This is a genomic window from Shewanella sp. VK101, from assembly GCF_056497865.1.
Genome location: NZ_CM151402.1, coordinates 3,387,183 through 3,848,555, shown reverse-complemented (window position 1 = coordinate 3,848,555; position 461,373 = coordinate 3,387,183). Strand labels below are relative to the sequence as shown.

414 protein-coding genes, 14 tRNA genes, 1 other RNA gene, 8 pseudogenes and 1 riboswitch (1 of these 438 cut by a window edge) are annotated in these 461,373 nt (G+C 53.0%); of the genes and pseudogenes, 260 read left to right on the top strand and 177 right to left on the bottom strand.

Features of this window, described 5'->3' with window-relative positions; translation table 11 throughout:
* The first annotated feature begins 152 nt into the window (after positions 1-152).
* The gene (locus ACSHSR_RS17245) at positions 153-608 is read left to right on the top strand and encodes a hypothetical protein (RefSeq protein WP_044735081.1); all 456 of its coding nucleotides are present in this window, start codon (positions 153-155) and stop codon (positions 606-608) included.
* 129 nt (positions 609-737) lie between these two features.
* Here ACSHSR_RS17245 and ACSHSR_RS17240 read toward each other — a convergent pair whose 3' ends face one another.
* A complete protein-coding gene (locus ACSHSR_RS17240; protein WP_101059384.1) occupies positions 738-1,136 on the bottom strand; it encodes a (R)-mandelonitrile lyase in 399 nt (132 codons plus the stop codon).
* A gap of 102 nt (positions 1,137-1,238) precedes the next feature.
* On the opposite strand from ACSHSR_RS17240, the gene ACSHSR_RS17235 reads away from it, so the two are divergent.
* Positions 1,239-2,135: a LysR family transcriptional regulator gene (locus ACSHSR_RS17235; protein WP_025009024.1), complete on the top strand. Its 897-nt coding sequence runs from the start codon at positions 1,239-1,241 to the stop codon at positions 2,133-2,135.
* A gap of 66 nt (positions 2,136-2,201) precedes the next feature.
* Here the strand turns inward: ACSHSR_RS17235 and ACSHSR_RS17230 are convergent, their stop codons facing one another.
* Entirely contained in the window at positions 2,202-3,137 is a 936-nt protein-coding gene (locus ACSHSR_RS17230; protein WP_219012648.1) for a LysR family transcriptional regulator, read from the bottom strand.
* Between the two features lie 172 nt (positions 3,138-3,309).
* On the opposite strand from ACSHSR_RS17230, the gene ACSHSR_RS17225 reads away from it, so the two are divergent.
* Positions 3,310-4,599, top strand: coding sequence for a DUF2254 domain-containing protein (locus ACSHSR_RS17225; RefSeq protein WP_025009026.1), 1,290 nt, complete (start codon positions 3,310-3,312; stop codon positions 4,597-4,599).
* Positions 4,600-4,659: 60 nt separating this feature from the next.
* Complete coding sequence (locus ACSHSR_RS17220; RefSeq protein WP_479630982.1) at positions 4,660-5,235, top strand: hypothetical protein; 576 nt, start codon at positions 4,660-4,662, stop codon at positions 5,233-5,235.
* Positions 5,236-5,318: 83 nt separating this feature from the next.
* Here ACSHSR_RS17220 and ACSHSR_RS17215 read toward each other — a convergent pair whose 3' ends face one another.
* Together ACSHSR_RS17215 and azu are read right to left on the bottom strand one after the other, a co-directional pair.
* Complete coding sequence (locus tag ACSHSR_RS17215; protein WP_025009029.1) at positions 5,319-5,555, bottom strand: HP1242/YdcH family protein; 237 nt, start codon at positions 5,553-5,555, stop codon at positions 5,319-5,321.
* 418 nt (positions 5,556-5,973) lie between these two features.
* Entirely contained in the window at positions 5,974-6,441 is a 468-nt protein-coding gene (azu, locus tag ACSHSR_RS17210) for an azurin (protein WP_037436164.1), read from the bottom strand.
* 208 nt (positions 6,442-6,649) lie between these two features.
* On the opposite strand from azu, the gene ACSHSR_RS17205 reads away from it, so the two are divergent.
* Positions 6,650-7,171 (top strand): DUF2059 domain-containing protein, encoded by a 522-nt coding sequence (locus ACSHSR_RS17205; protein WP_479630981.1) that lies wholly within the window; start codon positions 6,650-6,652, stop codon positions 7,169-7,171.
* Between the two features lie 67 nt (positions 7,172-7,238).
* On the opposite strand, the gene rbsK is transcribed toward ACSHSR_RS17205, so the two are convergent.
* The gene (gene rbsK / locus ACSHSR_RS17200; protein ID WP_144160950.1) at positions 7,239-8,144 is read right to left on the bottom strand and encodes a ribokinase; all 906 of its coding nucleotides are present in this window, start codon (positions 8,142-8,144) and stop codon (positions 7,239-7,241) included.
* Positions 8,145-8,147: 3 nt separating this feature from the next.
* Positions 8,148-9,086: a pyrimidine-specific ribonucleoside hydrolase RihA gene (gene rihA, locus ACSHSR_RS17195; RefSeq protein WP_479630980.1), complete on the bottom strand. Its 939-nt coding sequence runs from the start codon at positions 9,084-9,086 to the stop codon at positions 8,148-8,150.
* Positions 9,087-9,233: 147 nt separating this feature from the next.
* On the opposite strand from rihA, the gene ACSHSR_RS17190 reads away from it, so the two are divergent.
* The 5 genes from ACSHSR_RS17190 (at position 9,234) to ACSHSR_RS17170 (ending at position 15,071) form a co-directional block, all read left to right on the top strand.
* On the top strand, positions 9,234-10,490 hold the full coding sequence (locus tag ACSHSR_RS17190; protein WP_159352881.1) for a DUF3592 domain-containing protein: 1,257 nt from the start codon (positions 9,234-9,236) through the stop codon (positions 10,488-10,490).
* Between the two features lie 273 nt (positions 10,491-10,763).
* Positions 10,764-11,111: a DUF805 domain-containing protein gene (locus ACSHSR_RS17185; RefSeq protein WP_025009034.1), complete on the top strand. Its 348-nt coding sequence runs from the start codon at positions 10,764-10,766 to the stop codon at positions 11,109-11,111.
* A 140-nt stretch (positions 11,112-11,251) separates the two neighbouring features.
* Positions 11,252-11,444, top strand: a riboswitch (cobalamin riboswitch).
* A gap of 92 nt (positions 11,445-11,536) precedes the next feature.
* A complete protein-coding gene (locus ACSHSR_RS17180) occupies positions 11,537-13,486 on the top strand; it encodes a TonB-dependent receptor (RefSeq protein WP_156018921.1) in 1,950 nt (649 codons plus the stop codon).
* Positions 13,487-13,583: 97 nt separating this feature from the next.
* Entirely contained in the window at positions 13,584-14,204 is a 621-nt protein-coding gene (locus tag ACSHSR_RS17175; protein ID WP_335903879.1) for a GDSL-type esterase/lipase family protein, read from the top strand.
* A gap of 144 nt (positions 14,205-14,348) precedes the next feature.
* Positions 14,349-15,071 carry an HDOD domain-containing protein gene (locus tag ACSHSR_RS17170; protein WP_479630979.1) on the top strand — a complete coding sequence of 241 codons (723 nt, stop codon included), beginning with the start codon at positions 14,349-14,351 and terminating at the stop codon, positions 15,069-15,071.
* 48 nt (positions 15,072-15,119) lie between these two features.
* Here the strand turns inward: ACSHSR_RS17170 and ACSHSR_RS17165 are convergent, their stop codons facing one another.
* Positions 15,120-16,022: a LysR family transcriptional regulator gene (locus tag ACSHSR_RS17165; protein ID WP_025009037.1), complete on the bottom strand. Its 903-nt coding sequence runs from the start codon at positions 16,020-16,022 to the stop codon at positions 15,120-15,122.
* 165 nt (positions 16,023-16,187) lie between these two features.
* Between ACSHSR_RS17165 and metE the strand changes: the two genes are divergently transcribed.
* Entirely contained in the window at positions 16,188-18,458 is a 2,271-nt protein-coding gene (gene metE, locus ACSHSR_RS17160) for a 5-methyltetrahydropteroyltriglutamate--homocysteine S-methyltransferase (RefSeq protein ID WP_479630978.1), read from the top strand.
* A gap of 74 nt (positions 18,459-18,532) precedes the next feature.
* Here the strand turns inward: metE and ACSHSR_RS17155 are convergent, their stop codons facing one another.
* Complete coding sequence (locus tag ACSHSR_RS17155; RefSeq protein WP_479630977.1) at positions 18,533-18,724, bottom strand: hypothetical protein; 192 nt, start codon at positions 18,722-18,724, stop codon at positions 18,533-18,535.
* Between the two features lie 273 nt (positions 18,725-18,997).
* Here ACSHSR_RS17155 and ACSHSR_RS17150 point away from each other — a divergent pair, with 273 nt between their 5' ends.
* Positions 18,998-19,201, top strand: a complete 204-nt coding sequence (locus tag ACSHSR_RS17150) for a dodecin (RefSeq protein WP_208157038.1) — start codon at positions 18,998-19,000, stop codon at positions 19,199-19,201.
* A gap of 8 nt (positions 19,202-19,209) precedes the next feature.
* Here the strand turns inward: ACSHSR_RS17150 and queG are convergent, their stop codons facing one another.
* On the bottom strand, positions 19,210-20,391 hold the full coding sequence (gene queG / locus ACSHSR_RS17145; protein ID WP_479630976.1) for a tRNA epoxyqueuosine(34) reductase QueG: 1,182 nt from the start codon (positions 20,389-20,391) through the stop codon (positions 19,210-19,212).
* Between the two features lie 238 nt (positions 20,392-20,629).
* Between queG and ACSHSR_RS17140 the strand changes: the two genes are divergently transcribed.
* Positions 20,630-21,334, top strand: a complete 705-nt coding sequence (locus tag ACSHSR_RS17140; protein WP_404829461.1) for a substrate-binding periplasmic protein — start codon at positions 20,630-20,632, stop codon at positions 21,332-21,334.
* Positions 21,335-21,356: 22 nt separating this feature from the next.
* Here ACSHSR_RS17140 and ACSHSR_RS17135 read toward each other — a convergent pair whose 3' ends face one another.
* The gene (locus tag ACSHSR_RS17135; protein WP_146226021.1) at positions 21,357-23,213 is read right to left on the bottom strand and encodes a tetratricopeptide repeat-containing diguanylate cyclase; all 1,857 of its coding nucleotides are present in this window, start codon (positions 23,211-23,213) and stop codon (positions 21,357-21,359) included.
* Between the two features lie 263 nt (positions 23,214-23,476).
* On the opposite strand from ACSHSR_RS17135, the gene ACSHSR_RS17130 reads away from it, so the two are divergent.
* Positions 23,477-23,914, top strand: a complete 438-nt coding sequence (locus ACSHSR_RS17130; protein WP_071477365.1) for a DUF3069 domain-containing protein — start codon at positions 23,477-23,479, stop codon at positions 23,912-23,914.
* Positions 23,915-23,964: 50 nt separating this feature from the next.
* Here the strand turns inward: ACSHSR_RS17130 and ACSHSR_RS17125 are convergent, their stop codons facing one another.
* From ACSHSR_RS17125 to ACSHSR_RS17105, 5 genes are all read right to left on the bottom strand, one after another.
* Complete coding sequence (locus ACSHSR_RS17125) at positions 23,965-25,653, bottom strand: NAD-dependent malic enzyme (protein ID WP_287590136.1); 1,689 nt, start codon at positions 25,651-25,653, stop codon at positions 23,965-23,967.
* A gap of 225 nt (positions 25,654-25,878) precedes the next feature.
* Positions 25,879-26,343: a YehS family protein gene (locus tag ACSHSR_RS17120; RefSeq protein WP_107110559.1), complete on the bottom strand. Its 465-nt coding sequence runs from the start codon at positions 26,341-26,343 to the stop codon at positions 25,879-25,881.
* A 104-nt stretch (positions 26,344-26,447) separates the two neighbouring features.
* Complete coding sequence (locus ACSHSR_RS17115) at positions 26,448-27,611, bottom strand: serine hydrolase domain-containing protein (RefSeq protein WP_208145471.1); 1,164 nt, start codon at positions 27,609-27,611, stop codon at positions 26,448-26,450.
* A gap of 9 nt (positions 27,612-27,620) precedes the next feature.
* Positions 27,621-28,889: an Nramp family divalent metal transporter gene (locus ACSHSR_RS17110; RefSeq protein ID WP_101059437.1), complete on the bottom strand. Its 1,269-nt coding sequence runs from the start codon at positions 28,887-28,889 to the stop codon at positions 27,621-27,623.
* Between the two features lie 8 nt (positions 28,890-28,897).
* On the bottom strand, positions 28,898-29,332 hold the full coding sequence (locus ACSHSR_RS17105) for a PH domain-containing protein (RefSeq protein WP_071237057.1): 435 nt from the start codon (positions 29,330-29,332) through the stop codon (positions 28,898-28,900).
* Between the two features lie 167 nt (positions 29,333-29,499).
* Between ACSHSR_RS17105 and ACSHSR_RS17100 the strand changes: the two genes are divergently transcribed.
* Entirely contained in the window at positions 29,500-32,082 is a 2,583-nt protein-coding gene (locus ACSHSR_RS17100) for a TonB-dependent receptor (protein WP_093982217.1), read from the top strand.
* A gap of 229 nt (positions 32,083-32,311) precedes the next feature.
* Positions 32,312-32,938 carry a glutathione S-transferase family protein gene (locus ACSHSR_RS17095; RefSeq protein WP_071237056.1) on the top strand — a complete coding sequence of 209 codons (627 nt, stop codon included), beginning with the start codon at positions 32,312-32,314 and terminating at the stop codon, positions 32,936-32,938.
* A 46-nt stretch (positions 32,939-32,984) separates the two neighbouring features.
* Here the strand turns inward: ACSHSR_RS17095 and ACSHSR_RS17090 are convergent, their stop codons facing one another.
* The 4 genes from ACSHSR_RS17090 to ACSHSR_RS17075 form a co-directional block, all read right to left on the bottom strand.
* Positions 32,985-33,488 (bottom strand): DUF4447 family protein, encoded by a 504-nt coding sequence (locus tag ACSHSR_RS17090; RefSeq protein ID WP_025888809.1) that lies wholly within the window; start codon positions 33,486-33,488, stop codon positions 32,985-32,987.
* A 60-nt stretch (positions 33,489-33,548) separates the two neighbouring features.
* Positions 33,549-33,953, bottom strand: a complete 405-nt coding sequence (locus ACSHSR_RS17085; RefSeq protein ID WP_025888807.1) for an SMI1/KNR4 family protein — start codon at positions 33,951-33,953, stop codon at positions 33,549-33,551.
* A gap of 68 nt (positions 33,954-34,021) precedes the next feature.
* On the bottom strand, positions 34,022-34,804 hold the full coding sequence (locus ACSHSR_RS17080; protein WP_208143038.1) for a RelA/SpoT domain-containing protein: 783 nt from the start codon (positions 34,802-34,804) through the stop codon (positions 34,022-34,024).
* Positions 34,805-34,946: 142 nt separating this feature from the next.
* Positions 34,947-37,046, bottom strand: a complete 2,100-nt coding sequence (locus tag ACSHSR_RS17075) for a M13 family metallopeptidase (RefSeq protein ID WP_479630975.1) — start codon at positions 37,044-37,046, stop codon at positions 34,947-34,949.
* 290 nt (positions 37,047-37,336) lie between these two features.
* On the opposite strand from ACSHSR_RS17075, the gene rsuA reads away from it, so the two are divergent.
* Positions 37,337-38,029, top strand: a complete 693-nt coding sequence (gene rsuA, locus ACSHSR_RS17070) for a 16S rRNA pseudouridine(516) synthase RsuA (RefSeq protein WP_208160071.1) — start codon at positions 37,337-37,339, stop codon at positions 38,027-38,029.
* Between the two features lie 47 nt (positions 38,030-38,076).
* On the opposite strand, the gene ACSHSR_RS17065 is transcribed toward rsuA, so the two are convergent.
* The 4 genes from ACSHSR_RS17065 to lhpI all read right to left on the bottom strand — a co-directional run bounded on the left by ACSHSR_RS17065 (position 38,077) and on the right by lhpI (position 41,282).
* Entirely contained in the window at positions 38,077-39,015 is a 939-nt protein-coding gene (locus ACSHSR_RS17065; RefSeq protein WP_208160070.1) for a DUF4097 family beta strand repeat-containing protein, read from the bottom strand.
* Positions 39,012-39,533, bottom strand: a complete 522-nt coding sequence (locus ACSHSR_RS17060; protein ID WP_115389865.1) for a hypothetical protein — start codon at positions 39,531-39,533, stop codon at positions 39,012-39,014. The genes ACSHSR_RS17065 and ACSHSR_RS17060 overlap by 4 nt, the downstream gene beginning before the upstream one ends.
* The gene (locus tag ACSHSR_RS17055) at positions 39,530-40,087 is read right to left on the bottom strand and encodes an RNA polymerase sigma factor (RefSeq protein ID WP_371873330.1); all 558 of its coding nucleotides are present in this window, start codon (positions 40,085-40,087) and stop codon (positions 39,530-39,532) included. Before ACSHSR_RS17055 ends, ACSHSR_RS17060 begins: the two co-directional genes overlap by 4 nt.
* A 238-nt stretch (positions 40,088-40,325) precedes the next feature.
* On the bottom strand, positions 40,326-41,282 hold the full coding sequence (gene lhpI / locus ACSHSR_RS17050) for a bifunctional Delta(1)-pyrroline-2-carboxylate/Delta(1)-piperideine-2-carboxylate reductase (protein WP_115389866.1): 957 nt from the start codon (positions 41,280-41,282) through the stop codon (positions 40,326-40,328).
* A 293-nt stretch (positions 41,283-41,575) separates the two neighbouring features.
* Between lhpI and ACSHSR_RS17045 the strand changes: the two genes are divergently transcribed.
* Positions 41,576-43,438 (top strand): methyl-accepting chemotaxis protein, encoded by a 1,863-nt coding sequence (locus ACSHSR_RS17045; RefSeq protein ID WP_115389867.1) that lies wholly within the window; start codon positions 41,576-41,578, stop codon positions 43,436-43,438.
* A gap of 209 nt (positions 43,439-43,647) precedes the next feature.
* Here ACSHSR_RS17045 and ACSHSR_RS17040 read toward each other — a convergent pair whose 3' ends face one another.
* The 6 genes from ACSHSR_RS17040 to ACSHSR_RS17015 all read right to left on the bottom strand — a co-directional run bounded on the left by ACSHSR_RS17040 (position 43,648) and on the right by ACSHSR_RS17015 (position 46,923).
* On the bottom strand, positions 43,648-45,270 hold the full coding sequence (locus ACSHSR_RS17040; protein ID WP_479630974.1) for a methyl-accepting chemotaxis protein: 1,623 nt from the start codon (positions 45,268-45,270) through the stop codon (positions 43,648-43,650).
* Positions 45,271-45,435: 165 nt separating this feature from the next.
* Positions 45,436-45,522 (bottom strand) — tRNA-Leu (locus tag ACSHSR_RS17035).
* 32 nt (positions 45,523-45,554) lie between these two features.
* Positions 45,555-45,641, bottom strand: a tRNA-Leu gene (locus tag ACSHSR_RS17030).
* 40 nt (positions 45,642-45,681) lie between these two features.
* A tRNA-Leu gene (locus ACSHSR_RS17025) sits at positions 45,682-45,768 on the bottom strand.
* 52 nt (positions 45,769-45,820) lie between these two features.
* A tRNA-Phe gene (locus ACSHSR_RS17020) sits at positions 45,821-45,896 on the bottom strand.
* 265 nt (positions 45,897-46,161) lie between these two features.
* Entirely contained in the window at positions 46,162-46,923 is a 762-nt protein-coding gene (locus ACSHSR_RS17015; protein ID WP_025012059.1) for an outer membrane protein assembly factor BamD, read from the bottom strand.
* Positions 46,924-47,045: 122 nt separating this feature from the next.
* Here ACSHSR_RS17015 and rluD point away from each other — a divergent pair, with 122 nt between their 5' ends.
* From rluD to clpB, 3 genes are all read left to right on the top strand, one after another.
* Positions 47,046-48,020, top strand: coding sequence for a 23S rRNA pseudouridine(1911/1915/1917) synthase RluD (gene rluD, locus ACSHSR_RS17010; protein WP_025012060.1), 975 nt, complete (start codon positions 47,046-47,048; stop codon positions 48,018-48,020).
* Between the two features lies 1 nt (position 48,021).
* Entirely contained in the window at positions 48,022-48,735 is a 714-nt protein-coding gene (gene pgeF / locus ACSHSR_RS17005) for a peptidoglycan editing factor PgeF (RefSeq protein WP_101059401.1), read from the top strand.
* Positions 48,736-48,831: 96 nt separating this feature from the next.
* A complete protein-coding gene (gene clpB, locus ACSHSR_RS17000; protein ID WP_479630973.1) occupies positions 48,832-51,405 on the top strand; it encodes an ATP-dependent chaperone ClpB in 2,574 nt (857 codons plus the stop codon).
* Positions 51,406-51,518: 113 nt separating this feature from the next.
* Here clpB and ispB read toward each other — a convergent pair whose 3' ends face one another.
* Positions 51,519-52,490 carry an octaprenyl diphosphate synthase gene (ispB, locus tag ACSHSR_RS16995; RefSeq protein WP_345852240.1) on the bottom strand — a complete coding sequence of 324 codons (972 nt, stop codon included), beginning with the start codon at positions 52,488-52,490 and terminating at the stop codon, positions 51,519-51,521.
* Positions 52,491-52,763: 273 nt separating this feature from the next.
* Between ispB and rplU the strand changes: the two genes are divergently transcribed.
* The 8 genes from rplU to ACSHSR_RS16955 all read left to right on the top strand — a co-directional run bounded on the left by rplU (position 52,764) and on the right by ACSHSR_RS16955 (position 64,272).
* Positions 52,764-53,075, top strand: a complete 312-nt coding sequence (rplU, locus tag ACSHSR_RS16990; RefSeq protein ID WP_025012063.1) for a 50S ribosomal protein L21 — start codon at positions 52,764-52,766, stop codon at positions 53,073-53,075.
* A 14-nt stretch (positions 53,076-53,089) separates the two neighbouring features.
* Entirely contained in the window at positions 53,090-53,344 is a 255-nt protein-coding gene (rpmA, locus tag ACSHSR_RS16985; RefSeq protein WP_011760936.1) for a 50S ribosomal protein L27, read from the top strand.
* 134 nt (positions 53,345-53,478) lie between these two features.
* Positions 53,479-54,645, top strand: a complete 1,167-nt coding sequence (gene cgtA / locus ACSHSR_RS16980) for an Obg family GTPase CgtA (RefSeq protein ID WP_025012064.1) — start codon at positions 53,479-53,481, stop codon at positions 54,643-54,645.
* A 23-nt stretch (positions 54,646-54,668) separates the two neighbouring features.
* Complete coding sequence (locus tag ACSHSR_RS16975; RefSeq protein WP_025012065.1) at positions 54,669-55,430, top strand: threonine/serine exporter family protein; 762 nt, start codon at positions 54,669-54,671, stop codon at positions 55,428-55,430.
* Positions 55,430-55,897, top strand: coding sequence for a threonine/serine exporter family protein (locus ACSHSR_RS16970; protein ID WP_222943400.1), 468 nt, complete (start codon positions 55,430-55,432; stop codon positions 55,895-55,897). Before ACSHSR_RS16975 ends, ACSHSR_RS16970 begins: the two co-directional genes overlap by 1 nt.
* 23 nt (positions 55,898-55,920) lie before the next feature.
* Positions 55,921-56,403: a type 3 dihydrofolate reductase gene (gene folA / locus ACSHSR_RS16965; protein WP_025890098.1), complete on the top strand. Its 483-nt coding sequence runs from the start codon at positions 55,921-55,923 to the stop codon at positions 56,401-56,403.
* A 132-nt stretch (positions 56,404-56,535) separates the two neighbouring features.
* On the top strand, positions 56,536-56,925 hold the full coding sequence (locus tag ACSHSR_RS16960; protein WP_025012068.1) for a DUF3718 domain-containing protein: 390 nt from the start codon (positions 56,536-56,538) through the stop codon (positions 56,923-56,925).
* A 3,381-nt stretch (positions 56,926-60,306) separates the two neighbouring features.
* Positions 60,307-64,272 (top strand): NACHT domain-containing protein, encoded by a 3,966-nt coding sequence (locus ACSHSR_RS16955; RefSeq protein WP_208157897.1) that lies wholly within the window; start codon positions 60,307-60,309, stop codon positions 64,270-64,272.
* Between the two features lie 281 nt (positions 64,273-64,553).
* Here the strand turns inward: ACSHSR_RS16955 and ACSHSR_RS16950 are convergent, their stop codons facing one another.
* The 7 genes from ACSHSR_RS16950 to lptD form a co-directional block, all read right to left on the bottom strand.
* The gene (locus ACSHSR_RS16950) at positions 64,554-66,575 is read right to left on the bottom strand and encodes a methyl-accepting chemotaxis protein (RefSeq protein ID WP_144161632.1); all 2,022 of its coding nucleotides are present in this window, start codon (positions 66,573-66,575) and stop codon (positions 64,554-64,556) included.
* Positions 66,576-66,673: 98 nt separating this feature from the next.
* A complete protein-coding gene (locus tag ACSHSR_RS16945; protein ID WP_479630972.1) occupies positions 66,674-67,495 on the bottom strand; it encodes a symmetrical bis(5'-nucleosyl)-tetraphosphatase in 822 nt (273 codons plus the stop codon).
* Between the two features lie 13 nt (positions 67,496-67,508).
* Positions 67,509-67,889, bottom strand: coding sequence for a Co2+/Mg2+ efflux protein ApaG (gene apaG / locus ACSHSR_RS16940; RefSeq protein WP_025011370.1), 381 nt, complete (start codon positions 67,887-67,889; stop codon positions 67,509-67,511).
* A gap of 59 nt (positions 67,890-67,948) precedes the next feature.
* On the bottom strand, positions 67,949-68,755 hold the full coding sequence (rsmA, locus tag ACSHSR_RS16935) for a 16S rRNA (adenine(1518)-N(6)/adenine(1519)-N(6))-dimethyltransferase RsmA (RefSeq protein ID WP_071237044.1): 807 nt from the start codon (positions 68,753-68,755) through the stop codon (positions 67,949-67,951).
* A gap of 15 nt (positions 68,756-68,770) precedes the next feature.
* On the bottom strand, positions 68,771-69,757 hold the full coding sequence (gene pdxA, locus ACSHSR_RS16930; RefSeq protein ID WP_025889251.1) for a 4-hydroxythreonine-4-phosphate dehydrogenase PdxA: 987 nt from the start codon (positions 69,755-69,757) through the stop codon (positions 68,771-68,773).
* A gap of 5 nt (positions 69,758-69,762) precedes the next feature.
* Complete coding sequence (surA, locus tag ACSHSR_RS16925) at positions 69,763-71,067, bottom strand: peptidylprolyl isomerase SurA (protein ID WP_028781628.1); 1,305 nt, start codon at positions 71,065-71,067, stop codon at positions 69,763-69,765.
* 114 nt (positions 71,068-71,181) lie between these two features.
* On the bottom strand, positions 71,182-73,494 hold the full coding sequence (lptD, locus tag ACSHSR_RS16920) for an LPS assembly protein LptD (protein ID WP_025011373.1): 2,313 nt from the start codon (positions 73,492-73,494) through the stop codon (positions 71,182-71,184).
* A gap of 159 nt (positions 73,495-73,653) precedes the next feature.
* Here lptD and ACSHSR_RS16915 point away from each other — a divergent pair, with 159 nt between their 5' ends.
* The 5 genes from ACSHSR_RS16915 to ACSHSR_RS16895 all read left to right on the top strand — a co-directional run bounded on the left by ACSHSR_RS16915 (position 73,654) and on the right by ACSHSR_RS16895 (position 77,899).
* Positions 73,654-74,712, top strand: a complete 1,059-nt coding sequence (locus ACSHSR_RS16915; RefSeq protein ID WP_479630971.1) for an aminoglycoside phosphotransferase family protein — start codon at positions 73,654-73,656, stop codon at positions 74,710-74,712.
* Positions 74,709-75,392 carry an N-acetylmuramate alpha-1-phosphate uridylyltransferase MurU gene (gene murU, locus ACSHSR_RS16910; protein WP_479630970.1) on the top strand — a complete coding sequence of 228 codons (684 nt, stop codon included), beginning with the start codon at positions 74,709-74,711 and terminating at the stop codon, positions 75,390-75,392. The genes ACSHSR_RS16915 and murU overlap by 4 nt, the downstream gene beginning before the upstream one ends.
* An 84-nt stretch (positions 75,393-75,476) precedes the next feature.
* Positions 75,477-76,250, top strand: a complete 774-nt coding sequence (djlA, locus tag ACSHSR_RS16905; protein WP_028781624.1) for a co-chaperone DjlA — start codon at positions 75,477-75,479, stop codon at positions 76,248-76,250.
* 58 nt (positions 76,251-76,308) lie between these two features.
* Positions 76,309-76,923, top strand: a complete 615-nt coding sequence (locus ACSHSR_RS16900) for an outer membrane beta-barrel protein (protein WP_208166227.1) — start codon at positions 76,309-76,311, stop codon at positions 76,921-76,923.
* Positions 76,924-76,945: 22 nt separating this feature from the next.
* Entirely contained in the window at positions 76,946-77,899 is a 954-nt protein-coding gene (locus tag ACSHSR_RS16895; RefSeq protein ID WP_071237040.1) for a D-2-hydroxyacid dehydrogenase, read from the top strand.
* A 16-nt stretch (positions 77,900-77,915) separates the two neighbouring features.
* Here ACSHSR_RS16895 and cyaB read toward each other — a convergent pair whose 3' ends face one another.
* The gene (cyaB, locus tag ACSHSR_RS16890) at positions 77,916-78,464 is read right to left on the bottom strand and encodes a class IV adenylate cyclase (protein WP_025011377.1); all 549 of its coding nucleotides are present in this window, start codon (positions 78,462-78,464) and stop codon (positions 77,916-77,918) included.
* Between the two features lie 11 nt (positions 78,465-78,475).
* Positions 78,476-79,651 carry a formate-dependent phosphoribosylglycinamide formyltransferase gene (gene purT / locus ACSHSR_RS16885; RefSeq protein WP_479630969.1) on the bottom strand — a complete coding sequence of 392 codons (1,176 nt, stop codon included), beginning with the start codon at positions 79,649-79,651 and terminating at the stop codon, positions 78,476-78,478.
* A gap of 184 nt (positions 79,652-79,835) precedes the next feature.
* Between purT and ACSHSR_RS16880 the strand changes: the two genes are divergently transcribed.
* Complete coding sequence (locus ACSHSR_RS16880) at positions 79,836-81,302, top strand: AAA family ATPase (protein WP_479630968.1); 1,467 nt, start codon at positions 79,836-79,838, stop codon at positions 81,300-81,302.
* On the opposite strand, the gene ACSHSR_RS16875 is transcribed toward ACSHSR_RS16880, so the two are convergent.
* The gene (locus ACSHSR_RS16875) at positions 81,293-81,820 is read right to left on the bottom strand and encodes a DUF4136 domain-containing protein (RefSeq protein WP_025011379.1); all 528 of its coding nucleotides are present in this window, start codon (positions 81,818-81,820) and stop codon (positions 81,293-81,295) included. The genes ACSHSR_RS16880 and ACSHSR_RS16875 overlap by 10 nt on opposite strands.
* Before the next feature lie 148 nt (positions 81,821-81,968).
* On the opposite strand from ACSHSR_RS16875, the gene ACSHSR_RS16870 reads away from it, so the two are divergent.
* Positions 81,969-82,280, top strand: coding sequence for a DUF1289 domain-containing protein (locus tag ACSHSR_RS16870; protein ID WP_025011380.1), 312 nt, complete (start codon positions 81,969-81,971; stop codon positions 82,278-82,280).
* Here the strand turns inward: ACSHSR_RS16870 and ACSHSR_RS16865 are convergent.
* Genes ACSHSR_RS16865 through ACSHSR_RS16850 form a run of 4 tightly spaced genes read right to left on the bottom strand, consistent with a single transcriptional unit; the run spans position 82,267 to position 85,575 of the window.
* A complete protein-coding gene (locus ACSHSR_RS16865; protein WP_025011381.1) occupies positions 82,267-83,544 on the bottom strand; it encodes an ATP-binding protein in 1,278 nt (425 codons plus the stop codon). The two genes, ACSHSR_RS16870 and ACSHSR_RS16865, sit on opposite strands and share 14 nt — an antisense overlap.
* A 19-nt stretch (positions 83,545-83,563) precedes the next feature.
* On the bottom strand, positions 83,564-84,277 hold the full coding sequence (locus ACSHSR_RS16860; protein ID WP_025889263.1) for a response regulator: 714 nt from the start codon (positions 84,275-84,277) through the stop codon (positions 83,564-83,566).
* Entirely contained in the window at positions 84,277-84,696 is a 420-nt protein-coding gene (locus ACSHSR_RS16855; protein WP_025011382.1) for a DUF3019 domain-containing protein, read from the bottom strand. Before ACSHSR_RS16855 ends, ACSHSR_RS16860 begins: the two co-directional genes overlap by 1 nt.
* A 6-nt stretch (positions 84,697-84,702) precedes the next feature.
* A complete protein-coding gene (locus tag ACSHSR_RS16850; RefSeq protein WP_479630967.1) occupies positions 84,703-85,575 on the bottom strand; it encodes a MipA/OmpV family protein in 873 nt (290 codons plus the stop codon).
* 201 nt (positions 85,576-85,776) lie between these two features.
* Between ACSHSR_RS16850 and ACSHSR_RS16845 the strand changes: the two genes are divergently transcribed.
* On the top strand, positions 85,777-86,952 hold the full coding sequence (locus tag ACSHSR_RS16845) for an acyl-CoA dehydrogenase (RefSeq protein WP_144161653.1): 1,176 nt from the start codon (positions 85,777-85,779) through the stop codon (positions 86,950-86,952).
* A 13-nt stretch (positions 86,953-86,965) separates the two neighbouring features.
* Positions 86,966-87,499: a GNAT family N-acetyltransferase gene (locus ACSHSR_RS16840; protein ID WP_224867864.1), complete on the top strand. Its 534-nt coding sequence runs from the start codon at positions 86,966-86,968 to the stop codon at positions 87,497-87,499.
* On the opposite strand, the gene ACSHSR_RS16835 is transcribed toward ACSHSR_RS16840, so the two are convergent.
* The 9 genes from ACSHSR_RS16835 to ACSHSR_RS16795 form a co-directional block, all read right to left on the bottom strand.
* On the bottom strand, positions 87,500-88,594 hold the full coding sequence (locus ACSHSR_RS16835) for a calcium:cation antiporter (RefSeq protein ID WP_025011384.1): 1,095 nt from the start codon (positions 88,592-88,594) through the stop codon (positions 87,500-87,502).
* 99 nt (positions 88,595-88,693) lie between these two features.
* A complete protein-coding gene (locus ACSHSR_RS16830) occupies positions 88,694-90,487 on the bottom strand; it encodes a tetratricopeptide repeat-containing diguanylate cyclase (protein ID WP_479630966.1) in 1,794 nt (597 codons plus the stop codon).
* Entirely contained in the window at positions 90,441-90,713 is a 273-nt protein-coding gene (locus ACSHSR_RS16825; RefSeq protein ID WP_028781613.1) for a hypothetical protein, read from the bottom strand. The genes ACSHSR_RS16830 and ACSHSR_RS16825 overlap by 47 nt, the downstream gene beginning before the upstream one ends.
* Positions 90,710-91,522, bottom strand: a complete 813-nt coding sequence (locus tag ACSHSR_RS16820) for an SAM-dependent methyltransferase (RefSeq protein ID WP_044735032.1) — start codon at positions 91,520-91,522, stop codon at positions 90,710-90,712. The genes ACSHSR_RS16825 and ACSHSR_RS16820 overlap by 4 nt, the downstream gene beginning before the upstream one ends.
* A gap of 34 nt (positions 91,523-91,556) precedes the next feature.
* A complete protein-coding gene (locus tag ACSHSR_RS16815; protein ID WP_109248039.1) occupies positions 91,557-92,075 on the bottom strand; it encodes a GNAT family N-acetyltransferase in 519 nt (172 codons plus the stop codon).
* 8 nt (positions 92,076-92,083) lie between these two features.
* Positions 92,084-93,388 (bottom strand): pepsin-like aspartic protease, encoded by a 1,305-nt coding sequence (locus ACSHSR_RS16810; RefSeq protein ID WP_208142043.1) that lies wholly within the window; start codon positions 93,386-93,388, stop codon positions 92,084-92,086.
* A gap of 66 nt (positions 93,389-93,454) precedes the next feature.
* Positions 93,455-94,414 (bottom strand): TerC family protein, encoded by a 960-nt coding sequence (locus tag ACSHSR_RS16805; protein WP_096141183.1) that lies wholly within the window; start codon positions 94,412-94,414, stop codon positions 93,455-93,457.
* 328 nt (positions 94,415-94,742) lie between these two features.
* Complete coding sequence (locus ACSHSR_RS16800) at positions 94,743-97,622, bottom strand: valine--tRNA ligase (protein WP_156018973.1); 2,880 nt, start codon at positions 97,620-97,622, stop codon at positions 94,743-94,745.
* 15 nt (positions 97,623-97,637) lie between these two features.
* Positions 97,638-98,102 carry a DNA polymerase III subunit chi gene (locus ACSHSR_RS16795; RefSeq protein ID WP_025889275.1) on the bottom strand — a complete coding sequence of 155 codons (465 nt, stop codon included), beginning with the start codon at positions 98,100-98,102 and terminating at the stop codon, positions 97,638-97,640.
* 199 nt (positions 98,103-98,301) lie between these two features.
* Between ACSHSR_RS16795 and ACSHSR_RS16790 the strand changes: the two genes are divergently transcribed.
* Positions 98,302-99,207 carry a PhzF family isomerase gene (locus ACSHSR_RS16790; protein ID WP_190533029.1) on the top strand — a complete coding sequence of 302 codons (906 nt, stop codon included), beginning with the start codon at positions 98,302-98,304 and terminating at the stop codon, positions 99,205-99,207.
* Positions 99,208-99,360: 153 nt separating this feature from the next.
* Here ACSHSR_RS16790 and ACSHSR_RS16785 read toward each other — a convergent pair whose 3' ends face one another.
* The 3 genes from ACSHSR_RS16785 to pepA form a co-directional block, all read right to left on the bottom strand.
* Positions 99,361-100,398 carry an NADP-dependent oxidoreductase gene (locus ACSHSR_RS16785; protein ID WP_025011392.1) on the bottom strand — a complete coding sequence of 346 codons (1,038 nt, stop codon included), beginning with the start codon at positions 100,396-100,398 and terminating at the stop codon, positions 99,361-99,363.
* A 92-nt stretch (positions 100,399-100,490) separates the two neighbouring features.
* Positions 100,491-101,096, bottom strand: coding sequence for a TetR/AcrR family transcriptional regulator (locus ACSHSR_RS16780; protein ID WP_215794599.1), 606 nt, complete (start codon positions 101,094-101,096; stop codon positions 100,491-100,493).
* 488 nt (positions 101,097-101,584) lie between these two features.
* On the bottom strand, positions 101,585-103,093 hold the full coding sequence (gene pepA / locus ACSHSR_RS16775; RefSeq protein WP_028781604.1) for a leucyl aminopeptidase: 1,509 nt from the start codon (positions 103,091-103,093) through the stop codon (positions 101,585-101,587).
* A gap of 238 nt (positions 103,094-103,331) precedes the next feature.
* On the opposite strand from pepA, the gene lptF reads away from it, so the two are divergent.
* Both lptF and lptG read left to right on the top strand, forming a co-directional pair.
* On the top strand, positions 103,332-104,444 hold the full coding sequence (gene lptF / locus ACSHSR_RS16770; RefSeq protein ID WP_479630965.1) for an LPS export ABC transporter permease LptF: 1,113 nt from the start codon (positions 103,332-103,334) through the stop codon (positions 104,442-104,444).
* Entirely contained in the window at positions 104,441-105,499 is a 1,059-nt protein-coding gene (gene lptG / locus ACSHSR_RS16765; RefSeq protein WP_028781603.1) for an LPS export ABC transporter permease LptG, read from the top strand. Before lptF ends, lptG begins: the two co-directional genes overlap by 4 nt.
* A 195-nt stretch (positions 105,500-105,694) precedes the next feature.
* On the opposite strand, the gene ACSHSR_RS16760 is transcribed toward lptG, so the two are convergent.
* The 5 genes and pseudogenes from ACSHSR_RS16760 to ACSHSR_RS16740 form a co-directional block, all read right to left on the bottom strand.
* Complete coding sequence (locus ACSHSR_RS16760; protein WP_025011396.1) at positions 105,695-106,204, bottom strand: RDD family protein; 510 nt, start codon at positions 106,202-106,204, stop codon at positions 105,695-105,697.
* A 25-nt stretch (positions 106,205-106,229) separates the two neighbouring features.
* Positions 106,230-106,481: a DUF2960 domain-containing protein gene (locus ACSHSR_RS16755; RefSeq protein ID WP_025011397.1), complete on the bottom strand. Its 252-nt coding sequence runs from the start codon at positions 106,479-106,481 to the stop codon at positions 106,230-106,232.
* Positions 106,482-106,507: 26 nt separating this feature from the next.
* Positions 106,508-106,858 carry a DMT family protein gene (locus ACSHSR_RS16750; RefSeq protein ID WP_025889282.1) on the bottom strand — a complete coding sequence of 117 codons (351 nt, stop codon included), beginning with the start codon at positions 106,856-106,858 and terminating at the stop codon, positions 106,508-106,510.
* Positions 106,859-106,861: 3 nt separating this feature from the next.
* A complete protein-coding gene (locus ACSHSR_RS16745) occupies positions 106,862-107,347 on the bottom strand; it encodes a GNAT family N-acetyltransferase (RefSeq protein WP_025011398.1) in 486 nt (161 codons plus the stop codon).
* A 66-nt stretch (positions 107,348-107,413) separates the two neighbouring features.
* A pseudogene (locus tag ACSHSR_RS16740) lies at positions 107,414-108,928 on the bottom strand (carboxypeptidase M32).
* 402 nt (positions 108,929-109,330) lie between these two features.
* On the opposite strand from ACSHSR_RS16740, the gene ACSHSR_RS16735 reads away from it, so the two are divergent.
* The 3 genes from ACSHSR_RS16735 to ACSHSR_RS16725 all read left to right on the top strand — a co-directional run bounded on the left by ACSHSR_RS16735 (position 109,331) and on the right by ACSHSR_RS16725 (position 114,024).
* A complete protein-coding gene (locus tag ACSHSR_RS16735) occupies positions 109,331-109,963 on the top strand; it encodes an OB-fold-containig protein (RefSeq protein WP_412502276.1) in 633 nt (210 codons plus the stop codon).
* Between the two features lie 26 nt (positions 109,964-109,989).
* Entirely contained in the window at positions 109,990-111,822 is a 1,833-nt protein-coding gene (locus ACSHSR_RS16730; protein WP_208136044.1) for a flotillin family protein, read from the top strand.
* Between the two features lie 1,680 nt (positions 111,823-113,502).
* Positions 113,503-114,024, top strand: a complete 522-nt coding sequence (locus ACSHSR_RS16725; protein ID WP_479630964.1) for a hypothetical protein — start codon at positions 113,503-113,505, stop codon at positions 114,022-114,024.
* Positions 114,025-114,103: 79 nt separating this feature from the next.
* Here ACSHSR_RS16725 and ACSHSR_RS16720 read toward each other — a convergent pair.
* A pseudogene (locus tag ACSHSR_RS16720) lies at positions 114,104-114,367 on the bottom strand (IS4 family transposase); the annotation flags it as partial.
* Positions 114,368-114,576: 209 nt separating this feature from the next.
* Positions 114,577-114,747, bottom strand: a pseudogene (locus ACSHSR_RS16715) (transposase); the annotation flags it as partial.
* Positions 114,748-114,823: 76 nt separating this feature from the next.
* Here ACSHSR_RS16715 and ACSHSR_RS16710 point away from each other — a divergent pair.
* Positions 114,824-115,813 carry a transposase gene (locus ACSHSR_RS16710; protein WP_479630963.1) on the top strand — a complete coding sequence of 330 codons (990 nt, stop codon included), beginning with the start codon at positions 114,824-114,826 and terminating at the stop codon, positions 115,811-115,813.
* Between the two features lie 459 nt (positions 115,814-116,272).
* On the opposite strand, the gene ACSHSR_RS16705 is transcribed toward ACSHSR_RS16710, so the two are convergent.
* Positions 116,273-116,905: a DUF2913 family protein gene (locus ACSHSR_RS16705; RefSeq protein WP_144165700.1), complete on the bottom strand. Its 633-nt coding sequence runs from the start codon at positions 116,903-116,905 to the stop codon at positions 116,273-116,275.
* A 295-nt stretch (positions 116,906-117,200) separates the two neighbouring features.
* Here ACSHSR_RS16705 and ACSHSR_RS16700 point away from each other — a divergent pair, with 295 nt between their 5' ends.
* Both ACSHSR_RS16700 and ACSHSR_RS16695 read left to right on the top strand, forming a co-directional pair.
* Positions 117,201-117,758 carry a DJ-1/PfpI family protein gene (locus ACSHSR_RS16700; RefSeq protein WP_028781593.1) on the top strand — a complete coding sequence of 186 codons (558 nt, stop codon included), beginning with the start codon at positions 117,201-117,203 and terminating at the stop codon, positions 117,756-117,758.
* Between the two features lie 412 nt (positions 117,759-118,170).
* A pseudogene (locus ACSHSR_RS16695) lies at positions 118,171-118,416 on the top strand (ribbon-helix-helix domain-containing protein); the annotation flags it as partial.
* A 97-nt stretch (positions 118,417-118,513) separates the two neighbouring features.
* Here the strand turns inward: ACSHSR_RS16695 and ACSHSR_RS16690 are convergent.
* The 12 genes from ACSHSR_RS16690 to leuS form a co-directional block, all read right to left on the bottom strand.
* A complete protein-coding gene (locus tag ACSHSR_RS16690; RefSeq protein ID WP_071237160.1) occupies positions 118,514-119,815 on the bottom strand; it encodes a DEAD/DEAH box helicase in 1,302 nt (433 codons plus the stop codon).
* Positions 119,816-120,087: 272 nt separating this feature from the next.
* A complete protein-coding gene (locus tag ACSHSR_RS16685; protein WP_025011671.1) occupies positions 120,088-121,269 on the bottom strand; it encodes a serine hydrolase in 1,182 nt (393 codons plus the stop codon).
* 128 nt (positions 121,270-121,397) lie between these two features.
* Positions 121,398-122,189: a septal ring lytic transglycosylase RlpA family protein gene (locus ACSHSR_RS16680; protein WP_044735018.1), complete on the bottom strand. Its 792-nt coding sequence runs from the start codon at positions 122,187-122,189 to the stop codon at positions 121,398-121,400.
* Positions 122,176-123,171: a lytic murein transglycosylase B gene (gene mltB / locus ACSHSR_RS16675; RefSeq protein WP_107353571.1), complete on the bottom strand. Its 996-nt coding sequence runs from the start codon at positions 123,169-123,171 to the stop codon at positions 122,176-122,178. The genes ACSHSR_RS16680 and mltB overlap by 14 nt, the downstream gene beginning before the upstream one ends.
* A gap of 11 nt (positions 123,172-123,182) precedes the next feature.
* Positions 123,183-124,286 carry a rod shape-determining protein RodA gene (rodA, locus tag ACSHSR_RS16670; RefSeq protein ID WP_025889581.1) on the bottom strand — a complete coding sequence of 368 codons (1,104 nt, stop codon included), beginning with the start codon at positions 124,284-124,286 and terminating at the stop codon, positions 123,183-123,185.
* The gene (mrdA, locus tag ACSHSR_RS16665) at positions 124,270-126,114 is read right to left on the bottom strand and encodes a penicillin-binding protein 2 (protein WP_025011673.1); all 1,845 of its coding nucleotides are present in this window, start codon (positions 126,112-126,114) and stop codon (positions 124,270-124,272) included. The genes rodA and mrdA overlap by 17 nt, the downstream gene beginning before the upstream one ends.
* Positions 126,115-126,201: 87 nt before the next feature.
* The gene (gene rlmH, locus ACSHSR_RS16660) at positions 126,202-126,672 is read right to left on the bottom strand and encodes a 23S rRNA (pseudouridine(1915)-N(3))-methyltransferase RlmH (protein ID WP_039034324.1); all 471 of its coding nucleotides are present in this window, start codon (positions 126,670-126,672) and stop codon (positions 126,202-126,204) included.
* Complete coding sequence (gene rsfS / locus ACSHSR_RS16655; RefSeq protein ID WP_025011675.1) at positions 126,672-127,001, bottom strand: ribosome silencing factor; 330 nt, start codon at positions 126,999-127,001, stop codon at positions 126,672-126,674. Before rsfS ends, rlmH begins: the two co-directional genes overlap by 1 nt.
* A 91-nt stretch (positions 127,002-127,092) precedes the next feature.
* Entirely contained in the window at positions 127,093-127,785 is a 693-nt protein-coding gene (gene nadD, locus ACSHSR_RS16650; RefSeq protein WP_054745754.1) for a nicotinate-nucleotide adenylyltransferase, read from the bottom strand.
* Between the two features lie 9 nt (positions 127,786-127,794).
* On the bottom strand, positions 127,795-128,826 hold the full coding sequence (gene holA / locus ACSHSR_RS16645; protein WP_345866957.1) for a DNA polymerase III subunit delta: 1,032 nt from the start codon (positions 128,824-128,826) through the stop codon (positions 127,795-127,797).
* Positions 128,826-129,335 (bottom strand): LPS-assembly lipoprotein LptE, encoded by a 510-nt coding sequence (locus ACSHSR_RS16640; RefSeq protein ID WP_342656014.1) that lies wholly within the window; start codon positions 129,333-129,335, stop codon positions 128,826-128,828. The genes holA and ACSHSR_RS16640 overlap by 1 nt, the downstream gene beginning before the upstream one ends.
* Positions 129,336-129,352: 17 nt before the next feature.
* Complete coding sequence (gene leuS / locus ACSHSR_RS16635) at positions 129,353-131,932, bottom strand: leucine--tRNA ligase (RefSeq protein WP_479630962.1); 2,580 nt, start codon at positions 131,930-131,932, stop codon at positions 129,353-129,355.
* Between the two features lie 122 nt (positions 131,933-132,054).
* Here leuS and ACSHSR_RS16630 point away from each other — a divergent pair, with 122 nt between their 5' ends.
* Positions 132,055-132,555, top strand: a complete 501-nt coding sequence (locus tag ACSHSR_RS16630; protein WP_025011679.1) for a zinc ribbon-containing protein — start codon at positions 132,055-132,057, stop codon at positions 132,553-132,555.
* Positions 132,556-132,718: 163 nt separating this feature from the next.
* Here ACSHSR_RS16630 and ACSHSR_RS16625 read toward each other — a convergent pair whose 3' ends face one another.
* From ACSHSR_RS16625 to ACSHSR_RS16575, 11 genes are all read right to left on the bottom strand, one after another.
* Complete coding sequence (locus ACSHSR_RS16625) at positions 132,719-133,372, bottom strand: tetratricopeptide repeat protein (protein ID WP_479630961.1); 654 nt, start codon at positions 133,370-133,372, stop codon at positions 132,719-132,721.
* A complete protein-coding gene (locus ACSHSR_RS16620) occupies positions 133,359-134,204 on the bottom strand; it encodes an SDR family oxidoreductase (RefSeq protein ID WP_479630960.1) in 846 nt (281 codons plus the stop codon). Before ACSHSR_RS16620 ends, ACSHSR_RS16625 begins: the two co-directional genes overlap by 14 nt.
* A 14-nt stretch (positions 134,205-134,218) precedes the next feature.
* Positions 134,219-134,890: an iron-containing redox enzyme family protein gene (locus ACSHSR_RS16615; protein WP_345855842.1), complete on the bottom strand. Its 672-nt coding sequence runs from the start codon at positions 134,888-134,890 to the stop codon at positions 134,219-134,221.
* Positions 134,890-136,521, bottom strand: coding sequence for an AMP-binding protein (locus tag ACSHSR_RS16610; protein WP_479630959.1), 1,632 nt, complete (start codon positions 136,519-136,521; stop codon positions 134,890-134,892). Before ACSHSR_RS16610 ends, ACSHSR_RS16615 begins: the two co-directional genes overlap by 1 nt.
* Positions 136,518-137,237: a thermostable hemolysin gene (locus ACSHSR_RS16605; RefSeq protein ID WP_208192014.1), complete on the bottom strand. Its 720-nt coding sequence runs from the start codon at positions 137,235-137,237 to the stop codon at positions 136,518-136,520. Before ACSHSR_RS16605 ends, ACSHSR_RS16610 begins: the two co-directional genes overlap by 4 nt.
* 112 nt (positions 137,238-137,349) lie before the next feature.
* Complete coding sequence (gene lnt / locus ACSHSR_RS16600) at positions 137,350-138,903, bottom strand: apolipoprotein N-acyltransferase (RefSeq protein ID WP_479630958.1); 1,554 nt, start codon at positions 138,901-138,903, stop codon at positions 137,350-137,352.
* A complete protein-coding gene (gene corC, locus ACSHSR_RS16595; RefSeq protein WP_025011682.1) occupies positions 138,900-139,781 on the bottom strand; it encodes a CNNM family magnesium/cobalt transport protein CorC in 882 nt (293 codons plus the stop codon). The genes lnt and corC overlap by 4 nt, the downstream gene beginning before the upstream one ends.
* 32 nt (positions 139,782-139,813) lie before the next feature.
* Positions 139,814-140,275 carry an rRNA maturation RNase YbeY gene (ybeY, locus tag ACSHSR_RS16590; RefSeq protein ID WP_479630957.1) on the bottom strand — a complete coding sequence of 154 codons (462 nt, stop codon included), beginning with the start codon at positions 140,273-140,275 and terminating at the stop codon, positions 139,814-139,816.
* A complete protein-coding gene (locus ACSHSR_RS16585; protein WP_025011683.1) occupies positions 140,265-141,311 on the bottom strand; it encodes a PhoH family protein in 1,047 nt (348 codons plus the stop codon). The genes ybeY and ACSHSR_RS16585 overlap by 11 nt, the downstream gene beginning before the upstream one ends.
* A 129-nt stretch (positions 141,312-141,440) precedes the next feature.
* Positions 141,441-142,865, bottom strand: coding sequence for a tRNA (N6-isopentenyl adenosine(37)-C2)-methylthiotransferase MiaB (gene miaB, locus ACSHSR_RS16580; RefSeq protein ID WP_025011684.1), 1,425 nt, complete (start codon positions 142,863-142,865; stop codon positions 141,441-141,443).
* 97 nt (positions 142,866-142,962) lie between these two features.
* Positions 142,963-143,286, bottom strand: coding sequence for a hypothetical protein (locus tag ACSHSR_RS16575; protein ID WP_144165677.1), 324 nt, complete (start codon positions 143,284-143,286; stop codon positions 142,963-142,965).
* A 152-nt stretch (positions 143,287-143,438) separates the two neighbouring features.
* On the opposite strand from ACSHSR_RS16575, the gene ACSHSR_RS16570 reads away from it, so the two are divergent.
* From ACSHSR_RS16570 to ACSHSR_RS16525, 10 genes are all read left to right on the top strand, one after another.
* The gene (locus tag ACSHSR_RS16570) at positions 143,439-144,707 is read left to right on the top strand and encodes an FAD-dependent oxidoreductase (RefSeq protein ID WP_345886713.1); all 1,269 of its coding nucleotides are present in this window, start codon (positions 143,439-143,441) and stop codon (positions 144,705-144,707) included.
* 192 nt (positions 144,708-144,899) lie between these two features.
* Positions 144,900-145,487, top strand: coding sequence for an aminoacyl-tRNA hydrolase (gene pth / locus ACSHSR_RS16565; protein ID WP_025011686.1), 588 nt, complete (start codon positions 144,900-144,902; stop codon positions 145,485-145,487).
* A gap of 85 nt (positions 145,488-145,572) precedes the next feature.
* Positions 145,573-146,664: a redox-regulated ATPase YchF gene (ychF, locus tag ACSHSR_RS16560; RefSeq protein WP_025011687.1), complete on the top strand. Its 1,092-nt coding sequence runs from the start codon at positions 145,573-145,575 to the stop codon at positions 146,662-146,664.
* 175 nt (positions 146,665-146,839) lie between these two features.
* Positions 146,840-146,916 (top strand) — tRNA-Met (locus tag ACSHSR_RS16555).
* A gap of 32 nt (positions 146,917-146,948) precedes the next feature.
* A tRNA-Leu gene (locus ACSHSR_RS16550) sits at positions 146,949-147,033 on the top strand.
* A gap of 35 nt (positions 147,034-147,068) precedes the next feature.
* Positions 147,069-147,143, top strand: a tRNA-Gln gene (locus ACSHSR_RS16545).
* Between the two features lie 20 nt (positions 147,144-147,163).
* Positions 147,164-147,238 (top strand) — tRNA-Gln (locus ACSHSR_RS16540).
* 25 nt (positions 147,239-147,263) lie between these two features.
* Positions 147,264-147,340: transfer RNA gene (locus ACSHSR_RS16535), tRNA-Met, on the top strand.
* A gap of 67 nt (positions 147,341-147,407) precedes the next feature.
* Positions 147,408-147,482, top strand: a tRNA-Gln gene (locus tag ACSHSR_RS16530).
* Positions 147,483-147,769: 287 nt separating this feature from the next.
* Positions 147,770-148,786 (top strand): IS110 family RNA-guided transposase, encoded by a 1,017-nt coding sequence (locus ACSHSR_RS16525; protein WP_039034405.1) that lies wholly within the window; start codon positions 147,770-147,772, stop codon positions 148,784-148,786.
* A 352-nt stretch (positions 148,787-149,138) separates the two neighbouring features.
* Here ACSHSR_RS16525 and ACSHSR_RS16520 read toward each other — a convergent pair whose 3' ends face one another.
* The 3 genes from ACSHSR_RS16520 to ACSHSR_RS16510 all read right to left on the bottom strand — a co-directional run bounded on the left by ACSHSR_RS16520 (position 149,139) and on the right by ACSHSR_RS16510 (position 151,235).
* Positions 149,139-149,552 carry a hypothetical protein gene (locus tag ACSHSR_RS16520; protein ID WP_479630956.1) on the bottom strand — a complete coding sequence of 138 codons (414 nt, stop codon included), beginning with the start codon at positions 149,550-149,552 and terminating at the stop codon, positions 149,139-149,141.
* Positions 149,549-150,007 carry a hypothetical protein gene (locus tag ACSHSR_RS16515; protein WP_101095937.1) on the bottom strand — a complete coding sequence of 153 codons (459 nt, stop codon included), beginning with the start codon at positions 150,005-150,007 and terminating at the stop codon, positions 149,549-149,551. The genes ACSHSR_RS16520 and ACSHSR_RS16515 overlap by 4 nt, the downstream gene beginning before the upstream one ends.
* A gap of 94 nt (positions 150,008-150,101) precedes the next feature.
* A complete protein-coding gene (locus tag ACSHSR_RS16510) occupies positions 150,102-151,235 on the bottom strand; it encodes a pyridoxal phosphate-dependent aminotransferase (RefSeq protein ID WP_479630955.1) in 1,134 nt (377 codons plus the stop codon).
* A 2,872-nt stretch (positions 151,236-154,107) separates the two neighbouring features.
* Here ACSHSR_RS16510 and ACSHSR_RS16505 point away from each other — a divergent pair.
* Positions 154,108-154,452 carry a hypothetical protein gene (locus tag ACSHSR_RS16505; RefSeq protein WP_071237174.1) on the top strand — a complete coding sequence of 115 codons (345 nt, stop codon included), beginning with the start codon at positions 154,108-154,110 and terminating at the stop codon, positions 154,450-154,452.
* A 219-nt stretch (positions 154,453-154,671) separates the two neighbouring features.
* On the opposite strand, the gene ACSHSR_RS16500 is transcribed toward ACSHSR_RS16505, so the two are convergent.
* On the bottom strand, positions 154,672-154,851 hold the full coding sequence (locus ACSHSR_RS16500) for a hypothetical protein (RefSeq protein ID WP_054745922.1): 180 nt from the start codon (positions 154,849-154,851) through the stop codon (positions 154,672-154,674).
* 135 nt (positions 154,852-154,986) lie between these two features.
* Between ACSHSR_RS16500 and ACSHSR_RS16495 the strand changes: the two genes are divergently transcribed.
* Positions 154,987-155,403 carry a hypothetical protein gene (locus tag ACSHSR_RS16495; RefSeq protein WP_479630954.1) on the top strand — a complete coding sequence of 139 codons (417 nt, stop codon included), beginning with the start codon at positions 154,987-154,989 and terminating at the stop codon, positions 155,401-155,403.
* Entirely contained in the window at positions 155,400-155,963 is a 564-nt protein-coding gene (locus ACSHSR_RS16490; protein WP_107110515.1) for a hypothetical protein, read from the top strand. The genes ACSHSR_RS16495 and ACSHSR_RS16490 overlap by 4 nt, the downstream gene beginning before the upstream one ends.
* Before the next feature lie 850 nt (positions 155,964-156,813).
* On the opposite strand, the gene ACSHSR_RS16485 is transcribed toward ACSHSR_RS16490, so the two are convergent.
* The 3 genes from ACSHSR_RS16485 to lolB form a co-directional block, all read right to left on the bottom strand.
* Positions 156,814-157,761, bottom strand: a complete 948-nt coding sequence (locus ACSHSR_RS16485) for a ribose-phosphate pyrophosphokinase (protein WP_028779717.1) — start codon at positions 157,759-157,761, stop codon at positions 156,814-156,816.
* A gap of 79 nt (positions 157,762-157,840) precedes the next feature.
* Positions 157,841-158,719 carry a 4-(cytidine 5'-diphospho)-2-C-methyl-D-erythritol kinase gene (gene ispE / locus ACSHSR_RS16480; RefSeq protein ID WP_345872984.1) on the bottom strand — a complete coding sequence of 293 codons (879 nt, stop codon included), beginning with the start codon at positions 158,717-158,719 and terminating at the stop codon, positions 157,841-157,843.
* Positions 158,716-159,387, bottom strand: a complete 672-nt coding sequence (gene lolB / locus ACSHSR_RS16475) for a lipoprotein insertase outer membrane protein LolB (protein ID WP_479630953.1) — start codon at positions 159,385-159,387, stop codon at positions 158,716-158,718. The genes ispE and lolB overlap by 4 nt, the downstream gene beginning before the upstream one ends.
* Before the next feature lie 238 nt (positions 159,388-159,625).
* Here lolB and hemA point away from each other — a divergent pair, with 238 nt between their 5' ends.
* The 9 genes and pseudogenes from hemA to ACSHSR_RS16430 form a co-directional block, all read left to right on the top strand.
* Positions 159,626-160,876 (top strand): glutamyl-tRNA reductase, encoded by a 1,251-nt coding sequence (gene hemA / locus ACSHSR_RS16470; RefSeq protein WP_028779720.1) that lies wholly within the window; start codon positions 159,626-159,628, stop codon positions 160,874-160,876.
* A gap of 14 nt (positions 160,877-160,890) precedes the next feature.
* On the top strand, positions 160,891-161,976 hold the full coding sequence (gene prfA, locus ACSHSR_RS16465; protein ID WP_025011691.1) for a peptide chain release factor 1: 1,086 nt from the start codon (positions 160,891-160,893) through the stop codon (positions 161,974-161,976).
* A gap of 11 nt (positions 161,977-161,987) precedes the next feature.
* Positions 161,988-162,833: a peptide chain release factor N(5)-glutamine methyltransferase gene (gene prmC / locus ACSHSR_RS16460; protein WP_226564680.1), complete on the top strand. Its 846-nt coding sequence runs from the start codon at positions 161,988-161,990 to the stop codon at positions 162,831-162,833.
* A gap of 156 nt (positions 162,834-162,989) precedes the next feature.
* The gene (locus ACSHSR_RS16455) at positions 162,990-163,385 is read left to right on the top strand and encodes a SirB2 family protein (protein ID WP_025889918.1); all 396 of its coding nucleotides are present in this window, start codon (positions 162,990-162,992) and stop codon (positions 163,383-163,385) included.
* Positions 163,385-164,176, top strand: a complete 792-nt coding sequence (locus ACSHSR_RS16450; RefSeq protein ID WP_096140857.1) for a transglutaminase family protein — start codon at positions 163,385-163,387, stop codon at positions 164,174-164,176. Before ACSHSR_RS16455 ends, ACSHSR_RS16450 begins: the two co-directional genes overlap by 1 nt.
* A 79-nt stretch (positions 164,177-164,255) precedes the next feature.
* Positions 164,256-165,527, top strand: a complete 1,272-nt coding sequence (locus ACSHSR_RS16445) for a DUF819 family protein (protein ID WP_422917908.1) — start codon at positions 164,256-164,258, stop codon at positions 165,525-165,527.
* A 44-nt stretch (positions 165,528-165,571) separates the two neighbouring features.
* Positions 165,572-166,420 carry a 3-deoxy-8-phosphooctulonate synthase gene (gene kdsA / locus ACSHSR_RS16440; protein WP_208184995.1) on the top strand — a complete coding sequence of 283 codons (849 nt, stop codon included), beginning with the start codon at positions 165,572-165,574 and terminating at the stop codon, positions 166,418-166,420.
* Positions 166,421-166,601: 181 nt separating this feature from the next.
* Positions 166,602-166,709 (top strand): annotated as a pseudogene (locus ACSHSR_RS16435) (multidrug transporter); the annotation flags it as partial.
* 271 nt (positions 166,710-166,980) lie between these two features.
* Positions 166,981-167,738: pseudogene (locus tag ACSHSR_RS16430) on the top strand (EamA family transporter); the annotation flags it as partial.
* Between the two features lies 1 nt (position 167,739).
* On the opposite strand, the gene ACSHSR_RS16425 reads toward ACSHSR_RS16430, so the two are convergent.
* Both ACSHSR_RS16425 and ACSHSR_RS16420 read right to left on the bottom strand, forming a co-directional pair.
* The gene (locus ACSHSR_RS16425; RefSeq protein ID WP_044734998.1) at positions 167,740-168,525 is read right to left on the bottom strand and encodes a substrate-binding domain-containing protein; all 786 of its coding nucleotides are present in this window, start codon (positions 168,523-168,525) and stop codon (positions 167,740-167,742) included.
* Between the two features lie 85 nt (positions 168,526-168,610).
* Positions 168,611-170,380, bottom strand: coding sequence for a flavocytochrome c (locus ACSHSR_RS16420; protein WP_479630952.1), 1,770 nt, complete (start codon positions 170,378-170,380; stop codon positions 168,611-168,613).
* Positions 170,381-170,665: 285 nt separating this feature from the next.
* Between ACSHSR_RS16420 and ACSHSR_RS16415 the strand changes: the two genes are divergently transcribed.
* The 3 genes from ACSHSR_RS16415 to ACSHSR_RS16405 all read left to right on the top strand — a co-directional run bounded on the left by ACSHSR_RS16415 (position 170,666) and on the right by ACSHSR_RS16405 (position 173,911).
* Entirely contained in the window at positions 170,666-171,682 is a 1,017-nt protein-coding gene (locus ACSHSR_RS16415) for a porin (protein WP_479630951.1), read from the top strand.
* Between the two features lie 112 nt (positions 171,683-171,794).
* Complete coding sequence (locus ACSHSR_RS16410; RefSeq protein ID WP_025011699.1) at positions 171,795-172,703, top strand: LysR family transcriptional regulator; 909 nt, start codon at positions 171,795-171,797, stop codon at positions 172,701-172,703.
* On the top strand, positions 172,700-173,911 hold the full coding sequence (locus ACSHSR_RS16405; RefSeq protein WP_479630950.1) for a DUF819 family protein: 1,212 nt from the start codon (positions 172,700-172,702) through the stop codon (positions 173,909-173,911). Before ACSHSR_RS16410 ends, ACSHSR_RS16405 begins: the two co-directional genes overlap by 4 nt.
* On the opposite strand, the gene ACSHSR_RS16400 is transcribed toward ACSHSR_RS16405, so the two are convergent.
* The gene (locus ACSHSR_RS16400) at positions 173,897-174,814 is read right to left on the bottom strand and encodes a ketopantoate reductase family protein (RefSeq protein WP_479630949.1); all 918 of its coding nucleotides are present in this window, start codon (positions 174,812-174,814) and stop codon (positions 173,897-173,899) included. The two genes, ACSHSR_RS16405 and ACSHSR_RS16400, sit on opposite strands and share 15 nt — an antisense overlap.
* 5 nt (positions 174,815-174,819) lie before the next feature.
* Positions 174,820-175,152, bottom strand: a complete 333-nt coding sequence (locus ACSHSR_RS16395) for a VanZ family protein (RefSeq protein WP_210736175.1) — start codon at positions 175,150-175,152, stop codon at positions 174,820-174,822.
* 172 nt (positions 175,153-175,324) lie between these two features.
* Here ACSHSR_RS16395 and ACSHSR_RS16390 point away from each other — a divergent pair, with 172 nt between their 5' ends.
* Positions 175,325-175,810 (top strand): YajQ family cyclic di-GMP-binding protein, encoded by a 486-nt coding sequence (locus ACSHSR_RS16390; RefSeq protein ID WP_062793931.1) that lies wholly within the window; start codon positions 175,325-175,327, stop codon positions 175,808-175,810.
* Here the strand turns inward: ACSHSR_RS16390 and ACSHSR_RS16385 are convergent.
* From ACSHSR_RS16385 to ACSHSR_RS16370, 4 genes are all read right to left on the bottom strand, one after another.
* Positions 175,807-177,492 carry an MFS transporter gene (locus ACSHSR_RS16385; RefSeq protein WP_479630948.1) on the bottom strand — a complete coding sequence of 562 codons (1,686 nt, stop codon included), beginning with the start codon at positions 177,490-177,492 and terminating at the stop codon, positions 175,807-175,809. The genes ACSHSR_RS16390 and ACSHSR_RS16385 overlap by 4 nt on opposite strands.
* Positions 177,493-177,653: 161 nt before the next feature.
* Positions 177,654-177,974, bottom strand: coding sequence for a hypothetical protein (locus ACSHSR_RS16380; RefSeq protein WP_025011704.1), 321 nt, complete (start codon positions 177,972-177,974; stop codon positions 177,654-177,656).
* A gap of 67 nt (positions 177,975-178,041) precedes the next feature.
* Entirely contained in the window at positions 178,042-178,626 is a 585-nt protein-coding gene (locus tag ACSHSR_RS16375) for a peptidylprolyl isomerase (RefSeq protein WP_028779732.1), read from the bottom strand.
* 65 nt (positions 178,627-178,691) lie between these two features.
* Complete coding sequence (locus ACSHSR_RS16370) at positions 178,692-179,258, bottom strand: YajG family lipoprotein (protein ID WP_144191782.1); 567 nt, start codon at positions 179,256-179,258, stop codon at positions 178,692-178,694.
* Positions 179,259-179,420: 162 nt separating this feature from the next.
* On the opposite strand from ACSHSR_RS16370, the gene ACSHSR_RS16365 reads away from it, so the two are divergent.
* The 4 genes from ACSHSR_RS16365 to grxB all read left to right on the top strand — a co-directional run bounded on the left by ACSHSR_RS16365 (position 179,421) and on the right by grxB (position 182,786).
* The gene (locus ACSHSR_RS16365; protein WP_479630947.1) at positions 179,421-180,005 is read left to right on the top strand and encodes a porin family protein; all 585 of its coding nucleotides are present in this window, start codon (positions 179,421-179,423) and stop codon (positions 180,003-180,005) included.
* Positions 180,006-180,132: 127 nt separating this feature from the next.
* On the top strand, positions 180,133-181,194 hold the full coding sequence (locus ACSHSR_RS16360) for a DUF2804 domain-containing protein (protein WP_479630946.1): 1,062 nt from the start codon (positions 180,133-180,135) through the stop codon (positions 181,192-181,194).
* A 21-nt stretch (positions 181,195-181,215) separates the two neighbouring features.
* Positions 181,216-182,136, top strand: a complete 921-nt coding sequence (locus ACSHSR_RS16355; RefSeq protein WP_165565453.1) for a sterol desaturase family protein — start codon at positions 181,216-181,218, stop codon at positions 182,134-182,136.
* A complete protein-coding gene (gene grxB / locus ACSHSR_RS16350) occupies positions 182,136-182,786 on the top strand; it encodes a glutaredoxin 2 (protein WP_479630945.1) in 651 nt (216 codons plus the stop codon). The genes ACSHSR_RS16355 and grxB overlap by 1 nt, the downstream gene beginning before the upstream one ends.
* 139 nt (positions 182,787-182,925) lie before the next feature.
* Here the strand turns inward: grxB and ACSHSR_RS16345 are convergent, their stop codons facing one another.
* Positions 182,926-184,308: a DUF3300 domain-containing protein gene (locus tag ACSHSR_RS16345; RefSeq protein ID WP_479630944.1), complete on the bottom strand. Its 1,383-nt coding sequence runs from the start codon at positions 184,306-184,308 to the stop codon at positions 182,926-182,928.
* Between the two features lie 635 nt (positions 184,309-184,943).
* On the opposite strand from ACSHSR_RS16345, the gene ACSHSR_RS16340 reads away from it, so the two are divergent.
* The gene (locus tag ACSHSR_RS16340) at positions 184,944-185,921 is read left to right on the top strand and encodes a transposase (protein WP_479630943.1); all 978 of its coding nucleotides are present in this window, start codon (positions 184,944-184,946) and stop codon (positions 185,919-185,921) included.
* Positions 185,922-186,383: 462 nt separating this feature from the next.
* On the opposite strand, the gene ACSHSR_RS16335 is transcribed toward ACSHSR_RS16340, so the two are convergent.
* Positions 186,384-187,478, bottom strand: coding sequence for an ISAs1 family transposase (locus ACSHSR_RS16335; protein WP_109248997.1), 1,095 nt, complete (start codon positions 187,476-187,478; stop codon positions 186,384-186,386).
* Positions 187,479-188,212: 734 nt separating this feature from the next.
* The gene (locus tag ACSHSR_RS16330) at positions 188,213-189,235 is read right to left on the bottom strand and encodes an IS110 family RNA-guided transposase (protein ID WP_115389538.1); all 1,023 of its coding nucleotides are present in this window, start codon (positions 189,233-189,235) and stop codon (positions 188,213-188,215) included.
* 176 nt (positions 189,236-189,411) lie between these two features.
* On the opposite strand from ACSHSR_RS16330, the gene ACSHSR_RS16325 reads away from it, so the two are divergent.
* The 3 genes from ACSHSR_RS16325 (at position 189,412) to ACSHSR_RS16315 (ending at position 192,107) form a co-directional block, all read left to right on the top strand.
* Positions 189,412-190,443 carry an IS630-like element ISSen5 family transposase gene (locus tag ACSHSR_RS16325; protein WP_208170875.1) on the top strand — a complete coding sequence of 344 codons (1,032 nt, stop codon included), beginning with the start codon at positions 189,412-189,414 and terminating at the stop codon, positions 190,441-190,443.
* A 95-nt stretch (positions 190,444-190,538) separates the two neighbouring features.
* Positions 190,539-191,561: an IS110 family RNA-guided transposase gene (locus tag ACSHSR_RS16320; RefSeq protein ID WP_115389538.1), complete on the top strand. Its 1,023-nt coding sequence runs from the start codon at positions 190,539-190,541 to the stop codon at positions 191,559-191,561.
* A gap of 120 nt (positions 191,562-191,681) precedes the next feature.
* Positions 191,682-192,107, top strand: a complete 426-nt coding sequence (locus ACSHSR_RS16315) for a hypothetical protein (protein ID WP_479630942.1) — start codon at positions 191,682-191,684, stop codon at positions 192,105-192,107.
* 609 nt (positions 192,108-192,716) lie between these two features.
* Here the strand turns inward: ACSHSR_RS16315 and ACSHSR_RS16310 are convergent.
* Genes ACSHSR_RS16310 through ACSHSR_RS16300 form a run of 3 tightly spaced genes read right to left on the bottom strand, consistent with a single transcriptional unit; the run spans position 192,717 to position 195,107 of the window.
* Positions 192,717-194,066 carry an ATP-binding protein gene (locus ACSHSR_RS16310; protein ID WP_208169964.1) on the bottom strand — a complete coding sequence of 450 codons (1,350 nt, stop codon included), beginning with the start codon at positions 194,064-194,066 and terminating at the stop codon, positions 192,717-192,719.
* Positions 194,066-194,755 (bottom strand): response regulator transcription factor, encoded by a 690-nt coding sequence (locus tag ACSHSR_RS16305; protein WP_107005929.1) that lies wholly within the window; start codon positions 194,753-194,755, stop codon positions 194,066-194,068. The genes ACSHSR_RS16310 and ACSHSR_RS16305 overlap by 1 nt, the downstream gene beginning before the upstream one ends.
* A gap of 13 nt (positions 194,756-194,768) precedes the next feature.
* Positions 194,769-195,107 (bottom strand): PepSY domain-containing protein, encoded by a 339-nt coding sequence (locus ACSHSR_RS16300; RefSeq protein WP_233962558.1) that lies wholly within the window; start codon positions 195,105-195,107, stop codon positions 194,769-194,771.
* 250 nt (positions 195,108-195,357) lie between these two features.
* Here ACSHSR_RS16300 and ACSHSR_RS16295 point away from each other — a divergent pair, with 250 nt between their 5' ends.
* Positions 195,358-196,200, top strand: coding sequence for a choice-of-anchor H family protein (locus tag ACSHSR_RS16295; protein ID WP_345867903.1), 843 nt, complete (start codon positions 195,358-195,360; stop codon positions 196,198-196,200).
* A gap of 106 nt (positions 196,201-196,306) precedes the next feature.
* Here the strand turns inward: ACSHSR_RS16295 and ACSHSR_RS16290 are convergent, their stop codons facing one another.
* Positions 196,307-197,437: a methyltransferase gene (locus ACSHSR_RS16290; protein WP_345867904.1), complete on the bottom strand. Its 1,131-nt coding sequence runs from the start codon at positions 197,435-197,437 to the stop codon at positions 196,307-196,309.
* A 177-nt stretch (positions 197,438-197,614) separates the two neighbouring features.
* On the opposite strand from ACSHSR_RS16290, the gene ACSHSR_RS16285 reads away from it, so the two are divergent.
* The 24 genes and pseudogenes from ACSHSR_RS16285 (at position 197,615) to ACSHSR_RS16170 (ending at position 225,590) form a co-directional block, all read left to right on the top strand.
* Positions 197,615-198,262 carry an alpha-ketoglutarate-dependent dioxygenase AlkB family protein gene (locus tag ACSHSR_RS16285; protein ID WP_391575200.1) on the top strand — a complete coding sequence of 216 codons (648 nt, stop codon included), beginning with the start codon at positions 197,615-197,617 and terminating at the stop codon, positions 198,260-198,262.
* Positions 198,263-198,337: 75 nt separating this feature from the next.
* Positions 198,338-198,637 (top strand): BolA family protein, encoded by a 300-nt coding sequence (locus tag ACSHSR_RS16280; protein WP_062793928.1) that lies wholly within the window; start codon positions 198,338-198,340, stop codon positions 198,635-198,637.
* A 124-nt stretch (positions 198,638-198,761) separates the two neighbouring features.
* Positions 198,762-199,271 (top strand): S-ribosylhomocysteine lyase, encoded by a 510-nt coding sequence (gene luxS, locus ACSHSR_RS16275; RefSeq protein ID WP_025011876.1) that lies wholly within the window; start codon positions 198,762-198,764, stop codon positions 199,269-199,271.
* Positions 199,272-199,404: 133 nt separating this feature from the next.
* Positions 199,405-201,450, top strand: coding sequence for a TonB-dependent receptor domain-containing protein (locus tag ACSHSR_RS16270; protein WP_479630941.1), 2,046 nt, complete (start codon positions 199,405-199,407; stop codon positions 201,448-201,450).
* 371 nt (positions 201,451-201,821) lie between these two features.
* A complete protein-coding gene (locus ACSHSR_RS16265; protein ID WP_208161302.1) occupies positions 201,822-203,153 on the top strand; it encodes a Na(+)-translocating NADH-quinone reductase subunit A in 1,332 nt (443 codons plus the stop codon).
* Positions 203,150-204,349 (top strand): NADH:ubiquinone reductase (Na(+)-transporting) subunit B, encoded by a 1,200-nt coding sequence (locus tag ACSHSR_RS16260; protein ID WP_028779747.1) that lies wholly within the window; start codon positions 203,150-203,152, stop codon positions 204,347-204,349. The genes ACSHSR_RS16265 and ACSHSR_RS16260 overlap by 4 nt, the downstream gene beginning before the upstream one ends.
* Positions 204,342-205,130, top strand: a complete 789-nt coding sequence (locus ACSHSR_RS16255) for a Na(+)-translocating NADH-quinone reductase subunit C (protein WP_025011873.1) — start codon at positions 204,342-204,344, stop codon at positions 205,128-205,130. The genes ACSHSR_RS16260 and ACSHSR_RS16255 overlap by 8 nt, the downstream gene beginning before the upstream one ends.
* The gene (locus ACSHSR_RS16250; protein ID WP_025011872.1) at positions 205,130-205,762 is read left to right on the top strand and encodes an NADH:ubiquinone reductase (Na(+)-transporting) subunit D; all 633 of its coding nucleotides are present in this window, start codon (positions 205,130-205,132) and stop codon (positions 205,760-205,762) included. Before ACSHSR_RS16255 ends, ACSHSR_RS16250 begins: the two co-directional genes overlap by 1 nt.
* Positions 205,763-205,767: 5 nt before the next feature.
* Entirely contained in the window at positions 205,768-206,376 is a 609-nt protein-coding gene (gene nqrE / locus ACSHSR_RS16245) for an NADH:ubiquinone reductase (Na(+)-transporting) subunit E (RefSeq protein WP_025011871.1), read from the top strand.
* Between the two features lie 45 nt (positions 206,377-206,421).
* The gene (gene nqrF / locus ACSHSR_RS16240) at positions 206,422-207,678 is read left to right on the top strand and encodes an NADH:ubiquinone reductase (Na(+)-transporting) subunit F (protein ID WP_025011870.1); all 1,257 of its coding nucleotides are present in this window, start codon (positions 206,422-206,424) and stop codon (positions 207,676-207,678) included.
* A gap of 62 nt (positions 207,679-207,740) precedes the next feature.
* Positions 207,741-208,772: an FAD:protein FMN transferase gene (locus ACSHSR_RS16235; protein ID WP_146509476.1), complete on the top strand. Its 1,032-nt coding sequence runs from the start codon at positions 207,741-207,743 to the stop codon at positions 208,770-208,772.
* A gap of 16 nt (positions 208,773-208,788) precedes the next feature.
* Entirely contained in the window at positions 208,789-209,013 is a 225-nt protein-coding gene (gene nqrM, locus ACSHSR_RS16230; RefSeq protein ID WP_025011868.1) for a (Na+)-NQR maturation NqrM, read from the top strand.
* Between the two features lie 104 nt (positions 209,014-209,117).
* Positions 209,118-210,098 (top strand): GGDEF domain-containing protein, encoded by a 981-nt coding sequence (locus tag ACSHSR_RS16225; RefSeq protein WP_028779749.1) that lies wholly within the window; start codon positions 209,118-209,120, stop codon positions 210,096-210,098.
* 161 nt (positions 210,099-210,259) lie between these two features.
* A complete protein-coding gene (bfr, locus tag ACSHSR_RS16220; protein ID WP_479630940.1) occupies positions 210,260-210,733 on the top strand; it encodes a bacterioferritin in 474 nt (157 codons plus the stop codon).
* A gap of 10 nt (positions 210,734-210,743) precedes the next feature.
* A complete protein-coding gene (gene bfr, locus ACSHSR_RS16215; RefSeq protein ID WP_025011865.1) occupies positions 210,744-211,211 on the top strand; it encodes a bacterioferritin in 468 nt (155 codons plus the stop codon).
* 248 nt (positions 211,212-211,459) lie between these two features.
* On the top strand, positions 211,460-213,466 hold the full coding sequence (locus tag ACSHSR_RS16210) for a methyl-accepting chemotaxis protein (RefSeq protein WP_479630939.1): 2,007 nt from the start codon (positions 211,460-211,462) through the stop codon (positions 213,464-213,466).
* Positions 213,467-213,620: 154 nt separating this feature from the next.
* Entirely contained in the window at positions 213,621-214,697 is a 1,077-nt protein-coding gene (gene dinB, locus ACSHSR_RS16205; protein WP_479630938.1) for a DNA polymerase IV, read from the top strand.
* Positions 214,698-215,279: 582 nt separating this feature from the next.
* Positions 215,280-217,598, top strand: coding sequence for an FG-GAP-like repeat-containing protein (locus ACSHSR_RS16200; protein WP_479630937.1), 2,319 nt, complete (start codon positions 215,280-215,282; stop codon positions 217,596-217,598).
* Positions 217,599-217,762: 164 nt separating this feature from the next.
* Positions 217,763-221,041 carry a hypothetical protein gene (locus ACSHSR_RS16195; protein ID WP_479630936.1) on the top strand — a complete coding sequence of 1,093 codons (3,279 nt, stop codon included), beginning with the start codon at positions 217,763-217,765 and terminating at the stop codon, positions 221,039-221,041.
* Positions 221,042-221,112: 71 nt separating this feature from the next.
* Complete coding sequence (locus ACSHSR_RS16190) at positions 221,113-222,720, top strand: RHS repeat domain-containing protein (protein WP_479630935.1); 1,608 nt, start codon at positions 221,113-221,115, stop codon at positions 222,718-222,720.
* A gap of 8 nt (positions 222,721-222,728) precedes the next feature.
* On the top strand, positions 222,729-223,424 hold the full coding sequence (locus ACSHSR_RS16185) for a hypothetical protein (RefSeq protein WP_345869950.1): 696 nt from the start codon (positions 222,729-222,731) through the stop codon (positions 223,422-223,424).
* A 48-nt stretch (positions 223,425-223,472) separates the two neighbouring features.
* Positions 223,473-223,931 carry a DUF2846 domain-containing protein gene (locus ACSHSR_RS16180; protein WP_025011861.1) on the top strand — a complete coding sequence of 153 codons (459 nt, stop codon included), beginning with the start codon at positions 223,473-223,475 and terminating at the stop codon, positions 223,929-223,931.
* A 197-nt stretch (positions 223,932-224,128) separates the two neighbouring features.
* A pseudogene (locus ACSHSR_RS16175) lies at positions 224,129-224,369 on the top strand (transposase); the annotation flags it as partial.
* Between the two features lie 195 nt (positions 224,370-224,564).
* Positions 224,565-225,590: a transposase gene (locus tag ACSHSR_RS16170; RefSeq protein WP_479630934.1), complete on the top strand. Its 1,026-nt coding sequence runs from the start codon at positions 224,565-224,567 to the stop codon at positions 225,588-225,590.
* Positions 225,591-225,911: 321 nt separating this feature from the next.
* Here ACSHSR_RS16170 and ACSHSR_RS16165 read toward each other — a convergent pair whose 3' ends face one another.
* Positions 225,912-226,814 carry a DMT family transporter gene (locus ACSHSR_RS16165; RefSeq protein WP_045283647.1) on the bottom strand — a complete coding sequence of 301 codons (903 nt, stop codon included), beginning with the start codon at positions 226,812-226,814 and terminating at the stop codon, positions 225,912-225,914.
* A 300-nt stretch (positions 226,815-227,114) separates the two neighbouring features.
* On the opposite strand from ACSHSR_RS16165, the gene dnaK reads away from it, so the two are divergent.
* Both dnaK and dnaJ read left to right on the top strand, forming a co-directional pair.
* Positions 227,115-229,028, top strand: a complete 1,914-nt coding sequence (gene dnaK, locus ACSHSR_RS16160; RefSeq protein ID WP_101058999.1) for a molecular chaperone DnaK — start codon at positions 227,115-227,117, stop codon at positions 229,026-229,028.
* Positions 229,029-229,118: 90 nt separating this feature from the next.
* Complete coding sequence (gene dnaJ, locus ACSHSR_RS16155) at positions 229,119-230,249, top strand: molecular chaperone DnaJ (protein WP_025009916.1); 1,131 nt, start codon at positions 229,119-229,121, stop codon at positions 230,247-230,249.
* Positions 230,250-230,438: 189 nt separating this feature from the next.
* Here dnaJ and ACSHSR_RS16150 read toward each other — a convergent pair whose 3' ends face one another.
* The 4 genes from ACSHSR_RS16150 to ACSHSR_RS16135 all read right to left on the bottom strand — a co-directional run bounded on the left by ACSHSR_RS16150 (position 230,439) and on the right by ACSHSR_RS16135 (position 234,211).
* Entirely contained in the window at positions 230,439-230,861 is a 423-nt protein-coding gene (locus ACSHSR_RS16150) for a MarR family winged helix-turn-helix transcriptional regulator (RefSeq protein WP_045283646.1), read from the bottom strand.
* 152 nt (positions 230,862-231,013) lie between these two features.
* Entirely contained in the window at positions 231,014-233,131 is a 2,118-nt protein-coding gene (locus ACSHSR_RS16145; RefSeq protein ID WP_370629031.1) for an FUSC family protein, read from the bottom strand.
* A 7-nt stretch (positions 233,132-233,138) separates the two neighbouring features.
* On the bottom strand, positions 233,139-234,002 hold the full coding sequence (locus ACSHSR_RS16140) for an efflux RND transporter periplasmic adaptor subunit (protein ID WP_054744779.1): 864 nt from the start codon (positions 234,000-234,002) through the stop codon (positions 233,139-233,141).
* Between the two features lie 8 nt (positions 234,003-234,010).
* Positions 234,011-234,211 carry a DUF1656 domain-containing protein gene (locus ACSHSR_RS16135; protein WP_025009920.1) on the bottom strand — a complete coding sequence of 67 codons (201 nt, stop codon included), beginning with the start codon at positions 234,209-234,211 and terminating at the stop codon, positions 234,011-234,013.
* Positions 234,212-234,459: 248 nt separating this feature from the next.
* On the opposite strand from ACSHSR_RS16135, the gene ACSHSR_RS16130 reads away from it, so the two are divergent.
* From ACSHSR_RS16130 to secF, 10 genes are all read left to right on the top strand, one after another.
* Positions 234,460-235,254 carry a M48 family metallopeptidase gene (locus ACSHSR_RS16130; protein ID WP_208170771.1) on the top strand — a complete coding sequence of 265 codons (795 nt, stop codon included), beginning with the start codon at positions 234,460-234,462 and terminating at the stop codon, positions 235,252-235,254.
* Between the two features lie 158 nt (positions 235,255-235,412).
* Complete coding sequence (locus ACSHSR_RS16125) at positions 235,413-236,030, top strand: BamJ family beta-barrel-assembly machinery protein (protein ID WP_044733924.1); 618 nt, start codon at positions 235,413-235,415, stop codon at positions 236,028-236,030.
* Between the two features lie 59 nt (positions 236,031-236,089).
* The gene (dapB, locus tag ACSHSR_RS16120) at positions 236,090-236,908 is read left to right on the top strand and encodes a 4-hydroxy-tetrahydrodipicolinate reductase (RefSeq protein ID WP_025009921.1); all 819 of its coding nucleotides are present in this window, start codon (positions 236,090-236,092) and stop codon (positions 236,906-236,908) included.
* Positions 236,909-237,096: 188 nt separating this feature from the next.
* Positions 237,097-238,245 (top strand): glutamine-hydrolyzing carbamoyl-phosphate synthase small subunit, encoded by a 1,149-nt coding sequence (gene carA, locus ACSHSR_RS16115; protein WP_028780665.1) that lies wholly within the window; start codon positions 237,097-237,099, stop codon positions 238,243-238,245.
* A gap of 23 nt (positions 238,246-238,268) precedes the next feature.
* Positions 238,269-241,490: a carbamoyl-phosphate synthase large subunit gene (carB, locus tag ACSHSR_RS16110; RefSeq protein ID WP_062793363.1), complete on the top strand. Its 3,222-nt coding sequence runs from the start codon at positions 238,269-238,271 to the stop codon at positions 241,488-241,490.
* A gap of 184 nt (positions 241,491-241,674) precedes the next feature.
* A complete protein-coding gene (locus ACSHSR_RS16105) occupies positions 241,675-244,599 on the top strand; it encodes an alkaline phosphatase family protein (RefSeq protein WP_479631530.1) in 2,925 nt (974 codons plus the stop codon).
* A 244-nt stretch (positions 244,600-244,843) separates the two neighbouring features.
* On the top strand, positions 244,844-245,320 hold the full coding sequence (gene greA / locus ACSHSR_RS16100; RefSeq protein ID WP_025887902.1) for a transcription elongation factor GreA: 477 nt from the start codon (positions 244,844-244,846) through the stop codon (positions 245,318-245,320).
* Positions 245,321-245,426: 106 nt separating this feature from the next.
* Positions 245,427-245,993, top strand: coding sequence for a hypothetical protein (locus ACSHSR_RS16095; RefSeq protein ID WP_052657959.1), 567 nt, complete (start codon positions 245,427-245,429; stop codon positions 245,991-245,993).
* Positions 245,994-246,112: 119 nt separating this feature from the next.
* Positions 246,113-247,948, top strand: a complete 1,836-nt coding sequence (gene secD / locus ACSHSR_RS16090; RefSeq protein ID WP_109248258.1) for a protein translocase subunit SecD — start codon at positions 246,113-246,115, stop codon at positions 247,946-247,948.
* A 4-nt stretch (positions 247,949-247,952) separates the two neighbouring features.
* Positions 247,953-248,849, top strand: coding sequence for a protein translocase subunit SecF (gene secF, locus ACSHSR_RS16085; RefSeq protein ID WP_373561489.1), 897 nt, complete (start codon positions 247,953-247,955; stop codon positions 248,847-248,849).
* Between the two features lie 115 nt (positions 248,850-248,964).
* On the opposite strand, the gene yhbY is transcribed toward secF, so the two are convergent.
* Entirely contained in the window at positions 248,965-249,264 is a 300-nt protein-coding gene (gene yhbY, locus ACSHSR_RS16080) for a ribosome assembly RNA-binding protein YhbY (RefSeq protein ID WP_025009926.1), read from the bottom strand.
* Between the two features lie 90 nt (positions 249,265-249,354).
* Between yhbY and rlmE the strand changes: the two genes are divergently transcribed.
* From rlmE to rpsO, 14 genes are all read left to right on the top strand, one after another.
* The gene (gene rlmE, locus ACSHSR_RS16075) at positions 249,355-249,984 is read left to right on the top strand and encodes a 23S rRNA (uridine(2552)-2'-O)-methyltransferase RlmE (RefSeq protein WP_044733925.1); all 630 of its coding nucleotides are present in this window, start codon (positions 249,355-249,357) and stop codon (positions 249,982-249,984) included.
* A gap of 44 nt (positions 249,985-250,028) precedes the next feature.
* A complete protein-coding gene (gene ftsH / locus ACSHSR_RS16070; RefSeq protein WP_101059014.1) occupies positions 250,029-251,993 on the top strand; it encodes an ATP-dependent zinc metalloprotease FtsH in 1,965 nt (654 codons plus the stop codon).
* A 113-nt stretch (positions 251,994-252,106) separates the two neighbouring features.
* Positions 252,107-252,943, top strand: coding sequence for a dihydropteroate synthase (gene folP, locus ACSHSR_RS16065; RefSeq protein ID WP_115389100.1), 837 nt, complete (start codon positions 252,107-252,109; stop codon positions 252,941-252,943).
* 98 nt (positions 252,944-253,041) lie between these two features.
* Positions 253,042-254,379 carry a phosphoglucosamine mutase gene (gene glmM, locus ACSHSR_RS16060; protein ID WP_144165473.1) on the top strand — a complete coding sequence of 446 codons (1,338 nt, stop codon included), beginning with the start codon at positions 253,042-253,044 and terminating at the stop codon, positions 254,377-254,379.
* A 182-nt stretch (positions 254,380-254,561) separates the two neighbouring features.
* Positions 254,562-255,344, top strand: coding sequence for a triose-phosphate isomerase (gene tpiA / locus ACSHSR_RS16055; RefSeq protein WP_025009931.1), 783 nt, complete (start codon positions 254,562-254,564; stop codon positions 255,342-255,344).
* A 1-nt stretch (position 255,345) separates the two neighbouring features.
* A complete protein-coding gene (secG, locus tag ACSHSR_RS16050; protein ID WP_479630933.1) occupies positions 255,346-255,651 on the top strand; it encodes a preprotein translocase subunit SecG in 306 nt (101 codons plus the stop codon).
* Between the two features lie 10 nt (positions 255,652-255,661).
* Positions 255,662-255,748, top strand: a tRNA-Leu gene (locus ACSHSR_RS16045).
* A gap of 81 nt (positions 255,749-255,829) precedes the next feature.
* Positions 255,830-255,906 (top strand) — tRNA-Met (locus ACSHSR_RS16040).
* 174 nt (positions 255,907-256,080) lie between these two features.
* Entirely contained in the window at positions 256,081-256,536 is a 456-nt protein-coding gene (gene rimP, locus ACSHSR_RS16035) for a ribosome maturation factor RimP (RefSeq protein WP_025887922.1), read from the top strand.
* Positions 256,537-256,563: 27 nt separating this feature from the next.
* A complete protein-coding gene (gene nusA, locus ACSHSR_RS16030; RefSeq protein WP_028780659.1) occupies positions 256,564-258,063 on the top strand; it encodes a transcription termination factor NusA in 1,500 nt (499 codons plus the stop codon).
* A gap of 24 nt (positions 258,064-258,087) precedes the next feature.
* Positions 258,088-260,745: a translation initiation factor IF-2 gene (gene infB, locus ACSHSR_RS16025; RefSeq protein WP_335920801.1), complete on the top strand. Its 2,658-nt coding sequence runs from the start codon at positions 258,088-258,090 to the stop codon at positions 260,743-260,745.
* A gap of 57 nt (positions 260,746-260,802) precedes the next feature.
* On the top strand, positions 260,803-261,216 hold the full coding sequence (rbfA, locus tag ACSHSR_RS16020) for a 30S ribosome-binding factor RbfA (protein WP_025009934.1): 414 nt from the start codon (positions 260,803-260,805) through the stop codon (positions 261,214-261,216).
* Complete coding sequence (truB, locus tag ACSHSR_RS16015; RefSeq protein ID WP_479630932.1) at positions 261,216-262,163, top strand: tRNA pseudouridine(55) synthase TruB; 948 nt, start codon at positions 261,216-261,218, stop codon at positions 262,161-262,163. Before rbfA ends, truB begins: the two co-directional genes overlap by 1 nt.
* Before the next feature lie 100 nt (positions 262,164-262,263).
* The gene (gene rpsO, locus ACSHSR_RS16010) at positions 262,264-262,533 is read left to right on the top strand and encodes a 30S ribosomal protein S15 (RefSeq protein ID WP_025009936.1); all 270 of its coding nucleotides are present in this window, start codon (positions 262,264-262,266) and stop codon (positions 262,531-262,533) included.
* 195 nt (positions 262,534-262,728) lie between these two features.
* On the opposite strand, the gene ACSHSR_RS16005 is transcribed toward rpsO, so the two are convergent.
* Complete coding sequence (locus ACSHSR_RS16005) at positions 262,729-264,783, bottom strand: putative bifunctional diguanylate cyclase/phosphodiesterase (protein ID WP_479630931.1); 2,055 nt, start codon at positions 264,781-264,783, stop codon at positions 262,729-262,731.
* Between the two features lie 200 nt (positions 264,784-264,983).
* Here ACSHSR_RS16005 and pnp point away from each other — a divergent pair, with 200 nt between their 5' ends.
* The 11 genes from pnp (at position 264,984) to deoD (ending at position 278,107) form a co-directional block, all read left to right on the top strand.
* On the top strand, positions 264,984-267,086 hold the full coding sequence (pnp, locus tag ACSHSR_RS16000) for a polyribonucleotide nucleotidyltransferase (protein ID WP_025009937.1): 2,103 nt from the start codon (positions 264,984-264,986) through the stop codon (positions 267,084-267,086).
* 153 nt (positions 267,087-267,239) lie between these two features.
* Positions 267,240-268,139 carry a lipoprotein NlpI gene (nlpI, locus tag ACSHSR_RS15995; protein ID WP_028780654.1) on the top strand — a complete coding sequence of 300 codons (900 nt, stop codon included), beginning with the start codon at positions 267,240-267,242 and terminating at the stop codon, positions 268,137-268,139.
* A gap of 99 nt (positions 268,140-268,238) precedes the next feature.
* Positions 268,239-269,822, top strand: a complete 1,584-nt coding sequence (gene prfC, locus ACSHSR_RS15990; protein ID WP_025009938.1) for a peptide chain release factor 3 — start codon at positions 268,239-268,241, stop codon at positions 269,820-269,822.
* 59 nt (positions 269,823-269,881) lie between these two features.
* Positions 269,882-270,058 carry a hypothetical protein gene (locus ACSHSR_RS15985; protein ID WP_412522379.1) on the top strand — a complete coding sequence of 59 codons (177 nt, stop codon included), beginning with the start codon at positions 269,882-269,884 and terminating at the stop codon, positions 270,056-270,058.
* Positions 270,051-270,848: a TatD family hydrolase gene (locus ACSHSR_RS15980; RefSeq protein ID WP_181317300.1), complete on the top strand. Its 798-nt coding sequence runs from the start codon at positions 270,051-270,053 to the stop codon at positions 270,846-270,848. The genes ACSHSR_RS15985 and ACSHSR_RS15980 overlap by 8 nt, the downstream gene beginning before the upstream one ends.
* Positions 270,849-271,024: 176 nt before the next feature.
* Positions 271,025-272,320, top strand: coding sequence for a NupC/NupG family nucleoside CNT transporter (locus ACSHSR_RS15975; RefSeq protein WP_025009940.1), 1,296 nt, complete (start codon positions 271,025-271,027; stop codon positions 272,318-272,320).
* A 293-nt stretch (positions 272,321-272,613) separates the two neighbouring features.
* Positions 272,614-273,453 (top strand): nucleoside-specific channel-forming Tsx family protein, encoded by an 840-nt coding sequence (locus ACSHSR_RS15970; RefSeq protein WP_025887926.1) that lies wholly within the window; start codon positions 272,614-272,616, stop codon positions 273,451-273,453.
* Between the two features lie 390 nt (positions 273,454-273,843).
* A complete protein-coding gene (deoC, locus tag ACSHSR_RS15965; protein WP_025887927.1) occupies positions 273,844-274,617 on the top strand; it encodes a deoxyribose-phosphate aldolase in 774 nt (257 codons plus the stop codon).
* 143 nt (positions 274,618-274,760) lie between these two features.
* On the top strand, positions 274,761-276,101 hold the full coding sequence (gene deoA, locus ACSHSR_RS15960; RefSeq protein ID WP_208135476.1) for a thymidine phosphorylase: 1,341 nt from the start codon (positions 274,761-274,763) through the stop codon (positions 276,099-276,101).
* 1 nt (position 276,102) lies between these two features.
* Positions 276,103-277,320 (top strand): phosphopentomutase, encoded by a 1,218-nt coding sequence (locus tag ACSHSR_RS15955; protein WP_044733933.1) that lies wholly within the window; start codon positions 276,103-276,105, stop codon positions 277,318-277,320.
* A gap of 76 nt (positions 277,321-277,396) precedes the next feature.
* Positions 277,397-278,107 carry a purine-nucleoside phosphorylase gene (gene deoD / locus ACSHSR_RS15950; RefSeq protein WP_025009945.1) on the top strand — a complete coding sequence of 237 codons (711 nt, stop codon included), beginning with the start codon at positions 277,397-277,399 and terminating at the stop codon, positions 278,105-278,107.
* Positions 278,108-278,213: 106 nt separating this feature from the next.
* Here deoD and ACSHSR_RS15945 read toward each other — a convergent pair whose 3' ends face one another.
* Positions 278,214-279,272, bottom strand: coding sequence for a YtjB family periplasmic protein (locus tag ACSHSR_RS15945; RefSeq protein ID WP_479630930.1), 1,059 nt, complete (start codon positions 279,270-279,272; stop codon positions 278,214-278,216).
* An 81-nt stretch (positions 279,273-279,353) separates the two neighbouring features.
* Between ACSHSR_RS15945 and serB the strand changes: the two genes are divergently transcribed.
* Together serB and ACSHSR_RS15935 are read left to right on the top strand one after the other, a co-directional pair.
* Positions 279,354-280,331 (top strand): phosphoserine phosphatase SerB, encoded by a 978-nt coding sequence (gene serB, locus ACSHSR_RS15940; protein WP_479630929.1) that lies wholly within the window; start codon positions 279,354-279,356, stop codon positions 280,329-280,331.
* Between the two features lie 91 nt (positions 280,332-280,422).
* Positions 280,423-281,343, top strand: coding sequence for an alpha/beta fold hydrolase (locus ACSHSR_RS15935; RefSeq protein WP_479630928.1), 921 nt, complete (start codon positions 280,423-280,425; stop codon positions 281,341-281,343).
* Here the strand turns inward: ACSHSR_RS15935 and ACSHSR_RS15930 are convergent.
* Complete coding sequence (locus tag ACSHSR_RS15930) at positions 281,310-283,724, bottom strand: PilZ domain-containing protein (RefSeq protein WP_208180915.1); 2,415 nt, start codon at positions 283,722-283,724, stop codon at positions 281,310-281,312. The two genes, ACSHSR_RS15935 and ACSHSR_RS15930, sit on opposite strands and share 34 nt — an antisense overlap.
* Positions 283,725-283,891: 167 nt before the next feature.
* Here ACSHSR_RS15930 and radA point away from each other — a divergent pair, with 167 nt between their 5' ends.
* Positions 283,892-285,256, top strand: a complete 1,365-nt coding sequence (gene radA / locus ACSHSR_RS15925) for a DNA repair protein RadA (RefSeq protein WP_039033655.1) — start codon at positions 283,892-283,894, stop codon at positions 285,254-285,256.
* Between the two features lie 88 nt (positions 285,257-285,344).
* Here radA and ACSHSR_RS15920 read toward each other — a convergent pair whose 3' ends face one another.
* Positions 285,345-285,713 carry a PilZ domain-containing protein gene (locus tag ACSHSR_RS15920; RefSeq protein ID WP_479630927.1) on the bottom strand — a complete coding sequence of 123 codons (369 nt, stop codon included), beginning with the start codon at positions 285,711-285,713 and terminating at the stop codon, positions 285,345-285,347.
* Between the two features lie 147 nt (positions 285,714-285,860).
* Here ACSHSR_RS15920 and torR point away from each other — a divergent pair, with 147 nt between their 5' ends.
* On the top strand, positions 285,861-286,571 hold the full coding sequence (gene torR, locus ACSHSR_RS15915) for a two-component system response regulator TorR (protein ID WP_221060729.1): 711 nt from the start codon (positions 285,861-285,863) through the stop codon (positions 286,569-286,571).
* On the opposite strand, the gene torT is transcribed toward torR, so the two are convergent.
* Positions 286,561-287,586 carry a TMAO reductase system periplasmic protein TorT gene (gene torT / locus ACSHSR_RS15910; protein WP_101059090.1) on the bottom strand — a complete coding sequence of 342 codons (1,026 nt, stop codon included), beginning with the start codon at positions 287,584-287,586 and terminating at the stop codon, positions 286,561-286,563. The genes torR and torT overlap by 11 nt on opposite strands.
* A gap of 184 nt (positions 287,587-287,770) precedes the next feature.
* Here torT and torS point away from each other — a divergent pair, with 184 nt between their 5' ends.
* Positions 287,771-290,647, top strand: a complete 2,877-nt coding sequence (torS, locus tag ACSHSR_RS15905; protein WP_479630926.1) for a TMAO reductase system sensor histidine kinase/response regulator TorS — start codon at positions 287,771-287,773, stop codon at positions 290,645-290,647.
* Between the two features lie 215 nt (positions 290,648-290,862).
* Here the strand turns inward: torS and torD are convergent, their stop codons facing one another.
* From torD to ACSHSR_RS15885, 4 genes are read right to left on the bottom strand one after another with little or no spacing between them, the layout of a single operon-like run.
* Entirely contained in the window at positions 290,863-291,492 is a 630-nt protein-coding gene (gene torD / locus ACSHSR_RS15900; RefSeq protein WP_208163466.1) for a molecular chaperone TorD, read from the bottom strand.
* 31 nt (positions 291,493-291,523) lie between these two features.
* The gene (torA, locus tag ACSHSR_RS15895; protein ID WP_044733939.1) at positions 291,524-294,013 is read right to left on the bottom strand and encodes a trimethylamine-N-oxide reductase TorA; all 2,490 of its coding nucleotides are present in this window, start codon (positions 294,011-294,013) and stop codon (positions 291,524-291,526) included.
* 12 nt (positions 294,014-294,025) lie between these two features.
* Positions 294,026-295,204 (bottom strand): pentaheme c-type cytochrome TorC, encoded by a 1,179-nt coding sequence (gene torC, locus ACSHSR_RS15890; RefSeq protein ID WP_044733940.1) that lies wholly within the window; start codon positions 295,202-295,204, stop codon positions 294,026-294,028.
* A 20-nt stretch (positions 295,205-295,224) separates the two neighbouring features.
* The gene (locus ACSHSR_RS15885; protein WP_025009952.1) at positions 295,225-295,377 is read right to left on the bottom strand and encodes a nitrate reductase; all 153 of its coding nucleotides are present in this window, start codon (positions 295,375-295,377) and stop codon (positions 295,225-295,227) included.
* A 352-nt stretch (positions 295,378-295,729) separates the two neighbouring features.
* Between ACSHSR_RS15885 and ACSHSR_RS15880 the strand changes: the two genes are divergently transcribed.
* Positions 295,730-297,085 (top strand): NCS2 family permease, encoded by a 1,356-nt coding sequence (locus ACSHSR_RS15880; RefSeq protein ID WP_044733941.1) that lies wholly within the window; start codon positions 295,730-295,732, stop codon positions 297,083-297,085.
* Positions 297,086-297,273: 188 nt separating this feature from the next.
* Here ACSHSR_RS15880 and ACSHSR_RS15875 read toward each other — a convergent pair whose 3' ends face one another.
* Together ACSHSR_RS15875 and ACSHSR_RS15870 are read right to left on the bottom strand one after the other, a co-directional pair.
* On the bottom strand, positions 297,274-297,780 hold the full coding sequence (locus ACSHSR_RS15875) for a GspH/FimT family pseudopilin (RefSeq protein WP_093982453.1): 507 nt from the start codon (positions 297,778-297,780) through the stop codon (positions 297,274-297,276).
* Between the two features lie 94 nt (positions 297,781-297,874).
* Positions 297,875-298,405, bottom strand: coding sequence for a GspH/FimT family pseudopilin (locus ACSHSR_RS15870; protein WP_117200410.1), 531 nt, complete (start codon positions 298,403-298,405; stop codon positions 297,875-297,877).
* Between the two features lie 348 nt (positions 298,406-298,753).
* Between ACSHSR_RS15870 and glnB the strand changes: the two genes are divergently transcribed.
* Both glnB and ACSHSR_RS15860 read left to right on the top strand, forming a co-directional pair.
* The gene (glnB, locus tag ACSHSR_RS15865; RefSeq protein WP_025009956.1) at positions 298,754-299,092 is read left to right on the top strand and encodes a nitrogen regulatory protein P-II; all 339 of its coding nucleotides are present in this window, start codon (positions 298,754-298,756) and stop codon (positions 299,090-299,092) included.
* A 200-nt stretch (positions 299,093-299,292) separates the two neighbouring features.
* Positions 299,293-299,595 (top strand): annotated as a pseudogene (locus tag ACSHSR_RS15860) (transposase); the annotation flags it as partial.
* Positions 299,596-299,917: 322 nt separating this feature from the next.
* On the opposite strand, the gene ACSHSR_RS15855 reads toward ACSHSR_RS15860, so the two are convergent.
* The 5 genes from ACSHSR_RS15855 to ACSHSR_RS15835 all read right to left on the bottom strand — a co-directional run bounded on the left by ACSHSR_RS15855 (position 299,918) and on the right by ACSHSR_RS15835 (position 305,101).
* Complete coding sequence (locus tag ACSHSR_RS15855) at positions 299,918-300,673, bottom strand: hypothetical protein (RefSeq protein WP_159352357.1); 756 nt, start codon at positions 300,671-300,673, stop codon at positions 299,918-299,920.
* Positions 300,674-302,036: 1,363 nt separating this feature from the next.
* Positions 302,037-302,198, bottom strand: a complete 162-nt coding sequence (locus ACSHSR_RS15850; RefSeq protein WP_093982544.1) for a small highly charged protein — start codon at positions 302,196-302,198, stop codon at positions 302,037-302,039.
* A 150-nt stretch (positions 302,199-302,348) separates the two neighbouring features.
* Complete coding sequence (locus ACSHSR_RS15845) at positions 302,349-303,665, bottom strand: RsmB/NOP family class I SAM-dependent RNA methyltransferase (RefSeq protein WP_479630925.1); 1,317 nt, start codon at positions 303,663-303,665, stop codon at positions 302,349-302,351.
* A gap of 116 nt (positions 303,666-303,781) precedes the next feature.
* On the bottom strand, positions 303,782-304,453 hold the full coding sequence (locus ACSHSR_RS15840; RefSeq protein ID WP_342206963.1) for a glutathione S-transferase family protein: 672 nt from the start codon (positions 304,451-304,453) through the stop codon (positions 303,782-303,784).
* Between the two features lie 27 nt (positions 304,454-304,480).
* Complete coding sequence (locus ACSHSR_RS15835) at positions 304,481-305,101, bottom strand: glutathione S-transferase family protein (protein ID WP_208192928.1); 621 nt, start codon at positions 305,099-305,101, stop codon at positions 304,481-304,483.
* Positions 305,102-305,287: 186 nt separating this feature from the next.
* Here ACSHSR_RS15835 and ACSHSR_RS15830 point away from each other — a divergent pair, with 186 nt between their 5' ends.
* Positions 305,288-305,860 (top strand): TetR/AcrR family transcriptional regulator, encoded by a 573-nt coding sequence (locus ACSHSR_RS15830; protein ID WP_342206964.1) that lies wholly within the window; start codon positions 305,288-305,290, stop codon positions 305,858-305,860.
* A gap of 61 nt (positions 305,861-305,921) precedes the next feature.
* On the opposite strand, the gene ACSHSR_RS15825 is transcribed toward ACSHSR_RS15830, so the two are convergent.
* Complete coding sequence (locus ACSHSR_RS15825) at positions 305,922-306,596, bottom strand: DUF2461 domain-containing protein (RefSeq protein WP_208134167.1); 675 nt, start codon at positions 306,594-306,596, stop codon at positions 305,922-305,924.
* 180 nt (positions 306,597-306,776) lie between these two features.
* On the opposite strand from ACSHSR_RS15825, the gene ACSHSR_RS15820 reads away from it, so the two are divergent.
* The 3 genes from ACSHSR_RS15820 to ACSHSR_RS15810 all read left to right on the top strand — a co-directional run bounded on the left by ACSHSR_RS15820 (position 306,777) and on the right by ACSHSR_RS15810 (position 310,377).
* Entirely contained in the window at positions 306,777-309,020 is a 2,244-nt protein-coding gene (locus ACSHSR_RS15820; protein ID WP_479630924.1) for a TonB-dependent receptor domain-containing protein, read from the top strand.
* 99 nt (positions 309,021-309,119) lie between these two features.
* A complete protein-coding gene (locus tag ACSHSR_RS15815) occupies positions 309,120-309,692 on the top strand; it encodes a PhnA domain-containing protein (protein WP_025890059.1) in 573 nt (190 codons plus the stop codon).
* A gap of 145 nt (positions 309,693-309,837) precedes the next feature.
* Positions 309,838-310,377 (top strand): MarR family winged helix-turn-helix transcriptional regulator, encoded by a 540-nt coding sequence (locus ACSHSR_RS15810; RefSeq protein WP_044733949.1) that lies wholly within the window; start codon positions 309,838-309,840, stop codon positions 310,375-310,377.
* 123 nt (positions 310,378-310,500) lie between these two features.
* On the opposite strand, the gene ACSHSR_RS15805 is transcribed toward ACSHSR_RS15810, so the two are convergent.
* From ACSHSR_RS15805 to ACSHSR_RS15780, 6 genes are all read right to left on the bottom strand, one after another.
* Positions 310,501-310,989, bottom strand: coding sequence for an SHOCT domain-containing protein (locus ACSHSR_RS15805; protein WP_082052665.1), 489 nt, complete (start codon positions 310,987-310,989; stop codon positions 310,501-310,503).
* Positions 310,990-311,102: 113 nt separating this feature from the next.
* Positions 311,103-311,582 carry an Atu1372/SO_1960 family protein gene (locus ACSHSR_RS15800; protein ID WP_249277893.1) on the bottom strand — a complete coding sequence of 160 codons (480 nt, stop codon included), beginning with the start codon at positions 311,580-311,582 and terminating at the stop codon, positions 311,103-311,105.
* On the bottom strand, positions 311,572-312,462 hold the full coding sequence (locus ACSHSR_RS15795) for a glycine betaine ABC transporter substrate-binding protein (RefSeq protein WP_096141540.1): 891 nt from the start codon (positions 312,460-312,462) through the stop codon (positions 311,572-311,574). Before ACSHSR_RS15795 ends, ACSHSR_RS15800 begins: the two co-directional genes overlap by 11 nt.
* 34 nt (positions 312,463-312,496) lie before the next feature.
* The gene (locus tag ACSHSR_RS15790) at positions 312,497-312,946 is read right to left on the bottom strand and encodes a VOC family protein (RefSeq protein WP_071238036.1); all 450 of its coding nucleotides are present in this window, start codon (positions 312,944-312,946) and stop codon (positions 312,497-312,499) included.
* A 16-nt stretch (positions 312,947-312,962) separates the two neighbouring features.
* Positions 312,963-314,111 (bottom strand): L-dopachrome tautomerase-related protein, encoded by a 1,149-nt coding sequence (locus ACSHSR_RS15785; protein WP_208184500.1) that lies wholly within the window; start codon positions 314,109-314,111, stop codon positions 312,963-312,965.
* Entirely contained in the window at positions 314,108-314,668 is a 561-nt protein-coding gene (locus ACSHSR_RS15780; RefSeq protein ID WP_208124331.1) for a YbhB/YbcL family Raf kinase inhibitor-like protein, read from the bottom strand. The genes ACSHSR_RS15785 and ACSHSR_RS15780 overlap by 4 nt, the downstream gene beginning before the upstream one ends.
* Positions 314,669-314,905: 237 nt before the next feature.
* Here ACSHSR_RS15780 and ACSHSR_RS15775 point away from each other — a divergent pair, with 237 nt between their 5' ends.
* The 3 genes from ACSHSR_RS15775 to ACSHSR_RS15765 are packed head-to-tail and all read left to right on the top strand — an operon-like array spanning position 314,906 to position 316,750.
* On the top strand, positions 314,906-315,568 hold the full coding sequence (locus tag ACSHSR_RS15775; RefSeq protein ID WP_037473755.1) for a hypothetical protein: 663 nt from the start codon (positions 314,906-314,908) through the stop codon (positions 315,566-315,568).
* Between the two features lie 12 nt (positions 315,569-315,580).
* Entirely contained in the window at positions 315,581-316,171 is a 591-nt protein-coding gene (locus ACSHSR_RS15770; protein WP_107005647.1) for a Crp/Fnr family transcriptional regulator, read from the top strand.
* 60 nt (positions 316,172-316,231) lie between these two features.
* Positions 316,232-316,750 carry a YgjV family protein gene (locus ACSHSR_RS15765; protein ID WP_208184501.1) on the top strand — a complete coding sequence of 173 codons (519 nt, stop codon included), beginning with the start codon at positions 316,232-316,234 and terminating at the stop codon, positions 316,748-316,750.
* On the opposite strand, the gene ACSHSR_RS15760 is transcribed toward ACSHSR_RS15765, so the two are convergent.
* From ACSHSR_RS15760 to ACSHSR_RS15725, 8 genes are all read right to left on the bottom strand, one after another.
* On the bottom strand, positions 316,747-316,998 hold the full coding sequence (locus ACSHSR_RS15760) for a hypothetical protein (protein ID WP_028778989.1): 252 nt from the start codon (positions 316,996-316,998) through the stop codon (positions 316,747-316,749). The two genes, ACSHSR_RS15765 and ACSHSR_RS15760, sit on opposite strands and share 4 nt — an antisense overlap.
* On the bottom strand, positions 316,995-317,231 hold the full coding sequence (locus tag ACSHSR_RS15755) for a hypothetical protein (RefSeq protein WP_044733954.1): 237 nt from the start codon (positions 317,229-317,231) through the stop codon (positions 316,995-316,997). Before ACSHSR_RS15755 ends, ACSHSR_RS15760 begins: the two co-directional genes overlap by 4 nt.
* 100 nt (positions 317,232-317,331) lie before the next feature.
* A complete protein-coding gene (locus tag ACSHSR_RS15750) occupies positions 317,332-318,633 on the bottom strand; it encodes an NAD(P)/FAD-dependent oxidoreductase (protein ID WP_025889419.1) in 1,302 nt (433 codons plus the stop codon).
* 435 nt (positions 318,634-319,068) lie between these two features.
* On the bottom strand, positions 319,069-319,434 hold the full coding sequence (locus ACSHSR_RS15745) for a hypothetical protein (protein WP_025011417.1): 366 nt from the start codon (positions 319,432-319,434) through the stop codon (positions 319,069-319,071).
* Between the two features lie 326 nt (positions 319,435-319,760).
* Positions 319,761-320,909 (bottom strand): L-threonine dehydrogenase, encoded by a 1,149-nt coding sequence (yiaY, locus tag ACSHSR_RS15740; RefSeq protein ID WP_096141533.1) that lies wholly within the window; start codon positions 320,907-320,909, stop codon positions 319,761-319,763.
* A 359-nt stretch (positions 320,910-321,268) separates the two neighbouring features.
* Positions 321,269-322,099: a putative beta-lysine N-acetyltransferase gene (gene ablB, locus ACSHSR_RS15735; RefSeq protein ID WP_221052681.1), complete on the bottom strand. Its 831-nt coding sequence runs from the start codon at positions 322,097-322,099 to the stop codon at positions 321,269-321,271.
* The gene (locus ACSHSR_RS15730) at positions 322,096-323,550 is read right to left on the bottom strand and encodes a sodium:solute symporter family protein (protein WP_107110971.1); all 1,455 of its coding nucleotides are present in this window, start codon (positions 323,548-323,550) and stop codon (positions 322,096-322,098) included. The genes ablB and ACSHSR_RS15730 overlap by 4 nt, the downstream gene beginning before the upstream one ends.
* A gap of 3 nt (positions 323,551-323,553) precedes the next feature.
* On the bottom strand, positions 323,554-324,741 hold the full coding sequence (locus ACSHSR_RS15725; RefSeq protein WP_025011421.1) for a KamA family radical SAM protein: 1,188 nt from the start codon (positions 324,739-324,741) through the stop codon (positions 323,554-323,556).
* Positions 324,742-325,012: 271 nt separating this feature from the next.
* On the opposite strand from ACSHSR_RS15725, the gene ACSHSR_RS15720 reads away from it, so the two are divergent.
* The 13 genes from ACSHSR_RS15720 to ACSHSR_RS15660 all read left to right on the top strand — a co-directional run bounded on the left by ACSHSR_RS15720 (position 325,013) and on the right by ACSHSR_RS15660 (position 347,227).
* Entirely contained in the window at positions 325,013-325,525 is a 513-nt protein-coding gene (locus ACSHSR_RS15720) for a MarR family winged helix-turn-helix transcriptional regulator (RefSeq protein WP_025011422.1), read from the top strand.
* 341 nt (positions 325,526-325,866) lie between these two features.
* On the top strand, positions 325,867-328,131 hold the full coding sequence (gene malQ, locus ACSHSR_RS15715) for a 4-alpha-glucanotransferase (protein ID WP_479630923.1): 2,265 nt from the start codon (positions 325,867-325,869) through the stop codon (positions 328,129-328,131).
* Positions 328,132-328,156: 25 nt separating this feature from the next.
* Positions 328,157-330,376, top strand: a complete 2,220-nt coding sequence (glgB, locus tag ACSHSR_RS15710) for a 1,4-alpha-glucan branching protein GlgB (RefSeq protein WP_479631529.1) — start codon at positions 328,157-328,159, stop codon at positions 330,374-330,376.
* Complete coding sequence (glgX, locus tag ACSHSR_RS15705; protein ID WP_208142605.1) at positions 330,376-332,631, top strand: glycogen debranching protein GlgX; 2,256 nt, start codon at positions 330,376-330,378, stop codon at positions 332,629-332,631. The genes glgB and glgX overlap by 1 nt, the downstream gene beginning before the upstream one ends.
* The gene (locus tag ACSHSR_RS15700) at positions 332,624-335,164 is read left to right on the top strand and encodes a glycogen/starch/alpha-glucan phosphorylase (protein WP_479630922.1); all 2,541 of its coding nucleotides are present in this window, start codon (positions 332,624-332,626) and stop codon (positions 335,162-335,164) included. The genes glgX and ACSHSR_RS15700 overlap by 8 nt, the downstream gene beginning before the upstream one ends.
* Before the next feature lie 33 nt (positions 335,165-335,197).
* Entirely contained in the window at positions 335,198-336,466 is a 1,269-nt protein-coding gene (glgC, locus tag ACSHSR_RS15695) for a glucose-1-phosphate adenylyltransferase (RefSeq protein WP_025011424.1), read from the top strand.
* Positions 336,466-338,118, top strand: a complete 1,653-nt coding sequence (locus ACSHSR_RS15690) for a glycogen synthase (protein ID WP_479630921.1) — start codon at positions 336,466-336,468, stop codon at positions 338,116-338,118. Before glgC ends, ACSHSR_RS15690 begins: the two co-directional genes overlap by 1 nt.
* Positions 338,119-338,191: 73 nt before the next feature.
* A complete protein-coding gene (locus ACSHSR_RS15685) occupies positions 338,192-341,245 on the top strand; it encodes an EAL domain-containing protein (RefSeq protein ID WP_418070202.1) in 3,054 nt (1,017 codons plus the stop codon).
* Between the two features lie 53 nt (positions 341,246-341,298).
* Positions 341,299-342,567: a DEAD/DEAH box helicase gene (locus ACSHSR_RS15680; protein WP_418070203.1), complete on the top strand. Its 1,269-nt coding sequence runs from the start codon at positions 341,299-341,301 to the stop codon at positions 342,565-342,567.
* Positions 342,568-342,654: 87 nt separating this feature from the next.
* The gene (locus tag ACSHSR_RS15675; protein WP_447017916.1) at positions 342,655-343,002 is read left to right on the top strand and encodes a hypothetical protein; all 348 of its coding nucleotides are present in this window, start codon (positions 342,655-342,657) and stop codon (positions 343,000-343,002) included.
* Positions 343,003-343,128: 126 nt separating this feature from the next.
* Entirely contained in the window at positions 343,129-344,262 is a 1,134-nt protein-coding gene (locus ACSHSR_RS15670) for a CobW family GTP-binding protein (protein WP_479630920.1), read from the top strand.
* Between the two features lie 176 nt (positions 344,263-344,438).
* Positions 344,439-345,800 (top strand): MATE family efflux transporter, encoded by a 1,362-nt coding sequence (locus tag ACSHSR_RS15665; protein WP_144217312.1) that lies wholly within the window; start codon positions 344,439-344,441, stop codon positions 345,798-345,800.
* A gap of 137 nt (positions 345,801-345,937) precedes the next feature.
* The gene (locus tag ACSHSR_RS15660; protein WP_101059094.1) at positions 345,938-347,227 is read left to right on the top strand and encodes an NAD(P)/FAD-dependent oxidoreductase; all 1,290 of its coding nucleotides are present in this window, start codon (positions 345,938-345,940) and stop codon (positions 347,225-347,227) included.
* 63 nt (positions 347,228-347,290) lie between these two features.
* Here ACSHSR_RS15660 and ACSHSR_RS15655 read toward each other — a convergent pair whose 3' ends face one another.
* Positions 347,291-348,307: a LacI family DNA-binding transcriptional regulator gene (locus tag ACSHSR_RS15655; protein ID WP_479630919.1), complete on the bottom strand. Its 1,017-nt coding sequence runs from the start codon at positions 348,305-348,307 to the stop codon at positions 347,291-347,293.
* Positions 348,308-348,790: 483 nt separating this feature from the next.
* On the opposite strand from ACSHSR_RS15655, the gene ACSHSR_RS15650 reads away from it, so the two are divergent.
* Entirely contained in the window at positions 348,791-351,424 is a 2,634-nt protein-coding gene (locus tag ACSHSR_RS15650) for a TonB-dependent receptor (protein ID WP_479630918.1), read from the top strand.
* Positions 351,425-352,541: 1,117 nt separating this feature from the next.
* Here ACSHSR_RS15650 and ACSHSR_RS15645 read toward each other — a convergent pair.
* On the bottom strand, positions 352,542-353,228 hold the full coding sequence (locus ACSHSR_RS15645; RefSeq protein WP_025009486.1) for a SapC family protein: 687 nt from the start codon (positions 353,226-353,228) through the stop codon (positions 352,542-352,544).
* 621 nt (positions 353,229-353,849) lie between these two features.
* Between ACSHSR_RS15645 and ACSHSR_RS15640 the strand changes: the two genes are divergently transcribed.
* The 7 genes from ACSHSR_RS15640 to ACSHSR_RS15610 all read left to right on the top strand — a co-directional run bounded on the left by ACSHSR_RS15640 (position 353,850) and on the right by ACSHSR_RS15610 (position 364,589).
* The gene (locus tag ACSHSR_RS15640; protein ID WP_432517114.1) at positions 353,850-356,552 is read left to right on the top strand and encodes a family 20 glycosylhydrolase; all 2,703 of its coding nucleotides are present in this window, start codon (positions 353,850-353,852) and stop codon (positions 356,550-356,552) included.
* Positions 356,553-356,967: 415 nt separating this feature from the next.
* Positions 356,968-357,921: an N-acetylglucosamine kinase gene (gene nagK, locus ACSHSR_RS15635; protein WP_044733969.1), complete on the top strand. Its 954-nt coding sequence runs from the start codon at positions 356,968-356,970 to the stop codon at positions 357,919-357,921.
* On the top strand, positions 357,918-358,916 hold the full coding sequence (gene nagB-II, locus ACSHSR_RS15630; RefSeq protein ID WP_144217325.1) for a glucosamine-6-phosphate deaminase NagB-II: 999 nt from the start codon (positions 357,918-357,920) through the stop codon (positions 358,914-358,916). Before nagK ends, nagB-II begins: the two co-directional genes overlap by 4 nt.
* 49 nt (positions 358,917-358,965) lie before the next feature.
* Entirely contained in the window at positions 358,966-360,111 is a 1,146-nt protein-coding gene (gene nagA, locus ACSHSR_RS15625) for an N-acetylglucosamine-6-phosphate deacetylase (protein WP_447018717.1), read from the top strand.
* 92 nt (positions 360,112-360,203) lie between these two features.
* Positions 360,204-361,349, top strand: a complete 1,146-nt coding sequence (gene nagX / locus ACSHSR_RS15620; RefSeq protein ID WP_479630917.1) for a transmembrane glucosamine N-acetyltransferase NagX — start codon at positions 360,204-360,206, stop codon at positions 361,347-361,349.
* A 394-nt stretch (positions 361,350-361,743) separates the two neighbouring features.
* The gene (locus tag ACSHSR_RS15615; protein ID WP_208184440.1) at positions 361,744-363,069 is read left to right on the top strand and encodes an IS4 family transposase; all 1,326 of its coding nucleotides are present in this window, start codon (positions 361,744-361,746) and stop codon (positions 363,067-363,069) included.
* 197 nt (positions 363,070-363,266) lie between these two features.
* Positions 363,267-364,589: a sugar MFS transporter gene (locus ACSHSR_RS15610; protein WP_427911249.1), complete on the top strand. Its 1,323-nt coding sequence runs from the start codon at positions 363,267-363,269 to the stop codon at positions 364,587-364,589.
* 448 nt (positions 364,590-365,037) lie between these two features.
* Here ACSHSR_RS15610 and ACSHSR_RS15605 read toward each other — a convergent pair.
* Together ACSHSR_RS15605 and ACSHSR_RS15600 are read right to left on the bottom strand one after the other, a co-directional pair.
* A tRNA-Thr gene (locus ACSHSR_RS15605) sits at positions 365,038-365,113 on the bottom strand.
* 7 nt (positions 365,114-365,120) lie between these two features.
* Positions 365,121-365,196: transfer RNA gene (locus tag ACSHSR_RS15600), tRNA-Phe, on the bottom strand.
* Between the two features lie 376 nt (positions 365,197-365,572).
* On the opposite strand from ACSHSR_RS15600, the gene ACSHSR_RS15595 reads away from it, so the two are divergent.
* From ACSHSR_RS15595 to ACSHSR_RS15565, 7 genes are all read left to right on the top strand, one after another.
* Entirely contained in the window at positions 365,573-366,121 is a 549-nt protein-coding gene (locus tag ACSHSR_RS15595) for a cytochrome b (RefSeq protein WP_071237992.1), read from the top strand.
* 4 nt (positions 366,122-366,125) lie between these two features.
* On the top strand, positions 366,126-366,701 hold the full coding sequence (locus tag ACSHSR_RS15590; RefSeq protein ID WP_045282939.1) for a YceI family protein: 576 nt from the start codon (positions 366,126-366,128) through the stop codon (positions 366,699-366,701).
* A 163-nt stretch (positions 366,702-366,864) separates the two neighbouring features.
* Entirely contained in the window at positions 366,865-367,200 is a 336-nt protein-coding gene (locus ACSHSR_RS15585; RefSeq protein WP_096141518.1) for a thioredoxin family protein, read from the top strand.
* Between the two features lie 337 nt (positions 367,201-367,537).
* Positions 367,538-368,080, top strand: a complete 543-nt coding sequence (locus ACSHSR_RS15580) for a dihydrofolate reductase family protein (protein WP_025009479.1) — start codon at positions 367,538-367,540, stop codon at positions 368,078-368,080.
* Positions 368,077-368,568, top strand: a complete 492-nt coding sequence (locus ACSHSR_RS15575) for a P-loop nucleotide/nucleoside kinase family protein (protein WP_096141517.1) — start codon at positions 368,077-368,079, stop codon at positions 368,566-368,568. The genes ACSHSR_RS15580 and ACSHSR_RS15575 overlap by 4 nt, the downstream gene beginning before the upstream one ends.
* A 219-nt stretch (positions 368,569-368,787) precedes the next feature.
* Entirely contained in the window at positions 368,788-369,978 is a 1,191-nt protein-coding gene (locus ACSHSR_RS15570) for a Bcr/CflA family efflux MFS transporter (RefSeq protein WP_475624224.1), read from the top strand.
* 154 nt (positions 369,979-370,132) lie between these two features.
* Positions 370,133-370,267: a phage virion morphogenesis protein gene (locus ACSHSR_RS15565; RefSeq protein WP_258286935.1), complete on the top strand. Its 135-nt coding sequence runs from the start codon at positions 370,133-370,135 to the stop codon at positions 370,265-370,267.
* A gap of 44 nt (positions 370,268-370,311) precedes the next feature.
* Here ACSHSR_RS15565 and ACSHSR_RS15560 read toward each other — a convergent pair whose 3' ends face one another.
* The gene (locus tag ACSHSR_RS15560; protein ID WP_109248959.1) at positions 370,312-371,100 is read right to left on the bottom strand and encodes a hypothetical protein; all 789 of its coding nucleotides are present in this window, start codon (positions 371,098-371,100) and stop codon (positions 370,312-370,314) included.
* Positions 371,101-371,305: 205 nt separating this feature from the next.
* Between ACSHSR_RS15560 and ACSHSR_RS15555 the strand changes: the two genes are divergently transcribed.
* A complete protein-coding gene (locus tag ACSHSR_RS15555) occupies positions 371,306-371,944 on the top strand; it encodes a hypothetical protein (RefSeq protein WP_146508531.1) in 639 nt (212 codons plus the stop codon).
* A gap of 272 nt (positions 371,945-372,216) precedes the next feature.
* Here ACSHSR_RS15555 and ACSHSR_RS15550 read toward each other — a convergent pair whose 3' ends face one another.
* The gene (locus ACSHSR_RS15550; protein ID WP_479630916.1) at positions 372,217-372,921 is read right to left on the bottom strand and encodes an XRE family transcriptional regulator; all 705 of its coding nucleotides are present in this window, start codon (positions 372,919-372,921) and stop codon (positions 372,217-372,219) included.
* A 191-nt stretch (positions 372,922-373,112) separates the two neighbouring features.
* Here ACSHSR_RS15550 and ACSHSR_RS15545 point away from each other — a divergent pair, with 191 nt between their 5' ends.
* From ACSHSR_RS15545 to ACSHSR_RS15335, 43 genes are all read left to right on the top strand, one after another.
* Positions 373,113-373,343 carry a helix-turn-helix domain-containing protein gene (locus tag ACSHSR_RS15545; protein WP_123115911.1) on the top strand — a complete coding sequence of 77 codons (231 nt, stop codon included), beginning with the start codon at positions 373,113-373,115 and terminating at the stop codon, positions 373,341-373,343.
* Positions 373,333-375,495, top strand: coding sequence for a DNA-binding protein (locus ACSHSR_RS15540; protein WP_479630915.1), 2,163 nt, complete (start codon positions 373,333-373,335; stop codon positions 375,493-375,495). The genes ACSHSR_RS15545 and ACSHSR_RS15540 overlap by 11 nt, the downstream gene beginning before the upstream one ends.
* Before the next feature lie 45 nt (positions 375,496-375,540).
* The gene (locus ACSHSR_RS15535; RefSeq protein ID WP_345870764.1) at positions 375,541-376,275 is read left to right on the top strand and encodes an ATP-binding protein; all 735 of its coding nucleotides are present in this window, start codon (positions 375,541-375,543) and stop codon (positions 376,273-376,275) included.
* A 62-nt stretch (positions 376,276-376,337) separates the two neighbouring features.
* On the top strand, positions 376,338-376,904 hold the full coding sequence (locus ACSHSR_RS15530; protein WP_479630914.1) for a winged helix-turn-helix domain-containing protein: 567 nt from the start codon (positions 376,338-376,340) through the stop codon (positions 376,902-376,904).
* Positions 376,891-377,385 carry a helix-turn-helix domain-containing protein gene (locus tag ACSHSR_RS15525; RefSeq protein WP_479630913.1) on the top strand — a complete coding sequence of 165 codons (495 nt, stop codon included), beginning with the start codon at positions 376,891-376,893 and terminating at the stop codon, positions 377,383-377,385. The genes ACSHSR_RS15530 and ACSHSR_RS15525 overlap by 14 nt, the downstream gene beginning before the upstream one ends.
* The gene (locus tag ACSHSR_RS15520; RefSeq protein WP_345858694.1) at positions 377,385-377,603 is read left to right on the top strand and encodes a hypothetical protein; all 219 of its coding nucleotides are present in this window, start codon (positions 377,385-377,387) and stop codon (positions 377,601-377,603) included. The genes ACSHSR_RS15525 and ACSHSR_RS15520 overlap by 1 nt, the downstream gene beginning before the upstream one ends.
* Before the next feature lie 10 nt (positions 377,604-377,613).
* A complete protein-coding gene (locus tag ACSHSR_RS15515; RefSeq protein ID WP_479630912.1) occupies positions 377,614-378,228 on the top strand; it encodes a DUF3164 family protein in 615 nt (204 codons plus the stop codon).
* A gap of 25 nt (positions 378,229-378,253) precedes the next feature.
* Positions 378,254-378,475 (top strand): ANR family transcriptional regulator, encoded by a 222-nt coding sequence (locus ACSHSR_RS15510; protein ID WP_208136735.1) that lies wholly within the window; start codon positions 378,254-378,256, stop codon positions 378,473-378,475.
* Positions 378,475-378,819 carry a hypothetical protein gene (locus ACSHSR_RS15505; protein WP_208136736.1) on the top strand — a complete coding sequence of 115 codons (345 nt, stop codon included), beginning with the start codon at positions 378,475-378,477 and terminating at the stop codon, positions 378,817-378,819. The genes ACSHSR_RS15510 and ACSHSR_RS15505 overlap by 1 nt, the downstream gene beginning before the upstream one ends.
* An RNA gene (locus ACSHSR_RS15500) (hammerhead ribozyme type II) lies at positions 378,818-378,889 on the top strand. Before ACSHSR_RS15505 ends, ACSHSR_RS15500 begins: the two co-directional genes overlap by 2 nt.
* 9 nt (positions 378,890-378,898) lie before the next feature.
* Entirely contained in the window at positions 378,899-379,099 is a 201-nt protein-coding gene (locus ACSHSR_RS15495; protein WP_208136737.1) for a hypothetical protein, read from the top strand.
* Positions 379,096-379,698, top strand: coding sequence for a gp16 family protein (locus ACSHSR_RS15490; RefSeq protein ID WP_479630911.1), 603 nt, complete (start codon positions 379,096-379,098; stop codon positions 379,696-379,698). The genes ACSHSR_RS15495 and ACSHSR_RS15490 overlap by 4 nt, the downstream gene beginning before the upstream one ends.
* The gene (locus tag ACSHSR_RS15485) at positions 379,695-380,156 is read left to right on the top strand and encodes a Mor transcription activator family protein (RefSeq protein ID WP_479630910.1); all 462 of its coding nucleotides are present in this window, start codon (positions 379,695-379,697) and stop codon (positions 380,154-380,156) included. Before ACSHSR_RS15490 ends, ACSHSR_RS15485 begins: the two co-directional genes overlap by 4 nt.
* A gap of 46 nt (positions 380,157-380,202) precedes the next feature.
* Positions 380,203-380,901 (top strand): DUF4145 domain-containing protein, encoded by a 699-nt coding sequence (locus tag ACSHSR_RS15480; protein WP_479630909.1) that lies wholly within the window; start codon positions 380,203-380,205, stop codon positions 380,899-380,901.
* Between the two features lie 48 nt (positions 380,902-380,949).
* Positions 380,950-381,498, top strand: coding sequence for a hypothetical protein (locus ACSHSR_RS15475; RefSeq protein WP_479630908.1), 549 nt, complete (start codon positions 380,950-380,952; stop codon positions 381,496-381,498).
* 48 nt (positions 381,499-381,546) lie between these two features.
* Positions 381,547-382,026, top strand: coding sequence for a hypothetical protein (locus ACSHSR_RS15470; RefSeq protein ID WP_479630907.1), 480 nt, complete (start codon positions 381,547-381,549; stop codon positions 382,024-382,026).
* Positions 382,027-382,101: 75 nt separating this feature from the next.
* Positions 382,102-382,398 carry a hypothetical protein gene (locus tag ACSHSR_RS15465; RefSeq protein WP_479630906.1) on the top strand — a complete coding sequence of 99 codons (297 nt, stop codon included), beginning with the start codon at positions 382,102-382,104 and terminating at the stop codon, positions 382,396-382,398.
* Complete coding sequence (locus tag ACSHSR_RS15460) at positions 382,391-382,948, top strand: lysozyme (RefSeq protein WP_479630905.1); 558 nt, start codon at positions 382,391-382,393, stop codon at positions 382,946-382,948. Before ACSHSR_RS15465 ends, ACSHSR_RS15460 begins: the two co-directional genes overlap by 8 nt.
* Positions 382,936-383,487 carry a hypothetical protein gene (locus ACSHSR_RS15455; RefSeq protein ID WP_479630904.1) on the top strand — a complete coding sequence of 184 codons (552 nt, stop codon included), beginning with the start codon at positions 382,936-382,938 and terminating at the stop codon, positions 383,485-383,487. The genes ACSHSR_RS15460 and ACSHSR_RS15455 overlap by 13 nt, the downstream gene beginning before the upstream one ends.
* Positions 383,480-383,608, top strand: coding sequence for a hypothetical protein (locus ACSHSR_RS15450; RefSeq protein ID WP_260849807.1), 129 nt, complete (start codon positions 383,480-383,482; stop codon positions 383,606-383,608). The genes ACSHSR_RS15455 and ACSHSR_RS15450 overlap by 8 nt, the downstream gene beginning before the upstream one ends.
* Complete coding sequence (locus tag ACSHSR_RS15445) at positions 383,605-383,841, top strand: TraR/DksA C4-type zinc finger protein (RefSeq protein ID WP_479630903.1); 237 nt, start codon at positions 383,605-383,607, stop codon at positions 383,839-383,841. Before ACSHSR_RS15450 ends, ACSHSR_RS15445 begins: the two co-directional genes overlap by 4 nt.
* Positions 383,834-384,169 carry a DUF2730 domain-containing protein gene (locus ACSHSR_RS15440; protein WP_260849808.1) on the top strand — a complete coding sequence of 112 codons (336 nt, stop codon included), beginning with the start codon at positions 383,834-383,836 and terminating at the stop codon, positions 384,167-384,169. Before ACSHSR_RS15445 ends, ACSHSR_RS15440 begins: the two co-directional genes overlap by 8 nt.
* Entirely contained in the window at positions 384,170-384,466 is a 297-nt protein-coding gene (locus tag ACSHSR_RS15435; RefSeq protein ID WP_479630902.1) for a VpaChn25_0724 family phage protein, read from the top strand. It abuts the gene before it with no gap.
* A gap of 1 nt (position 384,467) precedes the next feature.
* Entirely contained in the window at positions 384,468-385,037 is a 570-nt protein-coding gene (locus ACSHSR_RS15430; protein ID WP_479630901.1) for a DUF3486 family protein, read from the top strand.
* A complete protein-coding gene (locus ACSHSR_RS15425) occupies positions 385,037-386,665 on the top strand; it encodes a hypothetical protein (RefSeq protein WP_479630900.1) in 1,629 nt (542 codons plus the stop codon). The genes ACSHSR_RS15430 and ACSHSR_RS15425 overlap by 1 nt, the downstream gene beginning before the upstream one ends.
* Complete coding sequence (locus ACSHSR_RS15420) at positions 386,665-388,233, top strand: DUF935 domain-containing protein (protein ID WP_479630899.1); 1,569 nt, start codon at positions 386,665-386,667, stop codon at positions 388,231-388,233. The genes ACSHSR_RS15425 and ACSHSR_RS15420 overlap by 1 nt, the downstream gene beginning before the upstream one ends.
* Positions 388,233-389,723 (top strand): phage head morphogenesis protein, encoded by a 1,491-nt coding sequence (locus ACSHSR_RS15415; RefSeq protein WP_479630898.1) that lies wholly within the window; start codon positions 388,233-388,235, stop codon positions 389,721-389,723. Before ACSHSR_RS15420 ends, ACSHSR_RS15415 begins: the two co-directional genes overlap by 1 nt.
* Before the next feature lie 15 nt (positions 389,724-389,738).
* Complete coding sequence (locus tag ACSHSR_RS15410) at positions 389,739-389,945, top strand: hypothetical protein (protein WP_479630897.1); 207 nt, start codon at positions 389,739-389,741, stop codon at positions 389,943-389,945.
* Positions 389,945-390,412: a phage virion morphogenesis protein gene (locus tag ACSHSR_RS15405; RefSeq protein WP_479630896.1), complete on the top strand. Its 468-nt coding sequence runs from the start codon at positions 389,945-389,947 to the stop codon at positions 390,410-390,412. The genes ACSHSR_RS15410 and ACSHSR_RS15405 overlap by 1 nt, the downstream gene beginning before the upstream one ends.
* Before the next feature lie 134 nt (positions 390,413-390,546).
* Positions 390,547-391,188 carry a DUF6338 family protein gene (locus tag ACSHSR_RS15400; protein ID WP_479630895.1) on the top strand — a complete coding sequence of 214 codons (642 nt, stop codon included), beginning with the start codon at positions 390,547-390,549 and terminating at the stop codon, positions 391,186-391,188.
* Positions 391,189-391,412: 224 nt separating this feature from the next.
* A complete protein-coding gene (locus ACSHSR_RS15395) occupies positions 391,413-392,567 on the top strand; it encodes a phage protease (RefSeq protein WP_479630894.1) in 1,155 nt (384 codons plus the stop codon).
* Between the two features lie 5 nt (positions 392,568-392,572).
* Positions 392,573-393,493, top strand: a complete 921-nt coding sequence (locus tag ACSHSR_RS15390; protein WP_479630893.1) for a Mu-like prophage major head subunit gpT family protein — start codon at positions 392,573-392,575, stop codon at positions 393,491-393,493.
* Between the two features lie 59 nt (positions 393,494-393,552).
* Entirely contained in the window at positions 393,553-393,981 is a 429-nt protein-coding gene (locus ACSHSR_RS15385; protein WP_479630892.1) for an HI1506-related protein, read from the top strand.
* A complete protein-coding gene (locus ACSHSR_RS15380; RefSeq protein WP_208149122.1) occupies positions 393,981-394,406 on the top strand; it encodes a gp436 family protein in 426 nt (141 codons plus the stop codon). The genes ACSHSR_RS15385 and ACSHSR_RS15380 overlap by 1 nt, the downstream gene beginning before the upstream one ends.
* A complete protein-coding gene (locus ACSHSR_RS15375; protein WP_123115939.1) occupies positions 394,406-394,843 on the top strand; it encodes a phage tail terminator protein in 438 nt (145 codons plus the stop codon). The genes ACSHSR_RS15380 and ACSHSR_RS15375 overlap by 1 nt, the downstream gene beginning before the upstream one ends.
* Positions 394,844-394,855: 12 nt before the next feature.
* On the top strand, positions 394,856-395,602 hold the full coding sequence (locus tag ACSHSR_RS15370; RefSeq protein WP_479630891.1) for a phage tail tube protein: 747 nt from the start codon (positions 394,856-394,858) through the stop codon (positions 395,600-395,602).
* An 83-nt stretch (positions 395,603-395,685) separates the two neighbouring features.
* Positions 395,686-399,390, top strand: a complete 3,705-nt coding sequence (locus ACSHSR_RS15365) for a tape measure protein (protein WP_479630890.1) — start codon at positions 395,686-395,688, stop codon at positions 399,388-399,390.
* Positions 399,387-399,752 carry a hypothetical protein gene (locus tag ACSHSR_RS15360; RefSeq protein ID WP_123115942.1) on the top strand — a complete coding sequence of 122 codons (366 nt, stop codon included), beginning with the start codon at positions 399,387-399,389 and terminating at the stop codon, positions 399,750-399,752. The genes ACSHSR_RS15365 and ACSHSR_RS15360 overlap by 4 nt, the downstream gene beginning before the upstream one ends.
* 24 nt (positions 399,753-399,776) lie before the next feature.
* Positions 399,777-402,218, top strand: coding sequence for a hypothetical protein (locus ACSHSR_RS15355; protein WP_208136757.1), 2,442 nt, complete (start codon positions 399,777-399,779; stop codon positions 402,216-402,218).
* 12 nt (positions 402,219-402,230) lie between these two features.
* Entirely contained in the window at positions 402,231-403,223 is a 993-nt protein-coding gene (locus tag ACSHSR_RS15350; protein WP_208136758.1) for a hypothetical protein, read from the top strand.
* Positions 403,216-403,515 (top strand): hypothetical protein, encoded by a 300-nt coding sequence (locus tag ACSHSR_RS15345; RefSeq protein WP_208136759.1) that lies wholly within the window; start codon positions 403,216-403,218, stop codon positions 403,513-403,515. Before ACSHSR_RS15350 ends, ACSHSR_RS15345 begins: the two co-directional genes overlap by 8 nt.
* Positions 403,516-403,524: 9 nt before the next feature.
* A complete protein-coding gene (locus tag ACSHSR_RS15340; RefSeq protein ID WP_479630889.1) occupies positions 403,525-405,345 on the top strand; it encodes a hypothetical protein in 1,821 nt (606 codons plus the stop codon).
* A complete protein-coding gene (locus ACSHSR_RS15335; RefSeq protein WP_123115947.1) occupies positions 405,342-405,563 on the top strand; it encodes a hypothetical protein in 222 nt (73 codons plus the stop codon). The genes ACSHSR_RS15340 and ACSHSR_RS15335 overlap by 4 nt, the downstream gene beginning before the upstream one ends.
* 114 nt (positions 405,564-405,677) lie before the next feature.
* On the opposite strand, the gene ACSHSR_RS15330 is transcribed toward ACSHSR_RS15335, so the two are convergent.
* Both ACSHSR_RS15330 and mutY read right to left on the bottom strand, forming a co-directional pair.
* Entirely contained in the window at positions 405,678-405,956 is a 279-nt protein-coding gene (locus ACSHSR_RS15330; RefSeq protein WP_039034915.1) for an oxidative damage protection protein, read from the bottom strand.
* 2 nt (positions 405,957-405,958) lie between these two features.
* On the bottom strand, positions 405,959-407,065 hold the full coding sequence (mutY, locus tag ACSHSR_RS15325; RefSeq protein WP_117200433.1) for an A/G-specific adenine glycosylase: 1,107 nt from the start codon (positions 407,063-407,065) through the stop codon (positions 405,959-405,961).
* A gap of 171 nt (positions 407,066-407,236) precedes the next feature.
* Between mutY and trmB the strand changes: the two genes are divergently transcribed.
* The 5 genes from trmB (at position 407,237) to ACSHSR_RS15300 (ending at position 413,112) form a co-directional block, all read left to right on the top strand.
* A complete protein-coding gene (gene trmB / locus ACSHSR_RS15320) occupies positions 407,237-407,953 on the top strand; it encodes a tRNA (guanosine(46)-N7)-methyltransferase TrmB (RefSeq protein WP_117200434.1) in 717 nt (238 codons plus the stop codon).
* A gap of 22 nt (positions 407,954-407,975) precedes the next feature.
* Complete coding sequence (locus ACSHSR_RS15315) at positions 407,976-408,299, top strand: YggL family protein (protein ID WP_208165809.1); 324 nt, start codon at positions 407,976-407,978, stop codon at positions 408,297-408,299.
* Complete coding sequence (gene glsB, locus ACSHSR_RS15310) at positions 408,299-409,213, top strand: glutaminase B (protein WP_144135714.1); 915 nt, start codon at positions 408,299-408,301, stop codon at positions 409,211-409,213. Before ACSHSR_RS15315 ends, glsB begins: the two co-directional genes overlap by 1 nt.
* 1,832 nt (positions 409,214-411,045) lie before the next feature.
* Positions 411,046-411,849: a YggN family protein gene (locus ACSHSR_RS15305; RefSeq protein WP_479630888.1), complete on the top strand. Its 804-nt coding sequence runs from the start codon at positions 411,046-411,048 to the stop codon at positions 411,847-411,849.
* Positions 411,850-412,164: 315 nt separating this feature from the next.
* On the top strand, positions 412,165-413,112 hold the full coding sequence (locus tag ACSHSR_RS15300) for a LysR family transcriptional regulator (protein ID WP_335900739.1): 948 nt from the start codon (positions 412,165-412,167) through the stop codon (positions 413,110-413,112).
* 441 nt (positions 413,113-413,553) lie between these two features.
* On the opposite strand, the gene ACSHSR_RS15295 is transcribed toward ACSHSR_RS15300, so the two are convergent.
* The 8 genes from ACSHSR_RS15295 to ACSHSR_RS15260 form a co-directional block, all read right to left on the bottom strand.
* Complete coding sequence (locus ACSHSR_RS15295; protein WP_479630887.1) at positions 413,554-415,413, bottom strand: DUF885 domain-containing protein; 1,860 nt, start codon at positions 415,411-415,413, stop codon at positions 413,554-413,556.
* 477 nt (positions 415,414-415,890) lie between these two features.
* Positions 415,891-417,027 carry a radical SAM family heme chaperone HemW gene (gene hemW, locus ACSHSR_RS15290; protein ID WP_208172111.1) on the bottom strand — a complete coding sequence of 379 codons (1,137 nt, stop codon included), beginning with the start codon at positions 417,025-417,027 and terminating at the stop codon, positions 415,891-415,893.
* A complete protein-coding gene (rdgB, locus tag ACSHSR_RS15285) occupies positions 417,027-417,629 on the bottom strand; it encodes an RdgB/HAM1 family non-canonical purine NTP pyrophosphatase (RefSeq protein ID WP_025009467.1) in 603 nt (200 codons plus the stop codon). Before rdgB ends, hemW begins: the two co-directional genes overlap by 1 nt.
* Positions 417,630-417,885: 256 nt before the next feature.
* Positions 417,886-418,320, bottom strand: coding sequence for a DUF4426 domain-containing protein (locus tag ACSHSR_RS15280; protein ID WP_071237903.1), 435 nt, complete (start codon positions 418,318-418,320; stop codon positions 417,886-417,888).
* 62 nt (positions 418,321-418,382) lie between these two features.
* Complete coding sequence (yggU, locus tag ACSHSR_RS15275; RefSeq protein ID WP_037436422.1) at positions 418,383-418,670, bottom strand: DUF167 family protein YggU; 288 nt, start codon at positions 418,668-418,670, stop codon at positions 418,383-418,385.
* Positions 418,670-419,221, bottom strand: a complete 552-nt coding sequence (locus tag ACSHSR_RS15270) for a YggT family protein (protein WP_044733985.1) — start codon at positions 419,219-419,221, stop codon at positions 418,670-418,672. Before ACSHSR_RS15270 ends, yggU begins: the two co-directional genes overlap by 1 nt.
* A 23-nt stretch (positions 419,222-419,244) precedes the next feature.
* Positions 419,245-420,063: a pyrroline-5-carboxylate reductase gene (gene proC, locus ACSHSR_RS15265; protein WP_146508522.1), complete on the bottom strand. Its 819-nt coding sequence runs from the start codon at positions 420,061-420,063 to the stop codon at positions 419,245-419,247.
* A gap of 132 nt (positions 420,064-420,195) precedes the next feature.
* Positions 420,196-420,891 carry a YggS family pyridoxal phosphate-dependent enzyme gene (locus tag ACSHSR_RS15260; RefSeq protein ID WP_144220311.1) on the bottom strand — a complete coding sequence of 232 codons (696 nt, stop codon included), beginning with the start codon at positions 420,889-420,891 and terminating at the stop codon, positions 420,196-420,198.
* A 36-nt stretch (positions 420,892-420,927) separates the two neighbouring features.
* On the opposite strand from ACSHSR_RS15260, the gene ACSHSR_RS15255 reads away from it, so the two are divergent.
* From ACSHSR_RS15255 to ACSHSR_RS15225, 7 genes are all read left to right on the top strand, one after another.
* Positions 420,928-421,965 carry a type IV pilus twitching motility protein PilT gene (locus ACSHSR_RS15255; RefSeq protein WP_025009461.1) on the top strand — a complete coding sequence of 346 codons (1,038 nt, stop codon included), beginning with the start codon at positions 420,928-420,930 and terminating at the stop codon, positions 421,963-421,965.
* Positions 421,966-421,974: 9 nt separating this feature from the next.
* Entirely contained in the window at positions 421,975-423,087 is a 1,113-nt protein-coding gene (locus ACSHSR_RS15250; protein WP_025887558.1) for a PilT/PilU family type 4a pilus ATPase, read from the top strand.
* Positions 423,088-423,211: 124 nt separating this feature from the next.
* Entirely contained in the window at positions 423,212-424,321 is a 1,110-nt protein-coding gene (locus ACSHSR_RS15245) for a hypothetical protein (protein WP_144166379.1), read from the top strand.
* Between the two features lie 39 nt (positions 424,322-424,360).
* Positions 424,361-424,942 carry a glutathione peroxidase gene (locus ACSHSR_RS15240; protein WP_096141504.1) on the top strand — a complete coding sequence of 194 codons (582 nt, stop codon included), beginning with the start codon at positions 424,361-424,363 and terminating at the stop codon, positions 424,940-424,942.
* Positions 424,943-424,976: 34 nt separating this feature from the next.
* Positions 424,977-425,990, top strand: a complete 1,014-nt coding sequence (hemH, locus tag ACSHSR_RS15235; protein WP_025009459.1) for a ferrochelatase — start codon at positions 424,977-424,979, stop codon at positions 425,988-425,990.
* A gap of 175 nt (positions 425,991-426,165) precedes the next feature.
* Positions 426,166-426,900, top strand: coding sequence for a tryptophan 2,3-dioxygenase family protein (locus ACSHSR_RS15230; RefSeq protein ID WP_071237900.1), 735 nt, complete (start codon positions 426,166-426,168; stop codon positions 426,898-426,900).
* Between the two features lie 10 nt (positions 426,901-426,910).
* On the top strand, positions 426,911-428,041 hold the full coding sequence (locus ACSHSR_RS15225; RefSeq protein WP_123115954.1) for an aminotransferase class V-fold PLP-dependent enzyme: 1,131 nt from the start codon (positions 426,911-426,913) through the stop codon (positions 428,039-428,041).
* Between the two features lie 116 nt (positions 428,042-428,157).
* On the opposite strand, the gene ruvX is transcribed toward ACSHSR_RS15225, so the two are convergent.
* The 4 genes from ruvX to ACSHSR_RS15205 form a co-directional block, all read right to left on the bottom strand.
* A complete protein-coding gene (ruvX, locus tag ACSHSR_RS15220; protein WP_025009458.1) occupies positions 428,158-428,577 on the bottom strand; it encodes a Holliday junction resolvase RuvX in 420 nt (139 codons plus the stop codon).
* Between the two features lie 13 nt (positions 428,578-428,590).
* A complete protein-coding gene (locus tag ACSHSR_RS15215; RefSeq protein WP_062793315.1) occupies positions 428,591-429,151 on the bottom strand; it encodes a YqgE/AlgH family protein in 561 nt (186 codons plus the stop codon).
* Positions 429,152-429,178: 27 nt separating this feature from the next.
* Positions 429,179-429,508, bottom strand: a complete 330-nt coding sequence (yciH, locus tag ACSHSR_RS15210; RefSeq protein WP_101059075.1) for a stress response translation initiation inhibitor YciH — start codon at positions 429,506-429,508, stop codon at positions 429,179-429,181.
* Between the two features lie 181 nt (positions 429,509-429,689).
* Positions 429,690-430,004, bottom strand: a complete 315-nt coding sequence (locus ACSHSR_RS15205) for a hypothetical protein (protein WP_025009456.1) — start codon at positions 430,002-430,004, stop codon at positions 429,690-429,692.
* A gap of 178 nt (positions 430,005-430,182) precedes the next feature.
* On the opposite strand from ACSHSR_RS15205, the gene ACSHSR_RS15200 reads away from it, so the two are divergent.
* The gene (locus ACSHSR_RS15200; protein ID WP_025009455.1) at positions 430,183-430,740 is read left to right on the top strand and encodes a DUF4136 domain-containing protein; all 558 of its coding nucleotides are present in this window, start codon (positions 430,183-430,185) and stop codon (positions 430,738-430,740) included.
* A 63-nt stretch (positions 430,741-430,803) separates the two neighbouring features.
* Here ACSHSR_RS15200 and ACSHSR_RS15195 read toward each other — a convergent pair whose 3' ends face one another.
* Positions 430,804-431,688, bottom strand: a complete 885-nt coding sequence (locus ACSHSR_RS15195; RefSeq protein WP_117200440.1) for a LysR family transcriptional regulator — start codon at positions 431,686-431,688, stop codon at positions 430,804-430,806.
* Between the two features lie 85 nt (positions 431,689-431,773).
* Here ACSHSR_RS15195 and ACSHSR_RS15190 point away from each other — a divergent pair, with 85 nt between their 5' ends.
* The 4 genes from ACSHSR_RS15190 to tpx all read left to right on the top strand — a co-directional run bounded on the left by ACSHSR_RS15190 (position 431,774) and on the right by tpx (position 434,542).
* Positions 431,774-432,199: a PACE efflux transporter gene (locus tag ACSHSR_RS15190; RefSeq protein WP_117200441.1), complete on the top strand. Its 426-nt coding sequence runs from the start codon at positions 431,774-431,776 to the stop codon at positions 432,197-432,199.
* Positions 432,200-432,412: 213 nt separating this feature from the next.
* Complete coding sequence (locus ACSHSR_RS15185) at positions 432,413-432,988, top strand: OmpA family protein (protein WP_117200442.1); 576 nt, start codon at positions 432,413-432,415, stop codon at positions 432,986-432,988.
* Positions 432,989-433,018: 30 nt separating this feature from the next.
* Positions 433,019-433,843 carry a mechanosensitive ion channel family protein gene (locus ACSHSR_RS15180; RefSeq protein ID WP_025009451.1) on the top strand — a complete coding sequence of 275 codons (825 nt, stop codon included), beginning with the start codon at positions 433,019-433,021 and terminating at the stop codon, positions 433,841-433,843.
* 108 nt (positions 433,844-433,951) lie between these two features.
* Positions 433,952-434,542, top strand: coding sequence for a thiol peroxidase (gene tpx, locus ACSHSR_RS15175; protein ID WP_028779035.1), 591 nt, complete (start codon positions 433,952-433,954; stop codon positions 434,540-434,542).
* 58 nt (positions 434,543-434,600) lie between these two features.
* On the opposite strand, the gene ACSHSR_RS15170 is transcribed toward tpx, so the two are convergent.
* Positions 434,601-435,242: a trimeric intracellular cation channel family protein gene (locus tag ACSHSR_RS15170; RefSeq protein WP_025887582.1), complete on the bottom strand. Its 642-nt coding sequence runs from the start codon at positions 435,240-435,242 to the stop codon at positions 434,601-434,603.
* Positions 435,243-435,604: 362 nt separating this feature from the next.
* Here ACSHSR_RS15170 and ltaE point away from each other — a divergent pair, with 362 nt between their 5' ends.
* Both ltaE and ACSHSR_RS15160 read left to right on the top strand, forming a co-directional pair.
* The gene (gene ltaE / locus ACSHSR_RS15165) at positions 435,605-436,615 is read left to right on the top strand and encodes a low-specificity L-threonine aldolase (protein ID WP_479630886.1); all 1,011 of its coding nucleotides are present in this window, start codon (positions 435,605-435,607) and stop codon (positions 436,613-436,615) included.
* 172 nt (positions 436,616-436,787) lie between these two features.
* Positions 436,788-437,156 carry an acyl-CoA thioesterase gene (locus ACSHSR_RS15160; RefSeq protein WP_025009448.1) on the top strand — a complete coding sequence of 123 codons (369 nt, stop codon included), beginning with the start codon at positions 436,788-436,790 and terminating at the stop codon, positions 437,154-437,156.
* Positions 437,157-437,218: 62 nt separating this feature from the next.
* Here ACSHSR_RS15160 and ACSHSR_RS15155 read toward each other — a convergent pair whose 3' ends face one another.
* The 3 genes from ACSHSR_RS15155 to ACSHSR_RS15145 all read right to left on the bottom strand — a co-directional run bounded on the left by ACSHSR_RS15155 (position 437,219) and on the right by ACSHSR_RS15145 (position 438,816).
* The gene (locus tag ACSHSR_RS15155) at positions 437,219-437,419 is read right to left on the bottom strand and encodes a hypothetical protein (RefSeq protein WP_025009447.1); all 201 of its coding nucleotides are present in this window, start codon (positions 437,417-437,419) and stop codon (positions 437,219-437,221) included.
* Between the two features lie 7 nt (positions 437,420-437,426).
* Complete coding sequence (locus ACSHSR_RS15150; protein ID WP_025009446.1) at positions 437,427-437,678, bottom strand: YfhL family 4Fe-4S dicluster ferredoxin; 252 nt, start codon at positions 437,676-437,678, stop codon at positions 437,427-437,429.
* A 199-nt stretch (positions 437,679-437,877) separates the two neighbouring features.
* Positions 437,878-438,816 (bottom strand): LysR family transcriptional regulator, encoded by a 939-nt coding sequence (locus tag ACSHSR_RS15145; protein ID WP_342179531.1) that lies wholly within the window; start codon positions 438,814-438,816, stop codon positions 437,878-437,880.
* A 112-nt stretch (positions 438,817-438,928) separates the two neighbouring features.
* On the opposite strand from ACSHSR_RS15145, the gene ACSHSR_RS15140 reads away from it, so the two are divergent.
* A complete protein-coding gene (locus tag ACSHSR_RS15140) occupies positions 438,929-439,597 on the top strand; it encodes an SDR family oxidoreductase (RefSeq protein WP_025887588.1) in 669 nt (222 codons plus the stop codon).
* An 85-nt stretch (positions 439,598-439,682) separates the two neighbouring features.
* Positions 439,683-440,864 (top strand): MFS transporter, encoded by a 1,182-nt coding sequence (locus ACSHSR_RS15135; RefSeq protein ID WP_025887589.1) that lies wholly within the window; start codon positions 439,683-439,685, stop codon positions 440,862-440,864.
* A 129-nt stretch (positions 440,865-440,993) separates the two neighbouring features.
* Here ACSHSR_RS15135 and trhP read toward each other — a convergent pair whose 3' ends face one another.
* Complete coding sequence (trhP, locus tag ACSHSR_RS15130; RefSeq protein WP_071237893.1) at positions 440,994-442,394, bottom strand: prephenate-dependent tRNA uridine(34) hydroxylase TrhP; 1,401 nt, start codon at positions 442,392-442,394, stop codon at positions 440,994-440,996.
* 332 nt (positions 442,395-442,726) lie between these two features.
* On the opposite strand from trhP, the gene ACSHSR_RS15125 reads away from it, so the two are divergent.
* Complete coding sequence (locus ACSHSR_RS15125; RefSeq protein WP_025887591.1) at positions 442,727-443,569, top strand: HDOD domain-containing protein; 843 nt, start codon at positions 442,727-442,729, stop codon at positions 443,567-443,569.
* A gap of 47 nt (positions 443,570-443,616) precedes the next feature.
* On the top strand, positions 443,617-445,110 hold the full coding sequence (locus tag ACSHSR_RS15120; RefSeq protein WP_479630885.1) for a putative bifunctional diguanylate cyclase/phosphodiesterase: 1,494 nt from the start codon (positions 443,617-443,619) through the stop codon (positions 445,108-445,110).
* Positions 445,111-445,138: 28 nt separating this feature from the next.
* On the opposite strand, the gene ACSHSR_RS15115 is transcribed toward ACSHSR_RS15120, so the two are convergent.
* A complete protein-coding gene (locus ACSHSR_RS15115) occupies positions 445,139-445,561 on the bottom strand; it encodes a thioesterase family protein (protein ID WP_208128382.1) in 423 nt (140 codons plus the stop codon).
* Positions 445,562-445,621: 60 nt separating this feature from the next.
* Positions 445,622-446,374 (bottom strand): substrate-binding periplasmic protein, encoded by a 753-nt coding sequence (locus tag ACSHSR_RS15110; RefSeq protein WP_037436415.1) that lies wholly within the window; start codon positions 446,372-446,374, stop codon positions 445,622-445,624.
* A 300-nt stretch (positions 446,375-446,674) separates the two neighbouring features.
* On the opposite strand from ACSHSR_RS15110, the gene ACSHSR_RS15105 reads away from it, so the two are divergent.
* Positions 446,675-447,100 carry an OsmC family protein gene (locus ACSHSR_RS15105; RefSeq protein ID WP_107352705.1) on the top strand — a complete coding sequence of 142 codons (426 nt, stop codon included), beginning with the start codon at positions 446,675-446,677 and terminating at the stop codon, positions 447,098-447,100.
* 209 nt (positions 447,101-447,309) lie between these two features.
* Positions 447,310-447,663 (top strand): DUF1428 domain-containing protein, encoded by a 354-nt coding sequence (locus ACSHSR_RS15100; RefSeq protein WP_025887599.1) that lies wholly within the window; start codon positions 447,310-447,312, stop codon positions 447,661-447,663.
* Positions 447,664-447,746: 83 nt separating this feature from the next.
* Here the strand turns inward: ACSHSR_RS15100 and ACSHSR_RS15095 are convergent, their stop codons facing one another.
* Together ACSHSR_RS15095 and ACSHSR_RS15090 are read right to left on the bottom strand one after the other, a co-directional pair.
* Positions 447,747-450,866 carry a multidrug efflux RND transporter permease subunit gene (locus tag ACSHSR_RS15095; protein ID WP_208142615.1) on the bottom strand — a complete coding sequence of 1,040 codons (3,120 nt, stop codon included), beginning with the start codon at positions 450,864-450,866 and terminating at the stop codon, positions 447,747-447,749.
* Positions 450,866-451,957 (bottom strand): efflux RND transporter periplasmic adaptor subunit, encoded by a 1,092-nt coding sequence (locus ACSHSR_RS15090; RefSeq protein ID WP_144164797.1) that lies wholly within the window; start codon positions 451,955-451,957, stop codon positions 450,866-450,868. Before ACSHSR_RS15090 ends, ACSHSR_RS15095 begins: the two co-directional genes overlap by 1 nt.
* 435 nt (positions 451,958-452,392) lie before the next feature.
* Between ACSHSR_RS15090 and ACSHSR_RS15085 the strand changes: the two genes are divergently transcribed.
* The 4 genes from ACSHSR_RS15085 (at position 452,393) to ACSHSR_RS15070 (ending at position 460,778) form a co-directional block, all read left to right on the top strand.
* Positions 452,393-455,965 carry a pilus assembly protein gene (locus ACSHSR_RS15085; RefSeq protein ID WP_243889374.1) on the top strand — a complete coding sequence of 1,191 codons (3,573 nt, stop codon included), beginning with the start codon at positions 452,393-452,395 and terminating at the stop codon, positions 455,963-455,965.
* Complete coding sequence (locus tag ACSHSR_RS15080; protein ID WP_320691709.1) at positions 455,850-456,293, top strand: TapY2 family type IVa secretion system protein; 444 nt, start codon at positions 455,850-455,852, stop codon at positions 456,291-456,293. Before ACSHSR_RS15085 ends, ACSHSR_RS15080 begins: the two co-directional genes overlap by 116 nt.
* A 641-nt stretch (positions 456,294-456,934) precedes the next feature.
* Positions 456,935-460,453, top strand: a complete 3,519-nt coding sequence (locus ACSHSR_RS15075) for a pilus assembly protein (protein ID WP_479630884.1) — start codon at positions 456,935-456,937, stop codon at positions 460,451-460,453.
* Positions 460,454-460,460: 7 nt separating this feature from the next.
* Positions 460,461-460,778 (top strand): TapY2 family type IVa secretion system protein, encoded by a 318-nt coding sequence (locus ACSHSR_RS15070; protein ID WP_147289661.1) that lies wholly within the window; start codon positions 460,461-460,463, stop codon positions 460,776-460,778.
* 50 nt (positions 460,779-460,828) lie between these two features.
* Here the strand turns inward: ACSHSR_RS15070 and ettA are convergent, their stop codons facing one another.
* Positions 460,829-461,373 carry the 3' portion of an energy-dependent translational throttle protein EttA gene (gene ettA / locus ACSHSR_RS15065; protein WP_025887609.1) on the bottom strand. It continues 1,123 nt past the right edge of the window, so the window shows 545 of its 1,668 coding nt (coding positions 1,124-1,668); its start codon lies off the right edge, out of view; it ends in the stop codon at positions 460,829-460,831.

The following is a 461,373-nucleotide window of genomic DNA, read 5'->3' as shown; positions in this document are numbered from 1 at the left end:
AAGCCATCGCCTGGCATGATTTTATGCCTTGCAGTTTTCTTGTGCTTCCCTGAGTTTCGGTGCTGCGCATTTTGGTAATGATTTGTTCTTAATGCAAAATATCTCTATCATTGCCGCTCGGCTGTTGGCTGGAAACGTTTAGAAGGGAATCCATGAAAGAACTTGTCAGGGAAAACAAACGGCCGGACTTCAGGCTGTTGCAAAGCTTTGTTGTTCGTACTTTGGTGGGCGCTATGTTCGCCTACTATCTGGTGTATCTCGCCAATGAGCCTTTTGAGCATCAGTTGGCCTATATCGCCGTGTGCGTCCTGTTGTCGCTGCTGATGGACTATTTAACAGCCAGAAGCAAAGGCGCATTGGAGGTCAAACTGGTTGAAGGTAAGTTAGTCTTGCTTGGGGTCACCATAGAGATAGCCCAGATAGAACAGGTACTTTACTGCCAGAGCAAGCGCTTTGAACACCAACTGAGGTTTCGTTTCAAGGATCGCACCTATCAGGACTTTGAGCTATCCGAGCCGTCACTGATAGCCGATTTGCAACTCTACTATTTTTTGCTGGATAACCAATTGCCGGTGAAAATGCTGGACAATGCCGAGCGCCTCAACTGAAGCGCCGGCACCTGCCTTGGCTGCACCCTATATCAAGCCTATTACCCGTGTGAAGGGTATTATTCAGGTGAGCGCCATTGTCCGGATATCGCTTCAACCGGGTCGAAAACCGCTCTGGGCTGATCGGCATCAAGCCTGATATTCATCGTCAGTGACTTTTTCCATCCAGATGGCAGCCGGTGCTGTCTCCGATGCTTCGGCTACGGCCACATGGCTCATGGCCCTGTCTTGGCTGGCCCCGTGCCAGTGTTTTTCGTTGGCTGCAATCCATACGGTATCACCGGCTTCAATCATTTTTTTCGACTCACCGGCTTTTTGGATCCAACCCCTTCCCTCCGTGACATACAAGAGTTGCCCGGCGCCGTGGGCATGCCAGGCGGTGCGGGCACCAGGCTCGAAGGTGACCAGTGCGGCACCGATACGCGATGGGCTGCCGGGTTCAAAGTGATTATCGATTCTTACCCGACCGGAGAAGGTGGCTTCCGGGCCCTGAAGGGATTGGCTGGCGGCATTTTTGATGATTTTCATGATCTGTTCCTGTGTAGATGAGGACTTGCATTCGATCTTAGTCGCGCAGATTATGTAATTTAAATGATATGTCAGTATTGGCTTTATATTTGAGATTCATATATGAGACGGGAAGAGCTGGGGGATTTATGGGTGTTTCAGGCGGTAGTTGAAGAGGGCAGCTTTACTCGCGCCGCGGCCAGGTTGGGGACATCACAATCCTCTGTCAGCCATACCATAAGGCGCCTGGAGCAGCGCCTCAATGTACAACTGTTGAATCGAACCACCCGCAGCGTGGCTGCCACTGAGGCTGGGCAGCAGTTGCTGCAGACCCTAAGGCCTGCCTTTGGTCAGATAGCCGAGCAGTTGGAGCGACTCAACAGTTTCAGGCAGGAGATCAGCGGCCACATTCGGCTTACCGCCACCAAGTTTGCCGCCGAGTCGATATTGCTGCCGGTGGTTAATCGCTTACTGGCGCAGCATCCACAGCTGCAAATCGAGGTTTCTGTGGATCAACAGCTGCTTGATTTGGCCGCTCAAGGTTTTGATGCCGGGGTACGATTGGGCGAGCAGGTGGCCAAAGACATGGTTGCCGTGCGTATCAGCCCGGATCTGCGTATGCTGGTGGCGGGTTCGCCGGATTACTTTTCCCGCCATGCAAAGCCGACCATCCCCCAGGACTTGACCGGGCATAACTGCATTAATCTGCGTCTTCCCACTTCGGGCGGCTTATATGTGTGGGAGTTTGCCAAAGAGGGCCGCGAGCTGAATGTGCGGGTAAGCGGGCAGCTTATCTGCAATGAACCGGATTTGGTGACCAAGGCGGCCATTGCCGGTGCCGGGCTCTGTTTTCAACCTGAGGATGCGTTGGCACCGGCGATAGCGGCCGGTGAACTGCTCCCGGTGTTGGAAGATTGGTGCCCGCGGTTTGCCGGTTATCACCTCTATTTTCCGAGTGGGCGTCAGCACTCGGCCGCCTTTAGATTACTGATTGATGCGCTCAAGTATTCAGGCGCTTAATTGAACCGTTACTGTATTGACTTGTAAACCAGAGCGTTGTTGTATAAGGCGAATTCTGGCGACGCCTCATTGCTGATTGGCCGGGATTACTGTGTCGGCAATCATCTGCCTCAGCCATTTGTGGGCAGGGTCTTGATTGAAGTGCTTGTGCCACAACAACACGTACGCACCGGGCACCAGATCTATCGGCACTTCCAGCGTCGCCAACTCAACATGTTGCAGCGCCTGGGCCGCATATTTGGCCGGCGCGCAGAGGATTAACTCGCTGTGGCGACACAACTCCAGCGCAGTGGGAAAGTCGGTGATATTGGCGCGGATCCGCCGGGTCTTGTGCTTCAGCGCCAACACATCGTCCAGCAACCAATGTTCGATTCCGCCAAAGGCTACCTGCAGATGCTCGAAGCTGAGAAAACGCTCCAGGTTCCAGTCGCCCTCGAACGCAGGATGATCCGGCGGCAGCAGGCAGATGGGCTTGTCGCGGGTCAGCTCCAGATACTCGAGTTCATCCGGCAGGCTGTTGATATGCATCAGCGAGCGCGGATCCCACTCGCGGCAGCCTATGGCAAAGTCCAGCTCGCAGCGCAGTAGCTGCTCCATGGTGCCCGGGTACCAGGTCTTGCAGTTGATATCCAGCCCGGGAGCCTGGCGCAGCAAGGAAGGCATAAAATGCGGCAGAGTGAGGGAGTAGGCGGTTTCCACCAAGTGCATACGAAACTGACGTTCACTGGCGGTGGGGTCAAACTCGTCCGGTAGCGTCAGCCGCTCGGCCAACCTGAGCCATTGCTGCAGCTCTGGCCCCAGAGCCAGCGCTCTGGGAGTGGGCTTGAGGCCGAAGGCGCTGCGTTCAAACAGCGGGTCATTGAACAACTCCCGCAGGCGATTAAGCTGCTTGCTGACGGCCGATTGACTCAGGTGCAACCGCCTGGCCGCGCCGGTAACGCTTTGTTCTTCCAGCAGGACTTCCAATACCGGAAGCAGGTTGAGATCGACTTTCATTATTATCCTGGCCGCAGGGTAGAAGCTTAAGGGAAGGTGCTAATAGGTCCTGGTGACGCTCTGGCTTGCACTATAGGACTTGTTGGCGCCTTCCCAAGTCTAACAGCTTGATCTGCCTGTCCAAAGAACAAAAGGCTGCTATTCTGGCCAGGGAGAGAGTCATCAAAGGAGTGGGATTATGCTGAGTAAATGGGGCTGGCGGCTGTTGCAATTGAGCCGAAAACTCTGGATGCGCACTGTGCTGTTTGCGATTCTGGCGGTGGTTACCGCATTGCTGGCGATAGTGGTGCAGGGAGTTATTCCCCCTTCGCTGTCGGGCATGATAGGTGCGGATGCGGTGGACAAGCTGCTCAATATCCTCGCCTCCAGCATGTTGGCCGTGACCACCTTTTCCCTGAGTGTGATGATTTCCGCCTATGGCGCAGCCACCAGCAATATTTCCCCCAGAGCTACCAAGCTGTTGATGGAAGACTCCACTGCCCAGCAGGCGCTGGCTACCTTTGTCGGCTCCTTTGTTTTCAGCATAGTGGGCATTATCGCCCTCAGTACCGGTGTCTATGGCGAAGAGGGGCGGGTGGTACTGTTTCTGGTGACTGTGGCCGTGGTGGTATTGATAGTGGCCACCATTCTGGTGTGGATCAATCATTTGTCCAAGCTAGGCCGGGTAGGGGAAACCACAGACAGGATTGAAAAGGCGGCCGGAGCGGCTATCCAGCGGCGCTGTGAGCATCCCTGGCTGGACGGGCGGCGCCTGGCATCAGAGGAGGATATTCCCAAAGGGGCTTTAGCTCTCTATCCGGCCGACACAGGCTATGTGCAGCATGTGGATCTCGGCAGCATCAATCAATGGGCCGAAGATTACGGCGCCGAAGCCTATATCACGTCATTGCCAGGTGCCTTTGTCCATCAGGGACGGCCACTGCTGTGGCTGAGTTTTCAGGCCGAGGATGGCGGTGTCGATGACGCTCAGTTGCAGCCACTGCACAAGGCTTTTACCGTGGCCAATGAACGTTCTTTCGATCAGGACCCTCGCTTTGGGTTGTCGGTATTGGCCGAAGTGGCATCGAGGGCCTTGTCGGCGGCGGTGAATGATCCTGGCACAGCGATAGATGTGATTGGTCGCGGAGTCAGATTGATAGCCAAATGGCAGGTGACCGATGAGCAGAATCTGCCGGCGCCGGAGGCTATTCCCTATCCCAGAGTTTGGATGCTGCCGATACGTCTTGAAGAACTGTTCGATGACTTCTTTATGCCGATAGCCCGGGATGGCGCGGCGCTGGTGGAGATTCACATTCGGCTGCAAAAAGCCTTTCAAGCCTTGTCCAACCGGGCAGAGTTTAGCGAGGTGTGTCGCAAACACTCCGAGCTGGCGCTGGCCAGAGCTGAACAGGTACTGACGTTTGAGCCAGATGTTACACTGCTTCGGAAGCTTGCCGCCGAGCTACAGCAAGAGCCAGGTAACGGATAGCTGGCGTAGAACTCAGCTTGCGGCTATGCTATTCGCGGACTTTTTTATCAGGGAAAGATAATGAAACCTTCAAATCTATTACTTGTTGCCTCATTGGCATTGGCAGCGCCGCTGCAGGCTGCCGAAGAGCCTGCCGTAGCCGAAGCCATTGAGGCCGGGTTACAACATTACCGCAAGGGTGAATTGAGCCAGGCCAGTTCACAACTGGATTATGCCTCAACCCTTATCCGGCAGCAGCGGGCCGGAGAAGTCGTAGGGGTATTTCCCGAGCCATTGCCGGGTTGGCAAGCCGATGACCCTTCAAGCGATACAGGTGGCATGATGTTGGGCGGGGGCATAAATGCCAGCCGCCACTACTACAAAGAAGACAGTGCGCAACTGGAGATAGAGCTGGTGCTCGACTCCCCCCTATTGCAGTCTGTTATGGCCATGCTGACCAATCCATCTATGATAGCCATGAGCGGCGGCAAGCTGGTCAAGGTTCAGGGGCATAACGCCATGCTGAATACTGAATCCGGTGAGGCAGAGCTGACTGTGATAGTCAATGGCAATGCCATGTTCACTCTCTCGGGGGAAGGGGTTAAAGCCAGTGAATTGCAGGAGTTTGCCAACGCCCTGCATCTGGATAGGCTTTAAGATCCGGCTCGGAATCGAGCTAATCAGGATTTGATCATGGGCCCCTGCGGTTTAAGCTGCAAGGGCCTCTGTATTTGGGGTTATCAGCGCAGTAACTGCTGATAGAGCCAGGACTTGAGTTCGGCGCGGCGCAGTTTCAACTGGTTGAAACGTTCTTCTGCCGTGGGGACACAGTTTTCTTCCAATCCACGGATCTCATGGTCGAGGTCGTGATACTCGGCTGCCAGCTCGCGAAAGTGAGGATCGTTTTCCTTGAGTTGATGGATTTTCTGTTTGTGCTCCGGAAACTCCAGGATCAGCGCATGGTTTTCGCCCAACATAAGCTCTCTCCTTCAAATAGTGCCTGGCCGAAACAGGCTCAAGCCTTGATTCCTACTCTACCCAGCGGCGCTTTGTCTGTCATCCGCAGAAAGTCGACAAGTAACCATAATCCTGTTTAGTGGCAAGTGAGCAATTAACGGCCAGCTCACCATCCCTGGTTCGTGCTAATGAACTTGTCGCTTCGCAACATTTGTCCTAGTCGCAGGGCTGCCTATGCGAAAGCTCACCGCAGGTGATGGGTCAAAGCATGGCTGGAAAGCAAGCCGATATTGATAGGTGATTTCATCCATAAGGCCAAGACAGGCAAGTCGTCACCGGGTTCCCGGACTCATTTGGCGAAAAGGCGGCTATTGGGTCTTGCGAAGGAGGAATGGAGATGTTTCTTTGGGCCCTCATTCGGGCCCAAAGCGCGCAGGCTTAGCCTTTGATGCTGAAGCTGCCTTGCATCACGGCCCAGTGGCCGGGGAAGGAGCAGAAGAAGTTGTAGCTTTCTTCCGGTGTCATGCCTTCGGTGCTGAAGCTGATGCTGACAGATTCGCCGCCACCAACCAGAGGAGTGTGGGCAATCACCCGCTCGTCACCGGCTTTGACATAGGCGGCATCGGCGCCGGCTGCCATACCATCAGTAGCAATGCCCTGCATGTCGGCGCTCTTGCTCAGAACCCAGTTATGGCCCATGGCTGTCACTGGCAGGGTGCCGGAATGAGTCAATGTCAGTTCTACCGTCTTGCAACTGGCGGGAACGCTTAATTCCTTGGTATCAAATTGCATCGCATCGTTGGCTGTGATGGTCAGGCTGCATTCGTCGGCGCTGGCAGTGCTGCTGATAACGGCGCCGGCTCCCAACAGGGCAATACCCGCGAGTCTCTTGGTTAACTTATTCATTTTCAATTCCTTTTCTGATTTTAGGGTCGATATTTCTCTCGACAGCACGAGAGCCCCGCAGGCTCCCGCCTGGGTCAATCATAACGGCATTTCCCTTAAATGAGAATTAATCTCAGAATTTTAACTGTCAGCCGAGGTTGGAGCAGCTGACAGTCGCTTGGGCTGTGATAGACTGACAGCCGAATCAATACTTGCCACGGAGGCACTCATGAAAGGTCCTGGTTTTTTGTCATCTCTTGTTCTGGGCGGCATATTGCTCAGCAGCCCTTTGGCGTTGGCCGATGACAGCGCTCGCCGGGCTCAGGTGGAGCAGTTACTGCTGGAAATGCAGATGGACTCCATGATGGACACGGCTTATACCCAGATGGAAATGATGATTTTGGGCATGCAACAACAGTTCAATATCAAGGAGAGTGAAAAGCCTTTATTTGAAGAGTTTGCCAGCAAGAGTACGCAGATCTTCAAGCAGGAGCTGGGCTGGGACAAGCTGAAGCAGCCGTTGACCGATATTTATGTCAAGCATTACAGCGACAAGGAAATTGCCGATATGCTGGCGTTTTATGCCAGTGATACTGGGCGCTCCATGGTCGCCAAGATGCCGGCCGTGATGCAGGAATCCATGATGGTGACTCAATCACTGAGCCAGGGGCTGCTGCCTAAGATGGAGCTGCTGCAGCAGGAGTTTGCCACCAAGCTTCAGGCCCACAGAGAGGCCAATCCAGGCGAATAATTTGACTGGCAGCCAGCATAAAAAACGGGAGTCTATGACTCCCGTTTTTGTGGCGGTAAAGGCGTGATTACAGCTCGCGGCGGTAGGGAATTCCGCGCTGGGCGCCATGACGGGTCACGGCTATGGAAGCGGCCTTATTGGCAAAATCCACCGCTTGTTCCATCGCCAGCCCTTCACTTAAAGCCACCATCAGGGCACCGTTGAAGGTGTCTCCTGCGGCCACAGTATCAAGTACCTTGACCGGATAGCTAGGCACCAGGCCCTCAAACTCTGGGTGACGCACATAGGCGCCGCGGCTGCCGAGGGTGATCACCACGGCGCCAACCCCTTTGGCTTGCAGAGCGGCTGCGGCTTTGGCTGCGCCGGCTTCATCTTCCACCTTGATACCGGTAAGGGCTTCTGCCTCGGTTTCGTTGGGAGTGATGATATCCACCAAGGCCAGCACATCGTCAGCCAGCGTGCTGGCGGGGGCCGGGTTGAGAATAGTCACTGTGTCTTGTTGCTTGGCCAGTTGCAGCGCGGCTTTGACCGATTCCAACGGCGTTTCCAGCTGTGCCAGCAGGTAACTGGCGCCTTTGAACAGCTCTTGATGACAGTGAACATCGGCTGGCTCCAGGCTGGCGTTGGCGCCGGCGGCCACCCCAATACAGTTTTCACCGCCATCGCCGATGAAAATCATTGCGCTGCCGGTTGCCATTTCCGGCACTTTCTTCAAGCCCTGAGGATGAATGCCATCGTCCAACCAACTCTTGATCATGGTATCGGCAATGGCGTCGTCCCCAAGATGGCAGATAAAGTCCACTCGGGTGCCAGGCTGCACCAGTCTGGCTACAGCAACTGCCTGATTGGCGCCTTTGCCACCGTGTTCCAAACGGTAGCTGCGGCTCATCAGTGTTTGCCCTGGCTCGGGCAAGTGACTGAATTCCATCACATGATCGGCATTGGCACTGCCGATTATCACTAGTCTACTCATGTATTAATCCTGATAGGCGTAGAGGCTTTCAACCAGCAGATCCACAAAGCCTTCACGATCCAGATGCATCAGCACCTTGGCGTTGGCGGGCTTGCCTGTTAGGTGATAGCGGTCGACAACCGTCATCCCTACAGTCAGCTCGCTCTGGGTTTCGATGGCCACATGGCAGTCCAAGCCGATGAATAACTCAGGCTTGAGCAGCCAGGCTATGGTGCAGGGGTCATGCAGCGGCGCGCCATCAAAGCCCCACTTGGGATCCTTGTGGTAGATAACAAAGAATTCCAGCAGATCGGCAACACACTTGGCAACCTTGTTGGGAATCACGCGGAAACGGGCTACATCCTCTTCCATGATCTGCGCCTCATGGGTCACGTCCAGACCGGCCATGACGATGGGGATCCCTGACTTGAACACCATGTCGGCCGCTTCAGGATCAACAAAAATGTTGAATTCGGCGGCAGGGGTCCAGTTACCGACACCGGCGGCGCCACCCATCAGCACTATCTGCTCGATACGGGACTTGAGTTCGGGATAGGCGCTCAGGAAAATAGCGATATTGGTCAAGGGGCCCGTGGGCACCAGAGTCACCGGCTGGCTGCTTTGGCGGATTTTCTCTGCCATCAGTTCCCAGGCCATCATCGGCTGAGGTTCAAAGGCGGGATCCGGCAGTTCTGGGCCATCGAGCCCGGATTCACCGTGAACACTGTCGGCAATGATCAGCTCTCTTGCCAATGGCTTGGGGGCGCCGCTGGCCACAGGAATATCGGTTCTGCCCAGCAGAGTAAGCACTCGCATGGCGTTGTTGAGTGTTTTTTCCTGGGTTTGGTTACCGGCGCTGGTGGTCACGGCCAGCAGATCCAGCTCAGGGTTGGCCAGGGCCAGGATCAAGGCGATGGCATCATCATGGCCGGGATCGCAGTCGAGAATGATAGGGCGTTTCATGCTGTTACTCCTTTAGCAATTTGCCCGAGCATAGCATGACTCTTTGGCGCGCGCAGAACCGGATGGCAAACTGTGAAGTGTTCCTCAACTGATTGCTGAAATCTGCTACGATCCGCGGCCTTAAAAGATTGAATCAAAGGGGACCCGGTGGGAAAGATACGGGCAATCTGGGAAGATCTGATAATTATCGGCCTTTTTGCGCTTGCCGGCGGGCTGTTCTCGGCTCTAGGGCTCTATTTTGTCAAAGAGAGTGTCCAATCCTGGTATGAAGTGAATATCCTGCTCGAACGAGGCGTCGAGACCCAAGGTTATATTGCCCGGCGTGAGCAACACTACGTGTCCCCTGGGCGCTGGGGTTTTGGCCGTTATGAGTGGGATTGTCTGCTGTATTATCAGTTGCCGAACGGCAGTGAGTATCAGATCTGGGATCCCCCAGGCCTGCTTTGCGATTCGAGAAGCGTCGGTGAAGCCGTGATCCTTTGGCATTTGCCTGAGGAGCCCGGCATAGTGCGCACCGATATCCAGTACTATCGAGAACAGCAAAATACCTGGCTCGAGCTGTGGGGGATTCTAATCGCGCTATTGCCGCTGGCCATTGGCGGAAAGTTTGTGGGTAAAACGGTCCTGTGTTTGCGCTTTCTTCGGGCTCGGGAGCGGTTGTCGCCAATAGTTGAGCAGTTACTGGAGGCCGATAACCCCGCCGAGTTACTGGCACGGCTTGAAGCCAACCGGGCCAGTCCGGCCAGTAGCTATTTGGGACGGCAGGCCCTTGGCTATATCGCCACCAGGCCTGAATGGCAGGTGCGTTTTCTTGCCTGGTTTGTCCCTGTGTGCCTCAAGTGGGAGCCGCCAAGTAAAGGCGAGGGCGTCTCTGGCCTCGAACTTTCACTGCAATTGGCGCTCGGCCGCCGCTACCCTGAGTTTACCCTGGCACTGCTCGATGGCATTCGTAGCCTGTTTACTGAGCATGAGCTGGCGAAGATGGTCTTCTCCCAGCATCTGACCAAGCTGCAACGCAAACCCTGGAGTGCTGAAATTCAAAAGCAATTCAACGCCTTGTTGCTGGAACGGCAAATGCCTTTGAGCAACAAAGGATTTGCCCACACCGAATTGAGCCGCTTGGTTTGCCTGGAATGGCTTTTTAACAACCTGGAATCGCTGCCCGATGTTTGGTTCAGCGCTGCTGCAGCCTTGCTCAAGGCGCTCGCAGCGCAGCGGCCACTGAATCCTTTGAGCCGTAAACAGCGTAAAAAACAAGCGCTGCATTGGCGCTATATTCTTGGCAGCCTGGCATCCAAGTTTAACTCAGGGGCAATCGGTCGAAAGCGTCAGACACAGCTGGCACAGATTGAAACCGATATCCAGGTGCTGGCCGCCAGCCGTGGTTTTACGCTGAGCAGATAAGATGAAAAAGCGCCGGCTGGCTGTTCATGGCTATTTATGGCTATGAATATGGCGATATTTGTAAACCAATGACGACTGACAGGGTGAGATATCTCTGATTTTGTGGCGGATGGAAGGTAAATCTCTTTTCTGTCACTTTGCAGTTCATTCAGGTATGTTAAAATTGTTTGCTGTTTCAGGGAGTAAGAAACTCTGATGAAACTTTGGTCGCCTTAAGCCATTCAATAATTGGTGCGGCGTTATCGGATCTTGGATCTGTTATTGGGAGAAAACATGGAACATTTCATCGGAGCCATCAAAAAATACGCCGACTTTACCGGTCGGGCCCGTCGGACAGAATACTGGATGTTCACTCTGTTCTATATCATTTTCAGCCTGGTTGTCAGTGCTATTGACTATGCGCTGGGTACCACAGTGCTGGGGCTGATTTATTCTTTGGGCCTGTTGTTGCCCTCTATTGCGGTTGCCGCGCGTCGTCTGCACGACACTGACCGCAGTGGTTGGTGGCAGTTGTTGGCATTTATCCCTATCATAGGTTGGATAGTGTTGCTGGTCTTCTACTGCCAGGACAGCGAAGTGGGTGACAACCGCTTTGGCAGTAACCCCAAAGAGCTGGGTTAAGATAATGGAAAGGGAGCCTCGGCTCCCTTTTTGTTTTCAGGGTAAATCTGCGGCGGTCAGTCGTCGTCAAAATTAGACATTCATCCATATAGACGTCTATAATGCCCGCTCTCGGTCAGGCCGGGAATGACAGCACAGTATTTCAGTCAACCTCTCGTGGTGCCCCGGAATGAAAGACCGGGGATAATCGGGAAGCCGGTGAAAATCCGGCACTGCCCCCGCAACGGTAAATGGTGAGAGACAGGCGCGCCCAAGTGGCGTCATAAAAGCCGGGTCTTGCGCGGTCAACCGCATAGCCAAAGTCCGGAGACCGGCCCTGGAGGTATTTCGATGATTTCGGTGGGCAGATCTCGAAATGCGGCAGCCAAGGGGCGCTCCCTGCCGTGGCACTCTTGCCCCGTTTCCCTTTCAGGAGTCAAAGGAAAATGGGTTTCAAACTAAATCATCTCGCGCTGCTCTGCGGTGCATTTACCTCGGTTCCCGTCATGGCGAGTGCTACAACCCAGGCCGTGGATGAACAGCTGGTGGTCATTGGCCGTCAGGATGACACGCCGCTCAATATTGCCGCCAATGTGGTGGTCATAGATGCCGCCGATATTCAGCAAAGCGGTGCCAGTAATCTGAGCGAGTTGCTGCGTGGCCGCAGTGGCATTCAAATATCGGACAATAACTCAGGGCCTGTGCTGGCGATGCGCGGTTTCTCTTCCAGCCAAGCGGTGAATAACACCCTGATACTGATAGATGGTCGCCGACTCAACAATATCGATATTGCCGCCCCCAGCCTGAGTGCCATTGCGGTCAATCAGATTGAAAGGGTAGAGATCCTTTCCGGCAGCGCCGGGGTGCTCTATGGTGATCAGGCAGTCGGCGGAGTGATCAATATTATCACCAAGGCGCCCAGTGCCAGCGGTGGCAACCTGACCCTCTCCGGTGGCAGTTTTGACACCTACGAAGGCCGTGGGGATCTGTCCGGCGCCATCAATGAAAACTGGCGCTACTATTTGGCTGCTGCTTACAACGAGAGCGACAACTACCGTAGAAACAATGCCAACGAAACCGGTTCTGTGCTGGGGCGTCTGCAATATGATTCAGAGTTGACCAACTTCTTTGTCGAAGGCAGTTACTACGATAACAAGCGCCAGACTCCAGGCTCACTGACCCTGGCTCAGTTTGAAGCCGACCCACGCCAGGCGACATCGACGCCGGGTGATTACAACCATGAGATGACTTCTGCCTGGCGTGCTCATCTCCAGCGCCAGGTGCACGCCAACTGGGCCCTGGCTGCGGACCTCAACTACAGTGATACTTTGGTGTCCAGTGTCAGCTATGGCAGCCCAGGTCGGAACGAGCGCTCGCTGTTGGAATTCAATCCCAAGGCACTGGGGCGTTATCAGACCCGCAATGGTGAACTGAGCATAGTCATAGGTGCCGATATTCAACGGGGTGAAACCGAGTTCGATCTCAGTTATATGCAGCGCAGTAACACCCAAACCATGACCAGCACCTATCTGCAGGCCAATGTGCCGCTGACCAACAGCCTGAGCTATGTGGTGGGCGGACGCTATGCCAAGGTCAAGGATGAACTCAAGGACGGTCAGATTTACCCCAATGGCATAGATTTGGATGAAGACGCTCACGCGCTCGAGTTGGGGCTCAACTATCGGCCGCTGGAAGGCCACAGATTCTATCTTCGCGGTGATGAGAGTTTCCGTTTCGCCAAGGTCGATGAGCAAGCTTATACGCCGCCAACAGTCGTCGGCCTCAAGCCGCAGACCGGCCGTTCCATTGAAGCCGGCTGGGATTGGACCTTGAGCAACCAGAGTCTGCGTCTGAACCTGTACCGGCTGTCGCTGGAAGATGAAATTGTCTTTGACCCCAGTGCCGATATGCCTATCGGCGGCGCTTTCCCCGGCGCCAACGTCAACGCCGATGCTTCCCGCCGTTATGGCGCCAGCCTCGACTGGGACTGGCAGCTCAATGAAATGCTGCAGTTGGGACTTGAGTACAACTATATCGATGCCGAATTTACTGAAGGCGCCAACAAAGGCAAATCTCTCTCCTGGGTGGCCGAGCATTCCGGGCGTGTCTACACCAGTGTGGACTTTGGCCAGCACTGGCAGCTGTTTGTCGAGGGCCAGTATCTGGGCGACAGATATATGGAAGGTGACAATGGCAATCAGCACGATAAGCTGGACAGCTATTGGCTGGGGAATATCGCCCTCAACTACAGCCGAGATGCCTGGCTTGCCAGCCTGAGGGTCGACAACCTGTTTGACAAGCAATACGCCAGCTCAGGTTATTTCAGTACCTGGGGCGATGGTTATTACTCGGGTAGCGGCCGGGCGCTGAGATTCAGCGTCAGCTATCGCTTCTGATAGCATAGAAAGCCGGGGTTTCCCGGCTTTTTTCTGCCCGTATTTCTATCTGTTTTAGCTGGAAACTACTCACCGACAAGGAGGCAAGAGTCGAAATATGAAAGCTGATTTTAGGTATGGTTTGAGAGGCGTGGCCATAGCCCTGTTGTCGCTGCTTTTGCTGGCTTGCTCCGAGCCCAAGCTGGCATATATCGGCAGTAATGGCAAACTGCTGGCCTTCGGTGACAGCCTGACCCAAGGCGTTGGTGCCAAGGCCGGGCAGGATTATCCCAGTCGTCTGGCTGAGTTGTGCCGTTGTGAGGTGATCAACGCCGGGATTTCCGGTGAGCAATCTGCTGCCGGGCTTGAGCGTTTGCCGGCACTGCTGGATGAAACCAAGCCGGATCTGCTTATTTTGCTCGAAGGCGGTAACGATATTCTCCGCAGCCGCAGCCAGGCGCAATTGGCGCAAAACATTGAGGCCATGTTACTTGAGGCCAAAGCCCGGCAAATTCCGGTAGTGCTGCTGGCTGTGCCGCAAAAGAGCCTGCTGCTGTCCCCCCTGCCTTTATATGCCGAACTGGCCGACAAGCACGGCGCCATCTTGCTGGAACAGACTCTGTCTGAGCTGCTGCGTTCAAACGAGCTCAAGTCCGATACTGTGCATCTCAATCAACAGGGGTATTCGCGTTTGGCACAAGTCATCTTTACCAGGCTACAGGAGACGGGCGCTTTTTGATGCTACTTTTTGATTCTATTTGGCAAAAACCGGGCTAATTATCGATTCAACTTGACCCTGGTGGGCGTTTTATGGGTAAATTCTCTGCCATAATAAATGGCAATAGTGCCTCCATAATAAATAACAACAGGTTTAAAGAATCACATGACAGATCTTGAGCAGCAGGTTTTTACTCAAGTGCGTGCCATTATTGCCAACGAAGAGCAGGTGATAGGGCGCCGCGGCATCCTGATCCCGCTTAAGAAGGCCATTATTGCTGATGGCGATATTCGCAATGTGATCGATATTGTCGCGACCGATCCCGCTCTGGCAGCTCATCTGCTGTGGCGCAGCAATAACGCGCTCTCTCCTTCCGTTCAGCCAAACCGCAGCCTCAAGGATGCATTGGTGCGTCTGGGACAGGTCAATATCTACCGTTATGCCTTTAGCTTTTATCTCAAAGAGCGGCTCGATGAATTGCCGCAGCCATACCGTAAACTGGTACTTGGCTATTGGCGCCTGACTGAGTCTGTGGCGACCGAGTCGGTGGACAGCTTGCATCAGATGCAAGGGGTACAGATAGACGCGGATGAAGTGCAGACTTTGGCACTGTTCAGCGTCTTTGGTCAGATTATTGCCCTGACGGCGTTTGCCTATCTCAACGCCGAAGCCGAGCAGTGCTTCCCGCTGGGCATTATCAAGACCCTGATAGAGACCCAGCAGCAGACGCTGACGGTGGAAGCTTTTGAATCTCTGGGGTTGGATGATGAGCTGCAAAGCGAGTTTATGGTCGCCCATAACCTGAGACAGACCCGGGATCTCAATTCACCCGGACTGGTACTGAGAAGGGTATTGTCCCAGCGCGGTCTGCTGCTGAATCCTCTCTAGATGCTTTGTGACTGCCGCCGACTTTCAGGCGCGGTGGCAGCCGCTCAGTCAGTGTCTGTCTTGACGCTGTAATCCCTCTTTGGCAATCAATTCCAGCAGCCTTTGCAGCTGCACTCTATTGCTGCTGTCGCGGCGGTAGGCACCGAACAGCGGCCGTTTCAGGCCTTCCTGCCCCAGTTTCACCGAGGTCAGGCTCAAGCCCTGGGCTTCGGTCAGTGACCAGTTGGGCAAGGCCGCAACCCCTTCTTTACAGGCGATGCGTTGCAGCAACACATTGGTGAGATCACAGCGTTTTTGTGGGCCGGGCACCACTCCGGCCGGCTCGAGGAAGTGACGGAAAATATCCAGCCTTTCCAGCGGTACCGGATAACTGATAATAGGTTCCCTGGCCAGTTGTTGCGGCAAAATATAGCTGTTGCCTGCCAGAGGGTGATCTTTGGCCATCACCAGTCTCACTTCAAAATCAAACAGATGCTGATAGGCAAGGGCATGGCCGGGCACAGGATCTGAGGTCAGCACTATATCCAGCTCACCGGTTTCCAGCGCATTGAGAGAGTCGAACAGATGGCGGCTGGAGAGATCCAGATTGGCATCCGGATAAGACTGATGAAAGGCTTCCATTACAGGCATCAGCCAGCGAAAACAGCTGTGACACTCAATACCCACCTTCAAGGGACCGCTGCTTCCAGATAGACCGCGTTTGAGCACAAATTCGGTTTCCTGTACCCGGGGCAGTATCTCTTCTGCCAGGGTCAGCAGGCGACTGCCCTCAAGCGTGAAGGTAAGAGGTTTGCTTTTGCGAACAAATACCTGGGAGTTAATCCGGGTCTCCAACTCTTTAATCTGGTGCGACAGCGCCGACTGGGTGACAAAACGTTTCTTCGCCGCGCCGGCCAGACTGCCACTTTCTTTCAGTGCTATCAGAGTACGAAGGTGTCTCAGTTCTATCATTTCCTCTCCACATGAATGCCGCTCATGTTGCCCTTGAATTCAATTCGGTTGCCTGTGCTGAGACTAGCACAATAAACTTCTAGACGTCCAGACGCCCGGTTTGATTTGTTGTGTTTCGGCGTCGCCAGTCACTTGCTGCACAGTTTATAAAGGATGGTATACATTATGCAATTAAATAGTCTTGGCTTTCCCCGTATCGGACGTCGACGTGAACTCAAGTTTGCTTTGGAGAAATATTGGCGCGGTGAGTCCAGCGTGGCCGAATTAGAGAGTGTTGCCAGGGAGCTTAGGCGTACCCACTGGCAGTGGCAGGCCGATGCCGGGGTGGCGCAGCTGCCGGTCGGTGACTTTGCTTACTATGATCAGGTGCTGACCCTGAGTGCGACTCTGGGGGTAATCCCCGAGCGTCACCGTGACGGCGGCGCTGTCAATCTCGATACCCTGTTCCGGATTGCCCGTGGCCGAGCGCCCAGCGGCAAGCATGCGCCGGCGTCTGAAATGACCAAGTACTTCAACACCAACTACCATTATCTGGTGCCTGAGCTCAGCGAAGATCAACGCTTCGATATCGCCTGGGAACAGTTGTTTGAAGAGGTGACCGAGGCTCAGGCGCTGGGCCACACTGCCAAGCCGGTACTCTTGGGGCCGGTCACTTTCCTGTATCTGTCCAAGACAGTGGGCTCAGAGTTCGACCGTTTGACACTGCTGCCGGCGCTGCTGGAATGTTATCAAGCCATTCTGGCCCGATTTGCCGCCCAGGGTGTTGAATGGGTGCAATTGGATGAACCTGCGCTGGCACTTGAGCTGGATGACAACTGGCAACAGGCCTTCAATCAGGCCTACGGCGTACTCAAGTCGGCGCCGCTCAAGCTGTTGCTGGCAACCTATTACGGCACTGTAGCCCACCATCAAAATCTGTTGTCGGCACTGCCGGTGGCGGGTATTCACCTGGATCTGGTCACCGCGCCCGAGCAGTTGCAGGCCTTTGTCGGTGCATTGGCGCCCGAACAGGTGTTGTCGGTTGGGGTGATCAACGGCCGTAACGTCTGGGCCGCCGATCTGGATCTTGTGGCCGAGCAGTTGGCGCCACTGGCGCGGGATCTGGGAGACAGGCTCTGGCTCGCCACTTCCTGCTCCCTGTTGCATACCCCGGTGGATCTCGAGGTGGAGACCGCGCTGGCGCCCGAGCTTAAAAGCCTGCTGGCTTTCGCCAGGCAAAAACTTACCGAGTTGCAGGAGCTCAAGGCGCTTTTGGAGGCGCCTGAGACTGAAAATGCCAAAGCCGTGGTCGCCCGTTGCCGGGATCGGCGCGCGGCCAGGGCGCAGGGGCGTAATCAACAGCTCAGTGCCAGAATCGATGCCCTGAGCGCAACCGATTACAACCGAAACCATGAGTTTGAGGTGCGCAGACAAGCCCAGCAGGCCAGGTTCAAGCTGCCTTTGTTGCCGACGACTACCATAGGTTCATTCCCGCAGACGGCAGCCATTCGTAACCTGCGTAGCCGCTGGCGCAAGGGTGAGTTGGACGATGCTGTGTACACAGAGCAGCTGCAACAGGTGACCCGGGATACCATAGAACGTCAGCTCAAGCTGGGCATAGATGTGTTGGTACACGGTGAAGCCGAGCGCAACGACATGGTGGAATACTTTGGTGAACAGCTCGATGGCGTAGGTTTTACCAAACAGGGCTGGGTGCAGAGCTATGGTTCCCGCTGTGTCAAGCCGCCGCTGATCTACGCCGATGTGACCCGTCCCAAGGCGATGACAGTCGACTGGGCCGAATATGCCCAGAGTCTCACCGACAGACCGGTGAAAGGCATGCTGACCGGGCCCGTGACCATATTGCATTGGTCCTTTGCCCGCGAGGATATCAGCCGCGAGCAGATAGCGACTCAGTTGGCCCTGGCGATACGTGATGAAGTGGTGGCATTGGAGCGGGCGGGTATAGGTATTATTCAGATTGATGAGCCGGCTTTTCGGGAAGGCTTGCCGCTCAAATGCAGCGATTGGGCCCATTATCTCGATTGGGCGGTGGCCGCCTTCAAGCTCAGCGCCGCCGGTGTCAGAGACGAGACCCAAATTCACACCCATATGTGCTACAGCGAATTCAACGACACTATTGCGGCCATTGCCGCCATGGATGCCGATGTGATCACCATAGAAACATCGCGCTCACGGATGGAGTTGTTGAATGCCTTCGAAGACTTTGACTATCCCAATGAAATCGGCCCTGGGGTTTATGATATTCACTCCCCCAATATTCCAACAGTGGAAGCCATGGTAAGCCTGATTGAAAAGGCGGCGCAGAAAATTCCTGTGCGTCAGCTCTGGGTCAACCCGGATTGCGGCTTGAAGACCCGTAACTGGGAAGAAGTCGAACCGGCTTTGAAGAACATGGTTGATGCCACCAGGGAGTTGCGACGTCGACTCGGGTGATAAAATTCTGTGGTTAATAACAGTCAGGGGCGCATTGCGCCCCTGATGTTGATTGACTTTAACGCGGGAAAGATTCAGCCCATGCTCATGCCTAGCGCTATCAGGCCAACCGTACCCAGAATGATCAAGCCTGAAAAAGTGGTGCCCAAAATGGCGAAGATTTTCTGGCGGTCTTTTTGTACCAGGCCGCCAATGCCCAATCCCAAAGACACCAGGCAGACCAGCATCATAAAGATGATCATCAGCCCCACAAGAATGGCTTCCATCGAATTTTCATCCAGGCCGCCCGGTGTTGTCGCCTCCAGGGCTCCTGCAACAATAAAAGTGATAAACAGGGCTATCCCACTAAATATGCTGGTGGCAAACGAGGCGATCCCCAGACCTGAATGTTTTAATTACATAGCAATCCCTTGATTTCTTCCTATGGTTATCCAACTGAGAAATATACAGAAACCAAGGGAAATATGCCATCGGCCATTTCTGTCTATACTCAGGTCACGAACCTGTGCTGGACGCAGATAACTATCAGGAGAAGCCTTATGAGCCATGTGTACAAGATAATAGAACTGACAGGTTCATCCCCCATCAGCTCGGACGAAGTGGTCAAGAATGCCATCGCGGCGGCCAGCCAGTCGCTGCATAATTTGCGTTGGTTTGAAGTGATAGATACCCGCGGACATCTGGAGGCCGGTGTTATTGCTCATTGGCAGGTCACCATCAAGGTGGGTTTTACCCTGGATTAGGCTTGAATTCAGGCGTCTCTTGGCAAACCCTTTTCCACTATCCGGATCAGGCGCCCCGTCTTGCGGGCGGGAATAGGCGCTGTGTCGTTGGCGCTGAGTTTTTCTGCCTGCTGCGCCAGTGCCCACTCTATGTGTTCTGCGACCAGTTCTGAGGCATCTGTCAGTCGCTCCTGCAAGGCGGCAACTATGGTTTCACTGCCGGGGGCATTGCCCAGTGCCACCGCAATATTGCGCAGCCAGCGTTGATGGCCTATGCGACGAATGGCACTGCCTTCGGTGTTTTTCAAAAACTCGGCCTCGCTCCAGGCAAACAGCTCCAGCAGTTTGGGTTGCTTCAATTGTGGCCTTAGATGAAAGTCAGTCTCTGCGGTCAAAGGCGCGGCGCGGTTGATGGGGCATACCAGCTGGCAGTCATCGCAGCCGTAGATGCGATTGCCTAGCAGTGGCCGAAACTCCAGCGGGATGCTGCCGGCCAGTTCTATGGTGAGGTAAGAGATGCAGCGACGTCCATCGACTACATAGGGCTCGACTATAGCGCCAGTTGGGCAACTTGTGATGCAGGCAACGCAGGTGTTGCAGCCTTCGGCTATGGCGACATCCATGGGCAGCGGCAGGTTCACCAGCAGCTCTCCGAGGAAAAACCAACTGCCGGCCTCATGGTTGAGGATCAGTGAGTGTTTACCTGTCCAGCCGATCCCGGCCTTTTCTGCCAGCGGCCGTTCCAGAATGGGAGCCGAGTCGACGAAGGGCCGAAAGCCACAGCCTTCAAGTTGCAGGGCTTTGAGCGCTTCATCTATGCGCTCGCCCAACTTTTTCAAGCGATTACGCATCAGCTTGTGATAGTCGCGGCCGCCGGCATAACGGGAGATATAGCCAAGGTTAGGGTCTTTGAGATTGAGGGCAAACCCGGCTTGTGGCGGTAAGTAGTCCATCCGTACTGAGATAACTCTTAAAGTGCCGGAATGCAGTTCGGCCGGGCGGGCCCGCATCATGCCGTGGCTGGCCATATAGCCCATTTCACCGTGATAGCCCTTATCGAGCCAGGTCTGTAGCCTGGGCTCTTCGCGGCGAAGATCTGTATCCGTGATCCCAACTTGAGCAAAACCCAGCTCTTTGCCCCAAGCCTTTATGTCGCGGGCAAGCTTACCAAGCATACAGGGATCAAATTGTGGTGGTTGAGGAACAGACATGAACAGAGGCTGACCGGGAAAAAACCTGATTATATCAGTAAAGCTGAATCGCTCACAGTTGCCGCAAACGGCGATTTTGGTTTTTGTCGATGCTATGCTGGAACCGAGGGGGAATAAACATATGTCGACAATTAAGCCTCTGTTTTGGGCCTGCTTGATTGTGTGTGGCTGCATTCTTGCTGGTTTCGTCCAGGCCGGGAATGAGCCTCCCGAGTCCAGACTTGCGCCTCTGAGGCTTTTGACAGAAGCTTGGCCCCCCATGAGTTATGAATACCAAGGACGAACTGATGGTTATGCCGTTGCCCTGGTTAAGGCGTTGAATTACAAAGTCACCGCCGCCGATGACGAGCCAGTCATAGAGATCTTGCCTTGGGCCCGCGCCATTAATATGGCAACTCATCATGCCAATATCCTGTTATTTGCCACTTCTATTGATGAACAGCGACGGCAGCAATTTGATTTTGTTGGACCGATTGCCGAAACCCGTATCCAGCTCTATGCCCGCATGGATGATGATTTCACTCCGGCAGATCTGTCACAGGCGGCTGCGGCGGGTAATATTGCTATTTATCGTCACTCTCCGGCGCAAAGATTGTTGAGGGATATTGCGGATGAGAGGCTGCTAATCTCAGGTTTTCCTCAGTATTCGGCCAGACAGTTGTTGCATAAGCGGGTGCGTTATTGGTGTCAGGCGGAGATCGCGGTTAAGGGCGTCTTGCGGCAATTGGATCAACCGTTGACTGCAGTGCGGCCTGTGCTGGAATTGGCACACTTGCGGTTGTATCTGGCGTTCTCCAGTGGCACAGATCCTGCGCGAGTTAAAGCCTGGCACAAGGCGCTGGTGGCATTACAGCTAAGTGGCGAATTTGATGCACTGTATTTTGAATGGTTTGGAGCAAAGCCCTCACTGCCTGAGGCTGAAGTGTTATGGCATAGCCACTGAATTACTGATTGGTGAGGGAGGTTCAGGCGCTTTCTACCCTATTACGCCCCTTATTTTTGGCGCGGTATAGAGCGTTATCAGCCTGTTTAAGCAGCTCTGAAAACTGTAACTCGGTATTGAGAGTCGCCACCCCGGCACTGATAGTGACTCTGGACTCGCCGGCAAGCGCCTCTGGGCTTGATTCTGCCAAGGTTTGACGTAAACGCTCAGCAATTTTCAGGCATTCTTCTCGACTGGTTTCCGGCAACAGCAGCAGAAACTCTTCACCACCGATCCGCCCCAGTAGATCTTGCTCACGAATAAGCGTTTGGCTTACGCTCGCCAGGTGCTGCAGTACCTTATCTCCGCCATCATGACCAAACTGGTCGTTGATATCCTTGAAGTTATCGGCGTCAAACAGAATAACAGACATAGGTATGCCTGAATGTTTGGCCTGATTGAATAACGCTTCTCCCCTCTGATAGGTATAGCGTCGGTTGGCCAACTGAGTGAGATGATCCGTTTGGGCTATCTTCTGAAATTGACGTGACTTTCCGGTTTGTTTATAGGCCAGAATCGCCATAATGAAAATAATGATGCTGGCAAGGATCAGCACCGCCAGCTGCAACAGGCGGTTTTGCTGAAGTATCTGCACCTCCTGTTCTTTGAGGCGCTCGCTTTCCAGCAGACGTTGATTTTCTTTTGCCATGCGGTCGGCATTGAAGCGGGTACGCATCTCTGTGGTGCGGTATGACTGAAGCTTATTATCCAGTTCAGAATGCAGGGAGATATATGATTTGAGCACGTTTGTTGATTCTTGCCAAAGCCCCTGTGCGGCAAATATTTCGCTTTTGAGCAGGTAGAGTTCGGCCAATCCCCTGTCATTACTGATATCCCGAAAACTTTGTTCTGCCTTGGCCAAGGGGACCATAGCTTGTTCCGCCTGACCTTGGCGCAGCAACACATCGGCGCTGTAGAGTTGCATAAAACTGTAGAAGCCACCCTGTTGCTCGGTCACAAATGGTTTGGCACGCTCCAGCGCCTGTTTGGCATCTTCTATTCTGTCGAGTTTCAACAGTGAACCTGCCATATTGACCGAAACTCCTGCAGCTTCGATAGTCATTCCTTGTCGTTTGAGATAGTTGTAAGACTGCTGGAATTTGGTCACAGCCGCTTCAAAGTCCCCCAATTCCTCGAGCGCTATGGCCATCTCACCATTGACAATATAGGCCTGCTCTTCATGGCCACCTTGGCGATAAGCCTGTTCCAATTGGCGGTAATAGTTGAGTGCGCTCTGCGGATCGCCGAAACGACGGAAGCTGGTAGCAAGATCAACCAAGTTGTAGCGGCTCCAATAATCCAGTTTGAGTTGTTCATAGAGCTGTTGGGCGGTGAGAAGATCTTCCAATGCCAGTGCAAAATTGCCCTGAAAAGAATACATGGCGCCACGCATACTGCGGGCATCCGCGATTAACCGACGGTCTTCGAGTTGGTAGGCTTGTTGTAAGGCTTGGTCATAGTCGGCTTTGGCCTGCTCCATATTGCCTTTGAGTTGAGAGTACCAACCATGGCATAGGCGAAAGTCGGTCAGGGCTTCCGGATAAGCTTGATTTTCAGCCATCTGTACTTGGGTATTGGCGTAATCTATTGCCGCATCAACCTTGGCATTATTATTGGTGTCATAGCTCCAACAGCGGGCGCGCCTGAGCCTTACTTGGCGATCCAGATCTTTATCGGCCAACAATTGGGCTATTTGCTCCAGAGTTTGCTCCACCTTGGCAACATTATTGACCTGCCCATTTTCAAGCAGTTTGAATAACTTATCTGCCTCGGGGTTATCCAATGCCAGAGCGAGCGGAACCATGCCGGACAAAAGTAGCAGAGCGAAGGCTGATTTCAAAAAGTATGACTTCACGCTTACCGATAGAGATATGTTTACATTATGTTACTAAGCATACGCACCAGGGCATAGGCTGACCAGCAATAAATCGTTAAATTTGCTTAGCAAGCCGGGTTTCATCCTATGCCTGTTTCCCGGTTTTGAGCGCGGTTGGCCCCGTTCTTTGGCTGACTTTTTGTATTTCCAGGGTGCCAATTGGAGATGGATTGCTGTTTAATGCCGGTGCTATACTCGCCGCCAATCGCTTTTAGACGGAAGAAACAATGACTCAAGTTGATGCTCAGTACCGGCAGCAGGCGCGAAGCGCCGCCATCAATATCTGCTCTCAGGTATTACCTATGGATAAGTTGCCGACGGCGCTGAAAGAAGCCTATGACAATCTGTTTGAACAACTGCTGGACGATAAGGAGTCTGAGTTCAAACAGGCTTGGGACAAGTTGCCGCCAAGTGCTGCCAAGTTGCTACCCAGAGCCGATTTTCACGGCTTTTTTATCGCATCAGCCTGGTTGCAACTGAGTTTGATGGCCCAGGATATCGCCCAGTTGGCGGATACCGACGAGGCCATTGCCGAGCAGGAATATAGCGGCATATATGATCGTATTTCACAATCGGCGCTCAAAGAGAGTGTTCGTAAGTTGAAAAAGGCCCGTACCGATAGGCGTTTACTCAACAGTATTCGAGATGTGATAGCCAATGGCTGAATAAAAAACCGGCATTATTTTTAATGCCGGTTTTTTATGGGCGGACGCTCTTAGAAGGAAGTACGCTTGTAGCGGCGATACTCAGGCTGCCAGAAATTACTCTCGATAGCCTGTTGTAACATTTCATCGGAAGTCGGCAATGCGTGGCCTTGCTCGATGGCGACCTTGCCGACAGCAAAGGCGATGTGCTTGCTGACCTTCTGGATCTCTTCCAGTTTAGGCAGCAGGGAACCACTGCCGTTGAGTGCCAGCGGCGAGCATTCTGCCAGAGCGCGGCTGGAGGCCATCAGCATCTCATCAGAGACCCGCTTGGCACCACTGGCCAATACTCCAAGGCCTATGCCGGGGAAGATATAGCTGTTGTTGCACTGGGCGATTTCATAGGTTTGGTTGTCTATGACCACAGGCTCAAAGGGGCTGCCGGTGGCAACCAGCGCCTGGCCATTGGTCCAATGCAGAATATCCTTGGGCGTAGCTTCAACTCGGCTGGTGGGGTTGGACAGCGGGAACACTATCGGTCTTGGGCAGTGGCTGTGCATGGCGCGGATGATCTCCTCGCTGAACAGCCCTGGGGCGCCGGAAACCCCGATAAGCACAGTCGGCTTGCCGTTGTTGACCACATCCAGTAATGAGATGTTGTCACCGAAATTGCTCCATTGCTGCAGCTCTTCGCGCTTTTGCGCCAGTTTCTGTTGGAATGGCAACAGGTTGGGCATATTGTCCTGCAACAGTCCCCAGCGATCGACCATAAATACCTGACGTCTGGCCTGCTCATCACTGATCCCTTCGGAAACCATCTGCGCAATAATCGCTTCGGCGATGCCGCAGCCCGCGCTACCGGCGCCGAGGAAGGCAACCCTTTGCTGGCTCAAGTGAGTGCCTGCGGCCTTACAGGCAGCGAGCAGTGAGCCAACTGTGATGGCGGCGGTTCCCTGAATGTCATCATTGAAACAGCAGTATTTATCTTTGTAACGCTCCAGCAGCGGCATGGCGTTTTTCTGGGCGAAGTCTTCGAACTGGATCAAGGCCTCGGGCCAACGGCGATGAACTGCCTGCATAAAGGCTTCAATAAATTCCAGATATTCTTCGCCGCCTATGCGCTGGTGGCGCCAACCCATATACATGGGATCTTCCAGCAGATGCGGGTTATCTGTTCCCACATCCAGGGTAATGGGCAGAGTGTAAGCCGGGCTGATGCCGCCGCAGCTGGTGTAGAGCGACAGCTTTCCAATCGGGATACCCATGCCGCCGATCCCCTGATCGCCCAGCCCCAAAATACGCTCACCGTCGGTAACCACTATTACCTTCACCTTGTGACGGGTGGAGTTGTTGAGGATGTCGTCGATGCGATCCTTATTCGGATAGGAAATAAACAGGCCGCGGTTACGGCGGTAGTCTTTGGAGAAGCGTTCACAGGCCAACCCGACAGTTGGGGTGTAGATGATAGGCATCATCTCTGTGATGTGGTTCTGAACCAGACGATAGAAGAGGGTCTCGTTGGTGTCCTGGATGTTGCGCAGATAGATATGCTTGTCCAGATCATTGCTGAAGTTCTTGAACTGATCGTAGGCACGTGAGGCCTGCTCTTCGATCGTTTCAATCACGTAGGGCACCAGGCCTTCGAGGTTGAAGAAAATACGCTCTTCCTCGGTAAATGCACTACCTTTGTTGATCAACGGCGCTTCGAGAATAGCCGGACCGGCAAAAGGCAGATATAAGGGGCGTTTATTATCGTCCATGGCTAACCTTTTATGTTCTTTGCTTGTGGATGACGGGCTGTGATCTAAATCCGCATAGGTTACCACGAAATGTGATCTTTGTTGCCTGTAGGCGAGGGCTTGAGCAAAAATTTTGTTTAAAACGCGGCAAACCGGGTTGGCCTGAGCCTAAGAGGGGAACGACACAAAACAAAGAACCAGGCGGATGCCTGGTTCCAAAGGAGATATCAGCTGTTGCTTGTTGGCTTACTTACCGCGGTATTTAAGTGACAAGCCTTTGATAAAGTTACGCATCAACTGATCACCACAGTAGCGGTAATGCTTGTGCTCAGGATTGCGGAACAGGGCGCTCAGCTCAGCCTTGCCGATGCGGAAGTTGGCCAGTTCAAGAATGGCAATAATATCTTCTTCTTTCAGTTCCAAGGCGATTCTGAGTTTCTTGAAGATGATGTTGTTGTTCAGGCTGGGCTGCGGCTGCGGAATGCCACTGCCGGGACGCAAGCCGCGTTTGTCGATGATCACGGCATCGAGAAATTGGCACAGGGTGCGATCGTCACAGGGACGGAACCCTTCTTCATCTTCTTTCTTGAGCAGGCCGGCCAGCTCAGCTTCACTCATTTCACGCTTCATTTTAGCGTAGAGACGCAATACCTTGGAGTCGTTGAAATTAAAGACAAAGCGCAAGCGGCGCAGAATATCGTTGTTGGTCATGAATGTCCCTGGGCCGGTTTGACTCCCGGCTTAGTTTTAACACTGTCTGGCGATTGACTTAGGTGCGTTAGGCGCGGAGGCTCCGCAATATTGCGGCATTATACCTAAAAGCCGGGCAGATTTGCCGCTTTTTCCAGTGGACAGTTCGCGGCCGTTTCGCGCACCGCCTGTCGCAGCTTGTCGTGAAGGGCGAACACCCGGCCTATATCTTTGAGTGACCAAGAGGTGTTTTCCAGTACCACCAGATTGAAGCCCGAGTCCGGATAATAAATCGCAGTGCTGATATAACCCGCTATGTAACCACTGTGGCTGAACTCCAGGGGCAATTCAGGGCTCAGTTGTATTCCGGCGGCATAATTCAGCTCGCCCCAACGATGGGGGCGTTTGCCTCTCGGCGCCAGCAACTGCAAATAGCCGCCACGGCTAAGCAGTTGCCCCTGATGCAGGGCCTGCTGAAAATCGGCAAAGGCGGAGGCGGAGCCAATAAGGGCGCCGCTGGCCAGCAGCTTATCTGTGAGGGTCAACTGCTCGGCCACACTTTCAAAGCCGCTGTCAGTCTCGGTTCTTCCTATCGCCAGATTGGGTAACTGTTCCTGGATACTTTCAATACTGCCGGTGCGGGCCTTGAGCTCAAGCCCCTCGGCATCAAAGAAGCGCTGCAGCAATTGGGTACTGCTGCTGCCTTCACGCTTGAGGATCTCGGCCAGCAGCCAATAATTGTCATTGCTGTATTTAAAATCGCTGCCAGGGGTGAACAGCAAGGCTTGTCCTTGGATGCCTATGCCGGATGTGTGGCTCAGCAACATGGCAACTGTGATGGCCGGATCCAGTTCGGCCTCTTTGCCAAGCAGGGCAGCGGCGCTGTCATTGAGCTTGAAATCGCCTCTTTCTATCGCCCGCATCACCAAGACGGCAAACACTTGCTTTGACAGTGAACCCAGCACAAATTGGCTATCAGAGGTGATGGGTTTGCCCTGGCTTTCTCCGGCCGCATGGCTCAGCAGTGTCTTTTTACCTTGCCTCAACTCGATTACGCCGCTGAAGGGCAGGGGGTTTTGCTTGATTATCAGCTGCAGCTGTCGTGTCAGCTCTTGGCTGTGGCAGACAGATGGCGCCGAACCCTTGCCCGGTGCCGGCTCTTGTTCGGATCTCGGCGCAGCGCTTAGGCTAAGAGTGAATCCCAGTAGGCAGGCCATGCTCATGCCTTTGACTGTCGATGAGAGCTTTAGCCCTAAAAAGCGCGGCTGCGCCAGCGGTGAGGAGTTCATGCAACTTCCTTATTTGATGTAGCAATACCAATAGATAAACAGCAACGCAAAGCCAAACAGGTAACCGAGTCCCAGCCAGCCCCAAAGTTGCATGCCCCTGCCGTAACGGGCCTCAGTCGGCAGGGTTTTGGAACTCATCAGCCGTAGATTCAACCAGGCAAAGATGCAGGTGGTCATAAAGGCCTGGATCATCACCAATTCCAACAGTGATAGCAAGGCACCCTTGAAGAACAGGATTAGCAGCAAGGCCAGCAGCGACATAACCAGCATGATCCCAGCCAGGCGTTTACCGCTGGGGCGGCGCTCAAGCAGCAGGCGCCAACCGGCATCCAGGGTGCGGCTGTAACCATCGAGCACAGTGACAGTGGTGGAGAAAATACACAGCAACGCCACCAAGGCGATAAGCATACGGCTCCACTCCCCGAGCACGCTGGCGTAGAGGGAGATCAACTGCCCGGCAAACTGGGCTCCCGAGTCGGCAAAGGAGGCTCCCGAGCCATGCATGACACCGGCACCCAGGCTGAGAAACACCAGTGCCAGCAGGGCGGTGAGCCAATAGCCGATATCGAAATCTAATCTGGCCTGGGCAGCGCTCAGAGCGGCTTGCTGTTGATTGATGCGCTGTTTCTCCAGCAGCCACAGTGAGTTCCAGGCGCTGACTTCAATCGGTGCCGGCATCCAGCCCATCATGGCGATCAAAAACCCAAGATAGGCCCATTGCCAGGGAGAGGGGGAGACGAAGTCTTTGTCCAGCACAGACTCCACCCCCAGCATCATGGCAGCGGCGGTCAGAGTGCCCAGGGTCAACAGCGCCATCACAACTTTGGTCATGCGATCAAGCAGGCTATAGCGCCCAAGCAGCAACAGCAGCAAACTGGCGCAGAGCACGATAAAAGACAGAATATCTATGCCGAGCGGTACAAACTGAGTCAGCATGGCGGCACTCAGCATGCTGACCCCGGCGGTGCTGGCTATGGCGGCAACAAGATTGAGCAGGCTGAACAGCCACAGATAGCCTTTTCCTTGCCTGAGATAGCCCTCAAGCAGACTCTCGCCGGTCGCCGCCGTGTATCTGGCTCCGGCGGCAAAGAAGGGATATTTGAGCAGATTGACCAGCACCACCAGCCAGGCCAACTGCCAGCCAAATTCGGCGCCTGCGCGGGTTGAAGCCACCAGATGAGAGGCGCCTATGGCCGCTGCGGCCACCAGAACGCCCGGGCCCATGGCGGCCATTAAGTGCCTAAGGTGAGTGAAAGAAAAACCTTTTCGATTCAGCATGGTGTCATTCATGGCGCGCTCTTTTCCCGGGCCAGTAAGGATTCGATATTGACCAGCGAGGAGCGGATCTCCCTGAGTAACATCAGCTGCTCATGGTTGCTGTCATGTCCATTTGAGCTTGGCTCCTTGTGATCCAAATGCTCTTTTTGTGCCAGCACAGCGGCGCGAAATCCGTCGGCATCGACTATGCCAACCAGGCTTATCAGGGCGTCATTGCCGGATTGTCCGGCGGTTTCCACCTTGAGTTTCTTCAGACCGAACAGGCGCATCAATGGTCCCTGAATAAGCGCTATGTCGGTGATTTTATCCAAGGGCACAGTATTTTCGGTGCGAGTCAGCAGGCCGCGGCGCACTACTAGCTTACGTTTGGTCAGCTCGGCGCTCATGTTGGCGAGATTATCGGCAAAGCGGGCCTGAAGCAGTGGCGCGGCGGCTGTGGACATGACGACTTCCTATATCAGTAAAATCAAATTTACCCCCAGTTAGAGGCATTGACTTTAGATATTAAAGAGTTAAGTTGAATTGGTAAATGTTATAAAAATATGACAACACGGAAGTTTGTAGTCGTGGTTGTTTTTCCAAAAAACAACTGAAGAAATTAGGGATGATTATGAACAGACCTCACCTCACTCTGAGTGCCTGCGCCGTGGCACTTGCCTTGACCTCTGCCGGTGAATCCTTCGCGGCCGAGGAGTCTGTGGAGCGCATCGAAGTCACAGGCTCGCGGATCAAACGTACCGACATGGAAGGCCCATCGCCCATTCAATCCATAGGCAAAGAAGATATTGCCAACATGGGCTATGACAACCTGCAACAGTTACTGGAAAGGATGCCGGCGGCCGGGGCCGGCACTTTCTCCACCCGCGGTAACAGCCAGGACTCTACCGCCAACGGTGCCGCCGCTATCAGCCTGCGTGGTATGGGGCCGGATGCGACCCTGGTGCTGATCAATGGTCGCCGGGTTTCCATCAGTGCCTTTGCCGAAGGGGTCAGCAATTCTTTTGTCGATATCAACAGCATTCCCGTATCAGCCATTGAGCGGATAGATATACTCAAGGACGGCGCCTCGGCCATCTATGGCTCGGATGCCATCGCCGGGGTGGTCAACATAGTGCTGAGGAAAAACATTGAAGGCATTGAAGTCAATCTCGGCTATGGCGCCACAGATGGCCCCAATTACAACGAAAAGACCGCCAGTCTGGTGTGGGGCACCATGAGTGACAAGGGCAGCGCGTCTGTGATCCTGGATTATTTCAGCAACTCGACCCTGAGCGCCGATGAGATGGGGCAGTTTGGTACTGCCAATCAGTCGCCCTGGGGCGGGGAGGATTTCCGTTCTTCCCGGGGTTTTCCGGGGTATTTCTATGTCAATGGTGTCAAGACCATAGATCCGGCTTGTCCGGCCGATTCCGCCACATCGAGCGGCAGCTGCCTGTTCGATTATGGCCCCTATAACTTGGTGATCCCCGAGGCCGAGCGCATAGGCGCCATAGGTCAGTTTGAGTATCACCTTAGTGACTCCCTGACCGCCTTTTTGGAGCTGGCGGCTCAGCACAATACCTCCAAGGCCGGTGGCGCCGCCACACCGCTGGATGAAACCGCAGGTTTGACGGTTCCCGGTTCACATCCCAACAATCCTTTTGGTCAGGACATTGACATAGGCCGCTTCCGCACAGTGGATGCCGGTCCCCGCCGCTGGGATATCGAGTCCGACAGCTTGAGATTGGTGGCCGGTCTGCGCGGCAGCTTCAAGGAATGGGACTGGGAAGTCTCGGCCCAAAAGGGGCGCAGTGAGTCGACCCAGACAGGGGATCGCAGCCAGGGCTGGGTGCGGGTGGACTATCTGCAGGAGCAAATCAATCTCGGCAACTACAACCCCTTTGGCGGCACCATCAACTCACCCGAAGTGATAGATGCCATTACCACCAGTCTGGTGCGTCAGGGCAAGTCACATATTACCGCCTATGATGCCAGCATTTCGGGGCATGCCTTTACCCTGGCAGACAGGGATATCATGCTGGCCGCCGGGATGGAATATCGAGAAGAGGATGTTAGCGATGTGCCCGATGAGCAGTTCCAGCGCGGGCTTATCTTCGGGACTGAAGCGGTTTCCGCCGCGGCCGAGCGCGATCAGTATGCCGCCTACCTGGAGTTTTCCATTCCGGTGACCGACAGCTTCGAGCTGCAACTGGCGGGGCGCTACGATCATTACAGCGACTTTGGCTCCACCACCAATCCCAAGGTGGCGTTCCATTGGGGCATGACGGAAGACTTGAGCATGCGCGCCTCCTGGGCCCAGGGGTTCCGGGCACCATCGCTGGCCCAGATAGGCCTGGGCCCTTCGGAAAAGAGTAACTTCTTTAAAGATACCTATGCCTGCGCCGCTCAGGGTATCTCAGAGGCCGACTGTGAGGTGCTGGATTACAACACGGTATTTGCCGGTAACCCGGATCTGGACGCCGAGGAGTCGGAAACCTGGAACATAGGCATGATCTGGGCGCCGAGCCAGAAGTTCGATATCGGCTTCGATATCTGGAACATCACCCAGGACAACAAGATAGACGAGCAGCCTCTGGGCGATATCTATGCCGCCAACTGTAATGATCAAAACAGTGCTATCTGTGTGCGTCTGCCCCCCGCCGGTGGCGAGCCGCTCGGGGTGCTTGATGTGATTCACTCAAGCTTTGTTAACTTAAGCTCCCAGGAGGCTCAGGGCCTGGATATCTCGGCTCACTACGGCCTGGAACTGGACAGCTATGGCGATCTCAAGTTTGGTCTTGAGTGGAGCTATCTGGACAAGTTTGAAAAGGACGGCCTGGATTATACCGGCGAGTATGAGTATCCCCAGTACCGCTGGCTGGCCAGCACTAACTGGACCATGGGCGACTTTGCCGCCAACCTCAATGTCAGCTACATAGGCGAATTTGAGGATACGCCGGACATCAACTTCGACGGCGCCCTCGACTTTACCGAGAACAAGTCACGTATGGTGGATGCCCAGTTCCTGGTGGACTTGCAGGCTTCCTACCGTTTCAACGAGATGTTCAAGTGGACGCTCGGGGTCAATAACCTGTTGGATGAAGAGCCGCCGTTTGCCATAGGCGATGGCGATGCGGATCTCTATGGCTATGTGATGTCTGTGCATAACCCCAGAGGCCGTTTCATCTACACCAAAGTCAGTCTTAACTTCTGAGGCAGGCACCCGGCCCTTGATGGCAAACTGACAAGGGCCGGATGCTGGAGAGTTGAGATAAGAGGTGAGACATAAGAGCCGAGAAATAAGGACAGAGTGACAAGCTTGAGGCAGTGGGAGTATCTTGTTGTTGTTGACCTTATCATCACGGCGCCTGCGGGCGCCTTTTCTGCCACCATACCTGCGTTAGCCATTGCTTATGGCGACAGGGCAATTTAAGGAAAGTAATATGATTCGACTCTATGGCACGCCGCGAAGCAGGGCGCTGCGGGTTTCCTGGTTGTTGGAAGAGCTGGAACTGCCCTGGGAGTTTCACTTTGTTGATATGGCCAAGCAGCAGAACCGCACTCCTGAGTTCCTGGCGCTTAATCCCTGCGGCAAAATCCCTGTGCTCGAGGATGACGGTCTGGTATTGACCGAATCGGCGGCCATTATGCTCTATCTGGCCGAGCGTTACGGTGAGGGGCGTCTGTTGCCCAAGCCAGGCACGGCAGCCTCCGGGCATCATCATCAATGGTTGAGCTTTGTGATAACCGAGTTGGAGCAGCCGTTATGGACCATGGGCAAGCACAGGTTTGCCTTGCCGGAGGAGCATCGGGTGGCGGCGATTCAAGCCACTGCCGTATGGGAGTTCAACAAGGCCGCGGCCATTGCCGAGCAGTGGCTGCCAGATAGCCCATTTTTGCTCGGTGATGAATTGACTGTGGCCGATATACTGCTGGCCCATACCCTGAACTGGGCCACCATTTTTGAGCAGCAGATCCCGCCAAAACTGGCGGCTTACCGAGACAGGCTTAACCTGCGTCCGGCAATGAAAAAGGCGCTGGACAAAGCCAGCGCCAATTTAACTGATTAATTCAAACTCTGGTTTCAAAGCCGCGGTATTTCAGGGCCGTGATATTTCAGAGCTGCGCGGCCGCCCACTTGGCGCGGCTTTCGCGGCTCTCACCCAACCCGCCTTGCTGCTCTCTAAAGGCCTTGTAGGATTCCACATCCAATGGCACCAGGCTGATATCCACTTCCAGCACCAGTTTGCACTCTTTCTTGATCCGCCAGGCAGCGGTGTTGTACAGCTCAGTGAGTGGCAACGAGCTTAAAAACTCAGGGTTGTACTGGGTGTAAATCGCCTGGGTGGGATAAACCACAAAGGCCAAACGGCGCTTGGGTTCTTTCTTGAACATGGCCTCGATACCGTCACAGGTGTTCAGCACCTGCATCTCGATAATATCATCGATTTCCAGCAGTTTTTTCTGGGCCAGTTCGCTTACCTGCGCCTCGCCCGTTTCCCAGGAGAGCAACTCGGCTTCATCGACTTTCAGCAACTCGGCGGCCTGGGCGGTACCCAAGCCAAGAGATTGGCGCAGGCACTGAAACTCGATGGCGTTGAGCGGATATTGTTTGGACATAATGCTTCCTGTTTTTTCTATGTGTCTGATGGCGGGGCGCCCTGGGCATGCCGGCCTGTGTCAGCTTTGCAGCCAGACGTCTTCGACCCATTGCCAGAATGACTCCCAGCAATCTTCTTCATCCAGGCCGTCCTGGTTCCAGAAGTAGACCACACCTTCCTGATCTATGCAGTAAAAGTCATCACCGGTTTGGCAAATGGCAATCAGATCTCTGGGCATTCCCAGCGACCAGGCATAGGAGGTCACTTCTGGCAGATAGGTGTGGGAGTGGGGATCGGCAGCGGTCACCGGCTCCAGGCTGCCATAGATAACATCACTGGCATGCAGCAGATATTCTTTCAGCTCCGAAGGCAGAGGGATGAGTATCTGCTCTTCGATATCCACCAGATCGTCAAAGCCGGGCAGATCCAGCGGTACGGGAACCTGCTCTGACAGTTCCTGCAGTTGCTCTATGATTTCATGCATGATTTTACGCTTTGGCCGAGGGTCAATGCGCTGGAGTATAGCGGCTTGTTGGCCGCTGACAAGCTTTGTCAGGCGACTATGGTATTTTCTATGCCAAGAGTCTGGGTTTGTTGGCGTTTATAACCCAACCAGGCCTTGTGGTACAGCTTGTGTGATTCCTGGCGCAGCTTCTGGATCCGGGCCAGTTCCAGCTCGCTCAGCGGCCTTTGCTCGCGGGCAGCCTTGCGTTCCATCGCCTGCACCTCTTCATAGACTTGGTGCTCGGCGCCGTTTTTGATGGCGGCAATCTCCCTTAAGTGCAACTGGACTTCGGCAATCAGGCCACTTTTCGGCAGCTGCAGCAGCAGGTTGATATCCCGATAACCGGAGGCCTTGGGCTGGGCAAACCTGTCTTTGACCTGCAGTACATTGGCCTGATGATTCAGGGTGTCAAAGGCCAGCTGCAGGTCATCAAGGTTGTCGGCTATCAGGGTGGCTCGCACCAGATCTGTCAGGGCGGCGGGGTTGTTATTCAGCTTGTGCGCCACCTTGGCTTCGGCCCGCTGACGCTCTTTCACCTTGGCCAGTTGCAGCTCGGTCTCGCTCTGATTGGCTACCTGTGACAGGAGACTGTGCAATTCATTTTGTGCCAAAGGAGCCTGCTGATAGAGGGCATTGAGGCTGGAAACGGGCTGCCTTGGGGCGCTGAAGCTTTGTTTCTTGAGGGCATTGAATGGGATGGCCGAGTTTTGGCGCAGGCTGTAACTGCTGTCTTCTCTCAGTTCAGCTTCATATTCTGAAGGCTGAGCGTAGGCGGTGCGCGCCGAAAGCAGTAACAGGAAAACCAGGAAAGTGCGGAATAATCGGGTCATGGGGCCTCGCATCCAGAATGACTTCTAAGTGGCTTTGACTCCAATGTAGCACTTGGCTCTGAACCCTTGCTGAACCTCAAATGAAACTTTATTCATCTAAAAAGAAAGGCGCCTTGAGGCGCCTTTCTGAGCAAGCGTAAAATTACCAGATTTTCACGCGCTGGGCCGGTTCAATATACATGCCGTCACCTGGCTTCACGTCAAATGTGCTGTAGAACTGCGGCATATTGGACAGTGAACCTATGGCGCGGAACTTGGCCGGTGAATGAGGATCTGTGGCCACTCGGTTGCGCATGGCTTCCTCTTTGATCTTGGCGCGCCAGATTTGAGCGAAGCCGAGGAAGAAGCGTTCATCACCGCTCAGACCATCGATTACCGGAGCCTCTTTGCCCGCCAAGGATTTTTTGTAGGCCTTGTAGGCTATGGTGACACCAGAGAGATCGCCGATGTTTTCACCCAGGGTCAGACTGCCGTTAACGTGCAGGTCGTCAAACACATAGTAGCCGTCATACTGGGCGATTAGCGCCTTACCGCGGGCGGCAAACTCTTTCAGATCCTGCTCGGTCCACCAGTCGCGCATATTGCCTTCGCCGTCGAACTTGGCACCCTGATCGTCAAAGCCGTGACCCATCTCATGGCCGATAACCGCACCTATACCACCATAGTTGACGGCATCGTCGGCAGCCATATTAAAGAAAGGTGGCTGCAAGATGGCGGCCGGGAACACGATTTCGTTCATGGTCGGGTTGTAGTAGGCGTTGACGGTTTGTGGCGTCATGTGCCATTCGCCCTTGTCTATGGGGCTGCCCAACTTGGCCAGTTGCTTCTGATGTTCCACTTCACCGGCGCGGATCTCGTTACCGACCAGGTCGTCAGCCTTGATAGTCAGCTTGCTGTAGTCTTCCCACTTGTCGGGATAGCCGATTTTCGGGTTGAACTTGGCCAGTTTTTCCTTGGCGGCGACTTTGGTGTCTGCGCCCATCCACTCCAGTTCATCTATGCTGTCGGCGTAGGCACCGCGCAGGTTTTCCACCAGATGCTCCATCCGCTCCTTCGCTTCAGGGGCGAAGTGGCGCTTGACGTATACTTTACCCACGACTTCACCCAGCAGGCTGTTGACCTTGGCTACACCGCGCTTCCAACGAGGTTCCTGTTCTTGCTGACCGTTGAGTGTCTTGGCGAAGAACTCGAAGTTTTCCTGATCCAGCAGCTCGCTCAGATCTGAGGCGAAGTGGGTCAACAGCTGCCAGCGCATATATGTCTTCCAGGTCGCCAGATCTGTGTCTTTGACTATCTGGTTCAGACCTTCGATAAAGCTGGGCTGATTAATGATGATATCGGCTTGCTTGTCGGCGCCAAGCGCTGTCAGGTAGGCGTTCCAGTCGATGTCCGGCGCCAGTGTTGACAGTTCTTTGACCTCAAACTTGTTGTAGGTCTTGGTGCTGTCACGGCTTTCAACCACATCCCAATGCTTGGCGGCGATGGCGGTTTCCAGCTTCATGATGGCTTCGGCGCTTTGTTGTGGCTCGGCGAAACCGGCCAGGGTGAACATCTTGGCGATATGCTCAACAAAGGCCTTGCGAATGTTGACGAAACGCTCACCTCCGTTGAAGTAATAGTCTTTCTCCGGCAGGCTCAGGCCGTATTGCCAGATATGGGTGGCATAGCGGCTGGAGTCCTTGGCATCAACATCGATATAGAAGGCCATGGGCGTGCCGCCACCGAGAATTTGACTCTTGCCGAAGTAGGCCGCCAGTGCTTGCTTGTCTTTGATGGCATCTATGATTGCCAGCTCGCTCTCCAGTGGCTTGATCCCCAACTGGTTGAGCGTATCGCTGTCCATAAAGGAGCGGTAAAGATCGGCCACTTTTTGCTCGTCGCTGCCGGGCTTGAGATCTTTGCTTTGCGCCACTTCTTCAATAATGGCTTTGACATCGTCACGGGATTTTTCCCTGAGGTCATAGAATGCGCCTGTGCTGGTGCGATCTGCCGGGATCTCTGTGTTCTTGATCCAGCCGCCGTTGACATAGGTATAGAAGTCATCCTGAGGGCGAACAGACTTGTCAAAGTTGGCAAATTCAATCCCCGAGCCCAGGGCTTGGCTGACGGCGGCGGCAGTTGCGGTTTTGGCGACTTCCGGCTGTTTGGCTGTTTCAGCCTGGGTCTCAGCCGTTTTGTCATTACAGGCAGATAGGCCTGCGATGAGTGAGGCACACAATCCCCCAATGAGTACTTTTCTCATGCTGTTTCCTTTTCTTTGTTCTTTGGTGTCCCGCGAGGGGACATTTTTATCAGATTGGCTGCACACCCGTTTGTTCGGGAAAAACAGCAGTGATGCCTATGTTAAGGCCTGTGTGGGAATGTAAACAAGTCCCGCAGCGATGACAGCGAGCCTCGGCGCCGCGGGAGTTGTAAGCAAAGGTTACAGGCGCTTATTTGAGTGAGCGTTTGACAGTCTTTGCCCTTTAGCCCGTCAGGCTCCATAATGGCGCGCAATTGACACGGCATAAACTCAAGAGGTTGGATAGCCAAGTGCGTTTAGATAAATTTATCTGTGAGTCTACAGAGCTGACCCGTTCCATGGCCAAGAAGGCGCTGCACCGCGGTGAAATCAGTGTCGATGGTGAAATCGTCAAGGACTCCAGCTTCAAGGTGTGTGATGGCATGAGAGTGTGTTTCGATGGTGAACCTATCAGCTTGATAGGCAACAGATATCTGATGTTGCATAAACCGGTCGATACCATCTGCTCAACCGTGGATGAGGTCTATCCTTCGGTCATCAGTCTACTGGAGATAGAAAAGCCCGAGAATCTGCACATTGCCGGGCGCCTGGATGCCGATACCACGGGCTTGGTGTTGATTACCGATGATGGCCAGTGGTCGCACAAGCTAACCTCTCCCAAGAAGGAATGCGGCAAACGCTACCGGGTGTGGCTGGCCAGCCCAGTTACTGAAGACTTGATCCCACAATTTGCCGCCGGCCTGGCGCTGCACCGGGAAGAGGGGCTGACCCGGCCAGCACAGCTGCAGCTGATTAGCCCAACCGAAGTCTTGTTAACCATTACCGAAGGTAAATATCATCAGGTGAAACGTATGTTTGCCGCTGTGGGCAATAAAGTGGAAGCCTTGCATCGTGAGTCAATCGGCGCCATAGAGCTGGATAGTGAACTGGAACCTGGTGAGTGGCGTTATCTGACCGAAGCCGAGATAGCCTCGGTAGGCTGAAGAAAAGGCACCAAGGCCAGCCAGAGGCCTTGGTGCGATACAGCTGATTATTGCTGCAGTTTAATCCGGCCACTGATGGTGTTGATACTGACATCGGCTTGGCCGGAACCGCTTTGGAATTGCAGCGATTCAGCCTTGGTGTACTTGGCTTTTTTCGGTGAGTCCTGAGTCAGTTGGTTGTCAATCTTGCCACCTGGGCCACCGCTGATATCAAAGGCGGCATTCGGCAGTTTGGCAAACTTGAATTCAATATCGCCACTGACGCTATCGACATTGGCATTGCCGGCCAGGCTTTGCATGGCAATACTCAAGTCGCCACTGACGGTTCTGGCCTTGAGTGACTCGGGAGCCTTCAGGGTCAACTGACTCTTGCCCGAGACCTGATCCAGCTCCACTTCTATGGCATCACTCTCGGCGTTTAGTTCGCCGCTCACCAGGCGATAACTTACCTTGCCCAGACTCTGTTTATCCTCAATGTCGCCGGAAACGGTTTCCAGATACAGTTCACCCTGGTTGCTCTGGGTGTGGATACTGCCGGAAACCGTGGTCAGTTGCAGATTGCCTTTGAGATCCTGGCCCTTGATATCGCCACTGACATTGGCTGAGTAGATCTCACCCTCCAATCCTTGAAGGTCATAATCGGCGGAAACGCCTTTGAGCTTCATATTGACTGTGGCGGGCAGAAAGATCTCCAGCTTTGAGCCGTCTTTGTCCCGGCTGTTATAGCTCTTGGGCAGCTTGTCTTCGATAACAAAGCTGCCGCCCTGCTGACCAAACACCAGGCCTTCACTGAGCTCATCCAGCTTGCCCTTGATGGCGACTTCAGCCTTGTCCCAACTGCGGATCTTCACCTCTCCCCGCTGGATCTTGATATTCAATTTAGCTCCGGACTCCAGCGCCGCGCTTTGATCGACCTTCTCGGCCGCCTGCAATACCGGGTTCAGCAGCAGGGCTGAGGAGAGTAGGGTTAGTGATATCTTGTTCATATGCTGATTCCTTGTTGGTCGAGTTGAGTGGGCAGTTGTTCACCCCGGGTGAGCAGCTCTATCTCCCTTTGCTGTACCCAAAGCCAGAGTTGCCAAAGTTGTTGATCGGTCGGGTCTTGTTTTAGTGCCTGGAATATCTGCGTTGCGGCTTCCCTGAGTTCATCTATGCCGCGACTGAGCGGCGTGGTCATGCTGACCTTTTGCCATTGGCCGAAATTGACACTGGCTTCCAGTTGTTTCACCTGTTGTTGGTGTTGATACTGCAACTGCTCCAGCATGGCCAGCATCTGTGGGTCGACGTGGCTTTGGGTTTGCTGCAATCCCTGATAGCCGAGCAGGGACACCAACAGCAGGCTGCAGGCGATAGCCAGATTGCGCCAGCCGTTGCTGGATTTTGCGGCCTTGGGTGGCTGAGATTGTTCCAGCCTTGCGGCGATTTCAGGCCAGAGGTCGCGCTCGGGTGTTTTTTCCCGTGGCAGTTGTTCTATCAGTTGTTCCAATGTTGGCTGCTTGTTCATGACAACATCTCCTGAAGCAAGTTTCTTGCCCTGTGGTACTGCGCCTTGCTGGTGCCGGTACTTGTGCCCATCATGGCGGCTATCTCTTCATGGCTGTAGCCCTCAATGGCAAACAGCACAAACACGACTCTGGCCCGCTCGGGTAACTTGAGGATCTTGCGCTCCAACACAGAGGTTTCCTCCGTGTGGGTTGTGGTCGACTCTTCTGTGTCTGCCTCTGTGGTCACAGGTAGAAATCTGGCCCAGAAGCTGCGCTGTTTTTTCAAACTACTCAGTGCCTGATTGACGCTCAGGCTGTGCAGCCAGGTACTGAATTTGCTTTCACCGCGGAATTGGTCCAGCTTCTCCCAGGCACGGATAAAGCAGTCCTGGGTCATCTCTTCTGCCAGTGGCACCTGGCCAGCCAGGTGCAAACACAGTGCATAGACTCTGCCATGGTGCAGACGGTAGAGCTCGGCGAAGGCAAGCTTGTCCCCCAAACGGGCACGCTGCACCAGCGGGAAGTCCACTTCTTGCTGGTATCTGGTTTCTGTCAGCTGCGGGCTGGCATTCACTGGGCTGTCCTTAATGGTTTGGGCGAGTCATGGTAATTGGATAGTTTGACCCGCTTAAAAGGTTTAAAAAAAGAATTAAAAAAATCCTCCAGTATTTTGCTTACTGAAGGATTCTATTTAAAAATCATTGTTAATCAATCTATTAGGTTTTATTGTTAACTGTCAATTATTGGCTGTTTTCTACACTTTATTCTGTTGCAGTTATTTGGCCGAACCCAATGACCGGGAACGGGCAGGTTCAAGTGTTACCGCCTGGATACAGGGTGCGATACACCAGATTGGCGGCCGATAAATCTCCCAAGGCGCTGCCAACACTCTTGAACAGGGTGATTTCCTCGCGGTTTTGTCTGCCGCTGTGTTCTGCGCGGCAAAGCTCGGCCAGCTCGGCGCTAACCTGCTCCAGGTGGAATACGCCTTCGGCCTTGGGGAGCAGCAGTTCTCCGGCCTCGGCAAACACATTGCTGCGGTTATCGACAAAGACCTGAGATCTGAGCATCAGCTCGGTATCGCACTCCCGCGCATCCTGATGATGATTGCCTACCAGATCGACATGGGTGCCGGGTGTTACCCAGTTGCCATCAAACAGAGGCACGGGGCTGCCGGTGGCGCAGCTGATGATATCGGCGTTGGCAACATCCCGCTCTATCTCCTCGCAAAAACTGAGTCGGATATCCGGGCGTTTAGCGCCTATCTGTTCCATTACCTTGGCAGCCTTATCCCGGCTGCGGCCCCGGATAGCGATTTCGGTTATCGGTCTGACGGCGGCATGAGCCAGTGCCATATAGCTTGCCAGATTACCAGTGCCGAACAGCAGCAGGTGATTGGCATCTTCCCGTGCCAGTGAGGCAGCGGCCAAGGCTGAGACGGCCGCTGTACGCCAGTAGGTAATGCTAGTGCCATCGAGTAAAGCCAAGGGTTCACCTGTTTCCCGGCTGAATAACAGTATCTGCGAGTAGAGGCTCTTGAGCTCGGCGTTGCGACTGGGGTTTTCCGGAAAGTAACTGAATGCCTTGACGGCAATTGCCGAATCATCCCAAGCCGGTAGTACGGCGAAGGCATCCTTGCTGCTGTTGTCCAGCGGGTAAAGGTTTCGCTTGGGAAGGTTGGGGGCGTTGGCAAAGCTATGTTTGAGGGCGGTTATCAGGGATGGGAAATCCAACACCTGCTGGATTTGCTCTGCTGGAATGATTTTCATGGAGTTGCGCTTCCTTGTGTGCATTTTAAAATTTTGAATACTGTATGCAATTATTATTTGAAAGGCAAAAACCCTCATGAAAGACAGATGCTTGGCGCTTTCGGGTTTTTTGACTCAGTTAATAGAATTTTTTTTAGTTTTTTTTGCACTGTGACAAGGCTAGGGACTGTTTTTCAATAGGTTAATCATTGATAATATAAGGTGATATTTTTGTTACCGGATTGACTCGGCTAACACGGCAACAGAATTGCGACTATTTTTTTAGAGTGACTGTTTTTTATTGAGGTAACACCATGCTTATTCGCCACAAGTTGTTACTGAGTGCCGCTGTTTCGATAGGCGCCTTGGTATTGATGTTTGCACTGCAGCAATATTCCAGCTCGGTGCAGACTGAACTGTCCATCGCCATCCAGAAAGTGGTTGAGCTGGACAAAGAAGTATTAAGCATGCGCAAGAATGAAAAGGATTTTTTTGACCGCCAGGATCTCAAGTATGTCGAGATACATCAGCAGGAAGCACAGGCCACGGCGCAGTTGATGCAAGAGTTGGCGGTCATCTTCAAGGAGTATGATCTCCCCGAGGCACCGATAAACAGCTTTAACCGTGATTTGGTCAGCTACCGACAGTTGTTTGCCGGTGTGGTGAAATTGCAACAGGAGATAGGCCTGGATACCAAGAGTGGCCTCTACGGTGAGTTACGCTCTGCGGTGCACAATGTCGAAAGCTTGGTGGCAGAACATAACGTGCCAGAGCTTATGGTGTTGATGCTGCAACTGAGGCGTAACGAGAAAGACTTTATGTTGCTGCGGGATCTCAGCTACCTCAATAAGTTTGATAGCAATATTGAACGCTTCAATGAAGCCTTGAGCGCCAGTTTGCTGGACTACAGTGTTCGTAGCAATATTGAGCAACTGATGAGCAAGTACCAGCAAAGCTTCAAGAGTTTGGTGGCCAAGGAACAGCAGCTGGGACTCGACGAGTCCAAGGGCATGATGGGGCAGCTGCGAGAGGCGATCTTTGCCACGGAAAGCTCATCCACCAAGCTGAGAGAGTTGGCGATAGCCAAGGTGGAAAACGAGCAGCAGAACAGCTTCATGCTGGGATTGGCGCTGTTTGGCCTGATCGCCTTGGTGCTGGTGATTAGCACTGTGGTGATTATCCGCAGCATCATGGGGCCGGTCGAGCGTATCACAGGCATTATTTCCCGCATTGAGCAGCAAAAAGATCTGTCACTACGCTGCGATGTGGGCTCCAACGATGAACTGGGCATGATAGGACGTCATTTCAACAGCATGGTGGAGAGTTTCCAGAAGCTGATCGAGCAGGTTATCGAATCTGTTGATGCCATGCGCCAGTCCTGTGAAGAGCTGTCCCGCAATGCCATCAGCGCCTCGGAAGGTGTGTCCAAGCAGCTGAATGAAACCGATATGGTTGCCACAGCGATCACCGAGATGGGCGCCACCATAGACGAGATTGCCAAGAATACCGAACTGGCCGCCAGTAAGGCGGGGCAGACCTACCACAATGCCCAGGAAGGCCAGATTGGCGTTGAGGATACCATCAGCAAGATCCAGTCTTTGGCACAGCAGTTGGATGACTCGGCCAATGTGGTGGCCGAGCTTGAAAAAGACAGTCAAACCATAGGCAGCGTACTGGATGTGATCCGCGGTATCGCCGAACAAACCAATCTGTTGGCACTGAACGCTGCCATTGAGGCGGCCAGGGCCGGTGAGCAAGGCCGGGGTTTTGCTGTGGTGGCCGATGAGGTGCGCAGTCTGGCGATGCGAACTCAGGAGTCGACCGAAGAGATTGCCAGCATCATTCAAACCCTGCAGAGCCGTACCCATTCGATTGTGGATATCATGGAGCAGAGTCAGAAGCAGGGCGGTGAGAGTGCCCAACAGGCGGCCAGTGCCGGCACCTTGTTGGCGCAGATCAATGCCGATGTCACCAATATCATGGACATGAGCACTCAGATAGCCGCCGCCATTGAAGAGCAGAGTATGGTGGCCGCCGAGGTGAACAAGAACGTGGTGGTGATCCGCGATATTGCCGAGGAATCGGCTCAGGCGGCAGAAGAGAATGCCACTGCATCCGATGAGGTTCGCCACCGCGCCGATTACCTGCATCAGGCGGTGAGCCAATTCAAAATCTAGCTTTCCAGGCACAGGCGAAAACCGCGGCATGTCCGCGGTTTTGTTTTAGTTGCAGTCGTAGTCTTTAGCGGTTGTGGCTCTTTTTTGCTCTGCTGTGCAGACGGCTTTTTTCGAGGAATCTGTCAGGAATGGCGGCAAAGGTTTTTGGTTTACAAAAGGCTTGGAGCTGGCAGGGAATAAAAAATAGGCCCCGAAGGGCCCTCAGCGAGTTAGAGACGGAAGCGGGCCACTTCGGCGCGCATGTTTTCCGCCAGATGGCTTAAGTTGCTGACCGACTCGGTCAACTCGTTGGCTGCCTGGGCCGATTGTTGGGTGATGTCGCTTATTGCTATAATGCTGCGATTGATATCCTCCGCCACACTGCTTTGCTCTTCGGCTGCGGTGGCGATATGAGTATTGAGCTGGGCGATGGAGTCGACTGACACCACTATCTCTTTCAAGGCCTCGCCGGCCATATTGGCCTTGCTGTTGGCCTGCTCGACCTGAGTGATGCCTTGCTCCATGGCTGTCACCGCCTCCTGCACACCTGTCTGCAGGGTGGCTATCATGGACTCAATCTCCTGGGTTGAGCTGTGGGTGCGACTGGCAAGGGTTCTTACCTCATCGGCCACCACGGCAAAACCCCGGCCCTGCTCGCCGGCCCTGGCCGCTTCAATGGCAGCGTTCAGTGCCAGCAGATTGGTCTGCTCGGCAATTCCCTTAATCACATCCAGTACCCTGCCTATGTTTTGGCTTTCATTGGCCAGATGGGTGATCACCTGCGCCGTACCCTGAATTTGCGCTGAGAGTGCCACCATGCTGGCAATCGACTCCTGCACTATTGAGTCGCCATTGGCGGCACTGGCATCGGCGCTGTGGGCCGAGTCGGCAGCGGCCGTGGTACTTTGGGCTACTTCGGAGACTGTGGCGGTCATTTCATTCATGGCGGTAGCCGTCTGCTCTGTCTCGGCCTGTTGTCTGTGCATGCGCTCGTTGGTTTGTTGGGTGAAGCTTGAGAGCTCGGTCGCCGAGTCGCTGACCGTATTGGCGGAATTGGCAATGTTGTTGAGTATCCCCCTGAGGTGAGATATCACATCTCTTAAGTTATCGGATATCTGCCCCAGCTCGTCGGCGTTGAAGGTTTTGAACTGCACGGTTAAGTCTGAGTCGCTGCGAATTTTCTTCAGCTGGGTGAGAATATCGCCTATGGGTAACATGACGCTGCGATTGACCCAAACACTGAGCAGCAAGCTGGCGATAATTGCCACACTGACCAGAGAGATAAACAGCACAACGGAAGAGGAGTAAAGGTTCTGAGCCTGATCTCTTTCCTGCCTGGCGACATCCAATTGCAGGGTCACCAACTCGGCAATCTTGCCACTGATGGGGTCTATCACCTGATAGAGAGGAATAATTTCCTGGCTGAGCTGGCCCTGAATATTACCGCTCATGGTGGCCAATTTATGTTGCAGACGTTTTATTTGCTCATCGGCGGGAATAAACAGCCGCTTGGTCTCATTGACCAGTTGTGACTCTCTGGCGGTTAACTGAGTAGCTGTGTAGTCCTGCCATCTCTGTTTGATGCTCTTGTCTGCTTCATCCAGTGCGGTTCTGGCTTGTTCGGCACTGAAATCTCCGGCATTGGCCTTATTGATGGCATCTATGACAAAGACGGCATAATCATCGCCAATGCTTTTGAGATCTTTGAGTGGTACAACCCGGTCGCTGTAGATATTTTCTACCCCTGAGTCGATTTTGTTCATGATATTGATGGCGATACCACAGAGTAGCAGCATCAAGAGAAGAGGCACGGCCATACCGAGCAACATCTTGTGTTTCAGTTGTAACTTCATGCTTGAGAACCTTAGTCCAGAGGGTAATACATCCTTGGATCAGGCTCTGTCATTCCAATTTGTTGAGCCATACAAAAGGTATAGCAAAAAAGTATGAAGCGCGTGAGACGAGAGAGGGGCAAATTTTGGATACAAAAAAACCTCGCATCGCGAGGTTTAAATGATTGGTACAGGTGAGAAGACTTGAACTTCCACGCCCGTGAGGGCACCAGCACCTGAAGCTGGCGTGTCTACCAATTCCACCACACCTGCACTGTTTTCATTTCGACTCTTTATGTGTTAATTGGTACAGGTGAGAAGACTTGAACTTCCACGCCCGTGAGGGCACCAGCACCTGAAGCTGGCGTGTCTACCAATTCCACCACACCTGCACACTTAGAGTCTAACGTACAGCTAACTATTATTGCAAAGTGGTACAGGTGAGAAGACTTGAACTTCCACGCCCGTGAGGGCACCAGCACCTGAAGCTGGCGTGTCTACCAATTCCACCACACCTGCACTGTACTGCCTTGCAATTTCCTCAGTCGCCTGAGCACCTTAAAGTTGAAGGTGGTGCCCGAACCCGGAATCGAACCAGGGACACGCGGATTTTCAATCCGCTGCTCTACCAACTGAGCTATTCGGGCAACGGCGTGCATTAAAAGACTTTTACGGTTTTGAGTCAACTCTTTTCTGAGAAATATTTCAAAATATCGCGTGTTTGAGCAAGTTTTACTCGAAAAGGCGCATATTGCTTAGCTTTTGAGCGAAAGCCGCGCCATTACTGGGCTAGGGGTGAATTAGCCAAATCGAAAACTCGACCTGTAAAGCCGGATCCTGAGGCTTAAGGGGGCTGGGCTTGGTCTTGCCCTGAAAACAAAACGCCCCACGTTAAAGTGGGGCGTTAAGGGATTAATCCTTGAGGAGGTCATTCCCCGGATAGTTGGCACGCATGACAGTGAGTACGTGCTGCTTTAACTGCTCCTGACCCAGTTCATCGTAAGCGGTGGCCATGATCTCAAGGGCGCGCTCTATCGATGGGGTGCCTGGATAGGTTTCCATTACAGACTGGGCTCTGATGGCGGCTGCGCTCCAGGCATTCATTTTCAGGTAGTATTCGGCCACTTTAACCGAATACAGCGCCAGACGATTCTTCAGGTGCTGCATTCTCTTCTGGGCGTCGGCCGCATACTTGCTGTTGGGATAAGTCTTGATCAGACGCTCGAAGTCCTTGAAGGCATCGAGGGCAAACTGAGGATCCCTGTCGCTTCTGTCTATATTGAGCATGTCATGGAACAGATAGTTGTCGGCCTGCATATTCACCAGTCCACGCATATAGTAGACATAGTCTATATCCGGGTGGGTGGGGTTGAGGCGGATAAATCTGTCGATGTTGGCGACTGCCGACGGGGTATCATCCAACTTATAGTAGGCATAAATCAGATCCAACTGAACCTGAGTCTTGTGTGGGCCAAAGGGGAAGCGGGAATCCAATGCCTCCAGTGAACGCACAGCCTTGGTATAGTTACCCAGCTCCATAGAGGTGCGGGCCTGGGAGTAGAGAACGTCCGGAGACAGCTTGCTGGTAATTAAGTCGTCTTCCGGTTTGCTGCTACAGGCCACAATGGCCAGCGAAAAAAAGGCTATGGCAGCGCCTTTGGCAATATTATGCATACTTGAATTCGATTCTTGAGTAAGTTGTAGTTAAGAATTTTTCCATTTCACGATAAAATGGCCGATTCCGAGTGTACCAGAAAGTACACAGTTTTTGACCCCATTAACTGGGGACGGTTCCTATGACGCAAGAGATTAATCTAAAAAGCGAGATATCAGCAACCCAAACCGGTCTGAGATTGGATCAGGCTTTGGCCGAGTTGTTCCCCGATTACTCCCGTACCAGGATCAAGGAATGGATCCTCGATGGCAAAGTGTCCGTTGATGGTACTGTGGTAAACAAGCCCAGAGAGAAGGTGTTGGAATCTCAGGAGATAGAGGTTCAAGCCACTCTGGAAGAAGAGGTGCACGCCGAGGCTCAGGCTATCGATCTGAATATCGTCTATGAAGATGACCATATATTGGTGATCAACAAGCAGGCGGGTTTAGTGGTGCATCCCGGTGCCGGTAACAGTGATGGCACCTTGATGAACGCCCTGCTGCATCATTGCCCTGAGATAGAACATGTGCCCAGAGCCGGTATTGTCCATCGTCTCGATAAGGACACCACAGGCCTGATGGTGGTAGCCAAGACTGTTGAGGCCCAGACTCATCTGGTGGCGGCGCTGCAGGCGCGCGACATTACCCGTGAGTATGAAGCCATAGTGCTGGGCACCATGACAGCCGGTGGTACAGTGGATGAGCCTATCGGGCGTCACCCCACCAAGCGTACTCATATGGCGGTGCACCACAGCGGTAAGCCGGCTGTGACTCACTATCGTGTGGCGGAAAAATTCCGCGCCCATACCCGCTTGCGCTTGAGGCTGGAAAGTGGCCGGACTCACCAGATCCGGGTGCATATGGCTTATATAGGTCATGTATTGGTGGGCGATCCCGTCTATGGTGGTCGTCCAAAACCCCCCAAGGCCGCCAGTGAAGCCTTCTTCGAAGTGCTGAAAAACTTCAAGCGCCAGGCGCTGCATGCGGTGCGACTGGAGTTGGTGCACCCCATTACCTGTGAGCTGATGAGCTGGCAGGCACCTATCCCCGAGGATATGGTCGAGCTGACCAAGGCGCTGCGTAAAGACACCGAAGAGCATCCGCCGGAGTATCTGTAACATGTACGGCTGCCACTGGCCGCTGCCGGCCAATGTCAGAATCGCCATGACCCAGCGTCATGGCGGTGTCAGCCAGCCGCCGTTTGACAGCCTGAATCTGGGGCTGCATGTGGGTGATGATCCCGCATCTGTGCAGGCCAACCGTGCTCTATTGGCAAAGCGGCTGGCTCTGCCCTGCGAGCCGGCATGGCTGGAGCAGGTACATGGCACAGAGGTGGTCGACCTGGCGCGTGACCCCCTAAGGATTGCCGATGGCAGCTATAGCGACAGCAAGGCGCATGTGGCCGTGGTGATGACCGCCGATTGCCTGCCCGTACTTCTGTGTGACAGTGCAGGCACCCAGGTGGCGGCGCTGCACGCCGGCTGGCGCGGCCTGTGTGATGGCGTCATCGAAGCGGGAATAGCCCGTTTTCGTCCCGGCTCCGAGCTTATCGCCTGCCTCGGACCGGCCATAGGCAAAACTGCCTTCGAAGTCGGCGGAGAAGTGCGTGCCGCTTTTTGCGATAAAGACCCCAGGGCCGACGACTGCTTTGTGGCCAAGGGGGACAAGTTTCTCGGCGATCTGCAGGGGCTTGCCAGGCTCAGATTGCAGCAGGCGGGTGTTCGGCAGGTATATGCCTTGGATGTCTGCACCTATAACAACAAAGACTATTTTTCCTACCGCCGAGACGGTCGTACCGGCCGTATGGCCTCGCTTATTTGGCTCACTGATTGAGTGGTTATTTCATTCGTCTGACTTGAAATTATTCAAAGCATCCCCATCTTTAAGCTAACAAAGTAATACCTTATTTTGAGAGTTTCAGGAGGCTGTATGCGACTCGATCGTATGACCAATAAATTTCAGCTTGCTATCTCGGATGCCCAATCTCTGGCTCTTGGCCGTGACCATCAGTTCATAGAACCCGTCCACCTGATGATGGCTTTGTTGAATCAGGATGGCGGTTCAATTCATCCGTTGTTGACCCAAGCCGGTATTCAGGTCAGCACTCTGCGTTCCCTGGTAAGCCAGGAACTGGAGCGCTTGCCACAGGTGGAAGGCACTGGCGGTGATGTCCAGCTATCCCAAGCGCTGATACGTTTGCTGAATCTGTGCGACAAGCTGGCACAGAAGCGCAAAGACAAATATATCTCCAGTGAGCTGTTTATTCTGGCAGCACTGGAAGGTAACGACACCCTGGCACAGTGCCTCAAGCAGGCCGGTGCCACCAAAGAGCTGATGGAGAAAACCATCGAAGCCGTGCGTGGCGGCCAGAAGGTGGATGACCCCAATGCTGAGGATCAGCGCCAGGCGCTGAAGAAATACACCATAGATCTGACCGAGCGTGCCGAGCAGGGCAAGCTGGATCCTGTTATTGGCCGTGACGATGAAATTCGCCGCACAGTGCAGGTATTGCAGCGCCGCAGCAAGAACAACCCTGTGCTTATCGGTGAGCCAGGTGTGGGTAAGACCGCCATTGTTGAAGGGCTGGCGCAGCGTATCGTCAACGGCGAGGTGCCCGAAGGCATCAAGAACAAACGGGTATTGTCGCTGGATCTCGGTGCTTTGGTGGCCGGTGCCAAATACCGTGGTGAGTTTGAAGAAAGACTCAAGGCTGTGCTCAACGAGCTGGCTCAGGAAGAGGGCCAGGTGATCCTCTTTATTGACGAGCTGCATACTATGGTGGGCGCGGGTAAATCCGATGGCGCCATGGATGCGGGTAATATGCTCAAGCCGGCACTGGCCCGCGGTGAGCTGCACTGTGTCGGTGCCACTACTCTGGATGAATATCGTCAGTATATTGAGAAGGATGCGGCGCTGGAGCGGCGCTTCCAGAAAGTTCTGGTGGATGAGCCCAGTGTCGAGGATACCATCGCTATTCTGCGTGGTCTGAAAGAGCGCTACGAGCTGCATCACCATGTGGAGATCACCGACCCGGCGATTGTGGCGGCGGCGACCATGTCCCACCGTTATGTGTCAGATCGTAAACTGCCGGACAAGGCCATCGACCTTATCGACGAAGCCGCTTCCAGCATCCGAATGCAGATAGACTCCAAGCCGGAGCCGCTGGATCGCCTCGAGCGCCGTATCATTCAGCTCAAGCTGGAAGAGCAGGCGTTGGCGAAGGAAAACGATGAGGCCAGTCGTAAGCGTCTCGAACACCTGCGCAGCGAGCTGGTGGAAGTGGAGCAGAAGGCGGCCGAACTCAACGAGATTTGGCACACAGAAAAAGCAGCGCTGGCGGGTACTCAACATATCAAGGCGGATCTGGAGCAAGCCAGACTGGATCTCGATGTGGCACGCCGCGCCGGTGATTTGACCCGGATGTCGGAGCTGCAATACGGCCGCATCCCAGAGCTGGAGAAACAGCTGGATCTGGCGTCTCAGGCCGAGATGCAGGATATGACCTTGCTGCGTAACAAGGTCACGGATGTTGAAATTGCCGAGGTACTTTCCAAGGCGACCGGGATCCCGGTTTCCAAGATGCTCGAAGGCGAGCGGGAAAAACTGTTGCATATGGAAGAGGCGCTGCATGAGCGGGTGATAGGTCAGGATGAGGCGGTCGATGCAGTGGCCAACGCCATTCGTCGTAGCCGCGCGGGTCTGGCCGATCCTAACCGGCCCATAGGCTCCTTCCTGTTCCTCGGCCCCACCGGGGTAGGTAAGACAGAGCTGTGTAAGTCGCTGGCCAAGTTCCTGTTTGACACAGAGAGCGCCATGGTGCGGATAGATATGTCCGAATTTATGGAGAAACACTCAGTCTCCAGGTTGGTCGGGGCGCCTCCGGGCTATGTGGGTTATGAGGAAGGGGGTTACCTCACCGAAGCGGTGCGCCGTCGTCCCTACTCGGTGATCCTGCTCGATGAGGTGGAAAAGGCACACCCGGATGTGTTCAACATACTGCTGCAGGTACTGGATGATGGCCGCCTGACCGATGGTCAGGGTCGTACTGTTGACTTCCGTAACGCCGTGGTAATTATGACCTCGAACCTGGGTTCCGACATTATCCAGGAGCAGTTCAGTCACCAAAGTTACGATGAGATGAAGGCTCAGGTGATGAATGTGGTGCAGCACCACTTCCGCCCCGAGTTCCTCAACCGGATCGACGAAACAGTGGTGTTCCACCCGCTGGAGAGCGAGCATATCAAGAGTATTACCGCGATTCAGGTCGAGTCGCTGCGCCAACGTCTGGCAGAAAAAGAGTTCGAGCTGGAGATCACAGATGCGGCTCTGAGCTTTATCGCCAGAGCCGGCTTCGACCCTGTGTATGGTGCAAGGCCGCTGAAGCGGGCACTGCAGCAAGAGGTGGAAAACCCACTGGCGCAAAAGCTGCTTAGAGGCGAGTTACTGCCAGGGCAGCCGATCAAGGTGGACTATCGCGACGACAACTTGGTGTTTGAGCAGTAATCACACCATAAACAACAAACCAAAAACAAAAAGGAGCGCTTTGAGCGCTCTTTTTTTGCTTGGGTTAAACAACAAATTCAACTGATGGGTTTTAATCCGTCGTCTTAAGCCTATCAGTGACTGCGGGCTACGGCGATTTTGGCTAGGCTTATCAGCGCCTGCTTGTAGTCGGACTCAGGCAGCACCGAAAGGGCTTCTATGGCCTTGTTAGACTCTTCATAGGCCCTTTGTTGGGTATATTCCAATGCGCCGCAGGTGTTGAGCGCATCTATTATCGCCTCGATATGCTCGGTGCCGTCACCTTGTTCAATCGCCTGGCGGATCATCTGCCGCTGTGGCTCTGTACCATGGGCGATGGCGTAGATGAGTGGCAGTGTGGGTTTACCTTCGGCTAGGTCATCACCTATGTTCTTGCCCAGCTCTTCGGCGTCGGCAGTGTAGTCCAGCAGGTCATCGGTTAACTGGAAGGCGGTGCCCAGGTATTTGCCATAGTCGGCCAGCGCCGTTTCCATTTCGCTGTCGCAGCCGGCCAGCACACCGGCAAGACGGGTTGCTGCTTCAAACAACTTGGCAGTCTTGCAGTAAATAACCCGCATATAGCTGGCTTCTGTGGTATCCGGATCGTTGCAGTTCATTAACTGCAGCACTTCACCCTCGGCCAGTACGTTAGTAGTGTTGGCCAGTACCTGCAGTACCTTCATCGACTCCAGCTCTGTCATCATCTGGAAAGAGCGGGTATAAAGGAAGTCGCCAACCAGCACGCTGGCACTGTTGCCAAACAGGGCGTTTGCGGTTTCCCGTCCACGGCGCAGAGTAGATTCATCCACCACATCGTCGTGAAGCAGCGAAGCCGTATGAATAAACTCTATAATAGCAGCCAGCTTCAGGTGTGCTTCACCACTATAGTCGAGTGATCTGGCCGCCAGAATCGACAGTAACGGCCGCATACGCTTGCCGCCACCGTTGATGATGTAGAACCCCAATTGATTGATCAGGGCAACATCAGATTCGAGTTGTTTGTAGATCAGTTGATTGACGGCTTGCATGTCGGCGTCAGCCAGCTGACGGATAGCAGTTAAATCCATAGTAGACTCTAGGTATGAAGGAACGCCGAATCGGCAGCTCCCGATAAGCTTAAATATTTTAATAGACCGAAGTTTACCTAAAATTAATGAACAAGACAGTAGCAGAGAGATCAATGTGCGAGTTAATCCGGTCTTTTTTTCTTCTTCGTCAATTAGGGCTTGCCAGTAAAGGATTCTTCGCGTAAACTCCGCGCCCATTGTCATTAAAGTTTTTGTAGCACCCAGCCTCATAGAGATGAGCCGGCGTGTTAAGAATTTCGGAGTAAAATAGCTATGTACGCTGTTTTTCAAAGTGGTGGTAAGCAACACCGTGTTGCTGAAGGCCATACTGTTCGTTTGGAAAAAATTGAAGTTGCCACTGGTGAGACTATCGAGTTCGATCAAGTTCTGCTGATCGCTGATGGTGAAAACGTCCAAGTGGGTACCCCTCTGGTAGCAGGTGGTAAAGTTGTGGCTACTGTTGTTAGCCATGGCCGTGGTGAAAAGGTAACTATCCAAAAGTTCAACCGTCGTAAGCACCACGAGAAGAAAATGGGCCACCGTCAGTGGTTCACTGAAGTTAAAATCACTGCTATCAACGCTTAATAGGAGTCTGACTCATGGCACACAAAAAAGCTGGCGGTTCTACTCGTAACGGCCGCGATTCAGAAAGCAAACGTCTTGGTGTAAAGCGCTTCGGCGGCGAATCAGTTCTGGCTGGTAACATCATTGTTCGTCAACGTGGTACTAAATTCCACGCAGGTGTTAACGTAGGTATCGGTCGTGACCATACTCTGTTTGCCCTGACTGACGGCAAAGTTAAGTTTGAAGTTAAAGGTCCTAACAACCGTAAGTTCGTTAGCATCGAAGACTAATCTTCAAACCAGAATTGCTTGAGCCCCGCCATTGGTGGGGCTTTTGTTTTGGGCGAAAGCCATAGTTTCTGTTTTTTGGCGCCTTGCAGGGTTAGGCAGTATAATTGCCCCATTCCGTGGTGCCAGGAGTATGTATGAAGTTTGTCGATGAGGCAGTGATCAGAGTTGAAGCTGGAGATGGTGGCAGTGGCTGCGTCAGCTTCAGACGTGAAAAGTACGTGCCGGATGGTGGTCCAGACGGTGGCGATGGTGGCGACGGTGGCAGTGTTTATCTGCAAGCCGACGAAAACCTCAACACCCTGATTGACTATCGTTTTGAGCGTTTCCATATGGCCGAGCGCGGTGAAAACGGCCGCGGCCGTGACTGTACCGGTAAAGGTGGCCAGGACTTGGTACTCAAGGTACCTGTGGGTACCCGGGCGGTTGATGAAGAAACCGACGAAGTGCTCGGAGACCTGACCAAGCATGGTCAGAAGCTGTTGGTGGCCAAAGGTGGTTTCCACGGTCTTGGCAATACCCGCTTCAAGAGCAGTGTTAACCGTGCCCCCAGACAAAAAACGCTGGGCACCCCCGGTGAAGTGCGTAGCTTGCGTCTTGAGCTGATGCTGTTGGCCGATGTGGGCCTGCTTGGTATGCCAAATGCAGGTAAATCGACCTTTATTCGGGCGGTTTCCCGCGCGACACCAAAAGTGGCCGATTATCCCTTTACCACCTTGGTTCCTAACCTGGGGGTAGTAAACCCACGTCCAGGGCAGAGCTTTGTAGTGGCAGATATCCCAGGGTTGATCGAAGGTGCCGCCGAAGGTGCCGGTCTGGGTATTCGCTTCCTCAAGCACCTTGAGCGTTGCCGTGTATTGCTGCATATCCTGGATATCGAGCCTATCGATGGTACCAGCCCGGCCGAAGCGGCCAAGGCGATTGTCACTGAGCTTGAAAAATACTCGCCCAAGCTGGCTTCCAAGCCACGTTGGCTGGTGTTCAACAAGACAGATCTGCTGCTGGAAGAAGAGCTGCAGGAAAGAGTCGACAGCATAGTCAAGGAGATGGGCTGGGAAGGGGATGTTTATACCATTTCGGCTTATACCCGTGAAGGCACCAAGGAACTGGCAGAAAAGCTCTATGACTTTATCAGCAGTCTGCCGGCGGAAGAGCAACAGCAAGATCCTGACGCCGATGTTGAGTTCAAATGGGACAACTACCATCAGGATAGCCTGGAAGATCTCAACGAAGACTATGATGATGAGTTCGACGATGACTTCGACGACGATGATTATGATGTTGAGGTTATTTACCAAAGATAATATCTGAGCGAGCCTGAACACCTGTGTACGCTGATACCCAAAACGATATCACCCGGCAGGTCGTCCGGGTTGCTCAGCTATTGCTGGCCTACGGCGCTGAATCTGAACTGGTTGAAGAGATCAGTCAGCGTCTTGGCCGGGCACTTGGCTTGGCCAGTGTCGAGCTATCCATCTCCTCCAATTCGCTGGTGCTCACCAGCTTGGTTTCCGGCCGTTGTATTACCACTACCCGGCGCATTCGCGAGCACGGCATCAATATGACAGTGGTGTGCGAGCTGCAACGCATTTGCCTGCTGGCCGAAAAAGGCCTCTATGGCCCCAATGAAGTCCGCAAACGCCTCGCCAGACTGCAACCCAAAACCTACCCCAAGTGGCTGCTTATCCCCATGATAGGCCTCTCCTGCGGCAGTTTTTGTCACCTGTTCGGTGGCGACCTGGCGGCATGCCTTTTCACCTTCTTTGCTTCTGTCATCGGTATGTTTGTGCGCCTGGCCATGGCGCAACGTCACTTCAATGTGTTGGTGAATTTTGCCGTGACTGCCTTTGTCACTAGCTTGGCCGCCCAGTTGGGGTATCTCTATCCTGTGACCCAAACCCCTGAGCTGGCGATGGCGGCCTCTGTGCTGATGCTGGTTCCCGGCTTTCCGATGATCAACTCGATATCGGATATGGTTAAAGGCCATATGAATGTGGGGATCTCCCGCTGGGGGCAGGCGACCTTGATGACAGTTTCCTCAGTGATAGGCATTACCATTGCCATGCAGCTTGGGGGGATTTTCCTGTGATGGACACTCTGTTGTTACTGCTGAATGATGCCTTTTTCTCGGCTATACCCGCCATGGGTTTTGCCATGCTGTTCAATGTTCCCAGGCGTTATCTGCTTTACTGTGCCCTGGCCGGGGCCATAGGCCACAGCTCACGGACCTTGATGTTGCAGTTTGGCTTGCCGATAGAGTGGGCCACCTTTGCCGCTGCCGCCATCATAGGCATGGTGACTATTGCCTTTGCCAAGCGTCATCTGGCACCGCCGCTGCTGTATGCCGTGGCGGCGATTATCCCTATGATCCCAGGCTCCTATGCCTACAACACTGTGATTGCCCTGGTGCAATTGACCGCCCAGTCACAGCTTAGTACCGAGCTGTGGGAACAGGTGGTCACCAATGGCCTGAAAACCGTGTTTATTCTCGGGGCTTTGTCTGTCGGTCTGGCCATGCCCAGCCTGTTGTATTTCCGTACCCGCCCGGTGATTTAATCCAATAATAACAAGGAGCGTATATGCGCATCGCCATGATTGCCGCCATGGCCCATGACAGAGTCATAGGTAAAGACAACCAAATGCCCTGGCATTTGCCGGAAGATCTGCGTCATTTTAAGCAGATGACTCTGGGAAAGCCGGTGGTGATGGGACGTAAGACTTTCGAATCCATAGGTCGTCCCCTGCCCGGGCGCCACAACATAGTGATCAGCCGCCAGAGCGACTATGCCCCGGAAGGTGTTACCCGGGTTTCTTCCTTCAAAGAGGCTGTGGAAGCGGCCGGAAACTGCGAAGAGCTGGTGGTGATAGGCGGCGGCCAGCTCTACCGGGAAATTCTGCCTCAAGCCGATACGCTGTATCTGACAGAGATAGACTTGCAAGTGGAAGGGGACACCCGCTTTCCCGAATGGGACGATGGCAGTTGGCAGCAAATTCACGAGGAAAGTGGCCATAGTGTAAATGGGTTGGATTTTCGCTTTATCAATATGGTGAGAAAATGTTAAATTGTGACGGACTTTTGAACCCTGAAACGTGAGTGGCGCCAGCCACGAGCCGATCCTTATGCCAAGAGTCCTCAGCAGATGCGTTTGCTGAGGACTCTTGGCATTAATAACAATTACAAAAAGGAGTGTCAGATGCGTCTGTTGCCCGTGGCCATTGCTGCGCTGATTGCTGTATCCTCAGTGTCAGTCCCCTCAACTGCTAAAGCCGAAGATCTGCTGGCTGCCAGTATCTGTGATTACGTCAAATCCAACGACAAAAACCGCCTGCGTAAGAAGCTGAAAGAGAACCGGATGAAGTTACGTAACATCTATTCCGGGATCTCCTGTGATGGCGAAAGCCTGCTGCGCACCGCCTATCACAGCAACGCCGAAGATACCGGCGAGTTTATTGCCAAGCGCTTGTCAAAGACCGAACTGGAAGTAGCGGAAGCCGATGGCAAGAGCATAGTCGACTGGGCCGAAGCCAATGGTTTTGGTGCCAGTATTATCACCCAAGCTATCAAAGAGCGCCTCGGTAGCTGAGGCTAGTATCTTTCTTTGCTCGATATAAAAGCCGGGTTTAATCCCGGCTTTTGCTATCTAACGCTATAACACTCGGGTTTTGGAAACCCATTGTTTTCTTGCTCCGAACAGCAGGTGTGCGAGAACCGTTGTTGAACGCCCTGAAGTCGTGGTGTAAATGCCTCCATGCACAATGGTCAGCTTTCCATCCTTGGCTCGCTCTCGAAAACATGGTGCTGCGCAACTCTCGCCGAGTCACAGGATTGCCTGTGCGAAAAGCGCACCGCAGGTGATGGGCAACTGCTTAGCCAGAAGCTAAGACCTAGTTTATTGGTGAGTCTTGGCTTAAAGCTATGTTAGCCGCTGTGCCAGCGGCCTAAAGTCGTGGAGCTTCGCCCACACCCGAGGAAAGGGGGCTGAATCGACTCGCCCCCTTTCCAAACCCCCAGCGACCCCCGACGTAGCCGAAATCCCCACTGGCTTATGAAGCAAATTGGCTACACTCAGGACTCGCATCCTTGCTCGACCTTCGAGCCTCGACATCCCTGTCTCGGCTACGCCAATTTGCAACAACGCCAGCGGCGGCTCCGAAGGGGGAATTGGTGCAATTCTTTTAGTACTGAGTAGCTTGAACTATTTGAAAGAGCTGCAGACATACACCTCATTTCCAGGCATAGGCGAAACTGTGACCTTCCGAGCCAGGGATGGCGAGGCAGAGCTTACAAGGACGTACTCGCAGCGAGTCACAGGATCGCCTGTGCGAAAGGCGCACCGCAGGTGATGGGCTACACCGTGGCTGGAAGCTCGGCCAGTACTAACTTAGAACTTTTAGCTTGGAGCTATGATAGCCGCTGTGCCAGCGGCCTAAAGTCGTGGAGCAAATGCATCCATGCACAAGGGCCAGTTCGCCATCCCTGGCTCTCGCTCGTAGCCAGTCGCTACGCGACACTCGCCGCCCCACACCCGACCAAGAGAGGATCTGCAGCAATCCCCTCTTGGATCTCCCTTGCCGCCCCACACGGTGTCGAAAGCCCCTCGGCCCAATGGCGCAAATAACTACCGCTTCAGACGCTCATCCCTGATTCGACTGGCGCTGCTTCGGCATCCATGCCTCAGCCACGTTATTTGCGCCAACGGCTTTCGGCGACACCGAGGGGGAATAGGTGCAATTCTGCAATCATAGCGTTGCTTGAAATTGCTTATATACCTACAGACATACACCCTTTTTCCAGGCGCAGGTGGAACTGTGACCTTCCGAGCCAGGGATGGCGAGGCAGAGCTTACAGGGACGTACTCGCAGCGTGTCACAGGATCGCCTGTGCGAAAGGCGCACCGCAGGTGATGGGCTACACCGTGGCCGGAAGCTCGGCCAGTACTAACTTAGGAACTTTTAGCTGGGAGCTATGATAGCCGCTGTGCCAGCGGCCTAAAATCGTGGAGCTTCGCCCCACACCCGACCAAGAGAGGATCTGCAGCAATCCCCTCTTGGATCTCCCTTGCCGCCCCCACACGGTGTCGAAAGCCCCTCGGCCTAATGGCGCAAATAACTACCGCTTCAGACGCTCATCCCTGATTCGACTGGCGCTGCTTCGGCATCCATGCCTCAGCCACGTTATTTGCGCCAACGACTTTCGGCGACACCGAGGGGGGAATTAGTGCAATTCTGTTAGCCCTGAGTAGCTTGAACCATTTGAAAGATCTGCAGGCATACACCTCATTTTCAGGCACAGGCGAAACTGTGACCGTCGAAAACAGGGACGTTTTCGTCGAGGCTACATGGACGTATTCACGCCGTGTCACAGGATCGCCTGTGCGAGAAGCGCATCGCAGGTGATTGGCTGCTGCTTAACCACGTTATTTGCGCCAACGGCTTTCGGCGACACCGAGGGGGGACTGGTGCAATTCTGTGAGAACTAACTTGTTTGAAGCTACCTATATGCTCACAGAAATACGCCCATATTCCAGGCATAGGCGGAACTGTGACCTTCCGAGCCAGGGATGGCGAGGCAGAGCTTACAAGGAGGTATTCGCAGCGAGTTACAGGATCGCCTGTGCGAAAGGCGCACCGCAGGTGATGGGCTACACCGTGGCCGGAAGTTCAGCCAGTACTAACTTAAGAACTTTTAGTTGAACGCTATATTAGCCGCTGTGCCAGCGGCGTAAAGTCGTGGAGCTTCGCCCCACACCCGAGGAAAGGGGGCTGTATCGACTCGCCCCCTTTCCAAACCCCCAGCGACCCCCGACGTAGCCGAAATCCCCACTGGCTTATGAAGCAAATTGGCTACACTCAGGACTCGCATCCTTGCTCGACCTTCGAGCCTCGACATCCCTGTCTCGGCTACGCCAATTTGCAACAACGCCAGCGGCGGCTCCGAAGGGGAGCTGGTGCAATTCTGCAAAAATAACGTTGCTTAAAATTGCCTATATTTCTACAGGCATACACCTCATTTTCAGGCATAGGCGAAACTGTGACCGTCGAAAACAGGGACGTTTTCGTCGAGGCTACATGGACGTATTCACGCCGTGTCACAGGATCGCCTGTGCGAAAGGCGCACCGCAGGTGATTAGCTACACCGTGGCCGGAAGCTCGGCCTGTACTTAGGTGGGACTATGACTGTCAAAAACAGAGAATAATGCAAACACCCAGTCAATTCTGTTGCAAAAACAACCCAAATCAGGGTTTTGTTGCCTTTGTCAAAACTTGACCTTTGGCTAATTGTTTTAACATTCAATGCTAGCTATTGTATAACCAATTCAAACGCTTAGTTTTAGCACTTCCTTAAGCTTAAGGCCGAGAGCAGCAGCGCTTTTCCGTTTTCAGCGGAATGCAGGGACGAACAGAGTTTGGACCCGTGCGGTAGCCATGGCGTTACTTAACGTTTTTTGTCGGGCCTGAGTTGTAGGGCCCTTGGTTTTAAGGCCCTTAGTTGCAGGGCTTGGAGCGCTTATGACAAGCGCCTAATAACTGATTTTCTATACAGTATTATTGCCGTTCCAGGAAAAATGCCGGAAATTTACAGCTAAGTTTGCGCGTTATTTCTGTAACATTTTAGAAAATAGCATTAAATTCATAAACTTAAAAATACAGCTGGTAGATAATAGGTTTGGAAACCGCGCATGCGCGGTTAGCTGCAAGGGATATTAGGACTAAACTCAATTATATCCAGCGAATACAAACAGATAGCGATGCGCGTTTACACTCCTCCGAGGACTAAAACGCGCATGCGCACTATACAGCTGTTATACGGCACCATTCCAGTGTGTGCGATCGACTCAAAGCGAACCATTAATTGAATCGTATTAGTGCTAATACAACTTTGCAGATTTTACGGTAAGCCGACGGGCGTAGATAATGCTAATGCTGTAATTAATGGAAAGAATAAATAATCGTAAGGAAGATCATTGTCAGAACAAGCTAAGAAAAACTTATCCGGCGGAAGTGCGACAGCTGGAGGCATAAATTTTCAGGCTGCAACGTCAGCAATTGTTTATTCTCATATACTTGATGGATCACCACTGAGTTGGCTTAACGGGCTCATTAATGATACTCCCATCGCCTTAGCAGCCGAGACTGGACAAGCTGGAGATGACATAGCTCTGGAATTCTCCAATGGCATGAGGGCAGAGGCTCAAGTTAAAAAAGGCTTAAACAAATCTAAACGGCTATGGGAGCCATTGATAGAGCTCGCAACAGCCATAAATGAAAAAAAGTTGGATTATGGGGTTTTAGTTGTCTGTCCTGAGAGCAGTAATAGCATTAAATCGGAGCTATCCAAAGACATTATTAGGGTTGGTCAAGGTCGGACAGATAACCTAAAAGATATTACTGTCGATTTTTTATCGAGATTAGATGCATACCAGCTACCACATGAAAATGTGTGCAAAAGAATACGGATAGTGGTATCAAATGCATTGCTATCTGACAGCTCATCTATCGAGTTAGCTAAAACCAAACTGGCTACAATATGTTCAAGTAGTGAAGAAGCTGAAAACGCCTGGTCCAAGCTTTATGAAGATGCTACTAGAATTATTGAGCTGAGGGGAAGACGAGATTGCTCAGACCTTCTCCAAATACTAACGAGTAATAGAGTATCTCTATCGAGTCACATCTCTAATCACTCGCCGATTCCATTTATCAACAAAATTGTAGTTTGGTCTAAATCAGCATACAGTCAATTCTCGATATTTGGCATTGATCAACCACTGTTAATTGACGAGTCTTGGATTCCCATTAAAACAATTGTTCAAGAGAATAACCCTGCAGTAATTGAAGATATAGAAGGAGCATTAAATAGTTATCATGAATGGGAGAAAAAATCGTCGTCTCGTGATGCTGTTGATGTCAACCCTACAACAATAGGTTTATATTTTCGTCTCTGTGTAATTGTTGCTGGCCCCGGTATGGGTAAAACAACATTACTTAAAAAGCTATTTCGAACTTACAATAGCCAAAATCGCCCTTCAATTATTGTTCGGCTTCCGCTACTAGTGGCAAGAATGAATCAAACCGGAGCTGGTTTCGAGGAAAGTATATTTAGTCTTGGCTTGGACACGGCTGGGATTACTGCCAAAGAAGCTATAGATTCTAATTTTAAAGACTGGGTTCTACTATTTGATGGATTAGATGAGTGTGGCCACCACCAGGAATCTATTAGCCAATCTATCGTAAATTACACGTCTAATTTTCCATCAATCAGAGTAATAATAACCACTAGGCCAGTTGGCTACCAAACAACGCTACTTAAAAAGTGGCGTCATTACGAAATGCTTCCTTTAGAAGAGCAGCAGGCACAAAATAATATTGAATTACTTATATGCAACTTATATGAAAATGAACAGGAAAAACTCGATAAGACAATAAAATTCCTTAAATCTGAATTAGAGAAAAGCAAATATAGTAAGGCAATTATTCGAAGCCCTCTGCTGATGGGATTAACAGTTAGTTTAGCCACCAAAAAAATATCCTTAGGAAAAACGAAAACAGAGCTATACAAGAACTTGTTTGAGCTCATTGAAGGCTCCCCATCCAATAGGCAGATTGACACAGATATCCCTACCGCAGTGCAAGACTATTTCATTAGTTATCTGGGTTGGCAACTAATCAAGCATCCAACAGCCAGTTTAGCTGTGATACTTAAGAATGTATCAAACCAGATTAAAAGTGAACTCGACTGCCCCCAGCTTAAAGCACGCTCCATCTGTGATAAATGCGCAAATTATTGGGAAGAAAGAGGGGTAATTGAAAAGATACACCACTCAAAAGACTCTCTATATACCTTCATTCATAAAACTTTTATGGAGTATGCTGCTGGAAGATACCTTGCAAGCCTCTCAGAAGATTTATTACTCCAAGAAATCTCCAGCTTGGACTACAGGCCTTCTGTCGAGGAAGTTTTGATTTTTGCAGGATCATTAGGAATAACAGATTCCATAGCAAATATCCTTCTCAATAATCACTACGAGAATAGAAAGAAGTCTCTCGATATGCTTCTTGAGATTACTGTGTCAGCGGAACATCCACCCAGTGAAAAAATAAGAGAGGCGGCCTTCCAAGAAGCTGTCAATAAAGTTATTTCATTGGACAAAAATGATGCTTATGAATACGCATCAAAGCTAGTAATTGCTTGCGATAACTTCCCTTTGGAAATAACAAAGTATACTGACCAGCATATTAACAGTAATCAGTATTGGACAAAGTTGTCGTGTATAACGTTTTCCCTTATAGCTGAAACCTATTCCGAGACAGAGGCTCTGATAGAGTTTTTGATTGACTTTTACAAACGAACCCGTGGCAGCAGTCTTTCATCGTCACTCTCAGGGGCATTGGTTTTAGGTAGTAACAGCTCAACATTGGTTAAAAATGCGTTTGTCAAAAGTGCTGTTAAACATATATTTAATAACTGCAGCCTAGAAAAGGCTAAGGACATTTTCTCCTCTACCATATTAAACAATGGCCATCAGAGCATGGGCCTTATCCAGGAACTCTATCACTTTTTTAAGAGTGTTGGGCATGTAGAGATTTCCAAGGAACTTTATAGATTTGACCACAATGCGCTACTAGATGGATTTAACAATCCAGAATTCAGAAAGAGAGATATTAAAGCAACTAAAGGCCTATGTGAGACGTTAATCATTCCCTCTTTTACTGGGGAAGCGAATTCAAGTAACAATGAGCTATTATTAGATCTGAGTGCATTCTTGTCTGCATCAAATTATGGGAATACCGTACTGTCCGATGTTCTTCACTGGCCAGAGAAATCATTCGATGATCCCATAAGAGAGGTATTTAAAGGTGTATCACTAGCTAGCGGTATCTCACGAACAGGATTACATCTTGACGCTACTGCATTATTAGAAACAATATCATCAAGTGATAGCTTTGATTCTCAACTGGCAATGTTTAATAGAACGGTTCACATTGATATCGAGCCAGATTGGGACTCAATACAGTACTCTGATTTGGATAGTGAAAAAATAGAGAAAGCTATGTACTGCGGCAGGAGATGGATAGCATGGCTTGCAGGCAACCTATTACTGAAACTTCATAATAATGAGGGCTTAAGTCGCCTTATTAAAAGGCTGCTTAAAAATGGCGAATATACTACCCTCTTGATTACGTCTTATATGATCCCATATTTAGATAACAATGATGAGGTTAGATCAACTATCCTGAACCGTCTAAAGGATAAGTTGATCCCCGGATGCCAGTTTTTATATGCTCCATTAGCAAAAGTTATCATCACCTTAGACCAAGATGTAATGGATGCAGTATCTAAAGGATTTTTTAATTCCGGACCAATAACTGCAATAGAAGCAGCAAAGCTAGCTGGAAAGTTTTCTGCCTCTGAAAATGATCACTTGTACAAAACTTTAATAGAAGCTTACACGTTTTGGATCGAGAATGAGGAACCATACCCTACTGAAGGGGGAGTAGTACCTGACAGTCCTCGGGAAGAGCTGCTCACGACTCTTCTCAAAATGAAAAAGCCTTCTAATAATGATCTCATGGGCTATCTATCGGACCCACGGAGAGATGTAAGGGATATCGCTGAAAATCACCTAATCTCTCGTATGGAGGCAGATACGTCACTGCGCGAAAAACTTATTAGCGCTACCAGGGAGGAAATTATAGATCCAATTTATCTGTCTAAAGCCATAAAAAAAAATACTGCTTTCAGTTCCCTGCAAATCGACTCTATATGTGAGATGATCAACCATGAAAATTCAAAGGTAAGGTATGCAGCTTTTAATATCTTACATACGAATCACGTTTCAAGCGAGATGTTAAGGAAGTGGCTGGAAGTCGCAATGAAAGATGCCAACGATGAAATTAGAGAGTCTGCTGTATTGCTTGAAAGTAGGCTCTAGTGAACGTCCGTTTTTGGTTGCATCAGATAGTTAGAGGGGGAGTTAAAGTGACGTATAACAAGGCGCTGCTGTCGGACAAATTTTCCGCTACGCTCCAATTTTGCCGCAGAGCGCGGCGTTATTCACCGCATTCGGGCTCCCAGCCCATCCCCGCTGCAGGCAATGAAACATCCGTCACCGGAAGCCCAATCAATTTTATTTGGCTATTTTGAGCTGAAAGTTATGTCGGCCGTCGTCCCCGCGACAAAACGTCCTGGGGAGGGTGGCCGATGGTTTTAAGGTTAGACTTTGAACTCGCCAACCGAAGCCTGCAACTCTTCGGCGAGTTGTGCTACCTGATGGCTGGATTGGGCGGTCTGATCGGCGCCTGAGGCGGTTTCTTCCGATATCAGTGCAATATGTTCCAGTTTTTCTGAAACCTGCTGGCTGACCAGGTTCTGTTCCTGAGCGGCGTTGGCGATTTGGGTTCCGGCATCGAAAGCCTGATGAACAGATTCGCTGATGGCTTCCAGAGCTTGATTGGCTTGCTCTGTCTTGGCGACGCAGGAGTTGGCCTGGGCGCGGCCTTGTTCCATGACAGCGACCGCCTCTTGGGTGCCTGTTTGCAGCACCTGGATCATCTGCTGGATCTCCTGGGTCGACTCCTGGGTGCGGGATGCGAGGTTGCGTACCTCATCGGCCACAACGGCAAAGCCGCGTCCCTGTTCACCGGCCCTGGCGGCCTCGATGGCGGCATTGAGTGCCAGTAGATTAGTCTGCTCGGCAATGCCGCGAATCACATCCAGAATCGAGCCTATGGCATCACTGTCGGAATGCACCTTGTTGATCACTTGCCCTGCCTTGGCGACTTCTTCGGCCAGCGCTTCTATGGTGCGGCGGTTTTCTTCGGCAATCATCCGCATATGCTGGGCTTCTTCATCGGCCTGTTTAATCTGGTTCAGCGCGTGGTCGGCGCTGTGGGATACCTGCTGGGCACTGGAGCTCAGCTCTGTGGTAGCCGTGGCCACTTGATCCACCTGGCTCTTCTGCTCCTGGATCCCGATAGTGGTTTGTGAGGTAACCGCCGAGGTTTGTTCGGCAGCGGCTGCCAATTGGTTGGATCTATCCAAAATGCCGCGAATAAGACCTCTGAGACTGTCGATAAGGCGGTTGCAGTTGCGGGAAAGCTCGGCAAACTCATCCTGACCAGAGTCATCTAGCTTATGGGTCAAGTCACCGGAAGCTAGGATGTTCAATGCCTGATTGATACGGTTGAGTGAGGCGGTCAGTGGTTTCACCACGGCAATACTCACGGCTATGGCAACCACTATCGCCACAAGCACCACCAATAGGGTCTGCATACTGGCCGAGTCGATACTGGCCAGGGTTTTGGCGTTAATCTCGTTGGTCAGGGTTTCGATGGCACCGGAAAGAGCCCCCATTGCCTGATTGACGTTCTTCTTGTCGGTTTCCACTTGATTCAGCGCCACTTGAGTACTGGCTTTGAGCTCAAGTTGGGTCGCTTTCTGGGCCTGAATCGAGTTTTTGCCCTTAAGATGTTGGCTGAGTTTGCCAAGCTCGCTGTTCATTTCGTTGAGCACGTCGGCATCGATGACACCGGCGCCATGGCGACTGATGTACTCCAGCTTGGCCTCGGCTTCATTGATGATATAGCTAAGTTCTTTGACTATGATTTCGTACTTGCTGCGCTCTTCGGTGGCGACCAGATCGTAAACAGTACTGATCACATTGGTGACATTGCTGTCCAGAGCGGCGGCGGAAGCGGCAATCTCCCGCTCAGTTGTGTCCTGGCTCTGCTCCAGATCCATCAGATCCAGCAGCAGACTGGCAGCATCATCAGCGGTTGTTTCCAGCTGATCCCGCTGTTTATTGAGGTTTTCCTGTTGCTCCAGGGCGCTGAGGTGGTCGGCCATCATGCGTTCGCTGGTGTTGATAAAGGCCTGATAATTACGCTCTACCTGGGGCAGGATCTCTTTGAGCCCGGGCTCGTGCTGTACCAGCTTTGACAGACTGGCAAATTGCGCCTTGAAGTTTTGCTTTTGACTGGCAAACTGCTGTTGGATAGGCGGGAGTTTATTGGCCTTGGTGACATGGTAACCCACCAGAACCAACCTTTGCTGCTCGCTGAGGGTTTCGCCCAGCTCGCCGGTTGATTTGAGTGCCGGGATACTCAGTTGCTGTAGAACTTCGGTGGTGTTTTTCAGCTCATTGTTGGTGAACCAGGAAACAGCACCAAGCAGGATCAATAGCAGGGTGACTACGGCAAACCCTGCTATGACTCGGGTCGCTACATTCAACTTCATAGGCTACTCCGGAAAAGGTTATGGTTTTTCTCTTGGGAAAAATCTTTTAGTTTTCATGGGCACGTTACCAGATGGTTATCGGCCGACGTCCGCTAAGTTTAACCTTTTTTTAACCTAGGTTGGGTAATTTTTTGATCTGATTCCAGGTGCCAGAGTGTCAGGTATTCTCCCCAGCAACAGCCGGTGTCCAGCGCCTGCAGTCTTTCGCCTTCGACCTTGCCCATCAGGGCGGCCCAATGGCCAAAGACCCGGGTGTAGTCAGCGGTGCTGGATGGGAATAAAAACCAGGGTTTGAGATTGGGGTCTTCACATTTGGCCGGCGGCACCTTGCAGCTGAAATCCAGCGTGCCGTCGAGATAGAGGTAACGCATCCGGGTCAGGGCGTTGATACAGTACCTGAGTCTGGGCAGGCCGCTGAGCTCACCGGACCAATCTTCCGGCTCTTCTGTGTACATCCTGGCGATGAGACTGTCTAAATAGTCGGCTCTTTGCAATGCCTGGCTGACGGCGCCTGCTTCCTGGCGTAAGGTTTGGATATCCCACTGGGGCGGCACGCCCGCATGGGTCATGATGAGTTTGTGCTCGGGCAGTTCGCGCATCAGGGGCTGGGTTCTAACCCAGTCGATGAGGCTGTCGATATCAGCGGCTTCCAACAGTGGTTGCAGCTTGTCGCTGGGTTTGACCCGTTTGAGCCCGGCCTTGACCGCCAGCAGATGCAGATCATGGTTACCCAGTACCGACTTGGCCGAATCGCCGAGATCGCGGAAGAATCTCAAGGTCGAGAGAGAATCCGGACCGCGGGCGACCAGATCGCCGACCGCCCAAAGTTCGTCCTTGGAGGGATTGAAATCGACTTTCTCCAGCAGGCGTTGCAACTCGTTGAAACAGCCCTGAATATCGCCGACAAAATAGTGAGCCACTGTTATCTGCCCATCAGTGTACCTGGCCGGGTACGGCCAGGCGGAAAGGAGGGATCTGGGCGTAGAAACTCTCGCCCGCATCGGTTTCCATCAGGTAACGGCCTTCCATAAAGCCCAGCGGCGTTTCCAGCACTGTGCCGCTGCTGTATTGGTAGGCAGTATTGGGCTTGATCCTCGGGGTTTCACCGACGACACCGGCGCCCTGAACCTCGCTCTGTTGGCCATTGCCATCAGTGATCACCCAGTGACGACTCTTGAGGGTCGCCGCCTCATCACCCAGATTGATAATGGTGATGGTGTAACTGAAAAGATACTTGTCTTCATCCGGCGCAGACTGGTGTTCTATGTACTGGGTCTGTACCTCGACTCTGATACGGCTTTTCTGGGGATTCATCTTAAGTTCCTGGCCAAAATCTCTGATGGAAAGGAAGGACGCCGCCCGGCGTCCGGATGTTACGCCTGGCGGTCGCTCAGCAAGTTGGCGATGGCAACATACTGCTCGACACTAATCTGCTCGGGTCTGAGGCCAGGATCGATTCCCAGGGTCTCATAATCGGCATCATCAAGCAGCCCCTTGAGGTTATTTCTCAGGGTCTTGCGGCGCATGTTGAAGGCGGTGCTGGTTACCTTGCCGAGCATGGCAACGTCTTTGGCCGGCCAGGGTTTGGTTTCATAGGGTACCAGACGCACCACGGCGGAATCGACCTTAGGTGGCGGCGTGAAGCTGCCCGGAGGCACTTCCAGTACCGGTACTACCTGGCAATAGTATTGGGCCATGACTGTGAGGCGGCCATAGGCCTTGCTGCCCGGACTGGCTGAAAGCCGCAACACCACCTCTTTTTGCAACATAAAGTGCATGTTGGTGATCTGCTCGGCATATTCGAACAGATGGAACATCAGTGGTGTGGAGATATTGTATGGCAGGTTCCCAAAGACCTTGAGCTTCTTGCCCTCGACCATGAGTTTGTTGAAGTCAAACTGCAGGGCATCGCCCTGATGAATTTCCAGCTTGTCTTTCAGCACAGGATGCTGCTTCAGGCGTTCTACCAGATCTCTGTCCAGTTCGACCACGGTCAGCTTGTCTATGGCACTGGCCACAGGTTCGGTCAGGGCCGCCAGACCCGGGCCGATTTCGACCATGACATGCTCATTATCCGGGGCGATAGCCGCCACAATACGGTTGATCACATTGTCATCGGTCAGGAAGTTTTGTCCGAAACGTTTTCTGGCGGTATGGCCTAAGTGTACTTTATTGCTCATTGATACTCAGTTGGATCAGTTTTTGCCGGCCAGTTCTATGGCCTTGTTGAGTGCACAGACGAAGCTGCCGATATCGGCCTTGCCTGTGCCTGCGAGTTCCAGCGCCGTGCCGTGATCCACCGAAGTGCGGATATAGGGCAGGCCCAGAGTGATGTTTACCGACTTGCCAAAGCCCTGTGACTTGAGCACAGGCAGGCCCTGGTCGTGGTACATGGCCAGCACCACATCGGCGTCTTGCAGATACTTGGGTTGGAACAGGGTATCGGCAGGCAGAGGGCCTATGATACGCATCTGTTCTTGCTCTCTGAGCTCGTTCAGCGCCGGGATGATTACATCAAGCTCTTCCCGTCCCAGATGGCCATCTTCACCGGCATGGGGGTTAAGGCCACAGACATAAATCTTGGGGTTGTCCAGGGCAAACTTATTCACCAGATCCTGGTGCAGTATCCTGATGATCTGATGCAGGCGTTCACGAGTGATCGCTTTGGAAACGTAAGCCAGTGGAATGTGAGTGGTTACCAGGGCTACCTGCAGGCCGGGGCAGGCGAGCATCATCACCACATCCTGACAACCGGCCTGATGGGCAAAGAACTCGGTATGGCCGGAGAAGGGGATCCCGGCCTGATTGATAATGCCCTTGTGTACCGGACCTGTCACCACGGCATCAAACTCGCCGTTCATATTCTTCTCACCCGCATAACGCAGGGTGTCGACCACATAGGCGCTGTTTTGCTCATTGAGCACGCCGCAGCGAGGTTCACAGGCCATGGGGAAGGGCACTATGGTCAAACTACCGGCTTGCTGTGGCTTGGCCGCTTGGCTTGGCTGATAAGGCTTGAGCTGGAGACTGAGCCCCAACATCTTGGCGCGCGCCTGCAACAAGGCAGGATCCGCGCACACGACCAGCTCGGCCGGCCAGTCGCGCTGCGCCAGCTGTACTACCAGATCCGGGCCTATGCCGGCAGGCTCTCCGGGAGTAATGGCAATACGTTTAATGTCCAAGCGACTTAACCTCTGTCAGTTTCTGGGTCGAAGAGTTCAATGTATGCGTCGGCCCGCATTTCGTCCAGCCAGTTTTGTAACTCTTCGTTGAATTTGCGGCGGAAGATCAACTGATGCGCACGGTTGGTGTTGAACTGATCTGTGGCATCTGTTTTGCGTCTCTCTTCCAGCTGAGTGATGTGCCAGCCATGAGTTGAACGGAACGGCTCACTGATTTCACCCTGCTTCAGGCTGTTGAGTGTCTGCGCGAACTCGGGCACATAAATGCCGGGATCGGCCCAACCCAGCTCACCGCCTTTGGTGGCACTACCGGGATCTTCCGAGTACTGACGCGCTAGATCTTCAAACTTGGCTTCGCCGCTGCGGATCTGTTTGAGGAACTGCTGCAGCATCGCCTTGGCTCTGTCTTCAGACAGGATCGGTGACGGCTTGAGCAGGATATGGCGGGCTCTGACTTCCTCGACTTCTTTGGTCTGCAGGCCGCGGGCGTCCATGATCTTGATGATATGGAAACCGGCACCACTCTTGATAGGGCCTATGATGTCGCCTTTCTTGGCATCTGTGATCACTTCGGCAAACAGGGTAGGCATCTCATTGATGTTCATGTAATCCCAGATACCGCCTTCCAGTGCCTTGGGGCCGGCGGAAGAAGCAATGGCGGTTTCACGGAAGTCGGCACCGGATTTCAGGCGCTCCAGCACGGCATTGGCACGCTTGCTGGCTCCTTCCAGTTGCTCTGAAGTGGGGTTGGAAGGCACTTCAATCAGAATGTGGCCAACCTGGTATTCCACGTCTTTCAGGCCCTGTTCCTTGATCAGCTTCACCAGGTTATTGATTTCCTGGGGTGAAACCTGAATTCGGCGCTGTACTTGAATACGCTGGATCTCGCCTATGGTTACTTCTTCACGCAGTTGCTCGCGGTATTGGCTGAAGCTGCTGCCATCGGCTTCAATTTCGGCGCGCATCTGGGCGACAGTCATGTTCTGTTGCTTGGCAATGTTTTCTATGGTTTGGTCCAGCTGCAGATCCCCGATATGCAGGCCGATACGGTCGGCCATCTGCAGTTGCAGACGGGTGAGGATCAAACGCTCAATAACCTGAGTGCGCAGCGCCTGATCCGAAGGCAGACTCTGGCCGGCGGCCTTGGCGTTGGCCTTAACAGTGTCGACCATGTTCTGGACTTCGCTTTCCAGCACTATGCCGTCGTTGATCTGCACTGCAACGCGATCCAGCAGCTGTGGTGCTGCCAGGGCAGCCTGGCTCATGACTAGAGCAAAAAATCCAAAAATCAGTTTCTTACAGGGTTTCATCCACAAAATCCTTGCCACATTTTCGTTTCGTTGGCCGCCGATGGCAGCGGCCTGGGTTGTCCAGATTGGACTCTCTGTCCCGTCCGAGGTTCAGCAATCTACCACAAATCTTGATTAATTCCTCAGATAAAGTGGTTTGCGGTAGTTGAACAGACCTTCATCCAGCATGTCGCTGACCCCCAGTGGGCCTGAGCCGCCGAGGCCTTTGATCACAAAGTTGAGGTAGACGCCGGTTTCGAACATCTCACGCTCGTTGAGCACTGCATTCTTGAGGTCGTCCTCGTAATTGGTCTTGATACGGTAGTGGTAGCTCAGACGCACTGCCCAACAGCATGACTCGTACTGGAAGCCGGTATAGGTTTCCACCGAACGTTCCTCTTTGAGATCGTAATACCAGTTGCCGACAAAATAGAGGCTGTCGGTAATTGGCCAGGTGGTACGGACACCGGCCTGAGAGATATCCACTCTGTCATTGGTGTTGCTGTTGAGCAGATCCGGCACGTAACGGTAGCTGAATTGCAGCAGCTTGTTGGGGCCGGGGCGGTAGTCCAGGGTTGCTTCACTCTTCTTGTTGGAGCTATAACGGGTGTCGTATTGAATAGCACCACTGACAAACCAGTCTTTGTAGATTCTGGCATCCAGCTCGGCGGCCAGTACCGAAGTGGACGGCTGCTCAGTGAGTTCATTCTCATAGAGGCTGACCTTACTGTCGTCGAAGTAGATGATCTGGCCCAGGCTGAATTTCAGCTGTTCCAGGTTACGCTCATCAAACAGTCGGGTGGTCAAACCCAGAGTCAATTGGTTGGCATCGGCGATACGGTCCAGACCCGAGAAGCGGCGGTCGCGGAACAGGCCAAAATAGTCCTGCTGCAGTTCACCTGTGTCGTAGAGACCGATATTGGACTGATCTTCATAGCCGACATACAGGTATTGGAACTGAGGCTCCAGCGTCTGGCGGTAGTTCTGGTTGAAGTATTCGGTATAACGCTCGAAGTTTATCTGACCGTGAACCCTCACCTGAGGTAAGGTGCGGCTGACACTGTCATCCAACTCGGGCTGCTGGATATTGTGCTGCCAGTAGTTGGTCTGCATCAGCTTGACTTCACTGGTCAGCGACCCCGCCGGGCCATGGATTGGCAGACGAATGCTGGGCTCCATATGTACCCGGCTGGCGGTGGTGTAAATATCTTCTTTATGACGGAAGTTGGTTATCTCGGAGGCGAAGCTGAAATCCAGGCCTTCCCACACCCCAGGGGTTCGGTAGTTGAAGTTCAGCTGTGGCATCACCTGATAAGGACGCTCTTCCTTGCCCAGTACCTTGATGTCCTGCACTCTGGCACTGAAGTCCCAGTTGTCGGTGAAGTAGGCGATTTCGCCAACCCGGGATAACTGGTTGTCCGTGGCGCGATTGACATCGGACTTGAGATCGTTGAAGTAGTTGTTGTCCGAGACATCGGTATAGTTGGCCAGTACTCGCCAGTTTTCATCCAGGGCATCGCTGTGCTCCCAGTGATACATATAGCGGTTAGGACTGCCATCGAGCATGTTATCGCTGCCCAGATATTCGAGGTTAAACTGGCCGGTAGGCGTTTGCCGGTCGCCGGGATCGCCCAGCAGATAGCGGAATTCTGTCTTGGTAAACAAGCCCCGCGACGACATATAGTGCGGGGTAAAGGTCAGATCGTACTCAGGCGCTATGTTCCAATAAAACGGGGTGGCGATTTCGATCCCGTTGGTGGTGCTGGAACTAAAGCTGGGGAACAGGAAACCTGTCTTGCGTTTCTCCGAAACCGGCACTGTCATATAGGGAATATAGAATACCGGCACGCCACCTATTCTGAGTTTGGCATCCCAGATCTCCCCCCACTCTTCCTTGCTGTCGATTTTGATCTTCTCGGCTTCCAGCAGCCAGGAGACATTATCCGGTGGGCAAGTGGTGAAGTTGGTGTTGTTCAATACCAGGTTGTTGTTCTGGGTAATTTCCAGTTTCTGGGCGTCACCGTGAACTTGCTGGCCGTGGAGCCAGTACTGAGCGCCTTCCAGGGTGGCGTTGTTGGAACGCATCTGCGCCATCAGCGAGTCGGCGGTCACGGTAAACAGCGGGTCTTGAAACACCAGGTTGCCCTGAGCGGTTAACTGCTGCTCCTGCTGGTTGACCGTGGCTCTTTCGGCGGAAATTTTGCGCCCGGCCTGAGAAAAGGTCACATTGCCTTCGAAGGTCGCCTCGCGTCCCAATTGCGCCGAAGAGGCGTCAGAATGGATCTGTATTTTTTGATCGGCCAAAGGGCCGCTGCTTTCCCCATCCTGATGATAGGGAACCGGAGGCAAGATAACACATTGAGCGTTGTTGCCGCCCTCCTGAGGAAGGGTTTCAGCCAGCGTCAGGGGAGGTAAAAGGCTCAATGCCAGAAAATATCGGATCTGCATCTTAGGTCAATTATTTAGATTTCTTTGTCTGGACAAGTTTCGGAGGGAAAAGTTGCATCCTGCCTCGGGCAACGCAGCCATAAAAAACTCTGTATTTATTGGCTGTTTCCTGTTTTTTACCTCGGTATAATAAAGCAATTTTTCGTCAAGAGCCATGAGATGACCTTGTCTGATCCCAGATTTCTTTCCATGTCGTGCTGGTTGCAGCAACTTTTCGGTAAGCCCTTGCAAGCCAAGCTGATTTCCGGTGATGCCAGCTTTCGGCGTTATTTTCGTCTCAATGTCGATGGTTGTGATTACATAGTCACGGACTCACCTCCCAACTTATTGGATAACAAGCCCTTTATTGCCTTGGCGCGGGCGTATCACCAAGCGGGCATTCGGGTGCCCAAGGTGCTTGAGTTCAATGAGGAAGCGGGTTTTATTCTGCAGCAGGACCTTGACGATAACTTGTTGTTGCCCGAGTTGACCGAAACCAATGTGAGTGACTGGTATCTCAAGGCGCTGGCGATTTTGCCGGATATCGCGGCGGTGCGGGAAAGTGAACTTGGCCCCTTGCCGGACTATGATGCGGCCTTTGTCGAACGCGAGCTGGCGATTTTCAGCGAGTGGCTGCTGGATAAACACTGGCAAGTCTCCCTGACAGATGCTGAGCATACTATGTTGGCTGAAAGCTTTGCTATTTTGACGGCCAGCGCGCTTGCGCAACCCCAGGTCGGCATGCACAGGGATTTTCACAGCCGTAATCTGATGCTTAAAGAGGGTAAGCTTTGGGTAATAGATTTTCAGGATGCCGTGTTGGGGCCTGTGACCTATGATGCAGTCTCGCTGCTGAGAGATTGCTATATACGTTGGCCGGATGCGATAGTCGAGCCGCTGCTCAAAGCCTTCTTTGAACAGTGTCGCGAGCTGGGGTTGGTTGGCAAAGATGTTGATTATGCCACCTTCAGTCGCTGGTTCGATCTCATGGGAGTGCAGCGACACCTGAAGGCGGCGGGTATCTTTGCCCGTTTGCACCACAGAGATGGCAAGTCAGGTTATCTCAAGGATATACCGCTTACACTCGGCTATGTGGCCGATATCTGCGAGCGTTATCCTCAGTTGCAGGCGCTTTCCTCCTGGGTCAGGCAGAGGTTATTACCACTGACTCAGCAGCCGGCTCAACCAGAATCTCAACCACAGTCCCGATCACAAGCAGAGGCACAGGAGCACAAATGAAGGCGATGATTCTGGCAGCCGGCAGAGGGGAGCGTCTGCGTCCCTTGACCGACAAGCTGCCTAAACCTCTGGTGACAGTGGCCGGTAAGCCCTTGATTGAGTATCACATTGAACGTTTGGCCGCCATGGGCGTGACTGAGTTGGTGATCAACTGCGCCTGGCAGGCAGACAAACTGATTGAACGCCTGGGAGACGGCAGCCGTTTTGGCGTGACGATTCATTACAGCCGTGAGATTGAGGCGCTGGAAACCGGCGGCGGGATCAAAAAAGCCCTGCCGCTACTTGGCAACGCGCCTTTTTTGGTGATTAACGGCGATGTGTTTATCGATGCCATGCCTGAGCTGCCCAATTTGGCTGCAGATACTCTGGCGCACCTGTTTCTGGTGGATAACCCGGCGCAGCATCCCGAGGGAGACTTCGCCTTGCTGCCGCAAACATTCGGCTATTCGCGGGCCAGTGACAGGGGCGCGCCCAGATACACTTTCTCCGGGGTGGGAATATATCGCCCCGAGTTATTCGATGGGGTAGCAGAGACACATTTTGCCTTGGCGCCGCTGCTGCGGCAAAAGATGGCGCAGGGGCTTATCAGTGGCAGTCATTTCACGGGTTACTGGTGTGATGTCGGCACCCTGGACAGGTTGCAACAGCTGGAGCTGAGGCAGGCTAAAGGGACTGTTTAACCACGAGCCCGCAAGCGGATAAGACAAGACAGTTCAAGATTGAGTATTGGCCCGGCCAAGCACGGGCGCACTATGGGATAACAGATGCGTATTTGGGGTAAATTTTTCGGCGGTGTCATTGGCTTTATGTTCGGGCGTTTCTTCGGCGCCTTGCTGGGGATCTGGCTTGGGCATCTATATGACAAGCGGATGGCGGCCTCTCAGGGCCTACCGGGGGGCAGTCGGCAGGCACAGTTTTTCAATACCACTTTTGCCGTTATGGGGCATATCGCCAAGGCCTCGGGGCGGGTGACCGAAAATGATATCCGTATGGCCACCAGTCTGATGGATATGCTGCGCCTCAGCGGCACGGCACGAAAAGACGCCCAGCAGGCGTTTCGCGAGGGCAAGGAGCCGGACTTTGAACTGGAAGCCAGCCTGCGCCGCTTTCGGCGCATCACCTTTGGTCGCCGGGAAGTACAGCAGATGTTTCTGGAAATTCAAATCCAGACTGCCCTATCTGACGGTGAGCTGCAGGACAAGGAATATGCAATACTGCAGGTGATTGCCAGAGAGCTGGGATTCAGCAGCTTTCAGCTCGATGAACTGCTCAAGCGTTGGCAAGCGGAGCTGCGTTTTCAACAAGCTCCCGGCGATCATAGACCATCGGTTGCCGATGCCTATGAAGTCTTGGGGCTGTCAGAATCCGCCAGCGATCAGGACATCAAACGCGCCTATCGCAAATTGATGAATGAACACCATCCGGATAAGTTGGTAGCCAAGGGCTTACCGGAAGAGATGATGGAGTTGGCCAAGCGTAAGGCTCAGGATATTCAGGCGGCTTACGACAGGGTCAAGAGCAGTAGAGGAATGCGCTGAGCCTCGCCCTTGGGTGTTGGCTCATGCTGTTAAAGAGGGTTCACCCAAGGAGAGCGCCATGAAACTTGCTTATTCAATTCCCTTGTTATTGGCCCTGAGCGGTCAGGCTCAGGCCGAAGTGTTTGTTGCGCCGTTCGGCGGCTACAGCTTTGGCGGCAATGATCTGGACTATAGGTCCAGCGAAAGCACGGTTAATAACAACAGTAGTGCGGATATTACCGAGGCCGGTCATTTTGGCTTTATGTTGGGGCTGACGACGTCAGAGCCGGGTGACATGTATCTGCTTTACTCCCATCAGGGCACAGAGCTCAGTGGCAGCGGTTTCCCGGGCACTGACAAGCTGATGGACCTCAGCGTCGATTATCTGCATCTGGGGGGCACCCTCTATTTTCCCAAAGACAAGCTGCGGCCCTATGTCACCGCCAGTGCCGGTTTGACGCAATTGCGTCCCGAGCATGGCAGCAACGAAACCCGTTTTTCCATGGGGCTAGGGCTGGGGTTGGATTATCAACTGCTGGAGCAGCTATCCCTGTTTGCCGATGTGCGCGGCTATGCGACCCTGATAAACAGCGACAGCAGCCTGTTTTGCGATGCCAATCAGTGCTTATGGCATATCAGGGGCGATACCCTGTGGCAGGGGCAGGCCAATCTGGGGTTAAGATACCGTTTCTGAGTGGGGTAACAAAGAGGTGAGTATGAGCTTAAAAATAGTGGTTCTGGATGGCTTTTGTCTCAATCCTGGTGATCTCGATTGGTCGCCACTCAAGGCACTTGGGGAGCTTAGCGTCTATGACAGAACCCCGGCGGAGCTTGTGCTGCAGCGCGCCCAAGGCGCCGATGTTTTGCTCACCAACAAGACAGTGCTCGGGGCGCAGCAACTGGCGGCGCTGCCTGGGCTCAAGTACGTAGGCATTCTTGCCACGGGCACCAATGTGGTTGACTTACAGGCCGCCGGCGACCTTGGCATCACAGTCACCAATGTGCCTGGCTATGGTCCGGATGCGGTGGCGCAGATGGTCTTTGCCCATCTCTTGTATCACACCCAACAAGTGGCGCAGCACCACCAGGCGGTGGTGGCGGGGGCCTGGAGCCAGTGCACCGACTTCTGTTTTACTCTGTCACCGCTGATGTCACTCTCGGGCAAGGTGATGGGAATTGTCGGTTATGGTGATATAGGCTCGCGAGTGGCGAATATAGCCAGGTCACTGGGGATGCGGGTGCTGCTGCATACCCGAACTGAGCGCCATGACCTGGCCGAAGGCATCAGCTGGGCGCCACTGGAGCAGCTGTATCGTGAAGCCGATGTGATCTCGCTGCACTGCCCGCTGACAGCGGCGACCGAGAAGATGATCAATCAAGACTCGCTGCAGCTGTTAAAGCCCGGGGTGATTTTGATCAATACCGCCCGTGGCGGGCTGGTGGATGAAACTGCGCTTGCCACAGCACTCAATCAGGGCAAGTTGCGGGCCGGAGTGGATGTGCTCTCCAGTGAACCCCCTATGCCGGATAACCCCTTACTCAATGCCAAAGGCGTCAGCATAAGTCCGCACAATGCCTGGGCGACGCTAGAGGCCAGGCAGAAGCTGTTGGATATTGCCGTGGACAATCTGCGCGCCTTTATTGGCGGAGACTCTGTTAACCAGGTTTAGACGCTATTAACCGAGTTTAACTGTTGCACAGTTGCCGATAGGAGCGGGACTCCAACATGGCTTGGGTCAGCCCGAACCGGGCCGCCAGTTGCCAAAGCTCGCTGCGAAGCTGCTCCAGCTTATCGCTATCGTCGGTCATGATCGCCAGCTCGGCAAAATCGCCGAGCCCCGCCAGGCTGTCCAGCGTCATATGCCACTTGCCGATAAAGTAGATGCTGCGGCGTTTTTGCAGCCGCTGCACCGGCACATAGCCCATGGCGCTGAGCATGCTGCGGGCCCTGGCAGCATCCGAGATATTGACCGCTTCACAGCAATCTGCTCCCGGGCCCTTGAGGATCCACAGCAGATTGTTGGATGGCTGCATCTCCCGGATGCACAGTGACTTGTCCGCCGCGGCCAGTTGACCATCCGGGGTATCGAAGTAGCAGTCGTCCTCCTGATTATCGGCAAACATGCACTCATGCTCCATGGCATTGATGCGCTCAAGCAGTTGTTGTTTGCTGCAAGACTCATTCAGACGGAACTTGAGTTCCACTTCATACTTACCCTGAAAATGCTGGCTCATGGCGGTCTCTTTTAAAAAATCACTTCTACTTTGGCGGCGCTGCGTAGCGCCTTGTCTATGGCGCTTTGAATATCCAGATCCCTTGCCAGGGCAACACCCAGACGGCGGCGACCATGGATCTCCGGCTTGCCGAACAGTCGTAGCTGGGTGTCGGCTTCGCTCAGCGCTGCTGCAAGGCCTGTGTAACGCAGGTTGTCTGAGTCGCCTTCTTTGAGCACCACAGCCGAAGCGCTGGGGCCGTGCTGGCGGATATTGGCGATCGGCAATCCGAGAATGGCACGCACGTGCAGGGCAAACTCGGACAGATCCTGGCTTATCAGGGTTACTATGCCGGTGTCGTGGGGCCGGGGCGAGACTTCAGAGAAGTAGACTTCATCGCCCTTGATAAAGAGTTCTACCCCAAACAAACCATAGCCGCCGAGCGCCTCAACCACTTTGGCGCCTATCTGTTGTGCCTTTTCCAGGGCCGCTTGGCTCATGGCCTGTGGCTGCCAGGATTCGCGGTAGTCACCGTCTTCCTGCCTGTGGCCTATAGGCGCACAGAAATGAATGCCGTTAACTGCACTTATGGTGAGCAGGGTGATTTCGTAGTCGAAAGGCACAAAACCTTCGACTATCACCCGGCCTTGACCGGCGCGGCCACCTTGCTGGGCATACTCCCAGGCCGCGGCTATCTGGGCTTGCTCGCGGATCACGCTCTGGCCCTTGCCCGATGAGCTCATCACAGGCTTGACCACGCAGGGCAAACCTATTTGGGCCACCGCCTGATTGAATTCTGTCTCAGTGTCGCAAAAGACGTAGGGCGACGTGGGGATCCCCAGCGTCTCTGCTGCCAGACGGCGAATGTCTTCTCTGTCCATGGTCAACTGGGTGGCTCTGGCAGTGGGTACTACCTTCAGGCCTTCGGCCTCCATCTTTGCCAGCGTTGCTGTGGCTATGGCTTCGATTTCCGGAATGACCAGATGGGGTTTCTCCAGCTCTATGACGGCGCGCAGCGCCTCGGGATCGAGCATGTTCACCACATGAAAACGATGGCTGACCTGCATGGCAGGGGCATTGGGGTAGCGGTCGACGCCGATGACTTCGACGCCCAGGCGCTGCAGTTCAATCGCAACTTCTTTGCCCAGTTCGCCGCAGCCGAGCAGCATGGCGCGCACGGCGCCTTGGCTAAGGGGAGTGCCTAACATAGTGTGGGTACCTTTGGTTATTGTAGCTGCCTGTGGCAGCGGATTTTTTTGCTAGTTTACCCTTTGGCAATCGGCTTGGGCGGAAGGCTTGATAAATTGTGCGCTGGATCACTGCTTGCGCTGCTGTGGCGGATGTTGAAACTTTGTTATTCTTAAGTCCGCTATTATCGTGCGGGAAGCCAGAATGCAGGATGTCAAAGACTTAACCGGGGTGCTCAGGGGCGGTACGCCCTTGGTGATAATTGAAACGTATGAGGAGCCCAGGGTACTGGAGCTGCTCAAACGAGTGGCCGGTGTGCTGATGCGGCCCCTGTATGGCTGGAGTGTTACCCAGGGGCTCAAGCGGCTGGACAGGGAAGTCGGGGTGCAGAAATTCAATGCCGAACCGACCGATATTCTGGCGCACATCAAGGCCAGCCAGCAACAGGGGATCTATGTGCTCTGTGACTTTCACCCCTATGTGGTCGATGCGCCGCGTAACGTGAGAATGATCAAGGAGATTGCCCTTGAGCACGAAACCTTGCAGCACACCCTGGTGATGGTCAGCCACGCCTTTGATGTGCCCCCTGAACTGAGCCGATACTGCGCTCATTTCTCCCTCTCCATGCCAGGGCAGGCCCAGTTGGAAAACCTCATTATAGAGGAAGCGCGCCTGGCCCGAGCCAAAGGGGTATTGAATCGTCTCGATGAAGCCGTGATCCCACTGCTTGCCGGTAATCTTCGTGGTCTGAGCCATGCCGATGCACGACGTCTTGCCCGTAAGGCCATCTGGGATGATGGTGCCTTGTGTCACTCGGATATTCCTGTGGTCAACAAGGCCAAGTTTGAGCTTTTGGATATGGAAGGTGTGCTGCAATTTGAGTACGACACCTGTGACTTTGCCGATGTTGCCGGGCTGTCCAGACTCAAGGAGTGGCTGAACCACAGACGCCTTGGCAGCGATGCGCAATCATTCGATACGCCCAAGGGCGTGATGCTGCTCGGGGTGCAGGGTAGCGGCAAGAGCCTGGCGGCCAAGGCGGTGGCCGGGATCTGGCAGCGGCCTTTACTGCGCCTGGATATGGCCGGACTCTACAATAAGTACATAGGCGAGACGGAGCGCAACCTCAAGAAAGCGCTGGAGATGGCGGAATTGATGGCGCCCTGCGTACTCTGGATAGATGAAATTGAAAAGGGGCTGGGCAGCAGTAACTGCGATGAAGGCACCTCGAAGCGGATCCTCGGCACCCTGCTGACCTGGATGGCAGAGCGCAAGTCAGAAGTCTTTATGGTGGCAACCGCCAACGATATCAGCGCGCTGCCCCCCGAGCTGCTGCGTAAGGGACGCCTGGATGAGATATTTTTTGTCGACCTGCCGGACAGCTCCACCCGGGAGGAGATCTTCCGCATCCACTGCCGTAAGCGCAATATCGATCCGGCCGCGCTGGAATTGGCGAGTCTGGCAAGCGCCAGTGAAGGTTTCTCCGGCGCCGAGATAGAGCAGGCGGTTATTTCTGCCCGTTATGCCGCGAGGGCAGCTGGGCAGGAGGCCAATCAGGCCTGGCTGCTCGATGCCCTGAGTCGGACCCGCCCCTTATCTGTGGTGATGGCCGAAAAGCTCAATGCCCTGCGTCAATGGGCCAACGGCCGCACTGTGATGGCTCACGGTTGAGGCGGAAACTGGCTCAGGATCCGCATCACGGTTTCCCGGGTTGCCTGAGCCTTACCTTCGCCGCCATCGCTGAAGCTGAACTGATCGCTGCCGCGCCAGATGAGGCGGTTGCTGGTGGCCTCTATGATATCGATTTGTATGGTCTGGAGTTTGGCATCGGCTCCCAGAGGCACACCCACACTGGTGCCCACGCCTATGCCACCGCCAGATCCCCAGGTGCCGCTGCCAAGACCGATGGAGAGGCCCTTGTCTTTCGGCTTATCTGTAGTGCGAAAGGCAAAGGAAACCTTGAAGTCCGCTGACTCGGTGACTTCGATAAATTGTTTGCTTTTTAGTGTGTCGACAATCGCCTGATTGATCCGCTCGGCGCTCAGGGGATCATCACTGCTGGAAATCGGCAGGGGGGTGAACTTTTGTAGCTTGGCGAAGCTGTATCCTGGGTCGTAGTCTTGTTTCGGCTGCTGGGCGCAGGCTGTCAGCAGCAGGGGTAACAGCAGCAAGAGTGTCCTGAATTTCATCGCTTGTCCTCCGTGAAGGGATATACCTTACCCTGTGACTTTGTGCCAAAGCGGCCGTCAGTGCAAGAAGTGGATAAAAAATCGCCTTTTTAAGAATGAGATGATATACCTAAGGTTCAGCCGTCAGAGAGCCTGCATTTACGCCCCTATGGAACAACTGGTCTTTTTTGATATCCCCAGCCCCTGTATCGGTGTCTGCCAGACAGATGCTAAGGGCTATTGCAAAGGTTGTTTTCGGAACCGCGAAGAGAGGTTCGATTGGCTCAACTTTTCCGATGCTCGTAAGTTGGATGTCATTCGCCTGTGCAAGGCGCGCAAAAGGCGCTGGCAACTGGCGCAGATAAAGGCGCGCAGGGAACAGCTCAAGGAGGAAGAGTTGCAGTTGAATCACAGCCTGGACTTTGATGCCAAAGGCGACGAAGACGAACCTCTGGACTTCAGTGATTTCAGTCTCGATTGAATTCCCGCTTGGGCAGGCTGATGCAAAAACGGGTTTCCCCGGGGCAGCTGAACAGCAGGATTTCGCCGTGATGGCGCTCGACTATGCGCTTGATAATTGCCAGCCCCAGCCCAAAGCCTTTATTGCTGTTACGTGAGGTATCGCTGCGGACAAAAGGCTCGAAAATCTTGTGCTGTTCCTCTTCTGGGATCCCTTCACCATCGTCTTTAACCTCGATAGTTACCCTGTCTTTTTCTTCATTCAGAGTCACCAGGATTTGGCTTTCGGCAAAGCGCTGGGCGTTGGTGAGCAGGTTTTGCAGTGCTCTTTCAATCAAGGCCGGTTCACAGGTGAAGGGCAGTTTGGCGACTGAGCTATCCAGGGTTATCGGAATCGGGCTCAGGCTCTGCAGTCTGTCTATCACTTGGCGGCAGAGGGCGGTGAGATCGCAGCTCTCCTGTCTCAGCCCTGTTTGGGCCGACTCCAGGCTGGCGTAGGTGAGCATCTCCTGCAGCAAGGATTCCATCTCTTTGACATCTTCTGTCATGCCGGCAATAAAGTCGGCTCTGGCCGCTTCATCGGCGCCTTCACGGCAATAGTTGGGGATCAGCGCCAGGGCAAACTTGAGCCTGGCCAGCGGAGTGCGGATCTCGTGGGAGACAGCATTGGCCAGGTGGCGCTGGTTGTCGATAAGAGCCCCGATGTGCCGCGCCATCTCATTGAAGGTGTGCGCCAGGGGTTTTACCTGAGAACGGGGTGACAGCTTGATACGGGTATCCCATTTGGCCTGACCAAGTGCCTGGGTGGCTTGTTTCAGCACTTTGAGATCCCGTGATAGCGGCCAGACCCAAACCAGGGCAACCCCGGCCAGAGATAGATAGAAGAACAGGGTGAACAGGCCGCGCAGACTGGCTCTGGGGTCTGTATCTATTGGGCCTGTCATCAGCACCTGTTGATCCAGACGGATAAACTGCATCTGCTTGCCAGAGTTGGTCAGGGTGGTGAAGACTTCACCGGGAGCCAACTCGCCATCGTCTGCCAGGGTGATCTTGTCGGCACTGAACAGACGCAGCGGGTAAGTGGCATTGACATTGGCGGCGGCAATCGCCTGTTGCCGCTGCTCTGGGGGCATGGGCTTCAGCATGGCCGCCATCGCCATCAAAGGCGCATCGGCCAACAGTTCCGCCTCGTCATCGTGTTGCTGCCAGAGGGCGTCGAGGGTCCATCCCAGCCCGAGAAAACTCAGGCTGATCAGCAGGTACAAACTGATGAAGAGGCGTTTCACGCGGTAACCTAAAAGAGGATTAGCTGTTCCAGGCCTCGGGAGCAAATAGATATCCCTGGCCCCAGACCGTCTTGATCCTGAACGGTGTTTCTATGTTATCGCCCAGCTTCTTGCGCAGGCGGGAAATGCGCACGTCTATCTTGCGATCCTTGCCGTCGAAATCGATATTCAGCAAGCATTGGTAGATATACTGGCGGCTCAGCACCTGGCCGGCCTGGGATGCCAGCAGCCACAGGAGTTCAAATTCGTGACTGGTGAGATCCACCTCTTTCTCGCCCAAACGAATCGCCTGGGTGTGAGGATCTATGCTCAGCTTGCCAAAGCTCAGGCAGTGGGATTCTGCCATAGGTGGCTTGGTATGACGTCTCAGCAGATTGTTGATCCGCGCGACCAAGAGTGCCGGGTCAACCGGTTTAACCACATAGTCATCGGCGCCCAGTTCCAGGCCCTTGATTTGATCTTCATTGGAGCCAAGTGCGCTCATCAGCAGGATAGGGCCGGCAAAGTAATCCGGCAGCTTTTCACATAATGTCAGTCCATCCATCCCCGGCAGCATGATGTCCAACAGGATAATGTCCGGTTTGTAGTTAAGCAGTCTGGTCAGTACTGTGTCACCGCGGCGCTCAACTTCTACATGCATGCCATGGGACTTGAGATAATCCACAATAAGGTTGGCAAGACGAATGTCGTCTTCCACCAATAAAACTCGGTGAGTCGATTGCGCTGAGGTCATCAGAATAAACTCCAAGGGTTACGATATCTTCGCCTGACGCTGGTGTCAGACACGGGCGTAGTTCTAAAGTAAACGCCGGCTAAGGTTTGCCATGTGTCTTTATCTACCATGACAAAGTGAATGTCCTCACTGGTTGTGAGTCGGAATGTGAGGCTGTGCACATCTTCAGTTTCACTGCACCAACGTTGTAACCCTTCGTAATCAGAAAGGATACAAACCGCACCGTTTGTATTACTCCAGCTTAAACTGACGTCAAGCGAACAGGTGTCCTCTTCACTCTTGAGAATACAGAGCTGTGGAGTGATAGCCAGCTTGGCTTCTTGATTATTATTATCTGGTTCGGCCTGTACCTTGGCTGCAAATATCATTGACAACATCAGCAGCGGGAACAGCCAACACCAGCCTTTTGCTAAGCGCACCTTGTTTTAAAACCTATAGGCAGCACCAATGAAAAAAGCTCTGACATCATCTTCATCCAGCAGAGGGCTCTTGGCTATTTCATCGGCAAGTTGGGTATAACGCAGTCCTAATACAAGATCCCAGTCCTCGTTGAGGCTATAGCGACCGGTAAACTCCAGTCCGCGGTTAAAGCCTGAACTCCCCTGGTACGCCTGACTCCAATAGGCATTCTCGCTTGGTCTTACGCCAAAGTAAAAGTCGACTATTTCTTTACTCTTCCATTCTATGTTCAGGGCAAACTCCAGTTTCCAGCGTTCCAATGTCAGATGATATAACCACCTGGCTTTGGCTTCAGTGCCCCGGTGAACATTGAACATATCATGTGTAAGCGAAAGATTCAGTATACCGTATCGAGTGTAAATAAAAGCCTCGGCTCCGCCAAGAAATGTAAAGTGCCTGTCCTCTAATTCGTTAAAAACTTTTGGTGGTTCATTGCTTTGCATTAACATAACCGGCGCGGCGCGGCTCTCAGGGGTAATGGAGACTTGAGATCCGCCACTGAAGGTAAACACATTGCTGGGATCCCAGCGGTAGAAAAAAGCCCGCTCTCTGCTGTAAGCCGTCACCAGGTTGATGGTGTAGTTTTCCGACTCCGCCAGGGTCAGTCCCAGATTACCGTTGTCAAAAAACCAGTTCTCACCATAGTAGGCAATACTGGGGATCACATAGAGGGGAATATCGTCCTGATGGCGCAAGGGGTTGCTCTTTTGGCCGTAACCCAAAGCCAGTCCAAGATCCCATTCACCAACAGGTATGCACTCTCTCTCCTCGCAATAGGGATGGGCCCAGGCGCTGAGAGAAAAGAGGCTGATAATGAATAAACAGAGCCGTACAGACATGAATACCGGAAATATCAGTAATAACTATGACCAAGATTGTGCAGAAGATTAGCATTTGTCCGGCGCAAATTCAGAGATTTCTTTCATAAAGGTTGCAATTTGATACAGGCGTAATCTTTGTTTGGCAGAGGTTTCAGCTCTGGGCAGACATCCGGGACTGAGGTAGCATGATGAAAATCAGCTGAAAAAAAGGACAAAGCTATGGCCCGTAATCCCTTCGATTGGCAAGATCCCTTGCAGTTTGACAGTCTGTTGCAGCCGGAAGAAAGGATGATCCGTGACACTGTGCATGAATATGCCCAAAGCAAGTTGCAACCCAGGATCCTGCAGGCAAATCGCGAGCAATACTTTGATCCAGAGATCATGACAGAGCTTGGTGCTCTGGGGTTACTCGGGGCGACTCTGCCGACTGAATATGGCGGCGCCGGGGTCAACTATGTCAGCTATGGCCTAATTGCCCGGGAGATAGAGCGGGTCGACAGTGGTTATCGCTCGGCCATGAGTGTGCAGTCCTCTTTGGTGATGCATCCGATTTTTGCCTACGGCAGTGAAGAGCAGAAACAGAAATACCTGCCAAGGCTGGCACGGGGTGAGCTGATTGGCTGTTTTGGCCTGACCGAGCCGGATGTAGGTTCAGATCCCGGCGGCATGAAGACTCGCGCCGAAGCCATCCCGGGAGGGTATCGGCTCCATGGCAACAAGATGTGGATCACCAATTCACCGATTGCCGATCTCTTCCTGGTTTGGGCCAAGCTGGATGGGGTCATTCGTGGCTTTTTAGTGGAAAAGGGCACCCCTGGGCTGTCGGCGCCCAAGATAGAGGGCAAGTTCTCTCTCAGGGCCTCGATAACCGGCGAAATTGTGCTGGACGGGGTTGAAGTGGGTGTCGATGCTTTGCTGCCCAACGTCGAGGGGCTCAAGGGGCCCTTTGGTTGTCTCAACAAGGCCAGATACGGCATCGCCTGGGGCGCCTTGGGCGCGGCCGAGTTTTGCTGGCATGCCGCGCGGCAATACAGTCTGGACCGAGTCCAGTTTGGCAGGCCGCTGGCGGCCAATCAGCTGATCCAGAAAAAGCTGGTGGACATGCAGACAGAGATCACCACGGCGCTGTTTGCCTGCTTGCAGGCCGGTCGCTTGCTGGATCAGGACAGTTTGGCTATCGAGGCCATCTCGCTAATCAAGCGTAACTCCTGCGGCAAGGCGCTCGAAGTCGCTCGCCAGGCCAGGGACATTCACGGTGGTAATGGTATCAGTGACGAGTTTCATGTTATCCGGCATCTGATGAACCTGGAAGCGGTCAATACCTATGAGGGGACCCATGATATTCATGCCTTGATCCTGGGACGGGCCCAGACAGGCTTGGCGGCTTTTAGTTAAGGAGAACAACAGAGTGCAGGTAACAGAGTTTGAACCCAAGGTGAGTCAGTCACAACAAGAGGTAGTGGTGCGCCACAGCGAGCACACGGATATTCCGGCAATACGGGCGCTATTTACTCAGCCAAGCTGTTATGCCGGCACCTTGCAGCAGCCCTTTCCGTCACTCGAAAAGTGGTATAAGCGTCTGGGCGAACTGCCGGATGGTTATTATTCACTGGTCGCAGAGTGGCAAGGGGAGGTGGCCGGTCAGCTCTCCTTACAGGTACAAACCAACCCCAGACGTAAGCATGTGGCCGATCTGGGGATGGCGGTGAGTGAAGAGTGCCGCGGTATCGGCGTGGGTTCTACGCTGTTGGCAGCCGCTGTGGATTTGGCCCATAACTGGTTGGCGGTGAGACGCCTTGAGCTGACGGTTTATACCGACAATCACGCCGCCATAGCGCTCTACAAACGCCATGGCTTTGTGATTGAGGGCGAGGCGAGGGACTATGCCTTCCGTGATGGCGAATATGTGGATGTGTTTTTCATGGCCAACATCCGCGAATGATTACTCAAACATCAAGAACAGATAGACCACAAACAACACCAAGTGAGTCGCCCCGTGCAGTGCATGGGTGCGGCCACTGCTGAAACTCACCTTACAAACCATCAGCGTGGTCACCAGCAGTACCATATCTGCGGGACTGAGCCCCAGCCTGACCTCTTCACCGGCAATACTGCCCACCAGAAGTACCGCAGGTACGGTCAGGGCTATGGTGGCCAGCACAGAACCAAAATAGAGATTCATCGCTCTTTGCAACTGATTATTGAGCGCGGCTTTTATGGCACCCACAGCTTCCGGCGCGAGAATAATACAGGCTACCAGGAAGCCACCCAGGCTCGCCGGCGCGCCCAGAGTGGTAATGCTGTAGTTGATGGGCATGGCCAGGGTCTTGGCCAGCAGCATTACGGTTACCAGGCAGATGAGCAACAGCACTCCGTGGTAGAGGTTGGAGTGGCTGGAGGCATGATGATGGTGCTCATCATCCAGGTGGTCGGCATCAACAAAAAAGTGGCTATGGCTCTTGGTTTGGATCATCAGGAAGATGCCGTAGAGCATAATCGACACCAAGCCAAGCATCCAGGACATGGAAACCGATAAGCCGCCTATGCTGCCGCCTTCGGTAAAGTTGGGCAGCACCAGACACACCAAGGCCAGCGGGATAATGGCGACCAGGTAGGATTTTACCCCATCGAGATTGAATTGCTGGGTATGATAGCGCCAACCGCCCAGCAGCAGCGTCAGCCCCACCAGGCCGGTAGAGATGATCATCACCACGGCAAACATGGTGTCCCGGGCCAGGGTTGGGTTGGAGTCACCTGTCAGCATCACAGAGGAGATCATCACCACTTCCAATGAGATCACCGACAGGGTGAGGATCAGGGTGCCATAGGGATCGCCCAGTCGAATAGCCAGAATATCTGAATGGCGCACGACTCCGAAAATGGTCCAGATCACTACCACAAGCAGCAATATCGACAGCGGGATATAAACGGCGAGCGGAGTTCCGTCCGCCAGATACTCAGCGCCACCTGTCTTAAAGAATAACAAGGTAATCAAGGCGATAAGCAGTGATATTTCTTCTTTGATAAAAGCCAGCATGGCAGGTTTCCATCGTCGCTATAAAGCCGCATTATACTTTGGCATTGGTGTCAAAAAAAACACCAATATGCTGTTTTGCCCTGTTTTTTCCACCCGAATTCAGGGGATATCGGCAGCACTGCACACCTGGTTGCGACCATTTTTCTTGGCCTGGTACATGGCCTTGTCGGTATCTGCCAAGAGCGCCTCCAACTGATAGCCCGAAATTGCAGCTTCAGAGACCCCAAAGCTGGCGGTCAAGGTAAAGCTGTGGCCCGAATCCGAGGTATCGACCTGCTCCAATAATTCCCGCAGAATTTCGGCAAAGGCTATCGCCTTGTCGATACGGGTCTCAGGCATCAACAAGCAAAACTCTTCGCCACCAATGCGCCCTAGTATTTCCTTGCCGTTACATAGGTTTCGGGCGATACGGGCCACTTCCCTCAGCGCCCAGTCTCCGGTCTTGTGACCTTTGGTGTCGTTGATACGTTTGAAATTATCCAAATCCAGCATGATGCAACTCACCGGCAGTTGCTGCAGCTTGCAGTATTCCAGCGCGCTGAGCCCGACCTGAGTGAAATGCCCGCGGCTGAAAATCCCGGTGAGGCAATCAAACTCGGCCAGCTCCCGTAACCGTTTCTGGGTTTTCCAGGATTGGTATCCCCATGTAAGCAGCAAAGTGATGACACAGAAAAGTGCCGCTATCAGCAGCTTGTGGTTGTGGGACTCTGTCTCGGCCAACTGTTGTTTGACCTTGAGCAGCTTGTTCTGTTCATCCAGCAGTGCGATACGGTTTTTTTGCTCCACGCTTTGGTGTTCCGCCAACTGGAATGCCAGGGTCTTGGCTCTGATCTCGTCGAGAAAGGCTTTATCGGCTTCGGAATACTGTATATAGGCATCCAACGCCGCATCAAGGTCGCCGCTTTGCCAGTAATACTGATACAGCACCCGAAAGGCTCGGATACTGGGGTCGCCCTTGCCGGCTTCGGCACCGCCTGCCACGGCTTGGATGGCAAACTCTTTGGCGAGTTCTGGTTCATCTGTGCGCCAATAAGCTTCGGCAAGCAGCGAATAATAGCTGGCAATCATAGGGGCATAGCGAGTCGACTCCATTTGGGGAAGCTGATGTAACAAAAGCTCCAGCGCCTGCTGTGGTTTGCCCTCATTGATATACAGCTCTGCCTGGTAACTGAGTATAGCGCTGGCGCCCACGGGTTCATTGGCTTCCCGGCAGATATTCAAGGCTTGGGCAAAAGCTCTGTCAGTGGCTTCAATACGCTTCAAGCCAAACAGCGCCTGCAGGCTGAGTTGGTCGGCAAAACAGAGGCTGCGACCATCATTGTGGCCCTTTTCCCTGAGCCTGGTGGCAAAGTGCAGCCCTTGTTGATACTGCCCCAGAAGGTTGTAGAAAACCGCAGCTACCGCCAGACCATGAACATAGAAGCCGTCGTCCTTGATTTGTGGCAAGAGTTGCAGGGTTTGTCGCAGGTTTTCGGCACCTTGGCTCCACTCGCGCTTGATGGCATTGGTATTGACCAAAGAGGTCAGCGCCCGAAAGCGGATTTCGAGCACAGCGCTAGATTGCACCAGCTCCTGATAGATACTGCGGGCTTTTTCCAAGCGGCCGTTGAAGGAGTGCTCGTAGGCGAGCAGGTAAGACAGGTAGTCCTGCTCGGCAGCAGACATATCGGTACGGCGCAGCTCCAGCTTTCTGAGCATGGCGCTGAACTGCCCGGGCGAACTCGAGCGGATTTCGTCGCTGCGTTGCAGCGCTTCTCCGAGTTCGTCCGAGCCTTGGGCCGCAGTGCTTGCTATCAGGCACAGCAGGGCGCAAATGAGCCGCCTGCCGCTGAGCCTCAGGTGCCGTCTAGCTGGCCACAGCTTGTAGCTGTGAAGCTTGATTCTCTTCGTCATCTTCCTGCTCGTCTTTTTCCGGTTCATCTTCGGCCGGGAAAAATATACAGAATACGTCCGGGCAAAGATCCAGCTCGGCCTTCAACTGCAGCAGATCTTTATCTTTGATGGCCGTGGCTATTTCGGCGGATACCCCGGCTTCAGTCAGAGCTTTATCCAGCGCCTCCGGGGCTTGCAGGCTCGGGTCGGCGCCCAGTCGGGCTAGCAGGTTAATCACTTTACTCATACACTCTCCTCGGGTTGATGATACAAGGGCGCCTTGCTACCCAATGCCGCAAGGCGTGCTCGCATTTCTAAGTTAGGTTCGGGTTTTGCAGCAGGAGGGATCACCAAAGTGGTATGGAGCGCCAAAGTGGCCTCTACAAGCTCGCGCAGTTTTATGGCTTCTCTTCTGGGTGAGGCCAGCGCCGTGGTGGCGGCTTCATAAAGCCAGCAGGAGTGCTCTGGACTGTAGAGCCGATAGAGTTCTTCCAACAAGAGTTGCCGATTCTTGGCGTCTGTGATTGTCAGCCCCATGTCGAGATCGCCTGCCAGGCCTATCTGCCACAGGATCAGAGTGGCAGTTGGATCGACTCGCCTGTGGTAGAGCATGAATTGGGTTGCTTCAAAGTGCTGGCAACCATTTTGACCGGGATCTATGCCAAGGTCGGCATAGAGGCAATCGGCAGCGGATATGCCTGGCAGCATCTGCGCCTCAAAGCCTTCATTCCTGGCAATGGTCACTGCCTGGTGAGGCGCTTTGGCAAACACGCCGGGATGTCCATAGAAGGCACCGACCACTTTTTTACCCAAACGAACTTCACTTAGCATGGTATCGACCATCTCCCGATAGCTGAGATGGCGGGATTTTCCGTGAGCATAGCAAGGCTGTAGCGAGCGGACATTGGCATTGAGTTCCTTAAGCCAGAGTTCGACCAGAGGGTCGGATACTCCACAAAACACTATATCGGCCTGCTCAATATGACTAAGGCTGACTGGACTCAGGTGAGCCCCCAGCATCATACCGACGCCGACACAGGTGATAGAGCCTTGCATTGATTTGGCCTCTTTAGTTGTTTTTCTAATGTTATCAATGTTTATTATTTTTTAAAGCGCTATTGCTGGTCTGCCACAGAAATGACATCAAGCGGGAGTGCTCAGGCTCGGCCATGACTGGCTTAAACCCCATAGCCAAGGCGACTTTTTTCATCGGTTCGTTCTTTTTATGAGTACGAAGCAGTAGCTCATCGAGGGTCGCTTCGCTTGAGAGTCGCTGCTGCATCAGGTGCAGTAGCTCCTTGGCATAACCTTGTCCCTGAGCCTGTGGGCGCAACAAAATGCCTATTTCGCCCACTCGTCCGTATCGGCTGAGGCCCAGTATGCCTATCGGGAGCTGCCTGCGGGTTTTGATACACCAACAATATGTTCGGGGCAGCAACTTGTTGTTGGCTGTCAGGGTATGGGTAAATCGTCTTTCGGCCTCTGTTTCACTGAGCTCAGTTGCGATAAAAGACATGACTTGAGGATCGCGATAAAGGCCGGTGAACAAGCCTTTATCCTCTGCTTTCAGAGGCGTTAACAGCAGTCTTGGACTGGTCAATCTGTTCATGACTCTCCTTAGGGGACTGCCGGCTTGGAAACATTTTTCTTACGGGCAAAGCGAACCGTGCCGCTCGCTCCCAGATCGCGACGGAACACTACATAGTAGGGATTGAACAGCGGAAGCCCCAGAATGCTCTGGGCCGGCCAATGGGGCAGTTGTCCCATGAGTTTGAATACGGCATGGCCATGCTTGGGGGCATTTGTTTGCCAATAACAGTCAGCCGGGCAGGTGAGTATGCAGGTTTCCCCTTTTTCTCCTTCGAGGTAAAACAACAGCTCCGGCCATTGCTCAAGCTTGAGTTGGTTGCAGGGGATACCTTCTGCCAGCATTTGCTGCACCTTGGAAAGCTCATGGATAAAGGGCTCCAGCACAGAGGCAGCGTCAGGGTGAAGACGGTAAAGACTCTGCAGCAAGCGCTTGAACAGACTCTCGGGCAGGCAGATGAGGGAAGCGCCCGAGTCCAGAATGGCGTTACTCGACCCTCTCTGTTCCAGCTTGCTGTCGGTGGGAGGAAGAGGAATGGCATCCTCACCGTGCCAGCCGACGGCTTTGAGATTGAGGTTATAGTAGCGGTCATGGACGACCTTGATATCGATAAATTGGCCATCGTAGAGATGGGTCTGCTCTTCGCCGCCGCCGAGTATCAGTATTCCTTGATTGAGACTGTCGTCTTTTAAGCTTGCCTGCCTTGTTTCGGCACAGGCATGGTGAATACTGGATCTATGACAGAGTAGGGCAAACCTGTTGGCGCACAGACCATGTTGTTCCATCAGGGTAAAGCAACTGGGAATATCCTGCTCTGGTGCCTGCGAGATTAAGGTCTTGAAGTGCTGCAGCTGCCTTTGATCAAGCACTTGTGCTTGATCACCAAAGGGCCAGGGAAAGGTGTATTTCTGCCGCTGATGTTGCAGAGCGAGATAATGGCTCAGATCATAGCTGCGATTGAGGGGGTGATAGGCCAGTCCCCAGATACCGTCAGCCTCAAGGAATGTGTGCCGGGTTTCCTTGTGTACCAAGGCCAGTGGCGTATCTGTTAACTTCAGCTGCGCCGCCTGAACCTGAGTGTGAATGACAGAGCCCAGCCAGCCTCCCTGACCATAACAAATCTCCTGTGCCAAGGCCGTTGGCTTGAGTGACATATCCTGTTCAGGCTGATAGCGCCTGTGCAGCACAGCCATAGTGGAACTGCCGCTATCTATGATGAGGTTAACCTCACACTCTTCACTGCCGAGTTTGAAAGGAGCGGTATAAACGCCGTCTGCCAACAGGTTGTTGAGTGGCAGCAAAGTGCCGTTGACCAAGGTCGCTCTCTGGGTCATAAGAATAACGTTTGTTAATTTTTTGTTGTCTTATAAGCCCTTCGAGCGACTGACAAGTGACAGATATTATGCCTGTGGTTGTTTACCCTTATCCCGGGTCAGCCACAAGCTGCCCAATACACTGATCAGCAGGATAGCGGCGATGACCGCCAGTGCCAGCATGATAGGCAGATGATAGATATCCAGCAGAAGCATCTTGGTACCGATAAACATCAGGATCAGCGCCAGGCCATATTTGAGCAGCACAAAACGTTCGGCGGCGCCCGCCAACAGAAAGTACATGGCCCTAAGTCCCATGATGGCAAAGATGTTGGAGGTCAGTACGATAAAGGGATCTGTCGTGACCGCGAAGATGGCCGGAATACTGTCCACCGCGAAGATGATGTCGCTGATCTCTACCAAAATCAGCGCCAGCAACAGGGGCGTGGCAAATAACATGCCGCGGCGACGCACCACAAAGCGCTCACCCTGAAGCTTTTTCACCACCCTCAGGTGTTTTCTGAGCCAGCCAAGCAGTTTGCTGTTGGAGAGATCGGTTTCATTCTCTTCCTTGGCAAACAGCATCTTGGCACCGGTAAACAGCAAAAAGGCCCCGAATAGATACAACACCCAGTGGAACTGATTAATCAGCCAGGTGCCGCCAAATACCATGGCGGCGCGCATGACTATGGCGCCCAGCACTCCGTAGAGCAGCACCCGCCTTTGCAGCTCGGCGGGGATGGCGAAATAGCTAAACAACATCAGCCAGACAAATACATTGTCCACTGCCAGGGCTTTTTCGATGAGATAGGCGGTGAGAAACTCCAGCCCTTGCTGATTGGCGACTTCGAGACCTGCGGTCTGTTTCAGATAGAACCAGACTCCTAAGTTGAACAGCATGGCGACGCTTATCCACACCAGGGTCCAGATCCCCGCCTCTTTGACCGAGACTTTATGGCTGTGACCACCGCCGACAAACTTAAGATCTATCCAAAGGATCCCCAGTACTATTACCAGAAATCCGCTCCACAACCACCAGGTACCCATTTCGTTATCTCCAAATACAACAAAGCCTGCCACCGACGGCAGGCCAGCTGAAGGAGCACGGATCTTGCCTGTCGGCAAGGTCTCACTTACAAAGCACAGCTCAGTGGCTTTGCCCGGTTGCCGGGTGCGCAAACACCGTAATGACGACAAACCGGCGAGAAGTTACTCCCCTTGGAATATTCCCCAATTTAACAATATGTTGTCCCGATAGCCAGCACTGGCAGATGAAATTATCTTAATCTTGCCAACCCTCTGCCCTGGGCGCAAACGGAATGAAAAAAGGGCAGTCAATTGACTGCCCTTACGTTTATCGCTCTTGAGCTAATCGTTAGGCTTCCAGTTTGGCCAGCTCGGCTTGCTGCTCTTTGAGCTTGTCCATATCGCGCTTGAGATCAGCCATCTTGCTGCGCTCTTTGTCGATAACGGCGGCCGGCGCTTTGGCAACAAAGCCTTCATTGGACAGCTTGCCTTCAATGCGGGCGACTTCGCCACTCAGCTTATCCAGTTGTTTGTCGATACGAGCCATTTCGGCCGCTACGTCGATAAGCCCCGCCATAGGGATCAACAGTTCCATCTCACCCACCAGTTGGGTGGTGGACATGGGCGCGTTGTCGCCATCGGCCAGAATCGTCATGCTTTCCAGCTTGGCCAAGCTAGTGAAGAAGGTTTGGTTGGCTTCGACACGGGCCTTGTCGCGGGCACTGACACTGCGCAGCAAGGCGTTGAGCGGCTTGGACGGAGCTATGTTCAGCTCGGCGCGGATGTTACGCACGGCAACAATCACTTGCTTGACCCATTCCAAGTCGGCCATGGCCTCGGTATCGACCTTGTCGGCCTGATACTCAGGGAAGGCGGCCAGCATCAGGGTTTCCCCTTCCACACCGGCAAGTGGTTTGACACGGTGCCAGATGGTTTCAGTGATATATGGCATCAATGGGTGCATCAGGCGCAACAGCTGCTCGAGTACAGTCACCAGAGTATGACGGGTGCCACGCTGCTCGGCTTCAGAGCCGTTTTGCAGCACAGGCTTGGTCAGCTCAAGATACCAGTCACAGAACTGGTTCCAGGTGAATTCGTACAGGGTATTGGCGGCCAGGTCGAAACGATAGGCGCCCATATGCTCTTCGAAGGTCTTGACCGTTTGGTTGAACAGACCTGTGATCCAGCGATCCGCCAGCGACAGCTGCATCTCACCGCCGGCCTTGCCGTTGGGTGAGTTGGGGCCGCAATCTTGATCTTCTGTATTCATCAGTACATAGCGGGAAGCATTCCACAGCTTGTTACAGAAACTGCGGTAACCGTCCAGGCGCTTCATGTCCCAGTTGATGTCACGGCCGGTGGACGCCATGGCAGCCAGGGTAAAGCGCAGCGCGTCGGTACCGTGGGCTTCGATGCCGTCGGCAAACTCCTTGCGGGTGCTCTTTTCTATCTTGGCGGCCAGCTGCGGTTGCATCATGTTACCGGTGCGCTTGCCAACCAGAGATTCGAGATCTATGCCATCGATCATATCCAGAGGATCCAGCACATTCCCCTTGGACTTGGACATCTTGTTGCCTTGCTCATCACGGATAAGCCCGGTCACATAGACAGTCTTGAAAGGCACCTGAGGTGTGCCGTCTTCATCCTTGATGAAGTGCATGGTCATCATGATCATCCGGGCTACCCAGAAGAAGATGATGTCGAAACCTGTCACCAGCACGTCTGTGGGGTGGAAGGTTTTCAGCTCAGGAGTTTGCTGTGGCCAGCCCAGGGTTGAGAAGGTCCACAGGGCAGAGGAGAACCAGGTATCCAGTACATCATCATCCTGACGCAGAGCAATATCGCTTGCCAAGTTGTGCTTGGCACGGACTTCGGCTTCGTTACGGCCGACATAGACCTTGCCGCTGTCGTCATACCAGGCCGGAATGCGATGACCCCACCACAGCTGACGTGAAATACACCAGTCCTGAATGTCACGCATCCAGGAGAAGTACATGTTCTCGTATTGCTGAGGCACAAACTTGATATTGCCGTTTTCCACCGCTTCTATGGCTGTCTTGGCCAGTGGTTTGACAGACACATACCATTGGTCTGTCAGCAGCGGCTCAATCACCACGCCGCTGCGGTCGCCATAAGGCACTTTCAGGCCGTGGGGCTCGATTTTTTCCAAAAGACCCAGGGTCTCGAATTCGGCGACAACTGCATCGCGGGCCTTGAATCTGTCCATACCGGCATAACGGCTTGGCAAAGAGGCGTCCAATTCGGTGTTGAGGCTACCGTCGACATTCACCACTTCGGCCACAGTGCGGATGGCGGCATCCTGGGTGAGTATGTTGAACATAGGCAGATTATGACGCTTGCCGACTTCATAGTCGTTGAAGTCGTGGGCCGGGGTGATCTTCACACAACCGGTACCGAACTCCATATCCACATAGTCATCGGCCACCACAGGAATACGGCGGTTGACGATTGGCAGAATGATCTCTTTGCCTATCAGGGATTGATAACGTTCATCGTCAGGGTGCACGGCAACGGCGCTGTCACCCAGCATGGTTTCCGGACGTGTGGTGGCGACAATCAGATAGTCTTTACCGTCGGCGGTCAGGGCGCCATCGGCGAGTGGATAGCGGAAATGCCACATGTGGCCCTGCTTTTCCTTGTTTTCCACTTCCAGATCGGAGATCGCAGTGTGCAGCTTGGGATCCCAGTTAACCAGGCGTTTACCGCGATAGATGAGATCATCTTCATAGAGGCGAACAAACACTTCCTGCACGGCTTCCGACAGACCTTCGTCCATGGTGAAACGCTCGCGGTCCCAGTCTACTGAGGCGCCCAGGCGACGCATCTGGCGGGTAATGGTGCCACCGGACTGGTTCTTCCATTCCCATACTTTGTCCATAAAGGCTTCACGGCCCAGGTCGTGGCGGCTCTTGCCTTCTTCGGCGGCGACTTTGCGCTCCACCAACATCTGGGTGGCGATACCGGCATGGTCGGTACCCACTTGCCAGAGGGTGTTCTTGCCTTTCATCCGCTGGTAACGGATCAGGGTGTCCATAATGGTATCCTGGAAGGCGTGTCCCATATGCAGGCTGCCGGTGACATTCGGCGGCGGGATCATGATGCAATAGTTGCCCTGGGACTCGTCACCGTGGGGCTTGAAGTAACCTTTCTCTTCCCATACACGGTAGAGCGCTTGTTCAATAGACTGCGGATTGTATGTTTTTTCCATGGGAACTGTCGTTTCTCAAACAAAATTAAGTGGTTGTGTTGCCAAATCCTGGGTGCTGAGCGTGACTCCCAGATTACGATACTGGCGGTATCTGTCCCTGGCCAGGGCCTTGTGTTGCTCATCACCGGCAACAAAATCTATGATCCTGCCAAAGTTTACCGCAAACGCCGGGGCTTCATTGGCCAGATTGATCAGTATCGGGCGGCGTTGATTGGGCCCCAGCCTGTCAAAGCCGATTTCAACCGGTGCACCGGCGGCAGGGCCTTCCCCTTTGAGGTTGTGAGGCACAAAAGCACTGGGCTCAAACTGCCACAGCAGCTCGTCAATCCCATGGGCCTGAGCCTGATCCTCACAGTGAATATACAGCCATTCACCCTTGGCATAATGTTGCCCGGCCAACTGACAGGCAAGCAGTTGCAACTGCTCGGCGCTTGGTTGCTGTGCTGCATTCGGCAGCAGATAAAAAGTTGCCTTGCTCATCGCCTGCATCTCACCCCTGCACAGAACACTGGTAGCCATTTGACATAAGAGGAGGATTTTACACCTTTTGGCCAAAGGTTGAAATGGTCAGCGCCATCCCGATAAGGCTCTTGAGCTATCGGGTGACAAGCTACGCCTATATTGCCAAGGGTTGGGAAAGTGTCGATACTCGTTTGACGCTTTTGTTCCGGAGTCAATTATGGAGTTACAACTCTTTCAAGTGGATGCCTTTACCACTGAGCTGTTTGCCGGTAATCCCGCCGGTGTAGTGCTCAATGCCGATGGCTTGAATGAGCGGCAGATGCAAAATATCGCCAGAGAGCTAAATAATTCGGAAACGGCCTTTATTTTTAATACTCCAGGGGCCGATTACGATATCGAAGTCAGGTTTTTTACTCCCACTCAAGAGGTCCCTATCTGTGGCCATGCCACGGTGTCGGCCCACTATGTTTATGCCAAAAATCGCGGTGTCACAGATGGAACCGTGATTCAAAAGACGGGAGCAGGAAAGCTACCGGTTACCATAGCACCGGAAGAGGGCGATATTTCAGTGCTGATGACTCAGGGAAAGGTAGAGTTTGGCGCCATCTTGAGTGCTGCCCAGGTTGAGTCATTGTTGCTGGGTACCGGCTTGTCTGAAGGGGCCTTGGTGACGGATTTGCCGGTACAGATAGTTTCTACCGGCCACTCCAAAGTGATGGTACCACTCAAGAGTAAAGCGCTGCTCGAGCAGGTTGCCTTGGATGAGTCCAAGCTGGTGGCGTTGAGTCGGGAAATTGGTTGCAATGGTTTTTACCTGTTTACACTGGAGTCTGAAGAGGAGGGCGTGCTGGCTGCAGGGCGTATGTTTGCACCTGCCATAGGGATAACAGAGGATCCTGTAACGGGTAATGCCAATGGGCCTTTGGGCGCTTATTTGACTCACTACGGCAGCTTGCCTGCCAGCATGCAGGGCTCGGAGTTTTCCATCGCTCAGGGCGAACAGATGGGCCGCAAGGGATATATGCAGGTGCGGGTCTTTGCCGATAAAGAGACTGTTCACAAAGTTCAAATTAAAGGGCGTGCCCGGATTGTCTTTGAAACCAGGCTTAAGCTGGAGGCCTGATCCAAGGCTTTGTTAAAGACGGCGTGAATAGCTTGAATTAAGCCGTCAAAATTGGCGGCCCTCTTGGCGTTTATGCTTAAGCGGGCCGCAAGTCTTGCTTTGCTGGTTACCGAATGGCCGCAGGACTCAACTTGGTGCAGCTATCAGTTTTTATCACAGCGGCTCGGCTACCTTGATCACCAGCTTGCCGAAGTTTTTACCTTCAAGCAGGCCGATAAAGGCTTGTGGGGCCTGCTCCAGCCCTTCGACCAGTTGCTCCTTATATTGAATTTTGCCTTGAGACAGCCAGTCACCCATATCCTTGGCAAACTCTTCATATCTGTGACCATAGTCGTCAAAAATGATAAAGCCCTGCATCTTTATCCGCTTCACCAGAATGGTGCTCATCAGCAGTGACAGGCGATCCGGACCGGCCGGTAACTCAGTGGCGTTATATTGAGACACCAAACCACATACGGGGACTCTGGCGCTGGTATTTAGCAGGGGCAATACCGCATCAAACACTTTGCCGCCGACATTCTCGAAATAGATGTCTATTCCCTGGTCGCAGACTCGGGCCAACTGCTCGGCGAAGTCCTCGGCCTTGTGATCCAGACACTCATCGAAACCCAGTACTTCTTTGGCGTGGCGACATTTCTCAGCGCCGCCGGCAATACCTATGACCCGGCAGCCCTTGAGTTTACCTATCTGACCTACGGTAGCGCCAACCGGTCCGGTGGCGGCGGCAACCACCAGGGTTTCTCCCGCTTTGGGCTGGCCAATATCCAGCAGTCCCATATAGGCGGTGAAACCCGGCATGCCCATGACTCCAAGGGCATATGAGGGGGCTGCCGGCGCTTTGCCGAGTTTCAACAACCCTTCACCGTCCGAAAGGGCATAGTTTTGCCAGCCGGTGTAAGCGAGCACCCACTCACCGACTTCAAAGTTCGGGTGACGGGACTCTTCCACCTGGCAAACCGTGCCGCCGACCATGATATCGTTCACGGCTACCGGCTCGGCATAGGATTTTGCATCACTCATGCGGCCGCGCATGTATGGATCCAGCGACAGATAGATGGTGCGCAGCAACACCTGGCCGTCGCCTGCCACTGGCTTACTGCTGCTTTCCAGACGGAAGTTGTCTGCATTGGGAGCGCCGCTCGGGCGAGAGGCCAGCACAATGCGCTGATGTGGGTTTTGATTGGCAGTCATAATAGGCTCCATTGGCTTTTATTACTTAATTAGACCGGTCGTCTAGTGCTTGGTTAAAAAAATCCCGCCACCTGTGTGGCGGGGAGTATCTGTTATTGGCCGCTGTTGTCCAGCCTGCCTGCGAGTATGTTGTCAGTGGTTTGCATTGCCAGGTTGAGGGCGTTTTTATCCTGAGTCAGCTTGCTCATCAGGCTGGCCCCCAGCCAGAGGTTGTAGAGCAGCTGCGCCGTCTGGTCACTGTTGCTGATCTTGACAGAGCCATCCCGGTTACCGGCTTCGATACATTCGGCAATGGTGGCAATGATCCGCTTGGCGCCTTGCAGCAGCGCCATACGCATCGGCTCAGAGAGATCGGCCACTTCGGCACTCAGCTTCACCACCAAACACTTTTGCGCGCCACAGACATCGGCGTCGCAGTCCAGCCAGAGTTGCCAGTAGCTTTGCAGCCGCTGCAGCGCCGGAGTGCGCTCATGGCCCAGCAGTGCCTGCAGTTTAACTTGATAATCGTTGAAATAGTCCTTTATCAGGGCTTCACCGAACTGCTCCTTGGATTTGAAGTAGTGGTAGAAGGAGCCCTTGGGGACTTCTGCATGTTGCAGCAGTTGTGACAGGCCAACATTGGAAAAGCCTTTGGTTACGACGAGCTGGTAACCCGTGTCCAGTATGTGTTGGCGTGTGCTTTGTGTCTGTGTGTTCATGGCGGCCAGTATAATTACCACTAGACCAGTCGTCTAGTGGTTTATTTGTACAACGCTTGTTTGGCTCGGAGCTTCAGCGGCAGTAGCAAGTGACAAAGGAAACTTGATAGAGTGTCAGTTGATGAAAAACAATAAATTAAAGCGTTCAGAGTTAAAGTGAACGGAGTCATGTCGGTCGGAGCTTTATTTGCAAACTCAGCTGTGCAAACTTAGTCTGAAGCCGAGTTTTATGGGGCCGTATTGAGCCACGGCCATTCAAAAGGTCGGTTTAATGCGGCTTCGCTCTGTGGTTTGAGCCGTGGATGAATACCATTTTGCTCAAGCGCCGGCTCTATGGCGATAATCAAAAGGCGGGGGCGATAATCAAAAGACGGGGAAGGAGCAGGACAAAGGGAAGATTGGCTTTATAAAATAGCCAATGGCATGACCCCACAAAAATAAAAAGCGAAGCACTGGGCTTCGCTTTTTATTAACCGGGAGTCAGACGCTTATTCGCCTTGCTCGACTCCGGCGCGGTTCAGCAGGAACTGCGCCAGCATAGGAACCGGACGACCGGTCGAGCCCTTGTTGGCGCCGCTGTTCCAGGCTGTACCTGCTACATCCAGGTGAGCCCAGTGGTACTTCTTGGTAAAGCGCGACAGGAAACAGGCCGCTGTGATAGACCCGGCAGGGCGTCCGCCCAGATTGGTCATATCGGCAAATGGGCTGTCCAGCATCTCCTGGTACTCATCCCATATCGGCAGGCGCCAGGCGCGGTCACCGCTCTGCTCACCGGCATTGAGCAGCTCGCTCGCCAGTGGGTTATGGGCCGAGAACAGACCTGAGGCGTGTTTACCCAGCGCGATAACACAGGCACCTGTCAGAGTGGCGGTATCTACCACCAGTTCAGGGTCGAAGCGCTCCACATAGGTGAGTACATCACAAAGCACCAGACGGCCTTCGGCGTCTGTGTTGAGCACTTCCACGGTTTGGCCGCTCATGGTGGTGAGAATATCACCTGGGCGGTATGCGTTGCCGGAAGGCATGTTTTCACAGCCGGCCAGTACCCCAACCACATTGATAGGCAGCTTCATTTCACAGATGGCCTTCATGGTACCCAGTACCCCGGCAGCGCCGCCCATGTCGTATTTCATTTCATCCATGGCTTCGCCAGGCTTGAGCGAGATACCACCTGAGTCAAAGGTCAGCCCCTTACCTACAAGCACTATCGGCTTGGCGGTCGTGTCGACGGCGCCTTGATATTCCATCACTGTCATGATGGACTCGTTGGCGCTGCCACGGCCCACGGCCAGGTAGGCGTTCATGCCGAGCTTGGCCATTTGCTCTTCACCGACAGTGCTGACCTTCAGGTTCTCGTGCACTTCGGCCAGTTGCCGGGCCTGCGAGGCCAGATAAGCCGGGTTACAGATGTTGGGTGGCATATTGGCCACGTCGCGGCACAACTGCATACCGGCGGAAACGCCGACACCGTGCTCAATGGCGCGCTCGCCGACCGTCAGCTCACGGCGGGTGGGGACATTGAATACCAGTTTGCGCAGCGGTCGGCGAGTCTCGCCCTTGCGGGTCTTGAGTCCATCGAAGCTGTAGAGGGTAGAGCTGGTGGTTTCCACGGCCTGGCGCACTTTCCAATAAGTGTCGCGGCCTTTAACGTGCAGTTCGGTCAGGAAGCAAACGGCTTCCATTGAGCCGGTATCATTGAGGGTGTTGATCGTCTTGGTGATGATCTGCTTGTATTGGCGCTCGTCTAGTTCTCGTTCTTTTCCGCAACCTACCAGCAGAACCCGCTCACTCAGTACATTGGGTACATGATGCAGGAGCAACATCTGCCCGGGCTTACCTTCCAGATCGCCGCGACGCAATAGGTTGCTGATGTAACCTTCACTGATTTTGTCCAGTTGTTCGGCGATGCCGGACAGGCGACGGGGTTCGTAAACGCCTACAACTATGCAGGCCGAGCGCTGTTTTTCGGGGCTGCCGCTCTTTACGCTAAACTCCATGAGCTCTCCTAGATTCTTTTAAAGACAAACTTTTTTATTTATTGGATAATGTCTGCTTGTGCCGCCCAAAGGCGGAAAATTTCCTGCAGCAGGGGGCTGGTTTGGCTGACAAGAATCATACGCCTGAAACAACCAAAATGCCGCCTGTTATGGTCAGAAAACTATCAAAAGTAGACAGTCTACATGAAAGTAACACTGACACCAGCAAAAAGATAAGTTTGGATACCGGATTCAGCCTGTGATTGTATTTAGATACTTGATCCGCGAAGTTTTGAAGGCACAAATAGCGGTGCTTTCAGTCTTGTTAGCTATTTTTATCAGCCAGCAATTTGTCCGCATCCTGGCCGATGCCTCCGATGGCGAATTTCCCGCTTCCCTGGTGATGACACTGATAGGCCTCAATCTGCCCGAACTGGCGGTGCTTATCCTGCCCCTGAGTCTGTTTCTGGGGATCTTGCTCGCCCATGGCCGCATGTATGCAGAAAACGAGATGGTGGTCTTTCACGGGGTCGGCATCAGCGAATGGTATGTCACCCGGGTAACTCTGATCCTGGCGTTGCTCAACAGCCTGTTTACCGGTTATCTGGCGCTCTATGTCGCGCCTTGGGCGCAGGACAAACAGCACACGGTTTTGGAAAAGGCTCAGTCAGAGGCCGGGCTTGCCGCCCTGGTTCAGGGACGTTTTCAAACCAGTGCCAATGGCCGGGCTGTGCTCTTTGTTGAAAAAATCAGTAAAGACAACGAACTGGAAAAAGTCTTTGTGGCCCAGCTTCCCGATGCGGAAGACGAAAGTGGCGTTACCAACCTGGTCGTGGCCCATGGTGGCCGGGTGGTGGAAGACGCAACCGGTGGTCAGCGGCTCAAGCTCGATGATGGCGTGCGTTATCAGGGAGCCCCGAACCGGGTGGATTACCAGGTGATTGAGTTCGGTGGCTATCAGATGCAGCTCAAAGAGCAGGAAGTGGATGAAAGGGATCGTAAGTTATCTGCCGTGCCTTTCAAGGAACTGCTCAATACGCCGGGGCCGGAAGCCGTGGCCGAATTCCACTGGCGACTGGCCATTCCGCTGGCTATCCCTTTGATGACGCTGATTGCTGTGCCGCTGGCGCGGGTCAATGTGCGCCAGGGCAAGTTTGCCAAGGTGTTCCCGGCGGTATTACTCTATCTTAGTTATTTCGGCTTGATGGTCGCCGGGCGCAAGGCGCTGCAGGATGAGGTGATCCCGGCCTGGCTGGGGATGTGGTGGATCCACGCCTCGGCATTGGTGATGGGCATCTTGCTGATAGGCAAGGGCAGACCTTTGGGCACTCGCCTGACCGGCCTGTTCAAACGCCGGGGGGCCGCAGCATGAAGATACTGGACTGGTATATTGCCAGAGTACTGCTCAGCACCTCGGCCCTGTGTCTGCTTATTTTGACCGGACTTTCCGGGATCATCAAGTGGGTCGATCAGCTGCGTCTGGTGGGCCGGGGCAGCTACACCATGATGGACGCCGCCGTCTATGTGCTGTTTTTGATCCCAAGAGATGTGGAGATGTTCTTCCCCATGGCCGTGCTGCTCGGGGCACTCATCGGCATGGGTATGCTGGCCTCAAACTCTGAACTGATAGTGATGCAGGCCTCCGGCATGTCGCGGCTGCAGATCACCCTGTCGGCGATGAAGACGGCGGTTCCTTTGATGCTGATGGTGATGGTACTGGGTGAATGGGGCGCGCCGGTGGCGGAGCAGAAGGCCTATGAGCTTAAGACCAACAAGATCTCCGGCGGCAACCTGATTAAGTCCCACCGCGGGATTTGGGCCAGAGACGGAAATCTGTTCGTCAACATCGGCGAGATTGAAGATGTGACCCGTCTTGGCAATATTACCCTTTATGAGTTTGACTCAGAGCAGAAGTTGGCCAGTGTGGTGCACGCCGAGCAGGCTATCTATACCAAGGAATATTGGCGTTTGTTGGAGGTTCGCCGCACAGTGTTCAAAAATGAGCAAGTGGTGCTGGATAACCTCAAGGAAGACAGATGGCCCTCCAGTCTGACACCGGACAAGCTGAGCGTGGTGTCGGTTAAACCCGATGCCCTGTCTATCCGTGGTTTGGTCGGTTATCTCGACTACCTGAAGAACAACAATCAGGACGCCAGTCGCTATGAGTTGGCACTGTGGCGTAAGGTGATGCAGCCCATCACGGTGGCTGTGATGATGCTGGTGGCGCTCTCTTTTGTGTTCGGGCCGCTGCGAACCGTCACCATGGGGGCCAGGGTATTACTCGGGGTGATAGCCGGCTTTACCTTCTATATCTGTAATGAGATCTTTGGTCCCATGAGCATAGTCTATGAGCTGCCGGCCTTGATGGGTGCCATGATGCCGAGTGTGCTGTTTACCGGCGCGGCTATCTACTATATCCGCCGCTGAGGACGCTGAGGATTGAAGGCTTGAGAGTAATGCCGCTGCAGCTTTAAAAGCCTCCCTTGTTGATTAACGTTATTAAAAAGCCCTGTCACTGACAGGGCTTTTTGCTGTGGTTTGCGTATTGGAGGCATCTAGAACGCTTTATTTTAATGCCATCGCTACCTGGGTATTTCAGGCTATTATCTCAGAATCCGTGTCTCAGGCTCCGTGCCAGTTACGCAGTGAGTTGGCTTCTTTACTGAGAAGCACCACTTCTGAGCGGGTCATGCTGTCCTGCAGTGCCAGTTTGTCACCATTGAACAGGATCCACAGGTTGCCTATCCCCAACAAGGACCAAACTACCCGTGCCAGCGCGGTAATAAAACTCAGGTTTTGGCCGTTGGGATGCTGCACCTTGAGGCGCCAGGCACGCATGCCCAGAGTCTGGCCGCCCTTGGACCAGAACAGGGCGTAAAAACCGGCCACACAGCAGGCCAGCCACAGCTGATAGAGGCCGTGATAGAGGCTGTTGCCATTGAGCAGATCCGAAACATGTTCATAGTTCCCCATGGGAATGAGGCCGGAGGCGGTCAGGCCGGTAAAGATCCCAAACCCTATGGCACCGGCAAACATGTAGACGGCTACCGCCAGCAGCAGATCATAAACGGCAGCTCCGAGGCGCTTGAAAAAGCCGGCTCGGGGAAAATTGGCGTGCTCTGGATTTATCATGGCTTAACCCTCTTTTGGGCAGGTATTAACCCTGCTCTTCTTCTTTAACAAAGTGGATATGACGAAACCCCATACGGGCGAATTCACTGGTGCGATAGCTCTTCAGGGCGCCACCGCCTTTGGCTGTCATGGCGACTTGCTGCTCCATCGCCAGAAAGCGGCTTAGATCTATTCCCTCGGCGGCGGCAACAGCCTCGTACATGTCGTGGTATTTGTCATAGGCAAAGTTGATCACTTTCGCGACCCCCTTGTATTCATAGGCGACCTGACGTGCCATCTTGTGTCCTCATTAAAGCAGTGGGCTCAAGCGAACTTACTGCGAAATATAAAATAAACGGCGCCGAGCATACATAACCCGGCCCAGAGATAGTCCAGTTTCAGTGGTTCTTTAAGGTAATAGAATGAAAAAGGAACAAACAGACTCAGGGTGATGACTTCCTGAAGTATCTTGAGTTGGCCCACATTCATCACACTATAACCAATACGGTTGGCCGGTACCTGCAAAAGATATTCGAACAGGGCTATGCCCCAACTGACCAAAGCGGCAATGATCCAGGGTTTACCTGAAAGGGACTTGAGGTGGCCGTACCAGGCAAAGGTCATAAAGATATTGCTCAGGCACAACAAGCCTATGGTGATGAGTGTGGGTTGCATCTGTCAGCGGGCTACCGGATAGACCATATAACTGGCGTCATCTGTATAGGTGGCCAGCGATTTTTCGATACGCTTGTGGTTAAAGCCGAGCTTTTCCCAGTAACCACAGGCGCCCTGTACTGCCACCAGTGACAAGGAACCCAGGCGCAGTTTTTCCGCCTGAAGCTTGAGGGTATCAAACAGTTTGCGTCCGGCGCCGAATCCCTGAGCTCTGTTGCTGATGGCAATATCATGCAGATAAAGGGTGTCGGCCTTGGGCAGTGTGGTAATCGCCTTGTACAGTGGCGGAGGGGTGTCTTCGGTCCAGGGATGAGCCAGACAATAGCCTACCACCTGGTCACTCTTTTCAAGGACATAGCAGGTTTGCGGTGATGCCTGCCACTTGCTCTTGAGCACATGTAAAGGTTCGGGGGCCAGAGCGTGGTAGCACTCTGCTTGAATTTCGCCTATGGCTTGCCAGTCATCCTGGCTAATGGCGCGTATCAACATCTGAATTCACTTTCTCTTTTCAGTTACTTCGTAGAAACGCGCCATTATACCATTTTTGCAGATAAATTAATCCAGATAGCGCTGCTGCAGATGGCGCTGCAGGAAGTTGGGATCCAGACTCTGCCCTGTGGCGCTGCGGATCAGTTCATCGGTTTCCAGCAGGCACCCCTTGGACCAGATCTTTTCATCCAGCCAGTCGCAAATCTGCCCCAGCTTATCCTGGCTCAGCAGGGCTTCAATGGGGCCCAACTCGGCTTCCATGGCAAATCTCAGCTGGGCGGCATACATGGCGCCCAAGGTATAGCTGGGGAAATATCCCAGTTCGCCCAAGGTCCAGTGAATATCCTGCATGCAGCCATCTTTATAATTGCCGGCAGTACTCAGCCCCAGATATTGCTGCATCTTTTGATCCCAGAAATCGGGTAGGTCTTTCACTTCCAGGCTGCCGTCGATAAAGGCCTGCTCGGCTTCAAATCGCAGCAGTATGTGCGCCGGATAGGTGACTTCATCGGCATCGACCCGGATAAGACCCGGCTTGACCCGGGTGATATTGTCGACCAGTTCATGGGCCGATACCGGGCAGTCGAGATGTCGGCGAATTCTCGGATAGAGCTTGCTGATAAAGGCGCGGCTGCCGCCGAGTTGCATCTCAAAAAACAGGCTCTGACTCTCGTGGATCCCCATGGAGCGAGACATTCCGGCGGGTTGTCCTCGCCAATCCTTTGGCAGCGCCTGCTCGTAACGGGCATGACCCGTTTCGTGAATAGTGGAGGTGAGGGCAGCGATAAAGTCATCTTCCGTGTAGCGACTGGTGAGGCGGATATCACCGGGCACGCCACCGCAAAATGGGTGCGAGCTGACATCCAAGCGTCCTTGATTGAAATCAAATCCCAGGTATTACATTACCTCCCGTCCCAGCAGCTTTTGGTCTGCTATCGGGTAGTCGCCGGCGCTGCTCTTGTAACTCTGGTGCAGCTGCTTGTGCTTCACTTTTTGGATAAGCTCGGGCAACCAGTCCCGCACCGCTCCGAGAGTGGTCTCCAGCCGCTCACATGTCATGCCGGGTTCAAATCTGTCCAGCAGGGCATCGTAACCGGCCTTGCCAGTGTGCGCCGAGCGAGCCTGGGCTTCTTCTCGCACCAAGGCGATTACCGCCTCAAGATTGGGGCGAAACCCTTGCCAATCGTTGTTTTGTCGCTGTTCACGCCATTGGTTTTCACAGCGATAACCCGCCAGCGTCTTGGCCTGCACCAAGTCCCCCGGTACGGCTATAGCTTGGGCATAGTGCCAGCGCATCTCTCTGAGGTTGGCTTGCTGCTCGATACTGAGTTCGGCGGCCTTGGCTTCGGCGCTATCCAGCCATTCGGCAAGCCGGGGCGAGGTTTTTAAACTGTGAATGTGTAATGCCAACTCGGCCATCGCCTCGGAGCGGGCCTCGCTGCCTCCCATGGGCATCATGGTGGCTTGGTCCCAGTCCCCCAGGGCACTGAAATGCTCAAAGTGGCTGATGGTACGAAAGTGCTGGCAAAGTTGCTGATATTCGGTTTTGGCTGTCATGGTGTGCTCTGGAATGTTTGGCATTCATCAAAGAATAACTGCCCCTATGCTAACCAAGCCAAGGGACGATACTCAAGCAGTTTTCAGTAGGCTTTACTCATGCATAGATTTATTAAGATAATGTTTTGTAACAAAAAATAAAGGTGTGGCACTAATTGGGGTATTCCCTGTTGCCGATATTGAGCCGGCAGTTTGCGACTTAAGGTTAACTGAGCCTGGTTAAGCCTCAAGCGTTGCTATGGCAGCATAAAGCCTTCTGGATTTGAGCCTTAGTGTGAACTGCTTCCGATTTCTGACGTCAAATGCAGATAAAAGCTATTGGAGTCCAAGCTTGCCTGGAGGTAAACTCAGGAATTACCTGAATTTAACAGGCATATATGGAATGTTGGCGACCGGGAGCGGTCGTCGCCCACAAGGAGGAATCCTGTGCTGGACTTTTTTCTGGCCCAGTCCAATCTGCCCTATGCTGTAGCCTTGGCAATAGTGGCACTGCTTGGAGTGATAGAGGGACTCACATTAATCGCGGGTATCAGCCTGATGGCCGCCATGGATGACTGGCTTCCCGATGCCGATCTTGATACTGACTTGCCTCAGGGCGGACTGACAGCACTGGCCGGTTGGCTCTGCCTGGATAGGCTGCCTGTGCTCATCTGGTTTGTGCTGGCGCTGGGATGTTTCAGTATTGCTGGCTACCTGCTTAACTATTTTTCCTGGCTGCTCACCTCTGCCCTGTTGCCGCAAGTGTTTTCTTTGCTGCTGGCTTTGCCGTTGGCGGCGGTTGCCTGCCATTTCCTCGGTGGGCAGTTGGCTAGAGTTCTTCCCAAAAATGAATCCAGCGCCGTCTCAATCGAAGATCTCAGCGGCAGCGTCGGCACAGTAACACTCGGCTGCGCCATCAAGGGTAATCCCAGCGAGGCAGTGGTTCAGGATCAGTACCGTCAGAAACACTATGTCTTGGTCGAGCCCGAAGACGAAGACACCGAATTCCCGGCAGGGGTGCAAGTGGTGCTGCTCAGACGCAGCGGCCGCGTGTGGTCTGCCACCCGTTTTGAACAATAATCTAACCAAAGAAGGAAACAACAGGAATGGAAACCATCCCGGGTTTGAATACCAGTGGCACCAGTATGTTGCTGTTTACCGCAGGCGCAGTAGTGCTCTGTCTGTTGGTGATAGGGTTTATTTTTGCCAAGCTCTATTGCCGCGCCACCAAAGAGATGGCCTTTGTGCGCACGGGTTTCGGTGGTGAAAAGGTAGTCAAAGATGGCGGTGCCATTGTCCTGCCGGTACTGCATGAAATTATTCATGTCAATATGAACACCCTGCGCATCGAAGTGGGCAAGACCCAAAAAGATGCCCTGATCACCAAAGACAGAATGCGGGTGGACGTCAAGGCCGACTTTTACTTGAGGGTGGCTCCCAATGCCGAAGGTATCTCCATGGCGGCCCAGACATTGGGCGGTCGCACCAATAGGGTGGAAGAGCTCAAGAAGCTGATGGAGTCCAAGTTTGTTGACGTGCTGCGCGCCGTGGCTGCCGAAATGAACATGACAGAGATGCACGAGCAGCGGGCCGACTTTGTACAGCGGGTGCAGAACAACGTTGCCAACGATCTCGAGAAAAACGGTCTGGAACTGGAGTCGGTTTCTCTGACAGGTTTTGACCAGACAGAGTTGGAGTTCTTCAATGAGAACAACGCCTTTGACGCCGAAGGTCGTGCCAGACTCGCCAAGATCATCGAAGAAAAGCGCAAAGAAACCAACGATATTCAGCAGGATAACAGGATCCAGATTGAGCTGCGTAACCTGGAAGCCGAAAAAGAGTCGCTGAACATCGAAAAGGCCGAAGAGGAAGCACGTCTGATCCAGCAGCAGGCACTGGAATTCAAGCGCGCCGAACAAAAGGCCGAGATCATCAAGCAGAAAGAGCAAAAGCAGCGTGAGGAGCGGGAGGCGGAAATCGCCAAGGAACGCGCCATCGAGTCGGCGGAAATTGAAAAGACCAAAGACATAGAAACCCGCGAAATTGAAAAGCGTAAGCAAATTGAGCAGGCCAGAATTCAGCAGCTGCGAGATATCGAAGTCTCCGAACAGGAGAAACAGATTGCGGTTGCCGCCAAGTCGGAAGAAGAATCTGCCGCCAGGGCCCGCGCCGCCGAGGCCGAAAAGCTCAAGGTTGAAAAAGAGGAAGCGGTAATCACAGTGCGTCAGGTGGCTGAGGCTAATCGTCGCAAAGAGATTGAAGTTATTGACGCCCGTAAAGAGGCGGAGCGGGAAGCCGTTGGGGTCACAGTTCAGGCTGAAGCCGAGAAACGCGCCGCCGAAGACAGATCCATAGCGATACTGACCGAAGCCCGCGCCAGTGCCGATGCCAAGATGCTCAAGGCCGAGGCCGATGAGAAGGTGTATGCGGTGGAAGCGGCCGGTAAACAGGCACTGCACGAAGCCGAGAACGTGTTGCGTGACGAGCAAGTTGCCCTGCAGCGCTCACTGGCGATCCTCAAAGTTCTGCCGGAAATCGTCGCCAATGCGGTTAAACCACTGGAAAACATCGAAGGCATCAAGATCCTTCAAGGCTATGGCAGCGGCGTAACCGGCCAATTGGGGACAGCTTCCGATGGCGCCGGTGTCAAGGGCGGCATTGCCGAGCAGGTTACCAGTGCGGCGCTCAACTACCGTGCCAACGCGCCTGTGGTCGACGCCATGCTCAGAGAGTTGGGGCTGGTAGATGTCGAAAAGGGCGGGCTGAATGATCTGCTGAGCGGCAACAATATGCTCACCCATGAAGCGCTGCAAATCGCCCGGGATACCAAGGCTAGTGTCGAGCCCAAAGTGGAGACGGTAAAGCCTGTCAGCCAAAACAATGTGGCCTATGAAGTGACTTTGGATATAGATAAGCCTGAGCAACCGAGAAACGCTTAAGCTAGGTTGTACTCATCAATGAATGCCCTCCAATAGGAGGGCATTTTCTTATCAAGCATTGTTTCTTCATATCAGGCATTGCTTCGGAAAATTCGTTTTCAATTTTCCAAGCCGGCCTCGGCTACGCCAATATGCAAACAAAGCCTAGCGGCGGCTTCGAAGGGGAATCGGTGTAATTCTGTTAGCGCTGAGTAGCTTGGAACATCTGAAGTGTCTGCAGACATACACCTAATTTCCAGGCAAAGGCGGAACTGTGACCGTCGAAAACAGGGCCGAATTTTGTTCCAGACAAATTCGGCATTTCCTACGTCCCTGTAGGTCAGATGTTTTCGTCGAGGCTACATGGACGTATTCACACTTTCCTGTTTAACGGCCAGCTCACCGTCCCTGGCTCGCGCTCGAAAGCATGTTGCTGTGCAACTCTCGCCGAATCACAGGATCGCCTGTGCATAAGCCTGCGGCAGGCAATGGGAGACGTCCGTCGCTGGAAGCTCAATCAACGTTATTTGGCTATTTGGGGCTGAAAGCCATGCTAGCCGCTGTGCCAGCGGCGTAAAGTCGTGGTGTTCCACACCACACCGGGCAAGGGGCTTTGCTTGTCCAAAGCCCCTTGCATCCCCAAGGACACCCCCGACGTAGCCGAAAACCCCGCTGGCTTATGAAGCAAATTGGCTACACTCAGGACTCGCCTCCTTGCTCGACCTTCGAGCCTCGACATCCCTGTCTCGGCTACGCCAATTTGCAACAACGCCAGCGGCGGCTCCGAAGGGGGATTCGGTGCAATTCTGTGACAATGGAGTAGCTTGAAATATTTGAGAGATCTGCAGATATACGCCTAATTCTAGGCACAGGCGGAACTGTGACCTTCCGAGCCAGGGATGGCGAGGTAGAGCTTACAAGGACGTACTTGCAGCGAGTCACAGGATCGCCTGTGCAAAAGGCGCACCGCAGGTGATGGGTTACACCGTGGCCGGAAGCTCGGCCAGTACTAACTTAGGAACTTTTAGCTGGAAGCTATGATAGCCGCTGTGCCAGCGGCTTAAAGTCATGTTGCTTTGGGTTTCAAACCCAGTCAATTCTGCTTCAAAAACAAACCAAATCAGGGTTTTGTTGCCTTTGTCAGAACTTGACCTTTGGCTAATTGTTTTCAAATTCAGTACTGGGTATTGTATAACCAATTCAAACGCTTAGCTTTAGCACTTTCTTAAGCTTAAGGCCGAAAGCAACAACACTTTTCTGCATTAAGCGGAATGCAGGGACAAACAGAGTTTGGACCCGTGCGGTAGCCATGGCTTCACTTAACGTTTTTTGTAGGCCTGGGGTGTAGGGTTCTTGGTTGTACGGCTTGGCGCGTTCATGACAAGCACCTCAGAACTGATTTTTATACAGTATTATTGCCGTTCCAGGGAAAATGCCGGGAATTTGTAGATAATTTTGCGCGTTATTTCTGTAACATTTTAGAAAATAACATTAAATTCATAAAGTTAAAAATACAGCTGGTAGATAATAGGTTTAGGAACCGCGCATGCGCGTTTAGCTGCAAGGGATATTAGGACTAAATGGTATTATATCCAGCCAATACAAATAGATAGCGATGCGTGTTTACACTCCTCCGAGGACTAAAACGCGCATGCGCACTATACAGCTGTTATGCAATTCCAAGCTAGGAGGCGAGTCCCTGTGCTATTAGATGCAAATGTTATAAACACTGGTGTGGCTGTATTAGCACTATTTTTATCAGTTTTTTCATACTTATTCACGAGAAGGTCTTGGTTTGAAAATAATCGCCCAATCATCACTGCCGAGATAAAAACGCACTCAGCTGGAAACATGGCAATTACCTACAACATATTAGTGCACAACACAGGAAATCGTCCTGCCGCTGACGTACTACTTACCACTGATGAAGAGAGCATAAAAAGGTTACTTGCTGAGAGTTCAAATCCTGCAGTAGCGAAAGAAATACAAAGTATTTTTTCGGGCGCAGGAGAAATTGCATTACTTCATAGTGGAGAAACCGTAAGTAATGGATTTGGCCACACTTCAGGGAGTGAGAATTCTCCCTTAAATTATGGAGTAAAACTTCCGATTAGAATTACCTACAGAACTTTGAGCGGTAAAAAATATACAACAAAACAAAATCTAATTCTAAAAGACTCTGAATACTTTGCTGGATCAGGCTGGGGTGAGCCAAATGCATAACCAGGCGTTCAAAAGCGTTCGCTGCGCTCACTGGGACCTCGCTACGCTCGGCCCTTTAACGCAGCGCTGGAGGATCCCCTCATAACTCTGGCCTCCCAGAGGTGTTAACCAGTTTAAGAAATTCACCCCAAGCCCAGCGAAAATGCGATTCTTTGATTGAGTATTCCGGACGTCGTCTCACTTCTTTGCCGAGCCGGAGCACAGATAGCACGTTTCTGTCACGTATCGTATTGGCTTGAAACCTCCGCTGCCACCCCAGATGCCTGGCTGCCAGACCGATGCACCAAAGCAGGATTTCTGCCAATAAAGCTATCAGCAACAACACATCATAACGGCGTGGACAAAAAAATAACAAAGACACCCATTATTAGCTGAGTGAAGACTCTAGTTGCCTGGTTCACAGAAAAACTGATGTTTTCACTGGGAGAAAATCATCTTTCAAGCCTTTTGAGGGCCATTCAGTTATTGAAATGAGCGCAAAAGTCAAATTTCAGACACGATGTCGGTCGAACAAAGTTCGATTGAAGAAAAATATCTTGGAGCCTCGGGGATTCAGCTAAACAGCTGCTGACAATGAGCGGCCCCCTGCCTTCGTCGTCGTTGCAGGTGAGTACAGTAGTCCGTAAGAGATTCCAGTGTACCAACCGGCCCCTTGAATAGACGGCTAAAGTTGGTCGTCAACTTGAGCCAGTTGTCGATGGGGATGTTTAGAAAAGATAGGACAGCCATATCTTTTTGATGTTTCGCCCAGGCTTGACTAGGCTTTGAAATACCCATCAAAGCTCAGTCGAGATTGGTTATGACCACCGCCCGTCGCCAGTTGATAGATGCTGAAAGTACGCCCTTTTACCACGTGATTAACCGTTGCGTGAGAAGGGCATTTTTGTGTGGTGAAGATGCACTGTCGGGGCGCAGTTACGAACATAGACGTGGCTGGATAGTGGATAAAATCAGGCAGTTGTCGTCAGTATTCTGCATCGACGTTTGCGCTTATGCGGTCATGAGTAATCACTACCATTTGGTGCTCAAAATCGACCTTGCTACGCAACAAGCGTTGTCACCATTTGAAGTCATTGAACGTTGGACAATGCTCTTTAGTGGCAATCCTGTAGCGGCAAAGTTCCTCAAGGGCGATAGTCTCTCAGACGGTGAGCGAATACTTTTGGATACGCTGATTGGTGATTGGCAGGAACGCCTTGGCAGTATCAGTTGGTTTATGCGCTGTTTAAACGAAGATATCGCCCGCAAGGCCAATCGAGAAGATGGTTGCAAGGGCGTATTCTGGGAAGGACGCTTTAAGTCGCAGGCGCTGCTCGATGAACAGGCGCTGCTGGCCTGCATGATGTACGTGGATTTAAATCCCATTCGCGCAGGTATTGCTGATTCACTACAAACTTCTGATTACACATCCATTCAGGAGCGCATAGAAGAAGTTGCTGAGCCTGCATCTGCCAACGCTTCAATTAAGCCACTGCTGCAATTTGATGGTGCAGCCACTGCCACCGAACAAAGCGGCATTCCGTTTCACTTTGCCGACTATCTGGAGCTGATTGATTGGACAGGTCGGGCGGTGCGGGAAGACAAGCGTGGCTTTATTACCTGTTCCAGGCCCAAACTACTGCTTGAGCTTGGTATCAGCGACGATGCCTGGATAACTTCTGCCAAGGAGTTTCGCCACCAGTACAGTGGCATGAGTGGCCGATGGGATGCGATGTGTGCCATGAAGGCCAAATATGGCGGTAAGTGGTGCCGGGGTAAGCAACAAAGCCAAGCAATACATCCCCATTAACTTTAAACCGTTCGTAATTTTGCATAAGCAGGCTTAAGCCTGCCGTTGGCCTGCCTGGCAATCGCAGTTTTTGTATGAAGCACGCAGATTACTCATCTCAGAGAGTCTCATTTCCAAAAATCCGTCGTTATTTATCAGAGACTGACCCCTGCAACGTGCTCCTCGCGGCTCAGAAAGTGTTTAGGATGTCCTGTATATTTCGCCCATCCGCACCGCAGGTGATGGACTACATAGTGGCCGGAAGCTCGCCAATACTAACTTAGGAACTTTTAGCTGAAAGCTATGCTAGCCGCTGTGGCAGCGGCCGAAAGCCGCAACCCTTCTATTGGCTAACAACCCCATTATTGAACACAAGGTGGATTCAGCGAACTTGGCCGGGGGACTGAGAAACCCGGACATGGCTCTTGCGGTGAGAGTGTTCACCAGTGCTACTTCCAAGGTCATGTCCAATGCTGAAAGTTAAGCCTTGAGCAATGCCAATGCGGGCTGTTGGTTATCAGGATAGAGTCGATAAGCCTTATGGTGCTTGATGCAACTGGCTTTCTTATCCCCCTGGCTGAGCAGAAGCGCATGTTTGACAGAAAACTGGGCAATCAACTGCTCGTCGGCGCGGATGTAAAGGGTGATGGGTTTGATCAATTTGCCATCGAGCAGATGCTGCTGATACTGCTCTGTGGAGATCACCAAGCTGTTTTGCCCCTGGCTGTCTAATTTGAGTTTACCGCTTACTTCAAAGTCGAGGATGACGAGCCAGCCTTCGGCCTGGAGCTCGGCAATCAGGTTCTGGAGCGATTGCCCCACTGCGGCATTATTGATGGCTGGCAGATATTGCGCCTGGATACGTTGAAGTACCTCGGGTAACTTGGCACCGGCCCCCAGGCTTCGGCCCTCTCTTATCCAGCGAGTGAGATCTTCTGCTACTAACTTTGAGAAACGTTTCTCTTTTAGTGACTGCACCATCCAGTTGCAGAGGAAATGACTTTCCGCCGCCGGGGTCTTGATGCTGCCGGCGGCATGGTTACGTTCCGCCAAAGCAGCGAGGCCGGCCTGGGTTAATGCCAGCAAGGCCTGATTGTAGCTTTGTTCTGTCATTGTTTTTCCGCGTGTAAGAGATATGGATGGGGCGCTGAGTATACCCTAAGCTGCAGTTTTCTATATCAGGCAGACAAAGAAAAACCACCACAATGGTTATCAGTAAGACAGTTATCCGATCTGTCTTCGCAGCTATCTTACTGTAAATTTTTCAATCTCAAGGATATCACTTGTCTGCCGGGCAACCGGGTTGTTTAATGAACAGAATGAGGTAGTAGCCGGTTGTTACCTCTGCCTCTATGGGCTTGGTTAAGATGAGTCTGATGGTGAGTCGATGGAATAACAGGAGAAGACAATGGCTAACGTATTGATCCTTGCCGGTGATTATGTGGAAGACTATGAAATCATGGTGCCGTTTCAGGCGCTGCAGATGGTGGGCCACAAGGTTACTGCTGTGTGCCCTGAAAAAGAGGCCGGTGATACTGTCAGGACGGCTATTCATGATTTTGAAGGCGATCAAACCTACAGTGAAAAACCTGGGCACAACTTCGTCCTCAACGGTGACTTTGAACAGATAAGTGCCGATGATTTTGATGCGCTGTTGATCCCCGGCGGCCGAGCACCCGAGTATCTGCGTCTCTATGATGAAGTGCTTGAGCTGGTTCGAGCCTTTGCCAAGGCGGATAAGCCGATTGCCGCAGTCTGTCATGGGGCGCAACTGCTGACCGCCGCCGGAGTGGTGCAGGGCAAGAAGGTGTCGGCTTATCCTGCCTGTGCCCCCGAAGTGCGCCAAGCCGGTGGTGAATATGCCGATATCGAGGTGACAGAAGCGATTACTGACGGCAAGTTGGTTACAGCGCCGGCTTGGCCTGCCCATCCTCAGTGGTTGGCGCAGTTCCATGCCTTGCTCTGAATTCCACTGCCCAGGGCCTTGTCCGCTCTGACGGAAAAGGTCATCTAAACGGGTCTTTCACTTGGCCGGAGATGCTATGTGTGAAATCTATTCCGGGGCGGCTCCCGCCTTGTTTGAGTTGAAAACCCGCTCGGTGCGTATATACCGTTCCTTATAGGCATTTAATCTGCTCAGAGCTGTGTCAGCCAACTGAGTACAAGTCGGATTGTCGATGGCATAGTGGTGCTATGGCGAGACAAGTTGGCGCAGTAATCGGGTGGCTGACAAGCTCCCAAAGGGGCGAGTTGAAAAGGTACGTATACATCGCAGAACAAAGTCGACTTATCCCGATAAATCTTCCATTGTCCCGCTTGCCTCCGCACCTTTTCATTCTCGCTGAGCGAGCCAACGCCTATGTGGAACGGTATTAGGCGTCGTCACCAGTATTCGCCTGGAAGCGATTTTTTGGCAGTTGCTGGAGGATATCGCTGCCGAGGCGGGGTTGAGTCTCGGTGAGTGCCTCAGCCGTATCCATCAAGAGGCCTGCTGCAAGGAAGGGCGAGTCAGCAATTTTGCATCCTTGCTGCGGGTGGCTTGCACCACCTATCTCAATCGCGGTGAGCGCTTGTCCCTTAGGGGAGCAAGCTTTGCCGCCGAGAATGCAAGTGTTTCCAGCTAGTGATAAATCCAGCTAAAACCCAACTAGCCAAAAGCCGCGCAGTGCGCGGCTTTTTAATGATTCAACATCGGAGCAAAAGCCCGTCATGCGGGGCGGCTCACTTGAGCTTCTTGGGCTTGATGCCGCTGGAGCCGACTTTAACCTTAACTCTGCGGCCGGACATGCTCTTTTCCGCTGCGACCTGCTCCGATGCGCTGCTGGCGCCCGGCTTTTTCTTGGCGAAGCTGCGGCGCTTTTGCAGTTGCTTGAGCAGGAGATCGCGATTACTCACTTCATAGCCTGGCATCATGATGCGCTTGAGTTTTTGGCCGATCAGTTTTTCGATGTCGGCCAGAGTGCGCTCTTCTTCGCGGCTGACAAAAGAGATGGCGACCCCCGTCTTGCCGGCGCGGCCGGTGCGACCGATACGGTGCACATAGTCCTCTGCCAGGAAGGGCAGATCGTAATTGACCACATACTCGAGATCCGGAATATCCAGGCCGCGGGCGGCCACTTCGGTGGATACCAACACTCGTACCTTGCCTTCCTTGAATTCTCTGAGCGCCCGGCGACGGCTGCCCTGGGCTTTTTCACTGTGCACCACGGCACTGGCAATACCGTCGAGATTCAGCTCCTTGACCAGATGATCCGCATCTTCACGGGTGGCGGTAAACACCAGCACCTGCTGCCAGTTCTTGCGCCCGATAAGCTCAGACAGGAGTTCACGCTTGCGGCGCTGCTCTACCGGGTAGACCACCTGGCTAACGGTCACCGCTGTGGTGTTTTGACGGTCGGCGGTGATGACCTTGGGCTTGTTCATTATCTCATCGGCCAGGCGCCTTACCGCGCCAGAGAAGGTGGCCGAGAACATCAGATTTTGCCGCTGCTTGGCGGCGCTCTGAAGTATTTTGTTGATATCGTTGATAAAGCCCATATCCAGCATACGGTCGGCTTCATCCAGTACCAGTACTTCCAGCGAGCCCAGGCTCAGGTTACCGGCCAGCAGTTGTTCCAGTAAACGCCCCGGAGTGGCTACCACTATGTCGGCGCCTTGTTTGAGTTTGTTGACCTGAGATGCCGACTTGACACCGCCAAACAGGGTGGCCACCGACAACTGCAGGTATTTGCCGTATTGGCGGGCATTGTCGGCAACCTGGGACACCAGCTCACGGGTCGGTGCCAGGATCAGGGCCCGGATATTGCCGGGTTTGAGTTCGAGCGGGTTATCCTGCAGGCGCTGCAAAATAGGCAGCACAAAGGCGGCTGTCTTACCTGTGCCCGTCTGGGCGCTGGCCAGCACGTCCTGACCGCGGCGAACCGCAGGGATGGCCTGTCTCTGAATCGGTGTCATGCTCTCATAACCGCACTCATTGAGCGCGCGGAGTATTTCGGGGGCAAAACTGTATGATTCAAACTTCATCTCGATATTCCTGTATTCAACCGCTTGGCGTGTGTCTTAGCTATTTCGGGTGTCGGCGGCCCAAATGCCGGAAGCTCAGGCCTGAGTAAACGCCAAGTGCCGGGATAACCCGGGCGGGCGCGGAGTATAGCAAAAAAATCCACCAAGGCCTGCTCATTTCTGCTTTATTCTTGCACTGCAAGGATAAATGCCCTGAGGCGCTGCGGATATCACTGTCTCTTGCAGATACAAGAATGCCGCCCGCAGGCGGCATTCTCTCACGATTTATTGGCTTAGCTGAACCAGCCGGCAAACATCTGCTTGAAGTAGTCCATCAGCTTGCTGAACCAGCTGCCTTCGTTGACTTCTTCCAATGTTACCAGTGGGAACTGGGCAATGTCTTTACCATCAAGCTGGAAGTATACCCGGCCGACGACTTCACCCTTGGCCAGCGGTGCGGTCAGTTCTTTGGTCAGTTCGAAGTTGGCCTGCAGGTTTTTAGCCTGACCCCGGTTGATGGTGACAGGAGTGTCAGTGGTTACACCCAAGTCCACTGTGTCACGGTCGCCGTACCAGATCTTCTGGGTGACAAAGCTGTCACCGGCCTTGTAAGGGGTGATGGTTTCAAAGAAACGGAAGCCATAGTTGAGCAGTTTCTTGCTCTCGGCCTTACGGGCGGCTTCACTCTTGGTGCCCATGACCACGGCAATCAGGCGCATGCCGTCTTTGGTGGCTGAGGATACCAGGTTATAGCCGGCACCCGAGGTGTGGCCTGTCTTGATGCCGTCGACATTGAGGCTGTTATCCCACAAGAGGCCGTTACGGTTGTACTGCTTGATACCGTTGTAGGTAAAAGATTTTTCCTTGTAGATATCGTACTCGTTGGGTACATCACGGATGAGGGCTGCACCCAGCAGCGCCATATCATAGGCGGTGGATTTGTGGTTGTCCGAATCCAGGCCGTGGGAGTTTTCAAAGTAGCTGTCACGCATGCCCAGCTGTTTGGCCCAGGAGTTCATCAGATCGACGAAGGCGCCTTCGGTTCCGGCAATGTGCTCGGCCATGGCAACACAGGCATCGTTACCGGATTGGATGATTATACCCCGGTTCAGATCCGAGACTTTAACCGTCTTGCCGACTTCGATAAACATCTTGGAGGAGTCGGGGAAGTTCTTCGACCAGGCGTTCTTGCTGATGGTCACATCGTCATCGGGAGAGACATTACCCGCCTTGATCTCCTGACCTATGACATAGCTGGTCATCATTTTGGTCAGGCTGGCAGGGTTGAGGCTTTCGTAGGCGTTATTTTCCGCCAGTAAGCGCCCTGAGTTGTAATCCATCAAGACATAGGCCTTGGCGGCAACATCCGGTGCATCTGGGACGACTATCGGGGCATTGTTGGCCTGTGCGGCGGAAACTGAGGCACAGGCGAACAACAGAAAGGCTTTCGCGGGACTTTTTACAAAATTCATCATTACCTGAATACGTCTTCTGGTTGGAGTCGGAAAATATGCTGAAATTCGCAGCGAGTATAACATTAGTCGACCGGAGATTTCAGTTAAGGTTCCTTAATTAGTTAAAAATATGGTGGAATTTTGAACGCTTATGATTTTGGTTCAGTCACCATATAGCTGCTCGGGAAGCCTTCCTGCTTCAGCTTTTCCAGCAATTTGGCGGCAATACCTTCATGGCTGACCGGGCCGAGTTGCAGCCTGTATACCGGCTTGGCATCGGTAATTCGGCTCTTGACCTGATACTTGTTTTCAAGCTCTGAAGCCAACTCAAGCAGACGTTCGCGCGAGCCGGATGCCATCACCTGCACATAGTGCAAATTGTCGCTGCGAAGCTCGGCCATGGTCTGGCTCTCTTCACTGTCCTCAAACAGGACTTCCAGCCTCACCTTGGCGGTGCCTGTCTTCAGCATGTCCAGCCGGTAAGCCGCGGCGTAGGACAGATCTATCACCCTGTCTGGGTGAAAGGGGCCACGGTCATTGACCCTGACAACCACGCTCTTGTTGTTGGCCAGGTTGGTGACCCTGACATAACTGGGCAGTGGCAATGTCTTGTGCGCCGCCGACATGGAGTACATGTCATAGGTTTCACCGTTGGAGGTCAGATGGCCGTGAAACTTGGCGCCATACCAGGATGCCAGCCCCTCAACCTTGTACCCCTTGCCGGACGGCATCACCTGGTAGGACTTGCCTCTGACCTGGTAATCCTTATTGCCCTGTTTGCTGTAGGGTTCGAACCTGGGATGGGCATCTTCCACCTTGGAGACATCCGGGGCATCGGCCGGAGGCCTATCATCTTTCATGGTGTAACGGCCCGAGTTGCCGGCACAGGCGGCCAGCAGAATCGAAGCGGTCAGTGGCAGCAATAGTTTAAGTCTTGTCATGGTGGGCTTTGAGTTGTTCACTGAATTGATAAACCGCCATGGCATACAGCGGGCTGCGATTGTAACGGGTGATCACATAGAAGTTGTTCAGCCCCAGCCAATAGTCGTTGGCATCGGCCTGTTCCAGCTCGATAAGCAGCGCTTTTTGGCTGGCATCCAGATCCCGGTTTTCCTTCAGTGCCACCTCGGGAGAGAGGATATCGGCCACTTGGTAATTGAGCTTTTCTCCCTTCCAGACCTTGGCCTTGGGTGTGGCTGTGGTGCTCAGCTCCAGCGCCACCGGCTCACCGGCTTTCCAGCCGTGACGGTGAAAATAGTTGGCTACTGAACCTATGGCATCGTCGACACTGCCCAGCAGATCCCGCTTGCCGTCACCGTCAAAGTCGACCGCGTAGGCCAGATAGCTTGAAGGAATAAACTGGCCATAGCCCATGGCGCCGGCGTAGGAGCCCAGGAGCGTTTCCTTATTGAGTTGCTCCTCTTTAAGCAGCGTCATCAGCTTGGCAAATTCGCCGCGAAAGAAAGTCGCCCGTGGCGGGTAGTAGAACCCCAGGGTATAGAGGGCATCGATCACCGGGTACTTGCCCATGTAACCGCCGTAGAAGGTTTCAATACCGATAATGGCCACTATGATTTGCGGATCCACGCCATAGGTCTTGGCGGCGCGCGCTATGGTCTGTTCGTGCTGCTGCCAGAAATTCAGCCCGGCTTCGAGGCGCTTTTCGGTCAGAAAAATGGGGTAGTACTGATGCCAGGGTTTGGCCTCCCAAGGGCTGGAGATGGCATCCAATACCGCCTGGTTTTTCTGGGCCGAGGCGAGGAAGCTTTCGACTTCTTGCTGGCTAAAGCCCTGGCTCTGTTGCTGTTTGATAAAATCCTGCTTGAGCTGCTCGGGAGAGGGCACCTCGGCGGTGGCACAGGCGCTGAGGTTGAGACTCAGCAGCAGGCCCAGAGGTGCGAGCAGCTTTTTGAATGTCGGCATGTAAGGCGTTCCTATCTGTCGATGAAGCGTCTATGGGTGTGAATACTCATTAGAATGCCAAAAGCGGCCATCAATGTCAGCATAGAGGTGCCGCCATAACTTATCAGCGGCAGTGGGACTCCCACTACGGGCAAAATACCGGACACCATGCCGATATTCACAAACACATAAACGAAGAAGGTGAGGGTCAGCGAGCCGGCCAGCAAGCGGGCAAAGCTGGTTTGAGCCCTGGAGGCGATCACCAGGCCGCGGCCGATCACATAGAGATAGAGTGCCAGCAGCAGCAGACTGCCGATAAGGCCAAACTCCTCACCGATCACGGCGAATATAAAGTCGGTGTGGCGCTCCGGCAAAAACTCCAGCTGCGACTGAGTACCATCGAGCCAGCCCTTGCCCCAGAGTCCGCCTGAACCTATGGCAATCTTGGACTGAATGATGTGGTAGCCGGTACCGAGCGGATCGGCCTCGGGATCCAGCAAGGTCATCACTCGATTGCGCTGGTAGTCGTGCATCAAAAAGAACCACAGAATCGGTAGCAGCGCCAGCACGGCGGCGATAAAACCGCCGACAATGGCCCAGCTCATGCCGGAGAGAAACAGTACAAAGATCCCCGAGGCGGCCACCAGAATTGAGGTGCCGAGATCCGGCTGTTTGGCGATAAGCAGAGTGGGGATCAGCAAAATCACCCCTGCACCGGCCAGATAACGCTTCTTCGGCGGCAAGGGAAACTTGGAGATAAACCAGGCCATGGTGATAGGGAAGGCCAGTTTCATCAGCTCAGACGGCTGAAACTCCATGAAGCCCAGGTTGAGCCAGCGTTGGGCGCCCTTGTTGATCTCACCGAAGAAATGCACCCCCAGCAGCAGCGCGACCCCGGCAATATAGATGGGCAGAGCCCAACGGCGAAACACCTCGGGGTTAATCTGGGCGATAAACAGCATCAGCCCAAGGGACAGCCCCATACGGAATAGCTGCCGCTCCATCATGGCCAGGTCTTCACCGCTGGCAGAATAGATGACGAACAGGCCAAAGCCCATCAGGCCCAGGATGCCGAGCAGCAGCGGCAGATCGATATGCATCTTCTGCCAGATATTGGGTTTACGGCTGTGGCTCATGTTTCAACTCCCAGGTATCCCGCAGCAGATATTCATCCAGCATGGCCCGGGCAACCGGCCCGGCGTTGGCGCCGCCCCAACCGGCGTTTTCCAGTACCACCGCCAGCACTATTTTCGGATTTTCGTAGGGGGCATAGGCGATGATCAGCGCGTTGTCGCGCAGATGCTCGTCAATGGAGTCCGCATCATACTTCTCATCTTCGGCAACGCTGAAGACCTGGGCGGTACCTGTCTTCATCGCCGCGGTATAACTGGCATCAGTGAAGCGACTCTTCTGCGCGGTGCGGCGCATGGCCTCGTTGATGATCTCCCAGTTATTTTTGTTTTTCAGCACTATCGGCGGCCTTTCATCCACCGGCGTCTCAATGCGGGCTGTGTTGTCCTTGATGGCCTTGAGCAGGTGCGGGGTAAAACGTTTGCCGCGGTTGGCCAAAATGGCTGTGGCATTGGCCAGCTGCAACGGCGTGGTGGTCCAGTAACCCTGGCCAATCCCGACCGAGATGGTGTCGCCTATGTACCAAGGTTGGTTGTACTTGAGGCGTTTCCAGTCCCTCGATGGCATTACCCCGGCAGACTCTTCGAAGATATCCACCCCGGTATTCTGACCGAAGCCGAACTGATCCATAAAGCCGGAGATCTTGTCGATGCCCACCTTGTAGGCCATGTCGTAGTAGAAGGTATCGCAGGAGTGAACTATGGAGTCATAGACATCCACCCAGCCGTGGCCCCAGCGTTTCCAGTCGCGATATTTACGGTCGACCCCAGGGATCTGCCAAAAGCCCGGATCCCAGATGCGGGTCTTCTCGCTAATGGTTTGATCTTCCAGCCCCAGGAGCGCCAGATGTGGTTTGACCGTGGAGGCCGGGGCATATTGCCCTTGGGTTGCGCGGTTAATCAAGGGGCGCGAGCGGCTGTTGAGCAGCTCGCTGTAGGCCTTGGAACTGATCCCGTGCACAAACTGGTTCGGGTCATAGCTGGGGCTGGAGACCATGGCCAGAATCCCGCCGTCTCTTGGGTCTATTGCCACGATTGAGCCGCGGCGGCCATCCAGCAGCTCGGTGGCCTTTTGCTGCAGCTGCAGATCCAGTGTCAGGTAGATATCCTGTCCTGGCTCGGGCTGGGTCACCTTGAGGGTGCGAACACTGCGTCCCAGGTTATTGACCTCTTCCTCCAGATGCCCGGGCAGGCCGTGGAGCAGGCTCTCATAGAACTTTTCTATCCCCTGTTTGCCAATGTCTTTGGTGGCGGCATAGTTTTTCCAACTGCCGGAGCGTTCCAGCGCGTCTCTGTCCCTGGAGTTAATTTTGCCGACATAGCCCAGCACATGGGTCAGCAGGCTGCTGTAGGGATAGTGGCGTTTAAGACCGGCATCGACATAGAAACCATCGAACCTGTGTTGGTTAACACTGAACAGGGCCACCTCGTCTTCCGTCAGCCGGGTCTTGAGCGGCAAGGGCTTGAAGCGGCGGTGATATTTCAGTGACTCGGTGAAGCTGTCGCGCTCATCCTGACTGAGGTCGATAACGGTTGAGAGTTCATCCAGCGTCTGCTGCATGTTCTTCACCTTCTCCGGGATCACTTCCAGGGTGTAGAAGGGCAGGTTCTCTGCCAGCAGCTTGCCGTTACGGTCATAGATCAGGCCGCGGCTGGGCGCCAGCGGTACCACTCGGATACGGTTATCATTGGAGCGGGTTTCGTAGTCTTTGAAAGACACCACCTGCAGATAGTAGAGGTTGCCGAGCAACAGGCTGAGCAAAGCGACCACGCAGACAAAGGTAAACAGCGCCCGGCGTTTGAACAGTGCCGCCTCGGCGGCGTGATCATGCATGGTTATTCGCTTTCTACGCGGCAATGGATTCTCTCCGGCTCAAACAGTTAATGCAAAGTCAGCTAATGCAAGTGGCTCTTGGGTGCCTTATTCCCTGTGGTAGGGATGATTGTTGTTGATGCTCCAGGCCCGGTAAAGACTCTCGGCCACCACGACTCTCACCAAGGGGTGGGGCAGGGTCAGGGCCGACAGACACCAGCTTTGGCTGGCGGCTTGTTTACAGGCGGGAGCCAAGCCTTCCGGGCCGCCTATCAGCAGGCTGACATCCCGGCCATCGAGCTGCCATTTTTCCATGGCAGAGGCGAGTTCCGGAGTAGTCCAGTTCCTGCCCGGCAGATCCAGAGTGACGATATGGTTGCCCTTGGGAATCGCGGCCAACATGGCTTCGCCCTCTTTTTGCAGAATACGGGCGATATCGGCATTCTTGCCCCGCTTGCCGGCGGGGATTTCAACCAGCTCCAGCGCCATGTCCCTGGGGAAGCGGCGCTGGTACTCGGCGAAACCCTTGCTGACCCAGTCCGGCATTTTGGTGCCTACGGCAACGAGTTGCAGTTTCATCAGGCGTTGGCGTCAGACCAGAGTTTTTCCAACTGGTAATGTTCGCGGGTTTGCTCCTGCATCACATGCAGAATCACATCACCCAGATCCACCAGAACCCAGTCGCTGCTGTCGCGGCCTTCTACGCCCTGAGGTTGCATGCCGGCTTGCTTGGCTTCGGCAACCACATTTTCAGCAATGGCGCGAACATGGGTCTTGGATGTGCCTGAGCAGATAACCATAAAGTCGGTCACGTTGGACTTTTTGCTGACATCCAGCACGACTATGTCCCGAGCCTTGAGATCATCGACCTTGTCGACAACAAATTGTTTCAGTTCTGTGCCTTGCACGCTGAAGATCCTCTCATGTTTTTGATCAAGCGCAGTAGTATATCAGCGCAGGCGGGCAAGTCCCATAGCATTTATCGTCCATCCACCGCAGTTAACCGCCAAGATAGAGGCGGTTTGCGACTATATACTCGAGCACGGCTTTGGGCATGGCGGCGCGGCAGGCATTAATGTCACCGGCAGCGATGGCGCGGCGAATGGCCGTGGAGGAGAAGGGCTGCGGCTTGACCGAGAGGCTGATGATTTTGCCGTATTGTGCTTTTTCAATGCCACCGCTACTGCTATTGCCATTTGCATCGTCACAGACTCTTGCCGCCAAGGCCTGGGTGACCGAGCAGCCTCTTTGGGCCAGTTCGGTTTGGATTTCGGCGTCCTTTGGTAGGTTCCAGTCCGGGCGCTTGCAAACCACCAGGTTACACAGGGAAAACAGCCGCTGCCATTGATGCCAGCTCGGCAGTGACAGCAAGGAATCTGTACCCATGATGAATTGAAATTCGGCGCCTGGGAAAGCTTGCTGCAGTGCTTCCAGCGTCGCGACGCTATAGGAGGGGGCATTGCGTTTGAGCTCGATATCGCAAATGTCCATATCGGGGAACTCGTCGCAGGCCAGTTTAAGCATGGCCAGGCGCTGCTCGCTGCTGGCGGTGGCCTTGGCCTTGTGCGGCGGAATATGGTTCGGCAGCAACCAGAGCTTATCCAGCTCTAGCCGGGCTTTGACTTCGGCTGCGGGTTTGAGGTGACCATAGTGAACTGGGTCGAAAGTACCGCCCATCAGCCCGATACGCATCCTGTCTCCTCAGTCGAACTCAATATGGCCAAGATGGCGCGCCGCCTTGGGATCGAACAGCAAACACAGATGGGAAAGGCCGGTCCAGTTTTCCTGGCCTTGCTGTTTCAGTGCCAGCTCCAGTTTGGAGGCGATAGCCAGCATGGACTCTATGGCTTCCAGGCTCAGCCGGGTGAGGGCGCCCTGATAGAGCGGCTTGCGCTTGTCCCAAATTCTATGTTTGCCGAACAGGCTATTGAGGCTCTCGCCCTGACTGCGGGCCGATTGCAGCGTCAGCAGCAAGGTCAGCTCCTTTTGCAGCGCCCAATGGATAATGGGCATGGCGGTTTCTTCGGCCTTGAGCTGGGCAAGGATATGCTGGGCCTTATCCTGTTGGTTGGCCAGCAGGGCATCGGTCAATTGGAACACGCTGAAGCGGGATTGATCTTCGAAGTAGCGGCTCAGCTCTTCGCTGTCCACAGGACGGGCTCCGGCCAGCAGTTGCAGCAGTTGCATCGCCTGATCGGCCGCCAGCAGATTGCCTTCGTAGAGGGCATACAGCATGGCTCTGGCATCGTTTTTGAGATTGAGCCGATAGTATTGAATACGGCCGTCGAGCCAGCGCTGGAACTGGGCCCCTTCGGGTGTGGCGCAAGGAACATAAAGACCTTGGCTGTCCAGGGCTTTGAACCACTTGCTGTTTTGCTGATCGCGGCCAAGCTTGGGGCCGTCGATGATAAGCAAGATATCCGGGTTTTGTTCAGCAATAAGGCTTTGCAGCATGGCGCCGCCATCTGCACCCGGCTTGGCCTGGGGCAGGTTGAGCTCTATGATTCTGCGACTGGCAAACAGGCTCATGGCGTGCCATTCGTTGGCGAGATCTTGCCAGTTGAAGTTGGCTTCCTGAGTCAGCTGTAACCTTTCTTCAAAGCCTTGGCTGCGGGCGGTAGCCAGGATTTGCCGCTTGCTGCTGTCCAGCAGATAGGGATCGTCGCCCAGCAGCAGATAGCAGGATTTCAGCGGCGACAACTGCCGGTGTAACTGATCCGGATAGACCCGCATCAGTTCACCTCGATGGCGGCCAGAGTCTGGATGATGTTATCGGCGGCCTGAATGCGCATCTCTTTGACCAGCAACTCCATCTCGCGGCTCTTGGCCAAGGCGGTGCGAGGGTCGTCGAGATAATCGCGGCGGATTTCCACATCGAAAGGCTGTGCTTCCTTGCCCGGCAAAGACACGGCAAAACGCACATGGTAGATGAGTTCATATTCGGCGACGTTGCCTGTGGGGTAGAGCGACAAGGTTGAGCGCTCCAGAGTGTCGCTCAGCAGCACCAGCCGGGGAATGCCCTTGGCGGGTTCCCCTATGCCGACATTGTTGAGACGCAGGCGTTCACGCACCAGGCGGCTCAGCTCGCTGTATTTGTCGCTGCTCTCCAGGCTCAGCTTGCTGAGCTCGGGCGGAATGGAATAACTTCCCTGAAGTTGAAAGCCGCAACCGGCACTGGTCATAACGACCAGTGCCAGCAGGGCGAACATCAACTGCTTCACGCTTAAAGATAGTTTCAGCATGGATGTCCTGTTTTTTCTCAGTTGGCGACTATGTTCAGCAGTTTACCGGGAACATAGATCACCTTGCGGATGGTCTTGCCTTCGGTGTGCTTTATCACCTGTTCATCGGCCAGACCCAAGGCTTCGACCTCTTCCTTGGCGGCATCGGCCTCCACAGTGATCTTGGCTCTGAGCTTACCGTTGACCTGCACCACGATCAGCTTGCTGTCTTCGACCAGTGCAGATTCGTCGGTTTCGGGCCAGCTGGCTGACTCGATATCGCCTTCCATGCCCAGCTCCTGCCACAGGTTGAAGCTCAGGTGTGGGGTGATGGGGTACAAGAGACGCACCACGGCAGACAGGGCTTCGGCCATCAGGGCTCTGTCCTGCTCGGTTTCCTGCGGAGCCTTCTGCAGCGCGTTCATCAGCTCCATCACGGCGGCAATGGCGGTGTTGAACATCTGGCGGCGGCCGATATCGTCAGTCACCTTGGCGATGGTCTTGTGCAGCTCGCGGCGCAGTGCTTTCTGCTCGCCGGTCAGAGCCGCGATATCCAGCGCTGGAGCCGCGCTTTTGGCGATATGGTCGTGGGCCAGTTTCCACAGACGCTTGATAAAGCGGTGGGCACCTTCCACGCCTGACTCCTGCCATTCCAATGTCAGCTCCGGTGGTGAGGCAAACATCATGAACAGTCGCACAGTATCGGCGCCGTACTTCTCTACCATCACTTGCGGATCGATGCCGTTGTTCTTCGACTTGGACATCTTGCTCATGCCGGTGTAAGTCAGCTCATGGCCTTCATTGTCCACGGCCTTGAGGATCCGACCCTTGTCGTCTTTCTCAACCACGGTCACTTCCAATGGCGATACCCAAACGCGGGCGCCTTTCTCGTTGCTGTAGTAGAAGGCATCGGCCAGTACCATGCCTTGAGTCAACAGACGCTTGGCAGGTTCGTTGGAGTTAACCAAACCGGCATCACGCAACAGTTTGTGGAAGAAGCGGAAGTACAACAGGTGCATACAGGCGTGTTCGATACCGCCTATGTATTGATCTACCGGCAGCCAGTAGTCGGCCTTGGCTGGATCCAGCATCTGATCTGCCTTGGGTGAGCAGTAGCGGGCATAGTACCAGCTGGACTCCATAAAGGTGTCGAAGGTGTCGGTTTCGCGCAGGGCATTTTGGCCGTTGACTGTGGTCTTGGCCCACTCTTTGTCGGCCTTGATTGGGCTCTGGACCCCATCCATGACCACGTCTTCCGGCAGAATGACCGGCAGTTGTTCTTCAGGCGTAGGCATCACAGTGCCGTCTTCCAGAGTCACCATAGGGATAGGTGCGCCCCAGTAGCGCTGGCGGCTGACGCCCCAGTCGCGCAGGCGGAAATTAACCTGGCGCTTGCCTTTGCCTTCGGCACTCAGCTTGTCGGCGATGGCGTTGAAGGCGGCTTCAAAGTCCAGACCATCGAACTCGCCTGAGTTGAACAGTATGCCTTTTTCAGTGTAAGCGGCTTCAGAGATATCCAGCTCGCCATCGGCAGGCTTAATCACGCCCTTGATCGCCAGGCCATACTTGGTGGCGAATTCATAGTCACGCTGGTCGTGGCCGGGAACCGACATCACGGCGCCGGTACCATAGTTCATCAGGACAAAGTTGGCGGCCCAAACCGGGACTTCTTCGCCTGTCAGCGGGTGGATCGCCTTGAGGCCGGTATCGACACCTTTTTTCTCCATGGTGGCCAGCTCGGCCTCGGAGGCGGTGCTCTGCTTGCACTCTTCAACAAAGGCTGCCAGCGCCGGGTTGTTGGCGGCGGCTTTCTCGGCCAGTGGGTGACCGGCGGCAATGGCCACATAGGTCACGCCCATCACGGTATCCGGGCGTGTAGTGTAGATGTCGAAGCTATCGTCGGAACCGGCCACCTTGAAGGTCATCTCGACCCCTTCGGAGCGACCAATCCAGTTACGCTGCATGGTCTTGACCTGCTCAGGCCAACCTTCAAGGGTATCGATATCGTTCAGCAGCTCTTCGGCGTACTGAGTGATCTTGATAAACCACTGAGGGATCTCTTTCTGCTCAACCACAGTGTCGCAGCGCCAGCAGCAACCATCGATAACCTGCTCGTTGGCCAGTACAGTCTGGTCATTGGGGCACCAGTTGACTGAAGCTGTTTTCTTGTACACCAAGCCTTTTTCATACAGTTTGGTGAAGAACCACTGTTCCCAGCGATAGTATTCCGGGGTACAGGTGGCAATTTCACGGCTCCAGTCGTAGCCAAAACCCAGCATTTTCAGCTGGTTCTTCATGTAATCTATGTTTTCATAGGTCCAAGGCGCCGGCGCAGTGGCGTTCTTGATCGCGGCATTTTCTGCCGGTAGACCGAAGGCATCCCAGCCGATGGGCTGAAGCACATTTTTACCCTGCAGACGCTGGAAACGGGAAACTACGTCACCTATGGTGTAGTTACGCACGTGTCCCATATGCAGCCGACCTGAAGGATAGGGGAACATAGAGAGGCAGTAGAACTTCTCTTTACTCGGATCTTCGGTGACTTCAAAAGTTTTCTTTTCTGCCCAGTGCGTTTGCACTTTGGCTTCGATTTCTGAGGGATTATATTGCTCTTGCATCAGGTTTTTCGGCAATGCCGCCCATTATTTTGACATGCGCGCTATACTGCGCCGTTTAGATCTGCATAGAATAAACCAGAAGTGAGTCATTAAGAAAGGTTCGTCTTAAAGGAGTATTGGCCATGAGTGAGAGAAGTACGGAGTTACTGGCGCTGTATCAGGCCTTGATTGACAGAGTCAAACAACAGTATAACCAAGATAACTCATTGACAGTTAAGAGCTTATTTAACTCTATCAAGGAAGGGAAAGAGTATTTGGCCATCAAGCAGCAGGCCGGTGAGGCCGAGCTGTCTCTGGTCGAGGAGTTCCTCAAGCGGGATATCGCCAGTTATATCCAGAGCCAAACGGAAGATGACATCAGTTACAGCCCCACTATGCTGACACTGGAAAATACCCTCTGGCATTGGCTGGGCGAAATCAGTGACCGCAGCCAGGTGGAGTGGCACGAACTGGCCCATGAGTTCAAACACCATGGTTATTATCAGAGCGGCGATATCGTCAGTCAGGGCAAGATGGTCTGCAGTAACTGCGGCCATGAGATGGACTTCGAGTTCCCAGGCATCATTCCCGATTGCCCCGAGTGTGACCACTCGGAATTTACCCGTGAAGCGCTGGCGCCCTGAATCATAGATGTTCAGGCTTTCAATGGCTTGGAGCTCAAGGGAAAACCCTCAAACCCACAGACATAAAAACGCAGGCTCCGGCCTGCGTTTTCTATGCTGTTTATACCGTTTGAGACTGGCAGGTTTTGGCTGCAGATGTGCTGCTTCTCAACACAGGTTGTGATCAACTGTTATCGCGATAGGCGGCGATTTTGGCAAGTGCTGCCTTGATTTCCTGCTTGCGACCCGCATCTGCCAGCTCGCGCCCTGGCCTTGGGGCGGCTTCGAGCGCCTTTTGCAGGAAAGGCTGGGCTTCGTCATACCTGTCCTCTTCCAGCAGGAAGTCGCCGTAGAAGTAGTTGCTGTCTATACCATCGGGGTTGAGTTCCAACGCCTGCTTCAACAACTCCTCGGCCTTGTCATCGTCCCCAAAGCCCAGCGGCCAGCCGGGCACCTTGTAGTAAAGCACCCCGAGACTGGTATAGGCCGAGCCCTTGAGCGCGGTGGGATCTTGCTTAAGCGCCTGCTCAAAGTCACTGCGAGCCCGCTTGGTATACTTGAGGGCACCGAGGCCGCCGCTGACCCCGGCATAGGTAGAGTTGATAATCCCGTGCCAGATGCGCACGCCCGTACTTTTAGGGTGGGATTGCACCGACTCATCCGCCAGCTTCAGCAGTTTAACGAAGGCTTTTTCCTGCTCGTCGCCGCTGAGTTGATAGTTGTTGATGGCCCAGTCATGTTGCAACTGTTTGACGGCCAGATCGCTGGCGTCATCGGCCCAGAGCGAAGGACTCACCAGCAGCGCTGCGCTCAGGCACAAGAGTTTAAATGGCTTCATGTTTATCTCCTTCGGTGATGGGGTTGGCCGTGTCTTGTATTGGGATGGCCCTTTGGCAAAACTGGCGGATAAGTGGCAGTTTCTTGCGGGTATCATTGTTAACCAGGCCGGGCAGCAGGGCGTTTATCCGCACAAACAGCTTTTCCGGCCAACCGATAAAGCGGCGGCCCCGGCGATTATCGGCCAGATCCCGGCAGAGGATGTCGGCCACCCATTCAGGGCTGTCCTGACGGTTGCCGAGCGCCGAATTGAGCTGGCGCATCGATTCTGTGTTGAGTTCGGTATCCGTGGCTCTGGGGGCGAAATAGAGCACCTTAATCTTGCTGTCGGCCAACTCCCGCTCCAGTGCTTCGGTAAAGCCTCTGAGGCCAAACTTGCTGGCGCAGTAAAGACTGGAACCCGGGTAGCCTATGCTGCCGAGAATGGAACCGACATTGATGATGGCGGCCTCGGACTGGCGTTTGAGCAAGGGCAGCAGGGTGCGGCAACAGTTGATGGGCGCCTCCAGGTTCACCGCCATCATGGCGCGGGTATCACAGGTGTCGCTGGCTTCCAACATGCTGAGTTGATTGACCCCAAGGCAGTTGATCAACACCTTGGGGCTGAATACCCCGGCGGCCTGACGCAGCTGACACTGACCGCCACTGCTGGTCAGATCGGCACTTAAGGTGTGATGCTCCCCGGCAAGGCTCTGTTTCAGGGCATCGAGCTTGGCTTGATCCCGGCCGCAGAGCAGCAGTCTGGCGCCTTTGGCCGCCAGCGCCCTGGCGATGGCGCTACCGATGCCGCCACTGGCGCCCGTGATGATGACATTCAGATGCTTGAGTTCCATATTGGTCACCGTTTTCAGGAGGCCAGCGCGAAGGCCTGGGCCGGCGCCAGCTCGCGGAATATATTGCCGTAGAGGCGGTAGAAGTTGTTGGCGGCGTGAATGATCAAGGCCTGTTCTTCGGGATCCTCAATCCGGTTCATCAGCCCCTCAAAGAAATGGATATGTTGCTTGTCCAGCTCGCCGTGAGACTTGAGATAACTGAAGGCTGAATCCGGCAACCCCAGGCGCGATTGCACTTTCTCGGCTGCCAGCAGCGCCAGATTAATGCTGGTGCCTTCCAGAACATTGACCATGCCGAAAAAGCCCAGCGGACTTACCCGATTCACCATGTCGTAGGCGTAAGCCACCATGACCTCTGTGGCAAACAGCGGCGTGCTGCGTCTGGCCTTTTCCTTGTCAAAACCGCAGGCGGCTATGTCATTGAGGATCCACTCCTGGTGGCCTTGCTCCTCTTCGATATACTCGGCTACCGCCACCCTGAGCCATTCCTTGCTTTCCGGCAGTCTGGCGCCTGTGGCCATGAGCAGCGGCGAAGTGTGCTTCACATGGTGATAGGCCTGGTGCAGGAAGGCGACATATTCCTCCAGGCTTATCTCTCCTTGCAGACATTTGCCTATGATGGGACTGGCCAGCAGATACTCGCGTCCGCTCTGGGTTGCTTGTTGTAATTGGTCGTAGAAATTCATTATAGGGCTTCCTCAAGATATGGGGTTTCAGATAGATAGAGCTGTTCTATCTGAGCGGCCAGGGCGCTCAGCAGTGAGGCACGCTTGACCCTGCCATTGGCTGTGGTGTGAGGCTTGAGCTCGGTTTCATTCAGTCTTATCCAGCGTTTGATCCTGGCGTAGTCGGGCAGTGTGGCATTGACCGCATCCAGCCAGACCTGGAGCTGCTCATTGCTGACTTGGTGCGGAGCGCACAGCAGCGCGCTGAGCCAGGGTTTGGCGTCGCCAAGCACCATACACTGACTCAGCAGCGGTCTGGCCATCAGCGCCGACTCCACCCACTCAGGGCTGATATTGCGGCCAAAGGAGCTGATAAGCAGATGCTTGCGGCGCCCGTTAATGGTGAGCACACCTTTATCGAGTTGGCCAAGGTCGCCGGTGGCGATTTCTCCCTGACCCCAAGTCTCGGGTTGGCCGAGATACCCCAGGTGACTGGCGCCGCCGACATGGATTTCGCCGCCGCGAATGGTCACTTTGCAGTGAGGCAACACAGTGCCGGCAAAGCCGGGAGTGTCTTTATCCGGGGTGTTGAGCGCCACGACAGAGCCGCATTCCGACAGGCCGTAACCTTCATAAACCGGCAATCCAAGCTCCCTGGCCCGCAGCAGCAACTCGGGGGCGACCTTGCCGCCACCAACGGCGACAAAGCGCAGTGAGTTTGGCGCTTGCCAACCTTGTTCACAGGCACCGACCAGCAGTGTCAATAACTGAGGAATGAGGATCATGCTGCTCGGCTGCGCTTGGCTTATGGTTTGCAGCAGCGCCCGGCTGTCGAGTCTCGAGCTGCCATGCATGCCGCGCGCTTTATCCGAGGGCAGCAGCACAGTGCCGCCGCACAGCAAGGGGCTGTAGATACCGGCGATGTTTTCCAGCAAGGTGCTCAAGGGCAACAGACAAAGATGCCTGGGGCTGGGCAGGGCCGTGACTGTGGCAAGCGATTCGGCCACCCGCCATTGATGCTCGCTGCTGAGACACACCCCCTTGGGGTTACCGGTAGAGCCTGAGGTAAAGGTAATTTTGGCTGTGCCCTGTGGGACTTGTGGAAAAGCCGCCGTTTTCTCGGCGCAAGTGCTCTGTTGGCCCGGATGTCCGTTGCAGAGGTGTTCGTCAGATAGCTGTTCGTCGTATAACTGCCTGCCGTATAAATGCCAGCCGTATAGATTGCAGCCCAGTTCACTGAGACCTTGGTAAGGCGCGAAACCCTTTGGCAAACAAGGTTGAATTTGTGGGCTTTCGCTCAGTACCAGCTCAACCGAGGTTTGTTCAAGGCAGTTTGCCAACTGCTCTTGGGAGAAAAACAGCGGCAAGGGCAGGCAAAGAACTCCCGCCTGCTGACAGGCGAGATCCAGTATCGCCCACTGCGCACTGTTGCCGGCATGCAGTGCCAGGCTGCGGATATTCAGGCGTTTGAGGAAATCACTATAGCGGCGGATTTCTGCTTTCAGTTCAAGGTAGCTGAGTTGCCGCCCAGCATCGCTAAGGGCAATGGCCTGATCTTCGCCGTTGAGTTTGCCCAGGACATCCCAATCAAGGTTTGTTCCGGCGCCTGACTCAGAGGTATTGACTTGGTTTAACTGAGGCGATGGAGTCATAGGCTTGGCTCCCGGGTTCTTGCATAAGCCAATTCGGCCGCCATGGTGCTGATATCCGATTCGTGCCTTTGTGCCAGTCGTCTCAAGCGGGGACTGGTTTCTATCACCTCTTGGGCGAGGCGCAGATCGCCAATCATGACTCTGGGGTTGTTGCGGTAGTAATTGCCCCAGATGGCGCTGTCACCTTCCAGTCGCTCAGGATCGGCGCTGCACAGCAGCATGGGCGAAAAGCCCAGTAGTCTCATCAGCGCCTCCACCTGCTCTGTGACGGTAAAGACCATATACTCAAAACCGGCTCTGGCCAGAGTAGCTGCAAGCAGTACCAGCAGCAGTGGCCCTGAACTCTTATTGGTCAGTGCCAGATTGCCCACCTCTACCAAGGAAGCCCTGTCCACCGGGCGTTTGGTCAGCAGCGCCACTTGCTGCTCTATAGGATCCTTGAGATATTGCTCCAGAAACAAGGGGTAGTAACAACCGGCTCTGAGGCCGAAGGCACCCTGAGGCTGCCCCTTCATGCTCAGCTGCAGTAAGAAAGGCAAAAATTCCTTGAGCTTGGCACCATGCACCTGAAAGTACTTGGCGGCGATATAGTCTTCGACCTCAGTGCGGCCCTCTGCCTGTTCATGGAACAGGTGACACTCGGGAAGCGAATGAGGTGGGTTGGCAGAGCTTGGGACGTCCTTTTCCAGGGCAGACAGGGGAAACTGCTTGACCATAGAGATACTCCGGATCTGTTAACCAGTATCCAGAGCCTAGAAAAGCAGTCTTAAGAATTACTTATGTGTTCATTAATTTTTTATCAATTAGATAAAAATCAATTGGTTGCTCTTAGCTTTTATCGTTCTTTCGCCGTTTGGGGCAATACAACAGCCCCAAAAGCAGCAGCAAGCCACTCAGCCCCAGTACCGGCCATTGACCGACCCGGCTGAACAGGGTCTGGCCCTCGACCAGCGGCACTTCAGCCGTGAGTACGCCCTCGACAAACTGCGGCAGTTTGGCACTGATATTGCCAAATTCATCCACTACGGCGGTGACACCATTGTTGGTGGCCCGCAGCAGAGGCCGGCCCAACTCGGCCGAGCGCATCTGGGCTATCTCCATGTGTTGCAGTGGGCCATTGGACTCACCGAACCAGGCATCGTTGGAGACGGTCAGCAACACCTGGGTATCCTCGGCGACGTTGGCCCTGAGTTGCTCGGGGAAAGCTATTTCATAACAGATAGCCGGTGCCAGGGTATGACCCAGCGCCGTCAAATTGTTTTGCTGATAACTGCCTCTGGCAAACGAGGACATGGGCAGGTTGAAAAAGGGCGCCAGGGGCCGCAGCAGCGACTCCATGGGCACAAACTCGCCTATGGGCAGCAGGTGATGTTTGCGGAACTGGTTGTTGCCAGCTGCGCTATAGTCGGCGCTGTCCTGCTGTTTCTGATGATGATTCCCCAGCACGATCAGCGAGTTGTAGAAGTCGCCATTTCGCTGGCTGATGATACCTGTGATGATGGCGGCATCCCGCAGATTGGCAACTTTGTTGGCGTTGTCGAGAAACTCGGCCACCATGCTTTCCGGGGCCGGTATCGCTGCCTCGGGCCAGATCACCAGGTCTCTGTCCAGATGCGGGCGGGAGAGATCCATATATTTGAGCATAGTCGGCCAGAGCGCGTCCGGATCCCACTTCATGCTCTGGGGGATATTGCCCTGCACCAGCGCCACGCTGAGGGTCTCACCGGTACGCTCAACCGTTGAAAATCGCGGCGCCTGCCATACAAACAGGGCAAGTAGCGCCGAGCTCACCACCAGGCTGAGCCAGCGGCGTTTGAGCAGCAGTACCAGGCTTGCTGCCAGCAGCGCCACCGTAAAACTGAGCCCCAAAGTGCCTATCATTGAGGCCAGCGGCTTCAAGGGGCCCGAGGTTTGGCTATAGCCGCCCCAGAGCCAGGGAAAGCCGGTGAGCACCCAGCCCCGCAACCATTCACACAGAGTCCAGAGCGCCGGAAACAGCCCCAGCAGTTGCCAGTTATGACGCTTGGGCGCCAGTCGGGCCAGCAGGGCACCGGCCAGCGCCGGATACAAGGCCAGATAGAGGGCCAACAGGGCCATCAGGCCTATGGAAGCAATCAGCGGCAAGCCACCGAATCTGTCCATGCTGACATGCACCCAGCTGATCCCGAAGGCGAAGGCGCCAAAGCCAAAGCTGAGCCAATAGCCAAAACTGGCCTTGGGGGAAAGCTTGTCAGTGTGCCAAAGGCCAAAGGCCAGCGCCAGCGGGTAGATGGGCCAGAGATCGTAGGGGGCAAAGGAAAGTGCCGTACTGGCACCGGCCAAAAAGGCCAGTACCAGACGCAGCTTGGGGTGGCGTTGTAGCGCCGCTAATGTGGACTTCACTGGTCGTTACTGTCTTCAGTATCGTTGGGATCGGGCAGTTTCACCCTGAGTTGCAATAAACGGCGGGTATCGGCACTGATGACTTTAAATTCAATGCCGTCGATGACGATCTTCTCGTTGCGCTCCGGCAGGTGGCCGAAGGCGTGGGACACCAAGCCGCCGACTGTATCGAACTCTTCATCACTGAAATGGGTGTTGAAGGTTTCGTTGAAATCTTCAATCTCGGTCAGAGCCTTGACCATGTAAACCCGGTTACCGGCTTTACGGATCTCAGACTCGTCGCTGTTGTCGTGATCGAACTCATCTTCGATATCACCGACAATCTCTTCGAGAATATCTTCAATGGTGACCAGGCCGGAAACACCACCGTATTCATCGACCACTATCGCCATATGGTAGCGTTGGGAACGGAACTCTTTGAGCAGCACATCCACTCTCTTGCTCTCGGGCACCACAACGGCCGGGCGGATCACTTTTTCCAGTGAGAAGGGTTCTTCACTGTTGTTGAAGCCGTACTTCAGCAGATCTTTGGCCAGCAGTATGCCTTCGATATGGTCTTTGTCTTCATTGACCACAGGAAAGCGGGAATGAGCAGAGTTGATGACAGTGTTGAGCAGTTCCTCAACAGAGTCATTGAATTGGATGGCGACAATCTGCGCTCTGGGGATCATTATGTCCCTTACACGCAAATCAGATACCTCTAAAACACCTTTTATCATCTCGCGGGTATCTTCTGTGATGAGCTCACGCTGCTCGGCATCGTGGATCACCTCAACCAGATCTTCGCGATTTTGAGGTTCGCCCTGGAATAACTGGCTTACTCGGTCAAACCAGCCTTTCTTATGGGCGCTGGTACTCGGGGGGATATCGTCACTCATAGTGTTCTTCATGACAGGGCGAACCCTGGCAATTATTGCTCCTTGTATGGGTCAGTAAAACCTAAGCTTTCAATAAGTTGGGTCTCTAGCGACTCCATTTCTTCGGCTTCGGCATCTTCGATGTGATCATAACCTAGCAGATGCAGGCAACCGTGCACAACCATATGTGCCCAGTGCGCCTGTAGCGGTTTATGCTGTTCACGGGCTTCATTTTCAACGACTGAAACGCAAATGACAAGATCCCCGAGTAATGGCAGGGTTATTCCAGGTGGCGCTTCAAACGGAAATGACAGCACATTGGTGGGCTTGTCTTTGCCGCGATAGTCCCGGTTCAACTGCTGGCTCTCTTCACTGTTCACCAGGCGTATGGTCAGCTCGGCCTGCTCCATACTATTGCCTATGGCAGTACGGGCCCAGAGCTCGAAATCGCTCTGGGATGGCAGGTTTTGCGCTTCTGTGGCCAGTTGCAGGTCCAGCTGCAGATCAAGACTCATGGGCGCCGGCCTCTGTCAGTTGATATTGGCTGTCGCGTTGGGCCTTGGCCGCCTGCTGGCGCTGATCGTGTGCTTCATAAGCTTCCACTATGCGGGCCACTACCGGGTGGCGCACCACATCCTGGGCCTGGAAGAAGTTGAAGCTGATCTCTTCCACTTCGCTCAGTACTTCAATGGCGTGGCGCAGGCCTGACTTGGCGTTGCGCGGCAGATCTATCTGGGTAATGTCACCGGTGATCACCGCCTTGGAGTTGAAGCCGATACGGGTGAGGAACATCTTCATCTGTTCCACCGTGGTATTTTGGCTCTCATCGAGAATGATAAAGGCATCGTTGAGGGTGCGGCCACGCATATAGGCCAGCGGCGCGACCTCGATAACATTGCGTTCTATCAGTCGCTCGACCTTCTCAAACCCGAGCATCTCAAACAGGGCGTCATACAGAGGCCTGAGGTAAGGGTCTACCTTCTGGCTCAGATCGCCGGGCAGGAACCCCAGCTTCTCACCGGCTTCCACCGCAGGGCGGGTCAGCAGAATGCGGCGGATCTCCTGACGCTCCAGCGCATCCACGGCGGCGGCAACGGCCAGATAGGTCTTGCCGGTACCGGCGGGGCCTATGCCGAAGGTGATGTCATGGCGCACTATGTTGGCCACATATTGGGTCTGGTTGGGATTGCGCGGCTTAATCACCCCTTTGCGGGTCTTGATATAGTGCTCTTTGGGTTCTGCACCGCTGTCGTCAGCTTCCAGGGCAATGGCTTCCTGAATGGCGATATGCACCTGCTCGGGCTCCAGATCCGGGGTCGAGCCTTTTACCGGCGCGGTTTCGACATAGAGCTGTTTCAGCAGGTTGTTGGCCGTGAGGCAGTTACGCGGCTGGCCGACAATCTGAAAATGGTTGTTGCGGTAGCTTATCTCGACGCCCACCCGGCGCTCGAGCTGCTTGATATTGTCATCGAACGGACCACACAGAGACGCCAGACGGCGGCTGTCGGCCGGTTCGAGATACAGATTCATGGTGGTTAATTTGTGAGACAAACAAAAACTCCTGTTGATGTCATCTTTGATCAGTTTACGAGCGTGAAGGCATAAATGCTAACGGAAAATCGAGCCTAAAATAAAACGGCCCGGGTCCGAAGAGCCGGGCCGCCGTGGAAGTCTCGGCGCTTACGGGGTGAACTGAGTCACGCCCAGGGTATCTTCCTGATTATGCTTGGCCAGAATATCACTGGGGCGCAGGCTCTTGCGCAAGTCCATCTCATCTTCACCGCGAACAAACTTGCCGCGCAGCGAGTTGGTGTAGACATCGACGATTTCCACGTCCACGAAGCTGCCTATGTGCTTGGGCTGGCCTTCGAAGTTGACCACCCGGTTGTTTTCGGTGCGGCCGCGCAGCTCCATGGGGTTCTTGACCGATGGGCCTTCCACCAGAATACGCTGCACTGTGCCCAGCATCTGGCGGCTGTAGCGCTGCGCTTGTTGGGTGATCCTGTCCTGCAGAATTGCCAGACGCTGCTTTTTCTCTTCCATATCCACATCATCCGGCAAGTCGGCCGCCGGGGTGCCGGGACGGGCACTGTAGATAAAGCTGAAGCTGTGGTCGAAGCCCACTTCTTCAATCAGCTTCATGGTGTCGGCAAAATCTTCTTTGCTTTCGCCGGGGAAGCCGATGATAAAGTCGGAGCTTATCTGAATATCCGGCCGCGCCTTGCGCAGACGGCGAATGATAGACTTGTACTCAATTGCCATATGGCCGCGCTTCATCTGGGTCAGTATGCGGTCTGAACCCGATTGCACCGGCAGGTGCAGGAAGCTGACCAGCTCAGGAGTGTCTTCATAGACATCGATAATGTCCTGGGTGAACTCTATCGGGTGGCTGGTGGTAAAGCGGATGCGGTCGATACCGTCGATGGCGGCCACATAACGCAGCAGCTCGGCAAAGCTGCAAATTTCGTCATCATGGGTCAGGCCGCGATAGGCGTTAACGTTTTGCCCCAGCAGGTTGACTTCACGCACCCCTTGCTCGGCCAGTTGAGCGATTTCCAGGATGATGTCATCCAGTGGTCGGCTGACTTCCTCGCCGCGGGTATAGGGCACCACGCAGAAAGAGCAGTACTTGCTGCAGCCTTCCATGATGGAGACAAAGGCGGTGGGGCCTTCGGCGCGGGGCTCGGGCAGACGGTCGAACTTCTCGATTTCCGGGAAGCTGACGTCAATCACCGCCTGGTCGCCGCTGCGAACCTGGTTGATCATCTCTGGCAGACGGTGCAGGGTTTGGGGGCCGAAGATAATATCCACGCACTGGGCGCGTTCTTTTATCGCCTTGCCTTCCTGCGAAGCCACACAACCACCCACGCCAATGATCAGCTCAGGATTCTTGTCTTTGAGTGTTTTCCAGCGGCCCAGCTGATGGAATACCTTTTCCTGCGCTTTTTCACGAATAGAACAGGTATTGAGCAGCAGAATATCTGCCTCATCAGCCTCTTCAGTCAGGGTGTAGCCCTGAAATTCGTTTAACAGATCGGCCATCTTGGATGAGTCGTACTCATTCATCTGACAGCCCCAGGTTTTAATATGGAGTTTTTTACTCATCAGTTTTGCGTCGCTCTTCGGAACCACTTAAAAAATAGCGCGCCATTTTACCTGCTGTTAAGTCCGCTGACCAGCTTTTGAACGCCAGGGCTGAGAATTACTCTGGTTGCTGCAATACCCTTTCAAGCTGTGCGGGTAAACGGTTGGCGGCCACCTGAATATTTTGCTGCTGGTAGAACTGCTCGGCCATCTCCAGGTTGCTGCCACGGGCCTGGGCATAGATGTCCTCCAACACATCCAAATGAAAGCCGGCCATGGTTTCCGTGATTTGTTGATATAGGGCATAATTCAGCGACGAGCGATAGGTTACAGTTATCACTTCCATCTGGTCTGCCGTGGTGGCGGCCAGAACATGACCAGAAGTAAAGGCAGCCGGAACGATAAGGGCTGCGGCTATCAGGCTGCTGGTAAGTTTGCGCATGGTATCCTCACTTGTTGATGTCGATAACCGCATATGCGGTGTTTGCCATGACAGATACTGCTTGGACACTCAGAGGCTAGCCTAAGGTTGCCAAGGCTCGTGTGTCGGCTTGTAAGCAGGTGTTTCAGGAGAGCCGGCAGCAACATTTGCTCATGATTGAAGCCAAAACAGTTACCATTGAACACAACTCTGTGGCCGAGGCGGCAGAGAAGAGAGACAGCAGGAAAGGCATAGTGACAGAACAACATGAGACCAAGGATATCGTCATCATAGGTGGCGGTATGGTGGGCGCGGCGACGGCGCTGGGGTTGGCCAAACTCGGGCTGGAAGTGGCGCTGGTGGAGGCCTTTGAACCCGAGGCCTTCGATGCCTCGCAACCTCTGGATGTCAGGGTCTCGGCCATCAGTGCGGCATCGGAGGCGCTACTCGAGCGCCTGGGAGCATTCGATACTCTGCTCGGAATGCGCCATGTGGCTTATCGTGGCCTGGAAACCTGGGAAATGGAAGGCTGCATTACCCGTTTCCATGCCAGTCAGATCAAGGCCGAGCGTCTCGGCCACATAGTGGAAAACCGTTTGGTGCAGCTGGCACTGTGGCAGGAATTCGACAACTACCCCAATCTGACCCTCTGCTGCCCGGCCCGGGTCGGGCGCATGGTGCGCTCCAGCGTGGGGATAGAGGTGAGTCTGGACGATGGCCGGGTGTTTGATGCCCGTTTGCTGGTGGGGGCCGATGGTGCCAACTCCAGAGTGCGTCAATGGGCCGGAATTGGTATCAGTGGTTGGGATTATTCCCAGTCCTGTATGTTGATCAATATCGCCACCGAGTGCGATGAGCAGGATGTGACCTGGCAACAGTTTACTCCGCAAGGGCCGCGCTCCTTGCTGCCATTGCCGGGCAAAAATGCGTCCTTGGTTTGGTATGACGATGCCAAACAAGTTCGCAGTTTGATGCAGCTCAGCGACAGCCAACTGAAGCAGGCGATCATCAATCACTTCCCGGATAGGCTGGATCCCCATTTCGAAGTGTTGGCCAAGGGCAGTTTCCCGCTGACCCGGCGCCATGCGCAGCAATACTACCGCGACAATCTGGTGATCCTGGGGGATGCGGCTCACACCATTAACCCGCTGGCGGGGCAGGGGGTTAACCTGGGCTTTAAAGACGTCGAAGCCTTGATAGCGACAATAACCCAGGCGCTGGAGAAGGGCGAAGACTGGTCAAAGGCCACAGTGCTTGAAGGGTTCCAAAAGCAGCGTTGGTTTGACAATCAGTTGATGATGACCGGTATGGATCTCTTCTATGCCGGTTTCAGTAACGATCTGCTGCCACTTAAACTGTTGCGTAACGCCGGGCTCAAGCTGGCGGATATCAATACCCCGGTCAAGCAGCAAGTGCTCAAGTATGCGCTGGGGCTGAGATAACCCCGGTCGATTTGTTGATTGTCGCAAGAGAGTGCTAAAATGCCGCGTTTTTACAAGAATGCGGCATTTTTCATTGGCTTTCACGCAGTGTTTGGGCCTGTAACGGCCAAGCTTCAAGAGCGGTGAATATGTGCCTGGCCTTGTCCGGCCTTCGCAGAACTTCTCGTTGAATAAACAGACTGATAGAGACTGATGACAGAGATTAAACTTATCGTCGGGCTGGCCAATCCCGGCGCCGAGTATGCCCAGACCCGCCATAATGCCGGCGCCTGGTATGTGCAGGAGCTGGCCAGAGGTTGCGGTGCCCAGCTCAGTGCCGACAGCAAGTATTTTGGCCTGACTGCCAGAGTTACGCTCAAGGGCCGCGATGTGCGCCTGCTGATCCCTTCCACTTATATGAACCTGAGTGGCAAGTCGGTGGCGGCATTGGCGAACTTCTTCCGTATTCAACCGGAGGAGATTTTGGTGGCCCACGATGAGCTGGACATGCCGCCGGGCGTGGCCAAGTTCAAGCTTGGCGGTGGTCATGGCGGCCATAACGGCCTTAAGGATATTATTGCCAAGCTGGGCAACAACAAGAATTTTTATCGTCTGCGGATTGGCATAGGTCACCCCGGGGACAAGAACAAAGTCAGCGGCTATGTGCTTGGCAAGGCGCCGAGTACTGAGCAGTCGCTGATAGATGCCGCGGTAGATGAAGCGGTGCGCGCCACTGATATCCTCTTTGCCGAGGATATGACCAAGGCGATGCACAGGCTGCACTCCTTTAAAGCGGTCTAAGATTATCCAGGCGTCTGACGCCTGTTTCATTATCCTGTCCGGGGCCGAGTGCGCCGGACTCAAATTAGAGAGAAAGGTAAACATCATGGGTTTTAAATGCGGCATCGTTGGTCTGCCAAACGTCGGTAAGTCAACTCTGTTCAATGCGTTAACCAAGGCTGGCATCGAAGCGGCAAACTTTCCCTTCTGTACCATAGAACCCAACACAGGTGTGGTGCCAGTGCCGGATGCTCGTCTGGACGCCCTGGCTGAAATCGTTAAGCCTGAGCGGGTACTGCCTACCACCATGGAGTTTGTGGACATTGCCGGTCTGGTTGCCGGGGCATCCAAGGGCGAAGGTCTGGGTAACAAGTTCCTGGCCAACATCCGTGAAACCGATGCTATCGGCCATGTGGTACGTTGCTTCGAGAACGACAATATTGTTCACGTGGCCAACAAGGTTGACCCGGCCGGTGATATTGAAGTGATCAATACCGAACTGGCACTGGCGGATCTCGACAGTGTTGAGCGTGCCATACTGCGTCAGCAAAAGCGCGCCAAGGGTGGTGATAAAGACGCCAAATTTGAAGTCGAAGTACTGGAAAAACTCAAGCCGGTACTGGACGAAGGCCATATGCTGCGCACCCTGGATTTGAGCAAAGAGGAGCTGGAAGCCGTGGCTTACCTGAACCTGCTGACGCTCAAGCCAACCATGTATATTGCCAACGTTTCTGAAGATGGCTTCGACAATAACCCGCATCTGGATACAGTGCGCGCCATTGCCGAAAAAGAAAATGCCGTGGTGGTGCCTGTGTGCGCCGCTATTGAGTCAGATCTGGCGGAAATGGATGAGGAAGAGCGTAGCGAGTTCCTCGAAGAGCTGGGCCTGGAAGAGCCAGGGCTTGATCGGGTGATCCGCGCCGGTTACGAACTGCTGACACTGCAAACCTACTTTACTGCCGGGGTGAAAGAAGTCCGTGCCTGGACTGTGACTGTCGGTTCTACCGCACCGCAGGCGGCCGGTAAAATTCACACCGACTTTGAGCGCGGCTTTATTCGGGCTCAGGTTATGGCCTATGATGACTTTGTTCAGTTCAAGGGCGAAGCCGGTTGTAAGGAAGCGGGTAAGCTGCGGGTGGAAGGAAAAACCTATATCGTCAAAGACGGCGACGTGATGCACTTCCTGTTTAACGTATAAAGCGACTCTAAATGGGCGATAGAACACGGATTTGCGTATCTGTTGCCCAGTTTGATGGGTTTATAGGCAAACAGCTGGGGCGGCGGGATTTAGCCTAAAAAAGCTGTTGACCTGAATAACCTGAATAAGCATAATACGCCCCGTTCCTCGGCACGGGGAACAACAAAGTTATCGTGGCTATGTAGCTCAGCTGGTTAGAGCACAGCACTCATAATGCTGGGGTCGCAGGTTCAAGTCCCGCCATAGCTACCATCCTTCTTGGGATGTCAAAAACAAGAGACACTGCGGGAGTGGTGAAATTGGTAGACACGCCAGATTTAGGTTCTGGTGCCGCAAGGTGTGAGAGTTCAAGTCTCTCCTCCCGTACCATATTTGTCTCTTATTGAACTAACTTTGATTATTGGTGGGGTATCGCCAAGCGGTAAGGCACCGGGTTTTGATCCCGGCATTCCCAGGTTCGAATCCTGGTACCCCAGCCATCTTTACCAAGTTTATATATTGGGGTATCGCCAAGCGGTAAGGCACCGGGTTTTGATCCCGGCATTCCCAGGTTCGAATCCTGGTACCCCAGCCATAAACGCTAAAGAGAAAAATACAGTGGCTATGTAGCTCAGCTGGTTAGAGCACAGCACTCATAATGCTGGGGTCGCAGGTTCAAGTCCCGCCATAGCTACCATGTTTCTTTAGCAGCATACTTGGTCTTCACGAGTCTTAAGATTCGTATCGGTAAACACCGACCCTGATGGGGTATCGCCAAGCGGTAAGGCACCGGGTTTTGATCCCGGCATTCCCAGGTTCGAATCCTGGTACCCCAGCCATATTCAACAAAAGAGCCCGTCATAGACGGGCTCTTTTGTATCTGTTTTTCATCGCTTGAACTTGTCTGCTATTGGGCTATTGGGCTATTGGCGCATCGGCCGGGATCCCGGCTATTTCGCACCGGCGATCCTGCGACATGGCGAGAGTTGCCGGCGAGAGTTACGTAGCAGCGCTCTTCCGAACGCCAGCCAAGGATAATGGAATGGACCCATCCCCTTTTAACCGGCCTCGCAATGGGCCACGATGAAGTTTGTTGAAAGTCATCTGGAAAGAGGATGGGTCCACTATGAAGATTACAACCATCGGTTTGGATATCGCAAAGTTGGTGTTCCACGCTGTTGCGGTCAACAAAGCAGGTAAGCTGGTGCGCAAGAAAATGCTTAAACGAAAAGAAGTACTCGGTTTTTTCGCTAAGTTGGAACCTTGCCTGGTCGCGATTGAAGCCTGTGGTGGCGCTCACTATTGGAACAGGGAAATTACTGCCCTTGGTCATCAGGTTAAGTTGATCCCTCCTCAATATGTCATTCCCTATCGGCAGGGAAATAAAAATGACTACAACGATGCCCTTGCCATAGCGGAGGCGGCTCAGCGACCAAACATGCGCTTCGTGCCCGCCAAATCTATCGAACAACAAGATGTGCAGATGTTGCACAGGGTTCGTGAGCGACTCACACAGCAAACCACCGCCTTGGTGAATCAGGTTCGAGGCATGTTGGCCGAATATGGCATCGTGCTGGCAAAGGGAAAAACGGCCTTTCGCAGTCAATTGCCCGACATTTTGGAAGACGGTGAGAATGCACTCACAGCCAAAGGTCGAGCGATTTTCCATGGACTGTATAATGAGTTTGTCGAACTTGAGAACAGGCTGAAAGGGTGTGAAAAGCAGGTATTGCAGGAAAATGCTGATAATCCTATCTGCCAACGATTAGGCACCGTCTTGGGGGTTGGTCCTGTCACTGCGACGGCATTTTATGCCGCTGTTGGGGAGGGGAAGGCATTTCACAATGGCCGCCATTTTTCAGCTTGGTGCGGTCTGGTGCCCAGGCAGCACAGCAGTGGCGGCAAGGATAATCTGCTGGGGATCAGTAAGCGAGGCAATGCCTATCTACGAACCTTGTTCATTCATGGTGCCAGGTCCATTTTGCGTCACTGCGAGCACAAAACCGATAAGCTCAGCCTGTGGGCGAAGGCCCTCGTGGAGCGTCGAGGCTTTAATCGCGCCTGCGTTGCAGTAGCCAACAAGCTTGCCAGAATTGCCTGGGTCATAGCGGCCAAAGAAGAAACGTATCGGCCGGCGACATGAAGCTTATAAATCAGGTTGTGAAGTAAGATAATGCCAACCTATCACCAAGTTGCGGTGACAATTGATTTGATGATGAGACAGTCAGACTGTTCTACTTAAAACCTGTTGAATCCATAGGCTCATCGTGAAGCCGCAAGGATGATGAGGAAAGTAGAAGCACATATCCATCAGGGCCAGAGATTTAACTCAGTAACAGGCCGAATATATGGGTGCAATGAACTCTTCTCAAATTGAAATCAAATGTCTTGCAAACGGGATGGGTCCATATATGGATACAGTTCCGCCTGTGCCTGTAAACTAGTGCCAAGATTTCACCGATCCAGAGTCATACCTGCCTTGAGCTATCAAGCTTCTACTCGACTTTCAGCTTCTGTCGCAGACTCTCATCTCTGGCGGCCTTGGTGACTTCGAGAGCGATATTGCGCCTGAGGCGAATTAACCAACTGTCGATTTTGGCTTGGTCCATTTTGCAATCGCAGCGGCTGGAGAGCAGGCTAAGCTGCAGTTCCTGTTGCTGCCGTGCTACTTCTACTTCGACCGTGTATCCCTTGTAGTTATTGAGCCGGGCGAGCCAGGTGCCATCTGCGGCAGTTTCCAGTTCCCAGCTATCCCGGGTAACGGCCCGCTGCAACATGGCGGGGATATCCTGCACATAGCCACCTGTGGGTACTGAGTTTTGCCAGCGTTGCAATTGATATTCAGTCTCGGCGGAAGCCGGGTTCAGCCACAACAGATTCAGCAGCAGCGGCAGTAGTATTCGTTTCATGATTTTTTCAGCTCCTGGGCGATGGAGAGACGCAGATTCTTGATGTAGTTGTAATAGCCGCGGCCATTCTTGTAGCAGATATCATCAATCAGCTTCTTGCAGACAAAATCCCCCAGGGCGGCGTGGTATTTAAGCTGAATATAGTTGGCGTCGTATTCAATACGCATCACATTAGTGTCGCCGCGATAGTCGAAACGGGCCAGGATATAGCCCTCACCTTCGCCCTCGTATACCCAGGCAAAGCCCTTGGTGCTGAGCATACCTTCGAGAATGGCATAACGAACCTGGGCCTCACTGGCTCCCGCTACCGGGATCTCTTGATGAACGGCTTCGATATAGCGGTTTGAGGATTTGGGCTTGGCATTTTTGTTGATGACCAGCTCGCCGGGGGCGGCTTGCAACGACAGGGAGAAACCGAGGGCGAATAACGCCCCCAGAATGGATTGGACTTGCATATCAGAATCCTTCTGAAAAAGGCTGCGAAAGTCCGAGTCTAGCGAAAAGCCAAGGCACTTGAAAGAGCGCTTGAAACAGCATTTGAAAGAGAAATTAGAGCAAACCTTCCAAACGCAGACGTTGCATCTCTTTGGCAACTTGTTGCATCTGCATTGGTGTGCCCAAGGTCAAGCGATTCCAGCCTTCAAGCCCAGAGAAGGTACGGCCTACCAGAATGCCGGCCTGCTGCATCCGCTTGCGATAGTCTTCATTATTGCCCTTGATGCGGTGGAAAATAAAACTGGCGTTGAGTGGCAGATAGTCGAGCCCCAACTGTTTGAGCGTGGCAATGATAATGGCACCGGCCTCCAAGTTGTTGCTGCGGGTCTGCGCCAGCCAGGCGCTGTCATTCAACACTGCTGCCGCCCCATAGAGGGCAAACAGGTTGGCGTTGTCAAAACTCGCCTGGGCCTGCATGGCGGCTATCATTTCCGGAGCGGCAATGGCATAGCCAGCCCTCAGTCCCGCCATTCCCCATGCTTTGGAGAACGTCTTGGTCAGCACTGTGTGTTTCTGGCCATTTTGGATGAATGGCAGCGCGGATTGGAAATCGCTACCGGCATACTCGCCGTAGGCCTCATCAATAATAAACTGCAGCTCGGGACTGGCCTTGGCCAGCCACTGTGCAACCGGCGCCTTGGGCAGCAAGAGGCCGGTTGGGTTGTTGGGGTTACACAGATAGACAATGGAAGGGCCAGGATGTGCGGCCACGGCGGCTTGCATGGCGGCGATATCGGTTTGCAGCTCGGCGGTCAGCGGCACTTCTGTTACCTTGAGCCCCCGGGCCTTGGCATAGTCGGCCACTATGTCAAAGGTAGGTTTGGGCATCACCAACTGGCAGTGAGCGCTGGCCAAGGCATCTATGGCGAACTTGAGTACTTCGGAAGAGCCATTGCCGTAGATGAGCTGTTCCTGACTGATACCGTGATAGCTTGCCAGGCGCTTGAGCAAGGCCTGACGGGCACTGTCGGGGTACAGGTGCGCCTCGCCCATATGCTGCATAATGGCTTCCCGGGCGCTGCTTGGCATCCCCAGCGGGTTTTCATTGAAGTTCAGCGCCAGGGGCCCCTTGGAGGCAGTAGCTTGGGCCTGCTCTTGGGAAGATAAAGAAAAATTACTGCAGCCACTGAGCCCCAGTGCGGTACCGGCTAAACCGGCCTGAATAAAATGCCTACGACTTAATTGCATGTTTATTATGATGTTCTGGATAAGAGGGCGCTCAGTCTACCCAGAGGAGGAGAGAAAATAAATGAATTTTTATTCATTATTTGAAGCTTGTTATTCTTTGGGTTTTAGTTGCTAGGACCAAGTTCATTGGTAAGTTTTGGCTTAAAGCCATAAATAGCCGCTGTGCCAGCGGCGTAAAGTCGTGGTGTTCCACACCACACCGGGCAAGGGGCTTTGCTTGTCCAAAGCCCCTTGCATCCCCAAGGACACCCCGACGTAGCCGAAATCCCCGCTGGCTTATGAAGCAAATTGGCTACACTCAGGACTCGCCAAATGCTTCCATGCATAACGGCCAGCTCGCCTTCCTTGGCTCGCGCTCATGCACTTGTTGCTTCGCAACATTCGCCTTGCTCGACCTTCAAGCCTCGACATCCCTGTCTCGGCTACGCCAATTTACAACAACGCCAGCGGCGGCTCCGAAGGGGGAATTGGTGCAATTCTGTTAGTACCGAGTAGCTTGAAACATCTGAAGAGTTTGCAGACATACACCTATTTTCCAGGCACATGTGGGACTGTGACCTTTCGAGCCAGGGAAGGTGAGGCAGAGCTTACAGGGACGTACTCGCAGCGAGTCACAGGATCGCCTGTGCGAAAGGCGCACCGCAGGTGATGGGTTACAACTTAGCTAGCCGCTAGGAGCAGTTCATTGGTAAGTTTTGGCTTCAAGCCATAAATAGCCGCTGTGCCAGCGGCGTAAAGTCGTGGTGTTCCACACCACACCGGGCAAGGGGCTTTGCTTGTCCAAAGCCCCTTGCATCCCCAAGGACACCCCCGACGTAGCCGAAATCCCCGCTGGCTTATGAAGCAAATTGGCTACACTCAGGACTCGCCAAATGCTTCCATGCATAACGGCCAGCTCGCCTTCCTTGGCTCGCGCTCATGCACTTGTTGCTTCGCAACATTCGCCTTGCTCGACCTTCAAGCCTCGACATCCCTGTCTCGGCTACGCCAATTTACAACAACGCCAGCGGCGGCTCCGAAGGGGGAATTGGTGCAATTCTGTTAGTACCGAGTAGCTTGAAACATCTGAAGAGTTTACAGACATACACCTATTTTCCAGGCACAGGTGGAACTGTGACCTTCCGAGCCAGGGATGGCGAGGCAGAGCTTACAGGGACGTACTCGCAGCGTGTCACAGAATCGCCTGTGCGAAAGGCGCACCGCAGGTGATGGGTTACAACTTAGCTAGCCGCTAGGAGCAAGTTCATTGGTAAGTTTTGGCTTAAAGCCATAAATAGCCGCTGTGTCAGCGGCTTAAAGTCGTGGTGTTCCACACCACACCGGGCAAGGGGCTTTGCATGTCCAAAGCCCCTTGCATCCCCAAGGACAAACCGACGTAGCCGAAATCCCCGCTGCCTTATGAAGCAAATTGGCTACACTCAGGACTCGCCAAATGCATCCATGCATAAGGGCCAGCTCGCCTTCCTTGGCTCGTGCTCATAAGCTTGTTGCTTCGCAACATTCGCCTTGCTCGACCTTCGAGCCTCGACATCCCTGTCTCGGCTACGCCAATTTGCAACAATGCCAGCGGCGGCTCCGAAGGGGGAATTGGTGCAATTCTGTTAGCACTGAGTAGCCTGAAACATCTGAAATGTCTGCAGACATACACCTATTTCCAGGCACAGGCGGAACTGTGACCGTCGAAAACAGGGACGTTTTCGTCGAGGCTACATGGACGTATTCACGCCGTGTCACAGTATCGCCTGTGCGAAAGGCGCACCGCAGGTGATTGGCTACACCGTGGCCGGAAGCTCGGCCAGTACTAACTTAGGAGCTTTTAGCTGGAAGCTATGATAGCCGCTGTTCCAGCGGCTTAAAGTCGTGTCGTTTTGGGTTTCCAACCCAGTCAATTCTGTTGTAAAAACAAACTAAATCAGGGTTTTGTTGCCTTTGTCAAAACTTGACCTTTGGCTAATTGTTTTCAAATTCAGTACTGGCTATTGTATAACCAATTCAATCGCTTAGCTTTAGCACTTCCTTAAGCTTAAGGTTGGAGGTAGTAGCATTTTTCCTTTTTCAGCGGAATGCAGGGACGAACAGAGTTTGGACCCGTGCGGTAGCCATGGCTTTACTTAACGCTTTTTGTAGGGCCCTTGGTTGTTCGGCTTGAAGTGCTCATGACAAGCACCTCATAACTGATTTTTATACAGTATTATTGACGTTCTGGACAACATGTCGGAAATTTGCGCGTTATTTCTGTAACATTTTAGAAAATTTTATTAAATTCATAAAGTTAAAAATACAGCTGGTAGATAATAGGTTTAGAAACCGCGCATGCGCGTTGGGCTGCAAGGGATATTTGGATTAAACTCTATTATATCCAGCTAATACAAACAGATAGCGATACGCGTTTACACTCCTCCGAGGACTAAAACGCGCATGCGCACTATACAGCTGTTAGCTTTACGGAGTAATTCGACCTGCATCGCATATGGAAATTGGAAAAAGGCAGCCCATTGCTTCGTGTGTTTGTGTGGCAAAATTTACCACAGAGGCAACTTAGAACTTTGATTCACAGGTTTGCTACCAAAGAAGCTGCAAAGTTAAAGCAAGGCAGCTCTGAGTTTTATGTTTGGCGTGTGCGCAGACTCAAAGCCGTTGCAGTTTTCGAGAAACGATTTGGCGGCGTACCGGCTATTTTCAAAATGCGTAAAATGACCGTTTTAAAGTCATATTACATAAATAACGGTGTTTACTTGTGGCCAACATCAACATTAATTACCACAAAATAAACAAAGCTAACAAACCGCGTCATTCGGGGCCTGCGGCCCCTGCGACGCTCACAAGCTCGCGCGCATGCGCGGGGCGTTATGTTTCGACAGGGATCGAGTAAATGAAGCTTATTGGAAGTAAAATGGAAAGTGACTTCCGTGAAGAGTTGATCCGATCCAACGAGGCGCTTCAAGCCCGTGATTCCAAGTTAAGAATGGCACTAGAGTCTGAAGGTCATGACTACATAAATTCTTATGTTCTGCATTACGTCCCTGAGCAGCTCGAAGACCTATACACAGTGTTGGTAGGTGGGACTTACGTAGTTGACGTAGAAATCGATAAGTACGATGGCTCTAAGAGCACAATAGCACAGAGACACGAGCTAAAGTCTTATCTGCTTAGGCTAAGTAGAATGAATCAAGTTAGGTTGGCGGTTGCGCAGGACTTGGCATGTTCAAAAACATAACAAACAAAGGCAGCATCGCCCTGCGGGCTGGACGCGCTAACGCGCGCCGCTGCTTGGGGCGTTGATATGATTCCCTTTGTCAAATAGGTAAAAGAGTCCTTACCGGAGACCCAAAAAATCTTCGGTAAGGACACTCTGACAGTCGGACTTTGGCGAGTAAGTGTCGGCGGTTGACCTTGCACTCTTTTGAATAGAACCGCGCGAGTTTGGTTATTCGCATTACTTGTGTTCGCCACATGAGCCTTGCTGATTTTTAATGAGTTTATCAAATAAACGCAGGTTGGTTGGGATTGTGCCATGGTAATGCACAGTCTCAGCAGACTTATCAGAAACCCAGGCCACGTCAGTGGTCTCCTTGTGTACGTCCAACCCGATAAAAAGTGTGTTAGCTTTAGACATGTCGGCCTCCTGTGATTGTTTGCCTATTGGATCAACAAACAGTGTGGCTCTGGTTTAACTAATCCACGAGAAAACACGGAGGCCGACACCTGCACAGGGAATCATTATGTCTAGCTGTATCAAGGAAAGGTTCACGTGCGAACAAACGTAAGATTCCGAACAGAAAAATTTAAGCTTCCTCAAAATGAGGGGGAGCCTTTCTCCTCAACTGAATTGGCGGACTGGCTTGTTGGAAGGTTCCACGAAGAGTTTAATCTTGATTATCTTGATGAAGATCGTTATTGCATACTATTTGTAGGAGATCCTGTTGAGGTTAAGTTAGAAGGTGCTTGCGGTTACGTTGAGAGTAATGTTTGGCAGGTTTTAATGCATTTAAAACCGTCATTTATTGATCGGCTGCTAAAGCGCTCCTTGCCTACCGATATACATAGAAATTTTCTTATTTTATTAGACGAGTGTCTGCAATCTGATCCAGAAATTGCTGATATAGAGTGGTATGAAGAGGACTCAAGATTGCAGGAGTTTAATCATGGAACACATGCAGTTCCATGAATAATCAGCTAACAAGAAAAGGCAGCATTGCCCTGCGGGCTGGACGCGCTAATGCGCGCCGCTGCTTTTGGCGTTATGATAAAACCATGAATCGATTACTTGCCATATTTTTACTCCCTATCGCGCTGCCCTCATTTGCATCGCCGGGTATTACTGAACAGGAAATCACACCTGAGAATGCTAAGGGGCTGGGTTTCTCAGTAACTATCGAAGTTTCCTCTGAAGCAACGTCTATCAAATTAGTTGGCCCAAAAAGCATTAAGAGCAACTGCACACCCGCACGTAGCGGCAACGCTCTGACGGGCGCACTTGGCGATGAACTAATAGTCTATCAGACCAATTTAGAAGCTGGCGATTCAGGGCCAATAGCATTTGGGTACTTTACTCAAAAGAATACGAATATGAGTGTTTGGTTAGATTACTTCTGTCCGCCTGGACATGAGCTTGAGAGCCGTAGGTTTATTATCCCGTCGGTGGCAAAGTATCTCATAACAAGTCAATCAACTTCGCGCCTATCGGCGCCGGACAGCCTACGCTACGCTTCCGCTGTCGGTTATTGAGGCGTTATAGGGCTTGGGTATGTGGAGGCACATAATAGCATCTAGCATCCAATCAGCTTTCGTAGGAGCTTTGCTTCTAATAATCGTTAGCTTGCCTTTGTATGGCGGGGCAGCAACTATTTTTGGTCTCATTGCTTTCCCTATAGCTTTCGTTATTTGTCTATTGTTGGCGTATCCATTAATTCGCTTGTGGCTATTTTACTCATGGTCAAACTGGGTTAGCTTCGTCGTTTATATTCTGGCAGGCTTTGTTTTGGGCTTTTTTACTCCGGTCGTTATTTTTGGTATTTCGGGCACAGAGTTTAGTTTTAAGTCCATTACCTTTCTTAGTATTTATGGCGGGTTAGGTCTTGTTTGTTCCGTGTCAGCGTGGAGCTATGTGCGTAAAAATGTCGCCTTATAACAAGTTGCTCAAGTACACTCCGGCCGCAAAAAGCGCGGCCTCCGCGGGACAGCCTACACTGCGTTTCGGTTGCCCCTTAGCAAAGCGCTGGATGATCCCCTCATAATTCTGGCCTCCCAAAGGTGTTAACCAGTTTAAGAAATTCACCCCAAGCCCAGCAAAAATGCGATTCTTTGATTGAGTATTCCGGACGTCGTCTCTCGGAATTGAAACATATCAACGGCCAGCTCACCGTCCCTGGCTCGCGCTCGAAAGCATGTTGCTGCGCAACTCTCGCCGTGTCACAGTTCCGCCTGTGCGAGATGGCCGTTCTCGAATATCCTGCTCTTCACGGCATTCAGGCTTCCAGCCAATCCACACTGCAGCTGATGGGCCATATAATGGCAACCCAGATATCAAGCATAAAAAAACGCACCCTAAGGTGCGTTTCTTGTTTAACATGTTAGCTTAGTGCTGGAACATGGCAGAGATAGATTCTTCATTGCTGACGCGGCGGATAGCCTCGGCCAGTACGGCTGACATGGTCAGCTGGCTCACTTTGCCTGTCTTGAGCATTTCTGGGCTCAAAGGCACAGTGTCAGTCACTATGACTTCGTCAATCACTGAATTCACTATGTTGCTGGCGGCATTGCCGGAGAATACCGGGTGGGTCGCATAAGCAAAGACGCGGTTGGCGCCGTGTTCTTTCAGGGCTTCAGCAGCCTTACACAGAGTGCCACCTGTGTCGATCATGTCATCAACTATGATGCAGTCACGGCCTTGAACGTCACCTATGATGTGCATTACCTGAGCCACGTTGGCCTGTGGGCGACGCTTATCGATGATCGCCAGATCTGAGTCGTCGAGCAGCTTGGCTACGGCGCGGGCGCGAACAACACCACCGATATCGGGGGAAACAACAACCGGGTTGTCCAGTTTCTTGGCCAGCATATCTTCCAGCAGCACTGGGCTACCGAAGACGTTGTCTACCGGTACATCGAAGAAGCCCTGGATCTGCTCGGCGTGCAGGTCACAGGTCAGTACTCTGTCGACACCCACGCTGGAGAGGAAATCGGCAACCACTTTGGCGGTAATGGGTACACGGGCACTGCGGACACGACGGTCCTGACGGGCATAACCAAAGTAAGGGATAACGGCTGTGATACGGCCGGCTGAAGCGCGGCGCAGGGCATCAACCATTACGATCAACTCCATCAGGTTGTCGTTGGTTGGTGCGCAGGTGGACTGAATGATAAACACATCAGCACCACGTACATTTTCGTTTATCTGGACACTGATTTCACCATCGCTGAAACGGCCTACCTCTGCGTCTCCGAGTTTACAAAAAAGACGGTCGGCTATCTTTTTGGCGAGACTGGGGGTAGCGTTCCCAGCAAAGAGCTTGATGTCGGGCACTGTAAGAACCTCAGGCGTTTGCTTTATTTTAGTGGCTGGGACAAAAAACGGCGGACCGCTTCATCCCGGAAGAAACTGTTCAGAGGCGAGCCAGTCGACTCTGAAGCGGCGATCTATTTATCCCTTTGGCAACAAAGCCTTTGAAAGATGGTGGCAGCTGTGCCAGACAATCGAGAGCTTGTTGCTGTTTTTCGAACTCCCCGAACACGCAGGCACCGGTTCCGGTCATTCTGGACGGCGCATATTCTAGCAGCCAGCCCAAGGCCTTGGCAACTTGAGGGTAATGGCGACATACCAGCGCCTGACAGTCGTTTTGCCAAGGGGCGCTCAGCAGTTGCTCCAGAGAGAGCTTGGGAGTATCTCTTGGTAAATCAGGATCATGGAACACTTTTTCAGTGGAGACATGGGCCTCGGGAACCAGCACCAGATACCAAGGTTCGGCCGGTTCCACCGGCTGAAGTTTTTCGCCGACCCCTTCGGCAAAGGCCGCCAAACCCTTAATGAAAACAGGAACATCAGCGCCGAGTTTTAAACCAATTTGCTCAAGTTCGGTTTCACTCAGGCCGGTTTGCCATAGGGCGTTGAGGGCTACCAGAGTGGTGGCCGCGTCCGACGAGCCGCCCCCCAGACCGCCGCCCATGGGCAGTTTCTTGTCGAGCCAGATCTCGGCCCCCAGTTCACAACCGCTGGCTTGCTGCAATGATTTTGCGGCCTTGAGAATTAAGTTATCGCTATCCGGGACAGCAGCGCCGAGATTGGAGTGAAGTTTGAGCTCGCCATTGACGGTGATTTTAAAGTCCAACAGGTCACCATGGTCGAGAAACTGAAACAGGGTCTGCAGTTCATGGTAGCCATCTTCCCGGCGACCATTGATATGCAAAAACAGATTAAGCTTGGCCGGGGCCGGCCAGCCAAGCGAAAGACTATTGGGTTTGGATGTTTGGTCTAGAGGACTCATGGCTGCTGGCTTTCCTTGGTGGTGAGTGTGCTCTGGGCTTCGAGTGCCTGCCACTCGGTTAACTGGATCTTGAGTTCGAGCGCGCCGCGATTGAGTTTAAGAAGGCGCGGAATATCGGCACCGCTTTGTTGCTGCCAGTTGAGATACTTCACCTGCCACGGAGGGCTGACGCTGCCATCTTCCAGGCTCTGGGGTTTGCCGTCATTGTCTGTGAGCACGAGTTCAGTGTCGGCGGCGCTGAGGCCAAGCACCCAGCGGGGCAGGGCGTTAAGGGGTATGCTCCAACTGCTGAGGCCATCGAGTAAACGCTGTGGGTCTCGGTCGCGATAGATTTCACCATCCAACTCCAGTAAGGCGCCGTCCGGGCCACTTTTCAGCAGCATCACACTGGTGCCCAACATGGTGGTGAGTCTCAGCTCTTCTGTCGTTGGGGTGTGCAGCCAATAAAGATTGGTGCTGAATTTTTCCTCGGGAGTTTTTACCGCCAGCTTGCCTTTCAGCTCCCAGGCCTTGGCTTGCTCTGCGTGCTTGACTTGAGTCGCCTGCCAGCGGGCATCGGGCAGGCTGCTACAGGCGCTGAGCAGGCCAAGGAGCAACAGGGGCAACAGCAGACGCAGGGCCGACAGAGGTGTAAAACAGGTTTTTGTGAAGTACTTCAAAATAATCATCTGTTGTTCACTGTGTTGGCCGCCTATGATACGAGGGCTTTGGCAGAATACCAATAAGCGCCGACCCCTGTGGTGTCGCCCTTGTGGCTTTTGCCAGCGCCTGTTCAGCTTAATTGATAAATTGGTTGAGAAGTTAGACCTTTATTCGGTTTTGTTAAGCGTATTCTGTTTTTAAGGTGGCCAATTCAGTAGAATGGCCGCATCCTACAGCGACGCCAAGAGTCCAGAACGAGTTCAGATGAGCCTTGTAGCAATTGGTATAAACCATAAAACCGCCACTGTTGACCTGCGTGAGAAAGTTGCCTTTGCCCCGGACAAGATCCATGAAGCCATGCGCAGCCTGGCCAAGGAGACTCAGAGCGGGGAAGCTGTCATCGTTTCCACCTGTAACCGCACCGAGCTTTACTGCAACACGGAAAATGCCGAGCAGGTTGTGCGTTGGTTGGAAGATTATCATGGCCTGAGCCATGAAGAGGTGGCCCCTTGCCTGTACCAACACTGTGGTCAACCCGCGGTGCAACACCTGATGCGGGTTGCATCCGGGCTCGACTCTCTGGTGCTGGGCGAACCGCAGATCCTCGGTCAGGTCAAACAAGCGTTTGCCAAGGCCAAGGAATCCGGCACAGTGGCACTGACACTGGATCGTCTGTTTCAAAATACTTTTGCCGTGGCCAAGAAGGTGCGCACCGAAACGGAAATCGGTACAGCGGCCGTTTCGGTTGCCTTTGCCGCCGTCAGCATGGCCAAACACATCTTCTCTTCTCTGGCTGCGACCAAGGTGCTGCTCATTGGCGCCGGTGAAACCATAGAACTGGTTGCCCGCCACCTGAAGGAAAACGGCGTCACCAGCATGGTGGTGGCCAACCGCACCATTTCCCGCGCCGAAGCCATGTGTGAAGAGTTCAATGCCCAGGCGATTACCCTAGAGCAGATACCAGATTTTCTCCCCAAGGCCGATATCGTGATATCCTCTACCGCCAGTCCGCTGCCCATCCTGGGCAAGGGCATGGTTGAAAAAGCGCTTAAGCAGCGCCGCCATCAACCTATGTTATTGGTTGATATAGCGGTTCCCCGTGATATTGAGGCAGAAGTCGGTGATTTGGACGATGCTTTCCTATACACGGTCGATGATCTGCAAAGCATAATCGAACAGAATATGGCCTCCCGTAGAGAGGCCGCCGAGCAAGCGGAAGTCATTGCTGAAGAGCATTCACACCAGTTTATGGAGTGGGTTCGCTCACTGGAATCGGTCGACAGCATTCGCGAATATCGTACCCAGAGCATGGCGATTAAAGATGAGCTGGTTGAACGGGCAATGAACAAGTTGGCGCAGGGAGCAGACACAGAGCAGGTGCTGCTGGAACTGGCCAACCGTCTGACCAACAGACTGATCCATGCTCCGACCCAGGCCCTGACTGCAGCCAGTCGTCAGGGTGATCTCAATGCTTTGGGTCAATTGAGAACCGCGCTCGGCTTGGATAAACACTAAGGTTAGCGAGCTAAATGAAGGAATCCGTTATCCGCAAGCTGGAAGGCTTGCTTGAGCGTAATGAAGAAGTATTGGCCCTGCTCAGTGACGCAGATGTCATAGCGGATCAGGACAGGTTCAGAGCCCTGTCTCGGGAATATGCTCAGCTTGAAGATGTAGTCAAAGGCTTTAAGGCCTACCAGCAGGCGCAGGCGGATCTGCAAACCGCACAGGAGATGCTGGCCGAGGAAGATCCTGAGCTGAAAGAGATGGCTCAGGAAGAGATCAAGGCGGCCCGTGCTCAACTGGAGCAACTGGAAGGCGAATTGCAAATTCTGCTGTTGCCCAAAGATCCCAATGATGCCAGCAACGCCTTTCTGGAAATCCGTGCCGGTGCCGGCGGTGATGAAGCCGCTATTTTTGCCGGTGATCTATTCCGTATGTACAGCCGTTATGCCGAGAGCCAGCGTTGGCAGGTCGAGGTCATGAGCGCCAGCGAGGGCGAGCATGGCGGTTTCAAAGAGGTGATTGCCAAGGTCAGCGGTGACGGTGTCTACGGCAAACTCAAGTTTGAGTCCGGTGGTCACAGGGTACAAAGGGTGCCGGAAACCGAATCTCAGGGGCGGGTGCACACCTCGGCCTGTACCGTGGCCGTTATGCACGAAGTGCCCGAGGCCCAGGCGGTGGAAATCAACCCGGCCGAGCTGCGTATCGATACCTTCCGCTCTTCCGGTGCCGGTGGTCAGCACGTTAACAAAACCGACTCGGCGATTCGTATTACCCACTTGCCCACAGGCTTGGTGGTGGAATGCCAGGATCAGCGCTCGCAGCACAAGAACAAGGCTCAGGCCTTGAGCGTACTGGCGGCCCGTTTGCAGGCGGCCGAAGATGAAAAGCGCCGCAGCGCCGAAGAATCTACCCGTCGCTCTCTGGTGGGCAGCGGTGACCGCTCAGAGCGGATCCGCACCTATAATTTCCCTCAGGGAAGGGTGAGCGACCACAGGATCAACCTGACACTGTATCGTCTCAACGAGGTGATAGAAGGAGACTTGGAGCAGCTGCTCGAGCCCTTGATGCAAGAGCATCAGGCCGACATGTTGGCGGCTCTGTCCGACGAATAAAAGGACTGTCTGTGACTAAACTCAATATTGCCGAGGCCCTGCAGTGGGCCTCTTCTATGTTGGCTGCATCGTCCGAGTCTGCCCATGCAGATGCCGAAGCCCTGTTGCTGCATTGTTTGAGCAAGAGCCGCAGCTTTCTCTATACCTGGCCCGAAAGAAACTTGTCTGCCGAGCAGCACAAGCAGTTTATTCAGATGGTGCAGCGCCGCAGCCAAGGCGTGCCCGTGGCCCATATTGTCGGTGAGCGCGAGTTCTGGTCACTGCCTTTTATCGTCAACGAATCCACCCTTATTCCGCGCCCGGACACCGAAATTCTGGTGGAAACCGCGCTCAACCTGCCGCTTTCAGATGATATCGCCGTGCTGGATCTCGGCACAGGTACCGGTGCTATCGCGCTGGCACTGGCCCATGAACGGCAAGGCTGGCGAGTGACTGCTGTCGATAAGGTCGAGGCCGCGGTGGAACTGGCCTGTGCCAACCGGGATAATTTGAAACTGCCGCAGGTGGAGATCCTTCAGAGCGACTGGTTTTCGGCGGTTCAGGGGCGTAAGTTCCAGCTGATTGTTTCCAACCCTCCCTATATCGAGGAGGATGATGAGCATCTTGATATGGGCGATGTGCGCTTCGAACCCCGCAGCGCCTTGACCGCCGCCGATCAGGGCTTTGCCGACCTGTTCCATATCGCAGCCCATGCCAGGGAGCACCTGCTGCCGGGCGGTTATCTGCTGCTGGAGCATGGTTATGCCCAGGCCGTGAACCTCAGGGAAAAACTTGCCGAGCTAGGTTATCAGCAGGTGGCCACAGTGCGCGACTTTGGCTCCAATGAAAGATGCACCCTGGGACTTTGGCCCGGTTGAGTGTCTGTGCCCGGGGTTATCTCCCGGGCTTGAAAACTGCCGATATCGTCCCCATTTCCTGTCATAATTCCGCCTTTTCGATAGCGGCTTGGCCTTGGTGCTGAGCACTGCGATAGGGTACACTGTCGCCTTTGTTCACCTACAGATAGCTATCCGATGGAAACTTTTTACAGCCTGTATCCGGCAGTTAAACACCTGCACATGACCCTGATCGCCGTCAGCGTATTGCTGTTCATTGTGCGTTTCGTGCTTAAGCTGCGTCAGTCAGCCATTATGGACAAGAAACTGCTGAAGGTAGGTCCGCATGTGATCGATACTTTCCTGCTGCTGTCCGGATTGACTCTGTGTTTTATGATCAAGCAGTATCCCTTCGTCGATCCCTGGATGACGGAGAAGATAGGCGCAGTGGTCGCTTACATACTGCTGGGCGTGATGGCGCTCAAGTCCAACCGTAATCTGATCTTCCGGATCTTCGCCTTCCTCGGTGCTCTGGGCTGGGTGGTTTATGCGGCAAAACTGGCACACTTCAAACAAGCGGTAATTCTGGGGTAATGCAACAATATTCTCTTAAGCAAGACGAACTCTCTCTGCCCGAGTCGGCATTTGAGCTTTGCCAACATCTGGGCTTTGGCCTGGCCAAACAGGCCAACTGGGCCTGGCTGGAACTGTCCGGCTCAGTGCTCAGCCATTATCTGGTCGATCAGCAGCGGCGCTTTCAGGCGCTGCTGAATTGGTTTTACAAGGATCTGGGGTTTGCCCCCAGAGAAGATTATTTTTCCCGGCAGGCGGCCGATCTCGGCCAGTGTATTCTCAGCCGCCAGGGGAACAGCACCACATTGGCAACTGTGCTTATGTTGCTTGGCAAACAGCTGGACTTGAAATTCGACCCTGTACTGTTGCCGGGCACCACAGTGCTGGCCTGCCACGTGGCCGGTGAACTCATCTATCTCGACCCGCTTCGGGGTGAGCGCCTCAGCAAAGAGCGCTTGCATGCTCTGGTTCGCGGCGAGCTTGGGAACAGTGCGCCGCTGAAGGCGTCTTACCTCAAGCCGGTTGGCACCCAGAGGCTGATGACCCGCATGCTGCATGAACTCAAGGCTGGTGCCATTGTCGCCCATGAATTTGAAGTCGCGATGGAGTGCTGCAATTTGCTGCTTGAATGGCATGCCGACGATCTCAGCCTGCATCGGGAGCGCGCCTTTATTGCCCAACAACTGGGGGCGATTCATGTCGCCAGCGCCGATCTACAGTATTTTGTCGACAACAGCCCGCACGACCCTGTGGTCGAGCTGGTGAAGATGCAACTCAGAGAATTGGGAGACGACCCTCAAACCTTCCATTGAACCTGCCCGTGAGGGCAGTGGGAAAAATATAAATATTAAAATAAAACAATAAATTGCAATCGCAAGGGAGATAGGACCTATGAGCAGTACCTCACAGGCGGCCACTGAAATGACTGCGTTGGTGACCAATGACGCCACCGCGCTCGGCATTCTGGCCGCCATTCTCGGCTTCGTTTTTTACACCAACAGCAGCAGCCATCCTTTCTGGCAAAAGTTTTACCGTTTCATCCCGGCCTTGTTGCTGTGTTACTTCCTGCCATCCTTGCTCAATACCTTTGGGATTGTCGATGGCAGTACCTCCAAACTTTACTATGTGGCGTCCCGTTATCTGCTGCCTGCCTGTTTGGTATTGTTGATCCTCAGCGTCGACCTCAAAGCCATTCTGGGATTGGGTCCCAAGGCGGTAGTGATGTTTTTGACCGGCACCATGGGCATTGTCATAGGTGGCCCGATTGCCCTGCTTATCATGTCGGCAATCGACCCGACATTGACCGCTGGCCATGGCCCGGACGCGGTCTGGCGCGGCATGACCACACTCGCCGGCAGCTGGATTGGCGGCGGTGCCAACCAGGCGGCGATGAAAGAGATTTATGAAGTGGGCGGCAATATTTTCTCCGTGATGGTGACTGTCGATGTGATAGTCGCCAACATCTGGATGGCCGTGCTGCTGTTTATGGCATCCAGGGCCAAGGAGATAGATGCCAAGACAGGTGCAGATACCAGCGCCATTGAAAGCCTCAAGGCCAAGGTGGAGCAATATCATGCCGAAAACGCCCGCATTCCCAGCCTGCGCGACATTATGCTGATAGTGGCTGTGGGCTTTGGTATTACCGGTCTGGCCCATGTCGGCGCCGACCTGCTGGCTCCCTGGTTTGCAACCAACTATCCCTGGACCGAGCAATACAGTCTGACCTCAGAATTCTTCTGGCTGGTGGTGATAGTGACCACCATAGGTTTGCTGTTGTCATTCAGCCCGGCTCGTCATTTGGAAGCGGCCGGCGCCTCCAAGATAGCCTCGGCCTACCTCTACATACTGGTGGCTACAATCGGTTTGCATATGGATGTATCCCAAATTCTGGATACGCCGATTTACTTCCTGGTGGGCATTATCTGGATGCTGGTGCATTCGGGATTGATGCTGCTGGTGGCCAAGCTTATCCGTGCACCGCTGTTTTACATGGCGGTGGGCAGTCAGGCCAACGTTGGCGGCGCGGCGTCTGCGCCAGTAGTGGCTGCGGCCTTCCATCCGGCACTGGCACCCGTAGGTGTACTGCTAGCGGTATTCGGCTATGCTTTAGGCACTTATATGGCTTGGCTCTGTGGCCAGTTGCTGCAGGCCGTGGCCGGCTGATTTAAGTTAACGCCGCATGAGCGGCATTCAAGAGAGAAGTTGCGATGAGTAATAAAACCATACATCTGGGGGCTATCGAGATAGCCAATGACAAGCCCTTTGTGCTGTTCGGTGGCATGAATGTACTCGAGTCGCGGGACTTGGCGATGACCATTGCCGAAACCTACGCGGAAGTCACTCAGAAGCTGGGGATCCCTTATGTGTTCAAGGCCTCCTTCGACAAGGCCAACCGCTCATCCGTCAACTCCTATCGTGGCCCCGGCATGGATGAAGGTTTGAAAATCTTCCAGGAAATAAAGGATACCTTCAAGCTGCCATTGATTACCGATGTGCATGAGCCTTACCAGTGTGCGCCTGTGGCCGAAGTCGTGGATATCATCCAGTTGCCGGCCTTCCTGGCACGTCAGACAGATCTGGTGGTGGCCATGGCCAAGACAGGGGCTATCATCAATGTCAAAAAGCCTCAGTTCCTGGCGCCCCATGAGATGCGGCATATCATCAAGAAATTCAACGAAGCGGGTAATGATGAGATCATTCTCTGTGAGCGTGGCAGCTGCTTTGGTTATAACAACCTGGTGGTAGACATGCTGGGCATGGATGAGATGAAGCAATCCGGCTACCCGGTGATCTTCGATGCCACCCATGCGCTGCAGCGCCCTGGCGGCCGTGAAGATTCTGCCGGTGGTCGTCGTGCCCAGGCAACCGAACTGGCCCGCAGCGGTATGGCGCTGGGACTGGCCGGGCTGTTTATTGAGGCGCACCCGGACCCGGATAATGCCAAGTGTGATGGCCCTTGTGCCTTGCCACTGCAGCAACTGGAAGGATATCTGAGCCAGATGAAGGCCGTTGATGATCTGGTGAAGTCTTTCCCGGCGCTGGATACCAGTCGCTGAGCCAAGCGCTTGGTTAACAGCGCATAAGCTGCTGAAAGCTGCGCCTTTGGTTGAATAGCGAATCACCTGGCTAGCGTGTTAGCCTCAAACGCCCGCAATCGCGGGCGTTTTTCGTTTCAGTCATGGCTTGCGGTTCATCGGGCAAACATTCTCGGGCGCAAATTTTAAGGACAAGCCACCCATGTGGATCTTCTTTACCCTGATGGCTGCCTTTATGCAGGCGTGGCGCAACGCGTTTCAGAGCCGTCTCAGTCGCGATGTCAATGTTGCCGGGGTGACGCTGGCGCGTTCATACCATTCCTTATAGAAGTTTGGGCTACTCAGAGCTGTGTCAGCCATTCGAGTTCAAGCCAGATTGGCGATGACATAGTGATTCTACGGCGAGGCAAGTTGGCGCAGTAATCGGGTGGCTGACAAGCTCCCGCAGGGCGAGTTGAAAAAGCGCGTATGCGGGGCAGGCCAATGTCGATTTATCCCAATAAATCTTCCATCGCTCTACTTGCCTCCCCGTTTTTTCATTCTCGCTGAGTGAGTAAACTCCTATGCGGAATGGTATTAGCTATGCCGGGCCGTTGGCTGCTGTGTATCTGTTGTCACTTTATGCCTGGCAGGACGCAGGATTGCCGCAGCTTGGGCATGGCGCGCTGCAGTACATCATAGGGGCGGCCTTGGCGCAGATCCTCGCGACCGCCCTGATGGTAAAACTGTTCCAATTGCAGAATTTCGCTGTCGGCGCCGGGCTGGCCAAGAGTGAAGCCTTGGTCGCGGCCGTGCTCGGCAGTCTGTTCTTCGGCACTGCGTTGACTGTCACCGGCTGGCTGGGGGTACTTGTCGGTACAGTGGCGGTCTTTCTGCTCAGTACCCACGGCGGGCTCAAAGGCTTGTCCTTCAAGACGCTGTTGCTGGGGTTGGGATGCGGCAGCGCCTTTGCGCTGACTTCGCTCTGGGTTAGGGAAGCAAGCCTGGTGCTGGGCTTGCCATTTCCTCACCGCGCCGCCTGGGTACTCTTGTTGGTTATTTTGCTGCAGACCTTGTTGCTGCTCGCCTGGCTTCTTATCAAAGATAAAGAGACCCTTAAAAACTCTGGCAAAGGCCCAGGTTGACCCTGGCCATCAGTATCAGCAGTTGTCTGGGTTCAATAGGTTGGTTCAGTGCCATGTCGCTCACGGCCGTGCCTTATGTGAAAACGCTCGGGCAGGTGGAAGTCTTCTTTATGATGCTGATCTCCAGCCTTTGGCTCAAGCAGCGGGTCAAGGTCAAGGATATGGGCGGCCTGGTACTGATTGCCCTGGCCGCGGTATTGGTGCTTTGGGGATGATTTACTCTGCTGCCACAGGATCCAGCCCTGAGTGGCGTATGCTGCTGAGTACATAAGGTTTATCCGAGGCCAGGTAGTCAATAAGACGTTTGGCTGCTTCAGGTTGCAGGCTGCTTTGGGTGATACCACTCGAGAAGGTGGTTACCTTCTGGAATTTGTCCGGGATCGGCCCGACAAATTCGGCGCCTGCGATAGGCAGTATTTCACTTATCTGCTGAAAACCTATCTGTAATTCTCCTCTGGCGACCACGGTGGCGACCCTTTCACTCAAAACCCTTTTGCTCTTGGGTTCTATCATTTGCCACAGCCCCATCTCTGGCCAGAGTTTGCTGGCCAGATAAGTGCCACTGGCGCTGGCCGAGTAACCTATCGAATCGGCTTGTTGCAGCACCTTGATAAAAGCTTCCTCTGTGCTGATGTCCGGCTTGGCTGTGCCCGCTTTAACGCACATGCCTATGCGGGAACGCACCAGATCCCTGTGGCTGTCACTGCGCACATAGCCCTTTTCTGTCAGCTTGTTGAGTGAGCTTTGGGACAGGATCAACACATCGAACGCTTCGTTGCGTTTGAGCCGCTCCGGAATGGAGTCATGGGCACCACCGGATGACGAGCCATAGGAGATGATCAAATCCAGCCCGGTATCCTGTTCTATCTGCTTCTCCATCGCGGTCAGGGTGCCGGCAAAACCGCCGGAAGTGATCACTTTCAATGTCTCTGCCCAACTGCCGAAGCTCAGGGTACAGCCCAGGGCCAACAGCAGTAACTTGCTCTTGAACTTATGCTTCATATCTGTGTGTCCTTAGTGTGTTGGGGAGTGAGCTGGCCCGGGAGCGAGCCGGCTCTGAGTGCCGAGGGCACTCTTTGCAGGGAGCCTATTTGGCCAACGCGTTGTCGGCAGCATTCTTACCCGCGATACGACCGAAGATAACCGTATCGGCCACCGCATTCCCGCCCAGACGGTTGTAGCCATGTACCCCACCCGTCACCTCTCCGGCGGCATACAGGCCTTTGATGGGCCAGCTTTGCAGGTTCAGTACCTCGGCTTTCTCATCTATGGCGACCCCACCCATGGTGTGATGAATGCCTGGAGCAACTTTCACCGCATAGAAGGGAGCCTGAGTCAGATCAAGCGGCATATTTTCACGGTTGAATTCGCTGTCTTTGCCGACTTTGAAAGAGTGGTTGTAACTACTCACTGTTTGCTCCAGTGCCTTAGGTTGCATGCCGGTGAGTTTGGCCAACTCGGCTACATTATCGGCTTTTTTCAACATCTTAAGGTGATCATAGCCGCGTACCATTTTGGCTTTTTTGTACAGTTGGTTGTCGAACACCAACCAGGCAAACTGTTCGGGTTGCTTGAGAATGGCATCCGATGCCCGGTCGCGGGTGGTCAACTCGTTGATAAAACGTTTGCCAGCCTTGTTGACCATGATAGCCCCGACACCGCGCACGGTTTCAGAGATTAAGATGCGGCTGTCTTTGCCTATGGTTGGGTGTGCCTGGATCCAGTCGATATCTGTCATGCTGGCGCCTATGGACTTGGCCATTTCTATGCCATCGCCGGTTGCGGTAATATTGTTGGAACTGGTCATGCCTTTAAAGGTTGGGCGATAGTAGGCGATCATCTCTTTGTTCATGCCATAGCCACCGGTTGCCAGCACCACGGATTTGGCGCCCAACATGTAATAGCCAGAGTGTTTACCGTGGATCACTACCCCGAGTATCTGCTGCTCGTCATTCACTACCAGTTTCACTGCCCGTGAATTGAGGCGGGTTTCCACCTGATTTTTGTCTGCGGCCTTACGCAGTACATCTATGATATGTGGCCCGACGCTGAGCCCGCCCGATGGTCTGTGTGTCCTGTCCACCCGGGCGCCGCCGGAGCGTTTGAGATCATCCATATTGGCGCCGAGGGATTCAAGCCATTTGATACCGTCGGCTGACTGCTGCGCCAGAATTTGCACCAACTTGGGATCGTTGGCGTAGCGACCGCCTTTCATCGTATCTTCCACATACCAGGCCACTTGGTCGTCCACCTTGCGGGCGGCTTGTTGTTTGGTACCCACGGCGTTATAGCCACCGGCCGCCAGCATGGAGTTGCCGCCGGAGAAGGGGGCTTTTTCCAGCAAAACTACCTTGGCCCCGGCCTGTTTGGCGCTGATGGCAGCGTTATAGCCGGCACTGCCGGCACCTATTACCACCACATCTGTGCTTTGTTTTGGTCCCGCGGCGATAGCCTGCTGAATTTTTTGCTGATCCCATTCTTTGTCCCAGGCCGGTTTGGCTTTGACATTGGCAAAGGGCATGGGTTTATGTTCAAAAGAGTGGCATTCATTGCAGTAAAATTTGGGTGCTTCGTGCCCCTTGTGGCAACTGGTACAGGCGATATCACCCAGGTGAGAGCCGTGGGGATCTATCTCCAGGGCAGGGTTCTTCAGGTCGCTGTAGTCTCCGTGACAGCTGCGGCACTGTTGATTTTCATGGGCCTCGCTGTCGTCAATCTTGTTAGGCGAAACATGGCAGGTTTTGCAGCCTTGCTGGCTGTCGCTGTGAAATTTGCCCAGATCCTGAGGTGCCGCCTGCACTCCGGCTGCACCGAAAAGGCAACAGGCCAGCAGACCGCTGAGATAAGTGAGTTTCATATTGCTCCCTAAAATATTTGTTATTGGATTCGTTATTAGCATGAGCAAATAAAATGTAAAAAAAGGTGAGGCGGCTCAAGTTTGATGTTGAGTTATTAATTGTTGAAATAGGTTTCAAGTTTTCTTAATTCATGGTTTTGAATTCGCTTAATTCATTTTCAATAAAATTGAAAGTGATGCCTCTGTTATGAGTGTGTGATCCAGTCAATGCTCAAATGGGCATAAAAGTTTTTACTATATTCCGGCGCTAACTCATATCTCAACTCATAAATATAAAGAGACAAAATGATGAACCTAAGAAAAACGATTGTTGCTGGAATTACCTGCTCGCTGTTGCCGCTGGTCAGCCAGGCTGCACCTGACTTTTATGGCCGGGCTTGGCTTGGGCTGAGTCACTCGGACAGCGGTTTGCTGTCAGATAGAAAGGAAAACGGTGCTTATCTGGAAAACTATGCCTCCTTTATCGGTGTCAAGGGTAAAGAAAAACTCAACGACAATATCAATATTGTTTATGTGATGGAGTTTGGTAATAACGGAGGCTACTTTGATACTTCTTCGCTGTTTAAATCCCGCAATACATATCTGGGTGTCGAAAGCCAATTAGGTACACTGGTATTTGGTCGTAATGATACTGTGTTTAAAAAGACGGAAGGTAAGGTGGATTTATTCAATATCACTTCCAGTGATATGGCAAAAATTATCGCCGGGAATGACCGCCTGGGAGATTCAGCTACTTATTACTCACCCAAATGGTATGGAGTGCAGTTGGGCGTGAGCTACCAATTTGCCGATAACTTGCCGGAGCAAAATGGCTCAAACGGCAATTATGCACTGAGCCTGACAGCGGGTGATGCCAAATTGAAACAACAGGCTTGGTATCTGGCGCTGGCCTATGCCGATAGTCTCAATGCCTTGGATGCGGTGCGAGCCGTTGCCGGTGCTCGCTTGGCCGGTGCCAAGTTGGGGTTTATGTATCAGCATTCCGAGTCGCAGAAATATCAAAATCTCAGTGGCAACAGTTTGCTTGCCAGCATGGAGATCCCTTGGCAGCAATACAGTTTCAAGGCGCAATATCTGTATGACAACTCAGGCAATGGCAAGGTGGTATCCAGCCTGGCTGATAAAGCCAGTGTGACAGAAGCCTCCAGTTGGCAGGCGTCTTTGGGGTTGGACTATCGAGCTTCCAAAAGCACCACGTTCAGCTTGATAACCACCTATCTGGATGGCGATTTTACCGACGCAGGAGGTTATACGGAGTATGACGACAAGCTGGTGACTCTGGCGATGAAACACATGTTCTGAGTCACAGTATTTGTAGCTGGTTTCCGAGCCTTATCGCAGGCTCGGCTGGATCAACTTTTCCCGGTAACGGGATTGCTAAAATACGCCAACCCAAACCGCGGCGATTCCCCTGATGAAGATAACTCTCAAACAACTGCTGGTATTCAAGTGCATACATGCCGAAGGGCAGATCTCCCGTGCTGCCAGGAAGCTGCATATGTCGGTTCCGGCCGTCAGTATGGCGCTGAAAGAGTTGGAGTCAGCGCTGGGGTGCCGCCTGTTTGAACGCAGTGCGACAGGTTTGCTGCTCAACCCGCAGGGGGAGTTGTTGCTGCCTTACGCCAACGGGATGTTGGCTTCAGAGCAGCAGGTACAGCAGTTATTTCACGCCAGTGCCAGTGGCGTATGTGGCACACTGACGGTCGGTGCCAGTAAAACTGCGGGAAACTATGTGTTATCGCGGCGCTTGCCTGTGTTCCATCAATGTTTTCCGGCCACAGGAATTCGCTTGATGATCAAAGATTCAAGCCACATAGAGAGGATGGTCTCTGAACGGGAACTGGACCTGGCCTTTGTTGACGCCAAGCCGTCGCTGGCCAATCTCTGCTGTGAGCCTTGGCTCAGAGACAGGATCTGCATTGTTTGCGGCGCCGATAATCCTCTGGCTAAAGAGGTTGTCGATACCGAACGCCTGTCGCGTGAAGTCTGGTATCTGGATGAAAGCGCGACGGTTGCCCGCGTCAGGGCTATGCAGTTACTGCACAGCGTCGGCATTGTGCCATCGCAAACCATCACCATGGGAACTCTGGGGGCCATCAAGCGCGCCACGGCCACTGGCTATGGGGTCAGTATCTTGCCCTTTATGGCGATAGATGCCGAATTGGAGCGTGGCGATCTGGTGGAGTTGGAACTGCCCGGCTGGGACTTTGAACGTAACTATTGGGTGATCCGCCGGGCCGAGGAAGTGCTTGCCCCTTTACCGGCCAATTTTCTGGAATTTATGTTGGATCAACGCGAGTTCGACGAGCAACGGCCGGCATGATCCAAACCGATTTTCAGCTGTTTGGCATTCTTTGCCTGATCTTGGGAGGCATATTCTACACCAGCGGTCTCAACAGCCCTTTCTGGCGTCGCTGTTATCGGATCTTGCCCGTGATGGTGGCCTGTTATTTCGTGCCATCACTGCTCAACACCATGGGGCTGATTGCGGTAAAAGACTCTCAGTTACCCAAGTTTGCCGTCGATTACCTTATGCCCATGTGTCTGGTGTTGATGCTGCTGGGGCTGGATATCGGCAGTATTTGGCGCTGTGGCGGTAAGTTGCTGCTACTGTTTTTTATCGGCAGCCTGGGGGTCTTTGTCGGGGGGCCGCTGGCGCTGTGGTTGGTGGGATACATACAGCCTGAGCTCTTGCTGCCGCAGGGGGAGGATAGCCTCTGGCGCGGCATGGCGACCCTGGCAGGTAATTGGGTCGGTGGTACAGCCAATCAGATGGCGATGAAAGAACTGTTCGGTGCCGGTGACAGTATCTTTGCGGTTTTTGTTACTGTGAATGTGGTGCTTTCAGGGATCTGGATGGCAATATTGCTGGCGCTGGCGCCCCACGAGGCCAAAATCAATCGCTGGCTTCGAAGCCGCGAGCCGCAGGCGACTATGCTGGATACGCCCTTGCCGGAACGACGTCTGGCACAGAGCCATCACTGGTTATTGATCTTTTGCCTGCCGCTGATGCTGGGCGGCTTGGCACACTGGGGCGCCGATTGGACGGCGGAGCTGATTGTCCGCCACTGGCCTATGGCCAGAGCTTATCACCTGCATACTCCCTTTATCTGGCTGGTGGTCTGGTTAACGACGGCCAGCGTGCTCCTGTCGCTGACACCGGCGCGGCGGCTGGCGGCCTATGGTGCCGACAGAGTCGGTAATGCCTGTCTATATCTGATGTTGGCTATCATGGGGCTGAAGATGGATATCGGTATGCTCTGGTCTTTGCCCTGGTTCTTTGTTATCGGGGCTATCTGGTTGTTGGTGCATGTCTTCTTGTTGCTGCTGGCGGCGAGAGCGTTGAGACTTCCATTCGGTTATCTCGCCATTGCCAGTCAGTGCAATCTTGGCGGGGCGGCTTCGGCGCCTGTGGTCACAAGCGCCTATCGCCAGGCATTGGTGCCTCTTGCGGTTCTGATCGCGGTATTTGGCTACGCCTGGGCCAACTTTATTGCCTGGGCCTGCGGCCAGTGGTTAAAGCAGATTTGATTCAAGCGCCTTTATCTGGGCTACCAGTTCGCTGTTGATTGGCAGTGTGAGCCCATATTGCTCGGCGCACTGCTGCAGGTAACCGTTGATATAGTCAATTTCCGTCTTGCGGCCGTGCTTGAGGTCCTGATACATGGAGGAGTAGTTGGCGGCGGTTAGCCGTATCACTTCCTTGACTCTGGTGTGCAGCGTATCGAACGTCAGCGCTATGCCTTCCTGCTTGGCTACCTGTAACAGCTCATCGAGAATGGCGCAGATTGTTCCCTCAAACTCGGGGGCGGCCAGGGCACCGTTGTTGACTCTGTGAATGGCAGTCAGCGGATTGATAACGGCATTGACCGCCAGCTTTTGCCACAGGGCTTCGAGAATGGCATCACTCCACTGACTGCCGGGAATGGCATTGAGCAAAACGGTTTTCATCGCCTCTGGCATGGGGGCGCCGATTAGGTCACCTATCTGGGTCAGGCCGCTGCCGGTTTGGCGAATATGATTGCTGCTGAGTTTCAGCGCTCCCTGGCTGGTGGTGCCCAGGCTCAGCGGCCGGCCATTCAGCTTGGCGGCCAGGCTTTGATGGGGACCAAGCCCATTGTGCAGCAGCAGGATGCGGCAATTCGGGTGAAGTCTTGGCAGCAAAGGCTCCAGCGCCGCTTCAACCTGATAGGCTTTGACTGTGACCAGCAAGAGCTCGAGCTGCTTGAGCTTGCTCGAGTCCTGCGCCAGACACAGAAAGGATGTTTGCAGACTCTGGTCGCCAAGCTCCAGGGTATAGACTTGCTCTTCGCCCTGCTCAGCCAATGATGGGGTGTTGGCTCTTGGTAATAACCAAGGTTCAAGCCCGGCTGCGGCCAGTTGCTGTGCCAGCAGTTGTCCTATTGCCCCAATGCCGAGGATCCCCGTCTGCATCCGGGTTACTCCCTCAACATGGCGGCGCGAAAATATCTGCGATAGCCCCAGAGTGAGAAGTAGAAGAGTACGACTCCGGCCATATCGGCGACAAAGTCGGCCACATCTGCGCTGCGGTAGGGCAGACGGGATTGCACCATCTCTATCAGAATGCCGTAGCCGGCCAGGGTAGCAAACATCAAGTACCAGCGGGGGCGGAACGCCAGGTAGGTCAGCCAGGCGAGGGCAAAGAAACTACCTATATGACCCACTTTATCCAGATTAGGGATGCTCTGTGGATAGTTAGGCTTGGAAAAAACCAGGTAGCTGATCACCGCCAGGGCAATCAACAAAGCCATTTTAAACAGCAACTGTCGGTTAATCACAAATCACGCAGGGTTGGAAAGCTTGGCGAACATCATAGTCAAAATAAAGCCTGGCTGTCATCAGCAGACGTGGATTTATTCAGCTCTGCTTCAACTTAGGGTAGACTGGCGCTATTGGTTTGACTGATAAGTAAAAGGCGACGAAATGCCCTCATTCGATATAGTGTCAGAAGTAGATGCCGTTGAACTGCGTAACGCAGTGGATAACAGCAAACGTGAATTGGATACCCGCTTCGATTTCCGCGGGGTGGAATTTGCGGTGGAGTATAAAGACTTTGTAGTGACCCTGTCGGCAGAGTCTGACTTTCAGTGTAATCAGATGGTGGATATTTTAAGAACCCAACTGAGCCGTCGTAATGTGGATCCCAAGGCGATGGAAGTGGATGAGAAAGCGATTCACAGTGGCAAGATGTTTTCTTTGAAGGTCAAGTTCAAACAAGGCATCGAAGCCGATGTGGCCAAGAAGCTGGTAAAACAGATCAAAGACAGCAAGGTAAAGGTGCAGGCGCAAATCCAGGGCGACTCGGTACGGGTCACAGGCAAGAAGCGTGACGACTTGCAGGCCGTGATGGCGCTGGCCCGTAATGCCGAGCTGGGCCAGCCGTTCCAGTTCAATAACTTCCGCGACTAGTCGTTAATCTGCGACTTGAGCGCATCTTGAGCAGTATCGGCCCGCTTCGGCGGGCTGTTTTTTTGCACCAGCCAAATCAGCAGCAGCACGGGCAAGCCTATGATGCTGGCGCTGACAAAGAAATTCACATAGCCAAAGGCGTTGACCCAGGCGCCGGAGAAGCCGGCAATAAACTTGGGAAACAGTAACATCACCGAAGACAGCAGTGCATACTGAGTGGCACTGTAGCCACTGCTGGTGAGGCTGGAGAGGTAGGCGATAAAGGCCGCTGTGGCGATACCGCCGCTGAAGTTGTCCACCGAAATTGCCAGGGTCAGCAGCGGCACGTTGTAGCCCACCATGGCCTGCAGGGCGAACAACAAATTGGTGGTGGCCACCAGGAAGGCGCCGACATAGAGGATTTTTATGGTGCCGAAGCGTGCCAACAACACCCCGCCGAATGCCGAGCCCACCAGGGTCATGATCAGACCATAGACCTTGCTCAAGGTGGCGATCTCTTCCTTGCTGAAGCCCATATCCACATAGAAAACATTGGCCATGATCCCCATGACGATATCCGAGATCCGGTAGCAGGAGATCAGCATAAGGATCAGAATCGCGCTCTTGCCGTAGCGGCGAAAGAAATCGATAAAGGGCAGGGCCACGGCGCTGTAGAGCCAGGAGATAAAGGCGGCCATCCTATCTGTGCCGGCCTGGGTCAACTGCTTGGCTTCCTGCTCTTGAATAGCCCTGTCTTTACTTTTGACGCCGAAGATCAGCAACCAGAGCAGCAGAATGAGCCCCATAGAGGCCAGCGTGACTGCATCTGTATTCAAGGCCTGACTCGGAAAGTAGGATTGCAGTACCTGGGTGAAGGGTTCAGCCAGGCTAAAACAGAAATAAAGCCCCAGCAGCAGGAGTAGCAACTTGCCATGGCGCAGGATAAACAGGTTGGCCGGCGCGGCCCAGACCGAGAGTCTGGGTGCCAGGTTGGCCCTGAGTCTGTCTCTGAGGCTCGCTTCCTCTTCCCCGATAAAGCTGATATCCACCGCCGGCTCTTTGGCAAAAAGTGTCGCCAGTATGCCTATGCTCATCAAACCTGCCATTATCAGATAGGCGGTTTGCCAGCTCTGGAGATCATAGCTTTCCGGCGTGGGAGAAACCCAGGCGGCGATAGTCAGTGAGCCTGCCGTGGCTATGATCATCGCGCTGCGATAGCCCACCTGATAGGCGGCGGCCAGTGCCGCCTGCATTTTTTCCGGCGCCGACTCGATACGAAAGGCATCGACCACTATGTCCTGGGTGGCGGAGGAAAAGGCCACCATCAGCGCAAAGAGTGCCAGATGGGTGAGATCTTCCATGGGGTCACTGCCGGACATTCCCAAAATGGCGGCTATCAGTAATAGCTGGGAGAACAGCATCCAGCCGCGGCGGCGGCCAAAGAGTTGGCTGAACAAAGGCAGGGGCATGCGATCGACCAGGGGGGACCAGGCCCACTTGAAGGCATAGATCAAGGCCACCCAGCTGAAATAGCCGATGGCGGCCCTGTCTACCCCGGCTTCCCTGAGCCAGAAAGACAGGGTGGAAAATACCAGCATCAGCGGCAGGCCGGCGGAAAAACCGAGCAGCAATAAGATGAGTACCCGTTTGTGGAAATAGATACTCAGGGCGTCTCGGGTGCTGGCAAAAAAAGATTGAGGCATGGCACGGCTTGGTGAGAGTCAAAGGCCTTAGAGTAAAAGCCCGCGCCTGCGACTTCAAGGCGTGCTTAGGTGTTTGCCCAATAAAAAATCCCCGGCAAAGCCGGGGATTGGTCGCCCGTGTCATTAAAGTGTCACCCGGGCGGGGTAGATTAACGTCTGTCTCAGGGCCTGACGCCGATACAGCCTTCGGGTATGGGGCCACCACCGAACAGGTATTCACAGCAGTCGTCCAGTTGCTGGCGCAAAAACTGGTTACCGCGCAATACCCAATCGGGCCATTTATCGAAGGCGTACAACAAGTGCCAAAATACGCGTTCGACATCCGTTTGCGCTTCCCCCTGCAAGTTCAGCTGATGCCATTCTTCCAGGGTATCCCACAGATACAATCTGACTTCATTAAATTCCAGCTTGTCGCTCAAGAATGCTTTGCCGTAATGAGCCAGTTGGGGCGCTTTCACATCGATGAACTCTTCCGGGGTCATCAGATCGCCTCCTTATGTTTGCCAGGTTCAGTATAGACAGCTTTTTGATGCTGAGCCGTGCCTGGGGTTAATTTCTGGGCAGAAGTGTGGCTTTCTTCAACAAAACCTGGGTAACCGGCACATCGGGCCAACCCAAGGTGCTGTTGGTGCCTGTCTCTACCAGCGCCATATTCTGCAGAACTTCAAGCCCTTGGCTGACTTCACCGAATACGGCATAGCCCCAGCGCCTGGAGGATGGGTCGAGCTTTTTGTTGTCGGCCACATTGAAGTAAAACTGGCGGGTGGCCGAATGGGGGGCATTCTCTCTGGCCATGGCTATAGTGCCTAGGCTATTGGACAGGCCGTTGCCCGACTCATTGACTATCGGCTTGTCTGAAGGCAGTTCTTCATACTTGGGGCTGAGGCCGCCGCCCTGAACCACGAAATCGGCAATAATGCGGTGAAACAATGTGTTGTTGTAGTCGCCGCGCACCACATAGGTGAGAAAGTTGTCCACAGTGATGGGCGCCCGGGTGCGATCCAGCTCGACCACAATTTTGCCCATGCTGGTATCAAATTCCACTTGGGGGTAGAGATTGTCTTTTTGTATATCCAACGCCAGCGCCAGCTGACTGGTCAGCATCAATACGGCTGCGAGTATCCATCGGCTCATGACCAGATTCCTTATCATAGTGTTGCAGACGGGTCTGCCTGTGAGTCACAGACCAGTCCAATAAATTACTGCTGCAAAAAGCTGTGCAGCTCGGGGTCGTTGAGTATTTCGCCGCTCAACTGGGTGATCAGCTTGTTCATGTCCAGTTCCAGTGAGGCGAAGTCGGCGCCGAAAGGCCCCTTGAGCAGTCCCTTGGCCTTATAACGCTTGGTCAGGGTATGGCTGCTGTTTTTCGCCAGCAGATTGATGCTGACATTGGTTTTGGCTTCGAAGCCGAAGCTGGATTCATCCACATCAGTGAGCAGTTCAATCAGCTGCAACTGCACCTCTTTCCCACTGGCGGGATCGATTCGGTATCCGGCCTTGGCAAAACCTTGACGGAACAGTTGATCCAGTTGGGCCCTGGGGGGCTCGGCCGGGCTGACCAGGCGTGCGGCTTTGCCATCTTCATTGAATCGCACAATAAAGTTGGCGGTGCGGGTATCCAGGGTTTGCAGCGCCAGAGCAGGCTCAAGCGAAGTCTGTGGCGTGACCGCAGGCAGTTCAGGGCTCAGGGCAATAAAGTTGGGGGTATGACTGGCGCAGCCAAAGAGCAGCGCCGACCCCAGTATCAAGGTAGCAAGCCGTTTCATAAAAATCCGAAGCTGTAAAAAAAGGTGGCATCAGGATAACCAGATTTGAGTTTGGCTTCCAGCATCTGGCAATGGCAGATAACCGACTTTGGTTCAGTCAGGGTTCAGACAGCGAAGCGCAATATCCGCGCGTAAAACACTTATAAATCATGGGGGAATCGTATGAAGTACGTTATATTGGCAGCTGCACTGGTGATGCCGACCTTGATGGTACCGGCCGCCAGCGCCGCAGAAGGCAAACATGTTATCGGGGGCAGTATAGGCCTTGGAGTGCAAAATGATGATGACATCAGCCGCTTCAATCCCGATGCCGGTAACGCCGAAGACAACGACAGCTCAGACAGCTGGGGCACAGAGCTTTATTATCGCTATCATTTCACGCCAAACTGGGGTGTTGAAGCGGGTTACCTTTGGTCCGACGCCGGGATAGTCCATGCCTTTACCTCCGCCATTACCGAGTTGCAGATGGATAGCTTCGAGGCGGCGAGAGTGTCTCTTTATGGCCGCTGGGGCTTTACCGAGCGCAACAGCTTCTATGCCAAACTGGGTGCTGCCAGGGTTAAACTCGAATATCAATATACCAAAGACGGCGCCGGCTTCAATGACACTGAAAACGGCTTGCATGCGGCAGCGGGTTGGGAATATCGTTTCCGCAACAACCTGGGCATCAATACAGAATACGTGTATCTGAAGACGGATAACTTCGACTATCAAGGGGTATTCGTCGGCCTCAGTTACCGTTTCTGAATGACACAGTAAACCGGATAAGGCCCCGTATAGCGGGGTTTTTTCATTTTTGTAACATTCAAGACTTCAATCTCCGACGGCGACAGGGTAGAGTCAAGTTATTGCTCTAAAAACACCTGTTGGGAATATGTTGGAATTGAAATCCGGGCCTTTGCCGACGACTCAATCCGGGGTTGCAACCCAGGCGGCACCTGACTCTTTGATAGATGTTCACGGCCAGCCTCTGTTTGGTCATTTCGACGGGCCGCCGAAAAGCCTGGGATTGGCAGACTTTCAGCTGTTCAATGAGATGGACCGCAGGGTTTCACGCCTGAAACAGCGTTGCAGTTATAAGCAGTTTGAGTTTATTGGTCTTAACAGTCCTAGATGGATGCTGGGCGTTGCCTTGGCGGATATCGCCTATCTTGGCAGTGGTTTCTGTTATCTGTTTGATTTGCAGAGTCGTCGCATGTATCAGCAGAATCTGCTGCGGCCACCCGCTGGTTTTAGCCTGAGCCGTTCGCCATGGCAGGGGGAGAGCCGTATGGGCGGCATTCACTTTCGGCGTGAGCAGGGACAATGGCAACTGAGTCTGGATCTTAAACTACAGGGAATGCCACTTGAGGGGGAGCTGACCTTGGTTCCCGAACCGCTCAGCTTGCCGATGGCGCTTTGCAGTCCAACCGGTTACAGCGGTTGGACCTATACCCAGAAACACAATGCCCTCAAGGTTTCCGGCCAGTTGTCCTTCAATCATGAACCTCAGCCGTTGCTGCATGCCAGAGCAGGTTATGACTTTTCCGCAGGCTTTATGCGCCGGGAAACCAGTTGGCGCTGGGCCTCTATCAATGCCGATATTGATGGCAAGGGGGTGGGGCTAAATCTGGCGGCCGGAGTCAACGAGACCGGCTCTTGTGAAAACGTGCTCTGGGTTGATGGTGCCAGGCATTTGCTGTCGCCGGTGCATTTTGAGTTTGACCGCATGGCTGCATCCGGCGGCCAATGGCGAGTTTGGTCTGAGCGCGGCGATCTGGAGTTGGTATTTTCGCCCTTGGGGTGCCGCAGCGAAAGGCTCAACCTGGGGCTGCTTAAAAGCAATTTTCGCCAGTATACCGGGCTGTTTTCCGGTTGGGTCAAAGACTCCCTGGGCAAGCGCCATGAGCTGGTGCAGCAGAGCGGCCTGACAGAAGATCACTTTGCCAAGTGGTGAGCTGGAATAAAAGGAATAAAAATGGATTTCAATTTACTTATTTCCCACCCTGAATGGCTGCTGCTGGTATTGGCGCCGCTGTTCTTCATCTGCATGGCATTGGAGTGGTTTTTCGGTGACCGCCTCAGACGTTTGCCTGAGAATGCCCGCTATCGGCCGGCGGAGGTTTTCTGTAACTTTGTGCTGGCAGGCATGCACCAGGGCGCCGATATTCTCACAGGGTTACTGCTGGCCAAACTGTATTTGTGGTTATTCGGCTGGCGTTTGTTCGACATTGAGATGAATGGCTGGACCTTTGTACTGCTGATGCTGGGGCAGGACTTTTGCTATTACTGGTTCCACCGGGCCAGCCACAGATGCCGCTGGATGTGGGCCGCCCATGTAGTGCACCACAGCTCGGAAAATATGAATTTTTCCACCGCCTTTCGTCAGAGCCTGATGTACCCATTGGCGGGCATGTGGCTGTTTTGGCTGCCTTTAGTGATCATAGGCTTCGACCCCAACTGGGTGGTATTTGTGGTGCTGCTTAATCTGGGCCTGCAATTTTTTGTCCATACCCAGGCCATCAAACGTCTTGGGCCCTTGGAGTGGGTATTCAACACGCCGTCTCATCACAGGGTGCACCATGGCCGTAATCCTCAGTACATAGATAAGAACTACGCCGGGGTGTTGATCATTTGGGATAGATTATTCGGCAGCTTTGAGCCGGAGCGGGAAACCGTGCGCTATGGTATTACCAAGCCGGTGAACAGCTTTAATCCTGTGACAGTCACTTTTGCCGAATGGCGCGATATGTTGGCGGAAGTGAGTCGCCCAGGCCTTAGTTTCAGGCAGCGTTGGCGTTTGCTGTTTGCACCGCCGGCCAGTCAGGAGTTGCCCAGCTCCGGCCTCGGAGGATATGCTGATGGCCCTGACAGTTCCAAGGAAGCTAAGGAGTACTGATGAAGCTTTTTGTGTTTGACCATTGTCCCTATTGTGTCAAGGTTATGATGCTGGTGGGGCTTAAGGCGTTGCCGGTGGAGCGGGTCTATCTGCAAAACCATGATGTGGAGTCCAGAATAGCTATGGTCGGTGCCAATATGGTGCCCATTTTACAAAAAGCCGATGGCAGCTTCATGGCCGAGAGCCTGGATATCGTCAGCTATCTGGATAATCTGGATGGTAAGCCGGTCATTGCCGTTGCCAGCCAGGCCGATGCTGTCAGCCAATGGCAGGAGGCATCCGGTTATTTCAGCAGTCGCTTGCTCTATCCCCGCAGTGTGTTGCTCGGTCTGCCCGAATTTGGCAGCCAAGAGGCGATTGCCTGGTTTACCCAAAACAAGAGCGCCATGATAGAGATGTCTTTCGAAAAAGCGCTTGCGCAAACGGCCGATTATCTTGAGGGCCTGGCTAAGTGTTGGCCGCGGCTCGACTGGCTGCAATTGCCGTCGGAGCGGGGCAATAAGTTGACTATTGATGATATCAACCTGTTCCCCGGCCTGAGAAACCTGACCATGGTCAAGGGGCTGGTATTCCCGGCCAGAGTGCGTGCCTATATCGAAGAAGTGGCAGCGCTGACTCAAATCGACTTGTACGACGACAGAGTCGTCTGAGCGGCTTTATCTGAGTCATACAACTACATCCAAAAAGACAGGCCAGTGCTGGACCTGTCTTTTTCATTCGTTTTCACTTTAGGGCAAGTGCTACTTTAACCCGGCATTTTCAACTCAGCTTTTTCAACACTCTCTTTGTTCAACGCTCTCTTTGTTGATGCACTGCTCGTTGTCTGTGCTCCTGAGCGCGGCTGGGCTGGCGTCGCTCTGCCTGATGGCGCTGTGGCTGAGCTCGCTGCTGATGCTGCACCTTCGATTGACTCTGAGGCTGATAGTGTCTCTGTGGCTGTTGTTGTTTATCTGCCTGTTGCCGGCGCTTTTCAGCTTGTCTATGAGTAGTGTTAGTGTGCTGGTTTGAGGCCTGTTGCAACTGTCTGTCTCTGGCCTGATGTTTAACCCGCATCGTTTTGTCGGCGGCGTTGGCACTGTTATTGGCACTCCTATATGACGGCTGCTGTGACAGCTGGCGAACTTTTTGGGGCTCGCCCCTATGCATCTTCTCCCTCTTGTCAGCGGCGCGCCATTCACGGCTATTGTGCTCTCTGCGCTGCTTTAACTCTCGCTGCAACTGCTTTTGTTGCTCGTTTCTGTCCTGATGCAGCCTTTGGCTGTGGTTGAAGCTGCGTGCCTGGGATTCATAACGCTTGTGAGGCTTGTTGTATACCGCCTTATTGTAGCGTTGTTGCAGCCCTGGATGGCGATAATGGGCGCCACGTCTGTGGTGCGGGTTATGGCTCCAGCGCTGGGCTCCCTGGCTATAGGCCAGTCGCGGACGGTAGTGATTATAGTGTTTGTGGCGATAATCGACCCAGATCACTCTGTCATGCCAATGAAAGGCGCTGAAGAAGAAGTTAAATGAAATGCTGACCCCGGCACTGCGCCAGTAAAACGGACTGGAGTGGTAGCGTACATATCCGGGGAAAGGGTCCCAATAGATAGGCGGATAGCTGCTCCAGTGCCAGTGACCATAGACACGGCGACTGTCGTAGTAAGGGACATAGATCACCTCGGTGCGGGTCGGTGCTATCACTATTTGACGTTCGTCGCGTCTGGCGTTGAGGTTACCCAGGTCATTTAATGAGTCGGCATCCCAGGCAGCTTGTCTCAGGGTTTGAATCCCATCCATCACCCGGCCTTCATCGGCGATAAAGGCTTCGCCCAAACGGGCGGTCCAGTCCAGATCTGTGCTCATCTTGTTCAACACTTCCGGAAAGGCGATAAGCGCCATCACACTGGGATCCCAATCCTGGTTCTCGGCTTCGGCCATCAGGCGTTCATTGCTCCAATGGCTGCGCTGTTTGCGCCATCGCTGTGCCTGCACCAGTTCCAGTGGATAGGTTGAGGCGATCAGCATATGGGTCAACAAGGTGTCCGGATAGAGAGCGATAGGGGAGAGCAGCTGCATCAGCTCGGGCTCCCGGATATCACTGCCGGATTCGGCGGCCTGCAGCGCCGTAGTTGGCAGGCCAAACAGACACAGGATAAGCACACTGTGCTGCAGCCAGATTTTCAGCTTGTTCATGGTTGCCTCCTTTAGGCCGGTATGGTTACCAGCCTGGCAAGTGAGCTAACTGAGGCCTTGCGATGCAATTCCCCATCAGTGGCTTCAGAATAAGTGGCCTTTGATGAACATAAGCTGAAGGCTTTTGGATGGTTAAATGATCTCCAAGCCTCTGCCTGGGGGAAGTGGGTAATGGAACTGAGTCTTTTGAAATGGCGGAACTGTGGTTGTCGAAACAGGGACTTGTTTATGTTGGGTCACAGGCTCGTCTGTGCAAAGGTGCACTGCAGGTGATGGGCTACAGTTTAGCTGGCAGCTAAGCGCAAGTTTATTGGTGAGTTTTGGCTTAAAGCCATGATAGTCGCTGTGCCAGCGGCCTAAAGTCGTGGAGCAAGTGCATCCATGCACAACGGCCAGTTCGCCATCCCTGGCTCTCGCTCGTAGCCAGTCGCTACGCGACACTCGACAAACCACACCGGGCAAGGGGCTTTGCTTGTCCAAAGCCCCTTGCATCCCCAAGGACACCCCGACGTAGCCGAAATCCCCGCTGGCTTATGAAACGAGGAGAATATAGGAGAATATGGACACCCAGCATGAATGGCAAGGAAGTTAGCCTCCGACTATGCTTTGTTTAAGCATTTAACAAGGAGGTTATTATGCCGCGCCCTCGCCGAACTCAAATTAGCCTTGAAGATACGCCTTACTACCATTGTTGCAGCCGCGTGGTACGGCGTGCCTTCTTGTGTGGTGATGATGCCTACTCGGGTAAGAATTATGACCACCGCCGTGCTTGGGTAGAATCTTTACTGTTTGAATTGGAAGCCGTTTTTGCCATTGATGTGGCGGCATTTGCCATCATGAGTAATCATCTGCATCTGGTGTTGCATATTGATATAGAGACAGCAAACCGATGGACAGACAGAGAAGTGCTTGAGCAATGGCATAAGTTGTTTAAAGGTGACGAGTTAACCCGCAAATTCACCCAGGGAGAGCTGATTGAAGCGCATGAAGTGCCCAGGCTGAGGCATACTATCGCGATTTTTCGCAGCAGGTTATGTGACATCAGTTGGTTCATGCGTTGTCTCAACGAACCGATAGCGCGTCAAGCCAATCAGGAAGATAACTGTACAGGCCGATTCTGGGAAGGAAGATTTAAGTCGCAAGCCTTACTGGATGAAGCCGCGGTGTTAACCTGCATGGCTTACGTTGACCTCAATCCCATCAGAGCCAAGATGGCCGATACGCCTGAGCAGTCGGCGCATACCAGCATTCGACTACGTATTCAGGCAGCATTGAAATGCGAACAACCCGCCAAGCTACTGCCCTTTATTGGCAATGAATGCGATAACCAGCGCAGCGGTATTGCGTTTGGGCTCAAGGATTATCTTGAATTGGTGGATGATACCGGGCGCTGTATTCGCGATGATAAACGTGGCGTGATAAGTGAAAAGAGTACCAAGCTACTGACGCGGTTGAATATCCCTCATGAGAACTGGCTCAAGCTTACCACTGAATTTGGAAAACTATTTCGTGGACCGGTAGGCACCTTGCAAGAACTCAGCTGTTACTGCGAACACTTGGAGAAGCGACGACGGCATTTTGCAACCAGCTGTCAGTACTTTCAAATGGCCTGAGCCCCACATTATTTATCAACCGCAGTCATTGAAATCCCCTGAACCCAGGTTAGGGCTAGCACGGCTCAAATCTCGCATTTTTGCGTGAAATCGGTTCGATTTCATCAAAGCTCTGTAACTCACGGATATCTTTCGGCCTCAGTGTGCTGAAATCACCTAGCGGTGCTTGAACGTAGACAGAAAGAAGATTAGGTTATTGTTTTATAATGGGTGTCTTGATTTTTGTAGACAGAAAGAAGATTAGGTTATTGTTTTATAATGGGTGGCTTGATTTTTGGTGGCTTGATTTTTTTAGCCTTACAAGGAGGTTTCGTGATTTTAAGAAAAATACTATTTTCATATGTACTTACACTGATAAGCTTCGTTCATGCAGATGAAATACCTATCCCTGAGTTTTCGGGAGAGACAATTAAATTTGATAATCCCTTTGGTGGCAGGGCGGGATTCCACTTTGTTTATATCTTAACCAAATAACAACTCTGAGCGAAATGTAGGACTCCAACCAGCACGGCGGCGCTTACCTGCCAGACTGTCTTTTTTGCCTTGGTGCTGCCTTATCGCACTCAGAGCCGCTCGGTTAAATAGGGCGAGATGCTTTGCGCCATCAGGATCCGTTACCTTCAGCGCATCTTCGCGGAAGACCACATCCAGCACCCAATGGAGCTGATTTTCTACCCCCCAATGCTCTCGAATAGTCCTCGCGGCCTCTTCGGCATTGAGCGGTAAGGAACTGACATACCAGCGTGAAGAACATGATGTTATTCCATCGACTGTCCGTTCACTGGCAACTTCGATAAATGAGGTGATGTGCGGCCACTTTTTCTTAAGTTCCGCTGATAATTCTGCTTCTATCTGCATGACTGTTCGGCGCTCCCTGCGGCCATGACCCATGTTGAACTGCTCAAATATAGCCAGTTCTGGCTGCTCATACGCTTTACTGAAGCTGGTTTTGACTGCTTCAAATAATCCCGGCTGGTTCGACTTGAGCTGAATAATGAAATCACCGTTCCCCTGTTTAATTTTGTTCATGGTAGACACCTGACAATGCAGTGCATCCAGCGTCAGAACGGCATTATCCAGTGCCATAGCATCAATCATGTTGCGGGCGACTTCAGCTTCTTTCCCTTTAGAATGTGAACTGTCTTGGTAAAGTGTAATGCCGTTGCCGACATCAAATGCGCTGACAACATGGAGTGCATTCTTAGCATCCTCACTCCACGCCCCGCGCAGGGTTTTTCCATCCAGCGCGATAACGGTTTTCCCTTCCGTTTGCCGTTGCTCATTGATCCAGCCAAATATGGCTTGAAGGAGCAGTTCGCTGTCCAATGCTTTGATTATATTACTGATACAATGCCTTTTAGGGATGCCATTTTCGAATTTTCGGTACAGACGGAGCCAATCTAGCTGTTCTTCTCCGAATTCCTGAATAGACTTCCACCCAGTCGCACCGCTGAGGATAGCACTGAGTGTCAGGAACACCACATCCACTAAATTATGCTTTAGATTGATGTCCTTACGGGGATCGGTAATCTGTTCTAGTTGTTTCAAAAGGGTCATGGTCATCTGTGGATTAAGGGCAAGGCAGATCAGATCATGACCAACCGTAAAAGTTCAATTTAAAGTGGGATCCCGCCCTGCTTTGGTGGTGAGTTTATCCTTGGTGAAAGAACACCTGGAAAATTAAAGTTTTGGTTCAGAACTGTAGGGGGTAATTACCATCAGTGCCACATGACTGGAGTTGCGAAGTCCAGGGATAATGAAACTTATAAATATGGTCAATTTGAACAAAACACGCATTGCTCTTTATCTATAATTGTTCTTGGCAATTCTGTGGTTCTTATTGACGAATCTCATCAATGCAAAAAAATTAGCTGTGGACAGAGGGCAGGCATAAACGGTGCCGTATTTCATCGTGCCAAGTAAGGCTAACAAGGGTAGGCAACATCGGCCACAAAAAGCGTGGCCTGGACTCGCTACACTGCGTTTCGCTCGCCATTGCTACCGGCGTTATTTTTCAAGGAAGATATTATGAGAGTTTGGCATGTCGCTTTTTTAAGCCTCCTGTCACTAAATAGCTTATATGGACACCTCTCCGATGCAAGCACCGGCAGGTCTCTTTCTGACAAAGTAGCCACACACATATATCCGGCTTCGTGAGCCCTGATGAACATCCGTACTCTCTGTCCTCATTAGTGCCATGGCTTTTAGCAGCCCAGCTATTTGTCAGGTTCACAGAGAGTCGGTTCTACCTGTCAGCACATCAACTCTTTGGACTTATTAAAATCAGTTAGTTACTTAACGATATACTCTGTTTTTTGGTTTATTAGCGCCCACGCTATTCGGGCATTTTTGTTAGCCAGCGCCACTACAGCTTTGTTTACGCCACTTCGGGCAATAATACCTTTCAGCCACCGCTGGAGACCTCCACATCGTTCTTCCGGAAGGTTGATGACCCGGTAAACCACTGAGCGGGCGCCATGAATAAGCAGTCCTCGCAGATAACCATCTCCGCGTTTTGTTATCCCGAGTAGTCTGACTTTACCACCACTGCTGTGCTCCTTCGGAACCAGCCCCAGATAGCTGGCAAAATGCCGGCCATTCTGAAAATCAGCGCTGTCGCCTAGAGCTACCGTCAAGGCTGAAGCCCCTAATGGCCCGATACCAGGTATGCTTTTCAGTCTGAGGGTATCCTCATTTTGCTGGCTGATAAGCGCAAGGCGCAGATCCAGAGTTTTAATCCGCTGCTGATTGTCCTGAAGTTCCTGCAACATCTCATGGAACAGCTCCCGGCTGAGCGTGGTGAGCTCATTTTCTGCATCCTCCAGGTGCTCAGGCAGGTGGGCCATAATTTTATGAGCCCCTTCCGGTATGGCGATACCGTATTCCAGGCCTAGCCCCCGTATCTGGTTAATCAGCGCGGTTTTGTTTTTCATCAGCCGCTGGCGAACCCGGTGCAGACACTGAATATCCTGCTGTTCAATAGACTTCTCCGGCACATAGCGCATACCCGGGCGACTGTCAGCTTCGACAATTGCAGCTGCATCATTTTTGTCATTTTTACTGCCCATTCTGAAGGGGGCAACATACTGTGGACTGATTTGTTTAACTTCATGTCCGTATTGTCTGAACTGGCGTGACCAGTAATTTGCACTACCGCACGCTTCCATCACAATACGGGACGGAGGCTGCTGAACAATAAACGCCGTCAATTTTTCACGGGTGATCATTTTATTCGCTTTCTTCTCACCCTGCGCAGATACAATATTCACCTGAAAAACTCGCTTTGCCAGATCAATTCCGATAATTTGTTCCATGGGACACCTCTTCATATTGCTGTTGGTTTGCACTTACAGCATGGCTCACTGAAGTCTTTGTGGGGAGGTGTCCATTTCATTAGTTCCAAATAGTAGATCACAGGAAGGGAACTCAGTCCTGTTTGAGCGATCAGATCTATCGCCAAACAAACCCACCACTCGCCCAAGGACTGAGAATGGCTATCTTAGCACCACTATGCCGCGCTGAGCGCAAGCGCATGCAAAAATTGATTCAAAAAACCAACGATAAGCACTTTGCCAGGCGTCTTATTGCGATGTTGATGTTGCATCAAGGGCTGCCGGTTACCCAAGTTCAGCACATCACCGGCGCAGCCCGCTCCAGCATAGGCCGATGGTTGGGCTGGTACACCCAATGTGGCATCGATGGACTGAAATCAGAGAAGCCGGGGCGGCCAACCGTCTTACCTATTAACCCGATATTGCTCTGCCTGTCACTGCTTATCCAGCTTTGTCCGGAAGACTTTGGTTACCAGCGTAGCCGCTGGAGCAGTGAGCTGCTTGCCAAGGTGATTAATGCACAGCTTAAGCTATGCGTCGCTGCATCAACCATTCGCCGCCTGTTACCTGAAGCAGGCATAGTCTGGCGCCGCTCAGCCCCGACGTTGCGCATTAAAGACCCATACAAAGCGGAGAAAATGGCCGCTATAAATCAGGCTCTTGAACAGTGCAGTGCTGAGCACCCGGTATTCTATGAAGATGAAGTAGATATCGACCTCAACCCCAAAATCGGGGCGGACTGGATGCCAAAAGGGCAGCAAAAACGTGTTGTCACCCCGGGTAACAACCGCAAGCACTACTTGGCAGGAGCGCTACATACCAAGACAGGAAAAGTGCTTTATGTGAGCAGCGCCAGCAAGGCATCGGAGCTGTTTATTGCGGTGCTGGAAAAGCTCAAACGACATTACCGCAAAGCCAAAACTATCACGCTAATTCTGGATAATTACATCATTCACAAGAGCCGTAAAACACTGGCTTGGCTCAAGAGTAACCCCAAGTTCAGGTTGTTGTTTCAACCGGTATACTCACCTTGGGTCAACAAGATAGAGCGCTTATGGTTGGCACTACATGAAACGGTAACCCGTAATCACAGTTGCCGAAACATGCGGGAACTTCTTGGCAAGGTATGGCATTTTATGGAAACCGTTTCGCCTTTTCCCGGCAACGGACATGGCATCGCGAAAATGTAGCAGTATTCGGATCTAATGAAATGGACACCTCCCCACAAAGACTTCAGTGAGCCATGCTGTAAGTGCAAACCAACAGCAATATGAAGAGGTGTCCCATGGAACAAATTATCGGAATTGATCTGGCAAAGCGAGTTTTTCAGGTGAATATTGTATCTGCGCAGGGTGAGAAGAAAGCGAATAAAATGATCACCCGTGAAAAATTGACGGCGTTTATTGTTCAGCAGCCTCCGTCCCGTATTGTGATGGAAGCGTGCGGTAGTGCAAATTACTGGTCACGCCAGTTCAGACAATACGGACATGAAGTTAAACAAATCAGTCCACAGTATGTTGCCCCCTTCAGAATGGGCAGTAAAAATGACAAAAATGATGCAGCTGCAATTGTCGAAGCTGACAGTCGCCCGGGTATGCGCTATGTGCCGGAGAAGTCTATTGAACAGCAGGATATTCAGTGTCTGCACCGGGTTCGCCAGCGGCTGATGAAAAACAAAACCGCGCTGATTAACCAGATACGGGGGCTAGGCCTGGAATACGGTATCGCCATACCGGAAGGGGCTCATAAAATTATGGCCCACCTGCCTGAGCACCTGGAGGATGCAGAAAATGAGCTCACCACGCTCAGCCGGGAGCTGTTCCATGAGATGTTGCAGGAACTTCAGGACAATCAGCAGCGGATTAAAACTCTGGATCTGCGCCTTGCGCTTATCAGCCAGCAAAATGAGGATACCCTCAGACTGAAAAGCATACCTGGTATCGGGCCATTAGGGGCTTCAGCCTTGACGGTAGCTCTAGGCGACAGCGCTGATTTTCAGAATGGCCGGCATTTTGCCAGCTATCTGGGGCTGGTTCCGAAGGAGCACAGCAGTGGTGGTAAAGTCAGACTACTCGGGATAACAAAACGCGGAGATGGTTATCTGCGAGGACTGCTTATTCATGGCGCCCGCTCAGTGGTTTACCGGGTCATCAACCTTCCGGAAGAACGATGTGGAGGTCTCCAGCGGTGGCTGAAAGGTATTATTGCCCGAAGTGGCGTAAACAAAGCTGTAGTGGCGCTGGCTAACAAAAATGCCCGAATAGCGTGGGCGCTAATAAACCAAAAAACAGAGTATATCGTTAAGTAACTAACTGATTTTAATAAGTCCAAAGAGTTGATGTGCTGACAGGTAGAACCGACTCTCTGTGAACCTGACAAATAGCTGGGCTGCTAAAAGCCATGGCACTAATGAGGACAGAGAGTACGGATGTTCATCAGGGCTCACGAAGCCGGATATATGTGTGTGGCTACTTTGTCAGAAAGAGACCTGCCGGTGCTTGCATCGGAGAGGTGTCCATATAGCTATTTAGGTTGCTCTTCGACCAATAAAACTACGTATCAACCTGTTTGTTTTCAATCCGTAGAACAAGCCATAAACATGGGGGAATCCCTGATATCTGCGGGATATTTTGAAAAAGTAAGTTACTGGGTTAACGGAGACCCCAGCATACCTGTTCGTGGGTTGGGTTTGGAATGGGATGGATTCGAACATTCAAAGTATTGTCCCAGCGGAGGATATCCTGTCCTCATCTCTTACCTGGATAAGGATGAACTTGGGAGTTCTGAAATAGTGATTAAATGGGCTCAAATAGTTTTTAAAAATATGCTTAAGGAACGAGGCATTGAAACATAACAAGCGACTGTGGTATTCCGTCAATAAGTATTTCGCTAATTGTGATAGCTTTCGTCTCATTTGGGTTCGATTTTTCATCATGGTATTGAGCATAACCAACAACTTTCGCATATAGGCTATCAACGCTACTTAGGGCAGCGGTTATTTCCCGAGGAGGGATTGGTACAATTCTGCAAGAATAGTGTTGCTTGAAGTTGCTTATATTCCCGCAGACATACACCTATTTTCAAGGCGCAGGCGGAACTGTGACCTTCCGAGCCAGGGATGGCGAGGCAGAGCTTACAGGGACGTACTCGCAGCGTGTCACAGGATCGCCTGTGCGAAAAGCGCACCGCAGGTGATTGGCCGCTGCTTAACCACGTTATCTGCGCCAACGGCTGTCGGCGACACCGAGGGGGGGATTAGTGCAATACTGTTAGTCCTGAGTAGCTTGAAATATCTGAAGTGTTCGCAGACATGCACCTCATTTCTAGGCACAGGCGGAACTGTGACTGTCGAAAACAGGGCCGAATTTTGTTCCAGACAAATTAGGCATTTCCTACGTCCTTGTAGGTCAGACGTTTTCGTCGAGCGCCCAAGGATGGGGAATGAATGTACCATTCCCCAATCTCAACTTCTGGGTAAAAACAGAGTGAAACGGGCGCCGCCCAGGGGAGATTGATCTATTTGCCACTGGCCTTGGTAGCTCTGCAGCAGATCTTTGACTATCGCCAGTCCTATACCATGACCTTGTTGGTAGTTATCGGCTCTGACACCTCGCTCGAACAGCTGGGTTTTCTGCTGCTCTGTAATGCCCGGGCCATCGTCTTCGATGCAGATGTTCAGACCTTTTTCGCTTACCCAGGTTTTGAGTACGACCTGGCTGTTTGCCGCCTTGCAGGCGTTATCCAATAGATTGCCGAGGAGTTCGGCCAGGTCGGCTTCATCGCCGTAAAACAGGGCATTTGTTGCCAGGTCAGCCTCAAACTCCAGTACCTTGTCCGCATAAATCTTGCCAAGGGTTCGCAGCAGTTTGTCGGCCACGATTTTGCTGTTCACCCCTTGGTGCCAAGCGCCGCTGCCGGCACTTTGGGCTCGCTTCAACTGGTGCCCTATGCTGGCGTTAATTTGGCTGATGGGCTCTTGGGCATCGCTCGGCAAAGACTTGAGGCTTTGCAGTACCGCCAGCGGCGTTTTCAGGCTATGGGCCAGATCCGACAGGGCGTTGCGATAACGTTGGCGTTGGCGCTGCTCGTTGCTTATCAGGGCATTGAGCTGGGTCGCGACCTGTTGCAGCTCCTTGGGATAGTCGCTGCCGAGATGTTGTCGTTTGCCTTGCTCAACCGCTTCGAGCTCGGCGCGAAAGCGCGCCAGTGGTTTGAGTGTCCACCAGAGCCAGCCACCTTGTACCAGTAACAGGAACAGCATCAATAGACCCAGGTATTGCCAGAGCTGGCGGCTGAAGGCGCCCTGGGTTTGCTCAAAGCCGGTCTGATCTTTGATGATGTGTACGGTAAAGGGAATATCCCGGCCATTATTCGAGGCCGAGGCAAAGCTGGCGCTGAAGCTGTAACTGAAGTGAGGCTTGCCCAGGAGAAGCATTTCGCCAAAGCGGCCTTCTCCGAGTGGTGGGCTTGGAAGCTTGCCCGGAGGCGGCATACCGATAAAGGAAGGCGAATGCCATACCAGTTTGCCTTGGCTGCTGACCAGGGCGTAGAGCCCGGATTGATCTATGTTGAACTGTTTGTCCTGTAATTGATCCGGCAGAACCAGTTCGCCCTGTTCCACTTCTGCCAATGCCAATACTCCATAAAGGGCGGCGCTGAGTTCATCTTTTACCGCGTGGGTCAATTGGGCACGAAAGGCATCGCTCAGGGTCACGCCGATAAGCGGCAAGAGTACCAGATTCAACAGCAGGGCGCTGATCACCAGCCGGCCCTTGAGTGAACCGGGCAAAAGCCTGGCAGGCAAGGGCTTCATCAGGGGTTTTCTCTGACAGGAAGCGCGTTGAGGCGATAACCCTGACCACGCAGGGTTTCAATAAGCCCAAGCGTGCCCTCGGGATCCAGCTTCTTGCGCAAACGGCGAATAAATACCTCAATCACATTGGAGTCCAGATCAAAGTCCTGATCATAGATGTGCTCGATAAGCAGACTCTTGGAAGTGACTTCTCCCTGATGCAGCATCAGATACTCGAGCAATTTGTATTCGGAGGCGCTGAGGCTGACGTTGTGTTTGCCGAGTCGCACTTCACCGCTGCTGGTATTCAGGGTGACAGGGCCACTTTGCAGCAAGGGGCTGGCCTTACCGGCGCTGCGGCGGATTAAAGCCTTGATCCTGGCGGTGAGTTCCATGGGGTGAAAGGGTTTGGTGAGGTAGTCATCACCGCCGGCATCCAAGCCTTCCACCTTGTCTTGCCAACCATCTCTGGCGGTGAGGATCAGCACAGGGTAATCCAGTCCCTTGGCACGCATCTGTTCAATCAGTGCTATGCCGCTGAGTTTGGGCAGACCGATATCGATAATGGCGGCATCATAGGGATATTCCGCCGCCAGAAACAGGCCTTCTTCGCCGTCTGACGCCGTATCCAGATTGAAACCTGCCTCTTGCAGATGCTGTTTTAAGTTAGCCTGTAAGGCGGCATCATCTTCTACCAATAACAGTCGCATAAGCTATTTCCTGTCAGTTTGCCTGCAGGCGGCCGCTGCGGGCATCTACAGAGACATAGACAATTCGGCCGCTGTCCTGCAGCAGTTTGACTCGATACCCCGGGTTGCCGTTGACCTTAACAGACTGCACCCTGAGTACCTTACCGCCATAAGCCTGCTTCACCAGTCTGGCGGCTTCATCGCCGCTGCGAACTTTCAGCTTGGCCTCCTGGGCCTGAGTCGTTCGTTCCGGCTTGGCAAAGGGGCCAGCATGCAGGGGCTGAGCGAAAGCCAGCGACAGCAATAGCATGCTTGCCGCGATAATTCCGCTTGAGTGATAAGCTTGATGCTTGATTTTACTGCCCCTTTTCATGGTTTTGCCCTTTTGGAAACGCTTGGCCCAGTGTAAAAGATCCCCACGGTGGATGAAATAGCCAGCCGGGTCTTCACTCTTTATCTGTCCTTCCCCCCCGATTTTCGCTCAGGCCCGGTCAGTTGTACTCCTTCCAAGATGAACATCGGCTGACAGAAACCGTTCATCTCATGTTCACCCAGGCTGACTTTTAATAATGCTAAGTCAAATAACCCGGATAAGCGCGAGAAGCGCCCTGTGGAGAAGTACTATGAAATTATTATCTTACACTGTATTTAGCCTGTCGCTGTTTTTGGCCCTGTTTTGGGGTGCGCCTGTAGCCTATGCCAAGGAGCCTGTCGGTGGACAAGTCTCCATCGGCCAAAAAGCGCAGCAACCAAGCGATGAACAGGATAGCTCAGGCGCCGAGCTAAGGGCGGCACAACACAGGCAGTTGCTCAAGCAACTGCAGCAGGAGTGGCAATCTGCCGAAGCTCAGGTTTCCGGTGAGCGCATGACCCGCGAGCAGATAATTGCCAAGAAACAGAAACTGCCCGAGAGCCAAGCCGCGCCGCAGCGGATGGTCTCCATGGCGGCCCACAGCTATTACCATGAGTTCAGCTTTTATGAGGCGGCCAGCTACCTTTATGACGATTATGACTCTGATGGCTTTTATCGCAGCTTTGCGGTGCGCTTTGATGCCGATGTTTACGGCAATGATCCGGCCGAGTCTGTGCCCGTTTATGCCGAGCTTTATCTAAGCCGCAACGGCGGTGACTGGGAGCATTACTACAGTACTGAGGTGTTCTACATTCAGGGAGACAGTACCCAGGATGACTTTGAAGTGCTCACCACGTTAGAGAGCGGCTATCCCAGCGATCACTATGATGTGCTGATCGATCTCTATGAACCCGGCTACAGTGACATAGTGGCGAGCATAAGTTCTTATGAAAGCAATAGCCTATATGCCTTGCCGCTGGAGAGTCGCGAATGGGACAGAGATGATGGCGCGACCGTGATAGTCGATGCCGGTGGCAGCCTGTCAGTGGTGGCGCTCGTGAGTCTGGTACTGCTTGGCGGCTTGCGTTACAGACGCGGCCAAGTTGCCGCCTGAAATTACAAAATTTAACTACACAGGCCGGGGTCTCTCCCGGCCTGTTTCTTTCCGGGTTCCCAATGGGGGCCGGAATGGGCCAACAAGGTTTACTCTTGTTGGCCTTTTATTTGGAGGCTTGCAGGATCACAAACTTACCATTGGAGGCTATGGTCTTGCAGTTGCCGAACAGGCGCTTGAGCTTGATGTGGTAGCCCAGGTGGCGGTTGCCGACCACATGCAGGATGCCGCCGTTCACCAGACGCCGTCTGGCATCGAGGAACATCTGCCAGGCAATATGATCTGTGATGGCCTCTCCCTGATGAAACGGCGGGTTACAGAGCACCAGATCCGGTGCGACGCCGGCGCTCAAATGACTCAGACAGTCGTCCCAATAGAAGTGGCCGCGTTCGGCTTCAAAGCCATTGCCCTGCCAGTTGAGCCTGGCACTTTCCACGGCCATCTCTGAGTCATCGATAAAGTGAATGCTCGCCTCGGGATAACGCTTAGCCGCCGCCAGCCCCAAAACGCCATTGCCGCAGCCCAGGTCCACCACAGAGCTAAACTCACCTTCGAGGAGGTTGGCCAACATCAAACGGGCGCCGATATCCAGTTTGCCGGCGGCAAATACATTGCTGAGATTACAGATATTGAGGCCGAATTCGCCAAGGGGCCACTCGCTGGGGGCAGGCAATTCGCGTGCCTGGCCATCGGCGAAGGCGGTTATCACCCGGGTCTTTTTCCATGCCAGACTGGCGCTGGCCTGGCCCAGATGTTTGCCAATCAGGGCCAACAAGGCTTGATTGATCGATTTGGCCTTGGCGCCAATCAATACCCGGGTACCGGCGGGAAGCATATTGGTCAGCATGGTCAGCTGCCAGGCAAAAAAGTTGAGGTTCTTGGGTAGCTTCAGCAATATGGTATCGGGTACACAAGCTGGCATTTCCCGACTGTTTAGCCAGTGAATGTCGGCAGTGCTGAGATGGTTTTTCTCAAGATTTTGTCGAGCACCAAGGTGGGAGGTGCGGGCATCCGAGCTCCAGTGAACCTTTGCATCGGGGTAACCTTGGCGAATGGCGCACAGCAGGGCTCCAAAGCTGTCGTTGATAATAAGCACAGATTGAGGCGCCTCTTCCTCGGCGAGCTGTTTGAGCAGGTGTTCATCGGCGGCATCCCAGGCCTGGAGGTTGGATTCCTGCTCTTCGGGATAGCGGTGCAGAGTGAGCTGAATATCAGCGGCTGAGAACTGGCTGGTCATATACTTGGGCTTAAAGGACGAATTTGCGCGGATTATCGCAAATACTGGCGCTCAAGGCGATATTTGCGAAAATCTGCCTTGGTCATTATGTAATAGAGAAGGCTTAAGCCGGGCAATAAGCCACAGAGAAACAATGCCATGAGTTCAAAGGTGAGTTCAAATATGAGTTCAAAAGAGATACAGCAGTCGCTGTTTGCGCTTGAGCCTGGGCCATCTGCTGAGTCGACTACAGGCGTGCAGCGGTTTGAGCAGCCGCCTATGTTGCTGGTGCGCGGTTATCTCAATCCAGCCCAGCAGGATGCCATTTGGCGCGAGGCGGAGCATTATCCCCTGACTCGCCCAGAGCTTGAGATATTCGGTAAGCGTCACGCCATTCCCCGTACTCAGGTGTGGTTTGGCGATCCCGGCTGTGATTATCGCTACTCAGGGTTATTGGTCCGGGCGCTTCCCTGGCCCAAATATCTGTTACGGCTAAGGCAAAAGCTGGATCGGGACTGGCAGCTTGGCAGCAACGGCGTGCTGGTAAACCGTTATGCCGATGGCCGCGACGCCATGGGTTGGCACAGCGACGATGAACCTGAGCTGGCAGAGGGGGCTGATATCGCTTCAATCAGTCTGGGCGCCGGGCGCGATTTTGATTTGAGACACAAGCAAAGCGGCGAGAAGCTGCGGCTCAGGCTTAACTCGGGCGATCTCTTGTTGATGCGCTGGCCGATGCAGCAGGAGTGGCAACATGCTTTGCCAAGAAGGCTGAAACTCACAGAGCCCAGGCTCAATCTCACCTATCGGCGGCTCAAACCGGGTTTTCATCCTCCTGGTGGTTGAAAATTGTCGGATTGATCTTTGTTCGCCGACGCAGTAACCTGCCGCCAATCCCAACAGCTTATATCAGGTTTTACCATGTCCGTTGCCCAGACCATAGAGCAGAAGTTGCGCCTTGCCCTGACGCCGAGTCATATAGAAGTCATCAACGAGAGCCACAATCACCATGTGCCGCCTAATTCAGAGACGCACTTCAAGGTGATCATTGTCAGTGAAGCCTTTAATGGCAAGCGTCTGCTGGCTCGCCATAGAGAAGTGAACCAGGCATTGGCGGAAGAACTGGCCAATGGCGTGCATGCTCTGTCCATGCATACTTATACTCAGGCCGAATGGGATGCTCAAAGCGCCGTGCCTGAGTCGCCCAAGTGCCGTGGTTAAAAGTCTTGGCTTGATAAACCGCCTCCAGGGGCTGCATTTGTGTTTTGGCGCTGTAATAATAGCGCTTTGAGACACGAAACCATTTAACAGTGCAAGCCAGCTTGCCATCCAAGGGAGAATACCCATGCCATTGTTAGACAGCTTTACCGTGGACCATACCAAGATGGAGGCACCGGCAGTGCGGGTGGCCAAGACCATGAGCACACCAAAGGGCGATACCATTACGGTATTTGACCTGCGTTTTTGCGCGCCCAACAAGGATATTCTCAGCGAGCGTGGCATTCATACACTGGAACACCTGTTTGCCGGCTTTATGCGCGATCACCTCAATGGTGACGGAGTGGAGATCATAGATATTTCGCCCATGGGGTGCCGCACCGGCTTTTATATGAGCCTTATCGGGACACCGGCAGAAGGCCGGGTTGCCGATGCCTGGTTGGCAGCCATGGAAGATGTGCTCAAGGTACAGGATCAAAAGGCTATTCCTGAGCTGAACGAATACCAGTGCGGTACCTATCAGATGCATTCTCTGGAGCAGGCGCAGGATATTGCCCGCAATATTATTGCCGCCGGTGTCAGCGTTAATCGCAACGACGATCTCAAGTTGAGTGAGGAACTGCTGAAGCAGCTCTAATCCCACCCGGCTTACCTCGCTCAATCAAGCGGCTTGATATTTACTCAAGTCGCTTTTTTTTTTGTCCGCAAATCAGTTAGTTTACAAAAATATAACATCAAATATGCGGTAACTGCTGATAGGGGATTGGGATATGAGTCAGAGGCGTGGCTTGCTTAAGGTGAGTGCAGTGGCCGGTTTGGTGAGCTGGAGTTTGGCCGGGCCGTGGGCGCATGCTTCTGAGCCTTTGGCTGCTGACCATCCGGTTTTTGAGCCCGCAGCAATCAATGCCATGTACTATGACTCGGCCGAGCGGCAATTGACCGCCGGTGGCGAGCTTATCCCAACCTTGCCTGGCAGTTTCAGTATCCGCGGCGCCGGTGGCAGCGGCCATTCCGGAATGGCGATTATCGAAGACAGGGTCAATCTGGCGCCGGCACCTTATTCTGCACCTTATCTGTGGCAACTGCCGGATCCCGATACCCTGGTTGCCAGCTCGGCCAATGCCGCCGGTAGCTTGCTCTATGGCGGTAGCGGCAGTTTTGGTGTTTTGGAAACGCAAAGCCTGGGGTTGCACGAATCTCCGGGCAAGAGTGTGCGGCTTCAGGGCAATGAGGATAAAGGTTGGGGCGCCGAGGGCCGCGGTTTGATTGATGCCGATGACTATAAGGTATTGCTGCAGGCGAGCCACAGGCGCCAGCAACCCTGGCAGGAGCCGAGAAGCGCCGAGCAGGGGCAAGACGACAGCCAGACCAAGGTCCTTTTCAAGATAGCGGCCAACAGCTTGCCGGGTGCTCGCAGTCGGCAACATACTGAATTCAAGTATCAGTATTCACAGCAGCGGCAGTTTTTGCCGGGAATGGGGCTGACGGCTGCCGATTGGCAACTGAACCCTGAGTTGGTATATGGCGCTGCCACACAGGATAGACTCAAGAGCCGCAGTCACAGATATCAGCTGTCACACCGCGTTGAGCCTACCGCCGGCTCCCGGGTGTTTACCGAGCTTTACTACCATAGCCATCACAGCTCGCAGTTGCAGATGAGTTTTGCCAATGGCGCCTTTATTCAAGGTGACGTGCTTGAGCAACTGGCGGCCTTGGATGCCGCTGCTATCGGCGCGGTTTCATTGGTCGACTTTCGCCGTGATGATGACTTCGAGGCTATGGGGATCCAGACTCAGGCCATTACTCAATATGGTCGCCACAAGGTGAGTTACAGTGCCCGCTGGCACAGAGACAAGGCTGAGCTGGCACCCGGCCTGGGGAGTTGGTTATGGCAGGATGGACGACTGAGTGATACTGCGCAGAGTCTGAGTGTCAGGATTGATGACAAGGCCAGTGTCTGGAGCTCGGCGGTGACGGCTGAGCTCAACTGGTCGGCCGTGGCTCTGGAGCTCGGCGTCGGCTATGAAGATGTCAGCTTGGAGCGCAGTAGCGAAACAGTGACGCTTTCAGCCGCGGACTTCTCCGAAAGTGAATGGTTACCCACGGCCAAGCTCAGTTGGCGCGGGGAGGCTCTGAGCCTGTTCATCAGTGCCGGCAGGGCCTGGGCGGCGGCGAGCCCCGGCAACCAGGGGCAACGCTCCCAACAAGCCTGGCAATATGAACTCGGTGGCCGCTTTGAGTCAGGTAACTTCAAAAGTGCACTGAGCCTGTACCAGCGAGACTTCGACAATCTGCATTTTGATTGCACGGCAAATAGCTTCTGCGACCCAGCGCTGCGCCTCAATCAATACAATCTTGGGGAAATGGATGTCAAAGGCGCCGAACTGGCGCTCGACTACAGCCTGGACTCAGGCACTGTCAATTGGCCCATGGGGCTCAAGTACCATTACACCCAAGCCAAGGCGCAGCACTCGGGTTGTCTTATGCTGAGCGGACCTTGCCTGATGGCCGATAAGCAGTTGCCCTGGTTGCCAGAACATGCCTTGAGTCTTCATGTTGGGTTGGAGTGGGACGGCTTTAAGGCCAGGGCTCTGGGCATATATCGTTCAGAAGTGGCAAGCCTTACCCCTCAGGTGACGGCAAAGGACAGCATGCAACTGGATCTGCTGCTGAGTTATGACTTCAACTCAAAACATCAGCTCTATTTTCGCGCCGAGGATCTGCTCGATGATGCGGGCCCGTTACGCGAAGATGACACCGGCTTGTTGGCAAGTGTTGGCAGACGTTTACAGCTGGGCTACCGGATGAAATTTTGAAGCAGAGCCTCCCCGGTAAGGCCGGGGAGGTGAAATAAGTATTTTCGACTATTTGGTTGATTAATTCTTTAAAAATGAAAAGTATAACTTTATGAGTCAGGACAAAATCCTGCCTTTCGCCCGCTTGCCGCTATCTCCGCTTGTTCAACTCCGCTCGATTCTCTCTTGGTCGCTTTGAAAGCAGGTTAAAACACTACAATTTTCGTGGCGATAGCGTTGCAATTGGGGTAAAATGCGCGCGACCAGCGTGATTGCGATCGCATTTCTGTGATAAATCTGCGCTAGCTCAACGCTCGATTTTTTGTGTGAGAGTCGGGGGTTAGCAGGAACGCGGCGCATTGTCTTTCCTTCAAAACGTAGTGCATGTGGATATGATTACAATTAAGAAAGGATTGGATTTGCCTCTAGCAGGCGGACCAAAGCAAGTTATCCATGATGGCCCAGCCATTAAACACGTAGCTACTTTGGGTGAAGAGTATATTGGCTTACGTCCAACGATGAAGATCAAAGTGGGCGATAAAGTGCAAAAAGGTCAGGTGATTTTTGAAGATAAAAAGAATCCTGGCGTCAAATATACGGCTTTGGCCAGTGGCACAATATTAGAAATCAACCGCGGCGCCAAACGTGTTCTGCAGTCAGTCGTCATAGAGATCGAAGGGGACGAAGCCGTCTCTTTTGCCAAGTATGATGTCCAGGCTCTGGATACTCTGGAACCGCAGCAGGTTCGCGACAATCTGATTGAATCAGGTATGTGGACCGCATTGCGCACCCGTCCTTTCAGTAAGGTGCCGGCAGTGGATGCGACAGCAGCGGCTATCTTCGTGACAGCCATGGACACCCAGCCACTGGCTGGTGACCCTCAAGTTGTTATCGCTGAGCATAAAGACGATTTTGTCAACGGCCTGAAAGTACTGGCCCGACTGACAGACAAAGTCTTCGTCTGTAAAGCACCAGGAGCAGACATTCCAGCGGGTAATGCCCAAGTGGAAGAGTTTGCCGGTCCCCATCCAGCGGGTCTGCCTGGAACTCATATCCACTTCTTGATGCCTGCCTCTGCCCGTCGCAGCGTATGGTACCTGGGTTACCAGGACGTCATCGCGATAGGTCAGCTGTTTACCACAGGTGAACTGAACAACCAGCGCGTTGTGGCCATCACTGGCCCTAAAGCCAAGAACCCTCGCTTGGTACGCACTCTGTTGGGTGCCAGCACTCAGGCCCTGACCCAAGACGAAGCCGATGGCCAAGTTCGGGTTATCTCAGGTTCTGTGCTCAACGGCCGTACTGCAACAGGTCCCCATGCTTATATGGGACGCTACTTCCAGCAGTTGACCCTGATTGAAGAAGGCACAGAGAAAGAGTTCTTCGGTTGGGTAATGCCTGGAGCCGATAAATTCTCCATTACCCGTGCTTTCCTGGGGCACTTGAGTCCTTCCCGTCTGTTCAATATGACCAGCAGTACCGGTGGTTCCGAGCGGGCCATGGTGCCTATCGGCAACTATGAGCGGGTGATGCCTCTGGATATTCTGCCCACTATGTTGCTGCGTGATCTGATTTCCGGTGATACCGATGGTGCTGTTGCATTGGGTGCGCTGGAGCTGGATGAAGAAGACCTGGCACTGTGTACTTTCGTATGTCCCGGTAAGTATGACTATGGTTCATACCTGCGTGACTGCTTGGAGACCGTCGAGAGGGAAGGCTTATGAGCTTGAAAGATTTTCTTGAGCGTATTGAACCGCAATTTGAAAAAGGCGGTAAATACGAGAAGTGGTATGCGCTCTATGAAGCCGCAGCGACCATTTTTTACACCCCGGGTAAAGTGAACAAGGGCAAGACCCATGTGCGCGATAACCTGGATCTGAAACGTATGATGATTACCGTCTGGGCCTGTACTTTCCCCGCCATGTTTGTCGGGATGTACAACGTGGGTCTGCAGGCGCAAATCGCCCTGGCCGCCGGCTTCGGTACTCCCGATGTTTGGCAGGTGGGTCTGTTTGAACTCTTCGGTACTCAGCTGACTGCCGATTCCGGCTGGGCCACCTTGATGTGGTATGGCGCCTGTTTCTTCCTGCCTATATATGCCGTGACCTTTGCGGTCGGTGGTATCTGGGAAGTGCTGTTCGCCTCGGTTCGTGGCCATGAAGTTAACGAAGGCTTTTTCGTGACCTCAGTGCTGTTTGCCCTGACACTGCCTGCGACGATCCCATTGTGGATGGTGGCACTGGGTATCAGCTTCGGTGTGGTTGTCGCCAAGGAGGTGTTCGGTGGTACCGGGCGTAACTTCCTCAACCCCGCACTGGCCGGTCGTGCCTTCCTGTTCTTTGCCTATCCGCTGAACATGTCCGGTGACAACTCCTGGGTGGTTGCCGACGGTTTCTCCGGAGCCACTGCGCTGAGCCAAGCGGCTTCAGGTACTCTGGACTACGCCTTCAACCAGAACTGGTGGGATGCCTTCTTCGGCTTTATTCCTGGTTCTGTCGGTGAAGTTTCCACTCTGGCTATCCTGCTCGGTGGTCTGGTTATCATCTATACCCGTATCGCTTCCTGGCGCATCGTCGGCGGCGTGATGGTTGGTATGATTGCCGTGTCACTGCTGCTGAACCAGGTCGGTTCTGAAACCAACCCCATGTTCGCTATGCCTTGGTACTGGCACCTGGTTCTGGGTGGATTTGCCTTCGGTATGATGTTTATGGCCACTGACCCTGTGTCGGCTTCCTTCACCAACCAGGCCAAATGGGCTTACGGTATCCTGATAGGTGCCATGGCAGTGTTTATCCGTGTCATCAACCCTGCATTCCCAGAGGGCATGATGCTGGCGATTCTGTTTGCCAACCTGTTTGCGCCACTGTTTGACCATTTTGTAGTTCAGGCAAACATCAAGCGGAGGATTGCTCGTGGCTAGTAATAAGGATTCGTTCGGAAGAACGCTATTTGTCGTCGTTGGCCTGTGTCTTATCTGCTCGATTTTCGTATCGACCGCAGCAGTACTGCTCAAGCCAACCCAGCAGGAAAACAAACTGCTGGATAAGCAGAAGTTTATTCTGGAAGCCGCCAACCTGATCGACACCAAATCCGGCAAGGTCAGCAAAGATGTGGTTCTGGAAACTTACAAAAAGTATGTTGAAGCCAAGGTTATCGAGCTGAAAACCGGTGACGAAGTGACCGATATCAACGGCGATACCTATGATCAACAGAAAGCCTCTCGTGATCCAGCCACCTCTGTGGTGCCTGAGCATGACATTGCTTCGGTTAAGCGGATTGCCAAAAATGCTGTGGTTTATCTGGTGCGTGATGATGCAGGTAAAGTGACCAGCGTGATCTTGCCGGTTCATGGCTATGGCCTGTGGTCAACCATGTACGCCTTCCTGGCGCTGGAACCGGACATGAACACCATCCAGAACCTGGTTTATTACAACCAAGGTGAAACCCCTGGACTGGGCGGCGAAGTTGAAAACCCAAGCTGGAAAGCCAAATGGCAGGGCAAGAAGCTGTTTGATGAGCAGGGCAACATAGCTATCACAGTGACTAAAAACCCAGCCGTAGCCGAGACAGATCATGGTGTTGATGCCTTGTCCGGCGCGACCCTGACCAGTAATGGTGTTCAGCACTCGCTGACATTCTGGCTGGGCGATGAAGGTTTTGCTCGCTTTATTGAAAAAGCACGCAATGGAGGATTGAGCTAATGGCCGACAGTAAAGAACTCAAACAGGTTCTCACCGGACCTATAGTCAGCAATAACCCTATTGCGCTGCAGATCCTCGGGGTATGTAGTGCCCTGGCGGTAACCAGTAAGCTGGAAACCGCATTGGTGATGACCATAGCACTGACGGCGGTAACAGCGTTTTCCAACCTGTTTATCTCCATCATACGTAACCATATTCCTGCCAGCGTGCGGATTATTGTGCAGATGACCATTATTGCCTCGCTGGTAATCGTGGTGGATCAGGTGCTGCAGGCATACGCCTACGACATCTCCAAACAGCTGTCGGTATTCGTTGGTTTGATTATTACCAACTGTATCGTGATGGGCCGTGCCGAGGCCTATGCGATGAAGACGCCACCACTGATGAGCTTTATGGATGGTATAGGTAACGGCCTGGGTTATGGTCTGGTGCTGATGAGCGTAGGTTTCGTCCGTGAACTCTTTGGTAACGGTTCGCTGTTTGGTGTTGAGATACTCTCCAAAATCTCAGACGGTGGCTGGTATCAGCCCAACGGCCTGTTACTGCTGCCGCCAAGTGCCTTCTTCCTGATCGGTATTCTGATTTGGATAATCCGCACTTATAAGCCAGAGCAAGTAGAAGCAAAAGGGTAAGCGCGATGGAACATTATATCAGTTTGTTAATTCGCTCTGTTTTCATCGAAAACATGGCACTGGCCTTCTTCCTGGGGATGTGTACCTTCCTGGCCGTTTCCAAGAAAGTGAAGACGGCCATGGGTCTCGGGGTTGCGGTTATCGTGGTACTGACTATTTCAGTACCAGTTAACCAGATGATCTATCAGGGTATCCTGGCTCCTGGTGCATTGGCTTGGGCCGGTGTACCGGATGCCGATCTGAGCTTCCTTAAGTTCATTACCTTTATCGGTGTTATCGCAGCCTTGGTTCAGATCCTGGAAATGGCGCTGGATAAGTACTTCCCGCCACTGTACAACGCCCTGGGGATCTTCCTGCCGCTGATCACAGTAAACTGTGCGATTTTCGGTGCGGTATCCTTCATGGTTGAACGTGACTACAACCTGGGTGAGAGCCTGGTGTTCGGTTTCGGTTCCGGTTTGGGCTGGGCATTAGCTATCGTCCTGTTGGCCGGTATCCGTGAGAAGCTGAAGTATGCTGATGTGCCTAATGGTCTGCGTGGTCTGGGTATTACCTTTATCACTGCGGGTCTGATGGCCTTAGGTTTCATGTCGTTCTCTGGTGTGTCCCTTTAAGGGACACCAAGCGGCTTCCGAAATTGAACCTCTAAGGATAAGTTAATGGATATTCTTGGTATTTTTAAGTCTACTCCACTCGAGGTTTACCTCGGTGTGAGTATGTTTACCGCGATAGTTCTGATCCTGGTATTGGTGATCCTGTTCGCCAAATCCAAGTTGGTCTCCAGCGGTGATATTACTATTGGCATCAACGGTGACCCAGAGAAGGCGATTACCACTGCTGCCGGTGGCAAGTTGCTGGGCGTTTTGGCCAACAACGGTATTTTCGTGTCATCTGCCTGTGGTGGCGGTGGCTCTTGTGGTCAGTGTCGTGTCAACGTTAAGTCCGGTGGCGGCGATATTCTGCCAACCGAACTGGATCATATCAGCAAGGGTGATGCCCGTAAGGGGTGCCGACTGTCTTGTCAGGTTAACGTCAAGTCAGATATGGAAATTGAGCTGGACGAAGAGATCTTCGGCATCAAGAAGTGGGAATGTACTGTTATCTCCAACGATAACAAGGCGACCTTCATTAAAGAGCTCAAGCTGCAGATCCCTGATGGCGAGTCTGTACCTTTCCGTGCCGGTGGTTATATTCAGATTGAAGCCCCTGCTCACCATGTGAAGTACAAAGACTTCGATATTCCAGCAGAGTATCGTGGTGACTGGGAGCACTTTGGCTTCTTCAACCTGGAATCCAAGGTTGATGAAGAAACCATTCGTGCATACTCTATGGCCAACTATCCGGAAGAGTTTGGCATTATCATGCTGAACGTGCGGATTGCCACACCTCCACCACGGAATCTGAGTCTGCCTTGTGGTAAGATGTCGTCTTACATCTGGAGTCTCAAGCCAGGTGATAAAGTCACTATCTCCGGGCCATTCGGTGAGTTCTTTGCCAAAGATACCGATGCTGAAATGGTCTTTATCGGTGGTGGTGCAGGTATGGCGCCTATGCGTTCTCATATCTTTGACCAGCTCAAGCGTCTTAAGTCCAAGCGTAAGATGAGCTTCTGGTACGGTGCCCGTTCCAAGCGCGAAATGTTCTATGTTGAAGATTTCGATGGCCTGGCAGCTGAGAATGATAACTTTGTCTGGCATGTGGCCCTGTCCGATCCTCAGCCTGAGGATAACTGGGATGGCTACACAGGCTTCATTCACAACGTGCTTTATGAGAACTACCTCAAGTCGCACGACGCCCCTGAAGATTGTGAGTTCTACATGTGTGGACCTCCAATGATGAACGCAGCGGTAATTGCTATGCTGAAAGATCTTGGCGTTGAAGATGAAAACATCCTCCTGGATGACTTCGGTGGCTAAGCATTAGTTCATTCCCTGGCACTGCCTTTTGGCAGTGCCAGTTTGTAAGGGAAATTCATAGTATGCAGTTCAAGACCGCTAAGTTTACAACGCTGGCAAATTGGCTGGTCCTTATGGGATTGGCCTTTTTTGTTTCTGGTTGCAGCAGTCAGGATGAAGTGATTGCGCTCTCCGGCAGCACCATGGGCACCACTTATCATATTAAGGTGGTTAACAGCAAAGGTTTGCCGGATGCCCAGTTGTTGCAGGCTGAAATCGATATGGCACTAGAGCAGGTGAACGACCAGATGTCGACCTACAGGCCCGACTCCGAGCTTTCGCGTTTCAATCAGCTCAAGCAAGGCCAGAGCCTGACAGTTTCAGCCGATACCATTACCAATATTCGTGAAGGTATCAGGTTATATCAGCTCACTGACGGCGCGCTCGATATCACCCTGGGGCCCTTGGTCAACCTGTGGGGCTTTGGCCCGGACAAACGGCCTCTGGAAGTGCCTTCTGCCGAGCAGATAGCCGAGGCCAAGACGCGAATGGGGATAGATGCCATTCAGATAGAAGGGGACCTGCTCAGCAAGAGTCAGTCCAGCGTCTATGTGGACTTGTCATCCATAGCCAAAGGATTCGGGGTCGATAAAGTGGCTCGTTTGCTGGATAAGTATCAGCCCAAAGGTTATCTGGTGGAGATTGGCGGTGAGATCAGTGTCAAGGGAAGCAAAGGCGATGGCAAACCCTGGCGGGTGGCGATAGAGCAGCCGGCGGATAATGGCCGGGCGGTGCAACAGGTGATAGAGCCGGGCACCATGGCCATGGCTACCTCGGGCGACTATCGTAACTACTATGAGGAGGACGGACAGCGCTTCACTCATATTATCGACCCTCGCAGTGGCTTTCCGGTAGAGCACAGACTGGCCTCTGTCACTGTTTTGCACCCTGAGTGTATGACGGCCGATGGTTTTGCCACTGCCATGATGGTGATGGGCACAGAAGCCTCGCTGGCCCTGGCCGAAAAGGAAAAGCTGGCCATCATGCTGATTGAAAAACAGGACGAAGGGTTTAAGGTATACTATAGCTCTGCGTTTAAAGCCTTCGTCCACTAGAGTAATTGGAGCCTTTATGAGTACTTTTATTGCGGCCTTTGTGATTCTGCTGGCGTTTTTCCTGCTGATGTCTGTGGGTTATTTAATCAAGCGCAAGGCGGTACAGGGCAGCTGTGGTGGCCTCGGGGTCTTGGGCATAGAAAAGGCCTGCGACTGTGATGAGCCCTGCGATAAACGCAAGGCCCGTGAAGCGGCTGAAGAAGCCCGGCGCGAGCGTTTAACCAAAGATAGAATTATTTGAAAAAGGGCCTCTTCGGAGGCCTTTTTTTCGCCCGCTCCGCCCGTTAATTCCTGCTGTACTACACTCTGTGGCATGGACAAGCGCTCTGTAGAGGAGATATGCCGATGAGCAGAGAGCCGGAAGCTATTCTCGATTCAGTGGTACAGTTGACCGAGCAGCGGCAGTTGGATTCTCTTGCCGAGAGCCTGGTGTCCACAGTATCGCAAATGCTCAACATAGATGAGGTGTGTATCCTGGATGTGGATAAGCTCACCAAGCGTAAAGGGGGCCTGGATGGCCAGCGCAATGTTAACGGCGCCACCTTGGCTGTATCGGTCAAACTCTGTATCGAACAGCAAAGGGAGATCTGTTTCTCCAACGGTCTGCACCAGGAGTTGGCCGTTCCCATCATCATCAACGATAAACTCACCAAGGTGCTCTTGGTCAGCGCGCCTTTATTGACTGAGCAAGATATGGTTTTGCTCAGAGGTTTTGCCAAAGTCTATGAGAACTATTTCCACATAGTGGTGGAGAGTGAAACCGACAGTCTTACCAATCTATTGAACCGCAAAGCCTTTTTGCCACAGTTATACAGTTCGGTGGAAATTGCCTGTGAACTCAAGCAGGAACAGGCGAGTATGGACGCCGAAGAGGAGCTCAAGCTGTGGATTTGCATCTTCGATATAGACTACTTCAAGAAAATCAACGATACCTTCGGCCACCTCTATGGCGATGAAGTCCTGTTGCAGGTTTCGGCGCTGATGAAGCAGGTGTTTAACCCTCAGGATCTCATGTTCCGTTTTGGCGGTGATGAGTTTGTTATCCTGCCGGCGCCGCGTACCCGCAGTGCCTTGCTTAAGTTGTGTCAGGAGTTTACCCACAGGTTGGCCAAATTGCAGCAGGAGCGGTTGGGCGGGATCCGCATCTCTATGGGCATTGTGGGGATAGATCCCCGGGTTGAGCCCGGAACCTTGCTCAATCAGGCCGACAACGCACTGTATTTTGTCAAAGGCAATGGTCGCAACCAAGTGGCGTTTTATGGGCAACTGTTGGAAGAAGGCAAGCTTCAGGGGCCACAGATAGAAGATGATATCGAGCTTTTTTAATCACTTGTGCTTAAAAGCAGCTTGCTAACCTTAGTTAAAATGATAATGGTTATCTTTTGTAAGCTTGTGAAATTAAAGGTTAATTTGTAATGCGTCCCGCTTTGGGCTAGGCTGGAAACATTGACTTGGATCAAGTTTAATCAAAGCTAAAGGACGAGATAATGAAAGGTCATCCCAAAGTGGTGTCCCAGCTCAACAAGGTGTTGACCTGTGAGCTGACAGCCATCAATCAGTACTTCCTTCATGCCCGCATGTTCAAGAACTGGGGCCTGGAAGGACTCAACCACAAAGCCTACAAGAAATCGATTCAGGATATGAAGCACGCCGACAAGCTTATCGAGCGGGTGTTGTTTCTCGAAGGCCTGCCCAACTTGCAACAGTTGGACAAATTACGCATAGGTGAACACAGCGAAGAGATGCTGGCCTGTGACAAACAGATGCTGGAAGAGCAACTGACAGTGCTGCGAGATGCCATTGCCCTGTGTGAGACTGAGCGTGATTATGTCAGTCGCGATATCCTCGAGGATCTGCTGGAAGATGAAGAGGAACACCTGGATTGGCTGGAAGCTCAGTTTGAGCTGATAAGCCTGACCGGACTGGCTAACTATCTGCAGCCACAGATTGAGAAAGAATAAGGAGACAGGTATGAAAGGCCATCAGCAAGTCATAGATGTGCTCAACAAGCTGCTGACCGGGGAGCTGTCGGCAATGGATCAGTACTTTGTGCATGCTCATATGTATGAAGACTGGGGGCTGAATGAGCTCTATGAGCGGATCAAGCATGAGTCGGACGATGAAAGAGAGCATGCCGCCAAGTTGATTGCACGGATCCTGTTTCTGGAAGGCACTCCGGATGTTGCCAGTCGCGACGCCCTCACCATAGGCAAGAATGTGCAGGAGATGCTGCACAACGACTTGCAATATGAATATAAGGTTGCCGCCAACTTGAGAGAAGCCATCACCCTGTGTGAGCAACTCAAGGACTATCAGAGCCGGGAGTTGTTGGAGCTATTGCTGGAAGAAACCGAAGACGATCACATGTATTGGCTGGAGAAACAGCTGGGCCTTATCGACAAGGTTGGGTTACAGAATTACATCCAGTCCAAGATGTAACGGTATCAAAGCCGTCACGACAGGAGCCGCTATTGCGGCTCTTTTGCTATCTGGTGTTGCATTGAGCCTGAATTAAATTTGAATGCACTTGAGTTGGGCAATAAGGCACTGAATTGCTTCGGTTTGGTGCAGGGGATTGTTTACATAGAAAATTATATTGTTTCTTGTCATTTAGTATTCAAAATTGTTAACAGATTCTGATACATTGCCGGTTTCCTTAAATAAAAATATAACAAATAGGACTCGCAATGGAGCAGATAAGACGTTCTCTCAGTTTGCAACTTGTATTGGCTATCGTCGGTGCCCTGGCGCTGTTGTTGTCTATAGTGGCCGCCGTGATGGTCAAGAGCAGCAGCGACGATACCCGTGCCCGCATAGATCAGGACATATCGGCGTTGATCACCCTCAAGGCCAATGAAATCGGCAATTACTTCTACGCCAAGGGGCAGATTATTCACTCTGTCTTTGCTAACCCTGCCATCAATAACTGGTTTGCCAAATACCATAGCCGTGGCTCGGATCTCAGCCTCGATCCCGGCTATCAACAGCTGGTGGATTACTTCCAATTTTTCTCCGAGCAGGACAAGGAGATCAAGTCGGTGTTCTTCGGCTCGGCCAATACCTTCGAGTACTTTGATCTCAATGGCCGTTACGATGGCGATCCCGACTACTACACCAACAAACGTCCCTGGTGGCAGGAGGCGATAGACAAAAATGGTTTGTTTGTCGGCGACCCGGCCGTGGATGCCAACGACGGCTCAATCTCGGCCACGGTCAAGACAGTAGTCAAGGATGCCAATGGTCGCCTGATAGGCATAGGCGGTATGGATATTCTCATCGATACCATAGGTAAAAACCTGCTGGCGCCAATCAAATACCGGGGCGAAGGCCAGGCATTTTTGATGACGGAGCAGGGAAAGCTGGTGTACTTCCCGGGTTTTAACCAGGGGTTTCCCGCCGGCTCTGATGCAGCCGTTATTGACAATCTCAGCGGCGACAATCAGGGTTTTAGTGAACTGAAACGTGAAATGCAAACCCGGGATGCCGGTATTGCCGAAGTCACTTATCAGGGAGAGTTGCAGCGGGTGAGCTACATTGCCATTCGCGGTGACTATCCCAAAGTGCGCTGGTATTTGGGGTTCATGTTGCCCAATGAAGTGTTTCAGGCACCTGTGAAGCAAAGCCTTTGGCAAACCAGCCTGGTCTCAGTGGGGATTATTTTACTGGTGGCGTTAACCGTTTTCCTGATGATGTTGCCGTTTCGGCGTAATCTCAATAGCCTGCTGCACACCATGGAAGATATCGCCGAGGGTGAGGGCGACTTGTCACGCCGCATTGAAATCAACCGTGTCGATGAACTTGGGCGTCTCGGCGCGGCATTCAACCTTTTTGCCGCCAAGGTGCAGAGTCTGTTGCTGGAAACCCGTGAGCTCAGTGGTCGGGTGGATAATGGTGTTGCCGCCGCGGCTGAAGTGTGTGACAACGCACTGGCCTCTGTCAGCGCCCAGAAACAGGAAATTGCCTCAGTGGCCACAGCCGCTACCGAAATGGCCCACACAAGCCAGGAGATGGCGACCAGCGCCCAACGAGCCGCCGAGTTTGCCGAGACGGCGTTGTTGCAGTCAAGAAACGGCGCAGATGTGGTGCAGCAGGCCAGTCAGGGAATGCACTCACTTTCTACTCAGGTCAACCAAGCCGCCGGGGTTATTCGAGCGCTCAGAAGCAGCTCAGAGGAGATAGGCGAGGTGCTCAGTGTGATCCGCGCCATTGCCGAGCAAACCAATCTGCTGGCACTCAACGCCGCCATTGAAGCGGCTCGCGCCGGCGAGCAGGGAAGGGGCTTTGCGGTTGTGGCCGATGAGGTGCGTACCCTGGCATCCCGCACTCAGGACTCCACGACCAATATTCAGGGTATTATCCAGACTTTGCAGCAACAGGCACAACAAGCCGAACAGGTGATGGAAGCCGGAGTCAGGGAGGCCAACCAGGGCCAAAGCCTGACTCTGGAAGTTGAGCGGGCACTGACAGAAATAACCGCGGCAGTGGATGCCATCCAGCTGCAAGCCATGGAGATCACTGCGGCGATAGGCCAGCAGGCTGTGGTGGCCGAAGAAGTGGCCTGCAACATTGAAAATGTTCGTGGCCGCTCCGATGAATCCCTGAGCGCCAGCGAAGAGCTGTCACATCAGATGCTGGCATTCCAACAGTTGGCCACGGCTCTGGGGCGCAACATAGGTCAGTTCCGCATCGATTAAGACGAGCTTTAAATCCATTAAGGAGAGCCTTGGCTCTCCTTTTTTGCTCTCGATTGATCTGCTTTTTCGTTATCCTGGCTTGTTAACTGTGTTTTTATACAGTACTCTGTTTGTGTCCGGCTCGACCGAGCCCTTTGAGATCCGGAAAGCAAGCTTGAGAAAGATCATACATATCGACATGGACTGCTATTTTGCCGCGGTGGAGATGCGTGATTTTCCAGAATATCGTGGCCGACCTCTGGCCGTCGGCGGCAGCAGTGACAGACGCGGGGTGATAAGCACCTGCAATTATGAGGCGCGTAAATTTGGCGTTCGCTCTGCCATGGCTTCGGCCTATGCGTTAAAGCTTTGCCCGGATCTGCTGCTGATCCCCGGGCGCATGCCTGTCTATAAGGAAGTCTCGGCAGAGATACGGGCCATCTTCGCCCGCTATACCTCACTGATTGAACCTCTGTCGCTGGATGAAGCCTACCTGGATGTATCCGATAGCTCACTATACCAAGGCTCGGCCACCCTCATTGCCGAGGCTATTCGCGCTGATATCCTGGCGGAAACCGGCCTGACGGCCTCGGCAGGTATCGCCCCGGTGAAGTTTCTCGCCAAGGTGGCATCGGATCTCAACAAGCCCAACGGCCAGTATGTGGTCACGCCACAGGCACTGCCCGAGTTTGTAAAAAACCTGCCGCTTATCAAGATCCCCGGCGTCGGTAAGGTCACCGCTCAGAAGCTGGCCGATATGGGGCTGCATACCTGCGCGGATGTACAAAAGGTGCCGCTGGCCAAGTTGCAACAGCGGTTTGGAAAGTTTGGTACCTTGCTTTATGAAAGGGCTCAGGGGATAGACGAGCGTGAACTGACCATCAACCGAGAGCGCAAGTCTGTTGGGGTAGAAACCACGCTGGCAGAGGATATTCATACCCTGGCCCAGTGTCGCCAGGTAATGCCACAGTTGGTGCAGGAGTTGGCCCGCCGTCTGGAGCGCGGAGCCAAAGACAGGCAAATTCATAAGCTGGTGGTCAAACTCAAGTTCAGTGACTTTAAACAGACCACTATAGAAACCCGCTCGAGTGAGTTATCTGTACGCCTGCTGGATGACTTGCTGACCCAGGCATTGCAAAGAGCCAACGGCCGAGGCATCCGTCTGCTGGGGGTGGCTGCCGGGCTGGTCAGCCAAGATGACAGCCTCTCACCGGCAGAGGAAGCTCTGCTGCAGTTGGACCTGGCTTTCTAATCCCCAATTGACGGTTTGCACTCAGCGAGGGGATAAACAAGCTCCATTTCTGTTCCATATGGGCTCTCTATAGCAGGTTTTCTGCGTATTCCGACTCACAAGCATAGCTGGCGATACCTTGCCACTGTCGCAGTGTAAGTCTTACTGTATATACGTAATTATAAGCTCGATACAAGCTTTCTGTTGAACCCCTGCGAATTTCAAATTCTAAAAAAACCAAAATCTATTTTTAATAGATTTCTATATTAGAGTGAATGGGCTCTACTTAGTTACGTTTTGAGATTTTTGTAATAAATTTTAAATCGATTTGATGTGGTGATGGTTTTATAAGAAGCATTTAACTTGCTTGATGGGAAATATTCTTTGAATTTTCGCGTTTTCTTGGTGAGTGTTTCTGTTTGTATCCTTCTTAACTCGTTGAGCTTTCTGAGTAATACCTGAAAATTGGTAGTGTAAAAGTTAATTATTTTAATGTTTGGTTTTTTGTGGTAGGTTGTTTGGATAACAAAAAGTTTGCTTTAAGTTGGCTTAACCCGTTTTTTTTGGGACTATTGATAATAATTAAAACATGGAGTGTTTTATATGAAGTACGGGCTCCCCATTTCCCTTTTTTTGCTCTCTATTGCTACCCAAAACAATGTATTTGCTTCATCCAGCGTCCCTTTAAGTGGCTCTTTTCGGGTTAGTGAGCAAGGTGCGGCAACATATACCATTCCCATAGATACTCCCGCAGCCAGAGGCAAGTTAAAGCCCGCCGTAGAGCTGAGTTATTCATCAGGTGGCGGAGAAACCATTATGGGATTGGGGTGGGGGCTTCAAGGGCTTTCCGCCATCAGCCGCTGCCCAAAAACCATTGAACAGGATGGCTATTTACAAGGTGTAGAGCTTACCAACAAGGACAGTTACTGCCTTGACGGTGCTCGTCTGGTTTTAACCGCCGGAACCCATAGTCTAAATGGCGCCGAGTACCGTAAGGAGCTGGATGATGCCTCTGTGGTGACTGTGATTGGCCAGGCGCCTGGCGGCGGTCCAGCGGCCTTCAAGGTTGAAACCAAATCGGGAGACACCTATTTCTATGGCGATGTGGATGAGGTTTCCGGGAAGCAGTTTCTGGATGTGAATGGCACCTCATCATCCGGAGATGGTTATCGGTCCGTATCTCAAAACAACAGTGATGTGATTTATCATTGGAGTCTGAAGGCCATTGAGGACTCCGTAGGTAACTACATTAGTTATCACTATGAAAACACCGCCGGTGAGCAATACCTGAAAAGCATCGATTATGCCGGGCACAGCAATGGTGAGGCTCCCTATAATCAGGTCAGATTTATCTACACCCCCCTCAGTTATCCTAAGTATGGTTATTCCTATGGCACCTCTGTTGCGATAAAGCAGCAACTGCAAAAGATTGAGGTGAGGCTGGATGACGAAGTCGACAAAACCTATTACCTGACGTATCACAAGGCGACTTCCAGTGATAAGCATGATTACCTTGAGCAGGTTAAAGCCTGTATTGGTCAAACCCAAACCGACTGCAGTACACCGATAACCTTTGAGTGGGACAGACAGGCGAGTGCATCTGCCGGCCCTGCTTATCAGCCCTTTTCCGGCAGACGGGCGTTGAGTATTCCGTCCGGTAACAACGACACTGCCAAGTTTTTTGATATGGACGGCGACGGTTTATCAGATATCGTTTATGTACGGGACGGGCGTTGGTACAAGCGTGGTATTCAGTCGGGTATTGAACAGGCGATGGCCTCAACCGGTGCCGGTAAGGCGGCTTATGCCCAAACCATAGACTATGATGGTGATGGCCAGCGAGACTTGCTGGTGGCCAACAGTGAAACCGCCAATTGGCAAATTCTGTCCTTTAAACCCTCCACCTATCAGCACACAGTGTGTGAGCCTAATGGCGGCGGTACTCAACTATGTGAGGATATTGAGCGTGTGGTGAATTACACGCTCAAGGATTTGGGGCTTAAGGCTATCGGGCTTGAAGGCAAGGCGCTGGTTGCCGATGTCAATGGTGATGCATTGGAGGACATCATCTTCATTGATGGTGGCGCCATCAAGTGGTATCGCAACTTGGGAAATGGAAGTTTTGCTGCGGCGCAAAGTCTTTATAGCTTCCCCAGTACTGAAGTTGGGCACAACACCAGCGTTCACCAGTGGCATTCCAGTCGAGGTTTTGGCAGCTCCTTTATGGATATCAACGGTGATGGACTCACCGACTTTATGTTGGAGGTTAGAGAGCGGGAAGCTGTGTGTATCTCCGGTAGCGGCAAAGTGATTTCTGGTGTGACCGAAAACGAATGCCAGATGGACATCAGAGGTACTTGGTCTGTCAGTGATTACGAGTATTGGAACCTTTATGTCTCTACTGGCTCCAGTTATCGCCGGCATCAAAAAATTTATCGTGGGCAGCACAATAATCTCAATATCGCCAATACCTTACGCAGTGCCGATTTCAATGGTGATGGCTTGTCGGATATTGCCTATGTCCATAATAATAAATGGTTTATTCAACTGTCAGATGGCAATGGTTTTTTGCCTCGAATCGATACGGGCGTTACCACTTCCGATACTCAGAAGTACAAAACCTATTTTATCGATATCGTGGGTGATGGTAGAGCTGAAATAGTGGTTCAGCATACCTCATCTCAGGCGTTGGTGTATCACTCCAACCCCGAGTTAACTTCATGGACCACTTATGGCGCAATCAATGACCTGTCCGATCAACCATTGAATTTCGCGGATATTGATGGTCGTGGAAAGCTGGATATTGTCTCTCTCAGTAACGGTCAATGGCAAAGGTTAACCCATAAGAGCCATGCATATCACAATACCATCAAGGGGATTACCGACGGATTTGGAGTCAAGACCAGGGTGACGCGCCGCTGACGGAAAAGTCTGCTGGCGAATACAGTGTCTATAAGACTCAGGTATCCAGTTATCTGGACAACAGTCGTAACTTCTCCCTTATTCCGCCGCAAAAAGTTGTTAAGCAAGTTGCCACTGAAACCGGGGATGGCAGCCAGGTTTCCGTTAACTATGAGTATGGCGGCTTGCTGATAAACCGTTTGGGGCGTGGCCCGGCCGGGTTTGAGTTATTACGCACCATAGACAATCAGACTCAGGTGGTGACCGAGACTATCTATCATCAGTTGTTCCCGCAAATAGGTTTGCCCCTGGCAACCAAACAAACCTATCAGGGAAAAACCTTGTACTCGGCAATCAATGAATACAGCTTTCAGCGAGGCAATGACGGCATTTATCGCCGGGTTGAAGAAAACGTAGTGGAGCGCACCTCGCAATATGGCAGCGATGGGGTGGTAAGGGAGTTAACGCAGACAAACACCCAGACTCAGTTCGACGACTGGGGAAATGCCATTGCCATTAAAGCGGATGTAACTGACCTTGAAGCCAATCAATTGGTTTCAAGGGGCGAGACGGTTAACCAGTATGACGGTCATGGTGGCGGCGAAGCCAAGGGGCGACTGAGTCATACCAGGGTGACTAAATCACGCTTTAATCAGCGAGAGCAGGTTCAGGCGATAGTGACCGGGAGCGCATTCAGCTATTACGATAACGGTTTGCTGATGAACTCAACGGTATCGCCAAATGACAATCGCTACAAATTGACTACCGGCAAAACCTATGACATTTACGGCAACACCCTGACCGAGCGGGTCACCGGAGGCGTAGATGCCGCCGGCAACACCCAGCAGTCGAGACAGATGAGCTATTTATTCGATGCCAGAGGGCGTCTGCTCAAGACAGTGACCAACGCGGCAGGCGACAGCAGCACCTATACCTACAATGGTCAGTCGGCAGACCAGGTAACGGGTAAAATCACTCAAATTACCGTGACTGATGCCAATGGTCGCAAACTGACCAAAGACCATGACAAGTGGGGAAGGCTGGTGCGGGAAGTCACTCCGGATGGTGTTCCAACAAGCTATCAGTATGCCACCTGTGATGCCGGGTGTTCACCTCTCAGTCATGGCCATTTGGTTACCACCAAGACCAAGGCCGGTGCGCCTCAATCCAAAGTCATCACAGATAAATATGGCCGTGAAGTCGGTAAGCAGAAGCAGGGTTTTGATGGGCAATGGATTGTTACTGCAACTAGCTACGATGCGCAGGGAAGGCCTGTCAGACAATATGAACCCGCTTTTGCCGGTATCAGTGCCTATTACACCGAAATAGAGTACGACCACTTTGGTCGGGTCATCAACCAAACCAATCCCAACGGCGGCGTTTCCAGTATTCAATATCTGGGATTTGAGACGCTGACGATAGACCCCAATGGCAAGCAAAAGCGTGCTATCTCCAATGCCATGGGTGAGCAATTTAAAGTTGTTGATGATATCGGCAACGAACTGGAGTTTGTCTATGATGCCAGTGGCAAGCTGGTGAAAAGTTTTATCACCTCAGCCTCGGGACAAGAGCTGCTGCGCACCGAGGCAAGCTATGATGCCTACGGCCGCAAAATCAGCACCAAGGACATTGATAAGGGACAGTGGCGCTACACTTATAACGCCTTTGGCGAAATGCTGTCACAGACCAATGGTAAATCCCAATCCAGCTTTATCTACTATGACATTCTAGGGCGTAAAGTCAGGCAAACTGAGCCAGATGGCACCTCTTGCTGGACCTATGGTAACAAAGGCAGCAAAACTGCCGGTTTACTTATTACGGAAACCCGTTTCGACACCGTTGTGTCCAATTGCTCTCAAACCGGCTGGGTACACAGCAAGCAGAGCGGGTATGACAGTGCCGGCCGGTTGGCCAGCAGCAAGACAAGCATAGCAGGTAGTAGCTATGAGCATCGCTTTAGCTATGACAGCCATGGCAGAGCGGCGACTCAGACATACCCCAATAACTTGCTGACGGTTGTCAACCACTACAACGCTCAGGGATACCTTTTCAAGCGTACCGACCAACAAACAGGTAAGGCATATCAAACTATCACCGAAATGAATGCCCGAGGTCAGGTGGAGCAGGTGCGTTATGGTAATGGTGCCCAGGAATCAACCGTTTTTGATGCAACCACTGGCTGGGTTAGCGGTATCAATTTGACCACTGCTGGAGTAACAGCCCATCAGCTTGACTATCGTTTTGATACCGTGGGTAACCTGGAGTACCGGCAGCACAGCCTGTCTTCGGCTCCGGCCACATTCAGCGAAAACTATCACTATGATGATTTGTATCGCTTGTATGAACGTACCGTCAGCATCCACTCCGGTGGTACGAGTCTGCCATCAGACTTTAAAGCCACCCATGAGATGCAATATGACGATTTGGGCAATATCACCTTTAAAACCGGTGTTGGTGATTACCGCTACGATAGCGCCAACCCCTATCGTCTGGCCTCCATTGCCAACACAAGTACAATTGCGGCCAGCAAATCCTGCCCGGCAGGTTATGCTTTCAACAGCAGCAAAACCAGTTGCCTCAAAACGGAGACAAGAGCGGCCACTGCGGTATGCCCTGTCGGCTATAGCTGGAATGGCAGCAACTGCCAGAAAGCCATCTCATCGCCTGCGACTCCTGTTTGTCAGGCAGGTTATTCCTGGAGTGGTAGTCAATGCCTTAAAACAGTATCCAGTCCGGCAACCGCCGTTTGTGCTGCGGGTTACAACTGGAATGGCAGTACCTGCCAGAAGACTGTGACATCACAGGCAACCGCAACCTGCTCAGCCGGATACACCTACAACAGCACTGCTAAACGCTGTGAGAAGAAGGTGGTTTCCAGTGCTGCCAAGACTTGTCCGGCTGGTTATAGCTATTCCAGTGCACAAGATAAGTGTACTCAAACCAGTACTACCTGGGCTAAATGGGTATGTACGGGAAGTGGTGGAGGAGGTAGAGACCCCAAGAGTACTATCCCTGAGTTCAGTACCCGTGCCCAAGTCTGTGATTGGAAATGCCCTTCGGGTTATAACAATGTGTGGCCTGGTGGAGAGCAGTGTAAGAAAACAGAGCTGGCGAATTATACCTATACCTGTCCAACAGGAAGTACGCTTTCAGGCTCCAGCTGCACCAAATTGCAAACCCAGAGTAATGGCTGGTCATGTCCCGCAGGCAGTACCCTGTCCGGCAGTAGCTGCAACAAAGTAGTGACCCAAAACAACACTTGGTCATGCCCGGCCGGCAGTACCTTATCGGGTAGTGTCTGTAACAAGAATTATACTGCAGCGCCTAGCTGGTCCTGTCCTGCTGGAACTGCGCTGTCAGGAACCAACTGCACAGGTACCCAGACAGCCCCAGTAGTTGGAGTTGCCCAAGTGGTTGGTCGGTTTCCGGTAGCAGTTGTCGCCGTCAGCTCAGTGCCGCAGTGATCTATTCCTGTCCGGCCAATGGTGTGCTCAATGGTTCAAGTTGCCTGATATCCGATGGGCCATCACATACCATGACCTATGACAATAATGGCAATATCACCCAGGATGGCAGTCGCCGTTTCACTTACAGTTCTTACGATTTGGTCACCAACATTACTCAAGGTGGGGAATCAACCCGCTTTAAGTATGATGCCAACCGGCAACGCTTCGAGCGTTACGACGTTAAAGTTGAAGCGGGAGTGACAAGCTATCTCACCACCTTATATGTCGGGGGGTATGAGAAAGTCACCCGTAGCGGCGGCAACAAACCGGCACTCACCGAGCAAAAATTGTATGTCGGCAATTTGGTGATAACCAAGCGTAGTAATAACACTGTTGACGAGTTTTACCTGCACAAAGATCATCAAGGCTCAACCACGACGATTACCAATAAGTCCGGTAATGTGGTGCAGCAGTTTACCTATGACCCTTGGGGTAAACAAACCGCCGCCTATAGCCATTCACTGTTGAATGATTATATCGCGCCAGCTGCATCCAAAGGTTATACCGGGCATGAAGGTATAGATAACCTGAATCTTATCCATATGAATGGGCGTATCTATGACCCCACCATAGGACGTTTCTTGCAGGCCGATCCGCATATCCAAGCGCCAACCAATACACAAAGCTATAACCGTTATAGTTATGTTTTGAATAACCCGATGAGTTATTCCGATCCGAGTGGGTTCTTCTTTAAGAAGATAGGAGAATTCTTCAAAAAATTCTGGAAACCGATTGTTGCCGTTATTGTGACTGTTGTTACATATGGCGCAGCATCGGGTTGGGTTGCTGGTTGGGGGGCTACTTGGGGGACAGCAGCAACTACAACCAGTGCCGCATCTTTGACAACAGCCGGAGCCGTCGCAACCGGTGCGATAGCGGGAGCAGCCGGAGGGTTTGCTGGAGGAGCGCTTGCAACCGGTAGTTTGAGAGGGGCACTAAAGGGGGCTTTTTCCGGAGCGATAGCCGGAGCAGCAGGAGGATACGCCAACTTTGGGAGTGTTGGTGGCTTTGGCGATGCATTCAACCGTATCGGTGTTGTTGCTTTGGGAGGATGTGCTGCAGGAGCCGCATCAGGTGGGAATTGTAGTCAAGGTGCTAAATTGGCGGTTATAGCTCAAGGCTTGAAAATTGCTATGGATAAGTACTCAGGATATGAATCATCATGGAATACCTCAAAGGAGAACGCTGTTATTAAGCTCGAGGGTACAGGTGTTGAAAATGCCAATGTTAGCAACACTGGAACGTCGGTAGAAGTCAAGGTAGGATCTGATGCTGTGAGGCGTGGGCTTGTGGGACGGGATGTGTCAACACTCAATGCAAAAGACCTTGAGGTATTGAAAAGCTCACTGGCTAAACCTCGAATGGACTTTTTTGACTGGTCACCAGCGGAAAACAGGGTGATATTTGACACTTCTAATGTGAATTACTGGATGTCGGAATATTCACCTGTACTACTATGGTCTTCAGAAAACGTCGGTGGTTTTAGAGCCTTTTCCGTATTCCACGATAAATGGATGGCTAAATGGAATATACAAAATAATCTTATCTTGGCGACAACAATTCCTCCCGCTATAGCCGCTCAGTATTATGCTTTGGGGCTAGAGAATCACCGTTATTATTTGACTAATCAGGAATGAGGGCCGTAATGCGAAATATATTTCTGACTATGTGTTTTCTTATGGGCTATTGGTTACAAGGATGTGCCTATTATGTCTATGATACTCATACCGCTTATGGCCTGAACAGGGTTGATACGGAGGAGTACTTAGGGCCAATAGATACCGGCTACGACTCTCCGATCACCAGCCCGGTACTTAGTTTTGATAATGGTGTGCAAGTTAAGTTCATGATCCCTGGTATATATAATCATCCACGAAAGAAAACGGGTATTGACTATCTGGATGATATTAACATAGAGATTTTTATAACATCACGAAAAGCAGGGATTTCTCTGGATGTACAAAATATGGTGTTGGACCAGTATCGAACCGGCAGAAAGACTCCCCTTCGATTCCTAGAGAAGAAACGTTACCCAAGTTTGGAGAAAGGGAAGGAAGGGGTATTGGTTTGTAGATATTCTGATACCGAAGAGGCTTTCTCTGATTTTTATCAAGGGGAGCGTATCGAGTTGCCCTATCGAGAGACTGGCTTAAGTCTGGTCAAAGTCGGAGTGCTAATAGTAGACCCTGATATACTCTGTGGTGAATTAGTTGCTATGAATATCAATTTTGTCGGAGATGATGGATACTTCACTATTAATCTGCCATTTATAGATGATTCAGGGAGAAAGGAGTATACGGTGTATTTTTATCCGGTGGGAATACGATACACTATGAAGTAAACCATTATGATTTAGTTTTAGGTAATTAGTTGTCTTTTGAGGTGTAGAATGAAATTTAAGCTGTTATTGATTTTTTGTGTGTCTATGCTGTTTGCTGGATGTGCTTCTGTACCTACTGAAAGTACTGAAGTTACAAATAAAGCTAAACAGTTTACTACTCCTTCTGATGGGCATGCCGGTCTGTATATATATCGGCATGGCAATCTAGGTGGAGCGCTGAAGAAAGATGTTTTTGTTGACGGTGACTGTATTGGCGAAACAGCCCCTAACATTTTCTTCTATCATGAAGTTAAGGGAGGGCAGAAGCACACAATATCCACGGAGTCTGAATTTTCTCCTAACGACTTAGTACTAGAGACAGAGACTGGCAGAAACTATTTCATAAAACAGTATATAAAACTCGGGGTTTTTGTTGGTGGTGCTGGTCTAGAGCATGTTGAAGATAAAAAAGGGAAGGAAGTTGTAACTAAGCTTGACATGGCAAAGAAAGGTCGATGTAGTAAATGATCGCTGAATAGCATGTATGTTAGTTAGGGCAGGAGGCTTATTTTAGCTGAATTTGATATGCTTATTCTAATGGCAGAGTGCTGGGAACATTTTTGTGCATTTTAATAAGTGAAAACAGGACAGCCAGATCTTTTTGATGTTTCGCACAGCCTTGACTAGGCTTTGAAATACCCATCAAAGCTCAGTCAAGGTTGGTTATGACCACAGCCCGTCGCCAGTTGATAGATGCTGAAAGTACGCCCTTTTACCACGTGATTAACCGTTGCGTCCGAAGGGCGTTTTTGTGTGGTGAAGATGCACTGTCGGGGCGCAGTTACGAACATAGGCGTGGCTGGATAGTGGATAAAATCAGGCAGTTGTCGTCAATATTCTGCATCGACGTTTGCGCTTATGCGGTCATGAGTAATCACTACCATTTGGTGCTCAAAATCGACCTTGCTACGCAACAATCGTTGTCGCCATTTGAAGTCATTGAGCGTTGGACAGGGCTCTTTAGTGGCAATCCTGTGGCGGCAAAGTTCCTCAAGGGCGATAGTCTCTCAGAAGGAAAACAGGACAGCCATATCTTTTTGATGTTTCGCCCAGGCTTGACTAGGCTTTGAAATACCCATCAAAGCTCAGTCGAGGTTGGTTATGACCACTGCCCGTCGTCAGTTGATAGATGCTGAAAGTACACCTTTCTACCACGTGATTAACCGTTGCGTCAGAAGGGCATTTTTGTGTGGTGAAGACGCTCTGTCGGGGCGCAGTTACGAACATAGACGTGGCTGGATAGTGGATAAAATCAGGCAGTTGTCGTCAGTATTCTGCATCGACGTTTGCGCTTATGCGGTCATGAGTAATCACTACCATTTGGTGCTCAAAATCGACCTTGCTGCACAACAAGCGTTGTCGCCATTTGAAGTCATTGAGCGTTGGACAATGCTCTTTAGTGGCAATCCTGTGGCGGCAAAGTTCCTCAAGGGCGATAGTCTCTCAGACGGTGAGCGAATACTGTTGGATACGCTGATTGGTGATTGGCAGGAACGCCTTGGCAGTATCAGTTGGTTTATGCGCTGTTTAAACGAAGATATCGCCCGCAAGGCCAATCGAGAAGATGGCTGCAAGGGCGTATTTTGGGAAGGACGCTTTAAGTCGCAGGCGCTGCTCGATGAACAGGCGCTGCTGGCCTGCATGATGTATGTGGATTTAAATCCCATTCGCGCCGGTATTGCAGATTCGCTGCAAGCTTCTGATTACACATCCATTCAGGAGCGCATAGAGGAAGTTGCTGAGCCTGCATCTGCCAACGCTTCAATTAAGCCACTGCTGAAATTTGACGGTGCAGCAACTACCGCCGAACAAAGCGGTATCCCGTTTCACTTTGCCGACTATCTGGAGCTGATTGATTGGACAGGCCGGGCGGTGCGGGAAGACAAGCGTGGCTTTATTGCCTGTTCCAGGCCCAAACTATTGCTTGAGCTTGGTATCAGTGACGATGCCTGGATAACTTCCGCCAAGGAGTTTCGCCGTCAGTACAGTAGCATGAGTGGCCGATGGGATGCGATGTGTGCCATGAAGGCCAAATATGGCGGTAAATGGTGCCGGGGTAAGCAACAAAGCCAAGCAATACACCCCTATTCACCTGTATTAGCGGAAAAGAATTTAGCCCAAATCTAATCTGACAACGGCACCCAAAATCGGGTAACTGTCAGATCAGGTCTGAGCTAGTACAGCTTAGGGTGTACAGCTTAGGGCAGCATAGAAATAGTTTCAGGCAGATAGCCCTGATGACTGAACTATCTTTTCCTCTTTTGCCCGTGGCTTTTTGTAGGGCTTAGCTAGATAAGGATGAGCTGGAGATAGATTCAAGCGACACAATTTCCCGCATCGCCTGCCAGCAAAAAGGCCAAGGTTTTGTTTTTATTAAACGCTGCTTCAACAACCGCTTCAACAACTGTATTTAATCAAATGTGGCTTGTTATCAAAGCCCGTTCCCCATCAAACAATGTTCACTTTCGGCGCCTTGGGTTTCAGTACTTTTTGTATCAAGAGGGCTGACAGGATAAGCCCCATGCCTACCAGAGTCGCCAGTGTGATGGTTTCTTTCAATATCAGCGCAATAAACACCATGGACAGGAGTGGCGTCAGAAACACCAGATTGGTGATGCTGGCGGCTCGTTCTGTGGTTCTCAGTGCCATCAGCCAGAGCACAAAGGTGACTCCCATTTCAAACAGGCCGACATAGACACCGGCACCGAGGGCTTGCCAATGCAAAGAGGGTAGGCTTTCGGTCGTCAGCAGGGTGATGGTTATCAGCGGCAGACTCACCAAAAAACTCAGCATCAGGCTGACAATGGCATCGCCCTTGTCTTTGGTATTAATGATCCAATATAGGCACCATAGCAGGGTGCTGGAGAGTGCCAGCAGTATGCCAAAGGGGTTTGCAAAGTCCATTGACAACAGATTGCCACCGGTGGCTATCACCAATACTCCAAAGTAACCTGTGACGGCCGCCAGCATGTCACTGCCCTGTAGTTTTTGCTGCAACATGGGGGCTGCCAACAGCGGCAGCAGTACCGCCCAGGTGTAGTTCAGCGACAGCGCCTGCTGCGCCGGCAGCAGATCATAGGCCTTGAACAGCACCAGATAATAAAGAAAGGGGTTCAGCAACCCTGTTTGCAGGTAAAACCAGGGGCGGGCGCAAAACTGTTGCTTTAATAATTTGAGTTTTCCCTGCCAGGCAAGAATAAGCCCCAGGCAGACGGACGAAGTGATGACGGCAACAAACACTAGTTGCAATGGCGAGAAGAAGCCAAGGGCGATTTTAAAGGCGGTCGCCACTGTGGACCATAGGAATACGGCGGCCATCCCGTAGATCAGGGCCAGCTGGGATTTTTTCACTCTAGACTTCTCTGCCAGTACAGCTATTTGGCGGCCAGGCTGGCCACCTCCGGAATAGACATCATTTTATTCAGCGTCGGTGAATAAAAAAAGATCCCGGTGCGGCGATGTGTAAAAAGATTGAGCAAAAGATCCATTTTTTTCTTCCTGGCCCTTGTAAAGCAATTTTACGCCCCTATATAGGGGGTAAGGCAAGATTGGGGGCCATCTACAACGGGCTTGAAAACAGCGAGTTTACCCCCATATCTGAAATCAGATAAACATATTCAGTTCGAAAGAAAAGATTTTTCGGAGGACCTCATGGGTAAAATTATTGGTATCGACTTAGGCACAACAAACTCTTGTGTAGCTGTCCTCGATGGTGACAAGGCTCGCGTATTGGAGAATGCCGAAGGCGATCGTACTACACCTTCTATCATCGCCTTCACTGAAGACGAGACACTGGTTGGTTCACCTGCAAAACGTCAGGCCGTGACCAACCCAGCCAACACTTTCTTTGCCATCAAGCGTTTGATTGGCCGTCGCTTCACTGACGATGAAGTTCAGCGCGACGTCAGCATCATGCCTTTCAAGATCATCAAGGCCGACAACGGCGACGCTTGGGTTGAAAGCCATGGCAAGAAGATGGCACCACCTCAGGTGTCTGCCGAAGTACTGAAAAAAATGAAGAAAACTGCTGAAGATTTCCTGGGTGAGCCAGTGACTGAAGCGGTAATCACAGTACCTGCTTACTTCAACGACTCTCAGCGTCAGGCCACCAAAGATGCCGGCCGTATCGCGGGTCTGGAAGTAAAACGTATCATCAACGAGCCAACTGCTGCGGCACTGGCCTATGGTATCGACAAGAAGCAGGGCGACAACATTGTTGCTGTATATGACCTGGGTGGTGGTACCTTCGATATCTCCATCATCGAAATCGACAGCAACGACGGCGACCAGACTTTCGAAGTACTGGCAACCAACGGTGATACTCACCTGGGTGGTGAAGACTTCGACAACCGTCTGATCAACTACCTGGCTGACGAATTCAAGAAAGAGCAAGGTCTGGATCTGCGTAACGACCCTCTGGCTATGCAGCGTCTGAAAGAAGCTGCCGAGAAGGCCAAGATTGAGCTGTCCAGCACCACTCAGACTGAGGTGAACCTGCCTTACATCACTGCTGATGCGACAGGTCCCAAGCACTTGGTGGTTAAGATCACCCGTGCCAAACTGGAATCTCTGGTTGAAGACCTGATCCAGCGCTCACTGGAGCCTCTGAAAGTGGCTCTGGCCGATGCCGACCTGTCAGTGTCTGACATCAATGAAGTGATCCTGGTGGGCGGTCAAACCCGTATGCCTAAGGTTCAGGAAGCGGTAACCAACTTCTTCGGCAAGGAACCACGTAAAGACGTGAACCCTGATGAAGCGGTAGCCGTAGGTGCTGCGATTCAAGGTGGTGTACTGGCCGGTGACGTGAAAGACGTACTGCTGCTGGACGTAACGCCTCTGTCTCTGGGTATTGAAACCATGGGCAGCGTAATGACCAAGCTGATTGAGAAGAACACCACTATTCCTACCAAGGCACAGCAGACCTTCTCTACAGCAGACGACAACCAGAGCGCAGTGACCATTCACGTGCTGCAGGGTGAGCGTAAGCAAGCCAGCGCCAACAAGTCACTGGGTCAGTTCAACCTGGAAGGTATTGAGCCTGCTCCACGCGGCATGCCACAGATTGAAGTGACTTTCGACATCGACGCCGACGGTATTCTGCACGTGTCTGCCAAAGACAAGAAGACAGGCAAAGAGCAGAACATCACCATCAAGGCCTCTTCCGGTCTGTCTGATGATGAAGTCGAGAAAATGGTCCGCGACGCCGAGGCTCATGCCGAGGAAGACAAGAAGTTTGAAGAGCTGGTCAGTGCCCGCAACCAGGCCGACGGTCTGGTACACGCCACCAAGAAACAGGTGGAAGAAGCCGGTGACGCTCTGGCCGCCGATGACAAGGCCAAGATCGAAGCCGCTATGGCCGCTGTAGAAACCGCCGCCAAGGGTAACGACAAAGAAGCCATCGATAAGACGACTCAAGAGCTGATCGAAGCTTCTGCCAAGCTGATGGAAATCGCTCAGGCCAAGGCACAACAGGCCCAAGGTCAAGGCGAAGCCCAGAGCAGCAATGCCCAGGCCGATGACGTTGTCGATGCCGAGTTCGAAGAGGTTAAAGACGACAAGAAGTAATTGGGTGGTAACACTCGATTAATTCCGGCGGGCGTTACGGGGCAACCCTAACGCCCGCTTGTGTGAATCCAGCTTGGAAAGCGTGAGATTATGTCAAAGCGAGATTATTACGAAGTATTGGGCGTCGGTCGCGACGCCAGCGAGCGGGAGATAAAGAAGGCCTATAAGCGCCTGGCGATGAAGTATCACCCTGACCGCAACCCGGGCGATAAGGCGGCCGAGGCCAGCTTTAAAGAAGTCAAAGAAGCCTATGAGATCCTGACCGACGAAGACAAAAAAGCTGCCTATGACCAGTTTGGTCATGCCGGGGTTGACCCCAACCGTGGCGGCGGTGGCTTTGGCGGCGGCGCCGATTTCGGTGATATCTTTGGCGATGTGTTCGGGGATATCTTCGGTGGTGGTCGTCGTGGCGGGCATCGTCAAGCTGCCCGTGGTTCAGATCTGCGTTACAACCTGGAACTGTCGCTGGAAGAAGCGGTTCGTGGCTTGACCAAAGAGCTGCGTATCCCAACCCTGGCAAGCTGTGATGTGTGTGATGGCTCAGGGGCCAAGAAGGGTACCTCGGCTACGACTTGTGGTACCTGTCATGGTGCCGGTCAGGTACAGATGCGTCAGGGCTTTTTCGCCGTGCAGCAGCCTTGTCCTACCTGTCATGGCCGCGGCAAGATCATCAAAGAGCCTTGCAGCAAGTGTCATGGCGATGGCCGCATAGAGAAGAGCAAGACACTGTCGGTGAAAATTCCGGCCGGTGTCGATACCGGTGACCGTATCCGTCTGGCCGGTGAAGGTGAAGCCGGTGAATTTGGCGCTCCGGCGGGTGATCTTTATGTTCAGGTCACAGTGCGTGAGCATCCGATATTTGTCCGTGACGGCAATAACCTCTATTGCGAAGTGCCCATCTCCTTTGCCAAGGCCGCCCTCGGCGGTGAAGTGGAAGTACCGACACTGGATGGCAAGGTAAGCCTGAAGATCCCGGCGGAAACCCAGACCGGACGTATGTTCCGCATGCGCGGCAAAGGGGTTAAGTCGGTACGCAGTCACGCGGTTGGCGATCTGCTTTGCAAAGTGGTGATGGAAACGCCGGTGAATCTGTCCGAGCGCCAGAAAGAGTTGCTGCGGGAATTCGAAGCCTCAGTCACCGGCGAATCCAAGAAGCATAGCCCCAAGGCCGAAGGTTTCTTCGACGGGGTGAAAAAGTTCTTTCAGGATCTGAATAGCTAACTTGCTCTCGGCCGAAACAAAAAACCGATGCTCAAGGCATCGGTTTTTTTTAGGCTATTCCCGGAGAAGCGTTAACTGTAGGTTCCGATGCTTATGCGGTTTCTTCTGTTTGGGCTTTCCGGCGGCTTATTTTGCACTTTTAGAATTGCAGTGCTCGGGGCTCCTGTCCTGTAATCAGAGCCCTGGCACTCAGGCACCCAGCTTATGGAGTAGGCTTAGCCACAGTTGTTGCTCTTGCTCACTCAAGCGTGACATAAACTCATCGGCGACTTGCTGAAACGATACCTCGGCCTCTGCAAAAATCTTAGCGCCCGCCTGTGTCAGGGCCACCAGGCTGACTCTGGCATCCCGGCTGGCGGCTTCCTTTTCTACCAGACCAATTTTTTCCATTGGGTTAAGCAGGCGGGTGATCCCCGAAGCGCTGAGTCCCGCGCCCTGGGCCAGGTCAATCCTTCTGAGCTTATTGCCCTCGGCCTTTGCCAATTGCCTCAGTACCAAAAACTCGCTGAAGCTGATGCCGTGCAGCGACAGCCTGCCTGCCAGACTGCGTTGCAGTTGGCTGTGTATCTCGGTTATGGCAAGCGCAATACTTGCCGTAATGGGTTGTGTCATCTGAAACCTCTTTAGAATGAAACTAACTTGACCAATGCTTTATTGATACTTGATTGCGCAAGTATTGGTTTGTTTGCTTGAGCGGTCAAGTAGTTTGCAAGTTTTTTTTTACTTGGTTTGATGACTCCTGGCGCTGAGCTTCTGGTCTTTACCTAAGGCTTTTGTTCGGAGGTAGACTCTTGCTCTTGCGGTGGCGCAGACTCAGCTTGGGTCGCGGGTGCATTGGCATTGCTTATCATGGCGGCACTGCGTTCAAAGGTCATTATCAGGCGCTCAAACATCCCCTGAACCATCTCCAATTGCTCCTGTGCCAAACCATCGGTTTGCAGCCGGGCCAAGAGGCGTTCGCAGCTGGCACGGAACTCGGGTGGGTTTTCGCCGCGGGAACAGAGGATAAAGGCGTTGGCGAGTGCCAACTGCCAGTCTTGCAGCAGTTCGTCGAGTTGGCTGTCGCTGATGCTTGCCAGCAGGCGGCGCAGGCGCACCGAAACATGGCCCAGGTTTAGGCCGGTAAGGCCTAAGTCGGTCAGGGTTCTGTTGCTGCTCTGGCTGCTGCGTTCATAATTGGCCAAGCGCAGCAGGCGATCTGCCATGCGGGCATTGAACCAGTCCTCAGGCTTGTCCTGTTTAACCATATCAATCAGATCTTTGCGAGTGGCGTTGAGCAGGCGTTGCTGCATCATTTTGACTCCTGGCTCTGTCACCAGCTTAAACAGCCAATAGAGGATGCTGACGCCGACAAAGATGGCCATCGCTTTGCTCAGGGTGCTGTCTATGGCAAAGGCCTGGGTCATGTCTTTGCTGGGGCTGACCAAAATGGCAAATGGGATGCAAAATCCCAGGCCGTAGGGCAGGGTGGCACGATTGGCCAGCGCCATCAGGCCAATAAAGAAGGGACCGGCCAATACCAACAACATGATCTCAATATCGCCGCTGCTCTGGGCCAGTAGTTCGAGGGCGTAAAATATCGCGACCGGAATGGCAATCATCACCCCTATCAGCAGCCGCCGCAGGATCATACTCAAAAGGGGTAAGGGTAGCCTGGCCATCATGATGGAGAAGATCACCGGCATGGTCATTATCATCAGTGCTGCGCTGGAGGCGGTGCCAATCCAGATACCGGCGCCAATCAGGAAAATCAGCATGGTTCTGACACCCGTGATCAGCCCGAGCAGGGGATCTCTGTGGGTCTGCATCGCGGGAGCATTGAGCAGCGTTTTGTCCGGTGACTCCAACGCCTTGAAGGCCCGCAGCACCAGTACCAAATCGCTGGCCAGCTCTGAGGCGGTTTTCAGCAACCGCGACTCCAGTGGGCTGATACAGGCATGAGTGTTGCGATAGTGAATGATTTCGCGCCTCTGCCTGTGTGCCAGTTCATAACAGAAATGGAAATCGTCCGATTCGGACATCGCCTTGAAGTTGCTTTTCAGGGTACGGATTAGCCCTGAGAGGGTGCCTGTCATCAACTCTTCATGGTTACGCTGCAAACGGCCGAATATCTGGATCACGGCCAGCAATGACAACACCTTGTTGAATAACAGATTGGCCGCGCGACTGCGTCCAGGGCCTTCCGGCCCCTCGTAGCTGAGGGCGTTGGCATCGTCACTGGCTTCTGCCAGTGATTCGAGAATCGCATCTATCTGTTGATGGCGGTTTTCATGGGAGCCGTTGAGATCCAGCTCCAGCGTGAGGTATTCCAACGTCTGGTTGACTATTTTACGGGTTTGTTTCTGCAGCCCTTCGGTGACTCTGACAGGCCACAGCAACTGGCTCACCAGAGTGGCACAGATGGCGCCGACTATGATTTCACTGACCCTGGAATGGGCGACGGCGAAGATGGTTTCACTGTTGGCGGTGGCAGGGTTGACCATTACCAAGAGCACAATAAGACAGGGGGTGATCCCCGCCATAGCGAAGGCGTAGACAAAGTTGATATGGCGCACCATGGCCGACAGCGCCGAGTTCAGACCCAGCCACAGCGTCAGGGTGAGGATGGCCAGTTCGGGAGCGTTGTAAAAGCCGCTGAGAATCGCTATGCCGACAACCCCGCCTACCAATGTGCCTATTATCTGACAAAGGCCTTTTTCAAGCACCAGGCCACTTTCGGGGCGCATCTGCAGGAATACCGCCGACACCAGCGCCCAGTAGGGGCGCTCCAAGTCCAGGTAGAGCGCCGCCGTCAGCGCCAGCGCCATGGCTATCACCCCTTTGGTGGCGAAGATCAGCGTGCGCTTGTCCGGGGTCAGGAATACTGCCAGCGTGGGAGACAGGGCCATGTTATTCTTCGGCTTGCAGTTGGATGGAAACCGTCATTCCGGCGCTGAGTTCACGTTCTTCTGAAGCCGGGTCCAGCTTGATATCTACAGGGATCCTCTGTGCCAGCCTGACCCAGTTGAAGCTCTGTTGAATTTGCGGCAGCAGTTGGCCATTGGCATTGGTATTGGTGTCGGCAATCGCCTTGCCTATGCTGACTACTTCGCCACTGAGCGGCTCGCCACCACTCATCAGGCTGATTTTGGCCTTTTGGCCTATCTTTATCAGCGGCAGCTTGGTTTCTTCAAAGTAACCTGTGACATAGAAAGAGCCTTGTTTAACCAGGGATAGTACCGCCTTGCCCTGGTTGACATAGTTGCCCTGACGCAGGCTGAGGTTGATTATGGTGCCATCGGCGGGGGAGTGGACCTGGGTGCGCTGCAGATCTATTTTGCTGCTGTCGAGTCTGGCCTTTGCCAGGTTGTAGCTGGCTTTGGCCAACTCTGTGTTGATCCGTGCCGTTTCCAAATCTTCTTCGCTGATCACCTCGCGGCCGGTGAGATTCTTGCGCCGCTCATATTTGTGTTTGGCCAGTTCCCAGGCATAGAGTTTGTTTTCCAGTTCGGCGGCCAATTCGGTACTGGTGGCCTGATAACGGGTATCGTCCACCTGAAACAGCAGATCGCCGGCTTTGACTTGCTGGTTATCCCTAACATTCAGTTGGGTTACCCAGCCGGAGACATCGGCCGAGAGAGTAATCACTTCGGCCCGCACCCGGCCGTCACGGGTCCAGGGTGAATAGAGGTAGTGATTCCAAATCCAGTATCCGGCCACTATGGCGGCCAGCACGAGAAGCAGGGTAATGGAGATGCGCAGTACTTTTGCCATGGTAAGTGTCAATTCTCAAACAGGTAGATAATCAGTGCCAGATAGCACACGAACAGGGCGACTTCGAACCAGGCCACTCGCCAGATTTTTGCATACAGCCCGGTCCAGTGAAGGACCAGTCTGGTCAGAAACCAGAGTACGAGCGCAAGAGGTGCGAAGAGAACCAAAGGACTGAACAGCAATCCTCCCAAGGCTAATTCTTCAAGCATTGTATGAGTTGGATCCTATAAAAAGGCCAATAATAATGAGTGACTTATAAGCGGGTAACGGCGTTTTTCCGTATCCCTGTCTGCTAACCAGTTTCGTGCCAGACAGGCTTGAGGTCAACTTTTTTCACGCCTTGGCTGTGAGCGGAAATGACTTTTGAATCGGTCAATCCTTTGGCGATACGGCAAGCTGTGCTTGCTTGTAACACTGAGGTAAAATCCCGGGAAACTTTATCACCGGAAGATAAAAGATGAATAACCGAATTCTCGGCCTGCTGGCCATACTCTTTATGGGCTTGCTCTCGGGCTGCTCCACTACCCAGTCGCCCACTGGGCGCTCGCAGATGCTACTGTTTTCGCCCGAGCAGATAAACCAGATGGGCACCGCCTCTTTCGAGCAGATAAAAGCAAAGGAGAAGCAGAGCCAGGACAAAGCGGCCAGTGCCTATGTTGCCTGCGTGGCGCAGCGTATTACCTCTTTGTTGCCGCAGCAACATTGGCAATGGGTGCTGTTTGACTCGGATCAGGTCAACGCCTTTGCCCTGCCCGGTGGCCATATCGGTGTCTATACCGGGCTGCTCAAGGTGGCCAATAATGAAGATCAACTGGCGACTGTTATTGGTCATGAGATAGCCCATGTACTGGCGCAGCACGGCAATGAGCAGGCCTCGCGGGCCCAACTCAGCAATACCGGTATGCAGTTGGCCGGAGCAGCATTGGGGATGGGCCAGATAGCCAACGCCGATCTCTACATGGCGGCCTTGGGGCTCGGGGTGCAGGTGGGTTATATCTTACCCTATGGCCGGGCGCAGGAATCCGAGGCCGATGTGATGGGGCTGGAGCTGATGGCCAGGGCCGGCTTCGATCCCAGAGCCGGGGTGACCTTATGGCAAAACATGGCCAAGGCGGGGGGCGGTCAGGGGCCGGAGCTCTTATCGACTCATCCATCCAATGAGAACCGAATTGCCCAGTTGCATGATTTACAAGCGCAGATGATGCCGCTCTATCAGGCGAGCAAGGGTAAGTTTCGCTCTTGCCAAAGATGAGGTGTATGAAAGTCGGCTTGTTTGGCCCTCAGTTTATTTCGGCTGAGGCCAGGCGAATGAACAAACCCCAAGGATACGAATAAGCGCAACACTTGGACCCGGATAAGTGTTACACTGTGCCGCGAAAAATTCACAGATAAACTGAGAGTAAACTGATTATGTCTGATAAGTTCACCAGTGTTGAACAACAAGCCAGCTACGGCGTAGGTCGCCAGTTGGGTGAGCAACTGGCCGCCAACTCTTTTGAAGGTCTGGATATTCCAGCCGTTCAAGCCGGTCTGGCCGATGCATTTGACGGCAAAGAGAGTGTTGTTTCCCTGGAAGATCTGCAGGTTGCTTTCTCTGAAATCAGCCAGCGTCTGCAAAAGGCTCAGGAAGAGGCTGCCGAAGCCGCTTCTGCCGAAGGCAATGCTTTCCTGGCTGAAAACGCCAAGCGTGAAGGTGTGGTGACTACCGAATCAGGTCTGCAGTACGAAATCATCAACGAAGGCTCAGGCGCGAAGCCAAGCTATGATTCCAATGTTCGTACTCACTATCACGGTACCTTTATCGACGGTAAAGTATTCGACAGTTCAGTGACCCGTGGTCAGCCTGCCGAATTTCCGGTTTCCGGCGTGATTGCCGGTTGGACCGAAGCGCTGCAATTGATGCCGGTTGGCGCCAAGTACAAGCTGTATGTACCGCATCACCTGGCCTACGGCGAGCGTGGTGCCGGGGCGGCTATCCCGCCTTATTCCACTCTGGTTTTTGAAGTGGAATTGCTGGACATTCTGTAATACCAAAATCGCTTGAGTTTGACTCAGGCGATTTTTTTAGCCTGTATGTGGAGAAAGTTATGAGTGGACATGTCAGAGTTGCGGTTGCCGGAAGCAGCGGCCGTATGGGACGTACCCTGATAGAAGCGGCCGCGCATTCCAGCCGGATCATTCTGGGCGCGGCCATCGAGCGAGCAGGCTCGACTCTGGTGGGAGTCGATGCCGGAGAGTTGGCCGGAGTCGGTTGTCTCCATGTCCGGGTCAGCGATAGCCTGGATCAGGTTGCCGATGACTTCGATGTGTTGGTGGATTTCACCAGCCCGGAAGGCACCCTCAGCAATCTGGATTGGTGTGCCCGCCATCATAAGGCGATAGTGATAGGCACTACAGGTTTCAACTCGGCGCAAAAGGCGCAGATTGAGGCCTTTGCCGAGCAGATGCCTGTGGTCTTGGCACCCAATATGTCGGTTGGGGTTAACCTAATGTGGAAGCTGCTGGAACTGGCGGCGGAAGTCATGGGTGATTATACCGACATAGAGATCATCGAAGGTCATCACAGACACAAGAAGGATGCTCCTTCAGGTACCGCCTTGAAGATGGGGGAAGTGATTGCCAACACGCTGGGGCGGGATCTGGAAAAAGTGGCCGTTTATGGCCGCGAAGGGATCACCGGCGAGCGTGAGCGCGACACCATAGGTTTTGCCACTATCAGGGCGGGCGACTTGGTGGGTGAGCATACTGCCATGTTTGCCGATATGGGCGAGCGTTTGGAGATCACCCACAAGGCTTCCAGCCGAATGACCTTTGCCAACGGTGCCATGCGTGCGGCACTTTGGCTACAGGAACAGGATGCCGGGCTCTACGACATGCAACAGGTATTGGGGTTGAAACCCCTGTGACATTATTTAAAAAACCGCCAATCGGCGGTTTTTTTTCGAATTCGTCCGCCAAGCTATAGACGGATTGCCATTTCTCGTGTAGGATGCTCGGAATTTGTCAAAATTTCGTATTTTAGCGGAAATTGGTACTTTAAACAAAGATAAAAATATTATATTTCAGTGGCTTGGCTCTTTTCTCGGAGGTCGCGTTGACAAAGTCTGCCTTACTCGTACTCGAAGATGGAAGCGTATTTTCCGGCACAGCAATAGGTGCCGATGGTATTGCAGTTGGAGAAGTTGTTTTTAACACTTCGATGACCGGATATCAAGAAATCCTCACCGATCCATCTTATTCTCGCCAGATAGTAACTCTAACCTACCCACATATCGGTAATACCGGTACCAACGATGAAGACACAGAATCCGATGCAGTTCATGCCTGTGGTCTTATTATTCGTGATCTTCCCCTCCTCGCCAGTAACTTCCGTAACCAACAATCCCTCAGTGATTACCTCAAAGCCAACAAGGTAGTCGGTATCGCCGATATCGACACCCGTAAGCTGACCCGTATTCTACGGGAGAAGGGCGCTCAGGCCGGTTGCATTCTGGTGGGTGAACAGGACGTAGACAAGGCGCTGGCCGCCGCCAAGGCCTTCCCTGGGCTGAAAGGCATGGACTTGGCCAAGGAAGTGACGACCGACAAGTCTTACACCTGGCGCAAGGGAACCTGGCGTTTGGAGAGCGGCCTGCCGGTCGATACTCCCGAGTCAGAACTCAAGTACAAGGTAGTGGCTTATGACTATGGCGTGAAGCAGAACATACTGCGAATGCTGGTAGACAGAGGCTGTGATGTGACCGTGGTTCCTGCACAAACGCCTGCCAGTGAAGTGCTGGCGATGGCACCCGATGGGGTATTCCTCTCCAACGGCCCCGGTGACCCGGAGCCATGTGACTACGCCATCAAGGCGATTCAGCAAATTCTCGAAACCGATATCCCGGTATTCGGCATCTGCCTTGGCCACCAACTGCTGGCGCTGGCCAATGGTGCCAAGACGCTGAAGATGAAGTTTGGTCACCACGGTGCCAACCACCCGGTAAGCGATATTGACAAAGGCACTGTGATGATCACCAGTCAGAACCATGGTTTTGCTGCCGACGAAGCCACACTGCCTGCCAACATCAGGGTGACTCACAAGTCGCTGTTTGATGGCTCACTGCAGGGGATCCACCTGACAGACAAGCCGGCCTTCAGCTTCCAGGGGCACCCTGAAGCGAGTCCAGGGCCGCACGATTGTGCGCCACTGTTCGATCACTTTATCGAACTGATTGAGCAATACCGTCACCAAGTCAAGCTGTAATCGCCGGGAGAAGATAGAAGAAAATGCCAAAACGTACTGATATCCAAAGTATTCTTATCCTGGGTGCCGGCCCAATCGTTATCGGTCAGGCCTGTGAGTTTGACTATTCGGGAGCCCAGGCCTGTAAGGCGCTGAGAGAAGAGGGTTACCGGGTCATTCTGGTTAACTCCAACCCTGCAACCATTATGACAGACCCGGAAATGGCCGATGCCACATACATCGAGCCTATCCACTGGGAAGTGGTGCGCAACATTATCGCCAAGGAACGCCCCGATGCGATTCTGCCAACCATGGGCGGCCAGACGGCGCTGAACTGCGCCCTGGAGCTGGAAGCCAAAGGCGTATTGAAAGAGTTTGACGTCGAGATGATCGGTGCCACTGCCGATGCCATCGACAAGGCCGAAGATCGTGCCCGTTTTGACAAGGCGATGAAGAGTATCGGCCTCGAGTGTCCCCGTGCCGGTATTGCCCACAGCATGGAAGATGCACACAAGGTACTGGATCAAGTGGGCTTCCCCTGCATCATTCGCCCCTCTTTCACCATGGGCGGCAGCGGCGGCGGTATCGCTTACAACGTCGAAGAGTTTGAAGAGATCTGTACCCGGGGCCTGGACTTGTCGCCGACCAATGAGCTGCTGATTGACGAGTCGCTGATAGGCTGGAAAGAGTACGAGATGGAAGTGGTGCGCGATCGCAACGACAACTGCATCATAGTCTGCGCCATCGAAAACTTTGACCCCATGGGCGTACACACAGGTGACTCCATTACAGTGGCACCGGCCCAGACCCTGACTGACAAAGAATATCAACTGATGCGTAACGCCTCCATGGCGGTGCTTCGGGAAATCGGCGTTGAAACCGGTGGCTCCAACGTGCAGTTTGGTATTAACCCCAAAGATGGTCGCATGGTGATCATCGAGATGAACCCAAGGGTATCGCGCTCATCTGCGCTGGCCTCCAAGGCGACCGGTTTCCCGATTGCCAAGGTTGCGGCCAAGCTGGCGGTGGGCTTTACCCTGGATGAGCTGATGAACGACATTACCGGCGGTCTGACCCCGGCTTCGTTCGAGCCCTCTATCGACTATGTGGTTACCAAAATCCCTCGCTTCAACTTCGAGAAGTTTGCCGGTTCCAACGACCGCCTGACCACTCAGATGAAGTCTGTCGGTGAAGTAATGGCCATCGGTCGTACCTTCCAGGAGTCGATGCAAAAAGCTCTGCGCGGCCTGGAAACCGGGATGACAGGTTTTGATCCTATCGTGGATATCAACGAGCCGGAAGCTCTGGCCAAGATACGTTACGAGTTGCAGGATGTGGGCCCTGAGCGTCCTTGGTATATCGCCGATGCTTTCCGCGCCGGTATGTCCATGGAAGGTATTCGCCGCATCACCAACATAGACCCTTGGTTCCTTGTGCAGATTGAAGATCTGGTACTGCAGGAAGAGAAGGTCAAGGAAGGCGGCTGGAGCGGTCTTTCCCAGGAATTCCTGCGCAAGCTGAAGCGCAAAGGTTTCTCCGATGCGCGCCTGGCGTCACTGCTGGGGGTTTCTGAAAGTGAAGTGCGCAAACTGCGTCACAAGTATGAGCTTTTCCCTGTCTACAAGCGTGTAGATACCTGCGCCGCCGAGTTCGCCACGGATACCGCCTACATGTACTCCACCTACGAGGAAGAGTGTGAGGCCAATCCGTCCGATAAAGACAAGATCATGGTGATAGGTGGCGGCCCCAACCGTATCGGTCAGGGTATCGAGTTCGACTACTGCTGTGTGCACGCAGCGCTGGCGATGCGTGAAGACGGCTATGAAACCATCATGGTCAACTGTAACCCTGAAACCGTTTCCACCGACTATGACACCTCTGACAGACTCTACTTTGAACCTGTTACCCTGGAAGACGTACTGGAAATCGTGCGGGTTGAGCAGCCCAAAGGGGTTATCGTGCAGTATGGTGGCCAAACGCCACTGAAACTGGCCCGCGCCCTGGAAGCCGCAGGTGTACCCATCATAGGGACCAGCCCGGATGCCATCGACCGCGCCGAAGACCGTGAGCGCTTCCAACAAGCGGTTGAGCGTTTGGGGCTGAAACAGCCTGAAAACAGCACAGTGACCAACCTGGAGCAGGCGGTACTGGATGCCGAGCGTATAGGTTATCCTCTGGTGGTTCGTCCCTCCTATGTTTTGGGTGGACGGGCGATGGAAATCGTCTACGACGAGCAGGATCTGCGCCGTTACTTCAACGAAGCCGTCAGTGTATCCAACGAGTCGCCGGTACTGCTGGATCGCTTCCTGGATGACGCCACCGAAGTAGACGTGGATGCCGTTTGCGATGGCAAAGATGTGGTTATCGGCGGCATCATGGAGCATATCGAGCAGGCCGGTGTTCACTCAGGTGACTCAGGTTGTTCACTGCCTCCTTACACTCTCTCCAAGGCGATTCAGGACGAGATGCGCGAGCAGGTACGCAAGCTGGCGCTGGAGCTGGGCGTTGTTGGTCTGATGAATGTGCAGTTTGCGGTCAAGAGCGACGTGATTTACCTGATTGAGGTAAACCCGCGCGCCGCCCGCACAGTGCCTTTCGTTTCCAAGGCCACAGGTGTGCCTCTGGCCAAGATTGCCGCCCGGGTAATGGCCGGCACTTCACTGGCCGAACAGCAACATACTCAGGAAGTGATTCCGCCTTACTACTCAGTGAAAGAAGTGGTTCTGCCGTTCAACAAGTTCCCGGGTGTTGACCCTCTGCTCGGCCCTGAAATGCGCTCTACCGGTGAGGTGATGGGTGTGGGTGATACCTTCGCCGAAGCCTACGCCAAGGCGCAACTGGGCTCAGTGAAGGATGTGCCTAAGTCAGGCCGCGCCCTGTTGTCTGTTCGTCACAGCGACAAGAAGCGGGTTTCGGATCTGGCGGCCAAGCTGATTGAACTCGGCTATGAGCTGGATGCCACCCACGGCACGGCTGTGGTGTTGGGTGAAGCGGGTATCAATCCCCGCCTGGTGAACAAGGTGCATGAAGGTCGCCCACACATTCTTGACCGGATCAAGAACGGTGAATACACCTATATAGTGAATACCACAGAGGGTCGTCAGGCCATCGAGGATTCCAGACAGCTGCGCCGCGGCGCGCTGCAGCACAAGGTGAATTACACCACCACCATGAACGCGGCTTTTGCAACCTGTATGGCCCATGATGCCGACGACAGAAGCAATGTTGCCTCGGTGCAGGAACTGCACGCCAGAGTCAACAAGTAAACGCTGTCAGTCAGTGACTGAAAGTGACCAGGCCACCCATTAGGGTGGCCTGTTTTTTTGTAGGCCGGATGATTTGGGTCAAATTCCTTGGCTTTGGGATCTTGGCAGCTCTTGCTAAACTCGCCCATTATCAAGGCGTTTCATTTAAGATGCTGTAATCAAGATGTTTCAGGGAAAGAAAGTGATGATACTCGAGTCTGTCTCAAAGGAGCCCAAGGGCCGGGAAAACGTTGCGGGGCGAGTCAAAGGGCTGTTTAACCGGCGGAGCAAAGCACAGGCTCTTGCCTTGAGTTTTGGCTTGGCTTTGAGTCTTGGCAGCAACGGCGTGCGGGCCGATATCAACACTGTGCCTTTGGTGGCGCCCTTGTATCACGGCGGCGATCTGCTGCAAAAGCAGCTGTTTAAAGGGTTGGAGCTCAGTGTTACCACAGGGCGCGATCTGGCGATATTTTCCGTTGCCGGTATGAGCCTGGATGCCTACATTTTAACGTTGCCGCTCGATGCGCCGACCAAGGCCAGGGTCATAGCCCGGCTGTCGGATCCTTTCTACAGCATCCCCCTTGGGCATTTTCTCTACCTTTTTTACGACAGATACAGCCGCGCCGAGAACCGGGATCAGTTCCGGGATTATCTGCTGAGCCAATACAGCAAGGAGCAAATCGCACCTTGGCAGCATTCGCTGTTCAGCTTGGAGGAGCAGGTCAAAGACAACACCGAACCGACCGTCGAAGCCAATGACAGACGCGAGGGCATGACGCTCAATCGCCAGTTGGTTGCCATGTTGGTGACTGTCTATGATCGCCTGTTCAACAATGATGACTGGGCCCTTGGCAAGAAACTGCCGGAACATTACCGCTATCTTGGCGATAGCCCTGAAGATCTGGCGTTGATTGCCGACATTCAGCCGCTGATCATCACTGAGATTGGCAAGTATGTCGGCAGTCTGCCCGAGGGGGATATGCGCAGCGCCCTCGAGCTGATTATTGAAGATGGCAAGGCGGAAAATGCCGCCAAGGTAAACAACAAGGCGCAGGCGATAACTGTTACCCTTATCGACTTTGTCCGTCTTAATGTGCTCAAGGCCTATCGCCAATATGCATTACCGGCGCAGCGGGCCAAGGCCTTTTCTGCCTGGATGCAGGCCAGTCTCAAGGAAGATCCCAAGGGGCTGAGTGACTTTCTGGCAAGTTGGAGTCAACGCCCAAGAGCGGTGCAGATAACAGTAGATGGCTTGAGCCAGGGACTGATGCAGGCGTTGGTCGCGCCCAATTCCGGCCCTTATCTCAAAGAAGTACTTGCTAGGGATGCGGCTTTGTCGCAACTCTCGCCCGCGTCAGCCATGGGGCGGCCGCAGCATACTCCCAAGCAGGACTTTTTGCGTCAGTTGGTGAAACATGGCGCCACCGACCAGTACTATCTGCCGTTTTTCAAGTCACTCTATCGCCGGAGTGAAAATGGCATAGCCACAGGAGGTATCTCTTCCACGCCTACCATCAGTGTGCGCAATCTGCCGATTATCAAGACAGGCGCCGCAGTGTCCGGCCAGGGTGGCACAGGGATCCCCAATTTTCACTTTGTCGATCGCACCCGTGACCGGGCCTATTACTTCTTCGGCAATGATGCTCTGCAGCTCGAAAATCTGGCGGAGAGCCGCGGCATGCGCACCATGTTCGACCGACTGAACTATCTCAAGACCTTAAACTGTAACGCCCAATATGACTGGAACGCCCAGACCAGCTTCGATGCCCTGGTCAATCTGGGGCTGGGGGAAGTGATCCGTGATTTTGGCGAGCAGCGCTGTCTCAATGAGTTGTCGCTGCGCGCCGAAGCCGAGAAGGGCTTGCAACATAGCGTGGCGGCGGTTCGAGAGCAACTCGAGGCCTACGACAAGATGGGCGCCTGGCGGCTGTTTTCCCGCATGAGCTTGCGGGCCAAGCTCAATGAGCAGCTCAATGAGCTGGCCTTGCTGAGTGAGCAGGCAATGCCGGACTATCTGCTTATTTATAACCCCTGGCCGGATCACTTCGCCCATTTCAAGGGGCCGTTCAGCGATGAAATCATAGCGCCGACCGGTGAGCTTAACCGGCTCGATTACTGGCTCGGCCGTCTGGACAAGGTGTATCGGGACGCGGGTATCTATCCGCAGACGCTGTGGGGCATGGCCGGCGATCATGGTTTGGCACCTGTGTATCACACCCTTAACCCCGAACTGGTGCTGCAAGATGCGCTCAAGCAACGCGGGGTCGAGCTCAAGATAAGCAAAATCTCCTCTGATGAAGGGGAAGGCCCCAAGATAACCAACAACCTCAATCCGCCTTCACTGCATGGGGTAGATTTGGTGATAGCCTCCACTGCCGGTGGCAACTATATGCTGGACTTCTTTAACTCGGACCGAGGTTGGCAGGTGCAACCCCTGTATCAAGAGTTGACCCGTTTTAAGGTCAGAGAAGGCAAGGCGCTGGATATGGTCAGCCTGCTTGCCGATGAGTTGCAGGAATCGCTGGATTATCTTGTGGTGCGCCAAAGCGATTGTACGCTTGATAGCTGCTCTGTGCGTTTGGTGGGATACAGAAACGGGCAGCGCCGCGATGAAATGATCAGTCGCGAGTCGGGCGTTATCCGTTATCAGGCGCTGGATGCTAAAGGCGCGCCTGAGCTGCTGGCACTGGCTCAGAGCAACCCTTATCTGACGCCGCTGTCTGATGTTCAGCTGTCCGCCAAGCAACAACTGCTCGAACTATGCCTGGGGAGTACCAAAGGCTGCAGCGCCGAGCAGTGGCGCAGTCTGGCGGCCATGAGTCCCAGACCCGATGCTGTGGTGCAGCTGGCACATCTCTATGATGAAGACAGGGCCGGCACCATCAATCTCTTCCCCAAAGAGGGCTTTGGCTACAACACTCTGGTACCGGGTCGTCATGCGGGCGAGCATTATCTGGAAAAAGATGCCTTCATAGGTTTCTGGGGCGAGACGGTCAAACCCGGCCAGAGATTGGGGCCGCTGGATAACGGCTCACTGGCACCGACCTTGTATCAGTACCTTACCGGTGAGCAGGTCGAGGTAGGAAACAATGGTTGGGGTTATCCCTCTGTGCTTTCGAGTCTTAACTGAGATGAATTTCCCATCGTCGGTGCCACAGAAATAGAGATTTTTGTCGCCATGGCTGGCAAGCCAGCCATGGCTTAGGTAAGCTTGTAGCCAAGATGAATTGAGTTTTAGCCGGTGTATTCCCCGGTATTCCGCTATGCATCCCTGGCGCCGCTGACAAAATGGCGCCCATTCACCCGGAAAATGAGTCTCTGTTGGCCTTAGGCCGACGGAGGCTGCTTTTGTTTGACAGGAGACGAAAGAGATTATGAACAAGGTTCCCATGACCCTGGTTGGGGCAGAACAGTTGCGCAAAGAACTGGATATACTCAAGTTTGATCGCCGTCCCAAGATCACCGAGGCAATTGCCGCGGCGCGTGAACTGGGAGATTTGAAAGAAAACGCGGAATACCATGCAGCCCGTGAAGAGCAGGGCATTTGCGAAGCCCGTATCCGCGATATCGAAGGCAAACTGTCCAATGCCCAGATCATTGATGTGACCAAGATGCCCAACAATGGCCGGATCATCTTTGGCGCCACTGTGACCATACTGAATCTGGACACAGATGCCGAAGTGACTTACCGCATTGTCGGTGACGATGAGGCCAATATCAAAGAGAACCTGATCTCGGTGAACTCACCCATTGCCCGTGGCCTTATCGGCAAAAATCTGGGGGATGAAGTCAATATTCAAACCCCCGGTGGCCTGGCAGAGTATGAAGTGGTCGCCGTCGAATATATCTGATTGCGTTATCAAGCCGCCTCCGGGCGGCTTTTTTGTGCAAGATGGACAAAGTTTAATTTGCCCGTCAGGGCTTGAAAGACTAGCATCCGCCCAAATAACCCTGTTTATGGATAACACCTTGCTGAGAATCATGCGCCTCTTTACCCTGCTGATCGCCATAGGTCTGCTGGGCAATGTGTATTCCGGGATTGCCTCTGATGCAACCTGGAAGGCGTTTGAGCAAGCCTTACCCGAGCTCAGTCAGCAAGATGCAGGCAAAGAGCCGTCTTCTGCAGTGTTGTCAGCGTCTCTTGGTCAAGAACCCCAATCCCAGGAGTCCCTGCATCATAAGCTTGGCAAGCATGATGCTGCCGACAGAGAAAAGGTGGATGGCAAAGTTTCCCTGTCTCACTTATCCAAGTTGCTGCGCTCCGAGCAGGGCGACCAACTCTATTCGGCACCCGGAGCCAGCCAGCGCTGCCTCAGCACGGCCGCTCCGCATGATGTGGCCGAGCCACCCTATGAATTGGCGTTTGAAATCGCTATGCCACCGGCGCCTGTGCTCAGCATAGGTTTTGCCGAGCAATTGCCTATTGAGCAGTATTGGACCTTAAAGCACCCTGGAGCCGGTTTGCGCCTTGGGGGCTGGAAAGACGCCAACCTCCGCTATCGCTTCAGTCAGCAAGCCGCCTGACGCTCTCTACCGGGCTTTTCTGTCCGGGTTTCACTTCATCTGTTGTCAGTCACTCCCTCATTGGATGGCTGCGACTGTGATATGTGGCTTAAGCCACGAGTCGAAAAGAGAGCATAAATATGATAACTGACTCATTATTAAAGAGTAATGGCCGCGGGCGCCAGCCTAAAAAACTGCTTAATCACTACAGCGCCTGGAAATATCTGGTACTGGTAGTCACCCTGGTGGTGATGGCGCTGAGCGCCTTGCCGACTTGGTATGGTGAAGATGCCGCGGTGCAAATATCCCCCAAGGCTGGACTGGACTTATCTCCGACCCAGATAGTTTCTGAACTGGCCAAGGCCGATATTCAAGTCAAGCGCCTGGACAGCAAAGATCAGCAAACCCTGATTATTCTCAATGACGAAGGCCAACAGACTTTGGCCAAATCCTTGCTGGCCGGTCGTGCCAAAGATCCCGCTGAACTCACTCTGGCTTTGAGCCCGGCGGCGCCCGAGTGGTTGCTCGGCATGGGGTTTGAACCCATTAAGTTGGGGCTGGACCTTCGTGGCGGGGTGCAATTCTTGTTGGATGTGGATATTACCCCTGTGTATCAAACCCAGGGAAGTTCACTGGCCGATGCCCTGCGTGCCTTTGCCAGAGAGCAAGGGATCCGAGGCTTGAGTGTGCGTCAGGGCGCTGAAGAGCAACTGACAGTGGTTATGCCAGAGGCGGCTCGCGCCGAGGTGCGGCAGTTTATGGCCAGGCAATACCCACTCTGGCAGGTGAGCGGCAATAACAGTCAGCTCAAGGCGGCGCTGACTGAGGCTGAGAAAATCAACCTGCGTAACCTGACAGTGCAGCAAAACCTGCAGATCATGCGTACCCGTATCGAAGAGTTGGGGATCACCGAAGCGCTGGTGCAGCGTCAGGGCGAGAGTCGCATCCGTATCGAGCTGCCCGGTGTTCAAGACCCGGCTGCCGCCAAGAGCGTGATAGGGGCAACTGCGACTCTGGCCTTCTATGAAGTCAAGGACAGTGCCACCGGCGCCATGTTGATTAAGGACAAGTCCGGCAATCCTGTACCCGTGGCGCGCAAACCTGTGCTGACCGGCGAGCATATTGTCGATGCCCGTGCCGGCATAGGTGAAATGGGTACTGCCGAGGTCAATATTACCCTGGACAGTGAAGGCGGCCGCCGTATGACCGACTTCTCCCGAGGCCATATCGGCAAACCTATGGCCACGGCATACAGTGAGTACAGCCGCGATGCCAACGGCAAGGCAGTACAAAGCAATGAAATTATCAGTGTCGCCACCATTCAGTCTGTGCTGCCGGAGCGTTTTCGGATAACCGGCGCCGGTAGTTATCAGGATGCGCAGCAACTGGCTCTTTTGCTGCGGGCCGGTTCTATGACTGCGCCTGTCACCATAGTTGAAGAGCGCACCATAGGCCCGACGCTGGGAGCAGAGAATATTCACAATGGCTTTGCCGCCCTGGCGCTCGGCATGGGGATCACCCTGGTGTTTATGGCGCTTTGGTATCGCAGGCTTGGCTGGGTCGCCAACCTGGCGTTGCTGGCTAACATGGTGTTGCTGTTTGGCTTGCTGGCTTTGATCCCAGGTGCGGTACTGACTCTCCCCGGGATTGCCGGTTTGGTGCTGACAGTGGGAATGGCGGTGGATACCAATGTGCTGATTTTCGAGCGGATCCGCGACAAGCTTCGTGAGGGGAGGGCATTGGCGCACGCCATTGACAAGGGCTTTGACAGCGCCTTCTCCACCATTTTCGATGCCAACTTCACCACTATGATCACTGCTGTAGTGCTCTACGCCATAGGTAATGGTCCTATTCAGGGGTTTGCGCTGACGCTGGGGCTGGGGTTGTTGACCAGTATGTTCACCGGGATTTTTGCCTCAAGGGCGATTATCAATCTGGTTTATGGTAAGAACTTCAGCCGCGATGTGAGGGTTTAATATTATGATTAATATGAAAAATGCAACCAAGTGGCGTTATTTCAGCAGCGCGATTTCCGTGTTTTTGATGATAGTGTCCATCAGTGTGATTGCCGTCAAGGGGCTCAACTGGGGGCTGGATTTTACCGGCGGCGTGGTCAGTGAAATCCGTATCGACAGCTCAATCAGCTCCAAATCGCTGCAACCTGTGTTGCAGCAGGCCTATGGCCAGGAAGTCAGCCTGATTGCTGCCGGTGAGCCGGGACGCTGGGTGCTGCGTTATGCCGCGCCAAGTGCCGGGCAAACCATGCCCGAACTGCCGGAGGTACTGGCGGGTATGAACACTCATGTTGAAGTGCTCAATACCAGCATAGTCGGGCCTCAGGTCGGCCAGGAGTTGGCCGAGCAGGGCGGCTTGGCTTTGCTGGTGGCAATGCTGTGTATTCTGGGGTATCTCTCTTACCGCTTTGAGTGGCGTCTGGCATCCGGTGCGGTATTTGCTCTGGTGCATGATGTTATCTTTGTGCTGGCTTTTTTCGCCGCCACTCAGATGGAGTTCAACCTGACGGTGCTGGCGGCTGTGTTGGCCATTTTGGGATATTCGCTCAACGATTCCATCATTATTGCCGACAGGATCCGCGAATTGCTGGCTGCCAAACCCAAGTTGGCGGTAAAAGACATCAATAACCAGGCGATTGCGGCCACTTTTGCCCGAACCATGGTGACATCCGGTACTACCCTGATGACTATTTCAGCACTGTGGATCATGGGCGGAGGCCCCTTGGAAGGATTTTCCATCGCCATGTTTATCGGGGTGTTGACCGGTACTTTCTCATCTATATCGGTTGGTACTTCACTGCCGGAATGGCTGGGACTGTCCAGTGAGCATTATCGGGTGACGCCTGTGACCCAGACACCCTGATTGAAACTCGTCAATTAATACTGATTTAATCCGCCGGCGCCACAATGTGTGCGCCGATGGGATTATGGCAACAAAAAAGCCACCGGTTAAGGTGGCTTTTTTGTGGGGAAAGGGCTTATCTGGCCTTGGGCAGAGCGATTTTCATCTCTTCGGATTGACGGAAGAGCACCAAAACATGGCCGATCAGCTGCACCTTGGTTGCCTGGGTTTCACGGACAATGGCATCAACGATAGCGGCTTTCAGTTCTCTGTCTTCAGAGGCGACTTTAACTTTAATCAGCTCATGGTGAGAGAGCGCATTATCAATTTCAGCCAGTACCCCTTCAGTCAGGCCATTGGCACCAAGCAGCACTACCGGCTTGAGGCTGTGTGCCAGGCCCTTGAGATGCTGTTTCTGTTTGGTTGTTAAGTTCATTTCTACCAACTTTTGCTGAGTTACTGTTGAAAAGCCGCTATTCTACCCTCATATAGCCCTTGTGTAACTCTCATTTGTTGCGGATTTTGAATGTCAGGTAAGAAACGTACGGCCAGTTCCACCCGTTGGATGCAGGAACACTTTGATGATCACTATGTCAAATTGGCACAAAAACGGGGGCTGCGTTCGCGGGCCGCGTTCAAGTTAGAGGAGCTGCAACAAAAAGATCAGCTGATTAAACCCGGGATGACAGTGGTCGACCTGGGGGCGGCTCCCGGAGGTTGGTCTCAGGTGGCGGCCAAGTTGGTCGGTGAAAGAGGTAAAGTGGTTGCCTGTGATATTTTACCGATGGACCCAATCGTTGGTGTCGATTTCCTTCAAGGAGACTTCCGTGAGGAAAAAGTCCTTGAGGCCTTGCTGACCCGGGTTGGGGAAGATAAGGTTGACTTGGTGCTCTCGGATATGGCGCCCAATATGAGTGGTTCAGATGGTGTGGATCAGCCCAGAGCCATGTATTTAGTGGAGTTGGCGTTGGATATGTGTCATCAGGTGTTGGCAGCCAATGGTAGTTTTGCTGTTAAAGTCTTTCAGGGGGAGGGCTTTGACGAGTATATGAAAGCAGTCAGACAAGCGTTCAAGACTGTAAAAACCCGTAAGCCGGATTCCTCCAGGCCACGTTCTCGCGAGGTCTATCTGGTAGCGACAGGGTACAAGTTGTAGTACCCTGATTGAAGTAAATCTCAAGACTTTGTGAGGTTCAGTAATTGAGTGACATGGCAAAAAATTTGATTCTCTGGGTGGTCATCGCCGTGGTGCTGATGTCCGTGTTCCAGGGTTACTCCCCCTCTTCTTCGTCAGCGCAGAAGATGGATTATTCGACTTTCCTGGACGATGTTCGTAGCGGCCAAGTCAGTAACGTTGAAGTGAAAAGCGACCAACGTACGATTGAAGGCGTCAAAAAGTCCGGTGAAAAGTTCACCACCATTATGCCCTTGTATGACCAGGATCTGATCAATGACCTGGATCGTAAAGGCATCCGCATGAAAGGGCAGGAAGCCGAAGAGTCAGGTTTCCTGACACAGATCTTTATCTCCTGGTTCCCCATGTTGCTGCTTATTGGGGTGTGGATCTTCTTTATGCGACAGATGCAGGGCGGTGGCGGTAAAGGCGCCATGTCCTTTGGCAAGAGTAAAGCCAAGCTGATGAGCGAAGATCAGATTAAGACCACCTTTGCCGATGTGGCCGGTTGTGACGAGGCCAAGGAAGAGGTGAAGGAGATGGTGGATTATCTGCGTGATCCCACCAAATTCCAGAAACTCGGTGGCCGTATTCCTACCGGTGTCTTGATGGTTGGTCCTCCAGGTACAGGTAAAACCTTGCTTGCCAAGGCGATTGCCGGTGAAGCAAAGGTGCCTTTCTTTACCATCTCAGGTTCTGACTTTGTGGAAATGTTTGTCGGTGTCGGTGCCTCCCGGGTACGTGACATGTTCGAGCAGGCCAAAAAGTCGGCTCCATGCATCATCTTTATCGATGAAATCGATGCCGTGGGCCGTCAGCGCGGTGCCGGGCTCGGTGGTGGTCACGACGAGCGTGAGCAAACATTGAACCAGATGCTGGTGGAAATGGATGGCTTTGAAGGTAATGAAGGTATTATCGTTATTGCCGCAACCAACCGCCCAGACGTGTTGGATGCGGCGCTGCTGCGTCCCGGCCGTTTCGACCGCCAGGTTGTAGTGGGGCTGCCGGATGTTCGTGGCCGTGAGCAAATTCTTAAAGTGCACATGCGTAAAGTGCCTTTGGGTGACGATGTTAAAGCCAGTGTGATTGCCCGTGGTACGCCTGGGTTCTCAGGTGCGGATCTTGCCAACCTGGTTAACGAGGCTGCACTGTTTGCCGCCCGCGGTAATCGCCGTGTGGTGACCATGGAAGAGTTTGAGAGTGCCAAAGACAAGATCATGATGGGTGCCGAGCGCCGCTCCATGGTGATGTCTGAGTCCGAGAAAGAGATGACGGCTTACCACGAAGCCGGTCACGCGATTGTGGGCTATCTGGTGCCTGAGCACGACCCTGTGCATAAGGTAACCATTATCCCTCGAGGCCGGGCCTTGGGTGTGACCTTCTTCCTGCCGGAAGCCGATGCCATCAGTGAGAGCCGCCAGAAGCTGGAGAGTAAGATCTCTGTGGCCTACGGTGGTCGACTGGCCGAAGAGATTATCTTTGGCACTGAAAAAGTCTCTACCGGTGCATCTCAGGACATTAAATATGCTACGGCCATTGCCCGTAACATGGTGACCCAGTGGGGCTTCTCCGAGAAACTCGGTCCGCTGCTGTATGCAGAGGAAGAGGGTGAAGTATTCCTGGGCCGCTCCATGGCCAAGTCCAAGCATATGTCTGATGAGACTGCGGCCATCATAGACTCTGAAATCAAGGCCATCATTGACCGCAACTACCAGCGTGCCAAGCAACTGCTGGATGAGAATATGGACGTTCTGCACGCGATGAAAGATGCGTTGATGAAGTATGAGACCATAGACTCGCGCCAGATAGAGGACCTGATGGAGCGCCGCGAAGTGCGTCCTCCGGTCGATTGGCAGCTGGACGACAATGGCTCTTCCAATGGCAATAATGGCAGTAAAGGTGCCAAGCCAGAAGAGGCTGAAGTTGAAGAGCATGAGCCGAGTGATACTACTGCAGATTTGGGCAAACCCGGCGAGAGCCCGCTGAAATAAGCCTACTCTGAGGTAAAAGAAAACCCCGTAAGGGGTTTTCTTGTTTCTGCCTAAAGGCACAATAATAAATCCAATAAAGATGTTCTCGCGCTTGACGCGTAAGGGAGTAAAGAGTGTTTGAATTGAAGTCCGGTGCTCACCAACTATTACTCGATGAGCCCAAGGTAATGGGGATCCTCAATGTAACCCCGGATTCGTTTTCCGATGGCGGCCGTTTTTCTTCCTTTGAACTGGCCTGCCGTCACGCCGACCAAATGGTGGCCGATGGCGCCGTGTTTATTGATATCGGCGGCGAGTCCACCCGGCCCGGGGCTGCCGATGTCAGCGTCGATGAGGAGCGTTCCCGGGTTGTTCCCCTGGTGGAGTATATTGTCGCCAAGTATCCCCAGATCTGGATCTCTTTGGATACCAGTAAAGCCGAAGTGATGCGCGCCGGTATCAATGCCGGCGCTCACCTTATCAATGATGTGCGGGCCTTGCAGGAGCCCGGCGCCCTGCAAGCCGCTGCTGAACTGCAGGTGCCTGTGTGCCTGATGCATATGCAGGGGCAACCCAGAACCATGCAGAATGCGCCCCACTATGAGGATCTGCTTGCCGAGGTGAATGACTTCTTTGCCAAGCGCATTGAGGCCTGTATTGATGCGGGGATCGCCAGAGAGGCAATATTGCTGGATCCGGGTTTTGGATTTGGCAAGACGCTGGAACACAATTATCATCTGCTGGCTCATTTGCAGGAGCTGGCAAAATTTGATCTGCCTTTACTTATCGGACTGTCGCGAAAGAGTATGATAGGAAATCTGCTTGAGCGCAGTGTCGACAACAGATTGGCAGGTAGCCTGGCAGGCGCCATGTTGGCAGCTCAGCGGGGCGCACATATTATTCGGGTACATGATGTCGCAGAGACCAGCGATGTACTCAAGGTCATGGCAGCAACCAAGCAGTTTGGATAAAGACAGCGCCGTGACTTCATAGGTTTCAGGCCGGTGGGTCAGCCGGTATTAGGTTTACAGTATATAGAATAACCATTCAAAGATGGTTCTCAATAGGAGTGAGCGTGAGAAAGTTTTTTGGTACGGACGGGATCCGCGGCAAGGTTGGAGCGGGCAAGATGACTCCGGAGCTGGCACTTAAGCTTGGCTGGGCTGCTGGTAGGGTCTTGTCCCGCAGTGGTACCCGTAAAGTGATTATAGGCAAAGATACCCGGATCTCAGGTTATCTGTTCGAGTCGGCGTTGGAAGCCGGCTTGTCTGCCGCCGGACTCAATGTGATGTTAATGGGGCCCATGCCGACGCCGGCCGTCGCCTACCTGACCCGAACATTCCGCGCCGAGGCGGGGGTCGTTATCAGTGCATCTCACAATCCCTACTATGACAACGGTATTAAGTTTTTCTCCACAGATGGCAGCAAGCTGGATGACGAACTGGAACTGGAGATAGAAGCCGAGCTAGAAAAACCTCTGGTTTGTGTCGAGTCGCACCTGCTGGGGAAAGTCTCCCGTATCGATGATGCCGCCGGTCGTTATATCGAATATTGCAAAGGTAACTTCCCGGCGGATCAAACCCTCGCCGGGCTCAAGATAGTGGTGGATTGTGCTCATGGCGCTACCTATCACATCGCCCCCAATGTGTTCCGCGAACTGGGCGCAGAGGTAGTGACCATAGGGGATAAGCCCAATGGCATCAACATCAATGATCAGGTTGGTGCGACCTCCATGGCCAAGATTTGTGAGACCGTGGTCAGCGAAGGCGCCGATCTGGGTATCGCGCTCGATGGCGACGGCGACCGTATCATGATGGTCAATCGACAAGGTGAAGTGATAGACGGCGATCAGATCCTCTATATTCTTGCCTGCGACGCCCAAAAGCGCGGCATTCTCAAAGGCGGGGTTGTCGGTACCTTGATGTCCAATCTTGGACTCGAATTGGCGCTCAAACAGCTCAATATCCCCTTTGCCCGTTCCAAAGTCGGCGACCGCTATGTAATGGAACTGCTGAAAGAGAAAGATTGGCGTATAGGGGGGGAGAACTCAGGCCATATCCTCAATCTGGATCATGGCACTACGGGTGATGGTATAGTGGCAGGTATTCTGGTGCTGGCGGCAATGCGCCGTCACAACGCCTCGCTGGAAGAGTTGACTGAATCTATGAAGATGTTGCCTCAGGTCCTTATTAATGTTCGCTTTGAAGGCAACTCAGATCCGCTGGCATCACAACTGGTGAAAGACGCCCAGGCTCAGGTTGAGTCGCAACTTGGTGAGCGCGGCAGGGTACTGCTGCGTAAATCCGGTACTGAGCCTTTGATCCGGGTGATGGTGGAAGGGGACGATGAAGCCCAGGTGCGCGCCCATGCCGAAACCATAGCCACCGCAGTCAAACAAGCGGTCTAAACTGGCCTTTTTTAGCTTAATCAAAGTAAAATTAATGACTTAAGCTGGAATTGTGAGCGATTTACTGAGTGCGAGCGCAAAAAGTAGCCGAACACACAGTAAATCGCAAAAATTCCGTAATCAGGTATTGTAAGTTAATAAGTGGTTCGCTATTATTCACGCCGCTTTCAGAGGAGATGGTGATGGCACTCAGACGTCCAATGGTAGCAGGCAACTGGAAAATGAATGGCAGCGCGCAGTTGGCGCAAGAGTTGTTCAAGAAGTTTGCCACCAAGCTACATAATGATTCTGTTGAAGTGGTTTTATGCCCACCAGCAATTTACCTGGAAAGCGTAAGGCAACTGCTCGAAACTAACAGGGAAACCCTGAACGGTTCTCTGGTTAGAATGGGGGCTCAAAACCTGAGTCAGCACGATTTTGGTGCCTATACAGGTGAAACCTCAGGGCGGATGCTGAAAGATGCCGGCTGTCGTTATGTGATAATCGGTCACTCGGAACGCCGCCGTATGTACGGTGAGACGAGTAATATAGTGGCAGAGAAATTTGCCGCAGCTCAAAAGCACGGTTTGACCCCGATACTTTGTGTCGGTGAATCGGGCCCGGCTCGTGAAGCAAGACGTACCTTCGAGGTGCTTGCCGAGGAGTTGGATGTGGTAATCGAAAAAAACGGTACCATGGCTTTTGATAATGCGATCATCGCCTATGAACCCCTTTGGGCTGTAGGGACAGGAAAGAGCGCAACACCGGAGCAGGCACAAGAAGTTCACGCGTTTATACGCAATCGCCTCTCTGAAGTGTCCCCTTATATCGGGGAAAACATCAGGATCTTGTACGGCGGCAGTGTCACACCGAGTAATGCTGCAGATTTATTCGCCCAACCTGATGTGGATGGTGGACTGATAGGCGGTGCTAGCTTAAACTCTACCGAATTCTTGAGTTTATGTACGATAGCAATGAGCGCTTAATATGAAAGAAGTACTGATGGTTATATACTTGTTGGTAGCTTTGGGTCTGGTTGGACTCATCCTTATCCAGCAAGGCAAAGGGGCTGACATGGGCGCATCTTTTGGTGCCGGTGCTTCAGGAACCCTGTTCGGTTCAGCAGGTTCAGGTAACTTTCTGACCCGAACAACGGCGATTCTCGCTATCGCGTTTTTCACTCTCAGCCTGGTTATCGGCAACATGAGTGCACATCACGTGAAGCAGGAAACCAACATTATGGGGCCTGACGTAGAACAGCCCCAACAGTCTGAGACCAAAATTCCAGACTAATACCGAATATGCCGAGGTGGTGAAATTGGTAGACGCGCAGCCTTGAGGTGGCTGTGACCTAACGGTCGTGCGGGTTCAAGTCCCGCTCTCGGCACCAATATTTAACTGAGAAATGGATGTGAAATTTTCCTCAGTTATTGCAAGTAAAAGCTGAAATCAGTAAACTTGCAGCAGTTGACGCGGGGTGGAGCAGCTTGGTAGCTCGTCGGGCTCATAACCCGAAGGTCGTCGGTTCAAATCCGGCCCCCGCAACCAGCTCCCAGTGATGAATTGCGCTACTCTACAATTCATCCTGTTTACAGGTTCTTGAAGATAATGACCTCGTGATTACGGGGTTTTTTGTTATCTGGGACTTTTAAATTTGCTGCCTTTTACGGCAGCTCAATACTGGGGCTATTAATAGCCCTTTTTTGTTTTTCGGGGGTTACCTTGGCAACATTAGAATCCAGACTCACAGAAATGCTTACTCCAGCAGTGGAAGGCTTAGGCTACCAGCTCTGGGGTATTGAATTTGTTAAGGCCGGCAAGCATTCAACCTTGCGGCTATTTATTGACAGTGAGAACGGCATTAATATTGAAGACTGTGCCAATGCCAGTCGTCAGGCGAGCGCCATTCTGGATGTCGAGGACCCTATCACTTCCGAATACACTCTGGAAGTCTCCTCTCCCGGTCTCGACAGGCCGCTGTTCACCTCTGAGCAATATGGTATGTACCTTGGAGAGGAAGCAAAGATTCAACTGACTATGCCGGTAGCGGGTAGTCGTAACTTAAAAGGTACCATCACTAAGGTGGAAGGGCAGATGCTCACTCTGACAGTGGATGGAAAAGACTTGATTATTGCCTTGGATAACATCCGTAAAGGCAACCTGATCGCTAAGTTTTGATGGTTTCAAGGTGAACGAGGCAAGACGATGAATAAAGATATTTTGCTGGTCGCTGAAGCGGTTTCCAACGAAAAGGCTGTACCGCGCGAAAAGATTTTCGAGGCGCTCGAAATTGCGCTGGCTACCGCAACCAAGAAAAAGTATGAAGGCGATATCGATGTTCGTGTTGCCATAGATCGCAAAACCGGCGACTACGAGACTTTTCGCCGCTGGTTGGTGGTTGATGATAACGGTGAAGCGTTGGAAAACCCTTACCGTGAAATCACTCTGGAAGCGGCTCGTTATGAGAACCCGGAGATCCAGCCTGGCGAGTTCATTGAGGATGAAATTGATTCGGTACAATTTGACCGTATCACCACTCAAACCGCCAAGCAGGTGATAGTACAGAAAGTCCGTGAAGCCGAGCGCGCCCAAATCGTCGAGCAGTTTATCGACAAAGAAGGTGATTTGGTTACCGGTGTGGTCAAAAAGAGCAACCGCGACAGCGTAGTGGTTGACCTCGGCAACAACGCCGATGGCGTGCTGTTCAAAGAAGATCTGATCTCCCGTGAGACTTTCCGTCCGGGTGACCGTGTACGTTCTCTGTTGTATGCAGTGCGTCCCGAGGCCCGTGGTGCTCAGTTGTTCCTGACTCGCACCAAGCCAGAGATGCTGATCGAACTGTTCCGTGTTGAAGTACCGGAAATTGCCGATGAGATGATCGAAGTGATGGGCGCTGCCCGTGACCCAGGTTCACGGGCCAAGATCGCCGTGAAATCAAATGATCGTCGTATCGACCCTATCGGTGCCTGCGTAGGTATGCGTGGAGCCCGGGTACAGGCCGTATCCAATGAGCTCGGTGGTGAGCGTGTTGACATAGTGCTTTGGGACGATAACCCTGCACAATTTGTTATCAACGCCATGGCACCGGCCGATGTGGCCTCAATTATTGTTGACGAAGATAACCACTCAATGGATATCGCCGTCGAAGCCGATAGTCTGGCACAAGCTATCGGCCGCAATGGTCAAAACGTTCGTTTGGCGACACAGCTGACCGGCTGGGTACTGAACGTGATGACAGTGGAAGACATGAACAAGAAACATCAGGCCGAAAGCGCCAAAGTGATGGAGCTGTTCATGGGTGCGTTGGATGTGGACGAAGATTTCGCCCAGGTGCTGGCCGACGAAGGATTCACCTCTCTGGAAGAGGTGGCTTATGTTCCTGTTTCCGAGCTGTTGGCCATCGAAGGATTTGATGAAGACATAGTTGCCGCATTGCGTGAGCGCGCCAAGGCTGCCTTGTCTACCCGTGCACTGGCATCCGAAGAAGCACTGGATGGTGCCGAACCGAGTGAAGAGTTGTTGTCCATGCCTGGAATGGAGCGCCACCTGGCCTACGTTCTGGCAAGTATGGGTGTGATAACTCTGGAAGATTTAGCCGAGCAAGGCATTGACGATTTGATCGAAATTGAAGAATTGACAGAAGAAAAAGCAGGTGAGCTCATCATGGCAGCCCGCAACATCTGTTGGTTTGGCGAAGAAGCATAGTCGATCAACAGGGGGATTTAACTGATGGCAGAGACAACAGTAGAGAAACTGTCCACTGAAGTGGGAAAAAGCGTAGAGCGATTGATCGAGCAGTTTTCCAAGGCCGGTATCAAGAAAGGCAAGAATGACAGCGTCACCGAGGCCGAGAAACAGCAACTGCTGGACTACCTGAAAAAGCAACATGGTGCGGACAGTGCGCCCACCAAGATGACATTACAGCGTAAAACCGTATCGACTCTGAGTGTCGCCGGCAGCGGTGGCCAGTCCAAAGACGTCAAAGTCGAAGTTCGCAAGAAGCGCACCTTTGTGAAGCGTGACCCGGCCGAATTGGCCCGTCAGGCGGAAGAGCAGGCCCGCGCAGAAGCCGAAGCCAAAGCTCAGGCGGAAGCTGAAGCGAAAGCCAAGGCCGAAGCTGAAGCCAAGGCCAAGGTAGAAGCCGAAGCGAAAGCCAAGGCGGAAGCTGAAGCCAAGGCCAAGGCTAAAGTGGCTCAGGATGCAGGCAAAGCCAAGGAAGAGGTTAAGGCCGATCCCAAGACCAGCGCCGAGCAGGAAGCCGCTCGTGTTGAAGCCGAGCGTTTGAAAGCGGCTCAAGCTGAAGCTGTTAAGCGCAAGGCCGATGAAGAAGCCGCCCGTGCGGCAGCCGAAGCCCGTCGCTTGGCTGAAGAGAATGAAAAGCGCTGGGCCGAAGAAGAGCGTCAGCGTCTTGAGGCCGAGAAGCGCAGCGATCACCATATTACCACCTCTAAAGTGGCTCGCGCCGCCGAAGACACCAGCGATATGGATGAGGAGAAGCGTGGTCGTCGTTCACGTCACAAGAGTGCTGGTAAGAAGCGTACCAAGGACTCCCGTGACGGTCGCGAGCGCAATATCCGTAACCGTGCGCCTCAAGCCATGAACCATGGCTTCAACAAGCCGGTTGCCGCAGTCAACCGCGATGTACGCATAGGTGAAACCATTACTGTGGCCGAACTGGCCCAGAAGATGGCCATCAAAGCCACTGAAATCATCAAGACCATGATGAAGATGGGCTCTATGGTGACCATTAACCAGGTACTGGATCAGGAAACTGCCCAACTGGTTGCCGAGGAGATGGGCCACAAGGTTGTGCTTATCCGTGAAAACGAGCTGGAGCATCAAGTTCTGGCCGACCGTGACGGTGAAGATGTCAAACTGGAGCCTCGTGCGCCGGTTGTGACCATCATGGGTCACGTTGACCACGGTAAGACTTCGCTGCTTGACTATATCCGTCGCACCAAGGTTGCGGCCGGTGAGGCAGGTGGTATTACCCAGCATATCGGTGCCTACCATGTAGAAACCGACAACGGCATGATCACCTTCTTGGATACTCCTGGCCACGCCGCGTTTACCGCCATGCGTGCCCGTGGTGCCAAGGCTACTGATATCGTGGTTCTGGTAGTGGCTGCCGATGACGGCGTAATGCCTCAGACCATTGAAGCTATCCAGCATGCCAAGGCCGGTGGTGTACCGCTGATCGTGGCGGTGAACAAGATGGATAAGCCTGAAGCCGATGTTGATCGCGTCAAGAGTGAACTGTCTCAGCACGGCGTGATGTCGGAAGAGTGGGGCGGCGACAACATGTTTGTGTTCGTATCTGCCAAGACAGGTATGGGCGTAGACGAGCTGCTGGAAGGTATCTTGCTGCAAGCTGAAATCCTCGAGCTCAAGGCAGTACGTGACGGCATGGCCGCCGGTGTGGTTGTTGAGTCTCAGCTGGACAAGGGCCGTGGTCCTGTTGCTACCATCCTGGTTCAGGAAGGTACTCTGCGTCAGGGCGATATCGTTCTGTGTGGTCTGGAGTACGGTAAGATCCGTGCCATGAAGGATGAAAACGGCAAGAACATCACTGAAGCCGGTCCGTCGATTCCGGTTGAAATCCTGGGTCTGTCCGGGGTGCCTTCTGCCGGTGACGAAGCGACAGTTGTTCGTGACGAGCGTAAGGCCCGTGAAGTTGCCCTGTATCGTCAGGGTAAGTTCCGCGATATCAAGCTGGCGCGTCAGCAGAAGTCCAAGCTGGAAAACATGTTTGCCAACATGACCGAAGGCGAAGTGAAAGAGCTGAATATCGTGCTCAAGTCCGACGTACAGGGTTCTTTGGAAGCCATCGTCGACTCGCTGACCCGTCTGTCTACCGAAGAAGTGAAAGTGAACATCATCGCCAGTGGCGTGGGTGCACTGACCGAGACAGATGCGACTCTGGCAGCGGCGTCCAACGCCATCATGGTGGGCTTCAACGTCCGTGCTGACGCTCAGGCCCGTAAGACCATCGAAAGTGAGAGTGTGGATTTGCGCTACTACAGCGTAATCTATGACCTCATCGACGAAGTCAAGTCGGCCATGAGCGGTATGCTTTCTCCTGAATTCAAGCAGGAGATCATTGGTCTGGCTGAAGTGCGCGATGTGTTCAAGTCGCCTAAACTGGGTGCAATCGCCGGTTGTATGGTGACCGAAGGTATCGTTAAGCGCAGTGCACCTATCCGGGTTCTGCGTGAGAACGTGGTTATCTATGAAGGTGAGCTTGAGTCTCTGCGTCGCTTTAAAGATGACGTTAGCGAAGTTCGCAATGGCATGGAATGTGGTATCGGCGTGAAGAACTACAATGATGTTCGCGTAGGCGACCAGATTGAGGTGTTCGAAACCGTCGAGGTTGCCCGTACCCTGTAACGACAACATCGAAAAGGGCGGCTGAGGCCGCCCTTGTTGATTTTGGGGAAGAATACTATGGCAAAAGAATTTAGTCGTACCCGGCGTATCGCACAGCAACTGCAACAGGAGCTGGCGCAGGTACTGCAGCGTGATATGAAAGATCCTCGTGTAGGCATGGTCACTGTCAATGACGTGGAAGTCTCACGGGATCTGAGTTATGCAAAGGTGTTTGTCACCTTCTTTGAAGAAGACCCTGTCAAGGTCGACGAAAAGCTGGCTGCACTCAACAAGGCAGCGCCTTATGCCCGCACCTTGGTTGCCGGCAGAATGAAACTCAGGGTGATGCCTGAGCTGAGATTTGTCTATGACAAGTCTCTGGTCGAGGGGATGAGAATGTCCAACCTGGTGACCGAGGTCATCAATCAGGACAAGGCCAAACAGCAGACCTTTGGCACCGAGTCTCAAGACAAGGATGAGGAAAACAACTGATGGCGCGTCGTCCCAAAGGCCGTTTGGTCGATGGTATCGTCCTGTTGGATAAAGACACTGGTATGAGTTCCAACTTTGCCCTGCAAAGGGTTAAGCGGATCTACAACGCCGCCAAGGCCGGCCATACCGGCGCGTTGGATCCTCTGGCGACAGGTATGCTGCCCATCTGTCTTGGCGAAGCCACCAAGTTTTCCCAGCATCTGTTGGATGCCGATAAACGCTATCTGGTGACAGCCAAGCTTGGAGAGCGCACTGATACCAGCGATTCTGACGGTGAAGTGGTACAAACCCGGCCGGTTGAGTTTTCCGTGACTCAACTGGAAGAGGCGCTGGAGCATTTTCGCGGCGATAGCATGCAGGTGCCTTCCATGTACTCGGCGCTCAAGTATCAGGGGCAGCCCTTGTACAAGTACGCCCGGGAAGGCAAGGAAGTGCCTCGCGAAGCCAGGCCTATTCATGTCTATGATCTCAAGTTCATCTCTTTGGAGAATGACGAGCTGACGCTGGATATTCACTGCTCCAAGGGCACGTACATTCGCACTATCGTAGACGACTTGGGCGAAATGCTTGGCTGCGGTGCCCATGTGATCATGTTGCGTCGCACTCAGGTGGCGGGTTATCCCTATGAGCGCATGGTTAGTCTGGCACAGCTTGAAGCCTTGCTGGAACAGGCCATGACCGAAGAGCAGGTGCCTTCCGAGCGGTTGGATCCTTTGCTGCTTCCCATGGACACTGCGGTTGCCGACCTTCCCGAGTGCAATGTTCCCGATGCCATGGCCGGATATCTGCTCAACGGTAACCCGGTGCGGGTCGCCAAGCTGGAAGCCGATACCCTGGTGCGGATCACCCTGGGTGACAGCAAGCGCTTTATCGGTGTTGGTATGATGAACGACGATGGTTTGTTGGCTCCCAAGCGTTTGGTAGTGTTGCCTGAGGCAAAAAGCTGAGCTTGACTTGCGATCTACGGCCCTTGAGGTTATTATGTCGCGCCCTTGGCTGAGTTAGTGATCGGCTGGGGAAACTATCAAGACTATTTTGGAGAGACACATGTCACTAAGTACTGAAGCGAAAGCGAAAATCCTGGCTGAATTCGGCCGTGGCGAAAACGACACTGGTTCTACTGAAGTTCAGGTTGCACTGTTGACTGCTCAGATCAACCACCTGCAAGACCACTTCAAAGAGCACACTCACGATCACCACTCACGTCGTGGTCTGCTGCGTATGGTTAGCTCTCGTCGTAAGCTGCTGGCTTACCTGAAGCGTACCGACGTTGCTCGTTATACCGCTCTGATCCAGAAGCTGGGGCTGCGTCGCTAATCGCGAACTGTACCAAAAGAAGAGGAGGCCAAGGCCTCCTTTTTTTGTATCTGCAATTGGGGGCAAACTTATTGAAATCAAGCCCTTTTCTGTGCGCTTTCGTCCTAACCTGTCTTTAAAAATTCTGCCCAGGCACTCTCTTTGAGCACGGGCTTTTCAGAGTGAGTGAATGCAGCGAAGCTTATTGGCTCAAGCTCAGCTTAGTTGGCCATCCAGCTCCAGGATCCTGGCGTTATTCGGGATGATGTACTTGGCCTCAAACTCTTCCAGTGACAGCGGCTGACTGAAATAGAAGCCTTGACCTATGGCGCAGTGATTTTGCTTCAGCCACTCAAGTTGCTGCTCGTTCTCTATGCCTTCGGCGACAATTTTCAGATCCAGTTGCCGTCCCAACATCAAAATAGTGGAAGCTATTGCGCTCTCATGGGGCAGGTCGGTCACGAAACAGCGGTCAATCTTCATGGTGGTGATTGGCAAGTGTCTCAGATAGGAAAGGGATGAGTAACCTGTACCGAAGTCATCAACGGCAATACCGAACCCTGCGGATTTAAGTTGCTCCAGCTTGCTGATTGCCAACTCAATATCATTCATCAGCGAGGTCTCGGTGATCTCCACTTCCAGCAATTCAGGCTTTATCTGATAGCGCAGCGCCATCTGTTTGATATCCGGTACCAGGCTGGCGTCAGCAAACTGCTGTGAGGCAACGTTGACGGCGATAGGGGTGCTGAAGTTATAGCGTTTTTGCCAGCGGCGCAGCACCCGGCAGCTTTGCTCTATGACCCAGCGGCCGATAGGGATGATGATCCCGGTTTCTTCCGCCACGGGAATAAACGACATGGGGCTTATCAGGCGGCCGTCTTTTTGCCAGCGGATCAGCGCCTCACATCCCATCAACTCGCCGGTCTCTATATTGACCTTAGGCTGAAAGTGCAACAGGAATTCGTTGTTACGGATGGCATCGTGCAGGGAGGCTTCGGTGCGCAGTCTCACCGCCGCTCGCTCTGTCATCTGTTGCTTGAAGAAAGCCCATTGGTTGGAACCGGCGGCCTTGGCACTGTACATGGCGATATCGGCATGACGAATAAGGTCTTCGGCGCTCAGACCATCTTCGGGGTAGATGGAGATACCTATGGAAGCGGCCGGGTGAATGGCATGTTCGTTGAGCTGCACCGGGGTATTGAGCTGGACCAGCAACTTGTCGACAAAGTCGGCGGCCTGGGTCGGTGATTGGATTTCATCGGCCAGGATCACAAACTCATCGCCGCCTAGACGGGCCACTGTGCCCTTGTCACCGACCACCCGTTCCAAAATACGGGCGATTCTTGCCAGAAACTGATCACCCACCGCATGACCCAGGGAATCGTTGACGTTTTTGAACCTATCGAGGTCGATAAACAGTAGGCTGAAGTTACGTCTGTGCACCCTGGCGCGTTGAATGGTGACGGCTATGGTTTCAAGTAGCAAGGTACGGTTGGGCAGGCCGGTGAGTGGATCCCGGGTCGCCATTTTACGCAGCTTGCTTTGGGTCTGGCTGAACTGTTTGAGGATCTGGTTGAACTTGGAGGTAACCAGCCCCAATTCGTCATCTTTGTGGTTGGCCGATACCGGCAGCATGTTTTCATCCGGTGATTCCGGGTCAATTTTGTCTATCGCCTCGCTGATACGGGCGATGGGTTGGGTCAAGAAGCGGTGGAATACTATGGACAGCACCAGAGTCAGAAACAACGCCCTGGCCAGGGTGGCGGCAAAACCGAACTGCAACTGGCTTATAAGGCTTTGGGTCAGCTCTCGGGTATCATAATTGATAGTGAGCGTGCCTATCAGTTGCTCTTTTTGCGCACCTTCAAAATAAAAGGGCCGTTGCAGTGGCCTTGATATCTGCTTGAGATCGCCAAACAGTTTGAGACTGATATCCCCGAAAGTATCTGAGGGCTCCGGGCGGCTGCTGCCGAGATTCACGAATAGAGAGTTGTCGTCCAGAGTGATCTTGGCTGAACCGACATGGTCTACCTTCATCACCCCTTCAAGGGTTTGCCGGGCCAGATTATCATCCAGCGCCCAGACCGCATTGGCGGCAGGCTGCTCCACAGAATCGAGCAACTCCTGCTGGCTGCTGATCAAGGACTGCCTTTCTGTAGTCACCACAATCAAAATTTCGATGATAAAAATGGCAACGGCAAAGAATAGCGCAGTGAAAACCACCAGATTGGTCTGCTTCCAGGTGAGTGATTTGAACCTGGCAGTATTCATCTGCCTCTTCCTGCTTTGTAGTCGAATTCTATATTCAAGGCTAGTCCAAATTGGTAGCAATGTAGCAACTTGTGGTTGATATAGTCCACTTTAGAAAAAAGAAGCGCCTTTGTCATCATCTGGCACTCTTTATCTATTCAAGATGTTTGCAGTATACTTACGCGCGAAATTCAAGGTTATTAAATTAAGGAATGGGTCAAGTGAATCCTATTGTAAAAAGTTTTGAGTATGGTCAACACACAGTCACTCTGGAAACAGGGGTTATTGCACGCCAAGCCGATGCAGCCGTTCTGGCCAGCATGGGCGATACTACAGTTCTGGTGACTGTGGTTGGCAAGAAAGAAGCAGACCCAAGCCGTGACTTCTTCCCGCTGACTGTTAACTATCAGGAAAAGACTTACGCAGCCGGTAAGATCCCTGGTGGTTTCTTCAAGCGTGAAGGTCGACCATCTGAAGATGAAACACTGATCGCCCGCCTGATTGACCGTCCTATCCGTCCACTGTTCCCTGACGGCTTCACCAACGAAGTCCAAGTGATCATCACTGTGGTTTCTGTTGATCCACAGATCGAGCCAGACATTGTGGCCATGATAGGTACCTCTGCTGCTTTGGCTATTTCCGGTATTCCATTCAATGGTCCTCTGGGTGCGGCACGTGTCGGTTACATCAATGGCGAGTACGTGCTGAATCCTGGTGCAGAGCTGCGTGAAAACAGCCAGCTGGATCTGGTTGTTGCCGGTACTCAGAGCGCCGTGCTCATGGTGGAGTCTGAAGCCAAGGCCCTGCCTGAAGAAGTGATGCTGGGCGCCGTGGTATACGGTCACGAGCAGCAGCAGGTGGTGGTTAATGCCATCAATGAACTCAAGGCCGAAGCCGGTAAGCCTGCTTGGGACTGGACAGCTCCTGTTGCCAACGAAGAGCTGGTTGCCAAGGTTAAGGCGCTGGCCGAAGAAGGTCTTACCGCCGCTTACCAGATCATCGCCAAGCATGAGCGTCGCGATGCGGTAGTTGAAGTCAAGAAAGCCGCTATCGAAAAGCTGCTCGAGGAAAACCCTGAGCTGGATCAGCGTGAGCTGGACGGCCTGCTGGGTAGCCTGGAGAAGAAAGTGGTTCGTAGCCGCATCATCAAAGGTATGCCTCGTATCGATGGTCGTGAGCCTGATATGGTGCGTGCCCTGTCTGTGATGGCCGGCGTGCTGCCACGTACTCACGGTAGCGCCCTGTTTACCCGTGGTGAAACTCAGGCTCTGGTGACCTGTACTCTGGGTACCGAGCGTGATGCGCAGAAGATTGACTCTATCATGGGCGAGCGTACCAACCGCTTCATGCTGCACTATAACTTCCCTCCATACTCTGTCGGTGAAACCGGCATGGTGGGTTCACCCAAGCGTCGTGAAATCGGTCACGGTAAGCTGGCATGGCGTGGTATCAACGCAGTAATGCCTTCTGCCGAAGAATTCCCATACAGCGTGCGCGTAGTATCTGAAATCACTGAATCCAACGGCTCCAGCTCTATGGCGTCTGTATGTGGTACTTCTCTGGCGCTGATGGATGCCGGTGTACCTATCAAGACTTCTGTTGCCGGTATCGCCATGGGTCTGGTGAAAGAAGGTGATGACTTCGTCGTACTGTCTGACATTCTGGGTGATGAAGATCACCTGGGTGATATGGACTTTAAAGTGGCCGGTACCCGTGATGGTGTAACCGCACTGCAGATGGATATCAAGATTGAAGGTATCACCAAGGAGATCATGGAAATTGCGCTGCAGCAAGCCTATGGTGCCCGTGTGCATATCCTCAATGTAATGGATCAGGCCATTGGCTCTGCCCGTGACGATATCTCTGACCATGCTCCACGTATCACTACCATCAAGATCAACCCTGAGAAGATCCGTGAAGTGATAGGTAAGGGTGGTGCAACTATCCGTGCACTGACCGAAGAGACAGGTACCACTATCGAGTTGGAAGACGACGGCACTGTGAAGATTGCTTCAAACAATGCCGATGCCACCAAGGAAGCTATCCGCCGCATCGAAGAGATCACCTCTGAAGTGGAAGTGGGTCGTATCTACAAGGGTAAAGTTATCCGCATCGTTGACTTCGGTGCCTTCGTTAACATACTGCCTGGTAAAGATGGCCTGGTACACATCTCTCAAATCGCTGAAGAGCGTGTGGCCAACGTATCCGACTACCTGCAATTGAACCAGGAAGTTACCGTTAAGGTAATGGAAGTGGATCGTCAGGGCCGTGTGCGTCTGTCTATCAAGGAAGCACAACAAGCTGCTCCAGAAGCTGCCGAGTAAGCTTTCATAGCATGAGAAAAGGAGACCTTGGGGTCTCCTTTTTTATTGCCATCACTTAAATTATCTTGGATTTGCCACTGCGGCTTGATAGCGTAGGTACTGCTGTATTGCTATGATTGAGCCTGCATTGGGATATGACAAAGGAAGGATTGGATGAGTTTTAATCTGCGCGCCGCTGTGTTTTCTGTACTGGCCGGAGCCAGTTTGCTGACTTCGGGATGCGCTTCCCTGCCGGCGTCTGAAGCCAACAGTGAATTGTTGGTCGCCCCTGTCTTGCCGGACTATAAGTTGGAAGTTACTCTGGCAAAACTCAACGAAATCCTGGCCAGAGCAGAGCTGACCACAGAGCAGCGCGCCCGTTTTCATTATGATCGCGGCGTTATATACGACAGCGTAGGCTTGAGGATCCTCGGACGTATCGATTTCCATCAGGCGCTGAAATTGCAACCGGATTTGGCCGATGCCTATAACTTCCTCGGTATCTATTACACCCAGGAAGGTGAGTTTGAAAGTGCCTACGAGGCGTTTGATGCGGTTCTTGAGTTATCGCCTGAATATGATTATGCCTTTCTCAATCGCGGAATTGCCCTTTACTATGGCGATCGCAAAGAGCTTGCTGCCAAAGACATGGAAAGCTTTTACCTCAAGGATGAAAGCGATGGTTACCGGGCGCTGTGGCTATATCTGACCGAGTATGAACTCTCACCCCAGGAAGCGCTGGCAAGGCTGCAGTTCAACCGCACCCGTCTGGATGACAATGCCTGGGCGACTGTGCTGGTCGACTATTATCTGGGCGCGGTTGATGAGTCCCAGGTGTTTGCCATGGCCAAGAGTGGCCTGACTCACCCCAAAGAATATGCCGAGCGCTTGTGTGAAGCCTATTTCTATTTGGCCAAGGTGGCGACCGAGCAAGGCCATAAGGATAAGGCGGCCGATTATCTGCGCCTGGCGCTGGCTACCAATATCTATGATTTTGTCGAACACAGATATGCCAGAATGGAACTGGCATTGCTGGAGCAAACGCCGCAACCGGTACAACAGACAGCTAACTGATCTGCCTTTATCTGACAATCAAAGGCCTTGCCTAGCCAAGGCCTGAGTGAGGCGCTATAATTTGCGCCTTTTTCAAGCGTCATAAGTGTACGGAAGAACATGTCAGGTATTAAAGTCGAAGTGGACAAGCGCCGCACCTTCGCCATCATTTCTCACCCGGATGCGGGTAAAACCACCATTACAGAAAAAGTCTTGCTCCATGGCCGCGCCATTCAATCTGCCGGTACAGTGAAAGGCCGTGGCTCGTCTCAGCATGCAAAATCTGACTGGATGGAGATGGAAAAGGAGCGGGGGATCTCGGTCACGACTTCTGTGATGCAGTTCCCCTACAACGACTGCCTGGTTAACCTGCTGGATACCCCAGGCCACGAAGACTTCTCTGAGGATACCTACCGTACCCTGACAGCGGTGGACTCCTGCCTTATGGTTATTGATGCTGCCAAAGGGGTTGAGGATAGAACCCGTAAGCTGATGGAAGTGACGCGGCTGCGTGATACCCCTATCGTCACCTTTATGAACAAGCTCGACCGGGATATCCGCGATCCGATGGAATTGCTCGATGAAGTGGAAAACGAGCTCGATATTCTCTGTGCTCCGGTCAGCTGGCCTATAGGCTGTGGTAAGTCTTTCAAAGGCGTTTATCATATCCACCGCGATGAAACCATCCTGTATCAAACCGGTCACGGTCACACCATTCAGGAAGTGAAGATACTCAAAGGATTGGATAACCCTGAGTTGGACCAAGCCGTTGGCAGCGATCTGGCCGCGCAGCTGCGTGAAGAGATGGAGTTGGTAACCGGCGCCTCCAATGAATTTGATCTCGAGCTGTTCTTAAGTGGTGAGCTGACACCTGTGTTCTTCGGTACCGCCCTGGGGAACTTCGGGGTTGACCATATGCTGGATGGCCTGACTGCCTGGGCCCCCAAGCCAATGCCAAGACAGACCACTGAGCGTTTGGTCGAAGCCGGTGAAGACAAGTTTTCCGGTTTCGTTTTCAAGATCCAGGCGAACATGGATCCCAAGCACAGAGACCGTATCGCCTTTATGCGTATCGTTTCCGGCAAATACACCCAAGGCATGAAGATGAAGCATGTCCGTATAGGGAAAACCGTCAGTATTTCCGATGCGGTAACCTTTATGGCCGGTGACCGTGAGCGTGCCGCCGAAGCCTATGCCGGTGATATCATAGGCCTGCACAACCATGGCACCATTCAGATAGGTGATACCTTTACCCAAGGGGAAGAGTTGAAGTTCTCCGGGATCCCCAACTTTGCGCCGGAAATGTTCCGCCGTATTCGCCTTAAAGATCCATTGAAGCAGAAACAGCTGCTTAAAGGCCTGGTGCAGCTCTCGGAAGAGGGGGCCGTGCAGGTTTTCCGCCCTCTGGACACCAATGACCTTATCGTTGGCGCTGTTGGGGTGCTGCAGTTTGAGGTAGTGGTAGCCAGACTCAAGTCGGAATATAACGTGGAAGCCATCTATGAGGCCATCAACGTGGCAACCGCGCGTTGGGTCTACTGTGACGATGCCCGCAAGTTGGAGGAGTTCAGACGCAAGTGCTCCACCAACCTGGCGCTGGATGGTGGCGACAACCTGACTTATATTGCCCCGACCATGGTTAACCTCAATTTGTCCATGGAGCGCTATCCGGACATTGAGTTTGCCAAGACCCGGGAACACTGAATCATAAAGGTGGAGCTTGCTCCACCTTTTTTATTGGGATGTTGTTGAGAGATCTTCTGATGTTTTTTATTCAAAAGTGCTGGCAAAGTTACATCCGTTTTTGTGATCGAATGGGGTTAACCGAAGAAAATCGGCGCTGCTGTATGCCAAGACTCAGCGATCCTCCTTTGCAAAAAGGTGGGCAAGAGGCTGACGTTAAAGACAGGCAAAAAGAAGGAGAACAGCATGATCTTTGATTCTCACGCTCATCTGGATTTCAGCGACTTTGATCATGACAGACTAGCCCTCATGGCCGCGATGAAAGCCGCCGGTATTGGCGGTGCTATCATTCCCGGTGTCAGTCCTCGGCATTGGTCAAAGCAGAAAGCGATTGCTCACCAGCTGCAACTGCCTTTCACCTTAGGGATACATCCTTGGTATTGTCCTAAATCAATTGCAGAGAGTGACCTGGCGCTGACAGCGCTCAAAAGTGAGCTCACTTCTGTAAATGACCCTCTGATGGTAGGAATCGGCGAGTGTGGTTTGGACAAACCCAAGGCTGAGCTGGCGCAAGATAACCCGGCGCATGTCCCCTGGAACCTGCAATACAGGGTGCTGGAAGGGCAGTTGGCCTTGTCGGCGGAGTTGAAGCTGCCGCTGATACTGCATTCGGTGAAGACCCATAATGAACTCTTGGGCATGTTGAAACAGCATTCACTGCCGCGGGGCGGGGTGGTTCATGCCTTTAATGGCTCTTATGAGACGGCGATCGCTTATTTGGAGCTTGGCTTCAAGTTGGGGATTGGCGGCTTATTGCTGAATAAAAATGCAAAAAAGCTGCGTGATGCAGTTGGCAAATTACCGCTCGATGCCTTGTTGGTTGAGACTGATTCGCCCTCAATGACGCCGAGTTTCCTGCCGGAAAAACGCAATACCCCCCTGACATTGGTACAAATAATAGCCGAATTGGCGGATTTGCAGAAAAAAACCAATGTTCTAATATCAGAACACCTCCAACAGAACTTGATGCAACTGTTTGAGCTTTAGTTTCTTTTAATTAAACAGGTGTAACTCGCATTCTGTGATGTGACTAAACTTTTGAAAATTAACTTCAAAAATTTGATCAAAACGACGATTTTGCCCCGGAGGTCGGGTATAATCTTGCTCGGAAAAAGGTTGGTTAACAACATAATTAAAAAGCGTTAACAATAGGGTGATGGTTAATGAATATACTTATGAGCTTGGTAGGGGTGGTCACCCTACTCGCGATTGGTTTCTTGTTGTCCAACAACAAGAAGGCAATCAATCTTAGAACTGTCGGTGGTGCACTGGCAATTCAGGCTGCATTGGGCGGTTTTGTCTTGTACGTGCCGTTCGGTAAGGACGTTCTCAAGAACGTATCCGATGCTGTTTCCAGTGTTATCGGTTATGCACAAAATGGTATCAGCTTCCTGTTTGGTGATTTGGCTAACTTCAAAGTCGGCTTTATCTTCGCAGTGAACGTGCTGCCGGTTATCGTGTTCTTCTCCTCTCTGATCGCTGTGCTCTACTATCTGGGCATCATGCAGTGGATCATTCGTATTTTGGGTGGGGCGCTGCAGAAGGCCCTGGGCACCAGCCGTACCGAGTCCATGTCTGCCACAGCCAACATCTTCGTGGGTCAGACCGAAGCGCCTCTGGTGGTTCGTCCCTTTATTCCAACCATGACTCAATCTGAGCTGTTCGCCATTATGGTGGGTGGTCTTGCATCTATCGCAGGTTCTGTTCTGGCCGGTTATGCACAGATGGGTGTACCTATCCAGTATCTGGTTGCGGCTTCTTTCATGGCGGCACCAGCGGGTCTGTTGATGGCCAAGCTGATGCATCCTGAAACTGAAACTGCCAAGAACGACATGGATGAGCTGCCTGAAGATCCAGACAAGCCAGCCAACGTACTGGATGCTGCCGCTGCCGGTGCTTCTTCCGGTATGCACCTGGCGCTGAACGTTGGTGCTATGCTGCTGGCCTTCATCGGTTTGATTGCCATGATCAACGGCATCATAGGTGGTATCGGCGGTTGGTTCGGCATGGAAAACCTGACCCTGGAACTGATCCTCGGCTATATCTTTATGCCTCTGGCTTACCTCATCGGTGTGCCTTGGAATGAAGCCATGGTTGCCGGTTCTTTCATCGGTCAGAAGATAGTGGTCAACGAGTTTGTGGCTTACATGAACTTCGCACCCTACATCCATGATGCTGCCATGAGTTGTACTGCCGTTGCCGCTGAGGTCACTAAAGAGTTGCCTATGTGTGTGGCTGAAACTCAGGCGCCAATGACAGTCCGTACTCAGGCGATTATCTCTTTCGCTCTGTGTGGCTTCGCTAACTTGTCTTCCATCGCTATTCTGCTGGGCGGCTTGGGTGCCATGGCACCAAATCGTCGTCACGATCTGGCTAAACTGGGTCTGCGCGCTGTGGTTGCCGGTTCTCTGGCTAACCTGATGAGTGCGACTCTGGCCGGTTTATTCCTGGCACTGTAAGACGGTAGTGAACAGAGGCCTGAATTCGCAGGCCTCTTGTTAACCCAATCGATTTCCAAATTAGCTTTGCTTGGCTCCTGTGCCCACTTAGGTAGGCAACATGAGCAGAACAAGAGTGCAGATATTTCTGACTAGTGAGTGAAATGGGTACTTTTGTTCAAATATAAAATTTAGTGTTCGTATTTTATTTTGTCTTTCTTGTAGTTTTGGATGGAGAAGGTAGAATGCGGGCGCCAATTAAAAGAATGCTGCTCCAAGAGGGTAGCGAGAACCAAAGATGAATGGGGTTGATGATGAAAAACGTTAAAACTTTAGCTTTAGCCGCTACAGCGGTCGCTGCCATGTCAGGCAATGCCTACGCCGCCGATCGTTCTGACCTGCACGCCAGTGATTACAAATGGATGCAGTTCAACCTGATGTACTCTATCGGTGAGAAGCCAGATAACCCAGCTTCAGGTGATCAGCACAACTACCTGGAAATGGAATTCGGTGGTCGTTCAGGTATCTTCGATCTGTACGGTTATGTTGATGTGTTCAACCTGGGTAACCAGTACACCACTGACGGTGACAAGAACCCAGGTTCAGGCACCAGCAAGATATTCATGAAGTTTGCACCACGTATCTCCATGGATGCAGTATTCAATAAAGACCTGTCTTTCGGCCCAGTTCAAGAAGTTTACTTCTCTACTCTGTTCAACTGGGACGGCCTGAATGGTGACGGCGTTAACAGCTCATTCTGGGGTGTGGGTGCTGACGTGATGGTGCCATGGCTGGGTAAAACCGGCATGAACCTGTACGCTTTCTACGACCTGAATGAGAAAGAGTGGAACGGTTATCAGTTCTCCATGAACTGGTTCAAGCCTTTCTACTTCTTCGACAACAAGAGCTTCCTGTCGTTCCAGGGTTACATCGACTACCAGTTCGGTGCTGACGAAGACAAGACAGCTTTCGTTCCTAAGACTTCTAACGGTGGTAACATCTTCTTCGGCCTGTACTGGCACTCAGATCGTTACGCTCTGGGCTATGGCCTGAAAGGCTTTAAAGACGTATACCTGCTTGAAGACGGTGCCGGTGCCCTGGCTCTGGAATCTACAGGTTGGTCTCACTACCTGAGCGCTACCTACAAGTTCTAATGGTAGATGGGGGTTATCCTCTAGGGTGACCCCCGTTTTTATTTTGCTCTGACTTAATCTTTACCTAAGCCTGAGCTATAGTGAGTTGGGTTCAATGAACCCGCAATATTAGCCGGAAGCTGGTTCAGCTTGTTTATGTAAAGGTTGACAGATTTCTCGCGTTAAAAGGGATTTTTCGCGGCAAGGCAAGGAACTCGAGTTCCCCCTTCCCGGTCTTCAAGGATTCAAGTCGTGATACTCGTTATCAAGGTTGAATACCCTACAAAGATGATTTGCAGTCAAATGCAGGCGTCGCCCGAAGGCCCGGCCATAACAATAACCACAAAAAGCCCCTCTGGCGCTGCCAAGACAGATTTTTAATCCTTTAATTTTATGTCTCGGAGAGCAATTATGAGCGATTTAAAACAAGCAGCACAGCGCGCCATCCAACTGATGGATCTGACCACCCTGAATGATGATGATACCGATCAGAAGGTGATCGAATTGTGTCATAAGGCCAACACTCCGGCCGGTCATACTGCTGCTATCTGTATCTATCCACGCTTTATTCCTATCGCGCGCAAGACTCTGGATGCCATGGGCGCCGATGATATCCGTATTGCCACAGTCACCAACTTCCCTCACGGCAATGATGACATCGCTATCGCCGTGCTGGAAACCCGTGCAGCAGTCGCTTACGGTGCCGACGAAGTGGATGTGGTATTCCCTTATCGTGCGCTGATGGAAGGCAACGAAACAGTTGGTTTTGAGTTGGTCAAAGCCTGCAAAGAAGCCTGTGGTGACAATGTGCTTTTGAAAGTGATCATCGAATCCGGTGAACTGAAAGACCCGGCGCTTATTCGCAAGGCTTCCGAGTTGTCTATCGATGCCGGCGCTGACTTCATCAAGACCTCTACCGGTAAGGTACCTGTCAATGCCACTCTTGAAGCGGCTGAAATCATGCTGACCGTTATCAGTGAAAAGAACCCCGCAGTAGGCTTCAAGCCTGCCGGTGGTGTACGTGATGCCGCCCAAGCCGCTGAATTCCTCGGTACAGCCGAGCGTATTCTGGGCAATGACTGGGTTTCACCCCGTACTTTCCGTTTCGGTGCATCCAGCCTGCTGGCCAGTCTGCTGCACACGCTGGAATTGGCTGACGCTCCAGCACCGACTCAAGGTTACTAATCCCCGCTGATTGTGATCCAAGTCTATTTGGTGACGTCAAAACTTAGCTAGTATCTGTAATAAAGTTACTACATATTTGACGTCCAACCCCAATGCTGTAACGGCTTTTATAGACAAGGTTGCAGTAGAAAGGAGGCAGTATTATGTTTCTGGCACAAGAGATAATTCGTAAAAAACGCGAAAAAATGGCGCTTTCCAAGGAGGAGATCCAGTTCTTTGTCAAAGGCATTACCGATAACAGCGTGTCTGAAGGTCAGATAGCTGCATTCGGGATGGCGGTGTATTTTAACGACATGAGCATGGATGAGCGCATTGCACTGACTACGGCTATGCGTGATTCCGGCACTGTGCTCAATTGGGATAGCCTGCAGCTCGACGGCCCTGTCATAGACAAACACAGCACAGGCGGCGTAGGCGATGTTATCAGCCTGATGCTTGGCCCCATGGCGGCAGCCTGCGGCGGTTATGTTCCCATGATTTCAGGTCGTGGTCTGGGCCACACAGGTGGCACTCTGGATAAGTTTGACGCCATCCCCGGCTATCAGACTGAGCCCGACAGCGAACTATTCCGTAAGGTGGTTAAAGAGGTCGGTGTGGCCATTATCGGTCAAACCGGCGATCTGGTCCCTGCCGACAAGCGTTTCTATTCCATTCGTGACAACACGGCCACTGTCGAATCCATCCCGCTTATCACGGCCTCTATTCTGTCGAAGAAACTGGCTTGTAGCCTGGATGCGCTGGCGATGGACGTCAAAGTGGGCAGCGGTGCCTTTATGCCGACTTATCAGGCATCCGAGGAACTGGCTCGTTCTATTGTTGCGGTTGCCAATGGTGCAGGTACCAAGACCACGGCTCTGCTGACAGATATGAACCAGGTGTTGGCCTCCTGCGCCGGGAACGCGGTCGAAGTGCTCGAGGCGGTGGACTTCCTTACCGGCAAATATCGTAATCCGCGCCTCTACGAAGTCACTATGGGACTTTGTAGTGAGATGTTGCTGCTCGGTGGTCTTGCCGCCAATGAGGCCGAGGCCCGCAGTAAGCTCAACGCCGTGCTGGATAATGGCAAGGCCGCCGAGATCTTCGCCCGTATGGTTTCCGGACTGGGCGGCCCGGTCGATTTTGTCGAACATCCTGAAAAATACTTGCCCCAAGCCAAGATTATTCGTCCTGTATATGCCGAGCGTTCCGGCTTTGCTTACAGCATGGATACCCGTGAACTCGGCTTGGCTGTGGTCACTCTGGGTGGTGGTCGTCGTAAGCCAGGTGATGCCCTGGATTACAGCGTCGGCCTGACACAGGTTTGTGCCCTGGGACATGAAATCAATGCCGACAAGCCGCTGGCAATGGTGCATGCCCAGTCAGAAAGCGCCTTCGAAGAAGCCGCTGCCGCGGTGCGCAGAGCCATAGTCATTGGCGACAGCGCCCCTGAGAAAACACCGGAGATCTATCGCGCCATCCGCGCCGCCGATCTCCAGGAGAAGTAGTATGAAACGTACCATTATTTTAATGCTGGATTCCTTCGGCGTCGGCGCAGCCGGTGATGCGGCCAAGTTTGGTGACCTGGGTTCAGATACCTTTGGTCATATCGCCAAGGAGTGTGCCGAAGGGCGTGCCAATGATGGCCGTGAAGGGCCGCTGAAGTTACCCAACCTTAGCCGTCTGGGGCTGGCACATGCCGCCATGGAAAGCACTGGTCAGTTTGCCCCCGGGTTTGACGCCGATGTCGAGTTGATAGGCGCTTATGGTCATGCCGAAGAGCTGAGCTCAGGCAAGGATACCCCCAGTGGTCACTGGGAAATGGCCGGCGTTCCCGTGCTGTTTGATTGGGGCTATTTCAGCGACAAGCAAAACTCTTTCCCCAAAGAGTTGACCGATAAGATCCTGGCACGCGCTGGCCTTGGCGGTTTCCTTGGCAATTGTCACGCATCCGGTACTGCGATTCTGGAAGAATTGGGTGAAGAACATATGCGTTCCGGCCTGCCTATCTTCTACACTTCGGCCGACTCCGTGTTCCAGATTGCCTGCCATGAAGAAAGCTTCGGCCTGGAAAACCTCTACCGTTTGTGTGAAATCGCCCGTGAAGAGCTTGAGCCATATAATATCGGCCGAGTCATAGCGCGACCCTTTGTTGGCAGCGGCGCCGCCGATTTTGCCCGCACCGGCAATCGCCGTGACTACGCGGTAGAGCCACCGGCGAAAACTGTGCTGGATAAGCTGAAAGCCGCCGGCGGCCAAGTGGTCAGTGTCGGTAAAATTTCCGATATTTATGCCCACTGCGGTATCACCAGCAAGGTTAAGGCCTCGGGCCTGGAGGCTCTATTCGATGCTACACTGGAGCAGGTCAAGGCTGCCGGTGACAACACCATAGTCTTCACCAACTTCGTGGATTTCGATTCCCACTATGGCCACCGCCGAGATGTGGCAGGTTATGCCCGGGGATTGGAATACTTCGATGCAAGATTGCCTGAAATCCTGGCACTGCTGAATAAGGATGACTTGCTTATCCTGACTGCAGACCATGGTTGCGACCCTACTTGGGAAGGCACAGATCATACCCGCGAACATGTGCCGGTTCTGGCCTATGGCGCAGGTTTGAGTGCTGGTTCATTGGGGCGTCGCAAGAGCTTTGCCGATATCGGCCAATCCATTGCCAGCTACTTCAAGCTGGAACCAATGGAATACGGCGAATCATTTATTCGCTGACAAGATATGGCTCCCTCGCCGGAGCCGTCTTTAATAAACAGACTTGAGTCTTTATAAAACTAACGGGGTTATTTCGATGGCAACACCACATATCAATGCAGTTGACGGCGCATTCGCTGAAACCGTACTTTTCCCTGGCGATCCATTGCGGGCCAAGTACATTGCCGAAACCTTCCTGGAAAACGTAGAACAGGTTACCGACGTACGTAACATGCTCGGTTTCACAGGTACCTACAAAGGCAAGCGTATCTCTGTGATGGGTTCAGGCATGGGTATCCCTTCCTGCTCCATTTATGCCACTGAGCTTATCAAGGACTATGGTGTCAAGAACCTGATCCGCGTAGGCACCTGTGGTGCAATCAGTACAGACGTTAAAGTGCGCGATGTGATCATCGGCATGGGCGCCTGCACCGATTCTCAGGTGAACCGTCTGCGTTTCAAAGGTCAGGACTTTGCTGCCATCGCCAACTATGAGCTGATGAGTGCTGTAGTCGACTCAGCCAAGACTCACGGTACCAAAATTCGTGTAGGTAATGTGTTCTCTGCCGATCTCTTCTACACTCCGGATCCTGAAATGTTCGACGTGATGGAAAAGATGGGAGTACTGGGTGTGGAAATGGAAGCTGCCGGTCTCTACGGTGTTGCCCATGAATTCGGTGCCCGCGCTCTTTGCGTGGTAACTGTTTCCGACCATATCCGTACCGGTGAGAAGACCAGCTCTGATGAGCGTCAAACCACTTTCAACGATATGATCGTCATGACGCTGGATGCTGCGATTACCCTGTAATCCGGTAACCAACTGACATCATAAGGGCTCCCTCGGGAGCCCTTATTGTTTAAGCCTTTCCGTTCATTCCTGGAGCGCGGCTCTGCAGCTGAAGCTGGCTCTTGGGCTACTCGTTCTTTTTGTTTGCTTCTGCAGTTTGTGGCTCCCGTTTGGAGACCACTCCCGGCCAGGGACGTTTACCGCGGGGATCGTCCGCATCGACAGGATCCGGGATCAGGCTATCGTTGGTTTGCTTGGCTTCGCTTTGGTCTCTTTGGTTACTTGGGTCAATTGGGGGCGCTGAAGTTTCAGCGCCTGTTTCTGTTTGGACCTTTTCCCCTGTTTTATTGTCAATCCCAGGCTCAGTGTTTACCTCCGAGTGCTTTGGCCTGGCAGCCTTTCTGGCCGATGCTTGGGCGGGCTGTTCAGCCTGTTTGGGTGACATATTGGTGTTGGATTCAGCTTCAAGCTCGGTCTGGGATTCGCCGGTATCCGGGGCTGAATCTTGGCTTTCGGTGACAGTAGGTTCAGTATCCGCGGCTTCCTTGGCGGTTGCTTTTCCCTGCTGTTTAAGCTTTTTACGCCTGCGCTTGACCCGGGTGCGGCGGCGGTCAAAGTCGGCGCGTTTGAACGACAAGGCCCGCGACAGCAACAGGCCGATAAAGCCCGCGACTATCAGCATCAGTTGCTGCTGCTCCATATTCAGCTCGTGGGCTTCTTTGATCTCATTGAAAAACAGCTTGGGATCCAGCCTGACTTCGACGAAGCCCAGGTTTTTACCTTGCTGGATCACCGGCTCGACATAAGGGGGATAGGGCGCCAGCAGATCATCCAGCTCCGGGGAGTCCGGCTCCAGTAACTCTGGGCTGACATCCTGGGCAAAGGATAGCCGCTGGCCATCCTCGCTGTAGATAGTCGCCGCCATCACCTTGGGATCTTCCACCAGGGCGCTGGCCAGCCATTGCAACTGCTCATCATTTTGCAGTTGCAACGCCGGTGCGGCACCATAGGCTGTTTGTTGCACCAATAATCTGGCCATCTTTTGGGTTTGGGTCTTCAGAAGCCGCTGCCCTTGTAGTAGGCTTGTCTGCCACAGCTGGACCAGGCCGACCAGCAGAGTGACGGCTATGGCGATCTGCAGCAGTCTGCTGATCTTCTGGCTTTTTTTAAGGCCCTTGAACAACAATACTTTGTCCCTTAATCAAATTCGGTGTTTCCCTAATCATAATGGATTATGGGTATGCCCGATAGCCGGAGAGCAGTGACCATGGAGTCAGTCTTACCTTTTCCCCTGTTGGCCAGTCAACGTCAGGATGGTGTCTATGTCTTGAGTCTGCAACAGCATACTTGGCCAGCATTTAAGGAAGGGCAACATGCTCAGGGTGAGCGATTACGGCTGATCTTCAGTGAAAAGGCCGCGGCTGCTGTTGCCGATTTGCTTCCCGAGTTGGCACCGAGGGCGGTGGCGATTTTGCAGCGCGAGCAATCCCTGTATGGGCTTGAATTACTACTCGAGGCGGGTATCTGTCAATCCATGCAGAATCGTCTTGAGTCAATTTGCGAGCTGGACTACCTGCCCATTGCGGCGACAACGAGTTTGCCGCAGCTTTCGACTCCAGGCCTGTTGGTGATGGATATGGACTCGACCGCCATTACCATTGAGTGTATCGATGAATTGGCGGCCGCTGCCGGCGTGGGCGCCGAGGTGGCACAAGTGACCGAGCGGGCTATGCAGGGGGAGCTGGACTTCGAACAGAGCCTGCGCCAGAGGGTGGCCAAGCTCAAGGGCGCGAATCAAAGTATTATTGATGACCTCTGTGCCCGCTTGCCCTTGAGCCCCGGGCTTGAGAGCATGATAGCCGAGCTCAAGTCCTATGGCTGGCGCACTGTGGTGGCCTCAGGTGGTTTTACCCCCTTTGTTGGCCATCTGCAGCAGTTGCTTGGGTTGGATGCCGCTTTTGCCAATGAACTGGTAATAAGCGATGGCAAGTTGCTCGGCGAGGTTAGCGGCCAGGTAGTGGATGCCGCCTTCAAGGCTGATGTGGTGAAAAAATGCGCCGAGCAGTGGCAGATAGCTGCCGGGCAAAGGCTGGCCATAGGCGATGGCGCCAACGATATCCCCATGGTGCAGGCGGCCGATTTTGGTATTGCCTATCATGCCAAACCTAAGCTGGCTGCGGCGGCTGCGGCCAGGATCAATAAGCTGGACCTGCAGGTATTACCTTTCTTGCTGCAAGGGCGCTGAAGCGTCAACCGTTAGAATTAGAGTGATTGCTCTTGTTTTTGTGACCGGGATTCATTAGCTTTTGCTATAGAACCCGGTGACGACACACTCCATGGAAACTGTACAGCAATCAATCTTTCTGCCTTATCGAGATGGCGAACTGCATCTTCGCAAAATTTCTCCCGCAGCCGGTTTTCGGCATCAGATCCCGATTTTGATGTTGCATGGCGCCATGTCCAACGGCCGGGTGTTTTACAGCAGCAGAGGTCGAGGTCTGGCACCGTTTCTGGCCCAGGCGGGCTTTACCGTCTATGTAATGGACAGTGCAGGTCGCGGCCTCAGCACGCCTAAGTTGGCGCGAGGGTTTGAGCTTGGACAAGGCGAGGTCATCCGTGAACAACTGCCCCTGGTGCAGCAGTATCTGCTCGAGGCCGAATCCCTGGACAAACTGCATTGGTGTGCCCATTCCTGGGGCGGGGTGCTGATGGCCAGCGCCCTGGCACGGTTTCCTGAACTGCAAGCCTCGGTGGCATCACTGCTTACCTTTGGCAGCAAGCGCACCATAAGAGTCAGGTCATTGAAAAAGTGGCTGATGGTGGATCTGGTTTGGAACCGCCTGGCTCCCGGCATTGCCGCTGGTCACGGCTATCTCGCGGCCGACAAGTGGCGCATGGGCATGGATAACGAGAGCCGGGCTTCGCTACAGCAGAGCATAGATTGGGTGCGCGGTGATTGGATAGATCATGACGATGGTTTCGACTATGGCCTGGCTGCCGCCAAAGCCACTTGGCCCAAGAGTTGGTTTATCGCCGGACAGAATGACACTGTGCTCGGCAACCCGGAAGATGTGCTGGATATGATGGCCGAATGCGGCTTGCAGAATAGCCGCTTTACCTTACTGTCACGGGAAAACGGCAATCGCCACGACTATGGTCATGCGGATATGCTGACCCATGTGGATGCACCAAACGATCATTTCAACAAGGTGCTCGCCTGGTATCAGGGGTTTGAGCTTTCCAGCGTCAGTGACTGAGCTTCTGGATTTAATTCCGGGTAGCGCAGCAAGACCTCGCTGGTGATCTCCAAAAACTCGCCAACGCCCACCACCCGCCACAGCATCTCTTCGAGCTTCTTGGCCTTGTGCTTGGCATGGACACCTATATATTCCAGCTCGCGACGGATATAGCCCAGATCCGGTTTACCGGCGGCGCCGCGATAGACTTTCAAGGCCATAAAGCTGCCGAGCGACTGTGCCTGACGGATAAAATCCACTTGGGCCTGACGCTCCGCCAGTTCATGGCGGGCAGTGCAACGCAGCCGCAACTGGCCGCTGGATTGGCGTACCAACTGCACAAAGACTTCGAAGCTGTCCATGGTCATCTGCGGCTTCATCGCCCGTATCGGGCCGATAAAGTCGCGCTTCAGCCGGCCGTCTTGCAGTAAAGGTTCGAGATTGAACTGCAACTGCTCAGCGCTACTGTTGGCGAACAAGTCGCTGACGGCATCCGGCTCTACGCCGACCCCCAGCGCCGACAAACGGAAAGACTTGACGGTTTTTTCCACAAGAAAAGGCACTGAATGCAGTTTGCGCATCAAGAGGTTTTTCATCGCTTCGGCCAGTTCTTTGACCTCAGAGTTATCCTCTGTCAGTTGCTGCAATTTCTCGCGGTTTTGCTCTATCAGGCGATGTAAAAACTCCACGCCCGGATGAGGCGTGTGGCCCATAACTGCCGCCAGATGCAGGGTGACACCGTTTTTACGGCTGCGCACCAATCGATAGGGCAGCGCCTGAAGTTTTGCCTTGGGCGCCAGCTCCTGCAGTTTGGGAAAGCTCAGCAGCAGCGGCTCCTTGGGATTGAGAGTCGCGTTCTCATCCAGGTTCAGCTGCAGGCCACGACTGGAAATATCATGGGTGATCCCTGTGTATTGCTGTTTTCCCTGACTGATGTTGACCAGGGTCTTGAAGGAGAATCTGGCTTCCTGGCGCCGCTCGCTGAAATACATGGACACCAATCGGATACTGTTGGTGGTGATTTTGGCTTGGCCGAAACGCTTGAGCTCATTGGCGTCCATCTTGAATGGCCAGCGACGATACTCTTCGGCGGCCTGTTCGTCGGTCACATCCATCAACTGTAATATGTGGCTGTATTTGCTCAGCTGCTGTTCAGTCAGTGCCGAGTAGTTGCTGTCATCGCCCGGGAGCATGGAGGCCTTGTAGGAACCCCGGTGGTCTATGGCATCCAGGCTCACCTGGATAACCTTCCAACTGCCCTTGGTGGCACCAAAGCCGAGAAACAGAGGTTGCAGGCGGCTTTTTTTCAGCTCGCTGAGGCTGGCAGAGTAGAAGTAGAGTTGACCACGGGCATTATAGGTAAAGCTGAACAGTAATCTGTGGTCGGCGTTGTCCGGCTCGGCGAGCATGGCCGCCAGTCTCTGCTTACTCAGCAGTCCCGGCAATTGGTTGATATCGGCTTCATCGAGGAAATCGTGCAGCAGTGCCTGATTGTCCCGGCTAAGCAGCAGAGCACCTATAGCAGGCTTGCCTTGGCTGTCCTGTTCGATAAACAGCGGCAGGTGCGGCAGATGAGCCAGGTAATGGCGCTCGAACCCCATCCCCGTGGCGGTTACCAGCACATCGTTGACATCCACCTTATAGCGGAACTTATAACCGCGAATGAGGCTGGCGAGCATTTCGGCCAACTGTTCGCTGCCGCCGATGCGCTTGAGCCGCATCCAGCAGGTGTCCTGCTCTGTCTGGGCATCGACTATCTGGTAGTCGACCCCGAGTTGCAGATCCCGGTAATAGTATTCATCGCTGAGATCCAGCAGCTTGACCCGCAGCGGCCGGTTGAGATCGAAGTTGTGTCTGGCGGGCAGGCGCACTCTGGCACCACCGACGGAGAGATCCGCGGTATTGCCGCGCACCTCCTCTCTGCCGGGTTGGGAAACAGCTATCTTGATGCTGTAGTTCATCCGCTCTTCACTGCGGTTGAGGTAGCGCCCCAGCACAATCCCGGGTACCAGATAGGGATTCCCCTGTCCTTCCTGATTGCGGGGCGTTTGCTGCAGCTTTTGGCGACGCTGGCGATGCGCCTCCATCACCTGCTCGTACACTCCCATGGTGTACTGGTTGCGGTACAGTGCCAGTGCGGCATCAAAGGCCTCTTTGGCCGGGTCATCGAGGAAGTGGCGTTGGTCGGCGAAGCGATACTCCTGGCAGGGCAGTTCCGACTTGTCTCTGAGGTCAATGATCCTCAGACAGGGGGAAGCCAGGCGCTGGATTTCCATCTTTAACAGAAAGCGGGTCGAGTTTGACTCTTCGGCGGTGAGCTGCAAGAAGATCTCACTGAAGTCCGGCTCCATCATCAGGGGCTTGAGTTGTTCAATCAGGGCGCTGTGGTGATCTGGGCTCATGGACTCGCTCTTTAAAGGGTGCTTATTCTTGTGCTGACTGTTAGTCTTATGTCGGCCCGGCTTTGGGAAGCTTGAACCCAATTCGGGATTATCACGCTGAAAGTATCACTTTGAAAGTGCAATTATTTTAATTAACTATTACAGATTTTACACAAGTTTGAACCCAGATGGCGAAGAATAAAACAGCATACGTGTGCAACGAATGTGGCCAGGACTTTCCCCGCTGGCAGGGGCAGTGCAGTGCCTGTCATGAATGGAATACCATTACCGAAGTCAGACTGGGGGCGGCCACGCCATCCCGGGGCGGTCAGTTCAGCGGTTATGCCGGTGCCGGTGCCAGTGAGATCCAGACGCTGGATCAGATAGATCTCAACGAAGTGCCAAGGATCCCCAGCAGCTTTATCGAATTTGACCGAGTGCTCGGTGGCGGCATAGTCGCCGGCAGTGCCATCCTGATTGGCGGGCATCCGGGCGCCGGCAAGAGTACCTTGTTGCTGCAGACTTTGTGTCAGTTGGCCGAGACCATGCCGGCTCTCTATGTGACCGGCGAGGAATCTTTGCAGCAAGTGGCGATGCGAGCCCATCGTTTGGGCCTGCCCACCGGGCGTTTGAAGATGTTGTCCGAAACCAGTGTCGAGACCATCTGCACTGTGGCACTGCGGGAGAAGCCCAAGGTCATAGTGATAGATTCGATTCAGGTGATGCATATCAGCGATGTGCAGTCCTCCCCCGGCAGTGTGGCCCAGGTTCGTGAGTCGGCAGCCTTTCTGACCCGTTTTGCCAAGCAAAACGGTATCGCCATCATCATGGTCGGCCATGTTACCAAAGACGGCTCTCTGGCCGGCCCCAAGGTGTTGGAGCACTGCATAGATTGCTCTGTGATGTTTGAAGGGGACAGCGATAGCCGCTACCGCACCCTGCGCTCGCACAAGAACCGCTTTGGCGCCATCAATGAACTGGGGGTGTTCGCCATGACGGAGCGGGGGCTCAAGGAAGTGGCCAATCCGTCGGCGATATTTCTGTCACGCGCCGATGAAGCCGCCTCCGGCTCCTTGGTGATGGTGGTTTGGGAGGGCACCCGGCCGCTGTTGGTGGAACTGCAGGTGTTGGTAGACAGCTCGGCACTGTCGCATCCGCGGCGGGTCGCCGTGGGAATGGATGCCAACCGTTTGGCTATGTTGCTGGCGGTAATGCATCGTCATGGCGGCTTACAGATGTCGGATCAGGACGTGTTTGTCAACGTGGTCGGTGGTGTCAAGGTGACAGAAACCAGCGCCGATTTGACTCTGCTGCTGGCCATGGTTTCCAGTTTCCGCGGTGATATTCTGCCCAGAGATCTGGTGGTGTTCGGCGAAGTGGGCCTTTCCGGCGAGATACGTCCCGTGCCCAATGGCCAGGAGCGTTTGGTGGAAGCTGCCAAGCACGGCTTTACTCGGGCAATAGTGCCCAAGGCCAATATGCCGAAAAAACCGCCTCAGGGGATGCAGGTGATAGGGGTGAGCAAACTCAGCGAGGCGCTTGGGGCTTTATGATTGCTATATGAGCGCTATGTGAGAGCTATGTGAGTAGCCCGGCAAACAGGGCTATTGCGGCCCTGTAAACTGCGAAGCAGGAGCCGCCTCAGCGGCTCTGTTCATGTTCGGCGATAAACTGCTCCAACTCCCGGTGCAGCAGTGAGGCATCGCCAAGATTCAACTCCAACAGCCTTCTTAAGTGACTGATGCTCTCGACATCGATGAGGGCACACTTGAGACCCAGAAGGCCGTTGCGGCGATGCACAACTTCGGCCTCCATACAGAGTTGCACCTCGGACTGAGGCAGGCGAAAACTCAGCTCCAGCACGCCTTTGGGAGCGAAATCGGCAGGTTCTTCTACCATGGCGCCGTTGAAACAGAGATCCAGCAAGTGGGTGCCCCATATCTTGTCACCGCAGCTCAACTGGGCATCTATGGTAAACAGGATCCGTGAAAACTTGCGCTTTTCGTCCATATTCAGTCCTTTAATTCTTGGTCTGTCCTTATTGTAGCCACATAAGAAGCGCTTGGCACCGAACTCAGGTCAAATATCTATCCGCTACAGACAAAATATGAAAAATTGTGAATAATGGCGTCTACCCCAGCCGGTTGGAATACAAGCATGGCATACCGCATATTGATAGTGGACGATGAGGCTATCATTCGGACTCGTTTGAAAGGCTATTTTGAAAAAGATGGTTACCAGGTAATGGAAGCCGCCGACGGTGAGCAGATGTGGCAGCAACTGCAGCAACAGCATGTGGATCTGGTGATGCTGGATATCAATATGCCGGGGGACGATGGCCTGATGCTGACCCGTGAGCTGCGCGGCCGCTCAGATGTGGGCATTATTCTAGTAACCGGCCGGGATGAGGCGATAGATAAGATAGTGGGCCTGGAGATGGGCGCCGATGATTATGTCACCAAGCCGTTTGAGTTTCGCGAGCTCAGGGTCAGGGTCAAAAACCTGCTCTGGCGCATCTCTCTGGTGAAAAAGGCCCAGCAGCAAACGGCCGAACAACTGTCGCGCTCGGACGATAATCTCTATTTCGAGGGCTATCATCTGCAGCTCAACAGTCGCCGTTTGAGCTTGGATGGGCAGGCTATCAAGTTGACCAAGGCCGAGTTTGAACTCTTGGTGGCCTTTGCCCTGCATCCGCAGCAGGTACTCTCGAGAGAGCGCTTGATGCAGCAAACCAGCCACAGGGATCAGGATGTCAACGACCGCACCATAGATGTGATTATTCGGCGCCTGCGCAGCAAACTGAGCCCAGAGTTGTTTGTCACTGTGCATGGCGAGGGCTATCTGTTTGCCGCCGATGTCAGCGACTGAGCTCTGAGCCCTTGGCTTCCACCCTGTATATGGGGTAGAAGTCTGCCGGTGCTAAACTGTCATCCAGTTGCATGCTTTTGAGGTTATCCGGGCGCAACTGCAAAATTGCCGGACCTATATCACCAAACGCCTTTTCCCCTTGCAACAGCCTGACGGCGAGATCGACCGCCAGCCGCCCCTGCAGTACCACTCTGTCATCATTGGCATAAGCAACCTTGTTGCGCTTGAGGGCGCGCAGTACATCCGGTGATAGATAGCTGCTCACCAGCGCCATTTTGTTGGTCAGGTTTCTCTGCCTGAGAGTGCCCATGGCGGCTTCAATGGCGACGGCACTGCCGAGCAAGGCTTGCGGCAGCGGCTGCTCATTTTGATTGAGCAACAGATTGAGCTGATCCCGGTAGAGATTACGGTTGTTGTCGGCATGCATCACGGCCACTATCTCCACCTGGCTGTCTTGCAGTGCTTGTCTGACACCTTTTTCCACCAGATCGGTTCCGCCACGGCCTTCAGGGCCCGCCAGCATCGCCAGGCGTTTGTGCGGGGTAGATGCGAGAAATTCACCGGTCAGATAACCCATTTGATACCAGTTGACTCCAATATGGGTTTGTACCCGGTTGTCTGCCAACTGGTTCACCAGCGCCAACACAGGCTTGGTCAGCTCCAGCGCCTGGCCCTCGAGCAGGTGTGGGCTGACGGCGCCAAGCAAAATCGCATCGGCATCGCCATCAAGGCAGGATTTGAGTTGTGCCAACTGGGTCTGGTTGTTGCCATAGCCACCGGCTTCATGGAGTTCCAGCCCCAGGCCCAAGGCTTGGCTCTGTTTGGCCAAGCCATAATCAATCCCTATCCAATAGGCGTCTTTAAGATGTGGCACCAAAGCGCACAGCTTCCAGGGCTTGTTGGCCTTGGTGAGCGGAGTGTGGGTCAGAGGGCTGGCCTGCTGGATTGCTTCGTTGTAAGGACTGCGCCGCTCAAGTTCCCAGGTTTCATTGGCCAGCGCGGCAGGGGTAAACATCAGCAGAGCCAATAACCACAGCTGCAGAGGTCTTTTGGTTGTCGGCAACAAAGACTCGAACTTGGCGGCAAATTGGCTCATGAGGAAGGTCCTGATATATGATGCCAGTATTCTACCATAGCATTCCTGCTGAATGTTTGAGTGGGTCAATGCCTATGCGGACCGGTATCAACAAGGATAACAAGTGAGACCTTTATCTTCATGGCTGAGCAGCCTGACCGGCCGTCTGATGCTGGCGTTCTGTTTGCTGGCGCTGCTGCTGTTATTACTGGTGACTCTGGGCAACTTGAGCCTTTACTGGGTCAAGGGCGCAGACAGCTTTCTTTACGAGAAGGCCTTACCCGCATCAGAAGCCGCGCGGCAGCTATCGCAATCGGCCACCTCGCTGGCAGAGAATGCCCAGCGCCTGGGCACGGTTGCCGATGAAAAGCAGCGTCAATATTTGGGGCGCCGCCTGTCTCTTGAGAGCAATCGCATGTTGGCGGCGATTGCGACCCTGGAGCAGTTGGCGGTGCCGGATTCGGCCAATCTGAAACAGGCCGCGGCCACTATTATCGCCGAGCTGACCTTACTCGGCGAGCAGACGGGGGAGCGACTTGAGCGTACCCAAGCGCTGAAACAGAAAGGGCTTTTACTGGTACAGGCCTCCAAGCAGGCCGATAATCTGCTGCGCTCAGAGCTGGCGGTGTTGGACTCAGTCATTATTGCCAAGCTGAGCCAGATCCCGGGGGCGGCGGCAGTGGATGACATTATAGAGCTGGATCTCAGCAGCGCCGAGCAGCTCAACCGCGCCCTGAAACTGACTCATAAGATAGCCTTGCTCGGGCAGATATTTGCAGCGGCCGATGCGCCGCAAGACTTGGTCGGTGCCATCAATCAGGCGCCGTTGACCGATGATGCCCTGTCCCCGGGATTGCTCAAGCGCATTCCCGTGGCCGATTTGGTTCGGGATCCCGGTAGAGCCGAGGCGCTCGAGGCCGAATTTGCCTGTCTTGATCAGGTGACTGCCGGCCAACAATTGGCCGAATCTATATGGCAGTTGCAGCAGCAACTGGAGCAAAGGCAACTGGTGATTTCAGACAACCTCAAGTCGATGGAGCAAACCGTGGATGCCGCCCTTGAGGGCCAGCAGCAACAGCTGAATTTGGCCCGACGCGACTATCTGGGGCAGCTCAATTGGGCCAGTGCCGGGCTCTGGGGGACGGGCGCCTTGATGTTGCTGCTGATCTTGTTTGTCAGTTGGCAGGTTATCTATAAGGGTATCGCCCGGCGCTTGAGCGATGCCACCCAGGCGCTGAGTCGCTTGAGTCTTGGTGATACCAATGTCAGCATACGCTCCTACGGCGATGATGAACTTACCGCCATGGCCTCGGCGCTGGAAGCCTTCAAACAGAAAACGGCCCACAATCAAAAGTTGCAGCAGGATCTGAAGCGCACCGCAGCCGAGTTGACCGAGCATAAGCTGGCGCTGGAGCTGAAAGTGGCCGAGCGAACCCGAGAACTCGCCCAGACCAATGCCCAGCTGGAAGAAGCCAGTCAGGCCAAGTCGTTGTTTTTGGCTACAATGAGCCACGAAATACGCACGCCCCTTAACGGCTTGCTCGGTACGCTGAGTTTGCTGGGGCAGGCGGAGTTACCCGCCAAGGCGCGGCAGATGCTGGCGCTGTCCCAGTACAGTGGTACTCAACTGCAAACCGTGCTCAATGACATTCTCGACTTCTCGCGTCTGGAGCAGGGCAGGCTGCTCAATGAGCCAAGGGCCGTGGAGTTGCCGGCGCTGCTCAACGAAGTGACCGCCATCATGTTGGCCGGGGCCAATCTTGCCGGGCTCGAGCTCAGGCTGTTAAAGCCGGAATTGCCCGAATGGGTCTGGCTCGATGGGCCCAAGCTCAGACAGGTGCTGTTTAACCTTCTGGGCAATGCCATCAAGTTTACCGCCAAGGGTAGTGTGACCCTGGAGGTCAGTATTGAAGATGCGCGCCTGTGCTTCAGCGTAACCGACACAGGTATCGGCATCCGCCCCGAGGCCATGGCGCATCTGTTTACTCCCTATGCCACAGAGGCAACCCATGCCAGTGCCAGGGGAACCGGACTTGGGCTGAGTATCAGCCGCGACCTGGTGCAGTTGATGAATGGCAGTGAGAGCGGGGATGATCTCGCCATAGAAGTTATCAGTACGCCTGGGCAGGGCAGCCGTTTCAGTTTCAGTGTGCCGCTTCAGCCCTGTGAGCAGGGGGAGCAACAATCGAGTAGCTTGCCACAGAGTGAAATCGCCAAGCGGGTGCTGCTGGTGGAAGATAACAGGGTTAATGCCTTGGTGGCTCAGGGCTTTTTGGCGCATCTTGGGCATGAGTCACTCTTGTGTGTCAGTTTGGCAGAGGCACGGAATGTGTTGCTTGATAACACGTCAGGCCCATTCGATGCCGTGATGCTGGATTTACAGCTGAGTGACGGCTCCGGCAGCGAGCTGTTACCTGAGCTCAGGCAACAGCTGGGCACCAAGGTGCCGATTGCCGCCTTTACTGCCCAGTTGCAGACTCAGGATATGGCCGATTACCAGGCCATGGGCTTTGATATAGTGCTGGGTAAGCCCTTGGGATTGCAGGCACTGGCCAACTGGCTAGGGGTTGTCTCCGGCTCGAATCAGAGTGATGAGCGCCATAAGGAAGAGGATATCCAAGCGCCTGGCAATAAGGTATCACTCCGGAATACGGACAACACCCAATGGCTGGCGCTGGAGCAACTTGAGCAGGACCTGCAAGTGCTCGGCAAGGCCACTTTGCTGGAGATGCGGCAGCAGTTTGTGGACAGCAGTGATGCGCAGCTGCAAGCTTTACAGGCGGCAGATGGGCAACTGGATATCCAGGCTGCCAAGCTGCATGCACTCAAGGGCAGCAGCGGTAATATGGGGCTTGAAGCGCTGCACTTGCGCTGCGCCGCACTGGAGCAGGCCATCAAGACTGGCAAACCTTTGCGTGACGAGGAACTTACCGAGCTGACAGATTGCGTAGCGGCATCATTGCAGGCGCTCGATAACTGGCTTGAGCAGCAATCAGACTAAGACGCTTTTTTATCTGGAGCTTAACCACTGAAGACAGGAAGCGCAGCATTTACCGGCTGCTGAAGATATAGAAAGGGCACCGCTCGATACTCGAGTTGGCGCCCTTTGACCCTTTGACCCTTTGACCCTTTGACCCTTTGCCTCTTTGATTAGGGGGGGCTGTGTTACGTTTGATTCAGGCAAGTACTTGTTTGCTCTTGTCTAAATCGCCTCGCTCAATGTGCTGCGGCGCCTTTCAGCCACTCGGCATCGCTTTGAACAAAGGCCAGGGTCAGGCGCGCGAGCGCGGCATAAAAACCGCCGCGATCGCATTCGGTCACCCGCTGACAAAATGGCTCCAACCAACTGAGCAGGCACTCTTGCAGAAACTCCTGTTGCGTTGATGCCGAGGCGCTCAGACACAGATGAGCCTGGTATGCCAGAATCACCGCCAGGTGGTCGGCTGGCTCGGGGAAGTCACCGCTCAGCTGCAGCTGACTTCGCTGCAAAAAGGCCAGCATCTGTTGATGCTGCTCACCGAACAGGGTGACATCTTCATCCGCTTGCAGATAGAGGCCGGCATAGGGCGAAGCACTCTGTTTACTGCCCACCAGAAACAGCCCGCAAAAGTCTGCCGCCAGCTCCAGCAGCGCCTTGTCTCTGTCCTGCATCCAGGCGATGGATTGCAGTTTTTGCTCCATCAGCTTGGCTTCTTGCTTGAGGGCGGGATCGCTGCTCAGCTGTTGCCAGAAGGCCTTGCTCTCCGGCGCCGTCAGTTGGCTCAGGCGCTCGGCGTTCAACTCGCGGGCGAACAGACCCGAGAGGAAGTTATACAGCATGGCTCTGCCTTGATTTAACTGTTCCATTGGCTTACCTCAGTTATCTGCGAACCTTAGGTTAGATTTTTATCTCAATCGGCCCATCGAAGGAGGATACCTTGGGCGCCTTGCCGGTGAACTTTTCAAATTCCACCTGGCAAGTGTAGGCCGAGCAGGCCTGCGCCAGCTTGGAGGTACCTATATCCTGAGTCAGGGTATTGGGGTCACCATAGCTGCACAGGGCACCGATTTCGGCGCCGCCTTCGACGCTGCCATCCTTACCGACCGGGCCATACCAGGCGCCTTCATGGATCCGGATAACCCCTTTAGGGAAACGGCCGGAGACAACGGCACCGGCCAGCAGTTGGCCACGGTCGTTGAACACCCGCACCAGATCGCCGTCTTTGATACCGCGGGCACTGGCATCTTCAGGGTTAATGTAAACCGGCTCACGCCCTTGCACTGTATAGGTTTCGCGATATTCCTTGGACTCACACATCTGTGAGTGCAGGCGCTTGTCCGGGTGGCAGGACTGCAGCCAAACCGGGTACTTATCGCTGCCTGGACCGCCATGGCTGCGCTCGGATTTTTCCATCCACACTGGGTGGCCAGGGCAGTCATCATAACCGAACTGGGCAATCTTACGGCTGAAGATTTCAATCAGGCCTGAAGGAGTACCCAGGGGGTTAATCTCAGGATCTTCACGGAAGTCGGCGTGTCTGACCCAGTTTTGCCCTTCACCGAAGTGCACATAACCCTGCTTCCAGAACTCGTTGAAGTCCGGCATGGCAAACTTGCCCTGGTTGGCGGCCTTACACTCGTTGTAGAGTTTTTCCAGCCATTCCATTTCGGTTAGCCCGCGGGTGTATTCCTTCTCTTTGCCGAGTATTTTGGCAAAGCGGGTGAATATCTCAAAGTCTGACAGACTTTCAAACAGCGGCTCAACCATCTTGTGCATCGCCAGAATACCGCGGCCGGCGTAGGCACCGTAGACATCAATATCGTTGCGCTCCATTGTGGTACAGGCGGGCAAGACTATGTCTGAGAAGCGGCAGGTGGCGGTCCAGTTCACATCTATGGAGACCACGCATTCCAGCTTGCGGAACGCCTGCTTCATACGGTTTCTGTCCTGATGGTGGTTCCAGGGGTTGTTGCCCGAGAATACCATCATGCGGATATCCGGATAGGTGACCTTGCTGCCGTTGGCATCAATAGTCTTGCCGGGTTCCAGAATGGCATCTATCCAGCGGGCGACAGGAATGGTGCTGCTGGCGCCCTTGAAGTCGTTGTTGTCGAACAGCGGCTTTTGGCCTTCGTCCAGGTTGCGCGGGAAGGCGCCCGGCGCAGCGGCACCTGTGGCGGGTACCCCGATACCTGAGTAGTGGTGACCATAGCTGATACCACCGCCAGGCAGGCCTATCTGGCCTATCATGGTAGCCAGTACCGCCGCCATCCAGTAAGGCTGCTCACCGTGTTGCTGACGCTGAATACACCAGCCCATCATGATCTGGGTACGGCCCTTGGTCAGGGTACGGGCCAGATCGCGGATGACTTCAGCCTTCACGCCACAGATGGCTTCGGCCCATTCCGGAGTCTTGGCGATGCCGTCTTTGTCACCCAGGAGGTAGGGCAGGAACTCTTCAAAGCCCAGGCTATAGCCTTCGATAAACTTGGCATCGTGCAGCTTGGCTGTGTACATCTCATGGGCGATACCCAACATCAAGGCCACGTCTGTTTGTGGGTTGACATACAGCTGCTCACAACCCAGGTACGCCTGAGTCTTGGTTTCGACCGGATCTATGCTGATCACCCGGATCTTACCGGCTTTGACCTTTTCCTTGAGCTGCGCCAGATAGGCGAAGGACTCGTGGGTTTCGGCGTTCCAGCCCACCTGCAGGTTTTTGTAAGGATCGTTGGACCAGAGCACTATGGTATCGCTGTGCTCGAGGATCAGCGGCCAGGAGGTGCCCTGAGCGTACACTTCGGTAGAGCCCAGCACATAAGGCATAATCGTTTGCCCGGCGCCAGTGGAGTAGTCGCCCACTTTCTTGACGAAGTTGCCGTGCATGGCGATGGCGCGCTGCATATGGCTGGTGCTTGAGTGCAGCTGTCCGGTGGCACGCCAACCGGTTTGTCCGGCGTGCAGGCCAGATGGCCCGTACTGGGTTTGAATGATATCCAGCGACTCTTTGAACAGAGTCAACGCCTTGTCCCAGGTGACACGAACGAAACGGAAGTCGCCGCGTTCATGGGTATTGCTCTTGTGTCCCTTGAGCAGGAAGTCGAGCCGCACCATGGGATAACGGATCCGCGATGGGTTATAGACCAGGCCACGGATGCCGCGGATCATGTCGGTGGGATACTTGTCGTATTCCAGTGGTTTGACGTCGGCGATAACCCCGTTGCGGCGCTTGATACGAAATGCGCCGAAGTGGGAGCCTGTGGTCAGCCAGGCGTCACCGTCATCCATCCCCTTGGCCAGCGCCGACAGGGGAGCGAGTACCGAACTGCTTCCGGCAACCACAACGGAAGTGGAGGCCAGGCCTTTTAAAAAGTCTCTTCTGTTCATAACGCCAACCTCTTAGTGCTCTTCTTTGCTGAAGGTGGAAGAATGTTGTTGCAGGTATTTCTGCACCAGTGCCTGGGTGTCCTGATCCATGTTGACGAAGGCCAACATCCCCTGGAACATGCCCGGCCAGGTGTTGGCATCGAAGTGATGCTCATCGGGCTGGGTGTGGCAGACACTGCAGCTAGAGGCATAAGTGCTGCGGGCATAACCCCAGAGCGGTGCAAGTTCGGTCAGCAGATAATCGCTGTCGGTCCAGATCTCGGCTTCCACACGCTGCCACTTGAGGCCAGTCATGGGATCTTCTTTCTCTTCAAAGGTCTTGATCACCCCGTCGGTTTCGGCAGCGGCCTTGGTCAACTGAGCCGAGAGGATATTGATACCGAAGTCCATGTAGATCACCCGGCCGGCACCTATCTTCTTACGCCAGCCATCGATGGCGATTTTGACCCGTTTGCCCTTGAGCTCCAGCACCTTGATTTCGGTGGCCACGTTCAGAGTACCGGCTTCTTCCGCGCTCTTGTCATCCAGGTACAGAGGCTTGGTCAAGGCGCTGAAATATTTGCCGCCCTGTTGCAGTGAGGTTTCACCCGAACCCACTTCGGCAATCAGTTCCGGGGCTCTGGCTGTGCCCATATCGGGCAGCTTGTGAGCTATGCCCTTGTGGCAATCGATGCAGGACTGATCTTTCTCGGCCGCCTGTTTCATCTGTTTTTGCGCCAGGGCTGACATCTCGTCCCATTTCATTGACTTGTAGTCATGGCAGTTTTTACAGGCCTGGGAGTTGTCACGGGCAAAGCGTTTCCATTCACGGCTGGCCATTTCCAGACGCTTGGCTTCAAATTTTTCCGGAGTGTTGACCGTTTGGAACAGCCAGCCCCAGACATCGTGAGATGCTTCCATCTTACGGGCTATCTTGCGGCTCCAGTCGTGGGGCACGTGGCAATCAGGGCAGGTTGCCCGCACGCCGGAGTGATTTGACCAATGCACAGTTTGCTGCAGCTCTTGATAGGGATTGCTCTCCATCGAGTGGCAGCTGATACAGAAGGCCTCAGTATTGGTGGCTTCCAGCGCCGTGTTGAAGCCGCCCCAGAAAACAATGCCCATGATAAAGGCCGACAGGCTGATGGCGCCCAGGCTCAGGTACTTGGTTGGGCGGTTGAGAGTACGCCAGATTGCTATTAACCGTTTCATCTATTCAATCCTCTCTTGTATCAGTGACTGGCGACGCCGCCGAGGGCCAGCATGATCCAGATGATCAGGCCATAGAGGCTGATACCTGTGATGGTCAGGGCCGGAAACAGCATGAAAATAATCAGGCCGTGGGCCATAAGTTCCTGTTTTTTGCTTGATGTGGACTCAGACATAGTGATTGCTCCAACGCAGCAGGGTTTGCTTGATGGGGCCACTATAGGGAAAGGATGTGAATGGCGATTGCGCTGCCAATGAATGGGATTTGAGTAAATATGAAAAGTTATGAACAACTGCATATTCAGGATGAGCCACAGATCCCGAAATCTTTTTAGCCGGGGGCGCCAATTTGCAGTATTATCCGCGACCAACAAAGGCTGCGTTGGACATCGGTTGACGATATTCCTTGGTGCCCACCACCTGCAGGTCACGTTTTATTGTGGATCTCTCACCCGCCCAGCGGGGCTCTCACCTGCCGTAGCCGGCGTCATCTGACCCGAACAAAGAGATCAAAAAGGTAGAATAATTATGATGTCTTCAAAGACAAATACCGCTGTACCTACTACATCATCATGGCTGGAACGCTTCTTCAATATCAGCGCTCGTGGCAGCACTGTCCGCCAGGAAGTGATCGCCGGTTTGACCACGTTTCTTGCCATGGTTTACTCAGTTATCGTTGTCCCCTCCATGCTGGGAAAGGCCGGGTTTGATCCCGGCTCTGTGTTTATTGCCACCTGTCTGATTGCCGCCTTCGGCTCACTGCTGATGGGCCTGTGGGCCAATCTGCCGATGGCAATAGGCTGCGCTATCTCACTGACTGCGTTTACCGCCTTCAGTCTGGTGCTGGGGCAGGGCATGAGCCTGCCTGTCACCCTGGGGGCGATTTTCCTTATGGGTATCGTCTTTACCCTGGTGAGCGTTACCGGCATTCGCCAGTGGGTGCTTGCTAACCTGCCCAAAGGGATTGCCCATGGTACAGGGATAGGTATCGGCCTGTTTCTGCTGCTGATTGCCACTAACAGTGTGCAACTGATTGTGGCCAATGATGCCGGTTTGCCGGTCAAGCTGGGCGATATCCACAGCCTGCCGGTGATCGCCACTGTCGTGGGGTTGGCTGCCACTATCGGACTAGAGCGGCGCCGGGTACCTGGCGGCATTTTATTGGTGATCATCGCTCTGTCAGTGTTTGGTTTGCTGTTTGACCCCAATGTGGAGTTCAAAGGCGTGTTTGCGGTACCCGACTTGGGCGCAGAAGGCTCTTTGATTGGCCAGTTGGATATCATGGGTGCCCTTAACCCTGTGGTGCTGCCGATAGTGCTGGCGCTGGTGATGACCGCCATCTTCGATGCCACAGGCACCATAAGAGCCGTGGCCGGACAAGCCAATTTGCTGGACAAGAATGACAACATCATAGGGGGCGGCAAGGCGCTGACCTCGGATTCTGTCAGCTCTATCTTCGCCGGTCTGGTGGGCGGCGCACCTGCCGCTGTTTACATTGAATCGGCCGCCGGTACTGCCGCAGGCGGAAAGACAGGCCTGACCGCCACTGTGGTGGGTGTGTTGTTCCTGCTGATGATCTTCCTGGCACCCCTGTCTTATTTGGTACCTGCCTACGCCACGGCGCCGGCGCTCATGTATGTGGGACTGCTGATGTTGTCCAATGTCACCAAGTTGGACTTCGATGATAAGGTGGATGCCATGGCGGGACTGACCTGCGCCGTCTTCATCATACTCTCCTGCAACATAGTCACAGGCATTATGCTGGGGTTTGCGACCCTGGTTATCGGCCGTATCTGCAGCGGTGAGTGGCGTAAGCTCAAGCCAGGTGTGTTGGTTATCACCATAGGCCTGGTGGTGTTCTATATGGGCGGCTGGGCCATTTAACCCTTAGGCCCTTAGACCCTTATGGCTGGTGGCGGAAACTATCCCCCGCTAGAGTAAGCTTAATCGACTTAAACAAAGACCCCAGCCTAGGCTGGGGTCTTTGTTGTGAGCGCAGAGTCTTTCACTCCCGGGGCATACTTTGAGGATAATGGCTAAGCCGTCCTTGATAACTTGTCCGATACCGCCTGTTAGCTGCAGGCAAGCCCGTCGGCGCCGTATTTGATCATCCCTGAGCTGGAAACGGTCACACTTCTTGAGCCGCTGGCCTGTTTGGCCGGGCAATAGATAAAGGTCACTTCACCTGTGGTGTTGCTGAGGCCATCGGGACGAAAACCCACATTACTGCCTTTGATGGCGTCTTTACTGTCGATGCCTTCCACTACCCGCAGCACTTTTTCACTGCCGCTGGCAGTGGTATAGACCTTGAGGCCATTGTTGAAATTGGCGGCGCAGCCGACAGCACTCTGATAGCCACAAACTTCTACTGTCATGCCGTAGCTGATGGCTTGGTTGCGGGCGAAGGACAAGGCTTGTTCTATGCGGCTTATTTCCGACTGACTACGGTAGCCCTCATACAAGGAGGTGAGAGAGGGAACCCCCACAGACAGCAGTATGGCGGCTACAGCAATGGTGACCATGAGTTCGACCAGAGTAAAGCCGCGGATTATGGAACTGGAAAAATGTGGTACAGCCATAGTCAACTCTTCACACGAATAGATAGGCTTAAGTATAAGTGAATGAGTTGTTAATTACAGCTGTCTTTGCAAATCCTGTGCAGTGGTCGTCAATTCAGCCGCCATCACCATCCTGGCAATTGATATTTTCATCCTGAGAGTGACGGATTCGCCCCGCCTGATTGATGACCAAGGCCTCGGAATGGGGACTGTTGGCCTGACCCGGGCAATATTTGAAGGTACCATTGGTTCCTGTTGCCAATCCGTCCGGCAGAAAGCGTATTGCATCCCGGTTGTACCTGAGTATGTCTTGGCTATCAAAAGCGCTGCTTTGAAACAGTAGCTTGTCGTCATCATCCAGGGCCAGATTACCGTTGCGGTCACTGAAAACCGTTACTCCTTGTTGCCAGGCATCGGCTTCACAGCGGCCATCCTTGAGAGCGCAGACACTGACTCTGACACCATAACTAATGGCCTGATTGCGAGCAAATTGCAGTAGTTGTTGTACTTGTTTGATGCCGGTTTGAGCGCGATAACCTTCGTAGAGCGACTTGAGTGAGGGGGCCCCGACCGAGGCCAGTACCGCCAGCAGAGCCATGGTGACCATGACCTCCAGCAGCGAAAAACCAAGCTGTAAATGACGCATAATCTCATCCTTGAGTGGTGGGCGGCCCGCATCCGGCGAACCTGAGTGTTGTCTTAGTTTAGTCCAGGCAGTGGCTTGGTTCTGGTTTCCTTTTAGATGAGTTTGCACTAAATATTGCACTTGCTTACCTAAGGGATGAATAAGTACACCGAGTTGATCATGGCTACTACGAAGGAATAGGCCTGGTTTTTTCATCTGAGCGGACAATCACTTCTTGCCCGCAGTATGTCGTGATAAGCTATTGCGATTGTATGCGAACAAGCAAAATCGCGAGCTATTTCTCTGGTCAAATTGCCGTGGGAATGGTCAAGAGTTGCAGAAGAATTCCAAGCCCTAAAGGAGTGCCTGATGAAGAAAGTGGAAGCCATAATCAAGCCGTTTAAACTGGACGATGTCCGTGAGGCGTTGGCTGAGATAGGAATAACCGGTATGACGGTTCTGGAAGTCAAAGGTTTTGGCCGTCAGAAGGGACATACAGAGTTGTACCGTGGTGCCGAGTATATGGTCGACTTTCTGCCCAAGGTGAAGATAGAACTGGTGATTCAGGATGATCTGCTGGAACAGGCACTGGATGTGATTGTCGAAACCGCCCGTACCGGTAAAATCGGCGACGGCAAGATCTTTGTGACCGATATCGAACGCATTATTCGTATCCGTACCGGTGAAGAAAACGAAGAAGCGGTATAAAAACGAACGTAAAAAATGAGGTTCATTGCAGGTTAGCGTGGACTGGAAATGAAAACGGTTGGAGAGTTATTGTTTAGTCGCCAAATAAAAACAATGACCCACTCCAACCGTTGTCGATGTCGAATATTACCAGCACTAGCTTGACAGTGTAGTGGTCAAGTTAATTGACCACTACAAGGCTCCTGCGGCGAACTGTAATGGTCGGCAATGAACGGCTGAACATGCCACAAGGATTGCACTTTGAAGCCAAGGATTATCTGCAACTGGTCGATGATACCGGACGTATTATCCGCCACGACAAGCGCGGCCACATTACTGCCGCCACAACAACCATTTTGAATCGTTTAAACATCCCCATCGACAACTGGCTCAAGTTGACGACTGATTTTAGCCGTCTATTCAAAGGGCCGGTTGGGACACTGGAATCTCTTACAGACTACTGTATTCACCTACAACGACGACGAAGACAAGGGGCCGCTAATTGTCAGAAGTTGTTTAGCTGAATCCCCGAGGCTCCAAGATATTTATCTCCAATCGAACTTTGTTCGACCGACATCGTGTCTGAAATTCGACTTTTTCGCTCATTTCAATAACTGAATGGCCCTCAAAAGGCTTGAAAGATGATTTTCTCCCAGTGAAAACATCAATGTTTCTGTAATCCAGGCAACTAGAGTCTTCACTCAGCTAACATTGGGTGTCTTTGTTGTTTACGGGTTTACTCATATTGATGCCTAACGCTGCCAACACAGGCGAGCGGAACGTAGTGTAGCGAGTCCAGCACGGCGGTCTTTTGCCGTGCGATTGTGCTTGGCTTTGTTATACACTTTATAAACCTTGGATAAACTCTAGAAGGCTTTGGCCTTTTTCAGCCATGCCTTGCACACCAGCTATACGTTTGTTGGCGGAAACCACGCCATCTAACAAGTTTTTAGTTTTTTGCCATATGCTTGATAATTTATTAAGTTCCTCGCTACCTTTAGCTTCTTTGAATACACCCTCATTTAAAATGACCTCACCATAGGCGGATTGCACCACTTCCTCTAGGGCCTTTGCCCCAACAGCCTTGTAAGAGGATATAGCCTCTTCTATTTTTGAAAGGTGTTTCTCTATGATGTTTTGTGTGTACGGTGGCAAAGTAGAACCACGTAAAGCTTCGCGAAGCTCGACTGCCATTTTTCTTAGCTCGTCCAAGCTAGATTGATCAATCAATTCCTCTTCGTTTGGCAAGATCTCAGAACAAAACCCCAAGACGGTTAAGACTTCAGGAGTTATCTGCTGTTTTGATTGCGCCCAATGCCCTGGAATAAGCTGAACTGCAAAAGTGGCATTACACTTGTTTAGGCTTGGCTCATATAGGCTCGATGTATATCCAGCTTTTAACATTTCGCCTCGTATCACTTCAACTTCATCATGAAGATCAGCTAAACACCTTGAGATTGCAAAATTTCTCTTGTGTTGATCCGATTCATTCAAGCCAAAAACCTCAGACCAAACTTCATGAGCCGGAGTTTTATCTGCCTTACCCTTAACCTTATCGAGAATGCTTTTTATTCGATAAGCTGAATTTATATTCTTAGCCATTTATGATCCATTTGAGTGACTACATTTTGTATAACAGCTGTATAGTGCGCATGCGCGTTTTAGTCCTCGGAGGAGTGTAAACGCGCATCGCTATCTGTTTGTATTAGCTGGATATAATAGAGTTTAGTCCAAATATCCCTTGCAGCTAAACGCGCATGCGCGGTTTCCAAAGCCATTATCTACCAGCTATATCTTTTAACTTTATGAATTTGATACTATTTTCTAAATATTACAGAAATAACGCGCAAACTTAGCTGCAAATTCCTGGCATTTTGTCCGGAACGGCCAATAATACTGTATAAAAATCAGTTCTGAGGTGCTTGTCATGAGCGCCGCAAACGCTACAACCCAAGCCCTACAAAAAGCGTTAAGTAAAGCCATGGCTACCGCACGGGTGCAAACTCTGTTCGTCCCTGCATTCCGTTGAAAACGAAAAAGTGTTGCTGCTTCCAGCCTTAAGCTTAAGGAAGTACTAAAGCTAAATGTTTGAATTGGTTATACAATACCCAGTACTGAATTTGAAAACAATTAGCCAAAGGTCAAGTTTTTGACAAAGGCAACAAAACCCTGATTTAGTTTGTTTTTGAAGCAGAATTGACTGGGTGTTTGCATTCTTCCCTGTTTTCAACGGTCACAGTCCCACCTAGTACTGGCAGAGCTTCCGGCCACGGTGTAGCCAATCACCTGCGGTGCGCCTTTCGCACAGGCGCTCCTGTGACTCGCTGCGAGTACGTCCCTGTAAGCTCTGCCTCGCCATCCCTGGCTCGGAAGGTCACAGTTTCGCCTGTGCCTGAAAATGAGGTGTATGCCTGCAGATCTTTCAAATAGTTCAAGCTACTCAGGGTCAACAGAATTGCACCAATTCCCCCTCGGTGTCGCCGAAAGCCGTTGGCGCAAATAACGTGGCTGAGGCATGGATGCCGAAGCAGCGCCAGTCGAATCAGGGATGAGCGTCTGAAGCGGTAGTTATTTGTGCCATTAGGCCGAGGGGCTTTCGACACCGTGCGGGGCGGCACGGGAGATCCAAGAGGGGATTGCTGCTGATCCCTTCTTGGTCGGGTATGGGGCGAAGCTCCACGACTTTAGGCCGCTAGCACAGCGGCTAGCATAGCTTTCAGCTCAAAATAGCCAAATAACATTGGTTGGGCCATCAGGCGATGGATGTTTCTCATTGCCTGCCGCAGGCTTAAAAAGGAAGGGTGCCATGCCTAGGCCAAGATATACTCAAGTCTGAGTTAGTACATACGCCTTGGATCCAGGCCTGTGAGTCGACGCAGAACACAAATGGGGCTTATTCGCACTTTCCTTATTCGCACCTTCAGCCCCTTTGTTTTTGATTGGTTTTCTTGAGATTAAGCCAAGATTATTTCCATTTATCTCTGAGGAACTCAGGCTCCATATATTCGTCAGGATAACGTCTCTTGCTGTCCCGGCGGCGCTGTTTTACCCGTTTGTTCTTTTGCTTACCCCTGACATGATCTCCCCATGGAGCATCATCGTCGTCGAAATCATAGTGGTTTGACATGATCCATTTCCAATAACACAGTGCATATAGGTTGCACCGCTCCTTTTTACCTAAAGCGCCGGTCAAGCTAAAGTGAGAAATTTAGCGTCTCAAGGTAAAAATTATTGCATGTCTGTCCCCGGTTTCCTTCAGGCATTAACCTGACTCTTGCTAGCCTTGTTTACGAAAACGAACAACAAACATCCCATCGGCATTGGCTTCAAAGGGCCAAATCGTCAAATACTGTGTCTGTTCACCGCTGAATGGGTGGCTGAGCGTTTCCAGAGTAAACTCGGGCCGCTTGGCCAGAAAGGCATCGACCACCTGGCGGTTTTCGCTGTCCGCCAGTGAGCAGGTGGCGTAAACCAAGGTGCCACCTGGCTTGACCGCATCGCAGGCACGGCTGAGTATGTCGAGCTGCAGCGCGGGTTTATCGCTGATGGCCTGGCTGTCATCCAGCCAGCGCATGTCCGGATTTCGGCGCCAGGTGCCGGTGCAGCTGCAGGGGGCATCGACCAGCACGCCGTCAAAGGCTTCTCTGGCAACCGGCAGGGCATCGCTGCGCCAAGGCGCAACCTTGATGTCGAAACCGGCGCGTTTGGCGCGTTTTTCCAGTTCATTGAGTGCTGCCGGGCGGATATCCGAGGCGGTAATAGTGCCAAAAACGCCTTTGGCGGCGCCATCTTGTTGCATCAGCGAGCTGAGTTGCAGGCTCTTGCCACCGGCACCGGAGCAGGCGTCCCACCAGTTTTCGCCGGCTCTTGGGGCGCAAACCTGGCCTATGACCTGGGAAGCCAGATCCTGCACTTCAATAAAACCTTCTTTATAGAGTCTGATTTCATTGAGGTTGATACTCTTGCTGCCAAGGCTGATGGCGTCACTAAATACGGGAGCGGCGCTTGCATCGACTCCGGCGCTTCTGAGCTCGGCCAGGGCCTTGGACAGCGGCATATTTTGCACCCTGGCCCAGATAGGCGGGCGGCTGCAAAGCGCGTCTATCAGCAGCTCTTCCTGGGCCTCTGGCAGCGGCGCCAAGGTCTGCCAGAACCAGTCCGGCGCCAGGTCTCTTGCCAAGACATGTCGGCCAGAGACCTTGAATACCAATGCGGCGGCGGCTTTGGGGGCCAGAGCCTGCTCAGGCAGGGCGAATGACTTGCCGGCTTGTTGCTGCCAGGCACTGATATTGTCCGTCCAAGGGTGGGCTTCTATCGCCGCCGCCAATGCCAGGCGCTGGAACCACAGGCTTTGCTCATCGGTAGCTTCAAGTTGTCGCAACCAACCCCACCAACGAAACAGGGCAAACAGGGTCTCTCGAATGACTCTTCTGTCTTTGGAGCCGTGTTTCTTGTTGCTGCGGAAATAGTTCGCCAGCACCCGATCGGCACTCTGGCGACTGTCGAGGATTTCGGTGAACAGTGTGTTGATGGTGTTGGCATAACTGGCGGCACGTTTTTGGGCCGGAGTCAGTGAAGGGCTTGGCGCGGTCAAAGGTTTCTCTGCATCAAGTGTGGATAGCAATGGCGCCAATATTAACAGAAGTGCCGCGGCCTGTCCCCGGCACCTTGTTTGCTACTGTTTACCAATGCTTATCACACTGCTCAGACTTAGCGGGTAACCATTTGCGCTATCTGTTTGGCCCTGTCTTCATCGCTTAACTGGTCTCTGGACTCTGGGGTGACTATACCTTTTTGACAGGCCGGGCGCAGAGCCAGCGTATCGAGCCAACGTTGCAGATGAGGCAGGCCTTGAATATCTATGCCGCTCCAGTCGTAGATCCGCACCCAGGGCCAGGTGGCCATATCGGCTATGCTGTACTCATCACCGGCCAGATAGGCATGTTTGGCCAACTGATTATCCATCACCTCAAACAGGCGCCGGCCCTCTTTTTGATAACGTTCTATCGCGGCCGGGATCTTCTCCGGAAAATAGCGATAGAACACATTGGCTTGTCCCATCATGGGGCCTACGCCGCCCATCTGGAACATCAGCCATTGGATGACCTTGGAGCGCTTCTTGGCATCAACAGGTAAGAATTTCGCCGTTTTTTCAGCCAAGTAAAGCAGGATGGCACCGGATTCAAACACCACGAAATCATCGTTATCCCTGTCTATGATGGCCGGGATCCGGCCGTTGGGATTGATGGCTAAAAACTCGGGTTGTTTCTGTTCATTGGCACTGAGATCCAGATGGTGTACCCGGTAGGGTAAGCCCATCTCTTCCAGGGCAATACTGATTTTAAAGCCGTTGGGGGTTGCGGCGGTATAGAGTTCAATCATGTGTGTCTCCTTGATTTATCCTTGCTTTTATCCTTGTTTTGGCTGGCTCATTGCCGGGCGTTGTCCGGTTTGCTCATACCAGCTCTGCAGCACAGGGAAAGGCTGCAGTGAAATCTGCAGATTTTTGATGAATCCCAATAAGATATAGGTGGTGATATCGGCAATGGAGTAGTTTTCACCGGCCAGATAAGGGGATTCACTCAGGCGCTGCTCCAGCAGAGGCAGGAAAGATTCCAGACGCTTGCGGGATTCTTCGCCCCAGGCTTGAATGCAGGTTTCCCGGTCGCTGTAGATGCCGCTGATATTGCGAAATGCCTGAAAGGCAGGTAACAATCCCTGCAGTTCAACGATGCGCTGCCACATCTCCACCTTTGCTCGCTCCAGCGGCGTGCTACCAAAGAGCTTGAGCTCGGTAGGGAACAACTCGTCGAGATAACGACAGATGGCTACAGACTCGCACAGATAACTGCCATCATCCAGCTCCAGCAGCGGAATGCGGCCATTGAGACTCTTGGCCTTGAATTCGGCCGAGAGATTTTCTCCGCCGCGAAGATCGACGTTTACCCGCTCGATATCTATGCCTTTCTCCGCCATGAAAATACTGACTCTGCGGGCACTTGGGGTAGGTCCGAGTTCATACAGCTTCATCTATCTTTCTCCATCTGTCTTGGGCCGTTTAGTTATTTTTCCTGGCTTGGCTGTCAGGAAAATGTATTCAAATCTTTTTCGGAACGATCGTTTAGGTTAGACTTTAGGGGATATCAGAACGATCAGTCAAGAATTAATTTGACTAAATATACAGCACATCATTCGCTGGAAACGCTTGGGAGCAGTATGGCAAGAAGTTGCAATTTTGACCGGGAAGATAAGCTGAAATTGGCAATGGAACTCTTTTGGCAAAAGGGTTATGCCGCCACTTCAGTGGCGGATCTGGTCGAGCATCTGGGGATCAACAGATTCAGTCTCTATAACACTTATGGCGACAAGCTGAACCTGTACCGGCAGGCGCTGCGTCTGTATCTGCAGCAAAACTCGTTGCCAGCGCTCGACAGCCTGCGCGCCGAAGGCGCAGGGTTGCAACAGGTAATTGATTATCTTGAACAGTTTGTGGCCCTGCAGCGAGAGCAAAAATACGGCTGTTTCCTGCAAAATGCGCTGCTGGAGATGAGCCTGGAGGATGCTGTCGTACAGCAAGAGAGTCGGCACTTGTTTGACTCCATCAAGGAGGCGTTTGCCAAGGCGCTGACCCACGCCAGAGAGCGCGGCGAGCTTAACAGCGACAATACCGAGGCTCTCGCGGCCTGGTTACTGCTGCAACTGCAGGGGATTCGGGTGCTCGGCAAGGCCGGTTTGCATCAGGAGTTGCAGCAGGCGCTGAGTGTGATGCGCGCTCAGCTTGGACGTTGAGCCAGATTGTCCCTGGGCAGTTTAAGCCCGGGTACGGCAATCAATAATCCAGGAACAGACATCAATAATCCAAGTCCAGCGCAAAGCACAGATAGCGCATCAACGCCTGGGTGTGTTGGAACTCACTGGCACAGAAGTCGACAAAATCGCTGCGACAAACCTGCTCTTTTGTCAGCATCTTAAGCGCCACAAAGTCTTTGCGTTTCAACTCGTTTATCAATGGGTGGCTTTTATCGAACCCCTTGGGTGGCCTCACTAGGCTGTCACCGTCCATCGTAAACCCATGGCGCTGTAATTCCTCCAACGCCTTGCTGTAGGCGCGTGGGTTGTCGTCGATACATTGTCTGATGGCGCCGAGCACCTTGGATTCGGGGCGCCAGATCCCGGCAGCGATAAAGCAGCCATCGTTGGCCAGATGCAGATACAACCCGGGAGCGTGAACATCCTTGCCCTGAAAATGGCGAAACTGGATCCCGACATTGAGCTTGTAGGGCGACTTGTCGTGACCAAAGCGAGTGTCCCGTTGTGGCCGCATCAAACTGCCTCCGACCTTCTTGGCGACCGCCGTCAATCTGGGAGACAAGGCCTGAATAGGCTGCTGCATCTGTTCAATAAATGTCAGTGCCGGCCCCCTGAGCAGGGTTTCATATTCGTCCTGATGTTGCTTGAACCAGGCCCTGTCGTTGTTGTTTTCCAGCCGGGTCAGAAAGGCAAAACCTTGTTTGCTGAAGCTCATCTTTGTTCTCCATTTTCTTCACGGCGATATCTCAGGTGAAAGCCTGTTGTGAGTCAAGTGGTTTTACATTTTTAAAACAAAGATAACCAAATTGGATCCTGTGTAAATATCGGTGAGAATAATTCTCATTTGTCAGCTTGATTCTTATAATGCCGCCTTATTTTTAAGGGGAGATGATAGATGACAAGCGAACAATCCCGGCGAATGGCGCCGAGCGGCAAGCTGCCATTACTGCTGTGTGCCTTGGCGCCCTGGCCCTTGCTGGCCGCCACTTCTCAGCCGCCCAAGAGTGGTACCAGCGTGCTGGGTGAACCTAAGGTGGAAGCGATAGAGATCATAGAGGTGCGTGGCCAGCCTTTTCGTCGGGAACTGACGCTGACCCGTCCGGGCGAAGCCTTGGTGACATTGGAGGACATAGAGGAGCAACAGGCGGGAAACTTTGCCGAAGTGCTGGACACAGTGCCCGGCATCACTCTTGATGGCGGCCCTCGTAGCGGCGGTGAGAAAGTCAATGTTTGGGGCTTTGGTGAGACAGAAGATCTCAATGTCTATGTTGACAACGCCCCGGTCGGGTTTGAACAGTATCGCTACGGCTCTTTCTTTATCGACCCGGATATGGTCAAGCGAATTGAGGTGATCAAGGGCGCCCACGATCCCCGCTCCGGCAATGGTGGTTTCGGTGGCTCCATGTATGTGGTGACCAAGAGTGCCGATGATTTTCTGGATTACGGCAAAAACTTGGGCGCCAGAGTCAAGGCTAGCTATGCCGATAACAACGGCTTGGAGACTTACACAGGTACGCTTTATGGCCGCTTGAACTCAGGGCTGTCGGCACTTGTTAACTACAGCTATAAAGATGCCGGTGATCTTGAGCTGGGCAACGGCCAGGTGTTTCGTTTCTCTGGCTATCGGCAAAATAACCTCCTGGCCAAGCTGGATTATGAGCTGGGGGCGCACAAGTTGTCTTTGAGCTATACCTCCTATGATGATGAAGGCCGTAAACCCTGGGCCAACCGCCGCGGCGAAATGCCCACTGTATCTGAGTTCAATATCAAAAAGTACGGCTCTTTTGAGGCGGCAGAATACGCCAATACCGCCCTCAACAGTTACAAAGACAGCACAGTTTCACTCAACTACCGTTATACACCGGCCAGTCCGCTGTGGGATCTGCAATTGGCGCTGTCCAGCAGCAGTAACGACAGGCACTGGGTAAGGCCCCAGATAGCCTTCGATAAGATGTTTGTTTCTGTAGGTAACTTTGGCCACGAGTCCTGGCTCGAATACGACAGGGACTTTATCGATATCAACAACACCAGCCAGTTGGGTGACCACTTGTTGACTGTGGGGCTGCAGTACCGCTCGCTCGATCGCCGCTCACTGGTATTAAACAAGAGTTATCAGAACAAGGCGGAGAAAAACTTCGGCCTGTACACGCCTTACTATCAGCCTGGAGGTCGCCAGGATACCTACGCCTTTTATATCAGCGACAGCATTGCCCTGACGGATAACCTCATTCTAAAACCATCGCTGCGTTTCGACAGTATTTACAGCATAGGCCATGGCAATCTGGCGCCGGATTACAACGACCCCAGTGTCGGCCATGATTTTTCCTCTACCCGCCACAGCGGTTGGTCGCCAAGACTTGGGCTGGAATACCGTCTCGGTGATGTCAGTTTCCTGACCCTGGACTATGCCTACAGCCTGCAAGCACCTGTGGTAGATGAGATTTATGCAGTGCAATATGCCAAGGCCAGTAGTGCTCAGGCGACCAGTCGCGGGGTAGATGTCGAGCGGCTGCACGCCTACAAGCTTGGGCTGAGCAGCGCCTTTGATGGGGTCTTCGCCGGCGATGACAGGCTCTCGACCCAACTGACTCTGTATTGGAATCAGGGAAAACAGGATATCGCCCAGCGCAAAGGGCTCTGGGTCGACAAGAGTCAGCCATTTGAGAGCGGCTATGTGAATCTCGACGGCTACGATATCTACGGTGGCGACTTCGAGGCTCAATACCGTTGGCACGATTGGTTTGCCGACTATACGGCTTCCTATACCCGAGGCAAGCACAGCGGCAGCCTGCGTGACAGCAGTGGCAGGGATGAAAACCTGGCGGACATTCCTCCGCTTAATATGCGTCTGCACCTGGGGTATTACCTGACTCCCGAGCTGTCACTCTCCTGGCGTGGCAGTTGGTATGATGCGCAGCAGAAGGTGCCGGATGAGGGCCTGTTTGTCAGCGACAGACCCAGCCAGGCCTATTTTCTGCAAGACTTGTATCTTGCCTTCCAGCCGGAAGATATGTTGCAGGGGCTTGAGCTGAGGCTGGCGCTGCGTAACCTGACCAACCAGTATTACAGTCCGCATCTGGCCGATGGCATTGCGGCTCAGGGACGGGACATTCGCCTCAGTCTGGCGTACCAGTTCTGATAAAACCCCAGTTATTTTGTGCTTTTGTGAGCTGCAAACCTGATCAAGCTCTGATTTTGCGGCATAATGTGCGTTTTGCCTGACCGAAGAATATTAGTAATGACTTCAGAAACTGAACTGCAAAGCCGCTGTGGCGGGAAATGTGAACTCTGTGGAGCCGAAGGCGCTCTGTCTGTCTACGATCTGCCTCACTCGGGTGATCGCACCGACGGTGACATCATGATCTGCGCTACCTGTGAAGGTCAGATTGCCGCTCCGGACACCATGGATGTTAACCACTGGCGTTGCCTGAACGACAGTATGTGGAGTCAGGTTCCTGCCGTACAGGTAATGGCTTACCGCATGCTCAAGCGCCTCAGTGGCGAAGGTTGGGCTCAGGATCTGCTGGATATGCTTTATCTGGAAGAGGATCTCAAAGCCTGGGGCGATGCCGAGTCTCTGGCGGCCGACAGCGATGATTCGGCGCCGACACTGGACAGCAATGGCACTCAGTTGGCCGCCGGTGATACCGTAGTGATTATTAAAGATCTCAACGTGAAGGGCACCAGCTTTGTGGCCAAGCGCGGCACCGCCGTGCGTAACATAGCTCTGACCAACAACCCTGAGCATATCGAAGGCCGGGTCAATGGTACCCGCATCGTTATCCTGAGCTGCTATGTGAAGAAATCTTAAGCGGAGCTGTTCGCCTCTTCGCTGATTAATTCAGTTAAAAAACGCCGCAGAAATCGATTTCTGCGGCGTTTTTTATTTCAGGGCTTGGGATTTGTCGCACGCTGGAATATGATGCCTTGTTAAGAATCTTGCTATCGAGATAATTATGTCGCAGGAAGAGCTAAAAACACAAACCCACAAGCCACAAGCCAAAGATATCAAGGATGGCGTAGACACCATAGTCAGTCAGTGGCTGGCCGCCGGTGTTACTGATGATCTGCAACCGATGGAAGTCTTTGGTCGCCTGGCCAGAATACATAAGCATATAGAAACCGAAATCCTTCGCTGCCATGGCGAGTTCGGTCTGCGTCAGGGGGAGTTTGATGTACTGGCAACCTTGCGTCGCAGCGGTGAGCCTTACACTCTGACCCCAGGGCAATTGCACCAGAGCATGATGCTGACCTCAGGCGCCATGACCAGCCGTTTGGATAAGCTGGAGCAGAAAGGGCTCATCTGCCGCAGCCACTGCACCGAAGACCGTCGGGCGGTGAATGTACAGCTTACTGCCGAAGGCAAGGCCAAGGTAGAGGCCGCACTGCCGGCCCATATGGCGGCTCAGCAGCAGTTGCTTAAAGGGATCTCGGTCAAAGACAGGCAAAAACTGGCTGCGCTGCTTAAGGGCTGGCTGGGTGAACTTGAGTCCTGATTTAGGTTGCTACAGAATTGACCCTTACCTGTTGTTATTGGCTAGTTTTAGCTGACGGATAGTTGGCCATCTGATAGTCAACATAGCTCAGAGTATATAGAAACACTCTGTGCGATTGACTAGTCAGTGGGCAAGTATCTTGGCTTTCTCTTGTTCGTATTCGGTTTCTGTTAAAACACCTTCATCAAATAGGGACTTTAACTCTCGAAGTTCGTCAAATTTATTCATTTGCGTACCCAATGCGTTGTTTTCGTCATTCTCAAGACAGGCAAATACTAATTCGGCACGAGGGAAGTTTCCTGCTATATGCATTCCCGTTGATATTCGTTCCCGAAGTAACTCGAAACGACGATTTTTGTTATTGCAAAAGGCTATAGCTCTGCTTTCCGCACTAGCTCTTACTGATTGTACCGATACAAAACCTGTCGCTCCTTGGTGAAATATACGGTATGCGTTGGAGTCTGGAATATCGCTGCGTAGCACAGTTTCTTCCCCTTCATAAGCAGCGTTCTCAAAACTTGAGCGGCTCTTGTCAGCTCTTTGAATACTGGATGCTGAAGAGCATCCATTTATCAAAATCAAGCAGGTTACTAGGCATGCAAGTCGTTTCATAAAACACCATTTATGACAATCTGTTAGGGAAGGTCAGTTACTAAGAAAGTAAAGAGTTCCTGACATTAGCATGAACTATGTCAGGAGAGGAATATCTGAGCGTAAGAGCTGTATTATTTTGGTGATGGGTGCAGAACCGCCACCAGATAGACCAAACACAAGCTGTTCAGTGGCATTACTGGGTTACTCCAGATCATCCGGGTGTGGCGTCCGGCTTCACCGAATACCGCCAGCAGCAGATCCGAGGCGCCATCCAAGGCTCTGGGGTGGTCGAAAAAGCCGTCGGCCACATTGAGCACTCCCTCGAGGCGGATAATCTGTTTTATTCGTGAGAGGTTTCCCAACGCCTGTTGCAATTGGGCTATGGCGTTGAGCGCCGCTAACTGACAGGCGGCATAGCCATCCGACAATTCCAGATCTACCCCTAGCCGACCCTGATACTTTATCTTGCCATCTTCGAAGGGAAACTGGCCTGAGGTCAGTAGTTGATGGCCGCTAATCACTACAGGCTCGTAGTTGCCGAGCGCCGAAGCGACCCGGGGCAGACTCATCCCCAGGGCGTTGAGCCGCTGCTCAGGTGTGTCATGCATCATGGTTAGATTCCTCACAGGTTTGACGACGCCAAAGGGGAGACAGCCATTGGGACAGGATAACCGGATGGGCACTCAGCCAACGTCCGGCAGCTTCTTCTGCGCTAAGGCCTTCGCGGTTGATGGCATAGTCCAGCTCGGCAATGTCCCTATTGAGCATCCGAATATTATCCAGCACCCGCAGCTGAGCCTGAGTAAAGTGACCGGCGGCATTTTCTGCCAGCAAGAGTACGGCGCGATCTTTGCCACCCAGCAGACCTTTGGGATCCTTGAGTTCCCGTATCTTGTATTTATGATGCAAAAACTGGGGTTGCCACAGGGGCACCACGGCCCAGACCTTGTGTTGCAGCGCATCCTCAAAGGCGTCGAAACATTGCTGCTCAGTGCCGGTATGGAACTCATAGCCGGCCTGTTGCAGACCATAATCCTGCATCATCTGTTTTGAGAAACGGCTGATGCCGGCACCCGGGCCAATGCCTTGAATGTGGCGGCGCATTTTCTCCAACACGTCTGGGCGCAGTAGATCCGTCACCGAATCCACCTGCTCTTGCGGCACATATTCTGGTACGCCCCAGAGGGCATAGGGTTCATAATGCAGCCCCAGTTCCCGCACCTCTAGATTTTGCCTGACCTTATCCAGATAGATGCCGTGGCTGTGGGGTAACCAGGCGGAGCAGAGCAGATCAAGCTCGCCCCGGCCAAGTGCGTCGAAGTTGGCCTGATGATCGGCAAAACTCAATTGCACCGATTTACCCATGATATCCAGCACATGGACAACAATGGCGGCAGTGGCCCGGTGAAAGCTGAGATTGGTGACTCCCAGCCGCAGCGGCGTTTCCCGTGATGCTGAAGTGACTGCTTGGTTTGGTATCGGGTTTGGCATGGGGTTTCTCCTGTTAATGGTATGGCCGTTAGGATCAGCGAAATCTCAGCTTGGGCATGGCTTCTCCCAGGACCTTATTGTCCGGTGAGAAGGGAAAAATCATCTCGACGGTAATGCCGTTGGGGTCTTCCAGAAACAGTTGATGTTCAAGAATTTCAGGGACCTGCCGCTCGCGAAAATGCAGCTCAAGTGCAAGCAGTTTGTGCTGCATGGCACTTAGGTCTGCGCCGCGAAAGGCCAGATGATCCACGACGCCGGAGCCATTGGTGCTGCGCCTTTGTCCCAGGTAGGCCTCGAGTGCCGGGTTTTGCTCGGCGGCCACCAGATGCAGCACAGGTTTGTCTGCGGCATACAACCAATGGCCCGGAAAGGCGAACGCAGGGCGGTAGCCCTCGCTCAAGCCGACAACCCGGCAGTAGAAATCTCGGGTCTGCTGCAGCTTACTGCTGCGCAGTGTGTAGTGATCCAATCCCTGAATATTCATGATGGACTCCTTGGTTTCAGTTTCCTGCTACACCGGCGCTCAAAGGTTTGAAGCGGAAGATGTAGTAAGGGGGTTGGTTTTCGGCCTTGCCATCGTTCAGTGGCGCAGACAGCGGCAGCTGTGCGGCGGCGCTGTAGAGGAAGCCATCGGCACCCAGGCTGACACCGTCTGGCCAGATCATTCTCGGATCTGTGGCAAAGGGGCGATACTCACGACTGCTTGCCGGAATAATGCCGATACGGCGCTCGCCGACTTCGGTGAGATAGAGATTGCCGTCGACATCTATGCTCAGGCCGCCGTTATTGGGTTTGTGGGCCCAAAACTGCACCTGATTGGCCAGCACGCTTGCCGGCAGGGAAGGATTGGCCAACGCCAACATGGGGATCCGGTACAGTTCCCCCTTGTTGAGCGGGGCAAAGTAGAGCCACTTTTCATCTTTATCCATGGCAATACCATCGACGCCCACATAAACGGGAATCGATTTCTGCCCGGCTGTGCCGGCATCTATCACTATCGGGCGCTTGGTGTCGGGCATCACGCTCGGGTGGCCCTGCAGTACCCGGCGGCTCTGGCCTGTTTTGAGATCTACCACCACCAGAGCAGCCTTGTCGCCCAAAGGCCCGGTGGCAATGCCTTCATCGGCGATAACAATCAACTGATGCTTGGGGGATATCAGTAAGTCATTGTGCTGCGACTCCGGCAAGGATACCGGCGAAGGCAAGTGGATAATCCGCTCCAGCTTGTCGGTATTGCTGTTCCAGGCCACCAGTTTAGGGGTGACTCTGGGGCTGGCCTGGCCCGAGTCCAGCAACCAGACAATGCCGTTGGCATCGGTACGCAGACCAAGAACCCAGTTGAGGCAGGTATCGGGATCTTTCTGGCTGCCGTCGGCGCGAACACAGCCTTGCCAGTCGCGGTTTGGAAATGGTTTGCTGCTGCCATCGGCGAGGATTTCCGCCACCTTGGTTTCAGGCTCGTAAAAGGGGTGAAAACTCACCAACATACGCCCGCTAGGCGTGAAGCTGATACCACCGACAGCCTGCTCTGTAGTGCGGTAGACCTGAACTTGGCTTTCAGAGAATTGCGAAGCGGATGCTTCGGCGGCTGAGATACCAAAGGAGACCATTGTGCCGGCCAGCAGGGTAGACAGAGTCAGGAGTTTCATCGGGTTGACTCCTTTCTTGGGCCGGCCAGCAGCACGAGTTCACTCTTGGCCAGGGTGTGTTGCCAGAGGAAGAAGCCGGTCAGCGCCGCTGAATAGTCGGGTTTTACCGGCAGTTTGGCCACATCCAGCGCATGGACTGTCCACTTGTATCTGTGCTGACGTCCCTCGGGCGGGCAAGGGCCGAAGAAACCGGGTTTTCCCAGATCTGTGTTTGACTCAATGGCGCCTTCCGGTAAGGGGCCGCCATCTTTGCCGCCTGGCAGGCTGTGGACATTGGCGGGAATGTCATATACCACCCTGTGCCAGAAGCCTGAACCAGTGGGAGCATCCTGATCGTAAAAGGTGATGGCAAAACTCTTGGTTCCTGCCGGCGCATTTTGCCAGTCCAGCCTGGGCGCCAGGTTGGCACCGCTGCAACCGAATTGGTTCCAGTAGTAGTCTGCCGGTATGACTTGATTGGCCGTTAATGAGCTTTTCAGTTGTAAATCTGCGCCATGGGCCAAGGGTTGTAATGCCAGAGCACCAAGCCCCAAAAGGTATCCGATACCGTATTTCATGGTGTAATATCCTTTAAATTAACGTGAATTTGGTTGATTGGCGTTATCATAGAGAAAAGCTTATCCTGGGATAAGCAGGCAGCCGTTGGCTTTAGTTTCAAAAATTTTTTGAAAAAGGCGGTTTTGACTGAACCCGGGCTGACAGGAATTCAGATCCCGGCTGCGGCCATTAGGCTTTGGGGTTAAGGTAAGTCTGTGTGCCGATATGGCCGGGTTTGTGTGTTAACGGGATGGATTATGAAGCTGTTTATTCGTGTGGCTGTAGTGTTGGGGCTGGTGTTTCTGGCGGTGATCGCTCTTGGGATCTACAGGTTCAACTTCACCGAGGATGACCTCTATGTCAGGGAAAACGATATGGTGCGTCCACTGGCTGAATTCGATGGCGGGGCCAAGGGGGTGATGAAGCGGCTGTTCAGTCTGGATACCCGTGAACAGTTCAGGATCCGTTTGCCGGACAGCAACAAGTCAGTCACTCTTACCGGCTTTAAGGAAGAGCAGCATCTGGCGTTTGGCGAATATCAGGATGAAGTGGTTCGTGGGGAGGTGTTGCTCGATTACCGTAAGCTGACCCCCTTAAACTTGCCCGGCAATGCCGAATCCATGCAGTTTGTTGTTCCCTTCGCGGTGACTACTCAAGGCTCTGGTGTGTTCTGGTACCTGGGCATGTTCAGATTCGACTATCAAACCGGCGCCATCGCGCATCTGGCCAGCCAGTTTCTCGGCGACCGAATTGAGATTGAAGCCATTACCCCCAAAGAGCCGTTCGACCCGCCTTACAGCGTGACTCTGGCGCTGAAGACCCGCACTCAGGAGCAATCCATGGCCGAAGCGCCGGGCGAGTATGTGGAACGCACTTTCTTTGTGACCCTTAACTCGATTCTGCCGTCTTCTTCCCAATAGGCGCCCGACTGAATGAGCCATGAATCTATGTCTCATCAGGCCGCTTTCCAGGCGCTGACAGACTTTTTCCTCGAGTTGGGGCTTGAACCCAGTGCTTTGGCGCCACTCTTGGATAAGGCTCAGCTGAAAAGTTGTCAGGCAGGTGAGGTGCTGCTGGCACAAGGTGGCAAACAGCAGTCGGGCTTTTTATTGCTCAATGGGCTGTTGCGGGCCTGCCACTATCTGAGTGATGGTCAGCAGCGCTGCAAAGAGTTCTATTTCCCTGGCGAATTTTGTCTGCTTTACAGCAGTTTTCTCAGTGCTGAGCCTGCCCGTTATCAACTTGAGGCACTGGAAAACAGCACTCTGGTGGTCGTGCCCCTTAGCCTGTTTGAGCTTGGCGGGTTTCAGCGCGCCGAGCTTTCATTGCTGCGTGCCCAACTGCGCTACAAGGAGCAGAAAGAAGCTTTTCTATTGCTCAAGTCGCCAGAGCAGCGCTACCTGTGGTTAAAAAATCATTGGCCACACTGGATAAGCGCCCTGAGCCAGGTGCAGTTGGCCAACTATATCGGCATCACCCCTGAGAGCCTCAGCCGTATTCGCCGGCGTCTTAACCTAAGTTAATGCCATCGCCTCAATGGCACAGCACAATAGCGGCCGGTTTCAATCTTCCGGGATACTGTGTTGTCCATTTTTGTTATTTCACAGCTGTTGGTCACTCTGGCGCTGTTTAGCGATCTTTTGTCATTCCAGTTCAGGCACAGGCGCGCCGTGCTCGCTTGTCTGGTGGTGTCGGGCCTACTGATCTCGGCGCATTTTATCTTGCTCAACCACTGGAGCCCGGCCATTTTAATGTTGGTTGCCAGTGTCAGATTCTTTGTCAGTATCTTCACCGTTGACAGACGTCTGATGTGGCTGTTTATGGCCGCTTCGGTCACGGCCGTGGCCCTGAGTTTCAATAAATGGCTCGATCTTTTGAGTCTGGCCGGCAGTTTGTTGCAGACCAAGGCGGCCTTTTGCCGTGATGACAAACGATTAAGGGAACTGATGTTCATCGGCAGCGGTTGCTGGCTGCTGAATAACATCCTGTTGGGTTCGCCGATGGCGGTATTGATGGAGTCTGTGTTTATCGGCAGCAATCTGTTGGGATACTACCGTTTCTATCTGCGCCGCAAAGGCTCGGCGCCCGTACAAGGGGGCTAATTCATGCGCGCCTTGCCACCGATAATCTTGAATGCAGGCACGCCGCGGATCAATGCCTGACGGGCGAAGACCTGGCCGCAGCCGGGGCAGGTACAGGGCGTTTGCGTATGATCTGTCAGGATCCGTTCGACAAAACATTTAACCAAGGCGCCTTTGCCGCCCTTTCGATATTTGAACAGTTTTGCCTTGCAGCCGCAGCAGATGATTTCCACCGTCTGTTGCGGTCCTTTTTTATTGGGCTTACTCACTTGCCCGGCAGTTCGGTTTCCAGCTCAATATCAGTGCAGCCTTTGGGGCAGCGGATGCTGGCAAGCTCTGAGGTGGATTTTGCCGATGGCAAGGTGGCACTCAAGGCTTGTTGGCATTTAGGGCAGGGCACTTTTTTACCGGCCAGCAGTTGTTTGATCAGATTCTTCTGCGCCTTGAAGGACTGGGCGCTGCTTTGGTTGATATTGGAAAAGTCGGCGGATTGAGCTGTCATAGGCAGTATCTGAATTCGTCTGTTACGGGTAAGTAAGTCTGCAGCGATTATAGCCTTGCCGGCGTGGCAAATAAAAGAGGGGCGCCTGGCGCCCCCTTTATCAATGCAGCTTGAGGTGGGGATGGATTATCCGGGTTATCCCCTTGGCAAACATCAGCAGGGTGCCCTTGACCACGCCGTGCAGCTCTATCAAATGGCGGCGATAGAGAGAGGTATAAACAAATCTGGCTATCTTGCCTTCGACCATGACGCCTCCGCCAATGAAAGACATCAGGTTGCCGACCGTGTGGAAGCGTGACAGGTTCACCAGTGAACCGAGATCCTTGTAAAGGTACTCTTTCGAGGGAGTCTTGCCGCTGAGCATGGCTATGATGTTATCCGCTGTCATCAAGGCCATCTGCCTGGCGGCCTGGCCCCTTGGCGGCACCCAGCTGCCGTCCGGCTGCGGACAAGCTGCACAGTCTCCAATGGCAAAGATATGCTCATCCAGCGTGGTTTGGGCATTGGGTTTGACCAGCAGCTGATGGATATGATTGCTTTCCAGTCCGCCAATGCCGTGGAGAAACTCAGGCGCCTTGACCCCGGTGGACCAGATCACCATATCGCTCGGGATCTCTTCGCCTTCACTGGTAGTCAGCGCCTTGGCCGTCACCTGGGTAATACGGGTATTGGTCATCACCCGGACTCCCAGAGTGCTCAGCTCTCTGGCGACTGCGGCCGAGATCTCTTCCTTTTCCACCTTGGGCAGTATTCGTTTGTCGGCCTCAATCAGGGTGACTTCCAACAGGCTGGTATCTATCTTGTAGCCAAAGCCCTTGAGCTGATCCACTGCGTGATGCATTTCGGCCGACATCTCCACCCCGGTGGCACCGGCGCCGACGACGGCGATTTTGATCTTCTCATCCAACTGTTGATGGCTGGCATAACGCATAAACTTGTTCAACAAGCGCTGGCGGATGGCCATGGCCTGCTCTGTGTTGTCGAGGAAGACACAGTGTTCCCGCACCCCGGGAATATTGAAGTCGTTGGCGATACTGCCGATGGCAACCACCAGATAGTCATAGTCGATGCGCCGTGATGGCAACAGTTCTTCACCTTTGTCATCACAAATGGGCGCCAGTATCACTTGCTTGGCTTTGCGGTCTATGTCCGTCATGGCGCCTTGCTGAAAGTGATAGCCGTGAGCGGCTGCGTGACTGCGGTAACTGATGGCATCAACCCCGACATCCAATGCGCCTGTGGCGACCTCATGGAGCAGGGGTTTCCAGACATGGCTGTCGGCGACATCGATAAGCGTGACTCTGGCCTTGGCTTTGCGGCCCAGTTTATGGCCCAGTTTGGTGGCGATCTCCATACCACCGGCGCCGCCGCCGACGATGACGATATTGGCTAACTCGTGCATTTAATGGCTTTCCTGTTGCAGATTTAAAAACAAATTCTGTTATTCCGGCAGGCGAACTCGGTCGCCCTGATTTGCATCAACCCCGCAAGGCCTGAATGATTGAGATCTTTAGACTTTGGCCCGCGGTGGAAAGTCTAGCAGTGGCAGGGTTTGCCAACAATTGGCCTAAAAATGGTTTATATCTAGGGTAAATTCGAGTTTTCTTTTATTAGCTTTTGAAAAATAAGGAAATGATTTTCTCAGAAATGATATTATCTATCGGATTTGTGCCGGAATGAATTGAATAACTGTGATCTATCGCCGTTGTCCGTAGTAAATCTGTGAACTGGCGCTTGTTTGGCCGTATCTTTACCAGTAGATGACAAGGATACGGCCAATTGAGAGCATTGCCTATGGAAGCTTGATTGACTCAGGGGAAATCGGCTCCAGGGCGGTTCAACCAAGGCTTTCCAGGCGAGCTTGACAGTCTTGATAGATGTGCTCCACTATCTCTTCGACAGAGGTGTCTTTGGTGCACTTGTCCATAAAAACTTTGAGCGTGACCAGGGCATGGCCGCTGGGTTTTAATCTCTCGCTGATCATGGCGAAGTAAGCCTCCTCCTTTTCAGCCTTACGCACCACTATGTTCTGAAAACAAAATACCCTGTTACCAGAGTGAGCATGCCACTTACTGAGTCGGTCGAGGGCGATTTCTGCCGAGTGATTGATTTCGATGTGATTGCGCCATGTCGCTTCGGCGCTCTGATCCTGATAATGGGGGCAACGAACTGTGTAATTGATTATCTGGGTAATGGCTGTCATAAGGTATCCTGCCTGGTTGATTCCTGAATTTATCATAGGGGCTGAACTAACAATCGGCCACAGTGACAAGGGTTACAAACGCGGGGTGTACTCCTTATTGCTTGTTGCTCTTAATCTCATTTAGCCTGTATTCGACAGAAATAAACCGGGGACAGATCTCAAAATTTAGCTGTTGCCGAATAACCGTTGAAATGCTGAGCTGATGGGCTTGGAAGCTTGAAGCGAGTGGTAACTGAAAGAGAAGAGGCCCGCTCGGTGAGCGGGCCTCTTGTACAGCTTTCTCATTGCAGGGAAAAAGCAGACTGTGAAATTATATTACACATGTATCAAAGTGCGTTAGTGAAAATTTGGCAAATTTCCTCGTGAGTCGCCTGTTTGGGGTTGGTAAAGCCGCAGGCGTCTTTCAGAGCATTCTCTGCAAGTACAGGAATATCTTCGGCTTTTACTCCAATTTTTGTCAGGTTTTCAGGGATTTTTACTGCCGCAGCCAATTCTTTAATCGCCTTGATTGCTGCCGCAGCACCCTGTTCATCGCTCATGGCACTGACATCAACACCCATGGCTTTGGCAACATCTTTCAGTCTTGGAGCCGCAACCTGAGCATTGTATTCCTGCACATAAGGCAGTAAGAGTGCGTTACAAACGCCATGGGGCAGATCGTAGAAACCACCCAGCTGGTGCGCCATGGCATGTACGTAACCCAGGCTGGCGTTGTTGAATGCCATACCGGCGAGGAACTGGGCGTATGCCATCTGCTCACGGGCCTGGATATTGTCACCATGCTCTACCGCATTGATCAGGTTGGCATGAATAAGCTCAATAGCCTTGATGGCGCAGGCATCGGTGATTGGATTGGCGGCGATGGAAACATAGGCTTCTACCGCGTGAGTCAGAGCATCCATACCGGTTGCCGCTGTCAGGCTGGCAGGTTTTTTCAGCATCAGCTCAGGGTCGTTGACCGAGATGATGGGGGTAGTGTGCTTGTCGACAATGGCCATCTTTATATGACGGCTTTCATCTGTGATGATGCAGAAGCGAGTCATTTCACTGGCGGTGCCGGCGGTTGTGTTGATAGCCACCAGCGGCAACTGGGGCTTGGCGGACTGATCCAGGCCTTCGTAATCTTTGATGGAGCCACCATTGGCTGCAACCAGGGCAATACCCTTGGCGCAATCGTGTGGTGAACCGCCGCCCAGGGAGATCACGAAGTCACAGTCGTTGGCGCGCAACAACTCAAGACCGGCTTCCACGTTACCAACGGTTGGGTTGGGTTGAACGCCATCGAATACAGTGGCGGTAATGCCTGCCTGACCCAGCTTTTCGGCGATCTGTCCCACCAGACCTATGCTGACCAGAGGTTTGTCTGTCACTATCAATGCCCGTTTGAATCCCAGAGTTTGGATATCACCGATAGCATCGTCTACAGCGCCCTGACCCAGGACGTTTACTGAAGGGATAAAGAATTTAGCAGCCATAAGTTCACCTATATATGCTGTTGAAAATGAAATCTGTATCTCTCTCTTGATGTCAAATTACCAACTCATCCGACCAAAAAGTGTGAGACAGCGCCAAGAACTGCGCCGAAAAGAAGGAAAATTAAGAGAAAGTTGAAACTAAGTGACATAAAAGCTGTTTTTATGACACAGATGCAGATAACGCCTTTCTTTCCATGATGGCAGCGGCTCCCACGGCCACCATATTACCCCTTAATACTTGTAGGGCCATTAGCCGAAAGCATGGAATTCTCGCGGATGGGGCGGGGAATTGCACCTTATGCTTGCCAGTAATATCGGGATATTGGGAAGTCAGGTTTACATTTTGGGTTGAACAAAATTTAAGCGATTGATTTGTGCCATAGGTTCATGCTCTCTATCTGACCGCCTATTTGGGTATTGAGATGCAGACGGCCGCCATAGCGGTAATCTGCCGCGGCAAAGGTGCGGTTCATACCAACGGAAACGGCTCTGGCTATGGTATAGGCGGTTCGGTAGCCCTGGTGGAATATTGCTTGTTCCATATGTGCCAGCAAGGCTCTGGCGCAGCCTTGTCCGCGGGCCTGTGGCAGAGTGGCAAAGTCTGTCATCTCTGCACTGAGACTCTTGGGATCCTTTTCGGCAGAAGCCAGGGCTATCAGTTGCCCTTGCCGGCGGATCCCAAAGTAGTCGACATCACTGGCCATGTTCTGCCGTAAAAATTCCGGATCTTCAATGGGGAAGGGGTAGCTGGGAAACACCTCGCTATAGAGCCTGGCCATCTGCGGCAGATCCTCTTCGTGGCAGCGACTGACCTCGGCCGCTGAATGGAATTCAGGCTTGATATCCGCCCTGGCGCGCTCCAGCAGGGTATCCAACTCCGGCATGGTGCGAAACTGCCTGGTTTTGTCCTGGTAGCGGGCGAGAAATACGGCGTCCTGGCCTTGATAAAAATTGGGGATCCTGGCCTCTTCGCTGAAACCATATGCCAAAAACAGACCGGCCTTGTGCTCAGGTAGCTTGGCGATGATTTTACCGTAGCCATGTTGCAGCGCCAGGGCACTCAGTACATCCAGTAAAGGCCCGGGTTCGGCATTACCAAGGGAGATCAGATAGATACGATCATTGGCTGGGCCATGCTGGATGTGGGCGCCGAGTAAGTTGAGTTGTTGATCAAATTGAGCTTGGGTCATGAGTGTGAACTGTCCTGATGCGAGGTGAGCCTGGGCTTGGGATCTGGCTGGTGAATGATGTTGACCAGTAGCAACAATCCGGCGGAGACCAAAATGCCATAGATACTGGGATCCAGACCGAGTTTAGCCAAGCCATCCGGCAGCTTGAGCAACTCTGTCAGTAGCGCCAGCGCCGTGAGGCCACCCCCTAACATGGCGCAAAGTGCCGCAGTGGAGCTGACTCTGGGCCAAAACAGCGCCGCCAGAGTCGGGACAAACAGCCCGGAAACCATAAAGGCATAAGCATAGAGAATGGCATCCAATACCTGCCTGGCCTGACTGGCGAGATAGATGGCTACCAGCCCCAGCAATAGAGTGGCAATCATCGACAGTCTCAGGGTGTTGTTCCCTCTGGGATCCAGCCCGAGCAGATCTTGGGTCAGGTTGCCGGATGCTGCCATCAGGCAACTGTCTGCGGTGGACATGATCGCGGAAAAATATGCCGCGATAATCAGCCCGGTAAAGCCCATTGGCAAGAGATCGCGGATCATCGCCGGCACCGCCATTTCACTGTCCATATGTGGCAACATGACTCTGGCGCACATCCCCAGTAAAACGCCGGATATCGCCATCAGGGGATATTCAAGCACCCCGGCCAGATACCAGGCGCGCTTGGCGGTGGCGCTATCTTTACAGGCAAACATTCGCTGATAGAGAGTCATGGCAATCAGCCACACGGGTGTGATGGTGAGTAGCCAATTGATGGCCGTGATGGGATCTATAGCGGTCAGTGACATATGGGATGGCGGCAGATTGCGGCTCAACCCCTGCCAGCCACCGACCTCGACCAGGGCGTAGGGCAGGGTAAAGCCAATCAAGCCCAGCAATAAAATGAGCCACTGGACGCTGTCGGTATAGATAACCGCCTTGAGACCCCCAAATACAGTGTAAAGTATGGTGGTTCCGCCTATGACCCAGAGCGCCAACTGCAGCGGCGGCAAGGCATCGAAGCCCTTGGGCAGCAGGGTCGCGGCCGCCAGTTTGGCACCGGCGAGGATCTGCGCGCCGGTAAACCCCAGATACCCGATACAGGAGATCAAGGCGGCCAACATGGCGACTCTGGCCCCGAATCTGTGCTTGAGCAGATCCGGATAGGTATAAAAGCGCTCGCCCTGCTCCAGACGTTTGACCCTGGGAATAACAAACACAGCAGATAACCAGGCCCCCAGCAAACCGGTAAACAGCAGCCAACTGCCCGCCAGCCCCATACTGAAGCCGAGACCGGCAAGACCTATGGAAAATCCGCCGCCCACATCCGTGGCGGCAATGGAAAAGCCTACGTGCCTGGCTTTGATATTGCGGCCACCGAGATAGTAGTCATCGCCGTCACTGTGGCGTTTGAAGTGGAAGTAACCAAACCCCAGTAAACCTACGAGGTACGCCAGGAAAATCCCATAATCCAAAGGGTGCATGGATCACTCCTGTAGCAGGAATGATACGTCGGCGCTGCGCCCTTCAAAGTTGGTGGCTATCAGACGCTCGCCTTCCGGGCCGGTTTGCCTGCTGACATATTCCGGCTGCACCGGCATTTTGCCCAGGCCGCCGACGCCATCGACGATAAAGGTGGGAATTGCCGGGCCGGATACCCAGCCGCGGATGCCATGATAGATTTGCAGCATTCGCTGATAACTGACCTGAAACTTGCTGTTGCCCGGCGCCGGATCCATGGCATAGACGTAATAGGGACGTATGCCTATGGATACCAACTCCATCACCAGTTCCTGCATAGTGTCTATGCTGTCGTTGACGCCTTTGATCAGCACGCTCTGGTTGCCGAGCATGATGCCGGTTTCCCTGAGCATGGCGATATGTTTGCTGAATAAGGGGGTGATTTCTCTGGGGTGGTTCACTTGGGTGTTGATCAGTGTGACTCGGTTACGCTTCAGTACCCGGCACAACTCGGGCGTGACCCGGGTAGGAAGCTGCGCCAATAAACGGCTGCCGATACGCAGTATTTTCAGATCCGGTCTGGCCTCTCGGATCATCGACAGAATTTCATCCAGCTTGTCATCTGTGAGCAGCAAAGGATCGCCGCCCGACAGAAGCACGTCCTGCACCTCTGTATGTTGGCGCAGATACTCCACCGAGCGACGGATCCTGTCCATGGAGATCACGTTGAGCGGATCGGACACCATGCGTTTGCGGGTGCAGTGACGGCAATAGGAGCCACAGATGTTATGCACCAGGAACAACACCCGATTGGGATACCTGTGCACTATCGAGGTGCCTTCTGGCATCATGTCATCTTCCGCCAATTGATCGCCCATTTCATGGGGGGCGACCTCCAACTCATCCTGCTCAGGAACATACTGCAACCGAATCGGGCAGTTGGGATCATCTTTGTCCATCAGCTGGGCTATATAGGGGGTGATCCTGGCGGCAATCACTTCATAAACTTGGTCATCGACCGTGCGAATATTGTTGAATACCTGGGATAGTTGTTTGTCATTCTTAAAGCTCAGTGACAAGGTTTCCCGCCAGGAGTGATTGGCAACATCAAACTGCATCAGTGCCTGATGGCTGGAAAATGGCCGCTTCTCTGTGATGACTTTCAGTGGAATAGGATTTTCTTCGCTCTTGTACTTCAGGCTGGTGGCCGACATGGGGATAGTCCTTTTCTGATAATTAACACTCAACAATTAATTTGAGCTCTAATCGTTAGTTATCTAATGATTGCACTATGAGGTTTTTGTATCAACAAAAGATGAGCAATTTGTTGATCTGAAGTTGCATTTGTCGGCGGTGATATTTTTGAAAACTCAGCTATTGAGTCGATGGGCTATGAGTTTGCAGAGCTTTTCTGATAAGCTGGCGCCTTTCGGCTATTGGTGATTTCAGTAGCCCTTTTCGAACCAGTGTGAGTGGGAAGTATTCATGGAAAAGTATGAGCAGTTATTAATCTCGCTGCGCAAAGTGATCCGCGCCATCGACCTGCATTCCAGGCAGCTCAGTAAGCATTCGGGCCTCACCGGACCGCAGCTTATGGTGATGCAGAAAATCGCTTCCATGGGATCGCCGCTCGCCAAACAGGTGGCGACCGAGATCAATCTGAGTCCTGCCACAGTCACCACTATCATCGACCGTCTTGAAGCCAAGGGCTTGGTTATACGTCAGCGCAGCCAAACCGATAAGCGCAAGGTACACCTATTGCTGAGTGAGTCCGGTGCTGCCTTGCTGGCACAGGCGCCCAAACCGCTGCAGGAGCACTTTATTAAGCGCTATCAGGCGCTGGAGGCCTGGGAGCAGAGCCAGCTCTTGTCGGCCGTGGAGCGGATTGCCACCATGATGGATGCCGAAGAGCTGGATGCCGCCCCCATGCTGCTGGTGGGACAAATTCAGCCGAGCGATGAGCCGGAAGCTGTGACCCCAAAGCAAACCAAGAGCTGAGTTTTCCTCTTTACAAGCGGGTCGCCGTCAGCGGCCCCAAGATTGATTTCTGTCAGAACCCCGTTTTCAATCCCTGGTTGCCAATCCCGGCTTTTGTCGGCGATGTCTTGCACTCAATTGGTGAAAGATTGCACAGTCTTGAGTCATTGGTGCAACTCATTTACCTTTGGTGCCTTTTGCGAGACGCTCGCCCAACATCAGGGCGAATTTTCACAAGCTACTGAATTAAAATATTAAATACTTGTCACTTGGCTGACACACCTCTGTCTTATTGCTGTTATTTTGCCCTGGCATGCTATCTGCTCACAGGGAACTTAAGGTGATTGGCGTGGAGTGCTGAGATGGGACTGGAGAAGTTGCTGTATCTGCAAGGGATAGGGGACGGCTTCAGCGACAGCTATGGGCGTTTTTGCCCTACATCGGCCGGCACACGCAAACAGATCCTCAGCGCCATGTGTGGCCCTATACCCGAAGAGGCGAGCGAGCTTTGGATTGAGCGGCGGGTTCATCAGCTCGATGCCGAACCCTGGCAGCAGCTGTTGCCTTCATTTCAGTGGTGCTATCTCGACAGTCTCGGTCTGAGGTTCAGACTCGAGGCGCAGTCTTTGCCATCCAAGGCGCTGCAGCTGACGCTGACGAGTGAACTGGGTGAGGAGTTTGTTGTCAGCTTTTCAGCGGCAGACTGCCCGGTGCGCGGCGATTATCGTATCGGTGAGCGCTGCTATCTTGAGCACGAGCTTAAACTGGACGAGGTTTCCGGCAACTGTGGCATCGCCCCCGGACTTGGCTACCACAGGGTGTCTTTATCTATCATTGAGCGTGAGGGCGATGAGAGGCTGCTTGCTATGGGCAACTTGATGGTGGCGCCAAGGCAGGCCTTCCAAGGCGTACTGCAAAAAAATACGGCGCGGCAAAACGAGCCTCATCGCAGGCCCTGGGGCGTCAGCGTGCAGCTGTTTTCGCTCTGGCAGGAGGATACTCCCGGCCCTGAGGCAATGGGCGACTTTGGAGCCCTGCTGAAGCTGATAACCCAACTGGCCCCCAAGGGGCTGGACTTTATCCTGCTCAACCCCCTGCATGCGCTGGCGCTCACTGAGGATGCCTCCCCAAGTCCCTACAGCCCAATAGACAGACGCCGCCTGCACCCCTTGTATATCTCGCCGCCGCTCTGCGCCGAAGGGCCGGCACCAATCTGTGATGCTGAATCTTTTGCCGAGCAAACGGCCTTCAGCCCCTGGCTGGACTATGCCGCTGTCAGCCGTGATAAGTGTGCCCGCCTCAAAGCAATGTGGCAGCGTTTCAACGCTTTGCCCAAGGATGCTCCCAGGCGCCAGGGCTACGAAGGCTTTGTGCGCCGGGAGGGACTGGCGCTGCAGCACTATGCCCGGGAGCAGGCAAGTTTCGCCACCGGAGACTGGCCCTCAGATGCCGGCTTTTATCTCTATCTGCAGTTTGTTGCCGAAGAGCAGTTGGCCTTGTGTCAATCCCGCGCCATAGAAGCCGGCATGAGTATCGGCCTTATCCGGGATCTGGCTGTCGGCACAGTTGGCTGCGGCACTGAGGTGAGTCAGCATCAGAGTCAGTTTTGCCAAGGTGCCAGCATAGGGGCGCCGCCGGATGCCTTTGCGCCCCAGGGGCAGAACTGGGGGCTGACGCCTCTGGACCCCGTCGGTCTCAAGCAGGCGGATTTTAGCCACTTTATTGAGTTGCTGCGCACCAACATGCGTCACTGTGGTGCCATTCGGATAGATCACGTGATGTCGCTGTTTCGTCTCTGGTGGTGGCCGGCCGAGGCCGAAAACCAGATTGAAACTGCAGTCGAAACTGAGTCTGGCGAGCCTGAAGGCGCCTATGTCTATTACCCCTTCGATACCCTGCTGGCGATTTTATTGCTGGAGAGCCAGCGTGCCCGCTGCCTGGTGATTGGCGAAGACCTTGGGCTGGTGCCGCCGCAAATCGTAGCGCCGCTTAAGCTTGGCGGGCTGTACTCCAATGAGCTGTTCTATTTTTGCCGTGAGCAGCAGGATTTCCCTGACTTTGGTGGATTTCGGCCGCCAAATGACTACAAGCCAAACGCCATCATGATGCTGAGCAACCATGATGTACCGCCACTAAAAGCCTGGCTGGAAGATGAAGATCTCAGGCTCAGGCGGGAACTTGGCCTGCTGGGTGCTGAACAATACGCAAGGGAAAGCGATGACCGCCGCAGGGATATTCAGGCTCTTGAAGTTTGGCTGTCGCAATTTTATCCCTTTGATAACAAGATAAAAGCTGCACTTGCGCCGGACTCTGTCACCTATACCCAAAACTTGATCCATAACCTCGCCGTCACAGTCGCCTCGGGGTGCAGTGCGCTTTTCAGCCTGCCGCTGACAGATCTGCTCGGCGATAAGGTGGCGGTCAATATCCCGGGCACCAGCACTGAGTATCCCAACTGGCGCCGACGTTATTCGTTGGCCGTGGAAAGGCTCAATGATTCCGAGCTGCTGCAAAACCTGCTCAGGGATATCCGCCGGGTGCGCGAGCAAAGATGCAGCGCTGAGCCGGAGCGGCTGCGAGCTCAATCAACAGGAGATGCAGATGAAACAGCAAATCGTCGCCAATGAACCCGCGCCGCACTTTAGTGAGCCAATGCAGGAAAGGCTGGTCCCGGAACTGGACTTTGCCGCCGCCTGCGCTTTGGCCGAAGGGCGCCATGGCGATCCCTTCGCCTGGCTCGGAATGCATCTGGTCGAGCAAAATGGCCGCAGCCGCTTGTTACTGCGCGCCGTGTTGCCCGGCGCCGCCATCGTCGAGGTGCTGGACGCGAAAACCGGCCGTAAGGTGGCCGAGCTTACCCCTGTCGTTGGCGCCGAGCCCCTGTTCAGTGGCTTTATGGGGCGCAGGGTCAAACCCTTCGACTATAGGCTCCGCATCAGCTATCCCCAGGCCGAGCTGGTGCTGGACGACCCTTACCGCTTTGATGCTTCGCTCGATGAACAGGCATGTTTTCTCTTCAATGAAGGCAGTCTGCTGAAGGGCTGGCAGTTGCTCGGTGCCAATTGGCTCGAGTGCCAGGGCGTAAAAGGTGTGCGTTTTTGTGTTTGGGCTCCCAATGCCAAAAGTGTGTCTTTGCTGGGGGATTTCAACCATTGGGACAGGCGTCGCCACAGCATGCGCCGCCACCCGGCCTCAGGCCTTTGGGAGCTGTTTTTGCCGCAAGTCCAGGGCGGTGAGCACTATAAGTTTTTGCTGCAAACCCAGGATGGCAGCTGGCTGGAAAAGGCCGACCCCTGCGCCAGACAGATGCAAGGTGCGCCCCACAACGCCTCGATAGTGCCGATGGCGGACAGTGATTGGCAATGGCAGGACAGTGATTGGATGGCCGCCAGGGCGCAAAGAGCCTGGCACCGACAGGCGGTCAGTATCTATGAGCTGCATCTGGGATCCTGGCGGCGTAACGGTGAAGGCGGTTTTCTCAGCTACGCAGAGGTGGCCGAACTCTTGGTGCCTTACCTGCAATCTCACGGTTTTACCCATGTGGAATTTATGCCGTTGAGTGAATACCCCTTCGACGGTTCCTGGGGCTATCAACCCGTGGGGCTGTTTGCTCCCAGTCATAGGTTTGGCGATCCCGAGGGGCTTAAACTGCTGGTGGATGCCTGCCACAGGGCGGGTATCGGTGTGCTGCTCGACTGGGTGGCGGCGCACTTTCCTTCCGACCCCCACGGCCTGGCGCATTTTGATGGCACTTGCCTGTATGAACATGAAGATCCCCGCCGTGGCCGTCATCCCGACTGGGACACCTTGATCTACAACTATGGCCGCAAAGAGGTGCAGAGTTTTCTGCTCAGCAATGCCTGCTATTGGCTGGAGGAGTTTCATTTCGATGGCCTGCGCCTCGATGCCGTGTCCTCCATGCTCTATCTGGATTACAGCCGCGAAGAGGGCCAGTGGCAGGCCAACGAATATGGCGGCCGTGAAAATTTGGAAGCGATAGCCTTTTTGCAGCAGCTCAACACGCGTCTCTACCATGAGTACCCGGGGATCATCATGATAGCCGAAGAGTCCACCGCCTGGGATGGCGTCAGCCGGGATGTCGCTGCCGGCGGCTTGGGATTCGGCTTCAAATGGAATATGGGCTGGATGCACGACACCTTGGATTATCTCACCAAGGAGCCGGTACATCGCAGCTATCACCATGGGCAACTGACTTTTTCCCTCATCTATGCCTATACCGAGCAGTTTATTTTGTCGCTGAGTCACGATGAAGTGGTGCATGGCAAGCGCGCCTTGTTGGAGAAGATCCCCGGCGATGACTGGCAGAAGTTTGCCACACTGCGGGCTTTTTACGGTTTTATGTGGGCTCACCCGGGGAAAAAGCTGCTGTTTATGGGCGGCGAGTTTGGCCAGCGGCGCGAATGGCAACATGACTTCAGCCTCGACTGGCATCTGCTGCAGTATCCATCTCACCAAGGACTCAGCGATTGGGTGCGGGATCTTAACCTCTGTTACCGCCGGCAGCCGTCATTGTGGCAGTGTGACAGCGAGCCGCAAGGGTTTCGCTGGCTCGACTGCAACGACAGTCAGCACAGCCTGCTGGCGTTTACGCGTATCGATTCCGACGGCAACATGGTGCTGGTTATCTGTAACTTCACCCCTTGTGTCAGGGAAGGCTATCGACTGGGATTGCCAGAGCCCGGACGTTACCGCGAGCTGCTCAACAGCGACAGCGCATTCTACGGCGGCAGTAATCAAGGCAACGCCGGAGGCATGGAAGCCGAGGAGATCCCCTGGCAGGGCATGCCATATAGCGCGCTGATCCGGGTGCCGCCACTGGCGAGCGTCTATTTCGCCTTGGAGCGTGGCTGATGCAGATGCTTGCAGGCAAACCCTGGCCTCTGGGCTCGACTCTGGTGCATGCAGTCAATGGCGAGCCGGAAGGGGTGAATTTTGCGCTGTTTTCGGCTCATGCAACCCGGGTTGAGCTGTGCCTGTTTGAATACAAAAATGGCCAATGGCAGGAGTCGGGCCGTTTCGAGCTTATGCCGTCCTCGCAACAGGTGTTCCATGGTTTGCTGCAGGGGGCCGGTGAAGGACTCTGCTATGGCTATCGGGTGCATGGCCCTTATCAGCCTCAGGAAGGGCACAGATTCAATCCGGCCAAGCTGCTGCTGGACCCTTACGCCAGAGCCTTTTGTGGTCGCTGGCAGTATGGGCCCTGGCAACTTGGCTATGCCAGAGTCGATGAGCAGGGCCGGCCATTGGCCGCTGTTTGCCATCCGGGGGATGCTGAATCCCCAGTACCAGGGTCCCCGGAGCGGGAGTCCGGCAGTGCCGGAATAGGTGATGACTTATGGGCCGATCCCTGTGACAACGCCTGGGCCATGCCCAAATGCCAAGTGGTAGCCGATACCCGCTTTACCGGCAAGCGCTTACCGGGCGGCCAATGGCGTAATGAAGTGATCTACGAGATGCACCTCAAGGGCTTCACCGCCGCCATGGCCGGGATCCCCCCTGAGCTTCGCGGCACCTTTGCCGGTTTGGCGCACCCGGTGGCGATAGCTTATCTCAAGTCGCTCGGGATCACCTGTGTCGAACTGCTGCCGGTGCACGCCTTTCTGTCCGAGCCTTTTCTGCTGGATAGCGGGCTCAGCAATTACTGGGGTTATAACAGCATAGGTTTCTTCGCTCCCCATGGGGCATATTCGGCCTCTGACGATGCCATTGGCGAATTCAAGCAGATGGTCTCTGCCCTGCATGATGCCGGTATCAAACTCGTGCTGGATGTGGTCTTTAACCACAGCGCCGAGGGTAATCGTCAGGGGCCGACCGTCAGTTTTCGCGGCTTGGACAATCTCAGCTACTACCGTTTGCATCCGGCAGATAAGCGTTTTTATATCAATGACTCTGGCTGTGGCAACTGCCTGGATATCAGCCATCCAAGAGTCGTACAGCTGCTGATGGACTCGCTGCGTTACTGGGTCGATATCATGGGGGTGGATGGCTTTCGTTTCGATCTGGCCACCAGCCTTGGCCGTGAGACGCGGGGGTTCAGCAATCGCGCCGGATTGTTCGATGCCTTGCTGCAAGACCCTGAACTGCAGCAATGTGTGCTGATAGCCGAGCCCTGGGACATAGGCCCGGGCGGTTATCAGTTGGGGCAGTTCCCCAATCGCTTTGCCGAATGGAACGACAGATATCGCGATACCCTGCGGCGTTTCTGGCGCGGTGATGCCGGGCTCTTGCCAGAGCTTGCCAGGCGCCTTTCCGGCTCCGGCGATCTGTTTGAACACTCGGGGCGCGGCCCACAAAGTTCAATCAACTTTATCTGCAGCCATGATGGTTTCACCCTGAGGGACCTGGTGAGCTATCGCGAGCGGCACAATCAGGCCAACGGTGAAAACAACCGCGATGGTCACCATGAAAACTTCAGTGCCAACCATGGCGTGGAAGGCGAGAGTAAAGATGCCGCCATAAAGGCCCTGAGGGCGCGCCAGAGCCGTAATCTGCTGGCGAGTTTACTGCTCTCCCAGGGCACGCCCATGTTGCTGGCCGGCGATGAGTTCGGCAACTCCCAGAGCGGCAACAACAACGCCTATTGTCAGGACAACCCATTGGGCTGGCTCGATTGGCACAGGGAAGATACTGCGCTGGGCGCCTTTGTTCGCCGGCTTATCCATATCCGCCGGGATTGCGGTTTTTATGACAGCGATGACTATGTTCACACCGATGCCCTCCAGGCTTCCAGAGCGCTGGCTTGGTTTGCCGCCTCCGGCGAGGCCATGACACCCGGCCATTGGGGCGAAGTCCAGTGCCGCAGCTTGCAGTTGATGCAGAGCCGTCAGCCCAATATGAGCCCTCAAGGAGAAAACAAACTTCAGACCGAAGCCCTGCTGATCCTGCTGCATGCCGGTGACAGCAACAGCCATTTTTGTCTGCCAGCTCCGCCGCCCGGAGCCGGTGAGCAGTGGCAGCTGCTGCTTTCCAGCGAAGCCGGACGGGATGAACTGCAATCCTGCTATCCCACAGCTTCATCTTTCGCCCTTGCCGCCTGCAGTTTTCAGCTGCTGGCCGCAGGTGGCCGTTATCTGTCGTCCTCAGCCAAAGGAGCCAGCCATGACTGATACTTCAAGGAATAGAGTCAAGAGCCGCAGTAAGAGCCAATCGACAACAGCATCAAAAGCCGCATCGCCAATAGCGCCCGCTAGTCAACAAGCCCCAGGCCATCTGGCGCACCAAGACTGCGAGCCCTGTGATTCACTGCCGGCGGCCTTTGCCAGACAGCTGAGATACGATCTTAACCGCAATGAGCGCAGGCCGCAGGAGCTTTATCAGGCATTGGCCCTGAGCGTCAAAGAGCAGCTGTTGGACGATTGGTGTGCCAGTCGCAGCCAGGACGCTTTGTACCAGCGCAAACAGGTGGCTTATCTGTCGCTGGAGTTTCTGATGGGCCGAAGCCTGGGCAACGCCTTGCTCAATCTGGACCTGACCGACGAGTGCAGGGAGATGCTGCAAGGCTATGCGGTAGCGCTTGAAACCCTGCAACAGCAAGAGCATGACGCCGGTCTGGGGAACGGCGGTCTCGGGCGGCTGGCGGCTTGCTTTATGGACAGCTGCGCCAGTCTCGGGCTGGCGGTCACTGGCTATGGCATTCGTTATGAGTACGGCATGTTTGCTCAGCAGGTAGTCGATGGTTACCAGCAGGAGCAGCCGGACCGCTGGCTCAGGGATGGCAACCCCTGGGAAGTGCGGGCCTCACAGCACAATGTGACCGTGCCTTTCTTCGGTCATGTGCAGAGCCATGTCGACCGCGATGGCCGCCGGCACAGGGCCTGGATGGATACCCAGGATGTACTGGCGGTTGCCTATGATATGCCGGTGCCGGGTTATCGCAACGGCCGGGTCAACACCCTGAGGCTTTGGAAGGCCGAGGCCACGGATGAGTTTGACCTTGCTGAGTTCAACCAGGGGGATTACACCGAAGCCGTGGCGGCCAAGAATCTGGCCGAGCAGATAACCATGGTGTTGTACCCCAATGACAGCAGTGAAAACGGCAAAGAGTTGCGGCTGCGGCAGCAGTATTTCCTGTCCTCTGCCAGTTTGCAGGATCTGTTGACGACCTGGGTTGCCAACAAAGGCCGGGACTTCAGTGAGTTTGCCAAGTTTCATGTGCTGCAGCTCAATGATACCCATCCGGCGATTGCGGTTCCCGAGTTGATGCGCCTGCTTATCGACGAATATCAGTTGGAGTGGCAAGCTGCCTGGGACATAGTCAGCCATTGCATGGCCTACACCAACCATACCTTGTTGCCGGAGGCGCTGGAGCGCTGGCCGGTGCGCATGTTCGCCCAGATGCTGCCGCGTATTTTGGAGATCATCTATGAAATCAACGCCAGATACCTGGAGTTGGTGGCACATCACTGGCCCGGCGACGTGTCACGTCTGCGGCAGATGTCCATCATAGAAGAGGGGGATGAGCCCCATATCCGTATGGCCTATCTGGCGATAGTGGCCAGCTTTTCGGTCAATGGTGTGGCGGCGCTGCACTCAAGGCTGTTGACCACAGGGCTGTTTCGGGATTTTTACGAGCTCTGGCCGCATAAGTTCAACAACCGTACCAATGGCGTGACGCCCAGGCGCTGGCTGGCTCACTGTAACCCCCGTTTGGCCGCGCTCATCAGCAGCCGCCTGGGACAGGATTGGCTGAGCGACCTAAGATGCCTGACTGCCCTCAACGCCTTTACCTCGGACAAGCCATTTATTGCTGCCTGGCGCGAGGTGAAGCAGGCCAATAAACAGGCGCTGGCCGAGCTGGTGGCGCAGCGCTGCCAGGTGAACTTCGACCCCTCCATGATGTTTGATGTGCAGGTTAAGAGGATCCATGAATACAAGCGGCAACTGCTGAATATCATGCATGTGATCCATCTCTATCAGCGGATTGTCAGTGGCGATACCCAGGGGATGCAACCACGCTGCGTGCTGATTGGCGGCAAGGCGGCGCCCGGTTATGCCATGGCGAAACTGGTGATCAAATTGGCCAACAATGTGGCTCATATGGTCAATGAGGATCCCAGAGTCAGTCCCTGGTTAAGGTTTGCCTTTTTGCCCGACTATAACGTCAGCGCCATGGAGGTGATCTGCCCGGGTACGGATTTGTCAGAGCAGATATCCACCGCCGGCAAGGAAGCCTCGGGCACAGGCAATATGAAGTTCATGATGAATGGCGCCCTGACCATAGGCACTCTGGATGGTGCCAATATCGAGATGCTCGAAGAGGTAGGTGAAGACAACTTCTTTCTGTTTGGCCTCAATGCCCTGGCGGTGGAGGAACTCAAGGCGCACTACTGCCCGGCGCAATATATAGCGTCTTCGGCGGCGCTCGGCGGCGTAATGGCGCTGCTCAAAAGTGGTCACTTTAATCTGCAGGAACCGGGGATCTTCGACCCCATCATAGCCGCCATTGAATCGCCCCAAGATCCCTGGATGCTGGCGGCCGACTTTGAAACCTACCGTCTGGCCCAGCTGCAAGCCGCCAAGGCTTATCAGGACCCTCTGCGCTGGACCGCCATGAGTATTCGCAACACCGCGGTCAGTGGCCGCTTCTCCAGCGATGTCACCATAGCCGGTTATCGCGACCATATCTGGGGCGCGCAGTGAGCGCCTTTTTCTGTTAATTGGGAGCACGCTTTTATGCCGAATCCGAGTCCGCGTTATATCAGTAACCTTACCCGTGAAACCTATGCCCTGATCCTGGCCGGAGGCCGGGGTTCTCGCCTCCATGAGCTGACCGATTGGCGGGCCAAGCCGGCGCTCTATTTCGGCGGCAAGTTCAGGATCATCGACTTTCCGCTGTCCAACTGCATCAACTCGGGGATCCGCCGGGTAGGGGTGGTGACCCAGTACAAGTCCCATTCGCTTATCCGCCACGTGACCCGCGGCTGGGGGCATTTCAAAAAGGAGTTGGGGGAGTCGGTGGAGATATTGCCGGCGTCCCAACGTTATTCGGACAACTGGTATCAGGGCACGGCCGATGCAGTGTTTCAGAACATAGACATCATACGTCACGAGCTGCCGCGCTATGTGATGGTGCTTTCGGGCGATCATATCTACCGCATGGATTACGCCGGTCTGCTGGCCGCTCATGCCGAGTCCGGCGCCGATATGACGGTTTCCTGTATGGAGGTGCCGGTGGCCGAAGCGGCCAACGCCTTTGGGGTGATGGAGGTGGACAGCAGCAACCGTATTCTGGGGTTTGAAGAGAAACCTGTCGAACCCAAGCCCTTGCCGGATAACCCCGAATCCTGCCTGGCATCCATGGGCAACTATGTGTTCAACACAGAGTTTCTGTTTGAACAGCTGAAAAAAGATGCCCAGAACGCCGATTCCAACCGGGATTTCGGTAAGGACATTATCCCGGCCATCATAGAAAAGCACCGGGTCTATGCCTATCCGTTTCGCAGCGCCTTTCCCAACGAGCAGGCCTACTGGCGCGATGTGGGAACTCTGGATTCTTTCTGGCAAGCCAATATGGAACTGCTGTCGCCGACGCCGGCGCTCAATCTCTATGATGCCAAATGGCCCATCTGGACCTATCAGGAACAACTGCCGCCGGCCAAGTTTGTATTTGACGATGATGACAGGCGCGGTATGGCGCTGGACTCTGTGGTTTCCAGCGGTTGCATTATCTCAGGTGCCACTGTGCGCCACTGTGTCCTCTTCAATGAGGTCAGGGTTTGTTCTTACTCAGAGGTGGAAGACTCGGTGATCCTGCCCGATGTGGTGGTGTTGCGTCATTGCCGCATTCGCAAGGCTATCATAGATCGGGGCTGCATTATCCCCGAGGGGATGGAGATAGGCTTTAACCATGACCACGACAGGGCCAAGGGTTTTCGGGTCTCGGAAAACGGCGTAGTGCTGGTAACCCGCGACATGTTGGGACTGCCTGTGGGGTACGAATAATGGTGGCGAAAGCAAAACTGCAGGTGTTGATGTTGGCAGCGGAAAACGCTGCCCTGGCCGGCGCCAAAGTCGGCGGTATGGCCGATGTGCTGGCCGAGTTGCCTCCGGCGCTGCAAAGCCAAGGCGTGGCGGCGCATATCATAATGCCGGACTATGGCTTTTTGGCCAAGGAGCAGGGGGCTGATTTTCTGTGCGAGTTTGAATTTGCTTTCGGCGCAGGCACCACCCGGGCGCGGCTGTATCGTATCGCCAATCCGGCGGTTCAGCCAGGCTCCCAGGGGGTGTGGATCTATCTTCTGGCTCATGAAGGTTTTTGCGGCGTTAAGCGTGAAGTCTACAGCCTTGATGGCCCTGAGCGCCCCTTTGCCACAGATGCAGGCAAGTTTGCCCTCTTCGGCGCTGCAGTGGCGGCAGCGCTGAAACAAGGATTACTGCCGCTGCCGGACAGGTTTCACCTGCACGACTGGCACTGCGGCGGTTTTGCCATGTTAAGAGCACTGGATCCCGCCTATCGCGGCCTATCAAAAGTGCCCTGTGTCCTCAGTATTCACAACCTGGCGATGCAGGGTGTGCGGCCGCTTGCCGGCGAGGCATCTTCCCTGGCGGCCTGGTATCCCTGGCTGTTGGCCGAAGGGGTAAACTCCAAACTGCAACTGGCGCTGGATACCCGCTACCCCGGGTGCATCAATCCGCTGCGGGCGGCGATTCAGTTCAGCGATGTCATCCATCTGGTCTCGGCGACTTACGCCAAGGAAGTGCTGCGTCCGTCACAGCCAGAGCTGGGTTTCTTTGGCGGCGAAGGATTGGAGGTTGACCTGCAGGCCAAAGCCAAGCTTGGCCAGGTGTTCGGCATTCTCAACGGCTGTGACTATCAAAAAGGACTACCGCTCGCTGCCGGCAAGCGGCGGCAACTCAAGTTGCAACTGCCCAAGATAGCCACAGAGGCATTATTGAGTAAACTCGGGCGCAGCGATGCAGTGACGCCGGCAGATATGATTGCTCAAATCCGCTTGGGCCAGATATCTGAGTCACCGGGAATGCTGCTGACCTCGGTTGGCAGGCTCACTGAACAGAAGTTGCTCTTGCTGTGTCATCCCTGGCAGGGCAAGACAGTGCTGGAAGAGCTGCTGCTAAGGCTGGCGCAGTTCAGCGACAGCGCCTGTTTTTGGCTGCTCGGCAGCGGCGATGAGCAGATAGCGGCACTCTTTGGCCGCATCGCCGCGAGCAACAGCAATTTTCGCTTTATCAATGGTTATCATCAGGAGCTGGCCGATGCCCTCTATCAATGCGGCGATCTGTTTGTGATGCCAAGCTCCTTCGAGCCTTGCGGTATCAGCCAGATGCTGGCTTTGAGAGCAGGCCAACCCTGCTTGGTGCATGCCACCGGTGGGCTGGCCGATACCATCAGCGACGGTGACAATGGCTTGGTATTCGCAGGGGTCGGGCTGGATGAACAGGCCAAGGCGCTGCTCGACGCCCTGTCCCGGGCCTTGGAGCTCTATTCCACAGCCAACTGGAATGCTCTTAGAAAAAGAGCCTCCGCCAGTCGCTTTTCATGGCAAGACAGCGCAAGGCTTTATATGACCCAACTCTACCAGGTGGAAAGTTGCAGCAAGGATGAGCGGCGCCTAGTGGAAAGCGCCATAAATTAGTCAGGTTTCCGAAGGTGCTCTGCTACACTAGACCTGTAGATTTCTTCTTTGTTATTCACAGGCTAGGGGGCAGATGGAGCAGAGCATTTTCCTTCCTTTGGCACAAAATGCCGCATTTTTGCTGGCATTGGTGTTTATGTATGATGCTATTCCCAGACAGCAGCAGCGGGAGTACTTCCTGCTGTGGCGTTTGTTGATTGGCGTCATTATCGGTGGCATCTGTATTGCGGTGATGCTTACCCCCTGGAGCTATGAGCCGGGGATATTCTTCGATAGTCGCTCCGTACTTTTAAGTATCTCAGGCCTGTTTTTCGGCGGCCTGCCGACCATAATCGCCTGCGTGATTACCGCCGCTTTTCGCATCTATCTCGGTGGCGGTGCTGTTTGGATTGGTGTTGGAGTGATCTTCTCCAGCGGCTTGATAGGCCTGTTGTGGCGCAAACGGCGCAAGCAATCCCTCGCCGATATAGGCTACCCGGAGCTGGCCGGCTTTTCCCTGTTGGTGCATCTGGTTATGCTGGCCTGGATGTTACTGCTGCCCTGGGAAACCGCCAAAGGGGTGCTTGCCAGTATCAGTTTGCCTCTGTTGACCTTGTTCCCACTCACCAATGTGTTGCTGGGGCGCTTGCTGTCGCGGCGGCTGGAATTTGAGCGTGACAACCGCATTCGGCTGCAGGATGACTTTCTGTTTCGCTCCCAGTTCCATGTGGGCAACATAGGGATTTCCATCACCTCGCCGGATCAACGCTGGCTCAAGATAAACCCCCACATGTGCCAAATGTTAGGTTATACAGAGCAGGAGTTGTCGCAGCTGACCTGGTCTGAGCTGACCCACCCGGATGATCTGCCCGCCGATATGGCGCAATTCAGGCGGATGCTGGATGGTGAAATCGACGAGTATGAGATGGAAAAACGCTTCGTCTCCAAGCAGGGGCAGTATGTCTATACCCATATGACTGTGGCCTGTCAGCGCCATCATCAGCAGGTACAGTTGGTGATAGCCGGCTATATCGATATTACCTCGGCCAAGTTGGCCGAGCAGGCGATTGCCGCCAGTCGCGATCAGTTGGAGCTGGTGCTGCAAAGCGGTCAACTCGGCTTCTGGGACTGGGACCCAGTCAAGGATACCGTAGTGCGCAACAAACGCAGTGCCGAAATTCTCGGCTGCTCCCTTAACAATCTCAACGACAACAAACGCCTGTGGTTAGATGGTATTCATCCCAAGGACAGGGCCTGGGTACTGCGCTCTTTGGATGAGCACCTGGCGGGCAAAACCGAGCAACACAAGGTGCAGTACCGGCTGATCCGTCCGGACGGCGAACTGCGCTGGGTGCAGGATACCGGCAAGGTGGTCAGTCGTGACGAGAAGGGCAGGCCTCTCAGGGTTTGCGGCGTGCATGTGGATATTACCGAGCAAAAACAGCTGGAAGCCTCACTCAAGCTGGCGGCTTCCGTCTATGAAAATTCCAGCGAGGCGATGAGTGTGCTGGATGATGTCGGCACCATAATGACGGTCAATTCGGCGTTCAGCGCCATCACAGGGTATCAGCCACAAGATGTGCTGGGCAGTAACATAGATATGCTCAAGTGCGACGACCACGATGAGAGGTTTTACCGTGAGCTGAATCATGATCTCAGCCACAAGGGGCGCTGGCAGGGAGAGATGTGGCTGCGCTGCAGTGATGGCCGCAAGATAATGATTTGGCTCAGCATCAATACCATTCACAGCACGGATGATACCCCTCTGAGAAGGGTGGCGCTGTTTTCCGATATCACCGACAAGAAGCAGAATGAACGTCTTATCTGGCGTCAGGCCAACTATGATGCCCTGACAGGTTTGCCGAACCGGCGCATGTTCACCGAGCATCTTGGCAATGAAATCCGTAAGGCCAAGCGCCATGGCCATGGTTTTGCGCTGCTGTTTCTGGATCTGGATTTCTTCAAAGAGGTTAATGATACCCTGGGTCATGACATGGGGGATTTACTGCTGGTGGAAACCTCGGAGCGGCTGCAGGCCTGTGTGCGTGAGTCCGACGTGGTGGCCAGACTCGGCGGCGATGAGTTCACCTTGCTGCTCTCGGATGTGCAGGATCATAACGGGGTCGAGCGGGTTGCCAACCATATTCTCAGCAGTCTGGCCGAGCCCTTCAAGTTGGGCGATGAAACCGCCTTTATCAGCGCCAGTATCGGCATTACCCTGTATCCCGATGATGGCCAGACAGTGGAGTTGTTGCTTAAACATGCGGATCAGGCCATGTATGCCGCCAAAGATCAGGGCCGCAACCGTTTCAACTATTTCACCGCCTCTATGCAGGAATACGCCAAATACAGGATGCGGCTTATTCAGGATTTGCGTCAGGCATTGGAGCGGCGCGAATTCGAACTCAGGTTCCAACCCATAGTCGAGCTGGGCAGCGGTAAGGTGTTCAAGGCCGAAGCCTTGCTGCGCTGGAATCACAGTGAGCGCGGCAATGTCTCGCCGGCTGAGTTTATTCCTGTGGCAGAAGACACAGGGCTTATCTTTGAAATCGGTAACTGGGTGTTTGAGCAGGCGGCGCGTCAGAGTGCCGCCTGGCGCGAGGCTTATGGGAGCGAGGTGCAGATCAGTATCAACAAGTCGCCAATCCAGTTTCGCGACGAAGGCAACCGCTTTGCCGAGTGGCTTGAGCTGCTGACAAGTCTGGGTGTCTCTGGCTCGGGGATCTGTATAGAGATAACTGAAGGCCTGTTGCTGGATGCCAATATGGGAGTGACCGAAAAGCTGTTGGCCTATAGGGATGCCGGCATTCAGGTGTCTCTGGATGACTTTGGCACCGGCTATTCCTCCCTGGCTTATCTGAAACGGTTTGATATCGACTATCTCAAGATAGATCAATCCTTTACCCGTAATTTGGAAACGGATGAGAGTGACTTGACCCTCTGTGAAGCCATCATAGTCATGGCACACAAGTTGGGGATGAAGGTGATAGCCGAAGGGGTGGAGACAGCCGGTCAGGCCGAGATCTTGACCCGCATAGGCTGCGACTATGCCCAGGGTTACCTCTACTCCCAGGCGTTGGATATCGAAGGCTTTGAGCAAAAGTATCTTGGCAAGCATCAGGTCATAGGTGGTGGAAATGCCAACTGATAACTTGTGTTTGCGGTATACTCGCCGGCCTTTTTATGTTTCAGGTGTTGAAGATGCAGTTTTCTGAAACCCAGCTGCCGGGAGCGCTGCTCGAAGCCGTTGCCCAGTGCGGCTATCGTGAGTTGACGGCGGTGCAGCAGCAGGTATTGCCGGCGGCGCTGGCCGGACGGGATATTATGGCTTCGGCTCATACAGGCACAGGTAAAACCGCGGCCTTTGGCTTGCCGCTTTTGGCCACATTGATTGACGAGTGGCAGCAACAGGGGCTCGCTGAGCCTGAGTATGGCGCCGCTCCCAGAGTGCTTATCCTGACACCAACCCGCGAGCTGGCGCAGCAAGTGGCGACTCAGTTGGGTAAATACGCCGCCCATACTCCATTTCGCATTTTGGCCATTTTCGGCGGCGCCAACTTCAACCCTCAACGCAAGGCGATAGCGGCCGGTATTGAGGTGCTGGTGGCGACGCCGGGGCGGCTGTTCGATCACCTGAGCCAAGATCATCTCAGGCTGGATAAGGTTAAGGCCCTGGTGCTGGATGAGGCCGACCGCATGTTGGACCTGGGATTCTTGCCGGATATTGAGCGTCTGGGGCGCTATCTGCCAGATGGGCATCAGACCATGCTGTTTTCGGCGACCTTCCCCGAGACGGTCAAGCGCCTCGGGCACAAGCTGCTCGATAAGCCAGAATGGTTTGAAGTAGATAAAGAGAGCCGCACTCAGGCGCAGATCCAGCAAAAGGTGTATCCGGTGGACTATCGCCGTAAAGCCGAGTTGCTTGCCGAGCTTATTGGTCGCAACAACTGGCAACAGGTGTTGGCCTTTGTCAGTACCAAGGAGAGCGCCGAGCAGTTGCAACAAGAGCTGAAACTCGACGGCATCAAGAGCGCCTGTTTTCACGGCGACAAGACTCAGGGGGCCCGTAGCCGCGCTCTGGCGCAGTTCATCGATGGAGAGATTCGGGTATTGGTGGCAACCGATGTCGCGGCCCGAGGCCTGGATATTCCCGCTTTGCCAAGGGTTATCAACCTCGAGCTGCCATCCCAGGCTGATGACTATATTCATCGCATCGGCCGTACCGGCAGAGCCGGGCGCAGCGGCGAAGCTATCTCTTTGGTGAGCCCGGCTGAAGAGCAAAAACTGGCTGAAATAGAAGCCCTGCTCGGTTACAAGCTGCCAAGAGAAGTTCTGCTGGGTTACGAGAAGGGCGCGCCGTTGCCGGAGCGCTATTTACAGTCTATCGAGAAGCCCCGACATACCAAGACTCACAGGGGCCATAAACCCGGTCGTAAGGGCCAGCAGCCCAAAGGGCCAAGGCGCAGGTAGATTAAAAAAGCCTGCTATACTCAATGCGTTGCCTCGGTATGCCGTCAGCAGCGCAACCTGTTAACTCGAGCGTTAAAGGAGATGAGTATGTGGCGAAAATCTGTGATCTTACTTGGGCTGAGTTTGCTTGTGGCTTGCACTTCCATTCCCAAAGACTGGTCCGGTATGAGTTCAACCGAGATAGCCTCCTGGAAAGAGGCAGGTTTTGATTCCCGAAGCGCCCAGCAGTGGCATGTTGCCGGATTTGACGCCTCAAGCGCAGGCGCCTGGCAGGATGCAGGCTTTAAACTCGATGATGCCAAGGCCTGGAGCAAGCAAAACTTCACCCCGGTTGAGGCCAAGAGTTGGCGCGCCGGTGGCTTTGACTTGGAGGATGCCATGAAAAACCGTGCCAAGGGGCTGACACCGATAGTGGATCACGAACTCAAGCCCTAACCGGTCAGGTTCACAGAAATGGGCGCTATCCGCGCCCATTTTGCATCTGTTTACAATTTCGAGCTAACTCTTTCCCTGCTTGGGTTACACTCTGCTGCCTCAATGCTGTAAGGAATGGAGTCACAGATGATCCTCAAACCCGTTGCCACCAATCTGATCACCGGCTTTCTCGGCTCAGGCAAAACCACCTTTATTAAAGCGCTGCTGGCCAATAAGCCTGCGGGCGAGACTTGGGCGGTATTGGTCAATGAGTTCGGTGAAATAGGAATAGATGCCGGTCTGATGGGGCAGAGTGACTCCGGCGTTGTCATACGAGAAGTGCCCGGCGGCTGTTTGTGCTGCGCTGCCGGGGTGCCGACTCAAGTGGCGGTGACTCAGCTGCTTGCCCGGGCCAAACCCGACAGATTACTGATAGAGCCAACAGGCCTTGGTCATCCCAAAGAGATTTTGAAAACCCTAAGCTCGAAACAGTTTGCCGAAGTGCTCAGCCTCAAGGCCAGTATCTGTCTGTTTGACCCGCGCAAACTCAGTGACAAGCGCTATACCGAACATGAGAATTTTCTCTCCCAGCTGCAGATAGCCGATATCCTGCTGGCCGGCAAGCAGGACCTCTGGCAACACCAGGAGCCAATGGTTCTGCCTGGGGATGAGCCGCTAAGTGCAAAAGGGGATGAGCCGGAAAGTGAGCTGGAGAGTAAGCGGCTAGCTGCACACTTGAGGGAACAAATAGCCGCCTTTATTGCCGCTCAGCAACTGGAAGGGGAGCTGTTTTACTGGTCCAAAGAGCAGAAGCTCAATGATGAATTGTTGCGGGCGCTGGCTCGTCCGGCAAAGGCCAATTTGAACACTAAAGCCACTCCCTTAGGCACCGGGCTACTGCGGCAAAATGCCGGTGTGTTTGCCATCAAGCCACTCGGCGTCGAGCCGCAGAGCTCCAAAACGCCCGAGTGGGACGCTCGCGGCATAGTGTTCAAGAGTAATAAAGGCGAGGGCTGTTACAGCTATGGCTGGATCTTTACTCCGGATTGGCTGTTCGATCTCGAGCGCCTCTATCGCTGGGCCAAGGCACTCGATGTGGTGCGACTAAAAGCTGTGATGATCACCAAAGACGGCATAGCGGCGCTCAATATGCTCGACGGTGAATTGAGCGTTGAAGAGCTCGATGATGCCATGGACTCCAGGCTGGAGATCATCAGTCGCGCCCCTTTGCAGCCTGAATCTTTGGAGCAGCAACTGCTCGCCATCAAAGTCGCCGAATAACGCCCTATTCAAGGCTGTGGCATCCAGGCTGATAACTCGGGTACAATCCGCCATCCACTTTTTCCGAGGTGATTGATTTCGGAGTGCCAATTTGAATGGAGGCCGAGCTGGCGCCTCCTAATATGGCCTCTGATATCGAACTTATGGTTTAACACCTTTGATGTTGAGAAAGCGTCATGACCCCAAACAGCGTCCCCCAGACTGAGCAGGATCTCGCCTTACTGCAGCAACCTGTCAGTAAACTCTTTTGGCGTTACACAGTCCCCACTGTGATGTCCATGTTGGTGACCGGAATTTACGTCACCATAGACGGGATGTTTATCGGCCACTACCTGGGGGAAACGGGTCTTGCGGGTATTATGCTGGCTTACCCTGTGGGCGCCATTCTCTATGCGCTCGGTGCGCTTTTGGGCATGGGCGGCGCCGCGCTTATCTCCATCAATCTTGGCCGCGGTGATGTTGCCAGGGCCAGAAAAATTCTCGGCAATACCTTCAGTCTTTGTCTGTTGAGTGCATTGGTGGTGTCGCTTGCCGGTACCATGCTGACCGACGACATTCTGCGCTGGCTGAAAGCCGAAGGTGAGGTCTATGAAGGCGCCTACCAATACCTGTTCTGGTACTTTGCCTTGGGCATTTTCCCCATCATCTCCATGGCCTTCTCGGCGCTTTTGCGTAATGACGGTCGCCCCAGTTTCGTCACCTGGATCCTGGTATTGGGGGGCGTGCTTAACACCCTGCTGGATTGGCTGTTTATTGTGGTCTTTCCCTTTGGCCTTACCGGTGCCGCCATTGCTACCATGTTGTCCCAGGCGGTCACCGGCGGCCTGTGTCTGCAACATTTCTTTGGCAAGCGCACCCGGCTCAATATCGACTGGCAGCAGATGAAACTGAGCCTGGAGCTGGTTTGGGAAATCGTCAAGCTGGGGATGCCCAGTTTCCTGATGAATCTCTACCTGTCGATTGTATTGACCATGCATAACATGGCGCTGCTCTGGACCGGCACTTCGCTGCATGTGGCCGCCTATGGCGTGGTGAGTTATACCGAAGCCCTGTTTTATTTTGTGTTTGAAGGCATAGCCCTCGGCACACAACCCATTCTCAGCTTCAATGCCGGTGCCGGTCGATATGACAGGGTCAAGCAGACCGCCAAAATGGCGTTTTCCGTCACCTTAATCTGCGCCTTGCTGGGATTGGTGCTTATCTATAGCCGTCCGGAATGGATGGTGTATCTGTTTGCCGGTGACAACCCGACTCTGGCCCCGGTTGCCATTGAGGGCATGTATCTCTATTTCTGGGGTTTGCCGATGGAAGGCTTGATTTTGGTGGGAGCCAGTTTCTTCCAGGCCATCAATCGTCCGGCCGAGGCCTCGATACTCACGGGCAGCAAGTTGTTGCTGATAGGCCTGTTCCTCTGGGTGTTTGCCTGGGCCTTTGGCGTGCCGGGCGTGTGGATCTCCTTGGCATCCTGCAGCAGCCTATTGTGCCTGTGGATGTTCTACAGTTTGAAGCGCACCAAGGTGGCATTACACCAGCCTTGAGCGACAGGAAATGATGGCAAATATTCACCTGCATCAGTGATATATAAAGAAATATTAATTTAGAACTCAGGTTATTTTTGAGCAGGATCATGTTATAAAAGACTATCTTGCATTAGTTCATACTCTTGGGGGAATTTGTGACCGGTAAGCGGATTTTAATTGTGGGCGGCGGCGCCGGAGGATTGGCGCTGGCTTCCAAGCTGGGACGCAAATTGGGCCTGAAGGAAGAGGCTGAAATAACCCTGATAGACAAGAGTCCGGTACATATCTGGAAGCCCAAACTGCACGAAGTGGCCGTTGGGGTGATAGATCAATCGGTAGAAGGCTTGCTGTATCGCGACCATGGCCTGAAAAATGGCTATCGCTTCCTGCGCGGTGAAATGCTGCAATGCGATCCCGAGGCCAAGACCATCACCCTGGCCGGGGTCAGTAATGATGACGGCGAGCAGATTATCGCCGAGCGTGAGTTGCCCTATGACTATCTGGTGATTGCCATCGGCGGGGTGGCCAACAGCTTTAACACCCCGGGTGCCAAAGAGCACTGTATCTTCCTCGACAGCCTCGACAGCGCCAATCAATTTCACCACAAGTTGCTGGACAACCTGTTACTGCTGGATGAAACCAGCGAAAAGCTCAGTATCGGCATAGTGGGCGCTGGCGCGACCGGGGTTGAGCTGGCCGCCGAGTTGCATCATGTGCTGGACTCGGTCAAAGAATACGGTTACCTCAATGTCGACAAGCATCATCTGGAAATTCACCTGATTGAGGCGGCGCCCAAGATATTGCCGGCTCTGCCGGACAAGGTGAGCTCCAGAGCCCAGTCTGTACTGGATCATATCGGAGTACGCTTGCACATAGGGGTGCAGGTCAAAGAAGTGACCAAGCAAGGCTTTATTACCCAGGAAGATGTGCTGATCCCTGCCGGGCTTAAGGTTTGGGCTGCCGGCGTCAAGGGGCCGGATGTACTGCAGCAGTTTGATAAGTTGCCGGTCAATAACCGTAACCTTATCGAGGTCGATGCCTGTATGCGGGTCAAGGGCCATAAGGATATCTACGCCTTGGGCGACTGCGCCTTTTTGGTGCAGGACAACGGCAAGCCTGTGCCTCCCCGGGCACAAGCCGCATCGCAGATGGCGGAAACCCTGTATAAGAATATTCTCAACCGCTTGAAGGGCAAGGCAGAAAATCCTTTTGTCTACCGCGACTATGGTTCATTGGTGTCACTGAGCCGTTTCTCGGCGGTGGGCAATCTGATGGGCAACCTGAGATCCGGCTCCCTGTTTATTGAGGGTTACGTGGCGCGGATGATGTATATGTCCCTGTATCAACGCCATCTGGCGAGTTTGTACGGTTGGTTTTCGGCGCTGGTGTATCGTCTGGCACAGCGGCTGCTGAAATGGCACAGGCCCAAACTCAAGCTGCACTGATAAAGTGATTTTGAATCTTATCGCAAAGGCGCTCTGTAGAGCGCCTTTTTAGTGGCTGGAATTTCAGCTTGCTTGCACCCTGGCGCTCGAGTCTCTGATAACCGGCTCTGGGGTGAAGATCTCGCTGCGAGCGCTCTGCTCTCGGCGATTGGCGATCAACAGCTCGGTAGCTATCTCGGCAATCTTGCCGTTGGGCTGATGCACTGTGGTCAACTTGGGCCAGGTTTGGCGTGAGAAGGGACTGTCCTCAAAGCCGACAATCGAGAGCTCGGTGGGAATATCCACCCCTTCCAGCCTGGCGGCAAACAGGGCTCCGGCGGCGATTTCGTCGTTACAGGCCACTATGGCGCTGGGCCGGTTAGCCCCTTTGAGCAGCTTCTTGGCACCTTCAACTCCGGATTCAAACGAGTATTCACCCTCGACAATCAGCTCGGGAGACTCGTCCAGGTCGTTATCCCTCAAGGCCTGACGATAACCTTCGAGACGCTCCTTGGTGGATTGGTGATGATAGTCGCCGCTGAGAAAGGCGATCTGCCGATGCCCGAGATCGATAAGATGTTGGGTAATGGCCACGGCGCCGGATCTGTCGTTAACCAATACCGCCAGCCCGGTATCGGCCAGCACTCTGTCACCGGCCATGATACGAACATAGTTGGCGCCTATGGCATCCAGGGCGGAGAGTACCTTGGGATCTTCCGACAGCGGCGGCGTCAGTACCAGTCCGGCCAGGCGGGCATGTTTCACCATAGTGGTCAGTTGTTCACAAATACCATCGGCCTTGGCATCACAGGGGTGGATCAGCAGCTCATAGCCCTTGTCCCGACAGGCGGAAAGAATACCGTTCTGCATATCGATAATGTAGTAGGCATTGGGGTTGTCATAGACGAAGCCTATGACATAAGAACTGGTGGCAGCCAGGTTGCGGGCAGCTAAATTCGGCTGGTAATTCAACGCCTTGATTGCAGCATTGACCTTGTCGATAGTGGCCTGTTTAACCGAAGGCTCATTATTGGTGACCCGGGATACTGTCTTGATGGAAACGCCGGCATATTTAGCCACGTCATTGATGGTTACTTTCATTCAACTTAGTCCGAGATGTCAGGCGAATACTCACAGCCAGCGGGGGCCGGAAGCGGCATGGCCGCTTGTCGAGCATCTTATACTGCTGACTTTTAGCCAGTTTGGCAACGCAGAATTTAGGGAAGGTGCGAATAAGTCCTCATGGCCTTCTCTTTTGCAGAGAGTGGCTTGCACAGCAATTAGCTTTCGGCGTTATCCGACTTCCTTAGTGATTAGGCCATTATATAAATTCGTTTCCCGCTATTGTTAACGCGCTTGGTTACACAAACTTCTGCCTGGACAGTTTTTGACCAGAATAAAAATCTGTTTTCTCCCATTAACACAGCAATATGACAGTTTTTATTCACTCTGGCGTTATTTTGTTGTGGCAAGACTGTTAATTATTGTGTAATGTTTATCTCCAGACATGACAGCGTTGTCATTCTCTTGAAGGGAATGGTTATGGCAACAAAAAAGATAATAAAGTGATGGAAGGGAAACGAGATGCGAACATCTACCTTTAAGAAAACTGCCCTCGCTGCAAATATCGCTATCCTCCTTGGGGGAGCGGTATCTGTTGGCGCGCTGGCTGTCGAGGCAGCAGATAACAACAGCAACGAAACTGCCAATATTGAAAAAATTGAAGTCCGCGGCATGCGTGCCTCGATGAAGGCTTCGGTCAATACCAAGCGTTTTTCAGATGCCGTGGTCGATGCGGTAACTTCAGAAGATATAGGTAAATTCCCCGACAGTGATGTGGGGGAGTCTCTGGGACGTATTCCTGGTGTCGCCGTTAACCGCCAGTTCGGTCAGGGGCAACAGGTCTCTATCCGCGGCGCCTCGGCGCAGCTGACCAGTACCCAGCTTAATGGCCACTCGGTAGCTTCTACCGGTTGGTTCGATCAGCAGGCCATCGACCGCAGTTTCAACTACACCTTGCTGCCGCCAGAGATGGTGGGCTCGATTGAAGTCTACAAATCTTCCCAGGCCGATATTGCCGAAGGGGGCATAGGCGGTACTGTCATCATCAACACCCGCAAACCGCTGGATTTGGATGCCAACTCAGTTTTCCTGAGCGCCAAAGGGGACTATGGTAGCGTCTCGGAAGAGATAGATCCTGAAGCCTCCGGTCTCTACAGCTGGAAAAACGAAGATGAAAACTTCGGTGTATTGCTGGCAGGTTCCTGGAGCCAGACGGACTATCAGCGCAATGGCATTGAAACCCTGCTTGGCTGGGGTGAGATAGTGCCAACCACCTTCCAACAGGATCGTGAGCGCACCGCAATCAATCTGGTGTTGCAGTATCGTCCCACCGACAGACTGGAATTGGGGCTCAACTACATGAATCTGGAGCTGGACGCCAACAACGCCAACACCTCCATCTTCCTGTTTCCCACTCAGCGAGGCGACTACACCTGTGAACAGGTCAATGCCGCCGGCGTTTGTACCAAGATAAATCACAGCGATCAGGGCGGTTTTGCCTGGGCACAAACCTGGGCCCGTAAGGCGAGCATGAGCTCGGATACAGTGGATTTCAACTTCAACTATGAAGCGGATAACTTCACCGTTGAAGGCCGCATAGGCCGCACCGAAGCAGAGGGCGGTACCGACTTGACTGCCAACTATGGCAACTCAATCGGTGTCCCGGCTGACTTTGCCGGTATCTATGACGCCACCGGCGACAAGATCAACATCGACATCGCCAACAAGTATTTTGAGGCCGGTGACTTTAACGACCCATTGGCCACTGCCGGCTGGGCGCTGAAGAAGCAGCCCAACACGGATGAAGAAACCTTCGCTCAGTTGGACTTCAACTTCCCGGTAGCCTGGGGCGCTATCAGTGCCATCAAGACAGGTGTGAGCTATGCCGATCATGAAGTCACCCAGATGACAGATGCGGCGATAGTCAATGACGCCAAGGTACTGACCAAGGACGCTTCTGCCTACTACAATGGCACCATGTCATCCGGCGCCGGTTTCACTCTGCCTGAGCCGATATTTGATGCCATGATTGCCGATGCCTATGCCGCCATCGATGGCTTTACCGTTGACAAGTCTGGTTACGGCACTATCCAGGAAGAGAACCTGGCTCTGTACGCCATGGCTACTTTTGCCGGGGAAGGATTCCGCGGTAACTTCGGTTTCCGTTACATCTCTACCGACATTGAGTCTGACTATTACGCGCTGAACGATCAGGGCCAGTTCGCCGATGATCTGAGCACAGACAAGTCCAGCTATAACGATGTACTGCCGAGCGTTAACATCGCCTTCGACTTGAGCGAGGATGTGATACTGCGCGCATCAGCCGCTCAGGTGATCTCTCGCCCCAACTACGCCGAGCTGTTTGCTACCTCGACCCTGCCGGGTTACAACGACGGTACACCTTTTAATGAAAAACTGGTGCGTGGCAGTGTGGCGCTGGAACCATTCAAGGCGACCCAGGCCGACTTGAGTCTGGAGTGGTACTTCAGTGATTCTGGCCTGTTTGCCGCCACTTACTTTATCAAGGATGTCAGCTCCTTTATCACCACCAAACAGAAGCTGAATCAGCAGATAGGTATTGAAGATCCCAACCTGGTAACCGAAGGTGAAAGTTCTTGTGGCGTAGGTATCTATGACTGCTGGACTGTGAGCGAGAAGTACAATGCCGACGGCGGTAGCATAGATGGTATCGAGCTGCAGCTGCAGGACTCCTTCGACAATGGTTTAGGTTACTCAGTGAACTATACTTTTGCCGATGCATCCTCTCCGGCAGAAAACTATCCTGATCGTGTGGGCGTGTTCTCTGACTCATCCAAGCATACCGTCAACCTGGTAGGTTACTATGAGATGGACGACTTTAGCGCTCGTCTGGCCTATAACTGGCGCTCCGAGTATATGATGCGCGAGCTGCCTGGTTTCTACGGTAACCGTCAGCACGAGTCTTACGGGACCTTGGATCTCAGTGCCAGCTACTCGGTAACCGACTATTTGGATATCACTTTTGAAGCGGTCAACATCACCGAAGAAGACAGCATACAGACGGGTGTTTCCCCAATTAGTGCAGAGGATGTGATCAGCGAGTTCAAGGCCGATTACCCAGTGTGGAGCTTTGAAGGCGAAGCCAGATATAAAGTAGGTGTAGCCCTGCGCTTCTAAGTACAGGTCTTTATCTTCAATACCAAAGCCGACCCCAGGGTCGGCTTTTTGCATCAGCTCCCTGAGCGCTTTCCCTGTATCTTTATAAAAATCTTCCTCGGCAAGTCACAGTTTCGTCAGTGCCAGGGAATTAAGTGTATGTTTGCTGACATTTCAGAAACTTCAAGTAACGTGATTCTTGCAGAATTGCACCAGCTCCACGATGTTAGGCCGCTGGTACAGCGGCTAGCATAGCTTTCAGCTCAAAATAGCCAAATAGCATTGGTTGGGTCTCCGGCGATGGATGTTTCTCATTGCCTGCCGCAGGCTTATGCACAGGCGATACTGTGACACGGCGTGAATACGTCCCTGTAGCCTCGACGAAAACGTCCCTGTTTTCGACGGTCACAGCTCCGCCTGTGCCTGAAAATGAGGTGTATGCCTGTGGGCATATAGGTAGCTTCAAACAAGTTAGTTCTCACAGAATTGCACCAATTCCCCCCTTTGGAGCCGCCGCTGGCGTTGTTGCAAATTGGCGTAGCCGAGACAGGGATGTCGAGGCTCGAAGGTCGAGCAAGGATGCGAGTCCTGAGTGTAGTCAATTTGTTTCATAAGCCCGCGGGGATTTCGGCTACGTCGGGGTGTCCTTGGGGATGCAAGGGGCTTTGGACAAGCAAAGCCTCTTGGCCGGTGTGGTGTGGAACACCACGACTTTAGGCCGCTGGCACAGCGGCTATCATGGCTTTAAGCCAAAACTCACCAATAAACTAGGTCTTAGCTTCTGGCTAAGCAGCTGCCAATCACCTGCGGTGCGGATGGGCAGGAAGCCCAAATGCCGTGAAGGACAGGACGCCTGAGAACGGCCTCTCGCACAGGCGATCCTGTGACTCGGCGTGAATACGTCCCTTATCTCCATGGATGGAGTGTATGCCGAATTTGTCTGGAACAAAATTCGGCCCTGTTTTCGACTGTCACAGTTCCGTCTGTGCCAGAAATATATGTGTATATCTGTAGCTTCCAATGACTCTGTTTGGGAAGAATTGTACCTACTCCCCTTTCTAGTGCGGCCCCTTGCACAGGTAAGACAGTGAGCCAATAAAAAGGCTGCCAAGGCAGCCTTCTGATCTCTGTACTGGGATTAATCCAGCAGCAAGTCGATTTGGTTCAGTGAACACAGGTGAGCATAAACCGGTGAGTAGACGCCGCGCTTGGCAAATTCCAGTTTAACCTCATCGCTCAGGGCGTTGAGCTTTTGCTCATCGACGATATAGAGGCCATCTATATTGCTCTTTTCACCCTGTTTGTTGGTTACTGTCAGAGTCTTGGGTTGCAGTAATTCATGGCTGGTCAGGGTCTTGACGAACTGCTTGGTGATTTCACGGTACTCAATCAGGTTGCCGATAAATTCGATGCGGTTTTTCAGGAATTCGGTCTGCTCACCGGTTTCGGTAAACAGGGCTTCGCCCTTGTCTTCGCTGACATGCTTGCTGTTGACATCGATACCGATAAGTACATTTTCCTGGCTGGAGTCACCGGCGGCAAAAGGTTGCATCCGGCACTGCATAGGCAGGTAACGTCGGGTCCAGGTGTTGTCCTTGATAAAGCAGTTACTCTCAGGCTTCAGAGAGGTGATGGCAACCGGCTGGAATTCTCCACTTTGGCTGTTCTTGGCGAAAATGATCGGGAAACTGGTGGCGGCAGGCAAAAATTCCTGCACCAGCAAAGGCAACATATGGTGCTTCTCAAATTCGCTGAAATCTATGCCTGGAGTGACTTTCAGAGCCTTGTGTGCGCCGTTGTTGAGCGGGACGTATTGTGCTGTCATTGTCTTTTTATCCTTGTTATTTGAGGTTCCGTCAGCCAATCAACTGACGCACCGGAAAATAAATCGTCACTGAAATATCGGGGCCAGAACCGCTTCTTCGGTTGTATTAGTACCGCAAACCAGTAAAAAGTTCAGCTTGAGACTTATTGGCTTGTGACCCCAAGCATGCTGCGGATGTTAACAGTGGTCAAACTGGATGTCATTGTTAAAAATATGTTCGCAAGCGCTGTTTTCAAGGGGGCTTGGGAAAATAAAAATTGTCAAAAAAATGTAGAAATAAGGTTTGCACTTGTGTATGTTTAGCAATGACAGCGTTGTCATTGCTTGTGTGACTATTGTTTCTATGGCCATGTTGTCTTGTAAGGTCTGCATGTCGAGGATGAGGTCTCCTTTACATGCCTTCCACAGTTGAGTATCTGTCGGGCGGCTGCGCAACTGTGTTTTCAATACTGTAGTCTCTCCCCGGAAACTAGAGTGGGCTGGGTGCTGATTTCAGTACCTGGCCATTTTTTTATCCCGGTTGTCACTCAACGTAGCTTGCTGAGGTGACAGCCACTGCTTGAGTCGACAGGGAATATGGCATCATGGTGAAAACAATAATAAGGACAGGAGAGTAACGGAATGAAGTTAACTATCGCGGCGTTAGCCATTGCCTTGAGCTTGGGGCTGACGGCTTGTTCTGACAAGCCGCCGGCAACCGGGACTGAACCAGGGCAGAGCCAAGCCGGTTCTTCGTCAAAAGCCTCGAACGAAGATCTGACTCAGAATAAGTTGCATAGCTTTGCCCAGAGTTTGCAGTTGAAATATGCCGTGCTGTCCAATGTGCCGGATGACAACTGCGACCCGAGCCGTGCCGAAGGCCGCTGTTTCCAGGCGCAAATTCGCCTGACTCCGAGCGAAGATCTCAGCGCTTCTGACTGGGCCATCTATTTTAGCCAGATGCGTCCGGTACTCTCGGTTGCCTCGCCTGAGTTTCATATAGAGCATATTCAGGGCGATCTGCATCGTCTGACGCCAACAGCCGCTTTCGGCGGTTTCAAAAAGGGTGTCAGCGAAATCATCAATTTTCGCGGTGAGCTGTGGCAGCTGTCGGAAATTGATGCCATGCCCAACTATTACATGGTGGTTGAGGGGCTCAAGCCGGAGGTCATCGCCAGCACTGAAGTTAAGCAAGACCCGGATACCAGGCTTGAGTTGCTTCCCTATGTGCAGCCTTACACGGATGCCGAGAAACAATATCGCCGCAGCTCACAGGATAGGCTGCCCTGGGATACCGCCAGTGTCGTCTTCGGCCAAAATGCCGATACTCCCGATGATGCCGGCCTTGCGGTGGCAAGCCTTATTCCTAAGCCGGATTCAGTGACTTGGCTTGAACAAACCCCTGTCACCCTCAATGCCGGGATTAAGCTTAACCCGAGCCACATAGCTAACGGAGTCGAGCTGCAATCACTTGAGGCGGCGCTCTTGCGCCTGCAAAGGTTGGGTGTCAGCCAGAGCGAACAAGGATTGGCGCTTAACTTACTGCCACTTGAGGGAGGGCAAAGCGAGCACTATCGACTCGAGATTGAGGCCGGCGGAATTAACCTGGCCGCCGCAGACGCCGCGGGTTACTCCTATGGCTTGGCGAGTCTTGCAGCCTTGCTGCAGTTGCCTGCCGATGAGACCCAATCAATAGCACTGCCACAGCTGCGCATTCAAGATGGCCCCAGATACCCGTTTCGCGGCATGCATCTGGATGTTGGCCGCAACTTCCACTCCAAGGCGTTTGTGCTGAGCCTGCTGGAGCAGATGGCGGCCTATAAGCTCAACGTATTGCATTTGCACATGGCCGACGATGAAGGCTGGCGCCTGCAGATCCCCGGTCTGCCGGAGCTGACCGAGATTGGCAGCAAACGCTGCCACGATCTCGATGAAAACCGCTGTTTGCTGCCGCAACTGGGCAGTGGCCCCAATCCTGAGACTCAGGTCAACGGGTACTACACGACCCAGGACTATATAGATATTCTCAAGTTTGCCGCCGCAAGACAGATCCAGGTGATCCCGTCGATGGATATGCCGGGGCACTCCCGCGCCGCCATCAAATCGATGCAGGCACGTAGCCGCAAGCTATTGGCTCAGGGCGACAGTCAGGCCGCCAGCCAATACCTGCTGGCGGATCCCGAGGATGCCACTGTTTACAGCTCTATTCAGTATTACAACGACAACACGCTCAATGTCTGTATGGAGTCCAGTTACACTTTTGTCGCCAAGGTGATAGATGAAATTGCCAAGCTGCATCAGGCCGCCGGAGTACCGCTTAAGCGCTACCACATAGGTGCCGATGAGACCGCCGGTGCCTGGCTCGACTCGCCGGCCTGTGAACGCTTTATTGCGGCCAATTCGCAGCGGGTGGCCGACAAATCTGCCCTCGGCGCCTACTTTATTGAGCGGGTATCGCAGATGCTGGCCGAGCGCGGCATAGAGGCGGCCGGTTGGAGCGATGGCATGAGTCACGTCAACCCGGCCAATATGCCGAGCCCGGTGCAAAGTAATATCTGGGACATAGTCGCCCACGGCGGCTTCAAACGGGCGCATGCCCAGGCCAATCTCGGCTGGGATACTGTGCTGTCCAACCCGGAAGTACTCTATTTCGATATGCCGCCGGCGGCCGATCCGAAAGAGCCCGGCTATTACTGGGCCAGCCGCAGCAGCAACAGTCGCAAGTTGCACAGCTTTATGCCGGATAACCTGCCGGCCAATGCCGAGCAGTGGGGCGATATTGAGGCCAGGCCTTTTATTGCCGATGACACAGAGCAACTCAGCCCACAAGGAAAGCGTCTCAGCGGCCCAATGGCGCCGGGCAGGGGCTTTATTGGCCTGCAGGGGCAACTCTGGAGCGAGACGATTCGCAGCGACACGACCGCAGCCTATATGATTTTCCCTCGCCTCTTGGTTTTGGCGGAAAAGGCCTGGCATAAGCCGGACTGGGAACTGGCTTACCGGCATCAGGGGGCAAGTTACAGCCAGGATTCCGGTTACTTCGTTGCCGAGCAGCGAAAGGCGCAGGCAGAGGATTGGCATCGACTGGCCAACATCCTGGGGCATAAGGAGCTGGCCAAGCTGGATAAGGCCGGGGTGCATTACCGTTTGCCGCTGCCGGGCGGCAGAATCAAGGATGGCAAGCTTGAGGCCAATATCATCTTTCCCGGGCTCAAGATCCAATATCGCCTACCAGGAGCTGAGTGGCAGGAGTATCGCGGCCCTGTGGCAATTGCAGCGCCGCTTGAGCTTCGCACTGTCTCACCCGATGGCCGCCGCTATAGCCGGGTTCAGCCACTGAATTAGTCTTTAAGCAGGTACTGATGTGGGCTGGCGTTAACAGATAACGCCAGCCACGCTGCCTGACTTATTTTAATGCCTGGTTTTAATACTTGAGTGGCGTTTAAAAGTGGTTAAGGAAGTCTGAGTCGCTCAAAGATAGTGGCTTAATGAGTATTTATTGGTTAATTTTCAATATATTAATCAAGTCAAAGTCCTAGCCATGAGTCTATTGATTTCTGCTGATTAAAAATAAATGACAACGCTGTCATTTTTGGTGTAACATTAGTTTAACCACATGGTTAACGATTGCTTTAACTTGAGTCCGCTCAGTGGAATGTCATCGGGTAAATCCTGAAAGGCGCCTTACTGCAGCGATTTGTCAGTGTTCCGCCGCGCCAGATTGCGCCGTGACCATAAAAGAAACAGAAAGAGGTCTGCCATGGGGGAAAACCCGACACCGGATGCACAAGTGTATATAGGGATAGACGGCGGCGGCAGTAAGTGCCGGGCAACCGTCTACTGCCGGCAAAAGGGTGTGCTGGGAACCGGAGTTGCCGGTCGGGCCAATCCTTTGCACGGTCTGAGCCAAACTTTCGACTCCATCATAAGTGCTACAGGTTTGGCCCTGGCCGATGCCGGTCTGCGGCAAGCCGATTGCGCCAATATGGTGGCCGGTCTCGGGCTTGCCGGTGTCAATATTCCCAGGCTTTATCAGGAGATCCTCGATTGGAGGCATCCCTTTGCCGCCATGTACCTGACCACAGATCTGCATACCGCCTGCATTGGCGCCCACCATGGGGAAGAGGGTGCCGTCATCATCACAGGTACTGGTTCCTGTGGTTATGCCCATGTGGGTGAACGGCAATTGTCTCTCGGTGGTCATGGCTTTGCTCTGGGCGATAAGGGCAGCGGCGCCTGGATGGGCTTGAAAGCCGCGGAGCAGGTGTTGTTATCGCTCGATGGTTTTGCGCCGCAAACAGCCCTTGGCGCCAAACTGCTGGCCCATTTCGGGGTGACAGATGCCCTGGGGATAGTGGAAAACCTCGCCGGACGCTCCTCCAGTTGTTATGCCGCCCTGGCGAGAATAGTGCTGTCCTGTGCGGCCGAGGGCGATGATACCGCTACCGCTATAGTTAGCGAAGGTGCCGACTATATCAGCCGGTTGGCACGGCGCCTGTTTGAACTCAATCCGCCGCGATTTGCCATGATAGGCGGCCTGGCCGAGCCGCTCAGGCCCTGGCTGGCCGACGATGTGGTCGAACGAATCGCCCCCGTGTTGGCGCCACCGGAAATCGGTGCCGTGCACTTTGCCATGCACCAACATCAAGACTCGCAATTTTCAGCCCGTCCGGCCGATGCCGGCGCATACGACTTAGCAAAGGTGAAACCATGACCCATACCATAATGGAGCGCGAGGCTCGCAGTGCTCCCGAAAAGATTGCCAACCAGTTGCAGGCCAATGACCGGTTAGCCCGAGAACTGGGGCAGCGGCTGCGCGAGTTTGCTCCCAAGTTTGTGATGATTGTGGGTCGCGGCTCTTCCGATCACGCCGGGGTATTTGCCAAGTATCTGTTTGAAATAGAAGCCGGTGTGCCTACCTTTGCCGCCGCGCCTTCGGTGGCCAGTGTCTATGGCAAGCGCTTGCAGTTGGCCGGTGGCCTGGTGATAGTCATCTCTCAGTCGGGACGCAGCCCGGATATTCTGGCCCAGGCCAAGATGGCCCGCGAAGCCGGTGCCTTTTGCGTGGCGCTGGTCAATGATGAAACCGCCCCCATTAAGGACATAGTCGATCTTGTATTGCCGCTTCGCGCCGGAGAGGAGCAGGCGGTAGCTGCCACCAAGAGCTATTTGGCTACCCTGTCGGCGCTGCTGCAACTGGCTGCAGCCTGGACCCAGAGCCCTGAGTTGGCCCGCGCCTTAGATGAATTGCCCCAGGCGCTGCAGGCGGCTGTGGATGCAGAACCTCAACTGACTGCCGAATCTTTGCAGGGCAGCAACAATCTGGTAGTGCTGGGACGTGGACTGGGTTATGCCATCAGTAAAGAGATAGCGCTCAAACTCAAGGAAGTCTGTTCTATCCATGCCGAGGCCTTCTCCAGCGCCGAATTTCTCCATGGCCCTGTGACTCTGGTGGAGAACCACCTCAAAATAGTCGATGTCTGTGTGGCCGATGAATCCTATGCCAGCCATCTTGAGCAGATAGCCGAAGTCGGGCGCCGCGGCGCTGAGTTGGTTCACCTCAAGCAAACTGCCAATGAGGTTCACCCCAGAGTGGCGCCTCTGGCATTGCTGCAGCGTTTTTATATCGATGTGGCCGCTGTGGCCATAGCCAGAGGCATAGATCCGGATCAACCGGCCGGGCTTAAGAAAGTCACCCAAACCCTTTGATTAAAGTGGCCGGCGTGCCTAAACGGGACAACGCAGTGGAGAGCAGAGAATGACGCAAACCTTTATCGCCGAGCGCTTGTTCGATGGCAGGCAATATCATCACAATCTGAGCTTTGCCGTGGAGAACGACCATCTGCAGGCCTTGGGCTCTGCGGCAGGTTCAGATGCTATCCGCCTGCAAGGCTTGGTTGTACCCGGGTTTATTGATGTGCAGGTCAATGGCGGTGGCGGCGCGCTGTTTAACGGCGAGCCTACACTCGAGTGTATCGCAACCATAGGCCGGGCCCACGCCAGGTTCGGCACCACAGGCTTTTTGCCGACCCTGATCACCGACAGGATCGAAGTGATGAACCGCGCGGCCGATGCGGTGGCCGAGGCGATAGCCAGGCAAAGCACAGGGGTGTTGGGGATACATTTTGAGGGGCCGCACTTGTCTGTGCCGAAGAAAGGCGTGCATCCACAGCAGTATATCCGCCGAATTTCCGATGCCGAGCTGGTATTATTCAGCCGTCAGGACTTGGGGGTTCGCTTGGTGACCCTGGCGCCGGAAAATGTGGCGCCAGAGGTTATCAGTGCCTTGGTCGAGGCCGGTGTCCGTGTTTGTCTTGGTCACTCCAATGCCGATTATGATACCGTGCGTTTGGCTCTGGCGGCCGGTGCCAGCGGTTTTACTCACCTCTACAACGCCATGTCGCCCTTGGGCTCCAGAGCACCGGGTATGGTGGGCGCCGCCATAGAGGACGAGGCCAGTTGGTGTGGCCTTATCGTCGATGGTCACCATGTGCATCCGGCTGCAGCCAAGGTGGCCATCCGCGCCAAGGCCAAAGGCAAGATGCTCTTGGTGACGGACGCCATGCCACCTGTGGGGTTGGATCAAGATGCCAGTTTTGAGCTCTTTGGCCAGCAGGTGCTGCGCCAGGGCGATAGACTCAACGCCATCACAGGAGAGCTGGCCGGATGTGTGCTGGATATGAATACCGCGGTGCGAAACGCTGTCTCTCTGCTGGGGCTCAGTGTTGAAGAATCCATACGGATGGCGAGCGAGTATCCGGCGGCATTTCTTGGACTCGAGCAGCTGGGCCACTTGGCTGCGGGCAAACGTGCCGATTTTCTGGTGCTCGATAATGAACTCAAGGTGCAAAGCACCTATATCGGCGGTCAATTGGTTTACACCGCCGAGGAAAGAGTGTGCTGAAATAAGCCGTTGCGCCAAGAACGCGATTAACCCTCTTCACATAAGCAGTGCAGCTTTTACCCGGATAAAGATAATAACAACAGGGAAGCCCTATGACTGAAAAGATAGCGGCGGCAACTGAGACCGCCAACAAGCCCAGGCTGATGTCGCTCGATGCGCTACGGGGTTTTGACATGTTCTGGATCCTCGGCGGTGAAGCGCTGTTTGCCGCCCTCTTGCTGCTGACTACTTGGAGTGGCTGGCGTTGGTTCGATGGCCAGATGCACCACAGCAGCTGGCATGGTTTTACCTTCTACGATCTTATCTTCCCGCTGTTTATCTTCCTCTCCGGCGTTGCCCTGGGTTTGTCTCCCAAGCGTCTGGACAAGTTGGCGTTTGCCGAGCGACTTCCAAAATATAAGCACGCAGTTAAGCGTTTGGCTTTACTGCTGTTTTTTGGCGTGCTCTACAATCACGGCTGGGGGACGGGCATGCCGGCGGCCCTGGATGAGATACGCTATGCCAGCGTCTTGGGGCGTATCGCCTTCGCCTGGTTTTTTGCCGCCATGCTGGTGTGGCACACAGGGCTCAGAACCCAGATCTATGTTGCAGTCGCTATCTTGCTGGGATACGCCATGGTGCAGCTGTGGCTACCGGTCCCGGGCGGCAGTGCCGGGGACTTTAGCGCCGCCGGTTCCATCAACGCCTGGGTAGACAGTCATTTCCTGCCCGGGATCAGTTACCAACATAAGCCTTATGATCCGGAAGGCCTGTTATCGACCCTTCCCGCAGTGGTCAATGCTTTGGCCGGTGTGTTTGTGGGCCGCTTTTTGCAGCAGCAAAGTTTTTCAGCCTGGGGCAGGGTGGGTTTGCTTTGTCTGGCCGGGCTTGTTTGTTTGGGGCTTGGCTGGCTGCTTAATCCTCTGATCCCGGTTAATAAAGATCTCTGGACCAGCAGTTTTGTGCTGGTGAGCAGTGGCTGGAGCCTGTTGCTGCTGGCGCTGTTCTACGCCGTTATCGATGTGCTTGGGCTGCGTTGGTTGGGTTTCCCCTTTGTGGTGATTGGTTGCAACGCCATCATCATCTATCTCGCTTCCAGTCTGGTTCAGTGGCGCTATAGCAGCGAAAGTCTGTTTGGCGGTTTTATCAATAGCGCCCCTGAGAACTGGCTGCCACTGCTTGGGGTATTGGCCATGCTCGGGGTGCAATGGTTGCTGCTCTGGTGGATGTATCGCAGGCAGTTGTTTATTCGGGTTTGAGGCTTAGGGAAGGTTCGAACAAGCCCCATGTGTGCTCTGCGTCGGCTTACGGGCTTGGATGCAAGGCGTGGTTCGCCGCAAATGGCCCTAGTCCTTTGCAAGAAGCACAACACAGCAGGCAGGCCTGTAAACCACGCCCTTCGGGGCTTTCACAGCAACCGGCTCTCTGCGTTATCCGACCTCGACATGCCCCGGCATGCCTTCAGTCAGATGCCTTGAACGCCAATTGCTGTGCAAGCCAGAGTGCCACGAGGACTTATTCGCACCTTCCTTAGCTTGCCTAAGTGAGGCGAACAAGCGGCCATATGCCTAATGCCGATCAGTTAAGACAGATCGCTTGACGATCTCACTGAAAGGATCAAAATCCGATGACCCCATGTCATCGGATTTTTTTATGCAACTTTCAGAAGCTTTGGCGCGTACTCATATCAATCGTCTTACCGAATTCACCTGTCTGGCCGATGTACTTGAGCCTGAGTTAATTCAGTCGTGCCTTGATTCACATGGTGTTGCCAGTTTAAGACGACGTAAGTTACCTATGGATGCCATGATTTGGGCGGTGATTGGTATGGCTCTGTTCAGAGGCGAGTCCGTCCGTTCACTCATCAATAAGCTTGATATCGTCTTACCGCAAGAGGTGGATTACGTTGCGCGCAGTGCTGTCACGCAAGCGCGTAAGCGATTGGGCTCTGACGTTGTTCAGGATGTGTTTAAGCGAAGTGCCAAGACCTGGCATGAAAGAGCAGAGCATCCTCATTGGTGTGGGCTCAACCTCTACGGTGTCGATGGTGTCGTGTGGCGAACACCTGATAGTGAGCAAAACAATCAGGTGTTCGCCAAAACCGCCAACGCTTCTGGTGATGCTGCCTATCCTCAAATTCGCATGGTTTGCATGATGGAGTTAAGCAGCCACCTGGTATTGAACAGTGCCTTTGATTCTGTTGCTGTCAGTGAAATGAATTTAGCCGCCGAACTGATATCAAGCATACCCAATAACAGCCTGACGCTGTTTGACAGAGGCTTTTATTCGTTGGGGCTTTTGCACGCCTGGCAACAGGCTCAACCGAACAGTCACTGGCTGCTGCCGTTGAAGAAAGGGACACAATATGAAGTGGTACGCTCTTTAGGAAAACACGACCAACTGGTGCAGTTAGCCACCACGCCTCAAGCCAGAAAGAAGTGGCCTATGCTACCTGACAATATTGAAGCTCGCTTACTGACAAAGACGATAAAAGGTAAGTCGGTTTCCATTTTGACCTCATTAACAGACCCCTTGCGTTATCCGGGGGCAGAGATAGCGGATTTATATGCCCATCGATGGGAGATAGAAGTGGGCTATCGGGAGATGAAGCAGCATCTTCTGGAGAGTCGCTTTACGTTGCGTAGTCAATTGCCAGAGTTGGTTATCCAAGAATTGTGGGGGGTACTATTGGCCTATAACCTCATCAGATACAAGATGATGTTGATGGCTAAGAGCTTACCGTCGTTACATCCGAACCAATTAAGCTTTAGAGATGCATCGAGTTATATCATTTTTAAACTGACTCAACTGTCATCTCAAACGCCTGGAAATGTCCCGAGAGAGGTCTTGGACATAGTGCGTAATGCGAGGCAGTTCAAGCTTGATGGGAAACGGGATAGAGCCTATCCACGTGCGTTAAAAATGAGTAAAAACAAGTATCCCATTAAGCCTAAGAAAAATGCCGTTCACACTAAGTGAACGGCATTAGCCATATGCCTGGTTTAAAATTAATGACAGCGTTGTCTTTTTTGTTATTATGACGTAACTTTATTGAAACAAAGCCGTGTATAAAGCTGCCGCGGCATCAAGGTTTCAAGCGTTAAACACCACTCAAGATGGATGGGGCGCCGATAAATTTGGTTGCCAAACAATAAATTACTATAAGAAGCAGGTTTATGAACATGACAGTTGCTACCCCGGCTGACGCAGCCTCAAGAAGCAGTTTTCTGCCTATGACTATCGTAGGTGCGCTGTTTTTCATCTTTGGATTTGTGACCTGGTTGAATGGTTCATTGATCCCTTTTCTGCAAATCATCTGTGAGCTCAATGAGTTTCAGGCACTGTTTGTCACCTTTGCCTTCTACATCGCCTATACCGTGATGGCGCTGCCCATGTCGTCGATCCTGCGCCGCACCGGCTATCGCAATGGCATGGCGGTGGGGCTGGGGATCATGGCAGTCGGCTCTGTGCTGTTTATTCCCGCCGCCTTCAGCGCCAACTTTTTAATGTTTCTGCTGGCGCTTTTTGTACTGGGAACCGGCCTGACCATTTTGCAGACGGCATCCAACCCCTATGTGGTGCATATTGGTCCGAAGGAGAGCGCCGCCATGCGGATCTCCATCATGGGGCTGATTAACAAGGGCGCCGGGGTGATAGTGCCTATTCTGTTTACCGCTTTGGTATTGGCTGATCTGGAAGGGTTCACCGCCGGGCATCTGGCTGCCATGGCCCCGGCCGAGCGAGAAGCCCAAATAAGCGAACTGTCTGCGCGTCTGGTGATGCCCTATATCTATATGACGCTGGCGCTTGTGGTGTTGATTGCACTGGTGAAGTTTTCTGCTTTGCCTGAAATCGCCTTCGAGGGAGAAGAGGGAGAGCACGCCGACAAGAGCGGTATAGTGCATTTCCCTCAGGTGATCCTTGGCGCCATAGCCATCTTTGCCTATGTGGGGGTTGAAGTGATTGCCGGCGATACCATAGGTCTCTATGGTGCCAGCCTCGACGTCAACAATTTCGCATCCCTGACCTCCTACACCATGGTGTTTATGGTTATCGGCTACCTCTTGGGGGTTAGCTGTATTCCACGTTTTATCAGCCAGGAAAAGGCTTTGCTCGCCTCGGCCTTGGCGGGTATTGCTTGCATCTTTGGCATCATCTTCTCATCGGCCGAGAGCCATGCTATCTCGTCGCTGCTGTGGGGGTGGAGCGGTATTCCAACTATTCCGGATACAGTCACCTTCGTCGCCATGATGGGCTTGGCTCACGCTCTGGTTTGGCCCTCTGTGTGGCCGCTGGCGCTGGAAGGGCTGGGCAAGTACACGGCCCAGGGCTCGGCGCTGCTGATCATGGGTATTTCAGGTGGCGCCATACTGCCGCTGATATTCGGCAAGATTGCCCACTTCAGCGACAATGTGCAGTTGGGTTACTGGATAGGCTTGCCCTGTTATCTGTTTATCCTCTTCTATGCGCTGAAAGGCCATAAGATGCGCAGTTGGTAACAGCGAGAGTTTAGCCCTCCTTGGTGACTTAACTGATCTGGTCGGCAATGGCCATTTGCTTCAAGCTCCCGAGCCTTTTGGCTCGGGGATCTCGTTTTAGCTGATGTCTCAGTCACATTGAACCCAAAACAGCTCTTGTGTCATAAAGAAGTCAATGACGGCTGGCTCAAACCCGAATGGCTTTTTCACCGCAGTCGAAAGGCGTTGACCACTATCAATATCGAGGTCGCGAAATAGGGATTGGGGTTAACCCGGTTACAGCTTGAGGTATTTTTTATATTCAGGCTTTTTATGCTTAAGCAAAGCAGCTTTAGGTTAAGCCACGAGTTAGCGCAAAGGGAGAGGGAAAGGGCGGTCTGCCGCAGAAATCGGGTAAAACCGTGGCTGAAGTCAGCGGGAATGATATAAACAAAAACGCCACTCAGTGAGTGGCGTTTTTGTTGTTTCATGGTGCCGGCACCAAGAGTCGAACTCGGGACCTACTGATTACAAGTCAGTTGCTCTACCAACTGAGCTATGCCGGCTAAATTGTGGTGCCCGAACCCGGAATCGAACCAGGGACACGCGGATTTTCAATCCGCTGCTCTACCAACTGAGCTATTCGGGCAACTGAACTGAGTGTCAGTCATCTACTTCGAACCGGGAGTTAAGGCCCGTGTCGTTCGGAGTGCGCGTATAATATAGTTCTGAATTTTTTCCTGCAAGTGCTTTTTCCGCATAAATCCTGTGTTCGCTCAGTTAATGCTCAGAATTGGGCTTTTTGAGCTGAAATCAAACTGATATCGCTTGAAAAGCCAGCAGGCCGCCTATTGCATCAAACTATCTTTGCCGCAATCTGCCGTGTTACCCGCATCACTGTGGCTCTTTAAGCCCACCTTTTGTCCTACTTTCTAAAATTTCGAAAGAAATGGCCAATATTTAATGATTTTAGTTTTCATTTAGCCTCCATATGATGAGCTTAAGACATAGCTTAAGGATAGAAAATGCTTGCCAACACTCGTCAGGGCTACGGCCTTGTCAGCATTTTGAGCCACTGGTTATCGGCCATTGCCGTGATAGGCCTGTTTGGGCTCGGCTACTGGATGGTTGATTTGACCTATTACAGTGCCTGGTATCAGAAGGGGCCGCATCTGCACAAGAGTATCGGTATTTTGCTGTTGGCGCTTACCCTGGTCAGATTGTTGTGGAAACTGCTGAGCCCGTCGCCACAGGCAATACCGGACAAGCCTTTACTGCAGAAGGCGGCCCGTTTGACGCATTGGGGACTCTACCTGTTGCTGCTGCTGATTATGTTGAGCGGCATATTGATCTCCACCGCCGATGGCCGGGGTATCGCGGTATTTGACTGGTTTGAGCTGCCGGGTGTCGGTGAGCTGTTTAACAATCAGGCCGATATCGCCGGGGCGATACATAAATACGCCGCCTATAGCTTGATAGCCTTGGTGGTGCTGCATGCCTTGGCGGCGCTGAAACACCATTTTATCGATAAAGATCAGACACTCGTCAGGATGATTAAACTCAAGAGAGGATAGCAAAATGAAAAAGACCCTGTTTGCCGGTTTGCTTGGCAGCGCCCTGTTATTGCCTTGCGCCGTGAATGCCGACGACTATGTGATTGATACCCAGGGCGCCCATGCCTCTATCAACTTTAGAGTCAACCATCTTGGCTACAGCTTTGTGGTCGGGCGTTTTAACGAATTTGAAGGCAGCTTCAGTTTTGACAAGGCCAACCCGGCTGATGCCAAGGTGAATGTGACCATCAACACCCAAAGCCTGGATTCAAACCATGCCGAGCGGGACAAGCACCTACGTTCAGCCGACTTCATCAATGCCGGCAAGTATCCCAAGGCCAGCTTCAAGTCCACCAAGGTGGAGGACAAAGGGAATGGCGAATTGGCGATCACCGGTGACTTTACCCTCAATGGGGTCACCAAGCCGCTGACCATAGATGCCAAGGCTATCGGTGAAGGGCAGGACCCTTGGGGCGGGTATCGCGCCGGGTTTGTCGGCTCTACCGAGTTTGCCCTCAAGGATTACAAGATTACTACCGATCTGGGCCCGGCTTCCACTCACGTCAAACTCGACCTGGTGGTTGAAGGGGTTAAGCAGTAACCCACAATAGTTTTTACAGAAGGCGCCGTCGGCGCCTTTTTCTTTGGCCCGCAAACGGGCAGTGAAAACCACCGAAAGTCAGCGGCCGATATGGCACAATGAGCGCCAATACAAACAATAGAGCCCGGGTACTTGGGCCGCCGCATCGTTGTGAGCTGAAACCATGTTGAATATCGAAACCCTTGAGCTGCTTAAACAACTGCTCGAAAGCCAACCCGCGGTATTACTGTTGTTCGGCGGCGAGCATTGCGGCGTGTGTCAGGCGTTGAAGCCCAGAATAAGCGCCATGTTGGCCGACGAGTATCCACTATTGCAGGCGGCCTATATCGATTGTCAGGGCCCTGGCCAGCAGCTATCCGCCCAGATGAGTATCTTCAGTCTACCCGTGGTGCAGGTCTATTTTGACGGCGAAAAGTTTGCCGAGTTGCAGCGGGTATTTTCTCTGGCGGATCTGCGAGAGGCAATCGACAGGCCCTATCGGCTCAGTTTTGAGTCTTAGGGAAAATAATCGACAGGGCTTTCTCTTATTGAGTTCGGAGCTAAGGAAGGTGTGAATAAGTCCTCGTGGCCTTCTCTTTTGTAGAGAGTGGCTTGCACAGCAATTGGCGTTCAAGGCATCTGACTGAAGGCATGCCGGGGCCTGTCAAAGTCGGATAACGCAGAGAGCCGGTTGCTGTGAAAGCCCCAAAGGGCGTGGCTTACAGACCTGTCTGCTGTGTTGTGCTTCTTGTAAAGGACTAAGCCATTTGCGGCGAACCACGCCTTGCATCCAGGCCTGTAAGCCGACGCAGAGCACACATGGGACTTGTTCGCACCTTCCCTGAAGGAGTAGTTAGATGAAAAATAGGGTGTATATGGCCCAGAGTCTGGATGGTTTTATTGCCGGACCCAATGGTGAGCTTGATTGGTTGGCGGCAATAGATAACCCGGAGGGCAGCGATCTGGGATTTGCCGAGTTTATGGCTTCGGTCGATGCTCTGCTCATGGGGCGCAACACTTTTGAAGTGGTGGCCGCCTTCGATGCCTGGCCCTACGATAAACCTGTATTTGTTGCCAGCAATAGTCTCAAGCAATTACCGGAGGGTTTTGCCGGCAAAGCTGAGTTAATTTGCGGCTCGGCAACTGAAATGCTCAGCGCCTTGCATGCAAAGGGGTACCACAACATCTATCTTGATGGCGGCGCTCTTATTCGCTCCTTTATTGCCGCCGCTCTGGTCGATGAGCTGACCATTACTACAGTGCCTGTGTTGCTGGGGGGCGGGATTCGGCTATTTGATACCTTGCCTGGTTCTGTGAACTTGAAGCTGGTGTCATCACAGTTGCTGTTGGGGCAATTGGTAAAGAATCGTTATCAGTTTCAAAGGGAGACACAGGCATGAATCAAGTGGGTACCTTAATCTTTTTCTGCGGCAAGATGGGCGCGGGCAAGTCGACTCTGTCGCAAGAGTTGGCTTCAGAGCGGCGCGCCGTCTGTATTAGTGAAGATCAGTGGCTTGCCGCTCTTTTCCCGCAAGAGATCCAAAACTTTGGCGACTATCTCAAGTTTTCGGCCCGGCTCAAACCTGTTATGAGCGCACATATTCAGGCATTACTCGGTTGCGGTGTCGATGTGGTGCTGGACTTCCCGGCCAATACCGCAGTGCAGCGTCATGGATTCAAGGCCCTGGCCGAGGCGGCTGGAGCGCAGCATCTGCTGGTCTATTTAGAGGCAGATGATGAGTTGTGTCTCGAGCGTCTGGCACTCAGAAGAGTTCAATGCCCGGAGCGGGCAGCGTTCGACAATGAAACCGTCTTTCGGCAGGTGAGTGCCTATTTTGAGGTGCCAACGGCCGAGGAAGCGCTATCGATAGAGGTGCGCCCGGCCTGAAAACAGCGGACATGGCGTTCGCTATTTGGCTGTGGCAGACCAAGATTATTTGTGCCAATATGCGCCGGCCGGTTTGCTGCTCTTTGGCAGAGTTCAAACATGGCGCTATAGTCATGCGGGCGCGAAGGCGCCGCAAAATAGAGGTTAGATTATGAAGAGAGCAGTGAAGGCAGTCCAATTATCGCTTGAATAGATTCTTAGCAATAATTGGACACAAAAATGAATAGAAACAATATCTGGAATTACTCATTCTTATACTCTTTGGTACTTCTGGTACCTTTTGATCTGCTTGCTTCACTGGGGATGGACTTATACCTTCCGGCAGTGAATGACATCGGCACAAGTTTCAAGGTAGGAAGGGAGCAGGTTCAGCTGACGCTGACCATGTATATGGGACTCCTAGGCCTTGGGCAATTGCTGTTTGGCCCCCTCTCGGACAAGTTTGGCAGAAGGCCGATAGTCGTTATTGGCGCTGTCTTGTACTCATTGTCCAGCCTGGCTATTCCCTTAAGTCCGAACTTCGATTACTTTCTGGGACTGAGATTGTTACAGTCGCTGAGCGCGTCTGCACTATTGGTTGCGGCGTTTGCCACGGTCAGAGATGTATTTGCCGAAAGGGAAGAAGGCGTAGTCGTTTACGCCATCATGGGTTCAGTGTTGGCTTGTGTACCGGCAGTGGCTCCGTTTCTGGGCGCCTTGATAGAAAAGCAGTGGCATTGGCAGGGCATATTTTACTTCCTGGGAATATTCGCTGCCGTGGTTGCCGTGCACACAGTGTTTAAATGGCCAGAAACCCGGCCGGCCAAAACCCAGCCGTTTCGTTTCAATAGCTTGTTCACCATCCTGGGGTCCAAGACTTTTATCGGTTATACCTTGGCTTATGCAACGGCAATGGGAACCTTCTTCGCCTACTTTTCCACCTCGCCCTCGGTGCTGATGGATACCTTGAGCCTGAGTAAACTCGAGTTCAGCCTCTGGTTCGGCTCGGTGGCGATTGTGATGGTACTGACCACCAGGTTCGTCAAGCCTTTGGTTGGGCGTTGGGGAATCAGCGGCACAGTGTTTCGAGGGCTGGCGGGGCTATTTGTCAGTGGGCTTATCCTCTATCTGTGCGAGTGGCTCTTTGGCGTTACCCTGCTGGGCTTTATGCTTCCCATGTACCTGATTGGAGTCAATATTGCCTTGACTTGTGCAGTCTCGGCCAACGGCGCGCTGCACGCCTTCTCCGCTTCGGCGGGTTTGGCAACGGCGCTTTATTATGCGCTGGAAAGCCTGTACTTAAGCCTGATGGTCAGTGTGCTGATAAAGCTGATCCCGCCCGGAACCTCGGCCACCATAGCCGTGTATATCTTTATCTCTTCCCTGTTAGCTGCGGGCTTTATCCTGCTGGGGCGGCGGCAGAGTAAATAGCTTCTTATAAGCTTGCAGGCCACACTTGAGCTTGTTCAGGTGTGGCCTTCGCTGTTCATGAGTAGGATAGCGTTAACGGTTCGCAGCGCGCCTCTCAACGCTATCACCATTAAAGCCGTGCAATAAAGCTACGCCTCTACGGCTTAACGATATCTTGCAGCAGCAGTTGCTATGCCAGGCAGGCGACAATGGTTTGGAGCTGGTCTATGCCGCCATACAGCAATTCGGTGGCACTACTTCACCCAATAGCATGATCCCCGGGGAGCTTCCCGCCCGTTCCTGGGCCTGAGTGGTGAGGATGAGGGAGAGGTGATGGCGATTTTGAGTGAGTGGCTATCTGCGGGCTAATTTTAGTCGGTCCAACATGTGTTTTACATATTGCTCGATTATGTCAGGGCAAAGGATTTGGAAACCAGATAAAAGAAATTCGAGTTCCCTGTAATGCATGTCAGCAAGCTCCTTGCTTGGTGATAGCTCAATATATTTATTAACTAGCCTGAGTTGGAGAACAGTCTTATTGTAAATACTCACTAAAGTTCGGGTATCTTCACTGGAATTATACAAGTCGCTAGTTACATATATACGGTCATCATCCTGGATTTCATAGGCTTTGATTATTAACAGTTCTTCATAACTATTTGGATTTACCTCGACGTCAAAGCCTACTTGACAAGTATAGCTTTGAAACTGGGGACGTTTGGAAAGCAGTAATCTATTATCTGAGCGAACACCGTCCAGCATCCGCATCAGTTCATTCAGTTTCGCTTCTCGCTCTAAATGCTTGACCTGTGCTTGCATCGCCTTGCGGCTCAGCTCTGTCTCTCGCTTGGTATCTGCCAGCTCTTGGCGGGTCAATGCGAGTTCCTTTTGTTGGGTTCGCAGTGACCAGATAAGTAAGACGACCGTGATAAAACCTAGGATCGGGTTCAGCGTGCCGCCGATATAGTCACCAAAGGCGCCAAAGTCTTCTTTATTACCCAATGGCCAACCAAACTGTGTGAAATACAAATTGAGGATGAACAAGCTCAATGCCAATAACATTGAAACGGCAATAAGATAGGACGCTGTGGTGGCGAACACGGAGAGTATTCGTTGTGGGAACGTTGGGGCATCGTTTGGCATGGGCCTTCCTTTAATGGCTGAGTAATGAGTGCATCATGTTGGCAATATCATAGGGTAAGTTGAACAATCCGGTCAAAACGCCTGAGCGGAGCTGTCATGAACACGGAGGTTTAGACCCATTTAATTATTTAATGGTGGATTTAAACGGGTTTAAACATGTTTCATGGTAAAATGATGAAACTTGTAGATTCTGTGAGGAAGCAAAGTGATACGCATAGAAAAGTTGTACAACAGTGCATGGAAAAAAGTAGTGCTTTTTGTCGTTGTGTTTGTTTTAGTGGCTTGCTTCTTTCATTTTATAAAATCTTTGCAGCCGTTTTTAAAAACATTAGTTGAGCTAGGGCAGGTATTGACCGCACTTGCAGCTTTTATTGGCGCCTATGCCGCATTACGAGGTGTTGATAGTTGGCGAAGACAACTACACAGTGCAGCCAGATTTACAAAAGTAACCGAGTTTAATAATTTGCTGCTTACTTACGAAAGTAAACTTGAATCAGCTGCTAATTTACTTCACATACCTTTGCTACAGGTTTATTTGGGTAAAAAGAAAACTCTTGCTGAGAGCACTGAAGACGCAATAAGACGTAAAGAGAGCCAGTTTAAATCCATTATTAAAAGTTTGGCTGGTGATGCTCGAATTCTGGATAAGTTATGTGCGGCTGATAACTCTGAAACAAAATCTCCTCAGATGTTGAGTGAGCTTGTTAAAAAATTATCAAGCAAAACATATAAATATTTAAATTGCCGAGATTACACAAAGCTGAAAGAGCATAGTGAAGAGCTATTTCAGTGTTTGGGCTCTATAAATGATATGGTCGCTCAGTACGAGCAAGGTATCAATTAATCTCCTATCCACAGAGCTAAACACGCATCCATAATGATGAAAGACGATTAAACGTAAAGGCCCATAAGGGCCTTTTCTCATTTCGCTTACTGTAACCGTTCTATCAATATGAGAAACCGAGATTAGCCGAGAGTTGGTGAAATCTGGCGAGCTAAACTCAGGTTTTATGCGGGTTTGAGAAGTATTTAAATCGGATTTAACGAAGAGTTGAAAAGTCTGTGCTAAATGAGAAAAGGCAGCTCGACAAAAGGCTTGTGCTGCCTATATGAGAATTACTTAACGTCCTTCCCAATCCATACCACTTTACCAACGATATTGAGCATAGGAAGATCTGCAGCAGTGACAACCTGTTCCTTATACTCCTTGTTATCGCTGATAATGGTCACGCTGCCATCAATGTGTTTCTGGAGGCGCTTAGCGTAAAGTTCGTCGCCTAGACGTAGCACGAATATACTGCCATCAGTCAGTGTGGTTTGAGTGATATCTACTAGTATCGAATCACCAGTGTGAATAGTTGGCTCCATTGAGTCGCCCTTAGCAAACACCACACGCAAGTTTTCAGGTTGTAGGCCACGAAAGCGTAACCACTTGGTGCGGAATGCCAGCTTTCGTCTAACTTTCTCATCATCCCACACTGCACCATGGCCAGTGCTGACTGGGGCATGAAAACCGTTAATCAGTGCATACTCTTCATCGAATTCATTGCCAGGGCAAATGGCCATCTCAGTCTCAATCTGTTTTGTACCTTCTCCAGTACAAAGCCACTCTAGATTTACATTATAGAGGCGAGAAATACGCACCATTTTGTCAAAAGATGGCTTGGTTCCTTGGGTGAACCACTTCCTAACACCACCTTCAGATGTCTCAATAGCGATAGCGAAAGATCTTAAGCTCTCATCCCCAATAAGCTCTTTAAGACGTTCAGCAAAGCTTTCCACGCCTTCAGTTGGAAAGGAAAGAGCGCTTTCTTTTTTCATATTCACTTTCTTCTTTTATAAGCCTGTTTTAAATCAACGGCTTGCCGCGTTTGGCCAATGGGCCATAAATAAAACCATAGAAAGATACTAAAAGACGTTGTAATTCGTCTTTTAAGATCGTATCGTTCTTATATCGCGCACTTGGCATGTTGCGTAGTGCGCGAGTTGATATGCTAACACGGAAAAACATCATGAAAATAGAGAACGCCAATCACATTCATGCAGCGCTAAGGGCACAAGGCCTAACTAGTCGCTCTTGGGCTGTCTCAAATGGTTTTAATCCAAGGACTGTTCAAGACTGCATTCAGATGTTTGCCCCAAGTCAAAAGCGTGTTCCTAAAAGACCACTATCAACAAAGATCATTGATGAACTCAGTAAAACGATAGGTTACGACTTGTTGGGGGTCAATCATGGTGAATAGTTGGTATACCCCGCAACAGCTTTTAGATATGCCAGGCATGCCATCTACTGTGCAGGGTATTAGATATAAAGCCAAAGTGGAGTCATGGGCGAAGCAGAAACTGGCTAAGGGCAAAGGCTTCGAATATCACCTCAGTAGCTTACCGGCAATCACACAGGCACATCTGCAACAACAGATAACCAAAACTGAACCCAATAGAGAAGTGGCTGCCGCTCGCCAAGTACTTGCCGCTTCAATCGCTAGTACAACAGCTTTTAAAACCGAGCAGCAGCAACGCTTTCTCACGCTACCAACTGCTAAACAGCAAACGGCTTTAGAACGTAGAGCATTGCTCGAAGAACTGGCTACATTCGTTGCTCCGTTCGAAGCTCAAGGTCGTAAAACAGAAGCGGTCAATGCTTGGGCTTTGCAACACGACTTAAAAGTATCTACGCTTTATCGCTGGAAAAAAGCCTATAAATCCAAAGGCTTGATGGGGTTGGTTGATACACGCGGCGGCGTCCAAATCAACGTCATGGAAACCCAGCCACAGCTGCAGCAATTTTTTATTGCCTTAGTTACGGGCAAACCGCACTTGCTTGAAAAGTACAAAACTCTGCGAACTGAAGCCGAAAAGAAAGCTGCTGAATATGGTTGGGCAGTGCCATCCATCGGCGCCATTCGCCGCTGGATGCTCCGTTGGCATCAAGACAATATCGCAGCATTTACCGCGCTGACTAATCCTGATGCGTACAATAATTCGCATCGTCCATTATACGGAACTATGTACCCATGGCTGAGCGGTCCCAATCAAGTTTGGGAGTTCGACAGCACGCCAACTGATGTGATGCTCAATTCCCATGGCAAGCTGCGGCGTTATGCTGTGATTGCAGCTATTGATGTTTACACTCGCCGCCCCATGGTAATGGTGACACCAAGTTCAAACAGTGAGGGGATCTGCCTATTACTACGTCGCTGCATGCTCAACTGGGGCATGCTTGAAAAGGACGGCGTAGCCCGCACTGATAACGGCTCAGATTATGTCAGCCAACGGGTAACCGGCATCTTTGATCTGCTCGATTACAACCAAGAACGTACCCGCCCATTTAGCGGTTGGGAAAAACCTTTTATTGAACGTTTCTTTGGCACCTTGTCGCGAGCACTGTTCGAATTGCTGCCTGCCTACATAGGTCACAGTGTTAGTGATCGCCAAAAAATCGAATCAGCCAAAGCCTTTGCGCAGCGTATTGGTGGCAAGAATAAGGCCGCTAATCAAGCTGAAGCGCTTGAACTGGCTATGACGCCAGCAGCGCTGCAGCAGATGATCGACGATTGGATCAACTATGACTACCTGCATCAGGAACATGACGGCTTTAAAGGCTCATTAAAGGGTAAAACTCCGTTTCAGGTTTACAGCGAAAGCGGCTACAAACCGCAGTTCATTGCTAATCCTCATTCGCTCGATTTACTGCTTAACCATATTGGCGATGCCACAGTTGTTCGCGGCAGTGTCAGTGCTGGCGGCGTTAAATATACCGCGCCAGAGCTACAGGAAAGCGTATGGGACAGAAAGCGCGTGCGGGTATTCCTTGACCCTTCAGATGTTGGCCGCGCCACCCTCTATTTATTGGATGATTGGCAGCAATGTGTGGAGGCCGTAAACCTCGACCTTATTGGCCGTGATATCGATCCAACTGCATTCCGTCAGGCCCGTAAAGACGACAAAAAAGTATTGGCAGGTTTTCGCCGTGCAGCACGAGAGCTACAGGACAAATTTGGCATCGACACCTTGGCTGCAGAGGGGTTAGCCAAAGCCGCAGCGGAGCGTGGCTGTCTCACCAGTTTTGTACCCAAATCAGATACCACTCATAACCCAGCACTGGCGGCGTTAAGCCAACCAATTTCCCGAATAGCCAGTCAGTCAGAACAACAGTTAATCAGCCTCAGTCGCGAATCAAACGCCTTGGGTGAAGCAGCCAGTAGAGTCAACCAAAACCACGCCACTGTGATGCGTTCAGAGCATGAAAAGGCGGAGGAATTAACGCTGGAAAGTCTCAGCCGTGACCTCAGTGAACGTGAATTGCAATGGCTTAACGATTATCGCCTCAAGTACCGCTTGTTTGCCAAACGGTTAGACAAGCTGAAAGAGGATACAAAAAAAGCCGCCAATTGAGCTGGCGGCTTGGGAGAGGACGCTGCAAACGTCCATATCTAGTCAATGGAGATCTTAGTTATGAAACATCGTGTTGTCGAGGTTAAAAACGTACTGTCCTGCTTGGAACTCATGGAGAACCTGCAGGGCCGTTCCTCTATCACTCCCGGCATTGGTCTAATCCATGGCCCATCTGGCTTTGGTAAAACTACTACCATCTGCTGGCTCATAAACCAGCTAGGAGCAATGAATGCCATTTATGTGCGTTGCTATGCCACTGATACGCCGTCTTCTTTTCTAGCTCGGGTGATGGAAGAGCTGGGTGCAGACATGGTCTATCCACTGCGCAAAAGCGTGGATTTCATTGTTGATCGCATGAACGAGCGCCAGTTACCCCTGTTTATCGACGAAGCCGATCATATCGTCGGCCAATCCAAAATCATGGAAACCATTCGTGACCTTTACGATGCCACCGAGCAACCCGTGGTGCTGGTCGGTATGGAAGAGATCGCCCGCCGCATCAGTCACCGAAAACAGTTGTTTAACCGTGTTAGTGAGTGGGTGGAATTTCAGCCTGCAGACTTATCAGATGTTCACAGTTTTGCCGAGCAGCTGCTGGATGAACGTATCACCGTGAGTGACGACATGCTGGAGCACATCCGTAAACGCAGTGGCGGTGAAGTGCGCCGTATTCTCACCGCTCTGGAGAAAATTGAGCGCTCCGCCATCGCCAACGATATGGATGTAGTCACCCTGGACAACTGGGGCGATCAGCCATTGTTTTTGGAGTTCAGGCGCTAGCACCGCCTTAACCCGGCCGTCAGAGCCGCAATAAGGGTTAAGACCATTTTTAGGGATTGAACATGGCTAATGACACAGAACGGGCTTGGGCATGGATCCACAGCCAATACAGTTTCACCAGAGCAGAACTGGCCAAAGCTACAGGCTTAGCGCCAAAGCGGTGCTCATCCATTATCTCGGCGCTGAAAAAACGCGGTTTTATCAAAGATACCGCGTTACCTACAAGGGAGCGTTTTATCGGTGGCTTTACCCCAAAACGCTACAAGTCAGTCAACCGGGCTGAGTATAGCGGGCGCGGCAAAAGTACGGCGCCAAAACACCGGCGAGGTACCGCACAACAGTGCGTGTGGCAGTCAATGCGGATCATGCGCACTTTTACTTATCCCGACTTGGTCGCAACGGCAGAAGTCAGCATGAGTACCGCCAGAGTCTACTGCAATCTGCTGGCGCAATTTGGCTATGTACGCCAGGTGCGTGGGCGACCTAATCACTTGCCTAACTCTCAGCGGGTTGGTGAATACACCAGTTTTCGTTTGGTGAAAGACACCGGCCCTATAGCACCGAAGAGACAAAAGGGCGGCTTATTTGACGCCAACTTAAACAAGGAGATCCAGCATGACGTGGCTTGACGTGATAGCCGAGCAGGCTCAGTTGAACGGTCAAAAAGCGGTAGCCGAGAAGCTGCATATATCGCGTACCACTGTTAGCCAGGTACTCAGCGGTAAGTACCCTGGAGATATGGAACGCATGCAAAAACTGGTGGAAGGGGCCTACATGAACCACACCGTTATGTGTCCTGTGCTCGGTGAAATTCCACTGAATGAATGCTTGGCCAACCAGAAAAACACTAAGACCACAGGTAGCCCGATCCGCATCAAGCTGTATCGCTCTTGCCGTGGTGGATGCCCTTTTTCCAGCCTTGATGCCTCGCAAGTGTTCAGCGTGCAGTCCAGCTTTAGCAGTCGCCGCAATGAATACGATGCCGATGGCACCATCCGCCGTTTAACTCTGCAAGCAGGGGACGATAAAAACGAGCTAATTCAACTGTTGAAAACCGAACTTAAGCACCTAGGTGCCAAGTTGAATCGTATGACGAAGGAGCGTGATTGATGAAACACCATAAACCTGTTTTTGACGTAGTCGCCGCGCTGCGCCTGCGCGGCATGAAAGTCATCAAGCAAGGCCAAAAAGTGATCACCATTGACTACCCCAGCAGTGACTTTAAGCACACGGCGGTGGAAATCACTGAAAGCCTATTTGGCCAACGCGAAACTTTTTACACCGTGCAGTTCAACGGTTTTACCGTGCGCTGGAACAACCCACTTTAAGGAGAAAAACATGGATGCAATCACGATTCCCGTCGGGTACCGCCAAAACGCCAAGGGCGATTTAGTGCCGGAAGAACGCATCAAAGCCATCGACAAGCTACGCGATGAAGTGGTGCTTGGTGTAGTGACGCAAGCTAAAGCAGTACGAACCCAAATGACCGAGTTCAAACTCGCTGCTATGTCCCAGCTTGGTGACTTTGTTGACCTTTCTGCCGCCGAGTATGGTGTCAGCTATGGCGGTAAAAAGGGCAACATTACTCTCACCAGCTTTGATGGCCGCTACCGTATTGTTCGCGCCATTGGTGAACACCGCAATTTTGATGAAAGGATCCAGGCCGCCAAAGCGCTTATTGACCAGTGCATTCACAACTGGAGCGGTGGCGCAGACACCCGCCTCATGGCCATGGTTGAGCACGCCTTTCGGGTAAACCAACAAGGTCGTATCGACGTTAACCAAGTGCTGAGCCTGCGCCAGTTAAGCATTGACGATCTTTTGTGGCAACAAGCGATGGACGCAATTGCTGATGCCATTCAAATCACCGGTACCAGTGAGTATCTGCGCCTTTACGAGCGCCAACCCAATGGCAAATACAAACAGCTGCCGATGGATATCAGCAGCTTATAACACACCGTCAAGCAAGGAGAATGCGATGAAACACAAACTCAGTACAGGCTATGGCGCCGCAGCTGAAACAGCGGTGTGCATGGAGCGTCTTCACCGTTATAGCGACGCAGCACAATACTGGCAAATGGCCAATTATGCCGCGCGTACCCAAGTCAACCAAGAGTGGACTGCTCGCCGAGCAGCTTTTTGTCGGGTCTTTGGTCGCCGGATTGAATTGGCCAACAAACAGGCAAGGAGGGCTGCGTGATGCCAACACCCACTCATCACGACTCGAAGCTTGGGCAGCCCTCATCCACTCGTATCCGTTCACTGCTGGATGGCAATGAAGAGCAGCTTGACCGAGTGAAGCTGCAATTGCTGGTGCTCGAACTGTTTGAGCTTCCTGTGAATGAATTGAGGGAGAAATTGTTGGCGTTGGCGGTATTCAGACCGGAAGTCTGCGTGGCCGCCAGTGGCAACATGCTTCAATCGCTGCAGGGAGTCACTACCGAAAAAACCATTCAGTGCAGGGAGGTGATTTGTAGCGCCCTGGCGCTGGCAGGTACAGAGATTGTTTCTAAAGACAGGACCGCAGTAAGTAATGCGTTTTAAGCGAAACCACCGGCATTCATGCCGGTTGGTCTGCCAAGCGTGGTGACTTGGTACTGATGAGCAGCCAAAGGAATAAGTCATGACTCAACACGGAAAAAAGTTGCTGGCTTATGTGATGTGTCATTTAGCTATCAGCAGTCGTGATCCAGCACTACGTCGTCAGCATGCTGAAGCGTGGCTGGATGGCTATTTGCCCAACTGGCGAGATTCGAAACTACCTACAATCAAGCGTCGGAACTTGCTGGTTAGTACAGAAGAAGATGAGGATGAACAATCATGACACCAGAAGTGTCCGCCCGTAAAAAGCAGCTGATTAAATTAATCAACGTGGGCAGAAATACCCTGCAGTTGGATGAGCCAACTTATCGTGCCATGCTCACAGACGCGGTGCACAAAGACTCACTGCGGCAGATGACCCTGGGGGAGCTGGAGCAAATTAGTCATTTGCTAAAATCCAAGGGTTTCAAACCAACTTCAAAGACCAATAAACAAGGTGTTAAACGCCGCTTAAGCCAGCCTACAGGTCAAGCCAAACATCCTGTTATCGACAAGATTGTCGCGGTGTGGATCACCATGGGCCACCACCTGGTTGTTACGGAGCCCAGTGAGTCAGCACTGGATGCTTACGTGCGCCGGATGACTAAACGCTCAGCAGGTAATGGCATTGATTCAGTACGCTGGCTTGACAATGAGGGCGCCTACAAAGTGCTGGAAAGCCTCAAGCGTTGGCATCGGCGCGAGCTTATTGAGCGCATAGTTGCCCGAGGTCAACCGTTACCCGTTAACCGTCATGGCAATCCAGCCAGCTATGAGCAGATTGTTGCGGCTTACGAGGGGCATGGTGTGGTGGCCAACGAACTATCAGGGGCTTGCGAATGACAGAAGAATGCAAGAGTAAAGCGCTACAACATGATAGTGAAGAGCAGCTTGAGTTGTTGGGCAGTGACAGCCGAGAACTTGAGCAAGCCCTGCTAACCCTTGCCAGTCTTAATGAAGATGAGCGCAGCGAGTTTATGCGCCGCTGGCCTGCTAATTTGCAGAGTCTGTGCGAGTTGATCCGCACAGCCTTACGCAGTCGTGGCGTGAATGAGTCCGACGCATTGGCAGAACACTTGGCCACTTTGATTGGTAGCTACCTTGGTGGGCGCGATATGTATATCCCAAGCGGCGAACGTCTCAAAGTAGCTTTGAGGGATATCCGTATCTGGCGCGAATTCAAAGGGAATAACCTGGAACAGCTTAGTCGCCTGTATGGCCTCAGCGAGCGCCGTGTCAGCCAAATAGTTGCGGAACAACGCACTGCCTTTGTCGCGAGGAAGCAGAGGGGGTTGTTTTAATGGCAAATTCTGCAGAATAATAGCAGCCTACTTAACGGAGGTTAGTATGGCTATATGGGTTGATGATTGTCCTCGATGTAAAGCTCAAAAAATGACATTTAACGTAAATCACTATGTATTCGTGAGACGCTTGACAAATAACTACGACCTTTTGGAAGCGAGTGCACAGTGCAGAGGATGTGGAAGGATTTCAATTCTCCAGTGTACTACTGATAAGGTCGATCACAGCAATAGCGGACGAATAAATATTGAAACTATGGTTGAACTATCGGGATTCTTTGATGTTCATAAGTTTTTAACCCTTGCTGATGTTGAAGCCGATACCCCTCCCAAACATTTACCCCCGGAAATTGAAAAGGCATTTGTAGAAGGTGCTAAGTGTTATGCAGTTGGTTGTTATAATGCATCTGGAGCCATGTTTAGGTTAGCACTTGACCTAGCCTCGAAAGGTCTCCTACCACCAGAGGGCAGCGCTGATATTAATTCTCGTCAAAGAACTAATTTAGCAGATAGATTGAAGTGGTTATTTGAGAAGCAGCATTGGCCGGAGTCACTCAGAGAGTTGGTTGTGTGTATACGTCAAGACGGGAATGATGGCGCTCATGATGGTACTTTAGGTCAGGATGAAGCTGAAGACTTGATGGATTTTACCTCTATGCTGCTGGAGAAGATCTTTACTGAACCAGCACGAATAGAAGCTACTAAAACTAGACGAGATGCTCGCCGAGCGAGAGCTAAAGCTTAAACGATTAATGCCAGGAATGGCGTTTTCATCACGAAGAAGGAACTTCTTATGCGTATTGTGCTAGTGTTGTTAGCCGCCCTGATTGGAGCGTACATCCTCATCCCCGTGCAAGTTTCGGGCTCCATCTACATACTGACCAATTCGGCAGCCGTAGTGCCGCTCCCCCTGATCGAGATAAAGGTCTATCCCCTTGATCGCTTTCGCGATGCAATCTATGCCAAGCAATCATTTGTGAGTGCTGAATGTATCGGTGCCGTATCTGAAACTGAAGCAGCGCAGGCGCTATTGGAACAAGGCCCCAGAGCAAAAGAAGCCTACGAGCAGAGCCAGGCTTGTAGCATATCCAACTTGATCGTAGATATCACGTTGGAGCCGCTAACCACGATCCAAACGGGGAAGAAGGGGGAGTTCTCTTTTTCGCTGTCACGCCTTGAAGATGTGGTTTTGGTAGCCAGTGCAGAGCGGCAACTGCCGCTTTCAAAAGAATCTTACCTTTGGTTACAAGCGTTGAAGCCTGGAGCAGGCTTTAAAGAAGAGATCGCTCTTAACAATCAGAATCAAGTAATCGAAGAAGATATCCGGAGTATCAATCTCTAGGACTGAAAAGTTTTATTAGTCTAAGTTAATGATAAAAAAGGAATATATATGAGTGATTCTAAGGTCCCCCAAGATTTGGTTAAAAACTTCCTACTGCAATTTGAGAGTTTGCAAAGTGCTTTTGAGGCTTTTGATCGTAAAGCACATAGTTATTTTTCGGGGAGTACGGCAAATCAAATTAAAATTCTGGCCGTCAGGGATAGTGCCAACAATCTGTGTCTGAACTTACTGGGTGTCGATTTGGCGGTGAGCTACCAACCGACAGTCGTTGATGAAACTTCTCAGATTTATGGCTTGATTGAGTTTAGCCTGAAGAAAAAAGGTGTTAACACTGTTGTATACAAGCTTATTATTGATACATCGTGCAATCTCTATAAAGTTGCTGAAAATGGTCGTGAGGTAGGTGAGTATATTGGTTCAGCAGAATACGCTGAGATGGAAATACACCTTACATTTGGAACCGAGTTAGCTGCAGGTGTGCTCGGTTGTTTCATTCTAGAGAATGAGCCACAAAGCTACAAAGAATAACCCTGAAACCTTTCCAATCCGGGTGAACTAACGAAACCGGGACAATGACAGCAAGTTCATTGTCCCGGTTTTTTTATGGCCTTCATATCTCACCACCGCGCCAGGAGTGCGGCCAATAGCGCCCCGAAACTGCAAGGCCCCAAGGCCATTGCGAATCGGGTATATCGCCAGTGCGCCCAGGATGGCTTTCGTGCCCGTATCCGGCATGAATTGTATGGCCTGAGCACCTGCACAGTCCCCCTTTACAGCCACCACGCTACCCGCCAGAGCTATTACAGCCAAGGCTGGCACGCCGTTACTCAGCTGCACATCGTAAAGGCCAGAGCCAAAGAAAATGAACGCACCCGAATGGCTGGAGGCAAGCATGAATAAGCTGCGTAATTGGCTGGCAGGCATTGGTCTCAGCGTAGGCGCTGTTACGGGCGCAGTTTATGTGGCTGATACTGAAGGCTACAGTGCCACCGCTTACTATGATGTGGCGCAAAAACTGACCGTCTGCCGGGGCCACACAGGCAGCGACATTATTCAGAATAAGGTTTACACCCGAGCCGAGTGTGATCAGCTTTTCGCCCAGGATATAAAAGCTGCTGACGATGCGCTGCTGCGTTTGACTAATCCAGTAAAACTCACTAACGGCGAGCATGCCGCCTATCTATCTTTCATTTTCAATGTCGGTCAAGGCGCTTTTGCTGGCTCCACCCTACGTAAAAAACTACTGGCAGGTGACGCATTGGGTGCCTGTGATGAACTCATTAAGGCCTGTGGCCAGTACGGTTGCAATGGCTGGGTGTATAGCTATGACGTCAAATGGCCGGGACTGGTCACACGCCGCAATGAAGAACATGCAATGTGTATCAGTGAATTACCTGCCTCAGTGTTTCCACCTGCAACAGATAGAAGAGCATCACCATGGATACAGTAAAGCGCTATGCATTGCTTATTGGTGGCGGCTTGGCGGGCGTCATCATCTTGTACCTGCTGTTAACGCTACTGGCACTCAATTACCGATACGATCAAGCCCAGCAGGCACTGACCTCTGCCGATGCCGCCTTCCAAGTGGCCAGCACCGATGCAGTCAGGAGCAAGGCTGCCATCATCGACTTGACCAGAGAAAACACATTGTTACTGCAGGATAACAATCAACTGGTAACCCAATTGAAGAAAACTAACCAGGAAAAGCTGACGCTGACCGCAGCACTTTCTGCATTGAACACTCAACTTGATCAGCAGTTGACGGAGGCCACAGATGAACACACTCAAAATTGGCGCACTGATTATGTGCCTGTCGATGCTGTGCAGTTGCTCCAGCGCGCCGCCACCAGTGCGTTATGTGCCGGTAACCAAGACCCAGTATGTACTGATGCCGGAAGCGTTGCTGTCGTGGTGTCAGATAACAGCACTACCACCAGCGGTGGCAAAGTGCCTGAATCAACAGCCCATGCCAGCAAGCTGTATGAGTAACCCACAGGTACTGCAACTGGTGATCTCACTATATGGCGACCTTGGCCGCTGCAACCTGGATAACGCCGCAGTTAAGACATGGCATCAACAGAAACAACAAGCGTTACAAAAGGATGAATGATGGACGTATTTGACCACGCCAGTGACAAAGAAAATCAGGACAGGGAAAACGCTATTGCCAACGTGGTCAATGCCACTCGTTCGGCATTTATGGGGACAGGAGTTTGTCTGGACTGCTTGGAACCGGTAGAGCCGGAGCGCTTATCAGTGGCGCCCTATGCTGTGCGCTGTATCAGTTGTCAGCGGGATCAAGACAAACGCTATCAAATGATGACAGGAGGCCATCGTGCTTGAGGTGCTGTTTAAGGTGTGGCCCATCGTGGCTGCTGTTGGCTCGCTAATTGGTACCTTGGTGTTGGCGTGGCTTTATCGCAAGTTTGTACCCATGACCGACCACCAGAAGCTGGTGCAGCGGGTCAATGCCCACGAAAAGCGGCTAACTAAAGTGGAACAGCACATGGAGGCAATGCCTACTCGCGAAGAGCTGCATCAACTGGATAAAACTCTTACCGGGCTTGGCGCGCGCTTTGGTGCCATGGAGCAAGGTATCAATCATATCCGTACCAACGTGGATATGTTGATTGAAAACGAAATCAGCCAGGAACGCAGAGGAGATAGATAAATGGCGTTATCTGAAATTATGTCATGGCACCAACGTTTGGTGATCCTGCGACTGCTGGCCGAAGTACCCGGCTTTGACCTGAATGAGTCAGTTATCCAGGATGGCCTCGATGCTTATGGCCTTGATATCAGCCGTGATGCACTGCGTACTCAACTGACATGGCTCCATGAGCAAGGGCTGGTCACTATCAACAATATTGGTAAAACCATGACAGCCACGCTCACCGCGCGCGGTGAGGATGTGGCCAGAGGTCGTGCGACAGTGCCAGGCATAAAACGCCCTCGGGCAGGAGACTGATATGGCACAAGATACCCGTGGCCGACGCTCCAAAGTAGACTTGCTGCCAGCCAATATCCGTAAGCGTCTTGATGCCGGTTTACGTGATGGCTCCATTACTCAAGCCGAGCTGCTGACCGAGATTAACCACCTCATTCAAGATGCAGGATTGCCCGAAGATAGCCAGCTATCACGCGCCGGTATCAATCGTTATGCCACCAAGATGGAAACGGTTGGTAAAAGCCTGCGGGAAATGCGCGAAATTACTAAGGTGTGGACGGCAGAACTCGGTGATAGACCCACCGGAGAAGTGACCAAACTCATTCTTGAAATGGCCCGTTCACAGCTGTTTAAAGCCCTGTTAAACGAGTCTGAAACCGGTGAAGCTGCAGACGTTGGCATGATTAAAGATGCCATGCTGGCTGTGCAGCGTTTGGAAAGTGCCGCCATGGCCAGCCATAAGCGCGAGAAAGAGATCCGCCAGGCGTTTGCGGCTGAGGCAGCCAATGCCGCCGAGAAGGTCGCCAAGTCAGCAGGCTTAACCCGCGAGGCCGTGGCTCAGCTTAAGAATGAAATCCTGGGGATCGCCTGATGAACATGAAAAAGGCGGCACTTACCGCTGCCACTGCAGTGGCAATCAGTGTTTCAGCGGCCAGCACATTCGACCCGGCATATGAGGCCAGCTGCCTGAGCCGCTTTGACCCCAAGGAGGTGCTGCTCGGATATCAAAAGGCTTGGATTGCCGATGAGTCGCCACTCAAGATTGCCGAGAAGTCACGCCGTACCGGCCTGACCTGGGCCGAAGCAGCCGATGCGTCACTCACAGCAGGTGCAGCCAGGGGGCAGGGCGGTACCAACCACTTTTATGTGGGCTCCAATAAGGAGATGGCGCGGGAGTTTATCGATGCCGCTGCCATGTGGGCCAAGGTGTTCGACAAGGCTGCCGGTGAAATCCAGGAAGAAGTCTTTGTGGACGATGGTCAGGATGGCAAGGAGATCCTGACTTTCGCCATTTACTTTGCCTCGGGTTTTAAAATCCAGGCGCTCAGTTCCAATCCTTCCAACCTGCGCGGCATGCAGGGCAATGTCACCATCGATGAGGCCGCCTTCCATGAGAGGCTGGCCGAGGTGCTCAAGGCGGCGCTGGCTTTGACCATGTGGGGTGCCAAGGTGCGCCTTATCTCCACCCACAACGGGGTGGAAAACCTGTTTAACGAGCTGATTAACGACTCCCGCGCAGGCAAGAAAGATTACAGCGTGCACCGGATTACGCTGGACGATGCCTGCGCAGATGGTTTGTATCGGCGTATCTGTCAAATCCGTGGCATCGATTGGAGTCAAGCTGCCGAGGACGAGTGGAAAGCCAAACTGCTCAAAGCCACCGCCACCGAAGAAGATGCCCTGGAAGAGTATTACTGTGTGCCTAAATCGGGCGGCGGAGCCTATCTTTCCCGCGCCTTGATTGAGGCGCGGATGAGCAGCGTCGATGAGACTGGTCCCATTCTCCGGCTGGAAAAGGGGGCCGATTTTGGCGAGTGGCCAGAGCAGCTGCGCGCCGCCGAGATCAGCGATTGGTGCAACCAGGTGCTGCTGCCGGTATTGATGACTTTGGATCCATCACGCCCGCACATATTTGGTGAAGACTTTGCCCGTAGCGGTGACTTGACTGTGGTCGATGTGGGCGAAATTGCTCAGGACTTACACATCACGACAAAGCTACAGGTGGAGCTGAAAAACATCCCGTTCCGTCAGCAAGAGCACATTCTGTTTTATATCGTTGACCGCCTGCCTCGGCTTCGTGGTGGTGCTATGGATGCCCGTGGCAACGGTCAAGCCTTGGCCGAGTATGCCAAAGATCGCTATGGCTCGGAAGTGATCGAGTGCGTGATGCTGTCAGAGGCTTTTTACCGTGAACAGATGCCGCGCTTTAAGTCTCACTTCGAAGACGCCTTAATCACCATTCCACGAGATGATGACACCCGCACCGATTTGCAGGCGCTCTCGGTTAATCGCCGGGGAACTCCGTGCCTGGGTGATGTGCGAACCGGCAAAGAGAAAGAACGCCACGGCGATGCGGCCATCAGTTTGTTTTTGATGGTGTACGCCTCGACCCTGGATGGCGCGCCCATCGAATTTACGCCCATCCCCAAAAGTGACCACCGCAACCAGCTGGCTGGCGCGGACATTAATGATGACATCAAGCAGCGAGGTTGCTGGTAATGCAAGAAAGAGCATCCAAAATAGTGGACAGCCAGGGCCGCCCCTTTAAAACCAAGGAGGCTCAGGCGTATCAAACCGATGATGTGCGCCTGGCATCACTGCACCGTACCTTCTCAGAACACCCATCCAGCGGGCTTACGCCAGCCAGGGCCGCCGAGATCCTGATTGCTGCCGAACAAGGCGACATCATCGCCCAGTGCGAGCTGGCTGAAGACATGGAAGAAAAAGATGGCCACCTGTACGCAGAGCTGGACAAGCGCAAGCGCGCCCTGGTGGGCGTAGACTGGCAAATCCAGCCGCCCCGCAACCCCAGCCAGCAAGAGCGTGATGATGCCGATTATTTGTCAGAGCTGCTCAGTGAAGGCAACTACATGGCCAAGCTCATCAAAGACATGGCCGATGGCATACACAAGGGCTTTGCCATGTTGGAGCTGAGTTGGCATCGGGAACTTGGCGAGTGGTTTGTGGATGCACCTGAGTACCGCGACCCATCCTGGTTTATGCCGCACCCAGAACGGCGCAATGAGCTGAGGCTGCGTGATGCTACCGTTGAGGGCGTAGAGCTGTGGCCCTTTGGCTGGATAAGCCATTTGCATCCCGCCAAGAGTGGTTATCTCAGTCGCTCAGGCTTGGTGCGTCAGTTGGTGTGGCCATTCATCTTTAAAAACTACTCTATTCGAGACCTGGCGGAGTTTTTGGAGATCTATGGCTTGCCCCTGCGCATTGGTCAGTATCCGTCCGGTGCCAGTGCTGACGAGAAATCGGCGCTGTTGCAGGCGGTAATGAGCATAGGCCACAACGCCGGTGGCATAATGCCCAAGGGCATGGTGATGGATTTTCACAGTGCCGCCAGTGGCCAGGCTGACCCGTTTGAACTTATGTTCAGTTGGGCCGAAAAGACCATGAGCAAGGTTGTCCTGGGCGGCACCTTAACCAGTCAGGCCGATGGCAAGTCATCAACCAACGCCCTGGGTAACGTACACAACGAGGTGCGCCAAGAACTGCGCGACTCAGACCTGATGCTGATTGCCGAGACCTTAAGCCGCGATCTGGTTATGCCGCTGTATGCCCTCAACTGCAGCAGTTTCCAAAGCCCTCGCCGCTACCCGCGCCTGGTGTTTGATACCACAGAAGCGGAGGACTTCAAGCAGCTTGCCTATCCACTGCGCGCCTTTGTCAGTATGGGAATGCAGATCCCGCAGCAGTGGTTACACGATAAGACGCGCATTCCCAAACCTGTGGACGGTGAAGCAGTGTTGACCATGCCTCAGGAATCCATTACTGAAGGTTCCGCATCAGCGTTAGCGGCTCTGGCAGCAAAGGACGGACCAGCAGAGCAAGCCGATACCCTTGAACAACTCAGCACGCAGCTTGATCCTGGTAAGCTTATGGCCAAACTGATGGCACCGGTGGCCGATGCCGTATTGTCAGCGACCAGTCTGGAAGAGCTGCGCGACAGTATCACCGAGCTGCAATTGGATGATGATGATTTTAAAAAGCAACTGCAACGCGCCATAGCCGCTGCCTATCTCCTGGGACAGTTTGATATTGAACAGGATGTCAACTGATGGCTAAGGCTGACAGCGTTGCCCCCAATCAACTCAAATATGGCGGAGTGCCATTTACAGAGGCGATAGCCTTCTACCGGCAAAAGCTCAACGTTCCCACTGCAACGTGGCGTGATGTGTGGGCCGAGGCTCATAACCGCGCCTTTATAGTAGCCGGTGCTATGAGTGATGATCTGCTCAGTGATCTGCGCGGCGCAGTAGATGATGCCATCGCCCGAGGCATGAGTATGGGCAAGTTTCAAGAACAGTTTGCCAACATTGCCGCCAAACATGGTTGGGACTTCACAGGGGCAGAGCCTTGGCGTGCCAGAGTGATTTACGATACCAACATGCGCCAGAGCTATAATGCAGGCCGTGAAGCACAGATGGAGGCGGCCAAGGCGCGCCGCCCTTATGGTATCTATCTGCACGGTGATTCACTCAATCCGCGTGAGCTGCATCTGAAATGGCACAAAATGGTACTGCCACTGGACGACCCCTGGTGGGAGACACACAGCCCATCCAATGGCTACGGCTGTAAGTGCAAAAAGATGAGTGCCAGTGAGGCCGACCTTAAACGCTATGGCCTTACTGTTTCCCCTTCGCCCCAGGTTGAGCTGCGCGATTACATCGACAAAACCACGGGCGAAGTAAAGCAACTCCCAAAGGGAATAGACCTTGGCTTTGAATATCGCCCCCGCAATCTTGCCAGTGCCAACAAAACGCTACAGCAAACATTGCAACAAAAGCCCAAGGCACCCACCAAAACTAAGCCTAAGACTACAACAACAGAGAACGCCACCATCGAAGCGCCACGGATGATTGATAGCGTGTTTTCCAGCGTGCGCGGGGCAGAGGCCAAAGGGTTATCGCAGTTGTTGGAGCAACTGCCCGCTGACAGTAAAAATTTGCTGCAGGAGTATGTGGGCCAGCGTGGCGCTAAAACCCTGTTCGTTAAACAAACCGAACTGGGGCGTGGTAAAGCCGCTGATAAAATCCGTGATGAGGTGGCAGCATATTTACAGGTAGATAGTCATATTGCCCGCTATCAGTATTACTCGCGCCATCCCAGCCGCACCAATGGCTTCACCGCCAAAAGCTGGCAGCATATAGTAGTTAAAGTGCCTGCCAGTGCTAACTTGAATAAGGTGGAGATGGCCAGTGTGGCGCAAGCTGCCAGTGAAGTATTGGCAGCTGCGGTTGAGAATAAACACTACTGGAGTGTGTCGACCCGCGCTAAAGTGCTTGGCGGTGATAGCGCTCGGGTGTTGGTAACCTGGGCTCACGAGCTTGGCCATCAAATTCATTTTTGGGGTGGTGAAACGGCGCTGGCACAGTTTGGTTATGTGTCGCAGTATGGCATGAGCACCAATTACGAAACCTTCGCCGAGTGGTTTGCCTGCTGGTTGTTTGCACCCGATAAGGTAAGGGCACACAACCCCGCTTTGTATCAGGCGATTGTGGCTACTATTAAACAAGCAGCCTCCAGCGCCGCTGCCAAGATTAAATAGGAGAAAACCCAAGTCATGACCGACACCAGTAAACTGCAGCGTGCTCAAGCTATTCTCGCCCAGCCGCTCACCATTGAGGCGATTAGAGAGTTTAATCAATTGGCTGACAGCGCCATCGGCGAGGAAGCTGAGCGCATTAATGATCTGTTTGAGGCGCTGTTTGTTGCCGCCTCAGCAGATGAGCAACTATTTGAAGAAGCGATGCAAGTAGGGTTGTTGTAATGGTTGGTGCACGTATTGAAGTTGCGTTGGATGGTGACACTGGCGTTATCCAGCAACTGCAGCGGTTGATTACCAAGGGTGAGCAGTTAGGCCCATTGATGAACGACATAGGTGAAATGCTGCTGTTCAGCCATAACCAACGCAATGCTCAGAGCATTGAGCCAGATGGTACGCCGTGGGCGCCATTGAGTACTGCCACCCAAGCATTAAAACCGCACCATAAAAATTCACCTCTGCGGCTTAACGATATCTTGCTGCAGCAGTTGCTATACCAGGCAGACGACAATGGTTTGGAGCTAGGTTCCAATATGGTCTACGCCGCCATGCAACAATTCGGTGGCACTACTTCACCCAAGAGCATGATCCCTGGTAAGGATATCCCCGCTCGTGAGTTTATTGGCCTCAGTTCTGACGATGAGCAAGCTGTGCTTGAGATTGTGGCTTCGTATTTCCAGTTTAAAGGCTGATGCTGTTAGAGCTCTTTTGACGGCCTAAGGTGAAAAAGGTGAGCCGTGGCACGTCGCAACAGGGGATAATGGATTTTAGAGCGATTTAAACGGGGTTTAAACTGGGATATGCTGTATAGCTAGGATTTACAGTATTGAAGGACAGCATGAAAGTAACATTTGAAACCCTCAACTTATTATTATTATTGTTCCCTGGTTTGTTGAGTAGCCGTATCATGCAGGTTTTTCGTAGGCGTCAATCTCATGACCATGTGGACATGCTCTTTGATGTACTTATCTTTTCGTTCTTAACTTTTATCATCGTTGATGCAATTTACTCTTGGCAGCCAATTATTTCCGTCATCAAAAATAAGGATGACTCACTAACTTATGTTGCAAGCTCTGATTACATCGCTATTGTATTGACAATAATCACATCCGTTGTGTTGCCCCTCATCGTCGGTGCCATCGTTCACCATGACCTACATATGAGGTCGCTTAGAAAAATGAGATTAACCAACAGAACATCCAGGGAAACTGCTTGGGATGATGTGTTCACAAGTTTGGATCGCTTTGTCACTGTTCATTTTAAAAATGGTAAGCGACTCGCTGGTTGGCCAATGTATTACTCTAATACGCCCGATGAAGGTTACTTGTATATATATGATGCGGCATGGATTAGTGATCAAAATGACTATCTCGAAACCTGCTCGCATGGAGTTTTGGTGAATAAAGAAGAAGTCGAGTTTATCGAGTTTATGTTGACAGACAATGAGAGGAAAAAGACCAGTGAGTGAAAAACAGCCAACACAGGACCGTGGATATAAACCAACGCCAAGCCAAGAACACTATAATAATGGCTACAGACCACCAAGGAGCGAGAGTAGGCCTGCGCCACCAACTAAACCACCATCCGATAACAGATGATGTAGTTGCACGGCATCCCCGAAACCTTTCCAATCCACTGAGTTAGTCATGACTTCCACAATGGGCACTCGAACACCAACGAGTGCCCATTTTTATGTCCACCCAAAAACACCACGCGCAGCAGTTGCAGCTTGCAGCATTAAGTTCCGCCATCGCCTTTGAGATAGGCGGCGCTGGTGCTATCGGCGACGAAGAGGCTTGGGTGCAAGCCTTGCCTGATGGCCAGTTTGCAGCGGTTGATGGCCGTCCTCACGATGTCGCTGGTGGTAAGTGGCTGATGGATAGCACCGCCTTTGCCGCGCTGCAAGCCAACACCCCACATCAAGCCGGTGATCTGGTGGTGGATTACGAGCACCAGACGCTGAACAAAGAAAAGAACGGCGAACCTGCGCCCGCTGCCGGTTGGTTCAGTATCAAGGAGGTGGACTACCGTCCCGGTGAAGGGTTGTTCATTAAGCCTCGCTTCACCGACAAAGCCCTGGCGTTTCTTGCGGCCAAGGAATACCGCTATTTCTCTCTGGTATTTGGCTATGACACTGCCACAGGCCGCCCTCAATTTATCCATTCCGGCGCCCTGACCAATCGCCCCGGCGTTGATGGCATGTTACCACTCGCCGAGCTGTCAGCGCAGCTCAATACCCAAGTATCCAACTATAACCAACCCATCGCGGAGGATAACACCGTGGAAGAACTGCTGAAAAAAATGCTGGCCAAGCTTGGCATTACCGTTGAAGACCTCAACGCCATGCCAGAAGAACAGGCCACCGAAGCCTTAACCGCTCTCACTGCGTTAGTTACTAAGGCAGAACAAACGGACGGCTTACAAACTCAGTTGGCCGCGTTGACTGCTGAGAATGCCAAGCGCGGCACCGAAGTAGATCTGACTCAGTACGTGCCCATTGCCACGGTCAACGCCCTGCGTGAGCAGCTTGCTGCAATGACCGCCGAGAACGGCGCGTTAACGGTTGAGCAAACCGTGAAAGCCGCCATTGATGATGGCCGTGCCTTTGCTTGTGAGAAGGACTACCTGGAGTCCCTGGGAAAGCAGTCGATGGCGGCCCTCACGGCAAACCTCGATGCCCGTAAACCGCTGGCAGCATTAACGGCAAAACAGACTACCACTGTGCCCGATCCCAAAGAGCAGGGCACCAAGCTGGCGGCGCTGTCTGCTGAAGAAAAACAAATGGCCAACGCCTGGGGTATGTCTGAAGAAGACTTTGCCAAGGCCAAAGCCGCTGATAAGGAGTAACACTGATGGCTGCGATTAATGCTGCAAGCTTGCAAACCCTGCGCACCATGGTGCGGGCTGAGTTTCAAAACGCGCTGCTGAACGTAGAGCCGCTTTACAAGAAAGTGGCGAGCGTGGTGCCGAGCAATACCAAGTCCAACACCTATGGCTGGCTGGGTTCTATGCCCTCATTCCGTGAGTGGATTGGTGACCGGGTAATCAACTCCATTAAGGAGCATGGCTACACCATCACCAACCGCACCTTCGAAAACACCATTGGCATCAGCCGCGATGATGTCGAAGACGATACCGTAGGCACCTACAAACCCATGGTGGCCATGCTCGCCCAGGAAGGGATGGAATTCCCTGACGAGCTGGTGTTTGACCTGTTGGCGGCGGGCTTCACCTCGCTGTGTTATGACGGCCAGAACTTCTTTGACACCGACCATCCGGTGAATTCCAAGCATGATGGCACTGGCGCCGATACCTCGGTGGCCAACATGGTGCTGGATGGTGCTTACACCGGCGAACCCTGGTTTGTGTTGGATACCACTCGACCCTTGCTGCCACTCATCTTCCAGGAGCGCCGCAAACTGGATTTGAACACCCTATTTAATCCTACCGACCCCGCAGTGTGGACTAAGAACGAGTTCCAGTTTGGCGCTGACATGCGCTGCGAAGCAGGCTTTGGTTTCTGGCAGATGGCCTTTGGTAATAAGCGTGCTCTGAACGCTGACAACCTTTGGGACACCATCGAGAAGATGAAGGGCTTCACCCGTGACGGTGGCAAGAAACTCAAAATTCGCCCCAGTCTGCTGGTGGTTCCGGCAAGCCTTGAGAAAGTGGCTACCAAGCTGCTGACCCGAGAGCTGGTTGATGAGAATGGCACCTCGGTGGAGAACGAGCTGAAAGGCAAGCTTGAGCTGCTGGTGGTACCTGGCCTGTAACCCATGTCTTTGGCTCACAGGGACGTGGGTCAAAGCAAACCCAGAGAGAGAACCATGAAATGGATAATCCAACGCTTGATGTTTCTACTGCCGTCTTGGTGGCGATCTGTTTGGCCCATGACGGTTATCGCCGTGCTGGTGTGGCCTTTGTTCGCGGTGAGAATTTGTTGTCTGGCGACTTATCAGATGAACAACTGGCCGCCATTAAGGCTGACCCGCGCATTCGTGTGCAAACGGCCGAAGGGATATCAGAGCCTGCACTGGTTTCAACGCAAGGGAGTATGGACACAACGGACGGTAATACGCCACTGACCTTTGCTGAAGCGATTGCCAAGCTGGCGCCTGACAACAAAGAACACTTTACCTCGGGCAACAAGCCGCAGACGGCAGCACTCACCCAGTTAATGGGTAAGCCTATCTCTGCTGCCGAACGCGATGCCTTATGGCAAAGCTATCAAGACGCTCAAAACGAGGGAGGCGCTGAGTAATGTACGCCACCACTGCCGCCATGATCAGTCGCTTTGGTCAACGCGATTTACAGCTGCTCACCGAACGCGAAGACAGCACCCCTGGTGAAATTAACCTGCCGGTGTTGGAGCAAGCCCTGACAGATGCCAGTGCTGAGATTGATAGCTACCTAGCGGGGCGCTATCAACTGCCACTGACTAACGCACCCGATGTGTTGGAGCGTAGTTGCTGTGATATCGCCCGCTATTTGCTGCTTGGCGATCGCGCCCCTGAGCAGGTTGAGAAGCGTTATTTGGCGGTGGTGAAGTGGCTCACCCTGGTGAGCAAAGGCGATATTCAATTGGGGCTGGCAGACGGTGCAGCGGTTGAGCCTGGCGGTACGGTGGCAGTGATTGAAAGTGCGGGTAGTGTTTTTGGTCGAGCCATTAGTAAGGGGTTTATCTGATGTACCAGCTCGGTGAGGACTACCTGATCGCCGGCGAGGCGCTGAAAGTGTTGCTTAACGATGTGCCCGGGATAAGGGCGGTTTACGCCCAGAACGAGTTGGGGGATGTGGACGAACGTGCCCAAGTAACCCCAGCCCTGCATGTGTTGTATCAGGGCGACACGCTGCCCGAAACAGCGCAAGGTGGCAACAGTCAGCAGGTAAAACAGATCTGGCTGGTAGTGATTGCTTGTCGTTTATCCATCCACGAAACGCCCGGCATATTGATTGCCAAAGTGCTGCGCCGCTTAAGCGGCAAAACCTACAGCATTGATGGCCAGCTAATCGGGCCATTTGTGCGTGTGGTAACCCCTGTAAAACCCAAGTACACAGTAAGTCACGCCTACTTCCCGTTGGCTTTCAGTGTCCAGCTTAAATTCAACCCAAATAACCCTTAGGAGAACATAGTTATGTCTGGATTATTGGTCGCGGGCAACTTCTTTGTTGACCGATTAAACGCCATGGGCGTGAGCACCGGCATCATCGGCCCGATTAATACCACCAAGTTGGCCATCAAAAATGACGCCGATGAAAAGGTGCGTCAGAGCCGGAAGAAAGCCACCTATGGGCAAGCAGCATCTGTGGTCAAAATAGCTAAACCCTGCGAAGTCGAGTGGAGCTTTGACGATGTGCCAGCCGAAATGCTGGCAATGGCACTGATGGGTGATGCCAGCGTTGTTAATTCTGGCTCCGGCCGCCTGGCTGATGAGGCGATTACCTTGCCGGATAATCAGCGTTGGATATCGCTGGGGCAGAAGAACTTTGCTGAAACCGGCTTTGTAGTGAAAAAGGATGCGACGGATATCGCGCTGGGTACCGACTACGAAGTCAACTATGCCTTGGGGCTTATTCGCGCCGTGAAAGGTGGGGTAGTGGAGGCCGGTGGTGCGGTTACCGTGACGGCGCAATACAACGCCATTAGTGGCACCTTGATCAAAGGGGGCATTAATGCGCAAACCCGTGCGCGCATTTTTGGCGAAGGCACCAACCTGGAAACCGGTAAGCCGATCCAACTGGAGATCTTCGATGCGTCTTTGTCGTCCACTAATGCTATCGACTTTGCCGCTACGGAGTTTGTCAGCGCAACCTTGGCGGGTAAGGCACAACTGGTAACGGGCAAAGATTCACCCTACGAATATCTGGAGTTGGACGCTTAACCACACGAGGCCATCAAAGCCATGCTCTGGTGGCCTTTAACGCCGATTAATGCACCGTTTAAACCACGTTTAAAGAGTACCCCATGAGCAATAAAACCTTGGAATTGGCACTGCGCATTGTGGCGGAAGCCACGGGCAAGCAAAGCATCGAGGCGCTGGTTGAAGAACTCAAGCGCATTGGTGATGCTTCTGACAGTGTTAATCCCAAGGCTGCGGAACTTGCCCGTGAGCTGGATGATTTAGGCAGCCAGCAGGATTTAATCAACAGTTTTAAAGCCAGTCGTAACGCCCTCGAAGAACAGGAGTTGGCGTTAACCGCTGCAGCACTTTCCCTTGATGATTTACGCCGCCAGGCAGAGCGCACCGATGAACCTTTTGTCCAGTTGGCACGTACTATTGATAGTGCCGAGAAAGAGCTGGAACAGATGCAACGTGAGCTGGCAGAGCAGTCTGCCAGCCACACCAAGCTACAACAGGCATTGTCGAAATCCGGTATCGACTACAACAATCTGAGCGTGTCACAGCGCAAGCTGGGGGCCGATTTCGACACCACAGGTCGTAAGGTCGATAATTTCAGCAGGGAGCTTAGCCAAGGCAATGCCCAGGCGCGTAATCACGCTGATAGCTTACGCGGAGTGGTTGCTCAGGTTGCTGCTTTGGCCACTGCTTATGTGGGATTTGATCGCGTAGCGCAAGTGGTTAAGGAGGTGTTTACCACAGGCGATAAGTTTGAACGTCTTGGCGTGCAGTTCAATGCCTTGATGGGATCAATCTCTGGCGGTGAGAAAGCCACTGCCTGGGTAAAAGACTTCGCTAAAAACACCCCGTTGCAGCTCGATGAGGTCAGCCAGGTATTCGTCAAGCTGAAAGCCTTCGGTATCGACCCAATGTCGGGCGCGATGCAGGCTGTCACCGATCAAGCGCTAAAGTTGGGCGGCGGCTTCCAAGAAGTGGAAGGCATCAGCTTGGCGCTCGGCCAAGCCTGGGCCAAACAAAAACTCCAGGGCGAAGAGATCTTACAGCTCGTTGAGCGCGGCGTGCCAGTGTGGGACATGCTGGCGACGGTCACCGGCAAGAACACTGCCGAACTGCAGAAGATGAGCGAACAGGGCAAACTTGGTCGCGATGTTATCAAGAGCCTGATTGATGAAATGGGCCGTTCCAGCACAGGCAGTGCTGCTGCACAGATGGCGTTGCTCAGTGGGCAAGTATCCAACCTGAAGGATAATGTCAGCCAGTTTTATGACCTGGTAGCACAGTCTGGCGCGCTGGAATGGCTCAAAAATGAAATCAGTGGCCTCAATGCCGAATTTGCCGCTATGGCTGCCGATGGGCGGCTCAGAGAATGGGCGCAAACCTTTAGCGACTCTATCATTAGTGCCGGTGCGGCCATTAAATCGGCCATGAGTTTGTTGTATGACTATCGCGAAGAGATAGGTTTTGTCGCTAAAGCCTGGTTAGCTCTTAAAGTTGGCAGTTATTTCAGTGATGTTGTCGTGGGGGCTAGGGCGGCAATGGCTGCCATGCGTAGTTATGCGGCCATTGTTGCTACCACTTCTGCTGCCACCGATGCCGCCACTATTGCTGCCGGGAAATGGAAAAAGGCCCTTGCTGCCGTAGGTCGTGCGGGCATGTATCTGTGGCTGATCGAAGAGTTGATCGCTGTTGGCGTGGCCTATAAGGCTTTACTTGATGCCCGTGAAGCTCAAGCCAAGGCTGAGCGTGAGGCTGCCAGCAGCTCCCAACAGTTAGCCGCTGAGCTAAAAGCACTGAGCGAACAAACTGGCGTGGCCTTTGAGAACATGGAAGAGTTCAACAAGGCGGTAGAAGGTGGTGCCCTGGTATATGACAACGCCAGTGGTAAATGGCGTTCTGCCGCCAGTGCCATGAAAGAAGTAGCCGATGCCAGTGATGCTATTAGAAAAGAACTGGCCAAGCTGGAGCAGCCTATTTTGGTGACCGTAGACGAAGCCCTGCGGTTAACCGATGTGCTCAATCGTCAAGCGGGTAGCTTGGAGAACGTGAAAGGCGGGATCGGTGGCTTTATCAATACCGTCGATTTGGCCATTGACTCGCTCAAATCCCAAGGCGATGAATATGCTGCTCACATTACCCTGCTGGAGCAGTTGAAAGTTAAGTTTCAAGATCACCAAACTTACCTTGATGCTATGGCTAAAGGCTCAAAAGCACTGGAGCAAGCCTATAAAGATCTGGGTGTGACCAGCGCGAATGCCTTGCAAAAGACCGCAGATAAGTCTCGCGCGGCTTTTGAGTTGATCCGTGATGCCAGAGAGCCATTGGCTCAACAAAAAGAAGCATTTCAGGCATGGGCTAAAGCTGCTTTGGAGGCGGCGGAGGCTATTGGTAAACCTGTTCCCCAGATACTGAAAACCGAAGCGGCCAATCTGGGGCTGTCAAAATCGTTAGATGAGTTAATTACCAAGCAACTTGGCTTTGCTGATGCGACAGCTGCGACGTCACCAGAACAAATAAAGCTGAGCCGTGAGTTACAAACGACTGAGCAGCGGCTACAGCGTTGTAAAGAAGTGTTGGATTCAAGCACTGCCAGCTCCCTAGAAAAGGCCAAAGCTTCTGCTGAACTGACAAGGCTACAAACTCAGCTTGGACAGCAGACTCGCGAGCTTACCGAAATTCAGGCTCTCGAAGCAGCTAATTACTCTCAGTTGAAGGCTAAGTATGAAGCCGTATCAGACGAGTTATTGCGGCTTGAAAAGGCTTATCAGGATAACGGTCTTACCGCTACTGAGTATCTGCAACAGAAAGAGCGCCTGGGCAATGTGCTTACTGTGCTGCAGCGTCTGATGGGTGGTTATGCTGATGCCGAAAAAGCCGCCAGCGAGCAGACTCAAAAAGCCACCAAGACACTGGCAGAACAACGCGAAGAGTTGGAGCGGTTGCAAGAGCAAACAGGCCGAGCTACCGAGTATGCCAGCTACTTTGCAGAGGCTCAGGCCGCACTAGACCAAACCTTTAACTTTAGCAGTACCAGTACCGAGGAGCTTAAAGAGCGCTACAAGGAGTTAGGTGACAATATTGCGCAGAACATGCAGGTAGGAGCCGGGTGGTGGCAACTGCTCTCGCAAATGAGTATCGCTGGCTTTGAGAATGAGCGTTCGGTGATCAGCCAAACACTGCGCTATCGGCAGTTAATGGCCGCAGTAAACACAGGTGCAATGACCCTTGGGCAACTTAATAAAGCCGCCAAAGATGCCGATATTGCTTTTCGTGATCTTGATGACCAGACCATGGAAAAGCTGCGCGGTGCTATTGCTGATGCGCGCCAGCAAATTATCGATCTGCGCGATGACATCAATGCCACAGTGGGTAGCTTGCAAGATGAACTGGACAAGCTTAATAACAACCAAGCTGCCATTGAAAAACGCCGTTATCAGCAACAGCGGCAAGAACTACAAGCCAAGCTCAAAGAGGCCGAAGCCGCAGAAGACCAAGCGTCAGTTAGTGCTGCCAGGCAAGCACTGCAGTTAGCTGAACAGGTTTACAACCTTAAACAAAAACAGGTTGAGCAAGATTTGGCAGAGCGCCAGCAGCAATCTCCTGCAGAACGCCCGACAACCAATACCAGCAATAATTCTCCAATACAGAATCAGCCATCACCGAGCATAACCTCTGCTGTGGGTGGCTCAGCAGCACAAACAGTACGCCTGGAGTTGGTGTTGCCATCCGGCAACCAGATAGATGCGGCAGTGTATGGCTCCGCCGCCGAGCAACTGCTGGACGAACTGGAGCGAATCAAGGGGACATCATGATCATATTGGATGGCATCAATCTGCCTGAGTTTATTTGGCTAAACCGCACGGGCTATACCCCTTGGCGTGTTAGCCATGAATACGCCTTGGATGGAAGCCAGCATATCGAAGTGGCAGCCGTGCAGGCTGGGCGCGCCATAGTGTTGTATTGCGATAGCGTGACAGCTGAGATCTTTGATGCCTTGGAAGCTCATGCTGTAAATGCTGGAGCCAACAGTTTTGCGTTGCAAGTGCATAGCGATGAATTAACTGTGATGTGGGACTACCAAGACCAGCCTGTTACTGGCTCTCCACTATTTAATTACAGCGACCAGGAACCAGAAATATACGACACCGTTAATCTGCGTTTGATAACGGTTTAACCCCAGTTTAAAGGGATGCAAATAATGGCAATCACTCGTGAAAACCTGAAAATTTTTAAACCCGAATTGCTGGGCGATAGTGCCGATGCCGGTGGTCAACGTACTAAAAACCCGGTTGTCAGTGGTGAGTTAAACGAGTTATTCAAAGCAATTTCAGATATTGACCACGCTGTGAGTGCCGTGGATATCGTTAAGTGCTTTCCTGCGCTCGATACGCAAGGGGCTGAAACTCTTTTGGATGGACACATCTTTATTTCGCAGCCACCGAGTGATCCGCTAGTCAGTTGGTTGATTGCTGAGTCTGATTCACTTGATGATGAATCGCGCATGACTGATATGGTCGATATTCTTGAGTCCAGCGTGCGTGCCGGTCAACTGATCCGAGGCGGTTTGATTGGCCTACTCGCGGGGCAAGACTCATTTCCACGAGCTTATCTTCAGTCTATGTATCGCTATAACGATCGTGATTACTGGGCCAATGTCACCTTTATGCAAGGACAGGTTGTTTGTATTTCGGTGGAGTATGAAGGTAATGAAGATGCCCGTTATCCGCGCTTTGAACACTTCTGTGAAATAAAACAAACTGTGACGGGGGGACAACAAGGGCAAGTGGAGTTTTCACCACCGATCCCTTATGACACACCAGATGCTGATTTGTCGATAAACGGCGAAAAAGGCTGCACTAAACTGCGGCTGACCTCGCAGAATGCCGACATTAAATATCATGGTGTGACTATGCTCACTGAGCAAAACAACAGTACCCTGCTACGGGTAAAAAATACGCGTTCAGAGCTGTTGCCTAAAGTGAAACAAAAGGCGGTAAGTGCAGGCAATACCATTACCAGCGATGATAATGCGGATGTAGCCAGTGGGTTGATTTATAAAAGCATCACCATTCCCAGCCAAAGTGATAAAACGACTTATCTCTACAGCGTGCCGGATCTGTTGGTTGCCCCATATTTTGAAAATCATGGTGTGCAAAACATCAAGGTGATCGGTCGTTACTATTATTTGGGGACACTGGATGTAACTGGCTCAACCGTTACGGTGGTTTATCCGCATGGTGGAACTAGCGGCCAGACCATTGGTATTAGTTGGTATTCATCGCTGCGGTACGGCATTTATCGCAATGACACTGCATTGCCAGTAGGCAAGAAACTCACTAAAGGATCGGTGTTTGCTACAGCGACGTTTACTGACAGTAACTATGGCACATCGACACTCTCTGAATTTGAAGGGGGAGAACTGCGTGAAAGCAACGGTCAAGTGCTGGCCAAGGTGGACTACCTCACCGGTGAAGTCATTAAATTTACCGATGCCCGTGGTGATTTTAGCATTAGTTATGATGCGATTATTGAAGATGCCGCCGTTAGCGATAACAGTGTGACATTCCCGCTGCCGCAAACCACACCAATCCTAGATACTTTCTATGTCACTGTACCCTCAGCTGATGGCAACACCCTGTTTAGTGCCAGTGCCGACAGTAATGGCAATATTAGCGGGACGGGGATCAGTGGCAGTATTGATGCTGGTGAGGTTAGTTTGTCATTTACCCAAGCAGTGGATCTGACATCACTGCGCTATGACATTAGCGAAACGGTCACGCTCAACCCGCCTCCCGAGCTTTATGGCCTCAATCCGTTGAGACTCAAAAACGGTGGCATTGTCGATATTTTCAATGCTTGGACGCCGATCACTATTGAACACACTCAAATACAGGGCATAAGTAGCCCGGCACCAGGGCAAACGTTCAATACACGCAGTAATGCTCGTTTTGTTGATATCACCGATGCAACAGGAGCCAGCTTGTGGACGATAGACAATGCCCATTACAGCCACGACACAACAACAGGTGTTGTCACAATTAACAGCGATTTTAACGGTTTTACAGCCCCGTTTGTGTTAACTGACAGCATCGGTGAAGAGGCATTGGTCACTGATGTTGGTGATAACACGCTGCAGTTGGCCTCAGAACTAGAAGGTACTTATCCCGTTGGGGCAATTGTGGCCAGCGTCCAAAGCCTTGGCAACCTTCAAGCGAGGGTTGGGCCTGTACGAGACATGACTGCTTGGACCAATAATTGGGAGCAAGACGGCACGAATGCCACGGGTAGTTTGAATGTAGTGGATTACCCAATCGAAGTGAACAATGCCGATGCTACCAACGAAGACTGGGTGCTGATTTTTTCCAGTGCCACGACCTTTAGGTGTGTTGGTCGCAGGGTGGGGCAAATAGCTACCGGCGACACTCTCAACGATTTTTTACCTATCAACCCGCGTACACAGCAACCCTATTTTGCTATTCGCTCAGGGGCTTTTGGCGGTGGCTGGAATGTTGGCGAAGCTATCCGCTTCGCGACTTATGCGGCTTCAAAACCCGTTATGTTGCTACGTTCAGTCGCCAGCGGCCACAGCCAAATATCTACCGACCGGGCAGTGATTGCCTTCCGGGGTAATGAATCATAAGAGGAATACAATATGAGTTTACCAGTAACGGTTTACCGCTGGGACGATCCCGGAGCACCTCAGCTGCAAAATAGAACTTATGCTGAATGGCTTGAGATCCTTCGCAAGTGCTTGGTTGATGGATATGGCACCAAGCAGCCTGCAGGGTGGAGCGTTATTTTGGACGATGCCGCAAATAATTACATGATTTTCAAAACTGCTGATAATGCGCCTGGTTATCCTGGTGGTTGCATGTGGTTGTCGTCAAGGTACAAGGATGGCCGCAATAGTGAAAATATGCAGGTAAGAACAGCTCCGGCAATATCATCGTCCAATCCTGATTGGGCTTCTGTTCCGGGTGTCAGTTACCTTTTTTCTTGGGGTGGGTCTTATGCTACAAAGTGGATCGTTATTGCCACTGCCGTTTCGTTTTACATCCTGACCAGCTCAGACTTTAAGCCGATAATGGCGCAGGGCACCTATGAGCATCCAGCATTCGGCATAGGGAGTATTGACAGCTTTTACGTCAATGATGTTAACGGATTCGGGGTTCTTACTTATCATCAGAATTCAGACAACCTTACTTCTTCATGGCAGTTTGGGCTTGGTTACACCAACAATACTTCAATTATTGGAAGATTTGGCCAGGTAACAGGTGAAGATACCAGAAAAGATCATGAGGCAGCCCTGTTTTTTCCTGGTACACAATCTCTTAATACAACGCACAATGGTGAGGGTTCGCCAAACCCAATATACTCGAAAATGGCCATAGTCATTGACGCATATAGTGCATCAAGTACCAGCGAAACATACAAGGACTCAGAGGGAGTATTATTCAAAGATAGTTTGTTGCAGCCTCAAGTAAGGGGGCAGTTCCCCGGGATATTGGTGAGTTCATCGGCTGCATATTCTGATGCTATTTTCCCGGTCACCAAAGTGATTAATGGGGCTGAGCACTATTTGGTTCCGAACCCACATAACGGAGCTTGCCAATACTGGATTAATGCGGAGTCATGGTATGAGTAAAGTGCTTGTAGCGTCACCAGATAAGACTCTCCCCCGCAACATGTCGAAACTGACCATTGTTAACGCCGATGCCGCGGCAGAGAGATACATGGTTATTGACCGTGATACATGCAAGGTATTGCGGGTAGGGGTGTTTGGCAGTTCCCATGACAGAACGCTGATATTTGCTCCAAGATACCAGCACACAAACTCTGTGATATTGATGATACTGGATGATGACAAGCAATATGCTGCCGAGGTTATTGACGGCATAAAGCTGGAGGCTACTGACGCTAATATTCCAGTAGTGTAAGGATGACCGATGAGATTCAGCAAAGCATGGATCGAGCTTCAATCGCCGGTATCTCCAAAATTCGATAATGGCGGGGTAACCATCGTATTCAGCCGACCATGGCAGAATGTTGTTTCTCCGATTCAGATTCAATTTGGTGTCGATATTAAGCCTCAGCCCAAGCCTATGTTGTTGGGAATGGAGTTGAGTGTGAACTGGTCGGCGGCGCAGTTTATTGCTCAGCAAATGACGCTTAATGAGCATGCAACTAACATCGGTACTCATGAAGCCAGCCTTTGGCACGGTGAGGTTCATCGGGATAATGTTACTGTTTCAGGTCATACAGGGCCAGCCGTGCAAAGGTGTGTTAATCAACAGTGGGTGGTTAAAACTACAGTCATGCGTTGCTCATCAGTGCGTTGGTCACTACCGCATTTGCATCGCCGTGACATAGTACCCGCTTGGTTTACTGGAGCGACTCTGCGCGAGCAAGCTGGTGTTAGCTGGCGTAATCGCAAAGTCATGCGTGCCAGTGCGTTGCAACCATTCTCACAAGGCAGCCCACGACAGCAAAATCATCGTTTCTCATGGCAGGGACAAGCAACTTGTAACCGGCATCATGTTAAGTGGGGTTTTCCTGCACCTCGCTGGATTTGCTCAGATGCTTACCAACCACCTGAGCCGGGGCCGATTGTCATCAGCTTCAATAAACCTTGGCAGAATAACCAATCCCCCGTTAGTTTAAATTTCAAGCAAAACCCTAACTATTGCTATTGGGATGATGGCGGGGGGCTGATCGATGCCCACCCAACATTACCACCGCTTGATTTCAACGTGCCGATTGAACCACAAATTCGCAGGAGTTATCTCATGACCCCACAAATAGCCTGTGTGCGACTTAGTGACAACAGTTCGATTGTTCTGCGCTCAATCTCAATGCAGCATTCTCGCAATCAATGGGCACCGAGTTGCACCTTGGTCTTTTCATCCAGAGGGGATGCCGAACGTGCCGAAGGTGAGACTATCAAAGTCAGCATTAATGGCTATGACTTCTATTTCATTGTGGAAGCGCTTAGTTCAAGTCGTTCTTTTGGCAATACCAGTTACGGTGCCTCCGGTCGCGGTTTATTGGCTGAACTGGCGGCACCATATAAAAAATCTATCAACTACGTTAACCAAACAGACCGTAGCTTTATGGGTTTGGCCTCAGATATTGTCGCAAATACAGGCTGGACGGTTGCCACTTCAATGACCGATTTTACCGTGCCAGCCATGGCATGGAGCTATTCAGCGAAAACGCCAGCGGAAGCGCTCAATACTATGGCTGTGGCGATCGGAGCCATGCTAAGAGTTGATGCGGAAAGCCGAACTATTAACTTTGTGCCTAAGTGGCCAGTTTCTCCTTGGAATACAGCGTCAAGCACGCCAGATGTGGCATTGCATGACGGGGTGATTTTGGAACATAGCGAACGGCATGAGATGAGAACGATGGCCAATGCGGTGCTGGTACGCGGTGAACAGATAGGCGTAGCGGTTAAAGTTAAGCGTACCGGCAGTGCGGGTGATGAGTTTGCAAGCGATGTACTCGAAAAGCTCATTACTGATCCTCAAGCTGCTCGTATGCGTGGCAGTCACGAACTGGCAGAGGTGGGCGATAAAAAGCAAACCCAGTTGCGAACTAAACTGATGGTCGATTTACCACCGATTACACCTGGTATGTTGGTTGGAGTTACCGTTGATGGAAAAACGTATAAGGCTACATGTGATGCTTGGCAATTAAACGCCCAGACGAATAACCAAGGTCAAACGGTCGTTAATCAGAGTTTAACGCTACTGAGGAATGCACTATGAGTAATATCTATGAGCGTTTAAACCAACTTAATCCTCGTCCACAAAGAGCCGTTGCCACTGTGGTATCTGTCGCCAATGGCATGACGACAGTTAGGCATGCCGACGGCAGTTATCAGTCTGTGCTCGGCGATAGTGTCACCAGTGGCCAAGTATATATAGTTGATGGACAAGTGCAGGGTGCCGCCGCTAATTTGCCATACAGCGAGATAGAAGTTTAAATCACGAGCAACAGATAGTTTAAAGGCCCATTAAGGGCCTTTATATTTTTCTCATTTAGACGAATCCGTTTCTCATTTCGGTCGGCGCGCTACACTTACTACAGCTATAGCGGCTTATTCATCTTCTGCCGGTGGCACATAGCCTTCAATCTGTACTTCCTGACCTTCGAACAGGAAGGCGACCATCTGCTCTTCCAGCAGTTTGCGATCATCGACATTCATCATGTTCAGTTTCTTTTCGTTGATCAGCATGGTCTGTTTTTTCTGCCACAGGCCCCAGGCCTCTTTGCTGATGTTGTCGAAAATGCGCTTGCCGAGTTCGCCGGGATACAGTTGGAAATCCAGGCCATCGGCTTCTTTCTTGAGATAGACGCAGTTAACTGTGCGTGCCATGTTTACTCCTTGGTCAGACTCGGTTCCAGGCTGGCCAATACCCGCTCTGTTGCAGCGGCCAGTCCCACCCGGGAAGGTTGGTTTAAGTTATACCAGAGACAGGGTTTGGGTTCCATTACCCTGTCTTTACTCTGGGCGCTGTGACCTTGGTCCAGCAGCATGTCTGTGGCTACTTTGCTCTTTAGCCGCAGCAGCATAGGCTGGGCGTCCAGGTGAAAGTGGCTGAAGGTGTGACGAAAACCGGGTAGCTCTGTGATGCTGTGCTCTGCAAGCCCCAAGGCTTTGGCGGCTTGCAGCAGGTTTTGTCTGTTGCTGAACTCGGGGAAACACCAGAGGCCGCCCCAGATCCCGGCGGGTGGCCTTTGCTGCAGCAAGATCTCGCCATTGTGTTCCAGCACCAGTAGCCAGGCTTCTTTGGCCGGAATCGCCTTCTTCGGTTTCTTGCCGGGGAATTCGCCCTGGCGCCCCATTAGCTGCGCCTTGCAGTCGCGGGCGACCGGGCACTGGTCACAGGCGGGGCGGGAGCGGGTGCATATGGTGGCACCTATATCCATCATCGCCTGGTTGTATTTTTGGATCTCGGCCTTGGGCGTGAGTGCTTCAGTCAGCTGCCAGAGTTGGTTTTCCACATCCTTTTGCCCGGGCCAACCTTCTATGGCGCCGTGGCGGGCGAGTACCCGTTTGACGTTGCCATCCAATATGGGGTGATGTTGCCCCAAAGACAGCGACAGTACCGCCCCTGCGGTTGAGCGGCCAATGCCCGGCAGTGCCAGTACCGAGTCAAAGTCGGTTGGAAACTCGCCTTGGAACTCATCACGCACCTTGATGGCGGCCTTGTGCAGGTTACGGGCGCGGGCGTAATAGCCCAAACCTGTCCACAGATGCAGCACTTCGTCCGTGTCGGCATTGGCCAAGCTGACGACATCGGGGAAACGGGCAATGAATTTTTGGAAGTAGGGGATAACAGTCGCGACCTGGGTCTGCTGCAACATGATTTCAGAAATCCATACTTTGTATGGGGTCTTTTGCTGTTGCCATGGCAGAGTCTTGCGACCATTCAAGTCGTACCATTTTATGATACGTTCTGCGAAAGAGGCTGTTTTGTTCATCGGCGCAGTGTAGCCGCAGCCAAGGGGCGAAACAAGGAGATTGATCCCCCCAAATGATTGACTTATTTCGTTCTTGTGGATTGTTGGTATACTTTTTCAGCATCAGGGCTTGCACTGTATGGTGAACTTTGGATAATGCCCTTCTTTTTTCAAACCTCTCTAGGGGCAAAAATGAGCGAAGTCACAACGGCCGAGTTTAACGAAGAAGGCAAGTATCTGCGCAAAGTAAGAAGCTTTGTGCTGCGTGAGGGTCGCCTCACCAAGGGCCAGGCCCAGGCCATAGAAGCGCATTGGGGCAGCATGGGGCTGGATTATTCCCCCGAGCCGCTGGATCTGAACGCCGTTTTTGCCCGTGAGGCAGACACAGTGCTGGAGATAGGTTTTGGTATGGGTGCCTCACTGGTGACCATGGCCAAGGAAGCCCCCGAGCTTAACTTTATCGGTATCGAAGTGCACAAGCCAGGTGTGGGCGCCTGTCTTGCCGATGCCGGCGAAGCCGGAGTCACCAATCTGAGAGTATTCCATCACGATGCCATGGAAGTGCTGGAGCACGCCATTGCCGATAATTCTCTGGCGCGGCTGCAGCTGTTTTTCCCCGACCCATGGCACAAGAAACGCCACCACAAGCGCCGCATAGTGCAGCCGGCCTTTGCCAAGTTGGTGCGCCGTAAACTGAAAATTGGCGGTGTGTTCCACATGGCTACCGATTGGGAAAACTACAGCGAACATATGCTGGAAGTGATGAATGCCGCCCCCGGCTATCGTAACCTTTCCAGCGATGGCACTGTAGTGCCACGCCCGGATTATCGTCCGTTGACCAAGTTCGAGGCCCGCGGCCAGCGCCTGGGTCACGGTGTTTGGGATCTGATGTTCGAACGTACAGAGTAATTACACCTGAGGGAGAAGCAGTATGGCTATTCGCAGTCGTCGTTTGCGCAAGAAATTGCGTGTTGATGAATTCCAGGAGTTGGGATTTGACGTTAGTTGGCGTTTTGCCGACTCTGTGTTGGAGGAACAGATAGATCCCCTGGTCGACCGTTTTATTGATGAAGTCATAGAACCTAGAGGCTTGGGCTTCCACGGTGGCGGTCACAGAGAGTGGGAAGGCATTATTGCCACCCAAAGAATTGGCAAGTGCACCGAAGATGACAGAAGCGCAGTCAAGGCATTCTGGGAAGCTCAGCCAATCAGCGAGTTGGAAATCACTGAGCTGTACGACATTTGGTGGAGTTAATCCCGGACGAGGCCTTGCTTGAGCAGGTGCTCGACAGGGTTCGCCCTCTGATTGGCCAGGGTAAGGTGGCGGATTATATTCCGGCCCTTGCCCAGGTCAATGCCAACAAGCTGGGGATTGCCGTCACCATGGCCGACGGCACCACAGTGGGGGCAGGGGATTATTTAGAGCCTTTTTCCATTCAAAGTATTTCCAAAGTGTTCAGCCTGACACTGGCGCTGACACTCTATGAAGAAAGCGAAATCTGGAGCCGGGTAGGCAAAGAGCCGTCGGGTCACTCATTTAATTCTCTGGTGCAGGTGGAGTTGGAGCGCGGCATTCCCCGTAATCCCTTTATCAATGCCGGTGCGCTGGTCATAGCCGACTTGCTGCAGAGCCGCCTCGGAGCGCCCAAGCACAGAATGCTGGAAGTGGTTCGCCGTTTGGCGGGTAATCCACATATCTGTTACGACAAGGTGGTGGCCGATTCCGAGTATCAGCACAGTGCCCGCAACGCCGCTATTGCCTATCTGATGAAGTCCTTCGGTAACTTCAACAATGATGTGGATACTGTGCTGCGAAGCTATTTCCATTACTGCGCCTTGAAAATGAGCTGCGCCGATCTTTCCCGGGCCATGATGTATCTGGTCCAAGGCGGTAAGGCATTGGATGGCAAAGAGCTGATATCACGGCTGCAGAGCCGCAGACTCAATGCGCTCCTGGCCACATCCGGGCTTTATGATGGCGCCGGTGAGTTTGCCTACCGGGTCGGCATGCCGGGCAAGAGTGGTGTCGGTGGTGGCATAATCGCTGTGATCCCCGGTGACATGTCCATCTGTGTCTGGTCGCCAGAGCTTGACCGCAGCGGCAACTCACTCGCTGGTACGGCAGCGCTGGAGCAACTCAGGCTGGCCGTTGGCCGCTCAATCTTCTGATCCCAAAGGCAGCATTCCGCTGCCTTTGTTTTTTACGCCATACCATAGTTTTCAGCCTAAAGTTGCACATTAGGCGCTTGCCGGGTTTCCGGCCACTATGTAGCCCATCACCTGCGGTGCGGATAGGCAGGAAGCCTGAATGCAGTGAAGGACAGGACGTCCGAGAACGGCCTCGGCCTCGCCATCCCTGGCTCGGAAGGTGACAGTTCCACCTGTGCCTGGGAAATAGGCGTATATCTGTGGGTATATAAGCAATTTCAAGCAACGCTATGATTGCAGAGTTGCACCAAATTCCCCTCGGTGTCGCCGAAAGCCGTTGGCGCAAATAACGTGGCTGAGGCATGGATGCCGAAGCAGCGCCAGTCGAATCAGGGATGAGCGTCTGAAGCGGTAGTTATTTGCGCCATTAGGCCGAGGGGCTTTCGACACCGTGTGGGGCGGCAAGGGAGATCCAAGAGGGGATTGCTGTTGATCCCTTCTTGGTCGGGTGTGGGGCGAAGCTCCACGACTTTAGGCTGCTGGCACAGCGGCTATCATAGCTTTTAGCTAAAAGTTACTAATTAGTATTGGCAGGGCCTCCGGCGACGGATGTTTCTTATTGCCTGCCGCAGGCTTATGCACAGGCGATCCTGTGACTCGGCGTTAATACGTCCTTGTAGCCTCGACGAAAACATCTGACCTACAGGGACGTAGGAAATGCCGAATTTGTCTGGAACAAAATTCGGCCCTGTTTTCGACGGTCACAGTTCCGCCTGTGCCTGGAATTAGGCGTATATCTGCAGCTGAATACGACACTTTGGGCTGAGGAATTGCACCGACTCCCCCTCGGTGTCGCCGAAAGCCGTTGGCGCAAATAACATAGCTGAGGCATGGATGCCGAAGCAGCGCCAGTCGAATCAGGGATGAGCGTCTGAAGCGGTAGTTATTTGCGCCATTAGGCCGAGGGGCTTTCGACACCGTGTGGGGCGGCAAGGGAGATCCAAGAGGGGATTGCTGTTGATCCCTTCTTGGTCGGGTGTGGGGCGAAGCTCCACGACTTTAGGCTGCTGGCACAGCGGCTATCATAGCTTTTAGCTAAAAGTTACTAATTAGTATTGGCAGGGCCTCCGGCGACGGATGTTTCTCATTGCCTGCCGCAGGCTTATGCACAGGCGATCCTGTGACTCGCTGCAAGTACATCCCTGTAAGCTCTGCCTCGCCATCCCTGGCTCGGAAGGTCACAGTTCCGCCTGTGCCTGAAAATGAGGTGTATGTCTGCGGGCATATAGGTCGCTTCAAACAAGTTAGCTCTTACAGAATTGCACCGACTCCCCTTCGGAGCCGCCGCTGGCGTTGTTGCAAATTGGCGTAGCCGAGACAGGGATGTCGAGGCTCGAAGGTCGAGCAAGGATGCGAGTCCTGAGTGTAGCCAATTTGTTTCATAAGCCAGCGGGGATTTCGGCTACGTCGGGGTGTCCTTGGGGATGCAAGGGGCTTTGGACAAGCAAAGCCTCTTGCTCGGTGTGGTGTGGAACACCACGACTTTAGGCTGCTGGCGCAGCGGCTATTATGGCTTTTAATCCCGAATGCAGTGAAGAAAAGGAACTGTCTTGGCCATCCAGAGTGTTCCCTGTTAAACCTTTCTTTGGTTTCTTGTGTCTTATTCATCATAACGGCTACAAGTTGGTAAAATTTGCCACTCCTAGATGGTGGATTTTCATATTCTGCTGCCTTACTTGATATTAATTCTTTTAGTATCAGTTGATTATAACTTTGGCACAAAGTCTGCTTTATTCTGAGCCATAAGCGGTAACCAAGTTTACTCGGCAGATTAAAACGAGAGGGAAGACAGAATGAAACAAGCGATTGGTGGAATATCTTTGGTGTGTGCACTGTTTGCGGCGGCGCCTGCTATGGCGATCAACTTTGAGCCAAGAGATGAGCAATGCGAGATGTCACTCAACTACGACATCTCACTGGAACCCAAGAAGCTGAGTGTCAGTAATCAAGGGAAAGAATACTATCGAATTGAGCCGGGCCGCCTCTACGTGGAAGGTGAAGAAGTGGCCTTGAATGCCGAGCAGAGCAAACTTGTCAACGAGTACTCGGATGCCATGGCTCAGCAGTTACCCGAAGTTATCTCTTTGGTGGAAGATGCCGTCACCATGGCGAGCGAGGCCGTGAGCATGGCTCTGACACCACTCTTGGGTGATGCCGCCGGTGCCAAGTTGGATGAAACCATGGACAGTCTGCAACTGAGAGTCTATGAAGTGGCTCATCGCAATGGTGACCAGTACTTCCTCGGGGCCACTGAAGAGTCGCTGGAAAACGCTTTTGGTGATGAGTTTTCCAAAGAGATAGAGCAACTGGTACAGCAGTCGCTAGGCAGTTTGATGATGGCCATGGGTAGCGCGATGATGTCAGGTGAGGGCGAAACCTTTGATGAGAAGATCAATGCCTTCAGCCAAAAGATGGAAAAGATGGGCAAGGATATTGAAGTGCAAATGGAGTCCCGCGCCCAGGAGATGGAGCAGAGAGCCGACGCGCTTTGCGACAACTTCCAACGTTTGGTGGTGTTTGAAGACAAGTTACGCAAACAGATCCCTGAGCTGGGCGAATTCCAGGTACTGTCCGGCAAGGTTGAACTGCAGCAATAAGATTTAAGCTGGTGATTCCCCCTGTATCTTCCCCTCCCTTGATACAGGGGTTTTTTATTGGTTGTCTGTTGATTATGCCATCAATGCGGCGGTTTTTTTGGCTCAAGGCTATCCTTGGGTTAGAGTCAATAAGAAAGAATTGGTATACTTCGCAAAAATAATAAAACTGACACCCAAGTCAGGACTCAGTGACTCTACCCAGTGCGCTTTCCAAAACCCGGCAGCCCACACCCCAATTTGGGGTCTTGACGGTGAGGCCCGTCGCTTTTCCAGGAAAGCTTTTACCAGTGTTGTAAACGGCTTAAGGCGACTTTCATGTTAGAACTGTTAGAACCTATCGCTATTTTCACTCATGTCGCCCGTGCCGGCAGCTTCAGTGCCGCGGCGCGCAGGCTTGGAATATCCAAATCCAAGGTCAGTACCCAGGTTGCCGATCTTGAACATAAACTCGGGATCCAGTTGATCCAGCGAACAACCCGTAGCTTAAGCCTCACCGAAGCCGGTAATCTGCTGTATGTGCAGGGGGAAGAACTGCTCCGGAATGCGGATCAGGCGGTGGCCAGTGTGCACAACCTCAATGATGCCACCCGAGGCGTGCTCAAGGTAGGGATCTCCCAGTCGTTCGGCACCATGCATATTATTCCGGCACTGCCCGAGTTTATGACTCGTCACCCGGATCTCGAGCTGCAGGTGAGCCTGTTGGACCATAAGGTTGATGTGGTCAGTGAAGGCCTGGATCTGCTGCTGACCATGTCAGAGCAACTGCCTCTGGGTATGGTGGCCCGCCCGCTGATGAAGTGTCAGTTCCTGCTGGTGGCATCCCCCGGGTATGTTGCGGCCCACGGTATGCCGGCCCGTCCGGAGCAGCTGGTGGAGCACAACTGTTTGGTTTACCACGGTGAATGGCATGAGCACAGCGTCTGGCAATTCAAGAAGGGCGATGACTACTGTGAGATAGGGGTTTCGGGTAATTTCAGAGTCGACAATGCGCCGGCGCTCAAGTCTGCCGCTGTCAGTGGGCTTGGGGTGGTTTATCTCGCCAGTTATCTGCTGGAAGATGAAATAGAAAAAGGCACTCTGGTTCCTCTACTTCCCGATTGGCAATTGACCCATCATCTGCCGCTGCAGGCGGTTTATCCAAGACGTAAACACTTGGCTCCCAAGGTGAGTGCCTTTATCGAGTTCATTAAGGATCACATAGGTACACCACCCTATTGGGACAAAAAATACGCAGATCTGTTTGCCCTGCGCCAGGAAAAATAAAGAAATATCGTTCTTATAATAGAACAATGAAAAACACTCAAGTTCCGCTTGGGTGTTTTTTGTTTTTATATCATATGGATATTGATATTTTGTTGGTTTTTTTATCGCTTTATTGTTTAGTGAATCCTAAAGGTTTTTAATAATCTTGTTGCAGTCTGTTCTGAAATCAATACAATGGTTGCAGTTGATTCGGGTGGAACCAACATACGGGTGTGCCGCGGGACAGACCCCTCCTGCTGTAGACTGCTTGGTTCAACACAGAGTGTTAAGCCCTTATCAATGCCGACCCAGGTTTTCGAACTAAAACAATGTCGGCCTTAAAACCATCATCCTGATTTTGGTTTACCCCGGCCCAGGTGGCCGGGGTATTTTTATGCCTGTTTTCAGGACGGAATCAAGCGCATAAAAAAGCCGCTCACGGGAGCGGCAGTTGATTCAATTTCAAGCCTGGCTTTGCGCGGCCACCCAGTTTTTTACTTCCTGCTCCAGTACATCCAGCGGCAAGGGGCCGTTTTGCAATACCAGGGTGTGGAAGGCGCGAATGTCGAAATGCTCACCCAGCGCCTCCTTGGCGTAGGCTCTAAGCGCAAGTATCTTGTTCATCCCCACCTTGTAAGCGGTTGCCTGCGAGGGCATAACTATGTGCCGCTCAACCATTTTTACTGCGTCAGATTCGGCATTGGGAGTGTTATCCATGTAATAGGCTATGGCTTGCTCTCGAGTCCATTTCTTGGCATGGATCCCGGTATCCACCACCAAACGGCAGGAGCGCCATAGCTCCATCGCCAATCTGCCAAAATCTGAGTAAGGATCGCTGTAAAGCCCCATCTCCTTGGGGAAGTACTCACTGTAAAGGCCCCAGCCCTCGATATAAGCCGTGTAAGAGCCGAAGCGACGGAAGCTGGGAAGTCCTTCCAGTTCCTGGGCTATGGCTATCTGCATGTGATGCCCGGGGATCCCTTCATGGTAGGCCAGTGCCTCCATCTGGTATTTGGGCATAGCCATTATGTCATAGAGGTTGGCATAGTAAGTTCCCGGGCGACTGCCATCGGCCGAGGGCTGGTTGTAGAAAGCCTTGCCGGCAGACTTCTCCCTGAAGGCTTCCACCTGTTTGACTATCAAAGGCGCTTTGGGCTTTACCTTGAACACTTCATCCAGGCGCGAGTTCATGTTATCGATAAGGGCGGTGGCCTCTCTCAGGTAGGCCCGGCGGCCGGCGTCATTGTCCGGGAAGTAGAAGCCCTCATTCTGGCGCATAAACTCGAAGAAGGCTTTGAGATCGCCCTTGAAGCCAACTTTGTCCATGATGGCGCGCATTTCGCCGTGGATCCTGGCGACTTCGTCCAGCCCTAATTGATGAATGCTATCGGCGCTCATCTCTGTGGTGGTGGTATTGGCCAGGGCATTGTTGTAGAAGGCGCTGCCGCTCGGGAATTTCCAGACACCATCTCTGCTGTCGGCCCGTTTTTCCAGGGTTTCGAGATAGGCAATCAGCTTTTGGTAAGCTGGCCTCAATTGTTCTTTGAGGGCGATGGTGGCTTGATCCAGCAGTTTGTCTCGGGTGTCTTCATCCAGCTTGAGTTTTGCCAACTTGCCCTTGAAGTCGGCCCAGATGGCGCTGTCCGGCTCACCATCAAACGGCGCGCCATGAATAATATTGCGACTGTCTGAAAGCACGTGGGGGAATACGAACTTGGGGGCGATTATGCCTTCCTCGGCGCGAACCTCGAGGGCGGTGATCAGCTGCTCAAACAGCTCAGGAACCCCGGCTATACGGCTGATATAGGCGCGGGCATCGGCTTCGTCGGCTATCGAGTGTTGGTTTATCAACAATGAAGGTACCAGCGAGTGAATGCCGTACATCTGGTTGACCGGGTAGTTGTAGTGGCGAAACTTATCATCGCGGATCTGGCGTTGCAGCTTGGCGGTCAACAGCTCCAGGCTCAACTTGCTCTGTGAGTCCAACTTTGTCGGATCCAGTAGCGACAAGCGCTCAAGCTGCTGCTTGGCGCGAGCAAGCGCGGCATCATCGGCCGCATCTCCCAGTGAGTCCCATTTGCCGTAATCTGTCTTGATACCAAGAAAGGTCTGCCGCACCGGGCTGGCGGCGACATCTTCGTTGAAGATGGCTTCAAACAGGGCGTTGGCTTTGGCGGATTCGGCCTTGATGACCTCTGGAGCCAGGTTTGATGCTTGGTTACTCTGCCCGGAGACAGAGGCTTGGGCGAGAAGGGGATAACTGCTGCTTAAAACGGCGCCAAGGGCCAGCGTCAACAGACTTTTTCTTATGGTTATAGGCATGGACAACTTCCTTTTTGCTTGGCAATGGCAGGCCGGATGACGATGGCCCGAGTTAGGAAAGACGCACAGAAACCGCGACTGCTATGGCTCATTTGCGTCTAAAGAAGTTTATCCTAATGGAATACGGTAACGTAAGGAAGGTGTGTACAAGCCCCATGTGTGCTCTGCGTTGGCTTACAGGCTTGGATGCAAGGCGTGATTCGCAGCGAATGGCAAGCCCTTTGCAAGAGTCACAACGCAGCAGACAGGTCTGTAAGACACGCCCTTTGGGGCTTCCACAGCAACAGGCTTTCGGCGTTATCCGACTTTGGCAGGCCCCGGCATGCCTTCAGTCAGATGCCTTGAATGCCAATTGCTGTGGAAGCCAGAGTGCCACGAGGGCTTATATACACCTTCCTTTGGCGTAAATGTTAGAAAATATTTCCTCTTGCTGCTTTCGCTTTGGCAGCAGCAAGAGGAGGCTAATAAGAGATGGAGTTAACAGAACTGCGACAGCAGATCGTTGACGAACATATGCCCCTTGTTGGTGAGCTTCCAGTAACCGGGAGTGATCTCCACCAGCCCGCGCTCGGCGGCCTGCTGCATGCCTTTATCCAGGGTGTTGGCCGCAACGCCGGTGCGCGCTTCAAATTCGCTCCAGGGGATGGGGCTCATCAGTCGCAGCCTGTTCATCAGGTACTCCAGCGCCCTGTCTTCCGGCAGCACGTCACTTACCTCAAATAGATAATCCTCTGTGGCCAAATAACCCTTTGGATGTTTTATCTTTACCGTGCGTACTATGCGGTCCTGCTCCGGTAGCGTCAGCTTGCCGTGGGCGCCGCAACCAATTCCCAGATAATCACCGAATTCCCAATAGTTGAGGTTATGGCGGCACTGAAAACCGGGTTTGGCGTAGGCGGATATTTCATACTGCTGGTAGCCAAGGGCCGCAAGTCTTTGCTGGCCCTGTTCATAGATGTGCCAAAGCGCTTCATCGTCCGGCAGCTGCGGCGGGCGCGAATGAAACAGGGTGTTTGGCTCTATGGTGAGCTGATACCAGGACAGGTGCGGAGGATTGAGCGCCGCCGCCGTGTCGATATCGGCCATGGCCTCTTCAAAGCTCTGGTTCGGCAGACCGTGCATCAGATCCAGGTTAAAGCTCTGGTATCCGGCTGCGGCAACGCCTTTGGCGGCGTTGACGGCTTCATCCTTGCCGTGAATTCGCCCCAGCAGGTTGAGCTTGTCTTTGGCAAAGCTCTGCACACCGATGGAGAGGCGAGTGACACCTGCGGCGCGGTAAGCGCTGAAGTCATCATGTTCCAGGGTGCCTGGGTTGGCCTCCATGGTGATCTCTATGTCATCGGCAAAGGCAATGCGCCGGTTCACGCCTTGCAGCAGCCTGCCTATCTGGGCAGCATCGAACAGGGAGGGGGTGCCGCCACCGATAAAGATGCTGTGCAGTTGCCGGCCTTGAACATAGTGCAGGTCGGCGTTGAGATCGCCAAGCAGGGCATCGACATATTCCTGCTGCGGCAGCTCACCCTGTTTTCCGTGAGAGTTGAAATCACAGTAAGGGCATTTCTGCACACACCAGGGAATATGAATATAGAGACTCAGCGGTGGCAGCGTCAGCATCAGCCGAGGATCCCCTGTTGTTTGAAGGCTTCAAGCAGCAATTTCAGCGCCTTGCCTCTGTGGCTGAGATGGTTCTTTTCATCACTGCTGAGCTCGGCGGCAGTTTGCTGGTAACCACAGGGAATGAATACGGGATCATAACCATGGCCATTGTCGCCCTTGGGTTCAAAACCTATTTCCCCTTCCCAGGCGGCCTGGCAGATGATGGGAGTCGGATCCTTGGCATGACGCATATACACAAGTACACACTGGAAACGGGCAGTTCGGGGGGCAGGCGTTGCCTCTATGGCGCCAAGCAGCTTGTTGTAGTTGCCTTCGGCCGTGGCGTTGGCACCACTGTAACGGGCGGAGTAGATGCCGGGAGCGCCGTCCAGAGCATCAACTTCGAGGCCTGAGTCATCGGCAATAGCGGGCAGGCCGGTGATTTCGGCGGCATGGCGCGCCTTGATAATGGCATTTTCAACAAAAGTGGTGCCGGTTTCCGCCACTTCAGGCACATCGAATTGGTTTTGTGGCAACACCTCAATATTGAAGGCGTTGAACATCTCGGCGAATTCTTTGAGTTTTCCCTTGTTGCCACTGGCAAGCACTATCTGTTTCATCTTGGATTTTCCTTATTTCGCAATGCCGGCAATAGTACCATTTTGCAGAAGAGTTTACTCACTCAGCGACAATGAAAAGGTGCGAAAGCAAGCAGAGTAGTGGAAGGTTTATCGGGGTAAATCGACATTGGCCTGCGCCAATCTGGTTTGAGCCCTAATGGCTGTTGTCGTTTCTCTAAGTCGGCGGTCAATACCCACTCGGGCGGCCATAAAAACGCCGCTCATTCGGCGGCGCTCTATTGACGGAATGTGCTGCTCAATCGACGTAGAATTTCTGTTTGAACGCCAGAGTGGTGTTGAGCTCGTTGCCGTGTTTTATCAGGATTTGAAAGTTGATCTCCTGATCGTCGCGATAGGGCACCTCGGCAATATAGTAGATGGCATCACCCTCGCGAATTTCGCGGAATTTCAACTGCATTCTGGCATCGATAAGATTGTTGGCCAGGCCGGATATCTCGACCGGTACTGCCGGATTGCCCTCTTCACTGGTATCCAATACGGCGATATTGATGATACCCGTGTAACGGCTGCGTTCTATGCCGTAGCTCTTGGCGATGGATGGCGTCAAAAAGGTGCTGCCCAGCGCCATATAGTGAATATCGAACTGGCCGACGGTCTGCTTCTGTTCGGCTTGGGCGACACCGGCCAGAGAGCCGAAACACAAAAGCAGGGTCAAAAATTTGCGCAACATAATGCTTTACCTGAGGTTAAGTGTGTTGAATTGATTATAGTCCCTTGTCTGCTGCCATGGCATCAGAGCAAGGCCTCGATTTCTGCGGGCAATATCTTGGGCGACTCAATACGCACCTGCTTGTGGCGGCCCAGTTCTCCCTTGACTATGGCTATCTGCCCCTTGGGCACCTTGAAGGCCTTGGACAGATACTTGGTCAGGTGGGCGTTGGCCTTGCCGTCCACAGGTGGCGCGGTAATGGCCACCTTGAACTCTTCACCATGCAGGCCAACCAGTTGATCCCGGCTGGCCTTGGGCTGGATATAGAGATTGAGCAGCAGATCCTGCTGCTCCCAGCTAACAGCTTTCATCAAGCGATGGCCCAGAAAGGAATCGTCTTGGCCAACAGTATGTTGACGAAATTCATCAATACCATCAGCACTAGCAGCGACAAGTCCAGCCCGCCCATGGGCGGCAGGAAGCGGCGAATGGGCGCCAGCAGTGGCTCGGTCAACTGCATCATCACATATTCAATCGGGTTGCGCCCCTGGCTGACCCAACTGAGGATAGCGCGGATGATCAGGATCCAGAACAGCAATACCCCGGCCTTTTTGAACAAGGACACCAGGGCAAAAATCAAGGTTGCAACCAGGTTGAAATCCTCGCCCGCCATCAGAGTCAGCAAGAGTATTTTGGCGACTACCACCAGCAGTGCCAGCACCACAGAGGCCGTATCCAGACTACCTATGGAGGGCAGTATCCGCCGCATGGGCGCCACAATAGGATGGGTGGCTTTGACGATAAACTGGCTGAAGGGGTTATAAAAATCTGCCCGCACCAGCTGCAGCCAGATCCTCAGTATGACTACCATAAAATAGAGGTCGAATACGACTGTAATCAGGTAAATCAATGCTTCATTCATGAAAAGTTTCGCCCTTGGGTCGTTTAGAATTCTTTGGCCATGGCTTCAGCCCTGGCAATACAGTTATTCATTGCTTGCTTGATCAGTCCCTTGAGATCACTTCGCTGGAAGGTTTCCACCGCCTCATGGGTGGTACCGCCCTTGGAGGTGACATTCTGCCGCAGTTGGCCGGCGCTCAGCTGAGGATTTTGAATCACCATCTGTGAGGCACCCAGCGCCGCCTGCTGCACCAGTAACCTGGCCTTGGATTCATCCAGCCCCAGCTCTTTGGCCGCATCCATCATGCCTTCCATAAACAGGAAAAAATAGGCCGGAGAGCTGCCCGCCAAGGCGATCACCAAATTGAGTTCCGCTTCTTTGTCTACCCACAGGGTCTCGCCGCCACTGGCCATAATCTGCTGGCAAAGATCTTTATCCGCCTGCTCAACCCCACTTGCGGCATAAAGGCCTGTCATGCCATAGCCAAGTTGGGTTGGGGTGTTGGGCATGGTGCGGATAAGCTTAATCTGCTGGCCGAAGTAGTCATTGTATCTGGCGGCCGGGATCCCTGCCGCTATGGTAATAAACAGTTTGTCGGCCAGCGGCAGTGTTGCCAGTTGCTCACACACCTGCTGCATCAGTTGCGGTTTGACCGACAGCACTATGATATCGGCCCAGTCACAGGCGGCTTGGTTGTCTGTGGTGGTGAGGATGCCGAAATCGCGCTTGAGGGCATCGAGTTTACCTGTGCTTGGGTTGCTGGCCTGGATCAATTCAGCCGGATAACCGCTGCCCACCAGCCCGCTGATGATACTGCGGCTCATATTGCCGGCGCCGATAAAACAGATTTTCTTTTGAGCCATGCTGTCCCCTGTCACTTGTGATTGGAGTGTATCCCGCATCGGGTTTGACCGTGCGGGAGATATTAGTATTTGGGCCAATACTATCAAAAACAAGGTCTCAGCGGCCAATCTCAGATCTTATTGACTGGTTTATCAGCCGTAGTTCCGCTCGCCGAAAATAGCGCTACCGACTCTGACCATGGTAGAGCCCTTGGCTATGGCGAGCTCAAGATCCTGACTCATACCCATGGACAGGGTATCCACCTGTGGAAACTTGAGCTTCAGCTCGGCAAACAGTTGCTGCATGTGCGACAGCTCCGCCTCAAGCCTTGGGCCTTCACCGGCACTGGGAATTGTCATCAGTCCCCTGAGTTTGAGGTTGGGCAATGAGTCCACCAGGCTTGCCAACTGAAACATCTCGCTCTGTGTTGCTATTCCTGCTTTGGAATCTTCACCCGAAACATTGATTTGGATGCAGATTTCCAGTGGTGGCATGCCTTCTGGGCGCTGCTCCGACAGGCGGCGGGCAATTTTTTCCCGCTCCAGGGTGTGCATCCAATGGAAGTGCTCGGCGACAATTCTTGATTTATTGGATTGCAGCGGGCCGATAAAGTGCCATTCTATATCGGGACAGCGCTGCGCCAGTTCCATGGCTTTCTGTTGCCCCTCCTGGACATAGTTTTCGCCAAAGCAACGTTGCCCGGCGGCATAAGCTTGTTCAATGTCGGCGACCGGCTTGGTCTTGCTGACAGCCAGCAGCTTGATCTCGCTTGCATTTCGGGACGAAATTTGCGCCGCTTGAGCTATCCTGCGCTGGGCTAGTGCCAGTCTGTCTGCTATTGTTGTCATGATGTAAACTTTTTGGTTGAACGGATATCCCAAACTATGGAAATCACTGAATTATTGGCCTTTAGTGTAAAGCATAACGCTTCGGATCTGCACCTGTCGGCCGGTGTGCCTCCCATGATACGCGTCGACGGCGAGGTCAGAAAGATTAATGTCCCTGCGCTTGATCACCAAGGGGTTCACAGACTTGTCTACGACATAATGAATGACAAGCAGCGTAAGGATTATGAAGAGTTTCTGGAAATCGACTTTTCCTTTGAAGTTCCCAATCTGGCGCGTTTTCGTGTCAATGCCTTCAATCAGTCCCGCGGCGCCGCCGCGGTTTTTCGTACTATTCCCAGCGACATTTTGACTTTGGAACAACTGGGCGCGCCGGAAATCTTCAAGAAAATTGCTTCATATCCTCGCGGCCTGGTGTTGGTAACCGGCCCCACAGGTTCGGGTAAGAGTACCACCCTGGCGGCGATGATAGATTACGTCAATGAGAACCGCCACGATCATATTCTCACCATTGAAGACCCTATCGAATTTGTGCACCAAAACAAGCAATGTCTTATCAACCAGCGGGAAGTGCACCGCCATACCCACAGCTTTAACGCTGCCCTCAGAAGTGCCCTGCGTGAAGACCCGGATGTCATCTTGGTCGGTGAGATGCGGGATTTGGAAACCATACGCCTGGCGATGACCGCGGCAGAAACCGGCCACTTGGTGTTCGGTACCTTGCACACCACCTCGGCGGCCAAGACCATTGACCGTGTGGTTGACGTATTCCCCGCAGGCGAGAAAGACATGGTGCGTACCATGTTGTCTGAGTCGTTGCAGGCGGTTATCTCCCAGACCCTGATCAAGAAAGTTGGCGGCGGCCGGGTGGCGGCCCATGAGATCATGATGGGAACCCCGGCTATCCGAAACCTTATCCGTGAGGACAAGGTGGCACAGATGTATTCTGCTATCCAAACCGGTATGGCCCATGGCATGCAAACTTTGGAGCAGAGCCTGCAGAACCTGGTGAATCGAGGCTTGATCAGTCGGGAAGATGCCATGGCCAAGAGCTCCAACAAACAAGCGAATTTCTAAGGAGTTCCCATGGAAGTCAGACCTTTTCTCAAGGCTATGGTGGATCGTAAGGCCTCGGATCTCTTTATTACCGCCGCCTTTCCTCCCAGTGCCAAGGTGGACGGTGAGCTCAGGCCGCTGGCGGAAAACGCCTTTACCCCGGCGCAGTCGCTGGAGTTTGTTGAGTCTTTGATGACGCCGGAGCAGAAAAAGGAGTTTCACGAGACCCGCGAATGTAACTTTGCCGTGGGCGCCAAGGAGTTGGGGCGTTTCCGGGTCAGTGCCTTCTGGCAACGGGAGTCGGCGGGCTGCGTGATGCGGCGTATCGAAACCAAGATCCCTACTGTGGAGCAGCTGTACCTGCCGCCCATTCTCAAAGACTTAGTAATGAGCAAGCGCGGATTGGTGATCATGGTAGGGGGAACCGGTACGGGTAAGTCCACCTCGCTGGCGGCACTTATCGGTTACCGTAATGCCAATGCCAGGGGACACATACTCACCATCGAAGATCCGGTGGAATTTGTTCACCAACACGGCAAGAGCATTATCACCCAGCGGGAAGTGGGTATAGATACCGAGTCGTTTGATGCGGCGCTCAAGAGCTCATTGCGCCAGGCGCCGGACGTTATCCTTATCGGTGAAATCCGTACCCAGGAAACCATGGAGTTTGCCCTGTCGTTCGCCGAAACCGGCCACTTGTGTATGGCAACCCTGCACGCCAACAACGCCAACCAGGCGCTGGATCGCATCATGCACCTGGTGCCAGAGAGTAAGCACCAACAACTGCTATTTGACCTGTCGCTTAACTTGCGCGGTATTGTGGCCCAGCAGTTGGTGCCCAAGGTGGACGGCAGCGGCCGGCGCGCCGCCATCGAAGTGCTTATCAACACCCCCAGGGTGGCCAGTCTTATTCAAAAGAACGAGCTGCACGTGCTCAAGGACACCATGGCCAAGTCCAACGAGCAGGGGATGCAAACCTTCGACCAGGCGCTGTTCAAGCTCTACTGTGAAGGAGAGATCAGCTACGCCGATGCACTGCATCATGCCGACTCACCTAACGACCTGCGACTCATGATTAAACTCCACAGCAATGACACCGGCAATTCAGGTTTCATGGAGGGAGTTACCCTGGATATGGATTAGTGGGAAAGCACTGCAAAAGGCGTCGGAATGACGCCTTTTTTGTTTGTATTGAGTGGATTGTTCGAAAAAGAGCTATCTTTTTGTTATTGTGTTGCGCCTGTTTTGTGAAAAGGATGGAAGGGGAATGCAATTGCAGCAAACCACTTTATTTTCAGCTTTGGGTCTGGCTCTGGCCGGTTGTTTCACTCTGCCGGCCGCGGCCGTGCCGGTTTCCGACGAGCTGGATATCGGCGGGGCGGTACGAGTCAACTATGGCTGGAAAGACTATGATGACGATGCCAAGTTGGAGTTCGAGCTGTTTCGCGCCGATGTCAAATACGATAACGGAGAACTGTTCGCGTCGGCTCAGTACCGCTGGTATCAGGATCAGGATGTGATCCAGCATGCCTTCTTTGGCTATCGCTTTTCAGAAAACTCGGACATTCGCCTCGGGGTCACCCAGGTGCCTTTCGGTTTGCTGCCCTATGCGGCTCATTCCTTCTGGTTCGGCGCGACTTATTATCTCGGCTTTGAAGACGACTATGATGCCGGTGTTCACTGGCAGTACAACAAGGACGGCTGGCGCTACGATCTCGCCTGGTTTGCCAATGATGAATATGGCGACGGTAGCCGCTTCAAGCGCTATTCCTTCGATGTCGCCACCACAGAAAACGCCCCCTATGAAGAGGCAGGGCAGTTTAACGCCAGAGTCGAGCGCAGCCTGAAGTATGGCGAGTTTGCCCATAAACTGGGCGCTTCTGTGCAATATAGCCGTTTGGACTACAAGCCAATGGCCGGCGCCGTTGCCGGTGAAGACACAGATGGCTTGGCGGTAGCAGCCCATTGGCAAATGGATTGGCACGCCTGGCAGACTCAGGTGCAGTATCTGCATTATGACTATGACATGCCAGGCGAGCGTTTGGCACTGTCGGCCTTTGCCTACCCGTTTGAGATAGCGGCCGAGGCCGATGTGCTCACATTTAACCTTTCGCGCACCATAGATGTTGATTGGGGCCCTATCACTCAGCTCAACTGTTATAACGACTACAGCCAGGTATTTGCCTCGGGTACCGGGTTGGATGATTCGGTGCAGAATGTCACAGGATGCGCCATCAGCGCCGGTAAGTTTTACTCCTACGTGGACTGGATCGCCGGTAAAAACATGTGGTTTGTCAACGGCCCCGGCATAGGTATTGCCGAAGGCGACAGCAGCTGGCATTCAAGGCTGAATATCAATGTTGGCTTCTACTTTTAACGGCTGAAGCTGGTAAGAATAAAAACAAATGGAGGTGTTATGGTGAAGGTGTTCAAGCCCTTGGCAAGATTGAATTTAACCGGGCCTGCATTGAAGAGGCTGGCTTTTACAGCATTGGCTTTAGCGCCCACGGCGGCTTTTGCCGGTCAGTGCCCCGATTACCTCAATATCAAGTTGAGAAAGCTCCATTCCCAGGAGTCTGTCGACCTATGTGAACTCACCCAAGGTAAACCTGTGCTTCTGGTCAATACCGCCAGCAATTGTGGTTTTACGCCTCAATTCAAAGCGCTTGAAGCCCTGCATAAGGACTACCGCGAGCGCGGGCTGGTGGTGATAGGTTTCCCATCCGATGACTTCTTCCAGGAAGAAAACCAAGAGAAGGATACCGCCAAGGTGTGCTACATCAACTATGGCGTGACCTTTACCATGGTGGCTACCTCTGCGGTTCGTGGCAGTGATGTGAACCCGGTATTTGCCTATCTGGGGCAGCAGGCCGGCGCGCCCAAGTGGAACTTCTACAAGTACCTAGTCAGTGGCGACGGTAAACAGGTGCAGAGCTTTAACTCCAGAGTCAAACCCGATAGTGATGAATTGATCAAAGCGATTGAATCTGTGCTTTAATATCTGACTTATTCGTTTTCTATCTGAGGTGATTTTGGCTAAGTTTATCGGTCTTGATAAAGACAAGGGCCACGCCGGGCGTGGTAAAACCGGGATATTGCTGTTGAATCTGGGGACGCCGGACGCACCGACACCCGCGGCGGTGCGGCGTTATCTGGCCGAATTTCTCTCCGATCCCAGGGTGGTGGAGATCCCCAAGGCGCTGTGGAAGCTTATTCTCCATGGCATTATTCTCAGGGTCAGGCCGGCCAAATCGGCGGCCCTTTACCGTGAGGTGTGGACTGATAAGGGCTCGCCACTGATGGATATCAGTGAGCGCCAGACCCAGGCCTTGGCAGAAAAACTCAAGGCCGAAGGCGTTGAAGCCGAAGTTGCCTTGGCGATGCGTTACGGCAACCCGGCGGTGGGCGATGTGCTCAAACGCCTGCACAATCAAGGGGTCGATAAACTGGTTGTGCTGCCGCTCTATCCTCAATATGCCGGCCCTACCACGGGCTCTGCATTTGATGCCATAGCCAAAGAGTTGACTCAATGGCGTTACCTGCCGTCGCTGCACTTTATCCATACCTACCACGATAATCCGCTGTTTATCGAGGCGCTGGCCGAGTCCATCGAAGTAGACTTTGCCCAACACGGCAAACCGCAGAAATTGGTGCTGTCGTACCATGGTATGCCGGAGCGGAATCTCAAGCTGGGCGACCCTTACTACTGCTTCTGTATCAAGACCTCAAGATTGTTGGTCGAGCGTCTTGGGCTGGCAGAGGATGATGTGATCAGTAGCTTCCAGTCCCGTTTCGGCAAGGCCAAATGGCTGGGCCCTTACACGGATGAAACCATGATGGCTCTGCCAAAGCAGGGGATCACAGATGTAGCCGTTGCCTGTCCTGCATTCAGCGCCGACTGCCTGGAAACTCTGGAGGAGATTGCCGGGCAGAACCGTGAGTTTTTCGAACAGGCCGGTGGTAAGTCATTCCGCTATATAGCGGCGCTCAACGACAGACCGCGCCATATAGAGATGATGGCGGAGTTGGTTCGTCCCTATCTGTAAGCATTCTTCCTCCCCCCTAATCAGGGCTGCAGTCCGGCAGCCCTGCCAACAATATTTGACACTGCTGTTCTTTGCGGATCGCTTCGCTGCCCTTGTTGCCTGCCACGCTATGCCTTAGCTTGGCAAGTTGAATGTTAATTTATGGTTAACAATACAAGAATAAGGATAAGGCATCATGGATCGCGAGCAGATATATGCCAGCATGGCCGGAGAGGGTCGACTGGATTATGAAAAGTACCTCAATACTCCCAAATTGCTCAGCTGCCAGAAGCCCTATGAGCAACTGTGTAACGCCGATGAGTTGCAGTTTCAAATAGTGCATCAGTCGGAGGAGTTGTGGATGAAGCTCATCTGCTACACCCTGCTGGAGATTGATGAGCGTATGGCCGCAGGGGAGACCTTCAAGGTGTTGACCCTGTTTGCCAGGGTACATAAGGCGATGGGGTTTCTTATCGAGCAACTGAGTATTCTCGACACTATGTCTATCAAGGATTATCAGGCCATTCGACTGCAACTGGGCAACGGCAGCGGTCAGGAATCACCGGGATTCAGAACCCTGTTGCAGCTTTATAAGCCGCTGTGGCTCACCTTTGAGCGAGTCTACCTTGAGCAAAAGGGGCTGACGGTCGAGCAGATATACAACAGTGAATACCGTCATGATGAAAGCTATATGGTGGCCGAGGCCATGATAGAGTACGACCAGCTGTTTCAGCACTTCCGTTACCATCACATCAAACTCATCCACAGAAGCATAGGCATAGACAGCATGTCGCTGAAGGGGCGCAGCACTGAAATCCTTAACTCAGGTATGAAGATGCAGTTTTTCCCTAAACTGTGGCAAATTCGCGGTCAGATGACAGATATCTGGGGCGGTGTTTACGGTGTCAAACGCGACTCGATTGCCGACTGAGGAGCCTGGAATGTCGTTGAAATCGCGTTTTCATCTGCCCGAAGGGCACTATTTTTTGTCCCACTCAGTGGGCGCCATGCCAAAGGGCTGCGAAGCTGCGGCCAGCGAGTTTCTCGGCGCCTGGAAGCATCAAGGCGGTGACGCCTGGCCTGTGTGGCTCGAGGGGGTTGAGCAGTTTTTGCAGCAACTTGCGGCTTTGACCCGAGTTCCCACCAGTGGCTTTTGCCCGCAGCTGAATCTCTCTTCGGCTTTATCCAAGCTGGTCGGCGCCCTGCCGAATGCCAAGCCCGGTCAGCGGATCTTGGCCACTGAACTGGATTTCCCCTCCATGGGGTTTGTACTGCAACAGGCCGAGAAGAAGGGCTACCGCCTGCAGCTGCTTGAGCCGCAAGCCGGGCTGGTGTCTTTGAGTCAGTGGCAACAGGCCTTGGGAGAGGATGTGGCGCTGGCCTTTATCACCCATGCCATTTCCGAAACCGGTCAGTTGCAGTCTGTGAGTGAAATTTGCGCTCTGGCCCGAAGCTTAGGAGTAATGACTGTGGTGGACATTGCCCAGTCTCTCGGAGTCATACCGATAGATTTGGGGCAGTGGCAGGCTGATGCTGTCTTGGGTTCCTGCGTTAAATGGTGTTGTGCTGGCCCGGGGGCGGCCTTTTTATGGCTCAGCGATAGGTTGGCCCAGACGCTGGAGCCTGTGGATCTGGGATGGTTCTCCCATGAGGCGCCGTTTGAGTTCGATATCCATGATTTTCGCTATGCCAAGGGAGCAAAAAGGTTTTGGGGGGGCACGCCTTCCGTATTGCCTTACATGCTGGCAGCGGCGTCACTGCAGCAGCTGCGCGCTTTCGGCGATAGTCAAATTTATCAACACAATCAGCGCCTGGGGCAGGGGATCCTGGATTGTGCCCTGAGTCATGAACTCAAGGTGGTAACGCCCAATATCAGCGGCGAGCGCAGTGGCACTGTGGTACTCGATTTCGCCGATAGGCAGGCGGCGCAGCAAGTGTTCAACAGATTGGGGATCAAGACAGACTTGCGCCCAAGATTTGGCTTTCGCTTTTCGCCGCATATCTATACCGATGGTGAGGATATGGAGGTTTTGCTGCAGGGGCTCAGACAGTTGGCTGGCAAAAGGCCCTGATCGCTTGGGGGCAGGGTCTAGGGCCGATCCAGATGGGACTCATTCCTGAGGAAGCCGAAATAAGATTGGACCAGCTGCGGCTTGAACTCCCCGGGAGTCTTTAAGCCGCTGAAGTTTCAGTACTGGTTCTCGAAATAGCTTTCGATGATCAGCACAGCAGAGACGGCATCGATCTGGCCCTTGGTCAGCGCCTTGAAGCCACCGAGTTCAAATAATCTGGCCTTGGCATCGGCCGTGGTCAGGCGTTCATCCTGGGTGGCCACCTTGACACCGAAACGCCCGGCAATACGGTTGGCAAACTTACGGGCTCTCTGGGTCATCTCCTGCTCTGTGCCATCCATATTGAGTGGCAGTCCCACCACCACGAGATCCGGTTGCCACTCTTCGATTAAAGCCGCTATCTGCTGCCAATCGGGAATACCATCCACTGCCTTGATGGATGTCAGTGGGCTGGCACTGCCGGTCAACTGCTGACCTATGGCTATGCCTATGCTCTTAGTGCCGAAATCGAAGCCCAGTACGGTTTTTGCAGTCATTTTGCCTCTGTAATCAAGCGTGTCCCATCTGGCTGGACATTTGCCAGATATCGAATCCCAGTGATTGGGTGGCCTTGAGCCAGCGATGCTCATGGGGAGTATTGAACAGTATCTCGGGTGTGGCGGGAATGGTCAGCCAGCTGTTTTCCGCCAGTTCCTGCTCCAGCTGGTGGCGGCTCCAACCAGCGTATCCCAGCGCCACCAGAAAATGCTCCGGCGCCTTTGAGGTGCCAAGAGAGGTGAGAATATCCCGTGAGCTGGTCAGCATAATCTCGTCATTGATGGCAGTGCTGTTGGCCCAATAGGGTTGACTGCTGTGCAGTACAAAGCCCCGCTCCGGGTTCACCGGACCGCCTACCAGTACGCTGTTGTCTATTGAAGGCTTGAGAGATACCTCTTCTGCCAGCTCCATCTGCAGCAGTAACTCATCAACCTCAATGCCTATGGGACGATTGACCATGAGTCCCATGGCACCCTTGCTGTCGTGCTCGCACACATAGATGAGCGAACGCTCGAAGAAAGTATCATCGAGCGAAGGCATGGCGATAAGAAAATGATTTTGCAAACTGTCCATCATACTGCTCCTGGTACTTGTTGCCTGTCAGCCGCCGGCCAGCTTCACCTTGTAGCCCAGCTTCTCCAGCAGGCCCTGGATTTGCTCACGATTGTCGGTCTGGATCTCGATGTCGAACGCTTTTACCGTGCCGCCGCAACCGCATTGCTTCTTGAGTTTTTGTGCCAGTTCTTTCAGCGCCTTGGCGTCCAGTCCCAGCCCCTTGATTACTGAAACACCTTTGCCTTTGCGGCCTTTGCTGTCCTTGTGGATCCGGACTATACCATCGGATGTCGGGACTGTGGCTTGTTCCTTGGGCTGGCTAATACGGCCTTTGTCGGTACTGTATACCAAACTGACATTGGGATCTGTTTTCATTGTTGATGCTGATCTATGGCTTATGGGCGCAGTCTAGCAGATTTAACCTAAGCGCCCAATGGCTTGCTCCAAGCCGCTGAAATCAAAAAAAAGCCACCATTAAGGTGGCTGGTAAAAAACTGAAATTGTGCAGGGAACAATATCAGCCACCGGCTTGGACGCCGGCAATCACAAGAAGATGTCAGGAAAGCAGTATTCCGCCAAGCACTGCCACCACAGATAAAAAGGCGCAGGGCAGCATCAGTATTCTTAGCTTGGGCACCAGTAGTGTCAGTGTCGTCAGGACGAAGCCGAAAGCGGCCAGATCAAAAGGTGAAATCTGTTGCTCGACCAATCTGGCACCGAGCCAACCGAGAATGAGCAGCGGCAGGATAAGCAAACGCCTGGCTTGATTGATGCTGCCTATTCCGGCCAGTTCCTGCGCCTGTTGCAGCAGAGAATTTCGAGTCAGCAAAACGCCACTGGCAATAATAAAGAATGCGAGATACCAAAGCATGAGTCATTCACCATTTAATCTACATGATAATCATTATCATTTGGTGCTATACTGAAGTCAAGCTGAATCGGTAAACTAAATTTTGTTAAATTCGGTTGTAGAGCAGAAGATTGAAATGTAAGCTGATTTCATGGGTTTTTATGGCCGTTTCCTGGCCTGGGTAAACGAGGAAATTTCGATGAAGTATCTGATAACAGCCGCAATGGCACTGATGCTAAGTGCTTGCAGTACACTGAATACTGGCTGGGATTATGACCCGGGTGTGAACTTCAGCCAGTACAAGAGTTATGCCTGGGTGGAAAAGCAATCCGAAGACACCAGCTATCATCTGGATGGTTTGATGGATCAGCGAGTACGTGATGCCTTGGATCGGCAGTTGGCACAAAAGGGCCTGCAGATTGCTACCAAGGAAAACGCCGATATCCTGGTTAATTATCTGACCAAGGTAGACAAGAAAATCAATGTCGACACTTTCAACACCAACTATGGTTACAACCCATATTGGGGGCCGGGCTGGGGCTGGGGCGGCAATATGCAGACCCAAACCACAGTACGCGAATATGAAGTCGGTACCTTGATTGTGGATCTGGTCGACGCCAAGTCCGGCAAGCTCATCTGGCGTGGCTCAGTGGCTGACACTATTCGCGATAGCGATACTCCGCAAAAGCGAATTGCCAAGGTTAACGAGGCGGTAGCCAGTGTAATGAGCAACTTCCCGCCCAAGGTGGAAAAATAACCTCTGATCCACACGGGCACAATGTGGGAATTCAACATTGGAATAAAGCGGCATAAAGCCGCTTTATTGTTTTTTAAGCAGTTCACGCAGTAGTTGCCGCATTCTGACATTGACTCTGGAGACCTGACTGGCCGATGACTGGAGTACATCCACATTGGCTTGCCAGCCACCTACTTCAAAATCCAGCTTTACGGCCTGTAATTCCCCCTTACTCATTGCTTCCTGAGCCAAAGGCTTTGGCAGCAGTGCCCAACCAAACCCTTGTTTGGCCAGCTCCAACAGGACGTAATAGTTGTCGGCAAACCAAACATCCGGCGAGTGCACCTGATCGAACCAGAAATTACTCGAGTATTTGCTGCCTATGACCAGTTGTCTGTGCAGTTTGAGAATATCCGTATGCATGGCACGTATCTCGGCCAAGGGGTGTTTGGGGCTGACCAGTAACTCAAAAGTCACAGTGCCTATGGTTTCAAAGTCCAGAGTTTCGGGGTAAACCGGTTCACTGAACAGCAGGCCCAAAGTGGCTTTGCCTTCCTTGACCAGAGCAATCACATCTTTGCTCGAGGCGCACAGCAAACTCAGGCAAATTTGCGGAAACTCCTGTTCCAGTTGTCTGAGCAGATCGCCGAGGCGGTTGTAGGGGATCCCTTCATCAACCGCCAGAATCACTTCCATTGATGTGTCACTGCCTAAACCGGATACCTGTTGAGCCAATCTGCGGTGCTGAGCCAACACGGCTTTGGCGTAGGGCAACAGGTGATGCCCAGCCGCGGTCAGTTGGGGATAACGACCGCTGCGGTCAAAGAGTTGTAGCCCGGTATCCAGCTCCAGATTCATTATCTGCTGGCTAATACCGGATTGCACTTTACCCAGTTGTCTGGCGGCGGCTGAAAAGGAGCCCGTCTCGACACTGGCGACAAAAGCTTCTAATTGTTCTGTGGTTAACATATCACTATTGGTGATGGTATCTAACTTTTAGGTATCTTGATGATAGATGATAATCCGCGGCCTGTTAATCAGAATGGAAATAAGCATGACTATTCAAGAACGTATTTTTCAGGCGCTGCTATTCGAAGCCATAGCCCTTATTCTATTAATCCCGGTTGCCTCCTGGGCCACAGGCAGCGCAGTGGGCACCATGGCAGGCGTGAGTGTTTTCTTAAGTTTGTGTGCCATTGTGTGGAACTACTTGTACAACCTGGGGTTTGACCGGCTTTATGGCAATAACCGTGATGCCCGTGGTATTGGGCTCAGGTTATTGCATACCCTGGGGTTTGAAGGCGGACTCATTCTGGTGACGGTTCCCGCTATTGCTTGGGCGCTGGAAACCAGCTTGCTCAACGCTTTCTTTATCGAGGCCGGTATTCTGGTGTTCTTCTTTTGCTACAACCCTTTGTTTAACTGGTTCTATGACAGTTTACGGCTCAAGTATGTCGGCCCATATCAGCAAGGTGTTTAATAAAAAGGCAACTATATGTAGGAGGTTTCTGCTGTAGTAGCGACTCTTTACCGCAGATACTGGTTTATCTTGGCTAAAATTACAGACGATTATACAATGCGTTAGCCGGTGACCTGTGACTTGGCGCACTAAAGCCAAGTGAACCGGCGGCGGATTGTGTTCTGCCTGGAACTCATCTATACAGATGAAGGATTGATAGTTAGGGAGGCCTGAGTGAACCGTTATTTGGGCTTGGCGGGGTTTATTCCTCTGCTGTTGCTGAGCAGCGCTGTACTTGCCTGGGAAGATTCAGACGGTGATGGTGTCCCTGACGCTAAAGATGCCTGTCCCGATACCCCGGCACAGGTAGCTGTGAGCGCCAATGGTTGTGTCTTGGACAAGGCCGTCTCCCTGACAGATATCTGTTTACCGACAACGTCAGGTGGTGTCTATCCCCCAAAATGCGGTACAGCCAACCCAGTAAGGCTGTATTTTGACTTGGGTTCGGCGCAGATCCCCCTGGCTCAGTGGCCGCAACTTGCCAGAATGAAAGCTTTTCTTCATCAATATAAGGTAAACTTGTGCATTGAAGGACATGCCGACATCAGCGGTTCAGATGCCATAAATCAACCTTTGTCTGAAGCCAGGGCCGAAAGTGCCAAAATGGTACTGATTGAAGATTATGGTTTTCCGGGGGCGCAATTCAGTACCCGCGGATATGGCAGTAAGCAGCCTGCCGCCGATAATACCAGTGTCTCGGGTCGCAGCCTTAACCGTAGGGTTGAGTTTGTGGTCGATTTAAAAAAGTAAGTTAAATAAGGTTTTTAAGGGAGTATTTCAATGGAAAATCTCGAAGGGCTGTTCAAACAAGCGCCCGAGTTAATCGCGGCCTATGGCATCAAGATACTGCTTGCCATTGTCATTTTCTTTGTCGGTAAGTATCTGTCCAATGTGGCCAAGAAAGTCACGGCTAAAATGTTGGGCAAGCGCAAGATAGATCAGACAGTGGTTTCCTTCGTCGCCAACATGGCTTGGGCCGTGGTGTTTGTATTTACCGTTATCGCTACCTTGGGGCAGCTAGGCATTCAGACTGCCTCTCTGGTTGCAGTTCTCGGTGCCGCTGGTTTGGCTGTGGGCTTGGCGCTGCAGGGCTCACTGTCCAACTTTGCCGCCGGTGTCTTGATGGTACTGTTCCGCCCTTGTCGTGTGGGTGACTATGTTGAAGCCGCAGGTGTTGCCGGTACTGTAGATGAAATCACCATCTTCTCTACCCGTCTGAAAACGCCGGACAACAAGGTCATCATAGTGCCCAACTCCACTATCATGAATGGTAGCATCACCAACTATTCTGCTATGGACAAGCGCCGTATCGATCTGGTGATTGGGGTTTCTTACGATGCCGATATCCGTCATACCAAGCAAATACTGACAAGCATTCTCGATAACCACGAGAAAGTGCTGAAAGAGCCTGGCTATACTGTGGGTCTGCACACACTGGCTGACTCTTCGGTTAACTATGTGGTTCGCCCTTGGGTGAAGTCCGCTGATTACTGGGGGGTCTACTTCGAACTGATGGAGCAGATTAAACAGTCTCTGGACGAAAACGGCATTGGCATTCCATATCCTCAGATGGATCTGCATGTCAAAGAGCTGCCTTCCAAGTAAGTTCAGCTTTGGACAAAGACCGGCAGATGCCGGTCTTTTTTTACCTGTATTCTGACAATGGGTTATATTAGCCAGGATGAATTTGAACCAGAATTGATGGAGAAAACTATGTTGAAACTGACAAAGTGGAGCGCCGTGTGTGTATTGGCCTTGGCGAGCGCCTCGGCTATGGCGACAGAAGGGAAAGTGGCAGCCGAAGTCAAAATGGGCGGCCAGAGTGTCACCTTGATGGGTAGGTTGCCCGAGCTTAACCAGCTTGCACCAGGGTTTAAGGTGGTGGATGACAAGTTTGCCCCAGTGACTTTAAGTGACTTCAAGGGTAAGACTGTACTTATCAGCGCGGTTCCCAGTCTGGATACCGGCGTCTGTGCCCTGCAGACCAAGAGATTCAATAAGGAGTTCAGCAAGTTTGATGATTCAGTGATCATGTTGACCGTCAGTGAGGACTTACCCTTTGCCCAGAAACGTTTCTGCAAGGTGGAGAATGTCGATAAAATCAAGGTATTATCAGACTCAGTCTGGCGTGATTTTGGTAATAAATATGGTTTGTTGATCCCTAACCGAGGCTTGCTGGCCAGAGCGATATTTATTATAGATGCCAATGGCCAGCTCAAGTACCGTGAGCTGGTGGCAGATGTGTCTCACCATCCTGATTACGACGCGGCGCTCAAGGCCTTGAGCGAAATCAGCAAGGGCTGAATGTGAAAACGCCTGCTTGTGTGCCGGCGTTTTCAGTTTTAGAGGGCTACCTGCTCACTTAGTCCAGATGTGGATCTGAGCCGGTTTGGTAGTCGAAGGTTGGCATGGCCCAGTGATACTTGATGGCCAGCATCCGCAAACTGAAACCCAGAGTGAGACACAGGCTAAGATTGATCCATTCGGCCAGTTGCCACTGCGACAAAAATACATAGAGCCCTGCAGTGATGATGGAGATCACTGCGTACAGCTCCTTGCGAAAGATCAGCGGCATCTGATTACAGAGAATGTCGCGAATAATACCGCCGAAAACCCCGGTAACCACCCCCATTACCACAGCCACTACGGGACTGAAACCCAGCAGCAGGGTCTTTTGGGCTCCGACAATGGAAAACACAGCCAGGCCAAGGGCATCGATTGCCAGAAACAGCTTTGACAGGTAACGCATTACAGGGGCAATTATCACAGTCAACAGTGAAGCAAAGCCGATAGCCACCAGATAATGCCAGTTTTCTACCCAGATCAGCGGGTAGTTACCCAATAGCATGTCTCTGAGCGTGCCGCCGCCTATGGCGGTAGCGCACCCCACAATTACCACGCCAAAGAGATCCATCTGTTTTTTACCCGCCGCCAATGCGCCGGTCATTGCTTCGGCCAGTACACCAATCAGCCAAAGTATGGCGATAAACTGAGCTTCTTGCATAATATTCGCATCAAAATAACAAAGGATCAGAATCCTGCCGGAAAATACCGCAGTTTAACAGTGATTTTATTTAAATTTTTGGATTAGTTTTATTTATGGTTGATTATTGTTTGTTGTTCATTGTTTGTGTATTTTTATGATTTTAAATGGTTTTATTTTTTATCTGGTATGAGGATTACTGATTAATGTGTACACTTGTCTTTCTCTCGTTTTGTTTGGGCTGTTTGGGGGTGTCAATTTGGTAAAAAGTCCAGTTATTTAGCTTTGCTCTCCTGGTGCTGTACAGTCAAGCCGAGCGGCGCTAGAGTGTTTTGGCCCCATGTATCTTAATGCGGGGCAACTGGATGTGATATGGGGGAGAGATGATAGATTTCAGAAGCGATACCGTGACCCAACCTACTGCCGCGATGCGCCAGGCCATGGCGGCCGCGCAGGTAGGCGATGACGTCTACGGAGATGACCCGACGGTTAACCGCCTGGAAGCCATGGCCGCCGAGATGTTCGGCTTTGACAGTGCCTTGTTTACCAGCTCGGGCACTCAGGCCAACCTGTTGGCACTCATGTCCCACTGCGAGCGGGGCGATGAATACCTGTGTGGCCAACAAGCCCACAATTACAAGTTTGAAGGCGGTGGCGCGGCCGTGTTAGGCAGTATTCAGCCTCAACCACTGAATAATCAGGCCGACGGTAGCATAGCGCTCGAAAATATTCGTGCTGCCATCAAACCCGATGATTTTCACTTTGCCCGCACTCGTCTATTAAGCCTGGAAAACACCATAGGTGGAAAGATATTGCCGCAGGAATATCTGGCCAGGGCGCAGCAGCTGGCCTTCAATCACGGTTTGAAAATCCATCTCGATGGTGCCCGGGTGGCCAATGCCGCCGTGGCGCAAGGACTGGAGATAGCCGATATAACCCAATATTTCGACTCGGTATCCATCTGTCTCTCCAAGGGGTTGGCGGCGCCGGTTGGCTCTTTATTACTCGGGGATGAACGGCTTATTCATAAGGCGCGTCGCTGGCGGAAGATGCTGGGTGGCGGGATGCGCCAGGCCGGGATCCTGGCAGCTGCAGCTGAGTTGGCCTTGACTGAGCAGGTGGCGCGTTTGGCGGAAGATCACGCCAATGCCAAGGCTTTGGCCGAAGGTTTGAGTCAGTTGGATGAGCTGGCACTGGATATGAGCCAGGTACAAACCAATATGGTGTTTGCCACTTTGGCCGATGAAGTGGATATTGAAGCTCTGGTCAAAGGCTTGTTGCAGGAAGGAGTGCGTATCAGCGGCGCTCGGCAACTACGCCTGGTGACTCACAAAGATATCAGCGCTGCCGATATCGATAAGACTCTGCAGGCCTTCAAGCGGGTGCTCAGCTAGGTTTGAGCACGGTCCATTACGGTGCAGCAGGAGTGATCCTGGTGCATCGCAATGGCATTTATGAACACAAGTGTGGTGTAACTTATTGAATTATATTGATTGAATGTTTGGCGTCCAATTTGCTTTAGTTCAAGTGAGAATTCCAATCACAGGCGAATGCGAGGACGCAAACATGAAATACTACAGTCGGCGTTTGGTTAAACACGAACATCTCAACCCGGCGGGAGCCTTGTTCGGTGGACAGTTGATGAGCTGGATCGATGAGGAAGCGGCCATCTTCGCCGCATGCCAGATGAAGAGTGTCAGCCATGTGACCAAGCTTATCTCGGAAATCAACTTTATGACCCCGGCCAAGCTTGGGGATGTGATTGAATTTGGCCTTGAGCTTATCAGCCTGGGGCATACTTCCATCACCATTCGCTGCGAAGTGCGCAATAAACTGAATTTGGCGCCTATTGTCAGCATTGACAAGATGGTCTTCGTCAATGTGAATGAAGCCGGCTTGCCCGTGCCTCACGGTATGCGGGCCAATGCCGCCTGATAACTCTGATGTTTGAATGCGCTTGCCAACCAGGCTGAGCTTTGCCCGGTTGGCTGGCGCGCTCAGTCTTTCAATTCTTCCTTGACCGATTTGGCGGCATCACGGGAGGCGTGGCCGATTTCACGGGTCACATCCCGGGTGGTGTGGCCTATCTCCTTGGTCACGTCTCTGGTGGTATGGCCTATGGTACGGCCGGTTTCCTTGAGCTCGGCACAGGCGCCAAGACTGAGTAATGCAGCAAGAAGCAGTAATGTTTTCATCATTTTATCCTTATAGCTTGCCGGTCAGTTGAGCGTATTTAACCAGCAATTCGTCTTGGGTTTCCTGATGTTCGGGATCCTTGTCGATACAGTCTATAGGGCAGACAGAAACACAGGTTGGGTTGTCGTAGTGGCCAACACATTCGGTGCAGCGCGTCGGATCTATTTCATAGATCTCTTCACCCATAGTGATGGCTTGGTTGGGACACTCGGGCTCACACATGTCGCAGTTAATGCAGCTGTCATCAATGATTAAGGCCATTGCCTTGTATTACCTCGGAATTACTTATCCTGTCTTGCAGGTTTTCGGTCAACGCTTGGCGCACAAAACAGTAGCAGGTGCAGCCCAAACTAAGTCATAGCACAGATTTTATCACAGGGCCTGTGCCTGTGAGCAACACTATTAGTGTGAGCCGGGCGGCACAGCAAAGATTGGTGTTAGGCTTTGCCTGCCTGAAGTCTCAATTCGACAGCGAACTTTCTTGGGTTTGGGTGCGAAATCTTTCAATCAAAAAATCCACAAACAGGCGAATGCGCTTGGGTTGGTATTGTCGACTCAAGTAAATAACATTCAAATCAGCCCCAGTTGCCGAGGAGGAAGCGCTGAAGTTTTTCATATAGCCATTCAGCACAGTAACCAGACGTTGCTGCTTGATGTCTTGCTGTACATCGAGAATTGATTTCAGGGCAATGCCGGCACCTTGCAGCGCCCACTGGCGGATCACTTCACCATCGTCCGAGAAGCGTTTGGGCACAACCGTGATGGCCTTGTAGCCTTCATCATCCTGAAAATGCCAGGTTTTCAGCTCTTCATTACTGCGGATCATGGCCAGGCAATCATGGCTGACCAAATCCTGCGGCGTAATGGGTGTCCCTTTTTTGGCCAGATAGTCGGGCGAGGCGCACAAAACCCTTCTGCTGGAAGCCAGCTTGCGGGAAATCAGATTGCTGTCGGCCAGTTCACCATAACGTATCACTATATCCAATCCGGATTCTGCCAGGTTGGTGAGATTGTCGTTCAGATAGAGGTAGGGGATGACATCCGGGTAAAGCTCAGTAAAGGCCGTCAGTATCGGCGACACATATTGTTTGCCTATGTCCCGCGGCGCCGAGATTTTCAATGGTCCCCGTACTTCTTTGGTACCGGTTTGCAACAGGTTTTCCGTCTCTTTGACACTGTTGATTATTTCAAGGCTGGCCTGGTGATAGAGGGCGCCGGAATCTGTGAGGGAGATATGACGAGTGCTGCGATTCAGCAGCTTGACACCATAGCGCTCCTCAAGGGATTGCAATCTGGCGGTGACTGTCGCCGGCGACAGGCCCAATTCCCGACCGGCGGCGGCCAGGCCCTGATTCTTGACGATACTGACAAACAAGGTCATGTCTGCAAATTTGTCCACTTGTCCCGCTTATTATTTGGTTGAGCTGAATAATCAATTCAAATGCTAACCAATTATCAAAATTTATCCAATAAATATACTGGCTCCATCTTAGTAATTGGAGACAGACACAATGCAAACAGACAACCAAATTTATGTGGTTATAGGCGGAACATCCGGTATAGGCGCCGAACTCGCAGGGCTATTGAAGGCCGAAGGAGCACAGGTTCATGTTGCGAGTCGTAGAACCGGGCTGGATATCAGCGATGAGCAATCTGTTTATCACTTCTTTGAATCAGTAGGTGCCTTCGATCACCTGATCATTACCGCAGGTTCCTTCGCTCCGGCAGGCAGAGTGGTTGATGTTGAGCTGGCTCAGGCCAAAGCCGCCTTCGATACCAAGTTTTGGGGCGCAATAAATGCTGCCAAACAGGCTGCACGTTACATCAAACACGGTGGATCCATCACTCTGACTTCCGGAATGTTGGCACGCAAAGTGGTTGCCGCGACTTATGTGAAAACGGCAATCAATGCCGCTTTAGAAGCCGTAACCCGAGTGCTTGCCAAGGAGTTGGCTCCGATTCGTGTCAATGCCGTCAGTCCCGGGTTAACTGATACACAAGCGCACCATGGCATGTCAGACGAAGCCAGAAACACCATGTATCAGCGCGCCGAAGCGGCCTTGCCGGTAAGGAGGATTGGCCAGACTGCTGATATCGCCATGGCCTACCTGTTATTGCTGCAAAACCCCTATATGACGGGCGTGGTTATCGATGTCGACGGCGGGGCGCTGCTCAACTAAGCGTCTTTTACCAAAGCGATTCCCAACAACAATAGTGCGGTGTCTGCGCCAAGCCGACATCGTTCAAAGCTCAGGAAATTTCATTATGAACAAGCAAAAAATGCCGCTGCAGGTCTGGATCTTGACACTTGCAGCATTTGCCATAGGCACAGCCGAGTTTGTTATCGCCGGTATACTTCCCCAAGTGGCCGCCTCATTGTCAATTACCGAAGGGCAGGCGGGCTATCTCATCAGTGCTTATGCCCTGGCCATAGTATTTGGTGGGCCGATACTCACCATCTACCTGGCACGTTTCAACAAAAAGAAAGTTCTGGCCGGTTTGATGGTGTTGTTCATTGCCGGCAACTTGTTGTCGGCGTTTGCCCCTGACTATCAAGTCTTGATGATAAGCCGCATTGTCAGCGGCCTGGTGCAAGGTCCTTTTTACGGCATAGGGGCCGTGGTGGCCACCAATCTGGTATCCGAAAAAATGGCTGGCCGAGCCGTGGGGCAAATGTTCGCCGGCCTGACTCTGGCCAATGTGCTTGGCGTCCCAGGAGGAACCTGGATTGGTTTGCAATTTGGTTGGCATACCACTTTCCTGACCGTTGCCGCATTGGGTCTGGTTGCCTTGTTTTTCATCCTGACAGTGATCCAGTCCACAGGCAGCAGTCAGGCCAAAGATGTCAGGGCGCAACTGGCGGCTTTTAAAAATCCCATGCTGCTGCTCAGCCTGGCGATAACCGTCTTTGCCTGGTCCGGATTCATGACCCTCTACGGCTATCTGGCTCCCATTGCCATGCATGTTACCGGTTTTGGTGAAAGCGCGGTGACCTGGATCTTGGTTGTGGTGGGTGTCGGCTTGATTGTGGGCAATACCTTGGGTGGGCGCTCCTCTGACAAGGATCTGCAGAAGGCATCTGTGTTCTGGACCTTGGCGATGATAGTTTCTCTGCTGCTGGTTGGCCTGACGGTTGAGAGCAAACTGATGTTTATCGTGACGACTTTCATCTTCGGTATCGCCTCTTTTGCCAACGTGCCCGCCATGCAGCTAAGGGTCATGAATCACGGTGGCGATGGTCAGGAGCTTGCGGCGACCGCCAATATCTCGGCATTTAATTTGGCCAATGCCTTTGGCGGATTTCTCGGCGGCATGGTGCTCGATAGCCAAGTGGGTGCCGATATGATCCCATTCGCTGCCATTCTGGTTCCCGTGATTGGCCTGCTGTTTATCACAGCGACCAATCGCCGTGAAAATGCCCGTATACCGGCTGCCGAGATCTCCTGATAAGCCTCGCCCCGTAGCAGGAGACTATTCGATATAGAACACAGTGGTATTCGGCAATGTGAATGTGTGCAAAAAGCATACAAAAAAGGCTGCCAAGGCAGCCTTTCTCTGTTTTCAATCAAGCCTGGTTTATTTTGTTGCGGCTTTGGTTTCGGCTTTTGTTTCGGCTTTGGTTTCGGCGTGGGGATTACGGGTGTCCGTCCCCTCCGGCAAGTTACGCAGCAAGATGGCTGAGTCCAGTTCCAAATCGGCCGGTACCGGCATATAGACGGTATGGCCCGAACCTAAACCGGCCTCAATGGCTTCACCCTTACGGTTTTGCAGGCTTTCCAATGTCAGGTTGATGTTGCCCTGCGGCGTCATCATCTCCAGGCTGTCGCCCAGCAAAAACTTGTTCTTCACTTCGATTTCGGCCAGGCCTTCGGCGTTACGCTGACCGGTAAATTCACCGACAAACTGCTGGTTGTCACTGATAGAGTGGCCGTATTCATAGTTCTGGTACTCATCGTGAACATGACGGCGCAGGAAGCCTTCGGTGTAACCTCTGTGGGCCAAGCCTTCCAGGCGGTTCATCAGGCTACGGTCGAAGTCTTTTCCGGCTGCGGCATCATCTATGGCCTGACGGTAAAGCTGCGCCGTGCGGGCCACGTAGTAGAATGACTTGGTGCGGCCTTCAATCTTCAATGAATCCACGCCGATACGGCTCAGGCGCTCTACGTGCTGAATGGCGCGCAGATCTTTGGAATTCATTATGTAGGTGCCGTGCTCGTCTTCGAAGGCCGGCATATATTCGCCGGGACGGTTGGCTTCCTGCAGCAGGAAAATCTGATCGCTGCTTGGGCCCTGGCCCAAAGTCGGCTGCTCTATCTGTACCGGATTGACTGCGACTATGTCGCCGGTTTCATTTTCCTTGGCCTCGTGAGCATCATACTTCCAGCGGCAGGCGTTGGTGCAGGTGCCTTGGTTGGGATCGCGTTTATTGATATAGCCGGACAACAGGCAACGGCCGGAATAGGCCATGCACAGTGCGCCGTGAACAAACACCTCCAGCTCTATGTCCGGACAACGCTGGCGTATCTCTTCGATTTCATCCAGTGACAGCTCGCGGGAGAGGATTACGCGCTTGATCCCCTGGGACTGCCAGAATTTGACCGAGGCCCAGTTGATGGCGTTGGCCTGTACCGACAGGTGCACAACCTGCTCGGGAAAGGCTTCACGAACCATCATGATAAGACCGGGATCTGACATGATAAGGGCATCCGGCTGCATGGCGACCACAGGCTCCATGTCCTTGATATAGGTCTTGAGCTTGGCATTGTGGGGAGCGATATTGCTGACCACATAGAGTTTCTTGCCCAGAGCATGGGCTTCCTGAATCCCCGTAGCCAGGTTTTCCATCTTAAAGTCGTTGTTACGTACCCTTAAGCTGTATCTGGGTTGGCCCGCATATACGGCATCTGCACCATAGGCAAAGGCATAACGCATATTTTTCAGGGTCCCGGCGGGAGACAGAAGCTCTGGTTTAAACATAATTTACTCTCAATTAACGGCAGTCCGGCGGTTGCACGACTTGGCAGCAGGGGCGGCATTTTACTTAATTAAAGTAGGGGTATGCAAATATCCCAAACATTGGCCGTCAATCACAACGGGCATAACAACAAGAAACCTTGCCTTATCAAAGGAAGGTGCGACTTCTGGTACCATTTGGGACAAGGTGGCGATTAAACAGTGACCGGCAGTCGATTTCAGTAGCCAACTACGGCAACTTGATATCACTTGGCGTTTTTTTACGCTCACGGCTGCCGGGGTTGCTGATATACTGAGTCACAGTATCTGAACAGTTTTTTTACATTGGAGAGTGCATGTCTACCGAACATCAACTCTTGGTTGGTTTGTTGCGGAAACTCAAGAACGATACCCTGGTGCTGCCAACCTTGCCGGAAGTGGCCATGCGGGTGCAGGAGGTGGTCAGTCGTCCCGACTCAAGCCTGAGGGAAGTTGCCGATATCATAGGTCAGGATGCCGCCATATCGGCGCGTTTGATCAAGGTAGCCAACAGTGCTTTCTACAGCCGGGGTATTCCTGCGGAAAACATCAACAGCGCCGTAACCCGTATAGGCTTGGCGCAGATCAAATCCATCGCCACCTCTATTGCCATGGAGCAGTTGTTCATCTCCACCAACGAGATGGTGTGGGAAGTCATGGATGAAGTGTGGCGCACTTCCATAGATGTAACCGCCGCGGCCGGCGCCATGCTGCTTATCTATAACAAGACCCACCCGGGCAGCGGCCTGAATTATGATACTTTAACCCTGGCGGGGCTGGTGCATAATATCGGTGCCTTGCCGGTACTGACCGAGGCCGAGGCTCACCCTGAGCTCTTTGGCAGCATAGATCAACTAAGAGCCTTGGTGCGCAAGATGCAAGGGCCCATAGGGCGGGCGGTACTCAAGAGCTGGGACTTTGCCCCGGATGTGATGGAAGTGGTCGAGCGCTGGGCTGATTTACCCTATCTGCCGGATCATGTGACTTACCTGGACTTCATTCGCTCGGCGGCCTTCTATGCCGGGGAGTTGCGAGCCGGCGCCGAGCTTGAACAGCGTCTGGAAGTGTTTGTCGATAGGGGCTTGCCCGTCAGTGCCGAACTGCTAGGCAGTGATGAGTTTCTGGACAAGTACCATTCAATCAAGCAAAGCTATGAGTAAGTATTGAATTAACCCATCTTTGTCGTTCACGGGAGAATACCGCTTTGATGATAGGCCCATGGTTGCTTTCTATCGCGTTAATCACAGTGTTTATTCTCCTTTTGTGGCGCCGCCAGCGTCAAAAAGAGCGGCGTTTTATCAAGCTGCTCGGCAAACAACTCGACAATCAGATAAAAGCGCGCGCACCACTTGAACTGCCTTGGGTGCCGGTCGCCTTCTATGAGCTGGTCAATAGCCTGGAGAAGCTGCTGCAGGCCCTTCCGCCACCTGTGGGGAAAGATAAACTCACAGGTCTTGCCAATCGGGTAGGGCTCAAGCGCAGCGTTACCGCCTTGATGCCGCTGCAACAGGGCACCATGGTGCTGCTGGACATCTACCGTTTCCGTTACGTCAATGACCTGTTTGGCTTTGCCTTTGGCGATCAGCTGCTCAAGCAGATGGCAGACCGCCTGCTGGGATTGCAGCAGGTGCCCAGATTACTGGCGCGGATGAATGAAGATGAGTTTCTGCTGTACTTTGAGCAGCAACAGACAGAAGAAGATCTGCATCGGCTGCGGGGCAGGTTACAGGTGCCTTTTGATATTGAAAGTACGCCTGTAAGTATCCGCATTCAGATGGGCTATCTGGATTTGCATGCCCATCATACCGATCTCAGCCTGATGTTGCGCCGCCTGGATCTGGCGCTGAAAAAAGCCCGCAATAGCCGTGATCTGCTGGCCGGTTATCAGACGGGTGAAGACAGTATCCAAATGCGCGAGCTGGAGATCATCAACAGCCTGCCCAAGGCGTTGAAGACAGGGCAGTTGTATCTGGTTTATCAGGCCAAAGAAGAGGTGAGCAGCGGCCTTTGTCGCCAGGTTGAAGCGCTCATCCGTTGGGAACATCCCAAATTCGGCACCATTTCTCCGGCCGAGTTTATTCCACTGGCCGAGTATTCCGGCATGATAGGCCTGGTGAGTCAGTGGGCACTGGAGCAGGTGATGATGCAGCAGCGCAAGTGGCGCAGCGGTGGCTTCAAGGTGCGGATAGCGCTTAACCTTTCGGCGCAGGATCTCAACAACGGCTGCATGCTGCAGGAGATTGAACGCCAACTGCAGGAGTATCAGTTGCCGGGTGAGGTACTGGCGATAGAGATCACCGAGAGCAGCCTGATGGCCGATCTTGAGCAGGCGATAAAAATCCTGGAGCGGCTGCGGCAACTGGACATTCGTTTGGCGATAGATGATTTTGGTACCGGGCACTCGTCGCTGGCCTATTTGAAAAATCTGCCGGTAGATGAAGTCAAAATCGATAAGGCGTTCAATGAAGAGTTGCTCAGCAACAGCAATGCCAAGCATATTATGCGTGCCAGCATCCAGATGGCCAAGTCACTGGGTTTTGAGGTCACTGTCGAGGGGGTAGAATCTATGGCGCTGAAACAGATGCTGATCTCCCTGGGGGCCGATCAGCTGCAGGGTGATATTGTCGCCAAACCCAAGACGGCGCCTGAGCTTGAATACTGGTACGCCAAGCACAGCATGCAAACCAAGACGGTGAGTTGAACTATTGGCTATAGGTCTAATCTTGCTGCTATGCCCTTAACTGTGTCCCCAACTGTTCGAGTAGTGTCGCCGGCATAGGGCAAAGCTGGCGCTGACTATTCATGCACACCATTTCAACTCGGCCACTGACTGCCGCCCTGGCGGCGTTTTCGCGCCAGATCTCCTGTTCCCACACTGTGCGGTATTTGCTTTCGAAGGCAAAACGGGTACGGACATCCAGGATATCGGCAAACTCGACCCCTTCCTGACAGGTGAGCTCGGAGCGATAGACAGCAAAACCTATTCCATCCGAATGCCACAGGCGTTTCAGTTCGTTGGCCCCTATAACCAGTTCACGGGCGCGCTCGAAGTACTTCAGAAAATTGGGGTGATACACCACGCCGGAAAAGTCCGTATCTTCGTAGTAGATCTGCAATTGAAAATGAAACCAAGGGCTGAAGCTGAGTTGCATGCAAATACCTGTAATTGAGTCGCGCCCGGCAGTTTAGCACTCGCGCCGGCAAAGGTCAGCTCAGAGGCGGCTGCTACTGATGATCTGCTGGTATTGACCACTTTGTTTCATCTGTCTCAGTCCTTCATCCAGTGCCTTGGCCAGCTTTGGAGAAGAGGCATTTTGCAGCGAAAATGCCAGAAATATTCGGCTCTGGTGATTGGAAAATGCCGGTAGGATCTCCTCTTCAACACCCATACGTTTGATAAAACCTTCGGCCACCTTGTCGAACATAATGGCTGCATCTATGCGGTTGAGCAGTAAGAGGTTGAGTAATTGCTCCTGGCTGGCTACCGGTACCAACTGTAACTGTTGGCTCAGTTTGGCAAATTCATCGCCGTATTCGTAACCCTTGATTATCCCAACGACGCTGCCCTTGGGTAGCTGCCATTTGTTTTGGGCATTCAGTGGCCGATTTCTGTTGTAGTAGAAGGAGGCATTGGCAACAAACAGCGGCTCTTCACCAAACAGAAAATCCGGCTCGGTACTGCGCTCACGGGTCACATTGAACACCCCTTGCACCTGTCCCTTACGGGCCATCATCAAGGCTCTGGAATAGGGCACTACCAAGCTTTCCACTTGAATATGCTCAATAGAGAAAGCGGCGGTTATCAGTTGGTGGGATAAGCCTTGCCCGGTTCTGTCGGCAAAAGGTGGCCAGCTGTCTTCGGCGGCGAGTAAGACTTTTGTCTCTGCTTCGGCCCAAGCCAATGTTGAAGAAAACATGTAAATAAAACAAGTTAATACAGCTATTATTCCAGATCTCATTCTCATCCTTTGATTGAGTCGCCTGGTTTGGAAAGGTTAAAAATAGTACCTGAGTCTTAGGGAAGATGCGAGCAAGTCCCATCTGTGCCCTGAGTCGAATCACAGGCCACTGAAATCAGCAAATACCCGGGCCACACCTTTCGCAAAGGGTGTGTGTTTTGCTTAAATTGCATCCCCTCATAGCGAGTGCCGAAAAGCCCGGGTTTTAGATTGTGAACCAGTTGGCGTTTATTATTGTGGTGGTTTGCATTCTATATATCATTAGATTATTCTCAATGAAATTTTTCTAATGGATAGGGGTGTACCATGCCAGAAAAGATTATTGAACTTGAAACCAAAATGGGTAAAGGCTGGAAAGTGACAGCGCAGGTGCGTGAGCATACCTTGGTCATTGACCAACCGACGGCCGGTAACGAAGGAGCCAATCCGCTTGAGACCTTCCTGTTTTCTCTGGGGGGCTGTATTTCTGCCATTGCCAGAATGGTAGCCAGAGAGCAGAAAATCGATCTCCGGGGGATGAACATCAAGGTGCGTGGCGAGATGAATTCCGACGGTTTGCTGGGGAAAGCCAGCGAGGATCCTGTCGGGTTTCGCCGTATTACCCTGGATGCCGATATTGACGCCGACATGACTGCAGAACAAAAGCAGCAGTTTCTCGATACTGTCTGCCATCGTTGTCCCGTGCATGACAACCTGTTGAGCGCCTCCAGAGTAGAGCATCAAAGCGTCTGATGCCTGAAGCTTCAAATGCTCTTGGCTTGAGCGCTGTCAGTCCTTGCCAAACCTGGGCTAAATAAAGTAAAGCGCTGAACCAGGCCTGCTGCTGTGAATACTGACAGGCTGACAGATAACCATTGGATCAGACGGCAAAATGCCGTTTCGCCTCCTACACTTGCAAGGGAAGATGCAAGTTCAGGGATAACATAGCAAAGGAGGCGAGAATGAGTTATATCGATGTGATGGTCGCTCCGGTTCCCAGCGCCAAGAAACAGCAGTATCTTGAGCATGCACGCCGGGCGGCGGGTCTGTTCAAGTCTCAGGGGGCTTTGGAGCTGGTAGAATGCTGGGGGGATGATGTCCCGGAAGGTAAGCTTACTTCCATGCCTATGGCGATAAAGCGCCAGGACGACGAGACTGTGGTGGTTTCCTGGATCGTTTGGCCGGACAAGGCCACGCGCGATAAAGGTATGCAGTTTATCATGACAGATCCTTCTGTTCCCGAGACTCTCGGCGATATGCCGTTCGATGGCAAGAGGATGATCTGGGGCGGCTTTGAGATGCTGCTCAAGGAGTAGCCTTTCTTTGACTCCTCAATAAAACACGGGATGCCGCTTGGCATCCCGTGTTTTATTGAGGCTTTCTATTGAGCCAGGCAGAATCAATCTGAACCTGAGCCTATGTTTATCTGCGCCTGCTGCCGGGCGATAGCGGCATTGAGCCTGTCTTTGACATGGCCGGGCGACTTGGTGTTATAGGACAAGAGTCGATACATGGCCGGGATCACCAACAGGGTGACAAAGGTCGCAAACGCCATACCGAAGAACACTACGGTTCCCACGGCAATACGGCTCTCAGAGCCGGCACCGGTGGAGAAGATCAGCGGAATCGCGCCGACAATCGCGGTGAAGGAGGTCATCAGGATAGGCCGCAAACGCCGCGCCGAGGCATCGATAACCGCCTGTTCGAAGGCCAGCCCCTTGTCTCGCAGTTGGTTGGCAAATTCGACTATCAGAATACCGTTCTTGGTCACCATGCCTATCAACATGATCATCCCTATCTGGCTGTAGAGGTTGAGCCCTTGTTGTGTCAGCCACAGGCCAAGGAAGCCGCCGAATACCCCCATGGGGACGGTCAACATCACCACCAGTGGGTTGATAAAGCTTTCGAACTGAGCCGCCAGCACCAGATAAACCACCAAGAGGGCCAAACCGAATACCAGCAGCATGCTGCTCTGGTTTTCCTTGAAGTCTTTCGACTCACCTGTATAGCTGATACTGATATCACCGGGCAGGGATTCAATCGCCTTGGCGTCGAGGAAATCCAGCGCTTCTCCCAGAGTGGCGCCATCCATGAGGTTAGCCTTGATGGTGATGGACTTTTGTTTGTTGGTATGGCTCAGTCGCTGCGGCGAGGCCACTTCTTCGATATGCGCCAGGCTGTCGAGGGTAACCAGCTCGCCCTTGGTGGTACGCATATAGATCTGGCTAAGGTCGCTCATGCTGCTGAACTGTTTTTCATCCCCGCGCACATAGACATCATACTCTTCACCCCTGTCCACATAGGTGGTTTGTTTGCGGCCGCCGAGCATCACTTCCAGGGTTTCCGAAACATCGGCAACACTGACACCAAGCTCTGCCGCCCTTTGTCTGTCAACCGTGACCAGAAGCTCAGGGGTGGTTTCGGCATAATCCAGATCGGCGCCGCGCATCAGGCCACTGCTGTTGGCCTCCTGTTGCAGCAGCTGTGCCCATTTGAACAGCTCTTTATAGTCGGATCCGCCGATAACAAACTGCACCGGCTCACTGGAGCGGCCACGGAAGCCGGGTAACATGGGCCGCACCATCACATCGGGAATATCTTTCAATACCTGGGCTATCATCACCAGCGCCTGATCGGCGTTGATATCCCTGTCCTCCCAATCCTCGAGCTGCATGATCACAAAACCTGTCTGATCACCGGCGCGGCCACCAAAGGCCGGCGCCTGCACACTGAAGGACTTGAGCACGCCCTGGCCCAGCAGCGGCATCAGTCTGTCCTGTACTATGTCCATGTTGGCTGTCATGCGGTTGTAGCTGGTTCCTTCGGCGCCCTTGATAAAGGCGAAGATCACCCCGCGGTCTTCCTGCGGTGCCAGCTGTGCGGGAATATGGTTTACCAGCAAGGCGCTGCCGCCGATACAGGCGAGGATAACCAAGGGTGCCGCAACCTTGTGACGTATGGCAATGGCCACCATGGCGCGATACTTAAGCTCGAGCGCCGCAAAGAAGCGATTCAAGGCGCGGTTGAAGGCGTTGGGTTTGACATTGGCCTTGAGCAACTGGCTGCTGAGCACAGGTGTCAGTGTCAGCGCCACTAGGGATGAGAACAGTACAGACACCGCCAGCAGCACGGAAAACTCGGTGAACAGCAAGCCGACCATGCCTTCCATAAAGGAGATGGGCAGAAATACCATCACCAATACCGCCGTGGTGGCAATAACGGCAAAGCCCACTTCGCGGGTGCCCTTGTAGGCGGCCAGCAGCGGGTCTTCCCCGCGCTCTATGTGGTGAAAGATATTCTCTACCACCACAATGGCGTCATCCACCACCAGGCCTATGGCCAGGATCAGTGCCATCAGGGTCAGCAGGTTGATGGAAAAGCCCAAGAAGTAGGCGGCCATAAAGGCCGAGATCAGCGATACCGGCACAGTCACAGCAGGAATAAGCGTTGCCCGCAGCTGGCCGATGAAAATATACAGCACCAGCAGTACCAACGCCGCCGTGATATAGAGGGTGTAATATACCTCGTCTATGGCCTGATCGATAAACACGGTCGAGTCGTAGTCCACATATAGCTGGGTACCGGCCGGCAGAAACTTTTGCAGTGCGTCCACCTGCTTGTAGACATCTTTGGCGACATCCAGCGGGTTGGCATCCGATTGCGGTACTATCCCCAGGCTGAGGTTGACTATGCCGTTGCTCTTGAAGGTGGAGTTCTCATTCTCGGCGCCGACAAATACCTCGGCCACATCCTTGAGATAAACCGGCGAGCCGTTTGCGCTGCTGACCTGCAGATAGTCGAACTGCTCAGGGCTCAGATAGAGGCGGGCGGTGCGCACTGTCATCACTGTGGTGTCGTTACGCAGCTCACCACCGGGGGATTCCATATTCTCCGCCTTCAGGGCTGTAAGGATATCCTGCACAGTGACATTGCGACCGGCCATCTGCTCAGGCTTGAGGCGCACATACATCACCTTGTAGAGGCCTCCTGAGATATCCACCGAGCTGACCCCTGTGATCAGGTTGAACTTATCTTCCAGTACTCGGCGGGAATAGTCAGTGAGCTGGGTACGATCCATCTCGCTGGAGCTCAAGTTGACATAGATGGAGGGCTCGCCCGAGCCGTTGTCTTTGGAGACTATCGGGTCGTTGGCTTCTTCCGGCAGCCTGCGCTGCGCCCGGGCCACGGCATCACGGACATCGCTCACCCCTTCGGTGAGGTTCCAGCCCAATTTGAAGGTCACAGTGATCCGCGACATGCCGTTGCGGCTCACCGAGGTGATTTCATCGATACCGCTGATGCCTGTCAGCTCATCCTCAAGGTTTTTGGTGACCTGACTCTCCATGATAGAGGCGCTGGCCCCTTCATAGGTGGTCATCACAGTGACGACCGGGCTCTCCACATCCGGCATTTCCCGCACCGACAGCTTGCTGAAAGACACCAGACCAAAGACACACAAAAGCAGGCTCAGCACTATGGCGCTGATCGGCCGTTTGACCGAGGCATCGGATAACAACATCAGTGAAGCTCCCCGGTCTGCTGTACTGCTTCGGCGGTCAAGGGCTTGACGCTGGCGCCATCACGAATATTCACCAGCCCCTGAACCACAATGCGATCCCCCAGGCTGACGCCATCTGTGATAAGCACCAGATTGTCGACCCGGGCGCCCAAATGCACTTCGGTGCGGTGGGCTATGCTGTTTTCATCGATGCGATAGACATAACGCTTGGTGCCGGAATACTCCAACGCCTGTACAGGTACTACCGCCTGATGAATTGGTGGGAAGGTCAGGGTGGCCGATAACATCATGCCAGGTCTCAAGTATTTGTTTTTATTTTTGAATTCTACCCGCGCCCTGACGTTGAGAGTATCCGGGTTGACTCTGGGATCTATGGCAACCACCTTGCCCTGAAACAGTTGGCCGTTCCAGGCACTGCTGCTGCCTTGTACCTGCATGCCGACACTCAGTTGCGACAGATAAGATTCGGGCACCTGCAGATCGAGCCGCAATAAGCTCAGATCATCGAGACTCAAGAGTTCGGTTCCCTGGCTCACCAGCTTACCCTTGCTGAAATCCACCAGGCCCACTGTACCGGAAAAGGGAGCCCGCAGATGATGGTAGGAAAGTTCGGCCCTGGCCGAGGCCAGCCTGGCTTCGGCGATACTGACGCTGGCGCGTTGGGCATCAATTTCTGTCTGGGTAATGGCGTTGCGGCCTATGAGTTTTTCATACTCGCCCAACTTACGCCGCTCATCGGCCAGATAAGATTCAGCTTCCATCACCGCCGCTTTGGCCTTGGACTCTTCCAAAACCAGCAAGAGTTCCCCCGCCTTCACCTCCTGGTTGGAGCGCACTGCGATAGCGTCTATCTTGCCGGCGACTTGAGGCGCTATAGTGACCGAGCGTTCTGCTTCCAGCTTGCCTATCAGAGTCAGGGATTGTGCCAGGGATTGCTCTGTGACTGTGGCGGTAATTACGGGAACGGCGGCTTTGCCCATCCCCATGCCTGAGCCAGGTTTGTTGCCGGCTTTATCTGCCGTCGGAGTCAAGAGGAGATAGGCGGCCACACAAAGGCCAAGAACCAGGAGTCCGATATAAGGTTTTTTCATTGTGTCCCATCTGATGCCGGTAGAGATCCGCTAGGATCTGAAGGTTGCCTATTTTACGGGAGCCTCAAGCATAAAGCTGGTAAATGAGTGTAAAAAAGCGCAAATTCCAGTGTGAAAATGTGACCGATGGCGAATGTCTGAATCTGTTCTCTCAAACTGTTCCTTGCCTGCAACAGTTTTTAATAAAATGAGTTGTAAGATGTGTAGTTGTAAATTTTTGCCGAGTCAGATATTTGTCAGGAGTCATTTTACCTTGGTTTTAATGAGACTTGGTCATCATATTCATAAGTCATATTAAATTATTTCCTTTGGCGCTTGTGCGCCTGTTTTTATATGTGCTAACTGAGTTGTTTATATTGGTGTTGTTATTTGGTTTGGTGTTCTGTTTATTCATGGAATACTGTATTGGTGCCTGTATAAATATGGTGAAACACAATGAATATTTACAGGAATATAAAGTTTTCACGTTATTGTTATGGCGGAAAGCAAGCTCGTAATTTAATTCTGCTGGCTATTTTCTTTATGATGGCGCGGCCGGTACCAGCCGATGATACTGAGCTTTATGTTTACGAATCCTCCTCGCGAACCGGCGATAGGCCGCAAATCCTGATCATTTTTGATAATTCCCGCAGCATGGAAGAGTACGTCTATGATGTCGATGAAAGTTACTCGGGAGTAGAGGGCTCCGGCAGTCAAAATACCGAAAGCGGGTTCCTGTATTTTACCAAGGGCACTCCAGATTCAGTTAATATTCCTGTGTTGGATGAACAGAAAGGAAGCCGGCGGTTCAAGAGGGAGAATAACGGTTGTCAAACTTCCTGGGAGTATTTAAATAAGTATGGAACTTATACCGGGTTTATTCGGGAATATAGCTTCTCGGGGCAGAATGGTACCTGGAAAGAATTACCTGAGAATGCCGGTGCCAATCTTACCTTGATTGATTGTTTCGAAGATATTCAGGATGAACGCTATGGTAACGCCTCAGGAATTGTAGATGGCTTGCCGCTCGATGGCACCGGCAATCGTAAAGAAGTGGTTGGTTACACAGAGGTGAATGACGGCTCCAGCGCTGAGCAGAAAAAAGCCGCCAAGGAAGCCGCAGAGCGAACCGGTTTCGGCACGGGTCGGCCGGTTACTTTCTACACGGAAGATTATCTGCGCTGGTATCACAGCGACAAAAAGAAAGTAACCAAGACCCGGTTGCAGGTCGCCAAGGACGCGATTCAAAATGTGATAGTGACCACTCCTGGGGTTGATTTGGGGCTGGCAATCTTCAACTTGAACTTCAAGCTGGAAGGGGAGCGTGATGGTGGACGGATCATCTCGGGGATCAAGTCCATGACCGCTGCCAGCAAGATAGAGCTCATTAACAGGATTAATGATATTTCCTACGCCCAGGCCACGCCACTGTGTGAGACCTTTTATGAGGCTTTTCGCTATTTTAGCGGCAAGGGAGTGCACTTCGCCGATAAAGACAGTGATTATTTTTTTACAAACAGCGATGGCAAGGTTGTCGATCAGTATCTGGTTAAAGATACCCCGCAAAGGGATATGAGCATTATCAAGGGTGGCAGCTATGTTTCGCCGTTCAAGCCATGCCAGAGCCAGGTTTATGTTGTTTATATTACCGACGGTGAACCCACTCAGGATGCCTCTGCCGATGATCTGATCCAAGAGATGACGGGGGATGAGGATGCCTATATCACCCAAAGAAGCCGGAGTTATCTCAGTGCCCTGAGCAGTTGGATGAGTCGGAATGACCTTAACTCCAATCTGGCAGGCAAACAGACAGTGACCACTTTTACCATAGGCTTCAGCGAGGGGGCGGCCAAGGCCGAAGTCTTACTGAGAAAAACCGCCGAAAAGGGGGGCGGCCGCTACTTCGATGCCCAGGATGCCAGCAAGTTGCAGTCGGCAATTCAATCTGTGGTTAATCAAATTCTGGAGAAGAACGCCAGTTTCACCTCGCCTTCGGTGGCCAGCAATAATTTCAACAAGCTACAAACCTTGGATTCAGTGTATTACTCGATGTTTTTGCCCAACAAGGGACCTCGCTGGCGTGGCAATATCAAGAAGTTCCAAGTGACGGATAAAGGCAAAGTGGTCGACAGCAAAGGTGAGCCGGCCATTGCCGAGAATGGCAATATCAGTGCCAAGAGCTGTTCTTTTTGGAGTTCCAGCGGGGCTTGCAGTCAAGGAGGCGACGGCGATGATGTGACCAAGGGTGGGGTGGCCGAAGCCCTCTATAACCAAAAGCAGCGCACTTTGTATGGCAATTTTGCCGCCGGGGGCGACTTGTCACCGCTGACCTTAGATGCCGCCAGCGGTTATGCCGGAGGTGAAGCCAAGCTGGCGCAGCATATGGGGGTAGACAGCAGCCAGTTGCAGGGGCTGTTTGATTGGGCACGCGGCGAGGATGTCGATGACGACAACCGCAACGGCAATCGCAGCGATAAGCGTCGCGATCTTTTGGGTGACCCCCTGCATTCCAAGCCTCTGGCGATAGATTTTGGTTCGTCCGCAACCGACCCGGATATCCGTATCCTGGTGGGCAGCAATCATGGCATGCTGCATATGTTTCAGGACAAGGGGGCTTCGGTCAGTGAGAGTTGGGCCTTTATGCCCTGGGAATTTCTGCCCAATCTGGCTGAACTTAAAGCCAATGCACCGTCGGGCGTGCATTCGGTTTATGGTTTCGATGGTTCACCTGTGGCCTTTACCAAACGTGTGGGCAACAGGCTTGAGAAAGCCTGGGTGTTTATGGGGCTGCGGCGCGGCGGCCGTGGTTACTATGCTCTGGATGTTACCAACCCGGATAATCCCAAGCTGATGTGGCATGTTAATGCCGATACGGCCGGGATGAGCGAGTTGGGGCAAAGCTGGGCCAAACCTGTGGTGACCAGTATTCCTGGTTATGGGGATAAGCCGGTACTCATCTTTGGGGCAGGGTACTCTCCGGCCAAGGATACTCTGAGGGTGGGCAGCGCCGACAGCCAGGGGCGCGGGGTATTTATCCTGGATGCTGAAACCGGTAAGTTGCTGCACAGGTTCGGCCCCGGCGGTGATACCGAAATGCCTGAACTCAGAGACAGTATCCCCAATACGGTGGCCGTGCTTGATGACAATAGTGATGGTGTCAGCGACCGCATCTATGCTACAGACACTGGGGCCAATATCTGGCGTCTGGACCTGCCTGATGCCGACCGTAATAATTGGAGCGCCTTCAAGTTTGCTTCTCTTGGCGGCAGCACTGAGAGTACGGACAGGCGCTTCTTTGCCGCGCCTGTAGTGGCGCAAACCATGTTAAGTAATCAGACCGAGAACCGGGTCACGACCAACGGCGAGTCAAAGACAGTCAATTCATCCATGGAGATCCCCTATGATGCCGTAGTGGTGGGCTCTGGACTCAGGCCATCGCCTTCGGATACCAGTCGTTCGGACATGTTCTTTGTGTTGCAGGACAGAAACACTGCCAGCCAAAATTTCAATGAAATAGATCCCCCACAACCACTGACCCTGGCCGAACTCTACGATGTGACGGCCAAGGCGCCGAATTCCGCCCAGGAACATATCGATTTTGGCCGCAAACTCGGCTGGTATTATGACTTTACCCGCAGTGGTGAAAAGAGTCTGTCCGATGCCAGTATTATCAAAGGGCGGGTGTTTTTCACTTCCTATGTCCCGGGCAGTAAAGCCTCGGCGGAGCAATGTCTGGTCTCGGGCAAGGGGTATCTCTACGGCTTTGATCTGCATAAGGGGGCGCGCAGCTATACCCAGACTTATCTGGAGACGGGGGAAAGTCTCCCCGACACCCCGCAGTTGGTGGTGCAGCCAGGCACCAATGCCGACGGAACTGCCGGGGACAGCTATCTCTATCTGATTGGTATTGGGAATGCTGCGGCACTCATGGACAAGCTGGTTGATGATAAAGGCTGCCCTGCTGGGGACGAACAGTGTGTCGGTGAAGGCCCGGCGACTCACAAACTCTATTACTTCCAGGCCGATTGAAGCGCAGAGGTGTACAGTGAACAAGGTGATCCTTAGCTTGTCTTTGAGCGTATGTTTCCCCCTGATGGCGAGTGAGGGGCAAACGCGACAGGATTATAAGTGCCTGGTGGAAACAACAAGAGCGGCGCAGGAGATCATCCGGGTCTCCTGGGATCCGTCCAAGGCGGAACTCTATCAGCGACAGATGCCGGGAATGGTGCTGGAGCGGATTGGCAATCGTGGGCAGCGCCATTACATACGCGAAGTGTTTGAGTGCGTATCAAGGAATGAGGAATTTTACTCTGCCACAGGAAGAAAAATCGACCAGGCCGGCAAAAATCTGGACTGAGAGACCCAGGGTTGGCTTCATCGCTCTGTTTGCATCAAATAGGTAAATGCCCGAACAAGAGGTTTCTTTCGTGGCCAAGTCTCTCCTATTGATAACTTTCTTCTTCGGTGCCTTATTCCGAATTTTTAGGATATCAGCAAATGCCATGTTAATTACAATTGAGGTTTTGATACATATATTTTACATTTGATTCGGCGCAGCCAAGAGGTGTGCCACTCCTGTTTTGAATAAAGGTCATTTTAAAAACACCATAATAGTAGTGAATACCGGATCTTCTAAAATGAACTGGCTGATATTGTGCGGGTGTTCGGTTAAATGTTGAAGTCGAGTCAGATATTTGGCTAAGGTCAAATCTGTTTGATTAACCTGAGGCCAAATCGACACATTTTGATATTAATGTAAATAATTTGATTAATTTGTTGTTTGGGTGTTCCTGTCGTGGTAAATAGAGGCTCGAAGAGATAAAAGCCTTATTTTACAGTCCGGTGTTTTGTTTATCTCTATCTATCAGAACAGTGGAATAAACACCGGTAAAACACGACGTAACTACCATGACAAATCACGGATGTATCGGCCCTTGTTGGCGGCAAATCAGCAGGCGATTCCTGGCCTTGTTGCTCTCCTGTATTGGCAGTTTTATATTGGCCAGCCCATTATTGGCCGATGACACTGAACTCTATGTTTATGAGTCCTCATCGCGCAGCGGTGCCCGGCCGCAAATGCTGATCATTTTCGATAACTCGGCCAGTATGGGTAATTATGTATACGATGTGGATGAGAGTTATTCTCCCGGCGCAGGTGGTGGCGCTCTTGAGCCCAAGAAAGAATTTATTTACTTCACCAAAGGTGCTCCTGATTCAGACAATATGCCGGTTCCGGGCAAGCAGGATAAGACCTGGCGTTTTTTGCGCAGCAATAACGGCTGCCAAACGTCCTGGGAATATCTGAACAAGTATGGGATTTATACCGGTTTTGTCCGTGAATACAGTTTCTCCGGACAAAATGGCACCTGGAAAGAGTTGCCCGAAAACAATGGTGCCAATGTTACCCTGGTAGATTGTTTCGAGGATATTCAGGATGAGCGTTATGGCAATGCCGAAGGGATACCCGATGGTTTGCCGCTGGATAGTGCCGGTAACCGCAATCAAGTGATCAGCTACACCCAGGTCAGCAATGGCTCGACCGAGGCGCAGAAGAAGGCGGCTAAGGACTCGGCCGAGCGCACAGGTTTTGGCACAGGTCGTGTGGTGACCCTCTACACAGAAGATTATCTACGCTGGTACCACAGCGACAAGAAAAAGGTCACCAAGACTCGCCTGCAACTCGCCCAGGAAGCGATTCAGAACGTGATTGTGACGACTCCCGGGGTGGATTTGGGACTGGCCATATTCAACCTCAACCATGACAGGGAAGGAGTGCGTGACGGCGGGCGGATCATCTCCGGGATAAAACAGCAGAGTGCTGCCAGTAAGATAGCACTTATCGAGAGTGTCAAGGAAATCGCTTACGCCCAGAATACACCCTTGTGTGAAACCCTCTACGAGGCCTATCGTTACTTTAGTGGTCAAGGGGTGTATTTTGGAGACGATGACAGCGATTACACTTTCTACAAGAGGGACTATTGGGGGCGGGTTGTCACTGATCGTTGGGGCCGCCCCATAGTCACCCGCACCTACCTTACGGAAAATACGCCGCAAGCGGATCCGAGCATTATCAAGAATGGCATCTATGATTCACCGTTTAAAAAATGTCAGAACCAAGCCTATGTAATCTATATCACAGACGGTGAGCCGACGCTGGATAGCGCCGCTGACGGCTTGGTGCAGGGGATGACCGGGGGCAAGGATGCCTATGTGAGCCGTAATGGCAACAGTTATCTCAGTGCCCTGAGCAGCTGGATGGCCAGCAATGATGTCAACCCCAATATGGCCGGCAAACAGACGGTCAATACTTTTACCATAGGTTTCAGTGAGGGGGCGGCCAGGGCGGAAGCCTTGCTGAGAAAGACTGCTGAAAAAGGCGGCGGCCGTTACTTTGATGCCCAAAATGCCAGCAAGCTGCAGTCGGCAATCCAGTTGGTGGTCAATCAAATTCTGGAGAAGAATGCCAGTTTCACCTCGCCCTCAGTGGCCAGCAACAACTTTAACAAGGTGCAGACCTTTGACTCTGTGTACTACTCCATGTTTCTGCCCAACAAGGGCCCCCGTTGGCGTGGCAATATCAAGAAATTCAGGGTGACAGGCACAGGGGATGTGGTAGACAAAAACGGCAATCCGGCCATTGCCGACAATGGCAATATCAATACCTCGGCCTGCTCCTTCTGGAGCTCTCAGGCGGCTTGCAACGCCGGTGGTGATGGCGACGATGTCACCAAAGGTGGGGTGGCCGAGGCCCTCTATAACCAAAAGCAGCGCACTTTCTACGGCAATTTTGCTTCCAAAGGCGGTTTGTCGCCCCTGACCAAGGCCGCGGCCAGCAGTTACGCCGGTGGCGAGGCCAAGCTGGCGCAGCATATGGGAGTAGACAAAAGCCAACTGCAGGATCTGTTCGACTGGGTTATCGGCAAGGATATTGACGATGACAACCAAAACAACAGCCGCAGCGATAAGCGCCATGACCTTCTGGGCGACCCCTTGCATTCCAAACCTTTGGCCATAGATTTCGGTTCGTCCGCAAAGAACCCGGATATCCGTATTCTGGTGGGCAGTAACCACGGCATGCTGCATATGTTTCAGGACAAAGGGGACTCGGTCAATGAGAGCTGGGCCTTTATGCCTTGGGAATTTTTGCCCAATCTGGCAACGCTCAGAGCCAACGTACCTTCCGGCGTGCATTCGGTTTATGGTTTTGATGGCTCACCCGTGGCTTATATCAAGCGCAGCGGCAACAAGATGGAGAAGGCTTGGGTATTTATGGGGCTGCGTCGTGGTGGCCGTGGTTACTACGCCATGAATGTGACCAATCCGGATAAGCCTAGCCTGATGTGGCATATCAGCGCAGACTCGGCCGGCATGAGTGAGTTGGGGCAAAGCTGGGCCAAGCCTGTGGTGACCACCATTCCAGGTCAGGGTGATAAGCCGGTGCTCATCTTTGGGGCAGGGTACTCTCCGGCCAAGGATACTCTGGAGGTCGGTGGCGCCGATAGCCAGGGCCGAGGGGTGTTCATTCTGGATGCCGAAACCGGCAAGTTACTGCACAGATTTGGCCCCGGCGGTGATACTCCAATGCCGGGGCTGAGGGACAGCATTCCTAATTCGGTCGCGATTCTTGACAGCAATGGTGATGGCGTTACTGACCGTATCTATGCCACAGATACCGGGGCCAATGTTTGGCGGCTGGATATGGCTGGTGCCGACACCAAACAATGGAGTGCCTTCAAGTTTGCTTCTCTTGGCGGCAGCACAGAGAATACCGACAGGCGCTTCTTTGCCGCCCCTGTGGTGGCGCAAACCATGTTTGGCAATCTGAGCGAGAACCGTGTCACGGTCAACGGCCAGTCAAAGACGGTGATTTCGGCGCAGCAGATCCCTTACGATGCCGTGGTGGTCGGCTCCGGACTCAGGCCATCTCCATCGAATACCAGTCGCTCGGACATGTTCTTTGTTCTGCAGGACAGAAATACCCTCAGTCAGAGTTTCAAGGGCAAGGCAGTGCCTCAGGCACTGACGTTGGCGGATCTTTACGATGTGACTGCCAAGGCGCCGACTTCAGAGAAAGAACATATTGCTTTTGGCCGCAAGCGCGGTTGGTATTACGACTTTACCCGCAATGGTGAAAAAAGCCTTTCCGATGCCAGTATCATCAAAGGGCGGGTTTTCTTTACCTCCTATGTGCCCGGCTCGCAGACCTCCACCAACCAGTGTTTGGTTGCCGGGCAGGGCTACCTCTATGGCTTTGATCTGCACAAGGGCACCCGCAGTTACACAAAAACCTATCTGGAGATGGGAGAGAGTGTCCCGGATACACCGCAGTTGGTTGTGCCGCCCAATATCAGGAGTGATGGCACTGTGGCCGATAGCTATATGTATTTGATAGGCATTGGCAATGCCGGCGAAGATATGGAGAAGGTGAAGCCGGATCCAGGCTGCCCATCCGGCGATCACAAGTGTGTCGGCGGCGGCCCGTCTACCAACAAGATTTATTACTATCAGGCCAACTGAGGAGCGGATGATGCACAAGCTGATATTGTCTTTGGCCATACTCTTGAGTCTGCCCCTGGCTGCCGCACAGCCCAAGGGGCAACGTCAGGACTATAAGTGCCTGGTGGAAACAACAAGAGCGGCGCAGGAGATTATTCGGGTCTCTTGGGATCCTGCCAAGGCCGAGCTCTACCAGCGGCAGATGCCGGGAATGAAGCTGGAGCGGATAGGTAACCGCGGCAAACGCCATTATGTGCGTGAAGTATTTGAGTGTGTGCCCAGAGAGCAGGCGTTTCGCTCGGACAGTGGCAGGCAGTTGGACGATTCTGAAGCGGGCCTGGGTTAAAGGAAATAAAAAACGGAGGCGTTTGCCTCCGTTTTTGTACGGTTTTTCTATTACTTGGTCATCCGCTTGTACTTGAGTCTGTGTGGCTCAATCACATCGGCACCGAATTGGTTTTTCAGCCAGGCCGAGTATTCTGTGTAGTTACCTTCGTAGAAGTTAACCTGACCCTCGTCTCGGTAGTCGAGGATGTGAGTACAGATACGGTCGAGGAACCAACGGTCGTGCGAGATCACCATGGCGCAGCCTGGGAATTCCAACAGCGCTTCTTCCAGTGCCCGCAGAGTTTCCACGTCCAGATCGTTGGTCGGTTCGTCGAGCAGCAACACGTTGCCGCCAGCCTGCAGCAGCTTGGCCAGATGCACCCGGTTACGTTCACCACCGGAAAGTGAACCGATGATTTTCTGCTGATCGCCACCACGGAAGTTGAAGCGACCGACATAGGCGCGGCTCGGGATCTCCAGATTGTTGATCCGCATTATGTCCTGACCGCCGGAGATCTCTTCCCAAACCGTGTTCTTGTCGTTCATCGAGTCACGGAACTGTTCCACAGAGGCGATTTGGACTGTATCACCTATCTCGATTTCACCGCTGTCCG

Coding starts and splice junctions, on each gene's coding strand:
- ACSHSR_RS17245 (WP_044735081.1), top strand. CDS start 153: ATGAAAGAACTTGTCAGGGAAAACAAACGGCCGGACTTCAGGCTGTTG.
- ACSHSR_RS17240 (WP_101059384.1), bottom strand. CDS start 1,136: ATGAAAATCATCAAAAATGCCGCCAGCCAATCCCTTCAGGGCCCGGAA.
- ACSHSR_RS17235 (WP_025009024.1), top strand. CDS start 1,239: ATGAGACGGGAAGAGCTGGGGGATTTATGGGTGTTTCAGGCGGTAGTT.
- ACSHSR_RS17225 (WP_025009026.1), top strand. CDS start 3,310: ATGCTGAGTAAATGGGGCTGGCGGCTGTTGCAATTGAGCCGAAAACTC.
- ACSHSR_RS17220 (WP_479630982.1), top strand. CDS start 4,660: ATGAAACCTTCAAATCTATTACTTGTTGCCTCATTGGCATTGGCAGCG.
- ACSHSR_RS17215 (WP_025009029.1), bottom strand. CDS start 5,555: ATGTTGGGCGAAAACCATGCGCTGATCCTGGAGTTTCCGGAGCACAAA.
- azu (WP_037436164.1), bottom strand. CDS start 6,441: ATGAATAAGTTAACCAAGAGACTCGCGGGTATTGCCCTGTTGGGAGCC.
- ACSHSR_RS17205 (WP_479630981.1), top strand. CDS start 6,650: ATGAAAGGTCCTGGTTTTTTGTCATCTCTTGTTCTGGGCGGCATATTG.
- rbsK (WP_144160950.1), bottom strand. CDS start 8,144: ATGAGTAGACTAGTGATAATCGGCAGTGCCAATGCCGATCATGTGATG.
- rihA (WP_479630980.1), bottom strand. CDS start 9,086: ATGAAACGCCCTATCATTCTCGACTGCGATCCCGGCCATGATGATGCC.
- ACSHSR_RS17185 (WP_025009034.1), top strand. CDS start 10,764: ATGGAACATTTCATCGGAGCCATCAAAAAATACGCCGACTTTACCGGT.
- ACSHSR_RS17180 (WP_156018921.1), top strand. CDS start 11,537: ATGGGTTTCAAACTAAATCATCTCGCGCTGCTCTGCGGTGCATTTACC.
- ACSHSR_RS17175 (WP_335903879.1), top strand. CDS start 13,584: ATGAAAGCTGATTTTAGGTATGGTTTGAGAGGCGTGGCCATAGCCCTG.
- ACSHSR_RS17170 (WP_479630979.1), top strand. CDS start 14,349: ATGACAGATCTTGAGCAGCAGGTTTTTACTCAAGTGCGTGCCATTATT.
- ACSHSR_RS17165 (WP_025009037.1), bottom strand. CDS start 16,022: ATGATAGAACTGAGACACCTTCGTACTCTGATAGCACTGAAAGAAAGT.
- metE (WP_479630978.1), top strand. CDS start 16,188: ATGCAATTAAATAGTCTTGGCTTTCCCCGTATCGGACGTCGACGTGAA.
- ACSHSR_RS17155 (WP_479630977.1), bottom strand. CDS start 18,724: ATGGAAGCCATTCTTGTGGGGCTGATGATCATCTTTATGATGCTGGTC.
- ACSHSR_RS17150 (WP_208157038.1), top strand. CDS start 18,998: ATGAGCCATGTGTACAAGATAATAGAACTGACAGGTTCATCCCCCATC.
- queG (WP_479630976.1), bottom strand. CDS start 20,391: ATGTCTGTTCCTCAACCACCACAATTTGATCCCTGTATGCTTGGTAAG.
- ACSHSR_RS17130 (WP_071477365.1), top strand. CDS start 23,477: ATGACTCAAGTTGATGCTCAGTACCGGCAGCAGGCGCGAAGCGCCGCC.
- ACSHSR_RS17125 (WP_287590136.1), bottom strand. CDS start 25,653: ATGGACGATAATAAACGCCCCTTATATCTGCCTTTTGCCGGTCCGGCT.
- ACSHSR_RS17120 (WP_107110559.1), bottom strand. CDS start 26,343: ATGACCAACAACGATATTCTGCGCCGCTTGCGCTTTGTCTTTAATTTC.
- ACSHSR_RS17115 (WP_208145471.1), bottom strand. CDS start 27,611: ATGAACTCCTCACCGCTGGCGCAGCCGCGCTTTTTAGGGCTAAAGCTC.
- ACSHSR_RS17110 (WP_101059437.1), bottom strand. CDS start 28,889: ATGCTGAATCGAAAAGGTTTTTCTTTCACTCACCTTAGGCACTTAATG.
- ACSHSR_RS17105 (WP_071237057.1), bottom strand. CDS start 29,332: ATGTCCACAGCCGCCGCGCCACTGCTTCAGGCCCGCTTTGCCGATAAT.
- ACSHSR_RS17100 (WP_093982217.1), top strand. CDS start 29,500: ATGAACAGACCTCACCTCACTCTGAGTGCCTGCGCCGTGGCACTTGCC.
- ACSHSR_RS17095 (WP_071237056.1), top strand. CDS start 32,312: ATGATTCGACTCTATGGCACGCCGCGAAGCAGGGCGCTGCGGGTTTCC.
- ACSHSR_RS17090 (WP_025888809.1), bottom strand. CDS start 33,488: ATGTCCAAACAATATCCGCTCAACGCCATCGAGTTTCAGTGCCTGCGC.
- ACSHSR_RS17085 (WP_025888807.1), bottom strand. CDS start 33,953: ATGCATGAAATCATAGAGCAACTGCAGGAACTGTCAGAGCAGGTTCCC.
- ACSHSR_RS17080 (WP_208143038.1), bottom strand. CDS start 34,804: ATGACCCGATTATTCCGCACTTTCCTGGTTTTCCTGTTACTGCTTTCG.
- ACSHSR_RS17075 (WP_479630975.1), bottom strand. CDS start 37,046: ATGAGAAAAGTACTCATTGGGGGATTGTGTGCCTCACTCATCGCAGGC.
- ACSHSR_RS17065 (WP_208160070.1), bottom strand. CDS start 39,015: ATGAACAAGATATCACTAACCCTACTCTCCTCAGCCCTGCTGCTGAAC.
- ACSHSR_RS17060 (WP_115389865.1), bottom strand. CDS start 39,533: ATGAACAAGCAGCCAACATTGGAACAACTGATAGAACAACTGCCACGG.
- lhpI (WP_115389866.1), bottom strand. CDS start 41,282: ATGAAAATCATTCCAGCAGAGCAAATCCAGCAGGTGTTGGATTTCCCA.
- ACSHSR_RS17045 (WP_115389867.1), top strand. CDS start 41,576: ATGCTTATTCGCCACAAGTTGTTACTGAGTGCCGCTGTTTCGATAGGC.
- ACSHSR_RS17040 (WP_479630974.1), bottom strand. CDS start 45,270: ATGAAGTTACAACTGAAACACAAGATGTTGCTCGGTATGGCCGTGCCT.
- ACSHSR_RS17015 (WP_025012059.1), bottom strand. CDS start 46,923: ATGCATAATATTGCCAAAGGCGCTGCCATAGCCTTTTTTTCGCTGGCC.
- rluD (WP_025012060.1), top strand. CDS start 47,046: ATGACGCAAGAGATTAATCTAAAAAGCGAGATATCAGCAACCCAAACC.
- pgeF (WP_101059401.1), top strand. CDS start 48,022: ATGTACGGCTGCCACTGGCCGCTGCCGGCCAATGTCAGAATCGCCATG.
- clpB (WP_479630973.1), top strand. CDS start 48,832: ATGCGACTCGATCGTATGACCAATAAATTTCAGCTTGCTATCTCGGAT.
- ispB (WP_345852240.1), bottom strand. CDS start 52,490: ATGGATTTAACTGCTATCCGTCAGCTGGCTGACGCCGACATGCAAGCC.
- rplU (WP_025012063.1), top strand. CDS start 52,764: ATGTACGCTGTTTTTCAAAGTGGTGGTAAGCAACACCGTGTTGCTGAA.
- rpmA (WP_011760936.1), top strand. CDS start 53,090: ATGGCACACAAAAAAGCTGGCGGTTCTACTCGTAACGGCCGCGATTCA.
- cgtA (WP_025012064.1), top strand. CDS start 53,479: ATGAAGTTTGTCGATGAGGCAGTGATCAGAGTTGAAGCTGGAGATGGT.
- ACSHSR_RS16970 (WP_222943400.1), top strand. CDS start 55,430: ATGGACACTCTGTTGTTACTGCTGAATGATGCCTTTTTCTCGGCTATA.
- folA (WP_025890098.1), top strand. CDS start 55,921: ATGCGCATCGCCATGATTGCCGCCATGGCCCATGACAGAGTCATAGGT.
- ACSHSR_RS16960 (WP_025012068.1), top strand. CDS start 56,536: ATGCGTCTGTTGCCCGTGGCCATTGCTGCGCTGATTGCTGTATCCTCA.
- ACSHSR_RS16950 (WP_144161632.1), bottom strand. CDS start 66,575: ATGAAGTTGAATGTAGCGACCCGAGTCATAGCAGGGTTTGCCGTAGTC.
- apaG (WP_025011370.1), bottom strand. CDS start 67,889: ATGAATCCCCAGAAAAGCCGTATCAGAGTCGAGGTACAGACCCAGTAC.
- rsmA (WP_071237044.1), bottom strand. CDS start 68,755: ATGAGCAATAAAGTACACTTAGGCCATACCGCCAGAAAACGTTTCGGA.
- surA (WP_028781628.1), bottom strand. CDS start 71,067: ATGAAACCCTGTAAGAAACTGATTTTTGGATTTTTTGCTCTAGTCATG.
- lptD (WP_025011373.1), bottom strand. CDS start 73,494: ATGCAGATCCGATATTTTCTGGCATTGAGCCTTTTACCTCCCCTGACG.
- ACSHSR_RS16915 (WP_479630971.1), top strand. CDS start 73,654: ATGACCTTGTCTGATCCCAGATTTCTTTCCATGTCGTGCTGGTTGCAG.
- murU (WP_479630970.1), top strand. CDS start 74,709: ATGAAGGCGATGATTCTGGCAGCCGGCAGAGGGGAGCGTCTGCGTCCC.
- djlA (WP_028781624.1), top strand. CDS start 75,477: ATGCGTATTTGGGGTAAATTTTTCGGCGGTGTCATTGGCTTTATGTTC.
- ACSHSR_RS16900 (WP_208166227.1), top strand. CDS start 76,309: ATGAAACTTGCTTATTCAATTCCCTTGTTATTGGCCCTGAGCGGTCAG.
- ACSHSR_RS16895 (WP_071237040.1), top strand. CDS start 76,946: ATGAGCTTAAAAATAGTGGTTCTGGATGGCTTTTGTCTCAATCCTGGT.
- cyaB (WP_025011377.1), bottom strand. CDS start 78,464: ATGAGCCAGCATTTTCAGGGTAAGTATGAAGTGGAACTCAAGTTCCGT.
- purT (WP_479630969.1), bottom strand. CDS start 79,651: ATGTTAGGCACTCCCCTTAGCCAAGGCGCCGTGCGCGCCATGCTGCTC.
- ACSHSR_RS16880 (WP_479630968.1), top strand. CDS start 79,836: ATGCAGGATGTCAAAGACTTAACCGGGGTGCTCAGGGGCGGTACGCCC.
- ACSHSR_RS16875 (WP_025011379.1), bottom strand. CDS start 81,820: ATGAAATTCAGGACACTCTTGCTGCTGTTACCCCTGCTGCTGACAGCC.
- ACSHSR_RS16870 (WP_025011380.1), top strand. CDS start 81,969: ATGGAACAACTGGTCTTTTTTGATATCCCCAGCCCCTGTATCGGTGTC.
- ACSHSR_RS16860 (WP_025889263.1), bottom strand. CDS start 84,277: ATGACCTCAGCGCAATCGACTCACCGAGTTTTATTGGTGGAAGACGAC.
- ACSHSR_RS16850 (WP_479630967.1), bottom strand. CDS start 85,575: ATGTCTGTACGGCTCTGTTTATTCATTATCAGCCTCTTTTCTCTCAGC.
- ACSHSR_RS16845 (WP_144161653.1), top strand. CDS start 85,777: ATGGCCCGTAATCCCTTCGATTGGCAAGATCCCTTGCAGTTTGACAGT.
- ACSHSR_RS16835 (WP_025011384.1), bottom strand. CDS start 88,594: ATGCTGGCTTTTATCAAAGAAGAAATATCACTGCTTATCGCCTTGATT.
- ACSHSR_RS16830 (WP_479630966.1), bottom strand. CDS start 90,487: ATGACGAAGAGAATCAAGCTTCACAGCTACAAGCTGTGGCCAGCTAGA.
- ACSHSR_RS16825 (WP_028781613.1), bottom strand. CDS start 90,713: ATGAGTAAAGTGATTAACCTGCTAGCCCGACTGGGCGCCGACCCGAGC.
- ACSHSR_RS16820 (WP_044735032.1), bottom strand. CDS start 91,522: ATGCAAGGCTCTATCACCTGTGTCGGCGTCGGTATGATGCTGGGGGCT.
- ACSHSR_RS16815 (WP_109248039.1), bottom strand. CDS start 92,075: ATGAACAGATTGACCAGTCCAAGACTGCTGTTAACGCCTCTGAAAGCA.
- ACSHSR_RS16810 (WP_208142043.1), bottom strand. CDS start 93,388: ATGACCCAGAGAGCGACCTTGGTCAACGGCACTTTGCTGCCACTCAAC.
- ACSHSR_RS16805 (WP_096141183.1), bottom strand. CDS start 94,414: ATGGGTACCTGGTGGTTGTGGAGCGGATTTCTGGTAATAGTACTGGGG.
- ACSHSR_RS16800 (WP_156018973.1), bottom strand. CDS start 97,622: ATGGAAAAAACATACAATCCGCAGTCTATTGAACAAGCGCTCTACCGT.
- ACSHSR_RS16795 (WP_025889275.1), bottom strand. CDS start 98,102: ATGAGCAAGGCAACTTTTTATCTGCTGCCGAATGCAGCACAGCAACCA.
- ACSHSR_RS16790 (WP_190533029.1), top strand. CDS start 98,302: ATGGAGTTACAACTCTTTCAAGTGGATGCCTTTACCACTGAGCTGTTT.
- ACSHSR_RS16785 (WP_025011392.1), bottom strand. CDS start 100,398: ATGACTGCCAATCAAAACCCACATCAGCGCATTGTGCTGGCCTCTCGC.
- ACSHSR_RS16780 (WP_215794599.1), bottom strand. CDS start 101,096: ATGAACACACAGACACAAAGCACACGCCAACACATACTGGACACGGGT.
- pepA (WP_028781604.1), bottom strand. CDS start 103,093: ATGGAGTTTAGCGTAAAGAGCGGCAGCCCCGAAAAACAGCGCTCGGCC.
- lptG (WP_028781603.1), top strand. CDS start 104,441: ATGAAGATACTGGACTGGTATATTGCCAGAGTACTGCTCAGCACCTCG.
- ACSHSR_RS16760 (WP_025011396.1), bottom strand. CDS start 106,204: ATGATAAATCCAGAGCACGCCAATTTTCCCCGAGCCGGCTTTTTCAAG.
- ACSHSR_RS16755 (WP_025011397.1), bottom strand. CDS start 106,481: ATGGCACGTCAGGTCGCCTATGAATACAAGGGGGTCGCGAAAGTGATC.
- ACSHSR_RS16750 (WP_025889282.1), bottom strand. CDS start 106,858: ATGCAACCCACACTCATCACCATAGGCTTGTTGTGCCTGAGCAATATC.
- ACSHSR_RS16745 (WP_025011398.1), bottom strand. CDS start 107,347: ATGTTGATACGCGCCATTAGCCAGGATGACTGGCAAGCCATAGGCGAA.
- ACSHSR_RS16730 (WP_208136044.1), top strand. CDS start 109,990: ATGGAAACCATCCCGGGTTTGAATACCAGTGGCACCAGTATGTTGCTG.
- ACSHSR_RS16710 (WP_479630963.1), top strand. CDS start 114,824: ATGACCACCGCCCGTCGCCAGTTGATAGATGCTGAAAGTACGCCCTTT.
- ACSHSR_RS16705 (WP_144165700.1), bottom strand. CDS start 116,905: ATGACAGAACAAAGCTACAATCAGGCCTTGCTGGCATTAACCCAGGCC.
- ACSHSR_RS16700 (WP_028781593.1), top strand. CDS start 117,201: ATGGCTAACGTATTGATCCTTGCCGGTGATTATGTGGAAGACTATGAA.
- ACSHSR_RS16690 (WP_071237160.1), bottom strand. CDS start 119,815: ATGAAGTTTGAATCATACAGTTTTGCCCCCGAAATACTCCGCGCGCTC.
- ACSHSR_RS16685 (WP_025011671.1), bottom strand. CDS start 121,269: ATGATGAATTTTGTAAAAAGTCCCGCGAAAGCCTTTCTGTTGTTCGCC.
- ACSHSR_RS16680 (WP_044735018.1), bottom strand. CDS start 122,189: ATGACAAGACTTAAACTATTGCTGCCACTGACCGCTTCGATTCTGCTG.
- mltB (WP_107353571.1), bottom strand. CDS start 123,171: ATGCCGACATTCAAAAAGCTGCTCGCACCTCTGGGCCTGCTGCTGAGT.
- rodA (WP_025889581.1), bottom strand. CDS start 124,286: ATGAGCCACAGCCGTAAACCCAATATCTGGCAGAAGATGCATATCGAT.
- mrdA (WP_025011673.1), bottom strand. CDS start 126,114: ATGCATGATCACGCCGCCGAGGCGGCACTGTTCAAACGCCGGGCGCTG.
- rlmH (WP_039034324.1), bottom strand. CDS start 126,672: ATGAAACTGCAACTCGTTGCCGTAGGCACCAAAATGCCGGACTGGGTC.
- nadD (WP_054745754.1), bottom strand. CDS start 127,785: ATGCGTATCGGGCTGATGGGCGGTACTTTCGACCCAGTTCACTATGGT.
- holA (WP_345866957.1), bottom strand. CDS start 128,826: ATGCGGGTCTATCCGGATCAGTTACACCGGCAGTTGTCGCCGCTGAAA.
- ACSHSR_RS16640 (WP_342656014.1), bottom strand. CDS start 129,335: ATGCTGAAACTATCTTTAAGCGTGAAGCAGTTGATGTTCGCCCTGCTG.
- leuS (WP_479630962.1), bottom strand. CDS start 131,932: ATGCAAGAGCAATATAATCCCTCAGAAATCGAAGCCAAAGTGCAAACG.
- ACSHSR_RS16630 (WP_025011679.1), top strand. CDS start 132,055: ATGAGTGAGAGAAGTACGGAGTTACTGGCGCTGTATCAGGCCTTGATT.
- ACSHSR_RS16625 (WP_479630961.1), bottom strand. CDS start 133,372: ATGAAGCCATTTAAACTCTTGTGCCTGAGCGCAGCGCTGCTGGTGAGT.
- ACSHSR_RS16620 (WP_479630960.1), bottom strand. CDS start 134,204: ATGGAACTCAAGCATCTGAATGTCATCATCACGGGCGCCAGTGGCGGC.
- ACSHSR_RS16615 (WP_345855842.1), bottom strand. CDS start 134,890: ATGAATTTCTACGACCAATTACAACAAGCAACCCAGAGCGGACGCGAG.
- ACSHSR_RS16610 (WP_479630959.1), bottom strand. CDS start 136,521: ATGACTCCATCGCCTCAGTTAAACCAAGTCAATACCTCTGAGTCAGGC.
- ACSHSR_RS16605 (WP_208192014.1), bottom strand. CDS start 137,237: ATGGTCAAGCAGTTTCCCCTGTCTGCCCTGGAAAAGGACGTCCCAAGC.
- corC (WP_025011682.1), bottom strand. CDS start 139,781: ATGAGTGACGATATCCCCCCGAGTACCAGCGCCCATAAGAAAGGCTGG.
- ybeY (WP_479630957.1), bottom strand. CDS start 140,275: ATGAGTCTTGATCTGCAGCTGGACCTGCAACTGGCCACAGAAGCGCAA.
- miaB (WP_025011684.1), bottom strand. CDS start 142,865: ATGAGTAAAAAACTCCATATTAAAACCTGGGGCTGTCAGATGAATGAG.
- ACSHSR_RS16575 (WP_144165677.1), bottom strand. CDS start 143,286: ATGCGCAAACTTACCAGCAGCCTGATAGCCGCAGCCCTTATCGTTCCG.
- ACSHSR_RS16570 (WP_345886713.1), top strand. CDS start 143,439: ATGATTGAAGCCAAAACAGTTACCATTGAACACAACTCTGTGGCCGAG.
- pth (WP_025011686.1), top strand. CDS start 144,900: ATGACAGAGATTAAACTTATCGTCGGGCTGGCCAATCCCGGCGCCGAG.
- ychF (WP_025011687.1), top strand. CDS start 145,573: ATGGGTTTTAAATGCGGCATCGTTGGTCTGCCAAACGTCGGTAAGTCA.
- ACSHSR_RS16525 (WP_039034405.1), top strand. CDS start 147,770: ATGAAGATTACAACCATCGGTTTGGATATCGCAAAGTTGGTGTTCCAC.
- ACSHSR_RS16520 (WP_479630956.1), bottom strand. CDS start 149,552: ATGAAACGAATACTACTGCCGCTGCTGCTGAATCTGTTGTGGCTGAAC.
- ACSHSR_RS16515 (WP_101095937.1), bottom strand. CDS start 150,007: ATGCAAGTCCAATCCATTCTGGGGGCGTTATTCGCCCTCGGTTTCTCC.
- ACSHSR_RS16510 (WP_479630955.1), bottom strand. CDS start 151,235: ATGCAATTAAGTCGTAGGCATTTTATTCAGGCCGGTTTAGCCGGTACC.
- ACSHSR_RS16505 (WP_071237174.1), top strand. CDS start 154,108: ATGAAGCTTATTGGAAGTAAAATGGAAAGTGACTTCCGTGAAGAGTTG.
- ACSHSR_RS16500 (WP_054745922.1), bottom strand. CDS start 154,851: ATGTCTAAAGCTAACACACTTTTTATCGGGTTGGACGTACACAAGGAG.
- ACSHSR_RS16490 (WP_107110515.1), top strand. CDS start 155,400: ATGAATAATCAGCTAACAAGAAAAGGCAGCATTGCCCTGCGGGCTGGA.
- ispE (WP_345872984.1), bottom strand. CDS start 158,719: ATGAGTCCTCTAGACCAAACATCCAAACCCAATAGTCTTTCGCTTGGC.
- lolB (WP_479630953.1), bottom strand. CDS start 159,387: ATGATTATTTTGAAGTACTTCACAAAAACCTGTTTTACACCTCTGTCG.
- hemA (WP_028779720.1), top strand. CDS start 159,626: ATGAGCCTTGTAGCAATTGGTATAAACCATAAAACCGCCACTGTTGAC.
- prfA (WP_025011691.1), top strand. CDS start 160,891: ATGAAGGAATCCGTTATCCGCAAGCTGGAAGGCTTGCTTGAGCGTAAT.
- ACSHSR_RS16455 (WP_025889918.1), top strand. CDS start 162,990: ATGGAAACTTTTTACAGCCTGTATCCGGCAGTTAAACACCTGCACATG.
- ACSHSR_RS16450 (WP_096140857.1), top strand. CDS start 163,385: ATGCAACAATATTCTCTTAAGCAAGACGAACTCTCTCTGCCCGAGTCG.
- ACSHSR_RS16445 (WP_422917908.1), top strand. CDS start 164,256: ATGAGCAGTACCTCACAGGCGGCCACTGAAATGACTGCGTTGGTGACC.
- kdsA (WP_208184995.1), top strand. CDS start 165,572: ATGAGTAATAAAACCATACATCTGGGGGCTATCGAGATAGCCAATGAC.
- ACSHSR_RS16425 (WP_044734998.1), bottom strand. CDS start 168,525: ATGAAGCATAAGTTCAAGAGCAAGTTACTGCTGTTGGCCCTGGGCTGT.
- ACSHSR_RS16420 (WP_479630952.1), bottom strand. CDS start 170,380: ATGAAACTCACTTATCTCAGCGGTCTGCTGGCCTGTTGCCTTTTCGGT.
- ACSHSR_RS16415 (WP_479630951.1), top strand. CDS start 170,666: ATGATGAACCTAAGAAAAACGATTGTTGCTGGAATTACCTGCTCGCTG.
- ACSHSR_RS16410 (WP_025011699.1), top strand. CDS start 171,795: ATGAAGATAACTCTCAAACAACTGCTGGTATTCAAGTGCATACATGCC.
- ACSHSR_RS16405 (WP_479630950.1), top strand. CDS start 172,700: ATGATCCAAACCGATTTTCAGCTGTTTGGCATTCTTTGCCTGATCTTG.
- ACSHSR_RS16400 (WP_479630949.1), bottom strand. CDS start 174,814: ATGCAGACGGGGATCCTCGGCATTGGGGCAATAGGACAACTGCTGGCA.
- ACSHSR_RS16395 (WP_210736175.1), bottom strand. CDS start 175,152: ATGGCTTTGTTGATTGCCCTGGCGGTGATCAGCTACCTGGTTTTTTCC.
- ACSHSR_RS16390 (WP_062793931.1), top strand. CDS start 175,325: ATGCCCTCATTCGATATAGTGTCAGAAGTAGATGCCGTTGAACTGCGT.
- ACSHSR_RS16385 (WP_479630948.1), bottom strand. CDS start 177,492: ATGCCTCAATCTTTTTTTGCCAGCACCCGAGACGCCCTGAGTATCTAT.
- ACSHSR_RS16380 (WP_025011704.1), bottom strand. CDS start 177,974: ATGACCCCGGAAGAGTTCATCGATGTGAAAGCGCCCCAACTGGCTCAT.
- ACSHSR_RS16375 (WP_028779732.1), bottom strand. CDS start 178,626: ATGAGCCGATGGATACTCGCAGCCGTATTGATGCTGACCAGTCAGCTG.
- ACSHSR_RS16370 (WP_144191782.1), bottom strand. CDS start 179,258: ATGAAACGGCTTGCTACCTTGATACTGGGGTCGGCGCTGCTCTTTGGC.
- ACSHSR_RS16365 (WP_479630947.1), top strand. CDS start 179,421: ATGAAGTACGTTATATTGGCAGCTGCACTGGTGATGCCGACCTTGATG.
- ACSHSR_RS16360 (WP_479630946.1), top strand. CDS start 180,133: ATGTTGGAATTGAAATCCGGGCCTTTGCCGACGACTCAATCCGGGGTT.
- ACSHSR_RS16355 (WP_165565453.1), top strand. CDS start 181,216: ATGGATTTCAATTTACTTATTTCCCACCCTGAATGGCTGCTGCTGGTA.
- grxB (WP_479630945.1), top strand. CDS start 182,136: ATGAAGCTTTTTGTGTTTGACCATTGTCCCTATTGTGTCAAGGTTATG.
- ACSHSR_RS16345 (WP_479630944.1), bottom strand. CDS start 184,308: ATGAACAAGCTGAAAATCTGGCTGCAGCACAGTGTGCTTATCCTGTGT.
- ACSHSR_RS16340 (WP_479630943.1), top strand. CDS start 184,944: ATGCCGCGCCCTCGCCGAACTCAAATTAGCCTTGAAGATACGCCTTAC.
- ACSHSR_RS16335 (WP_109248997.1), bottom strand. CDS start 187,478: ATGACCCTTTTGAAACAACTAGAACAGATTACCGATCCCCGTAAGGAC.
- ACSHSR_RS16330 (WP_115389538.1), bottom strand. CDS start 189,235: ATGGAACAAATTATCGGAATTGATCTGGCAAAGCGAGTTTTTCAGGTG.
- ACSHSR_RS16325 (WP_208170875.1), top strand. CDS start 189,412: ATGGCTATCTTAGCACCACTATGCCGCGCTGAGCGCAAGCGCATGCAA.
- ACSHSR_RS16320 (WP_115389538.1), top strand. CDS start 190,539: ATGGAACAAATTATCGGAATTGATCTGGCAAAGCGAGTTTTTCAGGTG.
- ACSHSR_RS16315 (WP_479630942.1), top strand. CDS start 191,682: ATGTTCATCAGGGCTCACGAAGCCGGATATATGTGTGTGGCTACTTTG.
- ACSHSR_RS16310 (WP_208169964.1), bottom strand. CDS start 194,066: ATGAAGCCCTTGCCTGCCAGGCTTTTGCCCGGTTCACTCAAGGGCCGG.
- ACSHSR_RS16305 (WP_107005929.1), bottom strand. CDS start 194,755: ATGCGACTGTTATTGGTAGAAGATGATGCCGCCTTACAGGCTAACTTA.
- ACSHSR_RS16300 (WP_233962558.1), bottom strand. CDS start 195,107: ATGAAAAGGGGCAGTAAAATCAAGCATCAAGCTTATCACTCAAGCGGA.
- ACSHSR_RS16295 (WP_345867903.1), top strand. CDS start 195,358: ATGAAATTATTATCTTACACTGTATTTAGCCTGTCGCTGTTTTTGGCC.
- ACSHSR_RS16290 (WP_345867904.1), bottom strand. CDS start 197,437: ATGACCAGCCAGTTCTCAGCCGCTGATATTCAGCTCACTCTGCACCGC.
- ACSHSR_RS16280 (WP_062793928.1), top strand. CDS start 198,338: ATGTCCGTTGCCCAGACCATAGAGCAGAAGTTGCGCCTTGCCCTGACG.
- luxS (WP_025011876.1), top strand. CDS start 198,762: ATGCCATTGTTAGACAGCTTTACCGTGGACCATACCAAGATGGAGGCA.
- ACSHSR_RS16270 (WP_479630941.1), top strand. CDS start 199,405: ATGAGTCAGAGGCGTGGCTTGCTTAAGGTGAGTGCAGTGGCCGGTTTG.
- ACSHSR_RS16265 (WP_208161302.1), top strand. CDS start 201,822: ATGATTACAATTAAGAAAGGATTGGATTTGCCTCTAGCAGGCGGACCA.
- ACSHSR_RS16260 (WP_028779747.1), top strand. CDS start 203,150: ATGAGCTTGAAAGATTTTCTTGAGCGTATTGAACCGCAATTTGAAAAA.
- ACSHSR_RS16250 (WP_025011872.1), top strand. CDS start 205,130: ATGGCCGACAGTAAAGAACTCAAACAGGTTCTCACCGGACCTATAGTC.
- nqrE (WP_025011871.1), top strand. CDS start 205,768: ATGGAACATTATATCAGTTTGTTAATTCGCTCTGTTTTCATCGAAAAC.
- nqrF (WP_025011870.1), top strand. CDS start 206,422: ATGGATATTCTTGGTATTTTTAAGTCTACTCCACTCGAGGTTTACCTC.
- ACSHSR_RS16235 (WP_146509476.1), top strand. CDS start 207,741: ATGCAGTTCAAGACCGCTAAGTTTACAACGCTGGCAAATTGGCTGGTC.
- nqrM (WP_025011868.1), top strand. CDS start 208,789: ATGAGTACTTTTATTGCGGCCTTTGTGATTCTGCTGGCGTTTTTCCTG.
- ACSHSR_RS16225 (WP_028779749.1), top strand. CDS start 209,118: ATGAGCAGAGAGCCGGAAGCTATTCTCGATTCAGTGGTACAGTTGACC.
- bfr (WP_479630940.1), top strand. CDS start 210,260: ATGAAAGGTCATCCCAAAGTGGTGTCCCAGCTCAACAAGGTGTTGACC.
- bfr (WP_025011865.1), top strand. CDS start 210,744: ATGAAAGGCCATCAGCAAGTCATAGATGTGCTCAACAAGCTGCTGACC.
- ACSHSR_RS16210 (WP_479630939.1), top strand. CDS start 211,460: ATGGAGCAGATAAGACGTTCTCTCAGTTTGCAACTTGTATTGGCTATC.
- ACSHSR_RS16200 (WP_479630937.1), top strand. CDS start 215,280: ATGAAGTACGGGCTCCCCATTTCCCTTTTTTTGCTCTCTATTGCTACC.
- ACSHSR_RS16190 (WP_479630935.1), top strand. CDS start 221,113: ATGACCTATGACAATAATGGCAATATCACCCAGGATGGCAGTCGCCGT.
- ACSHSR_RS16185 (WP_345869950.1), top strand. CDS start 222,729: ATGCGAAATATATTTCTGACTATGTGTTTTCTTATGGGCTATTGGTTA.
- ACSHSR_RS16180 (WP_025011861.1), top strand. CDS start 223,473: ATGAAATTTAAGCTGTTATTGATTTTTTGTGTGTCTATGCTGTTTGCT.
- ACSHSR_RS16170 (WP_479630934.1), top strand. CDS start 224,565: ATGACCACTGCCCGTCGTCAGTTGATAGATGCTGAAAGTACACCTTTC.
- dnaK (WP_101058999.1), top strand. CDS start 227,115: ATGGGTAAAATTATTGGTATCGACTTAGGCACAACAAACTCTTGTGTA.
- dnaJ (WP_025009916.1), top strand. CDS start 229,119: ATGTCAAAGCGAGATTATTACGAAGTATTGGGCGTCGGTCGCGACGCC.
- ACSHSR_RS16150 (WP_045283646.1), bottom strand. CDS start 230,861: ATGACACAACCCATTACGGCAAGTATTGCGCTTGCCATAACCGAGATA.
- ACSHSR_RS16140 (WP_054744779.1), bottom strand. CDS start 234,002: ATGGCAAAAGTACTGCGCATCTCCATTACCCTGCTTCTCGTGCTGGCC.
- ACSHSR_RS16135 (WP_025009920.1), bottom strand. CDS start 234,211: ATGCTTGAAGAATTAGCCTTGGGAGGATTGCTGTTCAGTCCTTTGGTT.
- ACSHSR_RS16130 (WP_208170771.1), top strand. CDS start 234,460: ATGAATAACCGAATTCTCGGCCTGCTGGCCATACTCTTTATGGGCTTG.
- ACSHSR_RS16125 (WP_044733924.1), top strand. CDS start 235,413: ATGTCTGATAAGTTCACCAGTGTTGAACAACAAGCCAGCTACGGCGTA.
- dapB (WP_025009921.1), top strand. CDS start 236,090: ATGAGTGGACATGTCAGAGTTGCGGTTGCCGGAAGCAGCGGCCGTATG.
- carB (WP_062793363.1), top strand. CDS start 238,269: ATGCCAAAACGTACTGATATCCAAAGTATTCTTATCCTGGGTGCCGGC.
- ACSHSR_RS16105 (WP_479631530.1), top strand. CDS start 241,675: ATGATACTCGAGTCTGTCTCAAAGGAGCCCAAGGGCCGGGAAAACGTT.
- greA (WP_025887902.1), top strand. CDS start 244,844: ATGAACAAGGTTCCCATGACCCTGGTTGGGGCAGAACAGTTGCGCAAA.
- ACSHSR_RS16095 (WP_052657959.1), top strand. CDS start 245,427: ATGGATAACACCTTGCTGAGAATCATGCGCCTCTTTACCCTGCTGATC.
- secD (WP_109248258.1), top strand. CDS start 246,113: ATGATAACTGACTCATTATTAAAGAGTAATGGCCGCGGGCGCCAGCCT.
- secF (WP_373561489.1), top strand. CDS start 247,953: ATGATTAATATGAAAAATGCAACCAAGTGGCGTTATTTCAGCAGCGCG.
- yhbY (WP_025009926.1), bottom strand. CDS start 249,264: ATGAACTTAACAACCAAACAGAAACAGCATCTCAAGGGCCTGGCACAC.
- rlmE (WP_044733925.1), top strand. CDS start 249,355: ATGTCAGGTAAGAAACGTACGGCCAGTTCCACCCGTTGGATGCAGGAA.
- tpiA (WP_025009931.1), top strand. CDS start 254,562: ATGGCACTCAGACGTCCAATGGTAGCAGGCAACTGGAAAATGAATGGC.
- secG (WP_479630933.1), top strand. CDS start 255,346: ATGAAAGAAGTACTGATGGTTATATACTTGTTGGTAGCTTTGGGTCTG.
- nusA (WP_028780659.1), top strand. CDS start 256,564: ATGAATAAAGATATTTTGCTGGTCGCTGAAGCGGTTTCCAACGAAAAG.
- infB (WP_335920801.1), top strand. CDS start 258,088: ATGGCAGAGACAACAGTAGAGAAACTGTCCACTGAAGTGGGAAAAAGC.
- rbfA (WP_025009934.1), top strand. CDS start 260,803: ATGGCAAAAGAATTTAGTCGTACCCGGCGTATCGCACAGCAACTGCAA.
- truB (WP_479630932.1), top strand. CDS start 261,216: ATGGCGCGTCGTCCCAAAGGCCGTTTGGTCGATGGTATCGTCCTGTTG.
- rpsO (WP_025009936.1), top strand. CDS start 262,264: ATGTCACTAAGTACTGAAGCGAAAGCGAAAATCCTGGCTGAATTCGGC.
- ACSHSR_RS16005 (WP_479630931.1), bottom strand. CDS start 264,783: ATGAATACTGCCAGGTTCAAATCACTCACCTGGAAGCAGACCAATCTG.
- nlpI (WP_028780654.1), top strand. CDS start 267,240: ATGAGTTTTAATCTGCGCGCCGCTGTGTTTTCTGTACTGGCCGGAGCC.
- prfC (WP_025009938.1), top strand. CDS start 268,239: ATGTCAGGTATTAAAGTCGAAGTGGACAAGCGCCGCACCTTCGCCATC.
- ACSHSR_RS15985 (WP_412522379.1), top strand. CDS start 269,882: ATGTTTTTTATTCAAAAGTGCTGGCAAAGTTACATCCGTTTTTGTGAT.
- ACSHSR_RS15975 (WP_025009940.1), top strand. CDS start 271,025: ATGAATATACTTATGAGCTTGGTAGGGGTGGTCACCCTACTCGCGATT.
- ACSHSR_RS15970 (WP_025887926.1), top strand. CDS start 272,614: ATGAAAAACGTTAAAACTTTAGCTTTAGCCGCTACAGCGGTCGCTGCC.
- deoC (WP_025887927.1), top strand. CDS start 273,844: ATGAGCGATTTAAAACAAGCAGCACAGCGCGCCATCCAACTGATGGAT.
- deoA (WP_208135476.1), top strand. CDS start 274,761: ATGTTTCTGGCACAAGAGATAATTCGTAAAAAACGCGAAAAAATGGCG.
- ACSHSR_RS15955 (WP_044733933.1), top strand. CDS start 276,103: ATGAAACGTACCATTATTTTAATGCTGGATTCCTTCGGCGTCGGCGCA.
- deoD (WP_025009945.1), top strand. CDS start 277,397: ATGGCAACACCACATATCAATGCAGTTGACGGCGCATTCGCTGAAACC.
- serB (WP_479630929.1), top strand. CDS start 279,354: ATGGAGTCAGTCTTACCTTTTCCCCTGTTGGCCAGTCAACGTCAGGAT.
- ACSHSR_RS15935 (WP_479630928.1), top strand. CDS start 280,423: ATGGAAACTGTACAGCAATCAATCTTTCTGCCTTATCGAGATGGCGAA.
- ACSHSR_RS15930 (WP_208180915.1), bottom strand. CDS start 283,724: ATGAGCCCAGATCACCACAGCGCCCTGATTGAACAACTCAAGCCCCTG.
- radA (WP_039033655.1), top strand. CDS start 283,892: ATGGCGAAGAATAAAACAGCATACGTGTGCAACGAATGTGGCCAGGAC.
- ACSHSR_RS15920 (WP_479630927.1), bottom strand. CDS start 285,713: ATGGACGAAAAGCGCAAGTTTTCACGGATCCTGTTTACCATAGATGCC.
- torR (WP_221060729.1), top strand. CDS start 285,861: ATGGCATACCGCATATTGATAGTGGACGATGAGGCTATCATTCGGACT.
- torT (WP_101059090.1), bottom strand. CDS start 287,586: ATGTTTACCCCTGCCGCGCTGGCCAATGAAACCTGGGAACTTGAGCGG.
- torD (WP_208163466.1), bottom strand. CDS start 291,492: ATGGAACAGTTAAATCAAGGCAGAGCCATGCTGTATAACTTCCTCTCG.
- torA (WP_044733939.1), bottom strand. CDS start 294,013: ATGAACAGAAGAGACTTTTTAAAAGGCCTGGCCTCCACTTCCGTTGTG.
- torC (WP_044733940.1), bottom strand. CDS start 295,204: ATGAAACGGTTAATAGCAATCTGGCGTACTCTCAACCGCCCAACCAAG.
- ACSHSR_RS15885 (WP_025009952.1), bottom strand. CDS start 295,377: ATGTCTGAGTCCACATCAAGCAAAAAACAGGAACTTATGGCCCACGGC.
- ACSHSR_RS15880 (WP_044733941.1), top strand. CDS start 295,730: ATGATGTCTTCAAAGACAAATACCGCTGTACCTACTACATCATCATGG.
- ACSHSR_RS15875 (WP_093982453.1), bottom strand. CDS start 297,780: ATGGCTGTACCACATTTTTCCAGTTCCATAATCCGCGGCTTTACTCTG.
- ACSHSR_RS15870 (WP_117200410.1), bottom strand. CDS start 298,405: ATGCGTCATTTACAGCTTGGTTTTTCGCTGCTGGAGGTCATGGTCACC.
- glnB (WP_025009956.1), top strand. CDS start 298,754: ATGAAGAAAGTGGAAGCCATAATCAAGCCGTTTAAACTGGACGATGTC.
- ACSHSR_RS15855 (WP_159352357.1), bottom strand. CDS start 300,673: ATGGCTAAGAATATAAATTCAGCTTATCGAATAAAAAGCATTCTCGAT.
- ACSHSR_RS15850 (WP_093982544.1), bottom strand. CDS start 302,198: ATGTCAAACCACTATGATTTCGACGACGATGATGCTCCATGGGGAGAT.
- ACSHSR_RS15840 (WP_342206963.1), bottom strand. CDS start 304,453: ATGATTGAACTCTATACCGCCGCAACCCCCAACGGCTTTAAAATCAGT.
- ACSHSR_RS15835 (WP_208192928.1), bottom strand. CDS start 305,101: ATGAAGCTGTATGAACTCGGACCTACCCCAAGTGCCCGCAGAGTCAGT.
- ACSHSR_RS15830 (WP_342206964.1), top strand. CDS start 305,288: ATGGCAAGAAGTTGCAATTTTGACCGGGAAGATAAGCTGAAATTGGCA.
- ACSHSR_RS15825 (WP_208134167.1), bottom strand. CDS start 306,596: ATGAGCTTCAGCAAACAAGGTTTTGCCTTTCTGACCCGGCTGGAAAAC.
- ACSHSR_RS15820 (WP_479630924.1), top strand. CDS start 306,777: ATGACAAGCGAACAATCCCGGCGAATGGCGCCGAGCGGCAAGCTGCCA.
- ACSHSR_RS15815 (WP_025890059.1), top strand. CDS start 309,120: ATGACTTCAGAAACTGAACTGCAAAGCCGCTGTGGCGGGAAATGTGAA.
- ACSHSR_RS15810 (WP_044733949.1), top strand. CDS start 309,838: ATGTCGCAGGAAGAGCTAAAAACACAAACCCACAAGCCACAAGCCAAA.
- ACSHSR_RS15805 (WP_082052665.1), bottom strand. CDS start 310,989: ATGAAACGACTTGCATGCCTAGTAACCTGCTTGATTTTGATAAATGGA.
- ACSHSR_RS15800 (WP_249277893.1), bottom strand. CDS start 311,582: ATGATGCATGACACACCTGAGCAGCGGCTCAACGCCCTGGGGATGAGT.
- ACSHSR_RS15795 (WP_096141540.1), bottom strand. CDS start 312,462: ATGCCAAACCCGATACCAAACCAAGCAGTCACTTCAGCATCACGGGAA.
- ACSHSR_RS15790 (WP_071238036.1), bottom strand. CDS start 312,946: ATGAATATTCAGGGATTGGATCACTACACACTGCGCAGCAGTAAGCTG.
- ACSHSR_RS15785 (WP_208184500.1), bottom strand. CDS start 314,111: ATGAAACTCCTGACTCTGTCTACCCTGCTGGCCGGCACAATGGTCTCC.
- ACSHSR_RS15780 (WP_208124331.1), bottom strand. CDS start 314,668: ATGAAATACGGTATCGGATACCTTTTGGGGCTTGGTGCTCTGGCATTA.
- ACSHSR_RS15775 (WP_037473755.1), top strand. CDS start 314,906: ATGAAGCTGTTTATTCGTGTGGCTGTAGTGTTGGGGCTGGTGTTTCTG.
- ACSHSR_RS15770 (WP_107005647.1), top strand. CDS start 315,581: ATGAGCCATGAATCTATGTCTCATCAGGCCGCTTTCCAGGCGCTGACA.
- ACSHSR_RS15755 (WP_044733954.1), bottom strand. CDS start 317,231: ATGACAGCTCAATCCGCCGACTTTTCCAATATCAACCAAAGCAGCGCC.
- ACSHSR_RS15750 (WP_025889419.1), bottom strand. CDS start 318,633: ATGCACGAGTTAGCCAATATCGTCATCGTCGGCGGCGGCGCCGGTGGT.
- ACSHSR_RS15745 (WP_025011417.1), bottom strand. CDS start 319,434: ATGACAGCCATTACCCAGATAATCAATTACACAGTTCGTTGCCCCCAT.
- yiaY (WP_096141533.1), bottom strand. CDS start 320,909: ATGGCTGCTAAATTCTTTATCCCTTCAGTAAACGTCCTGGGTCAGGGC.
- ablB (WP_221052681.1), bottom strand. CDS start 322,099: ATGACCCAAGCTCAATTTGATCAACAACTCAACTTACTCGGCGCCCAC.
- ACSHSR_RS15730 (WP_107110971.1), bottom strand. CDS start 323,550: ATGCACCCTTTGGATTATGGGATTTTCCTGGCGTACCTCGTAGGTTTA.
- ACSHSR_RS15725 (WP_025011421.1), bottom strand. CDS start 324,741: ATGTCGGCCACCAGCCTGAAGTACAAGAGCGAAGAAAATCCTATTCCA.
- ACSHSR_RS15720 (WP_025011422.1), top strand. CDS start 325,013: ATGGAAAAGTATGAGCAGTTATTAATCTCGCTGCGCAAAGTGATCCGC.
- malQ (WP_479630923.1), top strand. CDS start 325,867: ATGGGACTGGAGAAGTTGCTGTATCTGCAAGGGATAGGGGACGGCTTC.
- glgB (WP_479631529.1), top strand. CDS start 328,157: ATGCAGGAAAGGCTGGTCCCGGAACTGGACTTTGCCGCCGCCTGCGCT.
- glgX (WP_208142605.1), top strand. CDS start 330,376: ATGCAGATGCTTGCAGGCAAACCCTGGCCTCTGGGCTCGACTCTGGTG.
- ACSHSR_RS15700 (WP_479630922.1), top strand. CDS start 332,624: ATGACTGATACTTCAAGGAATAGAGTCAAGAGCCGCAGTAAGAGCCAA.
- glgC (WP_025011424.1), top strand. CDS start 335,198: ATGCCGAATCCGAGTCCGCGTTATATCAGTAACCTTACCCGTGAAACC.
- ACSHSR_RS15690 (WP_479630921.1), top strand. CDS start 336,466: ATGGTGGCGAAAGCAAAACTGCAGGTGTTGATGTTGGCAGCGGAAAAC.
- ACSHSR_RS15685 (WP_418070202.1), top strand. CDS start 338,192: ATGGAGCAGAGCATTTTCCTTCCTTTGGCACAAAATGCCGCATTTTTG.
- ACSHSR_RS15680 (WP_418070203.1), top strand. CDS start 341,299: ATGCAGTTTTCTGAAACCCAGCTGCCGGGAGCGCTGCTCGAAGCCGTT.
- ACSHSR_RS15675 (WP_447017916.1), top strand. CDS start 342,655: ATGTGGCGAAAATCTGTGATCTTACTTGGGCTGAGTTTGCTTGTGGCT.
- ACSHSR_RS15670 (WP_479630920.1), top strand. CDS start 343,129: ATGATCCTCAAACCCGTTGCCACCAATCTGATCACCGGCTTTCTCGGC.
- ACSHSR_RS15665 (WP_144217312.1), top strand. CDS start 344,439: ATGACCCCAAACAGCGTCCCCCAGACTGAGCAGGATCTCGCCTTACTG.
- ACSHSR_RS15655 (WP_479630919.1), bottom strand. CDS start 348,307: ATGAAAGTAACCATCAATGACGTGGCTAAATATGCCGGCGTTTCCATC.
- ACSHSR_RS15650 (WP_479630918.1), top strand. CDS start 348,791: ATGCGAACATCTACCTTTAAGAAAACTGCCCTCGCTGCAAATATCGCT.
- ACSHSR_RS15645 (WP_025009486.1), bottom strand. CDS start 353,228: ATGACAGCACAATACGTCCCGCTCAACAACGGCGCACACAAGGCTCTG.
- ACSHSR_RS15640 (WP_432517114.1), top strand. CDS start 353,850: ATGAAGTTAACTATCGCGGCGTTAGCCATTGCCTTGAGCTTGGGGCTG.
- nagK (WP_044733969.1), top strand. CDS start 356,968: ATGGGGGAAAACCCGACACCGGATGCACAAGTGTATATAGGGATAGAC.
- nagB-II (WP_144217325.1), top strand. CDS start 357,918: ATGACCCATACCATAATGGAGCGCGAGGCTCGCAGTGCTCCCGAAAAG.
- nagA (WP_447018717.1), top strand. CDS start 358,966: ATGACGCAAACCTTTATCGCCGAGCGCTTGTTCGATGGCAGGCAATAT.
- nagX (WP_479630917.1), top strand. CDS start 360,204: ATGACTGAAAAGATAGCGGCGGCAACTGAGACCGCCAACAAGCCCAGG.
- ACSHSR_RS15615 (WP_208184440.1), top strand. CDS start 361,744: ATGCAACTTTCAGAAGCTTTGGCGCGTACTCATATCAATCGTCTTACC.
- ACSHSR_RS15610 (WP_427911249.1), top strand. CDS start 363,267: ATGAACATGACAGTTGCTACCCCGGCTGACGCAGCCTCAAGAAGCAGT.
- ACSHSR_RS15595 (WP_071237992.1), top strand. CDS start 365,573: ATGCTTGCCAACACTCGTCAGGGCTACGGCCTTGTCAGCATTTTGAGC.
- ACSHSR_RS15590 (WP_045282939.1), top strand. CDS start 366,126: ATGAAAAAGACCCTGTTTGCCGGTTTGCTTGGCAGCGCCCTGTTATTG.
- ACSHSR_RS15585 (WP_096141518.1), top strand. CDS start 366,865: ATGTTGAATATCGAAACCCTTGAGCTGCTTAAACAACTGCTCGAAAGC.
- ACSHSR_RS15580 (WP_025009479.1), top strand. CDS start 367,538: ATGAAAAATAGGGTGTATATGGCCCAGAGTCTGGATGGTTTTATTGCC.
- ACSHSR_RS15575 (WP_096141517.1), top strand. CDS start 368,077: ATGAATCAAGTGGGTACCTTAATCTTTTTCTGCGGCAAGATGGGCGCG.
- ACSHSR_RS15570 (WP_475624224.1), top strand. CDS start 368,788: ATGAATAGAAACAATATCTGGAATTACTCATTCTTATACTCTTTGGTA.
- ACSHSR_RS15560 (WP_109248959.1), bottom strand. CDS start 371,100: ATGCCAAACGATGCCCCAACGTTCCCACAACGAATACTCTCCGTGTTC.
- ACSHSR_RS15550 (WP_479630916.1), bottom strand. CDS start 372,921: ATGAAAAAAGAAAGCGCTCTTTCCTTTCCAACTGAAGGCGTGGAAAGC.
- ACSHSR_RS15545 (WP_123115911.1), top strand. CDS start 373,113: ATGAAAATAGAGAACGCCAATCACATTCATGCAGCGCTAAGGGCACAA.
- ACSHSR_RS15540 (WP_479630915.1), top strand. CDS start 373,333: ATGGTGAATAGTTGGTATACCCCGCAACAGCTTTTAGATATGCCAGGC.
- ACSHSR_RS15535 (WP_345870764.1), top strand. CDS start 375,541: ATGGAGATCTTAGTTATGAAACATCGTGTTGTCGAGGTTAAAAACGTA.
- ACSHSR_RS15530 (WP_479630914.1), top strand. CDS start 376,338: ATGGCTAATGACACAGAACGGGCTTGGGCATGGATCCACAGCCAATAC.
- ACSHSR_RS15525 (WP_479630913.1), top strand. CDS start 376,891: ATGACGTGGCTTGACGTGATAGCCGAGCAGGCTCAGTTGAACGGTCAA.
- ACSHSR_RS15520 (WP_345858694.1), top strand. CDS start 377,385: ATGAAACACCATAAACCTGTTTTTGACGTAGTCGCCGCGCTGCGCCTG.
- ACSHSR_RS15515 (WP_479630912.1), top strand. CDS start 377,614: ATGGATGCAATCACGATTCCCGTCGGGTACCGCCAAAACGCCAAGGGC.
- ACSHSR_RS15510 (WP_208136735.1), top strand. CDS start 378,254: ATGAAACACAAACTCAGTACAGGCTATGGCGCCGCAGCTGAAACAGCG.
- ACSHSR_RS15505 (WP_208136736.1), top strand. CDS start 378,475: ATGCCAACACCCACTCATCACGACTCGAAGCTTGGGCAGCCCTCATCC.
- ACSHSR_RS15495 (WP_208136737.1), top strand. CDS start 378,899: ATGACTCAACACGGAAAAAAGTTGCTGGCTTATGTGATGTGTCATTTA.
- ACSHSR_RS15490 (WP_479630911.1), top strand. CDS start 379,096: ATGACACCAGAAGTGTCCGCCCGTAAAAAGCAGCTGATTAAATTAATC.
- ACSHSR_RS15485 (WP_479630910.1), top strand. CDS start 379,695: ATGACAGAAGAATGCAAGAGTAAAGCGCTACAACATGATAGTGAAGAG.
- ACSHSR_RS15480 (WP_479630909.1), top strand. CDS start 380,203: ATGGCTATATGGGTTGATGATTGTCCTCGATGTAAAGCTCAAAAAATG.
- ACSHSR_RS15475 (WP_479630908.1), top strand. CDS start 380,950: ATGCGTATTGTGCTAGTGTTGTTAGCCGCCCTGATTGGAGCGTACATC.
- ACSHSR_RS15470 (WP_479630907.1), top strand. CDS start 381,547: ATGAGTGATTCTAAGGTCCCCCAAGATTTGGTTAAAAACTTCCTACTG.
- ACSHSR_RS15465 (WP_479630906.1), top strand. CDS start 382,102: ATGGCCTTCATATCTCACCACCGCGCCAGGAGTGCGGCCAATAGCGCC.
- ACSHSR_RS15460 (WP_479630905.1), top strand. CDS start 382,391: ATGAATAAGCTGCGTAATTGGCTGGCAGGCATTGGTCTCAGCGTAGGC.
- ACSHSR_RS15455 (WP_479630904.1), top strand. CDS start 382,936: ATGGATACAGTAAAGCGCTATGCATTGCTTATTGGTGGCGGCTTGGCG.
- ACSHSR_RS15450 (WP_260849807.1), top strand. CDS start 383,480: ATGAGTAACCCACAGGTACTGCAACTGGTGATCTCACTATATGGCGAC.
- ACSHSR_RS15445 (WP_479630903.1), top strand. CDS start 383,605: ATGATGGACGTATTTGACCACGCCAGTGACAAAGAAAATCAGGACAGG.
- ACSHSR_RS15435 (WP_479630902.1), top strand. CDS start 384,170: ATGGCGTTATCTGAAATTATGTCATGGCACCAACGTTTGGTGATCCTG.
- ACSHSR_RS15430 (WP_479630901.1), top strand. CDS start 384,468: ATGGCACAAGATACCCGTGGCCGACGCTCCAAAGTAGACTTGCTGCCA.
- ACSHSR_RS15425 (WP_479630900.1), top strand. CDS start 385,037: ATGAACATGAAAAAGGCGGCACTTACCGCTGCCACTGCAGTGGCAATC.
- ACSHSR_RS15420 (WP_479630899.1), top strand. CDS start 386,665: ATGCAAGAAAGAGCATCCAAAATAGTGGACAGCCAGGGCCGCCCCTTT.
- ACSHSR_RS15415 (WP_479630898.1), top strand. CDS start 388,233: ATGGCTAAGGCTGACAGCGTTGCCCCCAATCAACTCAAATATGGCGGA.
- ACSHSR_RS15410 (WP_479630897.1), top strand. CDS start 389,739: ATGACCGACACCAGTAAACTGCAGCGTGCTCAAGCTATTCTCGCCCAG.
- ACSHSR_RS15405 (WP_479630896.1), top strand. CDS start 389,945: ATGGTTGGTGCACGTATTGAAGTTGCGTTGGATGGTGACACTGGCGTT.
- ACSHSR_RS15395 (WP_479630894.1), top strand. CDS start 391,413: ATGTCCACCCAAAAACACCACGCGCAGCAGTTGCAGCTTGCAGCATTA.
- ACSHSR_RS15390 (WP_479630893.1), top strand. CDS start 392,573: ATGGCTGCGATTAATGCTGCAAGCTTGCAAACCCTGCGCACCATGGTG.
- ACSHSR_RS15385 (WP_479630892.1), top strand. CDS start 393,553: ATGGATAATCCAACGCTTGATGTTTCTACTGCCGTCTTGGTGGCGATC.
- ACSHSR_RS15380 (WP_208149122.1), top strand. CDS start 393,981: ATGTACGCCACCACTGCCGCCATGATCAGTCGCTTTGGTCAACGCGAT.
- ACSHSR_RS15375 (WP_123115939.1), top strand. CDS start 394,406: ATGTACCAGCTCGGTGAGGACTACCTGATCGCCGGCGAGGCGCTGAAA.
- ACSHSR_RS15370 (WP_479630891.1), top strand. CDS start 394,856: ATGTCTGGATTATTGGTCGCGGGCAACTTCTTTGTTGACCGATTAAAC.
- ACSHSR_RS15365 (WP_479630890.1), top strand. CDS start 395,686: ATGAGCAATAAAACCTTGGAATTGGCACTGCGCATTGTGGCGGAAGCC.
- ACSHSR_RS15360 (WP_123115942.1), top strand. CDS start 399,387: ATGATCATATTGGATGGCATCAATCTGCCTGAGTTTATTTGGCTAAAC.
- ACSHSR_RS15355 (WP_208136757.1), top strand. CDS start 399,777: ATGGCAATCACTCGTGAAAACCTGAAAATTTTTAAACCCGAATTGCTG.
- ACSHSR_RS15350 (WP_208136758.1), top strand. CDS start 402,231: ATGAGTTTACCAGTAACGGTTTACCGCTGGGACGATCCCGGAGCACCT.
- ACSHSR_RS15345 (WP_208136759.1), top strand. CDS start 403,216: ATGAGTAAAGTGCTTGTAGCGTCACCAGATAAGACTCTCCCCCGCAAC.
- ACSHSR_RS15340 (WP_479630889.1), top strand. CDS start 403,525: ATGAGATTCAGCAAAGCATGGATCGAGCTTCAATCGCCGGTATCTCCA.
- ACSHSR_RS15335 (WP_123115947.1), top strand. CDS start 405,342: ATGAGTAATATCTATGAGCGTTTAAACCAACTTAATCCTCGTCCACAA.
- ACSHSR_RS15330 (WP_039034915.1), bottom strand. CDS start 405,956: ATGGCACGCACAGTTAACTGCGTCTATCTCAAGAAAGAAGCCGATGGC.
- mutY (WP_117200433.1), bottom strand. CDS start 407,065: ATGAACAAAACAGCCTCTTTCGCAGAACGTATCATAAAATGGTACGAC.
- trmB (WP_117200434.1), top strand. CDS start 407,237: ATGAGCGAAGTCACAACGGCCGAGTTTAACGAAGAAGGCAAGTATCTG.
- ACSHSR_RS15315 (WP_208165809.1), top strand. CDS start 407,976: ATGGCTATTCGCAGTCGTCGTTTGCGCAAGAAATTGCGTGTTGATGAA.
- ACSHSR_RS15305 (WP_479630888.1), top strand. CDS start 411,046: ATGAAACAAGCGATTGGTGGAATATCTTTGGTGTGTGCACTGTTTGCG.
- ACSHSR_RS15300 (WP_335900739.1), top strand. CDS start 412,165: ATGTTAGAACTGTTAGAACCTATCGCTATTTTCACTCATGTCGCCCGT.
- ACSHSR_RS15295 (WP_479630887.1), bottom strand. CDS start 415,413: ATGCCTATAACCATAAGAAAAAGTCTGTTGACGCTGGCCCTTGGCGCC.
- hemW (WP_208172111.1), bottom strand. CDS start 417,027: ATGCTGACGCTGCCACCGCTGAGTCTCTATATTCATATTCCCTGGTGT.
- rdgB (WP_025009467.1), bottom strand. CDS start 417,629: ATGAAACAGATAGTGCTTGCCAGTGGCAACAAGGGAAAACTCAAAGAA.
- ACSHSR_RS15280 (WP_071237903.1), bottom strand. CDS start 418,320: ATGTTGCGCAAATTTTTGACCCTGCTTTTGTGTTTCGGCTCTCTGGCC.
- yggU (WP_037436422.1), bottom strand. CDS start 418,670: ATGAAAGCTGTTAGCTGGGAGCAGCAGGATCTGCTGCTCAATCTCTAT.
- ACSHSR_RS15270 (WP_044733985.1), bottom strand. CDS start 419,221: ATGAATGAAGCATTGATTTACCTGATTACAGTCGTATTCGACCTCTAT.
- proC (WP_146508522.1), bottom strand. CDS start 420,063: ATGGCTCAAAAGAAAATCTGTTTTATCGGCGCCGGCAATATGAGCCGC.
- ACSHSR_RS15260 (WP_144220311.1), bottom strand. CDS start 420,891: ATGACAACAATAGCAGACAGACTGGCACTAGCCCAGCGCAGGATAGCT.
- ACSHSR_RS15255 (WP_025009461.1), top strand. CDS start 420,928: ATGGAAATCACTGAATTATTGGCCTTTAGTGTAAAGCATAACGCTTCG.
- ACSHSR_RS15250 (WP_025887558.1), top strand. CDS start 421,975: ATGGAAGTCAGACCTTTTCTCAAGGCTATGGTGGATCGTAAGGCCTCG.
- ACSHSR_RS15245 (WP_144166379.1), top strand. CDS start 423,212: ATGCAATTGCAGCAAACCACTTTATTTTCAGCTTTGGGTCTGGCTCTG.
- ACSHSR_RS15240 (WP_096141504.1), top strand. CDS start 424,361: ATGGTGAAGGTGTTCAAGCCCTTGGCAAGATTGAATTTAACCGGGCCT.
- ACSHSR_RS15230 (WP_071237900.1), top strand. CDS start 426,166: ATGGATCGCGAGCAGATATATGCCAGCATGGCCGGAGAGGGTCGACTG.
- ACSHSR_RS15225 (WP_123115954.1), top strand. CDS start 426,911: ATGTCGTTGAAATCGCGTTTTCATCTGCCCGAAGGGCACTATTTTTTG.
- ruvX (WP_025009458.1), bottom strand. CDS start 428,577: ATGACTGCAAAAACCGTACTGGGCTTCGATTTCGGCACTAAGAGCATA.
- ACSHSR_RS15215 (WP_062793315.1), bottom strand. CDS start 429,151: ATGGACAGTTTGCAAAATCATTTTCTTATCGCCATGCCTTCGCTCGAT.
- yciH (WP_101059075.1), bottom strand. CDS start 429,508: ATGAAAACAGATCCCAATGTCAGTTTGGTATACAGTACCGACAAAGGC.
- ACSHSR_RS15205 (WP_025009456.1), bottom strand. CDS start 430,004: ATGCTTTGGTATCTCGCATTCTTTATTATTGCCAGTGGCGTTTTGCTG.
- ACSHSR_RS15200 (WP_025009455.1), top strand. CDS start 430,183: ATGAAGTATCTGATAACAGCCGCAATGGCACTGATGCTAAGTGCTTGC.
- ACSHSR_RS15195 (WP_117200440.1), bottom strand. CDS start 431,688: ATGTTAACCACAGAACAATTAGAAGCTTTTGTCGCCAGTGTCGAGACG.
- ACSHSR_RS15190 (WP_117200441.1), top strand. CDS start 431,774: ATGACTATTCAAGAACGTATTTTTCAGGCGCTGCTATTCGAAGCCATA.
- ACSHSR_RS15180 (WP_025009451.1), top strand. CDS start 433,019: ATGGAAAATCTCGAAGGGCTGTTCAAACAAGCGCCCGAGTTAATCGCG.
- tpx (WP_028779035.1), top strand. CDS start 433,952: ATGTTGAAACTGACAAAGTGGAGCGCCGTGTGTGTATTGGCCTTGGCG.
- ACSHSR_RS15170 (WP_025887582.1), bottom strand. CDS start 435,242: ATGCAAGAAGCTCAGTTTATCGCCATACTTTGGCTGATTGGTGTACTG.
- ltaE (WP_479630886.1), top strand. CDS start 435,605: ATGATAGATTTCAGAAGCGATACCGTGACCCAACCTACTGCCGCGATG.
- ACSHSR_RS15160 (WP_025009448.1), top strand. CDS start 436,788: ATGAAATACTACAGTCGGCGTTTGGTTAAACACGAACATCTCAACCCG.
- ACSHSR_RS15155 (WP_025009447.1), bottom strand. CDS start 437,419: ATGATGAAAACATTACTGCTTCTTGCTGCATTACTCAGTCTTGGCGCC.
- ACSHSR_RS15150 (WP_025009446.1), bottom strand. CDS start 437,678: ATGGCCTTAATCATTGATGACAGCTGCATTAACTGCGACATGTGTGAG.
- ACSHSR_RS15140 (WP_025887588.1), top strand. CDS start 438,929: ATGCAAACAGACAACCAAATTTATGTGGTTATAGGCGGAACATCCGGT.
- ACSHSR_RS15135 (WP_025887589.1), top strand. CDS start 439,683: ATGAACAAGCAAAAAATGCCGCTGCAGGTCTGGATCTTGACACTTGCA.
- trhP (WP_071237893.1), bottom strand. CDS start 442,394: ATGTTTAAACCAGAGCTTCTGTCTCCCGCCGGGACCCTGAAAAATATG.
- ACSHSR_RS15125 (WP_025887591.1), top strand. CDS start 442,727: ATGTCTACCGAACATCAACTCTTGGTTGGTTTGTTGCGGAAACTCAAG.
- ACSHSR_RS15120 (WP_479630885.1), top strand. CDS start 443,617: ATGATAGGCCCATGGTTGCTTTCTATCGCGTTAATCACAGTGTTTATT.
- ACSHSR_RS15115 (WP_208128382.1), bottom strand. CDS start 445,561: ATGCAACTCAGCTTCAGCCCTTGGTTTCATTTTCAATTGCAGATCTAC.
- ACSHSR_RS15110 (WP_037436415.1), bottom strand. CDS start 446,374: ATGAGAATGAGATCTGGAATAATAGCTGTATTAACTTGTTTTATTTAC.
- ACSHSR_RS15105 (WP_107352705.1), top strand. CDS start 446,675: ATGCCAGAAAAGATTATTGAACTTGAAACCAAAATGGGTAAAGGCTGG.
- ACSHSR_RS15100 (WP_025887599.1), top strand. CDS start 447,310: ATGAGTTATATCGATGTGATGGTCGCTCCGGTTCCCAGCGCCAAGAAA.
- ACSHSR_RS15095 (WP_208142615.1), bottom strand. CDS start 450,866: ATGTTGTTATCCGATGCCTCGGTCAAACGGCCGATCAGCGCCATAGTG.
- ACSHSR_RS15090 (WP_144164797.1), bottom strand. CDS start 451,957: ATGAAAAAACCTTATATCGGACTCCTGGTTCTTGGCCTTTGTGTGGCC.
- ACSHSR_RS15085 (WP_243889374.1), top strand. CDS start 452,393: ATGAATATTTACAGGAATATAAAGTTTTCACGTTATTGTTATGGCGGA.
- ACSHSR_RS15080 (WP_320691709.1), top strand. CDS start 455,850: ATGCTGCGGCACTCATGGACAAGCTGGTTGATGATAAAGGCTGCCCTG.
- ACSHSR_RS15070 (WP_147289661.1), top strand. CDS start 460,461: ATGATGCACAAGCTGATATTGTCTTTGGCCATACTCTTGAGTCTGCCC.